A 461,373-nucleotide genomic window follows, 5' to 3' on the forward strand; every position below is an offset into this window, starting at 1 on the left:
GGGATACTCGTCAACGTCGCGGTCGGCTACGGCGGCCGCCAGGAGATCGCGGACGCGGTGCGCTCCCTGCTGAACGAGCACGCCGCGAAGGGGACGAGCTTCGAGGAGCTCGCGGAGATCGTCGACACCGACATGATCGCGTCCCACCTCTACACACGCGGCCAGCCCGATCCCGACCTGGTGATCCGCACGAGCGGCGAGCAGCGTCTGTCGGGCTTCATGCTCTGGCAGAGCGCGCACTCCGAGTACTACTTCTGCGAGGTCTTCTGGCCCGCCTTCCGCAAGGTCGACTTCCTCCGCGCACTCCGCGACTACGCGGCACGCCACCGGCGCTACGGGGCCTGAGGGCGGGCGCCGACCCCGTTCGACGCGGTCCCCGGGGCGACGGCGCTCCCGGCGCGAGTGCGGACGGTGCCCGCCCGGCGGCGGGCACCGAAAGGCGGGTGGCGGGATCTTGACGACCGGTCCCCCGTTCGGCGTAGGCACGGAGGGCCGGCCGGGTGGCAGCCGGGCGCGCACGGGCGCGGGCCCGGGCGTGGTCACCGCATGTTCATCGACGTGTCGTCATATGCCATTGCATGGCCTCGCTTGTTCGAGGGAATATCCCTGACAGGTCGACATCCGGACACCCGTTCCGGATGCCGTTCTACAGCGAGGGGCACCGAGCCGCTCGCCCGGGAGGCCCTTTGCGCCAGGACGACCGTGCGGCCAGCACGGAAGGAACGGAGGGCCGGTGCCCGGCCCGTGCATCGTGGCCGGAGACCGGTCCGGTCCCCCGCCGTTCGGCGGGGAGACCCCAAGCCCGCGACGCCGTCGCACCCCGATCTCAGCCGAGGGGGTACGTCCTTCCGTGGTGAACAGCACAAAGCGCCGCATGTCCGACAGGCGCACCTACGTTCTCGACACCAGCGTCCTGCTGGCCGATCCCAACGCCGTCTCACGCTTCGACGAGCACGAGGTCGTGCTCCCGATCGTCGTCGTGACGGAGCTGGAGGCCAAGAGGCACCACCCGGAGCTCGGTTACTTCGCCCGGCAGGCGCTGCGCCTGCTCGACGAGTTCCGGGTCCGGTACGGCCGCCTGGACGCACCCATTCCGATGGGCGACCTCGGCGGCACGCTGCGCGTCGAGCTCAACCACTCGGACCCCGGGGTGCTTCCCGCCGGCTACCGGCTGGGTGACAACGACTCACGGATCCTCGCTGTGGCACGGAACCTCCAGGCAGAGGGATACGACGTCACCGTCGTGTCCAAGGACCTGCCGCTGCGCATCAAGGCGTCCTCCGTCGGCCTCCAGGCCGAGGAGTACCGTGCGGAACTCGCGGTCACGGATTCCGGTTGGACCGGAATGTCCGAACTGGCCCTGTCCGCGGAGCAGGTGGACATCCTCTTCGAGGAGGAGCACCTGTACGTACCGGAGGCGTCCGACCTGCCCGTCCACACCGGGCTCGTCCTCCAGTCGGAGCGGGGCAAGGCCCTGGGTCGGGTCACGTCCGACGGGAACGTCCGGCTCGTCCGCGGCGACCGCGAGGCCTTCGGCATCCGCGGCCGCAGTGCCGAACAGCGCATCGCCCTCGATCTGCTGCTCGACCCGGACGTCGGCATCGTCTCCATGGGCGGCCGGGCGGGTACCGGCAAGTCCGCGCTCGCGCTCTGCGCCGGCCTGGAGGCCGTCCTGGAGCGCCGGCAGCACCAGAAGGTGATGGTCTTCCGGCCGCTGTACGCGGTCGGCGGGCAGGAACTGGGCTATCTGCCGGGCACCGAGGCCGAGAAGATGAGCCCCTGGGCGCAGGCGGTCTTCGACACGCTCTCCGCGGTGGCCGGCCGTGAGGTCATCGAGGAGGTCCTGGGCCGGGGCATGCTCGAGGTGCTGCCGCTGACCCACATCCGCGGGCGCTCGCTGCACGACGCGTTCGTCATCGTCGACGAGGCCCAGTCCCTGGAGCGGAACGTCCTCCTGACCGTTCTGTCCCGGATCGGTGCCAACTCACGGGTCGTTCTGACCCATGACGTGGCGCAAAGGGACAATTTGCGTGTCGGTCGGTACGACGGGGTCGTGGCCGTCGTCGAGAAGCTGAAAGGCCATCCGCTCTTCGCGCACGTCACGCTCACCCGGTCCGAGCGTTCGCAGATCGCCGCGCTGGTGACCGAAATGCTGGAGGACGGGCCGATCTGACGGGACCTGCCCGGCTTGGGAGTTGGCGCCGCCCGGCGAAGCGAAGGAGCTTAGCCGGGCGGCGTCGTGCTGCGCCGCCCTTTCCATAAAACTCCTGGGACAAACGAGGTGTGAGCTTTCACACGCAGCCATGAATTGCCTTGCGGCATCGGCTTCCGGCAGAGTCTGGGTTCCGTCAGGCCCCGCATACGGCACACCTGCACCCTCAGGGGTGCGGCACCACACAACTCCACAGACGCCGCCGTATGCCGCCCGAGCACCACGCGGCACTCCCGCAAGGGAGCGCCCACCGGGCCCGTGCCTCCCGTGACCTAGCAAGAGGGAGCGCCAGTGCCAGGGGCACGATTGCGCCCGCGAGGTCACCTGTGCGGGCGTTGCTGGAAGGAAACCGTGTGAGCCGGATCTCGGTCCGGGGATTCGCAGTGGCGTCCGCCACCGCAGTCACCACTGTCGGCGCTGTCGTGGGTGTTGCCTCGGGCAACGCCGTACCCGCGAACGGCGACAACCTGGAGACGACCGCGGCGGACGCGACGCTCCTTGCGGACATCCCCGTCGGTGAGCAGGCCCAGGTTCAGGTCGCATCCCTGACCCAGCAGGCCGACGCGCAGGCGGCTGCCGCCGACGCGGCCGCGAGGAAGTCCGCCGAGGAGGCGGCTCGACTCCAGGCCGCCAAGGACGCCGAGGCGAAGAAGGAAGCCGCCGAGGAGAAGGCCCAGCGCGAGGCCGAGGCCAAGGAGGCCGAGGAGCGCGCCAGCCGGTCCGCCGTCCGCGACGCCTCGAGCTTCGCGGCGCAGTCCTCGTACAGCATCTCCGAGGTCCAGGCGATCGCCCGCCAGATGGTCCCCGGCGACCAGTTCCAGTGCTTCAGCAACATCGTGGACCACGAGTCCAGCTGGAACTACCGGGCCCAGAACCCGTCCTCCGGCGCCTACGGTCTCGTCCAGGCGCTGCCGGGCTCCAAGATGGCGTCCGCCGGCGCGGACTGGCAGACGAACCCCGCCACCCAGATCAAGTGGGGCCTCAACTACATGAACGACCGCTACGGCAGCCCCTGCGGCGCCTGGTCGTTCTGGCAGGCCAACAACTGGTACTAGGCCGACGGCCGGTACCGAACGGACCCCGGGAATCCCGGGAGCTCCAACTGCTCGATTCCGCTGAGCCCCTCACCGTCCGACGGTGGGGGGCTCGGTGCGTGTACGGTCGGGACGGGCCTTGGGGGGAGAGGGAAGCACGAGATGTCGAAGACGCCAGCTTGGTTGGACCGGCTGGGGGCCGGACTGTCCCGTATCGGGGCACGGCTGGAGGAGCGCCGGGCCGCCGCCGCGGCCGGGGACAACGGCAACGGCGCGGGTGACGGGGATCCGGGCACCGTGCCGCCCGACCATGTTCCGCCTCCTCCCGCGTACGCCCCCGACGTTCCCGCGCGGCCGCACCCGGCCGAGGCCATCCCCTGGGGGATGAGGGTCGCGGCCGAGGCCGGCTGGCGGCTGCTGGTCCTGGCCGGGACGCTCTGGGTGCTGATGCGGGTCATCAGCGCCGTCCAGCTCGTCGTGCTCGCCTTCGTCGCCGCCCTGTTGGTCACCGCGCTGCTCCAGCCGACGGTGACCCGGCTGAGGAGGGTCGGCCTGCCGCGCGGGCTCGCCACGGCCCTCACGGCGATCCTGGGCTTCGTCGTGATCGGACTCGTCGGCTGGTTCGTCGTCTGGCAGGTGATGGACAACCTCGACAACGTCGCCGACCGGGTCAAGGACGGTATCGAGGAGCTCAAGCGCTGGCTGCTCAACAGCCCGTTCCATGTGACCGAGCGTCAGATCAACGACATCGCGAAGAACCTCCAGGACACCATCGGCACCAACACGCAGGAGATCACCTCCGCCGGGCTCGAGGGCGTGAGCGTGATGGTGGAGATCCTCACCGGGATGCTGCTGGCGCTGTTCTCGACCCTTTTCCTGCTCTACGACGGCAAGCGGATCTGGCAGTGGACCCTGAAGCTGGTGCCCGCGGCGGCCCGCCCCGGTGTCGCCGGCGCGGGCCCGCGTGCCTGGCGGACGCTGACGGCGTACGTCCGGGGCACGGTGGTGGTCGCCCTCATCGACGCGATCTTCATCGGTCTGGGCATCTACTTCCTCGACGTGCCGCTGGCCGTGCCGCTCGCCGTCTTCATCTTCCTGTTCTCCTTCATCCCCCTGGTGGGTGCGGTCGTCTCGGGCGCCCTCGCGGTCGTCGTCGCGCTGGTCACCCAGGGTGTGTTCACCGCCCTGATGGTGCTGCTGGTGGTGCTCGCCGTGCAGCAGATCGAGGGGCACGTGCTGCAGCCGTTCATCCTGGGCCGCGCGGTCCGCGTCCATCCGCTGGCCGTCGTCCTCGCGGTCGCCACGGGCGGTCTGACGGCGGGGATCGGTGGCGCGGTGGTCGCGGTGCCGCTCGTGGCGGTGACCAACACGGTGGTCACCTACCTCCGTGCGTACGGCCAGGGGCACGTGGGCCGGATCGGACCCACCCCGCACGGGGCGACGGTGATGGACCTGGCGCCGACGCCGCCCCCGCCCGCACCGAAGTCCGAGCCCTCGCCCCCGGAGGGTGACGAACGCCCGTGATATCCGAGCCCGAACTGGTGGGCGGGGCTGCCGTTCCGGCCCCGTGCCCCGGCGGCCCCGTGGCCGGCGGGGCCGTCGTGTCCGGCGGCGGGCAGCCTCCCGCGCGGTCCCGGCGCCCGTGGCTGTGGGCGCTCGGCGGCGCGCTGACGGCCTCCGCGGTGTGGGCCGGCGGTCTGCAGGCGTACGCCGGCCGGGCGCCCGACCTGGAGGGCTACCGCGTCAGCCGGAACCTGTGCCTGGACGCCCGGCTCACGGTCCTCGGCGGTGCGCTCGGCGCACGGAGGAGCGCCGTGGCCTCGGTGGACGAGCAGCCGGCGCTCGACCGGGCGCACTGCGCTCTCGAGCTCGACGGACGGGGCGAGAACGACGCGTACCACGTCACGGTGTCGTACCTGCTGCACAAGCGGACCGATCCGGGGGTCGAGTTCGACGCGGTGAACCGCCCCTACGCGCCCGACGGCGACGGCCGCGCCATCGAGCGGGCCGACGGTATCGGCGAGCGCGCGTACCTCGTGGTGCCCACCGAGGACTTTCCGCGGATGGAACTCTCCGTGCTCGACGGGCCCGCCGAGCTGGAGGTCGCCGTCTCCGCACCCTTCGTGCCCGTCGACGAGGACGGTACCGAGGTGCTGACGGCGGATCCCGAGGCGCTGCGGGCGCTCGAGGACCATGTGATCGAGGACACGAAGCGGCTGATGGCCAGGCTCAAACAGCCGGCGTGACAGGGGCCGTGGCAGGGCGGCGGCGGGGCGTCGTCCGCCGGGGCGCCGTTCCCGTGCACGACGAGGGCGCCCCGCCCGGCACGGCCGGGTGGGGCGCCCTGGTCACGGTCGGGCCGGACGGGGCCGGGACCTCACTGCCCGGCCAGAACGGCTTCCGCGTCCAGCGTCGTGCCGACGGCCTGGATCACCGAGGCGATCTTGAAGGCCTCCTGGACGACATCGCGCTCGACGCCCGCCTTGCGGAGCACCTGCTCGTGCGAGTCCAGGCACTGGCCGCAGCCGTTGATCGCGGAGACGGCCAGCGACCACAGCTCGAAGTCGGTCTTCTCGACCCCGGGGTTGCCGATGACGTTCATCCGCAGACCGGCACGGAGCGTCCCGTACTCGGGGTCCGACAGCAGGTGCCGGGTCCGGTAGAAGACGTTGTTCATCGCCATGATCGCGGCGGCCGACTTGGCGGCGGTGTACGCCTCGTCGGACAGGTTGGCCTTGGCCTCGGGCTCCAGCTCCCGCAGCACGATCGGCGAGCGGGAGGCGATCGCGCAGGCCAGGACCGTGCCCCACAGCTGCTGCTGCGGGAGGTCGCTGTTGCCGATCACCGAACCGAGGTTCAGCTTCAGGTCCTTGGCGTAGTCCGGCAGGGCGGACTTCAGCTCATCGAGCGCCATGCTCACTCACCGGCCAGCAGCTTGACCGGGTCGAGGGTGGTCTCGCCCTTGGTCCAGTTGCAGGGGCAGAGCTCGTCGGTCTGCAGGGCGTCGAGGACCCGCAGGACCTCCTTGGGGTTACGGCCGACGGAGCCGGCGGTCACCATCGTGAACTGGATCTCGTTGTTCGGGTCGACGATGAAGACGGCGCGCTGCGCGAAGCCGTCCTCGCCCTCGATGCCGAGGTCGCGCATCAGCTCGTGCCGGGAGTCGGCCATCATCGGGAAGGGCAGGTCACGCAGGTCGGCGTGGTCCTTGCGCCAGGCGTGGTGGACGAACTCGGAGTCGCCGGAGAAGCCGAGGACCTGGGCGTCACGGTCGGCGAACTCGTCGTTCAGCTTGCCGAACGCCGCGATCTCGGTGGGGCAGACGAAGGTGAAGTCCTTGGGCCACGCGAAGACGACCTTCCACTTGCCCTCGTAGGACTTGTGGGTGATCTGCTCGAACTCCTTGCCGCTCTCCAGCGAGACGCAGGCGGTCAGCTCGAAGGTGGGGAACTGGTCACCGACAGTGAGCACACGCTCTCCTTGCAACAGGAAGCCCCTCGTGAGGGCCTCCGGGGGGTTGGACGGACCTCCACCCTGGCACAGAGTGCATTGATCAAAGAAATAGCTAGACTGGGTCGCCGTGATCGGAGGTGCTTATCAGTGGTGGCAGTAAATGCGCCAAATCGGGGCAAACAACCCAGCCTTGCTCAGCTTCGAGCCTTCGCCGCCGTCTCCGAACATCTGCACTTCCGGGACGCGGCCGCCGCAATCGGGATGAGTCAGCCCGCGCTGTCCGGGGCCGTGTCGGCGCTGGAGGAGGCACTGGGTGTCCAGTTGCTGGAGCGTACGACGCGGAAGGTGCTCCTGTCGCCCGCCGGTGAGCGGCTCGCGGTCCGGGCCAAGGCCGTCCTCGACGCGGTCGGAGAACTGCTGGAGGAGGCCGAGGCGGTACGGGCGCCGTTCACCGGGGTGCTGCGACTCGGGGTGATCCCGACCGTGGCGCCCTACCTGCTGCCGAGCGTGCTGCGACTGGTCCACGAGCGTTACCCGGAGCTCGACCTCCAGGTCCACGAGGAGCAGACGTCGTCGCTGCTGGAGGGGCTCTCGGCGGGCCGGCTCGACCTCCTGCTCCTCGCCGTCCCTTCCACGAGGACGTCGTCCAGGTGGTACCCCCAGGCGCCCGGGGTGACGGAACTGCCTCTGTTCGACGAGGACTTCGTGCTGGTGACGCACGGCGGCCACTGGCTCGGCGGTCGCGAGGACATTCCGCGCGACGCGCTGAAGGAACTCCCGCTGCTGCTGCTCGACGAGGGACACTGCCTGCGCGACCAGGCCCTGGACATCTGCCGGGAGGCGGGCCGCACCGAGGGGGCGCCCGTCACCACCACCGCCGCGGGGCTGTCCACCCTGGTCCAGCTGGTCGCGGGCGGGCTGGGCGTCACCCTCCTCCCGCGTACCGCCGTCCAGGTCGAGACCGGACGCAGTCCGGCCCTCGCCACCGGCTACTTCGCGGACCCGGCCCCCGCACGCCGGATCGCCCTGGCGATGCGCACGGGAGCGGCCCGCCAGGGCGAGTTCGAGCAGTTCGCGGGCGCGCTCCGGGAGGTCCTGGGGGACCTCCCGGTACGCGTGCTCCACGACGGCGGCCCCGCTCCGTCCGCAGCCCCTCCGGCCGCATCGGCCGGAGCGGCGGCGGCAGGCTGAGGAGCGTCACCGGGAGGACGGCGCCGGCGCCGACACCCGTCATGGACGCGACCGCGGCCCGGTCGACGGCCGCCGGGCCCGTCATCTCGATTCGGAACGGGCGCTCCGGCCGGAACGCGCTCCGGCCGGAAGGGGGCGCCGCGCGGACCGGTGCAGGCGCCCCGTCGGCCGGACGGGGGCGCGCGGCCCGGCTACTCCTCGGGCGGTGCCTTCGGCGGCCGCCCGCGCCGGGGGATGGGCCTGACGCCCCCGGGCAGCCGGCCCGACTCCGCGAGCGCCCTGCGCAGCAGGAACTCGATCTGCGCATTGGCACTGCGCAGCTCGTCCGACGCCCAGCGGGCCAGTGCCTCGTACACCGCCGGGTCGAGCCGCAGCAGCACCTGTTTCCGTTCGGGAGGGGTCACTGGTAGAGCGTGCCCGTGTTCAGGACGGGCTGTGCGGCGCGGTCACCGCAGAGCACCACCATCAGGTTCGAGACCATCGCCGCCTTGCGCTCGTCGTCCAGGTCCACCAGACCCTCCTCGGCGATCCGCGACAGGGCGGCCTCCACCATGCCCACGGCGCCGTCCACGATCTGCCGGCGGGCGGCGACCACGGCCCCGGCCTGCTGGCGCTGGAGCATCGCCGAGGCGATCTCGGGTGCGTAGGCGAGGTGCGTGAAGCGCGACTCGACGATGTGGACGCCCGCCGCCTCGACCCGTGCGCGCAGCTCCAGCGCGAGCTTCTCGGTGATCTCCTCGGCGTTGCCGCGCAGGGACAGCCCGTCCTCGTCGTGGGCGTCGTACGGGTACTCGATCGCGATGTGCCGCACCGCCGCCTCGGTCTGGGTGGAGACGAACTCCCGGAAGTCGTCCACCTCGAACATCGCCTGCGCGGTGTCCTCGACCTTCCACACGACCACTGCGGCGAGCTCGATCGGGTTGCCGTAGGCGTCGTTGACCTTGAGCACCGCCGTCTCGTGGTTGCGGATCCGGGTCGAGATCTTCGCCCGGGTGGTCAGCGGGTTGACCCAGCGCAACCCGTCCGTGCGGACGGTGCCCCGGTAGCGGCCGAAGAGCTGCACCACCCGCGCCTCGCCCGGCGCGATCATGTTGAGTCCGCACATCGAGAGGGCCGCGAGGACCACCACCACGGCGCCGCACAGGAACAGGGCGACCTTCGCGGCCGTCGCCGTGGCTGTGGCGCCCATCACCATCAGCGCGACTCCGCCCGTCAGCCCGGCCAGGCCGAGCAGCAGCGCCAGGCCGCCGCCGATGCTGTGCGCGGCGAACTCCCTGACCCCCGGCTCGGGCATCTCGGGTGCGTCGTCGTGACGCAGGGATGTGCTGGTCGCAGGCATGTCGGTCCCCCGTTCCGCGGGCCGGGCAGGCGGCCCGGTCAGCTAGCAATGTGATTACACATTATCGGAACTGGCAACCTTGCGCACCTCCCGTGAGTCGGTTCCCTGAGAGACGGGTGCTGATTGTCACGCCCGGAAAAGACCGGATCGGTTGTCCTGTGCCTGTACGACCGGTGTTAGCTTTCTGAGCTGATCTGGCGGCGACCGCCGGCGTACGGCACGACCGACGACCAACGAAGAGCGCGGAACAGAGAGCGGAGCAACGGAGCGATGGGCCGAGCGGAAGCGCGACGAGCCCGGCAGCGCGACGCGCGCCGGGCGGACAAGGCCGGGGGCATACGGCGCTTCTTCACCTGGAGGAAGCTGCTGGGCACCTTCTTCACCCTCTGCCTGCTGGGCATGGGTGCGCTCTTCATCGTCTACCTGCTGGTGCCGGTACCCACGGCCAACGCACAGGCGGAGAAGGAGAGCAACGTCTACAAGTACAGCGACGGCTCGATCCTGACCCGCACCGGCACCGTCAACCGTGAGATCGTCGGTCTGGACAAGATCCCGGACGACGTCGAGAAGGCCTTCGTCGCGGCCGAGAACAAGACCTTCTACAAGGACTCCGGCGTCGACCTGAAGGGCACCGCCCGCGGTGTCTTCAACACCCTCACCGGCGGGGGCAAGCAGGGTGGCTCGACCATCACCCAGCAGTACGTCAAGAACTACTACCTGAACCAGGACCAGACGGTCACCCGCAAGCTCAAGGAGCTGGTGATCTCGCTGAAGGTGGACCAGGAGAAGGACAAGCAAGAGATCCTCGCCGGCTACCTGAACACCAGCTACTACGGGCGCGGTGCCTACGGCATCCAGGCAGCCGCCCAGGCGTACTACCGCAAGGACACCCAGAAGCTGACCGTCGCCGAGGGCGCCTATCTGGCCGCCCTGCTCCAGGCCCCCAGCCAGTACGACTGGGCGGCCGCCTCGCCGACCGGGAAGAAGCTGGTGGGCGAGCGCTGGAACTACGTCCTGAACAACATGGTCGAGGAGAAGTGGCTGGACGCGTCGACGCGTTCGGGCCTCAAGTTCCCCGTGCCGAAGAAGCCCAAGGCGGCCCCGGGCATGGAGGGCCAGACCGGCTACCTCGTCACGGCGGCCAACGCCGAACTCGCCCGGCGCGGGGTCAGTGAGGACCAGATCGAGGCCGGTGGCTGGACCATCACCCTCAGCATCGAGAAGAAGCGCCAGAAGTCCCTGGTCAAGGCCGTCGACGAGCAGTTGGAGAAGAAGCTCGACCGCAAGGGCGACAAGCGGGACGCGACCGTCCAGGCGGGCGCGACCTCCGTCGACCCGAAGACCGGCAAGGTCGTCGCCCTGTACGGCGGTGTGGGGGCGACCGAGCACTGGCTGTCGAACGCCACCCGCCGGGACTACCAGCCCGCGTCCACCTTCAAGCCCATCGTCCTCGCCACCGCCCTGGAGAACAGGTCGGAGACCCAGGACGGCCGGCGGATCGGCCTCAACACCGTCTACGACGGCGACAGCAAGCGCCCGGTCGAGGGCAGCGACACGCCCTTCGCGCCGGAGAACGAGGACGACCGCAGCTACGGCCCGGTCAGCGTCCAGCGGGCCACGAACAGCTCCATCAACTCGGTGTACGCCCAGATGATCGTGGACGTCGGACCCGGCAAGGTGAAGGAGACCGCGCTGGGCCTCGGGATGCACGACGGCGAGGGCTGGCCGGTGCGGCCCGCGATGTCGCTCGGCACGATGGGCGCCTCGACCTGGGACATGGCCGCCGTCTACGCGACCCTCGACAACCACGGCGAGAAGGTCGTGCCGTCGATCGTGAAGGACGCCAAGCACCGGATCCGGAAGGCCGGGCCGGCGCCCGAGGGCGGTGACCGCGTCATCAGCCGGGAGGCCGCCGACACGGTCACCCAGGCGATGACCGGCGTGGTGAGCAGCGGCTCCGGCCGCAACGCCCAGGGCGACTACCACGCGGCGGGCAAGACCGGTACCTCGGAGAACAACCGATCGGCGTGGTTCGTGGGCTACACCCCCGAACTCGTCACCGCCGTCGGCCTGTTCGGCGAGGACGTGAAGGGCAGTCAGGTCACCCTGACCGACACCGTCAACGAGGGCCGCGCCAACGGTGGTGGCGTGCCCGCCATGATCTGGCAGCAGTACACCACCGGCGCGCTGGGCGGCGGCTCGGACGAGCGGTTCGACCTGGAGCTCATGGAACCGGTGCAGGAGGAGCCCCCGGCGAGCCCCAGCGGGTCGCCCTCCGAGAGCGAGGAGCCGGACGAGCCCTCGGACAAGCCGTCGAAGCCGGAGAAGCCGGACGACCGCCCGAGCGACTCGCCCGACCCGTCGCCGTCGGACGACCGGCCGACCGGGCCGGGTGACACGACGGGCACCACGGAGGGCGCCGACGGCGGGACCTCCGAGGGCGGGACGGACTCCGGCACCACGGAGGGCGGCGAGAGCGACGGCGGTACCGGCGACGCCGGCACCACGGACGGCACGACGACGGGGACGACGGCGGGGGTACGGCCCCAGAAGACCTAGGGGCGGGTGGCGAGTAGTCTCCGTCCGCCCGCAGGCGGGGGGAGGGACTCTTGCACAACCCCGCCCGGTGCCGGTCACGGCACCAGCCGCCCCGACGGCACGAAGAAGGCCCGGCGCCTCGGCGCCGGGCCTTCTTCGTGCTCGCACGGGCTGCCCGGAGGCGGTCGCGGTCAGCCTCCGTTGACCTCCTTGGCGATCCGGTCGCCGATCTCCTTGTCGACGTTGCGCCAGTACTGCACCGCGCGGTCCAGCACCGGCCGCGAGACGCCCTGCTTCAGATGGCCGCTGACGTTCGACACCAGCCGCGAACGGGCGGCGTCGTCCAGGACGTTGCGGACCATCGTCCCCGCCTGGCCCCAGTCGTCGTCCTCGCGGTGCAGCTTGTACGCCTCGCGCACCATCTCGCCCGCCGTGGCCCACCCCGCCGGGTCGCCGAAGCGGGCGAAGTCGGCGTCCGGGCCGCCGTAGGAGTTCGGCGCGTACGACCGTGCCGCGTAGGACGGCGCGTACCGCATCGGACCGTCCTTGGCGTACGAGTTCACCGGCGAGCGCGGCCGGTTGGGCGGCAGCTGCGCGTAGTTGGGGCCGATCCGGTACCGGTGGGTGTCCGGGTACGAGAACAGCCGGCCCAGAAGCATCTTGTCCGGTGAGGGACCGATACCCGGAACCATGTTCGACGGTTCGAAGGCGGCCTGCTCGATGTGGACGAAGTAGTCCTCCGGATTCCGGTTCAGCGTCATCCGGCCCACGTCGATCAGCGGGTAGTCCCCGTGCGGCCACACCTTCGTCAGGTCGAAGGGGTTGAACCGGTAGTCCGCGGCGTCCTCGAACGGCATGACCTGGACCTTCAGGGTCCACGTGGGCGCGTTCCCGGCCTCGATCGACTCGTACAGGTCGCGCCGGTGCTTGTCCGCGTCGAAACCTGCGAGTTCATCGGCCTCCTCCTGGGTGAGGAAGTCGATGCCCTGGTCGGTCTTGAAGTGGTACTTCACCCAGAACCGCTCACCGGCGCCGTTGACCCACATGTAGGTGTGCGATCCGTAGCCGTTCATGTGGCGGTAGGTCTTGGGGATGCCCCGGTCGCCCATCAGCCAGGTGACCTGGTGCGCCGACTCGGGGGAGAGGGTCCAGAAGTCCCACTGCATGTCGTTGTTGCGCAGCCCGGTGACGGGGTGGCGCTTCTGCGACCTGATGAAGTCCTGGAACTTGATCGTGTCGCGTACGAAGAAGATCGGCGTGTTGTTGCCGACCAGGTCGTAATTGCCGTGCTCGGTGTAGAACTTCAGCGCGAAACCGCGCGGGTCGCGCCAGGTGTCCGGGGAGCCCTGCTCACCGGCGACCGTCGAGAACCGGGCCAGCATCTCGGTGCGCCTGCCCGGCTGGAACAGGTCCGCCTTGGTGAACTGGCTGACGTCGTTGGTGACTTCGAAGAAGCCGTACGCGCCGGAGCCCTTGGCGTGCACCACCCGTTCGGGGACCCGTTCGCGGTTGAACTGGGCCATCTTCTCGATCAGGTAGTGGTCCTGGAGAAGGATCGGGCCGTCGGGCCCCACGGTCAGCGAGTGCTCGTCGCTCTCCACGGGGATGCCGTGGTTGTTCGTCGTGTACGGAGCCTTGGGGGGTGACTCGGTCACGAGCGTCCTCCCGTCCATCGAGGGGAAAGTGGTCGCATCGGCCGTGTGCCCCAGTCAACCCCTCACATGCGAAGTCGGCAACATTTGGACCAAGTCCAAGTTTGGTCCCGATACGGTTCATGCCTGGGCGGACAGCTCGAACCAGACCACCTTGCCCGTGGACAGCCGGGTCGCGCCCCACCGTCTGGCCAGCCGGTTCACCAGGAACAGCCCGCGGCCGCCCTCGTCCGTGTCCCGGGCCCGCCGCTGGCGCGGCAGCTGCGGTGAGTCGTCGCCGACCTCGCAGCGCAGGACGTCGGTGCGCAGCAGCCGGAGGGTGACCGGCCGCTCCGCGTACCGCACCGCATTGGTGACCACCTCGCTGACCAGGAGTTCCACCGAGTCCGACAGCTCCTCCAGGCCCCATCGGGCCAGCGCCCGGCGGGCCAGCCGGCGGGCCCGCCCGGGGGCGGAGTCCTCCGGCTCCAGGAACCAGTACGCGACGTCACTCGGCGCGATCCCGTCGAAACGGGCCGCGAGCAGCGCGATGTCGTCGTCCCGGTCGCCCGGGCCGAGCATGTCCAGCACGTCGTCGCAGAGCGCCTCCAGCGGCGGCGAGTGATCGGGCCCCGTGAGCTGCGCCGTCGCGGCCAGCCGCTCCCTCAGCTGCTCGATGCCCGTCCACACGTCCCGCAGCCGCGACTCCACCAGCCCGTCGGTGTACAGCAGCAGCGTGGCCCCGGCGGGCGCGTCCAGCTCCACGGCCTCGAAGTCCACCCCGCCCACGCCGATGGGGGCGCCCGGCGGCACCCGCAGGACCTCCGCCCGGCCGCCGAGGTGCAGCAGTATCGGCGGCGGATGGCCCGCGTTGGCGATCGTGATCCGGTGCGAGACCGGGTCGTAGACCGCGTACAGGCAGGTCGCCATCCGGTCGGTGCCGAGCCGCTGCGCCTGCTCGTCGAGATGGTGCAGCACCTCCTGCGGCGGCAGGTCCAGGCCGGCCAGCGTCTGGGCCGTCGTCCGCAGCTGGCCCATGATCGCGGCCGAGGTCATGGAGTGGCCCATGACGTCGCCGACGACCAGCGCGACCCTGCTGCCGGGCAGCGGGATGGCGTCGTACCAGTCGCCGCCGACCCGGGCCGTCTCGGCGGCCGGGAGATAGCGGGAGGCCAGCCGTACTCCGGTCGGCTGAGGCAGCCCCTCGGGGAGCATCGTGCGCTGCAGCTCGTCCGCGATGTACGCCTCACGGCCGTACAGGACCGCCTTGTCGATGCCGAGCGCGGTGTGCGTCGCCAGCTGGGCGGCCACGAGCAGGTCGTCCGGCTCGAAGGCCGGCCGGTCCGGGCGGCGCAGGAAGATCGCGGCGCCGGTGACCCGGCGCCGGCCACGCAGCGGGGCCAGGATCGCCCGCTGCCCCGCGGGCAGGGTCTTGCCGTCGCCCAGCAGCTCGGGCAGGGCGGCCCGGGCGGCGGCCGAGTCGCCGAAGACGGGACGGACGCCCCGCAGCACCTCGGCGAGCGCACCGCCCGCGATCACCTCGCACAGCTCGGCGGCCGGCGCCGCCTCGGCCGGGGTGCCGAGCACCGGCACCTGGACGCCGGCCATCAAGGCCCCGTCGGTGTCGTCGTCGGTTAAACGCAGCCTGTCGGTGCGGCGGAGCCGCAGCACGAACGGCGCGACGGGCCGCTCGTCGCCCACGGGCAGCGGATCCCGCAGGTACACGAGGATCGCGTCGGAGAACGTGGGCACGGTGGCCCGGCACAGCCCGAGCACGATCTCGTCCAGGTCTATGCCGCGGGCGATCCGCCGGGTCGCCGCCCCGACGAACCGCAGCCGGTCGCCCTCGCGGCGCGCCAGGCCCGAGGGGTCCTGGGGTGCGGGCGGCTGCGGCGGGACCGCGGCGGGCGCCGCGGGCAGCGGGGCATGGGCGGCGGCCTCCTGCCGCGGCCGGGTGCGCTCCTGGGGCCGGGCAGCGACAGGCTGCCGGCCTTCGTGGGAGGTGGGATGCTCCGTCACGCCTGGGATTCCGTCCGTCCGGGCCGGTGGTGCGAGGCTGGGAACCGTCCTGCCGGGCAGGGCACGACCGGCACGTCGGGTCCCGGCGCCTCGGGTGCCGCTGTGCGCCTCCGGGGGCGGTGACGATCGTGGCTGTGCCGCGGTTCCCGGGGCCACCGGGCGAACACACCCGCGACCCGGGACGGCAACGCCCCTGGAAGGTCGATAGAGCCCATACCCATTCCGGGCCGGGTCTCGACAGGTCGGGGGAGATCCGGGCACACATTCGGCACGGTTCAGTCCCCCTTGTGATGACTTACGGTCAGTTCTTGTGCTGCGCTCATTCGTTGATGCGTCGTGGCCTTGCGGAGGACGATCCTACGTTTGAACCCCGGGGGCGCATCAAGGGTCTCACGGCGTCGTCATGCGGACGTGGGTGCGGGGGTCCGATTCCAGTCGCCCGGCAGCTCCGGTACAGGCCAGCGGGGGTCGGGCCGCCAGTCCTCCCAGCCGTCGGAGTACGGCGGGCCCCAGTCCCTGATCACCCCGACCGCGTCCAGCCCGGCCGAGCGCACCCGCCGCGCCTGGTCCTCGTCCATCAGCCCGGCCGTCCGCGCCTGGTCGAACTCGTCCTCGTCCAGCCAGCGCCAGGTGCGGTCCGGCTGCACGGTGATGTCCAGAAAGTGGTCCTCGGAGTCGATGCCGCCGGACCAACGCAGATGCGGCTCCTCCAGGTTCACGTACCAGTTCCTGAACTGCCAGCCCTGCTCCCAGAAGAGCCACACCGACCACGCGTCGCCGGGCCGGGCGAGCTTCAGCACCCCCGTGCCGGACCAGTGGGCGCGCACGGTCCTCCGGGGCGCCGTGTACCGCGTGGCGAGCGGCTCGTGGTGCACCGGCGTCCCGTCGGCGAGCACCGGCTTCACGCACTCGGTGCCCGGGGCCATCCACACCGCCAGCAATTCGTCGGTGTCCCGGACCACGGTCACGGGTCTGCAGATGTGCACGTCGGAGGAGCCGTTGCCGCGATACCGCCAGAGGATCTGCTCCCCCGGCGCCCAGTGCTCAAAGCCCGCCGATCCCGTCATGCAGAGATCCTAGGCGTGCGCGTGCGGTCACGCTGCGGTACAGCTCACTGCGGTGCGCCGGGCCCGGGGAGGGGGAGACCTCAGGGACGGGTCATCCGCAGCACGTCCAGCGCCTCGTCCAGCTGCTCGAGCGTGAGCGCGCCGCGCTCCACGTACCCGCCCTCCAGCACCACTTCGCGGATCGTCCTCCGCTCCGCCAGCGACTTCTTGGCGACCTTCGCGGCCTCCTCGTACCCGATGTACTTGTTGAGCGGGGTGACGACGGACGGCGACGACTCGGCGTACTCGCGGGCCCGCCGCACGTCCGCGGTGATCCCGTCCACCGTGCGGTCGGCGAGCAGCCGGGACGCGTTCGCCAGCAGACGGACCGACTCCAGCAGGTTCTTGGCCATCACGGGGAGCATCACGTTCAGCTCGAAGTTCCCCGCCGCGCCCGCCACCGCGACCGTCGTGTCGTTCCCCATGACCTGCGCGGCCACCATGAGGACGGCCTCGGGGACGACCGGGTTGACCTTGCCCGGCATGATCGAGGAACCGGGCTGGAGGTCGGGCAGCCGGATCTCGGCGAGTCCGGTGCGGGGCCCGCTCGCCATCCAGCGCAGATCGTTCGAGATCTTGGTCAGCGAGACCGCGATCGTCCGGAGCTGTCCGCTGGTCTCCACGAGCCCGTCTCGGGCGCCCTGCGCCTCGAAGTGGTCGCGCGCCTCGGTCAACGGCAGCCCGGTCGTGCGTGCCACCTCGGCGATGACCGCCGCCGAGAACCCGGGCGGTGTGTTGATGCCGGTGCCCACCGCCGTGCCGCCGAGCGGGAGTTCGGCGAGCCGGGGGAGCGAGGCGTTCAGCCGTTCCATCCCGTACCGGATCTGCGCCGCGTAGCCGCCGAACTCCTGGCCGAGAGTGACCGGTGTCGCGTCCATCAGATGGGTACGGCCGGACTTCACCACGCCCGCGAACTCCCCGGCCTTGCGCTCCAGAGCCTCCGCGAGGTGCTCGAGCGCGGGGACGAGGTCCCGCGTCACGGCCGCGGTCGCGGCGATGTGGATCGACGACGGGAAGACGTCGTTGGACGACTGCGAGGCGTTGACGTGGTCGTTGGGATGGACGTCGCGGCCCAGGCGCTCGCTCGCCAGGGTGGCCAGGACCTCGTTCATGTTCATGTTGGACGACGTCCCCGAGCCGGTCTGGAAGACGTCGACGGGGAAGTGCTCGTCCCAGCGCCCCTCGGCGACCTCCACGGCCGCGTCCTGGATGGCACGGGCGATGTCCTTGTCGAGCACCCCGAGCTCGGCGTTGACCTTGGCCGCGCCCCCCTTGATCCGGGCCAGGGCCTCCACATGGGCGCGTTCCAGCCGTTGTCCGGAGACGGGGAAGTTCTCCACCGCCCGCTGGGTCTGAGCGCGCCACTTGGCGTGATGCGGCACCCGCACCTCTCCCATGGAGTCGTGCTCGATCCGGTGACGGCCTGCGTTTTCGCTCGGGTCGGACATCCTCACACCTCCTGAACAAGGTCAGCGCGCCCCTGGTTCCGCGTATTCCCAGATGCGACACCCGTCAGTAGATGCCCTCGACGGCCCCGGACGCGGGAGGCGGCACCGCCCGGACCGGCACCACGGCGGGGCCCGTCGGCCCGGGGGACGGCTGCGCCGGCATGCGGGAGGGCCCCGCCGCCGGGGATGCGGCGAGGCCCTCACGGGTGGTGCGGACGCCTCAGAGGTCCCGCGGGCCGTGCGGCGGCTCCGGGAAGCCCCGAGGCCCGGGGTCAGGCCAGGCCGGGCCCGCGGACCGGGATGCTGGTGAACGTCGGCGCGGGCGCGGGGTCCTGGAAGAAGTCGCTGCCCTTGTCGTCGACGACGATGAACGCCGGGAAGTCCTCGACCTCGATCTTCCAGACGGCCTCCATGCCGAGCTCCTCGTACTCGACGACCTCGACCTTCTTGATGCAGTCCTGGGCGAGGCGCGCTGCGGGGCCGCCGATCGAGCCGAGGTAGAAGCCGCCGTGCTCCTTGCAGGCGTCGGTGACCTGCTTGCTGCGGTTGCCCTTGGCCAGCATGACCTTGGAGCCGCCCGCCGCCTGGAACTGCTCGACGTAGGAGTCCATGCGCCCGGCCGTCGTCGGGCCGAAGGAGCCGGAGGCGTAGCCCTCCGGGGTCTTCGCGGGGCCGGCGTAGTAGACCGGGTGGTCCTTGAGGTACTGGGGCATCTCCTCGCCCGCGTCCAGCCGCTCCTTGATCTTGGCGTGCGCGATGTCGCGGGCCACGACGAGCGGTCCGGTGAGCGAAAGCCGGGTCTTGACCGGGTACTTGGTCAGCTCCGCCAGGATCTCGTCCATCGGCTGGTTGAGGTCGATCTTGACGACGTCGCCGCTCTCGTCGAGGTGCTCGTCGGTCGTCTCCGGCAGGAAGCGCGCCGGGTCCGTCTCCAGCTGCTCCAGGAAGACGCCCTCGGCGGTGATCTTCGCGACGGCCTGGCGGTCGGCGGAGCAGGACACGGCGATCGCCACGGGGCAGGACGCGCCGTGCCGCGGGAGCCGCACCACACGCACGTCGTGGCAGAAGTACTTGCCGCCGAACTGCGCGCCGATGCCGATCTTCTGCGTCAGCTCGAAGACCTTCTCCTCCAGGTCCTTGTCCCGGAAGCCGTGGCCGAGGGCCGAGCCCTCCTCCGGCAGCTCGTCCAGGTAGTGCGCGGAGGCGTACTTCGCGGTCTTCAGCGCGTACTCGGCCGACGTGCCGCCGACGACGATGGCCAGGTGGTACGGCGGGCACGCGGCCGTGCCCAGCGAGCGGATCTTCTCCTCCAGGAACTTCATCATGGAGGCCTCGTTCAGGACCGCCTTGGTCTCCTGGTAGAGGAACGACTTGTTGGCGGAGCCGCCGCCCTTGGCCATGAAGAGGAACTTGTACGCGCCGCCGTCCGTCGCGTAGAGCTCGATCTGCGCGGGCAGGTTCGAGCCGGTGTTCTTCTCCTCCCACATGGTGAGCGGGGCCATCTGCGAGTAGCGCAGGTTGAGCTCGGTGTAGGCGTCGAAGATCCCGCGGCTCAGCGCCTCCTCGTCGCCGCCCTCGGTGAGGACGTTCTGCCCGCGCTTGCCCATGACGATCGCCGTGCCGGTGTCCTGGCACATGGGGAGCACGCCCGCCGCCGCGATGTTCGCGTTCTTCAGCAGGTCCAGCGCGACGAACTTGTCGTTCGACGACGCCTCGGGGTCGTCGATGATCTTGCGGAGCTGGGCGAGGTGCGCCGGGCGGAGGTAGTGCTGGATGTCGTGGACGGCCTCTTTCGCGAGCTTGCGCAGCGCCTCCGGCTCGACCTTGAGGAACGTGCGCCCGTCGGCCTCGAAGGTGGAGACACCTTCGGCGGTCACCAGGCGGTAGGGCGTGGTGTCCTCGCCCAGCGGGAGCAGATCGGTGTACTCGAACGCAGGGCGGGTCGGACGGGAGACAGGGGGCATTACGGCCATTCCTCACTCGGCAGACGGCGGCTGGCATCCATTGGCAGCGCGCCCACAAGCGTAAGACGCCCCCCGCCGTCCGGGCTTGTGAGGTAAGGCTCAGTCGGCGCCCGACGGCCCGGCCCTGTTCCCGCGGGGCGGCGGGGGGTGCGGCGGCCTGCGGGGCGCGGGTGCGCCGTCACGTTTCGCGGCTGACGAGGGTGTCGCGCGCGGCCACTAGTCGCGATCTATCGCGTTTCGCTAGGGTGTCGGTGTGGACCTCGACAAGCACGATTCAGCGGCCCCCGGCCGCGGACAGCCCCAGAAGCCGGTCGCGCCCGCCGTGCCCGCGGATCCCGCCGGGGCCATCCGCGCCTCCGACGCCGACCGCGACAGGACCGCGGACATCCTCAGGGAGGCCCTGGCCGAGGGCCGGCTCGACGCCGAGGAGCATGCCGAGCGGATCGACGCGGTCTACCGTGCCAAGACGGTCGGCGAGCTGGAGCCGATCGTCCGTGACCTCCCCGCGAGCCGGCCGTCCCGCCAGGAGCCCGCGTCGTACGCGTACGGCCCGGAGGCCCCCACCGGCCCCGGCGAGAACCTCGTCGCCGTCTTCTCCAGCTCCACCCGCAAGGGCCGCTGGCGCGTCGGCGCCCGGACCCAGGCGTTCGCGCTCTTCGGCAACATCGAGATCGACCTGACCGAGGCCATGTTCGGCCAGCGCCTCACCGTCATCAACGCGACCTCGGTCTTCGGCAATGTGGAGGTCCGGGTCCCCGAGAACATCTCGCTGCGCGGCAGCGGCACGGGCATCTTCGGCAACTTCGAGGTCGTCACCCTGGAGGCGGCCGACCCGGAGGCCCCGGTCGTGGTCGTCAACGGCTATTCCGTTTTCGGCAACGTGGAGGCCAAGCCGAAGCGCGGCAAGCGCATCGCGGACCTCCACGACCGGCTGCGCAAGCATCTGGGGCACTGACCGGAGGGCGCGGGGGAGCGGCCGCCCGCAGTTCCGGCCTTCGGAACTCAGTGCCACTCAGTGCATAGGCGCGCGTACAGCGGGTAGGCCTTGCTGCATCGTCTCTCGCTCGCGAAGCCGTCGTCAGGAGTAGACCGTGCTGCAACTGCCGCATCAGTCCCTGCAGGTAGCCGTTCCGCCCCAGCGTTCTGCCGCTCGGGAAGACCAGGACGCGCCCTGGCACACGGAGGCGGTGTGCCGCCGGGACGAAGCCGGGCTGTTCTTCGCGCCCTCCAAGGAACCGACGGCGGCGCGGCTCTCCCGCGAGGACGCCGCCAAGCGCGTCTGTGCCCGCTGCCCCGTGATGGTCGAGTGCCGGGAGCACGCGCTGCTCCAGCCCGAGCCGTACGGCGTGTGGGGCGGACTGACCGCGGCCGAGCGCCGGGTCGTCCTGGCCCGCCGGCGGCGGCGCGAGACGGAGATCAAGAAGGCGGCGTCGGCGGCCTGACGGAACCCCGGCATCCGGGCACACACGGAAGAGGGGCGCCCCCACCGCACATGGGGAGCGCCCCTCTTCCGTGTGTCGTGTCCGGCGCCCTACTTGGCGCGGTCGAAGTCGATGGCGCTGTAGGCGCGCAGCTTCGACAGACGGTGGGTCGAGTCGATCTGCCGGATCGTGCCCGACTTGGAGCGCATGACCAGCGACTGCGTGGTCGCCGTCGCGGAGCGGTAGCGCACGCCGCGCAGCAGCTCGCCGTCGGTGATGCCGGTCGCGACGAAGAACACGTTGTCCCCGCGGACCAGGTCGTCCATGAGGAGCACACGGTCCAGGTCGTGGCCCGCGTCGAGGGCGCGCTGCCGCTCCTCGTCGTCCTTCGGCCACAGCTTGCCCTGGATCGTGCCGCCGAGGCACTTGATCGCGCAGGCGGTGATGATGCCCTCGGGCGTGCCGCCGATGCCCATCAGCATGTCGACGCCGGTGCCCTCGCGCACGGCCATGATCGCGCCGGCGACGTCGCCGTCCGAGATGAACTTGATGCGCGCGCCCGTCTCGCGGATCTCCTTGACGATGCCCTCGTGGCGCGGGCGGTCCAGGATGACGACGGTGACGTCCTCGGGGGAGGAGCTCTTCGCCTTCGCGACGCGGCGGATGTTCACCGAGACCGGGGCGTTGATGTCGACGAAGTCGGCGGCCTCGGGGCCGGTGACCAGCTTGTCCATGTAGAAGACCGCGGACGGGTCGAACATGGTGCCGCGGTCGGCGGCGGCGAGCACCGCGATCGCGTTCGGCATGCCCTTGGCGGTGAGCGTGGTGCCGTCGATCGGGTCCACGGCGATGTCGCACTCCGCGCCGGTGCCGTCGCCGATGCGCTCCCCGTTGAACAGCATCGGGGCTTCGTCCTTCTCGCCCTCGCCGATGACGACGACACCGTTCATCGACACGGTGCTGACGAGGGTGCGCATGGCTTTGACGGCCGCGCCGTCAGCGCCGTTCTTGTCGCCGCGGCCGACCCAGCGGCCGGCGGCCATGGCGGCGGCCTCGGTGACCCGGACGAGCTCCAGGGCGAGGTTGCGGTCCGGGGCCTCGGGCGAGACCTCGAGCTGGGACGGAAGATGATGCTCGGTCATCGGAGCGCACCTTTCTGTACGACGACGGCCGGATGAAGAGGGTGCTGTGACTCTATCGGTACGTCGACAAAATGAGCAGAGGGGCCCACGTTTGAGCAAACAGCCTTGATGCGACGATAGTGCGGTGGCAGGCAAGCGAGGCAACCAGACAGTGCGCGGAATGATCCAGTCGATGACGGTCATCTGCGCATTCGCAGGCGTTATCTACTTCTTCATTCCGCACGACGACTCCCTGGACCCGATCCAGCCCGTCGACTACAGCGTGGAGCTCACGACGGCGCGCCGGGCGGCACCCTACCCGGTGGCGGCCCCGGCGGGGCTGCCCGCGGGCTGGAAGCCCACCTCGGTGACCTTCCGGCGCGACGAGGGCCATGCCTGGCACATCGGCTTCCTGGACCCCGACGGGCAGTACGTGGCCGTCGAGCAGTCCACGGAGCCGCCGCGGAAGTACATCCCGAAGGTCACCCGGCAGGCGGCCCTGACCGACGGCACCCAGCAGGTCGGCGGGGAGAGCTGGCAGCGCTGGGAGGGCCCGAAGTACGACGCGCTCGTCCGCACCGAGAAGGGGTCGACGACGGTGGTGACGGGCACGGCCTCGTACGAGCGGCTCGCGCAGATGGCCGCGGCGCTCGAATCGCGCTCCGGCGCGTCGCCGTCGCCGGTTCCGTCCGCCTCCTGACCCGGCCGGCGGCCCGGTCCGCCGCGCTCCCGCGGGACCCGCGTGCCTTCACATGGCGTGCCCATGGGGTCTTCGCTCGGCGTGTCGCGTGTCGCGTGTCGTGTGTCGCCTGCCGTCGGCTCCGTCGGCCTCCTGACCCGGCCGGCGGCCTGATCCGCCCGTGGGCCCCGCGCCTACCCTGCGACGTGCCCACGGGGTCTTCGCTCGGCGTGTCCGCCCGGCCGTGATCCAGGTGCCCGCGCGCCCCGAGGGCCTGGGCGCGGCCGTAGGTGACCACGGGCCGCGCGGCGCGGTGGCGCCTCCGCCGGGTGGGGCCCCTGTGTCCGCGCGCCCCGGCCGTCCTTGGACCCGGCACGGGTCCCGAGCCGGTCCACGCGATCGCCCGGCCGCGCCGCGCCGCCGCTCCTGCCCTGAACGCGGCGAGGCCGCGCCGAACGCGGCGAGGCCGCCGCACCGTTCGGTGCGGCGGCCTCGTGCCGCATGGCGGCCCGGCAGCGGCGGGCGGACGCGCCTGGCGCGCTGCGGAGGTCAGACGGTGGTGACGACCTCGTCGAACGCCAGCCGCGGCGAACGCGGGAACCAGGCGTCCTCGCCCGGCTTGCCGATGTTGACGACCATCAGCGGGGTGTGGTCGGCGTCCAGGAACTCCTTCTGCACCCCGTCGAAGTCCAGACCCGTCATGGGGCCGGCGGCCAGACCGGCGGCGCGGATGCCGACGATGAAGTACGCGGCCTGCAGCGCGGCGTTCAGGACCGCGGACCGCTCACGGACCGGGCGCTCGGAGAAGAGCGCGTCCTTCGCCTGCGGGAAGTGCGGGAACAGCTCCGGCAGCTCCTCGTGGAACTCGTTGTCGGCGGCGAGGATCGCGACCAGCGGAGCGGTGGCGGTCTTGGGCTGGTTGCCCTCGGCCATGTGCTTCACCAGGCGCTCCCGGGCCTCCGCGGAGCGGACCAGGACGACGCGCAGCGGCGACTGGTTGAAGGCGGTGGGGCCGTACTTGACCAGGTCGTAGATCGCCTGGACCTGCTCCTCGGTCACCGGCTCGTCGGTGAAGGTGTTGGCGGTGCGGGCCTCGCGGAAGAGGAGGTCCTGGGCGGCGGGGTCAAGGACGAGGGACATGCGGCGGAACCTTCCGATGAGCGGAGTGGATCTGGCTGAGCCCTCACCGTACGGTCGAGATAGGTGAACTTTCAACTAAATCGGATGCCGGGTGAGGCAAGTCACTCAACTTTCAACAACTCAGCGTTCAACTAAATGGGTACCGCGGTTATGCCCGCCCCTGTCCATGGATTCCGGGCGCGTGTCCATGGATTCCGGGCGCGCTCCCGCCCCTGGCCCCGGAACCCCGCCCCGGAAGAGCCTCCGAACGGCGGCGGCGCCCCTCAGCGGTCCGCGTCGTCCTCGTCCAGGCCGTCCGCGCCCGCCCCGGGCCCGCCCGGGGCCTCGCCGCCCTCGTCCCGTTCCGCCAGCGCCGCGTCCAGCCGGGCACGGGCGCCGTCGAGCCAGCGGCGGCACACCTTCGCCAGCTCCTCGCCGCGCTCCCACAGCGCCAGCGACTCCTCCAGCGTCGTGCCGCCCGCCTCCAGCCGGCGCACGACCTCGATCAACTCGTCCCGTGCCTGCTCGTAGCCGAGCGCGCCCTCGTCGGTCCTGGCCGTCATCTGCTCCACCCTGAAATCCGTCTGTCGTCGTCCGGCCGTGCCCGTGCAGGCCGCTTCCCCCCGGGGCCGTGCCCCGTCCGCCGTGTCGCTCAGTCGCCCGAGACCCGGACCCGGAACCCGCCCTCGGCGACCCGCGCCCTCAGCTCCTCGCCCGCCGCCACCTCGCCGGCCGCGCGCACCACCGACCCGTCCGCGCGCTGCAGCACCGCGTACCCCCGCTCGAGCGTCGCCGCCGGTGACAGCGCGACGACGCGTGCGCGCGTGTGCGACAGCTCGGAGTCCGCACGGTCCAGCAGATGCCCGAGGACCCGGCGGCTGCGGGCGACCAGTGCGTCCGTCTCGTGCGCGCGCTCCTCGACCATCCGGTGCGGATGCTCCATGACCCGCCGGTGCAGACAGTGCTGCAGACCGCGCTCCTCCCGCTCCAGCATGCCGCGGACCGTACGCAGCGCACGGTCCCGCAGCGCCTGCACACGGTCCAGCTCCTCGCCCACGTCGGGGACGACCTTCTTCGCGGCGTCCGTCGGCGTCGAGGCCCGCAGGTCGGCGACCAGATCGAGCAGCGGCGAGTCCGGTTCGTGCCCGATCGCCGACACCACGGGCGTACGGCAGTCGGCCACCGCGCGCACCAGCTGCTCGTCCGAGAACGGCAGCAGGTCCTCGACGCTGCCGCCGCCGCGCGCCACGACGATCACGTCCACCCCGGGGTGCTCGTCCAGCTCCTTCACCGCCTGGATCACCTGCGGCACCGCGCGCACACCCTGCACGGCGACGTTGCGCACCTCGAAACGGACGGCGGGCCAGCGGCGCCGGGCGTTCTCCAGGACGTCCCGCTCGGCCGCCGAGGCCCGGCCGCAGACGAGGCCGATCAACTGCGGCAGGAACGGCAGCGGCCTCTTGCGCTCCGGCGCGAAGAGCCCTTCGGCGCCCAGCGTCCGCTTCAGCCGCTCCAGCCGGGCCAGCAGCTCGCCGATGCCGACTGGCCGTATCTCCGCGGCCCGGAGCGACAGCTGCCCGCGCGGGGCGTACCACTCCGGCTTGGCGTGGACGACCACCCGCGCGCCCTCGGCCACGGAGTCCGCGACCGCGTCGAACACCTGTCGGTAGCACGTGACGCTCACCGAGATGTCGTACGCGGGGTCGCGCAGCGTCAGGAAGACCACCCCGGCGCCCGGCCGGCGTGACAGCTGGGTGATCTGCCCCTCGACCCAGACCGCGCCGAGCCGGTCGATCCACCCCCCGATGAGCCGTGACACCTCGCCGACGGGCAGGGGGGCTTCGGCTGACGTAGTGAGACCCATGTCCGCGAGCGTAACGGCAGCCTCCGACACGCCCGGTCCGGCGACACCGCCGCGCCCGGACGGGCGACCTCGCGCCGCTCCGCACCCGGACCTGTCCGGAACCGCCCTCGCGGTGCGCGGCGCCGCTGGAGGTGTCCCCCCGGAGCCCGGCGACCCCACGCCGCGTCCCGGGGCGTCCGGGCCGCCCACGCCGCTCCGTAGCCGGACCTGAGCCGTGCCCCTCGCCGCGCGTGGCGAGGGTGGCGTGTCCGCCCAGAGGCGGCCTACGCGGTGGGCGACGGCTCGCGCCGTCCGCGCTGTGCCATGAGCACCAGCAGCCCCACGGCCAGCCAGACCGCGCCGACCGCCTGGGCCGTGGGGGAGGCCTCCACGATCACCGCGACGGTGACCGCCGCACCGACCACCGGGATCAGCCCGTGCCGCCACCAGCTCGGCGGCCCCTCCGCGCGGCGCACCACGAACCAGCCCACCACGCTGGCGTGCAGCAGCGTGAACGCCGTCAGCGCCCCGATGTCGACGACCGAGACCAGGAGCTCCAGACCGTCGGCACGCCGCGCCGCCCAGAGCGCGGCGGCGGTCGTCACGGCCGCCGAGACGAGCAGCGCCACGCGGGGCACGCCCCCGTCCGTGCGGGACAGGACCCGCGGCAGCCGCCGCTCCCGGCCCATCGCGAACAGCAGCCGCCCCGCCGCCGCCTGTCCCGCCAGGGCGGCGAACGCCGCGCCGACGGCCTTGCTCGCGGCCACCAGATCGTGCAGCCACGGGCCCACGGAGGCGTCGACGGCGTCGTAGAACGCGGTGCCCTGACTCCTCGGGTCCGCCGCGAGCTGCGCCGAGGACACGGGCTCGAGCAGTGCCACCAGGTACGTCTGCACCACGAACAGCGTCCCCGCGAGCCCCAGACAGAACAGCACCGCCCGGGCGACCTGCCGCGAGCCGCCCGTCACCTCCTCGGCGAACGACGCGATCGCGTCGAACCCCAGGTACGACAGCACCGCGACCGAAACCGCCCCGAGCACCGCCGCCGGCACGAAGTCCCCGTCCCCGGTCAGCGGCGACGCCCAGCCGCGCCGCGCCCCCTCCGCCGCCAGCACCCGCAGCGCCGCGACCACGAACACCAGCAGCACCACCAGTTCCATCGCCAGCACGGCCAGCCCGACCCGCGCTGCCGCCCGGACGCCCCAGAGGTTCAGCAGCGTGGTGACGGCGACCGCCAGCGCCGTCCACACCCACCGGTCCACGGCCGGGAGCAGCGCCTCCATCGCGATCCCCGAGAACAGGTACGCGACCGCCGGGATCAGCAGATAGTCGAGCATCGCCATCCAGCCGGCGACGAAGCCGGGCCCCTCGCCGAGCCCCTTCCGCGCATACGCGAAGACCGACCCGGCCAGCGGCGCCACCCGCACCATCTGGGCGTAGCTGTACGCCGTGAACGCCATCGCGACGGTCGCCACCAGGTAGACGAGCGCCACCGCACCGTGCGACCTCGCGTCGAGGGTCCCGAAGACCCCGACGGGCGCCATCGGGGCGATGAAGAGCAGCCCGTACACGACCAGGTCCCGGAAGCCGAGGCTCCGGCGCAGCCGGGTGTGCGGGCCGGTGCCGTTCCCGGGGCCCGGCCCGGCGCCGCTGGGGGTCCCGGTGCCCGTCATGAGGGCCTCCGTCCTCGTACGTCCCGACCCGCGGCGCGGATCACGGCACAAGATCGCGGACCCGCACCAGTCTCAGCCCTGTGGGCGATCGTTGGGCCCTCCGGCGCGCCCTTACGATGGGGGACATGACTGCAACGAACGCCCGCCGCGTCCTCCTCGCCGCACCCCGTGGCTACTGCGCGGGCGTGGACCGTGCCGTGATCGCCGTGGAGAAGGCCCTCGAGCAGTACGGCGCGCCGATCTACGTCCGCCACGAGATCGTCCACAACAAGTACGTCGTGCAGACCCTGGAGAAGAAGGGTGCGATCTTCGTCGAGACGACGGAGGAGGTCCCCGAGGGCTCCATCGTCATGTTCTCGGCGCACGGCGTGGCCCCGGTCGTCCACGAGGAGGCCGCCGAGCGGAAGCTGGCCACCATCGACGCGACCTGCCCCCTGGTGACGAAGGTCCACAAGGAGGCCGTGCGGTACGCGAAGGACGACTTCGACATCCTCCTCATCGGCCACGAGGGCCACGAGGAGGTCATCGGCACCACCGGCGAGGCCCCGGACCACATCACCCTGGTCGACGGCCCGCAGGACGTGGACAAGGTCGAGGTCCGCGACCCGTCCAGGGTCGTCTGGCTCTCCCAGACCACGCTCTCCGTCGACGAGACGATGGAGACGGTCGACCGCCTGAAGACCAAGTTCCCGCTGCTGGTCTCCCCGCCGAGCGACGACATCTGCTACGCCACGCAGAACCGCCAGATCGCGGTCAAGCAGATGGGGGCCGAGGCGGACCTGGTCATCGTCGTCGGCTCGCAGAACTCCTCCAACTCCAAGCGGCTCGTCGAGGTCGCCCTGGGCGCGGGTGCACGCGACGCCCACCTCGTGGACTACGCGCACGAGATCGACGAGGCCTGGCTGGAGGGCGTCTCGACCGTGGGCGTCACGTCGGGCGCGTCGGTGCCCGAGGTGCTGGTGGAGGAGGTCCTGGAGTGGCTGTCGCAGCGCGGCTTCGAGGACGTCGAGATCGTCAAGGCCGCCGAGGAGTCGATCACGTTCTCGCTGCCCAAGGAGCTCCGCCGCGACCTGCGCGCCGAGGCCTCGTCGTACGTCGAGGACTGACGGGCCGGGAGCGGGCACCGGACCGCCCGGAGCTGCCCGCGGCATGGGGAAGTCCGGCGAAGGTCCCATTGTCGGGGAGTGACGGACAGCCCATCCTCGTAACGTTGTGTCCATGAACGTCTTCGGAGTCGACATCGGCGGATCGGGGATCAAGGGCGCCCCCGTGGACCTGGACCGCGGCGACCTCGCCGAGCCCCGCCACAAAGTACTCACCCCACACCCGGCCTCGCCCGAACCCGTGGCCGACTGCGTCGCGGAGGTGGTGCGGCACTTCGGGTGGTCGGGTCCCCTCGGGGTCACCTTCCCCGGAGTGGTCACCGGCTCGGTCATCCGTACGGCCGCCAACGTCGACAAGAACTGGATCGACGTCGACGCCGCGCAACTGCTGCACGAGCGGCTCGGCCTGCCGGTGACCGTGCTCAACGACGCGGACGCGGCCGGGGTGGCCGAGATGACCTTCGGCGCCGGCAAGGGCCGCAAGGGCACGGTGATGCTGCTGACCTTCGGCACGGGCATCGGCAGCGCACTCTTCCTGGACGGCAGGCTCGTGCCGAACACGGAGCTCGGCCACCTGGAGCTGAACAACCACGAGGCCGAGAAGCGCGCGTCCACCAAGGTCAAGGAGGACGAGGGGCTGAGCTGGGAGCACTGGGCCCGCCGGGTCCAGAAGTACCTGACCCACCTGGAGATGCTGTTCTCGCCCGAGCTGTTCATCATCGGCGGTGGCGTGAGCCGCAAGGCGGACAAGTTCATTCCGCTGCTCCACCACATCCGGGCGGAGATCGTCCCGGCCCAGTTGCAGAACAACGCGGGGATCGTCGGAGCGGCTATGACGGCCGCGGCCGAGCACGGCTGATCCGCACCGCGCCCTCGGGCTTCGGCTTCGGACCGGACGCGACGACGGAGCACGGGAAGGCGCCCGTCACCGGGGTGACGGGCGCCTCGTCGTCGGATGAGGTGTCGGCGGGTCCTCAGGCCCGGCGGGGCGGCCCGGACGGCCGGCGGGAACGGCGCCGGGTCGTCATCAGCCGGATCTTCCGCACGGTCGCGATCAGCCCGGCGACGAGCGTGCCCCCGTAGAGCCAGCCCGCCTGCACCGCCAGGGCGGTGACGACGGCCATGATCTGGACGCCGATGCCGCCGGACCCGCCGGTCCCCTCCGAACCACCCGTGATCGGGATCAGCCCCACGGCGAAGGCGATCGGCACGCTGATCGGCGCGGTGACCAGGTCCGCGCTGCGTACCCAGCACGCGGTCAGGGCGCTGACCGGCAGGAAGAGCACTCCGTACACCAGGGCGGAACCGTCGAACAGGAGCTGGTCGAGCGAGCCGATCACCAGCATCAGGGCGCAGACGAACAGTCCGGCGCCCAGTCCGGTCAGCCGCGGGTTCGGCAGTCTGCGCAGGGCGGCCACCACCGGGGGCCCCTGGCGCGGGGGCCGCGGGGCGGGTCGCTTCCCCGGCCGCTGAGGCGTGTCCGGCTGCCCCGTCCTGCCGGGCCGGGCCGTGACCCGGTACACCGAGGCGCCCTCGATGAGGGCGCCCTTGGCGAGGGGGGCCTGCTGCGAAAGAGGGGCCTGCGGCCGCGGCCGCCTCGACGGGGTACCAGTCCTTTGCTGCTCCACATGACCAACGTAGGTCGCGATGTGCGATCAGTACGTCACGGGACACGCCCTTTGGGTGAGCTTGGTCAAGAGTTCGAGACATCGCACGCGTGACGTACTCCGGCGGGCCGCCCGTAAACTGGGGGATCGGCCCACTCCCGGGCCCGGCCACCAGCCAGTCCTCACTCCAGGAAGTCGCCAACGTGTCGCTCACGATCGGAATCGTCGGTCTGCCGAATGTCGGCAAGTCGACCCTGTTCAACGCCCTGACCAAGAACGACGTGCTGGCGGCCAACTACCCGTTCGCCACCATCGAGCCCAATGTGGGCGTGGTCGGCGTCCCCGACGCCCGTCTCGGCAAGCTGGCCGAGATCTTCAGCTCGCAGCGGGTCCTCCCCGCGACGGTCGACTTCGTCGACATCGCCGGCATCGTGCGCGGCGCCAGCGAGGGCGAGGGCCTCGGCAACAAGTTCCTGGCGAACATCCGCGAGTCCGACGCCATCTGCCAGGTCATCCGGGCCTTCAAGGACGAGAACGTCGTCCATGTCGACGGCAAGGTCTCGCCGAAGGACGACATCGAGACGATCAACACCGAGCTGATCCTGGCGGACCTCCAGACCATCGAGAAGGTCCTGCCGCGACTCCAGAAGGAGTCCCGGATCAAGAAGGACGTGGCGCCGAAGGTCGCGGCGGTCGAGGCGGCCAAGGAGATCCTCGAGAAGGGCGACACCCTCTTCTCCCAGGGCATCGTCCAGGGCTCGGAGAACGCCGAGCTCCTGCACGACCTGCACCTGCTCACCACCAAGCCGTTCCTCTACGTCTTCAACGTCGACGAGGACGAGCTGACGGACGACGCGTTCAAGGACGAGCAGCGCGCGCTGGTCGCCCCGGCCGAGGCGATCTTCCTCAACGCCAAGCTGGAGGCGGACCTCGCCGAGCTCGACGAGGAGGACGCCATGGAGCTCCTCCAGTCCGTCGGCGCGGAGGAGCCCGGCCTCGCCACGCTGGCCCGGGTCGGCTTCAACACGCTGGGCCTGCAGACGTACCTCACGGCGGGCCCCAAGGAGTCCCGCGCGTGGACGATCAAGAAGGGCGCGACGGCGCCCGAGGCGGCCGGTGTGATCCACACCGACTTCCAGAAGGGCTTCATCAAGGCCGAGGTCATCTCCTTCGCCGACCTCGTCGACACCGGCTCGGTCGCCGACGCCCGCGCGGCGGGCAAGGCGCGCATGGAGGGCAAGGAGTACGTGATGCAGGACGGCGACGTGGTGGAGTTCCGCTTCAACGTCTGACATCTCGTCAAGAACTGTGCCCGACCCGCTTGTTGGCGGGTCGGGCACAAGCTTCTGTCCGCGGGAAGCCCTCGCCCCGTGATTTGGGGCAGTGGCAGGTCTGGCCGGCGTGAGGCTGCCTCAAACCTTGACGACCTCCACGGAAGGGCCGCACAGGAGTGTCAGATCCTCGGGGTCGGACGTGAGGACGGTGACCGGCCGGGGTGCGTTGCGGGCGATGACGGCGAAGGCGGCATCGATGGCGTACTTGTGGCCGTGGAGGTGATGGGTGCGCAGAAGCGCGGCAGCCTGGTCGGTGATCTCCTTGGTGACGTCGTGAACGTCGACGCGGGAGAGGATCCACTTGATGCGGGCCTGGTGGATACGCTCATAGTCGGCCTCAAGAGTGGTCATGGCGCTGGTGGCGACGCGGATGCCCTCTTCCGACGCCGCTTGGACCAGAGTCACGACGGTACGGTCCTTGCGGTAGAGCTTCGATAGGCCTTCGCCGTCGAGCAGTAGGGTGCCGGGCATCAGGCGGCGGCCCCGCCGGCCTGTCGGTGGTCGTGGCGCAGCAGCGCCCGGGCGGCCTCGACCTCCTCGCGGGTGAGAGCTTCGTTGTCGGTCTCGAAGTCGGCGACGATCTCTCGGAGCTTGTCCATGGCGACCCGCTGTTCGAGGGCCTCAGCGACGTAGGCGGAGAAGCCGCCCGGGCCGACGTGGGCGCGTACGGCCTCGGCGAGGTCCTCGGGGAGACTGATGGAGTACTTCCTGCTACCGCTCATGCCGCAGATCCTACCGGTGGTCGTAAGCCTTCGGTGGTGAAAAGCTCCTGCAGGTCCGACTGATCCGCGCCGATTTCTCCCGCATCCCCGAGGTCGCGAGAAGGTGGCCTCTGACCTGCGGCAGCGCAGGTCAGGTGCCCCCGTCCGATGGGACATCGGCATCGTGCCCGGACTGGACGGGCACCCCGTGCAGGGCCGGAACGGGCGGTGGGAGGATGCGGCGACCGCGAAAGAGGGGCGGGACGCGTGGGGCGTGGTGAGCGGGACACGGTCGCAAGGGGAGCACGACTGTACGAGGCGGCGCAGGCAGTGGCCAGTGACCACACCAGGGCGGTCGAGGCGGTGCGGGCGGCGCTGAAGCCGATTCATGACGCGGCGGTCACGCGGGAGCTCGACGCCATCCCTGTCGCCCGGCTGCAGGACGCCACTGAAGGACGCCTGCGGCTGGGGAACGTCGAGAAGAGCGGCCTTGGCACGGTGGGCCGTGTCCTCGAAGCGGGCCCCTATCGGTTGCGGCAGATTCCCGGTGTCGGGCAGCGCACGGTTGATCGGATCCTTGCCGCTGCTCGCCGGCTTTCCGAAGCCGTGCACGAGACGGTGGCCGTCCACATTGACGTGGACCGGCCGGAGCCGAGCACCACCGCGCTCGTCATGGCCCTGCACGTACTGGTGGAAGCCGGCCCGGACGCCCGGCGCGCGGTGGACCGCGCCGCAGCCCTGTCGGAACGACTCGGCCCGTTGCTGGTCGACGCGAGGCCCGCCGTCGGGCGTTTCAGAATGCTCCTGACCGGCCAGGAGAAGAAGGCACGTGCCCTGGCGGCGGTCGCCGAGATCCGCTCACTGGTGGACGAAGCAGACCAGGCCGACCTGTCTGAGCTGCTCGCACAAGCCTCGGTGGACCTGCTACGTGGATCTTCGTCCGACATCGCGGCATGGGTGGACTTCGAACTCCGCTCCGCGGAGTACTACAGCCTGCTCGCCGAGATCTCCGGGCGGCTGCCGGACGCGGCAGCCGCCGAGGGGTTCCTGCCGGAGGAGATCGCCGAGCGGGTACGGACGCAACAACTCGACGACTCGCACCGGCGGGTCTCCCTGCGCGGTTACCAGGCCTTCGGCGCGCGATTCGTCCTTGCGCAGCGCAAGGTGATACTCGGCGACGAGATGGGTCTCGGGAAGACCATCCAGGCGATTGCCGTGCTGGCACACCTGGCCGCCGAGGGGCAGAGCCATTTCATGGTCGTCTGCCCGGCGAGTGTTCTCGTGAACTGGACTCGGGAGATCGAGGCCCGCAGCGCCCTTCGCGTCGTGGTGCTCCACGGACCCGACCGGGACTACGCGTTCGCCGACTGGAAGGGGCGGGGCGGGGTGGGGGTGACCACGTTCGACGCGCTGCGCGGTTTTCCGGCACCGGGCGGCGGGGAGGTCGGACTGCTCGTCGTCGACGAAGCGCACTCCGTGAAAAACCCGAAGACCAAGCGGTCTCAGTCGGTCGCCCTGTGGACGGAGCGTTGTGAGCGCAGCCTCTTCATGACCGGAACCCCGATGGAGAACCGGGTCGTGGAGTTCCGCAACTTGGTCCGGATTCTCGATGGAGCGGTGGCGGACTCCCTTGGCGAGCGGGACGCCTTGGCAGGATCGGTCGCCTTCCGCAAGGCCGTCGCCCCGGTCTACCTGAGGCGCAACCAGGAAGACGTGCTGACGGAACTCCCCAGTCTTCAGCAGACCGACGAGTGGGAGGAGCTGAGCGCGTCGGACGAGGTGGCGTACCGCGAAGCCGTGCGCGCAGGCAACTTCATGGCGATGCGCAGGGCCGCGTACATGCGCCCCGAGAGGTCGGCCAAGCTGGACCGGCTCCGCGAGATCGTTCAGGAGGCCGGCGAGAACGGGCAGAAGACAGTGATCTTCTCCAACTTCAAGGACGTGCTGGGCGTGGTGAAGGCGGCGCTCGCTGCGGGTCCCACTGCCGGTACTCGGATGTTCGGTCCGCTCACCGGCAGCGTCCCGGCCGGGCGACGGCAGCAGATCGTCGACGACTTCGCCGGGGTCTCGGGACCAGCGCTGCTCCTGGCACAGATCCAGGCGGCCGGTGTCGGCCTCAATATGCAGGCTGCCTCCGTTGTCATCATCTGCGAACCGCAGATCAAGCCGACCATCGAACACCAGGCGGTGGCTCGGGCTCACCGCATGGGACAGGTCAGGTCGGTTCACGTGCATCGCCTTCTCGCCACCGGGGGAGTCGATGAACGCATGGTGAGGATGCTGGAGGAGAAGACCCGTCTGTTCGATGCATACGCCCGCCGTAGCGCCGTAGCCGAAGCCACCCCGGACGCGGTCGACGTATCAGACATCGAGCTGGCCCGCCGGATTGTCGAGGAGGAGCAGGCGCGTCTGGGTATGGCGGACGGACCCCCCACGGCATCCGGGTGAGGAGGTCCTCCAGTCCGCAGCCAGTCCGCAGGACATCCGTAAACGGCCGTTGGGAGCCAACGCACGCCAACCAGAAAATCCCAGGTCAGGGACCTACGCGGGGCTCCGCCGCAGGTCGGGATCTGGCTCCAGACATTCCGCTTCAATGTGTGACGTCTCGTCATGAACTGTGCCCGACCCGCTTGTGGCGGGTCGGGCACGAGCTTCCGTCCGCAGAGGTCCTCGCCCCGCGATGAGGGGCGGCAGGTCTGGTCGGCGTGGCAGTGGCACCGCCTCAGACCTTGACGAGCCGGGCATCAGGCGGCGGCCCCGCCGGCCTGTCGGTGGTCGTGGCGCAGCAGCGCCCGGGCGGCCTCGACCTCCTCGCGGGTGAGAGCTTCGTTGTCGGTCTCGAAGTCGGCGACGATCTCTCGGAGCTTGTCCATGGCGACCCGCTGTTCGAGGGCCTCGGCGACGTGGGCGGAGAAGCCGCCCGGGCCGACGTGGGCGCGTACGGCCTCGGCGAGGTCCTCGGGGAGACTGATGGAGTACTTCCTGCTACCGCTCATGCCGCCGATCCTCCCGGTGGTCGTAAGCCTTCGGTGGTGAGAGGCTCCTGCAGGCCCGACTGACCCGCACCGGCTTCTCTCGCCAGTCGCCAGTCGCCAGTCCGGGGCTCGATGCCGCCAGCGGCCCCCGGCGACTTGCTGACCGCGTGGCCGCGGTGAGGGGCGGAGTGCCGGCCAGGACCGGGTCGAGGAGCGCGGTCAGGCCGCAGGCGGGCGAGATCCTCGCGGCCCCGGCCCGTCACCCTCCGGCCGCGACCCCCGTCTTCGCCCCCGCCCCGCACAGCGGCACCACCGTGGTGCGGCCGCCCAGGCCGTGTGCCCCGATCGCCGCCCAGCAGGCCGCTCCCGTGGGTTCGACGAACAGGCCGCGCGCGGCGAGGTCGAGCTGGGCGGCCCGGATCTGGTCCTCCGTCACCGTGTGGAAGGTGCCGCCGGTGGCACGTACGGCGGCGAGGATCTGGCGGGCCCTGGGTGGGGCGGGGATCGCGATGCCCTCGGCGAGGGTGGGCGCCGCCTCCGCCGGGGTGATGTCGTCCGCGCCGGCGTGGAACGCCGAGGCCAGGGGCGCGACCGCGGCCGTCTGCACCGCGACGAGGGCGGGACGTTCCCCGATGAGCCCGTGGGCGTGCAGTTCCTCGACGGCCAGACGGGCGCCGAGCAGCAGGGTGCCGTTGCCGGCGGGCAGGACCAGCACCTCGGGCAGTCGGCCGCCGAGGTCCTCCCAGATCTCGTACACATAGGTCTTCGTGCCGTGCAGGAAGTACGGGTTGTGGACGTGCGAGGCGTAGAAGACGCCGTCCTCGTCGGCGGCCGTGCGTGCGGCGCGTGCGGTCGCCTCCCGGTCGCCGGGCACGAGCTCCAGCCGGGCCCCGTGCGCGGCGATCTGCTCGATCTTCTTGGGGGACGTCGCGGCCGGGACGTACACGGTGCAGTCCAGGCCCGCGCGGGCGCAGTAGGCGGCGATCGAGGTGCCCGCGTTGCCGCTGCTGTCGGCGATCACCCGGCGCGGCTTCAGGCGCCGGGCGAACTCGGCGAGCATCACCGCGCCGCGGTCCTTGAAGGACAGGGTCGGCATCAGGAAGTCGAGCTTCGCGGTGACGCTGCCGGTGAGCGGGACCAGCGGGGTCCGACCCTCGCCGAGCGAGACGGCCCCGGGCCCGCCGCCGGTGGCCTCCGCCGCGGCGAGCGGCAGCGCCTCCTCGTACCGCCACAGTGAACCGACCCTGCCGGCAAGGGAGTCGAGGGACACCGGAGCCGCGGTGAAGTCGAGGTCCCACGGGCCGTGGCACCGTGGACAGCGCCAGGCGAACGACTCGACCGGGGAACGTACGCCGCACATCGGGCACTGATAGTCCGTCATGTGATCCAGGATGGCAGTTGTGTGGCACACGTGTTACGGGCCGTCCCGAACTCTTGTGGGATTCCTATGGATCAGTCAATCTTTCGGACGGCAGCGGCACGACGATTGCGCGGCCACCCACCGCGATGTCGTTGTCATGCTCCTGCCGAAACCCCCACATCAACGCACCACCAATGAGGAGGACCCCTCACATGTCCGTGATGCGTAACTCGCGGCGAAGACTGTCCGCGGTCGGCACGACAGCCGTCGCCGCCCTGGCACTTGGTGCCGTCTCCGCCCTCCCGGCCACCGCGGCAGAGCCCGCCCCGGTGGGCGTGATCGAGAACGCGGGCGCCCCCGGTGCCATCGCCGGCAGCTACATCGTCACCCTCGACGAGTCGGCCGCCGACGCCGGCTCCAAGGCGGGCAAGGAACTCGCCGCGGAGTACGGCGCGAAGATCAAGAAGACGTACAGCTCCGCCCTCAACGGATACGCCGTCGAGCTCTCCGAGGCGCAGGCCAGGAAGTTCGCCGCCGACCCCGCCGTCGAATCCGTCGTGCAGAACCGGGTGTTCACCATCTCCGGCACCCAGCCGAACCCGCCCTCCTGGGGTCTGGACCGCATCGACCAGCGCGCGCTGCCGCTCAACCAGAGCTACACGTACCCCGACTCCGCCGGGGAGGGCGTCACCGCGTACATCATCGACACCGGTGTACGGATCACCCACGGCGACTTCGGCGGCCGCGCCTCGTACGGCTACGACGCCATCGACAACGACAACACGGCGCAGGACGGCAACGGCCACGGCACCCACGTCGCCGCCACGGTGGCAGGCGGCTCCTACGGCGTCGCGAAGAAGGCGAAGGTCGTCGGCGTCCGGGTGCTCAACAACTCCGGTTCCGGTACGACCGCGCAGGTCGTCGCGGGCATCGACTGGGTGACGCAGAACGCGGTCAAGCCGGCCGTCGCCAACATGAGCCTCGGCGGCGGCGTCGACACGGCGCTGGACACCGCGGTCCGCAACTCCATCGCGTCCGGCATCACCTACGCCATCGCGGCGGGCAACGACGGGTCGAACGCCTCCAACACCTCCCCCGCCCGGGTGACCGAGGCCATCACCGTCGGCTCCACGACCAGCACCGACGCGCGCTCCAGCTTCTCCAACTACGGCAGCGTGCTGGACATCTTCGCGCCGGGCTCGTCCATCACGTCGGCGTGGAACACCAGCGACAGCGCGACCAACACCATCTCCGGCACCTCGATGGCCACCCCGCACGTCGCCGGTGCCGCCGCGCTCCACCTGGCGGACAACCGGACCGCCACCCCGGCGCAGGTGTCCTCGGCGCTGACCAACGCGGCGACCCCGAACGTGGTCGGCAACCCGGGCTCCGGCTCGCCGAACCGGCTGCTCCACGTCGGCGGCGGCACGACCACACCGCCCGGACCGAAGTTCGAGAACACCGCCGACTACGCGATCAACGACAACGCCACCGTGGAGTCGCCCGTCACCGTCAGCGGCGTCGCGGGCAACGCACCCGCCGCGCTCCAGGTGCCGGTCGGCATCGTGCACACCTACATCGGTGACCTCCAGGTCCAGCTCGTCGCCCCGGACGGCACGGCGTACACGCTCAAGGCGTACGGCACCGGCGGCAGCAGTGACAACATCAACACCACGTACACCGTGAACGCCTCCTCGGAGGTCGCGAACGGCACCTGGAAGCTGCGGGTGAGCGACAACGCCCGCTACGACACCGGCAGGATCGACTCCTGGGGCCTCCAGTTCTGACCCCCGGAGTGCCGGACCGAGCGGGTCCGGTGCCTGACCAGCAGTGAGGGGCGGCCGCGCCGAGCGGCCGCCCCTTCCGCGTATACCGGCTGCCCGTCGCACGGCTCCCACCGTATGATCCGCTGACCCGCGCAGATGTTCGCATGATCTTCACAAGGAGCGCCGCACCCGTGGAACCGTCGTCGCAGGGATGGACGCCCCCGGGCGGGTCCGGCCCGGCGCAGCCGCCCACCCCGCCCCCGCCGCAGCCCGCGCCGCAGGCGTACCCGTACCCGATGCCGGCGGGCGTACAGCCCGGAACGCCGTACCCGCCCTACGGGCAGGTGCCGCGGCGGCCCGGCACCAACGGCTTCGCCATCGGCTCGCTCGTGACCGGCATCGTGTGCTGTCTGCCCCCGCTCGGCCTCGTCCTCGGACTGATCGCGCTGGCGCAGATCAGGAAGCGGGGGGACGCGGGCCGGGGCCTGGCGATCGCCGGCACCGTGCTCTCCGTCGTCAGCACGCTTCTGATGACCGTCGCGTTCGCGACCGGCACCGCGGGCGAGGTGTGGGACGGCTTCCGCAAGGCGGCGCGCGAGAGCGCCGCGGCGGATTCCACGTTCGACCTGCGGACCGGGCAGTGCTTCGACACCCCGGGCCGCGGTCTGCAGGACGAGGAGGAGGCGTCCTCCGTCCGGGTCGTGGACTGCGGCACACCCCACGAGGGCGAAGTCACCGGCACCTTCCCGCTCGACGAGTTCGACGCGTGGCCCGGGGAGAAGACCGTCGAGACCGAGGCCGAGCGGCGGTGCGAGGACGTCAACAGCGCCTACACACTGGACTGGTGGGCCGTTCCCGAGACGGCGGAGCCCTACTACTACATGCCGACCAGGGACAGCTGGCGCTTCGGCGACCGGACCGTCACCTGCGCCCTGGCGAGCGGCGGACCGAAGCTCCGGTCCTCCGTCCGCAGCGACCGTACGACCCTGGACCCGGCCCAACTCGCCTATCTGGAGGGTGAGCTGGCCGTCGACACGGTCTGGTGGGAGGAGCCGGAGGACCTTTTCGAGGACGACCCGGAGGCCAACCGCGCCTGGGCCGAGCGGATGGTGCGAACGCTCGGCACCGAGGCGCGTGAACTGCGCGCCGCGCCCTGGCCCGCGGCCGCCCGCAGACACGCCCTGGCCCGCGCGAAGGAGTACGACACAGCGCGCCGCCACTTCGGCCGGGCGGCGGTGGCGCAGGACGAGGGGAGCTTCTGGGACGCCACGTCGGAGGCGGGCGACGCCTTCCGGCAGGAGACCGAGATCGCCGTCCGGTCCGCCCTCGGCCTCGCCACGGACCCGCCGGAGGAGCCCGGCGACCCGGAGGAGGAGGCTCCGTTGCCGAGCGACGGCACGACGGTCTGAGCGCGGGCCCCGGTACGCCGCCGCTCGCCGTGTGCACCGCGCCCCGGGCCCGTGCCGCAGCGGGACTTCGGGCCCGGGGCACCCCCAAGCCCCGGGGGCAGGCGCCGTGCGGATGCCGGGCTCCCGCCGTCCGTGACCCCGGGACGGCGACGCCTCAGCGCCCCTTCAGTCCCCGGTCGACGGCCGTCATCAGCTCTCCGTCCGGGGTGTCCCCGTCCAGGGACCAGAACATCGCGCCTCCGAGCCCGAGACGACGGATGTACGCCGACTTGGTGCGGAGCACCTGCGGGTCGTCGTACGTCCACAGCGTGGTGCCGTCGAAGAGCCAGGCATGGCCGTTGCGCCGGTCGCGGTGGAGCGTGTACGTCCCCGAATCCGCCAGCTTCTTCAGGGCTTTGTAGTCCTCGTACCCCGCGGCCCAGGTGGCCGGGGCGGGTGCGCCCGCCGGCTGTCCGAGGCCGTCGCCGCCGCCGGTGACCCCCGTCCAGCCCTGGCCGTAGAACGGTATGCCCACGACCAGCTTCCGGGCGGGTGCCCCCCGGCGCAGCCAGTCCCGCACGGTCCGGTCGACGCTGAAGTCGTCCCGGGCGTACAGGGCGGACTGCTGGGCGGTGGTCTTCTCGCCGGAGACGTGGAAGTCGTATCCCTGGAGCGTCACGAAGTCCAGGTCGCGCATGATCCGGGGGACCTCGAAACCGGCGTCGATCTTGGCGGCCGCCGCCGGGACGAAGGCCGTCAGTTCGTAGTGCCTGCGCTTCTTCAGCGACCTGCCGTACGCGTCGAGCTGGGTGCGGAACTCCCGTACCAGTGCGATGAAGTTCCGTTTGTCCTCCGGCCGGTACACGGTGTCCGTGTCGCCTTCCGACCCCGGCCACTCCCAGTCGAGGTCGATGCCGTCGAAGAGGCCGGCGGCCGCTCCGGCGCCGCCGCGCGTGCCGTCCAGGGGCAGATTGCCCTTGATGTAGAGGTCGAGGCAGGATGCCACGAGCGCCTTGCGCGAGGCGGGGGTCCGGGCCGCGTCGGAGAAGTGCGTCGACCAGCTCCAGCCGCCGAGCGAGATCAGCACCCGGAGTCCGGGGTGCTTGGCCTTGAGCTCGCGCAGCTGGTTGAAGTTGCCCGCGAGCGGCTGTTCGGCGGTGTCGGCGACGCCGTCGACCGAGCCGGCCGCGTCCAGCGGACGGACGTAGTCCGCCCAGGCGTCGGCCTCGCCCGGCACATTGCCGGTGAAGCACGTGCCGTCCGCACTGACGTTCCCGAACGCGTAGTTGATGTGGGTGAGCTTCGCTGCGGCGCCGCTGGTGTCCAGATCCTTCACCTGGAAGTTCCGTCCGTAGACGCCCCATTGGGTGAAATAGCCGACACGCTTCTGGGTGTGGGGCGCGGGCGGGCGGCCGTGGCCGGGGCCGGCGGCGGCCGCGGGGGAGAGCGGGGCCAGCGGGGCGAGGAGCGCGAGCGAGGCGGCGGCGATGGTCAGCCGAGCAAGGGTTCTTCGGCGCATGAGGCTCATTCCTGTGCGTGCCGGAGGTCTTCCATGGGCGGTCGTGCTGCCGTGCGCGGTACGCACAGAAGGTATTGGTCTGGACCATTGCGGTCAAGGATTCGGTGCACGCTCGTGCGAGGCGTGCCCCACTACCTGCGGTAAGCGCCCGTCCTGGAGGTATTGGTCGCGGCGCGTAATGCGTTGGCCCATACTTGCGGGGATCAACCGTCGGTTGCCACGCTGTTGCTGTCTGTCAACCTGTTGGGAGTGGCCAGTGACATTCGGTGAGCAGCCCGCCTATCTGCGCGTTGCGAGCGATCTCCGTCAAAAAATCGTCAGTGGCTCGCTGCCGCCGCACACCCGCCTTCCCTCGCAGGCCCGGATCCGCGAGGAGTACGGGGTCTCCGACACCGTCGCGCTGGAGGCGCGGAAGGTGCTGATGGCCGAGGGTCTGGTCGAGGGGCGCTCCGGCTCGGGGACGTACGTGAGGGAACGGCCGGTGCCGCGGCGCATCGCCCGCTCGGGCTACCGGCCGCCGTCCGGCGCCAACCCCTTCCGCCAGGAGCAGGCCGCCGAGGGGGTGCGCGGCACCTGGGAGTCGAGCAGTGAGCAGGAGCCGGCGAGCGCCGCCGTCGCGGGCAGGCTGGGGGTCGCCCCCGGCGACCGCGTGATGCGCACGCGATACGTCTTCCGGGACGCCGGCGAGCCCACGATGCTGTCCACCTCCTGGGAGCCGCTCTCCATCACGGGGCGCACGCCGGTGATGCTGCCCGAGGAGGGGCCGCTCGGCGGCTGCGGCGTCGTCGAGCGGATGGGAGCCATCGACGTCGTCGTGGACAACGTGGTCGAGGAGGTGGGCGCCCGGCCGGGGCTGGCGGAGGAACTGCTCACGCTCGGCGGGGTGCCCGGCCATGTGGTGATGGTCATCCAGCGGACCTACTACGCGTCGGGGCGAGCCGTCGAGACGGCGGACGTCGTGGTCCCGGCCGACCGTTTCCGTATCGCGTACCACCTGCCGGTGCGCTGACGCGGGTGTCACGGCGGCGGCGCGGGCCGTTGCGCTGTGCGGGGGCTGGTGCACCGTGCGGGGGCCCGCGCTGTCCGTGGCGGTGCGGGGTCCGGTGCGCGGCGCGGAGTGGTGACGTCCCCGGGCGGGCGGGGCCCCCGCTGTCCGTCGCGGTGCGCGTCCCTCCGCCGTGCTCCGCCGGTCCCGCGGGTGCTCGACGGCGAACCGCACGGCGAGCAGGGCGCGTTCACGCACTCCGGGGCCGCGGAACGCGGCCGGTTCGGGCGCCCCTCGGGCCCGGCCCGACCCGTCGCGGGTCTGACTCCGCCCTCCTCGGCCTCGTCCCAGGGGTCCCGCCCGGCCCCTCCTCGCGGAGCCTGCTCCGCCTGCCGGGCCGATCCGGTGTGCGGCGGCCGTACGAGGTGGTCCTGCCCGTCGCGGCCGGACTCGGGCCGCTGCGCTGCCCGTTGACGCGCGCCGACCTCGACGACCCCGAGGGCCGCCCGCCCGTTGACGCGGCCGGCCGCACTCCCGAGGGACGCCCGTGGACCCGTACGTCCGCCCACGGCCGCAGGCGTAGCCCGGCAGGTCGCCGCCGGTGCGGGGCATTCGGGCGCTGCTCCGCTCGCTCGGCCCGGGCGCGGGGCGTCCGCCGGAGGAGCCGCCCCCGGCTCTGCCGGCGCTCAGTGCAGGGGGCGCACTCGGCCAGGTGCGCCCCGTGGATGTGAGGCAAAGCTGGCCGGATCCGTCTCTCTTCGTAAAAACACGTATCCGCTGAGTGAAGGTCAGGCGTAGGCTCGGGCATATGCAGACTGCGGTTTCCTGGGGATCGTCAGAGAAGTGCAGGCCGGTGGCGGGAGAGGCGCGATGACCGACGATGGCACGATGCTGCCCTGGCTGGTGATCCGCCAGGACGACAACGGCAATCGCTATCGCGTGGGCCGCTACGCCACGCAGGTCGAGGCGCAGAGGATCGCGGACAGTCTCGGCGACCGCGGCCACAAGCAGCTCTACTGGGTGGAGCACATGGGGCAGACCGCACCCTCCTGAGCGGGGCGCGCCCTCTCGCCGCGCGGTCCGGTCGCCCGCGCGGCCGTCCGCACGGCGAGGGCGCCCCGCCGCGCGGGTTACGCTCCGGCGCATGACAGATCGTGTGAACGCCCGGGTGGTGGTGGCCGGGGCCCTCTACGACCAGGGGCGGCTGCTCGCCGCGCGGCGCAGCGCGCCGCCCGAGTTCGCCGGACGCTGGGAGCTGCCCGGCGGCAAGCTCGAACCCGGCGAGTCCCCCGAGGAGGCCCTCGTCCGCGAGCTGCGGGAGGAGCTGGGCGTGGAGACCGAGCCGGTCGAGCGCGTCCCCGGCGAGTGGCCGCTCGGCCCGGGCTATGTGCTCCAGGTCTGGACGGCACGACTGATCTCGGGTCAGCCGCGTCCGCTGGAGGACCACGACGAGCTGCGCTGGCTCGCCGTCGACGAACTCGACGCCGTGGACTGGCTGCCCCAGGACCGTCCCGCGGTGGAGGAAGCCGTGCGCCGGCTGCCGCGGGACCACCCAGGGGGCGCACGCGGCTGATTTTGTACGCCGTTCGTGCCACCGCACGCCCCTCTCGGGGATACGCCGCACCAATTATCGGGTATGTCCTGATTGCCGCCCCAAAGTGGACGGGAATCCGTGGCAGGTCCGGGAAGTGGTCGGCGTGATCGACACCCAAGGCGCATGCGCCGAGTGGACCTTCCCTGCCGAGCCGGACGCCGCGCGGTCCGCCCGCCACGCCGTGCGCGACGCGCTGCGGAAGTGGGGTCTCGGGCCCGCCGTGGTCGATGTGACGGTACTCCTGGTCAGCGAGCTCGTGACCAATTCCCTTCGGTACACCTCCGGGCCCATCGGGGTCCGCCTGGTCCGGCCGACCGTCGACGGGGCGGTCCCACCGCGACCCCCCGCGCTGCTCGTGGAGGTCTCCGATCCGCTTCCGGATCCGCCCCTTGAGCGCCCCGCGGGGCCTGATGACGAGGGTGGACGGGGGCTGCAACTGGTGGCCTGCGCGGCTCGCCGCTGGGGGACTCGACGAGGCAGAACGGGTAAGACCGTGTGGTTCGAGCTGCCCCTGCCTGGTTAGGAGTGTGGGGGGACGACGATCATTGCGTGCTCGGCTCAAAACGAACGAGACCGTGCTGTGATCGTGAACGCCGTGCCGCCAGGTGCCGTAGTGCTGAATACTGCGGGCATGGCCGGTCCGGTGCGGTGAGCTGGAGGGGACGGTCGCGTGAGCGAGATACCTGAGACGGCGAGCGGCGTGGTGTGGCAGAGCAGTCCGCCCGGCTCCATCTACGACTACATCAAGGTCGCGTCGTTCTCGATCGGCCCGGACGGGCTGGTCGACCAGTGGAGCAGGCGTGCCGCCGAGCAGTTCGGCATCTCCGCCGAGGACGTCAGGGGCAAGGACCCGGTCGACGTCTTCATCCCCTCCGAGCTCCGCCCGCGGGGCCACCGCAAGGTCGCCGAGATCCTGGACGGCAAGGAGTGGACGGGCCTCGTCCCCTTCCGCCTGCCGGGTGGGCGCGGCGCGCACGGACTGGCCGAGGTCTACGTGATGCCGAGCGAGACGGAGAACGGCGAGCGTGCCGCGCTCTGTATCGTCGTCGACGTACGCGCCCTACGGCGGATCGAGACGGACCTCGCCGCCTCGCAGGCGATATTCGGCCAATCTCCTTTTGGCTTCCTTCTGTTCGGTACCGACCTCACCGTGCTGCGCGCCAACGAGCGCTTCGCGACGGTCTTCGGCGGGGTCGCCGATGACCACCGCGGCCGAACCGTGCACGACTACCTCTCCCGCCCCGAGGCGGAGCGGATGACCGCCGCGCTCCAACGCGTCCTGGAGACCGGGGAGTCGGTCACCGACCTCCAGATCATCGGCAGCGCACCCGGCAGCTCGGACCGGCGCCACTGGGCCGTCAACCTCTACCGCGTGCACAGCGGTTCCGGCCGGCCCGTCGGGGTCGCCGGACTCGGCATCGACGTGACGCGCCGCCACATCGCGGCCCGCGAGGCCGCCAGCGCCCGCCGCAACCTCGCCCTGCTCAACGAGGCCAGCGCTCGCATCGGCAACTCCCTCGACCTGGAGACCACCGCACGCGAACTCCTCGACGTCGCCGTACCCGGCTTCTGCGACCTCGCATCCGTGGACCTCTACCAGGGACTGCTCACGGGCGACGAGGCCCCGCCCGGGCGCTGGGGCCCCGCCCGGCCCGAGACCTACGGCGGCAGCGCCGAGCTGCGACGCGTCGCCTTCGCCAGCACCGTCTCCGAGACCCTGCTCGGCGGCGCCTCCGGAGCCGGCACACCGGCCAGCCCCGAGGTCGGCGCCGTCCACCACTACCCCTTCAGCTCCGCCTGCGCCGACGCCCTGCGCACGGCCAGGGTCCGCGCCATCCCCGGCGAGGACGGCAGCCTCGTCCAGTCCACGCTCGCCGTGCCGATGGTCGCCCACGACACGGTCGTCGGCCTCGTCCAGTTCTCCCGGGCCAAGGGCAGCGAACCCTTCGGCGAACGGGACCGGGCACTCGCCGTCGAGCTCGCCGCCCGTGCCGCGGTCTGCATCGACAACGCCCGTCTGTACCGCCGTGAGCACGAGCGCGCCCTGATCCTCCAGCGCAGCCTCCTGCCCCCCGGCGACCCGGAGGCCGCAGGCCTCGACATCGCCTGCCGCTACCTCCCCGGCAACACCGCCACCGAGGTGGGCGGCGACTGGTTCGACGTCATCGAGCTCCCCGGCCACCGCACCGCCCTCGTGGTCGGCGACGTCATGGGACGGGGACTGCGCGCCGCCGTCGCCATGGGTGAACTCCGCACCGCCGTCAGGACGTTGGCCCTGCTGGACCTGGAGCCCGCGGAGGTGCTCTCCGCACTCGACGAGATCGCCCGCGGACTCGGCACGCCGAGCGGGGCCCAGCAGGCCTCCCGGGTCGCCCACAAGACCCGCGGGCCCGAACTCTCCGAGGTCTACCTGGCGACCTGCGTCTACGCCGTGTACGACCCGGTGACCCGGCGCTGCACCTTCGCCAACGCGGGCCATCTGCCTCCCGTCCTCGTCGAGCCGGGCGAGGAGGCGCTGATGCTCGACGTACCGCCGGGCATGCCGCTCGGGGTCGGCGGCGAACCCTTCGAGGAGGTCCAGGTCGAGCTTCCGGAGGGTGCGCTGCTCGCCCTGTACACCGACGGGCTCGTCGAGTCGCGCGACCATCCGCTGGACGAAGGGCTCAGCGCCTTCCGACGCGCCCTGACCGAGCCGGCCCGCGCCGTACCGGAACCCCGTTCCCCCGGCGGTCCCGCGGGCGGACCGCACGGCGGGACTCCTTCCGCGACCGACGGCGGATCCCGCTCCCGTTCGCTCGAGGACGTCTGCGACCACGTGCTCGCCAGCCTCGACACCCGGCACGGCGAGGACGACATCGCGCTGCTGATGGCCCGGATCCAGGGCCTGGCCACCGAGGCCGTGGGGGACTGGCGGCTGCCGCGCGAACCCCGGTCGGTGGGCCGCGCCCGCGAGCTGGCCAGGGCCCAGCTCAGCGCCTGGGACCTCGACCCGCTCGTGGACACGGTCGAGCTGCTCGTCAGCGAGCTCGTCACCAACGCCCTGCGCTACGGCGAGGGCGAGATCCGGCTGCGGCTGCTGCGCGACCGGACCCTGGTCTGCGAGGTGTGGGACGCCGGTCTCGTACAGCCGCGGCGCCGGCGGGCCCGGGACACCGACGAGGGAGGACGGGGGCTGCAGCTCGTCGGTCTGCTGAGCGCCGCCTGGGGCTCCCGCCGGACGCCCCGGGGCAAGACGGTGTGGTTCGAACTCGCCCTGCCCGACGGGGACTCCGCAGCCGAGCCCAGCGTCGAGCAGCTGCTGAGCATGTTCTGAGACGCCGCGGGGCGGACGGCCCCCGTGCGGACCGTCCGCCCCGCGGCGGAGACGCCCGTGCCCGGGCGCGGACGCCCGGGCACGGAACGGCAGAGGGCGCTACGTGGTCTGTTCGCCCCGGCGCCTGATCTTGCTGCCCAGCCACACCAGCGGGTCGTACTTCCGGTCGACCGCGCGCTCCTTGAGCGGGATCAGCGCGTTGTCCGTGATGTGGATGCCCTCGGGGCACACCTCCGTGCAGCACTTGGTGATGTTGCAGTAGCCGAGCCCGTGGTCCTCCTGGGCCGTGCGCTTGCGGTCGAGACCCGACTCGGCCGCGGCGTCCAGCGGGTGCATGTCGAGCTCGGCCACGCGCATGAGGAAGCGCGGCCCGGCGAAGGCCGCCTTGTTCTCCTCGTGGTCACGCACCACATGGCAGGTGTCCTGGCACAGGAAGCACTCGATGCACTTGCGGAACTCCTGTGAGCGGTCCACGTCGATCTGCTGCATCCGGTACTCTCCGGCCGCGACTCCCGGCGGCGGCACGAAGGACGGCACCTCACGGGCCTTGGCGTAGTTGTACGACACGTCCGTGACCAGGTCGCGCACCACAGGGAAGGCCCGCAGCGGGGTGACCGTGACGGTCTCGGAGCGGTCGAAGACCGACATACGGGTCATGCACATCAGTCGCGGCCGGCCGTTGATCTCAGCGCTGCACGAGCCGCACTTGCCGGCCTTGCAGTTCCACCGCACCGCGAGATCCCCGGCCTGGGTGGCCTGCAGCCGGTGGATGATGTCGAGGACGACCTCGCCGTCGTTGACCTCGACCGTGAAGTCCTCGAGGCTCCCGCCGTCCTGGTCGCCCCGCCAGACCCTGAACCGAGCGTCGTACGTGCTCATTCGTACAGCTCCTCTTCGGCGAGGTACTTGACCAGCTCTTCCTTCTCGAAGAGGGCGAGCAGGTCGTGGCGGATGGGCTCGGTGGTCTCCCGTGCGAGGTCGATCTGGCCCCGTACGGGGTCGGCTGCCGGAGCGCCGGGCTCCACCGGGCCGAAGGACAGCGTGCGGTCGGCGAGCCGGCACAGCAGGTTGATCCGGCGCCACTCGCGCTCCATCGCCGGGTGGTCCTCGCGGGTGTGGCCGCCGCGGCTCTCGGTGCGCTCCAGGGCCGACCGGGCGATGCACTCGCTGACCAGCAGCATGTTGCGCAGGTCGAGGGCGAGGTGCCAGCCCGGGTTGAACTGGCGGTGTCCCTCCACGCCCGCCCGGCGGGCGCGGACCCGCAGGTCCGCGAGCTTCCTGAGCGCCTGCGCCATCTCGGACTCCCGCCGGATGATGCCGACCAGGTCGTTCATCGCCTGCTGGAGCTCCTGGTGGAGCGTGTACGGGTTCTCCGGCGGTGCGTCGGGCTCGGGACCCTCGGCGCTGAAGGGCCGCAGTGCCTCCGCCGCGGCCGCGTCGATCTGCTCCTCGTCGACCGCGGGGCGTGCGTCCGCGAGGCCGGCAGCGTACTCGGCGGCGTGCAGTCCGGCGCGCCGCCCGAAGACCAGCAGATCGGACAGCGAGTTGCCGCCCAGACGGTTGGAGCCGTGCATGCCGCCGGCGACCTCGCCCGCCGCGTACAGGCCGGGCACGCCGACCGCGGACGCCGTGTCCGACTCGACGGCGATGCCGCCCATCACGTAGTGGCAGGTCGGCCCGACCTCCATGGCCTCCGCCGTGATGTCCACGTCCGCCAGCTCCTTGAACTGGTGGTACATGGACGGCAGCCGGCGCCTGATCACCTCTGCCGGCATCCGGGTCGAGACGTCCAGGAACACCCCGCCGTGCGGAGAGCCGCGGCCCGCCTTCACCTCGGCGTTGATGGCCCGGGCGACCTCGTCGCGGGGGAGCAGCTCGGGAGGGCGCCGGTTGTTGTCGGGGTCCTCGTACCAGCGGTCGCCCTCCTCCTCCGTCTCCGCGTACTTCTCCTTGAAGACGTCCGGGACGTAGTCGAACATGAACCGCCTGCCCTCGGAGTTGCGCAGCACCCCTCCGTCGCCGCGCACCGACTCGGTGACGAGGATGCCCTTCACCGAGGGCGGCCAGACCATTCCGGTGGGATGGAACTGCACGAACTCCATGTTCAGCAGCGGCGCCCCGGCGAGCAGCGCCAGCGCGTGCCCGTCGCCGGTGTACTCCCAGGAGTTGGAGGTCACCTTGAAGGACTTGCCGATGCCGCCGGTGGCGAGCACGACCGCCGGAGCCTCCAGCACGAAGAAGCGGCCGGACTCGCGTTCGTAGCAGAACGCGCCCGAGACCCTGTCACCGTCCTTGAGTACCCGGGTCACCGTGCACTCCTGGAAGACCTTCAGCCGGGCCTCGGGGTCGCCGAACTCCCGCTCGTCCTCCTGCTGGAGCGAGACGACCTTCTGCTGGAGGGTCCGGATGAGCTCCAGCCCGGTCCGGTCGCCGACGTGCGCCAGACGCGGGTACTCGTGGCCGCCGAAGTTGCGCTGGGAGATCTTCCCGTCCTTGGTGCGGTCGAAGAGCGCGCCCCAGGTCTCCAGCTCCCAGACCCGGTCGGGCGCCTCCTGGGCGTGCAGCTCCGCCATCCGCCACTGGTTGAGGAACTTGCCGCCGCGCATGGTGTCGCGGAAGTGGACCTGCCAGTTGTCGTGGGAGTTCACATTGCCCATGGAGGCGGCGATCCCGCCCTCCGCCATCACGGTGTGGGCCTTGCCGAACAGGGACTTGCAGATGACGGCCGTACGGGCGCCCGCCTCACGCGCCTCGATGGCGGCCCGCAGCCCCGCACCACCCGCGCCCACGACGACAACGTCCCACTGCTGCCGTTCGAGCTCAGTCATGGGTCAGCACCTTTCCCCTAGAAGAAGCGCGGATCGGCGAAGGCGCCGGAGGCGAGCAGGTAGACGTAGAAGTCGGCGAGCGCGACGCTGATCAACGACGCCCAGGCGAGCAGCATGTGACGGTCATTCAGCTTGCCGATGAACCCCCACAGCCGGTAGCGCACCGGGTGCTTGGAGAAGTGCCGCAGCCGACCGCCGATGATGTGCCGGCAGGAGTGGCAGGACAGGGTGTACGCCCAGATCAGCACGATGTTGACGAGGAAGACCAGGGTGCCGAGGCCCATGTGTCCCCAGGCGTAGGTCTCGTCGCGGAAGGCGAGCACCGTGTCGTAGGTGAGGATGCCCGCCACCGGCAGCGCCGCGTAGAAGAAGTAGCGGTGCACGTTCTGCAGGATCAGCGGGAAGCGCGTCTCACCCGTGTACTTCGCGTGCGGCTCGGCTACCGCGCAGGCCGGGGGCGAGGCCCAGAAGCCCCGGTAGTAGGCCTTGCGGTAGTAGTAGCAGGTCAGCCGGAAACCCAGCGGGAAGACCAGGATGAGCAGGGCGGGGGACAGGCCCCACCAGCTGCCGAAGATCTCCCAGTTGGGGCCGCCCTTCATCGGGACGCAGTTCTCGGCGAGACAGGGTGAGTAGAACGGCGAGACGTACGGCGCTGCGTAGTAGTCGCTGTTCGCGAAGGCCCGCCAGGTCGAGTAGACGATGAAGGCGAGCAGGCCGCCGGCGGTCGCGGCGGGCGCGAGCCACCAGCGGTCGGTCCTGAGGTGGCGGGTGGCGATCGCGGCGCGCGTGGCGCCGCGTACGCCTGTGTCGGTATGAGGTTCGGTGCCTGTGGCCAACGAAGCTCCTAGGGCGCGTGCCGGTCGCGCGCACCCAGGCCTTCGTCGTCCGAGTCCGTCCACAGCGAACTGTCGTACGGGGTGTCGGGAATGGTGACCAGGTCTTCGGGGCGGCCGGCCGGCTGGGTCCGGGGTGCGTCCTCCCGCGTGTGCGCGAGGCTCCGCTCCAGCCGTTCGACCGTTCGGGTCAGGTCGTCGAGACGGCGCTTGACGTCCGTCAACTCGTCCTGCAGGGACATGAACTGCCCTCACTTCCGCGGTCGCGGGTGGCATGCGGGTGTCTGGGGATGTCCCCCAGAGGGCTGTGTGTGCGCCTGCGAGTGTCGCGCGTCACATCCCTGCTTGTGAAGGCGCGTGCACCGATTCGCGGTGCGCGCCACCCGTTAGGGGCTCCCCGTTGGGCCGCATGGGTGGGGTTTTCCGACCGCTCCGTCGTGTCGGCGCCCCGCCCCGCCCTCCGTCCTTTTCAGTGTAGGCGCAATAGGTGTGATCATCTCCAAAATCCACCAAAGGCCCAACTGATCGGACGAAGGGGTACACGTCATGTCCGAGGTCGACGCCCCACGCGGGAGGACATGCTCCCGTACGCCCTGCCTCCGCACCTCCCGGTCCCGGTCCGGACGCTCCCGCACGCTGCGCTCGGTGGCACTGCTCACGAGCGGCGTGCTCGTCCTGCCGGTGCTGGCCGGCTGCACGTCGGAGGAGGGCGGCCCCGAGGCCGTGACCGTCCCCGCGGACATCGGCCACGCCGGGCGCAACCAGGTCGAACAGGGCGGCACACTGCGGTGGGCCGTCGACTCCGTACCCACGACGCTCAACACCTTCCAGGCCGATGCGGACGCCGCCACCGCCCGTGTCGCCGGTGCCGCGCTCCCCTCCCTCTTCACTCCGGACCAGCGGGGCCGCCCGCAGCTCAACCCCGACTACCTGGAGTCCGCCGAGCTCGTCGACCGCGAGCCCAAGCAGGTCGTCCTGTACAAGCTCAACCAGGAGGCGGTCTGGACCGACGGGCGGGAGATCGGTGCGCCGGACTTCGTCGCCCAGTGGCGGGCGCTCAGCGGCAAGGACTCGGCCTACTGGACCGCGCGAAACGCCGGCTACGAGCGCATCGAGAACATCGAGCGCGGCAAGAACGACCTGGAGGTCCGGGTGACCTTCGCCAGGCCGTACGCCGACTGGCGATCGCTGTTCTCCCCGCTCTACCCCAAGGAGACGATGGGCAGCCCGGCGTCCTTCAACGACGGGGCCCGCACGGAGCTGCCGGTGACGGCCGGGCCCTTCGCCCTGCAGAAGATCGACAGCGAGGACGGCACCGTCACGCTCGTCCGCAACCCGCGCTGGTGGGGCGAGCCGGCCAAGCTCGACTCGCTCGTGCTGCGGGCCGTGCCGCGCGACCGGCGGGCCGCGGCGCTCGCCACGGGCGCCGTCGATCTGGCCGAGATCGACCGGGGCGTGGCCGAACGCATCGCCGTGGCGCACAAGGACCCGGAGGGCGGCAGCGGCGGCAGCGGTCCGGGCGCCGCGTCCGCCGAGGCCGGGGAGTCCGCCGACGGCTCCGGGGAGACCGGGCAGGAACGTTCCTCCGGGGGCGCCGGGGAGGACGCCGACGGGAGTGGGCTGCTCGCGCGGGAACGCGCGGACGCCGGGCTGACGAGGTTCACCAGCGAGCAGACGGCGCTGCGCGGATTCGTGGTCCGCAAGTCCCTGGAGCCCGCGTACACCCAGCTGGCGCTCAACGGCGAGTCGGGACCGCTCGCGGACGAACGGGTGCGACGGGCCGTGGCCCGGGCGCTGGACCGCCGGGAGCTCGCCGAAACCGTGCTCAAGCCCCTCGGCCTGCCCGCGAAGCCCGTCGGCAGCCACCTCGCGCTCGCGGGCCAGCCCGGGTACGCGGACAGCAGCGGTGCGCTCGGCGGTCAGGACACCGCGGAGGCCCAGGCGCTGCTCGCCGACGCGGGCTGGACCCGGGAGGGCGCCCGGGCGGCCGAGTCCGGCACGAAGGCGGGCCCCGAGAAGAGCCCGGCCGTGGAGAGCCCGGCGGCGGGGAGCAGCCCGTCCGCCCAGAGCCCGGCGGCCCAGAGCCCGGCGGCGGGGAGCAGCCCGTCCGCCCTGAGCCCGTCGGCGCAGAGCCCTTCGGCGGGCGGCTCGCCGTCCGCCGGCGGTCCGGGGGCGCCCGGTGCCCCGCAGAGCCCGGCGGCCGGGGGCGGTGCCCGTGCGGGGTCCGCCGCCGGGAGTGCGGCAGGCGGGGACGACAAGCCCGGAGCGGGCCGCCCCGCGGCGGTCCCGGCCGGGAGCGACGGGGACAAGGCGATGCCCGAGGCGTACAAGCGGGAGGGCGGTGTCGCGGGCGCCTACGCCCCGGTCGGTACCAGGGCCCCGGGCCGGAACCCGGTCGCGGGACCGCTCGGCAAGGACGGCAAGCCGCTCAGCCTCCGCTTCGTCCTCCCGTCGGGCCCGGGCTCCGAACCGCTGCGCGCGGTCGGTGACCGGATCCGCCGGATGCTGGACGAGGTCGGGATCCGCACGGAGGTGAAGAAGGTCGCCGAGGACAGCTTCTTCAAGGACCACATCGCCTCCGGGCACTACGACCTCGCCCTCTGGTCCTGGCCGGCCACGGCCTTCCCGGCGACGGACGCACGTCCGATCTACGCCAAGCCCGAACCCGCGACGGACGGGTCGCTGCTGGTGGAGCAGAACTACACCCGGGTCGGCACGGACCGCATCGACCAGCTCTTCGACGAGGCCGTCGGCGAGCTGGACGAGAGGAAGGCCAGTGATCTGATGAAGCAGGTCGACGCCCGGATCTGGGCGGCGGCGGCCTCCATCCCCCTGTACCAGCGTCCGGAGCTGGTGGCCGCCAAACGCGACCTCGCCAACGCGGGCGCATTCGGCTTCTCGGCCCCCCGCTACCAGGACATCGGCTTCGTGAAGGCGAAGCCGGCGCACGGGGCCGGGCCGGCCACGACGGGATAGCGTCTCCGGGCTCCGCCTCCGGCCGCCGGCGAGCGGCGCCCGGAGCCGGACCTCTCACGGGTCCCGCCCCCACAGACCGGCCGGCGGGCTCCGGGTACGTCGGCGAACGCACGCACCCGGCGTCCCGGGCCCTCCGCGCCGTCTCTCGCCCACGGCCCCGCCCGCCGCGTACCCGGCGGGCGGGGCCGGAGGGCTTCCGGGGCGCCGCCGACCGGCACCGAGAGCCCGCACCGGCACGCCCGGAGCCGGTCCGCGGGCCCCTCACCGGGCCGGTCCCCGACGGGCCCGTACCGGAGCCCGGCGGGCCCCTCACCGGGCCGGTCCCGACGGGCCCGTACCGGAGCCCGGCGGGCCCCTCACCGGGCCGGTCCCGACGGGCCCGTACCGGAGCCCGGAAGCCGCCCCGTCGCGTGCTCGGCGGCGGAAGCCTCCGCTCCGCTGATCCGGACCTCAGAAGCAGCTCAATTCCCTTGCCCGCCGGGAGCTCCGGCGGGCAAGGTCGTCGCGGGTCGCATCGGGCCGGGAAGCCCCTTGCGCGGCGGCCCCGTACCATGGACACAGCCGTGGCGCGTCCGCCCGGCGGGCGTAAGAGGAAACAGACGCCGCATCCCACGATCCGAGAGAAGCGCAAGCCACCCATGCCCACGCGCCACGACATCCGCAACGTCGCCATCGTCGCCCACGTCGACCACGGCAAGACGACCATCGTCGACGCCATGCTGAAGCAGGCCGGAGCGTTCGCCGCGCACCAGCTCGACTCCGTAGACGACCGGGTCATGGACTCGAACGACCTGGAGCGTGAGAAGGGCATCACGATCCTCGCCAAGAACACGGCGGTGAAGTACCACCCCAAGGACGGCGGGGCCCCGATCACCATCAACATCATCGACACCCCCGGCCACGCCGACTTCGGCGGCGAGGTCGAGCGCGGTCTGTCGATGGTCGACGGCGTGGTGCTGCTGGTGGACGCCTCCGAGGGCCCGCTCCCGCAGACCCGCTTCGTGCTCCGCAAGGCGCTCCAGCGCCGGATGCCCGTCATCCTGTGCATCAACAAGACCGACCGCCCGGACTCCCGGATCGACGAGGTCGTCAACGAGACCTACGACCTCTTCCTGGACCTGGACGCCGACGAGGACCAGATCGAGTTCCCGATCGTCTACGCCTGCGGCCGTGACGGCATCGCGTCGCTGACCAAGCCGGAGGACGGCACGGTCCCGGCCGACAGCGAGAACCTGGAGCCGTTCTTCTCCACCATCCTGGAGCACATCCCCGCCCCGACGTACGACGAGGACGCCCCCCTCCAGGCCCACGTCACCAACCTCGACGCCGACAACTTCCTCGGCCGTATCGCGCTGCTGCGCGTCGAGCAGGGCGAGCTCCGCAAGGGCCAGACCGTGGCGTGGATCAAGCGCGACGGCTCGGTCTCCAACGTCCGCATCTCCGAGCTGATGATGACCGAGGCGCTCACCCGCAAGCCCGCCGAGGTCGCGGGCCCCGGTGACATCTGCGCCGTCGCCGGCATCCCCGACATCATGATCGGCGAGACCCTGGCGGACCCGGAGAACCCGGTCGCGCTCCCGCTGATCACGGTCGACGAGCCGGCGATCTCCATGACCATCGGCACGAACACCTCCCCGCTCGTGGGCCGCGGCGCCACCGGCAAGGGCGCGGACAACAAGGGCGGCGTCAAGGACCGCAAGGTCACCGCCCGCCAGGTCAAGGACCGCCTCGACCGCGAGCTGATCGGCAACGTCTCGCTCCGCGTCCTCGACACCGAGCGCCCCGACGCCTGGGAGGTCCAGGGCCGTGGCGAGCTGGCCCTGGCGATCCTCGTCGAGACGATGCGCCGGGAGGGCTTCGAGCTGACGATCGGCAAGCCCCAGGTGGTCACCAAGGACGTCGACGGCAAGCTGCACGAGCCGGTCGAGCGCATGACCATCGACGTGCCCGAGGAGCACATGGGTGCCGTGACCCAGCTCATGGGCGTCCGCAAGGGCCGCATGGACAACATGTCGAACCACGGCTCCGGCTGGGTCCGCATGGAGTTCGTGGTGCCCTCCCGCGGTCTGATCGGCTTCCGTACCGAGTTCCTGACGAACACCCGCGGCACGGGAATCGCCCACTCGATCCACGAGGGCCACGAGCCGTGGTTCGGCAACCTGCAGACCCGCAACAACGGCTCGCTGGTCGCCGACCGGTCCGGTGCCGTCACCGCGTTCGCGATGACGAACCTCCAGGAGCGCGGCGTGCTCTTCGTCGAGCCGGGCACCGAGGTCTACGAGGGCATGATCGTCGGCGAGAACTCCCGCTCGGACGACATGGACGTGAACATCACCAAGGAGAAGAAGCTCACGAACATGCGCTCCTCCACGGCCGATGTGGCGGAGTCCATCGTTCCGCCGCGCAAGCTCTCGCTGGAGCAGTCGCTGGAGTTCTGCCGCGACGACGAGTGCGTCGAGGTGACTCCGGAGGCCGTGCGCATCCGCAAGGTGAACCTGGACGCCCGTGAGCGCGCCCGCGCCGCCTCGCGGGCCAAGCACGGCTGAACCGTCCGGTTCCGGACATCGGGACCAGTCTGACCGCAACGGCCCGGGAGACCCCGCTCGAGGGGGTTTCCCGGGCCGTTTCCGTGCGCGCGCCCGTCCGGGGGGCCGAGGTGCGTCCGGTCCGTCCGCCGTGTCCGCTGTGTCCGTCAACAGATTTTCCTGCGCCACTCGTCCGACTATCGGACGTAGCTCACCGGAAACCTGTATTAACAGTCCGTTTCGCGCGTGTCTGTCTGCGATCCCTTTGTCCGAATTTTGGGCCTCTGGGTCGGAGTGATGTTGCCAAAACGAGATGCTTTAAGTGTGGTTTACAGCCCGAACTTACCTAATAGTTGGCTTCACTGAGCTCGGGTCAACGGGTCACGCGCTGTGGGGAGCGCCGACTCACGAGCACACGGGGCACGGATCTCGCCGTCAGGGGTGTCGGCGTTGTCATGTGCCCACCCTTGCAGTGAATACGTGGACTCATGAGGAGGAACCCATGCGCGGTGCCACGAGCACCAGTGGGCTCGGGTCGTCGAAGATGGCTCGGACGACCGGTTTGCAGCGCACGTCATCCGGTCCGGTCGCCGGCAGCGGCCGGCGAATCTGAGACCCGGTCAACCGCTCGGCTCGCGTTCCTTGGGGGGATCCACCCCAACTGACGCTCTTTCCAGTCGCCCCGCCCACGGGAGTACCCGTGCGGTGGCGCGGTGTCACTGCCGTGCCCGTCTTCAGGTGACGGGCAAGGCATCGGCGAGACCGTCACGCAGCACGCCGGAACGGGCCACACGCCCGGTCATCTACGCGCGCAGGACCGCGGGTCACCCGACACCCGTGAATGGACACCATCATGACCAGTCCAATTGAGATCGAGGGCGAGACCGCCTCTGTCGCCTTGGACAAGGAGACCGTTGCTGGGAACGACAGCGCGGACAAGGACAAGGACAAGAAGGAACTCACCGGCCGGTCGCCCGGCCAGCTGATGTGGGCGCGCTTCAAGCGCGACCGCACGGGTGTGATCTCCGCCTGTGTGGTGATCTTCTTCTTCGCCGTCGCCGCGCTGGCACCGGTGATCTCGGCCGTGTACGGCAAGAACCCTTACACGCTGTACGCACAGGAGCCGGACTACCCGTTCCTGCTCGACGACTTCGCGATGCCCAACGGTCCGTTCGGCGGCGTCTCGGGCGACTTCTGGTTCGGTGTCGAGCCCAACCTGGGCCGCGACGTGTTCACCATGCTGATCTACGGCATGCGCACGTCGCTGTTCATGGCGCTGATCCTCACGTTCCTCTGTGTGGTGACGGGCGTCATCGTCGGAATGATCGGCGGCTACTTCGGCGGCAAGGTCGACTACTGGCTGGGCCGGATCACGGACTTCTTCCTGTCCTTCCCGAACCAGCTGTTCTTCATCGCCTTCATGCCGATCGTGACCGCGCTGTTCGTCTCCCCGACGGACGAGACGCCGACCTACCTCCGGGCGGTCGCGATCATCCTGGTGTCGTGGTTCCTCGGCTGGATGGGCATGGCCCGTCTGGTGCGCAGCTCGGTACTCTCCCTGCGCGAGCGGGAGTTCGTCGAGGCGGCGAAGGTCTCCGGAGCCCCTCGGTCGCGGATCGTCTTCAAGGAGATCCTGCCGAACATCGTCACTCCCATCCTGGTGCAGGGCACGTACATGCTGCCCAGCGCCATCCTCAACATCGCATTCCTCTCGTACGTGGGTGTCGGCTTCGTCGAGCCCACCCCCGACTGGGGCCGCATGTTCGCCATCGGCGCCAAGCTCTACGAGCAGGACCCGGCCTTCATGTTCTTCCCCGGTGTCGCGATGGTGATTTTCGTCCTGGCCTTCAACCTCCTCGGTGACTCGGTCCGGGACGCGTTCGACCCCAAGACCGGACGGTGACGTCCACGTGCGAGGGCAGCTGCCGCCCTCGCGCCGGGCAACCGGACGGCCAGGCAGCTCTTCTGGATAACAACCGACAGGTAGGTGCAACGAGCATCATGAATGCCATTCGATCGCGCTCCGCACGCGCTGTAGTCGTCGCGATGGCGGCCGGCTCGCTGGCGCTGACCGCGTGCTCCGGCAACAGCGGCAAGAACGCCAAGGACGAGTCGAAGTCCCAGGCGGACGCCTCGGCCCAGTCGAAGCCGGTTGCCTACGGTGACGCTGCCGCCTCCAACGGCCCCGCTGCCGATGTCCCGGGCGCCAAGCCCGGCGGCACCATCAACGTCTACGCCCAGTCGGACATGACCCACATGGACCCGGGTCAGATCTACGTCAGCGACGCGGGTCAGTTCGCCAACCTGATCCACCGCGGCCTGACCAACTACCAGGAGGACGAGCAGGGCAACCTGACCGTCGTCGGTGACATCGCCACCGACTCCGGCAAGTCCTCCAACGGCGGCAAGACCTGGACCTTCACCCTGAAGGACGGCATCAAGGACGAGGACGGCAACGCCATCACGTCCGCCGACGTCCGCCACTCGATCGAGCGCCTGTACGCGAAGCACATCTTCGACGGCCCGACGTTCGTCCAGTCGTGGCTCTCGGGCAACGACTACCGCAAGGCGCTGCCGGACGGCCCGTACAAGGGCAAGCACCTGCCCGACACGGTCCTCGCGACCCCGGACGCCAAGACGGTCGTCTTCAACTTCAACCAGCCGCGCCCGGACCTGCCGCAGGCCCTCGCCATGGCCGGTTACGCCATCGTTCCGCAGAAGGCGGACACGAAGGAGAAGTACGACAAGGGCCCCAAGGCCCTCGGTCCGTACAAGATCGCCGAGTACAAGGCCGGCAAGTCCCTCAAGCTGGTGAAGAACACCAACTGGGACCCGAAGACGGACGCCGTGCGCCACCAGTACGTGGACGGCTACAACTTCACCACCACCATCGACCCGGTCAACCAGACCAAGCGTCTGATCGCCGACCAGGGCGAGGCCAAGAACGCGATCCAGTTCTCGGACCAGGTCGACACGGACCAGATGCAGGCCGTCATCACCAACTCGAAGGTGAACGCCCGCACGATCAAGGGCTACCAGCCCTACGTGTGGCAGCTGACCTTCAACCTCGACCGCATCAAGGACAAGAAGGTCCGCGACGCGATCACGTACGCGATCCCGAGCGCGGCCATGGTCCAGGCCGACGGTGGCAAGTACGGCGGTGAGGTCGCCGGTGGTCTGTTCGCCCCGACCCTGCCGGGCTTCGACAAGAGCTACGACCCGTTCGGCAAGCTGAAGAAGCCCAACGGTGACATCGAGAAGGCCAAGGAGCTGCTGAAGGAGGCGGGTGTCAAGGAGGGCACGAAGCTCACCTACGCCTACTCCAACACCCCGCGTGGCCAGAAGCAGCAGGTCATCATCAAGGACGCCCTGGCCAAGATCGGCTTCGACGTCCAGGCCAAGGAGATCGACCGGGCCGCGTACTACGAGACCATCGGCAAGATCAAGAACCCGTACGACCTGTACATGACCGGCTGGGGCCAGGACTGGTCCTCCCCGTCCACGGTCGTCACCCCGGTCTACGACGGCAAGCTGATCTCCGACGGTGCCTCGAACTACTCCCACATCAACGACGCCAAGGTCAACTCCCTCATCGAGGAGGCGCTGAAGCTCGAGCCGCAGGCTGCGGCCAAGAAGTGGGAAGAGGCTCACCACCGCATCGTGGAGGAGATCAACCCGGCCGCCCCGGTCTACTACTCCAAGGTGATCCAGCTGTTCGGTTCGAACATCGGCGGCGCCAAGTACAGCACCGAGTCGAGCTACATCGACATCAACGACCTGTACCTGAAGCAGCCGTAACACCGGCTCACGGCTGACCCGTGGGGGTGCGCGCCAGGCGGAGCGCACCCCCACGGGACATCAACCCCTCACCGCCCCGCCGCTTCCGAAGAGAGCAGCTTCCCGCCATGCTTCAGTTCCTCATCCGCAGGCTGACCGGCGCCGTCGTGATCATGTTCCTGATCGGCGCGTTCACGTTCTTCCTGTTCTACACAATCCCCCAGGACTTCGCCGCGCTCTCCTGCGGCAAGAACTGCAGCCCGGAGAACCTCGCGGTCATCCGCGAGAACCTCGGCCTCGACAAGCCGATCTGGACGCAGTTCTGGGACTTCATGGTCGGAATCGTTGCCGGCCGGGACTTCCCCGTCGGTCACTGCGACGCTCCCTGCCTCGGGGTGTCCTTCACCACCGGCGAGTTCGTGTGGGACTCCATCCTGGACCGCTTCCCGCTCACCCTTTCGCTGACCGTCGGCGGTCTGGTGATCTTCCTCGTCCTGGGCCTCGGCTCGGGTCTGCTGGCCGCCTGGAAGCGCGGCACCTCGCTCGACAAGGCCGTCAGCGGCGCCTCCATGGTGCTCAGCTCGTTCCAGATCTACTTCCTGGGGCCGATCGTTCTTGGCATCTTCGTGTACAGCACCGGCTGGCTGGAGAGCCCCAAGTACGTTCCGTTCACGGACGATCCGGCGGGCTGGGTCGTGGGCCTGCTGATCCCCTGGGCCGTCATGGCCACGATCTTCACCGCGCAGTACACGCGTATGGCGCGCTCCACCATGATCGAGCAGCTTCAGGAGGAGCACGTCCGTACCGCCCGGGCCAAGGGCATGCGTCAGCGGTACGTCTTCTTCCGGTACGCCTGGCGCGGTTCCCTCACCCCCATCGTCACCATCCTCGGCATGGACCTCAGCGGTCTCCTCGCCGGCGCCGTGGTCACCGAGTTCACCTTCGACCTGGCGGGCATCGGCCGTCTCGCGGTGGAGTCCTCGCTGACCAAGGACCTCCCGCTGACCATGGGCGTGATGCTGTTCGGAGCCTTCTTCATCCTGCTCCTGAACATCCTCGTGGACCTCGCCTACGCCTACATCGACCCGCGCGTGCGCCTCGCCTAGGAGAACGACCGTGACCACAATGACCAAGACCGAAGACACACCGGCCCCGACCGGGCCGGAGGCCTTCCTCTCGGTCCGCGACCTGCGGGTGCGGTTCTCCACCGAGGACGGCATCGTCAAGGCGGTGGACGGGCTCTCGTTCGACGTCGAGCGGGGCAAGACCCTCGGCATCGTGGGCGAGTCGGGCTCCGGCAAGTCCGTGACGAACCTGACCGTCCTCGGACTGCACAACCGCAAGACCACCGACATCGACGGCGAGATCGTCCTGGACGGCCAGGAGCTGACCGGCGCGTCCGAGAAGGAGCTGGAGAAGCTTCGCGGCAACAAGGTCGCGATGATCTTCCAGGACCCGCTCACCGCGCTGTCGCCGTACTACACCGTGGGCCGGCAGCTCTCCGAGCCGTTCATGAAGCACCGCGGGGCCTCCAAGAAGGAGGCGAAGGCCCGGGCCATCGAGATGCTCGACAAGGTCGGCATCCCCCAGCCCGCCCTCCGCTTCAACGACTACCCGCACCAGTTCTCCGGCGGTATGCGCCAGCGCGCCATGATCGCCATGGCGCTGATGTGCGACCCGGACCTGCTGATCGCGGACGAGCCCACCACGGCGCTCGACGTGACCGTGCAGGCCCAGATCCTCGACCTGCTCAAGGACCTCCAGCAGGAGTTCGGGTCGGCGATCATCTTCATCACCCACGACCTGGGCGTCATCGCCAACATGGCCGACGATCTGCTCGTGATGTACGCGGGACGGGCGGTGGAGCGCGGCAGCGTCCGCGAGGTGCTCCAGGCGCCCCAGCACCCGTACACCTGGGGTCTGCTGAGCTCCATGCCGCGTCTGGGCGGGGACACCGGCGAGTCGCTCGTGCCGATCCCGGGTTCGCCGCCCTCGCTGCTGAACCCGCCGACCGGCTGCCCCTTCCACCCGCGGTGCGCCTTCACCGACAAGGTCAGCGGCGCGTCGTGTTCGGGCGAGCGGCCGTTGCTGGGCGCGGGGCGCTCGGCCGCGTGCCACCTCACGGGGGAGCAGAAGCAGACCATTTTCATCGATCAGATCAAGCCCCGGCTGGGCTAGGGAGACGCAGAGACATGAGCGAGAACGTCACTCTGCCGAAGCAGCAGGGATCCACGGACAAGCCCGCCGGTGAGCCGTTGCTCACCGTCGAGGGCCTGACGAAGCACTTCCCCATCTACGGCGGCTTCCCCTTCAAGCGCCAGGTGGGTGCGGTCAAGGCGGTGGACGGGGTCGACCTGACCGTGCACGCCGGTGAGTCCCTCGGCCTCGTCGGCGAGTCGGGCTGCGGCAAGTCCACCACGGGTCGTCTGATCACCCGGCTGATGGAGCCGACCAGCGGAAAGATCACCTACGCCGGACGGGACATCACCCGTGCGAACCGCAGGCAGCTCGCGCCGGTCCGGTCCGAGATCCAGATGATCTTCCAGGACCCGTACTCGTCGCTGAACCCGCGGCAGACCGTCGGCACGATCATCAAGAGCCCGATGGAGGTCAACGGCATCAACCCGCCCGGCGGCCGTGAGAAGCGGGTGCGGGAGCTGCTGGAGACCGTGGGTCTCAACCCCGAGCACTACAACCGCTTCCCGCACGAGTTCTCCGGCGGTCAGCGGCAGCGCATCGGTGTGGCCCGGGCCCTCGCGCTGGAGCCGAAGCTGATCGTCGCCGACGAGCCGGTCTCCGCGCTCGACGTGTCGATCCAGGCGCAGGTCGTGAACCTGCTGCAGAAGGTCCAGGACGAGTTGGGCATCGCCTTCCTCTTCATCGCCCACGACCTCGCGGTCGTCCGGCACTTCTCGCAGCGCGTGGCCGTGATGTACCTGGGCAAGGTGATGGAGGTCGCGGACCGCGACTCGCTGTACAACCGGCCCCGTCACCCGTACACGCACGCCCTGCTCTCGGCGGTGCCCGAGGCCGACGTGGACACCGGCAAGAAGGAGCGGATCCGCCTCGCCGGCGACGTCCCCTCTCCGGTGAACCCGCCGTCCGGCTGCCGCTTCCGCACCCGCTGCTGGAAGGCGCAGGACAAGTGCGCGACCGAGGAGCCGCCGCTGGTGCAGATCTCCGGGAACCGCGAGGGTCACCTGACGGCCTGTCACTTCCCGGAGGACCCCTCGACCGAGGCCCGTACCGAGGACGTCGTGATGGACCCGGCGCTCGCGGCGCTGGAGGAGGAGCACGGCTCCGACGACTGACGGTCCGGCACGCGCAGGACCGGAACGGGAAATGCCCCGGTCGCCCTCAGGGCGGCCGGGGCATTTCCTTTCAGCGGTTGCCGACGTCCGTTTCCGGGATTGCGGACGCCCTGGCGGCGGCGGGTTCCGCAGTCGGCCAGCACCGCTCGTCAGGAGTACTGGATACCCCACACATTGTTGTTCCGCTTCACCGGGGCGACGCCGGGCTTCTTGTAGATCGTGGAGGTCTTGCAGACGCCGCCCGCACCCGTGTAGACGCGGTACTTGTGCGCCGTGAAGCTCTTCGCCTCGTGGAACATCATCAGCCGGCCCTTGGTCTTGCCGGCCTTCCGCTGGACCGTCGCGGAATAGGTCCAGGTGTCGGACTTGGTCCAGGTCTTGCCGACGGCGACGCTGAACGAGGTGCTCGCCTTGGCGAAGATCACTCCGGCCTCGGCGCCGACGGTCGCGGTGCCGGTGGCGGTCCACGAGCCGGTCTTGTTCTTCGCGTAGCTGATGGTGACGCCAGGCCGGGCCCAGTCGCTGTGGACGTTGGTCGCCTTCCACACCGTCTTCTTGTTGATGATGGCGATGTAGGTGCCGTTCTGGTCGCAGCCCTGCGCCCCCGCCTGCGCGGGGCTCGCCGCGACGATCGTGCCACCGCTGATGACGACAGCGGCGAGTGCCGTGCTGAGTGCACGCCTCATGGCAGATTTTTCCCCTCGTTCTTGGTCTCACCGAGTTGGTTTGACCGGTCGCCGACAAATCTGGACCAGTGACGGGGGAGGGGGAAGTGATTTGAGGAAGGCTTGAGCCAACTCCACGGAAATCAAAGGGAGTTGAATGCCTCGACAGTTGAAGGCGGGATTCCGGATTGGGCCGGCGGACTCGTCGCTCGCCCATTCGGGCCAACCAATGTCCTCCCGGGTGTCGTACAAGTGCACCGGTCCCCGCCTCGGGCGATAGTGGCCCCACAAAGGTCCCGGTCGCCGAGGAGGCACTCCATGCGCGGAGCCGCTCACGTCACCCGGGCCGCCTGTGCGGTCGCCGTCGTTCTCGCGGTCGGCGCGTGCGGCGGCGGCGGAGCCCCGGCCGGCGGGCCCGACGGGATCGTGTCGTCGTCCTGGGGGGACCCCCAGAACCCCCTGGAGCCGGCGAACACCAACGAGGTCCAGGGCGGCAAGGTCCTCGACATGATCTTCCGGGGTCTGAAGCGCTACGACCCGAAGACCGGCGAGGCCGAGGACATGCTCGCCGAGCGGATCGACACGACCGACTCCGTCAACTTCACCGTCACGGTCAAGAGCGGCTGGACCTTCTCCAACGGCGAGCCGGTGACCGCGAAGTCCTTCGTCGACGCCTGGAACTACGGCGCACATCTGAGGAACAACCAGCGCAACGCCTACTTCTTCGGCTACATCGAGGGGTACGACCAGGTCCATCCCGCCTCCGGGCAGCCCACCGCGCAGACCATGTCGGGTCTGAAGGTGACGGGCGACCGGACCTTCACCGTCAAGCTCACCCAGAAGTTCTCCACCTGGCCCGAGACCCTCGGGTACGCCGCGTTCGCGCCGCTGCCCGGCAGCTTCTTCAGCGACCACGAGGCATGGCTGGCCCGCCCGATCGGCAACGGCCCGTACGCCGTCGACTCCTACACCAGGGGCTCCCAGATGTCCCTGCGCCGCTGGGACGGCTATCCGGGTGACGACAAGGCGCGCAACGGCGGCGTCGACCTGAAGGTCTACACCGACAGCAACACCGCCTACACCGACCTGACCGCGGGCAACCTCGACCTGGTCGACGACGTGCCGGCGTCCCAGCTCAGGAACGTCGAGGCCGACCTCGGCGACCGGTACATCAACACCCCGGCCGGCATCATCCAGACCCTCGCCTTCCCCTACTACGACCCGGACTGGAACAAGCCCGGCCAGGAGAAGGTCCGCCGGGGCCTGTCCATGGCGATCAACCGGCAGCAGATCACCGACACGATCTTCCAGCGGACCCGTACCCCCGCCAAGGACTGGACCTCCCCGGTCCTCGGCCCCGACGGCGGCTACGACGAGGCGCTGTGCGGCGGCTCGTGCACCTACGACCCGGCCGAGGCGAGGAAGCTGGTCGCCGAGGGCGGCGGCATCCCGGGCGGCCAGGTGAAGATCACGTACAACGCCGACACCGGCTCCCACAAGGAGTGGGTCGACGCCGTGTGCAACTCCATCAACAACGCGCTCGGCAACAACCGGGCCTGTGTCGGCAATCCCGTCGGTACCTTCGCCGACTACCGCAACCAGATCACGGGGTCGAAGATGAGCGGCCCCTTCCGGGCGGGCTGGCAGATGGACTACCCGCTCATCCAGAACTTCCTCCAGCCGCTCTACTACACCAACGCCTCCTCCAACGACGGCAAATGGAGCAACGAGGAGTTCGACAGGCTCGTCGACCAGGCCAACGCGGAGACCGACCCCGCCAGGGCGATCGACATCTTCAAGCAGGCGGAGGGCGTCGTACGGGACCAGATGGCCGCCATCCCGCTCTGGTACCAGAACGGCAGCGCCGGCTACTCCGAGCGGCTCTCCCACGTCTCCCTGAACCAGTTCAGCGTCCCCGTCTACGAAGAGATCACCGTCGACTGACGCATCCGCCCCGGCCCCGAGGAGCGCCTCATGGGACGTTATGTGATCCGGCGTCTGCTCCAGATGATCCCGGTGTTCGTCGGAGCCACACTGCTGATCTTCCTGATGGTCAACGTGATGGGCGACCCCGTCGCCGGGCTCTGCGGCGAGCGGGAGTGCGACCCGGCCACGGCGGCCCAGCTGCGCAAGGAGTTCGGCCTCGACAAGCCCGTGTGGCAGCAGTACCTGACCTACATGGGCAACGTCTTCACCGGGGACTTCGGCACCGCCTTCAACGGACAGCCGGTCACCGAGCTGATGGCCGACGCCTTCCCGGTCACCATCCGGCTCACCCTGGTGGCGATCCTCTTCGAGGTCGTCGTCGGCATCGGCCTCGGCGTGGTCACCGGGCTGCGCCGCGGCCGCCCCGTCGACACCGGCGTCCTGCTGGTCACCCTGGTCGTGATCGCCGTCCCGACCTTCGTCACCGGACTGCTGCTGCAACTGCTGCTCGGCGTGGAGTGGGGCTGGATCCGTCCGTCGGTGTCCTCCGAGGCCCCGCTCGGCGAGCTGATCGTGCCCGGACTCGTCCTCGCCGCCGTCTCGCTCGCCTACGTCACCCGGCTCACCAGGACCTCCATCGCCGAGAACCGGCGCGCCGACTACGTGCGCACGGCCATCGCCAAGGGCCTGCCCCGCCGCCGCGTCATGACCCACCACCTGCTGCGCAACTCACTGATCCCCGTGGTCACCTTCATCGGAGCCGACATCGGCGCCCTGATGGGAGGGGCCATCGTCACCGAGCGGATCTTCAACATCCACGGCGTCGGCTACCAGCTCTACCAGGGCATCCTCCGCCAGAACACCCAGACCGTCGTCGGCTTCGTGACCGTGCTGGTGCTGGTGTTCCTGCTGGTCAACCTGCTCGTCGACCTGCTCTACGCCGTACTCGACCCGAGGATCCGCTATGCCTGAGGCCCAGTACGACGACGGACGGGCCATCGCACCGACCGGTGGCGGCGGCGCGATGGACCTCGCCACCGCCGAGGGCGAGACCCTGGAGAAGGCGCCCACCGGTCCGCCGGCACCCGGCCCCGCCGGCAGACCGCGCAGCCTGTGGTCGGACGCCTGGCACGACCTGCGCCGCAACCCGGTCTTCGTCGTCGCGGCACTCGTCATCGTGTTCCTGGTGGTCATCTCGATCTGGCCGCAGCTGATCGCGTCCGGCAACCCCCTCGACTGCGACCTCGCCAAGGCCCAGCAGGGGTCCCAGCCCGGCCATCCCTTCGGCTTCGACGGCCAGGGCTGCGACGTCTACACCCGGACCGTCTACGGCGCCCGCACCTCGGTGACCGTCGGCGTCTGCGCCACGCTCGGCGTGGCCCTCCTCGGTTCCGTCCTCGGCGGGCTCGCCGGGTTCTTCGGCCGGGCGCCGGACGCGCTGCTGTCCCGGCTCACCGACGTCTTCTTCGCCATCCCGGTCGTCCTCGGCGGACTGGTGCTGCTGTCCGTCGTCACCAGCAACACCGTCTGGCCGGTGATCGGCTTCATGGTGCTCCTCGGCTGGCCGCAGATCTCCCGCATCGCCCGCGGCTCGGTGATCACCGTCAAGCAGAACGACTACGTGCAGGCCGCCCGGGCCCTCGGTGCCTCGTCGGCGCGGCTGCTGCTGAAGCACGTCATGCCGAACGCCGTCGCGCCCGTGATCGTCGTCGCCACCATCGCGCTCGGGACGTACATCTCGCTGGAGGCCACCCTGTCGTACCTCGGTGTCGGGCTGCGGCCGCCCACGGTGTCCTGGGGGATCGACATCTCCGCCGCGTCGCCGTACATCCGCAACGCCCCGCACATGCTGCTCTGGCCGGCCGGCGCGCTCGCCGTGACCGTGCTCGCGTTCATCATGCTCGGCGACGCGGTGCGCGACGCCCTCGACCCCAAGCTGCGCTGAGGAGCACCGGAATGAGCCCCGACACCCCGTCCGACAGCCCCGGCACACCGGCGCACGCGCCAGGTGTGCCGCCCGCGGTGCCCGGCGCGCTGCTCGAAGTGCGGGACCTCCACGTGGAGTTCCGCACTCGCGACGGGGTCGCGAGGGCCGTCGACGGCGTCTCCTGGTCCGTCGCCGCGGGCGAGACCCTCGCCGTGCTCGGCGAGTCCGGGTCCGGGAAGTCCGTCACCGCCCAGGCCGTGATGGGCATCATCGACACCCCGCCCGGCCGGATCACCGGCGGGGAGATCCTCTTCCGGGGACGGGACCTGCTGAAGCTCAAGGAGGACGAACGCCGCAGGATCCGCGGTGCCGGAATGGCCATGATCTTCCAGGACGCACTGTCCTCGCTGAACCCGGTGCTGACCGTCGGCGACCAGCTCGGCGAGATGTTCACCGTGCACCGGGGCATGTCGCGGAGGGACGCCCGGGCGAAGGCCGTCGAACTGATGGACCGGGTCCGCATCCCGGCCGCCGCGGAGCGCGTGGGCCAGTACCCGCACCAGTTCAGCGGGGGGATGCGCCAGCGCATCATGATCGCGATGGCGCTCGCCCTGGAGCCGGACCTGATCATCGCCGACGAACCCACGACCGCCCTGGACGTGACGGTCCAGGCACAGGTGATGGACCTCCTCGCCGAGCTCCGCCGCGAACTCGGCATGGGCCTCGTGCTCATCACCCACGACCTCGGCGTCGTCGCGGACGTGGCCGACCGGATCGCCGTGATGTACGCGGGCCGGATCGTCGAGACCGCCCCGGTCCACGACCTCTACAAGGCCCCGGCGCATCCGTACACCCGCGGTCTGCTCGACTCGATCCCCCGCCTGGACCGCAAGGGCCGGGAGCTGTACGCCATCAGGGGACTGCCGCCGAACCTGATGGACGTCCCGCCCGGTTGCGCCTTCCACCCGCGCTGCCCGATGGCCCGTGACGTGTGCCGGACCGACGAGCCGGAGCTGTCCGAGGTGAACCGTGACCGCGGGAGCGCCTGCTTCTTCTGGAGGGAGTGCCTTCGTGGCTGAGCCGAACCGGCCGGACGAGCCGATCCTCGAGGTGCGCGGCCTGTACAAGCACTATCCGCTCACCCGGGGCGTGGTCATCAGGAAGCAGGTGGGGGCGGTCAGGGCGGTCGACGGAGTCGACCTCGACCTGTTCGCCGGCGAGACCCTCGGCGTGGTGGGCGAGTCCGGCTGCGGGAAGTCCACCCTCGCGAAGCTGCTGGTCAACCTGGAGCGGCCGACACGCGGCGTGATCCGCTACAGGGGGGAGGACATCACCCGGCTCTCGGCCCGGGCCCTGAAGGCCGTGCGCCGCAACATCCAGATGGTGTTCCAGGACCCCTACACCTCGCTGAACCCCCGGATGACCGTCGGCGACATCGTCGGGGAGCCGTACGAGATCCATCCGGAGGTGGCGCCGAAGGGCGACCGGCGCCGCCGGGTCCGGGAACTGCTGGACGTCGTCGGGCTCGATCCCGGGTACGTCAACCGCTATCCGCACCAGTTCTCCGGGGGCCAGCGCCAGCGCATCGGCATCGCGCGGGGCCTGGCGCTCCGGCCGGAGATCATCGTGGCCGACGAACCCGTGTCGGCCCTCGACGTGTCCGTCCAGGCGCAGGTCGTCAATCTGCTGGAGCGGCTGCAGGGCGAGTTCAGCCTGAGCTACGTCTTCATCGCCCACGACCTGTCGATCGTCCGGCACATCTCGGACCGGGTCGCGGTGATGTACCTGGGTCGCGTCGTGGAGACCGGGAGGGACGCCGAGATCTACGACCACCCCACCCATCCGTACACCCAGGCCCTGTTGTCCGCGGTGCCCGTGCCCGACCCCGCGGTCCGGGAGCGGCGCGCGGCCGAGGGCGGGAACGGCGGGCGGATCATCCTCTCCGGGGACGTGCCCTCGCCGACGAACGTCCCGTCCGGCTGCCGTTTCCGTACGCGCTGCTGGAAGGCGCAGGAGCGGTGCGCGCGGGAGGAGCCGGAGCTGGCGGTGCCGGAGCGGTTCAGGGACGTGCGCGGGCCCGCCCGGCACGACTCCGCGTGCCACTTCGCCGAGGAGAAGCGCGTGGTTCCGGCCGGCGGCCGGCCCGCGGAGGACTGACGGGCCCCGCCCCCGGAAGGGTCCGGGGCGGGGCCACGACGGGACCTACCTCAGGGTCTCGGCCGTCTCACGGCTCAGGATGGCCAGCCGCGCCCTCTTCTCCGGGAGGAACACCTCGGGCAGGTCGATCTCCGGCAGCACGATCTCCGGGCCCAGCTCGAATCCGGTGCGCCGCAGCCGGTCGATCGCCTTGGCGTTGCGGACGTCCGGCTCGGCGACGATCCGCCGCACTCCGTCGTCGGCCAGGACATGGCCGACGAGCACCCTCAGCATGGCGGCGGTGAAGCCGGCGCGCGGGCTCCCCTTGGCGGGACCCATCATCAGGTGGACGCCGATGTCGCCGGGTTCGACCTCGTAGCACTCGCTGACCCGGTCGGCTTCCGGCTCGTAGGTCTGGAAGAGCATCACGGGCTCGTCGCCGAGGACGATCAGGAAGGCGTGGTGCGTGGTGAGCGAGTCCAGGTGCTCGTAGATCCCCCGCACCTCCTCGCGGCTCGTCTCGCCCATGCCCCAGAAGCGGGCCCGGTCCTCGCTGACCCAGGAGTGGACGACGTCCGCGTCCCGTGCGGGGTCGAGGCGCCGCACGTGCACGGTGCCCAGTCCCTCGACGGTCTCCCGGTACAGCGCCTCGGCTCCGGCCGGTCCGGCGGAGGCCTCAGTGGTCATGTCTCTCCTCGGTGCGGTGCTCGGGGGTGAGCTGGTCGAAGTCGGTGACGACGGGGACGAATCCACCGCGCAGCCACAGCGGCAGCTGGTCGCGGTGGTGGGCGTCGCCGGGGATGCCCCGGGCGCCCAGCGGGACCACCCAGAGGCTGTCCTCGCGCCGGGCGAGGTCCCACACGTAGCGGGCGGAGGGACCGCGCGCGCTCAGGTCGGTGACGCCGGGGACGCTGGAGGTGGCCAGCACGCAGTCGTGGTCCCCTGGCAGTCCGGGCCACTCCTCGTCGGGAGCGGGCAGAGCCTGCCAGGGCGCGAGCCGGTGCCGCTCGCCCCACGTGGTCTCCGTCCCGCCGGCCGCGGCGACCTCGTCGACGGCGTCGCGGACGAGTGCCGCGCGGTCGATCCCGGGCAGCCGGTCGGTCGTGAGCAGGGTCTCCAGCGCGTACCCGATCTTCGCCGGCAGGTACAGCCAGGGCAGGAACACCGCGGGGTGACCGAACGGGCCGCTCAGCGGCTCCAGTTCGGGGTGGTCTGCGAGCCGCCGCACCACGGCCGAGCGGACGGCGGCGAACAGCGCGGCGTCGGTGCTGCCGGCCTCCATCCTGCGGTCCCAGTCGAGCAGCCGGGCCCGCAGCGCCGAAGCGCCGGGCGACAGCCGGTCCTCGTCCAGCGCGGCCACCAGCTCCAGCAGGGGTGCGGCCGACGCGAGCCAGGTGTCGGTGTGGACGGCCGCCATCCCGGGGGCCGTCCAGTTCCTCGACTCCCGCAGCAGCGCGGCGATCCGGTCGGCCCGGTGCGGGGGCGCGAACTCGACTCCCAGGGGTGTGGCGATTCCGCGGGCGTTCGCCATCACGGCGACGTCCTCGACCTCGGCGCGGGGCGTCTCGTGCCAGCCCTGCCAGTCGTGGCCGTCCTCCCACGCGGGCACGACCCGCAGCCGGTTGTCCTCGTGCCGTACCGGTACGCGCCCGGCGACCCGGTGCAGCAGTCCGCCCTCGGTGTCCGCGGCGTGCACGACGTTGACCGGCTCGGCCCAGTCGTCCAGGGCCCGGTCGACGTCGCCGACGGTCCGGGCCCGCAGGAGTGCCGGGATCGCCTCGAATCCGAGGGCCGCCGTGACCCGGGGCGGGTAGCGCAGGCTGATGCCCTCCGACACCGCGCCGTCCCCGTCCGCCGCCGGGGCGTCCCCGGCGACGAGCGGTCCGCGCCCGGTCTCGATCACGTCGACGACCACGGGCTCGCCGCCCGCCACCTCGATCGTCTCCCGGTGGTGGGCGGCCGGGCCCCAGCCGTCGGGACCCTCCGCCTCGATCCCGTCACCGGTGCGCCGGAGGCGCTCGCGGTACAGGTCCTGGTAGTCGGACATGGCGTTGGTGATGGCCCAGGCCACGGAACCGGTGTGGCCGAAGTGGGCGATGCCGGGGACGCCGGGCACGGCGAGGCCGACGACGTCGACGTCCGGGCACACCAGGTGGATCTGCTGGTAGACGCCCGGGTCCTCGATGAAACGGTGCGGGTCGCCGGCGATCAGCGGCGCTCCGGTCTCCGTGCGGCCGCCGGTGACGAGCCAGCCGTTGCTGCCCGAGGTGCCGGGACCGTCCGTGGCGAACAGCGTGATCAGGTCGTCGCCGAGCCGGCGTGCCACCTCCTCCCGCCACAGCTTGGTCGGGAAGCCGGCGAACAGGATGTGGGTGGCGATCCAGATGCCGAGGGGTACCCAGGGCTCCCAGCGGCCGGGTTCCAGGTTGGTGGCGGCGAACTCGGGTGCGTTCCCGGCCCCTTCGGCGAGGCCGTCGTTGACCCCCTCCACATAGGCGCCCACCCAGGCCGCCGTGTCCGCGTCCAGGGCCGCGTGGCAGCGCCGGGCCGTGTCCTCGAGCCGGGACTGCCGGGCGAACCGGTCCCAGACGACGGCGTCCGGGCCCAGGAAGGCGGCCGTCGTGCCCCGCACCCGGTGCCGTTCGACCTCGATCTGCCAGGCCCGGTCGGTGGCGGCGTTCCGCCCCTGGGCGCGGGCCAGTTCCAGGGCGCTCGATGCGCGCAGATGCGGGATGCCCCAGGCATCCCGGTAGACCTCGGTCGTCACACTGTCCCCACTCTCCTACTGCACAACCTTTAGGTTAGGCTGACCTAACCTTAATGGGCGCATGGGGAGGAGGCAGCGGTGGGGCATGGCTGGGAGGGCGTGGTCCTCAAGCTGTTCCGGGGCAAGGACTTCGAGTTCACGGTGACGGGGGCGGAGCAGGTCACCGACCACTACCGCCGGGTGCACCTGACCGACGGCGGCATGCTCGCCGCCACGGGAGTGCACCCCACCATGTGGGTGCGCCTCTGGTTCGACGACGCGGGCAAGCCGCACCAGCGCGCCTACACCCTCGTCGACCCCGATCCGGCCAAGGGCACGTTCAGCATGGAGTTCGCGCTGCACGACGGCCGCGCCAGCGAGTGGGCGCGCAGCGCCAAGCCGGGCGACCGGATCGACGCCACGCTTCAGGGCACCGGGTTCACCGTGCCCGACCCGCTGCCCCCGCGGCTGTTCGTGGTCGGCGACGCGGCCTCACTGCCCGCCGTCAACTCCCTCCTCGACGCCATGCCCGAGGTGCCCGCCACCATATGGTTCGAGACCCAGCACGCGTCGGACGCCGATCTGCCCCTCCGGGCCGGCGCCTCCCACCACGACGTGCTGCGGGTGCAGCGGCAGGACGGCGGGGCGGGGCTCGTGGCGGAGGTGCGGGCCGCGCTGCCCGGACTGCTCGGCGAGGACCGGTCGGACGCCTTCGTCTGGATCGCCTGCGACACGGCGACGACCCGGACCCTCACCGCATACGCACGCAAGGAACTCGGTCTGCCCAAGGACCGCGTGAGCGCGCTCGGGTACTGGCGGCCGGAGAGCGCCAAAACGCGATAAGTGGCCGTCAATTTCGTTAACGCCCAGGCAACTTGGCCGAAGTCGCACCGATATACGGACGCGCCATCCTGAACTGCGTACGGCCGTGCGGGTGCCGTGGACCGGCCGGGGCGCACATGCCGCCCCGGCCGGTCGTGCGTGCCGCCCCGGGTCGTCGTGGGTCCGGGACTGCGGATGATCCGTCGCCGCCCGGATCGGCCGGGCGTCCCGGGTCACGGGCCGGTCGTGGTCCGGGCGAGGGGAACCCGGTGCGTCCGAAACGGGACGGCCGGTGCGTGCTGCCGCGGATCCGCCGGTGGGTCCGGGACCCCGGCCCCGGACGGCCGGGTGCGCCGTTCCGGTCCGTGGGCGGGCCCTTGTCCCCCCGACGGGAGCCGTGGAACATCGCACCCGTGACGCTGACGCGGGGAGCCGGGGCGACGGGCGCGGTGCTGTGCGCCGTACTGGCGGCACTCGCCGCCTCCTGGATCGTCCGGGACCTCCGTACGGCCGACGGCCTCTCCGCCCTCTGGTGGTTCTGGGCCGGGGACGGCCGGACGCTGCTCTCCGCCCGGCAGCTCACCACCACCCTCCACGACCCGCTGCTGCTCCTCGGCTGTGCGGTGGCGGGCCTTGCCGCCCTGCGCTCCCGGGCCGCCGCCGGGGCGCTGGTCGCCGCCGCCGTCGTCACGTTCGCCGTGCGGCTGCCGGGACTGTGGCTGCTCAGCGCGCACTGGATGGACCTCAGGGCCACCGGCGAACTCCGCGGCCGGGCGCTCGTGTCCGTCTTCGCGTCCCTCGCCGTCGCGGTGGGGCTGATCATCACGGTGGTGGCCGGGCGGCGGCCCGCGGACGCCCCGTTGCGCGCGACCGCGTACGGCGCGTCGTCGCAGGGGCAGGCCGCGTACGGTGCGTCGTCGCAGGAGCCCCCGCACGGCGCCGGTCCCTGGGCGCCCGGGGCGCCGCACCCGTCACGGGGAGCCCCGCTCACCGTCTTCGTCCTGCTCGCCGCCGCCGCTGCGGTCCGGGCGGCCTGGGAGCTGTACTGGACGGCGCAACTCCCCGCGAGCTCCTACGCGGGTCGCTTCACCGGCCGGGCCAACCTGCTGCTGCCGCTGCTCGGCACCCCACCGGGCTGGCTCAACACGGCCGTCGTGGCGATCTCGCTCACCGCCGCGGGCGGTGCGCTTCTCCGGGCGTCCTTCGCCCGGCCGCTCGGCCTGGCAGCGGCAGGGCTGCTGACGGCGAGCGGTGTCTCGGGCATCGCCCTGGCGGCGCGCCTGGACCTGCTCGGTCACTTCGGCACGCTGCCCACCGTGGACCGGCTCACCGTCGGGAGCTGGGTGGGCGAACTCGCCGCGGGCGTGGTCACGTTCGCCGTACTGGCGCGCGGGTCCGCCCTCGCGGTGCCGACGGCCGCGGAGAGCGTCCGCCCCGGGCATCAGGACCGGGGGCGCGACCCCGGGCGGCCCGCCGGCGCCGACCCCGGGCCACCGCCGCCCTCGTCCCCGCCGCCGGGCTGGTGAACCGGGCGTCGCCCGTCCGACGTTCCGGAGCGACGCGGGCGCGTCGACGCGTTGACGCGGCGGCCGGGCGGGGCCCGTGGGCGGGTCGACGTACGCGCGGAGGGCCGGCGCGGCCCGGGACGGGACCGTACGCCGTCCACCCCGGCCGGACCGGAACGGCGAAGAAGCTGCGCTCGTTGTGGGACGGCCGCGTACCGCGGGAGCCGTCACCACGACTCGGCCACGCCGTAGCGTGACGGGCCGCGCCGTGGCGGGGAGTGGAGCGACCCCGCTTCCGGGGCAGAGGGCCCGCCCCGTCAGACGACCCCCAGGCTGCGCTTCAGGAACTCCACCTGGAGCAGCAGCAGGTTCTCCGCGACCTGCTCCTGGGGCGTCATGTGTGTGACACCGGTCAACGGAAGGAGTTCATGGGGGCGCCCCGCCGCGAGCAGTGCCGAGGACAGCCGCAGGCTGTGTGCCACCACCACATTGTCGTCCACCATGCCATGGATGATCATCAACGGCCGTGCCGGATCTGCCGGATCGGTCAGACCGTCCTCGGACACCAGGGAGTTCGCCGTGTACCGCTCGGGCTGCTCCTCCGGGAGGCCGAGATAGCGCTCCGTGTAGTGGGTGTCGTACAGCCGCCAGTCGGTGACCGGCGCACCCGCGACCGCCGCGTGGAAGACGTCCGGCCGGCGCAGCACCGCGAGCGCCGCGAGATAGCCGCCGTAGGACCAGCCCCGGACGGCCACGCGGCCGAGGTCCAGCGGGAACCGGCCGGCGAGTGCGTGCAGCGCCTCGATCTGGTCCTCCAGGGTGACCAGCAGGTCGCCCTTGATGGCCTTCTCCCAGCCGGGGGAGCGGCCGGGGGAGCCGCGGCCGTCCGCGACGACCACGGCGAAGCCCTGGTCCGCGAACCACTGGGAGGTGAGGTGCGGATGGTGCGCGGCGACCACCCGCTGTCCGTGCGGCCCGGCGTAGGGATCCAGTAGAACCGGGAGCGGACCGTCCGACTCTCGGTGGTCATGCGGAAGCAGCACGGCGCACGGAATTCTCCGTGCGCCCCCCTCAAGGAACTGTGCGCGGGAGGAAATGACCGGTTTCTCCGCGTATGAGGTGATCGTGGTGAGCGGTTTGCCCTCCCTCAGCACCTGGACCACCGTGCCGGTCGCCACTCCCGGCCGCGCCGAGGCGAGCACCGTGACCGCCCCCGAGCGCACCGCCCCGTGCACCCCCGCGCCCTCCGAGACCCGCTCGACCCCCCGCTCGTCGACCCGGAGGACATGGATCTCGCCGGTCTCCGGCTCCGCCGCACGCTCCCCGGCGGACGCGGAGACCAGCACGTCGGACGCGCCCACGTCCAGCACCGCCCGTACGTGCAACTGCGGCCCCGTCAGCGGCCGGTCGCCCACCACCAGCACCCGGGCCCCGCCCTCGTCCGCGATCCGCACCAGCCGCCCGTCCGGCGCCCACGCGGGCACCCCGCCCGCCAACTCGACCCACGCCGGGTCCTCGTCGGCGTGCACCGTGCGCGTGGCACCGCTCTCCGGGTCCACGGCGAGACACAGCGCCGAGCGCTGGTCGCGGGTCTGCACGAGCATCAGCGGCGGGCCGGACGGCGACCAGTGCACCCTCGCCAGGTACGGGTACCGCTCCCGGTCCCACACCACCTCGGTGCGCGAGCCGTCGAGGTCCATGAGCAGCAGCCCCACCACGGCGTTCGGCGTCCCCGCCGAGGGGTACGCCGTCCCCGCCGGCTCGCGGTCCGGATGTGCCGGGTCCGCGATCCACCAGCGCCGCACGGGGGAGTCGTCCACCCGCGCCACCAGCAATCGGTCCGAGTCCGGCGACCACCAGAAGCCGCGGGAACGGCCCATCTCTTCGGCCGCGATGAACTCCGCCACCCCGTAGGACGTGTGCTCGTCGTCCGGTTCGGCGAGCGCCCGGTCCCCGTCCCCCTCCGCCCCCACGACGCGCAGCGCGCCGCCCGCCGCGTAGGCAACCAAGCGCCCGTCCGGCGACGGCCGGGGGTCGATCACCGGCCCGGCGACGGGCAGTTCACGTGCCGTGCCGGCCCGCAGCTCCGCCGTGAACAGGCGGCCGGACAGGGTGAAAGCCGCCAACTCCGCCTCGCGGTCCACCGCGTAGGCGACGATGCCTCCGGAGCCCTCGCGGCTGCGCTCCCGCCGGGAGCGCTCCTCCGCCGACAACTCCTCGTCCGCGCCGCCCAGCAGCACCCCGGGATCGGCCGCCACCCGCTCGCGCACCTCCCCCTCGAGGTCCAGCACCCAGAGCAGGTGGGAGCGGTCCGTCCCCGAAGGGGACCTCAGGAACACCACCCGGGAACCGTCCGGTGCCACCGTGAACGCCCGGGGTGCACCGAGGGTGAAGCGCTGCGTCCTGGCGTACTGACGAGGGAAGGAGAGCTGCCGCTTCGAGGTCATGCGACCGAACCTAGCCGAGCCGGTCCGCCGTTTCCCGTCGCGTGCTCACGGCGGCGGTGGCCGTGCGCCCCCGTGTGCTGCCGTGCACCGATCGATGCGGCCGAACGGATAGTTATGATCCGTAGCGCTAGGTGGGTAGGAACCTTCCGGCACATGCATGCTGCCCGTTCCCGACCGAATATCTGTGGAGGTGAACCGCCGTGGCACTCTCGATTTCGGCGGTGGTGCTGCTGGCGATCGTCGTCTTCCTGCTGGTCCGGAAATCCGGACTGAAGGCCGGACACGCGGCGGTTTGCATGCTCCTCGGGTTCTACCTCGCCAGCTCCTCGATCGCGCCCACCATCAACGAACTGACCACCAACGTGGCGGGCATGATCGGCGGGCTCAAGTTCTAGGCGGCGGCCTCGTAGGCTGGGAGCCATGACGGATCTCCCAGCCCGTCGTCTGCTCCTGGTGCACGCGCACCCCGACGACGAGTCGATCAACAATGGCGCCACCATGGCCCGGTACGCCGCGGAAGGTGCCCTGGTCACCCTGGTCACCTGCACCCTCGGTGAGGAGGGCGAGGTGATCCCGCCCGGGCTCGCGCATCTCGCCGCGGACGCGGACGGCACCCTCGGCGCGCACCGGTCCGGCGAACTGGCCGCCGCGATGAAGGAGCTGGGCGTCCACGACCACCGCTTCCTCGGCGGTGCCGGACGCTTCCGCGACTCCGGGATGATGGGGGTCCCGCAGAACCGCCGCCCCGGCGCGTTCTGGGGCACACCGGTGGACGAGGCCGCGCCGTATCTCGTCGAGGTGATCCGCGGCGTACGGCCGCAGGTGCTGGTCACGTACGACCCGCAGGGCGGCTACGGGCACCCCGACCACATCCAGGCGCACCGCGTCGCGATGCGTGCGGCGGAGCTGGCCGCCGACCCGGCCTTCCGCGGCGACCTCGGAGCGCCGCACCGCATCGCCAAGATCTACTGGAACCGGGTGCCGCGCTCGGCGGCCGAGGAGGGCTTCGCCCGGCTGCGCGCCGCGGACGTGGAGTTCCCGGGCGTCGCCGACATCGACGACATCCCGGGCGTGGTCGACGACGCGGGCGTGACCACCGAGATCGACGGCACCGGCTACGCCGCGCAGAAGGCCGCCGCGATGCGTGCCCATGCCACGCAGATCGCCGTCGACGGGCCCTTCTTCGCGCTCTCCAACGACCTCGGCCAGCCCCTGTTCACCACGGAGTACTACCAGTTGGTGCAGGGAACCCCGGGCGCACCCGACGGGGAGCGCGAACGCGACCTCTTCGCCGGCACCGGGGCGGACACGGACACCGGCGCCGCAACGGGCGGCCCGGCCCTCACGACGACACGGGAGACAGAGCGATGAGCGGGACCGGAGCCTGGCCGGCCAGGCCCCCCAAGGCGGCGCGCGTCGCCGCGTACATCGGCCTCGCCGTCCTCGGCGTCGCCGTCGGCGCCGCCGGTTCGCTGGTCCAAGCCGCGTGGTTCCCGCTCGGGTTGCTCCTCGCGCTCCTCGGCGCGGCGGCGCTCTTCTACGGCGGACTGCGCGCCACCGGCACCCAGCTCGGTGTCGTCGCGCCCGCCGCGGGCTGGGTCGCCGCCGTGCTGTTGCTCAGCGCGGGACGGCCGGAAGGCGACGGTGTCTTCGCGGGCGGCCTCGGCGAGATCGTCTTCCTGCTCGGGGGGACCGTGCTGGCTGTGATGTGTGCCACCATGACGCGGTTGCCGCAACCGGGCGGGCCTTCCGGCCGACTTGGCACGTGACGTGTCCCATCTGAGGCCGAATTGCCCACGCTCGCTGGGACGGCCGGGGAACGCCGCTTCCCGCAGTCGCCGGATACGGATCGGCGGCGGCCAGTATGGTGGTGCGCGCCGCCGAGCCGCCCGCAGCAACGAGAACCAGTAAGAACGGGCGGCGGAGCCAACCGGGAGAACCTGCTTTGAGCCGTGAAACTGACAGTTCGTCCTCCGGGCCCCAGGGGCGCGGCGGAGCCGCGTACCCCTCGGGGACACCGCCGTACGGATCCCGCCAGTATCCGTCGCTGCACCCGACGCAGGACGCTCCGGAGGAGAGAGCCGAACCCGCGTCCGCGCGCCGGCCGGACGAGCCCAGGACCGAGACGACGCTGACCACCCGCATCCGGATCAACATCCCGGGGTCGCGTCCGATCCCGCCCGTGGTCATGCGCACGCCCATGAGCGACCTGGACAAGCTGGACAAGAAGGGCGCCCCGGCACCCCGCGAGGGGGCTGCCGAGCGCACGGGCAGCACACCTCGTCCGTCCGCGCCCGCCCAGTCCGCCCCGGCGGCCGCCGAGGCCGGACGGGACGCGGGCAGGCCCGAGGCGCCCGAGAGGCCGGCCGAGGAGAAGACCAGCGACTGGTTCGCCCCGCGCAAGGCACCGAGTCCCACGCCCCCGCCGGGCTCCGTCCCGGCCCAGGCGACGGGCCCGGGCCCGGGCCCGGGCCCGGTGCCGGGACCGCGTCCCGAGGACACCGGCGCCCACCGGATCCCCGGCGCCCCCGCGCCCAGGAACGGACAGGCGCCCGCCGCCCCCCGGTTCCCCGAGACCCAGGGCGGCGCCGGGAACCGGCCCCGCAGCGGTCTGGACGCCCTGTCCTCGGGCGTGGACGGCCCCGCCGGTACCGCACCGGGGCAGCGGCCCCCGGGTGCCGGTCCGGCCGGCCCCACGACCGGTCCCGCCACCGGCACCTCGCCGTTCGCTCCCGGAGCCCCGACGGGCGGAGCCCCCGGTGGCGTCCCGGGCACGGGTGTACCCGGGGCCGGCCCCGCAGGGCCCCCGCGGATGAGCGACGACACCGCCGTGCTCACCCCGCAGAAGCCCGCGCCGGGACACGGCGCCGGCGGACCGGGCGCGGGCGGTGCCCCGGGCGCCAACGTCTCGGGCGACACGCTCACCAGCGGCATCCCCGTGGTCCCACCGGAGCACCGCTCCCCGTTCCAGCCCGGTGGCCCCGACGGCGCCGCGTCCCCGTGGCCCTCCGGGCCGGGCGGCGGGCCTCCCGACTTCCCGGGCCCCGCGACCGCACCGGGGGCGAAGCCGGGCGCCTCGCCCGCGCGGTCGTCCTCGACGCCCGCCCCGGCGTCGTCCGGCCCGGCGAAGAAGGGCCGGTCCAAGGCGGTGCTCGCCGGCGCGGGCGTGTTCGGCCTGCTCGTCGTCGCCTACGGTGCCGGGCTGCTGCTCAACCACTCCGAGGTGCCCAAGGGCACCACGGTCCTCGGCGTCGACATCGGTGGCGGGACGAAGGAGGACGCCCAGGCCAGGCTGGAGGCGGCGCTCGGCAAGCGCGCCACCTCCCCGCTGCAGCTCAGCGTCGGCGGCCAGAAGGTCCAGCTCGCCCCGGACAAGGCCGGCCTCACCCTGGACAGCCAGGCCACGGTCCGCGAGGCCGCGGGCAGCGACTACAACCCCGTCTCGGTCATCGGTTCGCTCTTCGGTGGCGAGCGGGTGGCGCAGCCGGTCATCCCGGTCGACGAGGAGAAGCTCGGCGTCGCCCTGACCGACCTGGCGGGCACGTCCGGCTCGGCGTCGGAGGGCACGATCAGGTTCGAGCCGAACAAGGCCGTGCCGGTGCCGGGCAAGGCGGGCAAGACGCTGGACGTCCAGCAGTCGATGATCTCGGTGCGGGACGCGTACCGCGCCCAGGTCGAGACGGGACGCGTGAACAACGTCGAACTGCCCGTCGCCACGCGTGAGCCGACGATCACCCAGACCGAGCTGAACCGGGCGATGAAGGAGTTCGCCGAGCCGGCCATGTCCGACCTGGTCACGATCAAGGCGGGCGACAAGGAGATCCAGTTCGGTCCGGCGAGGTCCCTGCCGAAGATCCTGTCGATGAAGGCGGTCGACGGACGGCTCGTCGAGGTCTACAACAAGCAGGCCATCACGGAACTGCTCGACGGGGTCTTCGACGGCATCATGGTCACCAAGGGCGACGGGAAGAAGTACCCGCTGTCCGCGGACGACGTCGCCTCCGCGATGCAGAAGGCGCTCCTCGGCAAGACGCCCGAGGAGCGCACGCAGACGATCGAGCTCGACGGCCAGGGCTGAGCCCCGCCGTCGCGCCGTCCCGAGCCCCCGTCCCGCTCTCCGGGATCCGGGGGCTCGGGCGTGCACGCGTGCCGGCCGGCGGCGGCCCTCGTGGGGGCGTCGGACGCGCGGGCACCCGCCCCGCGCAGGCTCGCCGGCATGGCAGTCCTCCTGCTCCTGCTGGTCGTCGCGGGCGCCCTCGGCGCGGTCATGGACTCCTTCGCCCGGCTCGCGGCCCCGGATCCGCCGCCGCGGCCTCGCGGGCGGCGCCGTGCGCCGCCCTGGCCTCGTGCGAGGAGGCGTTCCGGGTGACGTCCCACGAGTCCCTTCACGAGGTCAGGGCCCAGGCGGAGCGCAAGGCCCCCTTCCCGGCCGACGACCCGTGGCTCCCCGCACGCCGCCGTGCGCCTGCCGCCGGGCCGGGTGCACCGAGGCCGGAACGTCGCCGCCGCCGGCGGACGCGCTGCGGCGCCCGGTGCGGTGGCGGTGGCGCAGGTGCTGACGGCCCGGGGCCGCCGTACGGCACGGGCACACGGCGTCCGCGGGGGCGATCGCCCCGGCCGTGCCGCGCGCGGGGCGAGGCGGTGGCCGGGAGAACCGCCCCCGCGCTCCCCGCGGCCCCACGACGCCCCGCAGCCGTGCGCCTCGGGTCACGATCGACCGGCGTGGCTGGTGCGCCTTGGCCGGTACCCGGCGTGGCCGAGTGCGCCCCGGTTGGGCACCGACGCGGCCTTGTGCCGCGCTTCAGTTGAGCATCGACCTGGCCGCGTGCGCCTTCCGACGGATCGCCGCCGCCGTCGTCGGCTCGACCGCCGAGACCACGTCCGCGTACGCGTCCATCTCCGCCGCCCCCGCGAGGAAGTCGCCGCGCTGGACGAGGAGTTGAGCGCGGTCGTAGCGGAGGCGGGCCGGGTGGGACGGAAGGAGCAGGGACAGCTCGACGGCCCAGAGCGCGACGTCCGTGTGCTCGGGCCGGGCCGCGGCCCACGCGCGGATGTTGTTGAGGATGCGGAGGACGATCTCCAGCGGGCCCGCCGGCGCCATCATCGAGGGGTCGAGCGGGGCGCCCGTCGAGCCGGCGACGAGGAGTTCCGCGTCCGGCCCCGTCAGCAGGCGGCCGCCCGCGAAGGGGTCCGCCATCACCGGCTGGGCGGGGTCGCCGAAGCCGACCACGAAGTGGCCCGGGAGGGCCAGCCCGTACACGGGCGCGCCGGCCCGGCGGGCCACCTCCATCCAGACGACGGACAGCAGGATCGGCAGACCGCGGCGACGGCGCAGCACCTGGTGCAGGAGGGACGACTCCAGCCGCTGGTAGCAGTCCGGCGTGCCGTGGAAGCCGCAGCGCCCGCCCAGCAGCGACGACAGCGCGGCCACCCAGTTGTGCGGGCCGGTGATCCCGTACGGCAGCAGTCCGGCGAGCCGGTCCAGCTCGATCTCGGCGGCGTCGAGTCCGGCCTCGTCCAGCTGAGGATCCGCCTCCGCACCCACGAGCAGGCACAGCGTCGCGAGGTCCGGCTGCTCGGAACGGGCCTCCTCGGCGAACCGGCGGCGCCAGCCCGTGGCCTCGGGGAGTGGCGGTTGCATACGCGTCTCGTACCCGTTCAGGAAGATCGGGAGTATCGGAAGTGGTGGTAGAGGTGGTGGACGGAGAGTCCCATCCCCTCGTACAGGGCCAGCGCCCCGCCGTTGTCCGCCTCGACCTGCAGCCAGGCCGCCGAGGCTCCCTCGTCCAGCGCCCGCCGGGCCAGTGCCGCCATCACGGCCGTCGCGAGTCCCTGTCGGCGGTGCACGGGGTCGACCTCCACCGCCATGAAGCCGGCCCAGCGTCCGTCGACCACACACCGGCCGATGGCCGCCGGGACTTCGGATGGGCCGGGGACGGTCGCGAACCACACCGACGGCCCGCCCCCCAGTACCTTCAGCACATGTGGCCCCGGCACACCGGACCGCTGGTAACGCCGGAGCCAGGGCTCGTCCACGGACCGGCCCAGGCGCACCCGCTCCACGTCCGCGTCCAGGTCACCGATCGGTGCGAGTCCGCCGACGCGCAGTTCGGCGGTCACCTCCCGCTCCCAGCCCCGCTCCGCCAGCGCGGCGCAGAGCCGCTCCTGGGTCCCCTCCGCGCCCGTCGCGGTCTGGACGTACGCCGGCAGCCCGCGCTCGGCGTACCAGGCCCGCACCCGCCCCAGGGCGTCGTCCAGGGGTATGCCCGGGTCGCCGAGCGGCAGCACCGAGTTCGCCCGGCGGGTGAAGCCGGACGCCGCGCGCAGCACCCACTCGCCCAGCGGTTCGCTCTCCACCGGCTGCCAGGCGCGGGCCGAGACACGCACGAGCTCGTCGAAGGACGCTGCCGGTGCGCCCCGTCGGCGGGCCGGCGCCGGGGGGACGACCTTGCCCGCGACCAGCGAGGATTCCGGGATGTGGACGCTCTCCCCGGTCCTTCGTGTGATCAGCAGCACACCCCCGGTCCATGATGTGAGAACCCCGACCGTGTCGGTGAACTCCCGCGACCCGTCCGCCGCCTCGGCGCGCCGCCGAACCGAGACGCGTTTCCCCACGTCAGAGGGGGTGATGCGGACCTCCAGTCGTCCGCCTGCGGTGAATTCCACAGCTCAGTCCTCCCCTCCTGTTCGGATCATCCCCAGGAACGGAGATACTAGGTGCGGGCATCGACGACGCCGCGCTCCCGCGCAGCCCCGCGGCGAGCCGCAGACCGGACGCCGCGCCCTACCGAGGAGGAACGACAGCGTGACCTACGTCATCGCGCAGCCTTGTGTCGACGTCAAGGACAAGGCGTGCATCGAGGAGTGCCCCGTCGACTGCATCTACGAGGGCCAGCGGTCCTTGTACATCCACCCGGACGAATGCGTCGACTGTGGTGCCTGTGAGCCGGTCTGCCCGGTCGAGGCGATCTTCTACGAGGACGACACTCCCGAGGAGTGGAAGGACTACTACAAGGCGAACGTCGAGTTCTTCGACGAGCTCGGTTCGCCCGGTGGCGCCTCCAAGCTGGGTCTGATCGAGCGCGACCACCCCTTTATCGCCGCGCTGCCGCCGCAGAACGGCTGATCGCGCGTCCCCGGTCCCGTACGGTGCGTCCGCCGTGCGGGGCCGCGGCGTTTGCGCCGCCCCGACGGCGGCGCGGGACTGCGCACAGCCCCGATCCGGTGGCACCGAACCCGCCGCCTGCCGGTCGGCGCTTCGCCGTACGAACGAGAAAGTGAGCACCGTGTCCGCCGTATCGTCCCGACTCCCCGTCTTCCCCTGGGACAAGCTGGAGCCGTACAAAGCGACCGCCGCGGCCCACCCGGACGGCATCGTCGACCTCTCCGTCGGCACGCCCGTCGACCCGGTCCCCGGCCTGGTCCAGCGGGCCCTCGTCGCGGCCGCGGACTCGCCCGGCTATCCGACGGTCTGGGGCACGCCCGCACTGCGGGACGCGCTGGTGTCGTGGTGCGAGCGGCGGCTCGGTGCGGTGTCGTTCGACCACACCCACGTGCTTCCGGTCGTGGGGTCCAAGGAACTGGTGGCCTGGCTGCCGACCCAGCTCGGCCTGGGCCCCGGTGACACGGTGGCGTACCCCCGCCTGGCCTACCCGACCTACGAGGTCGGGGCGCGGCTCTGCGGGGCCACCCCGGTGGTCTACGACGACCCGGTCGCCGATCTCGACCCCGCCGGGCTGAAGCTCCTGTGGCTGAACTCGCCGTCCAACCCGACCGGCCGTGTCCTCGCCGAGGACGAGCTGACCCGGATCGTCGCCTGGGCGCGCGAGCACGGTGTGCTCGTCTTCAGCGACGAGTGCTACCTGGAGCTCGGCTGGGAGGCGGAGCCCGTCTCCGTGCTGCATCCGGACGTCTGCGGCGGCACGTACGAGGGGATCGTCTCGGTCCACTCGCTGTCGAAGCGCTCCAACCTCGCGGGCTACCGCGCGGCCTTCGTCGCGGGCGACCCGGCCGTGCTCGGCGAGCTGCTGCAGATCCGCAAGCACGGCGGGATGATGACGCCCGCGCCGGTGCAGGCGGCCACGGTCGCGGCCCTCGGTGACGACACGCACGTCGCCGAGCAGCGGGCCCGGTACGCGGCCCGGCGCCTCGCCCTGCGCGAGGCCCTGCTCAACCACGGCTTCCGGATCGAGCACAGCGAGGCGAGCCTCTATCTGTGGGCGACACGCGACGAGCCGTGCTGGGACACGGTGGCGCACCTGGCCGAGCGGGGCATCCTGGTCGCCCCCGGCGACTTCTACGGCACGGCGGGCGAGCGCTTCGTGCGGGTCGCCTTCACGGCGACCGACGAGCGGGTCGAGGCGGCGGTCAAGCGCCTCGGCTGAGGCGGGCCGCACACGGTCGGGCGGCGTCCTCCGTGGACGCCGACGCGGACCCCACGTGGACGCGGACCCCGGACACGGACCGGGACGTGGACGCGGACCCCGGACACGGTCGGGCGGCGTCCTCCGTGGACGCCGACGCGGACCCCGGACACGGTCGGGCGGCGTCCTCCGTGGACGCCGACGCGGAGCCCACGTGGACACGGGCCCCGGACACGGACCGGGACGTGGACGCGGACCCCGGACATCGACCCGGTTCACGGCTCGTGGCGAACAGCCGGCCCCGGTGAGGGACGGGCCCTGCTCGGACGAGGTGCCTCGGAGACCTCGGGCGGAGTGCCGTGGACGAGGTGCCGGCGCGGCTGACGGCGGACGTACGGAACGGCCCTCGGGAGCGAACTCCCGAGGGCCCTTCCGTGTCTCACGCGCGCGTCGGCCGGGTCAGAGGGGCAGCCCCTGCACCGGCAGCTCGCCTGCCGGCAGCGCGGTGCCCGCGTCGGGGAGGCCGCCGCCGGCCAGGCCCTGGGCGGCGGGCAGACCCTGGGTGGCGGGCAGACCCTGCGTGGTCGCGGAGGTGGCGGTCTCGCCGAGGACGCCGGCGGTGCTGCCCGCGGCCTGGCCGGCGGTCTCCTGCGCGGCCGGGAGACCGGTCTCGGCCGCGCCGCCCAGGGTGCCGGCAGCGGCCGGCAGCGTCGTGCCGACCACCCTGCCGCCGGCCTCGTTCGCCGTGCCGGCGGCCTCGCGCGCGGCGCCGTCGACGGCGGAGCCGGCCGCGTCGCCGTCGAGCTGGGTCAGGCCGCCGTTGCCCAGGTCACGGGTGGGGAGGTCCACGGCGTTCGCGGAGCCGGCCGCACCGACCACGGGAGCTGCCCCGGCTGCGACGAGCAGCGCGGCACGGGCGATCCGACGGGTCAGGGGGAGGGACATGATGCTCCTTCGACGAGAGAACGTTGGGTGGTGACGGTGGTCCATGTCCGGCGATCGGACGCACTGACAACCCCTCGGAGGGCGGGGAAGGTTGCGGTGGTACAAGGTAAAGAGTTGGCAATGCATCGCATAATCGGCTGTGGACAAAAACGGGCGAACAATATGCGTGCGGACAGTCTGCTGAACCGTCACTTCCCTTATTGCGCAAGGGAATTGAGCGCCCGACTCGTATGGCCTCGAACAAGGCGGGGAGACTTCACGACGACGCGCGCCGCATAACTCGGGAGAGTGTCTGGTCGGACGGATGCGCGACAGGGAAATGGGTGCGCGTCAGGGCGTGGTGTACGGGAATTGCGGGGCCGCCGCAGGGCCGAGGGCGGCTGTTTCCTTTCCGCGGCGGGAACGGCCGACTCGGGAGAGCCGGTTCCACGGGGGCGGGCCGCCGCACGGGCCGGGCTCCCGGAGCCGCTCACCGGCGGTGCACCGCCGGCGCGTGGGCCGTCCCCTGGCGCCCGCGGACGGGGTGTCCGCCAGGCTCGGTGCCGTACCGCCGCCGCCTCTACCGGCGGCGCGCCGCCGTGCGTGACGGTCCCTCCGTGCCGCGGACCGCGCGGCCCGGCCGGTGCCGTACCGCCGCCTCACCGGCAGCACGGACGGGCGTGGACGGTCTCTTCACGGGCGGCCGTTCCGCGTGGGCCGGCCCGGCCCGAGCGGGTCAGCGGGCGATCCGGATCCGTACCGCCGTGCCACCCGACTCGGCGGTGCGCCAGCCCTCGTCGGCCTCCTCCGCGCTCCAGACCTTTCCGGCGAACGAGACCTCGGAGATCCGCAGCTCAGCCGCCTTCGCGACGGCCCAGTGGGCCAGCTCCCAGCCGCGGCGGTCGGCTTCGCCGGCGTTCCGGGCGGTAGCGACGACCGGGACCGTCAGTTCGGAGGACTGCGGGGAGCCCGCCCGTCCCTTGCCGCCTGCCGCGGGGAGAACCCCCGCACCGAAGGAACGCGCCAGCTCGGAACGGACCTTCGCGGGGTCGCCGGGCTTGGTCGAGGACGCGGCCGTGCAGGTCAGGGAGGCCGAGGCGCGGCCGGTGAGCGCCGCGGAGAGAAGCGAGGCGTCCGGCTCGTGCTTGGCGTAGGCCTGCGGGAAGCCGCTGCGCTGGACGCGCTGGGCCGCGACCGTCAACGGCAGCCGTGAGTAGCCCGGCACCTCGGCGAGGTGGTCGTAGAACGCCCCGGCGGAGTACACCGGGTCGAGGATCTGCCGCGGCGTGCCCCAGCCCTGCGACGGGCGCTGCTGGAAGAGTCCGAGGGAGTCCCGGTCGCCGTGCCGGATGTTCCGCAACGCGGACTCCTGGAGGGCCGTCGCCAGCGCGATGGTCACCGCCCGCTCCGGCATGCCCCTGGTCGTGCCGACCGCCGAGATCGTCGCGGCGTTGGCCGCCATCTCCGGGCTGAGTTCGTAGGAGGCGCCACCGCCCTCCCCGTCGTCGGGCCCGGGGCGGTCCGGGTCGTCCCCGTCACCGGAGCGGACCACGCAGCGCGGCGCGCCGTCGCCGCTCACGTACTGCACGACCACGTACGCGACCAGGCCCAGCAACACGGCGAACGCGGCCGCGAGGCGAAGGGAGCGGCCGCGCCGGGCGGGGGAGGCGGTCTTGGTCACGGCGCCCACCGTACTGGAGCCCCGTGAACACCCGGACGGGTGCCCGGCGCGGGACACGGGGCCCGCGCCGCGGCATCCCGGCCCCCCGCGCGGCATCCCGGCCCCTCGCCCGCGGGATGTACGGGTCCCCGGGTGCGGGACGGGCCCGGCGGCCGTACCCGCGGGTCGGTCCGGGTGCGACACGGGGCGAACGTCGCCTGAGGCGGCGCTAGGGTCGTGACCATGCCCGAAAGCGCGCTTGATCTCACCCTGGACGGCCCGGCTCTCACCGCACGGCTCGTCGACTTCCCGTCGGTCAGCGGCGACGAGAAACCCCTCGCCGACGCGATCGAGCGGGCGCTCCGTGCCCTGCCCCACCTCACCGTCGACCGGCAGGGCAACAACGTGGTCGCCCGGACGCACCTGGGCCGGGGCGAACGCGTCATCCTGGCCGGGCACATCGACACCGTGCCGATCGCGGACAACGTCCCCTCCCGGCTCGACGAGAACGGCGTCCTGTGGGGCTGCGGCACCTCGGACATGAAGTCGGGTGTCGCCGTCCAGCTCCGGATCGCCGCGACCGTGCCCGAGCCCAATCGCGACCTGACGTTCGTCTTCTACGACAATGAGGAGGTCGCGGCACATCTCAACGGCCTCGGCCATGTTGCGGCCGCACACCCCGACTGGCTGGAGGGCGATTTCGCCGTTCTGCTCGAGCCCTCCGACGCCCAGGTGGAGGGCGGCTGCCAGGGGACTCTGCGGGTGCACCTCCGTACCACGGGAGAGCGCGCACACTCCGCCCGTAGCTGGATGGGGTCCAACGCCATCCACGCCGCCGGCCCGATCCTGGCCCGGCTCGCCGCCTACGAGCCGCGCCGCCCGGTGATCGACGGGCTGAGGTACCACGAGGGGCTCAACGCGGTCGGGATCGAGGGCGGTGTGGCCACCAACGTCATCCCCGACGAGTGCACCGTGGTGATCAACTACCGCTACGCCCCGGACCGGACCATGGCGGAGGCCGAGGCCCACGTCCGCGAGGTGTTCGCGGACTGCGACGTCGCCGAGTTCGTCGTCGACGACCACACCGGCGGAGCGCTGCCCGGCCTCTCGCACCCGGCCGCCGCCGCGTTCATGGCGGCGGTGGGCGGCACGGCACAGCCCAAGTTCGGCTGGACCGACGTGTCGCGCTTCAGCGCGCTCGGCGTCCCCGCTGTCAACTACGGCCCGGGCGACGCGCTCTTCGCCCACAAGCGGGACGAGCACGTGGCCGTCGACAGGATCACGCACTGCGAGGAGCGTCTGCGGCGGTGGCTGACCGCGTGAGGGCCCGCGCGTGACGGCTCGGGTACGACGGCTCACCGCGTGAGGACCGCGCGGGGCGGTCACCGGGTGCCGTCACCGTGCGGATCGCGGCGCGGCCACCCCGTGACGATCACCGCGTGGACCGCCACCGCCTGACTTCCTCGGATCCGACCTCCGGAATTTCGCTCTTGTACATCTCCGGCGACCTACCCTGACCTGGAACGTGCACCACAGCGGAGGGAGCAGGTCATGGGCAGTCCCGAGGAAGCACGGCCGGAGGAGCAGCGGCTGGGTCCGGTGGTGCGGCGCAGGGATCAGATCCAGCCCGGCACCACGGACCAGCGCCTGCTGGACACCGAGGGCGACTCGCAGTGGGTGCACACCGACCCGTGGCGGGTCATGCGCATCCAGTCGGAGTTCGTGGAGGGCTTCGGCGCCCTCGCCGAACTGCCCAGCGCCATCAGCGTCTTCGGTTCCGCCCGGACCGCTCCCGGTACACCCGGGTACGACGCCGCCGTACGGATCGGCCGGGCGCTGGTCGACGCGGGCTTCGCGGTGATCACCGGAGGCGGGCCGGGGGCGATGGAGGCCGCCAACCGCGGTGCGCGGGAGGCGGGCGGCATCTCGGTCGGGCTGGGCATCGAGCTGCCCTTCGAGCAGGGCCTCAACCCGCACGTCGACATCGGCGTGAACTTCCGGTACTTCTTCGTCCGCAAGACGATGTTCGTCAAGTACGCGCAGGGCTTCGTGGTCATGCCGGGCGGCTTCGGCACGCTCGACGAACTGTTCGAGGCGCTCACCCTCGTCCAGACCGGCAAGGTGACCCGCTTCCCCGTCGTGCTCTTCGGGTCGGCTTACTGGTCCGGCCTGGTCGACTGGCTGCGCGGGACGGTCGTCGCCGAGGGCAAGGCGTCCGCTCGCGACCTGCTGCTCTTCCATGTCACGGACGACGTGGACGAGGCGGTCGCCCTGGTCACCAAGGAGACCGGCCCGCCGCCACCGATTCCGTACGAGGGCTACGAGGCCTGAGCGGCCGGCGCTCGTACCCGCCGCGGCGCCCGGGTACGAGCGCCGCGGCGAACCGTCCGGGCCCTGCCCGGCGGTCCCCGTCAGGGCCGGGGCCCGCCCCGAGCCGCAGGCGGGAGCCTCAGGCCAGTCCCCGGCGGGCGACCGCCGGGGGCCGGTGTCCGGCGATCGACGCCACCATGTCCAGGACCTGCCGGGTCTCCGCCACCTCGTGCACCCGGTACACCCGCGCGCCGAGCCACGCCGACACCGCGGTCGTCGCCAGGGTGCCGATCACCCGTTCCTTGACCGGGCGGTCGAGGGTCTCGCCGACGAAGTCCTTGTTCGACAGGGAGACCAGCACCGGCCAGCCCGTCTCCGCCATCTCGCCGAGCCTGCGGGTCGCCTCCAGCGAGTGACGGGTGTTCTTCCCGAAGTCGTGGCCGGGGTCGATGAGGATCCCGTCCCGGCGCACACCGAGCCCCAGCGCCCGCTCCGCCAGCCCGGTCGTCACCCGCAGGATGTCCGCCATCACGTCGTCGTACGCGACCCGGTGCGGCCGTGTCCGCGGCTCGGCCCCGCCCGCGTGCGTGCAGACCAGGCCCGCCCCGTAACGGGCGGCCACCTCGGCCAGAGCGGGATCGACCCCGCCCCAGGCGTCGTTCAGCAGGTCGGCGCCCGCCTCGCAGACCGCGGCGCCGACGTCGTGCCGCCAGGTGTCGACGCTGATCACCACGTCCGGGAAGCGCCTGCGCACCTCGGCGACGAAACCGACCGTGCGGCGCGCCTCCTCCTCGGCGGTCACCTCCTCACCGGGCCCGGCCTTCACCCCGCCGATGTCGATGATGGCGGCGCCCTCGGACACCGCCTGCTCGACACGGGCCAGAGCCGGCTCGTCGCGGAACGTGGCGCCCTGGTCGTAGAAGGAGTCCGGCGTCCGGTTCACGATCGCCATGATCACTGGCTCGTGCGCGCCGAACTCGCGCCGTCCCAGCCGCAGAGTCCCGTCGTGCATCCCCTGCATCCGCTGTTTCCTCCTCGCGATCCGTCGCCTGCGACCTTAACTGTCGGTGGCGCATGGCACGATCGGCAGCGGACGGTTTCCTGCTCCGGGGAGAGGCGCGCTGTGTTCTGGTTCTTGCTGATCGCGATGGTCGTGGTCATCGCCGCGGTCACCCTGGCGGTGGTCGGCGGCGGCGACAAGGCGGTGCTCCCGGAGGTGGCGCCCGAGCGCCTGGTGGACCCGCTGCCGGTGACGCGTCCGGTGAGCCGTGCCGACATCGAGGCGCTGCGCCTGCCGGTGACGGCGCGGGGCTATCGGATGCTCGACGTCGACGAGGTCCTCGGACGGCTCGGCGCCGAGCTCGCCGAGCGGGACGCGCGGATCGCCGAGCTGGAGTCCGCGCTGGCGGGCCGGCAGGCGGCGGCGGTCGGTCCGGCCGAACTCTTCGACAAGCGTCCCGAGGACGTGCCGGGGGAGCGGCCGGGGTTCTTCGAGAAGGCCGCCGAGGACCGCCCGGCCGCGCAGAACGGCGCGGGAGCGCCGGGCACTCCGGACGCCTCGCCCGGGCGCCCGGGCCGCCCCGGTGAGGAGACCGGCCGGGGCGACGAGGAGCAGCGGCGATGAGCGGCGGAGCCGTGGCCGGCCCGGACGGGCGGCTGCGCTGCCCGTGGGGCCTGTCCACCGAGGACTACGTCAGGTACCACGACGAGGAGTGGGGCCGTCCCGTCCGCGGGGACGACGCGCTGTTCGAGCGGCTCGCGCTGGAGGCGTTCCAGTCGGGGCTTTCCTGGATCACCGTCCTGCGCCGCCGCGAGGGCTTCCGGGAGGCCTTCGCCGGTTTCCGGATCGCCTCGGTCGCGGCGTTCACCGACGCCGACAAGGAGCGACTGCTCGCCGACGCCGGCATCATCCGCAACCGCTCCAAGATCGACGCGACGATCGCCAACGCCCGGGTGCTGGCCGACTGGGCGGAGGGTGAGCTCGACGCCCTGATCTGGTCGTACGCACCGGACCCGGCCGTCCGCCGGGCGCCGCGCACCCTCGCGGACGTCCCGGCGGCCACGGACGAGTCGACCGCCCTCTCCAAGGACCTCAAGAAGCGCGGTCTGCGCTTCATCGGCCCCACGACGGCGTACGCGCTCATGCAGGCCTGCGGTCTGGTCGACGACCATCTGGCCGACTGCGTGGCCCGTGGGGGCCGCGGCGCCGGCTGACTCCTCCCGGAGCCGGCCGCGGGCGAGGCCCGGCCGGTGCCGGGGCGGCACCGGCCCGGGGCCGAGCCCTCAGTGGCCCACGTACTTCGGCTTCTCCTTGGCGATGAAGGCCTGGACCGCGATGGCGTGGTCCTCCGAGGCACCGGCCCGGGTCTGGAGTTCGTCCTCCTTCTCCAGCGTCTCGCTCAGCGTGTGGCCGGCCCCGTACGCGAGGGACTCCTTGATCGCGGCGTACGCGAGCGTCGGGCCGTCGGCCAGGGCGCGGGCGACCGCGGCGGCCTCCGCCGCCAGGTCGTCGGCCGGTACGAGCTTGTTCACGATGCCGAGGTCGAACGCCTCCTGCGCCGTGATCGAGCGCGGGAAGAGCAGCAGGTCGGCGGCCCTGCTGGGACCGATCAGCCGCGGGAGCGTCCAGGAGACCCCGGAGTCCGCCGTCAGCGCGACCCCGGCGAAGGACGTCGTGAACTTGGCGGTGTCGGCGACGACCCGGTAGTCGGCGGCCAGCGCGAAACCCATGCCGGCACCCGCGGCGACGCCGTTCACGCCCGCCACCACCGGCTTCGGCATCTCGGTGATCGCGCGCACGATGGGGTTGTAGTGGTCGCGGACGGTGCTCATCGTGTGACCGGTGCCCGACTCGCGGTCGGAGACCAGCAAGGAGATGTGCTCCTTGAGGTCCTGCCCCACACAGAACGCGCGGCCCGTCGCCGTCAGCAGGACCGCCCGTACGCCGGCGTCCGCCGCGGCCGCCTGCAGGGCGTCCCGGAGGGCGACCTTGGCCTCGACGTTCATCGCGTTCATGGCCTCCGGCCGGTTGATCGTGATCGTCGCGAGTCCGTCGCTCACCTCGTACAGCACGGTGTCGGCCATGTCAGGGGTCCCCTTCGCACCTCGGGCAGTGATGTCGAGCCCAGCATGGCGGAGATCGCCGGGGCCGACCTACGCGCCGGTATGTGACCTGCGTCAAAGAAATCCCGGCCCCGGTCCGGGGCGCTGGTGCCCGGGCGGGGGCGAAGTATCGCAGGCGGATCCCCGAATTGGGTGGTTTTGCGAAAGCGCGTTGCGCAAGCGATGCCGACTGATGTTGGTCATCGGGTCCTGGGATGCGGGATAATGGCTGGGAAGCAATGTGTTCGATGCCGGTGACGTGTGCCCACCCAGGGGGCCGTCGGCTGACGATGAGCTGGTTTCAGGAAGGGGAACGAGCATGGCGGCCATGAAGCCGCGGACGGGCGACGGCCCGCTCGAGGTGACCAAGGAGGGGCGGGGCATCGTCATGCGCGTTCCGCTCGAAGGCGGCGGTCGGCTTGTCGTCGAGCTGACTCCGGACGAGGCCGACGCCCTCGGCGATGCCCTCAAGAAGGTCGTCGGCTGACGCGGAAGCGCCCACACCTTTCTGTACTGCCCCGGCTCGGCACCTCGCTGCGCCGGGGCAGTGCCGTTCCCGGAGACCGCCTACCCGCCTCCGTGCGCGTCATGGGGGATCGCCCGTCGGCGGGCCCGGCCCGGGTGCGACGCGGGGCGCCGGTTCTCCGTATCGGTCCCCGGCTCCCCTGGCTCCCCGGCCCGTGGCGTCCCGGTGCGCGAGCGTCAGCCGCGGCGCACCGCGCAGAGCAGCCCGTCGCCCACCGGGAGCAGTGACGGCAGCAGTTCCTGGCTCTCCCGTACCGTGCGCAGAAGTTCCCGCACCCGCAGCACCTCGCCCGGCTGTGCCGCCGAATCGACCGTGCGGCCGTCCGCGAAGACGCCCTCGAAGCACACGAGGCCCCCAGGTCGCAGCAGGCGCAACGATTCAGCTAGATAGTCCAGCGACTCCAGCCGGTCGCCGTCGCAGAAGACGAGGTCGTACCCGCCGTCCGCCAGCCGGGGCAGTACGTCGAGAGCGCGGCCCGGGATGAAGCGCGCCCGGTTGCCCGCGAAGCCCGCGGCACGGAACGCCTCGCGCGCGAACTGCTGGCGCTCCGGCTCGGGGTCGACCGTGGTGAGCACGCCGTCCGGGCGCATGCCCTGGAGCAGGTAGATACCGGAGACACCGGTGCCGGTGCCGATCTCCGCCACCGCCTTCGCGTCCGCCGTCGCGGCCAGCAGACGCAGGGCGGAGCCCGTGCCGGGCGACACCGAGGGCAGCCCCGCCTCCCGGGCCCGGTCACGGGCCCAGTGCAGTGCTTCGTCCTCGGCGACAAAGGCGTCGGCGAACGCCCAGCTCGTCTGCCGGTTGGCGGTGATGACCCTCTCCTGTCCCCGTAGTTGGCGCAACCGTGACTGTATCCGCTGCGCACGGGAACCCGCAGATGGGACCGGGCGTTATGGAAGAGCGGGGGAAAGGCGCGGGACGAGAGGCACCCGTTCCCAAATTCGCGTAAAGATTCTTATCCGGAGCTAACGGGCGAGGTGGCTATGGTAGGGGCTCCACTGGACACCACCAGAGCCGACAGGGGAGGTGCGGCTGCGCCTGTGGATCGGAGAGGGGTGCTGAGGCGCCTTCTCGGGTCGGCGGGTGAGCCGAAATCCGTGACCGACACCGCTGACGCCCGTTCCGGCCAGACCGACTCCGTACCCACCGCGACGTTCGCACCGGATGCGGAATCGCAGGCGTGGACCCCTCCCTCGTGGGAGGACATCGTCAGCACGCACAGCGGCCGGGTCTACCGCCTCGCTTACCGTCTGACCGGAAACCAGCACGACGCCGAGGACCTCACCCAGGAGGTCTTCGTCCGCGTCTTCCGCTCCCTGTCGACCTACACGCCGGGCACCTTCGAGGGCTGGCTGCACCGCATCACGACGAACCTGTTCCTGGACATGGTCCGCCGCAAGCAGCGCATCCGTTTCGACGCACTGGGCGACGACGCGGCCGAGCGGCTTCCCAGCCGGGAGCCCTCACCGCAGCAGGTCTTCAACGACACCCACTTCGACGCCGACGTCCAGCAGGCGCTGGACACCCTCGCACCCGAGTTCCGCGCCGCCGTCGTGCTTTGCGACATCGAGGGGCTGTCGTACGAGGAGATCGCCGCCACGCTCGGCGTCAAGCTCGGCACCGTCCGCAGCCGGATCCACCGCGGCCGCTCCCACCTGCGCAAGGCCCTGCAGCACCGCTCTCCCGAGGCGCGTGCCGAGCAGCGCTCCCTCGCGGGCGTGGCCGGGGAGGGCGGGACGGCGTGAGCGGCACCGGTCCGACCCCCGCGGAGCAGCATCTGGGGGACCGGCTCGCCGCCCTGGTCGACGGCGAGCTGACACACGACGTGCGCGAGCGGGTCCTGGCCCACCTCGCGACCTGTCCCAAGTGCAAGGCCGAGGCCGATGCACAGCGCAGGCTGAAGAGCGTCTTCGCGACGGCCGCCCCGCCGCCGCCCTCCGAGGGCCTGCTCGCGCGGCTCCAGGGGCTTCCCGCGGGTCCGCCCGGAGGTGATGACGACGGGCGGGGAGGTCCTTTCGGCCGGGGACGTCCCGGCGATGGCGTCTTCGGGGTGACCCCGAACGGCTTCGGGTACGTCCCGGGCGGTCACGGCCTGCCGGACGGCGGCCCGGGGGCCGGGTTCCGCATCCACGACGTGGCACGGCAGGAGGCCGAGCGCTCCCCCTGGCGCGGCCGGAGGTTCGCCTTCGCCGCGGCCAGCGCGGTGTCGTTCGCCGCGATCGCCCTGGGAGGGACGCTGCCGCTCGCCGCCACCGGCGATGTCTCCGCCCGCGGTGACAACCGCGGCAACAACGTGACCCCCCTGCGTACGGCCACCACCGGCGCGGGCTTGGAGGCCAACCGCAGACGGGGCGGCGGCACCAGCAGCACCCCCGTGGTGGCGGTGGCCCCGCAGACCTTCGTCCATGCGCGGCCGCTGTCCCATCCGTTCGCGGCGTCGCCCCTGCTCACCGGCGGTACCACGCCGTCGCCGGCGCGGCCGGCCGACTCGGACTTCCAGCTGGCCACGGCCCCCGGCCCCAGCCCCTCCGCGTCCCCGCTGCCCAGCCGGCTCGCGGCACCGCCCCGGCGCTGACGGGGGAGCGCTCGTTCGGGGAGGCGGGCGCACTGTAGGACGCCATCCGCAAACCTGGTTGAATCCAGGGGACGGTGCCGGCGGGGCACGCGGAGCGGCAGTTGCGGGGAGAGCATGGAGAACGGGAAGCCGACGGGTCCCAAGCCGAAGTGGTGGAGCCGTCCGGCCCACCCCGAGCCGTCGTCGCCCGCCGACGCGGCCCGCACGGCGGCGGCGCCCGAGGCAGGTGCGGCCACGGCCGGAGCCGCCCCCGTGGGCGACGACCGGACGGCCGTCGTCCCGGGAGCTCCCGTGGACGACCGGCCCGAGTACCCGCTTCCCGCCCCCGCACCTGCGACGCGGGCGGCGCAGCAGGCACCGCCTGCGGGCCGGACGGACAGCGCCCCGGCCCACTCCGTCGCCGAGGCGGCCCCGGCCGCCGCCCCGCAGTCCGGCGGGACGTACGCGGACGGTGCGCCACCCCAGGACCCCGCGCCTCAGGACGCCACCGCGGGCGCGCCGTCCGGTGCCTCGCCCGACGCGGGCGCGCACATCCACGCGGGCGTGCCGGCCGCCGTCGCGCCCGACGCGGGCGCGGACACTCACGCGGGCGTGCCGTCCGCCGTCGCGCTCGCCGCGGCGGACGCTCACGCGGGCGTGCCGGTGTCGTCCGGTGCCTTGCCCGACGCGGGCGCGGACATCCACGCGGGCGCGCCGTCCGGTGCCTCGCCCGACGCGGGCGCGCCGACCGCCGTCGCGCCCGACGCAGGCGCGGACACTCACGCGGGCGTGCCGTCCGGTGCCTTGCCCGACGCGGGCGCGGACGCTCACGCGGACGTGCCGGTGTCGTCCGGTGCCTTGCCCGACGCGGGCGCGGACATCCACACGGACGTGCCGGCCGGCGTCGCTCCCGACGCGGGCGCGGACGCTCACGCGAACGTGCCGGTGTCGTCCGGTGCCTCGCTTGCCGCGGCGGACGCTCACGCGGGCGTGCCGTCCGGTGCCTTGCCCGACGCGGGCGCGGACATCCACACGGACGTGCCGGCCGGCGTCGCTCCCGACGCGGGCGCGCACGCCCACGCGGCCGCCGCGCAGCTCACGGGCGGTGTCGGCCAGGACGGCATTGCCCGCGATCCGCAGTCCCCGGCGGCCCGGAACGGCATCGCACGCGGGGCCCACGCCCCGGCGGTCCAGGACCACGCACCGGCCCCGGCGGCCCAGGACCACGCACCGGCCCCGGCCGGCGACCCCGCGGCCGGGCATTCCGGCGAAGGCGCGCGGCCCCTCCACGAGCCGGACGAGTACCGCACACCGCCGTACGGCGGACCCGGGCCCTGGGCGCCCGCACCGCCGGTGCAGCACCCCCACGGGGCCGCCGGCCCCTCGCCGCAGTACCCGGCCGCCGGCGGCTACCCGGGCTCCCCGGCACCGGCCCCGCTGCCCGCCCCGGCCGCCGCGCCGCACGCGGCCCCCGTACCGGAGCAGTGGCGCCAGTACGACCCCTGGGGTGCGCCGGGCGGGATCCTGATCCGGACCGGCGAGCCGCCGAAGAGGAAGTCCCGCCGTGGCATGGCCTTCGCCGGCGCCCTGGCCTTCGCGCTGCTCGCCGGCGTCCTCGGCGGCGGTGTCGGCGCCTATCTCGAACGCAACGGGGGGATCGCCACCGTCGAACTGCCGCAGGCGGGACCGGAGGGCACCGACCGCGCGCCCGACAGCATCGCCGGGATCGCCGCCAGCGCCCTCCCCGGTGTGGTGACGCTGCACGTCAGCGGAGGCGGTGAGCAGGGCACCGGCACCGGATTCGTCCTGGACGCCCAGGGACACATCCTCACGAACAACCACGTGGTCTCCCCGGCCGGCCGCTCCGGCGACATCTCCGTCACCTTCAGCGGCGGCGAGACGGCCCGCGCCACCCTCGTCGGCAAGGACAGCGGTTACGACCTCGCCGTGGTCAAGGTCAAGGGGGTCTCCGGCCTCAAGCCGCTGCCGCTGGGCAACTCCGACAACGTCCGCGTCGGCGACCCGGTCGTGGCCATCGGCGCGCCCTTCGATCTGCAGAACACCGTGACCGCCGGAATCATCAGCGCCAAGGAGCGCCCGATCACCGCCGGCGGGGAGAAGGGCGACGGCAGCGACGTCAGCTACGTCGACGCCCTGCAGACCGACGCTCCGATAAATCCGGGGAACTCCGGCGGGCCGCTCGTCGACTCCAGGGCCCGGGTCATCGGCATCAACAGCGCCATTCGTGCCGCGGACGGCGGGTCCGGCCCGGACGCGGGCTCTGGGCAGGCCGGATCCATCGGCCTCGGCTTCGCCATCCCCATCAACCAGGGCAAGCGGGTCGCCGAGGAGCTGATCAACACCGGGAAGGCCACCCACCCGGTGATCGGCGTCAGCCTCGACATGCAGTACTCGGGGGACGGTGCGCGCGTCGGCGAGAAGGGCAAGGACGGGGCCTCGTCCGTCACCGCGGGCGGGCCCGCCGCCAAGGCCGGCATCCGGCCGGGCGACGTCATCACCAAGGTCGACGGCCAGCGGGTGCACAACGGCGAGGAGCTCATCGTCAAGATCCGTGCGCACCGCCCCGGCGACCGGCTGGAGCTCACGGTCCTCCGCGACGGCAAGGAGCAGACCAGGGCGGTGACGCTCGGTTCGTCGACCGGCACGTGACGGACATCCCGAAGGTACCGTCGGGACAGATTTGCCGGGTACCGTGGAGCCGGCCCCGCTCGTCCCAGCGCTGCGGGCACGGAGAACGAGAACACGAGGAGCAGCAAGGTGTTCAACGACATAGGCGCACTCGAGCTCGTCACGCTCGTGGTCCTCGCCGTGCTGGTCTTCGGCCCGGACAAGCTGCCCAAGGTCGTCCAGGACGTCTCGCGCTTCATCCGCAAGATCCGGGAGTTCTCCGACAGCGCGAAGCACGACATCCGCAGTGAACTGGGCCCGGAGTTCAAGGACTTCGAGTTCGAGGACCTCAACCCCAAGGCCTTCATCCGGAAGCAGCTCTCCGAGAACGAGGACCTCAAGGAGATCCGCGGCAGCTTCGACCTCAAGAAGGAGATGAACGAGGTCGCCGACGCCGTGAACGGCAAGGAGCCCGACGGCTCGGTGCGCGCCGGTGTCGGCGGCGCGCCGGGCGGCGGTACGACCCCGGATCTCCTCAAGAAGCGCGAAAGGCCCGATCAGGGCGAGCGCCCGCCCTTCGACGCAGACGCCACCTGAGGCCCCCTACCGCCGTCAATCCCAACGAGTCGGTGACGGGTGGCTATCCTCCATCTGTCCGGGATCGAGGACGCCCGCGGGGGGCGGGCCGTTCCGGACCTCGCTGACCAAGGAGGCGGCCGGGTAGATGGAGACGACGAGTCGGGTAGGGGCGCAGGATTCGCCCAGCAGTTCCACCGCTGAGGGGGTGCCCGCAGCCCGGCGTACCGTCGACGGCTATCTGCGCGCCCCCTTCCCCTGGTACGGCCTGGACGAGGCGTTCACCGGGCCGCGCTGGCTGATGCAGGTCGGCACCGCCGCGGACGGTTCGGTGCAGCACGGCTCCATGGGGCACGGCGACGAGCCGTCGATAAAGTCCGACGCCGCCGGTGCGGAGAAGGAACGCTTCGCCGTCGTCGTCACGGTCGCCTCGAGCCCGATGCGGCACACCGGTGACGGTACGGGCGTCCTGGACGCCACCACCGTCTCCTCGGCCGCCTGGCTGGCCGGCTCCGGCCTGCTGGCCTGCACCTGGCCGGCACAGCTCGACCACTCCCTGCGGGACGACTGGCTGGACCAGCAGACCGAGACCGCCTTCGAGCTCGCGGACGACCTCTCCGGTGCCGCCTGGTCGGAGCTGTCCCTGCCGGTGGACGGGGTGCCGATGCCGTTCCACTACCGCGAGTCCGAGTTCGGCTGGGTGCTCGCCGGCTCGACCGGGAACGGGGTGCACATCGGGGCGTACGGGCGCGGGTTGAGCGCGTACGGGCTCGGCTTCTCCGTGGTGCAGGACCTCGACGCGTACGCGTAGACCGCGCGGAGGACGCCGGGCTGCTCCGGCCCGCCTCGACGAGGACGACGACTGCCCACGACCCCGGCCGGGGTCGTGGGCAGTCGTGTGTCGCCGGGAGGAGGGCCGCGTCAGAACTTGTTGCGCGGGGTGATGCCGAGCGACATGCCGGAGAGACCGCGCTGCCGGCCGCCGAGCTTGCCGGCGATGGCCCGCAGGGCCGAGCCGGCCGGCGAGTCGGGGTCGGTGAGGACGACGGGCTTCCCCTCGTCGCCGCCCTCACGGAGCCGCACGTCGATGGGGATCTGGCCGAGCACCGGCACCTGGGCGCCCGTGGTCTTCGTCAGTCCGTCCGCGACCACCTGCCCGCCGCCCGTGCCGAAGACGTCGACCATCTCGTCGCAGTGCGGGCACGGCAGGCCCGACATGTTCTCGACGACACCGACGATCTTCTGGTGGGTCTGGACGGCGATGGAGCCGGCCCGCTCCGCGACCTCCGCCGCGGCCTGCTGCGGAGTGGTGACGACGAGGATCTCGGCGTTCGGCACCAGCTGGGCCACGGAGATCGCGATGTCACCCGTGCCCGGCGGCAGGTCGAGCAGGAGCACGTCCAGATCGCCCCAGTAGACGTCCGCGAGGAACTGCTGCAGCGCACGGTGCAGCATCGGCCCGCGCCAGACGACCGGCGCGTTGCCCGGGGTGAACATGCCGATCGAGATGACCTTCACGCCGTTCGCGGACGGCGGCATGATCATGTTCTCGACCTGGGTGGGACGGCCGTCCGCGCCGAGCATGCGCGGCACGCTGTGGCCGTAGATGTCGGCGTCGACGACACCGACCTTCAGTCCGTCGGCGGCCATGGCCGCGGCCAGGTTCACGGTCACGGAGGACTTGCCCACGCCGCCCTTGCCGGAGGCGACCGCGTAGACGCGCGTCAGCGAGCCCGGTTTGGCGAACGGGACCTCGCGCTCCGCGGTCGTGCCCCGCAGGGCGGCCGCGAGCTCGCGCCGCTGCTCGTCGCTCATCACGTCCAGGGCGACCTCGACGCCGGTGACGCCCTCGACGCCCGAGACGGCGTCCGTGACGCGCTGGGTGATCGTCTCGCGCATCGGGCAGCCGGAGACGGTGAGATAGACCGTGACGGCGACCGCGCCGTCGGAGCCGATCTCCACCGACTTGACCATGCCGAGTTCCGTGATCGGCTTGTTGATCTCGGGGTCGTTCACCGTCGCCAGTGCGTCGCGCACCGCGTCTTCCGTAACCATACGCACGATGGTACGGCGCCGGACACCGCCCCGGGGGCTCCCGTCAGCGGTCGCCTTCGTCACGTCCGCCCGCGGGCCCGGACGGGAATAGCGCGGCCGTGGCGGGCCGTTGCGGCGCTTCCCCACCCACGTCGGTCCCGCCCTCCGCCTGTTCCGTCCCGTCGGGGTCCGTCATCCCGTACTCGGACTCCCGCCAGTGGTCGGGCAGCAGACGGTCCAGCACGGCGTCGACGGTCACCGCGCCCAGCAACGCCCCGTCGTCGTCGACCACGGGGGCCGCGACCAGGTCGTAGGCGGCCAGGCAGCAGCTGACCGCCGGCAGCGGGGTGTCCGGGTCCAGCGGAGGCAGCTCGGTGTCGACCAGGGGCGCGACCGGGGCGTCCGGGGCACTGCGCAGCAGCCGCCGGACGGGCACCGTGCCCAGGTACGGGCCCGTGGGCGGCTCGACCGGCGACCTGCAGACGTACACCTGGGCCGCCATCGCCTGGATCAGCTCCCGCTCCCCGATCCGGGCCAGCGCGTTCGCGGCGGTGGCGTCCGGCGGCACCACGACCGGCTCGGTCCTCATCATGGCGCGCGCCGTGCGCTCCTGCTCGACCTCCGCTTCCGCGCGCTGCTCCCGGGCACCCCCGCGCCACCCCTGGCCCGCCGCGGGCTCATCGGGCGGCAGGCCGGTCACCGCCGACCAGTCGACGGCCAGCGCCTCACCGCGGTGCCGGCCGGTTCCACCCCGGTCGCGGCGGGCGCAGATCCGGTCGGCCTCCCAGTGCCCGCGGGCCGGGTGGCGGTGCACCTCGACGTCCAGGACGGTGACCTCCTCGCCCGAGTCCGCCAGCCGGACCCGGCGGTCCAGCAGCTGACCGAGGACGAGCCGTTCGTCAGGCCCCGGGTCGAAACGGCGCATGCTCACGGGGCCGGACACGGTGACCTGGCCGGACTCGACGCCGGTCGCCCGGGAAACGGGCACGAAGACGGGGCCGTGCCCGGGCACCTCGACGACCAGTCCCACGAGCCGGGGCGGGCGGTCGGCCGGGAACGTGGCCACGAGGTCCCGCACGCGTCCGACCGGGCCGCCGTCGGGGCCGAAGACCGGGACCCCGGCGAGATGCGAGACGAAGATCCGGGGGCCGTCTGCCGTCATGCTCAGCGCCTCCTCCACCGCCGCGGCGGCACCGGAGTGAACCGCCGGGATCGTCCGAGGAGCGAAACGGATTGCTCCGAAATGGCATCGTTCAACGGCTTCAGGCTAGCCCGTACCGATCCATGGCGCTGTCGCCGACGGTCCGGACGACTGCCCTCCGGTCAGCCCTGCGACCCCGGGTACGCTGCGGTCTGCCACCCCCCACGCGTATGAGAGGCAGTGCGCTCGTGACCGCTCTCCCCCCGGGTCCGGCAGCCCCTGTGCGCCGGGCCGCGCTCACCGTCGCGCTGTGCGCGGCGCTGGTCACCGCCCTCACCGGGTGCGGCGAGGACCCGGACGCGGGAACGAACGGCGTCGGCAAGCTGGAGGCGGTCGCCATCGAGAAGAAGGCCAAGGCGGCGGCCGACGCGGCGGACGCGGTGCGCGTGGCGGGCACGCTGGTGTCCAAGGGCGGCACGTACAAGCTGAACATGCGGCTGAAGAAGTCCGGCGGGGTCGGCTCGGTGACCTCGAAGAACTCCACGTTCGAGCTGCTGCGGATCGAGGACGCCCTCTATCTGAAGGCCGACGCGGGCTTCTGGGTGCACGCCGACTCCGACGGCAAGGGCGACGACGCGGAGGGTCCCAGCAAGGAGGACGAGGCAGCCGCGGAGAAGCTGGACGACAAGTACGTGAAGGTGCCCCAGGACGATCCGGCGTACAAGCAGCTGCGCGGCTTCACCGACATGGACGTGCTGCTCGACGGCCTGCTGGGGCTGCACGGCAAGCTGAGCAAGGGCGACCGCGGCAGCATCGGCGGTGTCCGCACCATCGAGATCATGGGCGGCGAGGGCAACGGGGGGACGCTCGCGGTCTCACTGGAGGGCAAGCCGTACCCCCTGCAGCTGGACCGGGCGGGCGACGCGGGCGTCCTCACCCTGGGGGACTGGGGCCAGGACTTCCCGCTGGAGGCCCCCGCCAAGGGCGAGACGGTCGACTACGGGCGCCAGCTCCCGCGTGCCAGCGACTAGCTGAGCCGGCGCGCTCCAGCCGTTGGGCCCGCCGGGCCGAGCCGGTCCCGCGCGGTTCCGGGCCGTCGGGCCGGACGGTCGGCGGCCGGGTGGTCCGACGGCCCCCCGGAGGGGGTCCTTCAGCGGCCCTTGCGGCCGCGGCGGAGGAGCCGCGGCAGGGCCGCCGGGGCGGGCCGCCGGGTCGTGGCCGCCGTGGGCAGCGGCGCGGCGGCCAGGGAGCCCTCGGGGTGCTCGGTGGTCGACTCGCGCGGCTCCAGCCGCAGCACCCGGCACTCGCGGCCCCAGCGCTCGGTCATCCGCTCGCCGTCCGGGGCGTTGAGCCGCTTGCCCTTCAGCTCGCCGACGGCGGCCTCCCAGGCCTCGGAACCCGGCGTCAGCTCGGTCACCGCGGCGGTCCACGAGACCAGCCGACCGCCCTTGTCCTTGCTGCGCACGGTCACCTCGGCGGTCGAGCCGTCGGCCAGTCCGGGCAGGGGCTGCTCGCCCGGACCGTCGCCGACCACATGCGCCGCGCCGTCGTGCCACGCATGCCACAGTGCCCGGTCCGGGCCGTCGCCGCGGACCCAGACGAGGCCGGACTTCTTCGTGGCCTCCTCCACGAGGGCCTGCGCGAGCAGGGGGTCCTCTGCGGGGCGGGCGGAAGCGTCGTTCATGCCCCGCAGCCTATTAGGGCGTCTTGCGAAAGTCCCTGCTGGCCCGCGAAGCCTGGCATGCACGCTCGCCGCGTTGTCGGAGTCGTCCGCGTACGTCCGGTACGAGGATGATCCTCGGCCCTGCGATCGCCCACAGCAGCCAGCCGCGTCACCCACCTGCCCGGACAGATGGGTGACCCACCTGTCCGGCCAGCACGCCTAGAGCCAGCCGTTGCGCTTCAGCGTGCGGTGGATGGCGAGACAGATCCCGACGATGCCCACGAGCACCATGGGGTAGCCGTACCGCCAGTGGAGCTCGGGCATGTGGTCGAAGTTCATGCCGTAGATCCCGCAGACCGCCGTCGGCACGGCGATGATCGCGGCCCAGGACGTGATCTTGCGCATGTCCTCGTTCTGGGCGACGGTGGCCTGCGCCAGATTGGCCTGCAGGATCGAGTTCAGCAGCTCGTCGAAGCCGATGACCTGCTCCTGCACCCGGGCCAGGTGGTCGGCGACGTCACGGAAGTACTTCTGGATGTCCGGGTCGACCAGCCGCATCGGACGCTCGCTCAGCAGCTGCATGGGCCGCAGCAGCGGGGTCACGGCCCGCTTGAACTCCAGCACCTCGCGCTTGAGCTGGTAGATCCGCCCGGTGTCGGTGCCCCGGGTGCTGCCCTTCGACGGCGCGGAGAACACGTCGATCTCGATCTCGTCGATGTCGACCTGTACGGCGTCCGCGACCGCGATGTAGCCGTCCACGACATGGTCGGCGATGGCGTGGAGCACCGCGGAGGGGCCCTTGGCGAGCAGCTCCGGGTCGTCCTGCAGCCGGTGGCGGAGGTTGCGCAGGGAGCCCTGGCCGCCGTGCCGGACGGTGATCACGAAGTCCGGCCCGGTGAAGCACATCACCTCGCCGGTCTCGACGACCTCGCTGGTCGGCGTCAGCTCGGTGTGGTCCACGTAGTGGACGGTCTTGAAGACCGTGAACAGGGTGTCGTCGTACCGCTCCAGCTTGGGACGCTGGTGGGCGTGCACCGCGTCCTCCACGGCCAGCGGGTGGAGGCCGAACTCGGCGGCGATGCCGGAGAACTCCTCCTCCGTCGGCTCGTGCAGGCCGATCCAGGCGAAGCCGCCGCCCTCCCGTACGCGCAGCATCGCCTCGCGCGGGGTGAGGCAGCCGGTGTTCTCGAGGCGCTTGCCGTCGCGGTAGACCGCGCAGTCCACGACGGCGGTGGAGGCGGAGGGGTCGCGGGTGGCGTCGTACGCGCTGTACGGGCCGCTGCTCTTGCGCAGGGCGGGGCGGACCGCTTGACGCAGGTCACGGATCATCGACATGGCAGGCTCCTTCACGGAGAGGCCGCCGGTGCGAGGCGTGGCACAGCCCGGAATGAGGACGTGTCTCGATACGTCCGCAAAGCGGGCGGCACCGCGGGACGCGGTGACGGCGTTCGCTACAGACAGTCAGGCAGGGGAGTCGTGCTCTTCCGTCATGCGCGGTGCCATGGAACTGACGGTGCGGAGAGCCCTCAGCGGAACGAGGGGAGGAGTCGCGCGGAAGAGCGGCCGGTACTGCACGGTCGACTTCGATCCATCGCAGCCCCACCTCCTCCGGCCGGTCCCCCGTGGGGGAAGACGTGTCGTCGGGATCCGAGAACCATGCTTCTGCATGTTGTCCCGAACAGGCGGCCAAGCCTATCAGCCGACTGAGGGTCAATCCCTTCCTTTGCCCGTTCCTGATGCGATCTATGCTCGCGGGATGGGAGAAGTTCTTGCTCTGGTCGAGGCACGGCTGCGCAGCGCGCTGGGCGAACCGGACGCGCGCGCCGCGGTGACGTTTCTCGGTACGGACCGGATCGAGGTGCTCCGGTTCATCGACGGGGACGTCGTCCGGTACGCGACGCTGGGCATGTCCGGCCGGCCGATGACCGACCCCGACGACGTCGTCGCCGACCCCGTGAAGGGCCCGCGTGCCGAGCTCGTCCTGTCGGTGCGCGCCGGGCTCGCGGACACGGACAAGGTGCTGCGTCCGCTCGCCGTCCTTGCCTCGTCGCCGCAGGTGGAAGGGGTGATCGTGGCCCCCGGGAACTCCATGGACGTGGGTGGGCCGCTGTGGCCGGGTGCCCCGTTCACCTCGGTGCTGGTCGGGGAGTCCGGCGGCCTGGTCGAGGACCTCGAACTCGACGAGCCGATGGACCCGGTCCGCTTTCTGCCCCTGCTCCCGATGACGCCGAACGAGGCCGCGTGGAAGCGGGTCCACGGTGCGGGGAAGCTCCAGGAGCGGTGGCTGACGCACGGCACGGACCTGCGCGATCCGCTGCGGAAACCCGTGCCCCTGACGTGATGTCAGTCCTCGTGTGCGAGGCGTGAAGTGACGCATCTCATGGTCGAGTTGGCGGACCCGGAGCGTGACGGCCGGCGGTTGCCCGTCGGCGTTCGAGGCCGGGTTCAGTCGGCGAACACCGCCACGCCGTCGCGGGACGTGTGCACCGGTACCGCGCCGGCCGCCTCGGTGGTGGCGCGGAGCGCCGGGCCCGGGCGATCGCCGCGCACACCGCCGCGGCGCCCGCGACGACGAAGGGCACCTGGACGTCGGTCCACTCCGCGATCTTCGGCGCCGGGAACCGGGCGGCCGCCGCTGCGAACCGGCGCACGAAGTGGTAGCCGTCGCTCGCCACCGGGCGCGGGGCGTCGGAGGAACGAGCGGCCCTTCAGGCCATGCCGAGGCCGAGCGCGGACTCGTACGGCAGGATCGCCGCGGTGCTCCCGCCCGTTGCGGCGCCCAGGATGACGGCGAGCCAGGTCGAGACGAAGAGGGCGTTCCCGGGGCCCCGGCCGGCCCGACCCGACGAGCCCGCCCGTCCGTCCCCGCCGGTCCCTCCGGTGAACGGATCCCCCGCGCGCGTGGGTGCTCCTCCGCTTCTCCCGTCCAGGTCGTTGCTGTATGCAGACAATTAATTAGCAAGGCTAACTAGTGCAGGACGTAAATGGCTCTGCCTGCTGAGGGCGGGTGAATCCGCCGTGCGGGACAGGTGATCGTCCTTGACGCGGCGCCGGACGGGTAGGACCGTGGGGCGCTATGAGGGGCGAACCCAGTTGCCCGAAGTGTGGTGGCCGGGTCAGGGCGCCCGGTCTCTTCGCCGACACGTGGCAGTGCGACGTGCACGGTTCCGTGTATCCGCTGCAGCCCGTCATCCCGCCGAGCGTCGAGGCCCTCAGCGTGGTGGTGGCCCGTGCCAAGGTTCCCGTGTGGATGCCGTGGCCGCTCCCCGTCGGCTGGCTGTTCACCGGTGTCGCGTACGCGGGTGACGACCGCAGCGGCGGCCGCGCCACGGCCGTGGCCTGCTCCGGTCCCGGACCCCTGGGCGGCGTGGGGGAGTTGCTCCTCGTCGCCGAGGAACTCGGCGTCGGTCTCGGCGCCCGCTTCGCCGGCATCGACGGACCCGACCCCGGGCCGCACATGACCGTCGACACCTCCCCCCAGGCCAAGGTCCTCGCCGCGGGCCGGCCGACACCGCTCTGGCACGTCGACGACGCCCCGGAGGATCGCGCGGTGTTCGCGGGCGAGGCACGGGGGCTGTGGCTGTGGGCGATCGTGTGGCCCGAGTCGACCGGGCTGCTGATGTACGACGAACTGATACTGACCGATCTGCGCGACGCCGGCCAGGAACTCGAACTGCTGCCCTGCGGGGCGCTGTCGCCGCGCCTGCTGATGTGACGCCGGGCGGTCCGCGCCGGAGGTGCCCCGGGCGCGCCCGGGGCCGTCGGGCGGATCCGTGCCGGGGCCCGACGGGCGTCGCGGGAGCGCCGGGGGCGCGTCCCCGGCCCCGGCGCACGCACGGTCCGTGACGGCCTCCACGTGACGAGCCGGTCGGGGCGGTGTCCGGAGCGCCGTTACGATGGAGCGTCAGCCCGTCCGCCCCGAGCCCTGGAGTCCCGCGTCGTGCGCATCGACCTGCACACCCACTCCACGGCCTCCGACGGTACGGACACCCCGGCCGAGCTGGTCCGGAGCGCGGCGGCCGCCGGACTCGACGTCGTGGCGCTCACCGACCACGACACCGTGGGCGGCCACGCCGAGGCGATCGCCGCACTGCCCGAGGGCCTGACCCTCGTCACCGGCGCCGAGCTGTCCTGCCGGACCGACGGTGTGGGCCTGCACATGCTGGCGTACCTCTTCGATCCCGAGGAGCCCGAGCTGGCGCGCGAGCGCGAGCTGGTGCGGGACGACCGGGTGCCGCGGGCGCGGGCCATGGTCGGCAAGCTCCGGGAACTGGGTGTGCCGGTCACCTGGGAGCAGGTCTCCCGGATAGCCGGCGACGGCTCGGTGGGCCGACCGCACGTCGCCACCGCGCTCGTCGAGCTCGGCGTCGTCCCGGACGTGTCCGCCGCCTTCACCCCCGACTGGCTCGCCAACGGCGGCCGTGCCTACGTCGAGAAGCACGAGCTCGACCCGTTCGAGGCCGTCCGTCTGGTGAAGGCCGCCGGCGGGGTCACGGTCTTCGCCCACCCGCTCGCCGTGAAGCGCGGCGACGTCGTGTCCGAGGACGTCATCGCCCGGCTGGCCGAGGCCGGCCTCGACGGCATCGAGGTCGACCACATGGACCACGACGAGCCGACTCGGGCCCGGCTGCGCGGACTTGCCGCGGAACTCGGTCTGCTGCCCACCGGTTCCAGTGACTACCACGGCAGCCGCAAGACCTGTCTGCTCGGCGACTACACCACCGACCCCGAGGTCTACGGCGAGATCACCCGCCGTGCCACCGGCGCGTTCCCGGTCCCGGGCACGGGCGGAACGTCCCGCCGCCAGGTCTGACCCCATCTCTCCGTCCGGAGTCCGGCCCGCACGCCCTCCGTGCGTGTGCCGGCCTGTGCCGGCGTCCGCCGTCCGAGCCGCCCGCGGGACACCCGCGTGCGCTCAGGGCGCACGGACCTCGCGGCACTCCCTCCTCGTCCACCACCCCGTTGTCCGACACTTCTGCAAGGCCTCACCGTGTTCGACGTCGCCGTCTTCGGCTCCCTGTTCCTCACCCTGTTCGTGATCATGGATCCCCCCGGGATCACCCCGATCTTCCTGGGCCTGACCTCCGGCCGCCCCGTCAAGGTCCAGCGCCGGATGGCCTGGCAGGCGGTCGCCGTCGCCTTCGGTGTGATCACCGTCTTCGGCATCCTCGGCCAGCAGATCCTCGACTACCTGCACGTCTCCGTCCCCGCACTGATGATCGCGGGCGGTCTGCTCCTGCTGCTCATCGCGCTCGACCTGCTCACCGGGAAGACCGACGAACCCAAGCAGACCAAGGACGTCAATGTGGCGCTCGTACCGCTGGGCATGCCGCTGCTGGCGGGTCCCGGTGCGATCGTCTCGGTCATCCTCGCGGTCCAGAACGCCGGTGGCGTCGCCGAGCAGGTCTCGGTGTGGGCCGCGATCGTCGCGATGCACGTCGTCCTGTGGCTGACCATGCGCTACTCGCTGCTGATCATCCGCGTGATCAAGGACGGCGGTGTGGTGCTGGTGACCAGGCTGGCGGGCATGATGCTCTCGGCGATCGCCGTGCAGCAGATCATCAACGGAATCACCCAGGTGATCCAGGGCTCCTGACCGGCCGGGGGCCCCGCCCCGCTCAGCACTGCGCCCCCGAACGGAACCTTTCCGTTCGGGGGCGCCGGCGCCTGAAGGCGTTACGAAGCCGAGGCCTCGGCCGGCCGGATGTAGATGCGCTGGCCGATCGCGGCGGCCTGCTGCACCATCCGGCTCACGGAGGCGGCGTCCACGACGGTGCTGTCCACGGCGGTGCCGTCGACATCGTCGAGTCGCATGATCTCGAAGCGCATGTAGAGCTCCCCTCTGGCCGTCTGTGTATGTACCTCTCAACGGAATGCTGTCTACAAACATTCCCTACGCTAAAGAAAATTTTCGGATGGCTAACTACTGGCAGGTAGGGCCCGGCCCGCTCACAATGGGGTCGTCATGAACGACTCTGAGCTTTCCGAGATGAGCGCCCGCCTGGAGCGCACCAACGAGCTGCTCCAGCGCATGCTCGCCGAGGTCGCCAAGACCCCGTCCACGCATGCCATCTTCGTCGACGCCGGTTACGTCTATGCTGCGGCCGGGTTGCTTGTGGCGGGCACGGAGGACCGGCGCTCCTTCGACCTCGACGCCGAAGGGCTCATCGAGGCGTTCATCGACAAGGCCCGCACGATCTTCGCGGACAGCCGGCTGCTGCGCGTCTACTGGTACGACGGCGCCCGGCGCCGCATCCACACCGCCGAGCAGCAGGCCATAGCGGAACTGCCCGACGTCAAGGTCCGGCTCGGCAATCTCAACGCCAACAACCAGCAGAAGGGCGTCGACTCCCTCATACGCACCGACCTGGAGTCACTCGCCCGGCACCGGGCGATCAGCGACGCGGCGCTCGTCGGCGGCGACGAGGACCTCGTCTCGGCGGTGGAGGCCGCCCAGGGATACGGCGCACGGGTCCATCTGTGGGGCATAGAGGCGGCCGAGGGCCGCAACCAGGCGGAACCGCTGCTCTGGGAGGTCGACAGCCAGCGCACCTTCGACCTCGACTTCTGCCGGCCGTACGTCACCCGCAGGCCCGTGACGACGTACGAGGACGACAGCCCGCCGCCCTCCCGTGACGACGTGCGCTTCGTCGGCGCGCAGATCGCCGCCACCTGGCTGGCCGAACGCGGCCGGGACCCGATGGCGGAGCTGCTTCCGGGGCATCCCTACCTGCCGGGACCCGTCGACCAGGACCTGCTCATCGAGGCGGAGAAGCTCCTGAAGCACTCCCTGCGCGGCTACGCCCATCTGCGGCGGGCGCTGCGGGACGGCTTCTGGGAGCACCTGCACGCCCAGTTCTGAAGCCGTACGGTCGGTCCGGGACCAGGACGGCCGTCCCGAGGGCCGGCAGCCGGCCCGAAGACCGCACGGCCCGCGCCGGGAGCGGACGTCTCAGTTCCGGGACCAGAAGGCCACCAGGGCCGCCGCGGTCGGCTCCGGCCGGTCCGTGTTCGGCGAATGCTCGGCGCCCTCGATCACCGTACGGAACGCCCCGAGCCGCACCGCCATCTCGTCCAGCAGCGGCACCGGCCAGGTGTCGTCCCGCTCGCCCGACAGCACGTGTTTGGGCAGCGGCCCCACGGCGGCGAGCTCGTCGACCCGGTCCGGTTCCACGGTGAGCTGTCTGCCGGTGGCCAGCAGCTGCGCGGGGCGGTGCCGCAGCCAACGGCGCCGCAGCTCCTCGCCGTCGGTGGCGGCCTCCTCCGGCGGGTCCAGCGCCCGCATGGCCTCCCAGACCTCGCTCATGTCCATCACCGCGAGCGCGTCGCCCAGCAGCTTGACCTTGTGCTGCTGTGCGGGGGAGATACGGGCCGGGCCGGACGACATCAGCGTCAGGGACCGGAACGGGTGCACGTCGAGGAGGACGGCGGCCCGGGCGATCTGACCGCCCAGCGAGTGCCCGACCAGGTGCACGGGCTCGTCACCGATCGCCGCTGCCTGGGCGAGCACGTCCCGGGCCAACTCGGACTGCGCGTAGGCCGACTCGTCGTCGGGCCCGTCGCTCTCGTACTGGCCGCGGCCGTCGACGGCGACGGCCCGGAAGCCGGCCGCGGCGAGCGGCTCCAGCAGCGCGATGAAGTCCTCCTTGCTGCCGGTGTAACCGGGCAGCAGCAGCGCCGTCCCCCTGCGGGCGGGGCCGTCCCCGTCCGGCTCGGCGTCCAGCACGGCGAAGTCCCCGCGGCCGGTGCGGAGCGCGTAGGCGCGGGCGCAGGCGGGCGGGCGGAAGGTGGGCGGCCGGCTCATGCGGACGAGGTTACCGGGGCGTTCGGCGCACGTGGCCGCCCGCCGGCGCCGTGACACGGCCGAGGGCCCGTCATCCCGGGCGGGATGACGGGCCCTCAGCGAACGGCTCAGGCCTCCGGCTGGGTGGCCTTGGCGCGGGTGCGGCGGCGGGGCTTGGTCGGCTCCTCGGCGGGGGCCTCGGTGGCGGGTGCCTCGGTCGCGGTCTCGGCGGTGGTGGCCTTGGCGCGGGTGCGGCGGCGGGGCTTGGTCGGCTCCTCGGCGGGGGCCTCGGTGGCGGGTGCCTCGGTCGCGGTCTCGGCGGTGGTGGCCTTGGCGCGGGTGCGGCGGCGCGGTTTGGTCGGCTCCTCGGCGGGGGCCTCGGTGGCGGGTGCCTCGGTCGCGGTCTCGGCGGTGGTGGCCTTGGCGCGGGTGCGGCGGCGGGGCTTGGTCGGCTCCTCGGCGGGGGCCTCGGTGGCCGGTGCCTCGGCCGTCGCCACGGCGGACGCCTCCACGGTCGCGGCCACCCGGGTCCGGCGGCGACGGCGCGGAGTGCGCGGCGCCTCCTCCGTCGTCTCCTCGACGGCGGCCGGGGCCTCGGCGGTCACGGCCGCCTCCGCCTCCAGCGGGGCACCGCCACGGGTGCGGCGCCGCTGACGCGGCGTACGGGTGTGGGCGGGACGCTCGGAACGCTCGGAACGCTCGGCCGTCCTGGTGCGGGGCCCGGAGCGCGCACCGCGGCCGCCGGGCTCACCGAGGTCCTCGAGCTCCTCCGCGTCCAGACCGGCGCGGGTGCGCTCGGCACGCGGCAGCACGCCCTTCGTGCCCGCGGGGATGCCCAGCTCCTCGAAGAGGTGCGGAGACGTGGAGTACGTCTCGGCCGGGTCGTTGAACTTCAGGTCCAGCGCCTTGTTGATCAGCTGCCAGCGCGGGATGTCGTCCCAGTCGACCAGCGTCACGGCGGTGCCGGTGGCGCCCGCGCGGCCCGTGCGGCCGATGCGGTGGAGGTACGTCTTCTCGTCCTCCGGCGTCTGGTAGTTGATCACGTGCGTGACGCCCTCGACGTCGATGCCGCGCGCGGCGACGTCGGTGCACACCAGCACGTCGACCTTGCCGTTGCGGAAGGCGCGCAGAGCCTGCTCGCGCGCGCCCTGGCCCAGGTCGCCGTGGACGGCGCCGGAGGCGAAACCGCGACGGGCGAGCTGTTCCGCGATGTCCGCGGCCGTCCGCTTGGTACGGCAGAAGATCATCGCCAGGCCGCGGCCCTCGGCCTGCAGCATGCGGGCCACCAGCTCGGGCTTGTCCAGGGAGTGCGCCCGGTACACGCGCTGTGTGATGTTGGCGACGGTCGCGCCCTCGTCGTCCGGCGCGGTGGCGCGGATGTGCGTGGGCTGCGACATGTAGCGGCGCGCGAGACCGATCACCGCGCCCGGCATGGTGGCCGAGAACAGCATGGTCTGGCGACGCGGCGGCAGCAGCTGGATGATCTTCTCGACGTCGGGCAGGAAGCCCAGGTCGAGCATCTCGTCGGCCTCGTCGAGGACGAGCGACTTGACGTGCGAGAGGTTCAGCTTCTTCTGGCCCGCGAGGTCCAGCAGCCGGCCGGGGGTGCCGACCACGACGTCGACGCCCTTCTTCAGGGCCTCGACCTGCGGCTCGTAGGCGCGGCCGCCGTAGATCGCGATCACGCGGACGTTGCGCACCTTGCCGGCGGTGAGCAGGTCGTTGGTGACCTGCGTGCACAGCTCACGGGTGGGGACGACCACGAGCGCCTGCGGCGTGTCGGTCAGCTCCTCGGGCTTCGCCCGGCCCGCCTCGACGTCGGCGGGCACGGTGACGCGCTCCAGCAGCGGAAGGCCGAAGCCCAGCGTCTTGCCGGTGCCGGTCTTGGCCTGGCCGATGACGTCGGTGCCGGAGAGGGCGACCGGGAGGGTCATCTCCTGGATGGGGAAGGGGGTCGTGATGCCGACGGCCTCGAGGGCCTCGGCGGTCTCGGGAAGGATCCCGAGATCCCGGAAAGTCTTGGCCTGCGTAGTCAGGGTGTTGCCTCTTCTGTGAGACGCGGCGCGAGGCGAACGCTGGGGGTTCTACCGCACCTGGGTACGGGTGCCGGCCGTGGATTGGCCGGAAGGCGCGGGACCACTGCCGTCGCTCGAGCGCTCGTGCCGCTGAGGTCCCCTCGTGTGGCGGAATGCGCACCGAGGGCTGTCGGGTCGGAGCCGATCGGGCCACCGACCGGGCATCCTCATTCAGAGGGCCCGCCGAATATCCGGCAGGCTTAATACCACTGTACCCCGGATTCGCGCATCTGTGTTGGCCGAATTCCCGGCCACCGTGTCGCGACGGGTGCTGACCAGGCCCTTCCACGGTACGGGCGGCGGGCTATTGTGCGCTTCATGGAGACGCCTGACAACGCCACCGCGCCCGCCGCGGACGCCGCCGAAGAACTGACCGGGATCGCCGCCCAGGACTGGGCCGCGGCCTCCGCCGACCCCCAGTACCGCGCCGCGGTCGTGGATCTGCTGGGCGCGCTCGCCTACGGCGAGCTGGCGGCCTTCGAGCGGCTCGCCGAGGACGCGAAGCTCGCGCCCACGCTGGCGGACAAGGCGGAGCTGGCGAAGATGGCCTCCGCGGAGTTCCACCACTTCGAGCGGCTGCGGGACCGGCTGACCGCGATCGAGACCGAGCCCACGAAGGCCATGGAGCCCTTCGCGGCCGCGCTGGACGAGTTCCACCGCCAGACCGCGCCGTCCGACTGGCTGGAGGGCCTGGTCAAGGCCTACGTCGGCGACTCGATCGCCAGCGACTTCTACCGCGAGGTGGCCGTACGCCTGGACTCCGACACCCGGGCCCTCGTGCTCGCGGTGCTCGACGACACGGGTCACGGCAACTTCGCCGTGGAGAAGGTCCGTGCCGCGATCGAGGCGGACCCGAGGGTCGGGGGCCGGCTCGCGCTGTGGGCGCGCCGGCTGATGGGCGAGGCGCTGTCCCAGGCCCAGCGGGTCGTCGCGGAGCGCGACGCGCTGTCCACGATGCTCGTGGGCGGGGTGGCGGACGGGTTCGACCTGGCGGCGGTCGGCGAGATGTTCACCCGGATCACCAAGGCCCACACGAAGCGTATGGCCGCGCTGGGGCTCGCCGCGTAACGACCGGGGGAGGGCCGGACCGCCCGGGCGCCGGGCGGGCCGCAGGGCCGGGCGGCGCGCGTCAGACGGTGGCTGATCGGCGCAGCCGCCGCGTCGCCGGCCGGATCAGCAGCGACAGCGTGACGGCGGCGACGAACACGGCGCCGAGGAGGGTGCCCAGCAGATGGCCGGAACCGAGTGCCGTGTGCGTCAGGTACGCGCCGAACAGGGCACCGAGCGTGCCCGCCGGGTACACCACGCGCCGTGCGGGGAGCCGGTCCGGAAGCCGTCGCAGGGCCGCCCAGGACAGCGCGAGTCCGAGCAGGACGGAGCCGAGAGCCTCCAGGATCACCACGGATCACCTCACGGACGGCGGGGGCGGATCGGGTCGTAGCCCGTCCTACCCGGACCGACCGGAAAACAACCCTCGACTCCACCCGATCACCGCTGGACACACCGGCCGTGCCGGGGTAGCGGGCGGACATACGGAAGGGCCCGGCGGGCGATGCCCGCCGGGCCCTTCCGGCAGTCGGTGCCTAGAGCGCGCCGAAACCCACGCGGCGCGTGGTCGGCTCGCCGATCTCGACGTAGGCGACGCGGTCGGCCGGTACCAGCACCTTGCGTCCCTTGTCGTCGGTCAGGCTGAGCAGCTGCGCCTTGCCGGCCAGAGCGTCGGCGACCGCCTGCTCGACCTCCTCGGCGGTCTGACCGCTCTCCAGAACGATCTCCCGGGGCGCGTGCTGCACGCCGATCTTGACCTCCACGGCTATGTCCCTCCGAACGGTCAGCGATGCGCGGTCAGCCGCGCCGTACGCAGCACACATTAGCCCGGTGAGGCGACGTCACACGGCTCAGCCGTGCACGCCCGCAGCGAACAGCGGCGCGGCCGGGCCGTCACTGGCCGTCGCCGAGGCCCTCGGCCGAGTGCAGCGGGAAGCCCGCGATACCGCGCCAGGCCAGCGAGGTCAGCAGCTGCACCGCCGTGTCGCGCGGGATGCCCGAGCTGCTGGAGAGCCAGTACCGGGCGACCACCTGCGAGACGCCGCCGAGCCCCACGGCCAGCAGCATGGACTCGTCCTGCGACAGTCCGGTGTCCTCGGCGATCACCTCGGAGATGGCCTCCGCGCACTGCAGCGACACGCGCTCCACGCGCTCGCGCACGGCGGGCTCGTTCGTGAGGTCGGACTCGAAGACCAGCCGGAACGCGCCGCCCTCGTCCTCGACGTACGCGAAGTACGCGTCCATCGTGGCCGCGACGCGCTGCTTGTTGTCCGTCGTCGAGGCCAGGGCGCCGCGCACGGCCTGCAGCAGCGACTCGCAGTGCTGGTCCAGCAGCGCCAGGTAGAGCTCCAGCTTCCCGGGGAAGTGCTGGTAGAGCACCGGCTTGCTGACGCCGGCGCGCTCCGCGATGTCGTCCATCGCCGCGGAGTGGTACCCCTGGGCGACGAAGACCTCCTGGGCCGCGCCCAGGAGCTGGTTGCGTCGGGCACGGCGCGGCAGGCGCGTGCCTCGCGGGCGCGCCGCCTCTGTCTGCTCGATGGCTGTCACGCCGCCTCCCACGTTCGATGTCACAAGCACAGTGTTCCGTGCGTGCGCTCTGCGCTCGCGCCCGCCATCGTACTTTTCGGTAACCGTGGTGTGCGCGGTGCGGGCGCAGAATTTCACGTACCGGACGCCCGCGGTAGGTGGTGGCCCCAAGAATCCGAACAGATCAGCGGTAGTCGTCCTCGTCGAGGGCCACCACCCTGGCCTGCTCCTGGGCGTCCGCCTCGTTCGCCTTCGCCGGGTCGATGCCCGTCAGCGGCTCGTCGCCGACCGGTCGCACCTCCGTGTGCTGCTCGGCGGCGTCCGCCTCGGGCGTCTCCTCGTCGAGCTCCTCCAGCTCCTCGAATTCGTTCGGCGTCCCCTGGTCGTCCTCCGTGAAGGTTCCCGGGTCCGTCGGGTCGGCAGCCATCTGGATCCCTTTCCTCTGGGGCGGTCAGCCAGGAGCGAGTACCCCGTAATCGAGCCTATGAGCATGCTCGGCCGGACGCTATGCGGTGTGTGACGCCGAACACAGGTTCCGTCGCGTGATCGTCTCGTAACATTGCCCCCATGTCTTCGACCGAGCTGCCGGGAACCCGCGCCGCCGAGCAGGCTCAGCGGATCCGTTCCGTGCGGGTGGCCGAGGGGGAGGAGCTGCGCTCCGTGGCGCTCCCGGGCCTGACGCTCACGGTGCGCGCCCGTCCGCCCGCCCGGACCGGGCTGCCCCCGGCGCTCTTCGTCCACGGTCTGGGCGGCTCGTCGCAGAACTGGACGACGCTGATGGCGGCGCTGGAGGACACGGTGGACGGCGAGGCCGTCGACCTGCCGGGCTTCGGGAACTCCCCGCCGCCCGACGACGGCAACTACTCGATCACGGCCCACGCCCGTGCGGTGATCCGGCTGCTCGACGCGGGCGGACGCGGCCCCGTCCATCTGGTGGGGAACTCGCTGGGCGGCGCGGTCGTCACCCGGGTCGCGGCCGTCCGCCCCGATCTCGTGACCACCCTCACCCTCGTCTCGCCCGCCCTGCCGGAGCTCCGGGCCCAGCGCAGCGCCTGGCCCACCGCGGCACTCGGCCTGCCCGGCGTCGCCCCGCTGTTCCAGCGGCTGACGCGCGGCTGGACGGCCGAGATGCGGGTCCGCGGCGTGCTGTCCCTCTGTTACGGGGACCCGGGCCGGGTGACCGACGAGGCCCTCCTCCACGCCGTGGAGGAGATGGAGCGCCGGCTGGAACTGCCGTACTTCTGGGACGCCATGGCCCGCTCGGCGCGCGGTCTGGTCGACGCGTACACGCTGGGAGGCCAGCACGGTCTGTGGCGCCAGGCGCAGCGGGTGCTCGCACCGACGCTGCTGGTCTACGGCTGCCGGGACCAACTGGTCTCGTACCGCATGGCGCGTCGGGCGAACGCCGCGTTCCGCGACTCGCGGCTGCTGACCCTCCCGGACGCGGGCCACGTCGCCATGATGGAGTATCCGGAGACGGTCGCAGAGGCCGTACGGCAACTGCTCGACGACAGCACGAGGAGCTGATCCGGGGCGTGGGACGACACAGCCGCAAGGGCCCCGCACCCAAGGCCGCCGACACCAGGGGCACTTCCGGCGCCGCGGGCTCACCCGCCGTTCCCGGCAGCGGCCGGCGCAGGCGGCAGGGCGGCCCGCCGGAGCACTCGGGCCCCGCGGCCGACGGCACACCGGCGCACGGCGTACCGCAGGTGCGCGGCGGTCACCCCCAGCAGTACGAGGCGGGCGGCGGCTGGGGCGGCCAGCCCCCGGCCGGCGGACGGTACGGCGACTGGCAGGGCGTCCCGCGCGGCCACACCGCCGCCACCACCGGCCGGCACCCGGGCGCGTCGTCCACCGCCACGACCGGACAGTTCCCGGCCGTCCCGCCGGGTGCCCGGCAGCGGCCGCCGATCGGTGCGGGGGCCCGTATCCCGGGCCCGCGCCGGGAGTTCGTCGAGGCCTTCGACCAGCCGCCGCCCTCCGACGAGCGCGAGCAGGGCGCGGGGACCGCACCCGACGACGGCGGCGGCGACGACGGGACCCCCGCCAAACACGCCCGCGGCCGTACCGTCACGGGTGTCGCGGCCGCCGCGGTGACGACCGTTCTCGCGGTCGTGGTCGCCGGGCAGGTCACCGACACCGGGCCCGCGTCCACCGCCACCCAGGCGGCCGAGGGCGCCGAGCGGATCACGGAGGACGGCGCGTCGCGCTCCGACCAGCGCGTGGTGCCGCCGCAGCGGGCGGCACCGGCGGCCCCCGCCGCACCGCCCACGTACGCGCAGTTGATGACCCGGCAGTTCCCGCTCGATCCCGGGCTCAAGGGGTCGGGGAAGTTCGAGGCGGTCCCGGGCCTGGACCGGGCGCCCGGCAAGGGCCGGAAGGTCCGCTACCGGGTCGACATCGAGCAGGGACTCGGCCTCGACGGGAAGCTGTTCGCGGAAGCCGTCCAGAAGACCCTCAACGACGACCGCAGCTGGGCGCACGGCGGTGCCATGACCTTCGAGCGGATCTCCTCGGGGGAACCCGAGTTCGTCATCACGCTGGCGAGTCCGGGCACCACCGGGACCTGGTGCGCCAAGTCGGGCCTCGACACCGTCTCCGGCAACGTCTCCTGCGACTCCGCCTCCACGGATCGCGTGATGATCAACGCGTACCGCTGGGCCCAGGGTTCGGAGACGTACGGGGCCAAGGCGATGCTGGCCTACCGCCAGATGCTGATCAACCACGAGGTCGGCCACCGTCTCGGCCACGACCATGTGAACTGCCGCACGCCGGGCGCCCTCGCTCCCGTGATGCAGCAGCAGACGAAGTCGCTGGACATCGACGGGATCAAGTGCCGCCCCAACCCCTGGGCGCATCCGGGGGATTGACCCGCGGGCCGTGCAGTGGCCGGCTCGCCGCGGCGTATCCCTCCGCGGCACGTCCGCGGATCGAGACGGTCGTCTCGGCGCGCGCCGCGGCGCACGGAGGGAACTGGCCTCGGTCTGACGGAACGTGATGGAAACCGCTTGTAGCGCGACCGAACGCTACGAGACGGGGAAAGTTACGTGCATTCACCCCTTCCGGTGGCGCGATGGACAACCGTCCGTCGCGCCACCGGCGTATCCGCATAGCTTTTTCCCGCTGCGGGCCGCCGGACCGAAGGTGGCCGCCCACACAGGAGATCGGGGGTGCACTCGTGCGGATCGGGCTGCTCACGGATGGTGGTTATCCGTATGCGACGGGTCAGTCCAGGCTCTGGTGCGACCGGCTCGTGCGCGGGCTGACCCAGCACGACTTCGACGTGTACGCGCTCAGCCGCTCGGCCCACCAGGAGGAGCAGGGCTGGGTGGAACTGCCGCGCCACGTGCAGCGGGTGCGGACGGCGCCCCTCTGGGCGCCGGAGGACGACGGGCGCACCTACGGCCGCCGTGAACGGCGCGCGTTCGCCGCCCACTTCGCCTCCCTCGCCGCCGCCGTGTGCTCCGGCGGCGACCCGGAGGCCTTCGCCGACGGGCTGTACGGGCTCGCCGGGCTCGCCCGGGAGCGCGGCGGACTGTACGCCGCGCTGCGCTCCGAACTCGCCGTGCGCACACTGGAGTCCGCCTGCCGCGCCCCCGGCGCGCGCCAGGCCGTGCACACCGCTGCGGTCCCCGACTACCTCGCCTTCACCGACGAGCTCGAGCGTGCGCTGCGCCCGCTCTCGCTCGACTGGTACGGGGACGACTCCCTCGGCGCGGTCGACCTCTGCCACGCCGCGTCCGGCGGCACGGCGGCCCTGCCCGGACTTCTGGCCAAACGCTTCTTCGGGGTACCGCTGCTGGTCACCGAGTACGGGGTGCAGCTGCGCGCGCACTACCTCGCGGCCCACGACGCGCCCCTCGCGGCGCCCGTGCGCTCCCTGCTCGCGGCCTTCCACGGGTGCCTCGCCTCGGAGGTCTACCGGCAGGCGTCCGTCATCACCCCGGGGAACACCCACGCCAGACGCTGGCAGGAGAAGTGCGGCGCCGACCCGGCCCGGCTGCGCACGGTCTACCCCGGCATGGACGCCGAGCGCTTCACCGCGGTGGGGGAGGGGGACGACTCCGGCGACCCGCACACCCTCGTCTGGGTCGGCAGGATCGAGCCCGCCAAGGACCTCATCGCGCTGCTCCACGCCTTCGCGGAGGTGCGCAAGGAGGAGCCCGGGGCGCGGCTGCGGATTCTCGGTGCCCCCGTGACCGGCCCCGAGTCCGGTGCCTATCTCGCACACTGCAGGGCCCTGGCCGCACAGCTCTTCCCCGACGAGGCCGCGGACGCGCACGCCGTCGGCGACAACCCCGTCTCCTTCGAGGAGATAGGCGGTCCGGAGGCCCCGGATCTCGCCGACGCCTACGCCGCCGGAGCGGTGATCGTCCTGTCCAGCGTCGTCGAGGGCTTCCCGATCAGCCTGGTGGAGGCGATGTTCTGCGGCCGGGCGACCGTGTCCACCGACGTCGGCGCCGTCGTCGAGGTCATCGGCGGCACGGGGCTCGTGGTCCCTCCGCGCAACCCCCGGGCGCTCGCGGACGCCTGTCTGGCCCTGCTGCGCGACCCCGAGCGCCGCGAACGGCTCGGCGCGGCGGCCCGCGCCCGGGCGCTCGAACTCTTCACCGTCGAGCAGAACCTCGCCGCGTTCCGCGGCATCTACCTGGAGCTCATCTCCCACAGCCCGGTCCACCGCGACGCGGACGCCGTCGACGGCGACGGCGAACCCGTTCCCTTCGCCACCCCGGCGGAGGCCCATGTCCCCGGTCACTGGACCGGCCGCCGCACCCGCCCCCGCTGGGCGGACCCCGCATCCATCACCACCGCGGCCGCACCAGGAGGGCCCGATGTCTGACCCCACCGCCCCCGTCCCGGCCGGCAGAACCATCACCGCGCGGCAACCCGAGCCGGAGCGAGGCCCGGTCGTCGCCGTGGCCGCCGCACCTCGGCGGGCCGCCGGTGCCGTCGCCCGCACGACCCGTTCGGCGGAACCGGCGGGGAAGGAGCAGGCCGCAGGAGGGGCCGACGGAGCCGTCCGTGCCAGGACCGGCCGCCGCGGGCCCGCCGACCCCGTGAAGGCCCTCATGCACCGCCACCGCGAACTGTGCGAACGGGCCGTCGATCCGCTGGAGATCGCCGCCGGCCTGGAGGCCCACGGCGTCACCGACCGGACCGCCGCCCGCTTCCGGCACCGCGACGTCTTCTCCCTCGCCGAGGAGCTCTACGCCCGTGTGCCGCGCGGCGAGGAGACCCCGCCACTCGCGGAGGACGAGGACGCCGTCGCGCGCCCCGCACATCCGCTGTCCGCGATGACGCCGGGCGCGGTGGCCGTCCTCACGGCGGCCGGCCTCCGGCTCACCGACGGCGGAGTCCGGATCGGGGTGGGCGCGGCCGGGGCCGTCGGGCTGGCCGTGACGCTGGCCTGGAGCCTGCGGCGCGGCCCTCTGCGCGCCCCCGGGCGCACGGTGCCCGTCGCACGCTTCCTGGTGTGCTGGCTCGTGGCGTACGCGCTCCTCGGCGACGGGCTGCTGACCACCCTCGTCGCCGGTGGGCCCGACGGGCCCTGGCCGCTCGCGCCCGGCCCGCTCGTGGGCCTGGCCCTCGCCGTGGCGCCCGCCGCCTGGACCGCACGGCTGTTCTCCGCCCAGGCGCGGCGCCGGCTGGGCGGCAGCCGAGGGCTCGAGGAGTTCGCCGCGGGCACACGCCCCCTGCTGCTCGGCGGCGTCGCCCTCCACACCGGCTGCCTCATCGCCCTGCTCGTCCTCACGTCCCTGGTGCTGCCCGTGGCGCTCGCCCCGGCCGTCGCCCTCGGACTGCTGCTCTTCCTCGCCCGGCTGCTGACCGTGCACGGCTTCCCGCACGCGGCCGCGACCGGCCTCGGCCTCGCCTGTGCCGGTGAGGGGCTGGCACTGGCCACGGTCCTCGGCGGCCGCCTCCCCGGCTGCGGCTTCCTCGCCCGGCCCGTCGAGGCCGTAGTGGGCACCTGGGGTGTCGCCGCGGTGCCCGCCCTCGTGTGCGGCGCCGCCGCCCTCGGGCTGCTGGTCCATGCGACCGCCGCCCTCTCCCGGGCCTCGGCCCACACCACATGACCCCGCACGCACCCCCCACGCACTCCCGCGGAGCCGACGCCGCGGGCGAATCCCACCCCTGCACCATCCCCCGAGGAGACAGACGACAATGACCCCGCACCACCCAGCACCGGCCCGTCGGCCCCGAGGAGCCGCGCGATGAGGGTGCTGCTGCTTGGAGCAAACGGATTCCTCGGCCGGTTCGTCGCCGATCGGCTGCTGGCCGACCCGGCGGTGCATCTGACCGCGCTGGGGCGCGGCGACGACGCCGACGTACGGTTCGACCTCGCGGGCGGCAGCCCGGGGGCGCTGACCCGGTTCCTGGACGCCGTCCACCCGGGAGTCGTGATCAACTGCGCGGGTGCCACCCGCGGGGGCGCCCGCGACCTCACCCGGCACAACACCGTGGCCGTCGCCACCGTCTGCGAGGCCATGCGCCGCAGCGGCTGCGACGCCCGGCTCGTCCAGCTCGGCTGCGCCTCCGAGTACGGGCCCTCGCAGCCCGGTTCCTCGACCGCCGAGGACGCCGTGCCGCGGCCCGGCGGCCCGTACGGGGTGTCGAAGCTCGCCGCGACCGAGCTGGTCCTCGGGTCCGGACTGGACGCCGTCGTCCTGCGGGTCTTCTCGCCCGTCGGCCCCGGCACCCCGGCCGGCTCACCGCTCGGCCGGCTGGCCGAGGCCATGCGCCGGGCCATGCAGGCCGGTGACGGGGAGCTCAAGCTCAGCGGGCTCGGCGTCCAGCGCGACTTCGTCGATGTGCGGGACGTGGCGCGCGCCGTGCACGCCGCCTCGCTCTCCGCCGCGCAGGGTGTCGTCAACATCGGCACCGGCCGTGCGGTGCGGCTGCGCGACGCCGCAGCCGTGCTCGCCCGGGTCGCCGGGTACGCGGGCGCGCTGCACGAGCTGGACGGCCCGCCGCACCGCCCCGGTCACCCCGTCATCGGCGCCCCCCGGGGCCCCGAGTCCGTCCCGGAACAGCTGGGTGCCACGCCCTACCCCTACCCCGACGGCTGCGGCAGCTGGCAGCAGGCGGACGTACGAACCGCCCGCGACCGGCTGGGCTGGCGGCCGCGGATCAACCTGGAGGAGTCCCTCGCGGACATCTGGATGGAGGCGGCATGCCGCATCTGATCAGCACGGACCGCGCACTCTCCGCCACGGGCGCCGACCGGCTCGGTTTCGGTGTCCCGGGCTATGCCCACCCCTTGGTCGCCCCGGTCGAATGGGCCGAGCTGACCAGACCGGGCACCCCGCTGCACTGGGCCGTCCTGAACGTCTCGGACGGCCCGGGCAGCAGACCCGACCCGCACTGCCTGGAGGCTGCGGGCAAACTCACCAACGCCGGAGTCCGGGTGCTGGGCCGCATCGACCTCGGCCACGGCACCCGGACGTTCGGAGAGATCGTCTCCGACGCCCATCGCTACCTCGACTGGTACAAGGTCGGCGGGTTCCTGCTGGACCGCTGCCCGGTCGAGGAGTCGGACCTGCCCCCGGTGCGCCGGGCGACGGCCACGCTGCAGACCGTTCTCGACGGCGGGCACATCGTCCTGGGCCACGGCGAGCACCCCCATCCCGGCTATGCGGAGGTGGCCGACCAGCTCGTCACCTTCTCGGGGGCCTGGACCGACTACCGCTGGTCGCAGGTGGCGGAGTGGACGGCCGACCATCCGCCCGAGCGCTTCGTGCACTTCGTGCACGGGGTGCCCCGGACGCATCTGGACGAGGCGATGAGGATCGCCCGCTGGCAGGGCGCGGGAACGATCTTCTTCACCGACCGTTCGGACTCGGGGCGGGGGCAGAACGGGGCATTCCACTCGTTGCCCGGCTACTGGGACGAAATTGTCTCGCGGATTGGACCGGGTGTCTCGGAATGAGAAGGCGCGTGGCACTGTTACAGCCAGAACAACCGTACTGACGCAACCACCAACGACGGAGTCCCCGTGTCGCTGCCACCCCTGGTCGAGCCGGCTGCCGAGCTCACCGTAGACGAGGTCCGCAGGTACTCCCGCCACCTGATCATCCCGGATGTCGGGATGGACGGGCAGAAGCGGCTGAAGAACGCCAAGGTGCTCTGTGTGGGCGCCGGTGGCCTCGGCTCGCCGGCGCTGATGTACCTGGCGGCGGCCGGTGTCGGCACCCTCGGCATCGTGGAGTTCGACGAGGTCGACGAGTCGAACCTGCAGCGTCAGATCATCCACAGCCAGTCGGACATCGGCCGCTCCAAGGCCGAGTCCGCGCGGGACAGCGTCAAGGGCATCAACCCGTATGTGAACGTGGTCCTTCACGAAGAGCGGCTCGAGGCCGAGAACGTGATGGACATCTTCAGCCAGTACGACCTCATCGTCGACGGCACGGACAACTTCGCCACCCGGTACCTGGTGAACGACGCGTGCGTGCTGCTCGACAAGCCGTACGTCTGGGGGTCGATCTACCGCTTCGACGGCCAGGCCTCGGTGTTCTGGTCCGAGCACGGTCCCTGCTACCGCTGCCTCTACCCAGAGCCCCCGCCGCCCGGCATGGTGCCCTCCTGCGCGGAGGGCGGCGTGCTGGGCGTGCTCTGCGCGTCCATCGGCTCCATCCAGGTCAACGAGGCCATCAAGCTGCTTGCGGGCATCGGCGAGCCGCTGGTCGGCCGGCTGATGATCTACGACGCCCTGGAGATGCAGTACCGCCAGGTGAAGGTCCGCAAGGACCCGAACTGCGCTGTCTGCGGCGAGAACCCGACCGTCACCGAGCTCATCGACTACGAGGCCTTCTGCGGCGTCGTGTCCGAGGAGGCCCAGGAGGCGGCGCTCGGCTCCACGATCACTCCGAAGCAGCTCAAGGAGTGGATCGACGAAGGCGAGAACATCGACATCATCGACGTCCGCGAGCCGAACGAGTACGAGATCGTCTCGATCCCCGGCGCGCGTCTCATCCCGAAGAACGAGTTCCTGATGGGCAACGCCCTCCAGGACCTGCCGCAGGACAGGAAGATCGTCCTGCACTGCAAGACGGGCGTCCGCAGTGCGGAAGTCCTCGCGGTGCTCAAGTCCGCCGGCTTCGCCGACGCCGTGCACGTGGGCGGAGGCGTGATCGGCTGGGTCAACCAGATCGAGCCGGAGAAGCCGGTCTACTAGCCGGGTTGCGAAAGTCCTCCTGGCGCGCGACGCCTGGCACGCTCGCTGCGTTGTCGGAGTCATCCAGGTTCGTTCAGTACGAGGATGATCCTCCGTCTTGCGATCGCACGCACCAGACGCCGCAGACCCCGCCCTGCGGGCGGAACTTTCGCAACACGGCCTGGACCCGAGCTCCGGAGCAGGGGCCGGCCCGGAAGGGCCGGCCCTTCCGCATGCGTCGACCGGGTGCACGGGCTACCGGCGACGGTGCGTGTGCGGGCGAGCGCGCAGGGCCGACCCCGTCTCGCGTGCGGGCGGTGCCGGACCCCTGTGCGTGGTCCTGGCGGCACTGGCTCGCTCGCGCGTGCCCCGGCGGTACCGGGCCCCTGTGCCTGCCCCGGCCGGCGCGCGGGGTGCGAAGGGCGCGCCCGGAGCGGGCCCGGGGCGGGAGGACGTGCCCGGCGCGGGGCCGGGGGCCTAGCCGCAGGTCCTGCCGTCCTCCGGGACCTCGCCGTCCAGCAGATAGCCGTCCACGATCCCCGTCACGCACCCGTTCGACGGGGTGTAGCCGCCATGGCCCTCGCCCTTGTTGGTGAGCAGGATGCCGACGCCCTCGCCCAGTTCGTCCGCCATCCGCCGAGCACCCTCGTAGGGCGTCGCCGGGTCGCCGGTCGTGCCCACGACCAGGATCGGGCCCGCGCCCTTCGCGCTCGTCTCCGGTGTCTCGTGCTCACCGGGGACCGGCCAGTCCGCACACCACCCCGCCGTGTCCCAGGCCAGGAACGGGCCGAACACGGGGGATATCCGCTCGAACTCCGGCAGCAGGGCCTTCGCCTCGGCCGGTGCCGGACGCTGCTTGGCGTCCACGCACGAGATCGCGCGCTGCGAGTGGCTCTGCGTGCCGTAACTGCCGTCCGGTTCACGGTCGTTGTAGGAGTCGGCCAGGGCCAGCAGCTTCGTCCCGCGGCCGCGCTCCTCCGCCTCCTCCAGGGCCGCCGTGAGATCGGGCCACATGCTCTGCGCGTACAGGGGCAGCACGATCCCGGTGAGCGCGAGGCTCTGGTTCAGCTCGCGGCCGTCGCTCGCCGGCAGCGGCTTCCTGTCGATCCGCTCCAGCAGCGCCGCTATCCGTGCGGTGCCCCGCTTCGGGTCCTCGCCCCTGCTCGCGAGGTAGTTGTCCAGGGCGCGCTGGAAGCCGGTCGTCTGGTTGCGGGCGTGTCCCACCGCGTCCGCCGTCGGGTCGACCACGGCGTCGAGCACCGTCCGTCCCACGTTCTTCGGGAAGAGATGGGCGTATGTCCCGCCGAGCTGGGTGCCGTACGAGATGCCGAAGTAGTTGAGCTTGCGGTCGCCCAGGACATGACGGACGAGATCCATGTCCCGTGCGGCGTTCGCCGTGCCCACATGGGCGAGGAGCTCCCCCGCGCGGCGCTGGCAGCCCTGGCCGAAGTCCCTGGCGTCCGCGAAATAGGCCGCTTCCTCGGCGGCGGTGTCGGGAGTGAGGTCGACGCGGTCGGCGGCCTCCTCCGTGCGCGCGTCGTCACGGCAGACGACGCCCGAGCTCTCCGACACCCCGCGGGGATCGAAACCGACCAGGTCGTACCGGGAGTTGAGCTTCTCGTACTCCACGGACGCACGGGGCAGCAGATCGATGCCGGACACCCCGGGGCCGCCGAAGTTGAACAGCAGTGAGCCCAGGCGTCGGTCCTCGTCCCGCGCCGGGCGGCGGATCAGCGCGACCGAGATCGTCCTGCCCTCCGGGGCGCCGTAGTCGAGCGGGACCTTCACCGACGCGCAGGTCCAGCCCTCCGCGTCCGCGCAGGACCGCCACCGCGGACGCTGCTCCGTGAGCGCGGCGGGAAGCCCCTGGGCGGCGTCGCCCTGCTTCACCGGGAGGGAGGCCGCGGGCCGGCCCTTGCCGTCCGCCTCTCCGCCACCACCCGCGTCACAGGCCGCGAGCGCCCCGCCGGCAAGCGCCAGCGCCACGGCCGCCGCGGCCGACCTCGTACGCAAAGACATCACTGCCCCCCGTGCATCGCCCTGTCCCGTCCACTGCTGCGCCATCCTAGGCGCCGTCACTGACAGTGACGGTGGGAACCCGTGCCGGGCCGGCGGGGGCGCATCCGGCCGCCCGTCAGCGGCAGACGGTGCCGGAGGCCGGGACCTTCCCGTCCAGCAGGTACTGGTCCACCGCACTCGCCACGCACTTGCTGCCGCTGTTGTAGGCGCCGTGGCCCTCGCCCTCGTACGTCAGCTCGACCCCCACGCCCTTGCCGAGCGCCTGGACCATGGCCCGGGCGCCCTCGTACGGGGTCGCCGGGTCGCCGGTGTTGCCGATGACGAGGATGGGGGCCGCGCCGGTGGCGCTGACGTCGGGTGTCTCCCACTGTCCGGGCACCGGCCAGTGGTTGCAGCCCATCAGGCCCCAGCCGAGGTAGTCGCCGAAGATCGGCGAGGCCTCGCGGAACTCGGGGAGCCGCGCCTTCGTCTGCTCCATCGAGTACCGCTCCTTGAAGTCCACGCAGTTGATGGCCGCGTTGGCCGCCTGGAGGTTGCTGTACTGCCCCTCCCTGTTGCGGCCGTTCATCGCGTCGGACAGCGCGAGCAGCAGCGAGCCGTCGCCCCCGTCCGCCTCGTCGAGCCCCTGCTCCAGCAGCGGCCAGTACTCCTTGGAGTAGAGGGCCTGGGCGATGCCGTTGGTCGCCTGGGTCTGGGTGAGCTCGCGGTCGCCGATGCCGGGGATCGGCTTCTTCTCCAGCCGGTTCTGGAGGTCGATCACGAACTGCTGGATCTCCTCCGGCGTGCTGCCCGGGAGCTGGCAGGCGTCCCCCCGCGCGACGCAGTCCTTCGCGAAGTTGGTGAACGCCAGCTGGAAGCCCCTGGCCTGGCCGAGGGAGCCCTCCACCGCGGTGCTGGTCGGGTCGACGACGGCGTCGAAGACCGCCCGTCCGACGTTCTCCGGGAAGAGGTGGGCGTAGACGCCGCCGAGCTCCGTCCCGTAGGAGATGCCGAAGTAGTGGAGCTTGTCGTCGCCGAGGACCTGGCGCATCAGGTCCATGTCCCGTGCGGCGTTGGCGGTGCCGACGTGGGGGAGGTCCGGACCGGAGTTCTCCTCGCACGCGGAGTCGTACCGGTTCAGGTTGTCGCTGTACGTCTTCTCCTCGGCACTGTCGTCCGGGGTGGCGTCCTGGGCGTAGTACTGGTCCAGCTCCGGGTCGTCGAGGCATTCGACGGGCTGGCTGCGGCCGACGCCCCGTGGGTCGAAGCTCACCAGGTCGTAGCGGGCGCGCAGCCGCTCGAAGTCCTGTGCCGCAGCGGGCAGCGTGCTGACGCCGGAGCCGCCGGGGCCGCCGAAGTTGAAGATCAGCGAACCGATCCGGCCGGCCTGGTCACGGGCCTTCGCCCGGATGAGGGCCAGTTCGATGGTCTCGCCGTCCGGCTTCGCCCAGTCGCGCGGGACCTCCATGAAGGAGCACTCCCACGTGGTGCCGCCGGGCAGCGGCGACGGAGCGGCGCCGCCGCCCTCGGCCTCCGAGGGGGCCGGACAGGGCTTCCAGTCGAGGCTCTGGCTGCCGAGGTCCCGGTCGCGCTGCTCCCCGCTGCCGTTCCCGCCGCCGCCGTCGCCGTCGGAGCAGCCGGCGGTGACGAGGAGCAGGGTGGCGGTCGCGGCGGCGAGCAGGGTGCCGGCACGCCGTGCGGCGCCGCTGTGGCGGCCGGGGACCTCGGTGCGGAAGGTCCCGGACGCGGGGGGCCCGGCACCGTCCCGTACGGCGTCGTCCGTACCGGGCGCCGGGCCGTGCCCCTCCGGCGGGCCGGGGGCGTCGCTGTCCCGGCCGTCGCCGCCGGGGTCGGGGCCGGCGCCGGGGCGGCCGGTGGGGGAGGTCGGCATGACCCCATCCTGCGGCCCCGCGCGGAGCTCCGCCTGTCGGCGGCGGCCGCCCGACGGGGCCGCGGTCCGGTCCCGCCCGGTCCGTACGACCTACAGGGCGCCCTTACGGGTGAGGTGGTTGAAGGACAGCCACCCCGGCAGCACCGGCAGCCAGAGCGTCATCAGCCGGTAGAGCAGCACGGCCGGGGTCGCGACCTCCGGCGGCAGCCCCACGGCGATCAGGCCCAGGGTCAGCGCGCCCTCGACGGCGCCCACGCCACCCGGTGTCGGGGCCGCGGATCCCAGGGCGTTTCCGGCGAGGAAGACGACGGCGATGCTGGCGTAGCTGAGCTGCTGGTCGCCGTTGTCGAAGGCCCGGATGGAGGCGTCCAGGCACATCACGAAGAAGCCGGTGAGCAGCAGCATGCCGCCGATGCCGGTGATCAGTTTCCCGGGTCGCTGGAGCACGTCCAGCATCCGCGGGACGACGCCGGCGAACAGGGACCGCAGCCGCGTCGCCACGAACTTCCGCAGGAAGGGGATCGCCGTCACCACCAGCACCAGCACCGCCACGGTCAGCAGCCCGGCGATGACCGTCCTCGACGGCGTGAGCGACGACGTCTTCTCCGTGCCGGTCAGGTAGCCGAAGGCCAGCAGCAGGAGGATGTGCGCGCCGAGACCGAAGAGCTGCGAGGCGCCGACGCTCGCCACCGCGAGCCCCGGGCGGACCCCGGAGCGCTGGAGGAAGCGGGTGTTCAGGGCGACACCGCCGACGGCGGCCGGTGCGACGATCTTCACGAACGAGCCGGCGACCTGCGCGACGACCGTCCGCAGGAACGGCACCCGCTCCGGCACGAACCCCAGCAGGCTCATCGCGGCGGCCACATAGCTCAGCGCCGAGAACAGGACCGCGGCGGCGACCCAGCCCCAGTGCGCCCGGCTGACCACGGTGAGGTTGGTCTGCGTGAGCTGCGACAGCAGGAAGTACGCGGCGATGGCGCCGGCGATCAGACTCACCAGCGTGCGCGGCCGGATCCGCTCCAGCCGGGCCGGCTCCACCGGCGCCTGGGGGCGGATCAGCAGCACCTGGTGGCGGATCTGGGCGAGCAGGTCCTCCTCGCGGGCCTCGTCGAGCGCCTCGTCCATGGCCCGCTTCTCGGCCTGCTTCTCGGCGCGCAGCGATTTGCGGACCGTCTTCCTGTCGTCCTCGGCCGCACTGGTGCCCTGCTCGGTCCTGGCCTGCCGGGCCGACTCGGCCGTGGCCAGCACCGCCTCCCGCTCGGCCTGTGCCCGCTCCCGGGCGAGGCGCCGCAGGGTGGCCCTGGTGGAGCGGCTGAGCGCGATGGGCTGCAGCAGCGGCAGGCAGTCCGCGACCGCGTCGGGCCCCAGCACCTCGACGGCCGCGGCGACCGCACGCTCGGCACCGACGCGCAGGCCCAGCGTCGTGAGCAACTGCGCGATGTCCATGCGCAGCACCACGTCGCCGGCGGCGATCTCGCCGCCGCGCAGGTCGGTCAGCACCACCCTGCCGGAACGATCCACCAGAATGGCGTCGCCCGTGAGCCTGCGGTGGGCGATACGGCGCGACTGCAGCGCCCGTACCTGCCGGAACGCGCCGTGGACCACCTCGTCGGTGATCTCCTCGTCCGGGATGGAGTCGAGGGAACGGCCGCCGAGGTGCTCGTAGACGAGCATGACCGCGTCCGGGCCGAGTTCGGACGTGGCGATCAGCCTGGGTGCGTTGGCCCCGGCGGCGATGGCGGCGTAGGCGAGGAGTGCCTCCTGCTCCAGGGCCTGCCGCAGCGACTGGTTGGAGCGGCGGGTGGTGATGCCCCGCAGCGTCAGCCGGCGCCAGACCCGGTAGAAGTAGCCGTGCGCCTGCTGCTCGCGGTCGACGACGGTGACGTCGAGCGGAGGCCCGTCCTCCAGGGTGACGAGGTAGCGCCGCCCGCGGTCGCCCTGGTCTGCGGAGTCGGGTACGTCCTCGGCGCGCATGGCCGTGACCGGGCGGAAGCCCACGTGCCGCAGTCCCGCCAGCAGGGTCTGGCCGGTCGGCCGCACGTTCGGGGATCCGACCGCGTAGAGCGTGCCGTACGCGACGGTCCAGCCGATCAGCACGGTCAGGATGATCGAGAACGGTGTGGTGTAGCCGGCCACGAGCATCGCGAAGGCGTCGAGCAGCAGCACGCCCCACAACGCGACGCGCCAGCGCGGCCTCCGTGCCATGCCGACCGCCGTCATGTACGCGATCACGGGCGCGAGATAGCCGTGGACCGGGTCGGTGAGCCCGCCGCCCGAGGCGGGCTGGGTCAGCGCGTCCTGGATCTGGCCGGGCGCGGCCTTGGCGACCCAGAGGTCGGTGGCGAGCGTCACCCCGTGGGCGAGGACGGCTGCGAGCACACCGTCCGCGATGCGCAGCCCGTCCCGTTTGATCAGCCGCTCGATCGCGAAGGCGACGGGGACGAGGAGCACGGCGATGCTCGACATCAGCCCTGCGAGCTTCACCAGGAGGTCGGGAGCCTGGCCGGTGCCCTTGGAGATGTCCGATTCGAGTCCGGTGGTCGTGCCGTGGGCGAAGGCGGCCAGGCCCAGGACGACGACGACCGCGAGGATGCCCGCGAGCAGCCGCGTCAGGTCGGAGGGGCGGTGGACACGTGCGGGCAGGAGGGGCTCGTCGCCGGAGAGGCGGTCGATGTGGGCCACGTCGTCGCCGTCAGCGCAGCCGCCGTCCGTGCGTCGCCGCTCGTGCTCGGCCGCCCGGCGCCCGGAGTCCGCCGCGGAGCGGGCGGAGGCGGTGGGCCGTGCGTGCCCTCCGCGCCCTCGGGCCTGGTCGGCCGGGGCGGGGCTCACGGAGGCGGCAGGGGAGGGCGCGGCGGCCGGTGCGCCCTCGCGGCCCTGGTCCCGGGCGGGCTGCGTGGGGGGTTCCGGGCTGGGTTCGCGGGGGTGGTCCTGGTGCGGTCCGGCGGTTTCGGAGCGCGACTCGGAGCCGGAGGTGCTCGCCGCCGCGGGAGGCTGCACGCCCAGCTCCTTCGTCGTGTCGGTCTCTTCTTGATCTCGTATCACCAGTCACCGCCCGGACGATGGTGGCATGGCGAACCGACGGAGGGTGGCATCAGGGTGCGACGCGAAGGTGCGTGCTGGGGTACTTGCCCCTCTTTGCATTGATATATGCGAGGGACGGCGCTCCCGGCCCGCTGTCGGTGGCATGGGGCAAGATGGGCCGGATGAGCGATGAGGTGCCGGAACTGCCGGAGTACGCGGAGCGGGTGCTCGAGGTGGCCGAGCACATCCCGCCCGGCCGGGTCATGACGTACGGGGACGTCGCCGAATGGCTCGGCGAGGGCGGGCCGCGCCAGGTCGGCCGGGTGATGGCGCTCTACGGAGGGGTGGGTCCCTGGTGGCGTGTGGTGCGCTCCGACGGCGCCCTGCTGGCCGGCCACGAGCTGCGGGCACTGCAGCACTACCGCACGGAGGGCACCCCGCTGCGGCAGGCGCCGCCGGGCGCGGAGGGCCATGTGCCGCGCCTGGACATGCGGCGCGCCCGCTGGGACGGCGGTGCCGCGGCAGACGGGGCGGGCGAAGGGGCTCACATCTGACAGCTTCCGCCATTCGGCGGCGCGATGAGACGTCCGGAGCTCGCGGTCGGTGTCCGTGCGGGTCGCGAGCGTTCCGTCGGCGGCGGTCCCGAGCGTTCCGTCGGCGGGGGTCCCGAGCGGTCCGTCTGCGGCAGGGGCGCCCGCGGGCGTAGCGTCGTCCCCACAGCCGGTGGCGCACGCGCCGCCGGCCACCTCTTCCACCGGCCCCCAGGTCCGTCCGCCCCGCCCGTGCTCCCGCACCGGGCCCGTCGTCACCACCGTCAGCACACCCACCAGGACCGGCGATCCACGTGAGTTCCTCCTCCTCCACCGGGCGTACACCGCACCGTCGGGTACGGCAGGGGTTCCCCCCGGGCCCGCAAGGGCGCAAGGGGAGGCCCCCGGGCGCGTACCGACTGGTGCGTACCTCGCCGGGCCCGGTGGATCCCCCTCTCCTGGACGCCTCGCAGCGCGCGGTGGTTGACCACGAGCGCGGGCCACTGCTCGTGCTCGCGGGACCGGGCACGGGAAAGACGACGACCCTCGTCGAGGCCGTCGCCTCCCGGATCGAGCGCGGCGCGGACCCCGAGCGGCTGCTGGTGCTCACCTTCAGTCGGAAGGCCGCGGTCGAACTGCGCGACCGGATGGCCGTGCGGCTCGGCGGCGCACGAGCGCCGCAGGCCACGACCTTCCACTCCTTCTGCTACGCGCTCGTGCGGGCCCACCAGGACGCGGACCTGTTCGCCGAACCGTTGCGCCTGCTGTCCGGGCCCGAGCAGGACGTGGCCGTCCGCGACCTGCTGGCCGGACAGCTCGACCTGGAACGGGAAGGCCGGGCCGGTGCGCGCTGGCCGGCCGAGCTGCGGGCGTGCCTGACCACCCGCGGCTTCGCCGACGAGGTGCGTGCCGTCCTCGCCCGCAGCCGGGAACTCGGCCTCGGCCCGGACGCGCTGGCGGCCTTCGCCCGGCGCACCGGACGACCCGACTGGGGCGCCGCCGCGGCCTTCCTCGCCGAGTACCTGGACGTCCTGGATCTGCAGGGCGTCCTCGACTACGCCGAACTCGTCCACCGGGCGTCGCTGCTCGCCGAGCGGCCGGGGACCGGCGAGCAGATCGCCCAGCGGTACGACGCCGTCTTCGTCGACGAGTACCAGGACACGGACCCGGCCCAGGTCCGGCTGCTGCGAGCGCTGGAGGGGGCAGGCCGCACCCTGGTGGCGTTCGGCGACCCCGACCAGTCCATCTACGCCTTCCGGGGCGCGGACGTGAACGGCATCCTCGACTTCCCCGCGGTCTTCCGCCGCAGCGACGGCCGGCCGGCCGGCGTCGCGGTCCTGACGGCGTCCCGCCGTTCCGGGGCCGCCCTGCTGTCGGCGACCCGTCTGCTCACCCAGCGGATGCCGCTGCCCCGGCTGCCCTCGGACAAGGTCCGCGCCCACCGCGAGCTGACCGCGGCCCGTGCGGGCGGCCGCGTCGAGGTGTACACCTACCCGACCGCCTCCACGGAACTCGACAACGTCGCCGACATCCTGCGGCGCGCGCACCTGGAGGAGGGCGTGCCGTGGAACGACATGGCGGTCCTCGTCCGCGCGGGCAACCGCAGTCTCCCGGCGACGAGGCGTGCGCTCACCATGGCCGGTGTGCCGGTCGAGACGGACGGCGACGACATCCCCCTGCGTCACGAGGCCGCGGTGACGCCCCTCCTGACCGCCCTGCGGACCGCCGCGAGGCCGCTTGCGACGGGGGACCCCGACGCGGGTGGGACCGGCGGCGACGGTGACGGTTCCGGCGGCGCTGCCGTGGGCGGAGGCCGGGACGGGGAAGACCCGGCCGATGAAGGCCGGGGCGTCGGCGGTGCCGCGGACGAGGGGCGGGAGGAGGAAGACCGGCGGGTCGGCGGCCGCCACGACGACGGTGACGGTGCGTACGAGGGCGGCCGTGACGACGCCGACCGGGGAGCGGACGGCGGCCGGTACGCCGGCGGGGCCCCCGCCTCCCCCTCCGGCCCGGGCTCGGACGAGGCCACCGGCCCGGACGGGCGCACCGGCGCGGACGAGGCCACCGCCCCGGACGCCGGTTCCGCTCCCGCTCCCGGCTCCGGATCCGCGCGTCAGGACGAGCCCTCCATCGACCCCGACACCGCCGCCACCCTCCTCACCTCCCCCCTCGGCGGCATGGACACCGCCGATCTCCGCCGCCTCGGCCGCGCCCTCCGTGACGAGGAGCGGGCGGCGGGCAACCGTGTGCCGCCCCCCTCCGACGTGCTCATCGCCCGCGCCCTCGCCGAGCCGGAGCGGCTGACCGCGCACGACCCCGCCTACGCCCGGGCCGCCCAGCGGCTCGGCGTCCTGCTGCGCAAGGCCCGTGAGCTGCTCGACGGCGGCGGCACCGCCGAGGAGGCCCTCTGGGAGCTGTGGACCGGCACGCCCTGGCCGCAGCGCCTGGAGCGGGCCGCCCTGCGCGGCGGCCCGGCCGGCCGCAACGCCGACCGCGACCTCGACGCCGTCTGCGCGCTGTTCGAGACCGCTGCCCGCGCCGAGGAGCGCACCGGCGGACGTGGTGCCCTGAACTTCCTGGACGAGGTCGAGGCCCAGGACATCGCCGCCGACACGCTCGCCCGCCGGCCCGAACGCCCCGCGGCGGTCCGACTCATGACCGCCCACCGGGCCAAGGGTCTCGAATGGGGGCTCGTCGTGGTCGCCGGCGTGCAGGAGGGCCTCTGGCCGGACCTGCGCCGCCGCGGCTCCCTCCTGGAGGCCGACCGGATCGGCCGCGACGGACTCGCCGAGCCGCTCACCCCCGGCGCCCTGCTCGCCGAGGAACGCCGGCTGTTCTACGTGGCCGCCACCCGCGCCAGGGACCGTCTCGTGGTCACCGCCGTCAAGGCCCCTTCCGACGACGGCGACCAGCCCTCGCGCTTCCTCACCGAGCTGGGCGTCGAACCGCGCGACATCACCGGCCGGCCGCGCCGGCCGCTCGCCGTCGCCCCGCTGGTGGCCGAGCTCAGGGCCACGACCGTCGACCCCGAGGCCTCCGACGCGCTCCGCGACGCCGCCGCACGACGGCTGGCCCGGCTCGCCGCGCTCACGGACGACGAGGGCCAGCCGCTGGTGCCCGCAGCACACCCGTACCGCTGGTGGGGACTTCAGGACCCGACGCACAGCGGGGTGCCCCTCCGCGACCGCGACCACCCCGTCACCCTGTCCGGCAGCGCCCTGGACCAGCTCGCGAACACCTGTGCCCTCCAGTGGTTCCTGGGGCGCGAGGTCAGGGCGGACGCCCCGGCCACCGCCGCGCAGGGCTTCGGCAACGTCGTCCACGTCCTCGCCGACGAGGTCGCCTCCGGCCGTACCCCCGCCGACCTCGCCGTCCTCATGGAACGCCTCGACTCCGTGTGGGACGCCCTCGCCTTCGACGCACCCTGGAAGTCCGCCCAGGAGAAGGAGCACGCGCGCGCGGCGCTCGAACGCTTTCTGCGCTGGCACGTCATGGACCGGGGCGGCCGTACCCCCGTCGCCACCGAGCACGACTTCGACGTCACCCTCGGAGCCGGTCCGTACGAGGTGCGCATCCGGGGCTCCATGGACCGCGTCGAGCAGGACGAGCAGGGACGGGCGTACGTCGTCGACTTCAAGACCGGCAAGCAGACCCCGACGAAGGACGAGGTCGCCCACCACCCCCAGCTCGCCGTCTACCAGCTCGCCGTCCGCGAGGGCGCCGTCGACGACGTCTTCGACGGCCGGCGCCCCGCGCCCGGTGGCGCCGAACTCGTGCAGCTGCGCCAGGCCGCCCCCAAGAAGGAGGGCGGGGACTCCCTCCCGCGCGTCCAGTCACAGGAACCGCTCTCCGGCGAATGGGTCGGGGACCTGCTCGCCACCGCCGCCGGCCGGGTCCTCGACGAACGCTTCACCCCCAGCACCGGCTCCCAGTGCGAGCACTGCGCCTTCCGCTCCTCGTGCAGCGCCCGGCCCGAAGGACGCCACATCGTCGAATGACGGCGGGAGACCCCGTGGCCACGAGGCGGCGTCCGCCGGGGTACGCACGCCCGCCGGAGCCCACCGCGCGGTCGCGGGGGGATCGCGGACGACCCCGGGAGCCCACCCGCGCGGGACCACCGGCGGCCGGCACTGTCGGTGGTCGCCGTTAGCCTCTCTGGGGTGTCCGCACGCATCACCGATCCCGAGCAGCTCAAGGAGCTGCTCGGCATCCCGTTCACCCCGGAGCAGACGGCCTGCATCACCGCGCCGCCCGCGCCGCAGGTCATCGTGGCCGGGGCGGGGTCCGGGAAGACGACGGTGATGGCCGCCAGGGTGGTGTGGCTGGTGGGCACGGGCCAGGTCGCCCCCGAGCAGGTCCTCGGGCTGACCTTCACCAACAAGGCCGCGGGCGAGCTCGCCGAGCGCGTCCGCACGGCCCTCGTCCGGGCCGGGGTGACCGACCCGGACGTGATCGACCCGGACGATCCGCCGGGCGAACCCAGCATCTCGACGTACCACGCCTTCGCCGGACGGCTCCTCACGGACCACGGCCTCCGCATCGGTCTGGAGCCGACCTCCCGGCTGCTCGCCGACGCCACGCGCCACCAGCTCGCCGCACGCGTGCTGCGCGAGGCCCCGGGCCCCTACCCCGCGCTGACCAGGTCCTTCCCCACCCTCGTCAGCGACCTGCTCGCGCTCGACGCGGAACTGGCCGAGCACCTCGTTGCCCCGGAGGCACTCCGCGCGCACGACTCCGCGCTCCTGAGCGAACTGGAGAGCGTCAAGCTCGGCAACGCGGACCTGCGCAAGGTCCCCGAGGCGGCGGCCGCCCGCCGGGAGCTGCTCGACCTCGTCGTGCGCTACCGCGAGGCCAAGCGCTCCCGGGACCTCCTCGACTTCGGCGACCAGATCGCCCTGTCCGCACGGCTCGCGCTCACCCGCCCCGAGGTCGGCCGCATCCTGCGGGACGAGTTCCGGGTGGTCCTGCTGGACGAGTACCAGGACACGTCCGTGGCCCAGCGCCTGCTGCTCGCGGGCCTGTTCGGCAGGGGTGCCGCCCCAGACGGCCCGCCCGGCGAGGGCGCGGGCCATCCCGTGACCGCGGTGGGCGACCCCTGCCAGGCGATCTACGGCTGGCGCGGTGCGTCCGTCGCCAACCTCGACGACTTCCCCGAGCACTTCCCGTACGCCGACGGCCGCCCCGCCACCCGCTTCTCCCTGAGCGAGAACCGACGCAGCGGCGGCCGGCTCCTCGACCTCGCGAACGGCCTCGCCGAGCCGCTGCGCGCCCGCCACGAGGGCGTCGAGGCGCTGCGGCCCGCGCCCGGGGCGGAGCGGGACGGCTCCGTGCGGGTCGCCCTTCTGTCCACCCACGCCGAGGAGATCGACTGGCTCGCCGACTCGATCGCCCATCTCGTCCGCACGGGCAAGGAGCCGGGCGAGATCGCGGTGCTGTGCCGCACGGCGGGGGACTTCGCGGCGATCCAGGGCGCGCTCGTCGCCCGGGACGTCCCCGTGGAGGTCGTCGGCCTCTCCGGTCTGCTGCACCTGCCGGAGGTCGCCGACCTGGTCGCGGTGTGCGAGGTGCTCCAGGATCCGGGCGCGAACGCCTCGCTCGTCCGGCTCCTCACCGGGCCGCGCTGGCGCATCGGCGCCCGCGACCTGGCCCTGCTCGGGCGCCGGGCCCGCCTGCTGGTCCACCGTTCCGGCGACGACGGCGGCGCGGACGCCGACCAGCGGCTCGCCGCCGCCGTCGAGGGCACCGACCCGGCCGAGGTGGTCTCGCTCGCCGACGCCCTCGACACCTTCCTGGAACAGGCCGGACCGGACGACGGCCTGCCGTTCTCCGCCGAGGCCCGGGTGCGGTTCGCCCGCCTCGCCACCGAACTGCGCGACCTGCGGCGCTCCCTGGCCGACCCGCTGATGGACGTCCTCCACCGCGTTCTGGCCACCACCGGCCTGGACGTGGAACTCTCCGCCTCGCCCCACGCCCTGGCCGCCCGCCGCCGTGAGACCCTCGCGGGCTTCCTCGACGTCGCGGCGTCCTTCGCCTCGCTCGACGGCGAGGCGACGCTGCTGGCCTTCCTCGGCTTCCTGCGGACGGCCGAGCAGTACGAGAAGGGCCTCGACAACGCGCTGCCCGGCGGCGAGAACACCGTGAAGGTGCTCACCGCCCACAAGTCCAAGGGGCTGGAGTGGGACGTCGTCGCGGTCCCCGGGCTGGTCGCCGACCAGTTCCCCAGCACCCGCTCCCGTGAGTCCTGGACCTCCCAGGCCAAGGTCCTGCCCCATGCGCTGCGCGGCGACGCCGCGACCCTGCCGGGCGTCACCGCCTGGGACGCGAAGGGCCTCAAGGCCTACAAGGAGGAGATGAAGGAGCACCAGCACACGGAGGAACTCCGGCTGGGCTATGTGACGTTCACCCGCCCTCGGTCTTTGCTCCTCGGCTCGGCCCACTGGTGGGGCCCGACCCAGAAGCGCCGTCGCGGCCCGTCAGCGTTCCTGGAGGCGCTGTACGACCACTGCGCCGCGGGCTTCGGCGAGATCGAGGCGTGGGCCGAGGAACCGGAGGAGGACGCAGAGAACCCGGCGCTCCGCGCCGCGACGGCGGAGCAGGCGTGGCCGCTTCCGCTGGATCCCACGGCGACCGCGCGCCGCCGGGCGGCCGCGGACACGGTGCTGGCCCATCTGGCGCTGATGACCGGCACCGGCACCGGCGCCATGGCGGGTCCGGGCCGGCCCCCGGCCGTGCTCGACGACGGGCCTCCGGGATCGCCCGGACGCCACGGGTTCGACCTCTTCGACTTCGAGGGCACTGCGCCGGCCGGAGCCACCGGCGCCCTCCCTGACGACCCGTCCGACGAGGACCTCTGGCCCGAGGACCTCACGGAACCCGACGACGAACCGTGGCCGGACGAGCCGTGGCCCGGTGAGGACGGCGAGGACGGCGAGGACGCCGGCGTCGTGCCCGACGAGGACGACAGGGCCGCCGGCCTGCTCGGCGCGGACCTCGCACTCCCCGGAGCCCCGGGGCGCATCGCGCCCGCCGGGGCGCCCGGAGAGCCCCACGAGCCTTCGGCCCCCGAATCCGGAAGGCCCGCGTCCGGCGCGCCCGGAGCCCCCGGCGACCCCGCGTCCGGCGACCACGAGTCGGAAAGGCCCGCGTCCGGCGCGCCCGGAGCCCCCGGCGACCCCGCGTCCGGCGACCACGAGTCGGAAAGGCCCGCATCCGACGAGTCGGCGGCCCCCGGCGCCCCCGCAGCCCCCGGCTCCGCCGCCCCCGTTCCCGGGGCGCCCGGAGAGCCCCATGAGCCTTCGGCTCCCGCGCCCGGCGGGCTCACGCCCGGCGGGCTCACGCCCGGCGGGCTCACGCCCGGCGGGCTCACGCCCGGCGGGCTCACGCCCGGCGGGCTCACGCCCGGCGGGCTCACGCCCGGCGGGCTCACGCCCGGCGGGCTCGCCCCCGGCGCCCCGTACGACGGCGACGACCCCACCGCCCGCCCCCGTTCCCTGCCCCACCCCCGGCTGCCCGCTCAGCGTGCCGAGCCCCTCACGCCCGAGGACGCCCGCGTCATCGCCTCCTGGGACCGCGATCTCGAAGCGCTCACCGGCGAGCTCCGCCGGGCCCGCGCATCCGTGCGCGAGGTCCCCCTGCCGGCGTCGCTGTCGGCGTCGCAGTTGCTGCGGCTGGCCGCCGACCCTGACGGCTTCGCCCGGGAACTGGCGCGTCCCATGCCCCGTCCGCCCCAGCGCGCCGCCCGTCGGGGCACCCGCTTCCACGCCTGGGTGGAGGCGCGCTTCGAGGAACTGCCGCTGCCGATGCTCGGGCCGGACGAACTGCCCGGCGGCGACCCGGACGACGCCGTCATCGAGGACGAGCGCGAGCTCGCCGCGCTCAAGGAGGCGTTCGAGCGCACGCCGTACGCCGACCGTGTCCCGTACCGGCTGGAGGCCCCCGTACAGGTCAGCCTGGCGGGCAGGGTCATCCGGGGCCGGATCGACGCCGTGTACCGCGACGGGACGACGGGTGCCTTCGAGATCGTGGACTGGAAGACCGGCCGCGGCCGCGACGCCGATCCGCTCCAGCTCGCCGTCTACCGCCTCGCCTGGGCCGAGCAGCACGGCCTCCCGCCCGAGTCCGTCGGCGCGGCGTTCGTCCATGTCCGCACCGGAGAGGTCGTCCGTCCCACCGCGCTGCCCGACAGGGCCGGCCTCGAGCGGATCCTCCTGGACGACCGCCCGGCGTCCGGCGGGGCCCCGTCCGGCGACGGTCCCGCCCGCGGGGGCCCGTCCGATGCTCCGCGCGGAGACCCCCCGCCCGACGGCACCGGGCCCCGGTCCGTCCCCGACCGGGCGGTCGGCGGGACCGCCCCCGGCGCCGGATAGGCTCGAGGCCATGAGCGACACCCCGGACAACGCCGTCCGTACGTACATAGCGCAGCACCGCGAGGCCTTCCTCGGCGACCTCGCCGAGTGGCTGCGCATCCCGTCCGTCTCCGCGCAGCCGGAGCACGACAAGGACGTACGGCGCAGCGCGGAGTGGCTGGCGGCGAAGCTCACCGGGACCGGGTTCCCGACCGCCGAGGTCTGGGAGGTCCCCCTGGCCGCGCCGGGCGCGCCCCAAGGCGCTCCGGCTGTCTTCGCCGAATGGCCGTCCGACGATCCGGACGCCCCCACGGTGCTCGTCTACGGCCACCACGACGTGCAGCCCGCCGCCCGTGAGGACGGCTGGGACACCGATCCGTTCGATCCGGTCGTCAGGGACGGCCGGATGTACGGCCGAGGCGCCGCCGACGACAAGGGGCAGGTCCTCTTCCACACCCTCGGCGTACGCGCCCACCTCGCCGCCACCGGCCGCACGAGCCCGGCCGTCCACCTCAAGCTCCTCGTCGAGGGCGAGGAGGAGTCCGGCTCCCCGCACTTCCGCGCCCTGGTCGAGCAGCACCGGGACCGGCTCGCGGCCGACGTCGTGATCGTCTCCGACACGGGCATGTGGTCGGAGACGACGCCCACCGTGTGCACCGGCATGCGCGGCCTCGCCGACTGCGAGATCGCCCTGCACGGACCGGACCAGGACATCCACTCGGGTTCCTTCGGCGGCGCCGTGCCCAACCCGGCCACCGTCGCCGCCCGGATCGTCGCGGCGCTGCACGACGAGGACGAGCGGGTGGCGATTCCGGGTTTCTACGACGGTGTCCGCGAGCTGACCGCGACCGAGCGCGAACTCCTCGCCGAGCTGCCGTTCGACGAAGCAGAGTGGCTGCGCACGGCCAAGTCGTACGGGACGCTCGGCGAGGCCGGCCACACCACCCTGGAACGCATCTGGACCCGTCCGACCGCCGAGGTCAACGGCATCGGCGGCGGCTACCAGGGCCCCGGCGGGAAGACGATCATTCCGGCCTCGGCCCGGCTGAAGCTCTCCTTCCGGCTGGTCGCCGGCCAGGACCCGGACCGGGTGGAGGACGCGGTCCGCGCCTGGATCGCGTCCCGGGTGCCCGCCGGAATCCGCCACGAGATCGCGTTCGGTGCGGCGACCCGGCCGTGCCTCACGCCCCTCGACCACCCCGCCCTGCAGGCGCTCGCCCGCTCGATGAGCCGCGCCTTCGACGGGCAGAAGATCCGCTTCACGCGGGAGGGCGGCTCGGGACCCGCCGCCGACCTCCAGGACGTGCTCGGCGCGCCGGTGCTGTTCCTGGGTATCTCCGTACCGTCCGACGGCTGGCACGCGCCCAACGAGAAGGTCGAGCTGGCACTGCTGCTGAAGGGCGTCGAAACCGCCGCGTACCTGTGGGGCGACCTGGCCGGCGCCCTCCACTGACAGACAACCGGTCATCCGCAGAAAACCGGTCACATCCGGGGGAGTGGGAAGCACCTGTGAGCACCTTCGATCACATCGCCGACGGCCGTCCCATCGGCCTCACCGCGCCCAGCGGCATCGACCGCGCCGCGCACCACCGACTCGACGAGGCATGGCTGGCGGCGGCGTGGAGCCACCCGGCGACACGCGTGTTCGTCGTCTCCGGCGGGCAGGTGCTGATCGACGACACCCCCGACGGCCGTACCGAACTGGTGACGACCCCGGCCTTCGAGGCACCCCCCACCGAGACCCACCGGTACTTCCTCGGCACCGACGAGGACGGCGTCAGCTACTTCGCCCTGCAGAAGGACTCCCTCCCGGGCCGTATGGACCAGTCCGCCCGCCCCGCGGGGCTGCGCGAGGCCGGTCTGCTGCTGTCGCCCAGGGACGCGGGGCTGATGGTCCACGCGGTGGCCCTGGAGAACTGGCAGCGGCTCCACCGCTTCTGCTCCCGCTGCGGCGAACGGACCGTCATCGCGGCCGCCGGGCACATCCGCCGCTGCCCGGCCTGCGGCGCCGAGCACTACCCGCGCACCGACCCCGCAGTGATCATGCTCGTCACCGACGAGGAGGACCGCGCGCTGCTCGGCCGCCAGGTCCACTGGCCGGAGGGCCGCTTCTCCACCCTCGCCGGCTTCGTCGAGCCCGGTGAGTCCATCGAGCAGTCGGTGATCCGCGAGGTCCACGAGGAGGCCGGCGTCACCGTCGGCGACGTCGAGTACGTCGCCAGCCAGCCGTGGCCCTTCCCGTACAGCCTGATGCTCGGCTTCATGGCCCGCGCCACCTCGTCCGAGATCTGCGTGGACGGCGAGGAGATCCACGAGGCCCGCTGGTTCTCCCGGGAGGACCTGTGCGCCGCGTTCGAGTCCGGGGAGGTCCTTCCCCCGTACGGCATCTCGATCGCCTCCCGGCTGATCGAGCTCTGGTACGGCAAGCCCCTGCCGAAGCCGGGCTCCCCCGCCTGAGGCGCTTCGCCTTCCGCGCCCTCCGCAGCGGACGCGGAAGGCGAACCGGAGCGCACGAGGCGGCCGCGCTCCGGTACGACGACGCCCCCTCCGGGTTCTCACCCGAGGGGGCGCGGTCGGTGCGGGCCCGGTGCGTCAGCTCGCGAGAGCCTGCTTCACCTGGGCCAGGCTGGGGTTCGTCATGACGATGTTCTCGCCGCCGTTCGGCGGCACCACGAGGACGGTCGGGACGGTCTGGTTGCCGTTGTTCGCCTTCTCGACGAACGCGGCCGACTGCGGGTCCTCCTCGATGTTGATCTCGACGTACGAGATCCCCTCACGGTCCAGCTGGCTCTTCAGCCGCCGGCAGTAGCCGCACCAGGTGGTGCTGTACATCGTCAGAGTTCCCTGCATGTCCTTCTCCCGCTCCTCTGGGCCGGTGGGGATGGCTGCCCCACGGGGGGGTTTCCGGGAGGTGAACGCACGCGACCCCGCCACCATTCCCGTACCGGTACGACCGATCCCCTCCCCCTGTGGACAACCGTCCCGGTGATCTCGCGGGACCTGGCAGCATGGCGGGGTGACAGCAGCAACGCACTCCTCCCTCTTCCCTCAGGTCCCCGAGTCCGCGGACGCGGTGCTCGACGGGCTCGACCCCGAGCAGCGGGCGGTCGCGACCGCCCTGAGCGGCCCGGTGTGCGTCCTGGCCGGCGCCGGCACGGGCAAGACGCGTGCGATCACCCATCGCATCGCCTACGGAGTGCGCGCCGGGATACTCCAGCCGGCGAGCGTGCTGGCCGTCACGTTCACCAACCGTGCCGCGGGGGAGATGCGCGGACGGCTGCGGCAGCTCGGCGCGGGCGGCGTCCAGGCCCGCACGTTCCACTCGGCGGCCCTGCGGCAGCTCCAGTACTTCTGGCCGAAAGCAGTCGGCGGGGAGGTTCCGAGGCTGCTGGAGCGCAAGATCCAGCTCGTCGCCGAGGCTGCCGCCCGCTGCCGGATCCGGCTCGACCGCAATGAGCTCAGGGACGTGACCAGCGAGATCGAATGGGCCAAGGTCACCCAGACCGTCCCCGCCGACTATCCCGCCGCCGTCGCCAAGTCCCTCAGGGACGCGCCGCGCGACCCCGCGGAGATCGGCCAGATCTATGCGCTGTACGAGCAGCTGAAGCGCGACCGCTCGGTGATCGACTTCGAGGACGTGCTGCTGCTCACCGTCGGCATCCTCCAGGACCGCCACGACATCGCCGACCAGATCCGCCGCCAGTACCAGCACTTCGTGGTGGACGAGTACCAGGACGTGTCGCCGCTCCAGCAGCGGCTGCTGGAGCTGTGGCTCGGCGACCGGGACAGCCTGTGCGTCGTCGGTGACGCCAGCCAGACGATCTACTCCTTCACCGGAGCCACCCCGGACCATCTGCTGAACTTCCGCACGCGTCACCCCCAGGCGACGGTGGTCAAGCTGGTGCGCGACTACCGGTCGACCCCCCAGGTCGTCCACCTGGCCAACGGTCTGCTCGGACAGGCGCGCGGCCGCGCCGCCGAGCACCGGCTGGAACTGGTCTCGCAGCGCGATCCCGGCCCGGAGCCGTCCTACACGGAGTACGGGGACGAGCCCGCCGAGGCCGAGGGCACCGCCCGCCGGATCCGCGACCTGATCGCCGCGGGCGTCCCGGCCGGCGAGATCGCCGTGCTGTTCCGGGTCAACGCCCAGTCCGAGGTCTACGAGCAGGCCCTCGCCGACGCGGGCGTGCCCTACCAGCTGCGCGGCGCGGAGCGGTTCTTCGAGCGTGCCGAGGTCCGGGAGGCCGGTGTCGCGCTGCGGGGAGCGGCCCGCGCCGGGGGGAACGACGCCCTGCTGGACGACGCGGAGGACCTGCCCTCGCAGGTCCGGGCCGTGCTGTCCACCAAGGGCTGGACCACCGAGCCCCCCGCCGGGTCGGGTGCGGTGCGCGACCGCTGGGAGTCGCTGGCCGCCCTCGTCCGGCTGGCCGAGGACTTCGCCCGGGTCCGGCCCGGGGCCGGACTGGCCGATCTCGTCGCCGAGCTCGACGAGCGCGCCGCCGCCCAGCACGCCCCGACCGTCCAGGGCGTCACCCTGGCCTCCCTGCACTCGGCCAAGGGCCTGGAGTGGGACGCCGTCTTCCTGGTCGGGCTCACCGAGGGGATGATGCCGATCACGTACGCCAAGACGGACGAGCAGGTCGAGGAGGAGCGCCGGCTCCTCTATGTCGGCGTCACCCGCGCCCGGCTCCATCTGTCGCTCTCCTGGGCGCTCTCCCGCTCGCCCGGCGGCCGCGCGTCCCGCCGCCCCACCCGCTTCCTGAACGGGCTCAGGCCCGGCTCCGCGGCCCCAGGCACCCGAACGGCCGGTGGCGCCGGAGGAATCGAGCGAGGCGCCGGAGGCCGCCGGAAGCGACGCGGTCCGGTGCTGTGCCGGGTGTGCGGCAAGACGCTCACCGACGCCGGTGAGATGAAGCTGATGCGCTGTGAGGACTGCCCGTCCGACATGGACGAGGCGCTGTACGAGCGTCTGCGCGAGTGGCGCTCGGAGCAGGCCAGGGAGCTGGGCCAGCCGGCGTACTGCGTCTTCACCGACAAGACCCTCATGGCGATCGCCGAGACCGTGCCCGGCACCGAGGGGGAGCTCGCCGGGATCTCGGGGGTCGGCGGACGCAAGCTCGACCGCTTCGGCGCCGATGTCCTGGCCATTTGCGCAGGCCAGGAGGTCGGCGGAAGCGCTGAGGACGACTGATGCAAACTCGTCGAGAAAATGGTTTGCGCGCGCGCCGGTCGTCCCCATAGGTTCTTAACCACGGGAACGGCGGCTTCTCCGAAGCCCTGTTGCCGTGCTGTACTTATCCGAATACGCGTGATCGGCCCCGGCCGGTCCCCGAGACGCCGAGAGGAGGCGATTCCAGTGATCAGCATCAACACCAGCTTCATCCGCACGACCGTCGAAATGACCGATCGCTCGGTCGTCTCCGCCTGCTCGCTCGGCCTCTCCGGTTCGGCGTTCATTGGCACCGGTCTGTCCGGCTTCGCGGCCGCCCGTCCGGTCGCCCCCGGCGCGGGTCTGCCCGTCCGGGAGCGCAATGAGCGACCGACCAAGGCACTGGAAGCAGGAGTAGTGGCGGCAGAGGCCCAGGCCTATGCCCTCGCGGCGGCCAGTGCCGGAACCCAGAAGCAGACGACGCAGCACCACACGATGTGGGCCTTCCGTGGGCTCGAACCCTGGAGTGATCCAGCCTGATCCAGCATCAGGCCGGCGCCTTCAGGGCCGCGGAACCCCACCCGGGATCCGCGGCCCTTCTGTTTTCCCCGATGAGGAAACAGAGCGAAGGGGCCTCGGGACCAGCAAGACCCGGTACCAGCCGAAGCCCGGTCCACCGACCGGAACGAACAGACGAGGAAAACACCACCGTGCAACTCGAAGCGCACGCCCCGTCCGTACCGCCTTCCCAAACGATCCCCCCGCCCGGTCTCACGGAGGACTCCACCTTGACCCCCCTCACCGCGCTCACCGCGCTCGACGACGCCATCGAGAACCTCGGCGTACCCGTCCCCTGCCGTTCCTACGACCCGGAGGTCTTCTTCGCCGAGTCGCCCGCGGACGTCGAGTACGCCAAGTCCCTCTGCCGTACCTGCCCGCTGGTCGAGGCCTGCCTCGCCGGTGCCAAGGAGCGGCGTGAGCCGTGGGGTGTCTGGGGCGGAGAGCTCTTCGTCCAGGGTGTGGTCGTCGCCCGCAAGCGGCCGCGTGGCCGCCCGCGCAAGAACCCGGTCGCGGCATGAACGCGCACCCAGGCACCGTCGACCGTCCCCTCACGCACGACCCCCAGAAGCAGGCCCCGATGACCTCTTCCACCAGCGAGCCGTCCGGCTCCGCGACCTCAGACGTCACCACCATCGGCGCGAACGCCTCGCGTCAGAACAGGACCCGTGAAATGCAACTCATCCCAGAAGCCCTGGCCCGTGCGCATATGCACGAGCGCCTGCGGGAAGCCGACGCGGAGCGCCGGGCCCAGCGCCTGGCGACCGCTCGGCGGATGCAGCGGCGTGCCGAGCGCGCGTCCCTGCGCGCCCGCCGCGCGCTGGCCATGGCCGTCATGCAGTAACCAGGCCGTCAGGCCGCCGTCCGACGACGCCGGCCCGGCCGTCCGCACTCATCAGCGCCTCTCGCGGGGGCCGGTCCGAGGGACCGGCCCCCGCGGTGCGTTGCCCTCTCCCGCACGCCCTACGGGGTTATCGTCACGTGGTGGACGAACAGACTCATCACCCTGCGCAGCCGGGTGCCGAGAACGTCGTGTGTTCCCGGTGCGGCGCGGTCGCCGACGGCACTCCTCCCACCTGGACCTGCTCCGTCGAGAACGGGCGGCGGCACTACTTCTGCGAGGAGTGCGCACGCGCCAATATCAGGGCCATCGAGGGGCGGCTCGACTCGTCCTGGTGGTGAACGCCCCTCCGGCCGGGCGCCGTGCTCCCGGCCGGACGCCCACGCCCCCGGCCGACCGGAGGCCGGGGGGCGTGCCGCGTCCGACCGGACGGGAAAGGGTCAGGCCTCCGCCACCATGCCGCCGGCCACGGCCTCCGCGTCGGCCTCGGTGTCGATGCCGCTCTCGGCGCCCGCCAGGAAACCGGGCAGCCAGGACTCCAGTTCGTCCCGCAGCCGCACGGTCGCGTTCAGCTGGCACAGCACGCCTATCGTGCTCAACGTCACACGATGGATCAGCAGATAGGCCGGCGGCAGATTGAGCTGTTTGCCCAACTGGTGCGCGGGAGAACGGGGATCGGCTATCCGTGCCGCCTGGGTCCGCATCCAGCCGCGGGAGAAGGTGAACCGGTCCGCATCCGCGGGTTCGATGATCGGCAGCAGATACTCCAGCACCGCGTCCGGGTCGAGGTCGATCGACTCCTTGACGAAGCCCTCCTCGCACAGGACCCCGTAGACCGCCTCGGCCTCTCCCTCCAGCGTCATCCGGAGCGAGTCGCCGATGGTCCTGGGCAGTCCGCCGGGCAGCCGGTCCACCGTGCCGAAGTCCAGCACACCGAGCCGCCATTCGGCCGGATCCCCTTCGCCCTCCGCCGCATCGGCGGCGGGCAGCAGCCGGAAGTTCCCGGGGTGCGGGTCGGCGTGCAGCAGGCCCGTCCGGGCGGGGCCGGAGAACAGGAAGCGGGCCAGCAGCTGGCCGGCACGGTCGCGCTGCTCCTGCGTACCGCCGCTGATCACCTCTGCCAGCGGTGTCCCGTCGATCCACTCGGTGACCAGCACCTGGTCGGCCTGGTGCACCACATCGGGCACCACCACGTCGGGGTCGCCCGCGAACTCCGCCGCGTGCTCCCGCTGGGCCTGGGCCTCCAACTCGTAGTCCAGCTCCTCCGAGACCCGGTCGTGGAGCTCGGCGATCAGCGGCTTGATGTCCATGCCCGGGATGAGCGGCCCCAGCAGCCTGGCGAAGCGGCTCAACTGGGACAGGTCCGAGAGCAGCGCCTCGCCCGCTCCCGGGTACTGGACCTTCACCGCGACCTCGCGCCCGTCGTGCCAGACCGCGCGGTGGACCTGGCCGATGGACGCGGCGGCCGCCGGTTTGTCCTCGAACTCCAGGAAGAGCTCGCGCCAGTCCTCGCCCAGCCGCTCCGCAAGCGCCTCGTGGACCGTGCGCGTCGGCATCGGGGGCGCGGCGTCCTGAAGCTTCGTCAGTGCGGCCCGGTAGGGCCCGGCCACCTCCTCGGGCAGGGCCGACTCGAAGACGGACAGCGCCTGCCCGAACTTCATCGCACCGCCCTTCAGCTCGCCGAGCACCTTGAACAACTGCTCCGCCGTGCGCTGTTGCAGCTCTCGCGCCACGATCTCCGCTGACTTGCCGCCGATCCGCTTGCCCAGCCCCCATGTGGCACGGCCGGCGAAGCTCAGTGGCAGAGCGGCCAACTTGGCCGTACGGGTGACCGCCTTCCGGGGAAGATCAGACATGCGCCCCTCCAATTCCCAGCTGCCGTGCCGAGTCCGCCATCTGGCACTGCTCCGTCGACGCTGATACCCGGGTCATTGTGTCGTGCGGCGTTCCCGCCCCCGAGGCGCGCTCCCCCTCAGTCTGCCCAGCGGCCCCGCAGGGGCAGTCCGGATGGGCCCGGATCTGCCGCGATCGCCACTCGAGCAGCGGCATCGACAGTTCCCAGCGCGCCCCAGTGCCGGCGGGCAGTTCACCGTCCAGGAACGACAGGGCGTGCGAGGCGGCCAAGCCGGCGACCGTCGTGGCGAGCCCGAGGTCGCACGGCCCCGGGCCCGAAACCCGGTGGCGGGGGGTCCGCCACTGGGCCGTCATTCTCGGCCACACCGGATCCCGGTCGGCCCGCCGCAGCGCCAGACAGTTCGCGCACGCCGAGCCCCCGGGCAGCACCAGAGGACCCACCACGCCGGACGCCTCGACAACACCCGCGTACAGATGGGGAGTCCCGGTGGTCATCCAGTCCTCGGCGGTCCCCGGATCCGGCACGTACGCCGCGAGGCCGTCGCGCGGCGCGACGATCACCAAGGAGAGCGGAGGGGGCTCCGGTGGTCCGCCCTCGGGCCGACGCGGCGTTCGCCGCGCCCTGCTCGGGGCGGACCGGCGCACGAGCTGCTGCGCGACCACGGACCTGCGCTCACCCACGGCCTCCGCGGGCACCCCGCCCGGCGCCACGTCCCACGGCTCCACGCGCCCTCCGTCGAGCACCTCCACCTGACCCACCCCGGAGGCGGACAGCACGGCCGCCAGCGTCGCACCGACCCGGCCCGCGCCCCGCACCTGTACCCGCATCGCGCCGCGGGCGGCCAACCGGGCCGCCCCGCCGCCCGGTTCGGGATGGACCACCGACAGCGACGCCAGGTCGGGGCGCAGCCGTTCGTACGCTGCCGTCCGTTTCCGCAGCGCGGCCGCCGTCGGCCCGCCGCCCGTCACGTCGTCCACCAGGCCCGCCTCCGCCAGCCGCTCCAGCAACGCGTCGACATGGCCGTCGGGCAGTCCTATGGCCCGGGCCTCCTGGCGCAGCCGGGGCAGCCCCCGCGTACCGTCGAACAGCGACAGCAGGCTGCCGGTCGCCGTGTCGACCGGCCCCATCACCACGGCATGCGCCGCCGTCACCCCGAACTGCACATAACGCAGGTCCCGCCATGCCTGCCGAAGCGCAGGCTTCACCACCGGATGCATCATCCGCCCCCGTTCGTACACCGTTCCGTCCGCGCTCGGTTCACGCTCCGTACGCGTTCCGCCCGTTCACCGGTCCCACCGGCACCGAATCCGGCGAGCCCTTTCCGTACGGCATCAGAATGCCCGTCATCGCCGGCCGGCGGAAAAAGTTGTCCACAGGTGTGGGGCATTAGTCGTTCAAATGGTGCTCCCTGTTCCGTGGATCAAGCCCGCGCCCGTCCCGGGGCCGCCCGGGGCGGGACTTCCCCTGCTCCAGCGGGTAACGTCGGGGCGTGTCCGCCGACCGACCGCTCCGCACCCGGAGTCAGCAGCGCAGCACGACCGCCCAGCCGTCCCACCACTCCGCGACGAGCGCGGTCGAGGTCCGCCGCAGTGCCAGGCGCCGCAGAACGGTCTCCGCGTACCGGGACGGCGACCGCACCGTGGTGCTCATCCCGGCCCGGATGTCCGAGGCGGAGGAGCAGCGCTGGGTGACGGTGATGCTGGACAAGCTCGCGGCCCAGGAGAGCAGGCGGACACTCGGCGACGGGGAACTGGCGGAACGCGCGCGGCGGCTGTCCGAGCAGTACCTGGACGGGCGCGCCAGGCCGGCGTCGGTGCGCTGGGTGACCAACCAGAACACCCGCTGGGGTTCCTGCACCCCCGCCGAGGGCAGCATCCGTCTGTCGCACCGGCTGAAGGGCATGCCGGAGTACGTCGTGGACTACGTGCTCCTCCACGAGCTCGCCCACCTCCTGGTCCCGGGCCACGGGCCCCGCTTCTGGCGGCTCCTGGAGCCCTACCCGCGCACCGAGCGCGCCCGCGGCTACCTCGAGGGCGTGGTCGCCGCGGACCGACTGCCCCATCTGCCGGCCGCCCGCGCCGAGTGAGTTTCACCGATCCTGTACCGAATGCGTCCCGGCTTGGCTCAATGTCGCCGCAAGCCGTTAGCCTGGCGCGACGCAATCGCATTTCGTCGGGATGGGGGACGGTCGTTACGCATGGCCAGGGAATTCCAACGCGGCCACAAGGCCAAGATCAGTGATCTGACACCGGGGACCGATCTGTACGTGGGTGTGCAGATCTCCGCTCCCGGGCTGACCTTCGACATCAGCTGCTTCGGTCTCGACGCCAACGAGCAGCTCTCGGACGACCGCTATTTCATCTTCTTCAATCAGCCGAAATCGCCCGAGGAGTCCGTCCAGCTGCTCGGTGCGCAGGCCGGCGACACGGAGTCGTTCCGCGTCACGCTGGACCGGGTTCCGGCACACATCCACAAGCTGTCGTTCACCGCGACCATCGACGGCGCCGGTCAGATGTCGCAGATCGGCCCCGGCTACATCCGGATCGTCGCGGGCGGCGAGGAAGTCGTCCGCTACGCCTTCACCGGCTCGGAGTTCTCCACCGAACGTGCCGTGATGCTGGGCGACTTCTACCTCAAGGACGTCTGGCGGTTCGCCGCCGTCGGCCAGGGGTTCGACGGCGGCCTCGACGCGCTGCTGAAGAACTTCGGCGGTGAGGTGGCCGAGGAGGAGCCCGCTCCGCAGCAGCCGCAGCAGGGTGTGCCCGGGTTCGCCCCGCCGGCCGCCCCGGCCGTCCCTGCGCCCGCCCCCTCGTTCGGCGTTCCCGCGGCGCCCCCGGCCCCGCAGGCTCCTCAGGCGCCCCAGCCGGCTCCCGCGTTCGGCGCGCCTGCGGCGGCCCCCGCCCCCGCCCCGCAGATGCACGCGGCGCCCACGATCGCGGCCCCGATGACGCCTCCCGCCGGCACGGTGCCGCCCCAGGCGCCGCCGTCGCCGTACGGACAGCCGCAGCAGCCGCAGTTCGGGCAGGTCCCGGGTCAGCCGCCGGGGCAGGTGCCCGCGGCGCCGGCCCCCTACGGCCAGCAGCCCGCCCCGTACGGCGGTCCCGGGGCGGCGCCGCAGGGTGTTCCCCAGGGCGCCCCGCAGGCCGGCGCCGGCCTCCAGGCGGCCCTCCAGCCGTACAAGGAGCTGCCCACCGGCCAGCGGTGGACCCCGCAGAACCAGCAGCTCATGCGGGTCGACCTGGCCATGGGCGGCACGCCCGTGCTCGCCCGCCAGGGCAGCATGGTGATGTACCAGGGCAAGGTCGACTTCGGCTACAAGGGCGCCGGCTTCTCCGGCCGGATCGTCGGCAACGCCACGGGCCAGGAGATGCAGCTGATGCGCTGCAGCGGCCGCGGTCAGGTCTTCCTCGCCGAGGGCGGCGCGCATCTGCACCCCGTCGAGCTCCAGGGGGACGCGATCTGCGTCTCCGCGGAGAACGTGCTCGCCTTCGACGAGTCGCTGCAGCACGAGGTCCGCCGTATCGAGGGGCACGGCATTCCCGGCGGTGCGCTGTTCACGATGCAGTTCCAGGGCACCGGCACGGTCGTCGTCAAGACCCACGGCATCCCGGTGGTGCTCCCGGTGACGCCCACCACGTTCGCCGACTCCAACGCCGTGGTGGCCTGGTCGGCGGCCTCCCAGGTGATCCTCTCCAGCCAGGTGCGACTGCGCCGCAACGCCTACCCGGGCCACAGCGGAGAGACCGTGAACCTCCAGTTCCGGGGCGCCCCCGGCAACTTCATCGTCGTCCAGCCCTACGAGGTCTGAGGGAGCCCGGAGAATGAACCAGCAACTCGCGGGCTTTGCCCCGACGCCCGTGGTGGCCCGGATGGAGAACCACGGCCGCACGATGCTCAAGGTCGCCATGGCCTCGGGCCAGGACCTGTACGCACGTGCCGGTTCGATGGTCGCCTACGAGGGCTTCGTCCAGTACGAGCCGAACCCGCCCGCCGTCCGGCAGATCGCCGGCCAGTGGGTCACCGGCGAGGGCGCGCCCATCATGAAGTGCTCTGGTGACGGGCTCCTCTACCTGGCCGACTACGGCGCCGACGTCGTGGTCATCAACCTCAACAACGACTCGATCTCGGTCAACGGCACCAATCTGCTCGCCTTCGACGCCCATCTGCAGTGGGGCGTCGAGCGGGTCAAGGGCCTCGCCAAGTTCGCCGGCCAGGGGCTGTGGAACGTCACGGTCGCGGGCACCGGATGGGTCGCGCTCACCTCGCGCGGCACACCGATCGTCGTCGACTGCGGCCGCGGCGAGGACGAGACCTACGTCGACCCGGACGCCCTGGTCGCCTGGTCGCCGAACCTGAAGGTGAAGGGCAAGCGCAGCTTCAAGGCCTCCTCCCTCATCGGGCGGGGCAGTGGAGAGGCCTACCAGATGGCCTTCTCGGGCCAGGGCATCGTCGTCGTACAGCCGAGTGAGGACAGCACCGACCGCCTGCGCGTCCGGGGCTGAGGGGGAGCGAGAACACACCATGCAGAGCCCGCTTTTCAGCCACGCGGAACAGCAGTCCCAGGAGCGCTACGTCGTGCAGAACCCGCAGCTCCTGCGGGTCGCGCTCACCGGCCACGACGACGTCCTCGCCCGCAAGGGCGCGATGGTCGCCTACCAGGGACTGATCGACTTCGACGGCGAGTACCAGTCGAGGAGCCAGCGCAACGCCCGTGCGCGCACCGGCGAGGGCCTCGACCTGATGCGCTGCTCGGGGCAGGGGACGGTCTACTTCGCCAACCTCGCGCAGTACGTCCACGTGGTGGACGTGGACCAGGACGGCATGACGGTCGACAGCGCCTACGTGCTGGCGCTGGACTCCGCGCTGCACACGGAGGTCATCGCCGTGGACAGCCAGTACGGCATCTCCGGCTCCGGGAAGTACCAGCTCAACATCTCGGGCCGGGGCAAGGTCGCGCTGATGACCTCGGGGCAGCCGCTGATGATGCAGGTCACCCCGGACAAGTACGTCAACGTGGACGCGGACGCGATCGTCGCCTGGTCCTCCTCGCTGCGGGTGCAGATGCAGGCGCAGACCCACTCCACCGGGGTCTGGCGGCGCCGGGGCAACACGGGAGAGGGCTGGGAGCTCAGCTTCCTCGGGCAGGGGTTCGCCCTCGTCCAGCCCAGTGAGGTCCTGCCGCCGCAGAACGCCCAGATCGGGCAGGGCGCACGGGCCCAGTTCGGCATGGGCCAGCACGGATCCCACAGCCAGAACCAGAACAACGTCTGGAACTGAGCACCCGACGAAAGGTCAGGGGCCGTCCGCGACTGCGGACCGCCCCTGGCCGTGCGGGCATGTCGTCGAGGCCCGGTCCGGGGTCCTCGTCAGAGCCGGGCGCGGGTCCGCTCCAGCAGACGCACGACTGACGCGTCGGCGACCTCCGCCACCTCCGCATAGCCGAACCACCGCAGATCGAGCGACTCGTCGCTGATCGCCGGGGCCGCGTCCGGCGCCGCCAGCGCGGCGTACTGCACATCCAGGTGCCAGTGGCACGGCGCCGGGATCGCATGCCGGTCCAGCGTCACGGGACCGCCCGGCAGCAGCGTCAGCCCGGCGATGCCCGACTCCTCGGTCGCCTCGCGCAGCGCCGCGTCCGCGAGTGCGGCGTCACCGGGCTCGCAGTGGCCGCCCATCTGCAGCCACATGCCCAGCTTCCTGTGCAGGGTCAGCAGCACCCGCTCGCGCGCCGGGTCCACCACCAGCGCGCTGGCCGTGAGATGCCCGGCCTCGCACGCCTTCCACATGCCGTCGGGATGGTCCGCCAGATGGTCCAGATACGTCCGGCGAAGCTCTTCCTGCCCGCCGTCGTAGTCCTTGAGGACGCGGACCGCGTCGTCGTACAGGCTCACTTGTCGGTGTCGTCCCCGTCCCGGCCCTCGGCCGCCTCGCCGAGCATCTTGTCCAGCTCCGAGAAGTCGAGCTGCTCCCGGTGGACGAACCCGTCCGGGTCGTCGAGGTCCGTGGCCGTCGGCAGCATGTCCGGGTGGGCCCAGAGGCCGTCGCGGCCGTCCATGCCGCGCGCGTCGGTGAGCGACGCCCACAGCCGGGAGGCGTCGCGCAGCCGGCGCGGACGCAGCTGGAGACCGATGAGCGTGGCGAACGTCTGCTCGGCGGGACCTCCCGAGGCACGGCGCCGGCGAAGGGTCTCGCGCAGGGCGCCCGCCGACGTCAGCCTGTTCTTGGCCGCGTCGTGCACCACGGCGTCCACCCAGCCCTCGACCAGGGCGAGCGCGGTCTCCAGACGGGCCAGCGCGGCCTTCTGCTCGGGGGTCTCCTCCGGCTGGAACATGCCCTGCTGGAGCGCCTCCTGGATCTGCTCGGGGTGCGCGGGGTCGAACTGCCCCACCACGTCCTCGAGCTTGGACGTGTCGACCTTGATGCCGCGGGCGTACCCCTCGACCGCGCCGAACAGATGCGAGCGCAGCCACGGGACATGCGCGAAGAGCCGCTGGTGGGCGGCCTCGCGCAGCGCCAGGTACAGCCGGATCTCGTCCTTGGGGACGCCGAGGTCCTTGCCGAACGCCTCGATGTTCAGCGGAAGGAGCGCGGCCTTCCCGGCCGGTCCCAGCGGCAGCCCGACGTCCGTCGAACCGACGACCTCGCCCGCCAGCACGCCGATGGCCTGGCCGATCTGCTGGCCGAACATCGCGCCGCCCATGGAGCGCATCATGCCGATCAGCGGGCCCGCCATCGCCTGCATCTCCTCGGGCAGCACATCGCCCATGGCGACGCCCACGCGCTCGGCCACGGGATCGACGAGCTGCTGCCACGCCGGCAGGGTCGCCTCGACCCACTCCGCACGGCTCCACGCCACGGCGGTGCCGGCACCCGAGGGCAGGGACGTCGCGCCGTCGAGCCACAGGTCGGCGAGGCGCACGGCCTCCTGGACCGCGGCGCGCTCGGCGGGGCCGACGCTGGAGTCCTTCGTGCCGTCCTGAGTGCCCTGGGAGACCGTCTGGCGGGCGATCTGCTTCGCCATGTCCCAGTTCACCGGACCGCCCTCGTAGCTCAGCATCTGGCCGAGCTGCTGGAAGGCCGCACCGAGGTCGGTCGGGTTCAGCGAGCCGAACATCGCGGCGAACGGATTGTCCCCGCCGCCCGGTGCGCCCGGGAAACCGAACCCGCCGAAGGGGCTGGCCGGGCCGCCCTGGCCGCCGCCGGAGCCCTGCCCACCTCCGGCGGGGTCCTTCTTCTTGCCCTCGTCGCCGTTCTCCGGCTCCTCCGGCGGAAGGCCGAATCCGAATGGGGTGTCACTCACGGGTTTCCTCGGCTCGTAGGGCCGCCGGCTTCCTGCCGGCGGCGAATGCCCGACTACACCACCAGCCTAAGCGGCGCCCGGCAGGCGGCGGAGGCGTCGACATGTGAAGCCGGACATGGGCTGGATGCTCCACTGGCTCATGGCCTGCGGCAGGATGGACGCCACCTCCTACGTACACGTCTGTCCGCGCACGTACTGAAGACAACCGCTGGAGACACCCGGTGAGTTCCCCAGATCCGCAGGTTCGCGCAACGCGAAACCCCTCGACCCCGGTCTCGGGGCGCGGCCCCGTGGTCGCGGTGACCGGCGCCGCCTCCGGCATCGGTGACCTGCTGACCAGGCGCCTTGTCGCGTCGGACGACATCGGCCGGGTCATCGCGGTCGACGAGCGCCGGGGCGACGTGCCCGAGGCGCACTGGCACGTCCTGGACGTGCGCGACCCGGCCATCGCCGAGCGGTTCCGCGGCGCCGACGTCGTCGTGCACCTGGCGCTCGACCTGGACCTCGAGACGGACTCCGCGGCCCGTACCGCGTACAACGTACGCGGGACCCAGACCGTGCTCACCGCCGCCGCGGCCGCGGGTGTCCACAGGGTCGTGCTCTGCACCTCCGCGATGGTCTACGGGGCGCAGCCCGAGAACGACGTCCCGCTCTCGGAGGACGCGGAGCTGCGCGCGACGGCGGAGGCCACCGGCGTCGGCGACCTGCTGGAGATCGAGCGCCTGGGCCGCCGGGCCCCTCGTGCCCACCCCGGCCTCAATGTGACGGTCGCCAGGCCCGCCGTGCTGGTCGGCGGTACCGACACGGCCCTCACGCGCTACTTCGAGTCGCCGAGGCTGCTCGTCGTCGCGGGCTCCCGCCCGACCTGGCAGTTCTGCCATGTCGAGGACCTGGTGAGCGCGCTGGAGTACGCCGCTCTGGAGAAGGTCGACGGGGAGTTCGCCGTCGGCTGCGACGGCTGGCTGGAGCAGGAGGAGGTCGAGGAGCTCAGCGGCATCCGGCGCATGGAACTGCCCTCGGCGGTGGCGCTCGGCGCGGCCGCGCGGCTGCACCGCATCGGCCTCACCCCCTCGCCGGCGGGCGATCTCGCCTACACCATGCATCCGTGGGTCGTCAGCGTCGGCAGGCTGCACGACGCGGGCTGGCGGCCCCGGTGGACCAACGAGGAGGTGCTCGCCGCGTTGCTCGAGGAGGTCCAGGGCCGGCACACCGTCGCGGGCCGCCGCCTCGGCCGCAAGGACGCCACCGCGGCGGCGGGCGCGGCGGGTGCGACCGTGGCCCTGCTCGGCACGGCGGCCCTCGTGCGCCGTGCCCGCAAGCGCCGCGGGCTCTAGAGGCCCCGGCTCGCGTCGCGGAGAGGGAGCACGGTCCGGGGCAGGTCTCGTCCCGTCGTCCCGTCCGGGGCGTCTCCTTCTGTAGGAGGCTCCAATCCCTTGTGCCGCCGCCCGGGCGAATGCGCTATTCCGCGATGTCAGCGCCGTGCGGCACGATGGCTCCATGGGACGCACGAACGATCACCCGGGCGAGCAGGCGGCGCAGGACCCGATCCGGCTGCTCGCGATCAGGGACACCCCGCTCTCCGTCGACGAGGTGTTCCGCGCCGTGGGCGATGCGGCCGCCGGCGGCACGGCGCTCTTCGTGGGCACCGTGCGCAACCACGACGGCGGCGCGGACGTCGACGCGCTCGGCTATTCGTGCCACCCCACCGCCGAGGTCGAGATGCGCCGCATCGCCGAGAAGGTCGTCGCCGCGTACCCTGTCCGCGCCCTGGCGGCCGTCCATCGCGTCGGCGACCTGGAGGTCGGGGACCTGGCCGTGGTCGCCGCCGTCTCGTGCCCGCACCGGGGGGAGGCGTTCGAGGCGTGCCGGAAGCTGATCGACGACCTCAAGCACGACGTGCCGATCTGGAAGCACCAGCAGTTCTCGGACGGCACGGAGGAGTGGGTCGGCGCGTAACCGCGCCGTTCAGCGGCCCCGGGCCCGATTTGCGTAACCGCCCCCCCGGCACCAGCGTTGAAGCGGCAAATGGTTAATCTGCTGATCGGTCAGCTGCACGAGCAGCTGTTCCAGCTCATGGGGTAGGGAGGTCGTGATGGCGGCACTCGCTTGGTTGCTGATTCCGCTTTTCGCTGCCATCGGCGCGGCGATATGGGGAAGCTGGGCATCGAGGAACCGGACCACCGGCGATGTCGCGGAACTCGCGGGCTACGCCCGGTTCCGCGACGCCATGGAGAGGTCCCACTCCGGGACGGACGCCGCCTGACGCGGCCGACCGGTCCGGAGGACGCCCGCCGGACCGCCACCGGCACCCCCTTCGCGAGCCCGCGGCGAGCCGCACGGAGCACCCGGCCGGGATCCCCGTACGGCCCGGCCCGACGGGTGCACTGACGGACCAGTCCCGTACTGTCGTTCCATGCCACGCCGCACAGCGACGATGCTCGCCTCCACCCTCGTCCTCATCGTGCTGCTCTGCGTGGGCGTGTTCATCACTCCGCCGTACTCGGAGATGACGCCCGGGCCCACGGTGAACACCCTCGGCGACGCCGGCGGCGAGCCCGTTCTCCAGATCTCCGGCCGCAAGACCTATCCGACCTCCGGCCACCTCAACATGACGACGGTCCGGGTCACGGGCGCGGACTACCGGATGAACCTGGCGGAGGTCGTGTACGGCTGGCTGGCGCACGACAACGTCGTGGTGCCGCACGAGACGCTCTACCCGGACGGCAAGACCGAGGAGCAGTCGAACCAGGAGAACGCGGAGGAGTTCAGCCAGTCCCAGGAGAGCGCCAAGGTCGCGGCCCTGCGCGAACTGGGGATCCCGGTGAAGTCCCGGGTCGTCGTCTCCTCGATCCGCAAGGACAGCCCGGCGCAGGGCGCCCTGCACGCGGGCGATGTGATCAAGGCCGTCGACGGCACGCCGGTGAAGAAGCCGGACGACGTCTCCAAGGCCGTGGTCAAGCACCAGCCCGGTGACAAGGTGACCTTCACGATCGTCCCGGCCAAGGAGGCGGCCGCGGCGGAGAAGGCCGGCAAGGAGCCGACGGGGTCCCAGGACGTGCAGGTCGGAACGGTGCGGTCCGAGCAGGCCAAGCGGACCATCGTCGGCATCACGGCCGGTACGGACCACACCTTCCCGTTCGCCATCGACATCAAGCTGGCCGACGTGGGCGGCCCCAGCGCGGGGCTGATGTTCGCGCTCGGCATCGTCGACAAGCTCACCCCCGCGGATCTCACGGGGGGCAGGTTCGTCGCCGGTACGGGCACGATCGACGACCAGGGCACGGTCGGTCCCATCGGCGGCATCGAGATGAAACTGGTCGGCGCGCGGAACGCGGGGGCGCAGTACTTCCTGACGCCCAGCGACAACTGCGCCGCCGCGGCCTCCGACATCCCCGAGGGCCTCACGCTGGTCAGGGTGAAGAACATCGCCGACGCGACGAAGTCCCTGGAGAAGATCCGCAGCGGGAAGACCGCCGATCTGCCCAGCTGCTCCAAGGGCTGAGAGGAGCCCCGGGAGGGGACGGCGTCCGTAGGGAGCGAGCCCGTGGGGCCCGGGGCTCCCGCGAGGCGCGGAGAGGCCTCCCCCGAGGGACCTGGCCGAGGGGCGTGCCGCGACCGCCGCACGCCCCCTGCGCGCTGCTACGCCTCGAACGTGGCCGAGAGGGCGTCCGCCAGCCCCGGCACCAGGTCGGCGCCGGTGAGCACCTCGGTCGCGGAGTCCTTCTCCCGCAGCCGCAGGGCCGACTCACGGGCGCCGTCCCGCAGCACCGCCACCGTCATGCGGACCTCCTGGCGGTCCGGATGCGAGGCCACCCAGTCGGCCAGACCCGCCTCGTCGAGGCCCTCCGGGACGGAGGTCTCCGCGGACGGCGGCAGCATCAGCCGCTCCACGGTGAGGGCACACCCCGCCACGGCGTCGGGCCAGGCGATCGTTCCGAGGAACTCGTCCAGCGGGGTGCCGGAGGGGATCTCGTCCTGCTCGACGGGGGTCAGCGGCGCGGCCGCCTCCCCGTCGTCGAGACCGAGCTGGGTGGCGAGACCCGGCTCCTGGGCGCGCAGCTGCGCGGTGTCGACGAGGGCGAAGAGCCTGGCCGGCTGGTCCCAGCCGAGGCCGGACGCGTACTCGTCGATTTCGAGCACCGCGCGGGTGAGCGGACTCGCGGCCATCGGAGGGCCGCCGGGGGAAACGTTGGACATGGTCAATATCCTGCCTCCTTCGGCCCCGGAGTCGGGAACTAGGTAAAGCCTCAGTAAGTTGCATGAGTGGGCTCTACGATCGCGTGGGCCTACCGCAAAGGTGCCGGACGCATGGGACGGCACCTGGACAACGCTTTACACGACCGCGAACTTCGAGGGGCGCACGTTGGCTTTCCAGATGCCGGACCGCGGCGGAGGCCCGACCGGGCCACGGATGAGAGTGGGCCGGCCGTCCCGGCGCGTACGGACGCTGCTGATGACGCTCGGCGTGCTGGCCGTGCTCGCCATGGCCTTTGTCATGTTCGCCGGGTTCTGGACCGACTGGCTCTGGTACCGCTCGGTCAAGTACTCGTCGGTGTTCACCACGACCCTCTGGACCAAGATCGGTCTGTTCGCGGTCTTCGGCCTGCTGATGGCCGCCGCGGTCGGGCTGAACATCTGGCTGGCGCACCGGCTGCGACCGCCGCTGAGCGCGATGTCGCTCGAGCAGCAGAGCCTCGACCGGTACCGGATGGGCATCGCCCCGTACAAGAAGTGGGTGCTGCTCGGGATCACCGCGCTCGTCGGGCTGATCGCCGGAGCGTCCGCCTCCTCCCAGTGGCGCACCTGGCTGATGTGGGTCAACGGCGTGCCGTTCGGCCAGAAGGACCCGCAGTTCAAGATGGACGTGGCGTTCTACGCCTTCGACCTCCCCTGGTACCGCTTCCTGCTCGGCTTCGGCTTCGCCGCGGCGGTGCTCTCCCTGATCGCCGCGGTCCTCACCCACTACCTCTACGGCGGGCTGCGCGTCACCAGTCCCGGAGCGCGGGCGACCGCCGCGGCCACCGGGCATCTGTCGGTGCTCCTCGGTTTCTTCGTCGCGCTCAAGGCCGTGGCGTACTGGCTGGACCGGTACGGCCTGGCAGTGAAGTCCAGCGACTTCAAGGCCGCCGGCAACTGGACGGGCCTGCGGTACGTGGACGCGAACGCGTATCTGCCGGCGAAGACGATCCTGTTCTGCATCGCCGTCATCTGCGCCGTGCTGTTCTTCGCGACGCTGTGGCGGCGCACCTGGCAGCTGCCCGTGATCGGCTTCGGGCTGATGGTGCTCTCGGCCATCCTCATCGGCGGCCTGTACCCGGCGATCGTGCAGAAGTTCCAGGTCCAGCCGAACGAGCAGGCCAAGGAATCCCCGTACATCCAGAAGAACATCGAGGCCACGCGCAAGGCGTACGGCATCGACGCGGCGAAGTCGGAGAACTACGGGGGCAAGGGCGACCCGAAGCGCAAGGCCGAGCAGCGCGAGCAGGCCGCCACGGCTGCCAGCTACCGGCTGGTCGACTCGAACATCGTCTCGCCCGCCTTCCAGCAGCTCCAGCAGGAGCGGAAGTACTACCAGTTCCCCGCGACGCTCGACGTGGACCGGTACACCGGCCCCGACGGCAAGCCGCAGGACACGGTGATCGGTCTGCGCGAGCTCAACATCAAGGGCATCCCCAAGCGCAACTGGATCAACGACCACTTCACCTACACCCACGGCTACGGCGCGATCGCGGCCAAGGGCACGAACACCATCACCAACGAGGACCAGGGCACGATCGGCGCCCCGGACTTCACCGAGTCCGGTCTGCCCACCACGGGCCGGCTCGGCACGTACGAGCAGCGGATCTACTACGGCGAGAAGACCGAGCAGTACTCGATCGTCGGCGGTCCGCAGAAGGAGCTGGACTACGAGAAGAACGGTGAGGTGACCACCAGCTACAAGGGCAAGAGCGGGGTCGACCTCTCCGGAGCCTTCAACCGGGCCGCGTACGCGGTGGCGTTCAGCGAGCCGCAGATCCTCTACTCCGGAGCGATCGGCGACGGTTCGCGGATCCTGTACAACCGCACGCCCAAGGAACGCGTCGAGGCGGTGGCCCCCTGGCTCACCATCGACGGCGACGCCTACCCGGCGGTGGTCGACGGCCGCATCAAGTGGATCGTCGACGCCTACACCACGACGAACGGGTACCCCTACGCATCGCGTACGACGCTCGGGGACACCACGGCCGACTCGCTGACCGACAGCCAGCGGGCCGTCGTCGCCCAGCAGAACCAGGTCAACTACATCCGCAACTCGGTGAAGGCCACCGTCGACGCCTACGACGGCACGGTCGACCTGTACCAGTGGGACACCAAGGACCCGGTCCTGAAGACCTGGATGAAGGCCTTCCCGGACACGGTCAAGCCGAAGGCCGAGATCAAGCCGGACCTGCTGGCCCATCTCCGGTACCCGCAGGACATGTTCAAGGTCCAGCGCGAGCTGCTCACGCGGTACCACGTGACCGACCCCGAGCAGTTCTACAGCGGCAGTGACGCCTGGCAGGTGCCGGCCGACCCGACGCAGAAGGACGGCAGCGCGGTTCCGCCGTACTACCTGAGCCTGAAGATGCCGGGCGAGCAGGACCAGAAGTTCTCGCTGACGACGACGTTCACGCCCAGCGGGCGGCCCAACCTGGGCGCGTTCATGGCCGTCGACGCCGATGCGAACAGCAAGGGCTACGGCTCGATCAGACTGTTGCGGGTGACCTCGACCGTGCAGGGCCCCTCGCAGGTGCAGAGCGAGCTCAACAGCGTGCCGGAGGTCGCGACGTTCGTCCGCGACCTGCGGGGCACCGACTCGGAGATCGACTACGGCAACCTGCTGACGGTCCCGCTGGACGGCGGCTTCCTGTACGTCGAGCCGGTGTACGCCCGCGGCGGCGCCGCCAACTACCCGCTGCTGAAGAAGGTGGCGGTGTCCTACGGCGGCAAGCCCGTCTTCAAGGACAGCCTGGCGGAGGCGCTGAACGCGGTCTTCGGAGTGGAGGGCGCCGAACCTCCCACGACGCAGCCGCCGACGGAGCCGGGCGACACCACGCCCCAGCCGCCGGCGACCGGCACCGCGGCGCTGAAGCAGGCCATCGCGGACGCCCAGAAGGCGTACGACGCGGGCCAGGAGGCGCTGAAGAAGAACGACTGGACCGCTTACGGCAAGGCCCAGGCGGATCTGCAGGCGGCGCTCGAGCGGGCGGCGGCGGCACAGTCCCAGGCGCCCGGGGCACCGGCGAGTAAACCCGGAGGCTGACCGAACGGGTGGTTCACCGGACAGGCTCCACTCCGCACCGTGGTACTGTAGGTACACAACGACGCGGGGTGGAGCAGCTCGGTAGCTCGCTGGGCTCATAACCCAGAGGTCGCAGGTTCAAATCCTGTCCCCGCTACTGAGATCGAGGGCCCGGATCCATCAGGATCCGGGCCCTCGGCGTGTGTCCGGGCCGGTTGTTCCCGAAGTGTGTCCCGACAGGGGCGAGTTGAGTCCGGCGTCACGGGGCGACGCGTGTTTGACTTGTCTCTCTGTGGGCATGTCGACAAAACGCTGAAGTGACCTCACTGGCTGCGGTATACCAGGTGTACGCGGGTTGCAGGTGGTGCGACGATGGAATTTATGGGGGACGGGACAACTCTGTTGGAGACGGGGCGGTTTGTGCACGAGCACGCCGTCACCGCGGTGGCCGCGGTGGGCGTGACCGATGCGACGGCCGTCGACGCCGTGGATCCGCTCGAGTCCCTGACCCCCGTGGAGCCCCTGCCCGTCACCGACGCCGAGGCGGAGACCGAGGCCAGGCACCGTCGCGCCGCCGAGGCGGGGGACGTGACGTCCATGAGCGTCCTCGGGTCGATGCTCCTGCGCCGCGGCGACCTGGACGGGGCGGAGCCGCATCTGCGCGCGGCCACCGCCGAGGGCGACCGCGCAGCCGCGAACAATCTGGGAGTGCTGCTGCACCAGCGCGGCTACGCCGACGAGGCGGCCGGCTGGTGGCGGATCGCGGCGGTCGCCGGTTCCGCGGCCGCGGCGCACGCGCTCGGCCGGCACTTCCGGGAGCGGGGCGACGAGCCGGCCGCCGAGTACTGGCTGCGCCAGTCCGCCGAGCAGGGCCACGCCCTCGGCGCCTACGCGCTGGCCGATCTGCTCGAGCACCGCAGTGAGCCGGGCGCCGAGCGCTGGCTGCGCGCGGCCGCCGAGCAGGGCCACCGCGAGGCCGCCTACCGGCTGGCACGGGTGCTCGAGCGACAGTCGCCGGGCGGGGGCGCTCCGGCGGGCCGCCGCCCTGCCGCCGTCGCGGCTCCCGGTGACAGGAGCGCCGGTGCGGCGGACCCCGGTGCGGTCGGGGGAGCCGCCGCGGTGAAGAGCACCGGAGCGGCCGGGAACCCCGGTGCGGCCAAGGATTCGGACCAGCCCCAGGGCACGGGGACGGGCGGCCGCGGCGCCGGAGCCGCCCGCATCCCCGCCGCCCGACGCGCCCCGGATTCCCCGGCAGCCGTTTCCGCGGTGAGGGAGGGCCCCGCCGTGGGCACGGCACCCGGAGCGTCCGAGCACCTCGGCGACGCCGAGCAGTGGTACCGCCAGGCGGCCGCCCGCGGGCACCGCCGGGCCGCGCTGCACCTCGGCGGCATCCTGGAGCGCCGTGGCGAGCTGAAGGAGGCCGCGCGCTGGTACCTAACCTCCGCCAAGGACGGTGAGGCCCGAGCCGCCTGCGCGCTGGGGTTCCTGCTGAAGGACGCCGGTGACGAGGAGAGCGCCGCCGTGTGGTGGCTGCGGGCCGCGCAGGAAGGCGATGGCAACGCTGCCAATGCGCTCGGTGCCCTCCACGCCGCACGCGGTGAGCAGCAGTCCGCCGAGCGCTGGTACCGCGCCGCCATGGACGCGGGTGACGTGAACGGCGCGTACAACCTCGGTCTGCTGTGCGCGGCCCAGGGCCGCACCGGGCAGGCCGAGCAGTGGTACCGCCGTGCCGCGTACGCCGGGCACCGCGAGGCCGCCAACGCCCTCGCCGTCCTGCTGCTGCAGGCCGGGGACCCGGTGGGCGCCGAGCCCTGGTTCTCCAAGGCCGCCGAGGCGGGCAGCGTGGACGCCGCGTTCAACCTCGGCATTCTGTACGCCGGCCGGGACGAGGACCGTACGGCGCTGCGCTGGTACGAGCGTGCGGCGGCGGCCGGGCACACGGAGGCGGCCCTGCAGGTCGGGATGGCCTGTCTGCGGGACGGGGACGAACAGGCCGCCGAGCGCCACCTGCGCTGCGCCGCGGGCGGCGGGAGCGCCGAGGCGGCGTTCCGGCTCGCGACGCTGCTCGACGCGCGCCAGCCGCCGCCCGGCGCCCCCGCGCTCGGTGAGCCCATCGGCGAGAAGACCGAGTGCGAGGAGTGGTACGAGCGGGCCGCCGAGCAGGGGCACCGCCGGGCGCAGGTGCGTATCGGCATGCTCGCCGCGGCCCGTGGCGACGTCACCGAGGCCGCCCGCTGGTACCGGGAGGCGGCGGAGGCGGGCAGCCGGAACGGCGCGTTCAACCTGGGACTGCTGCTGGCCCGCGAAGGAAACGAGCGCGAGGCCGCCCTGTGGTGGGCCCGGGCCGCCCGTGCCGGACACGGGCGCGCGGCGCTGCGGCTCGCCCTGCTGGCCGCGCGCCGCGGTGAGCTGGCGGAAGGCCAGCGCTGGTGCGCCCGTGCGGTGGAGCTGGGGCCCGCCGAGGTCGCCGACCGGGCGGCCGCGCTGCGTGAGGCACTGCACCAGGAGCTCACGGCCTGAGGAGCCAGCCTCACCCCGCTCACCTGGGCGAACGGGTGAACGGACGGGGATTTGCTCTGGTCCTCGGGGTGACGTACTGTTGGGTTCACCGACGCGGGGTGGAGCAGCTCGGTAGCTCGCTGGGCTCATAACCCAGAGGTCGCAGGTTCAAATCCTGTCCCCGCTACTCAAGGCCGAAGGCCCGGATCCCATGGGATCCGGGCCTTCGGTGTTCCGCCGTGGTGTAAGCGGCGACAGGTGGGACGCGGAATCGAAGAGCGGGGCGCGGGAAAGAAGAACGGGCGGGCCGTGGCGGCCCGCCCGTCGACCCGTGCGCGGGCCTCGCTCCGCCGTACTAGGCGCTCGCGCAGTTCGGGCAGATGCCCCGGTACGTGACCTCGACGTCCGACACCGTGAAGCCGAAGCGCTCCGAGTCGGGCAGGTCCGACAGCGGGTTGCCGTTCGGGTGCACGTCACGGATCGCGCCGCAGCGCGCGCAGACCAGGTGCTGGTGCGGGCGGTGGGCGTTCGGGTCGTACCGCTTGGCGCGGTGGTCCGTGGCCACTTCCAGGACCTCGCCCAGGGAGACGAGCTCACCCAGCGTGTTGTACACGGTGGCCCGGGAGATCTCCGGCAGTCGCTCGACGGCGCGGGCGTGCACCTCGTCGGCGGTCAGATGGACGTGCTCACCGTCGAGGACCTCGGCCACGACGCGCCGCTGCGCGGTCATACGCCAGCCGCGTCCGCGCAGTCGTTCCAACAGGTCGCTCATACGTATCAGCCTAACAGTCGGGGGAACGGTTCCCGAACGGATGTGATTTTGGAAGCAAGCTTGACTTAGACAATGTCCATTGTAGGATCGTGCACACCATTGGCCAAGGGGCAGGACTGGCCGGCAATGACGCAGTTTTCGCAGGAGGCGCACGTGACGCAGGGACCGCTCACCACGGAGGCCGGCGCGCCGGTCGCCGACAACCAGAACAGCGAGACCGCGGGCGCCGGCGGGCCTGTCCTGGTCCAGGACCAGCTGCTGCTCGAGAAGCTCGCGCACTTCAACCGCGAGCGCATCCCGGAGCGCGTGGTCCACGCCCGGGGCGCCGGCGCCTACGGCACGTTCACCGTGACCGCGGACGTCACCTCCTACACCCGCGCGAAGTTCCTCTCCCAGGTCGGCAAGCAGACCGAGACGTTCCTGCGCTTCTCCACGGTCGCGGGCAACCTCGGCGCGGCGGACGCGGTCCGCGACCCGCGCGGTTTCGCGCTGAAGTTCTACACCGAGGAGGGCAACTACGACCTCGTCGGCAACAACACCCCGGTGTTCTTCATCAAGGACGCCATCAAGTTCCCGGACTTCATCCACACGCAGAAGCGCGACCCGTACACGGGCAGCCAGGAGGCGGACAACGTCTGGGACTTCTGGGGTCTGTCGCCCGAGTCGACCCACCAGGTGACCTGGCTGTTCGGCGACCGCGGGATTCCCGCCTCGTACCGGCACATGAACGGCTACGGCTCGCACACCTACCAGTGGAACAACGAGGCCGGCGAGGTCTTCTGGGTCAAGTACCACTTCAAGACCGACCAGGGCATCAGGAACCTCACCCAGGCCGAGGCCAACCGCCTCGCCGGTGACGACCCGGACAGCCACCAGCGCGACCTGCGCGAGGCCGTCGAGCGCGGCGACTTCCCGTCGTGGACGGTCCAGGTGCAGATCATGCCCGCGGCCGACGCGGCGGCCTACCGCTTCAACCCGTTCGACCTCACCAAGGTGTGGCCGCACGAGGACTACCCGCCGATCGAGATCGGCCGGCTGGAGCTCAACCGCAACCCGGACAACATCTTCGCGGAGGTCGAGCAGTCGATCTTCAGCCCCGCGCACTTCGTGCCGGGCATCGGCCCGTCCCCGGACAAGATGCTCCAGGGCCGCCTCTTCGCCTACGGCGACGCCCACCGCTACCGCGTCGGCATCAACGCCGACCACCTGCCGGTGAACCGCCCGCACGCCACCGAGGCGCGCACCAACTCCCGTGACGGCCTCCTGTACGACGGCCGCCACAGGGGCGCCAAGAACTACGAGCCGAACAGCTTCGGCGGACCCTTCCAGACGGACCGGCCGCTGTGGCAGCCGGTTCCGGTCTCGGGCGTCACCGGCGACCACGAGGCCCCGTCGCACTCCGAGGACGACGACTTCGTCCAGGCGGGCAACCTCTACCGGCTGATGTCCGAGGACGAGAAGGGCCGTCTGGTCGAGAACCTGGCGGGCTCCATCGCCAAGGTCTCCCGGGACGACATCGCCGAGCGGGCGATCGGCAACTTCCGTCGGGCCGACGGAGACTTCGGCAAGCGGCTGGAGGCCGCGGTCCAGGCCCTGCGCGGCTGACGAAACCAGCACTGGACCGCTTGTCGTAGGAGAGCGGGCCGGACCTCCCTCGGGGGAGTTCCGGCCCGCTCGCGTGTCCGCGGTCAGCCCGCCAGCGTCGTCGCCTCCGCCCGGTGCCGGGCCGGGGCCCAGCAGCGGATGATGTCGCGTACGGAGACGATGCCGACGGGTCCTTCGGCGTCGAGCACGATGAGATGACGGAAGCCGCCGTGGGTCATGGCGTCCGCGGCCTCCTCCAGGGTCCACGAGGGGGCGGCGAAGACGACGTCGGTGGTGGTGTGGGCGGCGGCGGATTCGTGGTCGGGGTCCTGGCCCGCGCCGAGCGAGTTGAGTATGTCCCGCTCGGTGAGGATGCCGAGGCCGCTGGTGTCGGTGTCGAGGACGACGGCCGCCCCGACACGTCGTGCGGCCATCAGCCGTGCGGCCTGCCTGAGGGTGTGGGCCGGGCCGATGGTGAGGACCACCGTGCTCATGGCGTCACGGACGAGCATGGATGGAGCCACCTCCTTGATGAATCCTTCAACGAGAAGTGATTCACAAGTTCACAAATGGGGGGACTCTCAGAGTCGCAGTGATTCGGCGGCGCAACAAGAGGGGGCGCGATGCCCGCGGGGGGAGTGCGAGGGGCGTACTGGCCGGTAAGTACCGTCGGTGGCCGCGGCTCAGCCGCGGTTGAGGTACTCCAGCAGTTCCTCGTGCAACAGACCGTTGGAGGCGGCCGCGTTTCCGCTGTGCGGCCCGTGGAGCCCGTCCAGGCCGGTGAACGTGCCGCCCGCCTCCTGGACGACGATCGCGGGCGCCGCCATGTCCCAGAGGGACAGTTCCGGCTCGGCGCAGATGTCGACCGAGCCCTCGGCGACCATCATGTACGGCCAGAAATCGCCGTAGCCGCGGGTCCGCCAGACCGCCCGGGTCAGGTCCAGGAAGCCGTCGAGCCGGCCCCGCTCCTCCCAGCCGCCGAGCGAGGAGTACGCGAACGAGGCGTCGGACAGGTTCGCCACCTTCGAGACGTGGAGCCGTGTCGCGGAGGTCAGGCTCCGTCCGGTGTACGCGCCCGCGCCCTTCGCCGCCCACCAGCGGCGGCCCAGCGCGGGGGCCGAGACCACGCCCACGACCGGCTGGTAGCCGCCCTCACCGGCCTCCATCAGGGAGATCAGCGTCGCCCACACGGGAACCCCGCGGACGTAGTTCTTCGTGCCGTCGATCGGGTCGACGACCCAGCGCCGGGGGCCGGTGCCCTCGATGCCGTACTCCTCGCCGAGGATCGCGTCGCGCGGCCGGGCGCGCTGGAGCTGGTAGCGGATCAGCTCCTCGGCCGCCTTGTCGGCCTCGCTCACCGGGGTCATGTCCGGCTTGGTCTCGACCTTGAGGTCGAGTGCCTTGAACCGGTCCATGGTCGCCGCGTCGGCGGCGTCCGCGAGGACATGGGCGAGACGCAGATCATCGTGGTAGTCGGCCATGTCCGCACTCTATCCCCGGGCCGCCGCAGCCCGTTCGGCCTGTCCGGGTCCCCGGTCCGTGCGCGCGGGGGCGCCCCTCGCGCCCCGGGTGCCCTTGACAGTGGGTGCCCGGGCGTCAACTCTGAGCGAAGAGCAGCGGGGCCGCGGAGGCACCGCGCCCGGGAGGCCACGATGCCCACAGCGCGCGAGGCACTGCTGCACGCCGCTCTCACCGCTCTCGCCGGCCGGCCCTGGGCCGCCGTCCGGATGGTCGACGTCGCTTCGGCGGCGAGCGTCTCCCGGCAGACGCTCTACAACGAGTTCGGCAGCAAGGACGGCCTCGCCCGCGCGCTGGTGCGGCGCGAGGCCGACGCCTTTCTCAACGGCGTGGACCGGGTGCTCGCGGAGCGGGCCGGGACCGCCGAGCAGCTGGTCCGCCTGGCGGAGTGGACCGTGGGGGAGGCGCGCTCCCGGCCGCTGCTGCGCGCCCTGCTCACGGGTTCCTGGAGTGATCGGCTCCCCGCGCCGAGGCCCGTCGTCCGGTCCGCCGCGGGGCCGGGTGTCCCCGCCCAGCGGCGGGCGGACGCGGGTCACCCCGCCCCCGGTGAGCTGGTGGCGGCGGTGCGGGACCGCGCGTTCGCCGCGCTGGAGCAGGGCTGCGGCCGTCGGCCGGAGGAGGAGGCCGCGGAGGCCGCCCAGCGCTGTGAGCTGGCCGTGCGGCTCGCGCTGTCCTGTGTGGTCGCGGGGCCGCCCGAGGCTGTCGGCCGGCTGGTCCGTGCGGCGATCAGTGGGCCGGGCTGGAGAGCTGCAGGCCGATGACCCCGGCGATCACCAGCCCGATCGAGACGATCTTCAGCGTCGAGGCGACCTCACCGAGGAAGATCATTCCGTAGATCGCCGTGCCCGACGCCCCGATGCCCGTCCACACGGCATAGGCCGGGCCGACGTCGAGCTTCCGGAGGGAGAGCGTCAGCAGCCCGAAGCTGCTCATCGCGAAGATCGCGAACGCGATGGTCGGCCAGAGCCGGGTGAAGCCGTGCGACAGCTTCAGGCAGATGGCGAACCCCGTCTCGAGGAAACCGGCGACGATCACGAGCAGCCACGCCATGGTCAGTGCCTCCCGCGTCCCCGGTCCCGCGTCCAGTGACTGCTTCGCATCACTCGGTGCGATTATGCACTTACCGGGAGCAGTCGCCCGCAAACGTGCGCGGGTCAGTCGCCCTCGCGTCGCTCCCGCGTCGCGAGCAGTCGCCTCAGGGAGTACAGACGCGCCGGATCGGCGTGCCCCTGGGCCACCCACTCGTCCAGGGCGCAGTCCGGTTCGTCGTGCGAACACGCGCGAGGGCACTGCTCCGTGCCGGGCTCCAGATCGGGGAAGGCGTGGATGACGCGGGACGGGTCGACGTGGTGCAGCCCGAAGGACCGCACGCCCGGGGTGTCGATCACCCAGCCGCCCGCGCCCGCGAGCGGCAGGGCGAGGGCGGACGTCGTGGTGTGCCGGCCGCGGCCCGTGACGGCGTTCACGTGACCGGTCGAGCGCCGCCTCTCCTCCGGCACCAGCGCGTTGACCAGCGTGGTCTTCCCGACTCCCGAGTGGCCGACGAACGCGGTGATCCGGCCGTCGAGGTGCTCGCGCACCACGTTCGCCGCCTCGCCGGCGTACAGCTCCTCGCGCGAGGTCACGACGTACGGGATGTCCAGCGCGCCGTACAGGTCCAGCAGAGTCGACGCCGGTGCCAGGTCCGACTTGGTCAGCACCAGCAGCGGCTCCAGGCCGCCGTCGAAGGCGGCGACCAGACAGCGGTCGATCAGCCGGGGGCGGGGCTCGGGGTCGGCGAGGGCCGTCACGATCGCCAGCTGGTCGGCGTTGGCGACGACCACCCGCTCGTACGGATCGTCGTCGTCGGCGGTCCGCCGCAGCACGGAGGCGCGCTCCTCGATGCGCACGATGCGCGCGAGCGTGTCCTTCCGGCCGGACAGATCGCCCACCAGACTCACCCGGTCGCCGACGACGGCCGCCTTGCGGCCCAGCTCCCGGGCCTTCATCGCCATGACCGTGCGGTCGTCGACGAGGCAGGTGAGACGGCCCCGGTCCACGGTCAGGACCATGCCCTCCGCGGCGTCCTCGTGCTTCGGCCGGATGCTCGTCCGGGGCCGGTTGCCCTTGCGGTTCGGGCGGACCCGGACGTCGTCCTCGTCGGTGTGCTTGCCGTAGCGGCGCATCGCGTGCCGTCCCGCTCAGTTGCCGGCGAGCATGTCGGTCCACATCCTCGGGAAGTCGGGGAGGGTCTTGGCGGTCGTCGCCACGTTCTCGATCTCCACACCCTCGACGGCGAGACCGATGACCGAGCCGGCGGTGGCCATCCGGTGGTCGTCGTACGTGTGGAACACCCCGCCGTGCAGCGGGCGCGGCCGGATGTGCAGGCCGTCCTCCGTCTCGGTGACGTCGCCGCCGAGCTCGTTGATCTCCTTGGTCAGGGCCGCGAGGCGGTCCGTCTCGTGGAGTCGCAGGTGCGCGACACCGCGCAGCGTCGAGGGGGAGTCGGCCAGCGCGGCCACCGCGGCGATGCCGGGGGTCAGCTCGCCGACCTCGCCCAGGTCCACGTCGATGCCGTGGATCCGGCCGGAGCCGGTGAACGTCAGCCCGGCGTCGGTCAGCTCACAGGAGCCGCCCATCTCGGTGAAGATCTGCCGCAGGGCGTCACCGGGCTGGGTGGTGCGCTCGGGCCAGTCCGGGATCGTGACCCGGCCGCCCGTGACCAGCGCCGCCGCCAGGAACGGCTGGGCGTTGGACAGGTCCGGCTCCACGGTCAGGTCCCGGCCCAGCAGCGCACCGCTGCGGACCCGCCAGACGTCCGGCTCACCACCGGTCTCCGGCTCGTCGACCTGTGCCCCGACCGTGCGGAGCATGTCGACCGTCATCCGGATGTGCGGCATGGACGGCAGCCGCGAGCCCACGTGCCGTACCTCGACCCCCTGGTTGAAGCGGGGCGCCGAGAGCAGCAGGGCGGAGACGAACTGGGAGGACGAGGAGGCGTCGATCTCCACGGCGCCGCCGTCCAGCGCCCCGCCGCCGTGCACGGTCATGGGGAGCGCGCCGCGGCCGTCGTCGTCGATCCGGGCGCCCAGGACGCGCAGGGCGCCGATCACCCCGCCGAGCGGCCGCTCGTAGGAGCGGGGGTCGCCGTCGAAGCGGATGGGGCCGTCGGCGAGCGCGGCGACCGGCGGCAGGAAGCGCATCACCGTCCCGGCGTTGCCGACGTCGACCGTCGCGGGCCCGTGCAGTCCGGCCGGGATGATCCGCCAGGCCTCGCCGCTGTCGGGGCCGCCGGTCGCGGTGGAGCTGGAGGAGACCTGCTCCTCGATGCCGACGCCCATGGCGCGCAGCGCCTCCGCCATCAGCAGCGTGTCCCGGGACCTCAGGGGACGTCGCAGCCAGCCCGGCTCCGCGGCCAGGGCGGCGAGGACCAGCGCTCGGTTCGTGACCGATTTCGATCCGGGAACGGTGACCGTCGCATCGACGGGCCCACTCGCGTGGGGGGCGGGCCAGAGGACGGTCTGCACGGGGCTCTCGGTCATGGCCCTCACTTTAGTGGGCCCGCGGGGCACCGGTTGTTCGCCGACCGGTCACAGGGCATCCCGAGCGGTCACAGACCGAGCAGCCAGCGACCGCCTCCGATCAGGGAGCACAGCGATACGGCATGGAAGAGGAACAACCACATCGCGGGCGGAACGTGCGTCAGCCTCGCCAACTGGTCCGCGTCCGAGTCCGGCGCACCCCCGTGCCGGCGCTTCGCCTGCAGCTCGAAGGCCGGCCGGACGCCGCCGAGCAGCAGGAACCACACGGCCGCGTAGGCGAACGCCGCCTGCACCTCCGGTTCGGTGAGCCAGGACACCAGGAGGAACGCCGTGCCGGTGAGGATCACGGTGAGCGCCCCGTACGCGTTGCGGATCATCACCAGCATCGCGATCAGCAGCGCCGTGGCGATCCACAGCAGCAGCGTGATGCGGTGCGCGGCCAGCAGCCAGGCGCCGCCGAGGCCCAGCAGCGGCGGCGCGGTGTAGCCCGCGGCCGCCGTGAGGATCATGCCGAGGCCGGTCGGTCTGCCGCGGCTGACCGTCAGCCCGCTGGTGTCCGAGTGCAGCCGGATGCCCTCCAGCCGCCGGCCGGTGACCAGGGCGATCAGGCCGTGCCCGCCCTCGTGGGCGATGGTGACCGCGTTGCGGGACAGCCGCCACGTCGCGTGCGGGACCACGGCCGCAAGGGCGAGCACGGCCGTGCCTATGACCAGCCAGCGGTCGGGAGCGGGCTGGGTACCGAAGATTTCGGGTGTGACCATTTCCGGGGTGGCTCCTCGGGAGGCTCGGGGTCGTGGCAGTGTGGCACTCATGTGCGGACGGTATGCAGCGAGTCGCAGGCCCGAGGACCTCACCGGACTCTTCCAGATCGAGAAGTGGGAGCCGACGGAGACCCTGGCCCCCGACTGGAACGTGGCCCCCACGAAAGAGGTCTACGCGGTACTCGAACGCTCTCTGAAGGACGCGGACGACCGCCGTCCGGTTCGTCAGCTGCGGAAACTCAGGTGGGGACTCGTCCCGTCCTTCGCCAAGAACCCCGAGGGCGCGGCACGGATGATCAACGCCCGCGCCGAGACCGTGCACGAGAAGCCCTCCTTCCGCCGGCCCTTCCTGGCCCGGCGCTGCATCCTGCCCGCGGACGGCTACTACGAGTGGGTCACCGGCACCGAGGAGCGGGAGCTGGAGGTGAAGGGCAGGAAGAAGCGGCCCCGCAAGCAGCCGTACTTCGTCACTCCCGCCGACGGCTCCGTCTTCGCCATGGCCGGGCTGTACGAGTTCTGGCGTGACCGGACCCTGCCGGACGACCACCCGCAGTCCTGGTGGGTGACCTGCTCCGTGATCACCACGGAGGCGGAGACCGGTCCGCTGGGGGTGGCCCCGGCCGAAGGCCCGCGCTCGCTGTCCGACATCCACCCGCGGATGCCCCTGATGCTCACCGAGGACCGCTGGGACGCCTGGCTGGACCCGGCCCGCACCGACCCGGACGAGGTTCGTGAGCTGCTCACGCCGCCGCCCACCGGGCTGATGCGTGCCTACCCCGTGGGCACCGCCGTCTCCAACGTCCGCAACAACGGGCCGGAACTGCTGGAGGAGCTCGACGCCCCCGAGGTCGGCACGCTCTTCTGAGCTTTCCGTGGTTTCCCGGGCCCGCGATGTGACACTGCTCCCGTGACAGAGAGCGAGATCGTCGGGACACCCGCCGGGGACGCCCGCATCACCTGGCACCCGGCCGCCGGCCGGGCCCGGCTGGTGCTGGCGGTGAGCCACGGCGCGGGCGGTGGCATCGGCGCACAGGACCTGCAGGCCCTGGCGGCCGCCCTGCCCGCGGCCGGGGTCACGGTGGCCCTGGTCGAACAGCCGTGGCGGGTGGCGGGCAAGAAGGTCGCGCCCGCGCCGAAGACCCTGGACGCGGGCTGGCGCGGCCTGTGGCCGTCCTTGGGGGAGAAGGGGCTGCCGGTCGTCGCCGGCGGGCGGAGCGCCGGTGCGCGGGTGGCCTGCCGGACCGCGCGTGAGCTGGGCGCCGCCGCCGTCCTCGCCCTGAGCTTCCCGCTGCATCCGCCGGGGAAGCCGGAGAAGTCCCGAGCGGACGAGCTCCTCGGCGCCGGGGTGCCGGTCCTGGTCGTCCAGGGCGGCAACGATCCGTTCGGCAGGCCGGAGGAGTTCCCGGACGGTGCGTACGAGCTGATCGAGGTGGCGGACGCCGACCACGGGCTCTCGGTGCCCAAGCGGGCCGCGCTGACCCAGGAGGAGGCGCTGGCGACCGTCGTGGACGGCGTCCGGGAGTGGATCGCCACCCAGAGGTGACGCCCACGGCCGGCCGGTGCGGCGGGCGGGAATAGCGGAGGGCGCGCTCTCTGTTGTGCAGCACGTCAGCACAGGAGAGTGGAGAGGGAGTCCGTCGCATGGGTTCGACCATCTGCCCGAACCGGTCGCAGGCCGCCGACCTGGACTGGAGTGTGCTGCCCGCGCCGAAGGCGGCAACGATTCGGGCGGCGGGCGGAGCGGTTGGTCGTCTATCCTCCGATTCGAGCGGGTCCGGTCTCGGCCTCGCCACAGCGTTGGAGGAGGTGGGTCCGGTCACTGGGACCGACGACGGCCACACGGAAGAGACGGCCGCCGAGCGCAACGCGCGGTTCGAGCGGGACGCTCTCGGCTACCTCGACCAGATGTACTCGGCCGCGCTGCGCATGACGCGCAATCCGGCGGACGCCGAGGACCTCGTACAGGAGACGTACGCGAAGGCCTACGGTTCGTTCCACCAGTTCCGTGAGGGCACGAACCTCAAGGCGTGGATGTACCGCATCCTCACGAACACCTTCATCAACTCGTACCGCAAGAAGCAGCGCGAACCGCAGCGCAGTGCCGCCGAGGAGATCGAGGACTGGCAGCTCGCCCGCGCCGAGTCGCACATGTCGACCGGTCTGCGCTCGGCCGAGTCCCAGGCACTCGACCACCTGCCGGACTCCGACGTCAAGGAGGCCCTGCAGGCGATCCCGGAGGAGTTCCGCATCGCCGTCTATCTGGCCGACGTCGAGGGCTTTGCGTACAAGGAGATCGCGGACATCATGGGGACACCCATCGGTACGGTGATGTCCCGACTGCACCGTGGCCGCCGCCAGCTGCGCGGCATGCTCGAGGACTACGCCCGTGAGCGCGGGCTCGTTCCCGCGGGCGCCGGGGAGTCGACGAACGATCGGAAAGGCGCGGGCTCATGAGCTGCGGAGAGCCGCACGAGACTGACTGCGCGGAGGTGCTCGACCATCTCTACGAGTTCCTCGACCGTGAGATGCCCGATGCCGACTGCACCAAGTTCGAGGTGCACTTCGAGGAGTGCTCGCCGTGCCTGGAGAAGTACGGCCTGGAGCAGGCGGTGAAGAAGCTCGTCAAGCGCTGCTGCGGTCATGACGACGTGCCCGTGGACCTGCGGGCCAAGGTCATGGGGCGGATCGAGCTCATCAGGGCCGGCGAGGCCGTGCCCGACCACGACGTGACGGCGGGTCCGGCGGACGTGCCGAGTCCCGCCGAGTAGCCGGCCCGGCCGGCGAGCGGACACAGGGGCGGTCCCGTGGGGTCGCGCCCCTTCGCCGTACCCGGCCCCGGTGGTTCCCCGCCCGCCCGCACGGGCACCCGCGCGCACCCTGTCACCCGATGGTGCCAATCGGCCGCAACCGAACGCCCTGACGCGGACAACTCGCTAGCCTGACGCTCTGTTTGGGGCTGCCGAGGAGGCTGACGGCGGGTGAGACGCATTCCCGGTACGGCACGCGCGTACATCCTGTGCGTTGTGGTGGGCGCCGGAGTGTGCGCCCTGCCCGCCGTGCGTCCCGGGGCGGACACGCCCTGGACCACCGTGGTGCTGCTGGCCGGGCTCTACGCCCTGTGCGAGGCGCCGGGCCGCTGGCCCTTCCCGGGGCGGATGCCCGGCGCGCCCGTACCGGTCGGCGCCGGATCGTTCTTCCCCGTCCTGCTCGCCGCCGCGCTGCTGCTGCCGCCCGCCGGCGCCGTGCTCGCCGCGCTGCCGGGCGCCCTGCTCGCCCGTGTGGAGCAGCGCCCCGGAGGAGTCCGGCGGGTCTGGCGGGCCGCCCGGCTCGCCGTGGCGGCCGGGGCCGCGTCCGGTGCGGCGGCCCTGTGCGGCGGTCCCGCCGCCCTGGAGGGCCCCGCCCTTCCGTACGCCCTGGTCCCCGCCGGTGCCGCGGCGCTGACGTTCTGCCTGGTCGTGGCCGCGCTCGACGGGGGCATCCTCGCCACCGCCGAGCGGGTGCCGCTCCGGGCCGCCTGGCGCGGGCTGCTGCCGGATTCGCTCGGTCCGCACCTCGTGCACGGACTGGCGGGGCTGATGACGGCGGTCCTGTGGCGGAGCCCGTACGGTCCCCCCGCCGCGCTGTTCGTGCTGCTGCCCACGTACATCTCCTGCTGGGTCTTCGCGCAGTACCACCGCGAGCAGGGCGCCCACCGGTCCACCATCCGCGCGCTCGTCCAGGCTGTCGACATCAAGGACCGCTACACCCGCGGCCACAGCGAGCGGGTGGGACGGGCGAGCGTGCTGATCGCCCGCGAGCTGGGCATGGACGAGGAACGGCTCGAAGTGCTCCGCTTCGCGGGCATCCTCCACGACGTGGGCAAGCTCGGCGTCCCCACCCGGGTGCTCCGCAAGGACGGCCCGCTGACCCCCGAGGAACGCCGGGTGATCGAGCTGCACCCCGAGTACGGGCACGAGATCGTCCGCGGCATCGGTTTCCTCGGCGAGGCCCGTGCCGCGATCCTCCACCACCACGAGCGGCTCGACGGCAGCGGCTACCCGTACGGTCTCGCCGGACGCCAGATCCCGGAGGTCGCCCGCGTCGTGGCCGTGGCCGACGCCTTCGACGCCATGACCTCGACCCGTTCGTACAGCAGGGCGCGGCCCGTGCCGACCGCGGTCGAGGAGCTCAAGCGGTGCGCGGGGACCCAGTTCGACCCCCGGATGGTCCGGGCCCTCGTCCGCGCCCTGGACCGCCACGGCTGGGAGACCGCCGTCACGGCGGACGAACCCGCCGTGCCCGCCCAGCCACCGCGCGGGCGGGCGGACGCCGGGGCCCCGCGGAAGGCGGCGCCGGCCGCCCGGCACCGGCGGGGCGGATGAAGGCGCGGGCGCCCGGCGTCGTCACCGGCGTCCACGCGGCGGCGGCCGTGCTCGCCGCCGCCGGGCTGGGGTGGACCGGGTGGCACGGGGTCGCGGAACCCGTGGTCGCCCTGGCCTTCGGACTGCTGATCGCGGCGGGGGAACTCGCCCGCTGGGGAGCCCTGCCGGGGGAGCGGGAACCGGCCCCGCTCGGTGCCGCGGGCGGGCTCGCCTACGCCCTGCTCGCCGAGAACGCCGGACAGGCCACCACGCACGGCGTCCCGCAGGTCGTGGCCGTCGTCACGGCCGGCGCCCTCGCCGGCGCCGTCCCGCACGTCGCCCGCGGCCGGGGCCCGGTGCTGGACCACGTGGCCCGCAGGGTGATCACGGTCACGTTCGCCGCGGTCTGCGTCCAGCCCCTCCACGGTCCGGGCGCCCCCGTGGAAGCCCTCGCGACCGGACCCGGTCACGCCCTGGTGATGCTGCTCGTGCCGGTGCTCACCGCCCTGTGCGACGCCGTGCTCGCCGCCCTGATGGTGCGGGCCCGCACCCGCTACCCCTTCGGGCCGCTGCTGCGCGAGGAACTGCGCTCGCTCCCCGGCATCGGCTCCGCGGTCTGCGCGACCGGGGCCGTCATGGCGCTCGGCACGGCCGTCGCCGGGCTGTGGGCGCTGCCGGTGTTCTGTCTGCCGCTGCTGCTCACGCAGTTGTCGTTCCGCCGGTTCGCGGCGGTCCGTACGACGTACCGGCAGACCATCGCCTCACTCGCACGGGCGACCGAGATCGCCGGCTACACGCCCCACGGGCACGCGCACAGGGTCGCGGCCCTGAGCGCCGCGGTCGGCCGGGAGCTGGGGCTCTCCGGGCCGGACCTGACCGTCCTGGAGTACGCGGCGCTGATGCACGACATCGGCCAGCTCTCCCTGGTGGATCCCGTGCCGGACGGGGCGACCGCCCTGCTGCCGGCGCAGGAGCAGCGCAGGATCGCCCTGCTGGGCGGTGCCGTCGTCCGCCAGACCGGGGTGCCGCGGGCCGTCGCCGTGGTCGTGGAGCGGCAGGCGGACCCGTACCGCGAGCAGTCGCTGCCCGCCCGTATCGTCCGCACCGTCAACGCGTACGACGATCTCACCGGTGAGAGCGCGGGAAGCACCCTCGCCGCACTGGAGCAGCTCCGGCTGGGAACCGCGCACGACCACCACCCGGAGGTCGTGGAGTCCCTGGCCCGTGTGCTGTCGCGCGGGGGTCTCGGTCCCGCTCAGCCTGGGTAACCCATGGGTAATGAGCGGGCGTCCGACCGGGCATGGTTGGATGCGAAAGAAGGACCACTGAGAGATATCGGCACACAGACACTGAGGCAGTGTCCGGGGGCAATGACCCGAGCGACCGGCAGGCGGGAATCGTGAGGATCTTCGGGAAGGTACGGCATCGGCCCTCCGCCTCTTGGCGGCAGGCCACCGACCGCGCGTTCACGCTGATCGGCGACGGCCGGTACGAGGACGCGGGCGCGCTGCTCACGCGCGCGGCGGACCTGGAGCCCTGGCTCTCCGAGTCCTGGTTCAACCTCGCACTCCTCCACAAGTTCCGTCACGACTGGGAGCAGGCCCGCGCCGCGGGCCTGCGGGCCGTCGCCCTGCTGGACAAGGAGACGGGCGCCCCCGACTGGTGGAACGTGGGGATCGCCGCCACGGCCCTGCAGGACTGGCCGCTGGCCCGGCGTGCCTGGCAGGCGTACGGGCTGAAGGTGCCCGGCGGTCCCCGGTCCGCGGGCGGCGGGGCGGCCGCGGCGGGCGCGGAGCCCGTCGGGATGGAGCTGGGCAGTGCCGCCGTACGGCTGTCGCCCGAGGGCGAGGCCGAGGTCGTGTGGGGCCGCAGGCTCGACCCCGCACGGATAGAGGTGCTGTCGATCCCGCTGCCGTCGTCCGGCCGGCGCTGGGGCGAGGTCGTCCTCCATGACGGCGTCCCGCACGGCGAACGCACCACCGCCGCGGGACACAGCTTCCCCGTCTTCGACGAGATCGAGCTCTGGGCGCCCTCGCCCGTGCCGACCTGGGTGGTGCTGCTGGAGGCCGCGACCGAGGAGGACCGGGACGCGCTGGAGCAACTGGCCGCCGACGCCGGGTTCGCGGCCGAGGACTGGTCCTCGTCGGTGCGGCTGCTGTGCCGGGCCTGTTCCGAGGGCGTGATGCCCAGCGCCGAGGGGGACGGGGAGCACCTGGACCCGCACGACCACAGCGAGCCGGGCCACCCGGGCCCGCTGGGACACCGCACGGCCGGTGAGCTCTGGGTGCCGGAGCGGGAGTGCGGAATCGCCGCCCCCGCCGCGCTCGTCCGCGGTCTGCTCGACGGCTGGGTGGCCGACAGTCCCGACAGCCGCGAGTGGCGCGATCTCGAGGAAGTCTGCTGACCACTGCCGCAGGGCCGTAGGCTGTACGGGTCATCGAGACGGTTTTGAGGAAGGCTTACGGCGGAAATGGCGCAGCAGGAGACGGACGAGCAGATCAACGACGGCTTCGTCGTCGACACGGAGGACTGCGAGGAGCGCGAGCGGGCTCACCGCGAGCGCGGCAGTGCCCGTCCCATCACCGTCGTCGGCAACCCGGTGCTCCACAGGGAGTGCCAGGAGGTCACCGAGTTCGACGACAAGCTCGCGGCGCTGATCGACGACATGTTCGCCAGCCAGCGGGCGGCGGAGGGTGTGGGCCTGGCCGCCAACCAGATCGGCGTGGACCTCAAGGTCTTCGTCTACGACTGCCCGGACGACGAGGGCGTGCGCCACGTGGGCGCCGTGTGCAACCCGGTGCTGCAGGAGCTGCCGCCGGAGCGCCGGGTCCTCGACGACTCCAACGAGGGCTGCCTGTCGGTCCCGACGGCGTACGCCTCGCTCGCCCGCCCGGACTACGCCGAGGTGCACGGCCAGGACGCCGAGGGCAAGCCCATCAAGGTGCGCGGCACGGGCTACTTCGCGCGCTGCCTGCAGCACGAGACGGACCATCTGTACGGCCGGCTCTACATCGATCGGCTGTCGAAGCGGGACCGCAAGGACGCGCTGCGGCAGATGGCGGAGGGTACGCCGCGCTACGAGACCGTGCCCAACGACTGACCCGCCCTTCGGCCGTCGCGCGCTCCGCAAGCGCTTGTCCGCGCCCCGCACCGAACACCGGTGCGGGGCGCGGCCGTTACCGCCAATGGGCCGACAAATGTCATCTCCCCGGGCCCTGTTGACGCGCGTCGACCGTCACGTCAGTCTCGGGCGTGCACTCCCTCATCCGGTGGACCCGTCATGGAGGGCCGATGTCCAGACGTACCGCTCGACTCCTGCTGTCGTTTGTCATGCTCATGGTTGCATCGCTGGGCGGGGTCGTGGCCACCGCCGGCACCGCGCACGCCGACGGCTGCTACACCTGGTCCCGCACCCTCTCCCAGGGCGCCACGGGCGCCGACGTCACCCAGCTCCAGATCCGTGTCGCCGGCTATCCCGGTCACGGGGCGGTCCTGGCCGTCGACGGGGACTACGGCCCGGCCACCACGGCCGCCGTCAAGCGCTTCCAGTCCGCCTACGGCCTCGCCGCCGACGGTGTCGCCGGCCCCGCCACCTTCAGCAAGATCTACGCCCTCCAGGACGACGACTGCACCCCCGTCCACTTCAGCTACGCCGAACTGAACAACTGCAACTCCACCTGGGCAGGGGGCGCGGTGAGCGCCGCCACCGCCAGGTCCAACGCCCTGCGCACGATGTGGAAGCTCGAGGCCATGCGGCACGCGCTCGGCGACCAGCCCCTCCGGGTGACCAGCGGCTTCCGCTCCCACGCCTGCAACGACGCGGTCGGCGGTGCGTCGTCCAGCCGGCATCTCTACGGCGACGCGGCGGACCTGGGCGCCGGCCCGCACTCGCTGTGCACCCTCGCCCAGCAGGCCCGCAACCACGGCTTCAACGGCATCCTGGGCCCCGGCTACCCGGGCCACAGCGACCACGCCCACGTCGACCACCGTGCGAGCCGCTTCTGGTCGGCGTCCGGCTGCGGGATCTGAACCGCGGGGCTCAGGCGGCACGGACGGGGCCGCGGAAGGTCCTCCGGTACGCGTTCGGCGTCGTCCCCAGCGTCCGCAGGAAGTGGTGGCGCAGGGCCGCGGCATTGCCGAAACCCGCCCGGCCCGCTATCGCCTCCACCGTCTCGTCCGTCGCCTCCAGCAACTCCTGCGCCAGCAGCACGCGCCGGCGCAGGAGCCAGCGGTACGGCGTCGTGCCCGTCTCCTGCAGGAAGCGGCGGGCGAAGGTCCGCGGCGCCATGTGCGCCCGCCCCGCGAGCTGCTCCACGGTCATCTCCCGGTCCGGATGCCGTTCCATCCACGCGAGCACCTCGCCGACGGTGTCGCAGCGGCTCCGCGGCAGGGGCCGCTCGACGTACTGCGCCTGGCCGCCGTCCCGGTGCGGGGGGACGACCATCCGCCGCGCGATGGTGTTGGCGACCTCCGGGCCGTGCTCCTGGCGCACCAGATGGAGGCAGGCGTCGACGGCGGCGGCGGTGCCGGCCGAGGTGACCACCGGCCCCTCGTCCACGTACAGCACGTCGGCGTCCACCCGCGCCCTCGGGTGGCGCAGGGCCAGCGCGTCCGCGTGCCGCCAGTGGGTGGTGCAGCGGCGCCCGTCGAGCAGTCCCGCGGCACCCAGCACGAAGGCGCCGGTGCAGACGGAGAGGACCCGGGCGCCGCGGTCGACGGCGTCGCGGAGAGCCGCGAGCAGTGGCTCGGGATAGTCGCGCGACGTGTAGTCGCTGCCGGTCGGCACGGCGACGAGATCGGCCTCCGCCAGCCGCTCCAGGCCGTGCTCCACCTCCACGGTGAAGCCCGCGTGGGTCCTCAGCCGGCGGCCCTCGGCCGAGACGACGGCGAAGTCGTGGACGGGCAGCCCGTCGTCGCTGCGGTCGAGGCCGAACACCTCGCAGAGCACCCCGAGTTCGAAGCAGTGCACGCCGTCGAGCACGACGGCCGCCACATTCTCCAGCATGGGCCGAGTGTGGCAGTAATTCGACGGTTGTCGACAGTCCTGCCACTGACTTTTCCGTGCCGGGCCCGCGACAGTGAATTACATGAAAAGCGTCCTCGACCATCTGACCGCCGGCGGACTCCTCCTCCTCGTCGCCCTTCCCGCGCTCCTCGGCCATGCCCGCGACCGGAGGACCGACCGCGAGCTGCGCCGGGCGGAGCGCCGTGACGACGACACGGGCGGGCGCCCGGACCGATCCGTGGTCCGGGCGCCCGCCCGCGCTCACCCGGCTCCGCCGGGAGGCGCCCTCAGAAGTCCTCGTCCAGGTCGACCGTGCCCTCCACGGCGACCTGGTACGCCGACGGCCGGCGCTCGAAGAAGTTCGTCAGCTCCTGCACACCCTGCAGCTCCATGAAGGAGAAGGGGTTCCGGGAGCCGAACACCGGGGCGAAGCCGAGCCGGGTCAGCCGCTGGTCGGCGACGCACTCCAGGTACTCGCGCATCGACTCGGTGTTCATGCCGGGCAGACCGTCGCCGCACAGGTCGCGGGCGAACTGCAGCTCCGCCTCGACGGCCTCCTTCAGCATGTCCGTGACCTGCTGCCCGAGCGCGTCGTCGAAGAGCTCCGGCTCCTCCTTGCGGACCGTGTCCACGACCTCGAACGCGAAGTTCATGTGCATGGTCTCGTCCCGGAAGACCCAGTTCGTCCCGGTCGCCAGCCCGTGCAGCAGCCCCCGCGAACGGAACCAGTACACGTAGGCGAAGGCCCCGTAGAAGAACAGCCCCTCGATGCAGGCCGCGAAGCAGATCAGGTTCAGCAGGAAGCGGCGGCGGTCGGCCTGCGTCTCCAGCCGGTCGATCTTCTCGACCGAGTCCATCCACCGGAAGCAGAACCGGGCCTTCTCCCGGATCGACGGGATGTTCTCCACCGCTGCGAAGGCGGCGGCGCGGTCCTCCGGGTCGGGCAGGTAGGTGTCGAGCAGCGTCAGATAGAACTGGACGTGCACGGCCTCCTCGAAGAGCTGCCGCGAGAGGTACAGGCGCGCCTCGGGGGAGTTGATGTGCTTGTACAGCGTCAGCACCAGGTTGTTCGCGACGATCGAGTCGCCGGTCGCGAAGAAGGCGACCAGACGGCCGATCAGGTGCTGCTCGCCCGGGGTGAGCTTGGCGAGGTCGGCCACGTCCGAGTGGAGGTCGACCTCCTCCACCGTCCACGTGTTCTTGATGGCGTCCCGGTAGCGGTCGTAGAAGTCCGGGTAGCGCATCGGGCGCAGCGTCAGCTCGAAGCCCGGGTCGAGCAGGTTCTTGTCGTTCATAGCAGTCGGCGCGGGGCGCCGTCCTCCAGAGGTGGTGTGCGGGGAGCGGGGGGCGGAGTTACTGGCAGGCCTCGCAGGACTCCGGGTTCTCCAGCGAGCAGGCCACGGCGTCGGGGTCGGCGGCCTGCTGGACGGGGATGGTGGCGGCCGGCGCCGCGCCCGAGGCGGCCCGGGCGATCCTGGTGGCGGGGCGCGAGCGCAGGTAGTACGTGGTCTTCAGGCCCTGCTTCCAGGCGTACGCGTACATCGAGGAGAGCTTGCCGATGGTCGGCGTCTCCATGAACAGGTTCAGCGACTGCGACTGGTCGAGGAACGGGGTGCGGGCCGCCGCCATGTCGATCAGGCCGCGCTGGGGGATCTCCCACGCGGTGCGGTACAGCTGCCGGACCTCCGCCGGGATCCAGTTCAGGCCCTGCACCGACCCTCCGGAGTCGCGCAGCGCCTCACGGGTCTGCGCGTCCCACACCCCCAGCTTCTTCAGTTCGTCCACCAGGTAGGAGTTCACCTGGAGGAACTCGCCCGACAGCGTCTCGCGCTTGAAGAGGTTGGAGACCTGCGGCTCGATGCACTCGTACACACCGGCGATCGAGGCGATCGTGGCGGTCGGCGCGATGGCGAGCAGCAGCGAGTTGCGCATGCCGGTGGTGGCGACGCGTTCGCGCAGTGCGGCCCAGCGCTCGGGCCAGGCGAGCTCCGTGTCGTAGTGGTCAGGGTGCAGCACGCCGCGGGCCGTACGCGTCCGCTCCCAGGCAGGGAGGGGCCCGTTGCGCTCGGCGAGGTCGCAGGACGCCTCGTAGGCGGCCAGCATGATCCGCTCGGCGATCCGCGTCGACAGGGACTGCGCCTCGGCGGAGTCGAAGGGCAGGCGCAGGCTGAAGAACACGTCCTGGAGGCCCATGGCGCCGAGGCCCACCGGGCGCCACTTGGCGTTGGAGCGGCCGGCCTGCTCGGTCGGGTAGAAGTTGATGTCGACGACCCGGTCGAGGAAGGTCACGGCGGTACGGACGGTGTCGTCCAGCCGCTCCCAGTCGATCACGTCCTCGCCGTCGGCGGCGTCCCGCACGACGAACGCGCCGAGGTTGACCGAGCCGAGGTTGCAGACGGCGGTCTCGCCGTCGTCGGTGACCTCGATGATCTCGGTGCAGAGGTTGGAGGAGTGGACCACGGCGCCGGGCTCCGCCGTCTGGTTGGCCGTGCGGTTGGACGCGTCCTTGAAGGTCATCCAGCCGTTTCCGGTCTGGGCGAGGGTGCGCATCATGCGCCCGTAGAGCTCACGGGCGGGGATGGTGCGGCGGGCGAGCCCGGCCTCCTCCGCCCGGCGGTAGGCGATGTCGAAGTCCTCGCCCCACAGGTCCACGAGGTCGGGCACGTCGGCGGGGGAGAACAGCGACCAGTCGGCGTCGGCGTTCACCCGGCGCATGAACTCGTCGGGGATCCAGTGCGCCAGGTTGAGGTTGTGCGTGCGACGCGCCTCCTCGCCCGTGTTGTCGCGCAGTTCCAGGAACTCCTCGATGTCCGCGTGCCAGGTCTCCAGGTAGACGCAGGCCGCGCCCTTGCGCCGGCCGCCCTGGTTGACGGCCGCCACCGACGAGTCCAGCGTGCGCAGGAACGGCACGATGCCGTTGGAGTGGCCGTTGGTGCCCCGGATGAGCGAACCTCGGGAGCGGATGCGGGAGTACGACAGGCCGATGCCGCCCGCGTGCTTCGAGAGACGTGCCACCTGGTGGTAGCGCTCGTAGATGGAGTCCAGCTCGTCCAGGGGCGAGTCCAGCAGGTAGCAGGACGACATCTGGGGGTGCCGCGTGCCGGAGTTGAAGAGCGTCGGGGACGACGGCAGATAGTCGAGGCGGCTCATCAGCCCGTACAGGGAGGCCACTTCGTCCAGCGCCCGCAGGGACTCGTCCTCGGCGAGACCGCAGGCGACGCGCAGCATGAAGTACTGCGGCGTCTCGACGACCTTGCGGGTGATCGGGTGCCGGAGCAGGTAGCGGCTGTAGAGGGTGCGCAGTCCGAAGTAGCCGAAGCGGTCGTCGGCGGCCGGGTCGACCAGCGAGTCGAGGCGCTGGGTGTGGGCGTGGACGAAGGCGGCCGTGCGGTCCGCGATCAGTCCCTCGCGGCTGCCGACGGCGATGGAGGCGGAGAACGCGGTCGCTCCCTGCCCGGCCGCCTCCTCCGCGATGGTGAGGGTGAGCAGCCGGGCCGCGAGCCGGGAGTACGCCGGGTCCTCGGAGATCAGACCGGCGGCCGCCTCGGTCGCCAGTTCGCGCAGTTCGGCCTCGTCCGAGCCCGCGTGCCGGCCGCGGAGGGCGGCGGCGGCGACCCGGCCGGGGTCGGCGTCGGGCAGGTCGGCGGTGAGCTCGGTCAGGGTCCGCAGGAGCGCGGTGCCTGGTCCGTCGGCGAGCTGTGCTGCAGCAGGATCGGGCGGCGCGATGGTCACGGGGTGCTCTCCCTCGCTCGGCTGGGGCCGGCGGGGCAGGGGGCACGGACGCACACCCGGGCAGGGCGGACCGCGTCCACCGGCCTTTTCCGCGAGGCCCGGACGTCTGGGCACCCGGGCCGGACGGTCCGGGCGCACCGTCGGCAGGTCCTCGGACTCACGGACGTACGAGGCCCTGGAGCGGACCCGCGCACACCCTTACACCGTTGCGGGACAGTTCCGGATTCGCACCGGATTCCCCTGCGGCGACAGCGAGCATGAGCATACATGTGGGGGCGGTGAGTTGCGGAACCCCCCACATGTTGTGTCGTGACCCGCTCGGAGCTTCCGGGCGTCGGCCGGCCGGGGCGGCGGGCGGGGCAAGGGTTTCCGGCCACCTCCGGGTGTTTCCGCCACCCGCCGGGGGCGGCACCCCGCCGACGAACCGCCCCTCGTGTTCCCGCATTCTCCCCGGGTTCCGTCATGGCCCTCGTGGTCCGCCGCGACCGCCGTGCCGGCAACGGCCGGGTGCCGCACGGACACGGCGACGGGCCCCCGCGTCCTCCCCGGAGGGAAGCGCGGAGGCCCGTGGGCGTCCGTCGCTGTGCGCGGTCAGCAGCAGCGGAATCCCTTGCGGGGGTCCGCCTCCCGCTCGTCCATGCGGCAGCGCTCGAACTCGCGGCGGGTCATCACCTTCGCGTCGGGGTCGTGCGAACGGGCGTGGGCCACATAACGGTCGTACACCGTCTCGCCCGAGACCTCGCGCACGTACCAGCGGACCCAGTCCACCGCGCGCCGCACTCCGCTCACCGCCGTCATGACCGTCACCGTACTCAGCCCTTGCCGCTTCCGGCGGCCTCGTGGTCCGAGGTGCCGGCCGACGCGTGGTCCGGTGCGCCGGCGCCGACGGCGGCGAGCTCCGCCTTCTCCGCCTTGGTGGCGAACAGCCCGGCCGGTGCGACCAGCTTCGACTCGACGTACGGAACCTCGGCGAGCCGGACGGTGTCCGGCTTGCTGATCGCCGTGAAGCACACCCTGGCGGCGTCGGCCAGGACCACGACGATGAGGAGGGCGAACAGCGCGCAGAGCACGCCGTCGACGGTCGAGTTGGTGACGATGGTGTGCATGTCGTCCATCGACTTCGCCGGAGCAAGCACCTCGCCGGACTCGATGCCCGCCTGGTACTTGTCGCGCTGGGCGAAGAAGCCCACCTTCGGGTCGCTGGAGAAGATCTTCTGCCAGCTGGCGGTGAGGGTGACGGTGGCGTCCCAGGCGAGCGGGACGGCCGTCACCCAGGCCCACTTGAGGCGTCCGGACTTCACCAGCAGCGTGGTGCAGACGGCGAGGGCGACGGCCGCGAGCAGCTGGTTGGCGATGCCGAAGAGCGGGAAGAGCTGGTTGATGCCGCCGAGCGGGTCGTGCACGCCGACCCAGAGGAAGTAGCCCCAGCCGCCGACGACGACCGCGCTCGCGAACCAGACGCCGGGCTTCCAACTGACCTGCCGCATCGGCTTGTAGACGTTGCCCAGCATGTCCTGGAGCATGAAGCGCCCGACCCGGGTGCCCGCGTCGACCGTGGTGAGGATGAAGAGCGCCTCGAACATGATCGCGAAGTGGTACCAGAACGCCTTCAGCCCGGCGCCGCCGATGACCGCGGAGAAGATCTCCGACATGCCGAGGGCGAAGGTCGGCGCACCACCCGTACGGGAGAGCAGGCTCGCCTCCTCGACGTCCTTCGCCGCCTGGGCCAGTTGCTCCGGGGTGACGGTGAACCCGAGGTTCGCCACGGCCTGGGACGCGGAGTCCACCGTGGTGCCGATGACCCCGGCGGGGGAGTTGATGGCGAAGTACAGGCCCGGGTCGAGGATGCAGGCGCAGATCATCGCCATGACCGCGACGAACGACTCGGTCAGCATGGCGCCGTAGCCGATCATCCGGACCTGGGTCTCCTTCTGGATCATCTTCGGGGTGGTGCCCGAGGAGACCAGGGAGTGGAAGCCGGAGAGGGCACCGCACGCGATGGTGATGAAGACGAACGGGAACAGCGAGCCCGCGAAGACCGGGCCCTGGCCGCTGCCCGCGAACTCGGTCACCGCCGGCATCTTCAGCGTCGGCAGCGCGATGACCACGCCCAGCGCGAGCAGCACGATCGTGCCGACCTTCATGAAGGTGGACAGGTAGTCGCGCGGCGCCAGCAGCAGCCAGACGGGGAGCACGGAGGCCAGGAACCCGTAGATCACCATCCAGATGACCAGCGTGCCCGGCTCCAGGGTGAAGAAGCCCGCGAGGGAGGAGTCGGCGACCCAGCCGCCCGCGACGATGGCGAGCAGCAGCAGCGCGACGCCGATGACCGACACCTCGGTGACCTTGCCCGGCCGCAGGGTGCGCAGGTAGACGCCCATGAACAGGGCGATCGGGATCGTCATGCCGATGGAGAAGACACCCCACGGGGAGTGCGCCAGGGCGTTGACGATCACCAGCGCCAGCACCGCCAGCAGGATGATCATGATGGCGAAGACGGCGATCAGGGCCGCGACGCCGCCGAAGGGGCCGATCTCGTCCCGCGCCATCTGGCCGAGCGAGCGGCCGTCCCGGCGGGTGGAGAAGAACAGGGTGACCATGTCCTGCACGGCACCGGCGAAGATCACTCCGACGATGATCCAGATCGTGCCCGGCAGGTAACCCATCTGGGCGGCGAGGATCGGGCCGACGAGCGGTCCGGCTCCGGCGATCGCCGCGAAGTGGTGGCCGAAGAGCACCCGCCGGTCGGTCGGGTGGAAGTCGACACCGTTGTCCAGCCGTTCCGCGGGGGTGGCGCGGGTCCTGTCGGCCTTGAGGACGCGGTACTGGATGAAGCGTGCGTAGAACCGGTAGGCGATGGCGTACGAGCCGAGCGCGGCGGCCAGCATCCAGACGGCGGAGACCTCCTCGCCCCGTGAGAGGGCGAGCACGCTCCAGCCGGCCGCGCCCACCAGCGCGACGAGTACCCAGACTCCGATGGACTGCGGAGTGGTTCTCCGCGTGGTTGTGTTCGATGGTGCCGGCTCGGCCATGGTGTGGCTCCCGTCCCGTCGTGATCACCTGTAACGCGCAGGCAATCTAGGCGACGGTTCCGCCAGCGTCACCCCCGGCTCACATATCGGTACGGCAACGACTGCCGCGGCGGTCCTGCGGGAGGCCACTGCGCGGAGCGGGACGGCGGAGGCCGTGGCCACCCCTGGGGTGACCACGGCCTCCGCCGGCGCCCGTGCGGAGGCTCAGCCGGCCTCCGGCCGCTTCAGCCTGGCGACGAACTTGTAGCGGTCGCCCCGGTAGACCGAGCGCACCCACTCCACGGGCTCGCCGTTCGCGTCCAGCGAGTGCCGGGAGAGCATCAGCATCGGCAGGCCGACGTCCGTACCGAGCAGCCCGGCCTCTCGGGGGGTGGCCAGTGAGGTCTCGATCGTCTCCTCGGCCTCGGCGAGGTGGACGTCGTACACCTCGGCCAGCGCGGTGTAGAGCGACGTGTACTTCACCAGCGACCGGCGCAGCGCGGGGAAGCGCTTGGCCGACAGGTGCGTGGTCTCGATCGCCATCGGTTCGCCGCTCGCCAGCCGGAGGCGTTCGATGCGGAGCACCCGCCCGCCCGGCGCGATGTCCAGCAGTCCGGCGAGGGTGTCGTCGGCCGTCACGTAGCCGATGTCCAGCAGCTGCGACGTGGGCTCCAGGCCCTGTGCCTTCATGTCCTCGGTGTACGAGGTCAGCTGCAGCGCCTGGGAGACCTTGGGCTTGGCGACGAACGTGCCCTTGCCCTGGATGCGCTCCAGGCGTCCCTCGACGACGAGTTCCTGCAGTGCCTGACGCACCGTCGTGCGCGAGGTGTCGAACTCGGCCGCGAGCGTGCGCTCAGGCGGGACGGGCGTGCCGGGCGGCAGCGTCTCCGTCATGTCGAGCAAGTGCCTTTTGAGCCGGTAGTACTTGGGCACGCGCGCGGTCCGGGTCGCCGTCCCGTTCTCCGGCTCGGTGCCGGCCCCGTCCGTGGCCATGGCCTGCCTTCCCGACTCGTGTGGTGCTGCCGTCACCGGCTCCTCCGTTGCTTGCGGCTCACATGGTGGCACGGTCCGGTCACGGGTCGTCGCCCTCCCTCAGGTGTCGGTCCGATAACGGACACGACAGCCCTTCTTATACACCCTTGACACCCCTAAAGGTCTAGGCCAAGCTCCCGGGTACTGGTCTAAACCATTAAAGACCAAGTCCCAGCCCCACGAGCAGTACTCGGCGTATGGCTCCGTATGTCCTCGCGGTGGGCGGGGGGTTGCAGCATCCCTGAGGAGGGTGGCGTGAAGCGCAAGCTCATCGCGGCGATCGGCGTCGCGGGCATGATGGTCGGTCTTGCCGCGTGTGGTGACGGCGACAAGGGCGGGGACAAGGCGGGGGCGGACGTCAAGGAGCTCACCGTCTGGCTGACGGTCGACGCCCAGAACAACTGGCCCGAGCTGGTGAAGGCCGCCGACGAGGCGGTCGTGAAGAAGCACCCCGGCATCAAGATCAAGCACGAGTACTACGGCTGGCCGGACAAGAACGCCAAGCTCGACGCCGTCCTCGCCACCGACAAGGCGCCCGACGTGGTCGAGATGGGCAACACCGAGATGCTCGGCTACATGGTCAAGGGCGCCTTCGCCGAGGTCGACCCGAAGCAGTTCGACCAGTCCGACGCCTGGCTCGACGGCCTCAAGGAGTCCGTCACCTACGAAGGCAAGACGTACGGCGTCCCGTACTACGCCGGTGGCCGTGTCGGCACCTGGCGCAAGGACATCGCCGCCGAGGTCGGCGTGAAGGCCACGCCGAAGACGTACGCCGAGCTGACCGCCGCCCTGGACAAGATCCAGAAGAAGAAGGGCGCCAAGTTCAGCGCCTGGTACCAGCCTTCGCCCGACTGGTACGCCGCGATGTCGTTCGTCTACGGCGCCGGCGGCTCCATCGCCGAGAACGAGGGCGGCCAGTGGAAGGCGAACCTCTCCTCGCCCGAGTCCGTCAAGGGCCTCAACGAGTACAAGTCGATCCTCGACAAGTACATGCACGGCGACAAGACGAAGGACGAGTCCGACCGTCACATCGTCTTCGGCCAGGGCAACTCGGCCGCCATCTTCGGCGCGGCGTGGGAGGGCGGTGCCGCCGCGGCCCCGGAGACGGACAAGGTCGGCAAACTCGCCGACAAGCTCGAGACCTTCGTGATGCCCGGCCCGTCCGGTCAGCCGCTCCCCGTCTTCCTCGGCGGCTCCGACCTCGCCATCCCGGTCAAGTCCAAGGCGCAGGGCGTCGCGGCCGAGTGGATCAACGCCTTCACCGGAGCCCAGGGCCAGAAGGGCCTGCTCGCCAAGGGCAACCTGCCCAACAACAAGACGGACCTGGCGACGCTGAAGAACGACCCGAAGACGGTCGTCCCGGCCACGGCCGCCGAGTCCAACTGGTTCGTCCCGATGGCACCGGGCTGGGGCCAGGTGGAGAAGGCCCAGACCCTGAAGACGATGCTCCAGGAGATCGGCACCGGCAAGAAGTCGGTCGAGGAGGCCGCGAAGGCCGCCGACGAGGCGATCGACAAGGTCATCAACACCAAGTGACCTTCCGGCAGGGCCCCGTCGTCGGACGACGGGGCCCTGCTCCCGTACGAGGAGAGGGACCGCTAGGAGCGCCCCATGAGTGCCGCAGACACAACCACTGCCAAGGTGCCGCCGACGCGGCCGTCAACCGTCCCGGGCGCCGGCGGGGGGACCGGGGGAGCCGGGAGGCCGGCCGTGCCGCGGCGCCCGGGCGGCGGGGCCGCGCTCCCGTGGACCCTGCTCGCCCCCTGCCTGCTCGTCCTGCTGCTCGTCCTCGGCTATCCGCTGGCCCGGCTGGTCGCCCTCTCCTTCCAGAAGTTCGGGCAGCCGCAGCTGTGGGGCTTCCAGGAGCCCGAGTCGGTCGGATTCGCCAACTTCACCAAGATCCTCGGCGACGGGGAGTTCTGGGCGGTCGTCGTCCGGACGGTCGTCTTCGCCGGCGGCGCGGTCATCCTCACCATGGTCCTGGGCATGCTGGTGGCCCTGCTGCTGCAGCGCGTGTCCGGCTGGGTGAAGACCCTCGTCAACATCGCGCTCGTGGCCAGCTGGGGCATGCCGATCATCGTCGCCACAGCCATCTTCAAATGGCTGTTCGACACCGACTACGGCGTCCTCAACTGGCTGCTCAGCAGGCTGCCGGGGGTCGACATGATCGGGCACAACTGGTTCGCCAGCGGCCCGCAGGGCCTCGCCGTCATCATGCTGCTCGTCGTGTGGGGCGCCGTCCCCTTCGTGGTCATCACGCTCAGCGCGGGACTCACCCAGGTGCCCAAGGAGCTCGAGGAGGCCGCCCGGCTCGACGGCGCCGGGTCGTGGGGCGTCTTCCGCTACGTCACCCTGCCGGTGCTCAAGCCCATCATCGTCATGCTCACGACGCTCTCCGTCATCTGGGACATGGGCGTCTTCCCGCAGGTCTTCGTGATGCGCAACGGCCACCCGGAGGCCGAGTTCCAGCTGCTGACGACGTACTCGTACGACAAGGCCTTCGTGGTCAACGACTACGGCGGCGGCTCGGCGATCGCCCTGGTGACGGTCGTCCTGCTGCTCGGCGTGGTCGCCGTCTACATGCGCCAGATGCTCAAGATCGGAGAAGTCGAGTGAGCGCCGTGACCAAGAGCGCCGCCCTGAGCCGGCCCGGCAGGCCCGGCCGCGGCAGACTCGGCTGGAACCTGCTCGGTCTGCTCGTCTTCGTCACCGCGGGCTTCCCCGTCTACTGGATGCTCAACACGGCCTTCAAGCCCGCGAAGGACGCGATCGACCCGGACCCGCACTTCTTCCCGAAGACGTTCACCCTGGAGAACTTCTCGCGGGCCTTCGACGTCGCCGACTTCTGGGGCCCGGTCGGCCGCAGCCTCGTCGTCTCGCTGGTCGTGGTGCTCATCGGCATCGTGGTCGGCATGCTGGCGGCGCTGGCGATCTCGCGCTTCGCCTTCCGCGGCCGCAAGATCGTGATCGTGGGCATCCTGGCCGTCCAGATGGTCCCGCTCGTAGCGATGATCATCCCGGTCTTCCTGCTCCTGAACGACCTCGGTCAGTACGACAAGCTCACCGGCCTGATCATCACGTACCTGACCTTCATCCTGCCCTTCACGGTGTGGACGCTGCGCGGGTTCATCGTCAACATCCCCAAGGAGCTGGAGGAGGCGGCCATGGTCGACGGGTGCACCCGCACCGGCGCCTTCGTGCGGGTGGTCTTCCCGCTGCTCGCCCCGGGCATGGTGGCCACGTCCGTGTACGGCTTCATCCAGGCGTGGAACGAGTACCTGTACGCCCTGATGCTGATGAGCCAGCAGAACCAGACCGCCACCGTCTGGCTCGGCAACTTCACCACCAAGCACGGCACCGAGTACGCGCCGATGATGGCCGGCGCCACGATGATGGCCGTCCCCATCGTGATCCTCTTCCTCCTCGTCCAGCGCAAGATGGCCGCGGGTCTGACGGCCGGCGCAGTGAAGGGATGACGCCTTTCATGACAACGCTCGTGGACCGCACCGACACGCTCACCCGTGACGCCCTGGCCGTGCTGCAGCCCGGCTTCGTCGGCACCACCGCCCCCGACTGGCTGCTGCGCAGGATCGGCGAAGGGCTCTCCTCGGTCGGGTTGTTCGGCCGCAACATCACCTCGCCCGGCCAGCTCGCCGCTCTCACGGCCCAGTTGCGGGCCGAGCGCGAGGACGTCCTCGTCGCGATCGACGAGGAGGGTGGCGACGTCACGCGGCTGGAGGTCCGCACCGGCTCCTCCTTCCCCGGCAACTACGCGCTCGGGTCGGTGGACGACGTCGAGCTGACCCGGGCGGTGGCCGCGGAGCTCGGCCGCCGGCTCGCCGAGTGCGGGGTGGACCTCAACTGGGCGCCATCGGCCGATGTCAACTCGAACTCGGACAATCCGGTCATCGGGGTGCGTTCCTTCGGGGCCGACCCCGACCTGGTCGCCCGTCACACCGCCGCGTACGTCCGGGGTCTCCAGTCCGCGGGAGTCGCTGCATGTACCAAGCACTTTCCGGGGCATGGCGACACCGCAGTCGATTCGCACCACGCCCTGCCCCGGATCGATGTGGAGTTGGCCACGTTGCACTCCCGTGAGCTGCAGCCTTTCCGGGCGGCCATCTCGGCGGGTTCCAAGTCCGTCATGAGCGCGCATATCCTGCTACCCGCGCTCGACCCCGATCGCCCGGCCACCCTGAGCCCGCACGTCCTCACCGGACTGCTGCGCCAGGAACTGGGCTACGACGGACTGATCGTCACCGACGGCATGGAGATGCAGGCCATCTCCGCGGTCTACGGAATCGAGCGCGGCAGTGTCCTCGCGATCGCCGCCGGTGCCGACGCGATCTGTGTCGGCGGCGGCCTGGCCGACGAGGACACCGTGCTGCGACTGCGCGACGCGCTGGTCACCGCGGTACGCAAGGGCGAGCTGCCCGAGGAACGACTGGTCGACGCGGCCGCGCGGGTGCGCGCGCTCGCGGACTGGACCAGGGGGGCCAGGGGGGCGGCATCGGAGCCGGGCGCGGCTTCACAGGAGGGGACCGCGCCCGGCACCGAGATCGGCCTGACGGCCGCGCGGCGGGCCGTGCGCGTGACGGTGGGGGACCGGCCCCACGAACCACTGACCACGGCCCCGTACGTCGCCGCGTTCACGCCCGTGGCCAACATCGCCGTCGGTGACGAGACCCCGTGGGGCGTCGCAGCGGAACTCTCCCGCCTCCTCCCCGGTACGGAGACCGGAACCTACGCGGACGCCGCCGTCGACGACGTCCTCCTCGCCGCCGGCGGCCGCCGCATCGTGGCCGTCGTCCGTGACGCCCACCGCCACCCGTGGATGTCGCGGTCGCTGGACGCCCTCGTCGCCGCCCGCCCGGACACGATCGTGGTGGAGATGGGCCTCGACGCCGCACCGCCGAGGGGAGCCCTCCACGTGGCCACGTACGGCGCGGCCCGGGTCTGCGGGATCGCGGCCGCGGAGGCTGTCACCGGAACCTGAGACCACGCGCCCGAAGGCCCCGCAAGGGCGTGTCCGGCGGGCCGGGCCGGGCGGTGCCCCGCCCCGGCCGGGCACCGGACCGGGGGCCCGGACGCCACGGCGACCGGACACCGGAGGAGAACGGCCGCACCCGGCCGTCGAACCGGTCGCGAAGACGGCGATGCCGGTTCGCCCGATCATCGGGCGGACCGGCATCACCGTTCCCGCGGGCCGTTGCCGCACGGCGTCCCGCGACACCACGAGGCCACGGGGGGATGCCCCGGTGGCCTCGTGCCTGTGCGGCCCCCGCCCCGATCCGATCCGATCCGTGCCCGGACCGGAGCCGGGGCCGGGCTCCGGGGGCGCCGGTTTCCGGCACGTCGCCGCCGCACGCCGTGGGCTGCACGTCGCCGGGCGCGTCCACGCGGCGCAGCGCTCGGCCCGGGCCCGGCGCGCCACGCGCCGCCCGGGCCGAGCCGCGTCGCCGCCGAGCTGCGCCCGACCCCGACCTCCGGCCGATGCCCGACCCCGACCGACGTGCGCCCGCCGTTCGGCGTTCGGCGTTCCGGAGCGTCCGGCTCCTGCGGGGCGGGTGGCGCACCGGCGGGCATCCCACGGAGCCCGGGGCCGGAACCGGGGCCCCGTAGGCGCTCCGGCGCGGCGCTGACCCCGTGCGTGCCGGTGCCTGTGCGCCGGCTCGTTCGTCGGTGGAGCGGGTGGGGTGTCCGGGGCGGTGTGCGGGGTCGCGGCCGTTTCGCCGAGGGGCCGGGCCCCGGGGCGTCGAGGGGTTGCGCCGGCTCGTTCGTCGGTGGAGCGGGTGGGGTGTCCGGGGCGGTGTGCGGGGTCGCGGCCGTTTCCCCGAGGGGCCGGGCCCCGGGGCGTCGAGGGGTTGCGCCGGCTCGTTCGTCGGTGGAGCGGGTGGGGTGTCCGGGGCGGTGTGCGGGGTCGCGGCCGTTTCCCCGAGGGGCCGGGCCCCGGGGCGTCGAGGGGTTGCGCCGGCTCGTTCGTCGGTGGAGCGGGTGGGGTGTCCCGGGCGGTGTGCGGGGCCGCCCCCGTCACCCCGAGGGGCCCGGCCCCGGGGCGTCGAGGGTCCTACAGGCCCTGCCAGTCCGGCTTGCTCGCGTACGTGTGGCGGAAGTAGTCCGCCAGCTTCAGCTTCGACGCCGCGGCCTCGTCGACCACCACCGTCGCGTGCGGGTGCAGTTGCAGCGCCGAAGCGGGGCACACGGCCGCGACGGGGCCCTCCACGCTCGCCGCGACCGCCTCCGCCTTGCCCTCCCCGGTGGCCAGCAGCACCAGGTGCCGGGCCTCCAGGATCGTGCCGATGCCCTGCGTGATGACGTGGTGCGGGACCTGCTCGATGTCGCCGTCGAAGAAGCGCGCGTTGTCCACGCGCGTCTGCTCGGTCAGCGTCTTGATCCTCGTCCGCGAGGCGAGCGAGGAGCACGGCTCGTTGAACCCGATGTGCCCGTCGGTGCCGATCCCCAGCAGCTGCAGGTCGACGCCCCCCGCCGCCGCAAGCGCCGCGTCGTACGCCTCGCAGGCGTCCTGGACGTCCTCGGCGGAGCCGTCGGGGCCCATGAACGAGTCCGGGCTCAGCCCGAGCGGCTCCACGACCTCGCGCAGCACCACGGACCGGTACGACTCGGGGTGCCCGGCGGCCAGGCCCACGTACTCGTCGAGCTGCGCTATCCGGGCCCGGGAGACGTCCACGGCTCCGGCCCGCACCTCGGCGGCCAGGGCCTCGTAGACGGGCAGCGGCGTCGATCCGGTGGCCACCCCGAGCAGTGCGTCCGGCTTGCGGCGGAGCAGTTCCGCGATGCCCCGCGCGACGAGCTCCCCGCCCGCCTTGGCGTCCTGGACGATGACAACTTCCACGCTGGGCCCCGATCGATTGAAAGGTCATGTGGTATAGACCAATCTAGCAGAATGGGGTGGCGCCCCGGTGAATCCCGGCTGGCGGGGGTGTGGTCCCCCGTGGTCGACTGACCCCGGACGGCGCCCGGACCGCAGGGGAGGCACACGCCATGTCCACCACGACGTCCGAGGGGCACAGCGACCAGCCGGGCCGGATCATGTCCGGGGAGATCGACGAACAGCCCGCGGTCCTGCGCCGGATCCTCGCCGAGGGCGCGCCGCGCGTCCGCGAGGTCGCCGCCGCGATCGCCGGGCGGAAGCCCAGGTTCGTGCTCCTGACCGCCCGCGGCACGTCCGACAACGCCGCTCTCTACGCCAAGTACCTGCTGGAGATCCGGCTCGGGCTGCCCTGCGGGCTGACCTCGATGTCCACGACGACCGCCTACGGGGCGAAGCCGGACCTCACCGACGTGCTCGTGATCACGATCAGCCAGTCCGGCGGTTCACCGGACCTGGTCGCCTCCACCAGGGCGGCGCGCGAGGCCGGTGCGGTCACCCTCGCGGTCACGAACAACCCGGACTCGCCGCTGGCCGCGGTCTCCGAGTACCACGTCGACATCCTGGCGGGCCCGGAGAAGGCCCTGCCGGCGACCAAGACCTACACGGCCTCGCTCCTGTCGCTCTACCTGCTCGTCGAGGGGCTGCGCGGCGGGGACGGCGGGCCTGCGCACGTACTGCCCGGCCTGGTCGAGGAGGTCCTGGCCCGCAGGGACGAGGTGAGGCAGCTGGCCGCCCGTTACCGCTTCGCCGAGCGCATGGTCATCACCTCCCGCGGCTACGGCTACCCGACCGCCAAGGAGGCCGCGCTGAAGCTGATGGAGACGAGCTACATCCCCGCTCTCTCCTACTCGGGCGCCGATCTTCTGCACGGCCCGCTCGCCATGGTCGACAACATCTCCCCGGTGATCGCGGTGGTGACGGACGGCCGCGGCGGCGAGGCGCTGCAGCCGGTGCTCGACCGGCTGCGCGGCCGCGGCGCCGATCTCTTCGTCGTCGGGCCGAAGCCGCAGGTCGAGGCAGCCTCGGCGGGTTTCGTGCTGCCCACCGAGGGGGTGGCGGAGGAGGTCCAGCCGATCCTGGAGATCCTGCCGCTCCAGCTGCTGGCCTACGAGGTGACCATCGCCCGCGGCCAGGACCCCGACGCCCCGCGAGCCCTCGCCAAGGTGACCGAGACGCGCTGACCCGCACGTCACGGGCCGGAGCCCGCCGGGTCCGCACCCGGACCCGGCGGGCTCCGGCCCGTGAAAGACCCGCGGGCCGCGGCGCCGGGACGGGACCCTCAACCCGTCCGGCACCGCAGCCCGGAGTTGCCGGCCGGCGGGTGTGCGGTCCCGATCGGCCGTGTGGAGGTCCTCGGCGCAGTCAGGGCAGAGAGCGCCGGGTCCTCGGTCCACCCTCCTGTGCGGGGAGGGCGGAGGTCTTCTGTTCGTCCGTCGTCCGGATCGTGATCCGGTACAACGGTGTCATTCTGGACTAGACCATTCTGCCGTGTCCATCCATCTGCACACGCAGTTTCCGGGCCCATCCTCCACCACGGAGGCCCGTCCCGTCAGGTCCTCACCAAAGGTACGCTCACAACGTGCCCTCCATGAACGACCTCGTACGCCAGCACACCGCTCTGAGTGAGTCCGACCTCGAGTGGCTGCACCTGCTGGTCTCGGAGTGGCAGTTGCTCTCCGACCTCTCCTTCGCGGACCTCGTCCTCTGGGTCCCCACCCTGGACGGCACACGATACGTCTCCGTCGCCCAGATGCGGCCCAACACGGGCCCCACCTCCTACCAGGACGACATGGTCGGGCATCTGGTTCCCCGCGGCCGCCGTCCGCTGCTCGACGCCGCGCTCGACGAGGGCCGCATCGTGCGCGAGGGCGACCCCGAGTGGCGCGAGGAGGTCCCGGTACGGGTCGAGTCCATCCCCGTACGGCGTGACGGCCGGGTCCTCGGTGTGATCGCGCGCAACACCAACCTGCTCACGGTGCGGACCCCGAGCCGGCTCGAGCTCACCTATCTGCAGTCCGCGTCCGACCTCGCCCAGATGATCGCCGCCGGCGCGTTCCCGTTCCCCGAGCAGCAGGTCGACATGGACGCCTCGCCGCGCGCAGGTGACGGACTCATCCGCCTCGACGCCGACGGGGTCGTCCAGTACGCGTCGCCGAACGCGCTGTCCGCGTACCACCGGCTCGGCCTCGCCGCCGACCTGGTCGGACAGCACCTGGGCCAGATCACGGCCGAACTCGCCCCGTCGCGGGGCCCCGTCGACGAGGCCCTGGTCAAGCTCGCCAGCGGCTACGCGCCCCGGGAGGCCGAGGTCGAGGGCAACGGGGGAGTCATCCAGCTCCGCGCCATCCCGCTGAAGCCCAAGGGCACCCGCATCGGCTCCCTCGTCCTGCTCCGCGACGTCACCGAACTCCGCCGCCGCGAACGCGAGTTGATCACCAAGGACGCCACCATCCGGGAGATCCACCACCGGGTGAAGAATAACCTCCAGACGGTCGCGGCCCTGCTGCGCCTCCAGGCCCGGCGGATGGACTCCGTGCGCGGCCGGGAGGCCCTCAACGAGGCGGTCCGCCGGGTCGGTTCCATCGCCATCGTCCATGAGACGCTGTCCCAGAACCTGGACGAGCGGGTCGAGTTCGACGAGATCGCCGACCGGGTGCTCGCCATGGTGGCGGAGATCTCCCCCGGCAAGGTCGAGTGCCGGCGCAGCGGTCGCTGCGGGATCCTCGACGCCGAGGTCGCCACACCGCTCTCCATGGTCCTGACCGAAGTCCTGCAGAACGCGCTGGAGCACGCCTTCGCGCCGGGGGAGCACGGCACGGTCGAGGTGTCGGCGGTGCGCGGCGGCCCCCGCTCGGCCGAGCGTCTGCTGATCACCGTGCAGGACGACGGCCGCGGGCTGCCCGAGGACTTCGACCCGCAGACGGCGGGAAACCTGGGACTCCAGATCGTCAGGACCCTGGTGGAGGGGGAGTTGGGCGGCACCTTCGACATGAAGCCGGCCGCCGGGCGGGGGACGCGGGTCGTCCTCGACATTCCCGTACAGAGCCAGAAGTAGCCCCGGACCTCCCGGGCACCGCGGGCTTCCGGGCCGTTCGTTCGCCGAGCCGCTCGTTCGCCCGTGCACAGCAGCGAGCCCCGGACCGTTCGTGATGGTCCGGGGCTCGAGAGCTTCGGGATACTGCTGCGCGCTGCGGCTCGGGGGCGGTGAATGCGTACTCGCCGTACGCGCCGCCGGGCTCAGGCTGTTAGCAGGGGGCCGTTCAGGCGCTGGCGTTGCGCGCCCGGTTGCGGGCGGCGCGGCGCTTCATAGCGCGGCGCTCGTCCTCGCTGAGGCCACCCCAGACGCCGGAGTCCTGGCCGGACTCGAGCGCCCACTGCAGGCACTGCTCCATGACGGGGCAGCGACGGCAGACGGCCTTGGCTTCCTCGATCTGCAGCAGCGCAGGACCGGTGTTGCCGATGGGGAAGAACAGCTCGGGGTCTTCCTCGCGGCAAACGGCGTTGTGACGCCAGTCCATGGCTGCTACCTCTCTTGGTATTACGTGCAGGTTGCTTGTGAATGTGAACGCTTTCACGAATCCCCCCGCAAGTGAAGGGCCGACACCCAGGTGAACTGGTTGTGGTCCAGGTTGAGGAGGGGTTCTGGCTCTCCGTGGAGGCCGGTCCTGCGGGCCGTCCCGATCGCCATGTAGAGATTCGCAAACCTCGGCGGCGGATACAACCCCTTCCGGAAAGTTTTTTTTGATTCCTCGGTGTCGACTAGGTCACAGCCGTACTTCCATGGGGTGGACCCGCGCCTAAACGTTCGAGTGGAAGGACTTTTGCCCCTTCCGCTCACACAATCACACGCAGTGCACGGCGTACGCCTGTGAACGTCACGCTGCTGCGCAGTCCCAGGTGGTCGCCGTCCATCTGGAAAGGCAGTGCCACCTTCGAATGCAAGGTGAAGTCGGTGAGGTCGTGAAAAGAGCCCACGTGCTTTCCGCGCGGCCCCCGATCCGGGGTCGAGGTGAGCAGCTGGGTCGCGTAGCGGGCCAGGGCGGCGGTCGACAGCCGGCTCAGGCCGAGGACGTCCAGGGCGGTGTCGAAGGAGGCCGCCGGCGCCGCGTACACCGGACGATTCCCCAGGTAGGTCCAGGGGGAGGTGTTGCAGACGATGGCCAGCACCAGCTCGCGCACGGGGTCCGCCCCGGGGCGTTCCAGGGTGATCGCGCCGCTGCGGCGGTGCGGGTCGGCGAGGAACTGCCGTGCCGCCTGGCGTATGTAGAGGGAGTGCGTCGAGATCCTGCCGCGCTCGCGCTGCTGTTCGACCCGGCCGACGACGCCGGCGTCGAAGCCGAAACCGGCGCAGAACGTGAACCAGCGGGGCGGAACGCCCTCGTCCGGGGTGCCCGGCGTGCCGGCCGCTATGCCGAGACCGACCGTCCGGCCGCTGCCCGTCTCCAGGGCGTCCAGGATCGCGCCGGTGGCCTCCACGGCGTCGTTCGGCAGACCCAGGGCACGGGCGAAGACGTTCGTGGATCCGCCGGGCACGACGGCGAGGCGCGGCAGGCCGTCGGGATCCGGGCCGGCGTGCAGCAGCCCGTTCACGACCTCGTTGACCGTGCCGTCGCCGCCCAGCGCCACGACCAGGCCGATGTCGTCGGAGTCGGCGGCGCGGCGGCCCAGGTCGCGGGCATGGCCCCGGTACTCGGTCGTGACGGCCTCCAGCTTCATCTCGCTCGCGAGGGCGTGGATGAGGACGTCACGGGTGCGGGCACTGGTGGTGGTTGCTGCCGGATTGACCACGAGGAGTGCGCGCATGGCCGCCAGAGTACCTACCACGGGGTACACGTCCCAGTCCGGGGCGAGCGGCCCTCCCCGGACCGTCCCGCGGGGCGGCCCGGGTACGGGGCTACCCTGCAGGGGTGAGCAGTGCTGAGCAGACCCCTGAGACCCTCCCCGGCGCCCCCGCGAAGCGGCCGGGCCGGCTGACCGCGGCGGCGGGCCTGTGCGGGCTCGAGGCCCTGGCCCTGTTCGCCGGTGGCCTCTACATGCTGGTCTCGGGCCTGACCGGCGACCCCGAGAGCACGTCGCAGGCCGAGACCGGTGGCGTGACCCTGATCGCGCTCGGCGTCATCCCCCTGCTCGCGGCACGCGGGCTGCTGCTCCGGCGCAGCTGGAGCCGCGGCCCCGCACTCATCACACAGATCATGGCACTGCCGGTGGCCTGGACCCTGCTGCGCTCGTCGGGCGCGCTGATCCCCGCGGGCATCGTCCTCGCGGTCGTGGCCGTCACCTCGCTGGCCCTGCTCCTGAACCCGCGCACGACGGAGGCGCTGGGCATCCGCGGCCGCGCGTAGCCCCCGGCGGCCGGGGCGGGTGCGTGGTCGCCCGTCCGCAACCGCCGGAGGTCGTCACTCCTCGACGAGGAGCTTTTCGCGGAGCTGTGCGAGCGTGCGCGCCAGGAGGCGGGAGACGTGCATCTGGGAGATGCCGACCTCCTGGGCGATCTGCGACTGCGTCATGTTGCCGAAGAAGCGAAGGAGCAGAATCCGCTTCTCCCGGGGCGGCAGGTCCTCCAGCAGCGGCTTCAGCGACTCGCGGTACTCGACGCCCTCCAACGCCTCGTCCTCGGCGCCCAGGGTGTCCGCGACCGCCGGGGACTCGTCGTCGGTGTCGGGGACGTCCAGGGACAGTGTCGAGTACGCGTTGGCGGACTCCAGGCCCTCCAGGACCTCCTCCTCCGAGATGCCGAGGCGCTCGGCGAGCTCGTGGACCGTGGGGGAGCGGCCGTGCTGCTGGGACAGTTCCGCCGTCGCCGTGGTCAGCGCGAGCCGCAGTTCCTGCAGACGCCGCGGCACCCGCACCGCCCAGCCCTTGTCGCGGAAGTGCCGCTTGATCTCGCCCACGACCGTCGGCGTCGCGTACGTCGAGAACTCGACGCCCCGGTCGGGGTCGAACCGGTCCACGGACTTGATCAGCCCGATCGTCGCGACCTGGGTCAGGTCGTCGAGGGGCTCGCCGCGGTTGCGGAAGCGGCGGGCCAGGTGCTCCACCAGGGGCAGGTGCATCCGCACCAGCTGGTTGCGGAGCTCGGCGCGCTCGGGGGAGCCCTCCGGGAGTTTGCGCAGCGCGATGAACATCGACCGCGCCTCGCTCCGGTCGTTCGGAGCGTGGTGACCGTGTTCCTTGAGGTCGTGCTCGTGCTCGCTCATGGCCGCCCTCTGCCAGTGCTTCGCCTGGGAGGTACCCCCAGCCTGCTTCTGCTCCGCCGCGGCCGGGAGGCCGTCACGCTCGTCCACCGGGTGCGGCCTGGCCTGCTGCTCCGGGATGCCCGCCGGCGCGCCGCCCGGCTCCGCAGGAGCCGTGCGCCCGCTGTTCGGCGTTCCGGGAATCCGCTCCTCGTCGCGCACCGGACCGTCCCCGTCCCTCACGCCGGCCCGGGTCCCGCGCCGCGCTGTTTGTACAGGCTGATGGAGACCGTACGGTCGTCCGCCACGGAGGAGTCGACCTTGCCGGCCAGTGCCGAGAGCACCGTCCAGGCGAAGGTGTCGCGCTCCGGGGCCCGGCCGTCGGTCGTCGGGGCCGAGACCGTGACCTCCAGGGAATCGTCGACGAGCCGGAAGACGCAGCTGAGAACGGATCCGGGGACGGCCTGCTGCAGCAAGATCGCACAGGCCTCGTCGACCGCGATGCGCAGGTCCTCGATCTCGTCGAGGGTGAAGTCCAAGCGCGCCGCGAGGCCGGCCGTGGCCGTACGCAGCACGGACAGGTAGGCACCCGCAGCGGGCAGCCGGACTTCCACGAAGTCCTGAGTCCCGGGCTCGCCTGCGATCTGGGACACCCTCACCTCCAAGGTGGCACAAGGTCGATCGAGGCTCCGGGAGGGCGATCCCGGAGCCGAGTGCTACGCGTCGGTGCGCAGCCAGTACCTGGACTGGCGACGCTATCGCGATCCATGGTGCCGTGTCGCCGGGACCCCTACCCGGCTCTGTCACTCATGGTAAGCCCATGAGTACGCACAGTGGCTAGTGCTCTGCGGTCCTCAATTGCGAGAAATCGGCGGAGCTTTGACGTACCCGGACGTCAGACGATCGAACCGTCCGGAAAACACCATCGCCAGCTCTCTCCCTGCTCAAGGGTACGCATCACCGGATGTTCCTCCTGCTCGGCGTGCTGGGTCGCGTGCCGGCCGGGCGACGAGTCGCAGCACCCCACGTGTCCGCACGAGAGACAGATCCGCAGCTGCACCGGGTGCGTCCCCGCCGCCTGGCACTCGACGCAGGTGTCGCTCAGAGGCGCGGGTTCGGGGCGCGGCAGGTCGAGAACGTGCGGGCACTCGCTCATGATGGCCAGGTTACGACGTGGGTGAGCGTGTGAGGGGCGGATCATGGAGGCGTTGTCGGTGGTGGCGCTGGTCGCGGCGAGCGCCGCGATCGCGGGAATCGCCCGCAGGACGGTGGTGCCCGCCCCGCTGCTGCTCGTCGCGGTCGGGCTCGTGGCCTCGTACCTGCCCGGTGTCCCGGAGTACGCGCTGGACCCGCACATCGTGCTGCCGCTGATCCTGCCGCCACTGCTGCACATCGCGGCCCTCGACAGCTCGTACCTCGATCTGCGGGCCAACATCCGGCCGATCGCCCTGCTCTCCGTCGGCTACACCCTGTTCGCGACCGTCCTCGTCGGGTGGGTGGCGCACCTGGTGATCCCGGGCCTCCCGCTGACCGCGGCGCTCGTGCTCGGCGCGGTGGTCGCCCCGCCGGACGCGGTGGCGGCGACCGCGGTCGCCCGCAAGCTCCGTCTGCCGGGCCGGATCACGACGATCCTCCAGGGCGAGTCCCTGGTGAACGACGCCACCGCGATCACCGCCTACCGGGTGGCGCTGGCGGCCGCGGTCGGCGAGGGCATCACCTGGGGCGAGGGCGTCGGGATGTTCCTCGTCGCCGCGGCCGGCGGCATCGGCGTGGGCCTGGTGCTGATGGTGCCGATCCACTGGCTGCGGACCCATCTCAGGGAACCCCTGCTGCAGAACACCCTGTCCCTGCTGATCCCCTTCGTCGCCTACTCCGCGGCCGAGCACGTCCACGCCTCCGGAGTGCTGGCCGTGGTCGTCGTCGCCCTCTTCCTCGGGCACCGCTCCTGGCAGGTCGACTTCGCCACCCGGCTCCAGGAGGAGGCGGTCTGGCGGATGGTCGCCTTCATCCTGGAGTCGGCCGTCTTCGCGCTGATCGGACTGCAACTGGCGCACGTGGTGCGCAAGCTCGGCTCCTTCTCGGTCGGGGAGGCCGCCTGGTACGCCGTCGTCATCTTCGTCGTCGTGGTCGTGTCCCGCTTCGTGTGGGTCTTCCCCGGGACCTTCCTGCCGCGCATGATGTCGAAGCGCATCAGGGAGCGCGAGCCCGGCGTGGACTGGCGCACCCCGGTGATCGTCGGCTGGGCCGGGATGCGGGGCGTCGTCTCGCTGGCGATCGCCTTCTCCATCCCGATCCTCATGGCGGACGGGGAACCCTTCCCGGCGCGCAACCTGATCCTGTTCCTCACCTTCACCACGGTGATCGGCACCCTGGTCGTGCAGGGGCTCACCCTGCCGGCCCTCATCCGCGTGCTGAAGCTCCCGGAGCGCGACCCGCGGAGCGTCACCCTGGCCGAGGCGCAGGCCCAGAGCGAGGCGTCCGCCGCCGCGGAGCAGCGCCTCGAGGAACTCCTCGCCGACCCGCGCAACGCCCTTCCCGGCCCGCTGCTCGACCGGCTGCGCACCGTCCTCGAACGCCGCAGGAACTCGCCCTGGGAGCGGCTCGGGGCGGTCAACCCCGTCACGGGCGAGTCCGCGGACGACACCTACCGCCGCCTCACCCGCGAAGTGATCCAGGCCGAACGCGAGGTGTTCGTGCGCCTGCGCGACGAACGCCGGATCGACGACGAGATGATGCGGGCGCTGCTGCGGCGGCTGGACCTCGAGGAGGCGGCCGCCTACCGCGAGGCCGCGGACTGAGGCCGGCCGGTGATCACCGCCGCGACGGTGGTCCCGGGCGGGAAGGCGCCCTCGCCGGCGAGGACGACAAGTCCGTAGAGCATTTTGGCGACATAGAGACGTTCCACGGGCAGTCCGTGACGTGCTTCGAAATCCTGCGCGAACGCGTCGAGGTCGGGCGGGACCCGGGCGTACCCGCCGAAGTGGAACCTCTCGTCCAGCGACCAGTCGCCCGCCGGTCCGCCGAACGCCTCCTGCTGGAGGGCGGCCGTCCGCTCGCCGAGGCAGGCCCCCTTGAGCACGGGGATGCCCAGCGCCCGCGCTCCGTCCCCGAGTCCGGCGGCGAGTCCCGCGAGCGTCCCGCCGGTCCCGCACGCCACGGCCGCCACGTCGGTCTCGCCGCGCAGCTCGCGGCCGAGCTCCGTACAGCCCCGCGCTGCAAGGGCGTTGCTGCCGCCCTCCGGCACGACCCAGCACCCCTCGGGCTCCCCGATGCGCTCCAGGAGCTCGGCCAGCACCTCCGGTTCGGACGTGCGGCGGTACGTGGCGCGGTCCACGAAGTGCAGCCGCATCCCGTCGGCGGCGCAGGCGGCCAGTGACGCGTTGAGGGGCTTCCCGGCGAGCTCGTCGCCCCGGACGACGCCCACGGTGGGGAAGCCGAGCAGCCGCCCGGCGGCGGCCGTGGCGCGCAGATGGTTGGAGTACGCGCCGCCGAAGGTGAGCACGGTGCGGCCCGCCGCCGCGCGGAGGTTCGGCGCCAGCTTGCGCCACTTGTTGCCGGGCAGGTCGGGGTGGATGAGGTCGTCCCGCTTGAGCAGCAGCCGCACCCCGTGCCGTGCGAAGCGCTCGTCGGCCACCGGCACCAGGGGCGACGGGAGCCGGGGTCGCAGGACGGCGGGGTCGAACGCGTTCACCCCGCCATTGTCGCCGCCCCGGTCGGGCGCCCTCACGGGGGCGTCCCGCGGGCCGGACGGGCACGTCCACCCCGCCGTTCCCGCCGCCCCGGCAGAGCGCGCTCACCGGGGCGGTCGCGCACGGCCGGGCCCGCTCACGCGAGCCGTTCGGTGATCCGGGCACGCATGGCGTGCATGGTGAAGCCCCGAGGGTCGATCTTCCCCGGCTGCCACTCCAGGTGCCCGATGACCGACCGGGCGTTCCAGCCGTGGCGTCGGCAGACGGCGGCGGCCGCCTTCTCGATGGCCTCCAGCTGGACCTCCGGCCACGGATCCCTGCCGTCGCCGAGGTTCTCGCACTCGAATCCGTAGAAGTGCCGGTTCCCGTCGGTGTTCGCCTCGTCGTCGGGAGGCAGTGCCCGCTCGGCGATGACGGCGCGCAGGACGTCGTCGTCGCCGAGCCCGGCGTGGTTGGCTCTGCCGTAGCCGACCAGATGGACCTTGCCGTCCTTCGCGATGACGCCGTGGCACAGCGGGCCGGGCAGGCCCTCGTAGCCGTCGCGGCAGATGCGTACGGTGTCCGCGGTGCCCCTGGTGGCGGTGTGATGGATCATCACCCCGTGCACGGGGCCCCAGGGGCCTTTGTGGTTGCGGTTGTGGGTGCGCCAGTCGCCGACCTGGACGACCGTCAGCCCCTCGTCGCGCAGGGCGTCGAGGAAACTGTCCGCGGACATGGGTGGGGCCATGGCCGACTCCTTCACGGCTGGAAGTGTTCGTACGGGGCTTCTACCCCAACCCCCTTGACCAGGCGATCCGTTCGCACGGTGTGCGAGCCGATCCGGCCAGGGCGCCGAGCGGACGGACAGCGCACGCGATGCCCCGCACATCCCGCTCTAGTCCCACTCATTTGTGTAATGGCGCGCCTACTCACCGTGCTGGAAGGCTCTTCGTCGCAGGTCAACCCATGATTGCGAAGGAGTCCCATGTCGGTTGGTTCGGTTGGTGACGGGGTGCGTGAGGGCGGCCAGGACGCGGCACTGCCACAGCAGAGTCTCGGTACGGCGGCCGCGCGGAACCTGGCGACCACCACCAAGTCGGCGCCCCAGATGCAGGAGATCACCTCCCGGTGGCTGCTGCGGATGCTGCCCTGGGTGCAGGTGCAGGGCGGCGCGTACCGGGTGAACCGTCGGCTGAGCTACTCGGTGGGCGACGGGCGCGTCACCTTCGTCCAGACGGGCAGTCAGGTCGAGGTGATCCCGGCCGAACTCGGCGAGCTTCCGCCCCTGCGCGGTTACGGCGACGAGGCCGTGCTGCGCGAACTGGCCCAGCGCTGCCGCCAGGTGCGGTTCGCGCCGGGCGACGTGCTGGCGGCGAAGGGCGACGCGGCGGACCGGGTGTTCCTCCTCGCGCACGGCCGGGTGGAGCAGATCGGTTCCGGCCCCTACGGCGACGAGGCCGTGCTCGGCGTCCTCGCCGACGGCTCCTACTTCGGCGAGAGGTCGCTGGTCGACGGCGACGCCGTATGGGAGTTCACGGCCCGGGCCGACACCGCGTGCGTCGCGCTGGAGCTCACCCGGCAGGACGTGCTGACCCTCGCGGACCGCGCCGAGTCCCTCGGCAGCCACCTCCTGTCCGTGGTGTCGATCCCCCACCAGCGGACCAACAAGTACGGGGAGGCCGCCATCGACCTCTCCGCCGGCCATGTCGGCGAGGCCGTGGTCCCGCACACCTACGTCGACTACGAGGCCGCCCCGCGCGAGTACGAACTGAGCGTCGCCCAGACCGTGCTGAAGGTCCACAGCCGGGTCGCGGACCTCTACAACCAGCCGATGAACCAGACCGAGCAGCAGTTGCGGCTGACGGTCGAGGCGCTGCGCGAGCGCCAGGAGGACGAGCTCGTCAACAACAAGGAGTTCGGGCTCCTGGCCAACTGCGACTACGGCCAGCGGCTGCAGCCGCACGACGGCGTGCCCGGCCCGGACGACATGGACGAGCTGCTGTCCCGGCGGCGCGGCTCCAAGCTCTTCCTCGCCCATCCGCGGGCCATCGCGGCCTTCGGCAGGGAGTGCAGCCGGCGGGGCATCTACCCGGACACCGTCGACATCGGGGGGAGCCGCATCCCCGCCTGGCGCGGAGTGCCGATCTTCCCGTGCAACAAGATCCCGATCTCGGACGCCCGTACCACCTCGATCATCTGCATGCGTACGGGTGAGGAGGACCAGGGCGTGGTCGGCCTGCACCAGACCGGCATCCCCGACGAGATCGAGCCCAGCCTCTCCGTCCGCTTCATGGGCATCGACGAGCAGGCGATCATCTCGTACCTCGTCACGGCCTACTACTCGGCCGCCGTCCTGGTGCCGGACGCCCTCGGCGTACTGGAGAACGTCGAGGTGAGCCGCTGGCGCTGACCCCGGCGCCGCTCGTCCGGCACCGAACCGGCGGGGGCGGCCCGGCGCCGCCCCCGCCCTAACCCCTTCAGCAGAGGACGTGACCGTGACCATGACCAGTCCGGACGCCGCCGCCACCGATGCCCCCGAGGCGGCGCGGCTCCTGGAACGCACCCGCAGCGCCGTCGACCCCCGGCTGCGGGACACCGTCGAGTCCCTCCCCGGCTCCATGCGCCGCGTCGCGATGTACCACTTCGGCTGGGAGCACGCCGACGGTACGCCCGCCGCCGGCTCGGCCGGCAAGGCGATCCGGCCGGCCCTGGTGCTCGCGGCCGCCAGGGCGCTCGACGGGGACCCGCAGCAGGCGGTGCGCGCGGCCGCCGCCGTGGAGCTCGCCCACAACTTCACCCTGCTCCACGACGACGTCATCGACGAGGACCCCACCCGCCGGCACCGGCCCACCGCGTGGACCGTGTTCGGCACCCCGGACGCGATCGTCGCGGGCGACGCCATGCTGGCCCTGGCGCTCCGGCTGCTCGCCGAGGACCGGCACCCGGCCGCGCCGGCGGCCTCGGCACGGCTCGCGGCCTGTGTGATCGAGCTCTGCGCCGGCCAGCAGGCGGACTGCGCGTTCGAACAGCGGGGGCCGCGGGAGGTCTCGCTGGACGAGTGCCTGGCCATGGCCACGGCCAAGACCGGGGCGCTGCTGGGCTGTGCCTGCGCCCTCGGCGCGCTGTACGCGGGGGCGGGGGAGGAGGAGATCGCCGCGATGGACGCCTTCGGCCGGGAGGCGGGGCTGGCCTTCCAGCTGATCGACGACCTCATCGGCATCTGGGGCGACCCGGACCGCACGGGCAAACCGGCGGGTGCCGACCTGGCCGCGCACAAGAAGTCGCTTCCGGTGGTGGCGGCCCTGAGCTCGGGCACCGCGGCGGGGTCGGAGCTCGCCGAGCTGTACGCGGGGCCGATGGACGCCGGGGCGGTCGCCCGGGCCGCGGACGCGGTGGAGCGGGCCGGCGGCCGGGACTGGGCCCAGCTGCAGGCCGCGGACCGCATGGCCAGGGCCGTGCAGCAGCTGTCCCGGGCCGTTCCGGACCTCACGGCGGCGGGGGACCTGCTGTCGCTGGCGGAGTTCGTCACCCGCCGCAGCCGCTGAGCCCGGGCGGGGCCGGTGCGCGGACCGGGCCGCAACTCTAGGATCACAGCCGCCAGTTGACGATCTCGGAGAGGCGGCCCGGACATGGGCGTACGGATACGGCAGGCGGGGGAGCGGGACCGTGAGGCGGTCGTGCGACTGCTCGACGAGGCATTCATGCACGACCCGGTCAGCAGCTGGGTCTTCCCCGACGAGGCCCACCGCCGCCGGGTGCACGGGGTCTTCCTCGGGGTCTTCCTCGACGCCGCGCTGTCCGAGGGGCGGGTCGACATGACCGAGGACGGGACCGCCGCGGCGCTCTGGCTCCAGGTGCCCGCGGAGGCGCCCGGGGAGGAGGACGACACCCCGGCCCGGATGCGGGAGATCGCCGATCCCGACAACGAGCGCGCCGAACTCGTCGGTCGGCTGACCGGTGCGGTGCATCCGCAGGGCAGGGCGCACGAGTACCTGCTGCTGATCGCCGTCTCGCCGGAACGGCAGGGCGAGGGGCTCGGCACCGCGCTGCTCGCGCCGGCTCTGGAGCGGTGCGACCGGGAGGGGGTCCCCGCCTATCTGGAGGCCAGCAGCGCCCGTAGCTGCCGCCTCTACGAGCGGCTGGGCTTCTCGTTCACGGACCGTACCGTCCAGCTGCCCGACGGCCCGCTGATGTGGCCCATGTGGCGGGAGCCCGTCGCACCGGGGACCGTGAGCGAGGGGCTGACGCCCACTCCCTGAGCCGCCGTGCGGGGCGCCGGCCCCGGACATGCTCGGACGCGCACGGCCCGGCGGGAGCGGCGGCCGGGGTCCGGCGCATGGCGGGGTGCGGGCGGGGTCTCGGCCTCCGCGGGCCGGTATCCGGGCCGGGCCGGCTTCCGGGTGGGGTCTCGGCCTCGGGCGGGGCCGGTATCCGGTGTCTGCTTCCGGGTGGGGCCTGCTTCGGGCAGGCGGGAGCGGCGGGCCGGGTCCGGCGCATGGCGGGAGCGCGGCGGCGCCGGCCCCGCCCGTGGGCCCCCGTAACCGCTCCCCGCCATGCGGGAGCAGATCGCGGCGGTGCCTGCTTCCGGGCCGTGCCGCCCGCCGGGCCGTGGCCGACCCGCGCTCGGCGGGGCACGTCATTCCACGGGGACGATCCGGGTGACGACGGTCTCCACCAGCTCGTCCACGTCCCTGTCGGAGAGCACGTCGGGCAGGGTGAAGTGCTCGAGCAGCAGCCCTGTCATGGCCAGGTAGAGAGCGAGGAAGGTGTCGGCGTCGCCCGGCAGGCCGGAGTCGAGGTGGTGGCGCAGATTGGCCTCCAGTTCGGCTCCGACCGCACGGTTCAGCTCCGCCTGGAGCGCCGGGCGGCGGGTCGCTTCCAGTCGCAGTTCCAGCATCGCGAGGTAGCCCGTCCGCTCCTCGGTCATGCGCCGCACCAGCCACTGCATCAGCCGCACGTACAGCTCACGCGTCGGCGCGGGCCGCATCGCCTCGTCGACGTCGGTCTGCGCGGGTGTCATCCGCACATGGATCCGCGCGCCCGCCTGGGTGAACAGGTCGTCCCGGCTGGTGAAGTAGTTCGACGCCGTCCCGGGCGGCACCCCGGCCTCGCTGTCGACCGCGCGGAAGGTGAGGCCCCGTGCCCCCTCGCGCGCGAGGACCTCGATCGCGGCGTCCACGAGTGCGGTCCTGCGTCCCGGGTTACTGGCCATGCCTTCCTCTTCTCCTCAATGCGCCCTCCGGAAAAGGCACTTGCGCAACCACTACGCCTGGAGCACTATAGCCGGAGTGGTTCGGTTGCAACGGGCCGGGCCCGCGTCCCCGACTGAAAAAGAGGACCGGTTTGCGCAAGCTCACGTACTTCATCGCCTGCTCCATCGACGGCTTCATCGGAGACCCGGACGGCGACGCCTCGTCCATGTTCGGTTTCGTGGAGAACGACTACCTGGAGTTCCTCAAGTCCGAGTATCCCGAGACCATCGCGGTCCTGGGGCGCGAGGCGCTGGGCCTCCAGGACTCGCCGAGCAGGCACTTCGACACCCTGATCCAGGGCCGCGCCAGCTACCAGCTGGCGCTGGACGCCGGCATCACCAGCCCGTACGGGCACCTGCGCGAGTACGTCGCGTCCCGCACGCTGGAGAAGTCCCCGGACGCCGGCGTGGAGATCATCGCCGACGACCTGGTCGGGAGGGTGCGCGCCCTCAAGGCCGAGGACCGCGAACTCGACATCTACCTGTGCGGCGGCTCACGGATCGCCGGTGAACTGCTCGACGAGATCGACGAACTGGTGATCAAGACCTATCCGCAGGTCTACGGGAGCGGTATGCCCATGTTCGGTGCCGGGTTCGCCGTCACCGACTTCACCCTGGACTGGGTTCGTACCTTCGCCAACGGGGTGGTCGTACGGAAGTACAGCAGGAAGCGGTGACCCGCAGGCAGGCAGGCCCGACGGGCGCCGCGCGAGCGCTGTTCGTCCTGGGCATGCCGACCTATCCTGGACCCATGGGCAGCGAAGGACGTCGGACCGTCCGCCGCCCGCAGGACGACTACACGTGTCCGGCCTGCGGACAGCCTGTCGGTTCCGCCATCAGACGACGCAAGGTGCTCGGAGTGTTCGTCCCCGAGTGGGGTCCCGGCCCCTGTCACAACGCCGCGTGCGCGCGCAGTACCGGGGAAGCCCCCGGGGCGGGCCGCCGAGGGAGGGCGGACGACGCGAAGGGGACGAACGAGGAGCCGGCCGCGGGCCCGACCGCCTGAGCCCGGGCGCTGAACCGTTCGAGAGCCGACCGGCTGTACAGCGCGGCCGGTCGTACCGCTACAGTCCGCGCCATGTCATCGGAGTCGACGGACGTGTGGACCGGCTGGTACCGGGACCGCCGGGGTGCGGAGGCGATCGCCCTGACGATCGCCGCGAGCGGGCGCCAAGTGAGCACCCGCATCAGGGGAGTTGGGTACGAAGGGGCGAGCTTCGCCGCCCTCCGCGCGGAGGGGTCGGGCGACCGCCTCTCCGGCTGCGTACTGGAATGGGACATGCCGCTGCCCGTCACCCTGGACGGAACGGCGGAGCAGGCCACACTCAGCTGCCTGCTGACCCTGGGTGAAGCCGGGCCCGAGGGCTTGCCCGGCCGCGCGGATCTGAACCTCACCCTGCATCTCGGCGGGGCGGCGTACGAGTCCGGAGTGGCCGGCGGCGACTTCGACGAGGCGCTCGGGCGGATCAGGCAACAGTTGCCGGGAGGCGCGGAGCTGGGGCGGAAGCTGCTGGAAAGCGCCTGAGTCACCCGGCGGGCGGGACGGGGCGGGGTGCCGGAACCGCCTCACCGCCCCGTCGCTCACCCGCTCCGGACCACCCGCCGCCGGACCGGGAACGACGGAACCGTGCGTCCGCGAGGCGCCGGCGACGGGAACGCCCCGTGCCGGCCGGGAAGCCGGGCACGGGGCGCCGTGGGCGCGTGGGTCAGGAGACCCTGGCGAGGGCGGCCGCGAGGCCGTTCGCCCAGAGCTGGTTCACCCTCGCCCGCTCGGCCGCGTTGGGGTACGCGTTCTGGCAGGAGGTGCCGGGACCGCCGCCCGACATCAGCTCGCTGCACGGGCCGGAGTAGTGGTCGGGGAGCCCGAGGACGTGACCGGTCTCGTGGGAGGTGACCCGGGTGGAGTTGTACTGCTGGTTCTGCCGGTAGTCGAGGAAGATGTAGCCGCGGCCGTGCCCGTCGGTGCTGGCGTACGATCCGCGCGGGTCGTTGCCCTCGTAGTACCGGAAATCCGGGTTGGAGCCCTCCTGCAGCCGCACGTTGGACACGGAGCTGTTCCATATCTGCGTGCTGCCGGCTATCTGGGAGCGGAAGCTCGGCGCGCTGCTCGCGCTGTAGACGACGGTGACGGCCTGGGCGCCCGGGTTCTGTGCCCGCTTCTCGGCGACCGACTTCATCACCGCGTCGAAGAACGCCCTGGTGGCTCGGGCGTCCTCCGCGGAACCGTCGTACGCGGCGGCAGACGCTGCCCGGCCGGTGGGGACGGCGGGGCTCGCGGCGTCGGGCGCCGGGGCGGCGGTGGCGGGTACGGCGGAGGCCAGGGCGGCGGCGAGGCCCAGACCGAGTGCGGCGGAGAGTAACGCCCTGGGGCGTCGCTCGGTGTGTCTCATGGGGGGTTCTCCTCATCCGAGTGGGGATCGGTGAGGAGAGTGTCGGGGAGCCGGCCCGTCGGCGGATGATGCCAACTGGCGATAACGCCAAGGCATCACGCGCGTGACCAGGTCCAACTACCTTGTTAATCAAGGAAATTGGTGCGACACGGGTGTCTGGTGTGACGAGGGGTGCCGTCCTACTCTCGCAGTATGGAGCTGGAGGTGAGGCATCTGCGTGTGCTGTGCGCGATCGCCGACGCGGGCAGTCTGCACAAGGCCGCCCGTCGGCTGGGCATGAGCCAGCCCTCCCTGACGACGCAGCTGCGCCGGATCGAGAACGCCCTCGGCGGCGAGCTCTTCCTCCGGGAACGCACGGGCTGCCGGCCCACCCCGCTGGGCCGGGCCGTCCTCAGCCGGGCCCGTCCGCTGATCGCCGGGATGTCGGCGCTCGTGACGGAGACCCGGGCCGCCGTGGCGCGGGCGGGCGACCGCCGGCTCCGCATCGGCTCCACGGCCAGCCGCGCCCTCGCGGGCTGGCTGCGACGGCTCAGACAACGGCTGCCCGACGGCACGGACCTCTCCCTGCACATGAACGTGTCCGCCAACACGCTGCTGCGCATGGTCGACGCGGGACACCTGGACGTGGCGTTCGTCCACGAGGTCGAGGGCTGCCCGCTGCTGGTGCCGGAAGGGCTGGAACGGCGGGTCCTCGTCGAGCGCGAGCCGCAGTTCGTCTCCATGGCCCGCGACCACCCGGCCGCCGCCGCCCCGGTGGTCGACCTCACCGACCTCGCCGAGGACCGCTGGATGGTGGACCCCACGGTCGACGGGGAGTGGGACGGACTGCGCCGGGTCCTCACCGCGGCGGGGATCGACCCGCCGGTGCTGCACGCCGACTACCACACCGCCACGTCACTCATCGTGGTCGGCGAGGCGGTCGCCCCCTGCCAGCCCACCTCCGGCCCGCGCGAGGACATGGCGATACGCCCGCTGCGCGACGACCCGCTCGCGGTACGGCTGTTGCTCTACCGGCGACCCGGCCCCGGCGCGGAGACCTTCGCCCTCGCCTACGCCGAACTCCTCGCCGCCTACCGGGAGGCGGCCCTCCGCGCCGCCCCGTACCGACAGTGGCTGCTGCGCAACAAGAGCCCGCTGCTGCACACACCGGCGGCCTGAGCGCCGTCCGACGGCGGCCGCACCTCGCAGACGACGCGCCCGTGGCTCACCCCGGAAGCCGGGCGTGCTCCCGCGCGGGAGCGCCTGCCGGGTCCTCGGTGGGGTCTTGTGAGGACGACAGAGGGCGGCACTCCGCGGATTCGACCGGGGCCGGCCCCGTACGCGGACGGCCGACGGCACTGCCGCGCGGCCGGACCCCACGGAGGCGGACCGTCCGCCGGGCTCGGAGCACGACGCGGCCGTGCCGCCGTCGCCACGGCACACTCCGGGCGGACCGCCGCCCCTCACGAAGACCGCACCCGGCCCTGCACCACCGGCGCTGTGCGCGGGAGGTGCGGACCGGGTGCGGGTGCGTCTGCGGGGAGAAAGCCCGGCTTCAGGCCTTCTTCGTCTCCCAGAAGATGCGGTCGATCTCGGCGATGAGCTCCAGGGCCTTCTCGCCCGTCTTCGGGTCGGTCGAGGCCTTGGCCGCGGAGAGCGCCTTCAGGGTCTCGTTGACCAGCTGGTGCAGCTCCGGGTACTTCTCGAAGTGCGGGGGCTTGAAGTAGTCGCTCCAGAGCACCGACACGTGGTGCTTGGCGAGCTCCGCGCGCTGCTCCTTGATCACCGTGGCACGGGCCTGGAAGTGGGGGTCGTCGTTCGCGGCCATCTTCTCCTGCACGGCCTTGACCGACTCGGCCTCGATACGGGCCTGGGCCGGGTCGTAGACGCCGCAGGGCAGGTCGCAGTGCGCGCTGACCTTCACCTTGGGGGCAAACAGGCGGGAGAGCATTGAGCTGTCCTTCCTCGTGATCGTCTTCTCAGGTGGGACATTACTCCGTGAGTGGCGCGTTTTCGCGAGTGCCCCCTGCGGCTTAGGCCAAAAGTCCAGGGTGACCATGGGACGTGTGGCGGAACATACCGAGGGACCCGGAGGTGGCCGATGACGGAGCAGGGGCGGGAGCCGAGTGCGCCCTTCGGGGTCGCGGAGGTGACCGGGCCCTCCATGCACCCCACGCTGGCGCACGGGGACCGGCTGCTGGTGCAGTACGGAGTCGCCGTGCGGGCCGGGGACGTGGCCGTGCTGCGGCATCCGCTGCAGCAGGACCTGCTGATCGTGAAGCGGGTGGCCGAACGGCGCGAGGACGGCTGGTGGGTGCTGGGCGACAACCCTTACGCGGAGGGCGACAGCCGGGTGTTCGGCACGGTGCCCGAGGACCTGCTGCTGGGCCGGGTCCGGGCGCGGTACCGCCCGCGCCCGCAGGGTCAGAGGTCGGCGCTCGGGCTGCTGGCCTGGGCGTTCTCCGCCGTGCGGCCGGTGCTCTCCGACCGCTCGGTCTCCAGGCGCTTGCGGGCCCGGTAGGCGGCGACGTTGGCGCGGGTGGCGCAGCGGTCCGAGCAGTAGCGGCGCGAGCGGTTGGTGGACGTGTCCAGGTAGGCGTTGCGGCAGGGCGCGGCCTGGCAGAGGCCGAGCCGGTCGACGCCGTACTCGGTGAGGTGGAAGGCGAGTCCCATCGCGGCGATCGCGGCGTAGCCGGAGGTCGCGTTGGACGGGTGGTCGGCGAGGTGCATGTGCCAGCGCGGCCGGCCCTCCTCGTCGAGGAAGTCGTGGCCGGAGATCTGCGGGCTGACCGGGAACTCCAGGAGCAGCGAGTTGAGCAGGTCGACGGCCTGGGTCTGGTCTCCCGCGTCCGCGGCGGTGAAGACCGCGCGGAGCCTGGCCCGCACCGACCGGAACCGGGTGACGTCCGCGTCGGTGGCCCGGCGCGCCATCTGGGAGGAAGCGCCGAAGAGCTCGCGGACGGTCTCAACCGACGTGAGCGTGTCCTTGCTGCGGGCCGGCTCCTCGGTGTTGACCAGACGCACGGCGTAGTCCGAGTAAGAGGCCAGTTCCACTTGTAGTCCTTACGGATGAGGTCTAGTGTCGGCGATGGATGAGGTAAGTGATGCTCTATGTTCGAGGGTATTACGGACTGGAGGAGTGCGGATGACCGAGAGCGCGGCCGTCACCGGAACCGACTGGCGGGCCTGGCAGGAGAGCTGGGACCGCCAGCAGGAGTGGTACATGCCCGACCGCGAGGAGCGGTTCCGGGTGATGCTGGACATGGTCGAGGCCTTCGCCGGCCCCGAGCCGAAGGTCCTGGACCTCGCCTGCGGTACGGGAAGTATCACGGACAGACTGCTCAAGCGGTTCCCGAAAGCGGAGAGTGTCGGCGTCGACCTCGACCCCGCGCTGCTGACCATCGCGGAGGGGCACTTCGCGGGCGACCGGCGCGTCACCTTCGTCACCGCCGACCTCAAGGACCCGGACTGGACCGCGGCCCTCCCGCACACCTCGTACGACGCCGTACTGACCGCCACAGCGCTGCACTGGCTGCACGCCGAACCCCTCGCCGCCCTCTACGGGCAGCTCGCCGGGCTGGTCGTGGACGGCGGCGTCTTCATGAACGCCGACCACATGAAGGACGACACCACCCCGCGCATCAACGCGGCCGAGCGCGCCCACCGGCACGCCGCCATGGAGCGGGCCAGGGCCGCCGGGGCGCTCGACTGGGCCGACTGGTGGGCCCTGGCCGCCGGGGACCCCGTCCTGGCCGCCCCCACCGCACGTCGCTTCGAGATCTACGGCGAGCACGCGGACGGCGACACCCCGTCCGCCCAGTGGCACGCCGACACCCTGCGGGCCGCAGGCTTCGCCGAGGCCCGGCCGGTGTGGGCGTCCCCCTCGGACGCGCTGGTGCTCGCACTGAAGTGACCCGTCCCGGACGGGCGAACGCCGGAGGCGGCAGGGCATGCCCTGCCGCCTCCGGCGTTCGGTACGACGGTCCACCGAGCGTTACAGCACCTTGGAGAGGAAGGCCTTGGTCCGGTCGTGCTGGGGGTTGGTGAGGACGTCGCGGGGGTTGCCGGATTCGACGACGACGCCGCCGTCCATGAAGACGAGGTTGTCGCCGACTTCGCGGGCGAAGCCCATTTCGTGGGTGACGACGACCATGGTCATGCCGTCCTCGGCGAGGCCGCGCATGACGTCGAGGACGTCGCCGACGAGTTCGGGGTCGAGGGCGCTGGTGGGCTCGTCGAAGAGCATCAGCTTGGGTTCCATCGCCAGGGCGCGGGCGATGGCGACGCGCTGCTGCTGGCCGCCGGAGAGCTGGGAGGGGTAGTTCCCGGCCTTGTCGCCGAGGCCGACGCGGTCGAGGAGCTTCAGGGCCCGTTCCCGGGCGACGGCCTTGGCCTCGCCCTTGACCTGGACGGGGGCTTCCATGACGTTCTCGACGGCGGTCATGTGGGGGAACAGGTTGAAGCGCTGGAACACCATGCCGATGTCACGGCGCTGGAGGGCCACCTCGCTGTCCTTGAGCTCGTAGAGCTTGTCGCCCTTCTGGCGGTAGCCGACGAGTTCGCCGTCGACCCAGAGCCGGCCCGCGTTGATCTTCTCCAGGTGGTTGATGCACCGCAGGAAGGTGGACTTGCCGGAGCCGGAGGGGCCGATGAGGCAGAACACCTCGCGGGGGGCGACTTCGAGGTCGATGCCCTTGAGGACTTCGATGTGGCCGTAGGACTTGTGGACGCCTTCGGCCTTGACCATGGCGGTCATGCCGCGACTCCCTTCGGGCGGCGCACCGTGAGGAGGGTGGCCTTGATCTTCTGGAGGGGGGTGGGCGGGAGGCTGCGGCTGGAGCCCCGGGCGTAGTAGCGCTCGAGGTAGTACTGGCCGACGCTGAGGACGGAGGTCATGATCAGGTACCAGGCGGCGGCGAGGAAGAGCATTTCGACGGGGGCGCCGGAGGTCTGGCCGATGTCCTGGGCCTGGCGGAGGAGTTCGTAGTACTGGACCGCGGCCACCAGGGACGTGGTCTTGAGCATGTTGATGACCTCGTTGCCCGTGGGGGGCACGATGACGCGCATGGCCTGGGGGATGACGATGCGGCGCAGGGTCTTGCCGTGGCTCATGCCGAGGGCGTGGGAGGCCTCGGTCTGTCCTTCGTCGACGGCGAGGAGGCCGGCGCGGCAGATCTCGGCCATGTAGGCGGCTTCGTTGAGGCCCAGTCCCAGGAGTGCGGTGAGGAACGGGGTCATGAAGTCGGACCATTCGTCCTTGTAGAACGGTCCGAGGTTGATGAACTCGAAGACGAGGCCGAGGTTGAACCAGACGAAGAGCTGGACCAGGACCGGGGTGCCGCGGAAGAACCAGATGTAGAACCAGGCGATGGAGGAGGTCACCGGGTTCTTCGACAGGCGCATGACCGCGAGGAGGATGCCGCCGATGATGCCGATGGCCATCGACAGGACGGTCAGGGTCAGGGTCTGGCCGACGCCGTCGAGGATGCGCTGGTCGAAGAAGTAGTCGGGGACCGCTCCCCAGTTGATCTTGCCCTGGGAGAAGGCGTAGACGATCGCGACGAACAGCGCGATCGCCACGACGGCGGAGACGTACCGGCCGTAGTGCCGCACCGGAATGGCCTTGATGGCCTCCGGTCCGGCCTTGGGCGTGGGCGGCGTGTCCTCCGGACCCGTCTTATCGATGTCGACAGTCACGTGGAGCCTTTCAGTGCTTCAGTGCCGAGGTCAGATCCCGACCGGGATCAGGAACCGCCGTTGATCTTGGCCTCGGTCACCGCGCCGGCCTGGACGCCCCACTTGGCGATGATCTTCTGGTACTCGCCGTTCTTGATGATGGCGTCCAGCGCGGCCTGGAGCGCGTCACGCAGCTCCGTGTTGCTCTTGGCCACCGCGATGCCGTACGGGGCCGCCTCGACCTGCTCGCCCACGATCTGGAAGTCCTTGCCGCCGCCGGAGGTCTTCACGGCGTAGGCGGCGACCGGGAAGTCCGAGGAGCCGGCGTCCGCGCCACCGGCCCGCAGGCGGGTCTGGGCCTGCTGGTCGTTGTCGAAGGCCTCGATCGTGATCTTGCCCTTCTTGGCCTTGACGCACTTGTTGTTCTCGGCCTTGGCGAGGTCCTCGGAGACCGTGCCGCGCTGCACGACGATCTTCTTGCCGCACAGGTCCGACCAGGACTTGATGCCCTTGTCGTCGCCCTTCTTGGTGTAGATCGAGACACCGGCGGTGAAGTAGTCGACGAAGTCGACGCCCTCGCCGACCTTCTTGCCGGTCTCGGAGTCCACGCCCTCCTGGCGGTCCTTGGTGTCCGTCATCGCCGACATGGCCATGTCGTAGCGCTTGGAGCGCAGACCCGTGATCAGCGTGTCGAACGTGCCGTTCTCGAACTCGAACTTCACGCCCAGCTGCTTGCCCAGGGCGTCCGCGATGTCGGGGTCGATGCCGACGACCTTGCCGGAACCGTCCTTGAACTCCACCGGCGGGTAGGCGATGTCCGAGCCGACCTTGACGACGCCCTTGTCCCGGATCGACTGCGGCAGCTTGTCCGCCAGCGGCGCCGCGGAGGTCGCCGCGCCGTCCTTCTCCTTGGTGCCCGAGCCGGAGTTCGTCTGGTCACCGCAGGAGGTGAGCAGCAGGGCACCGGCGACCGCGATCGCGCTGACCGCGGCGATTCGGGACGTGGCGGCGGTCGAGCGGCGGGTGGTGCTTGCGGTCATGATCGTGGTCCTCCGGCAGGTGTGGGTTTGCCAGGCGTCGCGCACTCATCTTCGAGTGTCGACCTTGTGTGTTTCCGGCATCTTGCCATTCGGACTAGCCCATTCAGTGGGCTACGCATGTCAAAATCGGATAACGGGTGACCCCCGAAGCGCTACGGGCCGGTACATCAGGGCCGTACCAGCCGCATCATCTGCGGCCTTTTCTTCTTCCGACCGGAAGATCTTCGGACCGTCTCGGGATGCGGACGGCATTCATCGTGCTTTTCGCCAAGTGTTCCTGTCTTGTCAGCATATGTCGCTATGAGTCAGGTCACTGGGAGATCATGGACGGGCCAATGGGCTCGTCTCCGGTGCCGTCCGTCCGGTAAGAAGGATCCTTACACCCCTCATCCGGGGCTCAGGGCGCGTTGTGCGGCGCGCCCGCGCGTGCGTACCTCACCCCTGCCAGGGCGGGCCAACCACCCAGGACAGGGAACGGACGCGGTGCCCGCCCACCCCTCCTCAACCAGGAGTGGCCACCCTCAACTGATGAAGACTTAAGGGGTCAAACGAACATGGCAGCGGAGATCGTCAATCCTGGCAGCGCCAGCCGGACGGACAGTGCACCCGGGGACTCCGGGGAACCCTTCGATCCGGCCTTCGCTCTGCACCGCGGCGGCAAGATGGCCGTCCAGGCCACGGTGCCCGTCCGCAACAAGGACGACCTGTCCCTCGCATACACGCCCGGTGTCGCCAAGGTGTGCACCGCCATCGCCGAGAAGCCCGAGCTCGTCCACGACTACACCTGGAAATCGCAGGTGGTCGCGGTCGTGACCGACGGTACGGCGGTCCTCGGGCTCGGTGACATCGGACCGGAGGCCTCGCTCCCCGTGATGGAGGGCAAGGCGATCCTTTTCAAGCAGTTCGGCGGCGTGGACGCCGTTCCCATCGCCCTCGCGACCACGGACACCGACGAGATCGTGGACACGGTCGTGCGGCTCGCCCCGTCCTTCGGCGGAGTGAACCTGGAGGACATCTCGGCGCCGCGGTGCTTCGAGATCGAGCGCAAGCTCCAGGAGCGCCTCGACATCCCGGTCTTCCACGACGACCAGCACGGCACCGCCGTGGTCACCCTTGCGGCCCTGCGCAACGCGGCCAAGCTGACCGGCCGGGGCCTGGGCGACCTCCGCGCCGTCATCTCGGGCGCGGGCGCGGCCGGAGTCGCCATCGCCAAGTTCCTCCTCGAGGCGGGGCTCGGCGACGTGGCGGTGGCCGACCGCAAGGGCATCGTCAGCAGGGACCGCGACGACCTGACCCCGGTCAAGCGGGAACTCGCCGAGATCACCAACCGGGCCGGCCTCAGCGGCTCGCTGGAGACGGCGCTGGCCGGCGCGGACGTCTTCATCGGCGTCTCGGGCGGCACGGTGCCGGAGCCCGCCGTCGCCTCGATGGCGCCGGGAGCCTTCGTCTTCGCGATGGCCAACCCGAACCCCGAGGTGCACCCGGACGTGGCGCACAAGTACGCGGCTGTCGTGGCCACCGGCCGCAGCGACTACCCCAACCAGATCAACAACGTCCTCGCCTTCCCGGGCATCTTCGCCGGCGCGCTGCAGGTGCGGGCCTCCCGCATCACCGAGGGCATGAAGATCGCCGCTGCGAACGCGCTGGCCGACGTGGTGGGCGACGCGCTCGCCCCGGACTACGTCATCCCGTCGCCGTTCGACGAGCGGGTCGCCCCGGCGGTCACCGCCGCGGTGGCCGCGGCGGCGCGAGCCGAGGGAGTGGCCCGGCGCTGACGACGCCTGTCGTCGGGGGCCGCGCCCCCGACCGCTCCTTTCACGGCCCCGACGCGCTGGACGCGTTCGGGGCCGTGGCACGTCCGGGCCGGGTCGTTCCGTCGGCGGACGGTCTCGGCCGTTCGGGGGATGAGGTCCTCCGGGGGCTCCTCCCGGGGCGGCCGGGGTCCGTGTGCGGCCGCCCCGCGCTTCCCGGGACCGGCCGGGATCCGGGCCTGGCCCGCGCCGGTTGCCAGGGGACGGACGGTACGGCCGGACGGGGGAGCCACGTCCGGCCCGCGGCCGGGTGGTTCCGTGGCGCGGCGGCTTCGGTCGGGTGAGGGTGCGGCCTCGCGCGTGCTCCCGGACCGGCCGGGATCCACGTCTGGCCCGGTGGTGCCGTGGCGCGGCGGCTTCGGTCGGGTGGGGGATGCGCGGCCCTTCCCCCGCACCCTCCCCGGACCGGCTGGGATCTCGGCCCGGCGCCGTGGGGTTCCGCGGCGCGTACGGCTTCGGCCGTACGGGGGACGAGGCCGCGGGGTCCCGAGCCGGCCGGGTTCCGCGTTCCGGCCCGTGCCGGGCGCCGCCGCCGGCCCCGGCCCGGGACGGACGCCGTCCGCTCCGGCCCGGCGGTTCCGGCGCCGCGCCCCCACCGCCGCGTGTCCCGCGGACGACCCGTCGCATCTCAGGGACCCCCGCCTGTTACCCGCGCCGTCTTCCCTGGTTCACCGCCAACTGCTGGGATGCGCACGCCGAATGGAACAGGGGAGGCGTGTGTGAATCTCGTGGTGAACGGCGACGCGGAGAGCGGGCCGGGCGGGTCCGCGGATCCGGTGGTGGACGTGAACGGCTGGGACGTGTGGGAGGGGGCGCCCGCGCTCGTCGCCTACAGCCTCGGGGGCGGCTACCCGACGGCGTCGGACCCCGGCCCCGCGTCCCGGGGCAGCCGGTTCTTCTCCGGCGGCAACAGCCCCCGCACCGCGCTCGTGCAGGACATCGTGCTGCCCGCTCACGGCCGCACGGGGCGTCGGGCCGTCGACGCCGGCCGCGTCCGCTACACGCTCGCCGGGTGGCTCGGCGGCTACGCGGCGCAGGAGGACGGCGCCCGGCTGTCCGTGGAGTTCCGGGACGGCAGGGGCACGCCCGTCGCCCTGTCGGTGCTCGGCCCGGTGACGGCGGCCGAGCGGCAGTCCCGTACCGCGCTGCTGGAGCGCACCGCGTCCGCCGCGGTGCCGCCCGGTGCCCGTACCGCACGCGTGCTGCTCGTCTTCACCCGAAGCGGCGGCGGCACCTCGAACGACGGCTACGCCGATGCCGTCTCGCTCACCCTGACCGCCACCGCGAAGCCTTCCGGGGGACACCAGTGACCAGGCTGAACCGTCGTGATCTGCTCAAGGCCGCCGGGGCCGCCGGTGCGCTGAACCTCGCCTGGCCGCTCAGTGCCGGCCTCACGCCCGCACAGGCCCGCGAGGCGGCGGAGGCGCTCGGCGCGGACTACGACCCCGCGCCGTTCACCCTCGGTGTCGCCTCCGGCGACCCGCAGACCGGCAGCGTCCTGCTGTGGACGAGGCTCGCGCCGGAACCGCTGGCGGCCGAGCAGGCGCTGCCCGAGATCGTCGAGGTCGACTGGGTCGTGGCCACCGACCCGGCGCTGCGCCGCGTCGTCGCCCGCGGCACCGCGCCCGCCTCGGCGACCCTGGGCCACAGCGTCCACGTCCCCGTGTCCGGGCTCCGCCCCGGTACGCGCTACTGGTACGCCTTCACGGCGCTCGGCCGGACGAGCCGCGTCGGCCGTACGAGGACCGCGCCGGCCGGGCACGTCGCCTCCGTCCGCTTCGCCGCCGCCAACTGCCAGGCGTTCCACGACGGCTTCTACGCGGCCCACCGCGGGATAGCCCGGGAGGACGTCGACTTCGTCGTCCACCTCGGCGACTACATGTACGAGCACGGCGAGGTCGGCGGAGTCCCCGCCGACCACGTCCGCGACCACGAGGGCGGCGAGATCTTCACCGTCGCCGACTACCGTCGCCGGCACGCCCTCTACAAGGGCGACCGCTCCCTGCGCGAGGCCCACGCCGCCCACCCCTGGTTCCTCACCTGGGACGACCACGAGGTCGTCAACGACTACTCGGGCACCGGCGGCGGCGCCCCGTTCATGAAGCGCCGCGCCGCCGCGTACCAGGCCTGGTACGAGAACATGCCGCACCGCGACGCCGGGGCCTCCGCGCTGCCCGACCCCGAGATCCACCGGACCCGACGCTGGGGCGACCTGCTGGAGCTGACCGTCCTCGACCTGCGGTCGTACCGGTCCGCACAGAACCTGTCCGACGGGACCATCCTCGGCGCCCGCCAGAAGTCCTGGCTCAAGAGGAACGTCGACCGGGCTCCCGACAGTTGGCACGTGTGGGCCAACTCGATCATGCTGAGCCAGCTCCGTGGCCGCCCCGGCGGCCCGTACATGTTCACCGACCAGTGGGACGGCTTCCTCGCCGAGCGCAAGGAGGTCCTGAGCCATGTGCACGGCAGCGGCCTGGAGGACCTCGTCGTCATCACCGGAGACTGGCACTCCGCATTCGTCGACGACATCCGGCCCGACTACGACGACACCTCCTCGCCGGTGGTCGGCACGGAGTTCACGGCCCACTCCGTCACCTCGGGGGCGTACTCGGCCGACTGGAACAAGGCCAACGGCCCCCTGATGGGCGCGGCGAACCCGCATCTGAAGTACTTCGAGGGCAACCGCTACGGCTACGACGTCTACGAGGTCACGCCGCGCCGGTTCAGCGCCCACATGAGGGTCATCGCCGACCGGCGGGACCCGGTCTCGCCCGTGACGACCCTGACCACGTTCCACGTGGACCGCGGCAGGACGGGCTCGTACGAGGACCCGGCGACGAAGAACTCGCCCGCCCAGTGGCGGAGGGACCGGTAGGCGAAACCCGGTGGCTTCCTCCGCACGGGGAAGCCCAGGGACGCGTGTCACACCGGTGCGCGGTTCCGCCGCGCACCGGCCCGCCCTACGCTCAAGGTCATGTTCGCCGCATACGCCGCCCGCATCGACCGCGACCAGCCGCTCAACGGCCTGGAGCTGGGTGACCGCCCGGCCCCCGAGGCCCGACCCGGCTGGGCCACCATCAACGTCAAGGCCGCCTCCCTCAACCACCACGACCTGTGGTCGCTGCGCGGAGTGGGCCTCGCCGAGGACAAGCTCCCGATGATCCTCGGCTGCGACGCCGCCGGCGTCGACGCGGACGGGAACGAGGTGGTGCTCCACTCGGTCATCGGCCAGAGCGGGCACGGCGTCGGCCCGGACGAGCCGCGTTCCATCCTCACCGAGAGGTACCAGGGCACCTTCGCCGAGCAGGTCGCCGTCCCGGCCTGGAACCTCCTGCGCAAGCCGAAGGAGCTCTCGTTCGAGGAGGCCGCGTGCCTGCCGACCGCGTGGCTGACCGCCTACCGCATGCTCTTCACCAACGCCGGCGTCCGGCCCGGTGACTCGGTGCTCGTCCAGGGTGCCGGCGGCGGTGTCGCCACCGCCGCGATCGTGCTCGGCAAGGCGGCCGGACTGCGCGTCTACGCCACGAGCCGCGACGAGGCCAAGCGCAAGCGCGCCGTGGAGCTGGGCGCGGTCGACGCGTTCGAGCCGGGTGCCCGGCTGCCGCAGCGTGTCGACGCGGTGATCGAGACCGTCGGCGCGGCCACCTGGTCGCACTCGGTCAAGTCGCTCCGACCCGGTGGCACTCTGGTCATCTCCGGCGCGACGAGCGGCGACCGGCCGTCGCACGCAGAGCTGACCAGGATCTTCTTCCTGGAGCTGAAGGTCGTCGGATCCACCATGGGCACCAAGGACGAGCTGGAGGACCTGCTCTCCTTCTGCGCCGCGACGGGTGTGCGACCGGTGATCGACGAGGTGCTTCCGCTGGACCGGGCGCGTGAGGGCTTCGAGAGGATGGCCTCCGGAGAGCTCTTCGGCAAGATTGTCCTGACCAACTCTTGATGGCTCGTCAGTTCCGCTGATGGGATCTCCGGCACTGCCGATCCGCGCCGTGCCGGAGGTCCCGTATGCGCCGCACACTCGCCGCACTCGTCTGTTCGTTACTGCTCCTGTTCCCGCTCCCGTCCATGGGCGGGAGCGCCCCCGCCGCCGCTTCCACCGGCCGCACCCCGCCCGCCGTGCCGCGACTGACCGACGACCTCGGCCGTGTCCTCACCCTGCGCGGCTGGAACGTCGAGGACAAGACGCACCGCGGTGAGCAGGCCCTGTCGGCCATCACCGAGCGGCACTTCCGCGACCTGCGCGCGCAGGGCTTCGGCTTCGCCCGGCTGCTGGTCTTCTGGGACGACCTGGAGCCGGTCCGCGGCCGCTACAGCGAGCGGTACCTCGACAGGATCGAACGGATACTGGACTGGGCGCGGAAGCACCGCGTCCAGGTGGTGATCGACGCCCACCAGGACGTCTTCGGCCCCGCCTTCGGGCACCGGGGCATCCCCGCGTGGGCGACCCGAACCGACGGCCTGCCGTTCACCCCGCACCCCGACGACTGGTTCGCCGAGTACTTCGAGCCGGCCGTGCAGCGCGCCTTCACCCATCTGTACGAGGACGCCGATCTGCGCCGTGCGCAGGCCCGGATGTGGCGGGTGCTCGCCGAGCGCTTGGGGGGCCATCCGGCCGTGCTCGGCTACGACCTCGTCAATGAGCCCATGGGTGAGCTGCGCGAGGGCGAGGACCTGGCGACGGCCGCCCGGCGCATCGAGCGCGACCAGCTCACCCCGATGTACAACCGCCTGGCCCACGCGGTCCGTTCGGTCGACGACGACAGCCTGCTCTTCGTCGAGCCGACCCCGATCGTCGGCGAGGGCGTCCCCACCGGACTCGGCAGGATCCACGACCCGAAGGTCGTCTACGCCCCGCACTTCTACAACGCCGCGATGGAGGCGGGGGCGGACTACGACCCCGAGGCCGGCTGGATCGAGTCCTACGAGGCCGCGGTCACCGAGTACCCGCGCCGGTACGGGGTGCCCGTCGTCGTGGGGGAGTGGGGCCCGCTGAACACCTCGCTGCCGAACACGGGCCGCTTCTACCGCGACGCCCTGGCCTCGATGGGCCGGTACGGCTCGGGCTGGGCGGGCTATGTGTGGTGCTACGGGGGCGGGTACTGCGCGCTGGACGAGTCGGGCCGCTTCCGTGTGAACAAGGAGCGCACGGTGGCGCCGTACGCTCCGGCGGTCGCGGGCGCGGTGCGGGAGGAGCGCTGGGACGCGGAGCGCGGGGCGTACCGGCTGGAGTACGAGGCCCGGGGGGCGCACCCGACGGAACTGTCGCTGCCGCCGGCGGAGCGGGGCTGGCGGGTCACGGTGACGGGCGGGGTGCGGATCGGCGATCGCGTGTTCGCCCGGCCGGGGGCGCGGGTCGAGGTGCGCGTCAACCGGCGTTGACAGCCGACGACTGTCAACGTAAGTTGACAGTCATGACCGAAGCAACCGATCTCGCCGAACGGGCGGGCGACCGCGACCCGCGCGTCGGACTGCGTGCCGTCGCCGCGCTGCGGCGGCTGCTGGAGCAACTGGAGGCCGTTCAGGTCCGAAGCGCCCGCAATCAGGGCTGGTCGTGGCAGGAGATCGCGGCCGAGCTGGGCGTCAGCAGGCAGGCCGTGCACAAGAAGTACGGGAGGCAGTGATGTTCGAACGGTTCAGCCGAGGCGCACGCGCCGTCGTGACCGGCGCGGTCGGGCACGCCGAGCGGGCGGGCGTCGGTGCGATCACCGAGGAGCACATGCTGCTCGCCCTCCTCGACCAGGAGGGCACGAAGGCGTCCTTCGCCTTCAGCGCGCTCGGGGTCTCCGACCGGCGCGCGTCCGTCGAAGCGGCCCTGGAGGACGCGCGACGCCGCGGCGGGCTCTCGCAGGCGGACGAGGAGGCGCTGGCGGGGCTCGGGATAGACCTCGGGGCGATCGTGTCCCGGGTCGAGGAGACGCACGGCGCGGGTGCGCTCGCCGGTGACCGTGGGCCGTCGCCCGCTCCGGGGAAGGGGTGGCGGTCCGGCCATCGCCCCTTCACCCGCGAGGCGAAGGGCGTCCTGGAGAAGTCCCTGCGCATCGCGGCCGGCCGCCGCGACCGCACGATCGGCGACGAGCACATCCTGCTGGCACTGGCCGTGGGGCGGGGTGTCGTCTCGGAGGTGCTGGCGTCGCACGGTGCGACGTACGAGTCGCTGGAACGGGCGATGTTCCCACCGTCGTGAGGCTCCCTCCGGTGTGAGGCTCCCTCCGGTGTGAGGCTCGCCTCCGGCGACCGGGTTCAGGCACCGGGCGCGCTCACGGGGCGCCGTGCGGCTCCGGACGTGCGGAGGGGTGCGGCCGGCGCGCCCGAGCACGAACTGCGGCGCCCGGCCCCGCGGCTGCGGCCGGGCGTGCGCTTGCTTCTTGCATGTCGGGGGGCGCGGCGGTGCCGCGTTCGGTGGACGGCGCGGTTCGCCCCGGGGCTCCGGCGCGGGGACCCGGGGCGGGGCTTGCTCCGTGCGTGTCGGACGCGTCGGCCCCGCGTTCGGTGGGAACCACGCCCCGTGGCGCGGGACTTCTCGATTGCGGCGTCCCGCACGGGGCCCCGTGTACGGGGGTGCTGGGCGGGGCTTGCTCCGTGAGCGTGGTGGATGGTGGCGCACGTCCGGTGGACGGCAGGGCTCGCACGGTTCACCCCCCGCGCGCGGGAACCCGGGCGGGGCGCTTGCTCCTTGCGCGTCGGGGTGCGTCGGACGCGCCGGTTCTGCGTTCGGTGGATCCACGCCCCGTTTCGCGGCCCAGACTGCGGCGTCCCGCGCGGGAACCCGTGCGGGACGCTTGAGCCGTGCGTGTCGGACGCGTCGGCCCCGCGTTCTGTGGATGCGCGGCCGGCGCGCCGCGTGGGGTCTCCGCTCGGGCCGGGTGCGTGTTCCCTGTACGAAGGGGGCGCGTCGGCCAGCGGCCGGTGGACGGCACCGCCCGAACCGGTGCTCGCGCGGGCCGTGCCGGGGCCACGCGCGAGCAGGCGCGGCGCGTGCACGGCGCTCAGCCGCCCCCGCGCAGCAGCGCCGAGATGTGCGCCGCCGCCGTCGACAAGTGGCGCCGTGCCTCGCCGAGCTGGGACGGCGTCACGCCGTGGTCGCGAGCCGCGTCGCGGACGTCGTCGCGGAAGCGGTCCAGGAGGCGTTCGAGGTCGCGCGCCGGGTCGCCCGACTCCGCCGCGTCCTTCGCCCAGTCGGGAGCCGTCTCGGCCGGATCGGGCTTGCCGTGCGGCGGCCATGCCGTGCCCCGCGCGGCCAGGCCGCCCAGCTGCGCGGTGAGTTCGGAGAGCCCCTCCCTCACGCCCGTCGGCCAGTCGCCGCGGGCGAAGTGCCCCTGGACCTGGTCCTGGACCTGACGGGCGATCCGCTGGACCTCGTCCCGTGCCCGGTCCTGCGCCTCCCTGGCCTGGCGGCGGGCGGTCTGCGCCTCCTCACGGGCCCGGCGCGACTCGTCCTTCGCCCGGCGCGCCTGCTCCTTCCACTCCTGCTTGGCGCGGCGCAGCTCTTCCTTCGTGGCCTGCCAGGCGTCGTCGCCGGCTCCGGAGTCGCCGGCGCTGCGGCTCTCCGTCGCGGCCGCGCGCATCTCGCTGCGCAGCCGGCCCGCCGCGCCGCGGACGTCGTCGCGGATCTCCGCGGCCAGTTCGGAGACGGACTCACGGATCTCGAGTTCGAGGTCGGCCAGTTCCCCGCTGCGGCCCGCGAGTTCCTCGCGCCCGGCGTCGGTGATCGAGTACACCTTGCGCCCGCCCTCGGTGGCGTGGGTGACCAGGCCCTCGGCCTCGAGCTTGGCCAGGCGCGGGTAGACCGTGCCCGCGGACGGCGCGTAGAGCCCCTGGAAGCGCTCCTCCAGCAGGCGGATGACCTCGTACCCGTGGCGCGGGGCCTCGTCGAGGAGCTTCAGCAGATACAGGCGGAGTCGGCCGTGGGCGAATACGGGGGGCATGTCAGAGGGCCTTTCCTGTCTCGTCCTCGTGCGGTTCGTCCGCCCGTGGCGGGCGGCGCAGGAGGGCGATGGACCCGGACACGGTGGTGGCCCGCAGGGATCCGCTGCCCGCGCCGAGTGTGCCGGTGATCTTCTTGGCGCCCCATTGTCCGCTGACCCGCAGGTCCTCGAAGGCGTTGGAGACCGCGCCGCTCGCGGTGTTGGCCTCGACGCGGGCGTCCGCGGGGTGCGGCAGCCGGATGGCGACCTCGCCGGAGACGTTGGTGAGGCGGATGTCCGTGGGCGTTCCGTCGAGGTCGATCGCCATGTCGCCGCTGACGGAGTCGGCCCGTACGGAGGAGCCCGCGCCCTCGATCACGGTCAGGTCCCCGGAGACGGACTGGAAGCGCAGATCGCCGGTGACGCCCTGGGCCTCCAGACTGCCGGAGACGGTCTCGGCCCGGACGGTGCCGGAGAGCCCCACGAGCGTCGTGTCCCCGTTGACGCCCCGTACGTCGGTGCGCCCGCGGATGCCGGAGACGAACGCTCCGGCACCGACGACGCCGACCTCGACGGACGCGTCGGCCGGCACGGCGAGCGACACCACCGCGTGGCGGTGCCACCCCTTGCGGTCGAGCAGCTTGAGGAAGCCCTTCCACGGCAGGTCCTCGTAGGCGACGGAGACGGTGGAGCCGGTCCGCGTCACGACCAGAGGCGGGCCCTCGATCCCGGAGACCTCCAGCCGGGCGGAACTCTCGTCGGTGCCGACGACGTTCACCGTCCCGTTGACGATGCGCACGTTGAGGGACGTCACGGGCTCGTCGAAGGCGAGCTTCGTCGGCTCGGCGACTTCCCATGTCGAGTCGGGCATGGTGCTGACCTCCCGGGACTGCCTGGGACGCAACATATCGCGTCTTCTCCGTAACACGATATATCGCGGTGGTCGGAAGTCAAGGGGCGTCCGTGACCGGTGGCGGCAAATGCGGGCAAAGTGCCCTAGCGTGTGGCGCATGAACGCGACTTCCGCAGGCGCACTGCTGCTCTGCCGGGCCGAGTACGACGCCATCAGGCCCTCGGTCCCCCTGCTGCGTGAGCCGTTCCTCCTCGCGCCGGCGGGCGCCGGCTGGAGCGCGCTCGTCCCGGAGGGAGAGCCTTGGCTGAGCGGTGCGGAACCCGTCGACCGGGTGCTCTCCGGCTGGGCGGCGGCCCTGGCCGTCGCCACCAACCACCCCGTACTCGCCCTCTGGTGGGACGCGGACCGTGCGGGTCTCGCACTCGCCACCGGCTTCCGCCGTCCCGTCGGCTACGTCTGGCTCGCGGACGGCACGCCGGCGGGGGAGGACGAGGCGATGCACACGTTCGTGGCCAGGCTCGGGCTCGATCCCGTCCTGGACCTCCAGGACCTGGAGGCGCTGACCCGCCCCGCCCCGGACGCCGACGCCCGCGCCCGGCTGGTCGGGCTCACCGCGGTCCTGGCCCGTACCGGTCTCGTCCTGCCCGAAGGCGTCGCCCCGGGCGCGGAGCCGGACGGCATCCGCGCCGCGGCCAGGGACGCGGGCGTACGGGAAGAGGCCGCGGCGGAGAAGGAGCGCGGCCACACCGCGCACGCCGTCGGGCACCGGCCGACCCCGAGCGTTCCGGCCATCGTGCAGATCGCCGCGGGCTTCCCCCTGACCGTCTGGGGTCTCGCCCGCCGCAGTGCGGGGTGGACGGTCGCCGGTGCCGTGCTGCTCGCCCACGGCGCCCTGGCGCTGGCCCGCGACCGCGGGCCGGTGCGGTGACGGCCGGGGCCCCCGCTACTCCTCGTCGTCCTCGTCGTCGAGCCGCGCCAGCCAGGTGGCCAGCCGCTCGACCGGCACCTCGAAGTCCGGGTTGAGATCGACGAACGTACGCAGCTGCTCGGCGAGCCACTCGAAGGTGACCTCCTCCTCGCCGCGCCGCTTCTCCAGCTCCTCGATGCCACGGTCGGTGAAGTACATGGCCACCAGCCTAATGCGCCGCGGCCACCGGTCCGACCGGTGCCGATGCCGCCCGCCGGCCGTCCCCTGCCCGGTGCCGGCACGGCCCGCCTGCCGCTCTCTGCCCGGGGTCGGCGCCGCCCCCCGCCGTCCCCCGTCCGCCGCCGACGGCCGACCGGCCCGGCAGCCGGGCCGTTCGCCCGCTCCGGTGCCGCTACCGGGGTTAATCTGCGGGCAGTTGAGGGAACGGGGGAGGCCATGGGGGAGTCAGAGGCACGTGTCACGCGCATCGTCCTGCCGGACGGCACACCGGTCTGGGCGCGGATCTCCGGTGCCGGGGAACTGGAGCGGCCCGGTCCGTCCGGCCCCGGCACGGAGCCGGGGGGACTGCCCTACAGCGACACCGGCTTCGCCGAGCAGGTGCAGGCCAGGGTGGAGAGCCTGCACGGCGTCGTGACCGGTGTCGCGCGGTCGCTCGCCGGGCCGCTGCGGGCCGTGCGCCCCGACGAGGTCAGCGTCGAGTTCGGTATCGAACTCACCGCCAAGGCGGGAAAGGTCGTCGGGCTCCTCGCCGACGGGGAGACCAAGGGGGCGATCAAGGTCACCCTCACCTGGAACGGCGGCGGACCGCCGGCCGGTGACCCGGCCCCGCCCGCGCAGTCCGCCGTTCCCCCCGCGCAGTCCGCCGTTCCCCCCGCGCAGTCCGCGGCCCCGCCCGCGCAGTCCGCCGTTCCCCTCGCGCAGTCCGCGGCCCCGCCCGCGCCTCCGGTGCCGCCCCGGCCCCCGGCCCCGTCGACCTGGACGGCGCCGGGCGCACCGGCGCACCCGGACGGCACCGTGCCGCCCGGCGGCGGCCGGTCATGACCGACGGGTGGCCGGGGGGCGCAGGGGGCGCCCGGGAACGGGTGCCCCGTGCACTGCTGAACCTCGTGATGGCCGCGACCGTACGTATCCACGGAATGCCGCCGGGGCATGCTCCTGACGGATCCGGCGGCGGCTTCCTGGGGAGCGGCTTCTTCATCGCCCCGAGCTGGGTCCTCACGTGCGCGCACGTGGCCGTGCAGGGGGAGGGGGGCGAGGTGGAGGTCGTCTTCGAGACCGGCCCCGGCAGCGGCGAGACGACCGTCGCCGGCACGGTCGTCGCCGCACTGCCGGACACCCGGACCCCGGCCGACGCCCCGTACCCCGCCGCTGATCCCTACGCGACCGCCGACCCGTTCGCGCCCGCCCCCCACGGGGTCCGGCCGGCGGACGCCGCCGGCTGGCCTGCGCCCGACCTCGCGCTGATCAGGCTGCTGCGGCCCGTCGAGCACCCGTGCGTGTACGTCACCGAGCGGCCCGGCGCGCTGTTCGGCGGCGAGAGCGTCCTCTTCTCCGGCTGGACGCTCGTGGACGGCCGGCCGACCCGGCTCAGCGGGCGGTGCGAGGTGATGGGCACCTACGGCGGCTGGTCCGACGCCGACGCGCAGATCCGGCTCGACGGCGACTGGCTCGTCCCGGGCGTCTCCGGCTCACCGGTCGTCGACCCGGTGCGGGGCGAGGTCGTCGGCGTGCTCAAGTCGCGCCTCGGCGGCAGCAAGGGCGGCACCTCCATCGGAGTCGACCGGCTCCGCTCGCTGCCCGTGCCCGCCGGAGCGGTCACCGCCGAGACCGACGACGTCTACCAGGCGGTGTTCCACGCCCACGACCGCTACCACGCCGACCGGCACAACAGCCCGGTCAGCACCGAGAGCACCTGGGCGGACGTGCAGAGCGAACTGCGTGCCGGGGCCGGCCGGGCCCTCAGCCCCCAGCAGCGCATCGACCTCCTCGGCCGGCTCGCCGAGTTCCCGCCGCCGGCCAGTACCCACAGCCTCCTGGAGCAGCTCGAACGGCTTCCGGGCGGCCACCCCCGCGACCACCGGCCGGCGCCGCGCGGCTGGCGCGACGCCGTCGGGGCCCTGTACGAGACCCGGGACCGCGACGGTGCCCTGGAACTCGTCCTCCGCTACTGCATGGGTGTCATCGCCGCCGAACGGCCCTACGCCGCACCGTCGGCCGTGACCGCGGAGAAGTCCCTGTGGGAATGGGTGAAGCGGATCGCGGAGGACCGGCTGCCCCGCGAGTTCCGCCACGAGCTGACGCTGCTGTGGCACGCCGGCCGGCTCCGCGCCGACCACGCGCACCAGCGGCCGCCCGGCCCCGCGACGGACCCGGAGGGGCGTCCGGACGAACGGCCCTTCGTCCTGCTGGAGCTGGAACCCCGGGGCTGGGAGCGGGACCGCCTCGACTGGCGGGTCGGCGTCTCCCTCCCCGGCGGCGAGATCCTGCCCGTCGCCGAGGACAGCCGCGGCACCGCGATCACGGACATCCCGGCGCGCATCGCCGCGCCGCTCGCCGAGGCGTTCCGCCGCTGCGACGAACCCGGCAGCCCGGCCGTCCTCCAGGTCGCGGTGGTCCGGGCGATGCTCGGGCTGGACGTCGAGAGCTGGCGCGTGCCGCCCGACGGGCCGCCGCTCGGCGTCGCCCGCCCCGTGGTGATCCGCTGCTCCGACCTGCCGCCCCCGGAGACGGACGCGGAGGCGACCGAGCGCCTGGCGCGCTGGAACCGTACGAGGGACGCCCTCATGCGCGCCGAAGTCCTCGACTGCGAGGACGGATTGGGGGTACCCGTAGCCGAGGTGGCCGCGCTGCGCTCGCTGGCCCACGAGACGGTGCCCGTGCTCTGCCGGTCCGGGAGCGGACCGGAACCGGACGGCGCCGCGGGTCTGCTCCGGGTGCTCGACGGAGGCTTCGGCCTCGCCCTGTGGCGGCGCCCCGAGGGGCGGCGGGCGGACGCGGTCTGCACCGAGTTCCACCGGCGGGCGGCCGACACCGTCACCGAGGCGGGCACGGCCGGCCGGCTGCCGCACCGGATCCACGAACTGCGGCGGGGGGTGCGCGCGGCCCGCACGGAGACGTACTGGTCTGACGGGGTCGCGCTGTTCTGGGACGACCCGCACCATCCGCTGCCCGGCTCCGGCCAGTTGCTGGAGGCTCCGTGAAGCGCCCGGCCGGACATCCCCTTACGGGGCGTACAACCGGTCGCTACCGTAAGGCACGTTCGACGGCTGCCGCCCCCTGCGGACGAGTGACGACGAGGAACACGCAATGAGCGAACCCAGCGAGTGGCTCATCTACCGAGGGGCCGGCGAACCTCACGAGGGCATCGGACAGCTGCCGCCCCCGCCGCCCTGGAGGGACTTCGCGAGCCGGCACGCGGCCGCGAACGGTACCGAGAGCGGTGACGGCTCCGCGGACCGCAGGCTCGGCGGCCACCGGCACGTCGCCGAACTGCACCGGCCCGGCGCCGAGGAGCTCGAGATGATCAACGCGGCCCTCTACCTGCGGCGCCCGCTGCTCGTCACCGGAAGCCCGGGCGCCGGAAAGAGCACGCTCGCCCACTCCGTCGCCCACGAGCTGGGCCTCGGCCGGGTGCTGCGCTGGCCCATCGTCAGCCGCTCCACCCTCCAGGACGGTCTCTACCACTACGACGCCATCGCGCGGCTCCAGGACGTCCAGATCGCCGCGCACAGCGCGGCGGCCGGGCGCGACGACGGCGGTCCCGCCGACGACATCGGCAGCTACCTCAGACTGGGCCCGCTGGGCACCGCGCTGCTGCCCTCCGAACGGCCGCGCGTCCTGCTCATCGACGAACTCGACAAGAGCGACATCGACCTGCCGAACGACCTCCTGAACGTCCTGGAGGAGGGCGAGTTCGGCATCCCCGAGCTGGAGCGGGTCGCCGACCGGCTGCCGGACGGCCGTGCCCAGGTGCTCACCGACGACGGCACCAAGGCGACCGTGACGGGCGGCCGGGTGCAGTGCAGCGCCTTCCCCTTCGTCGTCCTCACGAGCAACGGCGAACGGGACTTCCCGGCGCCGCTGATGCGCCGCTGCATCCACCTGGAGCTCGGACGGCCCGACCACCAGCGGCTCGCCACGTTCGTCCGCGCCCACCTCGGCGACGAGGCCGCCCGCTCCGGCGAGGACCTCATCGCCCACTTCCTGGAGCGCTCCCGCAGCGAACTCCTCGCCACCGACCAGCTGCTGAACGCCATCTACCTCACCGACGCCGCCGCCCCGGCCGGCCGTGACCGGCTCGCCGACCTGCTCATCCAGCGACTCGACCGCCCGAGGTGAGGCACTGATGCCCGACGCGAGCGCACGGCACGGCCCGGACGGCCCGCCCCGCGAGGAGCAGTCGGCGCACGACGGCGGACTGCTGCCCGCCTTCGTCGCGCGGCTCCGCGCGGCCGGTCTCGACCCCGACGCCGAGCAGCTCTGCGACGCCCTCTGGCTCGCCGGCCACACACGGCGGCCCGAACCGCCGTCGGAACCGGGACAGCGGCCCGCCGTCCCGGGCCCCGCACCGGACGAGGGCACCCGGCCCCGGCCGCCCGTCCCCCAGGGTTCCACCGCTTCCGGCGACGCTCCCGACGGAGGCGATCCCGCGTCCCGCCCCGCCCCCGACGGCGGGGACCGACGCGTCGCCCTGTACCCCGTCCCGCGCCGGGACGGCCCCCCGCGCCCCGGCCCGGGGGAGGACCGCGCCGCGCTCACCGTCGGCGTACCGGCCGCCCCGGCCCTGCCCGCCCCCCTCGAACTGCAGCGCGCCCTGCGGCCGTTGCAGCGCTACCGCCCCGCCGCCCCGCCGGCGCGCACCGTCCTGGACGAGGAGGCCACCGCCGAGCGCAGCGCCCGCGCGGGCGGACTGATCCTCCCCGTCTTCACCGGGGTGTCCCGGGCCGACGCCCTGCTCCAGCTCGTCATGGACGCCTCCTCCTCGATGCGCGTCTGGGACCGGCTGTTCACCGAACTCCAGCAGATCTTCGCCCGGCTGGGCGCCTTCCGGGACGTCCAGGTGCGCTACCTCCACCAGGGGCCCGACGGCGCTCCGGCCGTCAGCCGCAGCCCCGACGCCGCGGCCGCGCCGCTGCACTCGGCGGACCGGCTCAGCGACCCCACCGGCCGCCGGGTGACCGTCCTGCTCAGCGACTGCGCGGGACCCCTGTGGCACAGCGGACGGGCCCACCGGCTGCTGCACCGGCTCGCCAGGCAGGCGCCCGCCGCCGTCGTCCAGCCCCTTCCGCAGCGCATGTGGAACCGCACGCGTCTGCCCGTCACCCACGGCGTACTGACCCGCGGCGAGGGCCTCGCCGGAGCGGCGGCGCTCAGGTTCACCGAGGCGCCGGCACCGGCGCCCCGGACCGCCCGCGGCGAACTCCCGGTACCCGTCCTGCCGCCGGTCGTCGGGGCCCTCGGGGCCTGGGCGAGGCTGCTCTCCGGCACCGGCGCCGGCCGGGTGTCCGGAGCAGTCGGCCGGGTGCGCGCCGACCAGCCCCCCGCGCCGGCCGGCCGCCGCGGACGCCGGCCGTCCTCGCTCCAACTCGTCAGCACCTTCCGGTCGGCGGCGTCCCCGGCGGCGGGCCGGCTCGCGGTCTACCTGGCCGCTGCGCCGCTCCACCTGCCCGTGATGCAGCTGGTGCAGCGGACGATGCTGCCGGACTCCGGCCCCTCCGAGCTCGCCGAGGTACTGCTGAGCGGACTGCTGACCCGGGCAGAGGACGACGGCCGCGACGACGGGCAGTGGTACGAGTTCGCGCCCGGCGTCCGGGAGGCGCTCCTCGGACCGCTCGGACGGGACGAGGCGGTGCTCGTGCTGAAGCACTGCTCCGAGTACATAGAGCAGCGCTTCGGCAAGGGCGGCCCCAACTTCCCCGCCCTCGCACTGGCCCAGCTCGACGACGGCCGGCACGCCCCGTACCCGTACGGGGGCCCGGACGACGACGGCGACGGCCCCGGCGACAACGGCGAGGAGCGCGTGCCGCACCCGTTCGCCGAGGTCGCGGCCCGTGTGCTGGAGCGGTTCATGCCGCTGCCGGAGCAGTTCGCGCCGTACGTTCCCACCGAGCCGCCCGGAGAGGGCCGGCCGGCGGACGCGACGGTCGACCGGGCCCGCGCCCTCGTACGGCAGTTCGAGGCCGACAGCATGGTGCAGTACCTGATGGACGCCGTGCAGTTGCTGCGCGGCGCCACCGGGCGGGAACAGCGGCCGGGATCCGACCCCGGCCTGTGGGCCGAGTTCGCCCGCTGCCTGCTGAGGCTGTGGGAGGTGCAGGGCGACGGCGAACTGCTGCGCGAGGCCGAGCGGGCCGCGGAACGGGCCGCCGCGCACCCCGGCTCCGTACGCGAGCGCGCCGTCCTGGCCAAGGTGCTGCACGCCGCCGCCGAGGACCGCCGTCGGCGCGGCGACCGGCGGGGGGCGCTGGACCTGCTCCGCCGCGCCGACCGCGAGTACGCGGCGGCCTGCGCGGCACCCGGACTCGACGCCGCCGAGGCCCTCCGACTCACCCTGGACCGGGTGCGCGCCCTGGAGGCGCAGTGGCGCCTCGGCGGCGACAGCGCCCTGCTCCAGGGCGCCGTCGGCATGCTGGAGGCCTTCGCCGACGTGTGGCCCGACCAGGAGAACCGGCCGGTCAGCCTGCCGCTCGCGCACGGCAGGACCCTGCTGCGGCTCTCCGGCGCGACGACCGACACCGAGCAGGCACGGCTGTACGCGGGCCAGGCGGCGCGTTCCCTGCGCAAGGCGTTCGCCGCGGGCGGCGACGCCCGGACCCTGGGCACCCGGCAGCGGGTCCTGCTGGACCTCGTCGACGCGCTGCTGCGGTCCGGCGACGGCACGGACGAGGCCGGCACGCTCGTGGAGCAGGCGCTGGAGACCGTCGGCGACCCGCGCCTGCGCGCCTCGCTGCAGATCAGGGCGGGACGGGTCAGCGTGGACCGCCACGAGCGGACCGGCGACCCTGCGCGACTGGAGCAGGCGGCCAGGTCCTTCGAGGCCGCCTCGCGCGGCGTTCCGCGCGACTCCCGGGCCCACGCGGATCTGCTCGCCGAGTGGGGCGCCGCCCTGCTCCGGCGGGCCGAACTCCCCGGCGGGCGGGCCCACATCGGCTCCGCCGTCCGCGTCCTCAGGGACTGCCGCACGGAGACGGCCGCAGGCAGTCCCCACCAGGCGGAGCGGCTGCTGATGCTGGGCCGGGCCCTGATGCTGCGGCACCGGGCCACCGAGGACCGGGTGGACCTGCGCGAGGCGGAGTACCTCTTCGGGCTCGCCGCGCAGGAGGCCGACGACCCGCTGACCGCCGCCCGCTGCTCGCTGGAGCTGGGCCGGGCCGGGCTGGCCGCGTACGAGAGCCTGGGCAGGGCGGCCCGGCTCGACGAGGCGGCGGAGGCGTTCCGTGACGCGGCCGAGTACGCGCGGTCGGCCCTGACCGAGCCGGACCGTGCCCAACAGCGGGAAGAGGCCGTGCTGTTGAGTGCTAGGGCCAACCACTGGCGGGGTAGGACGTATGAGGAGGCGGGCCGACCGAGGGCCGCACGCGACGCGTACCGGGCCGCCGTCCGGGAGTGGCGCAGGCTGCCGGACGGAGGCGGCGCGGAGGGCGAGGCCACCGCGCGGCGGCTCGCCGAACTGGAGCGATGAGCTCCCGGGCCCGGCACGGAGCACGGGACGGGAAACGGCAACGGGGAGGCACGATGGGCGAGTCGGCGGACAGGAGCACGTCAGCGGCGGACACGAGCGGTGAACTGCCCGACCTGCTCGGGCTCGATCTGGAGCAGCTGCGGACGCTGGACCACCCGGTGCTCTCCGAGGTGCTGGCGGAGCTGCGGGACAGAGCGGGACAGCCGCGGGAGATGCTGTGGGGTTTCACCAACGCGTTCTGAGCGACGGGCCGCGGGGGCGGCACCCCCGCCGTTCCGGCCCGGCGCACGACTCCGGAAGCGCGGCCGGTCCTGTGGGCCTTGCGGGTGGGCGGGCGCGGCACGGGACCGGAGGACGGTCCGGGGCGGGCCGGGGGGCAGGTCCCGGTCGCCGGCCGGGGGATGGTCCGGGTGGGGCGGCGGGGTGCGATGCCGGTCCCGGCTTCGACCCGGAGCCGGGTCCCGGTCGCCGGCCGGCATCCGGTTCGGGGCCGGGTCCCGGTCGCCGGCCGGGGCATGGTTCGGGTGGGGCAAGTGTGCCGGGTAGCGGACGAGGGTCCGGTTCGGGTTCTGCAGTCGGGTGCGGGCGTCGGTCGGGGCATGGCTCGGGCCGGGCGGCATGGTCCGGGTCCGGTTCGGGGCCGGGTCCCGGTCGCCGGCCGGGGCATGGTTCGGGTGGGGCAAGTGTGCCGGGTAGCGGACGAGGGTCCGGTTCGGGTTCTGCAGTCGGGTGCGGGCGTCGGTCGGGGCATGGCTCGGGCCGGGCGGCATGGTCCGGGTCCGGTTCGGGGCCGGGTCCCGGTCGCCGGCCGGGGCATGGTTCGGGTGGGGCAAGTGGGCCGGGCAGCGGACCAGGATCCGGTTCGGGTCGGGTGATCGGGCCCGGTCGCCGAGCGGCGCGCGGTGCGGGTCCGGCAGCGGGTCCCGGGTTCGGCCCGGGGCACGGCGCGGAATCGGCAGGCGGATCCGGCGGCCGACCGGGGTTCGGCCCCGCCCCGGTGACCGGCACCGGCCCGGCCCCGTGGTCCGCCCCGCCCCGGGGTCCTGTTTCGGTCCGGCACTCCGGTGAACAGGACAACCTCGCCCGTCAGGGGTTTGCCCGCCGGGACCCGCAGGGATACTCGCCTCGGACCGGCAGCGGGGGCCGTACCGCGTGCCGCACAGCATGGGGGTGCCGGAGTGTCTCGTCGGACGGTCCCCCCGGTGCCCTTCGGCCAGTTCATCGTCAAGGTGCACGGACGCTGCAACCTGGCCTGCCGCTACTGCTATCTGTACACCGGCCCGGACCGCACCTGGCGCGACCGGCCCGCGGCCGCCCCGCCCCGCGTCCTGGACCGCACCGCCGGCCGGATCGCCGAGCACGCGGCCGGCCACGGACTCGGCGCGTTCGCGCTCGTGCTGCACGGCGGCGAGCCGCTGCTCGCGGGAGCGGACCGGCTGGGCGCCTTCGTCTCCCTCGTGCGCGAGCGCGTGCCGGAGGGATGCACCGTCCGCGCGACCGTGCAGACCAACGCGACGCTGCTGACCGACGCCCGCGTCACCGCCCTCGCCCGCCACGGCGTCCGCATCGGCATCAGCCTGGACGGCGGCCTCCCCGCCCACAACGCCCGGCGCACCGACCACGCGGGACGGCCGTCCTGGCCCGCCGCGTCGCGCGGGGCACGGCTTCTCGCCGAGCGCCATCCCGACGCGTACGCGGGCGTCCTCACCGTCGTCGACCCCCGGACCGATCCGGTGGAGATGTACGAGTCGCTGCTGGACCTCGCGCCCCCGGCCCTCGACCTCCTGCTGCCGCACGGCAACTGGACCGCCCCGCCGCCGGGACACCCCGCGGCCGCGCCGGGTACGCCGTACCGCTTCCCGGACGCCGCCACCCCCTACGGCGACTGGCTCGTCGCGGTCTTCGACCGCTGGTGGGGCGCCGGACGGCGGGAGACCAGGGTCCGGCTCTTCGAGGAATGCCTCGCCCTGCTGCTCGGTCTGCCCGGCGCCACCGAGTCCCTCGGCCTCGACCCGGTCAACGCCGTCGTCGTCGAGACGGACGGGGCGATCGAGCAGGTCGACTCCCTGAAGTCCGCCTACGACACCGCCGCCGCCACCGGCCTCGACGTCTTCCGGCACACCTTCGACGACGCCCTCGCCCACCCCGGGATCGCCGCCCGGCAGGCCGGCGCGGCGGCCCTCTCCGCCGAGTGCCGCGGCTGCCCGCTGCTCACCGTCTGCGGCGGCGGCCACTACGCCCACCGCTACCGCGCGGGCGCCGGCTTCACCCACCCGTCCGTCTACTGCGCCGACCTCGAACGGCTCATCCGGCACGCGGCCGGCCGGTTGGCCGGGGCCACCGCGGGAGCGGTCCGGTGAGCGCCGCCGTCCCCGAGCGGATCCTGCGGGAACTCGGCCGCACCGAAGGCGGCCCCGAGGCGCTCGCCCTGCTCGTACGGGACCAGCACACCCGGCGGCTGGTGCTGCTGCGGGCCCTCCTGGACGCGGCGGACTCGGCACCCGCCACCGCCGGGAGGGAGCCCGCCGCGCGGATACGGGACCACTGGGCGCTGCTGGAGGCCGCCGAGCGCGAGGACCGGGACGCCGTGCGCGGCCTGCTGCTCTACCCGCTCACCGGCCCCTGGGCCGAGCGCTGCCTGCACGGCCTCACCGCGCCCGGACCGGTGCAGCGCCCGGACGTCGACCTGGCCCACTTCGGGGCCCTCGCCGCCGCGGCCGCCGTCCGCGCCGGGCTGCCTTTCACCGCCGAACTCCCGCCCCGCGAGGGCACACTGGCGCTTCCCCTCCTGGGCGCCCTGAGTGTGCCGGGTCCGGAGCCGGTGGAGACCGCGTTCGACGGCGAGACGCTGACCTTCGGCGGGCGGGCGGGGCGCCGGGTGACGGTACGACGGGCCGCCGACGGGAGCGCGCGCTCCGCCGACCCGCGCTGGCGGTCCGTCGTCCCGCTCCCCGCCGTCCTCCCCGGCGCCGTCCCCGTGCCGCTCGACGACCTCCACCCGTACCGCACCGACGGAGGCGGCCCGGAACGCCACGGATTCAGCTTCGGCGCCGCGCTCGGTGACGGTGACCGCAAGGCCTGGGAGGAGTCCTGGTCGGGCATCGGACCCCTGCTGCGGATCGGCGGCGAGCACCGCACCGCCGAGGCGGCGGCGCTGTTGCGCTGCCTCGTACCGCTCGCCCCGCCGCCCGGCTCGGGCCCCGACGGCGAGGGTGCCTCGCACTGCAGCGGCACCCGGCGCGAGGCGTTCGGGGCCGTCCTCAGCAGCAAGCCGTCCACGCCCGCGTACTTCGCCGCGACGCTCGTCCACGAACTCCAGCACACCAAGCTGTCGGCGCTGTGCGCGCTCGTCCCGCTGCACCACGAGGACGCGGCACCACGGCACTTCGCGCCCTGGCGACCGGACCCGAGGCCCTTCGACGGTCTGCTGCAGGGCGCCTACTCGCACATCGCGCTGGCCGACTACTGGCAGCGGTTCGCGCTCGGCGCCGACCACGGTGCGCACCGCGACCTCGCCTGGGCGGAACACGCGCGGTGCCGCGAACAGGTCGGCGCCGTGCTCCCCGTCCTCGCCGCCTCCGGGGCACTCACCCGCGAAGGGCGCACCGTGGTCAACGAGATGATCGCGCTCTACGACCATCTGGCTGATCGCCCGCCCCCTTCGGGGCACGCGGCGAGGGCGGCTGCATATGTCGACACCGCGCGCGTGATCTGGTGCCAGCGAAACGGAACGCAGCGGTGACACCACGGTCCGTTGTATGTTCGTATGGAATGTCACGGAGCAGGGAGACGGTTGAATGCCCGCAGCGCGCAAGCCCGTTGGAGCGACCGGGGCACAGACCGTCACGATCAGTTTCGCCGGCTTCAACCGCGCCTGGGCCGCCTGGATCGGCGACCGGCTCGAACGCCGCGGCATGCGCGTGGTGTTCCAGCGCTGGGACCCGCCCGTGCAGACCCCGCTGGAGGAGACCCTGCGGGACCTGATGCTCGCGCCCGGCCGCATCCTCGTCCTGCTCAGCGACTGGTACTTCCAGCTCGGCCCGCGCAGCCACGCGGAGTGGAACCGGGCCCTGCGTGACGTCGTCGCCGCCGAGCCCGACCGGTTCGCCGCCGTCTCCGTCACCACCTCCCCGCTGCCCGCCGCCACGGCCGTGTTCGCCGCCGCCGACCTCACCAACGTCGGTGCCGACGAGGCCGAGCGCCGGCTGCTGGCCCGGCTGGACCTGCCCGCCGAGCCGGTCGCCCCGGCCGGCGGGCGGCCCGGCCCCCGCTACCCCGCCGACACCCCCGAGGTGTGGGGCGGCGTCCCGCGCCGCAACACCCGCTTCACCGGCCGCGAGAGGCTGCTCAACTCCGCCTACCACGCCCTCCAGGAGGCCGGCCCCGGCGCCGGCGTGGTGACGCTGCACGGCATGTCCGGCGTCGGCAAGACCCAGCTCGCCGCCGAGTACGTGTACCGCTTCGGCTCCGAGTACGACGTGGTGTGGTGGGTCTCCGCGGAGAAGCGCGTCACCTACCGCCAGAAACTCGCCGAACTCGCCCCGGCCCTGGGCCTGTCCACCGGCGCCGAGTACGGCGAGCGGCTGCGCGCCGTGCGCGACGCGCTGCGCCGCGGCGAGCCGTACCAGCGCTGGCTGCTCGTGCTGGACGGGGCGGACGAGCCGGAGCACATCTGGGACCTCGTGCCGACCGGCCCCGGCCACGTCCTGATCACCTCCCGCAACCCGGAGTGGAGCGAGCACAACAGCAACCTGCTGGAGGTACGGGTCTACGACCGCGAGGAGTCCGTCGCCTTCATCCGCCGCCGCGCCCCCCGGCTGACCCACACCGAGGCCGACCAGCTCGCCGCGGCCCTCGAGGACCTGCCGCTGCTCCTCGACCAGACGGCCGGCTGGCTCAACGACTCCGACATGTCGGTGGACGAGTACATCGAACTCCTCGAAGGCGGCATCGACCAGGACGTCGTGAAGGTCTCCGCCGACTTCCCGCTCGCGTTCCAGACCGCCTGGTCGATACTGCTGAACAAGCTCCGCGAGACCGTTCCCGAGTCCGTCGACCTGCTGCGCCTGTGCACCTTCTTCGCGCCCGGCTCCGTACCTGTGCGGCTGCTCAGGGAGATGCCGCCCGGCACCATGCCGGAGTCCCTGTCCGGGCTGATGAACGACCCCCTGCTGTGGAACCGGGCGATCGCCCAGCTGCGCCAGTACTCGGTCGTACGGCTGGAGTCGCACGAGTCCCTGGCGGACGAGGCGTCCACCTCCGGGGAGTCGCTGTACCTGCACCGGATGGTCCACCAGATCGTCCGCAAGGACATGCCCGATCGGAACGCGGCCGAGTTCGTCGAGGTCGTCCGCCGCGCCCTCGCCGGCGCCGACCCGGGACGCCCAACCGACACCCGGCTCTGGCCCCGGTACGCGGAGATCACCCCGCATCTGAAGTACGCCGACGCCCTGGCCAGTGAGGACCCGGCGGTCCACACGCTCGTCCTCAACTGCCTCCGCTACATGTACCTCTCCGGCGAGTACCGCGCCGGCATCAAACTCGGCGAACGCGCCATGTCCGCCTGGCGCGCCCTCCTCGGCGGGACGCACCCGCGGATCTGGGACCTCAGTTACCACTACGCGAACCTGCTGCGCGCCGTCGGCGACTACGCGGGCACGGAAGCCATCGAGCGGGCCGCCGTGGAGCACCTGCGGGACGAGCGCGGCCCGGACGACCTGGAGCACCTCCGGGCGGCCGGCGGGCTGGCGGCCGACCTGCGGGGGCTCGGACGGTACGAGGAGGCACTGGAGCTGTCGCAGTGGATCCTGGAGGCGTACCGCGGACTCCTCGGCGAGCAGGACTCCCGGACCCTCAACGCACAGAACAACATGGCGATCTCCCTGCGCCTGCTGGGCCGTTACGGCGAGTCCCTGGAGCTGAACCGCCGCACCCTGGAGGCCCGCAGGCAACTGCTGCGCCCCCGGCACAACTGGACGCTCTACTCGGAGATCAACTACGCCACGGACCTGCGCCTCCTCGGCCGCTACCACGAGGCCGAGTCCCTCCAGGCGCAGAGCGTCCGGGTGCACCGGCTCGTGCTGGGCCGGGACAACCCCCAGACCCTGCGGGCCGAGCACAACCTGGCCCTGTGCCACTACCGCATGGGCGAGCGCGCCAAGGCCGAGGACATGTTCACCCGGATCCTGGAGCGTGCGGAGCGGGTGCTCGGCGAAGCGGATCCGCTGACCGTGATGTTCTCCGCCAGCCAGTGCTGCTTCGCCCGGGAGCACGGGGACATCGACCAGGCCAGGGACATAAGCACACGGGTCGTCCGCATCTACTCCGAGATGCTCGGCGAGGGGCACCCGTACGTCGCCGGGACCCGGGGCAACCACGCCCTCGTCCTGCGCAACGTCGGCGACCGCGAGCAGGCCCATGTGCTCGTCGAGGAGGCTCTCGGCGACATGACGCGTGCCGTCGGGGAGAACCACCCGTGGACGCTCGGCTGCGCCGTCAACGCCTCGGCGCTGCGCAACCTGGTGGGCGACCCCGAAGGCGCCGCCGAACTGACCCGCATCACCATCGACCGGGCGGCGGAGGCGCTGGGCCGAACGCATCCGCTGACGCTGTCCTCCCGGATCGCCCACGCGGCCGACCTGCGCGCCCTGCGGGACCGGCAGCGTGCCGACAAGATCGAGTCGGAGGCGCTGGGGGACCTCGCGTCGACGCTGGGCCCCCAGCACGTCCACACGGTCTCGGCCCGCTCCCGCAACCGGCCGTACTGGGACTTCGAACCGCAGATCATCTGATCCGGGGTTTCCGGGCCGGGAACCGCTCCGACAACGGGAGGCCCGGCCCCGCGTGCACCGCGGGGCCGGGCCCGTTTCTCCGGGACTTCAGGACTCCGGCCGCCGGCGCGGATGTGCCCCGGTGGAGCCGTTGCCGACCGGCCGTCGGACCGGTCGGCAACGCCGCCCGTCCTGTGTCAGGAGATCGCCTTGATCGCCTGCCAGCCGCCGGCGCCGACGACAGAAGGAGTGCCGACCAGCCCGGTCCCCCCTGCTCTCGCCGTGGTACGAGCGGGCGGCGGCACAGCGCAGGGCAGCTGCGCAGGCGCGCGCCAAGGCAAGCGTGCTGCGGCCAAGCGTGCAACTGCTCGAAAGGCAGCGGCCCGACCGAAGCCCCGGCCGAAACGGAGGAGCCAGCCCAGGGCCAAGCCGAGGCCTTCGCAGGCCAAGCGGCCGGCGCAGAGGGCGACTCGGCGGGCGGCGGAGGAAGCCAAGTCTGAGCCCGAGGAAGCCGCAAAGGAGGAGGTCCGGACACAGATCCAGTGCGGGACATGCGAGTTCAACCGCTTCCGGCCCGGAACGCTGGTGCTGATGGCCGATGGCTCCACCAAGCCGAGGACCACCACGATCACAGCCACGGCCGGACACCCCTTCTGAGTGCCTTCCCTGGGGGTGTGGGTCGACGCGGGTGAGTTGAATCCGGGCCGGGGGTCCAGGCGTCCTCGGGAGCCTGGTCCCAGATCAGCACGGTGGAGGCGTGGACGGCGCGGAAGTCGACGGTCCACAACCTCACGGTTTCCGATGTCCCATCGTGATGAAGGCTGCCAACCACGCTCCGACGAGGACCTAAAAGAGCCGGGGCCGCAGGACGAAACGGCTTGAGGCCGGCCTTTCGTTCCGCACCGTTCTTGCGCGTGACATTTGGGATATGCGCCGAATCGGGCAGTTGCAGTACGGCGATCCCGGCTACTGCAACATGGGAATCCGAAGGCTGCTGGCGTATTACCGCAGGATAGGCAAGGTCTGGTTCGGACGGACGCCTGAGGCGTAGGAGTCGGTCCTCGCCGCGGGCGTTCTTCGATGGAGCATTCGGATGGTTTTGCTTCTGCTATCGTTGCCGCGTGTCTCGGTCTGCTGATCTACTCCGGCGTCTACGTGACGACCAGGCGCTCGCGGAGCTTCTTTCGTATCCGTTTGAATTCGATATCCGACGCGCTGATTACGTCGACGCGCCGCGGCTCATGTCAGGAATTTCCCTTGAGGTGGTCGCGGGAGATTTCACGGGTGGACAGTTCTACCTGTGCGGCGAGGGGCCTGACCGCCCGATGCTGTACGCAAGCAGCGAGGGTGAGGCCGGACTCATTGCTTCGGATTTCTCCGGGGCCCTTGGTCTTGTGGTTGGCCTGCCGTACTGGAGGGACTGTCTCACATACTCCGACGACGGCGACGTGGCTTCGATGCAGGCGGCCGCGTCATTTCTGCAGCGCGATATGCTCGCAAGTGATCCGGAAGTCGTTCCGGCGCAGTCCCGAGTGGCTGGCGCGCTGGGTCTGACGATTGAACCCGTGCCGACCCTGGTGGACCGCCTTCACGCGGCCGTGCGGAGCGCCGATCCGGGCGATGTGTTCTTGGATGAGACCGGAGAGTACGAGAGCCTGTTCGGGTCCTTTCCGCCGAGTCGCAATCCAGACTGGCAGTGACGTCCTTGTGTGTCCGGCACAGCAGGAACTGACGCCACGAACGCCACCTCCGTCAGCGGCACCGCGCTGCGGCCCCCTCCCGACGGCCCGAGGTGGCAGGAGAACTGGACGTCATCGAAGACACACCGTCTCCAGGAAAGAGATCACGGAGAAGTGGGGATGTCGCTTGAGGTCCTCCCAGCCGGTTTCCGGTGACAGGGACTGTTGAATCGACTGATCGGACATCAAGGTAAGGGTGGTTCCCAAGTGATGGCACTCAACAGAGTCCTGGCCAGGGCATTCGCGAGTATCGTTGTCTCGATCGACCTCTCTGATGACGATGCCATCGACCCTGACGTCGCGACGGACATTCTGGAGCCTGCCAGCGCGTTGCTCGACGACCTGAGCGAGCAGGACCGCCGGGCCTTTGCGGACATGCTGGTCGAGCTGGCCGAGCTGGAGGAGAACCCCGAGCGTCGTCAGGCGATGGCGGATCTTCCCGACGTTCTCGGTCTCCTCGACGAGGAAGAGGACTGACGGCCGCGTACGCGTGAGCGCGGTCTGCTTCCTGACGATTCTTAGGACGAGTAGTCGCGTCATGCGGCGAAGGGGCCGGCCCCCATATGGTGGTGGAGACCCGCTCGCCTGGAGTGAACATGTCGCTAGCCATACTCGTGCGTCGCTTCCCGGAAACGGGAGCGGCCGAGTCCGGTGAGGGCGAGCACTACGTGCCCGCGCCGCTTGCCGCGTTGTTCGAGAAGATGGCCGGGAGGACCCTGGCCGACGGTTTCCTGCGGTTTCACACGCCAGCGTCGGCGCATGAGTCGTACGCGGCGTGTGCCCGTCTGATCGGAGGACTTGAGGGACGATACTTCCCCTTCGCCTTCGACTGGATGGGCCGCGAGCTGCTCTTCGACATCCGTGATCCCGATGCACGGCCCCGGTACGTCATCATGGTGGACGCGGCGGAGGGCGAGCACTTCACGACGGATCTCGGCCTCGACGAGTTCTTCCTCGCGGTGGCCGACGAGGACGAGGACGCTCTCGCCTTCCCCTACTTCGAGGACTGGCGGGACGCCAACCTCGGCGCACCTCGTCCGCTCGGCTTCGAGCAGGTCGTCGGCTACAAGGTGCCCACGCTGCTGGGCGGCGAGGACGAGGTCGCGAACCTGGAGCTCACCGATCGCAGGGTGTACTTCGAACTGTGCACCCAGATCGCCCTCCAGGTCCGGGACCTGCCGGAGGGCACCCCGATCAGCGGTATCGCCCTGACCCCGCCGGAGTCCGGGGCCTGAACAGCCGGTCGGTGCTGGTGAGACACCACGGGCCCGTCCCCGCAATGCGAGGACGGGCCCGTGTGCGTGCACGGGCAGCCCTCGCGTGCGGCTGCACCGTGGGTCACCGTACGCTCTCGTCCCCTCCACACCCGCGCAGGCGTTCGTACCATGAGGTGCAGAGCCCCGGCAGACAGGAGCACATGATGTTCGGCGGTGCGTTGAGCGAGCTGTTCGCTCCTGGGCGGCGGCACACCGAGGAGGAGCGGCGGCGTCAGGAGCTCACGCTCGAGGAGGCCGGTGACGCCGATCCCGGGCGTGGGCCGATAGACCTCGGGAGCGGGGTCGTACTCATCCGGGTCCCAGCAGCACGGGACGAGGCGCGTTCCGCCGAGGGGGAGCCGGAGGACGGCGACAAGAACGCCGAGGGCGCTGAGGACACCAAGGCTGCCGAGGATGGCAAGAACGCCCAGGACGGCAAGAACGCCGAAGCGGCCCGGGCCGCCGAAGGCGCTGAGTAGACAGAACTGCTCGCGGCGGGCGCACTCGCCCCAGCGGCCCGTCGCCCACACGCCCGGAGGGCCCGGTCCCTCGCGATCGCTCGCGTGGGGCCGGGCCCTCCGTCACGTACCGCCTCGGCGGCGTCAGGCCTCGAAGACCTCGTTCACCAGCTGCTGCTGCTCCGCCTGGTGCCGCTTCGCCGAGCCCACGGCCGGGGACGACGAGTGGGGGCGGGAGATGCGGCGCAGGCGCTCGCCGTGCGGGATGTCCGCGCCGACCGCCAGGTCCAGGTGGTCGATCAGGTTGAGCGCGATGAACGGCCAGGCACCCTGGTTCGCCGGCTCCTCCTGGACCCACAGGTACTTCTCGGTGTTCGGGAACTTGGCGATCTCGGCCTGCAGTTCCGCACCCGGCAGCGGGTACAGGCGCTCCAGGCGGATGATCGCCGTGTCCGTGGCACCGCGCTTCTGCCGCTCGGCCTCCAGGTCGTAGTAGACCTTGCCGGAGCAGAAGACGACCTTGCGGACGTCGGCGGCGTTCACCGAGTCGTCGCCGATGACCGGGCGGAAGCCGCCGGTCGTGAACTCCTCCACCTTGGACGCCGCTGCCTTCAGACGCAGCATCGACTTCGGGGTGAAGACGATGAGCGGCTTGTGATGCGGGTTGTGGACCTGCCAGCGCAGCAGGTGGAAGTAGTTCGACGGCAGCGTCGGCATGGCGACCGTCATGTTGTTCTGCGCGCACAGCTGGAGGAAGCGCTCCGGCCGGGCGGACGAGTGGTCCGGGCCCTGGCCCTCGTAGCCGTGCGGCAGGAGCAGCGTGACGCCGGAGGTCTGGCCCCACTTCTGCTCGGCCGAGGAGATGAACTCGTCGACGACGGTCTGGGCGCCGTTGACGAAGTCGCCGAACTGGGCCTCCCACATGACCAGCGACTCCGGGCGGGCCAGCGAGTAGCCGTACTCGAAGCCCATCGCCGCGTACTCGCTGAGCAGCGAGTCGTAGACGTTGTAGCGGGCCTGGTCCTCGGCCAGGTAGAGCAGCGGGGTGTAGTCCTCGTTGGTCTCCTGGTCCACCAGCACCGCGTGGCGCTGGCCGAAGGTGCCCCGGCGGGTGTCCTGGCCGGCGAGCCGGACCGGGGTGCCCTCCATGAGCAGCGAGCCGATGGCGAGGGTCTCGCCCATGCCCCAGTCGATCGTGCCGTCCTCGACCGAGGCCGCGCGGCGCTGCAGCTGCGGCAGCAGTCGCGGGTGGACGGTGATGTTGTCGGGGATGTTGACCTGGGACTCGGCGATCCGCTTGACGACCTCCTGGGAGATCCCCGTGGTGACGGACACCGGGAACTCGGCCTGGGCGTCCGGGACATGGGCCGGGGCCGGGTGGCTGGTGGCCTCGCGGACCTCCGCGAAGACCTTCTCCAGCTGGCCCTGGAAGTCCTGCAGGGCCTGCTCGGCCTCTTCCAGCGTGATGTCGCCGCGACCGATGAGCGACTCGGTGTAGAGCTTGCGGACCGAGCGCTTCTTGTCGATCAGGTTCACCATCTGCGGGTTGGTGAACTGCGGGTTGTCGCCCTCGTTGTGACCGCGGCGGCGGTAGCAGATGAGGTCGATCACGACGTCCTTGTTGAACGTCTGGCGGAACTCGAAGGCGAGCCGCGCCACTCGGACGCACGCCTCCGGGTCGTCGCCGTTGACGTGGAAGATCGGCGCCTCGATCATGCGCGCCACGTCGGTCGCGTACATCGACGAACGCGACGACTCCGGGGCGGCGGTGAAGCCGACCTGGTTGTTGATGACGATGTGGACCGTGCCGCCGGTGCGGTAGCCGCGCAGCTGCGACATGTTCAGGGTCTCGGCGACGACACCCTGGCCGGCGAACGCCGCGTCACCGTGCAGGGCGACCGGCAGGACGGTGAAGTCCGTGCCGCCCTTGTTGATGATGTCCTGCTTGGCGCGGACGACGCCCTCGAGGACCGGGTCGACCGCCTCCAGGTGCGACGGGTTGGCGACCAGCGACACCTTGATCTGCTCGCCGTCGAGTCCGGTGAAGGTGCCCTCGGCGCCCAGGTGGTACTTCACGTCGCCGGAGCCGTGCATCGACTTCGGGTCGAGGTTGCCCTCGAACTCGCGGAAGATCTGCGCGTACGACTTGCCCACGATGTTCGCCAGGACGTTCAGCCGGCCGCGGTGGGCCATGCCGATGACGACCTCGTCGAGGCGGGACTCGGCGGCCGAGTCGATGACCGCGTCGAGCAGCGGGATGACGGACTCGCCGCCCTCCAGCGAGAAGCGCTTCTGGCCGACGTACTTGGTCTGCAGGAAGGTCTCGAAGGCCTCCGCCGCGTTCAGCCGGCGCAGGATGCGCAGCTGCTCCTCGCGCTCCGGCTTGGCGTGCGGGCGCTCCACGCGGTCCTGGATCCACTTGCGCTGCTTCGGGTCCTGGATGTGCATGAACTCGATGCCGGTGGTGCGGCAGTACGAGTCGCGCAGGACGCCGAGGATGTCGCGCAGCTTCATCATCGACTTGCCGCCGAAGCCGCCGACCGCGAACTCGCGCTCCAGGTCCCACAGGGTGAGCCCGTGCTCGGTGATGTCCAGGTCCGGGTGCTTGCGCTGGCGGTACTCCAGCGGGTCGGTGTCGGCCATGACGTGGCCGCGGACCCGGTAGGAGTGGATCAGCTCGAAGACCCGGGCGGCCTTGGTGACGTCGTCGTCGTGCGAGGCGTCGATGTCCTTGAGCCAGCGGACCGGCTCGTAGGGGATGCGCAGCGCCTCGAAGATGTCGTCGTAGAAGCCGTCCTCGCCGAGGAGGAGGTTGGCGACGATCCGCAGGAACTCGCCGGAGGCGGCACCCTGGATGACCCGGTGGTCGTACGTCGAGGTCAGGGTCATGACCTTGGAGATGCCCAGCTTGTTCAGGGTGTCCTGGGACGTGCCCTGGAACTCCGCCGGGTAGTCCATCGAGCCGACACCCATGATCACCGACTGTCCGGGCATCAGCCGCGGCACGGAGTGGACGGTGCCGAGACCGCCGGGGTTGGTCAGCGAGACGGTGACGCCGGTGAAGTCGTCCATCGTCAGCTTGTTGCTGCGGGCGCGGCGGACGATGTCCTCGTAGGCCTGCCAGAACTCGAAGAAGTTCATGGTCTCGGCCTTCTTGATGGCCGCGACCACGAGCTGCCGGTCGCCGTTCGGCTTCACCAGGTCGATGGCGAGGCCGAGGTTCACGTGCGGGGGCTTGACCAGGACCGGCTTGCCGTCCTTCTCGCCGTACGACCAGTTCATCGACGGCATGGCCTTGATCGCCTGCACCATCGCGTACCCGATGATGTGCGTGAAGGAGATCTTCCCGCCCCGGGCGCGCTTCAGGTGGTTGTTGATGACGATCCGGTTGTCGAAGAGCAGCTTCACCGGGACGGCGCGGACGGACGTGGCCGTCGGCAGCTCCAGCGAGGCGTTCATGTTCTTCGCGACCGCGGCGGAGGGGCCGCGCAGCGGCAGCATCTCGGGGCCGTCGGGAGTCCCGGCAGCCGGTGCGGCCTTGGCGGCGGGCTTCGCCGGAGCAGCGGCGGCGGGCTTCGCGGGGGCGGCGGGCTTCGCGGGGGCCGGGGCCGAGGCGGCGGGCTGCGCGGGGGCGGCCGGCGCCTGGGCCGGGGCTGCGGGAGCCTGCGCCGCGGGGGCCGCGGGAGCCGGAGCCTGTGCGGTGCCCGGCGTCTCCGTGGCCGTCGCGGCCGACGGCGTCGGCGCGGCCTCGCCGGCGGCCCCGCCGCCCGGCTTGTAGTCGGCGAAGAAGTCCCACCAGGCGCGGTCGACCGAATTCGGGTCCTGGAGGTACTGCTGGTAGATCTCGTCGACGAGCCACTCATTGGCCCCGAACGCGGCAGCGGGGTTCTTCCCCTGCCCGTCGGGGTCGGTCGAAGTACTCGAGTTACTGGGGGACTGAGACGACACGGCGGCAACCGCCCTCTTCCGCTTCACAAGGTGATGGACAGCGGAAATAAAGGCTACGCCTACGCGGCGGGGAGGTGCAGGCCGGGCGTGGTCTTCGTCGCCTAAGTCACACCGGACAGCCGGTTTCGGCGTAGGAAATGGCGGGAAACAAACCTGGTTTCCCTACGGACTGGGTACAGCGGAGCACGGCTGCGACCCCAAGGGCCGCACCCCTGTCCCACTCCCCGGACACATGGACGCAGGACGCGCCTGTCCGGTTCGCCGCGGGCTTCGCTCCTCTTCGAACCCTACGTCAACCGCGCGACGAGGGGTTTCCCGGAAGGGTGACCCGGATACGGCAGCCGCGCGTCGATTCGGCCACGCCGATGTGGCCGCCGTGCAGCTCCACCGCCCAGCGGGCGATGGCCAGGCCCAGACCGGTGCCGCCGTCGCTGCCCGAGCTGTGCTTCGACGGCGCACTGCCCCGGTTGAACCGCTCGAAGACCTTGTGCCATTCGGACTCGGGGATCCCGGGACCTTCGTCCTGAACCTCGAGGTCCAAGGACTCGTCCTGGGTCCCCCGGCGGGCACGAACCGTGACCCTGCCGTGCGGCGGGGAGTGCTTCACCGCGTTGTCGATGAGATTCGCCACGACCTGGTGCAGCCGCTCGGCGTCCGCGTGCGCGGTCAGCTCGGGCGGCGACACGTCCAGGTGCAGATGGACGTCCTTGCGGGTGTGGCTGCCGGAACCGGAGGACAGCCCGCGCCGGCCGGCGGCCAGGTTGGCCTCCTTCAGCACGCCGGACAGATACGGCCAGACCTCGAAGCGCCGGGCCTTGAGCGAGACGACGCCGTTGTCGAGCCGGGAGAGGTCGAGCAGGGTCTCCACCAGCCGGGACAGCCGCTCCGTCTGCTTCAGGGCGGTGCGCATCGTCTCGGGGTCGGCCGCCGAGACGCCGTCCACGACGTTCTCCAGCACCGCGCGCAGCGCCGCGATGGGGGTGCGCAGCTCGTGCGAGACATTGGCGACCAGCTCCTTGCGGTGCTGGTCCACGGCTTCCAGGTCGTCCGCCATGCGGTTGATCGTGGAGGCGAGGTCGCCGAGTTCGTCGCGGCGGCCGTCGCCGCGCACCCGGCGGGTGAAGTCGCCGTGGGAGATCGACTTCGCGACGGTGTTCATCTCGTCCAGCGGAGCGGTCAGCCCGTGTGCCACGAACTGGGTGATCAGCAGCGTGGTGATCATGGCGAACACCGTGATGTAGCGAAGCTCCGCCCCGGTGCGGAAGGCGACCAGCGCCAGCCCGGTCGTGATCAGCACCGCCACGACGACCAGGGCACCGAGCTTGGTCTTGATAGAGATCTCCACCGCCCCCAGCCGGGACCGGAGCCGGCTCCGCCGGATCATGGCGCCGGGGTCTCCAGGGCGTATCCGACGCCGTGGACCGTACGGATCCGCTCGGCACCGATCTTGCGGCGCAGCGCCTTGATGTGGCTGTCGACCGTGCGGGTGCCGGAGGCGTCCGCCCAGTCCCAGACCTCCGCGAGCAGCTGCTCGCGGGAGAGGACGGCTCGCGGGGTGTTGGCCAGGCAGACCAGCAGGTCGAACTCGGTCGGCGTGAGGTGCACGTCCTCGTTCCGGACGCGGACGCGGCGCTGGGCGTGGTCGATCTCCAGCTCGCCGAGGCGCAGGATCCCGCTGCGCGGCGTCACCGCGGCCAGTGCGGCGCGCTCCACACGGCGCAGCAGGACGTGCACCCGGGCGGCCAGTTCGCGCATCGAGAACGGCTTGGTCATGTAGTCGTCGGCGCCCACGCCGAGCCCGACCAGCATGTCGGTCTCGTCGTCGCGGGCGGTGAGCATCAGCACCGGGACGGGCCGCTGCGCCTGCACCCGGCGGCACACCTCGAGACCGTCGAAGCCCGGCAGCATCACGTCGAGCACCATGAGGTCCGGCTGCCAGGCCTCCGCGGCGTCGACGGCCGCGGGACCGTCGGTCGCGGTCTGGACCAGGAAGCCCTCGGCGCGCAGACGGGCCGAGATGGCGTCGACGATGGTGGTGTCGTCCTCGACGACCAGCACCCGGCGCTGCGCACTCCCGGCCGTGTGTGCCGCCGCGCCGTTGTTGCTGGTGTGTGTCTGCTCCATCGCCCCGCCCCTGTCGCGCACTGCGAGCTGCGTGTAGATCGGTGTGTCAGGTAGGCAGCGTAAAGGCACCGACCAGGTCCCGGCTACGCAGGGCGAACTGCCAGATGGACCACGTCAGGTACGCCTCGGGCAACCCGGATCTCTTCGGTTCTTACCCCGCTGAATCCGGCATTCCGCAATGAGTCTTCGAAATTCGGGGAAGGTTGTGCGGACCAGACCGCGAGGACCCCTCCGGGGCTCAAACACCGTGCACAGGCCGCCAGTCCGTCCGGCGAGTAGAGGCTGCCGTTGTCCTCGGTGACGGTCCAGTCGGGGCCGTTGTCGATGTCGAGGCAGAGCGCGTCATACGTGTCCGAAGTGTTATGGAGATGTCCCACGAGGTCCGTGTGGAGGACGGTGGTTCGCGGATCGGCCAGTGCCGCGGCGGAGATGCGCTTCAGCGGGCCCGAGGTGTGCCAGCCGATGATCGCCTCTTCCCGTTCGGCGACCGTGATCCGGGACCAGCCGGGCTCTGCGGCGGCGTGGGCCAGGGAGAAGCCGACGCCGAGTCCGCCGATCAGCACGGTCGGGTCCGGCCGGCCGTGGAGTGCCTCGTACGCGGCGTCCATGAGCAGGCGCTCCGAGCGTCCGTCCGATGTGTCCATCAGGAAGCAGCCGTTGGCGATGATCTCGTGGATCTCCCCGCCGGGGCCGCCGCGCTCGCGCAGGACGACCTCGCCGTACGGTCCGTCGCGCCGGTCGAGGGTCCGGGGGCCGGTGGCAGGGCTGAGAGGCTCCATGGGCCCTCAGGCTAGCCGTGGCGGGGCCTCCGAGTGGCGCGGGTCACGGACGGGAGCGTGATCATCGCGTTGCCTGGGCAGGGCTGGGACCGGCGGGAGGCCGGGGCGGAGCGGCCGGGAAAGGCCCGGACAGGGGAGGCTTCGCACGGTGCGACGGATGGGGGCGCCGGGGCGCGTGAGGGCGGCGCGGGACGGACACGGGAGGGCGCCCGGGCGCGAGGGAGCGGCCGGGGTGGATGAACGCGCGCCCCGGCGGCTCGCCGCCCGGCCGGTCCGGCTCGTCCCGGACCCCCGCGGCACGCCGTTCACGTTCTGGTACGCGCTCGTCCTGCTCGGGACCTCGGTGTACGCCCGCTACGGCGATCCGGCCACCGTCTCCGCCCTGCTGCGCGGTTCGAGCACCGACGCCGCGCATCTGGCGACGGTGCCGCTGCTCGTGCTCGTGGCGAGTGCCCTGTGGATCGCCGGCGGGCTCGCCTCGCCCTACGCCATCGGGTTCGTCCTCGTGCTGACGGCACTGGAACGCCGTGTCGGCGGCCTGCGGGTGGCAGCGGTGTTCCTGGGCGGGCACGTGGCCGCCACCCTCGCCACCGAGATCCCGGTCGGTCTGTGGGTCATGGCCGGGCGGCTGCCGGAGACCTCGCTGCACCGGCTCGACTACGGCATCAGCTTCGGTCTGCTGGCGTGTGTCGGTGCGCTGACCGCTCTGTTCCGGCCATTGCCGGCGGCCGTGGTGCTCGCGGGCGTGTCGGCGCTGCTCGTGCTCGACCTGCTCGCCTACGAGGACCCGCTGAGCAACTGGGGCCACCCCCTGGCCCTGCTCTCCGGTCTGGCGAGCGGCCCGCTGGTGCGCCGCCGGCGGCGGTACCGGGAACTCCGCCGCAGTCAGGAGCGGGAGGGGATGCGGGAGACGTCGGAGGAGCGGGACGTACGGGAGGGGCGGCGGATGCCGACGGGGCAGCGGATGCCGGAGGGACCGGAGTCACGGGGCGTACCGGAGAGGTCGAGGATCCCGGAAGCCCCGGAAGCCCCGGAAGCCCCGGAAACCCCGGAAGCCCCGGAGGAACGGGTGGGGTGCGAGGCCCGGCGCTCAGCCGTCCGCGACCCTCAGGCGTCCGGTGCCGGGGCCGGCGGGCGGGCCTCCGCCGAGGACGGCCCCACCGGCGTGTAGTACACGCTGACCAGCGGGGCGATCACCCGCCACCCCAGCGACTCGTACAGCGCCCGGCCGTCGGGGGTGCCCCCGAGGACACCGGAGGTGGCGCCCCGCTCGGCCGCCGAGTGCTGCAGCGTGCGCATCACCAGCGAGCCCAGTCCCTTGCGCCGGTGCTCGGCGGCCGTCTCGATCTGGTCGACGACGGCCGTGGTGCCGGCCGTGGCGATCTGCCCCCGGGCGGCGAAGGCGCCGTCCGCCGTGGTGATCAGGACCCGTGTGACGCCGTCCCTCGTCCAGGCGCGCAGCCGGTGGCCCTCCGGCAGGACGGGCTCGGGCGCGGTCCGCCGCTCGAGCGGCGTCGTCATGAGGAAGCCGGGTTCGTCGGGCGTCCAGTCCGGCCCCAGCCATTCCAGGACCCGTTCCTCTTCCTCGAATACTTTCAGCCACCGCCCGGGCACCCCGGCCGACGCGGCGACCGTGCGGACCGCGGCCTCGCTGTTGTCGGTGAGCACGTGGCGGGTCGTGTGCCGGGGGAGCCCCACGTCCACCGTGAGCCCCCAGGTCTCGGCCACCGGCTCCGCCGCCCCGCGCGAGACGACCCAGCCGTCCACCCAGGCACGAATGACCTCTGTAATAGATACATGCGTCATTGACTCATTACATCGAGTGGGTCGCCGGTTGCGACAGGTGGTATCGCTCACGGCGAACATGCGCAGGGGAACATCGGTGGCGCCCTTTGCATTGAGTGCGTGTAACTCAACTTGACTGCCGAAGGGGAGATCATGGCTTCGACGTCCACACCGCTCACCCTGCCAGTGCTGCCGCTCGACGACGAGGTCGTGCTGCCCGGGATGGTGGTACCGCTCGACCTGTCCGACAACGACGTACGGGCCGCGGTGGAAGCCGCCCAGGCAGCAGCCCGAGCGGAGCCCGGCAAGCCGAGGGTGCTGCTCGTCCCCCGGATCGACGGCACCTACGCCGCGACCGGTGTGCTCGGCACGGTCGAGCAGGTGGGACGGCTTTCCGACGGAGACCCCGGCGCCCTGATCCGGGGCCACAGCCGGGTACGCGTCGGCGCCGGTACGACCGGCCCCGGTGCCGCCCTCTGGATCCACGGCACGCTCATCCACGAGACGCTGCCCGACCCGCTGCCGGGTTCGGTCACGGAACTCGTGAAGGAGTACAAGGCCCTCGCCACCAGCTGGCTGCGCAAGCGCGGAGCCTGGCAGGTCGTGGACCGGGTCCAGCAGATCGACGACGTTCCCGCGCTCGCCGACAACGCCGGCTACTCGCCCTTCCTGAGCCTCGCCCAGAAGGTCGAGCTGCTGGAGACCAGCGACCCGGTCGCGCGGCTCAAGCTCGCCACCGACCAGCTCCGCGAGCACCTCGCCGAGCAGGACGTGGCCGAGTCCATCGCCAAGGACGTCCAGGAGGGCGTCGACAAGCAGCAGCGCGAGTTCCTGCTGCGCCGCCAGCTGGACGCGGTGCGCAAGGAACTGCGCGAGCTCAACGGCGAGTCCGACGGCGAGGAGTCCGACGACTACCGTGCCCGGGTCGAGGGCGCCGACCTCCCGGAGAAGGTCCGCGAGGCCGCCCTCAAGGAGGTCGAGAAGCTCGAGCGGGCCAGCGACCAGAGCCCCGAGGGCTCCTGGATCCGCACGTGGCTCGACACCGTCCTCGAACTGCCGTGGAACGACCGCACCGAGGACGCGTACGACGTCCAGGGCGCCAAGGCCGTACTGGACGCCGAGCACGCCGGCCTGGACGACGTGAAGGAGCGGATCACCGAGTACCTGGCGGTGCGCAAGCGGCGCTCCGACCGCGGTCTCGGCGTGGTCGGCGGCCGGCGCGGCGGCGCGGTCCTCGCGCTCGTCGGCCCGCCCGGCGTCGGCAAGACCTCGCTCGGCGAGTCCGTCGCGCACGCGATGGGACGCAAGTTCGTCCGTGTCGCGCTCGGCGGCGTACGGGACGAGGCGGAGATCCGCGGCCACCGGCGCACCTACGTCGGCGCGCTGCCGGGCCGGATCGTGCGCGCGATCAAGGAGGCCGGGTCCATGAACCCGGTGGTCCTCCTCGACGAGATCGACAAGGTCGGCTCCGACTTCCGCGGGGACCCGGCGGCGGCGCTGCTGGAGGTCCTGGACCCGGCGCAGAACCACACGTTCCGCGACCACTACCTGGAGGTCGAACTCGACCTGTCGGACGTGGTCTTCCTGGCCACGGCCAACGTCCTGGAGGCCGTCCCCGAGGCACTGCTCGACCGGATGGAGCTGGTCAGGCTCGACGGCTACACCGAGGACGAGAAGATCGTCATCGCCCGCGACCACCTGCTCCCGCGCCAGCTGGAGCGGGCCGGCCTGGAGCCGGGGGAGGTCGCGCTCGACGAGTCCGCGCTGCGCAAGCTGGCGGGGGAGTACACCCGCGAGGCGGGCGTCCGGACCCTGGAGCGCGCGGTCGCACGGCTGCTCCGGAAGATCGCGGCCCAGCACGAACTGGGCGAGCGCGAGCTTCCGTTCACCGTCACCGACGGCGATCTGCGCGCGCTGATCGGCCGGCCGCACCACGTGCCCGAGTCCGCCCAGGACCCGGCCGAGCGCCGCACCGCGGTGCCGGGCGTGGCCACGGGACTCGCGGTCACCGGTGCCGGGGGCGATGTCCTGTACGTCGAGGCGTCGCTGGCCGACCCGGAGACCGGCGCCTCCGGGCTGACCCTGACCGGTCAGCTCGGCGACGTCATGAAGGAGTCCGCACAGATCGCGCTGAGCTTCCTCCGCTCGCACGGCGCGGAACTGGAGCTGCCCGTCGGCGATCTGAAGGACCGCGGCGTGCACATCCACTTCCCGGCCGGCGCGGTCCCGAAGGACGGGCCGAGCGCGGGCATCACGATGACGACCGCGCTGGCGTCGCTGCTCTCCGGCCGGCTGGTCCGTACGGACGTGGCGATGACCGGTGAGGTGTCGCTGACGGGGCGGGTGCTGCCCATCGGCGGCGTGAAGCAGAAGCTGCTCGCCGCGCACCGCGCCGGGATCACCACCGTGGTGATCCCCAAGCGCAACGAGGCCGATCTGGACGACGTCCCCGCCGAGGTCCTGGAGAAGCTGGAGGTCCACCCCGTCACGGACGTCCGCCAGGTCCTGGAGATCGCCCTGTCCCCGGCGGAGGTGCCGGTGCCGGCCGTGGCGTAGTCCGCGCCGCACGGCTCTGGCGTGGTCCGCGCCGCACGGCTCCTCGCCAGGTCGCCGTACACCGGCTCGCTTCCGCGGGCGGTGTACGGCGACCGCCGTTTCCGGGGCCGCCGGCGCGCGGGGCGGGGCATGAGGCGGGGGTTGTCGTCCGGGCCGCCGTCGTCCGGAAGGGCCTCGCGCGGCGCCGTCGTGCGGGGGATGTGCGGGCGGGCCCGCGCAACCGTCGTTCCGGGCCGTCGTCCCGGAGCTGATCCGCGGAATTGTGCGTCCGGCCCTCCCCCGGACCTTCGTCGGACCCCGGCCCGGAGGCAGGGCTCGGAAGCGGTGCCGGCGTGCCGCCGTCCGGCGGGGCACGCGGCCGGGGCCCGTTCAGCCGCCAGGGGTCGTGCCCACCCGGGCGCCCGCCGCCTTGGCGAAGAGGGGCCGGGCCCGTGCGCCGAACAGCACCGCCGTCGACTCCGTGTCCGTGTCGCCCCCGCTCAGCACACCGATCACCCGCCCGGGCCGGGAGGGACCCACGTAGTCCGCGAGCCAGGGGCTTCCGCTCGTGCCGTCCCAGAAGCCGGCGCACTCGATCCGGAGCATCTCCGGGGGCTGGTCGGCGTCGTGTCGGGCGTCGGTGGTGCAGGCGATGGGACGGCCCGCCGGGTTGTGGTCGGCGTTCGGGTAGCCGACGACGGTGACCCGGCGCCCCGGCCCCGACGCCCACTCGGGCCGGGCCGCGCCCACCACGTCCTGCACCTGCCGGCCGCGCGCGTCCGGCTCCAGCGTCAGAAAGGCGTAGTCGTAGGCCTCGTCGCCGTCCTTGCGCCAGCGGTCGTCGACCTGGATCGCGGCGACCTTCCACGTGCCCTGCGGCGACGTTCCCCTGCCGCCGCCCCGGAAGCCGGGGGCGAACGAGAAGTCGCCGGCATACGTCCCGTACTCGAACACGCAGTGCGCGGCGGTCGCGACGACATTGCCGCGCGGGCTGTCCACGACGCTCGCCGTGCACCAGTGGTCCTCGTCGTCGAGCAGTACGCCCACCCAGCTCAGCCCCGCGGACGGGACGGCCGACGTCTGGGGCGACGGCCCCGCGGCCCGCGGCCGCGGCTCGGCGGGCGTACGCGGTGTCGCGGAGTGCGACGGCGCGGCGCACGCGGCCGTGGCCGCGGCGATCAGCACCACGACCCCTGACCACGGCATGGGCCTGTTCCGGAACATGCCCCCATCCTTGCCCAACGGCATTTCGGTACGCCAGGAGAGCGGTGGGGAGCGGGCAGCCGCTCCCCACCCCGTCCACGCGCATCCGACGGTCGACCGGGTGCGACGACCGACCGGGTGCGACGACGACGGGGACCGCCGGAGGGCTTCCGGCGGTCCCCGTCGTACCAGGGCGGAGCGGGAGGCATGTCGAGGCGTCAGGACAGGCCCCACTTCTGGCGTCCGCGAGCCTTGCCGGACTCGCCGCTCTTCTCCAGGTACGGGTGCGAGCCGGCCTTGGTGGAGTTCGAGGCGATCACCTTGCCCGCGGACCGGCTGTAGATCTTCGAACCGCCCAGCGCCCACCGGTGGTTCTTCGCCGAGGCGCGGCAGGTGGTCTGCACGATGCGGCTCCTGGCGCCCACCGCCAGGCACTTGCCGGACTTGTCGTTCTTGATGGTGAACACGGACGAGTTCTTGCTCAGGCGCTTCAGCGTCCACCGCTGGGTCTTGTCGCTCTTCGCGCACTTCGCCACGATCAGCCGGGCGTTTTTCTTCTTGTTGCCGCCCATCGAAAGGCACGTCTTGGGAGCCCACACCCGCTCCAGGCGGGTGTGGGCATACGAGTCCTTCGCCTGCGGCGCGGCCTGGGCCGTGGCGGTGAACGCCGGCAGAGTCCCCACGGCCACCGCGGTCAGCACGAACGTCGAGGCTGCCTTACGCATCGGAAATCCCCCGTGCGAATGGTCAATACGCCGGAGCAACCGAAACCAGGCATCAACTCGCGCTTGTAATAGGTCTGTTGGGGAGGCGACCGATGGTGCACTGCCCCATGGCGCAATGCACGGATGTGTTTCTCCGAGACGCATTTCCTCGCCGCTTCGTCGTGTGCGGGGCGTTTTCCTGTGGCGTGTCGTCCCGTGACGCATTGCCCGAAGGGGCATTGCCTGAAGGGGCATTGCCTGAAGGGGCATTGCCCGAAAGGGTGTTGCCCGATCGGGGGTGAGCCCGCCTCATGAATTCCGCGCGGGTCCGATGGCATAGCGTTATGCCCTGACCACCATTCCGTCCCACGCCCGGAAGACGATCCCTGAGGATGCCCCGCACCCGCACGATCCTGCTGGGAGGAGCCGCGGCCCTGTGCACCGCCGGCGCACTCGCCCTCGCCCTCGTCAACGACCCCGCACATGACATCCGGCCCGGTGCCGACGGCCGGAACCCGAGTTGCGGGCGGATCACCGAGGAGTCCCCGCGTGAACTGGGGGGCAGGACCCGCGAGGAGGTGGACCTGCCCGGAGTCGCCGTCTGGGGGGACGGCGACGTCGTCCTGCGGTGCGGGCTTCCCGCGCCGCCGCCGACCACCGATCCGTGTTTCGAGGCCGGCGGCGTCGACTGGGTGATCGACCTGAAGAAGTCCACCCGGGACCGGAAGGTGATCGTCACCTACGGGCGCAGCCCCGCGACCGAGGTCACCTTCGCCGCCGACATGACGACCACGGACGCCGCGATCCTCGGCCTCTCCTCGACGGTCGCCCCCCTCGTCGAGCAGACCGACCAGTGCATCGGGCCCGACGGGCCGTGAACGGCGCCGTGCCCGCCCATGGGCTGGGCGGGCACGGCGCGTTCTTCCCTCACGCGGCAGAGGGGCCCCTTCGCTGAACCGGTGCCTTCGCCAGGGTCCGTGTGCACTCCGGATCCGTGCACAGCGACTCGTGGGCGAGCGCGGAGACGATCGCGGCCTGCGTCCGCGTCTCCTGCCCGGTCTTGCCCACGATGTTCGCGATGTGCGCCTTCACCGTCCGCTCCGCGATCCCCAGCTCCCGGGCCAGCTCCCGGTTGCCCACACCTGTCCCCAGCAGAAGGAGGACTTCCTTCTCCCGGTCGGTCAGGCTGTCCAGCCGCCACACGCCGTACTGCGGATCGTGTTCCGTACGACGGTAGGAGCAGGAGGCATCTGCCATATCGGACCGTTTGGTCATTCCGGCCCCTCCTGATCCCGGCATTCCCAGCAGACCCCCGTGGTCTGGGTGCGCCGGAGATCAACTCCCAACCTACCCGGGCCCTCTGACGTGAGCACGTCCGTAAGTGCACAACCAGCCTGCTCCGAAAGGGCGTTGCCCCGACGGGAGGGGATCAAGGGGCAACGCACGAAGAGACGATTACCCCGATCCGTCCCTCTCCACAGCCTCGTTGACGAACACCCGCCAGACACGCAACGAGGGGAAACACCGTGCACAACCGCACCATGGGCCGGCTGACGGCCACCGCTGCCGCAGCCGTGGCCGGCCTTGCCGTCCTGTCCCCGACCGTCTGCCAGGCCGCCGTCCCCGGCGCACCGGACGCCGTACAGGCGGACGCGGCCGCCGAGCTTCCCGCCGAGCTCACCGTCGCCGGCTACAAGACGTACCTGAAGAAGAACTGGGACAAGGGCGGCCGCGAGACCACCGCCCGCTTCGCCAGGCTCACCCCGGCCCAGCAGAAGAAGTTCGTGAAGTACCTGGAGGACCGGAGGGTCCACAGCGCACTCAAGGACCAGGTGAAGGGCAACTTCGGCCGCCCGCTCCACGTCGTCGACCCCTGCAACGCGGACGTCACCTTCGTCACCGACGTCACCGCCACCGTCGCCAAGGACAAGAACGCCACGGCCCCCCTGCGCTTCTCGGTGTCCGAGCGCATCTACGGCATCCCGGTGACCACCGAGACCCGCACGGTCAGCGTGCCACCAAGGGTGCGGTCCGGAAGACGGTCGCCACCGCATCGGTGAAGAACGTCAACGCCGCGATCGCCGTCAAGGCCGGCCCGGTCGCGGCCGCCACCAAGGGGGCGTCACGAAGGCGGAGGTCGCCTGGACGGCGAAGCCGCTGGTGAAGGCGTTCGGCCAGAAGGCGTTCGTCAAGGACCAGTCCGTGTCCGCCGCGATCACCAGGACCGGCAAGTACTTCACCGGCAAGCTGACCAACCGGTAGGGGGCCGGCGGGGCACTCCGGCCGGCGGCACCGCCGTCGACCGTACCCGCCGCCGGTCCGCCCGACGAGTCGTCACCACCGGGGCCGCGCCTCGTCACGAGTTGTCCAGCCAGCCCCGCAGAGTGGCGCGGGCACCCGCCTGGAAGCGGGTCTCCGCGCCCAGGGACTCCAGCAGCCTGCTGATCCGCCGCCGCGCGGTGTGCACATGGACACCCAGCCGGCGTGCGATCGCCTCGTCCTTGAGACCGGCCGCCAGCAGGGTCAGCAGTTCCTTCTGCTCGGCGGGCAGCGCCCCGGGCGGCGCCGGGCGCGTCCCGCCCGCCGGAGGCGGCGCCGTGCGCGGTCCGCCCACCGGGGCCGCCCGGTCCCACACCGTCTCGAAGAGCGGCACGAGCGCGTGCCGCAGCAGCGCGTCCCCGACCACCAGCGCGGATGCCGTGGGGTCCGCCGCATCACCCGGGGGCAGCAGGGCGGTCCGCCGGTCGACGGCGATCAGCCGCGTCGGAACGGCCGGGGCGACCCGGGCCCGCAGCCCGCGTTCCACCAGTGCGTGGAGTGTGCGGATCCGCTCCGGGGCGGCGAGACCGTCCCGGTCCAGGACGGTCCGTACGGTCACCCCGCGGTCCAGCAGTCCCTCGATGCAGGCCCCCGGCGCGCGGAAGGTCCCGTATCCCGGCCGGCCCTTGACGTACGGCGGCCGGTCCAGGATGACCACCTCGCGCTCCGCGGACGCGAGCAGGTCGTCGGCGCGTTCCCCGATCGCGCGCTGCCCCGTGATCACTTCGATGCCGCTGCCGGGGACGGCCGGTGCTCCCGCCGTCAGCCGGCCCGCCAGCTGATCGGCGGTCATACGTAATCGCTCGAGTTCGGCCGATTTCATATGCAGTTCCGCCTGGCGGCGGTGGATGAGCGAGCGGATCGCGGCGGCCGGTGCGGCCGGGCGGGGCAGCGTCCCGCCTCCACGCGGTGGCAGAGCGAGTCCGTGCTCCACGAGCCGGTCGAGCGCCGCGTCCACCTCGTCCCTGGGCAGCCGGAGGTGCCTGGCCAACTCCTCGGCCTCGTCCACCCGTTCCGCCAGCAGGGCTTCGTACGCGCGCTCCTCGGTCGCCCCCAAGCCGAGGTAGTGCAGCTCCGCCTCGATCATGCGGAGGATTCTCACTCCGCCTTCACAGAACACACAAGTGGGCATGTCCACTTCTCAACGCACCTGCCGCATTGATCGGTTGACGCCCCACGGGTTGCATGGCCATGACCACCTGAACCGGCTTACCAGCACGTGGGAGGGGTACGTACTGTGCGCAAGCCCAGGCACAACCAGGGAAGACCGGCAATCGGCGTCACCAGGGGGACAGGGGCCGCGGCGCTCCTGGCCGCTGCCGGTCTCCTGATCACCGCGGTCCCGGCCCAGGCGGCGACCCCGCCGCCGGCACCGCCCGTCGAGGTCGTCCCCGGGGAGGACACCGCGACACCCGCTCTCGTCGAAGGGCTGCACGAGCCCGTGGACGCCAAGGCCGCTCCGGCGGACGCGGCCCGCGGACACCTCGAGGCCAGGGAGAGCCGCTACCGCATCGCCGAGCCGCGACGGGACCTCGCTCCCGTCCGGACGCTGAAGCGGGGCGCGGACGAGACCGTTCGGCTCCAGCAGAAGCACCGGGGCATACCGGTGCTCGGCGGGCAGTACGTGGTGCGGATGGAGAACTCCGGCGGCAAGCGCGTCGTCACCGGCACCTCCGGAAAGTACTTCACCGGGCTGACCGCCGGCACCGAGGCGACGGTCGCCGAGGACGTCGCGGTGCGTCGCGCGGTGAGCGCCACGGCGGCCCGGCTCGGCAACTCCCGGCTCAGCAAGGCCGACGCCATCCGCAAGGAGGGCGAGAAGTCGCAGAAGGCGCAGGCGCTCACCGGCACCGCGGGCGGCCTCGTCGTCATCCCGCGGGGCGAGGGCGTCCTGGCCCGCCATGTCACGGTGCGCGGCACCAACCCGGTGACCGGCGAGCCGGTCCTGGAGGAGGTGTACGTCGACGCGCGGTCCGGGTTCCCGGTGCTGCAGTACAGCGGCATCAAGTCCGTCACCGGCCCGAAGGCCGCCTCCGGCCGGCCGGCCCAGGCGCGCACCGCACCGGCGACCGCCGCGGCCGACGAGCCCGCCGCCCCCGCCGCCAAGGGCAGCGGCCTGCGCCTCGACGGCGGCAGGGTCGATCTGGAACTCAGCCTCGACGCGGCGACCGGCCGGTACGGCATGACCGACCACGTCCGCATGGCCGACACCAGCAAGAACACCCTCAGCACCTGGGACGCCTCCAGCCAGGACGTCGGGGACGTCTCGGGCCGGTGGCCCAGCGGAATCAAGGTGTTCGAGTCCGCGACCGCCGAGTTCGGCAAGGCGGCCACCGACGCGGGCGCCGTCGACGCCCACTGGGCGGCCGGCCAGGTCTACGACTACTACAAGAAGCAGCACGGCCGGAACGGGCTCGACGGCCGGGGCTCGACCGTGAACTCGCTGGTGGGCGTGACCCTCTTCGGCGGCTCGTACGTCAACGCGTTCTGGGACGGCCAGAAGATGGTGTACGGCTCGGGCGACGAGGAGTTCAAGCCGCTCTCCGCCGATCTCGACGTCGTGGGCCACGAGATGACCCACGGAGTCGTGGAGAACACCGCCAACCTCGTCTACGCCGGCCAGTCCGGCGCGCTGAACGAGGCCGTCGCCGACTACTTCGGCAACGCCATCGACGTCACCGCCTCCGGCCGGTCCATGGACGACCCGGACGCGGGCCTCATCGGCGAGGACCTGTGCCGCACCAAGAGCGCGCGGGAATGCGCCCTGCGCGACCTCGACGACGGCGCCACCACCTCGAAGAACTTCCTCGGCGTGACGTTCGGCACCGACAACGGCGGCGTCCACCTCAACTCCACGATCTTCTCCGGCGCGCTGTGGGACATGCGCCAGGACCTCGGCGGAGAACTCGCCGACCGGATCGTGTACAAGGCGCTGTCCGAGTACATGACGCCGCTCGACGGCTTCACGGAGGGCCGCAACGCCGTGCTGGCCGCGGCGAAGGACCTCGGTGTCACCGCGAAGCAGCAGAACGTGGTGAAACGGTCCTTCAGTGCCCACGGCATCGTGCCCGGCTGGGAGGACGCGCTCGGCGTCGACACCGACCAGCTCCTCGGCAAGCTGAACATCAGCGGCACCGGGGCCCAGGCCGGCGGCGGCTGGTGGACCGCGTCGCAGTCGAACGACGACGGCTCCGAGCCGTACTCCGTCTACGCGGGCCGGGCGGACGGCTCCGGCAACCCCAAGCTGATCAGCCCCAATGACGGACGCTTCCACGTGTACCCGGCGACGGACGGCAAGACCGTCGTCTGGGCGGCCTACGGCACGACGAGCCTGGACATCCTCTCCCGTCCGCTCGCCGGCGGCCCCATCAAGAAGCTGCACACCTCGACCAGCGACATCGCGGGACTGCGGGTCGAGAACGGCGTCGTCGTCTTCGAGAGCTTCGGCTTCTTCGGCGACCGCCACGTCGCCTATCTCCGGCCCGGCGACACCCGGCCCACCTACGCCGACGGCGGCAGCTTCTTCCTGGCCACGGCGCTCCCGTCGATCTCGCAGGGCAGGATCGCGTACGCCAAGCTGTACCCGGGCGAGACCGACTACCTGCTCGGCGTCGAGGTCCTGGACCTCAGGACCGGCACCAAGACGCTGACGGGGCAGCTCGGCGAGCCGCAGAGCCTCGGCCAGACCGGCATCAACGGCAAGCACGTCTTCTGGCTGACCGACGACAACCTCAACGACACCGGCCAGATGGGTGTGCGCCGGGCGGACCTCGACGGCCGCAACGTCTACGACATCGCCCCCGAGGCGAAGCCGCGGGCGCTGCACGCCGCCGACCTGACGGTGTCCGAGGAAGCGGTCACCGTCAGCAGCCAGACGCCCGACACCCAGTGGCGCAACGAGTCGCTGTCGAAGCTGTGGCAGCTGACCACGGACGGCAGCCGGCTCGAGCGCGTCTCCTGCAACCGCGGTGAGCAGCTGTCGCCCGCCGCGGTGTCCGGAAAGCAGGTCGTGTGGCTGGACGGCACGACCGGCTTCACGGACCTGGTCACCCGCACCCGCCCCGCGGGCCTCTGCGGCTGACCCCTCCCGTCGAACGGAGCCCCCGGTGCGGCGCTGCTGCCGCACCGGGGGCTCCGCGCGCGGGCCCGGCGCCCCGGCCGGACGGGGCCCGGCGGGCCCGGGCTCAGCCGTTGGCGAGGGCGACCAGGCGGGCGGGCGCTCCGTCGAACTTGTTGTGGTCGCCGACGACCGGGCCCGTCGACGTGTACCGCCACATCGTCTGGTACGGCCGGCCGGCCGGGAGCGTGCCCGGCGTGGTGTCGTAGCGGGCGACCCACAGCGGGCTCATGGCACCGAAGCCGCTGTGGATGCCGGTGCACCGGGTCCCCCAGCTCGTGGCCGTGCAGATCACGGTGTCGCGTCCGGTGCGGGCCTTGCAGCGGTTGAGGAAGTCGCGGATCCAGGTGACCGTCGCGGACGGCGACTTGCCGTAGCAGCTGTCGCCGTACGGGTTCCACTCCATGTCCCGCGCTCCCGGCAGGGTCAGGCCGTCGCGGGACCAGCCGCCTGCCAGGGCCGTGAGGAAGGTGCGGGCCGCGGTCCGGCGGGTGGGGGTGCCGCCGTTCCGTCCGGTGCTGGTCGTTCCGGATCCGTGCACGGGCATCGCGTGCCTCCGGAAGGCCGCGGCGTGCGGGGGAAAAGCACGGTGTGGACATGCCAGAAAGGAAGCCGGGCGCGGGGGAGCCGGGGCGGAAGAGGAGCCGGTGCCTGCCGTTGGTCTACGCCTGCGAAATACTGGGCGAGCTGCGGCAACGGCGGCCGCCGAAGGAAACTTTCATCGCCGGGAAAGCGCGCGAAGGGTGCTGACGTGCACGGAAGCGGTACGGGGAACGGGACCGAGCCGAGGGGAGGGAGTGGTGTGGACCAGGAGGTCCAGGAGGTCCAGGAGTTCCTCGCGCTGGAGCGGGAGTTGGCCGTCTTCCTGCGCCGGGCCCGGGCGAGCTCCGGCGAGATGGCCCGCGAGGTCCACCCCGAACTGGAGCCCGCCGCGTACGGGCTGCTCGTACGGCTCGAGGAGTCGGGCGCGCAGCGTGCCACCGATCTCGCCGGCTACTTCGGCGTCGGCAAGGCGACGATGAGCCGGCAGCTCCGCGCGCTGGAGGAGCTGGGACTGGTCGTCCGCGAGCCCGATCCTGCCGACGGGCGCGCCTCGCTCGTCCGGCTGACCGACGAGGGGCTCACCAGGTTCCGCGCCGTGCGGAAGGCACGCCGCGACCGGTACGTGCGGAAGCTGGCCGGCTGGGACCGCGGAGAGGTCGCCGAACTGGCCCGCCTGCTGCACCAGCTCAACGCCCGCTCCGAGGGCTAGGGCCCGATTCGGGCAGGCCCCCCTCCTGACCTTGTTCTCCGGGTTCTCCGGCCCGACCTCCGGGGCCCCTCCGGGGCCCGGTCCCGGTGCGTGTGCCTCGGTTCGACTGCCGACCGCCCGACCGCCCGGTCCCGTCCGGGGTATCCGCCCCGACCGTCCCCTTCGGTCCGTTTCCGTCCGGGGTGTCCGCCCCGACCGTCCCCTTCGGTCCGTTCCCGGCCGGGGCGACGGCCGGTCACACCCCCGTGCGCGCGGCAGGGTCCCGGAGCTCCGCGTACACCGCCGTCGCGTCGTCGTGCGTCTTCCAGCGCGTCGCCCCGCCCCGCCGGGCGTCCGCCGCCTCCAGCGCCCGCACGCGGCCGACCAGCCCGTGGGGCCCCTCCTTGCGCAGCAGCGCCATGAGGTCCGCCCAACTCCCCTCCTCGAAGAGGTCGGTCCAGCGGGACGCCCCGTCGGTGAGCGCCGCGACCGCCCGCACCTCCGCACGCGGGGTCGTGCCCGTGACCGCGTGCACCGCCACCTCCGGGTCCGCCGCAGCCGTGAAGAAGCCGCCGTCCTGGTTTCTCAGGGCGTCCGTCGCACTGAGCGAGCGGAGGATCTCCCGCGGGATCCGGTCGAGCCGGTCGTCCAGTACCGCGTGCACGACTCCGTCCGGTGACTCCAGCAGCAGCGTCGAGTCCGAGAGAACGAGGTGCTCGACCGTTCCTGCGTCCCACCGCGCGACGACGACAGTTGCCTGAGGCGTGCGGACGTGAGAAAGGTCACAGCTTTCGCGGTGGGCGTCGGCGGTGCGCCTGATGGACAGGGCCAGGACGTCGGCCAGAGGTATATCCCGTCGCGAACCGGACAGTTCGAGCAGTGCTCCGCCCAGGCGCGAGGTGAACCAGGGGACGCCGTGCACACACCCGTCGCCGCCGCGAGGTGGTGTCACCCCGTCCAGGACGACCAGCGATCCGCCCTGGCCCGAGGCCGGGAGGGCGAGTGACGCCCAGTCCTCGTTCGGGCGTTCGGCTGCGCCGGGCACGGTGACGAGTTCGAAACGCATGAGCCCCAGTCTGCACGAGCCGACACGATTCCTTCACGAAGCCTCTCAGGGCGTCCAATTGGTCTCCACCACCGGCTCGACCTGGGGTTCTTGTCGGAATCGGCTGCGTCGTCGAGCTGCGGGCGGGCATCCTGCCAAAGCCTGGGCCGAAGGTCCAACCGACCCTCCACGGGGATGGAAAGTGCAATCGCGAACGAGTTGTTTGCCAACTCCGGAGTGATGTTCACTCGTTCGTGTGGCGGAGCGGCCGATGCGCGTCCCCCTCTTGAACCCGCTGGAATGGTCGTGGACCGTGCCAGGGGTGGGGGACTCTCGTGATGACCGGCCGTCACCTCTGCTTCATGGGCGGACGAGTCAGGAATGCGAGCACCGGTGCAGAAGAAGCGGCCTCGGGGCAAGGGCAGCATGGGCAGTACGGCCTCTTCGGGGCCCGTGGCACCTCAGGTGCCTCCGTCGCCCGCGATCCCCTCGGCGACGTCGGACGGTCGGACGTCGGGCGGTCATCCGGCTCCCGTGCCTCCGGTGTTCACGGAGCCCTCGGCCGAGGCCCGGGCGGCCTCCGACCCCACGCTCCTCCCCGGCGGGCGCCCCGTGCGCGTACGCCGCCGGCTGGTCGCGGGCGTCGCCGCCGTCACCCTCACGGTCGCGGCCGCGGGTGCCCCGGCGGTCCTCCTCGCCTCCAACGACCTGACGGAGTCCCAGCGGCTCGTCACCCTCGCCGAGCTCAACCGGCAGGCCGTCACCCTGGCCCACTCCCTGGCCGACGAACGTGACGAGGTCACCGCGTACATCGCGGCCGGTCGCGAGGACCAGCAGGGCGACAAGAAGGACCGCCGGGAGATCTCCGGCAACCGCAGCGCCCGCGTCGACCGGCAGATAGACGAGATCCGCGGCAACGTCCCCGCGGACCACGCCGACCTGCGCCGCGACCTCGGCGGCGTGAACTCCGTCCGGCGGACCGCGCTCACCGGCAAGGGCACCGCCCTCGAGGCGTACAAGGCCTACACGGACATCATCGAAGGGCTGCACGCGCTCGCCGACGAGCTCGCCGAGAAGACTCCGGCCCGCGCAGCCGAGGCCACCCGCGCGCCGGCGGCTCTCGGCCTCGCCGTCGAGCAGGCGTCCGCCACCCGCGGCCTGCTGCTCGCCGCGCTGTCGGTGCCCGGCCCCGCGAACGACGGCCCCTCCTTCGACCCGATCACGGGACTGCCCGTCGAGGACGAGGACGACGCCAAGACCGAGGCCGCCCGCAACGTCCTCAGTGCCGCCGCGCAGCAGGCCCGCGTCCGCGAGCTCGCCGCGCTCGCCGACTTCGACCAGGCCGCGAGCACCGCGGCCCGCGGACGTCTCACGGGCACCGTCACCGGTCCCGACGTCAAGACCGCCGAGGCCTACCTCGCCCGCCTCACCGACCAGCCCGAACTCTCCGAGAAGGACCGCAAGTCCAGCCGCGCGAAGCTCGAGTCCTCGCTGTCCGCCAGGATCGAGCAGATGCGAGGCGTCGAGTCGGCGCTCGCCTCCGCCCAGGTCGAGCGCCTGGAACAGCTCCGCGACGACGACGTCACCGCCCTGGAGCTGCACATCGCCCTGCTCGGCGGCTGCCTCGTCGTGGTCGTCGGCATCTCCGCGGCCGTCGCCCGCTCCCTCACGCGCCCCCTCGCCGTGCTCCGTATCGGCGCCGCCCGTCTCGCCGGCGCGCCCGAGGGTGAGGAGCCGATGCGCTTCACCGGCCGCAACGACGAGTTCGCCCAGGTCGTACGGTCCCTCAACACCCTGCACGGGAAGCTGGTGGACCTCGCCGCCCGCAGCCGGCACCTGGACGCCGAACGTGGTGAACTGACGGCGGCCCGGGAGGAGTTCGCCGCGCAGCGGGCCGAGCTCCAGGAGCGCACCGCCGAGGTCACGGAGCAGCTGGACAAGCTGCGCCGGACCGTGGGCCACACCTTCGTCAACCTCTCCCTGCGCACGCTCGGCCTCGTCGAGCGCCAGCTGGGCGTCATCGAGGGCCTGGAGGAGCGCGAGCAGGACCCGGAACGGCTCGCCACCCTCTTCAAGCTCGACCACATGGCCACGGTGATGCGCCGGCACAGCGAGAACCTGCTGGTCCTCGCCGGGGCCGAGCACGGTCACAGCCACCCCGGACCCGTGCCGCTGGTCGACGTCATGCGTGCCGCGGTCAGCGAGATCGAGCGCTACGAGCGCGTCACCATCCAGTCGCTCCCGCCGCACGCCCATGTCGCCGGGTTCGCCGCCGACGACCTGAGCCACCTCGTGGCGGAACTGCTGGAGAACGCCACGTCCTTCTCGCCTCCGGACGCCCAGGTCCAGCTCTCCGGCTGGTTGCTGGAGAGCGGCGAGATCATGCTCTCCGTCCAGGACGAGGGCATAGGGATGGCCCCCGACCGTCTCGAGGAGCTCAACGAGCGGCTGGCGTCCACCGAGCGGGCCGACGACCTCGACCCCGGCGAGGGCGGCGAGGGACTGGGGCTGAAGGTGGCCGGTCTGCTGGCCCGCCGCCACGGCGTGCGCGTCCAGCTGCGCGAGCAGAAGGGCGGCGGCATCGCCGCGGTCGTGGTCCTGCCGCAGGGCCTGCTGCCCGAGGGCGCGGCGACCGCCACGCGGCAGACCGCTCCCGTACCGGGTGCCGGTCCTGCGGTGAACCTTCCCGGCTCGGTCGCGGAGGCCAACTCCAACGCGCTGCCCGGCCGTCGCGCCGCCGTCGGCGATCCGCTGGTGGCCGCCGCGGAGAAGGCCGTCCATGACGCCGGGGTCGACGAGCCCCAGGGCGCCCCCGTCGTGCCGGGACCCCGGCAGTCGCCGGAGGCACAGCCGGACTCGCAGTCGCTGGAGTTCCGGCCGGACTCGGCATCGGAGGCGGGGACCGGGGGCGCGGCCGAAGCCGCAGCCGGGACCGGGGCCGCAATCGGAACCGAGTCCGGGACCGGGACCGGGACCGGGACGGACGTCGCGACGGAGGCCGGAACGGGCACGGGAACCGGGCCGACGATGTCCGGAACCGGCGTCCACGAGCCGGCGTCCGGCACGGAGCCGGGCGGAGTCGACGCCGGCCCCGCTCCCGAGCGCTCGTCCTTCGCGCCCGAGGGCGGCGCGGGTGGGTTCGCGCCCGGCACCCCCGAGGCCGATCCCCTGCCCGGTGCCCACGAGCCCGCTCCCGAGCGCTCGCCCTTCGCGCCGCCCTCGGACGCTCCGACCGGCTTCCGGCCCGAGGCCGGCGGCGCCTCCGCCGAGGAGCACGCGTACACCGGGGAGCCCGCGCACACCGACGCGGACGCCGGTGGGCCCGCACCCTCCGCCTCGGAGACCACCCTCCAGGTCCGTCTGCCCCACGCAGCGCCGGAGCCCGACGCCCACGAGCGCAGCGGGGTGGCGGCGGCCCCCGTCCCGACGCACGGCGGGAACGCCGCCGACGGCGAGGACGTGCCCGGCCACGGGACCCCGGAAGCCGAGGCAGCCGCGAGCGCCGCCGACGCCACCGAGCCCGCGGAGCCCGTCACCGACAAGGGCCTGCCCAAGCGGACGCCCAAGGTCGTCGCCCCGCTCGGCGCACCCAAGGAGCGCCGCAGGTCCGTCGACGCCGAGGAACTCCGCCGTCGGCTCGGCGGCTTCCACCAGGGCGCCAAGGACGGCCGCCGCGACGTGGAGGCGGAGCTCGCCGACACCACCCGGACACACGGCACGGAACAGAAGTCGCAGAGCGAGGAATCGGGGGACACCGTCGAGGAGGCACACAGTTGACCGCGACAGGAACCTTCGGGCTGAGCAGCGAAGCCCGCAACCTTCACTGGCTGTTGGGCAACCTCGTCGAGGAGGTACCGGGAGTACGCTCCGTCGCCGTCGTCTCGTCCGACGGGCTGCTCCTGCTCTCCTCCGACCCGGCGCACAACGCCGCCCCGGCCCCGACGCCCCGCCAGGACGGACCCCGCGGTTCCAGCGCCGACCTCGCCACCATCGTCTCGGGCATCGGCAGCCTCACCATCGGCGCGGCCAAGCTGATGGACGGCGGGGGCGTCAAGCAGACCATGGTCGCGATGGAGGAGGGCAGCCTCTTCGTGATGTCGATCAGCGACGGCTCGCTGCTCGGTGTGCACGCCACCGCCGACTGCGACATGAGCGTCGTCGCGTACCACATGGCGCTCTTCGTGGGCCGAGCCGGACACGTACTCACCCCCGAAGTCCGCAGTGAGCTGCGCAAATCGTTGGAGAGCGCCAAGTGACGTCCGCCGCCCGGCCCGCCCCCCGGCTTCCTGTGCGGGGCGAGGGCAAACGCCCCGCCCGCGTCCGCCCGTACTCGCTCACGGGAGGCCGTACCCGCTTCGGCCACGTGCTCCTCGTCGAGACGTTCGTCGCGGCCCTCGAGGCCGGCGACGAATGGGGTCTCCCCGCCGGAGGCAGGGGAAGAAAGGAACTGACGAACGGCAACCTCACGTCCCGGGTGATGCCGGAGATGCGGGCCATCGTCGAACTCTGCCGCCGGATGCGGACGGTCGCCGAGATCTCCGCGCTGCTGAGGATGCCCCTGGGCGTGGTCCGGGTGCTGCTCAGCGACCTCGCGGACCAAGGAAGGATACGCGTGTACGGCACCGGGCACGGCGACGGCCGCCCCGACCGCGCGCTGCTCGAAAGGGTGCTGAGTGGACTCCGTCGTCTCTGACCTCCCCGCCGTCGCGGAGGACGAGAACGTACAGGCCTGGCAGAACGACCACACCCGCGCGCCGATCGCCACCAAGATCGTTGTTGCGGGAGGCTTCGGCGTGGGCAAGACGACCTTCGTCGGGTCGGTCTCCGAGATCACGCCCCTGCAGACCGAGGCGTTGATGACGCAGGCGAGCGAAGAGACCGACGATCTCACCGCCACGCCCGAGAAGCTCACCACGACCGTCGCGATGGACTTCGGACGGATCACCCTCGACGACGACCTCGTGCTGTACCTCTTCGGCACCCCGGGCCAGCAGCGGTTCTGGTTCATGTGGGACGACCTGGTGCGGGGTGCGATCGGCGCGATCGTGATGGCCGACACCCGGCGGCTGAAGGACTGCTTCCCGGCACTCGACTACTTCGAGAGCTGCGGGATTCCGTACGTCGTCGCCGTCAACCACTTCGAGGGGACCCCGGCCTACGAAGCCGAGGACGTACGGGAGGCCCTGACCGTGCCCCCGCACGTCCCGGTTGTGATCATGGACGCGCGCAAGCGGATCACGGTGATCGAGTCACTGCTCGCACTCGTGGGCCACGCGCTCGACGTCACCCCCGAGTAGCCTCCCGTCGTCCCCCGATTCCCGTACGTCTCCATCCCCGTACGTCCAGAAAGAGACGCGCCATGCGGAAGATCCTCATTGTCGGCGCCGGTCAGTCCGGACTCCAGCTCGCCCTCGGCCTCCAGACACAGGGTTACGAAGTCACCCTGATGTCCAACCGCACGGCGGACGAGATCCGGTCCGGCCGGGTCATGTCCACGCAGTGCATGTTCCACACGGCGCTCCAGCACGAGCGCGATCTGCAGATCAACTTCTGGGAGTCGCAGGCCCCGAAGATCGAGGGGCTCGGCGTCTCCGTGGCCGGTCCCGAGTCCCAGCGCGTGATCGACTGGGTCGGCAAGCTCGACGGTTACGCGCAGTCCGTCGACCAGCGGCTGAAGATGGCCGGCTGGATGGAGACCTTCGCCCAGCGCGGCGGCCAGCTCGTCATCCACGGCGCGGCCGTGTCCGACCTCGACTACTTCGCCCGCACCTATGACCTGGTGCTCGTCTCGGCGGGCAAGGGCGAGCTCGTCTCCATGTTCGGCCGCGACGCCTCCCGCTCCCCGTACAGCGAGCCCCAGCGCGCTCTCGCCGTCTCCTACGTCCACGGCCTCGGCCCGCGCCCCGAGCACCCCGAGTTCGACGCCGTCCGCTGCAACCTGGTCCCGGGCGTCGGTGAGCTGTTCATCATGCCCACGCTGACCCTCTCGGGCCGTGCGGACATCCTGTTCTGGGAGGGCGTCCCGGGCGGCCCGCTCGACGTGTTCCAGGGCGTGAAGGACCCCGCCGAGCACCTCTCCCTCACGCTGGAGCTGATGGAGAAGTACACGCCGTGGGAGTACGCCCGCGCGACGAAGGTCGAACTGACGGACGCCAACGGCACGCTGGCCGGCCGCTACGCCCCGACCGTGCGCAACCCGATCGGCCGGCTGCCCGGTGGCGGCCGGGTGCTCGGCGTCGCCGACGTGGTCGTCGCGAACGACCCGATCACCGGCCAGGGCTCCAACTCCGCCTCGAAGTGCGCGGCCTCCTACCTCGACTCGATCGTGGAGCACGGCGACAAGCCGTTCGACGAGGAGTGGATGCAGTCGACGTTCGACCGCTACTGGGAGACTGCACAGCACGTCACCAAGTGGACCAACGCGATGCTGGGGGTCCCCCCGGAGCACGTCCTCAACCTGATCGGCGCGGCGGGCCAGCTCCAGCCGGTCGCCGACCGCTTCGCGAACGGCTTCAACGACCCGTCGGACTTCGAGAACTTCTTCTTCGACCCGGAGAAGACGTCGGCGTACCTGGCCTCGGTCAGCGGCGCGACGGCCTGATGCCGTGAGGGCTCCGCCCCGGCCCCCGCAGCGTCGGGGGCCGGGGCGGAGTCGTTTCCCGAGCCCGTCCGGGCCCCCTGCGACGGCAGTCGAGCGAGGGCGGTGGCGTGAGGGACGCCGCGGCCGGCCGGGCGAGGCCCGCGTCCGCTCACGGCCGGGCTCAAGACGTGGCACGCCGGCCCGCGAGTCCGTCGCCGGCGGGGGAGCGGCCCGGGGCGGGCGAGGACGGTGCGATCGGCCGAGGGCTCCGCGCGGGCGGAGCCTGCCCGGACGACGGCGCGGACGCGCGCGGCGACGCGTACGGCGAGGTGTTCGTCGACGGCGGCGGTGGTGTGGCCGGGGCGGGCGCCGGGTCCGTGCGGTTCACGGTGCCCGGCGTGCTCACGGTGCCCAGGGTGCCGAGGGTGGAGAGCTCCTCCGGTGAGAGCGAGGCCAGTACCTCCTCCACGTCGTTCAGGCGGTCGCGGAGCGTGTCCCGGTGCTCGCGCTGCCGCTCGGCGAGAGCGCGCTGTTCGTCGAACGCCCTGCGGGAGGCCGCCGCCAGCGCGTCGGCCCGGCGCGCCCGCTTCTCCAGACGTGCGATCGTCGCACGGCTGCTGTCCGCCGCGCGCTCCAGGAGCCGGCCCTGCTCCAGCGCGCTCCGGGGGTCGCGGGCGAGCAGGAGCCGGAGGTACGGGGAGAGTTCGCTCCTGCCCTGGTACTGCCGCCGGGCCAGCCGTCCCGCCTCGTCACGGCTGCGGGAGAGGGCGCCGCGGGCGTCGGCGAGCGCGGTGTTGAGCCGTTTGGTCTCGGCGGCCTGGTCCACGAGCATCTCCCGTGAGGCGCTGTACGCCTCGCTCGCCTCCGCCGCCTGCCGGAACAGACCCTGCAGCCGGGTGAGAGCCCGGGAGACCCTCGCGGGCACCGCCCCGACCACCGGCCCGATCGCCGGCCTCCCCGGTGCGGCGGCGGGGTTCCGTGGCGCTCGTGCCGGTCCCCCCGGTGCGGCGGCGGGCTTCCCGGGTGACCCCGGCAGGGGCACGGGCCCGGACTCCGTCCCGCCGTCGCCCTGCTCGCGGCCCGGCCCCGCGGACGGCCCCGGCGCGACGGCCGGGGCGAGGGCCGCGCTTCCGGCGGGCGGCTTCCCGGACGCGGCCGGCCCGGCAGCCGTGGCTCCGAGCGCCGCCGCCACCAGCGCCGTCGCTCGGAGAGTTCGCTGCATCCTGCCCGACACCTCATCACCTCCGGTCGCCCACGGCCTCCGTCGGCGATGATGCGGTGCGGCGGGTACGACGGCCGCCCGAGTGGCCGGACCGGACCAACGCCGTCACCCGCTGCGGGCGGACCCGCATGCGGTGCGGCGTGGCGGCTGGCCGTTCCGACCGGCCCGTCAGCGGCCCACGGGCAGCCCGTAGAAGGCCCGGTCGCGCCACACCACGGCGGTGCGGCCGGCCACCACGCCCCGGTACCCGCTCACCGGACTCCGGCCTCCCGCGTCCTGGAACTTCCACAGCCGGGTGCCGTCGGCGGTGGAGAACGCCGTGACCTGCGTGGCCTCCAGCACGAGCGCGGTGTGCCCGCCGGCCGCCAGCAGCACCCGCGGCTGTCCGCCCCCGCCGCCGGCCTCGGTGGACTGCGTCCAGCGGGTCGCGCCGGACGCGGCGTCGAGCGCGTACAGCCGGTGCCCGGCCGTCGGGACGAAGAGCGTGCCGCCGTGGACGCTGCCCTCGCCCGCCGCCCCCGCGGCCCGCCACAGCTGTCGTCCGCTGCGGGTGTCGTAGGCGTGCAGATCCGGGCCCGCCACCGCGTACAGCCGTCCGGCGGGGTCGCCGAAGACGGGAGCGCTCTGGTGGACGGCGCCGAAGTACCTGCCCCAGAGGCGCTTGCCGCCCGGCTTGTCGTACAGGGCGAACAGCCCGCGCCCCTTGTTCGCCTTCTGCTGCTGCGGGGTCAGCGAGCCGCCGTCCTGCCGCACGAGGACTCCGTCGGGGCGGACCGCGACGCCCTGGTACCGGGGCACTGCGTTCCGGCCGCGGCCGGCGGGGACCTGGGCGCGCCACAGCTCCTTGCGGGCGACGGCGTCGTAGGCGACGAGGAAGGTTCCGTTGCCGGAGGTCCCGGTGAACCAGACGACCGGCCCCTCCGTGGCGGTCACCGCGCTCACGTGCGCGGGCGCCGCGGTCCGGTGCCGGACCGTGCCGTCCTGCGGTGACAGCCACAGGAAGTGCGTGGCGCCGATGACGAGGAGCACGTCACCCGCGACCACGGGACGGTGTCGCGCACCCGCCGCGGCGGGCTGCGTCCACAGCCGGCGGCCCGTGCGCAGATCCACGCCGGTGCAGCCCTTCTCGTCCGACACGACCAGTACCCGGTCGCGCCAGGCGGTGACCTGCGGCGAGCCGTCGCCCGGGTGGCGGTACGCCCACAGAGGCGCCGGGGGCACGCCGGGCAGGGGCTTCGCGGCCGGCGCGGGCTCGGGCGCCGCGGCGGGGGCGCTCTCGTCCCCGCCCGCGACGGCCACGCCGATGCCACCGCCGAGCAGCAGCCCGACCGCGCCCGCGACCCCACCGAGCACCAGCGCCCGCCGTTCCGCGCCCGCCCTGGCCGCGAGGACCGACGCGGTGAGGGCGGACTTGGGCGGATCGCCGCCGTCCGGCGCGGTTGCCGGACCGCCGGTCCCGGGGGTGGGCTGCCCCGCCCACCCGGCGGGGGCACCCGGCGCGGTGGCCGACTGGGCCGCAGCGGCGCCCGGCACGGCGGCGGGACGGCCGCTCTCCGGGGTGGGAACGGCACCGTGAGCCGCCGCGGCCCCCTCCGAGGCGCTGTGGACGCGGGGGATGCCCAGCGCCGCCGTCGTCCTGTCGACGCGGCGCACATCGGCGGGGGACAGGGCCAGGGTGTCCCGGCCACGGTCCTCCGCCGAGTGCGAGCCGGCGCCGGTCCTCCCGCCGGACTGCGCCGCCGGCAGCGCGAGGCGGTTCGCGGCCGAGTCCTGCGGCGCGACGCCGGAACCGGCGGCCGCGCGGTCCCCTCCGGCGCCGGTCGTACGGTCGCTCACGTCGGCGGCCGTCGTGTCCGGTGTCCGCTCGCCGCCGTCCGTGTCCTGGGCGGGAAGGGCGTCCTGCACGGGAAGTCCGGCGCGGGCCGCGCGGTCGTTCTCCTCGGCGGCCGTCGTGTCCGGTGTCCGCTCGCCGCCGTCCGTGTCCTGGGCGGGAGTTCCCGCGTCCGCCGCGCCTCCCGGCGGCAGCGCCGGGCCGACCGGTGCGGCGTCCGGTCGCGAGGACGCGGGATCGTCGCCGCCCCGGGCGAGCCGGGTCACCGCCTCGGCCTGGCCGGACAGGGCCGCGAGGACCGATTCCGGCAGCCAGCCGTCCTTCGCCAGCGCCGCGGCGCCTTCGAGGGCCAGCGTCGCAGCGGCGCTGCCCGCCGTCGGGCGGTCCGCGGGGGACTTGGCGAGGCAGGACGCCACCAGGTCGCGCAACCCGTCCGGCACGCCGTCCAGTCGGGGCGCCGCGTCGGCGATGGCCCGGCCGTCCGCGAACGGGGTGGTGCCGGTGGCGGCGTAGGCGAGGAGCAGACCGAGCACGAAGAGGTCGGAGGCCGTGCCGGGCCGCTCGCCGGCGAGTTGCTCGGGGGTGAGGTAGCCCAGCCGTACGGACAGCCCGCCGCCGGGGGCCGGTTCGGCGTGTGCGGCGGCGCCCAGCGCGCCGAACGCCGAGAGCCGGGGCCCGTCGGCGGCCAGCAGCACGGTCTCCGGGGCGAGACCGTGCAGCACCGTGCCCGTCGCGTGGACACGGGACAGGGTCTCGGCGAGCCCCGCGCCCAGTGTCCGTACGGCACGCTCCGGGAGCGGTCCGGTGAGCGCGATCGCCTCGCCGAGGGTCACGGCGGGCACGTACGCGTACGCGGTCCACAGTTCGGACCCGTCGGGGGACAGGTCGACGGGGGCGAGGACCCAGCCGCCCGCCAGCCGCTCCGCCGTGCGCGCCTCCGCCGCGAAACGCTTGCGGAACGCCGGCAGCGCCGCGAGGTCCGCCCGGGCGAGGGAGAGGACCACCGGTTCACCGCCGGCCGCCTCGTCGCGCCCCACGTACTGCACGGCGCCGGCGGTCGCGCGGAGGCGCGCCAGCGTCGTGTACGGGCCGATTCGGCGCGGATCCCCGTCCTGCAGCGCCTCCTGCAGTGCCTCCATCGGCGAAGCTCCCCCCGTGGTCGTCGAACGCCGTTGATCCTATTCGGCCTGCTTCGGCTTCGACCAGGGCCAGTTGAGCCTGCGGCGCTCCCGTCCCTCCGGCACGTACTCGTACTTCCAGCCGCGTGGCAGTCCGAGCCGCCTGGAGTGCCCGGCGGTGACCCGCCGGTAGGCGTGGACGGTGTGCGGGCCGCCGTCCTCGTCCGGCACGGGCACCTCGTACCAGAGGGGAGGGTTGCCGGTGGGGCCGACGAGGACGGGCAGGACCCGCCCGTCCAGCGGACCGCCGACGAAGGGGGTGTTCTCGCTTCTCACCCGTCCAGTCTCGCGCAGGGGCGCCGTTCCGTCCCTTCCGGGGAGGAGGCACCGGATTGCCGGACCCGGCCTACAGCAGGTGGCCCGCGTCGCCGGCGAAGGGGAGGACCCGCCGGGCAAGGGTCCCCACCGGGCCGGACGGGGTCTCCAGGGCGAGCAGTTCCCGGACGACGCCCGCGGTCTCCTCGTCGGTGGCCGCGGTCGCCGCGAGCAGGGCGACGAGATGGTCGACGAGCCAGTCGCGGAGCTCACCGGCGGACGGGCGTTTGTCCTCGTCCAGCCAGATCAGCGAGGCCGCCTCCACGGCGGCGATCCAGGTGCGCACCATCATGCGCACGCGCGCGCCGGGTTCCGGGACACCGAGGTGGACCAGGATCTGCTCGGCGGCCGCCCGCCGCACCTCGTCCACGATCGCGCTGGTACGGGACGTCTCCGCGACGCTGCCGCCGCGCATCAGCGCGCTGAACCCGGTGTCGTGCCCGTCGACGAAGTCGAGGTAGCGGTCCAGGACCCGGCCCAGCCGTTCGGTCGGCGGCCCGGTGGGCGGTTCCGCGAAGCACAGCACGAGGGCGTCGGCGGAGCTGCGCAGGGCGGCCTCGTACAACTGCTGTTTGCCGCCGGGGAAGTACCGGTACACGAGCGGCCGGGACACCCCGGCGGTCTCGGCCACGTCGTCGAGGGACACGTCCTCCGGCGCCCGGTGGGCGAACAGCGTGAGGGCGGCGCGCAGGAGCTGGTCACGACGCTCCTCCACGCTCAGGCGCCGGTACGCGCGTGTCGCGGGAGCACTGGAGGTCATACCGGCAGCCTAACCGCCGCTTCCCGTCCTGCGGGGCCCGTCTCCGCCTGCGGCCGAAGTCCGACCGGCTCCGCCCGTTCCGCGCCCGGGACCGTCCCCGGCCCCTGTGCGGGCAGGGCGTGCCGGGCCACCGGGCATCGGGGTGTGCCACCACGCCCCGGCGCCGGAGAGTCCCGCCCTCGCGGACCCTGCCCCGGTCGACCACGCCCCCGCGGTGCCCGGCGCCCCGCGCGTCCCCCGGCACCGGTCCTCGCGGACGCCGGCCGTGCGAGGGAGCGGGCCCGCCGCAGGGTCACCGTGTCACATCCCCACGGTCAGGCGAGGAGTCCGGAGCTCTTCCACAACCGGCGCCCCGGGCCCCGGAGGACACCGATGTCGTCGAGGAAGTCCGTCAGGCGCCTGGCGCCGGACTGCATCACCTCGCGGCGGTGCCCGCTCGCCTTCACCTGGGCGACGGCCTCGCGCCGGTCCAGGCCGACGTTCTCGTAGACCTTGGGGTTGACGAAGCACACGGAGAAGACCCGGGCGGCCTCGCCGCAGCTGAGCCGGGTGAACTCCTGCTCCCAGCGCGGCGCGGTCACCATCTGGCGGCGCAGCTCCTCACGTGCGTACCGCACGTGCCGGGCCTCCTCCACCACGTGGATCCGTGTCACGCCCCGGACCAGCGTCTGGACGCGCTCGTCCGGGAAGGTCAGGCGCTGCATCCAGTCGAGGATCTCCTCGCCGAGCAGCGTGGCCGCGAAGGAGCCGGGCGTGGTGGACACGGTCTTCAGCACGCGGGCGAGGTTGTGGTAGACCCGCGGCACCGGGTACGCGGGGGCACCGCCCTTCTGGATCATCCTCGCGAACATCATCGAGTGCCGGCACTCGTCCGCTATCTCGGTCAGGGCGTACCGCACATGATTGCTGGTCACGGACTTGTCGTAGATGTGCCGCACCAGCAGCTGCATCAGGATGATCTCGAACCAGATGCCGAGCGAGGCGAGGGAGGCCGCCTCGTGCCGGGCCAGGTCCATCCGCTGTTCCTCGGACATCCGGTTCCAGAGCGGGGTGTCGTAGAGGGACACCAGCTCCGGCGGCCAGAACCACTTGTCCTCCTCGATCGGGGCGTCCCAGTCGAGCTCCTTGTCGGGGTCGAAGGAGTGCTTGGCCGAGGACTCGAGCAGGCGCGCGGCGACCTGTTCGCGGTCCCGCAGGGGCCCGAGGGCGTCGCGGAGGAGCGTGAGATCGCGTTCGGTCACAGTCATGCCACTTATGAGACTGCGCGTCAGTAAGCTCGTCAATCCCCTGTGCGGCACTTGTTGACTGCGCGTCTACCAACGTGTGAGCCTGCCAACAGACCGTCAGTTCGTCAGTGCGAGGCGAGGGAGCCTTTCGTGTCGACGTATGACCACTACACCAACCCGCCCCGGGAACCCGTCTGGTCCGTCCCGGCCACCGGCGCCGCCCGCTTCGGCTGGGAGTACGGCAACGGCCGCGACCGGCTGCTCGCCCTCTACCAGAAGGGCAAGGACAAGCAGTGGGACGGCACCAAGCGCATCGACTGGGACCTCGAGGTCGACCCGTACGACCCCCTCGGCACCCCCGACGAGGCCCTCAGCCTCTACGGAACCCGCCACTGGGCGAGGATGACGGAGAAGGACAAGGGCGACCTGCGCCGGCACTACTCCTCCTGGCAGTTCAGCCAGTTCCTGCACGGGGAGCAGGGCGCGATGGTGTGCGCGGCGCGGATCGTCGAGTCCGTACCCGACCTCGACGCGAAGTTCTACTCCGCCACCCAGACCATGGACGAGGCCCGCCACGCCGAGATCTACGGCCGCTTCCTCCACGAGAAGATCGGGATGCTGTACCCGATCAACGACAACCTCCAGGGCCTGCTCGGAGACACCCTCCGCGACTCCCGCTGGGACATGCCCTACCTCGGCATGCAGGTGCTCATCGAGGGCCTGGCGCTCGCCGCGTTCGGCATGATCCGCGACACCACCGACAAGCCGCTGCCCAAGCAGATCCTCGCCTACGTCATGCAGGACGAGGCCCGGCACGTCGCCTTCGGGCGCATGGCGCTCCGCGACTACTACAAGCAGCTCACGGACGCCGAACTGCGCGAGCGCGAGGAGTTCGTCATCGAGGGCTGCCACCTCATGCGCGACCGCCTCCGCGGACTGGAGGTCCTGGAGAACTTCGGCATCCCTCGCCGGGAGGCCGAGGAGTACACCGAGCAGTCCGAGTTCCTGCACCTCTTCCGCAAACTGCTCTTCAGCCGGATCGTGCCCTGCGTCAAGGACATCGGACTCTGGGGGGAGCGGCTCCAGAAGGCGTACGTCGACATGGGCGTCTTCGAACTCGGCGACTCCAGCCTCGACCTGCTGATGACCCAGGACGAGGAACTCGCGGAACGCCTGGACCGGGAGCGCTTCGCGGCGGAGGAGGCGGAGCGGGTGGCCGAGGTGGAGGAGGCGATCGCGGACGGGGCGAACTGACCTGGCCGCCCGGGCCGCGGCCGTCGATCACCCGATCGGACGATGCTCCGGGAAGCTGCCTGGGCACGCTGGTCGTACCAGGCAGACTCCGTCGCATGGGAGCGATCATGAGCGCCGCACGCGAGTACGGGCTGGATGACCAGTACGAGTGGCCCCGCCCGCCGGCGGACGGCTGGACGGCGGACGACCTGGACAGCCTCCCGAATCTCCCTCCGCACACGGAGCTGGTCGACGGGAGCCTCGTCCTCATGAGTCCGCAGACCCGATTCCGTACGCGTGTCATGCGTCTGCTGGAGAACGCGCTCATGGACCAGGCGCCGGATCATCTGGAGGCCATCCGGGAGATGACGATCAGACTGGACCGGCGGAACCGGCCGGAGCCCGATGTCCTGGTGGTTCAGGTCGAGGCGGACACCGGTCCCGGGCAGACGTGGTTCGAGCCCGAGGACGTCGTCCTCGCCGTCGAGGTCGTCTCGGCCGATTCGCTCGAGCGGGACCGGGAGGTCAAGCCCCGCAAGTAGGCCCGGGCCGGCGTTCCGCACTTCTGGCGCGTCGAGCAGAACGACGGACTGCCCGTGGTCTACGTGTACGAGCTCGACCCCGCCACCATGGCGTATGTGCCGGTCGACATCTTCCACCAGCGGCTCAAGGTCGATCGTCCGTTCCCTCTCGAGATCGACCTGACCGCGATCGGCCAGCGGGGGCCCCGCGCCTGAGCGGACGTGCGCCGGTCGGGCGCGCCGGGGCCGTCTCTCAGGGCCGCCCCGCCTTCAGCGCCTCGATCATCACCGCCCGGGCGATCGGTGCCGCGTCGCCGCCGCCGCTGATCTCGCCGCCCGCCGCCTCCGGGTCCTCGACGACCACCGCGACCGCCACCGCCGGGCGGGGTGCGTCACGCTGCTGCGCCCAGGCGATGAACCAGGCGTACGGGGTACCGGCGTTGCCGACGCCGTGCTGCGCCGTGCCGGTCTTGCCGCCCACCGTCACCCCGTCGATGAGCGCCCGCGTCCCCGTGCCCTTCTCCGCCGCCTCGATCATCATCCGCCGCAGTTCCAGGGCGGTCGCCGGGAACATCGCGCGACCGTAGGACCGGCGCGGTGTCTCCCGGACCGTGTCCCCGTCCCACGTGGTCGTGCGGTCCACGAGGTACGGGTGGGCCAGCTCGCCGCCGTTGGCGACGGCCGCGGCCACCATCGCCATCTGGAGCGGCGTGGCCGTGGTGTCGAACTGGCCGATGGACGACAGCGCCAACTGGTCCACGCTCATGTGCCGGTCGAAGTTCGACACCGCCACACCGGACGGGATCCGCAGCGCGTCGTCGTTGAACCCGAAGCGGCCCGCCGTCTCCAGCATCGCCCTCAGACCCACCTTCGTGCCCAGGTTCGCCATCACCGTGTTGCAGGACCACTTGATCGCGTACACGAGCGAGGCCTTGCGGCAGCCCGGCACGGGGTTGGGCAGCGTCGTCCTGGTGCCGGGGATGACGAACGGGTCCGGTGTGTCCGTGGGGGCGTCCGCGTCCCTGACCACCCGCGCCTCCAGCGCGGCCGCGGCCGTCACGATCTTGAACGCGGAGCCGGGCGGGTACGTCTGCCGGATCGCCCGGTTCAGCATCGGATGGGTGTCCGCGCCGTTGAGCCGCCGCCATGCCGCGGTGACCTCCGCGCTGTTGCCCGAGAGCAGCCCGGGATCGTACGAGGGGCTGCTGACCAGCGCCAGGATCCGGCCCGTGGAGGGCTCGATCGCCGCGACCGCCCCGCGCCTGCCGTCCAGGCCGCGGTAGGCGGCCTGCTGCATGGACGGCCTGATCGTGGTCAGGACCTTGCCGCCGGGCCGCTCGGAGCGGGTGAACTCGTTCCAGAAGGGCAGCGGGGCGAGCATGGGGTCCGTGCCCGACAGCACCCCGTCCTCCGCGTGCTCGAGCAGGGTCGTGCCGTAGGTCTGCGAGGAGTAGCCGGTGACCGGCGCGTACAGGGGGCCGTCCAGATAGGTGCGCTCGTAGCGGAGTTGCTCGCCGGTGTCCTTCGAACCCGTGACCGGCCGGCCGCCGACGACGATGTCGCCGCGCGGCTCGTCGTAGCGCGCGATGGCCGGACGCCGGTTCGCCGGGCTGCCGTTGAGACCGTCGGCCTGGAGCACCTGGACGCGTACGGCGTTCAGGAACAGCGCGGCGAGCAGGAACAGACTCAGCGCCGCCGCGCGCCGGATGTACCGCGTCATCGCGCTCCCTCCGGCGTGGGAGGTCCCGCCGGGGCGGTGGCGGGCGCGACCACCCCCGTCTCGACCGGTTCCGGGTGCGGCTCACGGGCGGAGTCGCTGAGCCGGATCAGCAGCGCCACGATGATCCAGTTGGTGACGACGGACGAACCGCCCTGCGCCAGGAATGGCATGGCCATGCCGGTGAGCGGGATGAGGCCCGTCACCCCGCCCGCGATGACGAAGACCTGCACGGCGACGATCGCGGCGAGGCCCACGGCGAGCAGCCGGCCGAACGGGTCGCGCAGATCGAGTCCCGCGCGGTAGCCCCGCGCCACGAGCAGGCTGTACAGCAGGAAGAGCGCCGTGAGCCCGGCCAGCCCCAGCTCCTCGCCGACGGTCGCCAGGATGAAGTCGGACTTGGCGGCGAATCCGATCAGGACCGAGTGGCCCGCGCCCAGCCCCGTGCCGAGCACGCCTCCCGAGGCGAAGGAGAACAGCGACTGCGCGAGCTGGCTGGGCCCGTCGCCCGCCGCGATGGACGCGTACGGGTCGATCCAGGACTCGACCCGGCTGTGCACGTGCGGTTCCAGGGTGCCGACGGCGAACGCCCCCGCGCCCGCGAGCAGCAGGCCCACCACGATCCAGCCGGTCCTGCCCGTGGCGACGTAGAGCATGACCACGAAGAGCCCGAAGAACAGCAGCGAGGTACCGAGGTCCCGCTCCAGCACCAGCACGACCACACTGATCAGCCAGATGGCCACCACCGGTCCGAGCACCCGGCCCGCGGGCAGCCGCAGCGGTCCGATCCGGCGGCCCGTGTGGGCGAGGGCGTGCCGGTTCGCGGCCAGGTACGCGGCGAAGAACACCGCCAGCAGGATCTTGGCGAACTCGCCCGGCTGGAACGAGAGACCGCCGACCCGGATCCAGATACGGGCGCCGTTCACCGCGGGGAACAGGATCGGCACGATCATCAGCACGAGCGCGGTGACCACCGAGAGGTACGCGTAGCGCTGCAGTACGCGGTGGTCCCGCAGCAGCACCACCACCGCGATGAACAGCGCGACACCCAGGGTGGACCAGATCAGCTGCGCCGGGGCGGCACGGTCGGCCGGTGTCTCCAGGTCGAGGCGGTAGATGAGGACGAGTCCCACGCCGTTGAGGAGGACGGCGATCGGCAGCAGCAGCGGGTCCGCGTAGGGCGCCCGCAGTCGCACGGCGAGATGGGCGAGCAGCGCGAGCAGACCGAGCCCCGCACCGTAGGCGAGAGCGTCGGGCGGAACGGCTCCGCTCCTGGCCAGACCCACGTCGGCGTAGCCGTAGACGGAGATGAGGACGGCGCACAGGAGGAGCGAGAGCTCCACGCCCCTCCGTCGCGCCGGGCGGGGCCGTTCGGGCGGGGGAGCCTCCGCTGCCGTTGCCGTCATGCGACGCAACGTAGCAAGCGGGGATCTTATATCCGCTTATCTGTGGACTCTGTGCGCCGCATGTCGGTGTCCGGGGCGCCCGGACCGGGCTCCGGCACCGGCCGGGCGTCCGTGTCCGGCACCGGCGCGGGGCCGGCGTCCGGGCAGTCGGCGAGGTGCACGTACTCGGGCAGCGTCAGCCGGGCGAGCGCCCCGCCCCCGGCGACGTTCGCGAACTCCAGCTCGGCCCCTATCACCGCGGCCTGGCCCACCGCGATCGTCAGCCCGAGACCGTGGCCCTTGCCGCCGGACTCGGTACGGAACCGCTGGGGGCCGTGCTCCAGCAGGTACTCCGGATATCCCGTCCCGTGGTCCCGGACCGACACCACCGGTCCGTCCACGGAGACCACCACCGGCTGCGCACCGTGCTTGTGCGCGTTGGTGATCAGATTGCCGAGCACCCGCTCCAGCCTCCGCTTGTCCGTCTCCACGCTCGTGCCCCGGACGACCAGCAGATCCGTCTTGGCACCGGTGGAGCGCGCCATCCGCACCACCCGCTCGGCCAGCGGCGCGAGTTCATGGATGTCGAGGTCGACCGTCTCCCGGCCGGCGTCCAGCCGCGATATCTCCAGCAGGTCCTCCGTCAGGGCCCGCATCCTGCGCACCCGGTCCTGCACCAGCTCGGACGGCCGCCCCGGCGGCAGCAGCTCGGCCGCCGCGGACAGGCCCGTCAGCGGGGTGCGCAGCTCGTGCGCCACGTCGGCGGTGAAGCGCTGCTCGCTCAGCAGCTTCCGCTGCAGGGTGGAGGCCATGGTGTCCAGTGCGCCGGAGACCGTGGCCACCTCGTCCTCGCCGCGCGAAGGGTCCTTCGTCCGGGGGTCGTTGACGCGCGCGTCCAGATCGCCCGCGCTGATCCGCCGCGCCACCTGCGCGGTCAGATGCAGCCGCCGGGTCACCCGGGTCACCGAGAAGGCCCCCGCCAGCAGCGTCGCGCCGATCGCCAGCGCGGAGGAGCCGACGATGGCCCGGTCGAGGCCCATGATCGTCTGCGCGCTCAGGGTGTAGTCGACCCGGACCGCCAGCGCGCGGCCGTCCGCCGGGCCCGCGGCCCACATCGTCGGCCGGCCGTCGACGTCCGAGACCATCGTGCCGCGCTGCCCGCGGAGCGCCAGCGCCCGCAGCCCGGACGGCAGACCGTCCGGGTCCACGGCGCCGTACCGCCCCGTCGGCTCGCCCGCCTCGTAGGCCTCGGTCACGTCCTCCAGCTTCGACAGCGCCTTCTCGCGCGCCTGGTCCACGGTCTGGCGGGTCACCGACACATGCACCAGCGCACCGAGCAGCGCCGCCAGGGCGCAGCACATCACGGTGATGAAGACCGCGGCCTTCCAGGTGAGCGTGGCGGTCCAGGCGGGCCTGCGCAGCCGCGGCCGGCGCCGTGACCGCCGCGCCCGGCGGACCGTCGTCGTACGCGTCATCGTGCGTCCGCCGACGACTCGGGAGCGGGCCGGGACGGCTTGACCCGGACGATCTCGTCGCGCGCGGGGAGCATCGCCCGCTGCTGCTCGTCCCAGGACCAGGCCGTGCGGTACTCGTAGCCGGGGATGCCGGCGGACACCGCGCGCAGGATCAGGTCCCGCCCGGCGAGCTCGACGCTGACGATCGCCTCCGCGTCGGACATGATGCGGGTCAGCCCGCCCTTCTCCGGCATGTACACCCGTATCGCCGTCTGCTGTTCGGGCATCGTGATGCCGACGATCAGCTCGTCCTTCCCGTCACCGGTGAGATCCCGGTAGTACGGCTTCAGTACGGGGCACTTCCCCGGCTTCGTCCCGCACTCGCGTATCTGCCGGGCCGTCTCCTCGTAGAGCCCGTCCGGTCCGGTGACCTCGCCGGGGTGGGCGGCCACCTCCGCCTGGACGACGGCGATCGGGTCCACGGAGTGGACGTCGCCGCCGGGGACCTTGATGCCGCGTATGTGTTCCGTGTCACTCTCGCCGTAGTCGACGGGGGGCGCGGATATGTCCGGCAGCTCCGGCCACAGCTCCACCGGCCCGACGGCGGTCGGCGTGGGCCCGGCGCTCTCCAGTCCGCCCGCGTCGTCGCAGCCGGCGAGCAGCAGCGCGGCGGCGGTGACGGCGACGGCGGCGAGCGCGGGGCGGGGGGTGCGGTGGCGGGCCAAGAGGGGTCCTGGGGAGGTCGATGCGAATGCGGGCCGTCCCCCAGGGTACGGAAGTCCTTTTTGCCCTTTGCGAGTGGCCTGCGGATGGTTTGTGGTGACGCTCCCGTCGAGGCCGGGCGACCGGCGGCGCCCAGCCCCATGGGCCCCGTTCGGCCCGGACCGGACGGTGCGCGCGGGCGCTCGGGACACGGGGCTGGCTGAGCGGGGCCGGGTGCCGGTGCTGATACCGGTGCCAGTGCCTGTGACCGGGGCCGCCGGCCGTGTCCGGTGGCCGTAGCTGTAGCCGAGGTCGAAGTCGTCGGGGCCGAGGCGCGACCTTGCAGCATCACGCGCGCCGCCGTGCCGGATCGCGCCGATCGTGGGCCCAGGCCCAGGCCCAGGCCCAGGCCCGGGTCCGTGCTCAGGCGGTGCCGGTCCGCCGGGTGCGCGGGGGCCTCCGGATCGGGTGAGTTCCGGCCGTCCCCGCCGGGCCGGACCTGCGGCCCGGTGGACTCCTCGGCGCGGCGGACCGGGGCGCGCGGCCCTGGTGCGCGGGCCCGCCCGCCCCGGCCCCTCACGCGTGAGCGCGGAGGGCCGCGCGGCAGAGGGTGAGCAGGCGTTCGTCCTGCTCGATGTCATGGCTGCCCGACCCCCCGTCCAGCACGTTGTGCCGCCGGGGCCGCGCCAGCTCCGCGCGCAGCAGCGGCGCCGCCGGCCCCGCCGAGGGGCCCATCTCGGCGAGGCACTCGGCGATCTCGACCCGCCCGTAGCGGTTCTCCTCCCACGCGGTCCGCAGCACCGGCAGGGATTCCCGGGCCTCGCCGGTGACCCGCCACAGCGCGACCGCGGCGTCCATCCGGAGCCACCGTTCCGGCGAGGCGAGCAGGTCGCGGAGCGCGGGCGCCGCGGCGGCCGCCGCGCCGCCGACGGCGCCCAGCGCCGCCGCGGCGGCGCGGCGCTCGTCTGGACCGTCCGCGGCGAGCAGCTCGCGGAGCACCGGCAGTACCGCGGCGACGTCCCCCGTCGCCGCCCACAGCGCACGCGCCGCGCCCGCGACGACCGACGAGGACGGGCGCGAGGACGCCCCGCCGAGCAGCGCACGGAGCTCCGGTGCGGCCGGCAGGGCAGCAGGCCCGAACGACGTGAGGGCGCGCAGCGCCGCCTCGGTCACCCACTCGCCGCCCCTGGCCGGAGCGCCGCGCAGGACCCGCAGCACCTCGGGCAGCGCCTCGGCCGCCCGTACGCCGGCGATCCCGGCCAGCAGCGGCACCGCCCGCTCGTAGAGCTGTTCGTCCAGGGCCAGCTCGCCGAGCCGCCGCCGCAGCAGCGGCACGAGCGGCGCGGCCAGGTCGCCGAGGTACGGCACGGTGAACGCCGCATCGCGCGGCAGATCCGGCTGCTCCAGTGCCCGTGCGAGCGCCGGGACGGCACGCGGGTCGCCGAGCCGGGCGAGCGCGACGAGCGCGCGACGGTCGGCCGGCCGGTCCCCGTCGGCGGTCCGCACCCGCTCCGCGAGCGCGTCGGCCGCGGGCAGCGCCAGCCCGAAGAGGCTCTCCAGAAGGCTGACCGCCGCGCCGTGCAGCAGCGGATCGGGGTCGCCGAGCTGTGCGCCGACGAGCCGCACCACCTCGTCGTACGGGCCGCGCCAGGCCCGGATCAGCCCGTGGCACATCCATACGGCGTCCGTGCGCTGCCCCGGATCGGCGCTGGTCAGCTGGCCGGTGAGCAGCGCGATCCGGTCCTCGACACGGTCGCCGAGGGCGGAGTGGAGTGTCCGCAGCAGGTCGTCGGCCCAGGGTGCGCCGGGGCCGCCGCCTTCCCCCGTCGCGACCCCGGCCCCCGGCCCGCCGGTGCCCGCCACCGACGGTCCCGTCCCGGCTGCGGCGCCGTCCGTGGCCCGCAGCAGCGCGGTGGCCGTCGACGCCACGTCGTCGGGCAGCAGGCCGGGCGCGCAGCGGGCCAGTTGGGTGAGGGCGGCCAGCCGCAGCCCGGGCGGCCGGTCCGCGGCGAGCAGTGTGGTCAGCCAGGTCACCGACTCGGCCCGCAGCGCCTCGTGGCGCAGCGCGATCCGCCCCACCGCCTCGACGAGCGCGAGCCGTACCTCCGTGTCCCGTTCGCCCTCCAGCCGGGCGCTGAGGAGGGCGAGCACCCGCGCCGGGTCGCCGTGGAGCATCGCCAGCGCGCAGGGCGCCGCGAGCCGGACCCCCGCGTCCGGGTCGTCCAGCAGCCCGACGAAGACGTCGGCCCCCGCCGCCACCGCAGCGGCTGCCATCGCGTAGTTGGCGGCGTCCTCGAACTCCTCGTCCTCCGGGTCGAGTTCGTCGTCGTCGAGGTCGATGCCGCCGATGCTGGTGAGCAACTCCACGATGGCGCCCCGGTCCTGCACCTCGGGGCTGGCGACGAGCTCCAGCAGGAAGGGGATGCAGGCCAGCGTGGAGTCGTACACGTCACCCTGGTGGTGCACCGCGGTGTACAGCCCGTCGAGCGCGGTCTCCCGGTCGGCCGGATCGGCGGATGCGAGCCCCCTCAGCAGCCCCGGTACGTCGTCAGCCGGACCGTACGCATGTCCCATCGAGGCCCAGTCGACCTCGTCCATCCCCGTGAACACGCCGTTCCCTTCCGTGAGCCGGATGCCTGGGGAGAGTGTGCACCAGGACGGCGGCAACCCACCCCGCGCAAGTGAGCCGGATGAACGCGTTCGTCGGACGGGCAGCGGCATGTGCCGGCCCCGCGGGGCACCGCCGGTCCCCGGGGACCGGCGAGGTGAGCGGCGGGGCGAGCGGGAGGTGAGGGGCGGAGTGGCCGGTGGGGCGAGGGTGGGGCTGCCCGGACCGAACGTCACATCGGGCTGTGCGTACGGGTGTTGACGACGTCCCGACCCTCGGTCGGCGGTCCGGCGGCTGCCGGCGCCCTCGGACCTCGGGCGCGTACGTCCCGCGGCCGCGCAAGGGGGCACGAGCGCGCCCCGGTCGCGTACGGTCCCGCCCGAGGCCGTCGACGCGGCCGCGGGCGGGACGTACGCTGCGGGCGCGACGGCTCAGCGCAGGTTGTCGCCCCAGCCGCTCTGCAGCATGGTCTGGAACGCCCACTGCCCGTCCCGCTTGATCAGGACGTCGGCGTACCGCAGTTGCTGGGTGGTGCCGCCCGCGGTCATGGTGGAGTCGGTGAAGACGACCGCCATCGCGGGGCCGAGGAAGACGGGCGTCCGCACCGACGCGAACGTGATGTCCTCGGACCCGCCTCCCATGACCTGGGTCATGGTCCGGACGAACTGCTCGCGGTCCCACTGGGCGGAGGCGCCACTGCCCGCGGAGTCGTCGCTGACCAGATTGAGCGGGAAGACGGCCAGATCCGCCATCCGCTCGATGTCGCGGCGCGCGGCGGCCGCGTCGTACTCGGTGAACCACGCCTCGATCGAGGCGAGTTCATCGGAGGTCGGGAGGTATCCGGTGTCGGGAAGCTGGGGCACACACACTCCTTAGTGCAGACTCATCAAACTTGACTAGCAGGTACCGTATCCCCGGTTTCTCGACTAGTCAAACTTGATTAATGAGGTCGTCCCGCAGCCGGTGGACCGTGACGACGCTGTGGCGGGTGGTGCCCCGCCCGACCTCGGCCACCAGCCCGGGTTCCACGGCGCGGAAGGGCACCTCGCCGATCCCGATCGCCATCGCCGTCCGGGGTGCTCCCTCCGGGTGCTCCGTCGCGCGGTCCGCGAGCAGTCGGCCCGCCTGGGTGCGCAGGGCGGGCGGCAGCGGGCTGGACACCACCGGAGCGTCGTCGTCGGGGAGCACGAGGACCAGGGCGGCCGGGCGGCCCGGGGGGCCGGTGAAGCCGGTCACCACCGCGTCGTGCACGTCCGTGTGGCGGAGCTTGCGCCAGTCCCGGGCGCCGGGCCGGTACGGCCGGCTCAGGTGCTTCACCACCAGCCCTTCGATCCCCGCCGCCGGCAGCGTCTCGAACCAGGTCGCGGCGAGTTCGGGGTCCGTGGTCATCGGCACCGGCTGGAGCGGCGGCCCGAGCGGTTCGAGCAGCGCGGTCAGACGCTGTCTGCGCCGCTCGTACGGGGCGGGGCGCAGATCTTCCCCGCGCTCCCCGAGCAGGTCGAACGCGGCGTAGGAGGCGGGCATCCGGCGGGCGAGGAGCCCGGCCCGAGCCGCGGTGGCGGCCGCCCGGCGCTGCACGGCGGCGAAGTCGACCCGGCCGCCGCTCCACACGACCACCTCGCCGTCCACCACCGTGCCGTCCGGCAGGGCGAGCGCGGCCTCCGCGAGATCGGGGAAGGCGGTGGTCACGATGCGCCCCGAGCGGGCCTGGAGCACCGCCTTGCCGTCGATCTTGAAGATCAGCATCCGGTGGCCGTCGAACTTCGGTTCGTACGCCAGTCCCTCACCGCGCGGCAGCGTGGCCACCGGCTCGGCGAGCGCCGGTCTCAACGGGGGCCTCAACGCGCCCTGCGTACGGGGGCTCACGGCAGCGCGCCCGCCGCCGCGGGGTCGGCCAGGGGCGCGAGCAGATCCCCGTACCGCTCGAGCCGCCCCGGGATGTCGCCCAGGCGGAGGACCAGGTCCTCGGGCGATGCGCAGCCCTCGACCTCGTCCCAGGTGACGGGCGCGGACGCGGTCGGCTCGGCGCGGGCGCGCAGGGTGTAGGGGGTGGCGGTCGTCTTGGCCGCCGCGTTCTGGCTGTGGTCGACGAAGACCTTCCCCGGCCGCAGGGCGCGCGCCATCCGGTGCACCACCAGCCCTCCGAGTTCCGCCTCGGCCTCCATCGCGAGGTCCTTCGCGTACGCGGAGACCTCCTCGGACGGGGTCGGTTCCAGTGGCACCAGCAGATGCAGGCCCTTGGAGCCGGAGGTCTTCGCGTACGCGTCCAGGCCGTCGGAGGCCAGTCGCCCCCGCAGCCACAGCGCCACGTCGCAGCACTCCACGACGGTGGCCGGAACCCCGGGGTCGAGGTCGAGGACCATCCGGTCGGCCCAGGCCGGCCGGTCCGCCTTCCACTGGGGGGTGTGGAACTCCACGACCAGGTTCGCCGCCCACATCAGGGACGGCAGGTCCTGGACGACGACCTGCTCACCCCTCTCGCCGGAGGAGCGCGGCACGTCGACGACCTCCACCCAGTCGGGGGTGCCGGGCGGCGGGTTCTTGGTGAAGAACAGTTGGCCGTCGGGGCCGTCGGGATAGCGGAGGAAGGACAGCGGCCGGTCCCGCAGGTGCGTCAGGATCGCGTCCGCGACGGTGGCGTAGTAGTGCAGCACCTCGCCCTTGGTGGTCCCGGTGGCCGGATGAAGGACCTTTTCCAGATTGCTGAGGGCCAGACGCCGCCCCTCCACCTCGGTGATGGGCGTCATACGATGAGAATCCCATGAATCCCTACGTATCGGATGAAAGGGATGAAACGTGCGATCCATCTGGAACGGCGCGATCTCCTTCGGGCTGGTCAGCATTCCGATCAAGCTGGTGAACGCCACGGAGAGTCGCTCGGTCTCCTTCCGCCAGATCCACACCGAGGACGGCGGGCGCATCCGGTACCGCAAGGTCTGTGAGCTGGACGACCAGGAGGTGTCGCAGGCGGAGATCGGGAAGGCGTACGAGGACGCGGACGGGACGATGATCCCGATCACCGACGAGGACCTCGCCTCGCTGCCGTTGCCGACCACGAAGACGATCGACATCGTCGCCTTCGTCCCGGCCTCGGAGATCGATCCGCTCCAGATCGAGGGCGCGTACTACCTCGCGGCGAACGGCGTGCCCGCGGCCAAGCCGTACACGCTGCTGCGGGAGGCCCTCAAACGGAGCAAGAAGGTCGGAGTGGCCAAGTTCGCCCTGCGGGGGCGGGAGCGGCTCGGCATGCTCCGCGTCGTCGACGACGTCATCGCCATGCACGGGCTGCTCTGGCCGGACGAGGTGCGCCGGCCGGAGGGGGTCGCGCCGGACTCGGACGTCACGATCCGCGACGCGGAACTCGATCTGGCGGACGCGCTGATGGACACGCTCGGGGAGGTCGACCTCGACTCGCTGCACGACGACTACCGGCAGGCCGTGGAGGAGCTGATCGCGGCGAAGGCGGAGGGCGTGGAACTGGAGCCCCAGCCCGCGCCGGCGGGCGGCGGCAAGGTCATCGACCTGATGGCCGCGCTGGAGAGCAGCGTGCGGGCGGCGAAGGAGGCCCGGGGTGACGAGGCGGCGGAGGTCTCCGCGCCGGTCACGGAACTGAAGCCCCGCAAGAAGGCGACGGCGAAGAAGACCGCGGCGAAGGGGGCGTCGAAGACGGCGGCCAAGCCGGCGGCGAGGAAGACGGCGGCCAAGCCGGCGGCGAGGAAGACGGCGGCCAAGAAGGCGGCGGCGGCCACGTCGTCGAAGACGGCCTCCTCGAAGTCCGCGGCCAAGAAGACGACGGCGAAGAAGACCACCGCCCGCAAGCGCGCCTCCTGAACGCCCCGGGCCGCGGGCACTCGGGGGCGTATGCCCGGATCGACTGCGGGCTCCTGGGCCGCGGGCACTCGCGGGCCGACGCCCTGATCGGCCGTCGGAGAGGCCGGGCCGCCGGCGCCCGGCGCCTCGGCCCCGTCGGCCCGGGCGGGCGCGGAGGCCCGGCCGGCCTTCTGGAGATCTCCGCCTGTCCGGCCCGACAGCCCGGACGCGCGAGCGCCCGGGGTCGGCGCGTCCGGCCCTGACTCCCCGTGCATGAATTCCGGCCTGAGCGGCACGTACGGCCTGCACCGCCCGGGCAACCGCGTTCCGTCCACCGGACGACCCCACCGGTCGCCACCGGTCGACCTGCCCGGCGCAGCAGACGCACCGGGCGCACGGGGCCCACGAAGAGCGCCGGAACGGGCCTGCGCGCGGGTGCACCACCGCACGCCGCGCACCGCCGCACTACGCCTTTCGGCCGATGCCGTAACACCCCCACGCGGAGCAGGTGTTGAGGGAGCATTGACAGCCCAAAACTGCCCGGCTACTTTCGGCCCAGGCCGAAAGTGCCGGGCTCTTCGCTCGTTTCCCCAGGTCCCCAGGGCTTCCGGAGGCCCCCATGAAGACAGGGTTCAAGCGCGCCACCGTTCCTCTCGCACTGCTCACGCTCACCACGCTCACGGCCGCCGGCTGCGGCGGCGACAGCGGCGCCGAGTCCAAGAAGGTCACCGTCTGGATGTACCCGGTGATCATGGATCCGAAGGCCAACACCGCGTACTGGGACGGGATCGAGAAAGGGTTCGAAGCCCGGGAGAAGGGCGTCGACCTCAGCATCGAACAGCTGCCCTGGGAGAACCGGGACCAGAAGCTCGCCACCGCCTTCGGCAGCGGCAAGGGCCCGGACGTCGTGCTGCTGGGGCCCGACCAGATTCCCCAGTACCAGGCCAACGGGGCGATCCAGCCGGTCGACCGGGCCATCGAGGAGGCCCGGAGCGCCTTCCGCCCGAACGCCCTGCAGGCCATGAGCCAGGACGGCAAGGTCTACGCAGCACCGATCTACCACACCGTCACCAGCACGCTCTACAACAAGAAGCTGCTGGAGAAGGCGGGTATCACCGAGCCGCCCGCGACCTGGGACGCCATCAGGGCCGCGGCCCCGAAGCTGAAGCAGGCCGGCGCGTCCACCCTCGACTACTCCGCCAGCAACGAGGCCTCGCTCAACATGAGCTTCTACCCGCTGCTCTGGCAGGCGGGCGGAAAGGTCTTCGACGACGGCGGCGGCAAGGCCGCCTTCAACGGCCCGGAGGGCGTCGAGGCGCTCACCTTCCTCGTCGACCTCTACAAGAGCGGGGCCGTGCCGAAGTCCGCCATGAACAACGCCAACCTCTTCACCGACCAGGCGCTCGGCAAGCAGCAGGTCGCCATGGGCTACACCAACACCCCCGCCGACGCCGTACTGGCCGAGAAGGCGTGGGGCAAGGGCAACGTCATCGTCGGCCCGGCCCTCACCGGCCCCGGCAAGCAGGTCTGCTTCGGCATGCCCGGCGGGCTCGGCATCAACGCCAGGTCCAAGAACGTGACGGGGGCCGAGAAGTTCATCGCCTACATGGTCGAGCCCGCGCAGATCGAGTCCATGGGCAGGGCGGGCGGCTTCTTCTCGCCGCGGACCGATGTGACGGTCCCGAACGACAGCACCTACGCCAAGGAGTACCAGGAGGCGCTCGAACACACCTATCCGGGTGAGCCGAACCCGGCGGCCCGTCAGCTGATGGCGCTGATCAGCCCGGAGATCCAGGCCGCGCTGACCGGGAAGAAGAGCCCCAAGGCGGCCCTGGACGCGGCCGCCGCCGAGGCCGACGAGCTGCTGGCGCGTCAGCGTTGAGGAAGACCGCCACCGACGAGGTCGCCCCGGACGAGGGCGGCGGGCCGCCCGGAGCGAGCGGCCCGCCGCCCGGGGCCGAGGCAACGGGCCCCGGAAAGCGGAGCGGCGGGGGCCGCCCCGCCCCCGGGGCCGCCGGGGCGCGGAGCCGGATCCTGCGGCGGCGCGAGGCACTGGCCGGTCTCGCGTTCGTCGCGCCGATGCTCGCGCTGTTCATCGTGTTCCGCTTCGGGCCGACGCTCGGAGCGGCGTTCCTCTCCGTCACCGACTACCGGCTCAGCGGGGAATGGACCTTCATCGGCGCCGGGAACTACACCCGGCTCCTCGGCGACGACCTGTTCTGGGAGAGCCTCGGCGTCACCGCCGTCTACACGGTCCTGTACGTGCCGATGACCGTCGCCCTCGCCCTCGGCACCGCGGTCCTGCTCCATCGCACCCTCTGGCTGCGCGGCTTCTTCCGCGGGCTGTTCTTCCTCCCGTACGTCACGAGCATCGTGCTGGCCGCCGTCATCTGGAAGTGGATCTACGAGGTCCAGGACGGCCTGCTCAACGCCTCCCTCGGCGTCCTCGGTATCGGCCCCGTCGACTTCCTCGGCAGCGAGTCACTGGTACTGCCGTCCATCGCCGCCGCCTCGGCGTGGAAGGGCTTCGGCTACTCCATGCTCATCCTGCTCGCCGGACTCCAGTCCATCCCCCGCGAGGTCACCGAGGCCGCCACCATCGACGGCGCGAGCGGCTGGCAGCGCTTCCGATGGGTGACCCTGCCCCTGCTGCGCCCGGTGCTGTTCTTCGTCCTCGTGATCGAGGCGATCCTCGGCTTCCAGGTCTTCGACGCGATGTACGTCATGACGGCCGGCGGCCCGGTCCGCGCCAGCTACTCGCTCGTGTACTTCCTCTACGACGCCGGCTTCAAGTTCTTCGACTTCGGCTACGCCAGCGCGGTCGGCCTCGTCCTGTTCCTCGTCGTCCTCGTCTTCTCGCTCGTCCAGCGGCGACTCATCGGAAGGGACACGGACTGATGGCGACCCCCTCCACGTCCGCCGAGCGGTCCGTGTCCCCCGTGCCCGCGCCGTCCTCCGCACCTCCGGCCGGGACCGCGCGGCCCCCTCGGCGGGCGGCGGCCCGGCTCGGACTGCCCGTGCTGCTCGTCCTGGTCGCCGTCGTGACCGTGACACCGTTCGTCGTCATGGTGCTGGTGGCGTTCGCCCCCGCCGGCGGCCAGACCCTCCCGGGCGCCCTGGACGTCACCCGGGCCACGTTCGCCAACTTCACGGACGTCCTGGAGAACGCCGACGTCACCCGCTGGGCCGTCAACTCGCTCATCTACTCGCTGGTGTCGGTGCTGCTCATCCTGCTGTTCTCGTCCATGGCCGGCTACGCGTTCGCCAAGAAGCGCTTCCCCGGCCGCGAGATCCTTTTCTGGTCCTTCCTGGCGACGCTGATGGTGCCGTTCCAGGCCACCCTGATCCCGTACTACATCCTCGTCTCGGAGCTGGGCGGCGTGGACACGTACTGGGGCCTGATCGTGCCGACGCTCGCGAACTCGCAGGCCGTGTTCCTGATGCGCCAGTTCATCGTGCAGCTGCCCGACGAGCTGTTCGAGGCCGCCAGGATCGACGGGGCGTCGGAATGGCGCATCTACACGACCGTCGTGGTGCCCCTGATCCGGCCCGTGCTCGCCACGCTCGGCGTGTTCGTCTTCCTGTGGCACTGGAACGACTTCCTCTGGCCACTGGTCATCGGCCAGTCTGAGGAGATGCGCACGCTCACCGTGGGACTCGCCACTCTGGAGGGGGAGAACGTGGCGATCAACCAGATCATGGCCGGCGCGACCATCACCGTCATCCCCTGCCTCCTCGTCTTCGGACTGCTCCAGCGCTACCTCACCGACTCGATCGCCACCTCCGGGCTCAAGTCGTGACCCTCGCCGCGCCGGCCGTGGTCGACGTCAACAGGGTCCTCGGCCCGCTGCCCCACGACGACGTGCCCAGCCGCGACGAGATCGGACTGGTCAAGGAACTGGAGCGGCTGCGGATCGACTCGGCCTGCGTCGTGCACTCCCACGCCGTGTACGGGGACCCGCGCGACGGCAACGCCCGGCTGGCCCGCACCGCCGACGAGCGGCTGCTGCCCGTGCCCGTCCTCGTGCCCGGCCCGCTGGGGACCGGTGACTGGACGGGCGGCGGCGCCCGGCTCGTCCGGCTCTGCCCCGACGTCCACGGCTGGGCCGCCACCGGGCCGGGCGCGCTGTGCCTGACCGCGGCACTGTCCCGGGCCGGCGTCACGGTGCTGCTCGCCTGGGACGCCGTCACCGCCACCGACGTCGACCTGCTCGCCGGCAGCCGGCCGCGTCTGAGGATCGTCCTCACCGGAACGGGCCACCGCAGCCTGCGCGAACTCGCCGAACTCCTCGACACCCACGACCAACTGCACGTCGACACCTCCACGCTCGCCGGACACCGCCAGGTGGAGTGGTTCGCCGAGCGGTACGGAGCCCACCGCGTGCTGTTCGGGACCGGCGCGCCCGTCACGGACGACGCCGGCCCGCGCCATCTCCTCGACACCCTCGACCTGCCGGACGAGGACACGGCCCTCATCGCCGGCGGCAACGCCCTGCGGTTCCTCGGGAGCCCGGCATGACGGCGGGCGACACGGGACCGGCCGGCGCCCCGCGCACCCGGGGCGGGCAACAGGGACCGCTGCCGGGACCGGTCGGCGCCTTCGGGCCCCGGACCGGCGGACCGGCGGGAGGCCACCGGCCGCGTGTGGTCGACGCCCACGGCCACCTCGGGCGCTGGCACGCCTTCGCCATGACCGACGGCTCCGCCGCCGGACTGATCGCCATGATGGACCGCTGCGGAGTCGCCAGCGCCTGCGTCTCCCACCTGCTGGCCGTCGGCCCCGACGCCCGCGCCGGCAACGCCCTCCTGCTGGACGAACTCGCCGCGCACCCCGGGCGCCTGCTCGGCTACGCGGTCTACAACCCGCACGACCCCGAGGCCGCGCCCCGGTTGCGGGACCTGCTCGAGGTGCCCGGCGTCGTCGGCGTCGAACTCCATCCCGAGGTCCACGAACTCGCCCTCGACCACCCCGCCTACACGCCCGCCTTCGAGGCCGCCGCGGACCACGGCCGGATCGTCCTGGCGCACAGCCGGCACGGCAGCCGCCACTCCGGAGTCAGCCGCTTCACGGCCGTCGCACCGCGCCACCCGGAGGTGCCGCTGCTCATGGGCCACGCGGGACTGCTCCCCGAGGGCCGCGCACCCGCCGTGGAGGCCGCCGCCCGCTGTCCGAACCTGGTGCTGGAGACCTGCGGCTCCCTGATGACGGCACGTCATCTCGTGCGGCTCGTCGCCGAGACCGGGGCGCACCGCATCGCCTTCGGCTCGGACGCCGCCTTCCTCGACCTGCGTATCGGTCTGGGCCGGGTGCTGCTGGCCGACCTCGACGAGCCGGACCGCGAGCAGATCCTGCACGGCACCATGGACGCCCTGCTGAACGGCTCCCGCCGCTGAGCACGCCGGTCCGGCCGGCCCGTTCCGGCCGCGGTCGCACGCGGTTCGCCGCCGTGAGGCGCGGCCCCTCGCGTCAGACGCCGAGCTCGCCGAACGCCTCGATGGCACGCAGCGCGTCCGCCTGCGGCATCCCTGGCGGCTGAACCCGCAGGACCAGTCCGTCCGCGCCCATCTCGGCGTACCGGCCGATCCGTTCCCGGCACTCGTCGGGCGAGCCGATCACCGAACGGGCCGCGATGTCGTCCCACTGCTGGGCGTACCGTGCCGCGTCCGCCGAGGTGCGCTTCCAGTCGCCGTACGCGTCGTACAGCCCCCGCAGCGGCCGCTCCAGCGCCGCCCGCGCCCGCTGGGTGGTGGCGGCCGCGTATCCCTCACGGCAGACGATGACCTCGGCGCCCAGGGAGGCCGGACCCTGCGGGTACGACCGGTAGGCCCGGATCTTCTCCGGGAGTTCCGCGTCCGTCTCGTTGAAGGACGTCGTCCAGCCGTCGCACATCCGGGCCGTGCGCTCCAGCGCGGCGGGCACACGGCCGCCGTTCCAGATCCGGGGCCGCGGGTCCTGCACGGGCCGCGGCGACAGGTACGCCCCCTCGACCCGGGTCCAGCGGCCCTCGAACGTCACCTCGTCGCCGGTCCACAGCCGGGTGAGCAGTTCCAGGCACTCCTCGAAGCGCGGTACGCGTTCCGCGGGCCGGGTGCCGAACAGGGTGAACTCCTCGGGCCGGTAGCCGAGGACGAACCCGGCGGTGAGCCGGCCGCCCGACAGGACGTCGATGTGCGCCAGCGTCTCGGCGAGCCACACCGGCTGGTAGACGGGGGCGATCAGCCCGGCGGTCGCCAGCCCGATCCGCTCGGTGTGCGCGGCGAGATAGGCCAGGGAGGTGAGCGCCTCGTGGTAGCCGGGCCGGTGCAGATGGCGCTCGCCCAGCACCACCCAGGAGAACCCGGCCTGTTCGGCGAGCCGGACCTGCTCCACCGCGTCGGCGAGCCGGGGCCGGTCCGCCTTGTCCGCGTAGAGGTTGACGTAGAGGCCGAGGCGCATCAGGGCGGAATCCCTTCCTTTACGGTCCGGACCGTAAAGGCTAGCGTAGCGGCGACGACCGCAACAGACGGGAGAGAACACCCATGTCTGCGACGGACCTGCTGGTGCGCCGGCTCCGCGGCACCGTGCTGCCCGCGGTCGCAACCCCCATGGACGCGCGGGGAGTCGTCGACCTCGCGGCCCTGCGCGGCTACGCCGGACGCATCGCGGCCCAGCCGGTCGGCGGAGTCGCCGTGTGGGCGCACACCGGCCGGGGGCTGTACCTCTCCGAGGAGGACCGCCGCCGGGTCCTCGGGGTGTGGCGGTCGGCGGTGGAAGGGCCGGTCGTGGCGGGCGTCGGCGTGCCGCGGTCCGTGCGCGCCGAACGGCCGCGCGACGCGGTGGCCGCCACGGTCGCCATGGCGGTACAGGCCGCCGAGGGCGGCGCGGACGCCGTCATGGTCTACCCGTCGGCCCTGCTGGCCGGTGACGAGGACGCCGCAGTCGCCCTCCACGAGGAGGCGGCCGCGGCGAGCGGGCTACCCGTGCTCGGCTTCTTCCTGCACGGCGAGGCGGGCGGATACCCCTATCCGCCGCGGCTGGTCGGCAGGCTCCTCGGACTGCCGGCCGCGGCCGGCCTCAAACTCGCCACCCTGGACCGGGCGATGGCCTGCCAGGACGCGATCAGGGCGGCGCGGCCCACCGGCAAGCTGGTCATCACCGGCGAGGACCGGATGTTCGGGCCCTCGCTGATGTGGGGCGCCGACTCGGCCCTCGTCGGCATCGCGGCCGCCCGCGTACCGCTGACGACCGCGGTGCTGGACGCCTGGCGCGCGGGTGACCACGCGGCGTTCGTCCGGGCGTCGGCGCGGCTGGACGCCTTCGCCGAGGCCACCTTCCTCGACCCGATCGAGGGCTACGTGCAGCGCATGCTGTGGGCGGCGGTCTGGGAGGGCGCCGTCCCCGAGGAGGCGGCGCACGATCCGTACGGTCCGGACCTGCCCGACGCCGAGCGCCGGGCCGTGGTCGACTGCCTGGAGCGGCTCGCGAAGGAGCCGGACGAGGCCCGCTGACGGGGCGGCGCGGGCCGCCTCCGGCGAAACGAGCCGTCCCGGTGGGTGCGGGCCCGGGAGCTCCGCGTGGCGGCCGCCGGAGCGTGGCGGTCGACGACGGGCACCGGGGTCTGCCGCGAGGCCGGGGTTCCGGCCCCGGGGAGCGGGGCCCTGTCGTGGGGCCGGTTCCGGCGGCCGGGGGAGCGGGCCTTGTCGTGGGGCCGGTTCCGGCGGCCGCGCCGGAGGGAGCGGGCCCTGCCCGGCTCCAGACGTCCGGGAGAGGGCTCTCCCGGACCTCGGGGAGAGCCGTCAGACGGGGACCTCGAGCCCGAACAGCTCCGCCGCGTTGCGCCACAGCACCCGGTCCAGTTCCGCCGGGGTGAACCCGGCGTCCCGCAGCACGCCCAGCGACCAGCAGGGGTCGATCAGCGTCGCGTCCGTGCCGAACAGCATCCGCTCCACGGGCACCCCGGCCTCGCGCGCGTACGCGACCCGCCCCGCGTCGGCGGCGGTACGGCAGTGCTCCAGGTACAGCCCCTCGCACGAAGCGGCCGCGTGCGCCGCCTCGCGCCACGCGTCCCCGCCCGCGTGGCCCATGATCACCCGAAGTCCCGGGCGCGACGCCACCATGTCGGGCAGCTGGGTGACCTCCCGCCCCCAGGTGTGCAGCAGCAGCGGTACGCCCGCCTCGGCGACCACGTCGAACGCCTCGGCCATCTCCCGCGAACCGGGCAGCCGCCCCGGATAGTGCGTGTGGATCTTCGCGCCGACGAACCGCCCGGAGTCCAGGCAGCGGCGCAGGTCCGCGGCGCTCTCCTCGATCCGGTTCGGGTTCACCACGGCGTAGCCGTACAGGCGCGGCCGGGACGCCAGTTCCTTCATCAGCGCCGCGTTCCCGGCGACCGCGTCGTACACCACCGCCTCGGACGCCGACACCAGCTGGAGGTCGATGCCGTAGCGGTCCATCAGGCGCAGGTTGTCGTCCGCGTCGCCGCAGCTGAGGTGGAACTGCCAGCGGCCCACATGGGCGTGCACGTCGATGATCGGCATCAGCTCAGCAGCTCCTCGATGTTCCTCGTGGCGATGGCCTCGCGCTCGTCGTCGGAGATGTCCGCGTACCGCAGCCGCAGCGTGAGCGGCGAGATGTCCATGAACGGGGTGCGCGAGCCGAAGACGAGATGACGCGCCCCCACCGAGTGAACGACCCGTTCGACGGAGTCGGGACCCGACAGCATCCGCGTCGTCACCCGGAACCCCGGCTCCTCGCGCGCCATCAGGAGGAAGTCCGCCAGCAGGTACGCGTGCAGGTCCAGGAAGACCACATCGGCGCCCCGGCCCATCAGGGGAGGGCCGTAGCGGCGCGGGTCACCGTCGTGGAGCAGCACCAGCCCGCGCGCCAGGGCCAGATCGACGACCCGCCGGTAGCCGGGGAAGCCGGGGTCGGTGGCCTGCTCGACGGTGAACAGACGCAGGAAGCGCACCCCCGCCGCCGCCAGCTCGTCCAGCCGGTCCTCGGCGGTCAGCGCGTCCCGGACGTCGACGGTGCCCACCGGCAGCAGCTCCGGGCAGTCCGCCAGGTCGCGCAGCGTCTCCTCGTTGCCCGCCCGGTCGTCGAAGAGCGGACCGCGCGTGGACAGGGCGAGCGCCCCGCACACGGGGGAGCGGTCCAGGCGCCGGCGCACCTCCGCGAGCGGGATGTCCCGGTGGTGCCGGGGCCACGGCCCGTACAGCACGTCCACGTCCCAGCCGATCTGCTCCCGCGGGGACGGCGTCAGCCACTCGTACGCGGCGGGCCGGTCGTGCGCCGTCGTCGTGCTCGTGCTCATCGCGCTCCCACCTCGCCCAGTGCCCGGGCGATACGGTCGACGTCGTCCTCGGTGTACGCCTCGTTCCACTGAAGCACCAGCAGCGTACGGTCGATCAGCGTCTCCGCCCGGGGACACGGGCCCGGCGGATGGCCGGACAGTGCCGGATTGGCGTACAGCGGCCGCTCCAGATAGCCCGGCAGCGCCGGCACGCCCGCGGTCCGAAGCCCCTTCGCCCAGCGGGAGTTGTCGTCCACCAGCAGCGGCATCACCCACCAGGCGTGCCCGGCCCGCCGCGTGGGGAGACGGACCTCGGCGGCCGGCCCGAGCCCCGCCACGGCCGCCGCGAACCGGGCGGCCCGCTCCCGCCGTACCCGTACGACCTCGGCGACCCGGGTGAGCTGGGCCCGGGCGACCGCCGCGGCGAGCTCCGTCATCCGGTAGTTCAGACCCATCGTGCGGTGGATGCGGCCCTCCGTGCGGTCCCAGCCCTTGTCCATGAACAGCCGCATCCTGCGGGCCAGTTCCGGGTCGTCCGTGATGCTCAGGCCGCCGTCGCCGGCCGTGATGTGCTTGTACTGCTGGAGGCTGAAGCAGGCGATGTCGCCGACGGTGCCGAGCAGCCTGCCGTCCTCGTCCTCGCCCAGCCACGCCTGCGCGCAGTCCTCGATCAGCAGCACCCCGTGCCGGTCGCAGATCTCCCGCAGCCGGACCACGTCGGCGGCACCGCCGAAGAGGTGGACCGCGACGACGGCGCGGGTGCGGGGCGTGATCGCCGCCTCGACCGCGGCCGGATCGAGATTGCCGTCGTCCGCCCGTACGTCCGCGAACACGACCGTGGCGCCCTGGGCGAGCACCGGCGCGACCGTGCCGAAGTCCGAGATCGGGGTGGTGACGACCTCGTCCCCGGGACCCACCCCGGCAGCGGCGACCGCGAGGTGGAGCGCGGCCGTGCCGGAACTGGACGAGACGGCCTCGGCACGCCCGTACAGCGCCGCCATCTCGGCCTCCAGCGCCCGGGTCTCCCCGCCGAACGCCCCGCACAGGACCGCCGAGTCGAGGACCCGCAGCACCGCTGCGCGCTCCTCCTCGCCGAAGGTCCTGCCGCGCGGTTCGAGAACTGTGGGCAGTGGCATTTCCCGTTGCGGCATCGGGGGATTATCCTCTCGGCAGCACACGATTATGGCCTGGGCCGAAACTAGGACTCCCGTGGTCGGTCGTCAATCACGCGCGAACCGCCCGCGACACGCGTCCCCGGCCCGCCGGTAGCGTGCGTCCTCCCCCCCAGGTCGTCGTCGCGACCCCAGCAGAACGGAGACCGGGCCATGCCGCTCACGGTCGGCGTGATAGGCCCCGAGGACCTGGTCCGCAAGGTGGTCGCGGTCGGCGGCCAGGCGGGCCCGGGCCGGCTGCTGCCGCTCCCGTACCGCCACGAGGCCGAGACGACGGACGTCGTCACCGGAGCCGGCTCCACCGCGGACGCCCTGCTGTTCACCGGAGTCGTCCCGCACAGTCTCGCCGCGGCGGCGGGCGTCCTCGACCGCCCGGCGATGTACGTGCCCTACAGCGGCGCCACCCTGCTGCGGGCCCTCGTCGAACTGCTCCGCCTCGGCCACGACGTGTCCCGTGTCTCCATCGACACCCTCCGCCGCGACGAGGTGCTGGAGACGCTCACCGAGGCGAAGCTCCCCACCGAGCACATACAGGTCCTGCCCTACCGGCCCGGCCTCACCTCCCAGGACCTCGTCGACTTCCACCTCGACGCGCGCGACACGCGGAAGTCGAGGGTCGCGATCACCTGCCTCGGCTCGGCGTTCCACGTCCTGGAGCACCGGACCCACGCCGTACGGCTCGCCCCCTCGCGTCACTCCATCCTCGCGACCCTCCAGGCCCTCGCCCTCGCCACGGCGGGGCAGCACAGCGGTGACGCCCAGGTCGCCCTCGGCGTCATCGACCTGCCCGGCGCGGACGACCGGCTGGCCGACGACGTAAGGATCCTCGGCGGCAGCCTCGCCGCACTGCCCGACGGCCGGCGGCTCGTCGTCACCACCCGGGGCGTGCTCGAGAAGGCCACCGACCGGTTCACCCGCATCCCCTTCCTCGACGTCCTCGCCGCCCGGCACGGCACCGCCCACGTCGGCTTCGGCCTCGGGCGCACCGCCGCCGAGGCCGAGGCCCTCGCGCGCCGCGCGGTGAACCGGGCCCGGTCCGTCGGCGCCGCCGCGGGCGTCGTGTCGATGACCGACGACGTCGACATCGTCATCGACGGCGCCGTCGGGGACACCGAGGGCGAGACCGCCCCTGCCGGCGGAGCCGCGCTGCTGGCGCGGCGCACCGGCATCAGCCCGCAGACCCTCGACCGGCTGCGTGAACTCGCCTCCGGCGACCGGGGGGAGGGGCTGACGGCGCACGCCGTCGCCGAGCACCTGTCCGTGCAGCAGCGCACGGCGCGCCGGATACTCAAGCGGCTGGAGCGCGCGGGTGTCGCCGTCCCGACCGGCATCCGCCAGGAGGGTCAGACCGGCCGGCCGCCCATCGTGTACCGCGTGCGGCTGTAGCCCGGCGCGCTGCGGGCGGGGGTGGCGCTTCCGCAGGGGCGGCGCCGTCCGGGGCGGCGGACCGGGCGCGGCCGCGCCCTCCGCCGCCGCCCGTTTGCGTACGACCGTCGCGAGGGAAGTTACGGTCCGGACCGAAACGACGCCTGCGAAGGAGCTGAGCCGGCTTGAAGATCGCCTCGTTCCACACCCGAGTGGTCCGCGCCCCCTACCGCCGCCCGTTCGCCATCAGCAGCGGAACCAGCCCCGAACTCGTCAGTCTGCTCGTCGAGGTACGCACGACCGACGGGGCGTCCGGCTTCGGCGAGGCCTCACCGATGACCGCGTACACGGGAGAGACCCTGGCCGGCCTGCGCGCCGCCCTCACCGAGCACGCCGCGCCCGCCCTCATCGGCCGCGACCCGCGCGATCTGGCCGGGGCGCACGCGGCCATGGACGCCGCCATCCGCGGCCAGCACCTGGCCAAGGCCGCGCTCGACCTCGCCCTCCACGACCTGGCCGCCCGCGCCGCCGACTGGCCCGCGCACTTCCTCCTCGGCGGGGCCGTCACCCATCGCGTGCCCACCACCTGGGTCGTCGGACTCGGCAGCATCGCGGAGAGCGTCGAGGAGGCCGCGCGGTACGCCGAGTACGGCTTCCCCCACATCAAGCTCAAGGGCGGTGAGGACCCCGAGCGGGACGTCGAACTCGTCGCCGCCGTAAGGAAGTCCGTCCCCGACTCCGTGTCGCTCTCCCTCGACGCCAACGAGGGCTACGCACCCGGCAGCGCGCTCCGCACGGTCGCGCGCCTCGCCGACGCCGGGCTCGACCTGGTCGAACAGCCCCTGCCCCGCTGGGACCTGGCGGGGCTCGCCGCGCTGCGCGCCCAGGGCGGCGCACGGGTGATGGCCGACGAGTCGCTCCAGTCGCTCCACGACGCGCTGGAGATCGTGCGCCGTGGCGCCGCCGATGTGCTCAACATCAAGATCCTGAAGGTCGGCGGCCTCCACCGGGCCCGTCAGATCGCCGCCGTCGCCGAGGCGGCCGGTCTGGCCGTGAAGATCGGCTCCATGCCGGAGCTCGGCGTCGCGACCCTGGCGGCCGCCCATCTCTCCGCGGCCCTCCCGCACGCCACGGTCCCGCCCGACCTGGTCGGCCCCCTGCTCGTCGAGCAGGAGCCGCTCGCCCCGGAGACCTTCGCGGCGACGAGCGGCACGGGCCACGTCCAGCTCCCGGACCTGCCCGGGCTGGGGCACCGCCTGGCGCCCCTGTGAGCGAGGCCGGGCCGGTACGCCGCCGGCGGACCGGCCCCGCACATCGGCCCGGCCCGCCCGGCCGTCACCCCGTCCCCAGGTCTCGGACGCTCCCACGTCCTGCGCGTCCTCACCCGCCGCTGCGGCGCCGGTGGCGTCTGCGGGCCGCGCGGTCGCCCGTCCGCAGGTGCGGACGCCGGCCGCCCGGCGACGGTGCCGGCGGGGGAGCGGTGGGCAGGATCCAGGACTCGGCGTTCGCCGGCTCGGGTTCGAGGATGTCGTCACCGTAGAGTCCGTGCAGCCAGTTGGTCTGGTACACGGTGTCGAGGTAGCGCTCGCCCAGGTCGGGCGCGATGGCCACCGCCGTGCGCCCGTCGCCGCCGTGCTCCGCGAGCCAGCCCATCGCACCGCTGACGACCGTGCCGGTGGAGCCACCGAACAGGAAGCCGCGGCGGGCCAGCCGGTGGCAGGCCCGGATGGTGTCCCGTTCCTCGACGCGGATCACCTCGTCCACGAAGGACTCGTCGAGCAGCGGAGGACGGATGCTCATCCCCAGCCCGGGGATCATCCTGCGCCCCGCCTCACCGCCGAAGGAGACGGAGCCGACGCTGTCCACCGCGACGATCCGCACCGGCCGGTGCCACTCGCGGAAGAAGCGGGCACAGCCCATCAGCGTGCCGGTGGTCCCGGCGCCGATGAACAGTGTGTCCAGTTCGGGGAACTGGCGTGCGATCTCCGGCGCCGTCCTGCGGTAGTGCGCCTTCCAGTTGCCGGGATTCGTGTACTGGCTGAGCCACACGTACCGGCTGTCGGAGGCGCACAGCGCACGGAGGTAGTCGATCCGAGCGCCCAGGAAACTGCCGTGGGCCTCCTGGCCGGCGATGACGTGCACCTGGCTGCCCAGGGCCTCCATCATCAGCCGGGTCGTCAGATTGCAGCGGGAGTCGGTGACGCACAGGAACTTGTAGCCCTTACTCGCCGCGATCATGCTCAGCGCCACACCCAGGTTGCCCGAGGAGGACTCTACGAGGATCGAATCCGGCGTCAGGACTCCGTCCCGCTCGGCGCCCTCCACCATCTCGATCGCGGCCTTGAGCTTGATCGAGCCGGCGAAGTTGAAGCCCTCGCACTTCAGGAAGAGCGAGCGCCCGAATATCGACTCGAGGTCGATGTAGAGATCGTCTTCGTTGAAGTCTTGGGGAACGGATATGACAGGCACGATGGCCTCCTCGTCTGCAGTGGACCCGTGGGGCCCCTGCGTCAGCGGCCGTGGTGTGGTCCGTGGTGCTACGGAGACTTGACCCTTGTTCTCTCCTGGGGACCAGTCCTGCAATGAGCCTCCTCACTGGCTTCCGGGCAGCTCAGCCGTACCGGTGCAGTTCGTGGAAGAAGCCGTCGACGACGTGCAGCCCGCCGGAGCGCGCCACCTCGTCGTAGACCCATGCGCCGACCGCGAGGTCCAGCACCCCGAGACCGAACGGCGAGAAGACCACCGGCCGGTCCGCCGGGACCGTCAACCGGCCGGCGATCACGTCGTCGAGCGTGCCGTCCAGGAAGGCACGGCCGCCCGTCCGCTGCTCCGCCAGGTGCGCAGAGGTGTCCGCCGTGAGGCAGTGCTCGACGTCGTCCACCACATTGGCCGAGGCGAGCAGGATCTCCGGGGCGAGATCGCGCAGGGAGACGTGCAGCACCAGCGGGTTGTGCGCGAACCACGCCGGGTCCGTGACGTGCGGCTTCGCGGCGACGGTCGCGAAGACCAGCAGGTCGCTGAAGCGGATCAGCTCCTCGGGGTCCTCGTGCACGCTGATCCGGCCCGCCGTGCCCGACTGCTCCAGGTAGCAGCGGAACCCGGCCGCGCTCTCCGGCGCCACGTCGTGCACCCCGATCTCGTCGAACGACCAGCCGGTGCCCGCGAGAAAGGTGTGGATGTAGCGGGCGATCAGACCGGTGCCGAAGAACCCGACCCGCGTCGGGCGCCCGGCCGACCGGCCCCGGCTGAGCCGGTCCGCCGCCAGCGCCGCCGAGGCCGCCGTCCGGGTCGCGCTGATGATGGAGCTCTCCAGGCAGGCGAAGGGGTAGCCGGTGTCGTGGTCGTTGAGGATCAGCACCGCGGAGGCGCGGGGGAATCCGGACTCCACGTTCGCCGGGAAGCTGGAGATCCACTTGATGCCGTCCACCCCGGACTGCCCGCCGAGCGACGCCGGCAGCGCGATGATCCGCGACGCCGGACGGTCGGGGAAGCGCAGGAAGTACGAGGCCGGACTGACCGTACGTCCCTCGCCGTGCAGCCGGTACGTGGCCTCGACGAGCTCGACGATCCGCTTCTCGTGGCCCTGCAGCGCACGCTGCACCTGCACACCCGGGATCACCGCGAACGACGGCGCGGTCCCGGGGCTGCTGTCCCGGTCGCCCGGGCTGTGCGGGCGGGGCTTCACGGATTCCACGGCGGACTCCGTCCCGCTGTTTCGGACGGTGGTCATGGCTCCCTCACCTCGACGGTCGGCGAGCAGTCGGCCAGGGACACCGGATCGGCCAGTCCGACGAGGATCTCGCGGGGGCCGTCGTAGGGCTCGCGGCTGTGTGCGGTGCGGATGTTGTCGACGAGCATCAGGTCGCCGGGCTGCCAGGGTTCGCGGGCCGTGTGGGCCTCGTAGACCTCGTTGAGGGTCCGTACGACGTCCTCGCCGACCGGGTCGCCGTTGCCGTAGCGGGTGTTGAACGGCAGGCCGTCCTCGCCGTAGACGTCGATCAGGTATTCGCGGACCTCGGGGGCGAGGGTCCATTCGTTGAGGAACGCGATCTGGTTGAACCAGCAGCGCGCTCCGGTCACGGGGTGGCGCACGACCGCGCTGCGGCGCTGGCGGGTGCGCAGTCCGCCGTCGCTCTGCCAGGCGACGTCGATGGCGTTGGCGCGGCAGTACTCCTCGACGGCGGCCCGGTCGCCGGTGCCGAAGGCGTCGGCCCAGGAGGCGCCGATCTCGTCGTTGTAGCTGCGGGTGAGCAGCCAGCCCTCGCGTTCGAACCGCTCCGTCATCGCCGAGGGCAGCGCCTCCAGCACGGCCGTCGCGTCCGCGACTCCCGTGACCCCGCCGGAGGCCGGCGCGGTCAGGCACGCGAACATCATCGTGCCGGGGGACGTCAGGGTGTAGCTGAGTTCATGGTGCATGCACATCGGCTGGTTCGGCGGCCATGCGGTGGAGGAGTACACACCGTCCCGGTACGACTCCCGCGCGGCGAACGCCTCCCGCTCGGTCATCAGCGCGCCGCCCGCCAGCTGCTGGAACACCGCGCCGACCTGGTCCGCCTCACGCAGCCCCAGACCGCGCACCAGCACCGAGCCGCGCTCGGCGACGAGCGAGCGCAGCGCCTCCCGCTGCCCGGCCGCCCAGCTCGCCGCGTCCCCGGGGGACTCGACGCGCAGGACCGGGGGCCTGCCCGGCTGCGACTCCACGTCGAGCAGTGACGCGTGGGATGAGGACGACATCTCTTTTCCTTTCGGTCGCGGCTCAGGAAGGAGCCGGCAGGACAGCGGCGCGCAGCACGGCTCGTGCCGCCTCGGCCGGACGGGTGCGGAGGAAGTAGTGGCCGCCGTCGGCGAGCTCGTACAGATCGACGTGTTCGGCCAGCAGCCGCCAGTCGCGCTGCCGCCCGGGGGAAGCCGTGACGGGGTCGTCGGCGGCCACGACGACGGTGACCGGGGCGGACAGCCTCACCGCGGGCGGGGCCTCCAGGAGGCCGGCGAGGTACTGGTGGGCGGCCACGCAGTCGTGACGGTAGGCGGCGCCGATGTGCTCGGCGCGCTGGGCGTCCAGCTCACCGAGTTCGGTGTAGCCGAGCGCGGCGGCGATCTCGGCGTTGCTCCTGCGTGTGAGCTCCTCGACGCCGTTCCGCCGTTCCGTGGCCCCGCCGAGCAGCTGCGCGGCGAGGAACACCCGCTCGACCTCGACACCGCGCTCCTCGAGCCGCCGTGCCGTCTCCACGGCGGGAGCGGTGCCGGAGGAGTGGCCCCAGAGCAGCACCCGGGACGGGCCCAGACCGATGATCTCGTCCACGACCCGGTCGACGACCTGCTCCAGCGGGGCGAAGGGTTCGCGGGCGGCCGCCACGTCGTGGCCGGGCAGCTCGACGGCGTACACGGCCGGTCCGCCGGCGGTGTCCAGGGCCCGGGCCAGCGGCTGGAAGTTCACCGCGTTGCCTCCCGCGTACGGGAAGCAGATCAGGGCGCCGGCACGTGCGTCCCTCGGTTCCGACAGACGCTCGAGCAGGCCGTCGTCCGCGGTGCGGCGAGCGCCCTGTCCGGTGCCCGGGCCGTTCGGCGCGGGTTGGTTGTCGGTGGTGTTCCTGGTGTCGAGGAGTGCGGCGAGGTCGGTCAGGACGGGGTGGCGGGTGACGTCCTTGAGGGTGACGGCCCGGTCGAGGGCGATGGCGAGTTTCACCGCGGACAGCGACGTGCCGCCGCGGTCGAAGAAGTGGTCGCCCCGCCCGATCCGGTCCTCGGGGACACCGAGCACCGTCGACCAGGCCGCCGCCAGCCGCCGTTCCGCCGCGGTCACCGGCGCCCCACCACCACCGCTGCCGGTGTCCCCGGTGGAGGTGTCCAGGGTGGCGGCGAGCGCGGTCAGGGCCTTCTTGTCGACCTTCCCGTTCGCGGTCAGCGGCAGCTCCGGCCGCCAGTGGAACACCGACGGCACCATGTACGACGGCAGCGTCGCCCCCAGCCCCGCGGCCAACTGCCCCGCCTCCAACGGCCCCGCGGCCGTGTAGAACGCCACCAACTGCGTCCCCGCCCCACCCGCCACCGCGACCACCGCACCGTCCCGCACCCCCACCTGACGCAGCAGCGTGTTCTCGATCTCCCCGATCTCGATCCGGAACCCGCGGATCTTCACCTGCGTGTCCCGCCGCCCCAGGAACTCCAGCTTCCCCGACACATCCCAGCGCCCACGGTCCCCGCTGCGATACAACCGCTCACCCGGCCGCAACGGATCCGCCACGAACGCGGCAGCCGTCCGCTCCGGATCATTGACATACCCACGCCCCACACACACCCCGGAGAACACGATCTCCCCCGGCGCGCCCAACGGCACCGGCCGCAACCCCTCGTCCACCACGTACACATGCACATTCGCCACCGGCCGGCCCAGCAGCACCCGCTCCGGCACCGACGTCATCACCTCGTGATTGGTGTCGTCACACGTCTCGGTCAGCCCGTAGGCGTTCACCAGCCGGATCCCCGGCTGCACGGCGAACCACCGCTCCACCAGCTCCCGCTTCAACGCCTCACCCGTCACCGACACACACCGCAACCCGCCCAGCGACCGCGGCGCGTGCTCCAACGCCGCCACCACCGCCTCCAGGTACGACGGCACCACCTGCAGCACATTCACCCCGGCACCCGTGACCGTGTCCAGGAACCGCGGAACATCCAGCACCGCGTCCTGCTCCACCACCACCGTCCGCCCACCCACCAGCAGGCCCGCCACCAACTGCCACAACGAGATGTCGAAACACTGCGGCGCGACCTGCGCCACCACACCACCCTCACCGATCCCCAGATCCTCGATCTTCGCGAACAGGTGATTGACCAGCCCCGCGTGCTCGCACATCGCCCCCTTCGGCTCACCCGTGGAACCCGAGGTGAAGTAGATGTACGCCAACTGCCCCGCACCCACCGGCACGTCCAGATCGTCCGCGGCATGCCCCTCGCCGTACGCCACCTCCACCAGCAGCCGCTCCACCCCGCCCACCGACACCAGCGCCTCATCGAGCGTGCCCGTACTGCCGGACTCCGTCAGCACCAGCCGGCACCCCGCCCGCGCCAGCGTCGCCGCGATCCGCCCCGCCGGGAAACCCGGCTCGACCGGCAGATACACCCCACCCGCCTTGAACACCGCCAGCACCGACGCCAGCCAGTCGGCACTGCGCTCCAGCACCACCCCCACCACACCCTCCCCCGCCACACCACGCGCCCGCAGCGCCCGCGCCAGCCGGTTCGCCCGCCCGTTCAACTCCCCGTACGTCCACTCCCGCCCCGCGTCCACCACCGCCACCGCATCCGGATGCGCCCGCACCCGCTCCTCGAACAACTCGTGCACCCGCAACCCCGGCAACTCCCGCCGCCGCCCCGCCAGACCCTCGACCTGAAACGCCACCTCCTCTGCGGACAGCAGGCTCGCGTCACCGCACACGGCGTCCGGATCCCCGGCGATCTGTTCGAGCGCGGCCAGGTGGTAGCCCGCGATCCGGCCCGCCGCCTCCCCGTCCAGCACATCGGTGCGATACCGCAGCCGCAGCACCACAGCCCCGTCCGCACCCTCCGCGCCGTTGACGACCGAAAGCCGCAGCACCGTCCCACCGACGACGTCCCCGTCGCCCCCGTGGGGATCGAACTCCACCTCGTACAGCTGCTCGGCGGCGCCCAGTTCGCGTGCCAGCCGCTCGACCGGGAAGTCACCGTGCTCCAGCAGCGCCCCGACGGCACGGTGGGCGTCGAGCACCAACGACCGCCACGTACGCACGCCGTCGGCGGCCAGCCGGCAGGGCAGCGGCCGGGCGCCCGGGGCGGGAACGCAGCCGGTGACGGCCTCGTCCTCACCCGACAGCACCGCGAGGACGCGGGCGTGGGCCGCGAGCACCACCGCGCCCGGCGGCACGCCCGACTCCTCGGACAGACGCCGCAGTGCCTTCGCCGACGCGTCGGCGACGGTGACCTCGTACGTCCCGGTCCCGGTGCCGGGCGCCGGTTCGGCCGCCACCCAGCGGGGCACCGGGGTGAAGCCGCCCGCCGCCAGCACCTGGTGCCAGAACTCCCGGGCGGAGTCCGTGCGCGCCATCTGCGTCTCCATCGGCACGTCCCTCCTCACCCTCGCCCGGGCTCCGCGAGCTGCCCCTGGGGGCTGCCGTTCAGCGCCACGGGCCGATAGGCGGCCCCACGCGCCTCGGCGGCCGGGTTGCCGACCCACCGGGCGTGCGCGGGCATCTCCTCGCCCTTCATCAGGAAGGCGTCGGCGGCGAGCTGCGCGTGGTCGCCCATCGTCACGCCGTAGTGGACGTGGGAGTTGACGCCGAGGGTGCAGCCGGTGCCGAGGACGCTGTGGTCGGACTTGAACGTGCCGTCCTCCTGCGAGTGGCACTGGACCTTGCTCGCCTGGTTGAGCGTGCAGAAGTCGCCGATCGTGGTCAGCGTCCGCTCCGTGAAGCCGGCGCCGTCGTCGAACACCCGCTTGCCCATGCGCACGCCCAGCATCCGCCAGAGCAGCGTCTTGTACGGCGTGCCGCTGAACAGGTTGAGGTAGTGCTCGGGGACCTTCCAGAGGCGCTCGTGCCACCAGAAGTACGGGTCGTAGATGGAGCACAACTTCGGTTCCAGCGGGCGGAAGCGGGTGATGAGGCGCTCCGACAGGGTGAAGTAGCACGCGGTGAACGCCAGGGTGATCGCGAGGTACAGGGCGATCATCAGCTGGCCGAACACGCCGAACATGTCCAGCGTCGCCAGGCCGAACGCCGTCAGCACGAACGCGTGCACCCAGCGCACGAACAGCCAGAAGGCCATGGTGCGGAGGTTGTACCGGTTCTTCGCCGCGAGGCTGCGATGGAACTCCTCGCCGGTCCGCAGATGGTCGAACCTGGTGTCGCGCTCGACGGTGCGCGGGATCTCGAAGCACGGTGCCCCCAGCAGGCCCACGTCCTCGCGCGCCTCACCGTCGAGCGGGATCATCACCTTCGTCGCGAGCAGGGTGTTCGCCCCGGTCCTGCCCCCGGACGGGTAGGCGATGTTGTTGCCGAGGAAGCTGTTCGGACCGATCACGGCCCGGGAGACGCGAAACGAGGTCCCCGAGAAGTCCGCGTTCATCACGGACAGCCCGTCGGCGACCATCGTCCCGCTTCCCACCGTGGTGAGGTACGGGGACTCGTGCTGCACGTGCGTACCGAAGTTGGACCCGGTCTGCTCCACCTTGGACAGGTCGTACCCGAGGCAGCGCAGGTAGTGGACGATGTACGAGCTGTCCCCGAAGAGCCAGCCGTAGAACTTGACGTTCGTCATCCGCGCGATGAGCCGGTGCAGCGAGTACTGCAGGCCGTACAGCGGATAGACCTTGTCCGGCTTGATCGTCAGGCTGAGCAGTCGCGGCACGGTGAACAGCCAGACCAGGCCCAGGACGAGAAAGCCGAAGAAGAGGACGACCGACAGGATCAGGGCGTCGATGTACAGGGACGCCGAGGTGATGTGCGTCGCGCCGGGGCCGAGTACCCGGTTCAGCGCCGGGATCTCCGTGACCAGCATGTACGCGCCACCGACGAGCAGCGGGACGTACAGCACGAACAGCTGGAGCACGCTGCCCAGTCCGAAGAGCATCCGGCGCATCGTGCTGCAACGCGCCGCCGGCACCCGTACGTAGTCGACGTCGGTGCGCTCGGCCGGGGAACCGTGCCAGTGCTCGCCGTCCGGGATCGACTCACCGCTCTGCAGCGCCGAGGTGTGGCCCAGTTGGGACCGGTCGCCCATCGAGGTGTCGATGTCGAGGACGGTCTTCTCACCGACGAACGCGTCCCGGCCGATGGTGACGCGGCCCGTCTGGATGCGTCCGGCGTGCGCGCGGTACCCGATGAAGTAGGACTCCTTGCGGATGACCGTGCCGGCGCCGATCGTGATCAGGTCGGTGCACACCGGTACGGTCCGGGAAAGGATGGTGACGCCCTTTCCGATACGGGCACCGAGGGCCCGCAGATAGAGCACGTACAGCGGATTCCCGACGTAGAACCTCATCGGGTTCGCGTTGACCAGCACCTTCACGGTCCAGAACCGCAGATAGGCCAGTCCCCAGACGGGGAACTCCTGTGGCTTCCAGCGGCCGACCAGAATCCATTTGGCGGCGATGGGGAAGAGGCAGAGCGCAATCATCGCGGCGCTTCCGAAGACCAGGGACCGCAGATATATGTGCAGCACGCCCGAGCCCTTGGAAACCCACTCGTAGCCACGGGTGGTGACGGTGCCGAGAGCAAAGCAGTAGGCAAGGAAAATCAGGGTCTGCGCTGCTCCGCACAGGACGTAGGTCCCTCTGCTGACGGGCGTCGCGCTCTCGGCCGGTTCGGATGCCTGCGACGTCTCGGCCGCGGGCGCCTCGTCCACCAGCGCCGTCACCAGGCTGCGGATCGTCGGGTACTGGTAGATGTCCTTCATCGACACCGACGGAAGGTCGTCGCGCTTCCTGACCCGGGCGCAGAACTGTGCCATGACCAGCGAGTTGGCACAGAGGTCTTCGAAGAAATGGCTGTCCACCGATATCTGCTCGGCCTTCACCAGGCCGGCCAGCACCTCGGCGAAGTCCCTCTCGGCACCTGCCGTCCCCGTTCCCGTTGCCGGATCTCGGTACCGGCGCTCGGTGAGCGCCGATTCATCCGGCTCGGGCGTCAGGACCTCGACAGACTTTTCCACCATGGGAGCTCCTTGAGGAAATGCCGGTCGCCATCGTCCCGTGCGGCCGGCACTCGTTGTCCTCACGCTCCAGCGATGGCCGGAGCGAGCAATCCGGAAGTCACGCGGTCGTGAGCTCTTCTCCGGTCACAATCACGATCACCAGTCTCCGCCGTACATCGACGGGTTGCCACTTGGACTACATCCCACCGGACCGCTCCCCGACGTGACGGCAACGCTGATGAATCCCGGCCACCGAACCGCCCGATGACCAGCAGTCCGGCCACCGCATCAAAGCTGTTGTCATCGTCAGAACGAGGCGACGGCCCCCGGCGCCGACCGCCGGTCGCGGCCGCTTCCGGAGGCGCCTTGAATCGCACCCGTCAGGTATTCGGCACGGGCGGCCGGGCGGATGGGAAATTCATCAATCAAATGTCTCAAAGTGCCGGGCGGAGATCGGCCGGACGGGTGAGAGAGGCGCACGGGGGGCGTGCGCGGGGCGTACGGAGGGCGGGGGAGGGGCTGCGGGGACGGAGCGGGAACACCGGGAACGGGGCGCTGGTCCGAACGGGCGAACCACGCGCGTGGACCCCGGTTGGACCGGGACCTGTGGTGCGTGGACCGGGGCGTGGCGCGGGTTGGCCCCGGGACGGGGCGCGCATGGACCGGGACGTGGTCCGGGTCGGCCCCGACGTCGACTCGTGGCAATCGGCTGCGACGGCCGAGGAGAGAAGACCCGGACGGCCGTCGCACGGATGGCGCACCTCGGCCGTACCTCGGCCCCGACGGGCCGCCGGTCGAGGGCGGCCCGCTCTCCGGGGGCGTGACCACGGGGGAGGTGGAGGGAAAAGAGAAGAGAGGAGGAGGGCGGAAGCCGGGCAGGGGAGTCGGACGGGCAGACGGCGACGGGCGACAGGGCCGCGGTACGGCCCCGGAGCGCCTACGGGATCCGAATACTGTCGACGATCTCCTGGTGCGTCTTCTCCAGCGCCTTCTCGTTCGCCTTCGGACCGAGGGCCACGGTCTGGACGAGGAACGTGCCGCCGTCGATGAGACGGGTGGATCCGGTGATCTGCTTCCCCCCGTCCGACGCGATCCGGGCGTCGAGCGTGGGCCGGCCGTCGACGGTGGTCTCCTTGACGCCCGTACTGACGAAGGAGGCGCCGGTCTCCTTCTTCGCCGCCTCCACGAAGGACTGGAGCTCGGCCGGGAGCCGCATGTCGTAGGCGTCCGGCACTTCCGTGACGGCGAAGACGGCGAGGCCCTCCTCGGTCTCCACCAGGTACCCGCGGGTGATCACTTCCTGGCCGAGTACGCGTTCGGTGCGCTTCTCGACGGTGGCCTTGCCGGGCAGGTCCACGGTGACCCCCGTCGGGGCGTCGGTGGTCTTCACCCACCCCGCACGCAGCTCGGCCTGGATGGCCTGGACCGCGCCGGTACGTGGTGTGACGGGGGCGGCACTCGCGGTGGTGGTGGCCACCGCGCCTCCGGTCACGGCGGCGGCGGCGACGGTGAGGACGAGGAGGCGTTTGGTCCGGGTCAGGGTCCGGGTCACATGGGACATGGGAATCACTTCCGTCAAAGAGGAGCGGCACGAGGGATCTGTCGAGAACGACCCGGGGCATTCGGCGAACCACGTACCGACGAGCCGCGCGGTCCATCCGTCCGGTGTGGCCCGCATCTCCATTACGCCGGGACGGCCGACGGACGTCATGCCCCTGGATCGCGTGACAGGGAAATTCGGGGCTTGACAACGGCTCCGGGGTCAGGGAGGAGCCGCGCGTGCAGCGCCGGCGCCGCTCACCTGCGGGGACGCACCCCGACCACCCGGCAGAGACGCGGCCCGCCCGACCGCCCGTCCCTGCCCGCCTGCCGGGCTGCGACGGGGACGTCACAACGGCCGCAGGGCCGCCTTGGTGTCGCCGCTGCGGGCGTACAGACCGGGGCTGATGCCCAGCATCCGCTTGAAGTGCCGGTTGAAGTGGGACTGGTCGTAGAAGCCGGACGCGGCGGCCACGAGGCGCGGGGTCATCCCGCCGAGCAGCAGACGCCTGGCGAGGTCCACACGGCGACCGGTGAGGTACTGGTGCGGCCCCATGCCGAACTCACGGCTGAACACCCGTACGAGATGGGCCGGATGGACGTGCAGGGTCTCGGAGGCGTCCTGAAGGCTGACGCCCTCCACGAACCTCTCGTCGAGCAACTCGCGCAACCGGTGGGCGATCCCGGCGTCACGCACCTCGGCCCGGTCCTCGACCCGCTTGAGCAGATGGTCCCGGAGCCGCTCCGACACCAGCGTCAGCCGGCTCTCCGCCTCCAGCTCGTCGCCCGCGTGCTCGAGACTCAGGTGCAGTTGGTGGATGCGCCGGCGCAGCAGCGGGTCGTCCAGGACCGGGCTGTCCACGGCCAGTCCGGCGAGGCCGTCCTCGATCTGGGAGGAGTCGAGATACACGACCCTCTTCTGGAATCCGTCCGGTGTGACCGAGCGTCCATTATGTGGGACGTGCGGGGGCAGCAGGGTGACCGTCCGGTCGAGGGCGCCGTGCTCGTGCCGCTCCAGGTCGTACCGGACCATGCCGTCGTCCACGATCAGCAGCGTCCACGTCTCATGGGTGTGCATGGGGTAGACGTGGTCGGTTATGCGGGCATGGTAGACCTCGTCGATTCCCGCCAGCGGCGGACGCCAGGCCCGGATCTGCGGACGCTCAACCATGCAAAGATCGTACAAGACTTCGCGCCGGTCACCGGGGTTGAATCGACCTCATGGAAACCGTCAACGAACCCGTTCGTTTCGAGACAAAGATCGCTGTGGTCTTGCGCGATGATCTTCAGGTGTGGCAGCGCCTCAACATGACCGCGTTTCTGGTCAGCGGCATCGGCCAAAAGGTGCCGGAGGTAATCGGCGAGCCCTATGCGGACGCCGACGACACCGAGTACCTTCCCATGTTCCGGCAGCCGGTGCTCGTATTCGAGGCCGGCAAGGAGCAGCTCACGACGTGCCATCAGCGTGCCGTCAGCCGGGGCGTCCCCCTGTCCGTCTTCACCACGGACCTCTTCACCACCAACAACGACCGGGACAACCGCGCCGCCGTGCGCGCCGTGCACCGTGACCTGCTTGACCTGGTGGGTCTCGCGGTCTACGGGCCGCGCAACGCGGTGGACAAGATCCTCAAGGGCGCTCGCATGCACCCGTGAACGACCCTGGGGACGTGTCGTGCAGAACGAAATGAAATCGCGGAACGAAGCGGCGAACGCCTACCTCTACCTGCTGGCGACCATGGCGTTCTTCGGGAGTGCCTTCGCCAGTTCCAAGGCGGTCGTCGGTCATATGCCGCACCAGGTGGCGGCAGTTCTCAGATTCGGCGGCGGAGCGCTGATCCTGGTGCTTCTGCTCGTGCTTGTCGGTCGGAAGTCGAAGGGCGCCCGGCTCACCGCGGGTCAGGTGGTGCGGGCGGCTGCTGTAGGGCTGCTCGGGGTTTTCGCCTACAATCTCTTCTTCTTCTGGGGACTCTCTCTCGCCCCTTCTATCGACGGGAGCATTATTGTTCCGGTGCTGAGCCCGGTGATCACCACGGGAATTCTCGTCGTCCTCGGCAGGGAAAAGGCTTCGGCTGCCCGGATCGGCGGACTCGCCCTCGGGGTCGCGGGAGCCGCGCTGTTCTTCGTCGGCGCGGGGGGTGTCGGTGCCGGCGCGGACGGATCGCGTCTCACCGGGGATCTCATCTATCTTCTCGGGGCGCTCTCCTGGGCCCTGTACAGCATCGCGTCGAAAAAGGTGCTGGTCGGTACGGACCCACTCCGGGCGACCACGTTCGGCACCGTTGCCGGGGCGCTCGCCCTGCTCGTTCCGGCCATCCCGGCGATGCCCGAGGTGGACTGGACGGCGCTGTCCGGCAGCACCTGGGCGAACATCGCCTACCTCGCCGTCGGTCCGACCGCCGTGGCGTACCTCTTCTACTACCGGGGGCTGCGCGTCGTCAGCCCTTCGACCGCCACCGTGATCATGTTCACGGTCCCCGTCTTCGGCGTGACCTGCGCCGTAGTCTTCCTGGGTGAGTCCTTCACCGGGCTCCAGGCCGCGGGCGCGGTCGTCATGCTGGCCGGGGCGCTGCTGGCGGTGACCCAGGGCCGACTCCGCCAGAAGCCGCCCGCCACCACGTCCGGACACACCGCCGCCGACCCGGCGGAGCCCGTACGCACAGGACCAACCGGCCGCTGAGCTCCGACCAGGAGCATTTTCCGGCCACTTGGGCAACCCATGCCCGAAGTTCCGCATCGCCACAGGGGGATGGTGATGCACGTCTTCGCGGCTTCCGCTCGTGGTCCTACCCCGGCCCGGGCGGGAGCCGTACTTCTCACCCCCCGCCGTCACGCAGCGCCGCGTGCGACGGCAATCACGCACATCCGTTCAGAATGCGAGATCGGGGTCTCAACTTCAATGCATGGAGTCGAGTTCAGAGTGCTGGGGCCGCTGGAGCTCAAGGTGAGCGGACGCCCGGTACCTCTTCGGGGAATGAAACATCGGACCGTGCTCGGTTCTCTCCTGGCGTCGGAGAACCGGTACACCTCCGTCGGCCGGCTGGTCGACGCGGTATGGGGAACTGCTCCGCCCAGCACCGCGGGCAAACAGATACGCAACGCGGTGTCCGACTTGCGCAATATCCTTGCTTCCAGCGGTGCGGCCATCACTCCCGTCGCCGACGGATACCGCCTGGACATCGGCACCGCCCGGCTGGACCTTCTCCAGTTTCACGAACACCTTGCCGCCGCCCGCGCCCATCTGGACGGGCAGCGGCCGGCGGAGGCCATTGCCGAGTTCCGTGCCGCACTGGCGTTGTGGACCGGGCCCATGCTTTCCGGGATCGAAAGCGGTGTGCTCCGGGCCCGGGCGGCCGGCGTGAACGAGACACGGCTCTCCGCGGTCGAGGAATGCGCGGACCTCGAACTCGCACAAGGCCGTCACAAGAGCCTGACCAGCGAACTCGCCCACTGGGTCGCCGAGTACCCGCTGCGCGAGCGGCTGGTCGCCCAGTACATGCTCGCCCTGCACCGCTCCGGCTCACGGGCCCGCGCGTTCGCCCTCTACGAACAGACCCGACGACGGCTGGCCGACCAGCTCGGCCTGAGCCCCGGTCCCGAACTCGTCGAGGTCCACCGGTTGATGCTCCGGGAGGACGCCGGAACCGCCGCGCCTGCCCGGATCACCGTCCCCGCCGACCCCGGACGGCCCGCTGCCGCTCCCTCACCGCAGCGCCCGGCCGCTCCGCCGGCTCCCGCACCCGCAGGTACGCGTGAGCCGGACAGCCTTCCCCCGGACATCGCCCACTTCGTCGGCCGCGCAGACGAGTTGGGGACCCTGCTCGGCGAGGCGGACGGTGCCGGCACACAACGGGTCCTCGCCATCGACGGTATGCCCGGCGTGGGCAAGACCGCCCTCGCCGTTCATCTGGCCCACCGCATGGCCGCCCGCTTTCCGGACGGACGCCACTTCGTCGATCTGCGCGGGCACGGCCCCGGGCCGCTCGACCACCACACCGCGCTGCGCCGGCTGCTGCTGCTCGCCGGCGTCGCCGAGGCCGACCTGCCCCGCCGGCCGGAGGAACTCGCCGCGCTGTGGCGCACGCGCTCGGCCGGCCTCCGCCTCCTGCTCGTGCTGGACAACGCCGCATGCGCGGAGCAGATCCGCCCTCTGTTACCCGCCGGCGACGGCTGCCTCACCCTGGTCACCAGCCGTCGCCGGCTCACCATGACCACCTGGTCCGCGACGCGCGTGCTGTCCCTGGACACCATGCCCCGCGCGGACGGATACCTGCTCTTCTGCCGGGTGCTGGGCCAACGGCACCCCAAGCCGGACCCCAGCTCCGTCGACGGCATCCTGGCGCTGTGCGGTGATCTGCCGCTCGCCATCTCCGCGGCCGCTGCCCGGCTGCGGCGCCGACCGTCCTGGCCCCTGACGCACCTGGTGGGACGTCTCGCGGACCCGAGGCTGAGACTGGCCGAACTCCAGACCGAACATGGCGGCGTCGGCGCCTCCTTCGACGCCTCGTACCGGCATCTGAACGCCGGCCAGCAGAGGTTGCTGCGGATACTCGCCACGACCGACGCCGAAGGGTGCGACGTCGTGGACGCATCGGTCCTGGCCGGTCTGCCGCCGTACGCCGCCGAGCGCCTGATGGAAGAACTGGTGGACGAGCACCTGCTGTTCCAGCCGGAGCCGGGTCGCTATCGCATGCACACACTGGTGAGGACCTACTGCGCCGGGCTGAGTGCAACCGCCCGTGCGTCCGGCGCGGCACCCCGAATGGCGTCCGCCCCTGCCCGCCGGACCGCGACCGCGACGGCCCCGGCACCCGACACCTCCGCGACGCGCGGGCCCGGCACGCCCACTCCCGCCGGGCCGGCTGCAGCGTGCCCCGCCGGAGTACCGGCCGCCGGATGCCCCGCCGGGCCGCTGGCCGCCTGACCACCTCTCCGCTCCCCCGCACAGCGCTTCGCACCGGAGCGGCACGCCCCGCGTCCCGGACGCCCGCTTCCGCCTGACCACGTTCCTCTTGGAGTTTCCGCATGACCGGTAACACCGTGGCCGACTTCTTTCTGGCCGTGTCCCTCGCCCTCGGCGCAGCCCGCCTCTTCGGCGCGCTCGCCCGCCGCCTCGGCCAGCCCGCCGTCGTCGGGGAGATCTGCGCGGGTCTGCTCGCCAGCCCCATGGTCATCACGGCGGCAGGTGCCGAAGCGGTGCTGCCGACCGAGGTGAAGCCGCTTCTCGGTGCCCTCGCCAACATCGGGCTGGCCACCTTCATGTTCATCATCGGCTACGAGATCGACGGCGGTTTCCTCCGCGACCGCCGGGGCGCCACCCTGGGAGTGGCAGCCGGATCCGTCCTCGTGCCGCTGGTCGCCGGCTTCGCCCTGGCCCTCCCCCTCGCCGCCACCTACGCCCCCGGCAACCACACCGCGTTCGTCCTCTTCGTCGGCGTGGCCATGTCGGTGACCGCCTTCCCGGTGCTCGCCCGCATCCTCGCCGACCGAGGTCTCAGCAGGCACCCGGTCGGCAGTCTCACCCTGGCCGCGGCGGCGGTCGGCGACCTGCTCGCCTGGATATGCCTCGCCGGCGTCGTCGCCTACGCGGGAGCGGCGGGCCAGTGGCGGATGGCCCTGGTGCCGGTCTACCTGGTGCTCATGGTGACCGTCGTACGACCCCTTCTCAGCACTGCCGTACGCCGCGCCAGGGACCGCGATCTGCCCGCAGAGCGGCTGGTACCCCTGCTCGTCGTCGGCGTGACGCTCTCCTGCGCCGCCACCGAGTGGCTCGGGATCCACTTCATCTTCGGGGCCTTCGCCTTCGGGGCGGTCATGCCGCGCAACGCCCTCGGTGCCCTGCGGTCGACGGTCATCGGACAGATGGAGCAGATCGGCCACGTTCTGCTGCCGCTGTACTTCGTGGTGGCCGGCACCAAGGTGGACCTGTCGGCCTTCACCGTCGCCGGAGTGCTCACCCTGCTCGCCGTCATCGGCGTGGCCGTTCTCTCCAAGGCCGGCGGGGCCTACGCCGGAGCCCGGCTGGCCGGGCTGCCCCACTCCGCGGCCCTGCCCACCGCCGTCCTGATGAACACCCGCGGCCTGACCGAGGTCGTCATCGTGGCCGTGGCGCTGGAGATGGGCCTGATCGACCAGAGTTTCTATTCGATGATGGTGGTGATGGCGGTCGTCACCACCGCCATGACCGGACCATTGCTGAGGCTTTTCGGTGCAATGCCGAGCGGGGCGACGGTTCGGGAGACCGGTGGTGAACTCCCCGTGAACCCTTCGGTGATTCTGGCGGAATCCTCCCCCAAAGCCGGCTGAGGCCCCCGCGAGGACCGGCCGGGGATGCATCGAGGACGCACCTTCATAGATTCCTCACATCACCGGCCGAGCCCTGCGGAACTCACCGCCGGCTGCACCGTACCGCAGTATTCAAGGGAGGCAAGGAATGACCGAGGCGCCGCCGTCGCCCCTCACGGTTTCGGGACTCAGGACTCCTCTCGGACCACGTCGCCCCGACCAGCCGTGGTGGAACACCCAGCGTGGCTCCGCGATGCCGTTCCGGCGGTACGCGCGCTCCGAACCGCGTCTTCCGGCGGGGCTTCCCGACCGCACCTGGCCGTCGAAGTCGCTGGTCAAGGCCCCGATCTGGGCGTCCGTCGACCTCCGGGACGGAAACCAGGCGCTCAGCAGCCCGATGGACATCGAGCGCAAGGGCCGGATGTTCGACCTGCTGGTCCGCATGGGATTCAAGGACATCGAGGTGGGCTATCCGTCCGCCAGTGACGCGGACTTCTCGTTCCTGCGCGCACTGATCGAAGAGGACAGAATTCCCGACGACGTGACGATTTCCGTCTTCACGCCGGCCCGCCCGGAATTGATCGACCGGACCTTCCAGGCCATCGAGGGCGCGGACCGCGCCATGGTGCACCTGTGCAATGCGACGGCCTGTCTGTGGCGCGAGGTCGTATTCGGGATGACGGCCGACGAGGTGCAGGGAATGGCGCTGCGGTCGGCCGAGCAGATAGCCCGACGGGCGGAGGCCGCCAAGGGGACCCGGCTGCGTTTCGAGTACTCGCCGGAGACCTTCAACGTGACCGAACCGGAATACGTACTGCAGGTGTCCAACGCGATCACCTCCCTGTGGGAGGCGAGCCCGGACCGACCGGTCACCCTCAATCTGCCGACCACGGTCGAGACCGACTCGCCGAACGTCTTCGCCGACCAGGTCGAGTGGATGCACCGGCATCTCGACCACCGGGAGTCCGTGATCCTCTCCGTGCACCCGCACAACGACCGCGGCACCGCCGTCGCCTCCGCCGAACTGGCGGTCATGGCCGGTGCCGACCGCATCGAGGGCACCCTCTTCGGCAACGGGGAGCGCACCGGAAACGTGTGCCTGGCCACTCTCGCACTCAACCTCTTCAGCCAGGGCGTGGACCCCCAGCTGGACTTCTCCGACATCGACGAGATCCGCTCCACGGTGGAGTACGCCAACCAACTGCCCGTCGGCCCGCGCCACCCGTACGGAGGCGACCTCGTCTACACCGCCTTCTCCGGCACCCACCAGGACGCCATCGCCAAGGGCCTCGACGCCGTCGAGCGGCAGGCCCGCGAGGCGGGCACCAGTACCACCGAAGTGCCGTGGGACGTCCCGTACCTGCCCATCGACCCCAAGGACGTCGGCCGGACCTACGAATCGGTGGTCCGGGTCAACAGCCAGTCCGGCAAGAGCGGTGTCGCGCACGTCCTCAAGAGCGCGTACGGGCTCGACCTTCCCCGCGGTATGCGGGTCGAGCTGGCGAAGCGGGTCCAGCAGGTCGCCGACGGCGACGGCACCGAACTCACCTCCCGCGAACTGCGCGCCATATTCGACCGGATGTACCTGGAGAGCGAGCGGCCCGCGCTGCTCCTCAAGGAGTTCCGGACGACGGCGGGGGAGGGCGGCACCGTCGTGGACGCGCTGGTCGTCGACCGCGACGGCCGCGAGAGCCGGCTGACCGGTACGGGCCCGGACGCGGCGGCCGCGTACGCCGACGCCCTGGCCGGCCACGGCACACGTGCCGAACTCACGGCGCTGACCGGCCACTCCGTCAGCGACAGCCTCGGCACCCGGTACGCCGCGTACGCGCAACTGACCGTGAGCGGAGCGACGTGGTACGGCGCGGCCCTGGACACCGACGAGGAGCGCGCGCGGCTGGGCGCCGTCACCTCCGCCGTCAATCGCGCCGCCGCCTGACCCGCCGGCAGCCGCAGGCAGGGGCGCGACGGACGTCCGCGCCCCGGCCCCGCACCCTGGAGCCGAGAGATGGACTTCACCTTCACCGAGGCCAGAAGAGACCCCGACCGTGACTGCTTCGTCTACACGGCGCACAGCGACCTCGACCGCATGGGCATCGAGAGCCTGCGCCGCCGGGCGGACCCGGACGCCCTCGGGCGTCCCCTCGCGGGCCCTGACGAGCCCGACCCGTTCGCACCGCACACCACCCACATGCTGGTGATGGTGGAGGGCGAACTGGTGGCCGGTGCGGAGCTGGTCGCGTACTCCCCGCTGGGGCTTCCCCTCGTCGAGTGGCCCCGGCTCGGCGGCCTGCTGCGTCGATGCAGCCGACTGGTACAGGTCCGCCGGGCAGTGGTCCTGCCCGAGTTCGCGGACCGGCCGCTGCCGGAGCTGCCGTACGGCGCGCTGGGCGGGCTCCTCAAGGGCTGCCTCCAGTGGGCCGTCTCGAACGACGTGAGCGACGTCGTCCTGGAGGTGTCCGACGCCAGGGCGGAGAAGCGGCTCGGTGAACTCGGCTGCGTCCTCGTGGAGGGCTCCCGGCCGGACGCGGCGGTGGCCACGCACCGACTCGCCGTCAGCGAGGTCGTCGCCCGCGGCTTCCGTTCCGGCAGCCCCTTCTACGGCTATCTGCTCGCCTACGACGAGAGCGTCCTGGTCGGCGGGCTCACCTCGGCCCCCGCGTGACGGCCCGGCGCGCGCCGCTGCCCGGTCCCGCTCCCCACACCTCGAGAGGAACCCTCCCGCATGTCCCTCAAAGGCAGGCGACTGCCCCTGCCCGACGACCTGCTCGTGCACCGGGTCTTCGAGTCACACGCCCGGCGGCACCCCGACCGCACCGCCCTGACCTGTGACGGTGTGCGGCTGACGTACGCCGAGCTGAACGAGCGGGCCAACCGCTTCGCCCACCACCTCATCGGCCTCGGGGCGGGCCGCGGCTCGGTCGTCGGCGTCTGTCTCGACCGGACCCCCGACCTGCTGACCGCGGTCCTGGGCACGCTCAAGGCCGGCGCCGCCTACGTCCCCCTGGACCCGACCTATCCGGCCGAGCGGCTGCGCCTGATGGTCTCCCAGCTCGACGCCCTCGAGCTCGTCGTGGCCTCCGCCGAAACCACCGACCTGATCGGGGACGTCCCCGGCGAAGCCGTCCGGATCGACACACTCGCCGCCGACCTGGCAGGACAGCCCGCGACCGACCCGGCCGTCGACCTCGCCAACGACGATCTCTGCTACGTGGTCTTCACCTCCGGGTCCACCGGCACCCCCAAGGCCATCGCGGTCCGCCACGACGGCTGGTACAACCTGCTCGAGTGGCTGCGCGTCGCCTACGGCCTCGACGCCGGCTCCAGCGGACTGACGGTCAGCTCCTTCGGCTTCGACATCAGCCAACGCGGACTGATGTCCCCGCTCTTCTGCGGCGCGGCGATCCACCTGCTGCCGAGCAGGGCCTTCGACACGGGGATGGCGTACCGGCTGATCGCCGCACACGGTGTCCGGCAACTGCACTGCGCCCCCAGCACCCTCTACGTGCTCATCGACTACGAGCGGGCCGTGGGCGGCGACGCCCTCACCAAGGTCGGCCACGTGTTCATCGGCGGCGAGCCGCTCACCGTCGCCCGGGTGGAGGAGTGGGCCACCCGTCCCGGGAACGAGTGCGTCCTGCTGCACCAGTACGGGGTGGCCGAGTGCACGGACGTGGCGACCTCGCACGAGCTGGCCGACTACGCGCGCTACCGCGGCGCCGCGACCCCCGTCGGCGCGCCGGTCCACAACACGGAGATCCGGATCCTGGACGACGGGCTCAGCGAGGTCCCGGACGGAGAGACGGGGGAGATCTGCATCTCGGGACGGAGCGTCAGCGCCGGCTACCTCAACGCGTCCGCGGCGGACCACCGGAACTTCACCGAACTGGACACCCCCGACGGCCCCGTGCGCGTCTACCGCACCGGCGACCGCGGCTACGCGACCCCGGACGGCGAACTCGTCGTCGTCGGCCGTGAGGACGCCCAGGTCAAGATCCGCGGCATGAGGATGGACCTCGGCGACGTCGAGCACGCGATCCGCGGCCATGCACTCGTCGAGGACGCCGTGGTACTGGCCGTCCCGGACGCGGCCGGAGAACTGGGCCTGGTGGGCTTCGTCCTCCCGGCGGGCCCCCGACTCGACACCCGGGACCTGTACCGGGACCTGCTGGAGACCCTGCCCCGGAACATGGTGCCGCAGGAGTTCACGGTCCTGGACGCCTTTCCCCTGAGCCCGAACGGCAAGACCGACCGGCGCGCCATGACGGCCCTCGCCCGCGCCTGACCCGCCGGCCCCGCCGGCCCCACCGACCACCTCGATTCGCCCTTTCCCCACGGACAAAGGAACGGAACCGCATGACCATCGACCAGCAGCGCCCGACCCCCGCGGCACAGATCGCGAACAACGCGGTCGTCCCGGAGGACATCAGGGCCGACATCGAGCAGTTCGGCATCGACGGCTTCACGGGCCCGATCAAGCTGTACGAGCCCGAGGAGGCCGAGGCGCTGATCCGCGAGATCCGCATCAACAACCAGGACTCCTCGCGGGCCCTGTACAAGAACAGCGTCAACTACGACCGGCACTTCGACATCCCGGAGCTCAGCCGCCACGTCACCCACCCGACGATCGTCAAGTACCTGACCGCGATCCTCGGCCCCGACGTCCTGAACTGGCGTACGGAGTGGTTCCCGAAGTTCCCCGGAGCGAAGGCCACCGAGTGGCACCAGGTCCGCGACTACAGCTACGCCAACGGCAAGCCGCAGCTCCTCCCCACCGAGTCGGAGTGGAACGCCTACATCGACATCACCGTCTGGACGACCTTCACCCCCGCCACCAGGGACCGCGCCTGCATGAAGTTCGTCCGCGGCTCGCAGCGCGACTGGATCTTCGACGAGCACAAGGCCACCGACGCCGGCCGGGGCACCGACTACGACGTCGCCCACGCCAGCACGGGATTCTTCGGCTACGACTTCGCCGACTTCAAGATCGACCCGAACTGGGAGCCGCGCCCCGAGGACGTCGTCGAACTGGAGATGAAGCCGGGCGAGGCCGTCATCTTCACCGCCTCCTGCGTCCACGGATCCACCCCGAACCTCACCGCACGCGAGACCCGCTTCGCCATCGCGTCGCGCTACGTGCCCACGCACGTCCGCGTCTACCCGGACCAGGACTCCTTCAGCGCCCACGGCGCGACCTTCGACCTGTCGGAGTACGGCAGCGTCCTGGTGGCCGGCGAGAACCGCTACGAGCACAACCGCATCCGGACCCACAACAACCACGGCGTGCCGTTCGGCTGGACCGAGAGCTGACCACCGAGCACCGCCCCACCGCCCGTCATCCCGGACCTCCCACCCCGACGCGTCACCCCCGGAAGGAAAGAGACCTTGATCGCTGAGAAGATCCACGCCATCTGGAGCCGCGAGCTCGACCTCGAGGAGTTCTCCGACACCGACGACTTCTTCAGCATCGGCGGCCACTCGCTGATCATGACGAAGATCCAGCTCGCCATCGTCACCGAACTCGGCATCGAGGTTCCGATGGACCAGCTGTTCCGCAAGTCCACGGTCAAGGAGATATCCGAGCACATCGAGACGGCGCTCTCGGCCGCCTGACCGCCGTCGGTCGGCACCGTAACGACGCTCTGCACCCACAGGCACCACGGCATGCCGGGGCCGGGCCCACCGCCCGGACCCGGCATGCCGCCGTGCCCCCACCATCCACCCCAAGGGAGAGCCCTCAGTGCAGCTATCGAGCCGGGGCCGGCAGATGACCCGTCTGTCGGGCATCCGCAGCATCATGGAGGACATCGCCGCCGCAGGCCCGGACGTCGGTGACGGCCGCTGGCTGAACCTCAGCCCCGGGAACCCCTCGCACATCCCCGAGGTCGTGTCGGCCTGGCAACGGCTCACCCAGGAGGTCCTGCACGAGCGGTTCGTGGAGTCCAGCACCCAGTACGGTCCCTCGCGCGGCACCAGCGGTCTCGTCGAGGCCGTGGCCGAGTACTTCAACCTCACCTACGGCTGGTCGATCGGCCCGGAGAACATCGTCGTCGGCCCCGGCAGCCAGATGCTGTCGTTCGTCGCGGCGGCCCTCTTCACCGGCCCGGGCGACGACGGCCGGATCCGGCCCCTGGTCCTGCCGCGGATGCCGGACTACACCGGGTACCAGGGACTGGCCATGGACCCCGGCGGCATCGTCGGCATCGAACCGCTCGTCATCGAGGAAGGGCCCCACTCCTTCCGCTACGCGGTGGACACGGAGGCCCTCGACCGGCAGAGCAGCATGGGCATGATGCTGCTGTCCAGCCCCGCGAACCCGACCGGCAGCAGTCTCGACAGCGCCGAGCTCAAGACACTGGTCGAGACGGCCGAACGGCACGACGTACCCCTCGTCGTCGACCACGCCTACGGCGAGCCCTTCCCCGGCGTGGCGCAGACCCGGATCGCCCCGGTCCTGCACCCCCACGTGATCAACCTCTTCACGTTCTCCAAGGCCGGACTGCCGGGCGAACGGATCGCCTTCGCCATCGGCCCCGCCGAACTGATCGACCCCATGGTCTCCTTCATCGCCAACTCGTCCCTGCACGGCCCGCAGCTGCTCCAGGCCACCGCCGAACGGGCCCTGGCGACACGTCAGATGGACGTCCTGACGACCCGGCACATCAAGCCCTACTACAAGGCCAAGCGGGCGATGGCCGAGGCACTGCTCACCGAGGCGCTGCCCGAGCGGCTGAACTGGCGGTTGCACTCGAGCGACGGCGGCATGTTCTGCTGGCTGAACATCGACCACGAATGGTTCGACGACCTCGAACTGTACGAACTGCTCAAGCGGAAGAAGATGTTCGTCGTGCCCGGCCGTCACTTCTTCGTGGCGCCCCTGGACACGCCCTTCCTGCGTACTCACGGGCGGCGCTGCGTCCGGCTGAGTCTCAGTCCCAACGAGTGGGCCGTCGCGGAGGGCATCGACCGGCTGGCCGAGGCCCTCACCGAAATGCGCGCAGAGCGGGGCGGGGCATGAGCCCCGCGGACCGATGGCTGCGCCGTCACCCGGTCCGGGGGGCCGTGCGGACCCGGCTGGTCTGCCTCCCGCACGCCGGCGGCACCGCGGGGTCCTTCGCCGGCTGGGCCGGCCTGCTGCCCGCCGGAACGGAACTGATCGCCGTGCAGTACCCCGGACGGCAGGACCGGATCGCCGAGGAACCGGTCCGAGAGATGGCCGGGATGGCGGACCTGCTGGCCGAGGCGCTGCGCCCGCTGCTGGACCGCCCGATGCTCCTCTTCGGGCACAGCATGGGAACCGGGCTGGCCTACGAGGTGGCCGGACGGCTGGAACGCACTGACGGCTTCGTGATGGACCACGTCTTCGTCTCCGCCCGGCCCGCGCCGCACCGGATCGACGGCGAACACCGGCACCGGCTGACCGACGACGAACTCGTCGCCGCCATGCGCCGGCTGGGCGGTCCCGACGCCGCGGTGTACGACCACACGGCCCTGCTCCCGCTCATCCTGCCTCCGCTGCGGGCGGACCTGGCGCTGCTGGACCGGTACCGCCCGGAGCGGCTCGTACCGCTACGGGCGCCGCTGACGGTGCTGGGCGGCGAGGACGACGACACCTGCCCGGTCGGGGAACTTCCCGTCTGGGCCGAGGCCACCACCGCGTCCACGCGGGTGCGGCTCTTCCCCGGCGGGCACCACTATCTGCGGGAATGCGAGGAGGAAGTGGTGTCCGAGGTGTCGGCGGCACTGTCACGTGCCGCCACCGTGCGACCGCGGTGAAAGGGCCGGCGATAGGGCCGGCGAAAGGGCCGGCGAAAGGGCCGGCGAAAGGGCCGGACAGGGTGCTCGCGAAGCCCTGCCGAACGGTTCGCTGAAAAGACCGGTGCCGGTCCGCACTTCACGTGTGCGGACCGGCACTTCGATGTCTCGTGGGAACGTACTCAGCCGAGGCGGTGACCCGTGGTGGCATCCACATGGTCGGGGATCTCCTCGTGGGTGTCCCCGACCGTCAGAGTGCCGGTGGGTTCCACCATCAGGATGTGGGACTCCGCCTCGGCCACCGGCTTGTGCTCCGTACCGCGCGGCACCACGTAGGTGTCGCCCTGTTCGAGGGTGACCGAGCGCTCCGCGCCGGCCTCGCGCAGGTGGATCACCAGGCGCCCGGACACCACCAGGAACAGCTCGTCCGTGTCCCGGTGGGAATGCCATATGTATTCGCCATGGAATTTCGCGACCCTGACGTCGTAGTCATTGAACTGGGCGACAATTCTGGGACTCCACAACTCGCTGAAGGAATCGAGAGTCTTCTGGAGATTCACCGGCTCGTTCATCATGTATTCCATCGTGCATGAGGAAAGGCGGTCCTTCAAGGGAAAGGCCGCGGTGGGGCGAGGAGTTGATCCTGCAGTTCGCGATCGGTACTTCGGCGGGCGCGCGGATTTCACCGGAGCCGCCGCGTGCGGCGTGACGGTCACCGGGCGTCCCGGAGAACACGTCCGGTACTCGGTGGAGGGCTGTGCAGCCCCGGACCTCTCCACGGCCCGACACGGCCCGCGATGATGCGGCCCGAACCGGCGCGGCCTGCTCCCCGGACCGTCCCCCTGCGGGACCGCCTCCGGCGGGCCGGGACGAGGAGCCGCCGGGACGAGAGATGCCGGGACGAGGTGATGCCGGTACGAGGAGCTGCCGGTACGAGGTGAAGCCGGGACGAGGAACTGCCCCACCCGGCGGCCGCTCCCACCGAAATACGCGTGCCGCCCTGGCGGCTGGGGGGAAGCCAGGACGGCACGCGGGTCCGGGTGTCGACGGGCGGAGCCCGTCACCGCGCGGCGCGTACCGCGGGGGGCCGGGCCGCGCGCGGCGGCACCGTCACCGCGCGGCGCGTACCGCCAGCGCGTCGCCGATCTCCTCCGTCGTACGGAAGACCTCGTCGCGTTCGGCGAGGTCACCGCGGACCGCGTCCTCGATCCGCGCCGCTTCGGGTTCCATGCCCAGGTGCCGCAGCATCAGGGCCACGGACAGGACCGCCGCCGTCGGGTCGGCCTTGCCGGTGCCGGCGATGTCCGGAGCGGAGCCGTGAACGGGCTCGAACATCGACGGATACGTGCCGGAGGGATCGATGTTGCCCGAGGCGGCCAGGCCGATCCCGCCGCTCACGGCGGCCGCCAGGTCCGTGAGGATGTCACCGAAGAGGTTGTCCGTGACGATCACGTCGAACCGCTCGGGCTGCGTCACGAGGAAGATCGTCGCGGCGTCGACATGCAGATAGTCGGTCGTCACCTGCGGATACTCGGCAGCCACCCGGTCGAAGACGTCCGTCCACAGCCGCCCTGCGTGCACGAGGACGTTGTTCTTGTGCACCAGGGTCAGCTTCTTGCGCGGCCGTGCCGCAGCCCGCGCGAAGGCGTCCCGCACCACGCGCTCCACTCCGAACGCGGTGTTCACACTGATTTCGGTGGCCACCTCGGCGGGGGTGCCGGCGCGCAGGGAGCCACCGTTGCCCGTGTACGGGCCCTCCGTCCCCTCCCGTACCACCACGAAATCGATCCGGGGACGTCCCGCCAGCGGCGTCGGGGTGTTCGGGAACAGCCTCGACGGCCGCAGGTTGACGAAGTGGTCGAACGCGAACCGCAGCTTCAGCAACAGCCCTCGCTCCAGCACCCCGGACGGCACCGACGGGTCGCCGATCGCGCCCAGAAGAATCGCGTCGTGCTGCCGCAGCGCGTCCAGTTCCGCGTCGGGAAGCGTCTCCCCGGTGCGGTGCCAGCGGGCTGCGCCGAGGTCGTACTCCGTGGTCTCCAGCTTCACGTTGTGCGGGAGGACCGCCCGCAGAACCTTCAGGCCCTGCGCGACGACCGCCCGGCCGATGCCGTCCCCCGGCACCACCGCGAGGTCGATCACCCGGGGCTCGGCACGGACCGTGCGGGGTTTGTGGGTGGGTCTGGTTGCTTCGTAGGTGGCGATGTCGGCTTCGTTCTGAAGGGTGAGGCTGATGTCGTCGAGGCCGTTGAGGAGTCGCCATCGGGCGTTCTCGTCGAGTTCGAAGTCGGCGGTGATGCCGGGGGCGCGGACCTGGCGTTGTTCGAGGTCGACGGTGACTTCGGTGGTCGGGTCGGTTTCGGTGAGTTCCCAGAGGCGGTCGACGGTGTCCTGGGGGAGGACGACGGTGAGGAGGCCGTTCTTGAGGGAGTTGCCGCGGAAGATGTCGGCGAAGCGGGAGGAGATGACGGTTTTGAAGCCGTAGTTCTGCAGGGCCCAGACGGCGTGTTCGCGGGAGGAGCCGGTGCCGAAGTCGGGGCCGGCGACCAGGACGGTGGCGCCGTGGCGTTCGGGCTGGTTGAGGATGAAGTCGGTGTTCTTGCGCCAGGCCTCGAACAGGCCGTCCTCGAAGCCGTCGCGGGTGACCTTCTTGAGCCAGTGGGCGGGGATGATCTGGTCGGTGTCGACGTTGCTGCGGCGCAGTGGGACGGCCCGGCCGGTGTGGGTGGTGAAGGCTTCCATGGTCAGACTCCGGCGGGCGTGGGGGTGGCGGGCTGGTCGGTGAGGTCGGCGGGTGAGGCGAGGTGGCCGAGGACGGCGGTGGCGGCGGCGACCTGGGGGGAGACGAGGTGGGTGCGTCCGCCCTTGCCCTGGCGGCCTTCGAAGTTGCGGTTGGAGGTGGAGGCGGAGCGTTCGCCGGGGGCGAGCTGGTCGGGGTTCATGCCCAGGCACATCGAGCAGCCCGCGTGTCGCCATTCGGCGCCGGCTTCCTTGAAGACCTTGTCGAGGCCTTCCTCGACGGCCTGGAGGGCGACGCGGACGGAGCCGGGGACGACGAGCATCCGTACGCCGTCGGTGACTTTGCGGCCCTGGAGGATCGAGGCGGCGGCGCGGAGGTCCTCGATACGGCCGTTGGTGCAGGAGCCTACGAAGACGGTGTCGACCTTGATGTCGCGCAGGGCCTGTCCGGCGGTCAACCCCATGTATTCCAGGGCCTTTTCGGCCGCGGTGCGTTCCGATGCGTCCTCGTACGATGCGGGGTCGGGGACGTGTGCGGACAGGGGTGCGCCCTGGCCGGGGTTGGTGCCCCAGGTGACGAACGGGGCCAGTTCGGCGGCGTCGATGAACACCTCGGCGTCGAAGACGGCGTCGTCGTCGGTGCGCAGGGTCTTCCAGTAGGCGACCGCGGCGTCCCAGTCCTCGCCGGTGGGGGCGTGGTCGCGTCCCTTGAGGTAGTCGAAGGTGGTCTGGTCGGGGGCGATCATGCCCGCGCGGGCGCCGGCTTCGATGGACATGTTGCAGATGGTCATGCGGGCTTCCATCGAGAGCTGCTCGATGGCGCTGCCGCGGTACTCCAGGATGTAGCCCTGGCCGCCGCCGGTGCCGATCCTGGCGATGATGGCCAGGATGAGGTCCTTGGCGGTGACGCCGTCGGGCAGGTTCCCCTCGACGGTGATCGCCATGGTCCTCGGGCGGGCCATCGGCAGGGTCTGGGTGGCCAGGACGTGCTCGACCTGGGAGGTGCCGATCCCGAACGCCAGCGCGCCGAACGCGCCGTGGGTGGAGGTGTGGGAGTCACCGCACACCACCGTGGTGCCCGGCTGGGTCAGCCCCAGCTGCGGCCCCACCACATGGACCACGCCCTGCTCCACGTCCCCCAGCGGATGCAGCCGCACCCCGAACTCCGCACAGTTCTTCCGCAACGTCTCCAGCTGCGCACGCGAGACCGGGTCCGCGATCGGCTTGTCGATGTCCAGGGTCGGGGTGTTGTGGTCCTCGGTCGCGATGGTGAGATCCAGCCGCCGCACCCGCCGCCCGTTCTGACGAAGACCGTCGAACGCCTGCGGGCTCGTCACCTCGTGCAGCAGGTGGAGATCGATGAAGAGGAGATCGGGCTCGCCCTCGGCGCGCCGGACGACATGATCGTCCCAGACCTTCTCCGCGAGTGTCCTACCCATCGCTTTCCCTCCGGCCGACGATCAGTCCTGTCATGCCGGCGACGCTAGGGGGACCACTCCCCGGGGCGTCCTTGATCGGTCCTCACCCGGGGCGGGCCGACGGGCGAGGACACGAGGAGAGCGCCGCCGGCCGCTTCCCTCACGAGGACGTTCGCCTCTGGCCGGTTCCGGGCACGAGGTGCGGTCGCTTTGAGCCGCATACGCCTGCATGCACGCGAAGACCCCGTCCTCAGCGTTCTCGCTGGTGGCGGGGTCTTTGGGCACCTTCTTCGAGGTGCCCCCGGCAGGATTCGAACCTGCGCACACGGCTCCGGAGGCCGGTCCGGTCGTTCAAGGATGCGCTGGTCAGCACGCTCAGTGCTGCTCCTGCCCTTCCCTCTGTCCACGAATAGTCCGTAGGACAGGTCACGTTGTCACACCCCGTGCCTAGACTTCGAGCAAGGTCGGTACGGGAGGGGCTGGGCAGTGCAGGAGTCAAGTGCGGTCTCGACGGGGGCGGTTCGCCCCCAGGTGCGAGTATCCGAGATCGGTGAGTTCGTTCGTCACCAGTCGTGTCAGCGGCGATTCAAGTTGGACTCCAACCGTCGACGGCTCACACGCCGCCTTCCCTTCGCTGAGCGTCTCTTCAACCCGCTGGACTACGTCCTGTCCGCACGCGGCAAGGAGCAGGAGAGCCACTGGGAACAGGAGCTGCAGGAAGCCGGGTTCAGCGACGTTGCACCGCATATGCCCAGTGTTGAGGAGACTGGCGCCTTCCCCTCGTGGGCCGATTTTGCGGCTGCTCTGGAGGGCTTGGAGGGCCAGCACGCCGCGTATGGCCGCGAGATCCGCTTGGTCGGCAGTTTGGGTGCCTTTGATGTTGAAGGCAGAGCCGACTTCCTTGTGCTCCTGTGGCAGGGTGGCCGGCCAGTGCTGCGGGTGGTCGAGTGCAAGGCCAGCCGTCGGGACAGGACCTATCAGCGGCTGCAAGTCGCCTTCTATGCCCTGTTGATCAAGGAGAGGCTCGCTTCTCATCCGTTGACGATTGCTGGCGAGCGCCTCGACCCCGAGCGCGTCGAATGTGTTGTAGCGCGGATCGATGCGGAAACCAACGAGCGACAGCAGATTATGACTCTGGTGCCGTTGGACCTGTCCCTCGAAGAGGCAGATGCCCTGAGGCTTGTAGCCGGCGATGGGACTCTTGCCGGGATCATGGGAACCGAACTCGACGACCTTGGCTACCAGCTCGATGCCAAGTGTGACGGCTGTGTCTTCAGTGTTGACTGTTTGACAGAGAGTGCCCGACAGAGGAGGCACGAGCTGTTGGGAATCAGCGCACCGACAGCTGCTGCGCTACGACAAGCCGGAATCCGAACAATCGATGAACTCGCAGAGATTGATTCCGATGACCCTCGTGCCCGTGTTGTTCGCGCAGACCCTGGATTCACCGAACCGGTCGAACGGTTGCGCACCCTTGCAGCTGCTCGACGGTCAACGTTGCCAGGTGGAAACGAAAACCCTGACAACTTCCGTGTCCAAGCTTATAGTCCCTCCCCGACGAGTCAGCTTCCAGAATATGAGCAGGATGGCCAGAGGGTAGTTCGAATCTACCTCTCAGTCGACTACGATTACACAGAGAATCGAATCGGAGCGGTCGCGGCGCACATCACGAAGAGTGACGGCGCTATCCATACCCCATGGATTGATGTACAGGGTGAGACCCGGAAGCCGAGCCCGGATGTCGTCGAGCGGGTGCGCACAGTCGACTCCAACGGCCAGAAGCAATGGAGCGATCCGCGGCCGGTGCAGGGACAGTCGATCGTTCACTTTCAGTCTTCCGAATGGAGCGGGGAATATCTCTCCGACACGGGTTCCGAACGTCAGATTCTACAATCGTTCTTCAGCGACCTAACAACTGCCATCGCCGAAATTTCGGACGGTGGAGACGTCAAGTTGCACTTCTATGTGTGGTCTCGTAGCGAGATGAGCAGGCTCGTTGAAGCCTGCTCGCGCACCAGTGGGAAATTGTTGAGCGCACTTCGAGAGCTGCTGGGTTGCAGGGAGAGCCTGGAGCAGCTCATCTACTCCTGCGTGCAAGACGAGGTGAACAGTCGATACGCCCTGGGCTGGACGGGGCGAGGTCTCTCTGTTGTCACCTCCCTGCCCTGGTTTGGACGTTCTTATCATTGGCGTCGACGCGTTGCGGGTCAGGAAGTAGATCTGGACCAGGTATTTACGCAGGACATCTTCGACTTCAAAACCAGCCTCGGGATTGACGGTCAGGGAAATTGGGCCAAGGATGCGAAAGATTCAGTTTTGTCGCATCGCTTTGAAATCCGGAGTCGGTTTCATGACAGTCTCCCCGCCCCATATTGGCATGCGGCTTGGGACACGCTGCCGGATCCTGACAACGCCGCCATTGATATTCCGGCGAACACGCGGAATGCGATCAGGCGCTACCAGCAAGCCGGTGAGATCGGCATGCTGAAGGAATACCTGAAAGCTCGCATTCTTGCGCTTCGATGGGTTGAGGAAGCTATTGCTTTTAAGAATCCCGATATCCTGAAGCCGACGCTACAGGTTGCGGATCTCCGGCGGTTCACTCTGGGAGTCAATGATGTCGCTGCTGCTGGTATCGACTTTCTGCGCCTTGATCACTTTGTGAAATTGAATGACTGGACGGCAACCAACATTCAGCCACCGGCATCTCGTGTCCCGACGGGGCGGACGCTGCCGCTTGCCGGAGTGCAAAGCTTGGGGAGGGGGCGCCTGACGGCCACAATCGTTCCGGCAGAATACGGGTTGGAACTCGAAGAGCTCCGGAACAGGTCGCCATTCCAAGTAGGGTCGATGTGCCGGATCAATCCGTGTAGTGAAGATGTGTACCGCGGCCAAAGCATCCGGCAGCTACGTAAAGGGGGACGCACGGGCACGATCAAGGTCATCGATTGGACTAGTGGGGAAATTGAGATCGAGGAGTTCTTTAATCCGGAGTCTCGTTACGTCCTGCAAGGGGGATACAGTCGAGACCCTGAGCTTGTCTTTGACTTCGCGACACTGGACGAGTCACCTTCGGACTATGTGGCTGGCAGGGTCGAAGATCGGCTTACGAGTGCAGTCGGCTCGCATGTCTATCCATGGCTCGACCCTGAGCGACCGCGAGTCACTCCTCGTTCACCGCTGACGCCAGCCGAAACAGTGCAATGGCAGGCGGTCGTCGAAGGTATCGAATTCCAGACTGGTTTCGGACTGTCCTCGGACCAAGCGCAGGCGGTGATCGAAGGACTTGACACGCGCATGCAGGTACTGCAAGGTCCGCCTGGAACGGGAAAGACCCAGACGACCAGCGTCGCAATTGCAATTCGGGCTGCTCATCGTTTGCAGGCCGGCGATGTTGTCTTGGTGGCGGCACATACGCATGCCGCGGTCGACACGTTGTTGGAGCGTCTGCAGCGAGTGCTTCCGGAAGTGCGTGCGGCTGGCGAAGAGGCTGGCGCAGTAATTCCGGATATCAAGATCGGTCGAATCCACTCGACGGAGATTCCGGCGACAGGAAATTCGTTCGGTGCGACGGACATTATCTCCACTTCGAGCACCAACGCCATTAAGAAGCTTAGTAAGAGCGGAGTTGTGGTTCTGGGAGGTACAACAGCCGCGCTACTTAAAATGGCAAAGAATTTGAACACTAAGGCGACATGGCAAAGCAGGGGAGGTTTCTCAGTTCCCTTGCTCGTCGTCGATGAGGGCTCGATGATGGTGCTCCCCCACTTCTTGGCTCTGGCCACGTTGGTGTCTCCGGATGGCGATGTACTCGTGGCCGGCGACCATCGTCAGTTGGAGCCGATTGTTGCGCATGACTGGGATCACGAAGATCGTCCCCCATCTGTTGTGTATCAGCCGTTTTCGAGTGCCTTCAACGCTTTGCGTGGAATTGGGGCCCGTGAAGATGTTGGACCTCATGCCGTGCGCCGCTCGGCGCTTGAGCTGACATTCCGCCTACCGCCGTTGATTACTGAAGTAATCGCTCGTCTCTACCGTCTTGACGAGATTGAACTCAAGAGCCTCAAGGAAGCGTCGGTTATCGACAGCGAGGTGGACGAAGACGCCGATCGTCAAGGGCTGGAGAGGGTTTGGCGTGGGGATACAGGACTGTACCTTGTTTTGCATGACGACAAGTCGTCGAGGCAGAGCAATACGGTCGAGCTTGAAATCATTCAACAGGTACTGGCCTCGAACACTTCGCTACCCACGGATAGCGTCGCCATCATCACGCCACACAGGGCGCAGCGTTCTATGCTCTCGGCCCACATCTCCAACCCGGCTGTGGGAGTGATCGACACTGTGGAGCGGCTGCAGGGTGGTGAGAGGCCGACCATCGTTGTGAGCGGAACGGCGAGCGATCCTGCAGCTATCGCATCAAATGCGCGTTTCCTGCTCGATCTCAACCGGTCGAACGTCGCCTTCAGCAGGGCCCAGGAGCGGCTCATCGTTGTCTGCGCGCGATCTCTGCTGGACGCGTTGCCGGCGGAGCTGGAGGACTACCACGCCGCTTTGCTGTGGAAGTCGCTGCGTTCGCTCTGTACTCGCCAGGTCGGGGAGGGGCATGTCAGCGGTGCAGCGTATGAGGTGTACACGGTCCCCCGGCAGCTTGATCACTAAGGGAACACGAAGTTGTGGAGCTGCGCGCTCGACAAACGACCAGGTCACTTGACAACCAGGTCTCAGATACTGTGAGCTCGACACGGAGGCTTACCGAGGCCACAGGAGGCTGACCAGGTGCGGGCGCGCAGACCCTTTGGGCGTGTTCTATCCCTATTTACGGGTGCTGGCGGCCTAGACATCGGCCTTGAGCGTGCAGGGCTTGCGACCGTTGCATGTCTGGAGACCGACAGTGATGCACAAGCTGTTCTGCGCGCAAATCGACCATCATGGTGGCTCCCCGCCGACGGTGATGTGGCTGTTGCGGCAAGTTGGCTGCGTCCAGCGGAGCTTGGGCTGAAGCGGGGCGAACTGGATCTTATTGCTGGGGGGCCTCCCTGCCAGCCATTTTCTAAGGCCGCGCAGTGGAACAGGGGGGCTCGCGCTGGAATGCGTGATCCGCGAGCGCAGAGCATCCACGGCATGTTCGATCTGATAGACGACTTTCTTCCGAAGGCGCTACTCATTGAGAATGTTTCTGGATTCCTCCAGGGCAGAGAGAGTGCCATTGATGTTGTCATGGAACGGCTCGACAGCATCAATAGGAAGCACGGTACGAATTATGACTTGTCATGGAGAATTGTCGATTCTGCTGAGTATGGTGTCCCACAGCACAGGCAGAGGGCCATCGCGATTGCTTACCGCGAAGGTCAAGACGTAGTGCTTCCAAAGCCGACGCATGTTGGCAGGCCCGTGAGGGCTTGGGACGCTCTTTGGGATCTGGAGGAGACGGAAAAACCTGAACCTTCCGGATATTGGTCCGGACTGTTGCCGTCGATTCCCGAAGGAAAGAATTACCTGCACCATACAGCGCGGGGTGACGGAGAAGAGATTTTTGGTTGGCGGACTCGCTATTGGTCGTTCCTGCTCAAGCTGGCGAAGGATCGCCCGTCCTGGACTCTGCCGGCCTCGCCTGGGCCCAGCACCGGGCCATTCCACTGGGAAAATCGACCGCTTTCTGTCCGCGAGCAAGCTCGTCTCCAGAGTTTCCCTGATGCCTGGCGGTTTTCAGGCGTTGAGCGAGTGCAGCGGCGAGTTGTAGGAAATGCAACCCCTCCTCTGCTGGCTGAGGTGCTAGGGCGATCAATCATCACGCAGTTGGGGCTAGGGGGCGAGGCGGAACGAGAGCTACTTGTGTCTCGACGGCCTAGTTTGTTGCGCCCCCGGCGACGGGTTATTCCCGGCGAGGAGCCCGTAATTGCCGTTCCGGATGCTTACCGAGAACATATCGGGGAAAAGGAAGCGCATCCGGGTCATGGTCGTGGCCCGTCTCCGCGGATGGCTATCGAGGAAGTCGCTTAGTCCACGTGAGTGTGTTGTCCCCGAGCGAACATGCGCTGTGCTGGATGGGGTAAATGACCTGGGCGAGCGGACGGCGCGGCAGCCGTCGGTTCAGGGCAATGCCCGCCCGGCACAAGGATTTTCACCTTACGGCCTGATCCTTATCAGGTCGATCACGGAACCCCTGGTAGTTGGAGGAACCTCAGCCCGGCGACAGGACGACGGTCGCCGGGGACCGCTCCAGTCCGGCTCCGTTCGTCGCTGTTGGTGTCAGCCATTGGTGTCAGCCATCAACGGGGGGCTTGACAGATCCCTGCCGCTCGACTTCCTGCACAATGCTGCTGGCCAGATCCATGAAGTTGGTGATCGACGGCGCTTCAACGATCAGTAGTCGGTCCGCTCGCTGGCTGCCATCTGCGAAGCCACAGCCGCTTTGGCGTACCAGGGGCGTGAGCCATTGGACGGTGGGGCGCTCGGCAGCGAAGAAGATCACTGGCCGATCAGACCATGAGTGATCGGAGTAGTGGCTTCGGCAGCTCGCAGCGGTGAAGCACCCGACAGACGACAAGGCGTACGAAAGTCCTGCCACTCCAAGTTCAAGAGCGTCAAGGGGCGACCCGTCTTCGGCATGGTCGCCCACGAATCGAACAAGCTCACTGTCCGGGTGCTGTGCCGCGTAGCCAGCTGGCAGGTGGTCGAGTCCGCCGCCCTCGACCGCCTTGGCCATGGCCTCGAAACCAGCGTGAGTGCGGCTTGCCTGATCCACGAGGCTGACAAGTCGCCTTTCTTCCTCGATCATGCTGACCGCTTCTTCGTGCGTCGCCTCCCCCATGACCCAGACATCGCGGAAGCAGCCGTAGCCCTCTTCGCCCACGTCGTCCTCATCGGGCAAGCCCATGGCCAAGTCCGTGGGGAACGCAGGGTCGACGTCAATGTCGGCGGAGGGGATCACGGGCAGCTCCTGTCTTGGGGCAGCGACGGACGGCCTACTCCAGCACCTTTCCCTCGGTCGTGAAGACTGTGCCGCACTCGTTGCACTGCCAGCTATGCGGGTTCTCCATGCGCGCCTGAGGGTGTGCTGCTTCGTCTCCGCACACTACGCACCTGGTGATGTTGACGCGCGACCCGAACTCGTTCGTTCTGATGGGCATTGGGGCCTCCTGGTGGATCAATGCCGCGAGTCTGACCGATCTCAGGTAAGGCCGTCATTGCTTTGCAGGGATCGGTGAGAAACATCAGAGGCCTGTTGCGAGGGAAGCACTACCACGCCCCCGTTGAATGTCTCCTGGATGAGGTTCCGGAGTTCGCCGGGTGTGGGCCACGGCGCACGGCGGTGGATCATCCGGTGGCAGTTTGCGCAGATCAGAGCGAGATCGCTGAGTTTGGTGCGCCCCTCGCCGGCCTCGTGCAGGGGCACGACGTGATGGCACTCGATGTATCCGGCGCCCCGCGGGCCGTACGTCGCCTCGAAGTCGAAGCCGCATGCCTCACAGGTGAGCTGGCGGCCCTGACGCAAGGCGGCATCGATCTTCTTCCTGCGCAGTCCCTTGTCCCGCTCGCGGCTCTTGTGTCGGCGGATCAGCAATCTGCCCTCGGGTGCGCTGTGGTCGTCTTCTTCCTCTTCGGCCTCCGGATGCAAGTCCTGGAATTCGCCTGCGTTGAGGCCATCCCGGATGCGCCGGGCTACCTCCGCCATCTCGGCTGGCCGGGCGAGGAAGTCGTTCATGACTTCGACATCGAGCGCGTTCCCATTCGTAGGCTTCCCCTGGTAGTCCGGGTGCCGGGACGTGATGTCGGCTGTCTTGCGAGCCACGCCGTTGGGGTTCCGGAAAAGCTCGGTACGCACTTCCTCGGGATGGATCGGCATGATCTGCAACAGTGCGGACAGCTCGATTACACGTGGGTCGTTGAACTCCAGCCGCTTCCAGCCGTTGGTCATCGCCAGATCGCACGCGAGGATGATCTCGTCACGCGTCCAGTCGGGATTCCGGGACGAACGGATCACGAAGCCAAGTCTGGCGAGCCACTTGGCGGCGTGTGACCTTCCCCCGCTCAACTCCTCCGGCTTCAGCGCTCGGCCTTGATCAAACTTGTGAGCCACTCCGGCTATGGCTTTGGAGTCGTACGTCCCGTCCTCGTGAACGAGGAGGTACCCGGTCGCCGGCTTATACCCGTACTCCGACAGGAACCTGTCCCGACCCAACTCGTCGTACTCCGCTATGGCCTTGAGGACACCGTCTCGGCTGATCGCACCTTTACGCATGACGGAAGGGTAGGCGTCATCACTGACAGCCTGTCAGGCGTCCGCTCACCTCAACCACCACCCTCCCCAGCTCCCATCCCGTCCGCCGTCGACCCACACACCGTGGAGCGGGCGTGGTTCATGGCGTCCAGGTGGAGCGCGCCACTGTACGAACGACCTGGACGCCATGGGCCGCGTCTGCTCGGCTCTGCCTGGGTCGACGGTGGACGGGATGGGAGCTCCCTGCGCACACCACTACGGACCCGCCGTCGCGAACGGCGCCCCCTCCATCCCGGTGCCGGCCGATCCCCCGCCGGAGGCTCGTTCTGACCACAGCTTCGTTCAGGTAGAAGCAAAGCAACACCCATGGCAGCGTCCGATGTCCGGCCGGTGGCCTGGTGCGGGATCTGCGGGCCGTACGAACGCCCGTGCATCTGGCAGCGTCGGCCCGCGTGCCACCGCCACCACGATCCGGCCTCTTTCGGTAACACAAAGTGTCTTTGATCTGCACCGTTGGGGATCACAGTTCGTCCCCCGTGCCCGTGTTGGAATGTGGCCGCTGTGTGCGGCGACGGACGGGCGGCGACGTGCGGCCGGTGGCGAAGACATGGAGGCGGCGCGGCGGCGACCGGCCGGCGCCGCCGCGCTTGGTGCGGCCCTCGGTTGATCCGACCTACTGGTGTAGGCAACCGGGTGGAAAGGGGTGCGGCGTGGCCCCGGAAGCGGGGCGTTGAGGTCTGACCGCGGTTGCGTCTTTCCCCTCCCGAGGCCGGATCGTGGTGGCGGTGGCGTGTGGGCCGGAAGCGGCCGTTGATGCGCTTGGGCGGACTGTGCGGCGGTCGGGCTGGCGATGATCGCTGAGCGCCGTTGACCGCCGGCCGAGCGAGCGCAGCGAGCCTTGAACCCGTGAAGAAGATTGTTACTCAGCGACTGTTGGGATGCGCCACAGTGGCGCGTCGTACTGCTCCGGCCGGCTGTTGATGAGGAGCTGCCGCAGCCCATCGCGCTGGGAGCCGCTGAGGTTCAGAGCCTCGGTGATGCGGCGGAACGTCGTGTGGGTGACTCCACGGGCGCGTGCATCGGCCTCGAACTGGTCGAGCTGGGGCCAGATTGCGGACGGGTCCAGAGTCGCGGGCTGCTGGTCCTTGAGCCAGAGGGCCTTGTTGCGCTCGTAATCGATCTCCGAGTAGCCGCAGATCTCGCGGCTGTAGGCCTCGGCCTCGTCCAGGTGCTCTGTCGCCATGATGGCTCGGGCCAACTGGTTGCGGCTGACGGCGTCGTCCAGGTCGACCTCGTGCACCGTGGGGCTGTCGTCCGTGAGCGGTACGGGGAGCCCCGCATCCCGGATCTCGCAGATGCCTCGCGCACCCCTGGCCGTCGCCGCGAGGACCCCGGTCGCTTCGGACGGGTGCCACTCCAGAACCGAGTTGATCGCCTCCGCGTCGCTGGCGGTGAAGGTGTACACAACGTCGCCCAGCAAGTCGTCCACGTCTGCCGGCAGAAGTTCGCCGTCCAAGCCCGGCCCTGCGACCAGCAGCCGCACAGGCGCGTTCACCTGGCAGCATGCTGCCAGGGCCAGGGCGTCGGCGAGTGGGCTCCTCAGCGTCGGCTCGTCGCCGCGAGCGAGGATGTCGCCGCCCACGTCCAGGAGATCGATCGACTCGGGCTCCAAGTGACTTACCAGATCTTCGAGTTGATGGGTGAGTCCTTCGGCTCCCTGGTAGGGGTCGAGCAGTGCGAAGGTGTGCGGGAGCTCCGCCGCCAGCCGGGGGAGTGTGGAACCTGCTGGTGGGATCGGCCGGGCCTGCGCCGGCACTGTCCAGACGGCCGGGGTGAGTCGCTGCAGGCCGGTGAAGTTCGCGGGTTGCCGCGGACCCGGTAGCGGGTCGATCAGGAGGCGGTCCCATGCGTACGTGAGGATCACCGCTTGGTCCTGGTCGCCGTAGAGGGCGGCGTGGAGCATGGCGGCGGCGACTGCGTCGCCCCCTCCTCCTGCTGCGACGATCAACCGCGTCATGCGATCAGACTACGGGTTCACGTGTTGGCCACTCACCCTATAGTGGCCAAAGGCCATAGCCACTTGGACAAGGAGGGGAGATGCCTCAGATCGAAGAGGCTCAACCGAAGTATCTCCAGATCGCTCACCACATCCGTGATCAGATCCTTCGGGGCGACCTGCGGCCGGGGGACGAGGTCCCTTCGGAACGGCAACTCGCCGCGGACTGGAAGGTGTCCCGGCCCACGGCCGCACGGTCGCTGGAAGCGCTGAGCCATCAGGGCCTGGTCGAGAAGCGTCAGGGCTCGGGGACGTACGTGCGCAGCCTCGAAGTGAACCGGCGGGCGCGGGAGTTGTACGGGCGTGCTCGGCAGACCGGGAAGATCTACACGCCCGGCGAGTACGCGGTGATCACTTCCGCCGGCTGGCTGGAGGCTCCGGACCACGTCGCCGAGGCGCTGGGCCTGGTGAAGGATCGTCGAGCCGTGCACCGCCGGCGCGTGACCAACAACCAGGACGGCCCGATCACGCTGTCCACCTCGTGGTTCGCGCCGGATGTCGGCGAGCGGGCGCCCAAGCTCACGGATCCCGAGCGGATCCAGGAAGGGACGCTGATGTACGTCGAGCGGATGACGGGGCGTCAAGGGAGCTACGCGGAGGATCGCATGTGCGCTCGGGACGCCACCGACGAGGAGGCCACCGACCTGCGGCTGGAGCGGGGATCCGCGGTCCTCATCGTCCATCACGTGGTCTTCGACCTCCAGGACCGGCCTCTGGAGTTCGCCGAAGCCACCTACCCGCCGCACCGTTGGGCCTTCGAGCAGGGTTACCCGCTGACCTGACGACTCGCCAATTACGCCGAACCGCTTGCGCCTTCGAAGTGGCTAATGCCACTATCCAGAAAGTGGCTAAGGCCACTTGGAGGACAAGGAGGCACGACGTGGTGAGTCGGCGGCCGGAGCCGGATGCACGGTTAGCTTGCCGGGGGTGTCGGGGGCGTGGCTGGAAGCGCGTCGGCTCCCGGACGGTGCTGGCGCTCTCCACGGCCAATGACCGCGACCGTGCCATGTCGAAGCGGCGCTGCCTCGACTGCGACGGCAGCGGCAAGGAGTGAGCACGCATGGCCTACACGATCGACCGCTACCCCTGCCAGGACTCGCCGCGGCTCGGCGCGATGACCCTGCATCCGGAACCTGAGTCGGTGCCCCGCGCCCGGCGCTGGTTCCGGAAGTTCATCGCTCCGTACAACCCGGCCTGCTCTGTCGACGACTGCGCTCTGATGATCTCGGAGTTGGTGACCAACGCCATCCTCTACGGGCAGGCGGACGACCCCTGGCTGGTGCGGGTCGAGTGGTACCGCGAGGGAACCGCGCTCCGCGTTGATGTGCACAACCCGGGCTTTCCCGTGAACGTGCGGGTGCGGCACCCCGAAGCGAACGACGCTCACGGACGGGGTCTGCTCCTGGTCGACTCCATTGCCGACTCCTGGTGCTCTGGTCCCAGCCGACACGGCGGCACGGTTGTCTCCTTCGTGGTCGCCGATGCCTGGCCGGCCTGACGGGACAGTCCACCCCTTCTACTGCCCGTGTGAAAGTGTCGCTAGGCTGGTTGACCAGTTGACTTGGCCAATCTCGACAGGCGGCGCTCGTGACCTATGATGTGGAGCCACCGAAGTACGTGCGCCTCGCGCAGACGCTTCAGCGTCGCATCGAAGACGGCACGTATGCGCCCGGCACCCGAGTGCCGAGCGAGAACCAGCTGGTGCAGACCTTCGGCATGTCCCGCCCGACCGTCGTCCGAGCCCTGGAGCTCCTGAAGCGGGACGGCTGGCTCGAGTCCCGGCAAGGGTACGGGACGACCGTCCGGGGTCGCCCGGAAGTCGTCGAGCAGAAGGACCGGCGGGGGCGTGGGGCGCTTGAGCGCGACGAGTCTCACGCCGCAGGCCGCCTGATCGAAGTCGGGCGTGTGCCTGTTCCGTCGCGAGTCGCCTCGGCGCTCGGCCTGCCCAAGAGAACCGAAGTCCTCCTGCGCCGCTTCCTGGTCGAAGAGGACGGCGAGGCGGTGGAGCTGGTCTCGTCGTACTTCCCCGCCGGCCTGGCGGAAGGCACTGGGCTGGGGTCCGGCGAACCTCTGAGTGGGAGTGCGCGCGAACACCTCGAAGCTCGGAAGAAGATCCGCTTCGATCATGTCGTCGAGCGCGTGTCCGCTCGGATGCCTGATGCGGGCGAGGCCGCCGTACTGGACCTGCCGGACGGTGTTCCCGTGCTGAGCGTGCTAGTCGTGGCGTGTGACGCGTCGGGCCGGTCGTTGCAGGTCTCCGAGCTGCTGCTGCCGGCTGACCGGCAGGAACTCGAAGACACTTACCGCCTGAACTGACCCCGGTCGAGAGCGAGTTGCCAGCGATAGCGACTTGACAAGTCAACCTGGCATCCTTAGCTTCGAACTTGCTAAGTCAACCTGTCAGGTAGGCGGGTTGATCGACTCTCAGAAGGAGTAACCCCTGTGCGTGTGATCCGTGTTGACGCCTCGGCCGCCACCATCCTGCTCACCGAAGCCCCGGCGCCGAAGGTGCGCGACCGGCAGACCGGTGAGATCGCCAAGGACGCGGTGTCCGGCGAGGTGCTGATGACGGTCGGCGTCGTCTACATCGACGAGGGGGAGTCGTCGCTGATCCAGGTGGCGGTCCCGGAGAGCGGCGTGACCGAGGGGCTGACCGTCGGCGCCCCGGTGTCCCTTCCGGGCCTGGTGGCTCGGCCCTGGCAGAGCGTGTTCAACGGCCAGGAGCGCCACGGCATCGCCTACCGGGCGACTGCCATCGCCCCGGGCGCCTTCCCCATGGCTGAAGCGGGCTGATCGCCGTGACGGACCTGGTGACGTGGGCCGAGCTGGGCGGTTCGCTCGCTGCGATAGGCGGCGCCGCCTACGCTCGGCACGCCTACCCGGCGGCGTACTGGTCCACGGTCGGGCTGCCGCTCGCGGTGGCCCGGCTGCTGGCCTCGTACTCCTCGACCATGGACGCCTGCGGCCTGACCGTCGAGCCTTCCCGGTGGCGGGCGCTGGCCGTCCGGGCGGCCACTCGGCGTGAGGTCCGGCCGGTGCCTCCTCGTCGGGGCGTCATCCGGCCCACGACGACTGGACTGCGTATGCGGCTGCGGTTGGCTCCCGGCCAGGAGCCGGCGGACGTGGCGGCCTCCGCGGAACGCCTCCGGCACGCCTGGGGCGTCCACGCCGTCCATGTGCGGGACGTCAAGCCCGGGGTCGTCGAACTGCGGCTCGTCGGCTTCGACGTACTGCGGAAGGTGCGGATGCCCCGTCGGCTCGACGGCGGCCCGCTGCAGGTCCCGGTGGCGTTACGGGAGGACGCGACCGCGTTCGTGCGCGACTACCGGGCCGTGCCGCATGAGCTGGTGCTGGGCGCCACGCTCTCGGGCAAGTCCATGTACCTGCGGAACCTGCTGACCGGTCTCGCTGCCCAGCTGGTGGTCCTGGTCGGAATCGACTGCAAGCGCGGAGTCGAGCTGGCACCCTTCGCGCCCCGGCTCTCCGCTCTGGCGACCGACCCGGACCAAGCGGCCGAACTGCTTCCCGTGCTGGTGAAGGAGATGGAAGACCGGTACGACCTGATCAAGGCTCGGCAGGGCATCGCACCCGGCACGCCCGAGGAGCTGATCACCTCGGACATCTGGGGCCTTCCGGAAGGCGAACGTCCGGCTCCTATCGTGCTGTTCATCGACGAAGTGGCGGAACTCTTCCTCGTCGCCACCAGAAAGGAGGAGGAACGGCGGGACGAGATGGTCACCCAGCTCATCCGGCTCGCCCAACTCGGCCGAGCCGCCGGGATCTACCTCGAAGTCTGCGGGCAGCGCTTCGGCGCCGAGCTGGGCAAGGGTGCGACCATGCTCCGCGCCCAGCTCACCGGCCGCGTCTGCCACCGCGTGAACGACGAAGCCTCGGCGAAGATGGCGCTCGGCGACATCGCCCCGGAAGCCGTCCTCGCGGCCTGCGCCATCGCACCCGAACTGCCCGGCCTCGCCGTCGTCGGCGACACCTCCGGCGGCTGGTCCCGCATCCGCACCCCCTATCTCTCGCTTGCCGATGCCGCGGCCATCTGCCGCGCCACGGCTGACCTCGCCCCCGACGCACGGGCGCTCGATCCCCTCCGCCCGTACGTACCGCCGACGCCGGTCGAGGCGTCCGGGCCCGTGGCCACCGCTCGCCCGGTCACCGAATAGGCGAACCCGCCCCCCGGCTGCACGGCCGTTCCGTGCCACATCCCTACCCCTCCATGCCCGAAACCGGAAGGAGCCGTCCCGTGCGTGCCCTGCCCGTCCGTATCGACGCCGTACTCGTCCAGGCACTGATCGCCGCCGCACTGTCCTTCGCCCACCTGCACGATTTGGCGCTGGCTGCGGGGCAGGACGGCTGGAAGGCCTGGGCCTACCCGGTTTCCGTCGACCTGCTGTTGGTCGCGGCCTGGCGGCGGCTCCGCACCGGCGGGGCGAAAGCGGCCGGATGGTGCTGGTTCCTCGTCGCACTGACCGCCTCGCTCGGCGCCAACGTCGCCACGGCCGGGCTGCTCGACCTCGACGACGTACCGGACTGGCTGCGGATCCTCGTCGCCGGCTGGCCCGCGGTCGCCTTCCTGGGCGGGACGCTCCTCGCTCACGGAGCAACCACAGATGCCCGAACGGAGGAGCACGAGTCGGCCCCGGCGCCGGACGCGGCCGAAGAACCGACCCCGGTAGCCGAGTTTCCCGCCGCAGGGTCGAAATCGGCCCCGCCCTCCACGCCCCCGGTGCCACCGGCGCTCGTCACGCTCGCGCGCAAGATCGCCGACGAGCACCGCGCCCGGACCGGAACACCCATCGACACCTCGACCCTTCGCGCCCGGCTCGGCGTCCCGCTGCCCCTGGCCGAAGCCATCTCCACCCACCTGACCTGACCCGGAGGACATCCCCTCGTGCGCCCGTCCACGCTCCGCGCGCTCAAGCGCGCCGCCGAGCTGACCCGACAGAACCGCCTCACCGAAGCCGTGCTCGTCGCCGAGCCCGTGATCCTCGCCGCCGACAGCTACGAGGGCGACGAGATCTTGCGCTGGCTCGCCGACCACGTCACCGACTTCACCGGCGAAGACCCGAAGGAGACCCGCAGTTGACCACCAACCGCCGCTTCCGCCGCGTCGTCCGCATCGGCCCCGTACAGGTCGCCACCTACTACGACGGCCGGGGCCGGGAGAAGCACACCGCCGCCTGCACGGCCCCGCGCTGCGGCTTCGCCACGGACTACGACAGCCGCGCCGCCGCCGAACTGGCCGCCCGTACACACCGCTGCGCCGTCCGCTGAAGGAGCTCCCGTGACCGTCTCGCTGCCGCTCGTCGTCGTCCTGGGCGTCGTCGCCTGGGCCGCGATCAAGTTCCTCGGCGTCCGGCTCTGGATCGCCGTGGTGATCGCCCTGTTCGGCTTCTGGCTCTCCCACACCTTCCTCGCCCCCGTCATCGAGTCCGGCACACGTTCCGGTGTCGACGTCGTCAACGGCAACCACGAGTGACAAGGAGGTCCGCCGTGTTCCGCCCCAAACTGCCCGACATCCCGACTCCGCCGCCGACCGTCGTGCCTCAGCAGACGCAGGCTCCGGCCCCCGCGGGAGGCCGATCGGTCGCCCCGTACCTGGGCGTCGGTGCCGGCGCGGTCGCCGCCGTGGTCGTCGTCGGAGTCGTGCTCACCGCGCTCCTGGCGGCGGTCGCCGTCTCGGCCGTGTCCGTGGCCATCGCCGCCGTGGTCCTGCGCTCCCTCGTCACCGGCGCGCACAAGCGCTGACCGGCCGACGGGGCGGCAAACGCCGCCAAGCATCCCGCCGCCCCGCTGGCCGCCTCCCAACCGTCGCAACAGCCGAAAGGAATTCCCATCATCACCCGGCAGACTCCGCCCCCGCTGGCGGAACTCTCCACGCTGGCCTCCCTCGGCGCCCTGCCCGAGTTGGCCCGCCAGCTGTCCGGCCTGGGCGGCTGCACCCGCCCCGTACGTCTCGACGGCCACCGCACCGAACTTGCGGTGGACCGGACGACGGGCGAGATCGGCCGCGTCCTGCACCACCTGGACTCGTCGGCCCTGCCCGCCGGTCAGCTCCTCGTCCGCTGCAACAACCGCCGTGCCACCCGGTGCGCGGCCTGCGCCGAGACCTACCGCCGCGACACCTACCACCTGATCACCGCCGGACTCCGCGGTGGCAAGGGCACCCCCGAAGAGGTCTCCACACACCCGCGCGTCTTCGCCACCTTCACGGCCCCCGGCTTCGGCCCTGTCCACAACCGCCCCTCCAGCGGCCGGCCCTGCCGCTGCGGCGTCCGGCACGACGACGCAGACCCCGCCCTGGGCACGCCCCTCGCCCCCGACACCTACGACTATGAAGCGGCCGTGTTGTGGAACGCGCACGCCGGTGCCCTGTGGCGGCGCTTCACGATCTACCTCCGCCGGGAGGTCGCCAAGCGCGTCGGCCTCACTCAGCGGGCGTTCCGGGACCACGCCCGGATCTCCTTCGCGAAGGTGGCCGAGTACCAGAAGCGAGGCGCGGTCCACTTCCACGCCGTGATCCGCCTCGACGGCCCGGAGGGCGGTGACTCACCGGCGCCCGCCTGGGCCACGGCCGAGCTGCTGACCGATGCCATCCGGGCCGCGGCAGCCGCCGCTCGCGTCAACGGGCCGACGGTCGACGGCCGGTCGCACACCCTCGTCTTCGGCCGACAGCTCGACGTACGCACGATCCGCACCGCCGACTTCGACGGCGGCCAAGATCTGACCGAGCGGGCCGTGGCGGCGTACATCGCCAAGTACGCCACCAAAGGCGCCGAGACGGCGACCGGCACCCTGGACCGGCCGTTGAAGTTCCTCGCCGAGCTGGCCCAAGCCCAGATCACCGACCACGCCCGGCGCATGATCCGCACCGCCTGGGCCCTGGGTGCTCGTCCCGCACTGGCAGACCTTCGACTGCGGGCGTGGGCCCACATGCTCGGCTTCCGCGGCCACTTCTCCACCAAGTCCCGCCGCTACTCGACCACGCTCGGCGCGCTCCGCGACGCCCGCGCCGAATGGCGCCGTGCCCAAGCTGCTCCGCCTGTCCCGCAGGACGGCGAATCCACGCTCGTCCTCGCCCACTGGGTGTTCGCCGGCACCGGCCTGTCCCGCGGCGAAGCCTGGCTCGCCGCATCACTCGAACCCGCCCCCGGAACGGAAGGAGAACCGACATGGACCGCCGGCGCGACGAACTGATGACAGTGCCCCAGGTGCTGAACGAGTTGGGAGGCGTGTCTCGCCGGACCTTCTACCGATGGCGGGAGCTGGGGCTCGGGCCGACCGCGTTCAAGCTGCCCAACGGTGAGCTGCGGGTGTGGCGAAGCGACTTCAGCGCATGGTTGCGACAGCTGGAGGAAGCGGCATGAAGTCCCTAGACGTGAAGGTCTGGGGTGTCCGGAAGCGGAACACCAAGAAGTCGTCCTATGACGTTCGGTGGACAGTGGCGGGGAACGTCTTCTCCGAGCAGTTCCGTACCAAAGCGTTAGCGGACCACTACCGGTCCAAATTGCTCCGCGCCACTCATGCCGGCGAAGAGTTCGGCACGGTGACAGGGCTGCCAGATTCGATGGTCGAAAGGGCGGCCTCGATGACCTGGTATGCCTTTGCTCTGAAGTACCTGGCCATGAAGTGGCCGCACGCGGCGCCGAACACGCGCAACGGGATCAATGAGGCCCTGACCGCCGTGACGATGGCTCTTCTTGACGAGCGCCCGGGGCAGCCGTCCGAGGAACTGATCAGGAGGGCGCTTCGCAACGGGGCCTTCGTCCTTCCCGGACCGGACGAGCGCGAATTGCCGACCGAGATCGCGAACACCTTGCACTGGGTGGCCAAGGCGTCGCGTCCGCTCTCGGACCTCGGTGACGCTGCGATCGGCAGGGCCGTCCTGGATTCGCTCAAGCTGAGGCTCGACGGGACGGCGGCAGCCGCGGAGACCGTCCGGCGCAAGCGTCGAACGCTCGTCAACGCACTGCACTATGCGGTGGATCTCGGGGAGTTCAAAGAGAACCCGATCACGGGCATCCGCTGGAAGAAGCCGAACGTAGCCGGGGAAGTCGATCCCCGCGTGGTCGCAAATCCCGAGCAGGCTCGTTCCCTGCTCACTGCGGTCTCGTATGTCGGCGGTTACGGTCGCGCGCGTGGTCGCCGTCTGGTCGGCCTCTTCGCCTGCATGTACTACGGCGCTCTTCGCCCGGCTGAGACCGTCGGCTTGACCATTGCGGACCTAAAACTGCCCGACGCCGGTTGGGGGACGGTCTTGCTGAACCGGACGCGTCCCAGTGTCGGCAAGCAGTGGACGGACTCCGGCGAGACCCACGACGACCGAGGTCTCAAGAACCGGCCGGTGGAGGAGGTCCGGCTCGTACCGATCCCGCCCCACCTTGTCGCCATCCTCCGGCAGCACCTCGACATGTTCGGCACTGCGGAGGACGGGCGCTTGTTCACGAACGAACGCGGGGGAGTGGTTGGATCCTCGACGTATTACCGCGTCTGGCAAGACGCTCGGGGGCTGGCGCTCCCCCCGGCCGTGGTCGCCTCGCCGCTCGCTGCGCGCCCCTACGATCTCCGTCATTCCGCGCTCTCGACGTGGCTCAACGCTGGAGTGGACGCAACCGAGGTGGCTGAGAGGGCGGGCAACAGTGTCGAGGTTCTGCTCAGCCGGTACGCCAAGTGCCTCGACGGCAGGCAGGAAGTCGCCAACCGCCGGATCGAAGATCTCCTGCGAGAATACGAATGATCGCGGCTGCCGTGATCATTCATAATCCGGGCGTGGACATATCCAACGACGGCCAGAAGCTTGATCCGAAGTGGATCGAGGTCGGCAACAACGTGTGCGGCGCCCTACGCGGTTGCCGTGATGCCTCGGCTGTCGCTGAGTACTTCGAGAGGGCTGGCTGGAGGTCGAACTCGTCCTCCTGGTACGGCTACGAGCTCGAAACCAGCTGGTGCCAGGTGGAGATCGACCCCATCGAGGGATCCGCCATCTTGCTGAACGGGGTCGTCGACCCATTGCGACTCGACGAACTCGCTGGCCTGCTCGGCCGCTTCGGTTTGCCGTACAGCCTGGAGCTCTATGACGGGGACGACACCCTGATTCGTGCGATCCAAGGGTGATCGACTGGACCCCCGCAAGGCCCCTGGACTTGTCCGGGGGCTTTCGGCATTCCTTGGCGCGACCTGCACCGATGCCTCAAGATCTTGTCCACGAATAGTCCACGGACCCTGACATACGGCCGCTCCGAGCGGCATACGCCTGCACATACGCGAAGACCCCGTCCTCAGCGTTCTCGCTGGTGGCGGGGTCTTTAGGCACCTTCTTCGAGGTGCCCCCGGCAGGATTCGAACCTGCGCACACGGCTCCGGAGGCCGTTGCTCTATCCCCTGAGCTACGGGGGCGTCCGCCGCTCTCGGCGGCGACGGGTAGAACCCTACCAGCTCCGATGGGGTGCCCGTGAACAGGTATTTCCAGCCCGTGACCGAGGGGGCGGCACACTCTCTGCGGGAACGCCGACCGGTCGCCTCCCAGGGCAGGCCGAACGCGCGCCGGCCACCCGTCCTGGCCCAAGCCGCAGCCGGGACATCCAGCATCCCGGCTGCGCTCGCCGGGCGCACGCGCGAACCCCCGCTGCCCCGTCAGGCGCCCCACCCGTACCGCCCCTCCACCCGCCCCACACCCCCCGTCCGGGTCAGAAGTGGGGAAAAGCCGGACGCGGGCGCGTTCGCGGACCTACTCTCGAGTTGTGTCAGGCGTGTCCGGCCGGGTGCTCGTCGTCGACGACAACAGGGTCATTCGGCAGCTGATCAGGGTCAACCTCGAGCTGGAGGGTTTCGAGGTCGTGACCGCGGCCGATGGTGCCGAGTGCCTGGAGGTCGTCCATGAGGTGCGGCCCGATGTGATCACGCTCGATGTCGTGATGCCGCGGCTCGACGGTCTGCGGACCGCCGCGCGGCTCCGCTCGGATCCCAGGACTCGGCGTGTGCCGGTCGCGATCATCAGCGCCTGTACACAGCACGAGGTCGACACCGGGGTGGCCGCGGGCGTCGACGCCTTTCTCGCCAAGCCCTTCGAGCCGGCCGAGCTGGTGCGGCTCGTCCGTCGGTTGGTGTACGGGGAGGTCCCGCCGTCCGTGGACGGCAGGCATGGTGCCGGGAGGGCGGGGAGCACGCGGGGCTGACCGCATGGCGAAACCGGTTCGCGATCACACCCCCTCTCTCCCATACGCTTGACCCGTGACCCCCGCAGAGCTCTCCCGTACCGTGCTGGGCGCCGTGCGCCGTGCGGTCGAGGAGGGTGTACTGCGCGGCCCCGTCCCCGAGCGTGTGAAGGTCGAGCGCTCCCGGCCGGGCGGCAGCGGGGACTATGCGACCAACGCCGCGCTGCGGCTCGCCCGCGACGCCCGGATGCCCGCGCGCGAAGTGGCCGAAGTGCTCTCCGGGGCCCTCGCCCGGCACCCCGGCATCGCCGGCGTCGAGATCAGCGGTCCCGGCTTCCTCAACATCACCCTGGCTGCCGGCACCCACCACGCCCTCGTCCGCGAGGTGCTCTCGCACGGCATCCGCTACGGACACGGCAACGGCATGGCCGGCCAGATCCACCAGTACCACCACCGCCCCGATGTCAGGGCCGCCGTCACCGCCGACGCCGTGCGCCGACTGCTCCGGGCGCAGGGCGCACTCGTGCGGATCAGCTGCGACCGGGCCGAACCCGCCTGGGCGCCGCTCGGTGCCACCCCCGATGCCCTGGGCACACCGCCGGTGGCCCTCCCCGAGCTGCGGCCGGTCCCCGTCGACGTCTCCGCGGACGAGCTGCTGCGCCGCTTCGGCCCCGACGCCGCCCGCTGGGCGCTGCTCCGGCCCGCCGGGCACGACCGCCCGAGGCCCGACGACGGTCTTCTCGTGCAGAACGAGGGAAATCCGCTGTTCCGGGTGCGGTACGCCCACGCCCGCAGCCGAGCCCTGCTCCTCAACGCCGCGGACCTGGGGTTCACCGCCGGGCTCGCCGAAGACGGGGGGAGTTCCGCGCACGAGAAGGGTGCGGACGCCCACCCCTCGGACGCCCACCCCGCTGACACGGCCGCCTCCGCCCTCCTCGCCGCCCTCGGCGACCACCCCGCCGCCCTGGAGTCCGCCGCCCGGCTGCGTGCCCCCGACCGGGTCGCGCGCCACCTCGAAGCCATCGCCGACGCCCTGCTCGGCTTCCAGCACACCGTGCTGCCCGTCGGTGACGAGAAACCCTCGGCCACCCACCGGTCCCGGCTCGCCCTCGCCGAAGCCGCCGGGACGGTGCTGGCCGGTGGCCTGGCCCTGCTCGGCATCAGCGCACCCGAACACCTGTAGATGTGAGAGAAGAATGAGCCGTTCCGCACACCCCGCCGGGCCCCGCTACGCCGACGTCCTCCCCGAAGGCCACTACGCCGCCCCGCCGGCCGACCTCAACGCGCTGGACGAGAAGGTCTGGTCGCGCACCGTGAACCGGGCCGACGACGGCGTCGTCACCGTCGCTGGCATCGAAGTCACCCGGCTCGCCGAGGAGTTCGGCACCCCCGCCTACTTCCTGGACGAGGCGGATTTCCGCGCCCGCTGCCGTGCCTGGGCCGACGCCTTCGGCAAGGACGCCGACGTCTTCTACGCGGGCAAGGCGTTCCTGTCCCGAGCCATCGTCCGCTGGCTCCACGAGGAGGGCCTCAACCTCGACGTCTGCTCCGGTGTCGAACTGGCCACGGCCCTCGACGCGGGGATGCCCGCCGAGCGCATCGCGTTCCACGGCAACAACAAGTCCGTCGAGGAGATCCGGCGGGCCGTCGGCGCCGGGGTCGGGCGGATCGTCCTCGACTCCTTCCAGGAGATCGTCCGCGTCGCGCACGTCGCGCAGTCCCTCGGCAGGCGCCAGCGCGTCCAGATCCGCGTCACCGTCGGCGTGGAGGCGCACACCCACGAGTTCATCGCCACCGCCCACGAGGACCAGAAGTTCGGACTCGCGCTCGCCGGCGGTCAGGCGGCCGAGGCGGTGCGGCGCGCGCTGCAGCTCGACGGGCTGGAGCTCATCGGCATCCACTCGCACATCGGTTCGCAGATCTTCGACACCTCCGGGTTCGAGGTGGCCGCCCACCGGGTCGTCGGGCTGCTGAAGGAGGTCCGCGACGAGCACGGCGTCGAGCTGCCGGAGATCGACCTCGGCGGTGGCCTCGGCATCGCGTACACCTCCGACGACGACCCGCGCGAGCCGCACGAGATCGCCAAGGCGCTGAGCGAGATCGTCACCCGTGAGTGCGAGGCGGCCGGTCTGCGCACGCCCCGCATCTCCGTCGAGCCCGGCCGCGCGATCGTCGGGCCGACCGCGTTCACGCTGTACGAGGTCGGCACGATCAAGCCGCTCGAGGGGCTGCGGACGTACGTCAGCGTCGACGGCGGCATGTCCGACAACATCCGGACGGCCCTGTACGACGCCGAGTACAGCGTGGCCCTCGTCTCGCGCGCGTCCGCCGCGGAGCCGATGCTGGTCCGTGTCGTCGGCAAGCACTGCGAGAGCGGCGACATCGTCGTACGGGACGCGTTCCTGCCCGCGGACCTGGCGCCGGGCGACCTGATCGCGGTGCCGGCGACCGGTGCGTACTGCCGCTCGATGGCCAGCAACTACAACCACGCGCTCCGTCCGCCCGTCGTCGCCGTGCGCGACGGCGAGGCCAAGGTGATCGTCCGGCGCGAGACGGAGGAAGATCTCCTGCGTCTGGATGTCGGCTGATGAAATATATGTCTCAGAATCCGGACGGGGCGCGGAAAGCCCCGTGCGGTGGGTGAGACTGGTTCGCACTCTGCTTTATGAAGGAATCGAGGTCGGATGATGCGTACGCGTCCGCTGAAGGTGGCGCTGCTGGGCTGTGGAGTGGTCGGCTCAGAGGTGGCGCGCATCATGACGACGCACGCCGGCGACCTCGCCGCGCGGATCGGGGCCCCGGTGGAGCTCGCCGGGGTCGCCGTCCGCCGCCCCTCCAAGGTCCGTGAGGGGATCCCGCAGGAGCTCATCACCACCGACGCCAAGGCGCTCGTCTCGCGCGACGACATCGACGTGGTCGTCGAGGTCATCGGCGGCATCGAGCCCGCCCGCACGCTGATCACCACCGCCTTCGAGCACGGGGCCTCGGTCGTCTCGGCCAACAAGGCGCTGCTCGCCGAGGACGGCGCCACGCTCTACGCGGCCGCCGAGAAACACGGCCGCGACCTCTACTTCGAGGCCGCCGTGGCCGGTGCGATCCCGCTGATCAGGCCGCTGCGCGAGTCCCTGGCCGGCGACAAGGTCAACCGGGTCCTCGGCATCGTCAACGGCACGACGAACTTCATCCTCGACAAGATGGACACCTCCGGCGCCGGCTACTCCGAGGCGCTGGACGAGGCCACCGCGCTCGGGTACGCCGAGGCCGACCCGACCGCCGACGTCGAGGCCTTCGACGCGGCCGCCAAGGCGGCGATCCTCGCCGGTATCGCCTTCCACACCCGGGTGCGCCTCGACGACGTGTACCGCGAGGGCATGACCGAGGTCACCGCCGCCGACTTCGCCTCCGCGAAGCAGATGGGCTGCACCATCAAGCTGCTGGCGATCTGCGAGCGGGCGGCGGACGGCAAGTCGGTCACGGCGCGCGTGCACCCGGCGATGATCCCGCTCAGCCACCCGCTGGCCTCCGTCCGCGAGGCGTACAACGCGGTGTTCGTCGAGGCCGAGGCGGCCGGCCGGCTGATGTTCTACGGCCCCGGCGCCGGCGGTTCGCCGACCGCCTCCGCCGTCCTGGGCGACCTGGTCGCCGTCTGCCGCAACAAGCTCGCCGAGGCGACGGGGCCCGGCGAGTCCGTGTACACGCAGCTGCCCGTGAGCCCCATGGGCGAGGTCGTGACGCGGTACCACATCAGCCTCGACGTGGCCGACAAGCCGGGCGTGCTCGCCCAGGTGGCGACGGTCTTCGCCGAGCACGGCGTATCGATCGACACGGTGCGCCAGACGGGCAAGGACGGCGAGGCATCGCTCGTCGTCGTCACCCACCGCGCGCCCGACGCCGCCCTTTCGGGGACCGTCGCGGCGCTGCGCAAGCTCGACACCGTGCGCGGTGTCGCCAGCATCATGCGGGTTGAAGGAGAGTAAGGACCCATGAGCACTCGCACGCACCAGTGGCGCGGCATCATCGAGGAGTACCGTGACCGGCTGCCGGTGACGGACACGACTCCGGTCGTCACGCTCGGCGAGGGCGGTACGCCGCTCGTCTTCGCGCAGTCCCTCTCCGAGGCCACCGGGTGTGACGTATATCTCAAGGTCGAGGGCGCCAACCCGACCGGATCCTTCAAGGACCGCGGGATGACCATGGCGATCACCAGGGCCAAGGAGGAGGGCGCGAAGGCGGTCATCTGCGCCTCCACCGGCAACACCTCGGCGTCCGCCGCGGCCTACGCGGGCCGCGCCGGGATGGTGTCCGCCGTGCTGATCCCCCAGGGGAAGATCGCGATGGGCAAGCTGGGCCAGGCGCTGGTCCACGGGGCGAAGATCCTGCAGGTCGACGGCAACTTCGACGACTGCCTGGTGCTGGCCCGGGGACTGTCCGAGAACTACCCCGTGGCGCTGGTCAACTCGGTGAACCCGGTGCGGATCGAGGGCCAGAAGACCGCGGCGTTCGAGATCGTCGACGCGCTCGGCGACGCGCCGGACGTCCATGTGCTGCCCGTCGGCAACGCCGGCAACATCACGGCGTACTGGAAGGGCTACAAGGAGTACGCGGCGGACGGGATGTCGACCCGCAGCCCCCGTATGTGGGGCTTCCAGGCGTCCGGTTCCGCACCCATCGTGCGCGGCGAGATCGTCAAGGACCCGTCGACGATCGCGACGGCGATCCGGATCGGCAACCCGGCGTCCTGGGAGTTCGCGCTGGCGGCCAAGGAGGAGTCGGGCGGCTTCATCGACGAGGTGACCGACCGTCAGATCCTGCGTGCCTACAAGCTGTTGGCCTCGCGCGAGGGTGTCTTCGTGGAGCCCGCGTCGGCCGCTTCGGTGGCCGGTCTGCTCAAGGCCGCCGAGGAGGGCAAGGTCGACGCCGGCCAGCGCATCGTCTGCACGGTCACGGGCAACGGCCTGAAGGACCCGGACTGGGCGGTCGCCGGAGCGCCCCAGCCGCTCACGGTCCCGGTGGACGCGGCCGCGGCGGCGAAGGAGCTCGGGCTCGGCTGAGCGTCCCCCGTCCGGGCGTCCGGTGCCGTACGGCACCGGCCCCGGGTGGCGGGCCGACGTCCGAGCCGGGAAGGCCGCCGGGCCGTAGGGCAGGACACGGTGGCGTCCGCACGCCGGACTGCGGCCGTGCCCGCCGTCCGCCCTCGTGCGCGTCCCCGGCGGAGGCTCGCGGGGCGCGGCACCACGCCCGTACGCCCGGGTCCGTCGCGCGAGCGTGGCACGCGTAAACGGCACGTCGCCCACGACGCCCCGAAGGGGCACACAGGGGAGTGCGACACGCATCGTGCGCCTCCTGTGCGCCCTATGTCGCCGCAGAACCTTCCTTGGATAGGCTGTACGCAACCCCACCGCCGCATATGCCGCGGTCGCTGCCGTCACCGGCCCGTGGGTCTTCGCATCTTCACGTCATCATCACGCCGATCAGACCCGATCACACAGATCATCGAGATCAGCACCGATCAGAACCAAGGAGTGTCGTCGATCGATGGCCGGTCCCGCGTTCCGCGCCGCCGCCGTCCGAGTGCGCGTGCCCGCCACCAGCGCCAACCTCGGGCCGGGCTTCGATGCCTTCGGCCTGTCGCTGGGCCTGTACGACGACGTCGTCGTCCGTGTCGCCGACTCCGGGCTGCACCTCGACATCGCCGGTGAGGGTGCCGGGACGCTGCCGCGTGACGAGAGCCATCTGCTCGTGCGCTCGCTGCGCACGGCCTTCGACCTGCTGGGCGGGCAGCCGCGCGGCCTCGAGGTCGTCTGCGCGAACCGCATCCCCCACGGCCGCGGGCTCGGTTCCTCGTCGGCCGCCATCTGCGCCGGCATCGTGGCCGCCCGCGCGGTGACGATAGGCGGCGACGCCAGGCTCGACGACGCGGCGCTGCTGGAGCTCGCCACCGAGATCGAGGGTCACCCCGACAACGTCGCCGCCTGTCTGCTCGGCGGATTCACCCTCGCCTGGACCGATGCCGGCGCCGCCCGTGCGATCAGGATGGACCCGTCCGCGTCCATCGTTCCGGTGGTTTTCGTGCCGAGCAGGCCGGTTCTCACCGAGACCGCCCGAGGGCTCCTGCCCCGCACGGTCCCGCACGTCGACGCCGCCGTCAACGCGGGCCGGGCCGCGCTGCTCGTCGAGGCCCTCACCAGGCGCCCCGAGCTGCTGCTTCCCGCCACCGAGGACCGTCTGCACCAGGAGTACCGCTCCCCGGCGATGCCGCAGAGCGTCGACCTGGTGAACCGGCTGCGCGCCGACGGCGTCCCCGCGGTCATCTCCGGTGCGGGCCCCACCGTCCTCGCGCTGGCCGACGACGGCACGGCCGACAAGGTCGCACGGCTGGCGGGCGACGGCTGGGCGGCCAACAGGCTCGCACTCGACGCCGCGGGAGCGAGCGTGCTCCCGCTCGCTTCGTAGCGACACGTGATTGCCGGTGACGGAGAGGGGGAATGTTTGTTGGAGCCGGTAGTGTTAACCTCAAGTACGCAGCCCACAATCTTGTGGCGCGGTGCTTCGTGTCCCTTTCCGGGACCACCATTCTTCCGGGAGCCTCCCCAACTGCCTGAGCAGCCTGCCTGAGCAGTTTCGAGCACGCTCCGGAACCGGCACGACACCCCTCGCTTTTCCCGAAGAGAGGGCCGAGCAGGGGGAACTCGGGCCGGACCTTGCACGTACATCTCTTCCGCCGTACCCCGGCGGACCACCGCCCCGGCTCCGGTCCGCGATCAGAAAGATCGAAGACCGCGTCGGACAGCACAACCGGTCGCCGAGCCAGAAGGCCGACGTCCGCTCCAGGGAAGGACCCTTCGTGAGCGACACCACCGATCTGATGGGCGTGACTGCCGACAACAGTGTCGACACCGCCGCGCCCGCCGCAGGTGCTGCCACTGGCACCACCTCCCGGCGCCGCCGTTCCGGCACCGGCCTCGAGGGCATGGTCCTGGCCGAGCTCCAGCAGGTCGCTTCGGGCCTCGGTATCAGGGGCACCGCGCGGATGCGCAAGAGCCAGCTGATCGAGGTCATCAAGGAGGCGCAGGCCGCCGGAGGAGCCCAGGCCAAGGGTGCCGAGGCGGGCGGCGCGGCCGAGACGAAGCCGAAGCGCCGCGCCACCTCCAAGGCCCGTACGGGTGAGGACGGCGCCGCCGAGCCGAAGGCCGAGTCCCCTGCCGCCCAGCAGCAGATCGACATCCCGGGCCAGCCGGCCAGCGACGATGCCCCGGCGGGCGAGCGCCGTCGCCGCCGGGCCACCGCTGCCGCGGGCAGCCCGGAGGGCGACGCGGCCAAGGGCGAGCCGAAGGGCGACCTCAAGACCGAGGTCCGGGCCGAGACCAAGACCGAGGCGCAGCCGGAGGCCAAGGCCGAGGCCGCCACCGAGACCGCCGAGGGCCGCCGGGGCGACGGCCGGCGCGACCGCGGCGAGCGTGGCGACCGCGGTGAGCGCGGTGGCCGTGACCGTCAGCGCGACCGCCGCGGCGGCAAGGGCGACGACCAGCAGGGCGGCGGCCAGCGCCAGCAGCAGGGCGGCCAGCAGCAGCGGCAGGGCGGCGGCCCGCAGGACGACTTCGACGACGAGCAGGGCGGACGCCGCGGACGCCGCGGCCGGTACCGCGACCGCCGTGGCCGCCGTGGCCGCGAGGAGTTCGGCGGCGAGCCGCAGGTCGCCGAGGACGACGTGCTGATCCCCGTCGCGGGCATCCTCGACATCCTCGACAACTACGCGTTCATCCGGACCTCCGGCTACCTGCCCGGCCCGAACGACGTGTACGTGTCCCTCGCGCAGGTCCGCAAGAACGGTCTGCGCAAGGGTGACCACGTCACCGGCGCGGTCCGGCAGCCCAAGGAGGGCGAGCGCCGCGAGAAGTTCAACGCGCTGGTCCGTCTGGACTCCGTCAACGGCATGGCGCCCGAATCGGGCCGCGGCCGCCCGGAGTTCAACAAGCTGACCCCGCTCTACCCGCAGGACCGGCTCCGTCTGGAGACCGACCCGGGCGTGCTGACCACCCGGATCATCGACCTCGTGTCGCCGATCGGCAAGGGCCAGCGCGGTCTGATCGTGGCCCCGCCGAAGACCGGCAAGACCATGATCATGCAGGCGGTCGCCAACGCGATCACCCACAACAACCCCGAGTGCCACCTGATGGTCGTCCTCGTCGACGAGCGTCCGGAAGAGGTCACCGACATGCAGCGGTCGGTGAAGGGCGAGGTCATCTCCTCGACCTTCGACCGCCCGGCCGAGGACCACACCACGGTCGCCGAACTGGCCATCGAGCGCGCCAAGCGTCTCGTCGAGCTGGGTCACGACGTGGTCGTCCTGCTGGACTCCATCACCCGACTGGGCCGTGCGTACAACCTGGCGGCCCCGGCCTCCGGCCGCATCCTGTCCGGTGGTGTCGACTCGACCGCGCTCTACCCGCCGAAGCGCTTCTTCGGCGCGGCGCGCAACATCGAGGACGGCGGCTCGCTGACCATCCTGGCCACCGCGCTGGTCGACACCGGCTCGCGCATGGACGAGGTGATCTTCGAGGAGTTCAAGGGCACCGGCAACATGGAGCTCAAGCTCGACCGGAAGCTCGCCGACAAGCGCATCTTCCCGGCGGTGGACGTCGACGCGTCCGGTACCCGCAAGGAGGAGATCCTGCTCGGCGGCGAGGAGCTCGCCATCGTCTGGAAGCTGCGCCGGGTGCTGCACGCGCTCGACTCGCAGCAGGCGATCGAGCTGCTGCTCGACAAGATGAAGCAGACCAAGTCGAACGCCGAGTTCCTGCTGCAGATCCAGAAGACGACTCCGGCGCCGGGCAACGGCGACTGACGCCGCATCATCGGTTCCCGGACCGCCCCGTCACCGCGAAGGTGACGGGGCGGTCTCGTTTCTCCGGGGACCACACCGTCCACTGGTCAACCGTCAGTTGACACACGTATCATCGGCGCATCCGGGTGGGGGGGATTCCACTGCGCGGCACCAGCCGAGGCCGGGGGGCCTCTTGAGGCGTGCTGCCCACAAAGCCAGCTGTGCCCCACCGTTACCAGAGATTCCTCCGGTGGGGCGGTCGCGCTCTGCCGGTTCTACCCAAGGGGTTACCGAGTGCAGATACGCACCCGCGGTGGCCGGCACAAGCGCCGCATGAGACTCGCGGTACCCGCTGTCGCCGCCATCGTCGCGCTGACCGGCGCCGGCATCGCGATATCGGGCTCCGGGTCCGCCGAGGCCGGCGAGGCACCGCAGATCACCGCCGAGTCGCAGAAGCCCGTCCAGCCGTCGCAGGGCGAGCTCCGGGGACGCGTGGTCGCGGCCATGAAGGCCGATGCGAAGAACGAGCGGTCCCTCATCGAGCAGCCCGACTCCGCCGCCACGAGCGACACCCGCAGCGCGCCGAGCACCCGCATCATCGGTGGTTCCACGACCACCATCTCCACCGCGCCCTGGATGGCGCAGCTCCACTTCTCCGACGCGGACGGCAGCTACTTCTGCGGCGGTGTGGTGATCGCCCCGACGAAGGTCGCCACCGCGGCGCACTGCGTCAAGGGCATCAAGTGGTACCAGGACGGCGCGGTCGTCGTCGGCACCGACCAGATGCCGACCCAGAACACCGACGGCTCGTGGGACTTCCACGGCGGCACGGTGCTCGGCGCCTACCGCCAGTGGAACCACCCGCAGTACAGCCCGTACACGATCGACAACGACGTGGCCGTGCTGACGCTGACCTCGTCGGTCCCGTCCACCGTCAAGACGCTGCCGCTCGCGCAGCCGACCGACTCCGCGCTGTACCAGGCCGGCCGTGACGGCAAGGTGTACGGCTGGGGCCGCACCAGCTCCACCAACCCCAACAGCGCCTCGCAGACGCTGAAGGTGGCCGACGCCGACATCGTCGCCGACACCTCCTGTGCCGCCGCGTACCCCGACGGCTTCATCAAGGGCCACATGGTGTGCGCGGGCGCCCCGCCCACCGGCGACGACGCCACCAGCGAGACCACCTGCAACGGTGACTCCGGCGGCCCGCTGGTCGTCGGCGGCAAGCTCGCCGGCATCGTCTCCTGGGGCGACGAGAACTGCTCGGCCGAGGGCAAGTACGGCGTGTACGCCAAGGCGACCACGTACTCCGCGCCGATCCAGTCTCGCGTCGACGACGCCAACTGGAGCAGCGACCACACCGCGGACCTGCTCGCCCGCCGTGCCTCGGACAGCTCGCTGTTCAGCTGGCACTCCAAGGTGACGAGCCTCGCCCGCACCCACAACCTGGGCAACTTCGGCGGCGTCAACCTGCTCGTCCAGACCGACCTGGACCAGGACGACTACGAGGACCTGCTCTACCGCGTCGGCAACGGCGACGTCTACTGGGACCACTACGTGCCCGGTCCCGGCGGCACCGAGGGCGACTGGGCGTTCAAGCTCGTGGCCAAGGGCTGGGGCAAGCACAAGCAGATCGTCGCCCCCGGTGACGTGACCGGCGACGAGCTGCCCGACATGCTCGCGGTCGACTCCACCGGCACCATGCGCGTGTACCCCGGCAAGGGCAACGGCGGCTTCGCCGCGCCGATCGCCGTCGGCACGGGCTGGGGATCGTTCACGATGGTCCGCGGTCACGGTGACTTCACCGCCGACGGCAAGGCCGACATCTTCGCCCGCAAGAGCGACGGCAAGACCTACCTCTACAAGGGCACGGGTGTCGCGACCAAGCCGTGGGCGGCCCCCGTCCTGGTCGGCGCCTTCGGCAGCATGAACGCGATCGTCACCACCGGCGACGTCAACAGCGACGGCCACGCCGACGTGATGACCCGCGACACCACCGGCAAGCTCTGGCTCTACCCGGGCAAGGGCAACGGCGGCTTCAACGCCCGCGTCGCGTTCGGCACCGGCTGGCAGGCGTACAACCTGTTCGGCTGATCCGACCAGGGCACAAACCAGAACAGATCAGGCGCACGTCGCCGGGTGTGATGGGACCTTCACCACACGCCCCGGCGACGGGCCACGGCGGCAGGGGCCCACGGCCCGCACCGCCCGCCGGATCGAAGACGCAGGTCACCAAGGGTCTGTGCGCACCGATACCCACTCGGTGCGCACAGACCCTTCTTCATGCGCCTCTCATGGACCTCTTAGGAGCCCGTGCAACCCTTCTTGCCCCTCGCCGGTCTCACAGGTGGAGTAACAAAGCTTGACAGGGTGGACGAAACCGTGCCTGAAGACCCTGGCCGGGGGTAACGGGACCTACGAGGACTTGAGGAGCTATGGCGGACCAGAGCAAGGGCCGAATACGTGGCACGGGCAATCGCCGTAAGCCGCCCACCGCGCGGCGCCGCGCCGCGACGCTCGCCGCGTGGTCCGCGGCCGGGCTCGTGCTCGTCGGGGGATCGGGACTCGGCTGGGTCTACCTCAAGCTCAACGACAACATCCAGGGCGTCGACATCACCAGCCAGCTCGGCACCGACCGCCCCGACGACGTCGACAACGGCTCCATGGACATCCTCGTCCTCGGCTCCGACTCCCGCGCCGGCGCGAACGGCGAGTACGGAAGGGACGAGGGCGGCGCCCGCTCCGACACGGCGATGATCGTGCACATCTACGAGGGCCACCGGAAGGCCGCCGTCGTCTCCGTGCCCCGCGACACCCTGATCGACCGGCCCCGCTGCACCGACGGCCGGGGCGGCAGCGTCCCCGGCGAGCGCCGCGCCATGTTCAACACGGCGTACGAGGTCGGCGGCCCGGCCTGTGCGGTGAAGACCGTCGAGAAGATCTCCGGCATCCGCATGGACCACTACATGGAGGTCGACTTCACCGGCTTCAAGAAGCTCGTGGACGAGCTCGGCGGCGTGGACGTCACCACGACCGAGGCGATCCGCGACTCCAAGAGCCACCTCGACCTCGAGCCGGGCACGCACACCCTCAGCGGAGAGCAGGCCCTCGGGCTGGTGCGCACCCGCAAGGCCGTCGGCAACGGCAGCGACCTCGGCCGGATCCAGCTGCAGCAGGCCTTCATCAAGGCACTGATCCAGCAGGTCAAGGACGTCGGCGTGTTCGGGAACCCGAAGAAGCTGTACGACCTCGCCGACACCGCCACGAAGGCGATCACCCCGGACTCCGAGCTCGACTCCGTCCAGGAGCTCATCGGCTTCGCGAACGGACTGAAGGGCCTCGGCGCCGAGGACATCCAGATGATCACCATGCCGGTGGACTACGACAAGCGGGACCCGAACCGCGTCGCGCCCCTGGAGAAGCAGGGCGCGCAGGTCTGGGCGGCGCTGCGCAACGACCTGCCCATCCCCGCCTCCGCCACCAAGGGCACCGCCGACGGACAGGCCGAGGGCATCGTGAAGTAGCGGGTGCCGCCCCGGGCGCGGCGCCCCCGCGGTGCGGGCCGGGGCGGGCGTGGGGCAGGGCCCGGCCGCCGGGAATACCCGGCCCTGACCCCCGGTTTTGGGAGATACGGCCGGTCCTGGCAGACTGGTACGTCGGTCCCGGTTCACGTGCGCGCATCCCGCGCGTGCGACCCGGCACCCTCCCGAAACTAGGAGAAACCTTGAAGCGCGACATCCACCCCGAGTACGTCGAGACCCAGGTGAGCTGCACCTGCGGCGCGTCGTTCACCACCCGCAGCACGATCCAGGGCGGCAACATCCGCGCCGAGGTCTGCTCCGAGTGCCACCCGTTCTACACGGGCAAGCAGAAGATCCTCGACACCGGTGGCCGTGTGGCCCGCTTCGAGGCCCGCTTCGGCAAGGCTGCCGGCTCCGCCAAGAAGTAGCGAGCCACTGCGCCGGTCTTCGGCTGCCCCTGTGCGGGCGGCCGGGACCGGCGCTTTGCCGTCTCTCCCGCAGCCACCCAGCCGTACGAAAACCAGGAGCCTCCGATGTTCGAAGCGGTCGAGGAACTGGTCGGCGAGCACGCCGACCTCGAGAAGCAGCTCGCCGACCCTTCGGTCCACGCCGATCAGGCGAACGCGCGCAAGCTCAACAAGCGGTACGCCGAGCTGACCCCGATCGTCGGCACCTACCGCTCCTGGAAGCAGACCGGGGACGACATCGGGACGGCCCGCGAACTCGCCGCGGACGACCCCGACTTCGCCGCCGAGGTCAAGGTGCTGGAGAAGCAGCGCGAGGAGCTCACCGAGAAGCTGCGACTGCTGCTGGTGCCCCGCGACCCCAGCGACGACAAGGACGTCATCCTGGAGATCAAGGCGGGCGCGGGCGGTGACGAGTCGGCGCTGTTCGCCGGCGACCTGCTGCGGATGTACCTCCGCTACGCCGAGCGCGTCGGCTGGAAGACCGAGATCATCGACGCCACCGAGTCCGAGCTCGGCGGCTACAAGGACGTCCAGGTCGCCGTGAAGCTCAAGGGCAACGCGACCCCCGAGCCCGGTCAGGGCGTCTGGGCACGGCTGAAGTACGAGGGCGGGGTGCACCGGGTGCAGCGCGTCCCCGCGACCGAGTCCCAGGGCCGGATCCACACCTCCGCCGCCGGCGTCCTCGTGACCCCGGAGGCCGAGGAGATCGACGTGGAGATCAACCCCAACGATCTGCGCATCGACGTCTACCGCTCCTCGGGCCCCGGCGGCCAGTCCGTCAACACCACGGACTCCGCCGTGCGCATCACGCACATCCCGACCGGAGTCGTCGCCTCCTGCCAGAACGAGAAGAGCCAGCTCCAGAACAAGGAGCAGGCGATGCGTATCCTGCGCTCCAGGCTTCTCGCGGCGGCCCAGGAGGCGGCGGAGCAGGAAGCGGCGGACGCCCGCCGCAGCCAGGTCCGCACGGTCGACCGCTCCGAGAAGATCCGTACGTACAACTTCCCGGAAAACCGGATCTCGGACCACCGCGTCGGCTTCAAGGCGTACAACTTGGACCAGGTGCTCGACGGGGAACTGGACGCCGTGATCCAGGCCTGCGTCGACGCCGACTCCGCCGCGAAGCTCGCTGCGGCGTAGCCGCGAAACCACGAACAGCCCCGCCCAGCCCGGAGGATCAGCGTGCAGTCGCTCCCCGGGGGACGACCCCGGTACCCCCGCTCCTTGCTGCTTGCCGAGGTGGCCCAGGCCACCCAGCGGCTGGCCGACGCCGGCGTGCCCTCACCGCGCTTCGACGCCGAGGAACTCGCCGCCTTCGTCCACGGCGTCAAGCGCGGCGAACTGCACCTGGTCAAGGACGCGGACTTCGACGCCCGCTACTGGGAGGCCGTCGCCCGCCGTGAGGCCCGCGAGCCGCTGCAGCACATCACCGGACGCGCCTTCTTCCGCTACCTGGAGCTCCAGGTCGGCCCCGGCGTCTTCGTGCCGCGGCCCGAGACCGAGTCCGTCGTCGGCTGGGCCATAGACGCGGTGCGCGCGATGGACGTCGTGGAGCCGCTCGTCGTCGACCTGTGCTCCGGCTCGGGCGCCATCGCCCTGGCGATCGCCCAGGAGGTGCCGCGCTCCCGCGTGCACGCCGTGGAACTGTCCGACGACGCGATCGGCTGGACGCGGAAGAACGCCCAGGGGTCCAGGGTCACCGTCCACCACGGAGACGCCCTCGCCGCCCTCCCTGAGCTCGACGGCCAGGTCGACCTGGTCATCTCCAACCCGCCGTACATCCCGCTGACCGAGTGGGAGTACGTGGCGCCCGAGGCACGTGACCACGACCCCCAGATGGCCCTCTTCTCCGGTGAGGACGGCCTCGACACCATCCGCGGCATCGAGCGCACCGCACACCGGCTGCTGCGCCCGGGCGGTCTCGTCGTCGTCGAGCACGCCGACACCCAGGGCGGTCAGGTGCCCTGGATCTTCAACGAGGAGGCGGGCTGGGCGGACGCGGCCGACCACCCCGACCTGAACAACCGCCCGCGCTTCGCGACGGCCCGCAAGGCCCTGCCATGAGGGGGACCGCGCGGGGGTCCCGGACCGCCCGGGACCGCGCACGACCGGCCGTCGACGCGCGCCCGAGCGCCTCGGTGGGGGTCCTCCCGGCCGGCGGCCGGGCGAAGTACCGAGTGACCGAGAACGAGGAGGCCCGCTGATGGCACGGCGATACGACTGCAACGACGCGACGGACCGCACCACCGGCCTGCGGGAAGCCGCCTCGGCCGTCCGCCGCGGCGAGCTCGTCGTGCTGCCCACCGACACCGTCTACGGCATCGGCGCGGACGCGTTCAGCTCCGAGGCCGTCGCCGAGCTGCTGTCGGCCAAGGGACGCGGCCGCAACATGCCCACGCCGGTCCTCATCGGCTCCCCGAACACGCTCCACGGCCTGGTGACCGACTTCTCCGAGCAGGCGTGGGAGCTCGTCGACGCGTTCTGGCCGGGCGCGCTGACGCTCGTCGCCCGCCACCAGCCGTCCCTGCAGTGGGACCTCGGGGACACCCGCGGCACCGTCGCCATCCGCATGCCGCTGCACCCGGTCGCGATCGAGCTCCTCACCGAGGTCGGCCCCATGGCCGTGTCGTCCGCGAACCTGACGGGACACCCGGCGCCCGAGACCTGCGACGCCGCGCAGGACATGCTCGGCGACTCGGTCTCCGTGTACCTCGACGGCGGCGCGACCCCCGGCAACGTGCCGTCCTCGATCGTCGACGTCACCGGCAAGGTGCCGGTCCTGCTGCGCGCGGGTGCCCTGGAGGCGGACGAGCTCCGCAAGGTTGTACCCGACCTCGAGGTGGCGCCGTGACCGGAGCGAACAGCCGGGGGCCGGCACAGTGACCCTCCCTGAGGGGCGTGGCATAGAAGGTACGGCCGTCACCGGCGGCACATTCCGGATCCTCCACGTCAGCACCGGCAACGTCTGCCGCTCGCCGATCACCGAGCGGCTGACGCGGCATGCCCTGAGCCACCGGCTCGGCGACCCCCTCGCCGGCGGGCTGCTCGTGGAGAGCGCGGGCACCTGGGGCCACGAGGGCGCGCCCATGGAGGCGAACGCCGCGACGGTCCTCGGCGACTTCGGCGCCGACCCCAGCGGTTTCACGGGGCGCGAGCTGCTCGACGAGCACGTCATCCGGGCGGACCTGGTGCTCACCGCCACGCGCGACCACCGCGCCCAGGTCATCTCCATGGGCCACTCCGCCGGTCTGCGCACCTTCACCCTGAAGGAGTTCACCCGGCTCGTCCGGGCGATAGACCCGGCGACCCTGCCGGATCCCGACCACGACGGAGTCGTCGAGCGTGCCCGGGCCCTGGTGCGGGCGGCCGCGGCGCTGCGCGGCTGGCTGCTCGCGCCGAGCGCGGAGGCGGACGAGGTCTACGACCCGTACGGGGGGCCCATCACCTTCTTCCGCTCCATCGGCGACGAGATCCACCAGGCGCTCGACCCCGTGCTGACGGCGCTGACGGGCGTCCCGGCCCGCCACTGACGGGACCGCGGCGACGGGCCCCTGGCGCAGCCCCAGCGGGGCGCGGGCGGGGGCGTACAGCCGCCCGGGCGGGCGGGTCGGCCTCATCGGGCGGGTGGGTCGTTCAGCCTCACCGGAGCCGGTCCGCCATCGCCCGTGGCGGGGTGCGGCCCCTCAGGGCTGCCGCCGCGTGGGTCGCCCGTCATGCCTCGGGCGCGGGTCCGGCGTCCGCTCCCGGCCGTCACCCGTCCCGGTCGCCACCCGTCCTGCCCTTCGCCCGCCACCGGTCCTGCCCGCCACCGGTCCTGCCCGCCACCGGTCCTGCCCGCCACCGGTCCTGCCCGTCCCGGGCGCCGGACCTCCGCGACGTCCTTCCGTCCGGCCGGACGGAAGGGCCGTGTGCCCTGGGCGGCCCGTCCGACCCTTGCGGCGGACGTCGGCCGTCACCGGCGGGGCAGTCGGTACCGCCGGGGCCGTGTGCCCAGCCCGCCCCGTTCCCCTGGTACGACTCCTGCCGCGGACGTCGGCCCGCACCGGCGGGGCAGCCGAGTGGTCGGAACCCGTCGGACGGTGGCCGGTGACGCCGGCCGGCAACGGCGCGGGGCCGCGCGGCGGACCGCGCCCGGCGGTCGACGTTGCCGGACGGCCGAACGGGCGCATCCGGCCCGTCGGACACCGGGCGGCCCTGCGTGCCCGGGCCTACATTGGAGGGGCCGTACACCCCACGTGAGGCCGGGAGACCACGATGCCGGTCAGTACCCCCGCACCCGCCCGCACCCCTGCCACGCCCGCCGACCTCGACGTCCTGCGCCGGCAGGACCCCGAGATCGCCGAGGTCGTGCTCGGCGAGATGGCCCGGCAGGCCGACAGCCTCCAGCTGATCGCCGCGGAGAACTTCACCTCGCCCGCGGTCCTCGCCGCCCTCGGCTCCCCGCTCGCCAACAAGTACGCCGAGGGCTATCCCGGCGCGCGCCACCACGGCGGCTGCGAACTCGTCGACGCCGCCGAGCGGATCGCGGTCGACCGGGCCACCGCCCTCTTCGGCGCGGACCACGCCAACGTGCAGCCCCACTCCGGCTCCTCGGCCGTCCTCGCGGCGTACGCGGCGCTGCTGCGGCCGGGCGACACCGTCCTCGCGATGGGCCTGTCCTTCGGCGGGCACCTCACCCACGGCTCACCGGCCAACTTCTCCGGCCGCTGGTTCACCTTCGTCCCGTACGGCGTCGACGCCGAGTCGGGCCTGCTGGACTACGAGCACATCCTCAGGCTCGCCCGCGAGCACCGGCCGAAGGCCATCGTCTGCGGCTCGATCTCCTACCCCCGGCACCCCGACTACGCCGCGTTCCGGGAGATCGCCGACGAGGTCGGGGCCTATCTGCTCGCCGACGCGGCGCATCCGATGGGCCTGATCGCCGGGGGAGCCGCACCGAGCCCGGTTCCGTATGCGGACGTCGTGTGCGCCACGACCCACAAGGTGCTGCGCGGCCCACGGGGCGGCATGATCCTCTGCGGCAGCCATCTGGCGGAGCGGATCGACCGCGCGGTCTTCCCCTTCACCCAGGGCGGGGCCCAGATGCACACGATCGCCGCCAAGGCCGTGGCCTTCGGCGAGGCGGCGACCGCCGGGTTCGCCGGTTACGCCCACCACGTCGTCGCCAACGCCCGGGTCCTCGCCGAAGGGCTGGAGGCGGAGGGCTTCGCGGTCACCACCGGCGGCACCGACACCCATCTGATCACCGCGGACCCCGCACCGCTGGGCTTCGACGGCCGCACGGCGCGGGGCCGGCTCGCCGCCGCCGGAATGGTGCTCGACACCTGCGCGCTGCCGTACGGCGACGGCCGGGGCATCCGCCTCGGCACCGCGGCCGTGACCACCCAGGGGATGGGCGAGGCCGAGATGGCGAGGATCGCCGTGCTCTTCACCACGGCGCTGCGCGCGGAGGGCGAGGAGATCCACCGCGTTCGCGAAGAAGTGCGGGAACTGGTCGGGAGATTTCCGCCGTATTGAGGGCAGTCGCGAGGGACCTGCAACCGTTCGGGCCGCTCGTATGTCCTCAAGCATGTGGCCAACAAAGCTAGGGTGTGGGGCTGAGATGGCCAGCGATTCCTCTGGGGCAGCCCGTGCGTGATTACCTGCTGACGCTCTGTGTCACGGCTGCGGTGACCTACCTTCTGACCGGACCGGTGCGGAAGTTCGCCATCGCGACCGGAGCGATGCCGGAGATCCGGGCCCGCGACGTCCACCGTGAACCGACGCCGCGGCTCGGCGGCATCGCCATGTTCTTCGGCCTGTGCGCCGGCCTGCTCGTCGCCGACCATCTGCGCAATCTCAACAGCGTGTTCGAGCTCTCCAACGAACCGCGGGCCCTGCTGTCCGGAGCTGCGCTGATCTGGCTGATCGGTGTGCTGGACGACAAGTTCGAGATCGACGCACTGATCAAGCTCGGCGGCCAGATGATCGCCGCGGGTGTGATGGTGATGCAGGGTCTGACGATCCTGTGGCTGCCGATCCCGGGCGTCGGGACGGTCTCCCTCACCCAGTGGCAGGGCACGCTGCTCACGGTCGCGCTGGTCGTCATCACGATCAACGCGGTGAACTTCGTGGACGGCCTGGACGGACTGGCCGCCGGCATGGTGTGCATCGCGTCCGCGGCGTTCTTCCTGTACGCGTACCGGATGTGGTTCGGCTACGGGATCGAGGCCGCCGCTCCGGCGACCCTCTTCGCGTCCGTCCTCATGGGCATGTGCCTGGGCTTCCTCCCGCACAACATGCACCCGGCGCGGATCTTCATGGGCGACTCGGGATCGATGCTGATCGGGCTGGTGCTGGCCGCGTCCGCGATCTCGGTGACGGGCCAGGTGGACCCGGACGCGCTGAAGCTCTTCGAGGGAAGCACCCGCCAGGCCACCCACGCGGCGCTGCCGGTCTTCATCCCGCTGCTGCTGCCGCTGACGATCATCGCGATCCCCGTGGCGGATCTGCTGCTGGCGATCGTCCGCCGGACCTGGAAGGGCAAGTCGCCGTTCGCCGCCGACCGCGGCCATCTCCACCACCGACTGCTGGAGATCGGGCACTCGCACAGCCGCGCGGTGCTGATCATGTACTTCTGGTCGGCCCTGATCGCGTTCGGTGTCGTCCTGTACTCGGTCCACAGCGCCTCGATGTGGATCGTCTTCGCGATCGTGGTGCTGAGCTTCGTCGGCCTGGTGCTCCTGCTGCTGCCGCGCTTCACTCCGCGGGCGCCGCGCTGGGCGGAGTCCTTCGTCCCGCCGCGCTACCGCCGCCGCCCGCGCCCCGTGGCGGCCGCGCGGTCCACGGCACCGGGCGTCCCGGCCGGCACGGCGCCGGACCTCGCCGACCCGGCCGACGCGGCCGCCGTGGGCCTCGACGAGGAGCGCATCCCGGTGCCGGCGGGCATCAACGGGGCGACGGCGATCGGGGCGCGCTCGCGGTTCACCGACGGCCGTCGGGCCGAATTTCTCAAGCGTTGAACCACTGGCGAGAAACGCCGTGTGGTGACCGTCACACATGCCGAGGCGCGATGGTTCTCCGGGATCAACTGCCCGGTCACCGCAGGCTTCCGCTGCGCTTCGGGTGACTCCTTGATGGTCGCGTCAGCGAATGGAAGGGCCGTTTCCGCCTTCCGGTGACCGGATGGTCGGCGCCCGTGAATTCTCGGTGGAGTGCGCTGGTGCAATTGGTCTAGCGTTTCCGCCGAACCGGGGGGAACCGGCCCTGACCAGGCTGCTGTACCCCCCATGCCAAGGAACAGGGGGAAGATATGCGCAAGGCTGTTGCAATGGCCACCGCGGCGACGGCGTTCGCCGGCTCGTTGGTCGGGTTCGGAACTCAGGCGATCGCCGCGTCCGCGCCCGCAGCTCCGGTCGCCTCGCAGGCGTCGGCCAAGGCGGCGGGATGCGTGACGGTGGTGCGCTGGTACAACAAGCGCTTCAACCGGTACGTCGAGGTCAAGAACAGCTGTGCCCGGAAGGCGTGCTTCAGCGTCACGGTCGCCGCACGACGGGACCCGCAGTTCTCGATCGGCCCGAACAAGAAGGAGTCCTTCCGCTACGGGGGGATCGCCTGGACCAAGGGCACGAGCATCAAGAACAAGCCCTGCTAGGAGATCGTCGGGCCGAACCGGCCCCATGACGGATGCGCGTGGGCCCCATCGCGGTTGGTGCGGTGGGGCCCACGCCTCGTTCCGGGGCCCTCTTTGAGGTGAACGATTCGGAGATATCGCCCCTATAGCGGCCAAACCATAGATCTGGATTGCACACACGCGCGGTGTCACTCTCATGTGTGAGAGTTGGCACACCAGCGGGTAAAGACCTATTCAAATAGTTTGTGATACGGTTCACGAGAACCGGAGACAGAGCCGGGAGACCGCGATGCGACGGTCTCCTCGGTGCCCGAGACCCACCTCGGACCGGATCTACGCTCGTCCTTGACGACACCAGTGCCCCACCACCCCCGCGGAGCCGCCGCCATGCCGTCCAACGACGCCCGGACTCTCCTTCAGACCGTCGTGCCCACCGCTGCCGTCGGCGTCATCGCCGCGATCGTCAGCGGTGTGCTCGCCGGCGGCAAGGGGGCCCTCGGCGCGATCGTCGGCACCCTGGTGGTCATCGTCTTCATGGGGATCGGGGTCGTCGTCCTGCAGCGGACCGCGAAGCAATTCCCGCAGCTGTTCCAGGCGATGGGTCTGATGCTCTACACGACGCAGTTGCTCGTGTTGTTCGTCTTCGTCGCCGCCTTCAAGGACACCACGCTGTTCAACCCCAGGACGTTCGCGGCCTCCATCGTCGCGTCGACGCTCGTCTGGGTGGCCGCACAGGCCCGCGCCCACATGAAGGCCAAGATCCTCTACGTCGAACCGGAACCGTCTGATCCCCGCAAGGGCGAAAAGACGGGGCCGTCGACGTGACGGGTAGGGCCGGGATAAGTGGGCGTTCGAGAAACTGCTATCGTCCGGTGCCAACTGCGGCACTGCGGGCGCGGGCATCTGAGCTGACGCCTGCTCGATCGCGAGGCCTCGATGCCTGACCGCCGCCCCCACATCCGAAACACCAGTCCGGTGCCGACTCGCGGCTGCGCGCCGCGCCGACACAACGAGGTTGCCGAACCCATGCGTCACGCCGAAGGAGCCCGCGGTGAGTGCTGAACAGACCACGCTCGCCTTTGACTGGAGCTGCCGCATCCTGGCCGACAACGGCTGTGGCTTTCCGGCGCCGGGCCTGCACTCCTTCCTCTTCAAGCCGATCTTCACCGTCGGCGGCTACGAGTTCAACAAGGTGATGCTGCTCGCGCTGCTCACCACACTCGTCGTCGTCAGCTTCTTCTGGGTGGCCTTCGGCAAGGCGAAGGTGGTCCCGGGCAAGCTGCAGATGATCGGTGAGGCCGGCTACGACTTCGTGCGCCGCGGGATCGTCTACGAGACGCTCGGTAAGCGGGAGGGCGAGAAGTACGTCCCGCTGATGGTCTCGATCTTCTTCTTCGTCTGGATCATGAACATCTGGTCCGTGATCCCGCTGGCCCAGTTCCCGGTGTCCTCGATCATCGCGTACCCGGTCGTGCTCGCGGTGCTCGTCTACGTGATCTGGGTGTCCCTGACCTTCAAGCGCCACGGGTTCGTGGGCGGCTGGAAGAACATCACCGGATACGACCCGTCCCTCGGCCCGATCAAGTGGCTGGTCTCGTTCATCGAGCTGTTCTCGAACCTGCTCGTCCGCCCGTTCACGCACGCGGTGCGACTGTTCGCGAACATGTTCGCCGGTCACCTGATGCTGGTGATGTTCACCGTTGCCTCCTGGTACCTGCTGAACAGCTACATGATCCCCGCCGCAGGCGTCTCGTTCGCGATGACGATGGCCATGATCGTCTTCGAGCTCTTCGTCCAGGCCGTCCAGGCGTACGTCTTCGTCCTGCTGGCCTGCTCCTACATTCAGGGCGCTCTCGCCGAGCACCACTGAGTCGCACCTCGCCCGCACCACCCCCAGAACGTCCGGTGGCCAACCCCCACCGGTCCGTGAATGAAAAGGAAGAATCAGCATGGCTGCCACTGAGACCCTCGCCGCTGTCACCGGTTCGCTCGGCTCCATCGGCTACGGCCTCGCCGCCATCGGCCCCGGCATCGGCGTCGGCATCGTCTTCGGTAACGGCACCCAGGCTCTGGCCCGTCAGCCCGAGGCTGCCGGCCTGATCCGTGCCAACCAGATCCTCGGCTTCGCGTTCTGTGAGGCGCTCGCCCTCATCGGCATCGTTATGCCGTTCGTGTTCGGTCGCTAATTCACAGCAACCTGACACTTCTCGACGAAAGGCATTGATGTGATCGCCAACCTCGTTCAGCTGGCGGCCGGGGAGGAGCAGAACCCGCTCCTCCCCCCGGGCCCCGAGCTGCTCGTCGGCACGATCGCCTTCGCCATCGTCTTCTTCTTCCTCGCCAAGAAGCTCCTCCCGAACATCAACAAGGTTCTGGAAGAGCGCCGCGAGGCCATCGAAGGCGGCATGGAGAAGGCCGAGGCGGCCCAGGTCGAGGCCCAGAGCGTGCTCGAGCAGTACCGCGCTCAGCTCGCCGAGGCCCGTCACGAGGCCGCGCGTCTGCGCCAGGAGGCCACGGAGCAGGGCGCCGCGATCATCGCCGAGATGCGCGCGGAAGGCCAGCGGCAGCGCGAGGAGATCGTCGCCGCCGGTCACGCCCAGATCGAGGCCGACCGCAAGTCCGCGGCGTCCGCGCTGCGCCAGGACGTGGGCAAGCTCGCCACCGACCTGGCCGGCAAGCTGGTCGGTGAGTCCCTCGAGGACCACGCCCGCCAGAGCCGCGTCATCGACCGCTTCCTCGACGAGCTCGAGGAGAAGGCCGAGGCTGCCCGATGAACGGAGCGAGCCGCGAGGCACTGGCCGCCGCACGCGAGCGTCTCGACGCGCTGACCGACAGCACGTCGGTCGACGTGGCGAAGCTCGCCGAGGAGCTGGTCGCCGTTACCGCGCTGCTCCACCGCGAGGTGTCGCTGCGTCGGGTCCTGACCGACCCGGCGCAGCCCGGTGAGGGCAAGGTCGAGCTGGCCGCGCGACTGCTGAGCGGACAGGTGGGCGGCGAGTCCGTCGACCTGGTCTCCGGCATGGTTCGTTCCCGCTGGTCGCAGTCCCGCGACCTGGTGGACGCGATCGAGGAGCTGGCGGCCACCGCCGAGCTCACCGCCGCGCAGAAGGCCGGCGCCCTGGACGACGTGGAGGACGAGCTGTTCCGGTTCGGCCGGATCGTCTCCTCCAACCCGGAGCTGCGCGCCGCGCTGACCGACCGGACCGCCACGGCGGCCGCCAAGTCCCAGCTGCTCCGCAGCCTCCTCGGCGGCAAGGTCCACCCCGGCACCGAGCGGCTCGTGGTCCGTCTTGTCACGGCACCGCGTGGACGTAGCCTGGAAGCGGGACTCGAGTCCCTCACCAAGCTCGCCGCGGACCGCCGGAACCGGATGGTCGCGGTGGTCACCTCCGCGGTACCGCTGTCCGACGGGCAGAAGCAGCGCCTCGGAGCCGTACTCGCGAACGTGTACGGCCGTGAGATGCACCTGAACCTGGACGTGGACCCCGAGGTCCTCGGCGGGATCTCGGTGCGGGTCGGCGACGAGCTGATCGACGGGACGGTCCTGGACCGCATCGCCGAGGCGAAGCGCCGCCTCGCGGGCTGACCGGCCACCAACAGTCACACAAGAATTGCTAGGCGGCCCGGTTGGGCCGCAGAGGATTCCTGGGGGTCCCGCGGCGCAAGCCGTCACGGATACAGCCCCAGACCCCCAAAGAAACTTCGGGCCCAACAAGGAGAGCAGGGAACCCAGATGGCGGAGCTCACGATCCGGCCGGAGGAGATCCGGGACGCGCTGGAGAACTTTGTCCAGTCGTACAAGCCGGACGCGGCCTCGCGCGAGGAGGTCGGTACGGTCAGCCTTGCCGGCGACGGCATCGCGAAGGTCGAGGGTCTTCCCTCGACGATGGCCAACGAACTGCTGAAGTTCGAGGACGGCACCCTCGGCCTCGCCCTCAACCTCGAGGACCGCGAGATCGGTGCCATCGTCCTCGGTGAGTTCAGCGGCATCGAGGAGGGCCAGCCGGTGCAGCGCACCGGCGAGGTCCTGTCCGTCGCCGTCGGCGAGGGCTACCTCGGCCGCGTTGTCGACCCGCTCGGCAACCCGATCGACGGCCTCGGCGAGATCGAGACCTCGGGCCGCCGCGCCCTCGAGCTGCAGGCCCCCACGGTCATGCAGCGCAAGTCGGTGCACGAGCCCATGGAGACGGGCTACAAGGCCGTCGACGCGATGACCCCGGTCGGCCGCGGCCAGCGTCAGCTGATCATCGGCGACCGCCAGACCGGCAAGACCGCCCTGGCCGTCGACACGATCATCAACCAGCGCGACAACTGGCGCTCCGGCGACCCGAAGAAGCAGGTCCGCTGCATCTACGTCGCCATCGGCCAGAAGGGCTCCACCATCGCGTCCGTGCGCGGCGCGCTGGAGGAGGCCGGTGCCCTCGAGTACACGACGATCGTCGCCGCCCCGGCGTCCGACCCGGCCGGCTTCAAGTACCTGGCGCCGTACACCGGTTCGGCCATCGGCCAGCACTGGATGTACGAGGGCAAGCACGTCCTCATCGTCTTCGACGACCTGTCGAAGCAGGCCGACGCCTACCGCGCCGTGTCGCTGCTGCTGCGCCGCCCGCCGGGCCGTGAGGCCTACCCGGGTGACGTCTTCTACCTGCACTCCCGCCTGCTGGAGCGTTGCGCCAAGCTGTCCGACGAGATGGGCGCCGGCTCGATGACCGGTCTGCCGATCGTCGAGACCAAGGCCAACGACGTCTCGGCGTTCATCCCGACCAACGTCATCTCCATCACCGACGGCCAGTGCTTCCTGGAGTCCGACCTGTTCAACGCCGGTCAGCGTCCGGCCCTGAACGTCGGTATCTCGGTCTCCCGTGTCGGTGGCTCCGCCCAGCACAAGGCCATGAAGCAGGTCTCCGGCCGACTCCGTGTCGACCTGGCCCAGTACCGCGAGCTGGAGGCGTTCGCCGCGTTCGGTTCCGACCTGGACGCCGCCTCGAAGTCCGCCCTGGAGCGCGGTAAGCGCATGGTCGAGCTGCTGAAGCAGCCGCAGTACGCCCCGTACCCGACGGAGAACCAGGTCGTCTCCATCTGGGCCGGCACCACCGGCAAGATGGACGACGTCCCGGTCGAGGACATCCGCCGCTTCGAGTCCGAGCTGCTCGAGTTCCTGCACCGCGAGCACAAGACGCTGATGACCTCCATCCGCGAGGGCGGCAAGATGTCCGACGACCTGCTCGAGAAGCTCGCCGAGTCGATCGTCGACTTCAAGAAGCAGTTCGAGACCTCCGACGGCAAGCTGCTCGGCGAGGACGCTCCGGCGACCGTCAACGTCTCGAAGTGACGACGGAAGGGACCTGACTCATGGGAGCCCAGCTCCGGGTCTACAAGCGTCGTATCAAGTCGGTCACCGCGACGAAGAAGATCACCAAGGCGATGGAGATGATCTCCGCCTCGCGCATCGTCAAGGCGCAGCGCAAGGTGGCGGCCTCCACGCCGTACGCGACCGAGCTGACCCGCGCGGTCACGTCGGTGGCGACCGGTTCGAACACGAAGCACCCGCTGACCACGGAGGCGGAGTCCCCGGCCCGTGCCGCGGTCCTGCTCCTCACGAGCGACCGTGGTCTGGCCGGCGGCTACTCCTCCAACGCGATCAAGACGGCCGCCCGGCTCACCGAGCGGCTCCGTGGCGAGGGCAAGGAGGTCGACACGTACATCGTCGGCCGCAAGGGTGTCGCCTACTACGGCTTCCGCGAGATGAAGATCTCGGACTCGTGGACGGGCTTCACCGACAACCCCTCGTACGCCAACGCCAAGGACGTCGCGGCGCCTCTCATCGAGGCGATCGAGAAGGAGACGGCCGAGGGCGGCGTGGACGAGCTCCACATCGTCTTCACCGAGTTCGTCTCGATGCTGACGCAGACGCCGGTCGACGGCCGGCTGCTGCCGCTCAGCCTCGACGAGGCGAAGGCGGAGGCCGAGGGCGGCACGAAGGACGAGCTGCTTCCGCTGTTCGACTTCGAGCCGTCGGCGGAGGACGTCCTCGACGCACTGCTTCCGCGGTACGTCGAGAGCCGGATCTACAACGCACTGCTGCAGGCCGCGGCTTCCGAGCACGCGTCCCGCCGCAAGGCGATGAAGTCGGCGACCGACAACGCGGGTGATCTGATCCACACGTACACCCGACTTGCCAACGCGGCCCGCCAGGCCGACATCACCCAGGAAATCAGCGAGATCGTCGGTGGCGCGAGCGCCCTGGCCGACGCGACCGCGGGGAGTGACTACTAATGACCACCACTGTTGAGCCGACCGCTCCTGCTGGCGTGGCCACTGGCCGCGTCGCGCGGGTCATCGGCCCGGTCGTCGACGTGGAGTTCCCCGTCGACGCGATGCCGGAGATCTACAACGCGCTGAAGGTCGAGGTGCCGGACCCGGCGACCCCGGGCACCACCAAGACCCTGACGCTCGAGGTCGCGCAGCACCTCGGTGAGGGTGTCGTCCGCACCATCTCGATGCAGCCCACCGACGGTCTGGTCCGCCAGGCCCCGGTGACCAACACGGGCAAGGGCATCACCGTCCCGGTCGGCGACTTCACCAAGGGCAAGGTGTTCAACACCCTCGGTGAGGTGCTGAACGAGCCGGAGGCGAACGGCCAGGAGTCCGAGCGCTGGGAGATCCACCGCAGGGCCCCGAAGTTCGAGGACCTCGAGTCGAAGACCGAGATGTTCGAGACCGGCCTGAAGGTCGTCGACCTTCTCACCCCGTACGTCAAGGGTGGAAAGATCGGTCTGTTCGGTGGCGCCGGTGTCGGCAAGACCGTCCTCATCCAGGAAATGATCATGCGTGTGGCGAAGCTGCACGAGGGCGTTTCCGTGTTCGCCGGCGTCGGTGAGCGCACCCGTGAGGGCAACGACCTCATCGCGGAGATGGAGGAGTCCGGCGTTCTCGACAAGACCGCGCTGGTCTTCGGTCAGATGGACGAGCCCCCGGGCACCCGTCTGCGCGTCGCCCTGGCCGGTCTGACCATGGCGGAGTACTTCCGCGATGTGCAGAAGCAGGACGTGCTGTTCTTCATCGACAACATCTTCCGCTTCACCCAGGCCGGTTCCGAGGTGTCCACCCTGCTCGGCCGCATGCCGTCCGCGGTGGGTTACCAGCCGAACCTGGCGGACGAGATGGGCCTCCTGCAGGAGCGCATCACCTCGACCCGTGGTCACTCGATCACCTCGATGCAGGCGATCTACGTCCCCGCGGACGACCTGACCGACCCGGCGCCGGCGACCACCTTCGCCCACCTCGACGCGACGACGGTTCTCTCCCGTCCGATCTCCGAGAAGGGCATCTACCCCGCGGTGGACCCGCTGGACTCCACGTCCCGCATCCTGGACCCGCGTTACATCTCGCAGGACCACTACACGACCGCCATGCGCGTCAAGGGGATCCTGCAGAAGTACAAGGACCTCCAGGACATCATCGCGATCCTCGGTATCGACGAGCTGGGCGAGGAGGACAAGCTGGTCGTCCACCGTGCCCGTCGTGTCGAGCGCTTCCTGTCCCAGAACACCCACGCGGCGAAGCAGTTCACCGGTGTGGACGGTTCGGACGTTCCGCTGGACGAGTCGATCGCCGCGTTCAACGCGATCTGCGACGGCGACTTCGACCACTTCCCGGAGCAGGCCTTCTTCATGTGCGGTGGTCTCGAGGACCTCAAGAAGAACGCCAAGGAGCTCGGCGTCTCCTGAGTCCCGTGACTCGTGACGGGGGGCGGGGTCCGTCCCGCCCCCCTTCTCACGCCCTCCCGGGGTCCTGAATCAGCCGCCCCCGCGGCGGGCCCCGGACGGCCCCGGGCGTTTCGACGCCCGGGCCCCTATTAGACTTATGACCCAACACCCGGCATGACCGCCGGGTGGTGACCCGAGGAGCCACCCTTGGCTGCTGAGCTGCACGTCGAGCTGGTCGCCGCCGACCGCCAGGTCTGGTCCGGTGAGGCCAACCTGGTCGTCGCGCGCACCACGTCCGGCGACATCGGCGTCATGCCCGGTCACCAGCCGCTGCTCGGTGTGCTGGAGTCGGGCCCGGTGACCATCCGTACGAACGAGGGAACGGTCGTCGCCGCTGTGCACGGCGGGTTCATCTCGTTCGCCGACAACAAGCTGTCGCTGCTGGCGGAGATCGCCGAGCTGGCGGACGAGATCGACGCCCAGCGCGCCGAGCGTGCGCTGGAGCGCGCCAAGGCCGACGACGACGCCGCCGCCGAGCGGCGCGCCGAGGTTCGGCTGCGCGCGGTGGCGGTGCGCTGAGCGCACCCCGCCGATGAACCACTCTCAGCCGCGGCCCGGACTGGACTTCTCCAGACCAGGTCGCGGCTGAGGCAATGCAGGTGCAGATGCAGATGCAGGTCGTATTCCGCTACGGGACGAAGCGAGGAGGTCGGTGAAGATGTTCCTCGCTCTGCTCGTGAGCGGACTGGTCGTCGCACTGGTGGTGATCGGGCTCTTCGTCTTCGGTCTGCGCCGCAGGCTGATCCAGCGCTCGGGCGGCACCTTCGACTGCAGCCTGCGCTGGAACGTGCCGGAGGAGGGCGACCACTCGGGCAAGGGCTGGGTGTACGGCGTTGCCCGCTACAACGGTGACCGGGTGGAGTGGTTCCGAGTCTTCTCCTACGCTCCCCGCCCGCGCCGCGCCCTGGAGCGTTCGGCGATCGAGGTGGTCTCGCGCCGCCTGCCCGAGGGCGAGGAGGAGCTGGCGCTGCTGTCCGACGCGGTCGTCCTCGGTTGTCTGCACCACGGCACCCGCCTCGAACTGGCGATGAGCGAGGACGCCCTGACGGGCTTCCTCGCCTGGCTGGAGGCGGCACCTCCCGGCCAACGAGTCAATGTCGCCTGAGGAGAGGTGCCTCTTCCCCGGGACGGAGTCCGGGGAGGGTCGACGTGGCCTGGGACGCGGGGTGCCCTCGATCCGGTTGAGGGCCGGCGCGGCCGGTGGACGACGGTTCCCGACGTCGAGCGGGGGCGGTGCGCTGCGCACCGCCCCCGCCGCCGTCTCCGGCCGGACCGCGGGTGTTACCCGAGGCCGCTGTTGATGGCGCTCACCAGTTCACCGTTCGTGGTGTCGCCGCTGAACTCCCAGAAGAACGCGCCTCCCAGGCTCTGGTTCTTCGCCCAGCTCATCTTGCTGCCGATGGTCGCCGGGGTGTCGTAGCTCCACCAGTTGTTGCCGCAGTGGGCGTACGCCGTGCCGGCGACGGTCCCGTTGGCCGGGCAGGTGTTCTTGAGGACCTTGTAGTCCTCGATGCCCTGCTCGTACGTGCCCGGGGCCGGTCCGGTGGCCGAGCCGCCCGGTGCGGACTGGGTGACGCCCGTCCAGCCGCGCCCGTAGAAGCCGATGCCCAGCAGCAGCTTGCCCGCCGGGACGCCCTGGGCCTTGAGCTTGGCGATCGCCTCCGCGGAGGTGAAGCCCTGCTGGGGGATGCCGGCGTACGACGTGAGCGGCGAGTGCGGTGCGGTGGGGCCGTCCGCGTCGAAGGCGCCGAAGAAGTCGTACGTCATCACGTTGTACCAGTCGGAGTGCTGTGCGGCGCCCGCGTAGTCGGTCTTGTCGATCTTGCCACCGGCGCTCGCGTCGGCCGTGATGGCGGCCGTGACCAGGTTGTTCGCGCCGAACTTGGCACGCATCGCCTGCATCATGTTCTTGAAGGCCGCGGGGCCGCTGGTGTCGCAGGACAGGCCGCAGGCGTTCGGGTACTCCCAGTCGAGGTCGATGCCGTCGAAGACATCGGCCCAGCGCGGGTCCTCGACCAGGTTGTAGCAGGAGTTGGCGAACGCGGCCGGGTTCTGGACCGCCTGCGGGAAGCCGCCGGACCAGGTCCAGCCGCCGAACGACCAGAGGATCTTGATGTGGGGGTACCGCTGCTTGAGCTTGCGGAGCTGGTTGAAGTTGCCGCGCAGGGGCTGGTCCCAGGTGTCGGCGACGCCGTCGACCGACTGGTCGGCGGTGTAGGCCTTGTCGTAGTCGGCGTAGGAGTCGCCGATGGTGCACTGGCCGTTCTGGACGTTGCCGAAGGCGTAGTTGATGTGGGTGATCTTGGCCGCGGTGCCGGAGGTCACCAGGTTCTTCACGTGGTAGTTGCGGCCGTAGACGCCCCAGTTGGTGAAGTAGCCCAGCTTGATCTTCGAGCCGGGGCCGGGGCCGGGGTCGCCACCGGTGGTCCGCACGGCACGGGCGCCGCTGACAGGTCCGGTCTGGTCGGCGGTGTCGCGGGCCTGCACGGTGTACGAGTAGTCGGTGCCCGCGGTGAGCCCGGTGTTGGTGTAGGTGAGACCGGTGACGGTCGCGACGCGCGAACCGTCGCGGAGGACGTCGTAGTTCTTGATGCCCTTGTCGTCGGTGGCCGCGGTCCAGCTCAGGGTCACCGACGTGTTGGTGACACCGCTCGCGGACGGGGTCCCGGGAGCGGACGGCGGGTTGTCGCCGGGCACCGTGCCGCCGTCGCAGGAGCCGCCGTTGATCCTGCAGTCGGCGGGCGATCCGGCGCCGGCGCCGTTGAAGCCGAAGGACACCGTGGCGCCGGGGGCGAGGGTGCCGTTCCAGCTCTTGTTCTTCGCGGTCCAGTGGGTGCCGGAGCTCGTGACGTCGGCGTCCCAGGCGGAGGTGACGGACGTGCCGGAGGGGAAGTCCCACTCGACGGTCCAGGAGCTGATCGAGGTGGTGCCGGTGTTCTTCACCGTCCACTTGCCCTCGAAGCCGGAGCCCCAGTCCTGGACCTTGGCGTACGTGGCGGTGACGGAGGTCGCGGCCTGGGCGGGTGTGGCGAGTCCGACCATGGCGGCGAGGGGGAGCAGCAGGGCGGTGAGTCCCGCCGTCGCTCTGGATCTGAATCTGCCTCTGGTGCGGGGGGTACTCGTGCTCAAGGGTGCTCCTCGAGTTCGGCGGACGGACAGGAAGGGGGTCGGTCCGTGCAGAGCATCCGCGGGGCTCACCGCGGTGTGTGCTGCGGTGAGAGTAGGAAGGTCTGGACCAATCGTCAATAGGTCCAGACCAGAGGCGAGGTGGGGGCGCCGCGCGGCCTCAGATCCCCAACTCCTGTGCCAGTACGGCCGCTTGCACCCGGCTGCGCAGCTCCAGCTTGCCCAGCAGCCTGCTGACGTGCGTCTTCACCGTGGCCTCGGCCATCCGGAGCCGTACCGCGATCTCGGCGTTCGACAGCCCCTCGCCCAGGCAGGAGAGCACCTCGCGCTCGCGCCGCGTCAGTACGTCGAGCACGGCCGTGTCCGGTGCGTCCGGTGACGGTACGGGGGTGGGCGACGCGAACTCCGCGAGCAGCCGCCGGGTCACGGCCGGCGCGATCAGGCCCTCGCCGCGCGCGACCGTGCGTACCGCCTCGATCAGGTCCTTCGCCTCGGTGTTCTTCAGCAGGAAACCCGCGGCCCCCGCGCGCAGCGCGCCGAAGACGTACTCGTCGAGGTCGAACGTCGTCAGCACCAGGACGTCCGCAAGGCCCTCCTCGACGACCTGACGGGTCGCCGACACCCCGTCCAGCAGCGGCATCTGCACATCCATCAGCACCAGGTCGGGCCGCAGGCCCCGGGCCAGCCGCACCGCCTCCTCACCGTCCCCGGCCTCGCCCACCACCTCGATGTCGGGGGCGCTGCCCAGAATCAGGACCAGACCGGCCCTGACGGAGTTCTGGTCCTCCGCGACCACTACCCGGATCATGCCGAGGGCTCCTTGTCGTTCACCATGGGCAGCATCGCCCGTACCCGCCAGATCTTCGTCCCGTAGCCGGCCGGGCCGGGCTCGGGGCCCGCCTCGAACTCACCGCCCAGCAGCGCGATCCGCTCGCGCATCCCGACCAGTCCGGCGCCCGAACCCGGCGCGCGCGGGTCCGGCCTGCTGCCGTACGGGCTGGTCACCGTCACGGTCAGCGCGCTGCCGGTGCCGCCGGTGAGCCGGACGGCGACCTCGCCCGCGTCCGCGTGCTTCAGCGCGTTCGTGAGCGACTCCTGCACGATCCGGTACGCGGCGAGGGCCACCGGGGCGGGCGGCGCCGCGTCCGCGTCGATCGCGTTGTCCAGCGTGAAGTCCAGTCCGCTCGCGGCACCGTTGGCCCGGGCCTGCGCCACGAGCGCGTCGAGGCCCGCCAGGGTGGGCGCGACGGCGGGCTCGGCGTCGTCACCGCTGTCCCTCAGCAGCCCGATCAGCCGGCGCATCTCCGTCAGGCCCTCCACGCTGTTCTCGCGGATGACGGTGAGGGCCTGCCGGGTCGTCGCGGGCTCGTCCAGGGACAGCGCGGCGGTGGAGTGGATGGCGATCGCGGAGAGGTGGTTGGCGACCATGTCGTGCAGCTCCCGGGCCATCCGGGCGCGCTCGGCGATGATCGCCTCCCTGCGGTCCATCTCGGCGAGCAGGGCCGTCTGTTCCGCGCGCAGCCGTGCCGCCTCCGCGGCATCGCGGTGGTCGCGCACGAGCGCGCCGGTCGCGGCGGGACCGAACGACACCAGCCCCACGACCACGCCGAGGAGCAGCCCGGAGGGCTTCTGGAACCAGGCGAGGAAGCCGATCGTCGCCCCCACCGTGATCAGCCCGGTGGCGTACGGGATGCGCCGGGCCGAGGCCGGCGGGCCGTACACGACGGCCGCGTACACGATGTCCGTGAACATCAGGACCGTGGCGATGTTTCCCGGTGTGAACTGGTCCGCCACGATCGCGGCGGTGCCGGCGAGGAGCGCCGTCCTCGGCATGGTCCGCCGCAGCAGCTCCAGCCCCGACATGGCGAGGAGCGGTACGAGGGTGAGCCACGGCCCGGACAGCGGACGGCCGCCCTCGGTGGTGTGCAGCCCGAGCGACCACAGCAGCAGACCGCCGGCGAGGCCGGTGACGGCGATGAGCACGTCGTCGCGATGGGGGCGGGGGATGGTCACCACCCCATGAAACACGTCGGGGGAGGCTCCCGGCCTCCCCGTCCGGGGTGAGGCGGGGGTACATCGAAGGATGCAGTCACGGTTCGTCACTGACGACGACGCTTCGGCGCCCGCCGTCCGGGAGCCTGGTTCCGGTACGAAGGGGGAACCACCGTGATCGTCACGCTGATCATCGTCTGCGAGGTCGGCTTCTGGGTGCTGCTGGCCGCCGGTCTCGCCACGCGCTATCTGCTCAGGATGCCGAGGACCGGACTGGCCATCCTGCTCATGGAGCCGCTGCTGGAGATCGTCCTGCTGGTGGTGACGGCCCTCGACCTCAGGAACGGGGCCGACCCGAGCTGGAAGCACGGTCTCGCCGCGCTCTACATCGGCTACACCGTGGGCCACGGCCACCGGACCGTCAAATGGCTCGACGGCCACGCCGCGCACCGTTTCGGCGACGGCCCGCCGCCCGTGAAGCCCCCGCGCCACGGCGCCGCCCGCGCCCGGCACGAGGGCCGGGTCTGGCTGGGCACGGTGGTCGGCGCGGCCGTCGCCACCGCTCTGCTCCAGCTGGCCGTCCTGTACGTCGGGGACGCCGCCCGGACCGGTTCGCTGGAGAGCTGGATGCACACCTCGTGGCGGATCACGGCCTTCCACGGACTGTTCGCGCTGAGCTACGCGCTCTTCCCGAAGAAGGGCCCGAAGAAGGGTTCGCAGGAGGCTCCGGAGGGTGCCCGGGAGGACGGCGGGGGGCGCCGGTCCGTGCCGAGCGTGAGGAGGTGACCGCTCGCTAGCGCTCTCCGCCGGGCACCCAGAGGACGTCCCCGACCTCCTTGTTCGCCGTCCTGGCGAGGATGAAGAGGAGGTCCGAGAGCCGGTTGAGATAGGTGGCCGTCAGCGGGTTCATCGTCTCGCCGTGCACCTCCATGGCCGCCCATGTGGAGCGCTCGGCGCGCCGCACGACCGTGCACGCCTGGTGCAGCAGTGCCGCGCCCGGCGTGCCGCCCGGCAGGATGAACGAGCGGAGCTTGTCCAGATCCGCCAGGAAGCGGTCGCAGTCCGCCTCCAGCTTGTCGATGTAGCCCTGTTCCACGCGCAGCGGCGGGTACTCCGGGTTCTCCACGACGGGCGTGGACAGGTCCGCACCCACGTCGAAGAGGTCGTTCTGGACCCGGACGAGGACCTCGACGACCTCCTCCGGGAGCCCGCCGAGCGCGACGGCGGTCCCGATGGCCGCGTTGGCCTCGTTGGCGTCCGCGTACGCGGAGATCCGCGCATCGGTCTTGCTCGTGCGGCTCATGTCGCCGAGCGCCGTGGTGCCCTTGTCGCCGGTGCGCGTGTAGATGCGCGTCAGATTGACCATGCGGCCAGCCTAGGCCGTGTCCGTGATGGTGCGCCGCCCGGCCGGAGACGGTACGCGCGGGCTCCGGTGCGTGCCGTCGCGGGACGGGGCCCCGTTCCCGTGCCGGTCGTGCCGGGGACGATCCCGGCCGCCCGGTGAGTGCGCGTTCCAGGCGTCGCGTGCCCGGGGGTCCAGGGCGGGGTCCCGGGCCACGCGGGACCGTGCGGACGGCCCGGGACGGCACCTGAACCGGCCCCCGTCCGGCTTCCGGTGTGATGTCCGTCATCTGAGACGTGACGCGCATCTCTTCGCCGCCACACGGTGCCCCGCGGCCGCTAACCTCCGCAGAGATCCGATATGTAAACGTCTGTTAAGGGGTGCAGCAGTGGCCAGGAAGCTCGCCGTCATCGGGGCCGGACTGATGGGGTCCGGAATCGCGCAGGTCTCCGCCCAAGCGGGCTGGGACGTCGTGCTGCGCGACGTCACCGACGCGGCCCTGACCCGCGGCACCGACGGCATCAAGGCCTCGTACGACAGGTTCGTCGCCAAGGGGAAGTTCGAAGCGGCCGACGCCGAGGCCGCGTTGGGGCGCATCACCACGACCACGGACCTCGACGCCGTCGCCGACGCGGACATCGTCGTGGAGGCGGTCTTCGAGAAGCTCGAGGTGAAGCACGAGATCTTCCGTGCGCTCGACAAGCTCGTACGCGACGAGGCGGTGCTCGCCTCCAACACGTCCGCCATCCCGATCACCAAGATCGCGGCGGTGACCGGGCGGCCGGAGCGCGTCGTCGGCACCCACTTCTTCTCGCCCGTCCCGATGATGCAGCTGTGCGAACTCGTCCGCGGCTACAAGACCAGCGACGAAACGCTCGCCACCGCACGCGAGTTCGCCGAGTCCGTGGGCAAGACCTGCATCGTCGTCAACCGCGACGTCGCCGGCTTCGTGACCACGCGTCTGATCTCGGCGCTCGTCGTCGAGGCCGCCAAGCTGTACGAGTCGGGCGTCGCGACCGCCGAGGACATCGACATCGCCTGCAAGCTGGGCTTCGGGCACGCGATGGGGCCGCTGGCCACCGCCGACCTGACCGGCGTCGACATCCTGCTCCACGCGACGAGCAACATCTACACCGAGTCCCAGGACGAGAAGTTCGCGCCGCCGGAGCTGATGCGCCGGATGGTGGACGCCGGTGACATCGGACGCAAGAGCGGGCAGGGCTTCTACAAGCACTGAACGCCGACCCCGGGTGCGCAGGGGCCGTACGCCCCTGCGTACCGTCACCCCTCAGGGTGAATTCGGTATCGGTTCGCTTACAGACGGCAACTTCTCTGCCTGTGCGGCAGTCAGTTGGTGCAAAGAAATAGGCAATCGGACCTCGCGATCGAACGCGACAATCGAACGCAGGGTCAGAAAACCTACGTACAAGTCAGACCTGACGGACAAAAGCACTCTCGGGGAGCGCATATGCACATCAGGGGCGACCATGCCGAGCTGGTCGTCGGGGGCCGCCTCGACGTCCGGAGCGCGGCGGACGCCCGAACGGTCCTGCACTCGGCCGTCGACGACGGAGTGGGCGATCTCGTGCTCGACCTGAGCAACCTGGACTCCTGGGACGCCACCGGTCTCGGGGTCATCATGGGCGCGCACCGACGGGCCGGCCGCTGCGGCCGACGCCTCGTCCTGCGCGGTGTGCCGCCGCAGATGCAGCGGCTCCTGGTGGCCACCCGGCTGCACCGCATCCTGGCCATCGAGGGCGGAATCGCCGCAGAGTCCCTGCCTCGGGTCTGAGCGGACGACACCCTCCAGGGCGCACAATCATCACGAGACCGTGACGTCCTGGGGCGCCCGGCCCCCCGCCTGTTCCCCGACACCCGGCGAACGTCTAGGCTCCGGTCGCCTGCCTCTTCACGAACCCACACGGCGGGCACCGGACCAGAAGCGGCAGCGGAGCGTGCAGACCGGCCGGGAGGGGCTTCCGCACGAGACGCCATCTGGGGGGCTTTGACCATGGACCCGACGAATCCGGGACCGGACGAGTACGACCGCGACGCCGACCGCGGCAGCGCGGACGGCGGCGCTCCGCAGCGACCGCCGCGCGACGCGGTGCCGCCGGAGTTCGCCCATCAGAAGGCCGCACCCGCCCGCACGGTGCGCGTGGTCGCCGGCGACTTCGCGCTCACCGTCAACCCGGTCGACGGCAGCGAGATCGAGCCCTGCGGCCCCGGCGGGGAACCCGTCGCGCCCGTACGGCGCACGGCCGAGGAGCGCGAGGAACTGCGGCGTGCCGGCCGGCCCCCGGTACCGCCCGGACCGGCCGCCCCCGCGCTGCCGCTGCTGGAGCGTCAGGAGGAGCGCGAGCGACTCGTACGGCTCCTGGGACGCGGCCGGACGGTCCGGCTCACGGGCCCGGCCGGATCGGGCCGTACCGCCCTGCTCGACGCGGTCGCCGGCGACTGCGCGGACCTCGCCCCCGACGGCGTCGTCCGGCTCTCCGGACACCACCGCACGCCGGCCGAGCTGCTGTACGACCTCTTCACCGCCGTCCACGACGCACCGCTGCACCGGCCCGACCGGGCGGAGCTGCTCGGACACGTCCGCGAGATCGGGGCCGTCGTCCTCGTGGACGACCTGGAGTTCGGCGGCGGTGCCCTGGACGAACTCCTCGACGCCACCCCGGAATGCGCCTTCCTGCTCGCCGCGACACCCGACGTCGCGGCACCCTCGGCCGACTCCCAGGTCGAAGAGGTGTTCCTCCCCGGCCTCGAACGCGCCACGGCGCTGGAACTCCTGGAGCGGGCCGTGGACCGGCCGCTCACCGACGAGGAGGCGAACTGGGCCGGCGACCTCTGGTTCGAGTCCGAGGGGCTGCCCCTGCGCTTCGTCCAGGCGGGTGCGCTGCTGAGGCAGCGCGACGCCCTGCGCGACGTCGCCGATGAGACGGACGAGGACGACGACGGGGACAACGTCTTCGGCGACGGACTCGACCTCCCGCTCCCCACGCTCGGCGAGGGAGCCGCCCCCGCCGCACTGCTCGCCTCCCGGCTCAGCGAGTCCGCCCGCGACACCCTCCGGTTCGCGGTCGCCCTCGGCGGCGAGGTCCCGCACCAGGCACACCTCCCCGCACTCGTCGGCGACACCCACGCGGACGCCGCACTCGGCGAGCTGACCAGCTGCGCCCTGCTCAGCCCCGTCGGCTCCCGCTACCGGCTGGCGGCCGGGGTCGCCGCACAGCTCGAGGCCGCCGGCTACGGCGAGGGGGCCCTCGAGCGCGTCCACACCGCCGCCCAGCACTACGCCTGGTGGACGGGACACCCCTCGGTGACGCCCGCGCGGGCGTCCTCCGAGGCCGACGCGATCCTCGCGGCGCTGGGAGCGCTGGTCCCCGCGCAGGAGACCGGCCACGCCGGCACCGCCGTGCTGCTGGCCCGCAGCGCCGCGCCCGCGTTCGCGGCGGGACTGCACTGGCAGGCGTGGGAGCGCACCCTGCGCACCGGCCAGGAGGCGGCCCGGACCACGGGCGAGGTCGCGGAAGAGGCCTACTTCCTCCACGAGTTGGGCGTGCTGGCCCTCTGCTCGGGCAGCCTCGACCGGGCGCGCGCCGAACTCGAGGCGTCCATCGCCATGCGCGGAGCGCTGGCCGACAAGCGCGGCACGGTCGCCGGGCGGAGGGCGCTGGCGCTCGTCACCGACCGCGAGGGAACCCGGCTGCCCGGCGCCGGCGCGTCCGAGGGGGAGGGGGCCCCGGCGGTCCACCACCCCGAGGAGGCGGTGTCCCCGGGCATGGGCGTCACGGCCGTCTCCGCGCCGGTCGAGCCGCTGGTCACCCGCCGCGACACCCCGGCCTCGCCCGCCGGCCTGCTCGGCGCGGCCCGGCGCCTCGTCGTCGAGGGCCCCCGCCGCCATCTGGTCGCGGCCGGGGCGGGCGTCCTGCTGGCCGTGGTCCTCGGCACGGTGGTGACGCTCGGGGCGACCTCCGACGAGGAGCCCCCGGCGAACCGGGTGACCAACGAGCAGTCGGCGAACGAGGGCGAGGGGAGCGACGGCCTCACCGCCGACGAGCCCGCCGGAGAGCCCACCAGCCGCCCCGCGGACGGCACCACGGACGGTACGACGGGCGGCGTCCCGTCGGACCCGGGCACCGCCCGGCCCGGTGAGAGCGGTTCGGCGGGCGACCCGTCCACGCCGGGCAGCGGTTCCTCGACGGGCGGTTCGGGCACGACCGGCTCGTCGACCGGCGGTTCGTCGACGACGGGCGGCACGACCGGGGGCTCCTCGTCGACGGGCGGTTCCCCGTCGACGGGTGGCACATCGACCGGGACGACGGGTTCGCCGACGAACGGCGGCACGTCCACCGGCCCGACCGGCGGCACGACCGACGGCGGTACGACCGACGGGGGCACCACGGACGGAGGAACCACCGACGGCGGTACGACCGACGGGGGCACGACCGACGGAGGGACCACCGACGGCGGGACCACGGACGGCGGTACGACCGACGGCGGCACCTCGGACGGTGGGACCGCCGACGGCGGTACGTCCTCCGGCACCACGGGCGCCACGACGAGCAGCCCCAGCGGCAGCCTGGCGGCGCCCAGCAGTTCGTCGTCCTGACCGCGACGGCGGGCCCCGGCCGCGCACCGGGGGCCCGCCGGGCACGCACCGCCCGGCGCGGCCGGGCCGGTCCGGGCGGTCGCGCGGACGAGCATCGGAGCCGGGAGCGGCGGTGCGCGGCCGGCACCGCAGCAAGTCCGCCGGAACGTCGCGTCATGGCGTCCACGCGTACGCCGTCACAGGGACGGCTGCGCACGCGCAGGCACGCGGAGGCCGTTTGCGGCGCGGAGGGCCCGCACGCCCACGCGTGCATCCTCATCGACGGGCACGCCGTACGCCGACGGGGGGAGCGCAGGGACGCGTGGGGCGGGCACACCGCCCGGCGCGCCCGCCCGGGATCGCCCACGGTCCGCACACCGCGCGGAGAGCCCGCACGCCGAGGGCCGCGGCGCCGGGGAGCGGGGGGACGTGGGCAACTGGGAGGGCCCGCACGCCGTCTGACGCGCCCGCGCGCGGGAACGCGGTCGGTGCCCACACCGCGCGGCGTGGCCGCACGGGTACACGGACGTGCGCACACCGCGCGGAGAGCTTGCGCGCGGCCGCGTGCACCGTCGCATCGGCGGGAGCGAGCGCACGGGACGCGGACGGTTCGCACGCCGACGGCCGCGGCGCCCGGGAGCGGGGCGGACGCAGGCAAAGGGGAGGGCCCGCACGCCGTCTGACGCGCCCGCGCGCGGGAACGCGGTCGGCACGCACTCCATGCTTGGGCCCGCGCGCCGCCGCGTGCACCGTCACATAAACGCGCACGGCGGACGCCGACGGAGGCGAGGCGACCGTGGGGGAACGCGGACGGCACGCAATCCGCCCGGCGCGACCGTGCGCAGGAACCGCGGCTGCCGGCGGGCACGAAACCGCGGGCGGCCCGCACCCCACGCGGAGAGCCCGCGCGCCGCCGCGTGCACCGTCACATCGACGCGCATGCCGCATGCCGAGGGGCGACCGCACGGAAACCGCGGGGGCGGCCCGCGTGGTCGACGGCCGCCCGCACGCCCGTGCTTCCCGTCAGAACAGACGCAGCTTGTCGTCCTCGATGCCGCGCAGGGCGTTGTAGTCCAGCACCACGCAGCCGATGCCGCGGTCCGTCGCCAGCACGCGCGCCTGGGGCTTGATCTCCTGTGCCGCGAACACGCCGCGGACCGGGGCGAGATGGGGGTCGCGGTTCAGCAGCTCCAGATAGCGGGTGAGCTGCTCGACGCCGTCGATCTCGCCGCGGCGCTTGATCTCCACCGCCACCGTCGCGCCGTCGGAGTCCCGGCAGAGGATGTCCACGGGGCCGATCGCCGTCGGGTACTCGCGGCGGATCAGGCTGTAGCCCTCGCCAAGTGTCTCGATACGGTCTGCCAGCAGCTCCTGGAGGTGCGCTTCCACGCCGTCCTTGATGAGTCCCGGGTCCACACCCAGCTCGTGGGACGAGTCGTGGAGGACCTCCTCCATCGTGATGATCAGTTTCTCGCCCGTTTTGTTGGTGACCGTCCAGACGTTGTCGTCCCCCTCCTTGAGGCTGCAGGGAGGGGACATCCAGTTCAGCGGTTTGTACGCCCTGTCGTCGGCGTGGATGGAGACGCTGCCGTCCGCCTTGACCAGGATCAGACGGGGAGCGGAGGGCAGGTGGGCGGTGAGCCGGCCGGCGTAGTCCACGGAACAGCGGGCGATGACGAGACGCATGGTGCGCAACGCTACTCGACCGACCTCGTCGCGCGCGATTCCTCCACCTGTCGCCCGGCCTGCCCCTGTCCGAGTCCCTACGGGTCGCCCGTCTTGTGCCCTTACGTTATTGGCCGGTTGTGTTCCCATTCTCCTGGTGCGGACCAGACAGCGCGCATAACGTGGAAGCAGGAGGTCGCCGGTCGTGCACTCTGCGTCGTCTTCGGCCCGCAGTCGGGCATGCGCCGTCGCCTCCTTCCCTGCCCGTAAGACCCCGTTCGGCGGGGTCGCGAGAGGAGAACCCATGTCGCTCGACGTCTCACCGGCGCTGTTGGAACAGGCCGAGCGAGGCGAGGTCGACGAAGCTGCATTCGTCGACTGCGTCCGGACCTCCCTGCCCTTCGCATGGGAGATGATCAGTTCTCTGGTGGCCCAGCTGAAGGTGGACGGCGGAGAGTTCGCCGACAACCAGACGCCGCCGCCGGACGAGCAGGCACGTGGTCAGCTGTTGCGCGCGCTCGCGAGTGACGCCATCCGGGGTGCGCTGCAGCGGCACTTCGGAGTACGACTCGCCTTCCAGAACTGCCACCGCGTCGCGGTGTTCCCGCTGGACTCCTCGGTGGACGAGCGGCTCGCCCGCTTCACTTCCGTACGGGCCCAGCTGCTCAACCAGTCGCCCGAACTGCGCGACTGCTGATGTCTTCCGCTGCCGCTCCGCATCGCGGGAGGCGTCATGGATGCCGGGGCGGCAGCCTCCGCCGGACGACGGGCCGGTGGAGGCGTGCGGGCCGTACGAGCGTGCGGCCCGCATGCGCGTCGGCCCGCTCAGCGGAGCAGCGGAAGCACCTCGGCGCCCAGCCGCCGGACGTTCTCCTCCGTCGCCGCGAGATCGCCCGAGCCCTCGGACAGGAGCGCGAACCGGGTGATGCCGGTGCGCTCCGCGGTCGCCGCGAGCCGGTCCGCCGCCAGCCTCGGCGGGCCCACCGGGTGCAGCCGGCACAGCAGCTCGGTGTAGGCGACGGGGTCGCGCATCGCGCGTCGGCGCCCGTCGACCGTCACATGGGCGTCCAGACCCTGCTTCAGCCAGCCGGGCATCGCCTTGACGAGGGTCTCCTCCGCCGCCGGGCCGCTGTCCGCGATCTGTGCCACGCCGGCTGACACATGGCCCGCCGCCGCCACCGTCTCCGGGGCGTGGCCGGAGGCGAGTGCGTGGCTCCGCCAGAGTGCGACCATGTCCGCCTTCTCCTCGTCGCCGCAGTGCATCCCCAGGAGCATGGGCAGCCCGCGCTCGGCCGCCAGCCGCACCGTCGCGGGGGAGGTGCACGCCACGATCACCTCGGGACCCGCCGGGCCGTCGCCGTCGGCGCCGATCAGGTCGTCGGGGCGCGGTACGACGGGGACCTCGCGGAAAGCGAATCGTTCCCCCTCGGACCCCACGCGGGCCTCCCGCAGCCAGCGCAGCAGCAGGTCCAGGGACTCGGGGAAGTCCTTCTCGTACGCCGCGAGACCGGCGCCGAAGACCTCCAGGTCGACCCAGGGGCCGCCGCGGCCCACGCCCAGGGAGAACCGTCCCCCCGACGTGAGGTGCAGCAGCGCCGCCTGCTCGCCCAGTGCCACGGGATGGGCGGTCGGCAGCACGCTCACCGCCGTGCCCACCCGGATCCGTTCCGTGCGGCCGAGCAGCAGCGCGGCCAGGGTCACCGCCGACGGGCAGACCCCGTACGGTACGAAGTGGTGCTCGGCCAGCCAGACCGAGTCCAGTCCGGCGGCCTCCGCCGCCTCGGCGGACCGCACGGCCCGGTGCAGCGCCTCTCCGTGCCCCTGGCCCGGGAACTGGGCGGCCAGTACAAAAGCTCCAACGCGCATCGCCTGATGCCTCCTTGCGGCCGACGCGGCATTCCCCCCACACAGGCAACAACGTCTGACACGTGCCAAAGGCACGGCCGCGAGTGAAGTTGTTGCGATTTTCCGGTAACTGGCCCCTCTGGGTGGCGTGCACGGCGCCGTACCGGACGCCTACCCGGTGCCCGGGACCGTAGGCTTGGGAGTGAACTGTCCGCTCTGCCCCCGAGGTGTCACGTGTCCCCGCGCCGAAACCGCCCCCGCGGCGGGGAGAAGCCGACCGACCGCGCGGGCGACATCGGCGACCGCTACGGCGGTGTGGAGCGCTCCGAGAGCTGGCAGGGCGAGGACTGGCGGGTCCGGCACGTCGCGGGCGCGAGCACCGCGGGCAAGCGCTACCGCTGCCCGGGCTGCGACCAGGAGATCCCGTCCGGCACCCCGCACGTGGTCGCCTGGCCCGAGTACGGGGGAGTGGACGACCGGCGCCACTGGCACAAGGCGTGCTGGAACGCGAAGGACCGCCGCACCTCCCGGGTGCAGCGGTCCCGCAACGCGCCTCGGCACTGAAGGGCCCGGGCCGGATGCCGAAGCGCCGGCCCGCCGGCGGTCAGACGTCGCGCCGGTCGAGCGAGAGGTAGGCGGCCGCCATGGCCACGCCCGACACCCCCAGCATGATCCACAGCGGCTCCCAGCCGTGCGGGCCCTTGGTCGTCACCGGCGCGTCGTAGAGCACACCCAGCTGGCTCGGGATCGAGTACTCGAGCAGGAAGTCCTGCACGGTCCGCAGCGAGTCCGCGTACATGAACAGGGCCAGCACCAGCGGCAGCAGGACCACACCGATCATGATCGTGATCGCGCCCGCCGAGTGCCGGATCAGCGCGCCGACGGCGAGCGAGAGCAGTCCCAGCAGGGCGATGAAGAGCCCGACGCCGACGGTCGCCCGGAACCAGTCCTCGCCGGTGCTCACGCCCGCGTCCACGATCGCCGACTGCAGGGCGCCGACGACCGCGGCGGTCACGGTCGTGATCACGAAGACCAGCAGGAAGAAGACGATCGCCTTCGCCGTCAGCACCCGGGCGCGGCTGGGGCACGCGGTCAGGGTGGTGCGGATCATGCCGGTTCCGTACTCGGACGCGATCGTCAGCACACCCAGCGTGATCACGCAGATCGAGCCGAGCAGAACGCCGAAGAAGCCCAGACTGAGCACGGACTCCTCGCCCAGCTCGGGCTCCGCCGAGGACACGGCGATCGCCGAGAGCGCGCCGATGCCGACCATCAGCACGATCATCACGCCGAGCGTCCACATCGTGGAGCGCACCGAGCGGATCTTGGTCCACTCGGAGGCGAGCGCGTCGCCGAGGTGCGCCGCGCGTACGGGGATCGGGGAGCGGTAGGCGCCCTGCGGGTACGCGCCCTGCTGCTGGTACGGGGTCGTCATCGGGCGTCCTCGGTGTTGCTCTTGGTCAGGTCTGCGGGAGCGGGAACCGGGGGAGCGGCGTCCGCCGGGGGCGCGGCCAGCGCCGGCGGCGCGGCGGGAGGAGCCGCCGGGGGCGCGGCCGGAGCGGTCGCGTACGGGTTCTGCCCGGGCGGCGGCGGGGCGTACCAGCCCTGCTGCGGCACCTCCGGGACCGGCACCGCCGACGGGTCGTACCCCGCCGGCGGCGGCTGCATCAGACCGGCCTTCCGGTCGTCCGTGGAGCGGTAGTCCACGGCCGCCTGCGTCATCCGCATGTACGCCTCCTCCAGGGAGGCCTGGTGCGGCGAGAGCTCCCACAGCCGGACGTCGGCGTCGTGGGCCAGGTCGCTGATCGCGGGCAGTGCGAGGCCGGTCACCCGCAGCGCCCCGTCCGGCTCGGGCATGACCTGGCCGCCGGCCTCGGTGAGGACTCCGGTGAGCTTCTCCCGCTGCTGCGGCTCGGTCTGGGGCGTCCGCACCCGTGCGAAGCCGGCGGAGTTGTGCGCGATGAAGTCCTTCACGCTCATGTCCGCGAGCAGCTGACCCCGCCCGATGACGATCAAGTGATCGGCGGTGAGCGCCATTTCGCTCATCAGGTGCGAGGAGACGAACACGGTGCGGCCCTCGGCGGCCAGCTGCTTCATCAGATTGCGCACCCAGAGGATGCCTTCCGGGTCGAGACCGTTCACCGGCTCGTCGAAGAGCAGCACCTGCGGGTCGCCGAGCAGGGCCGCCGCGATGCCGAGCCGCTGCCCCATGCCGAGGGAGAAGCCCTTGGAGCGCCGCTTGGCGACGTCCTGGAGGCCCACGACCCCGAGCACCTCGTCGACCCGGCGGGCCGGGATGCCGGACAGCTGGGCGAGCGACAGCAGATGACTGCGCGCGCTCCGCCCGCCGTGCACCGCCTTGGCGTCCAGCAGGGCCCCGACCTGACGCGGTGCGTTGGGCAGCTTCCGGAAGGGATGGCCGCCGATCGTGACATGGCCGGAAGTCGGCTGGTCCAGGCCGAGGATCATGCGCATCGTCGTCGACTTGCCCGAGCCGTTCGGCCCGAGGAAGCCGGTGACGGCGCCGGGCCGCACCTGGAAGGAAAGGTTGTACACGGCCGTCTTGGCGCCGTAGCGCTTGGTCAGGCCGACTGCCTCGATCATTACTCCAGCCCCATCGACAGGTCAGGTCGCCGGGGCACGGTCGTACACGGCCGCAGCCCCCCGTAAGAGTTAGGAGGATATCCAGGGCCTGACGGTTCCGGCCAAGGCGGACGACCTGCCCGGTGCTCCACGGGACCGGTCAGGCGTCCCGCTCCTTGAGGACCACGAAGCCGCCGATCAGCGCGGCCGCGACCCAGAGCAGCATGATTCCGAGTCCGCCCCAGGGTCCGTACGGCGCCTCCTCGCTGTTCATCGCCAGCGGCACGACCTGCATGATCTTCGAACCCGCCTGATCGGGGAAATATTGGGCCACGTCCTTCGCGTACGGGACGGCGGCCAGGATCTGGGACACCAGGAAGAAGAACGGCATCAGGATGCCCAGCGAGAGCATCGAACTGCGCAGCATCGCCGCGACGCCCATCGAGAAGATCGCGATGAGCCCCATGTAGAGCCCTCCGCCGATCACCGCGCGCAGCACGTTCTCCTCGCCGATGGAGGTGGCGTGGTCGCCGAGCAGCGCCTGGCCGAGGAAGAAGCTGAGGAAGCTCGTCGCCATCCCGACCGTCAGCGCCAGCAGCCCGGCCACCACGATCTTGCTGAACAGGAACGTGGCGCGCTGCGGGACGGCGGCGAGTGACGTGCGGATCATGCCGGAGCTGTACTCCGTGCCGACCACGAGCACGCCGAAGACGACCATCGCGAGCTGTCCCAGCACCATGCCGGAGAAACTGACGAGCGTCGGGTCGAAGGTGGCCTGCTCCGCCGGCGGCAGCTCGTCGAAGGTCGAGGCCAGCAGCGCGCAGAGCAGGGCGCCGACGACGACCGTCACGACGAAGGCGCTGACGAGGGTCCAGGTGGTGGAGGCGACCGTGCGGATCTTGGTCCACTCGGACTGCAGAACGGCGGGTACCGAGGCCATGGGTCAGGCTCCCTTGTCGCGCGGGGCCCACTGTGGGCCGTGGCCGGGGGCGGAGTGCGCGTGGTACTCCACGGCGCCCGCCGTCATCTGCATGAACGCCTCCTCGAGCGAGGCGCGCTGGGAGCTCAGTTCATGGAGCACGATCCGGTGCTCGGCCGCCAGCTCGCCGACCTGTTCCGTGGTGGCGCCGTCGATCTCCAGCGTGCCGTTCCCGGCCTCGACGGGAACGAGGCCCGACTGGTGGAGCACGTCCCGCAGCCGCTCCTGCTGCGGCGAGCGCAGCCGCACATAACTGCGCGAGTTCTGGTGGATGAAATCGGCCATCGATGTGTCGGCGAGCAATCGCCCCTGCCCGATGACGATCAAGTGATCGGCGGTGAGGGCCATTTCGCTCATCAGATGGGAGGAGACGAAGATCGTTCTTCCTTCGGCGGCGAGCTGTTTCATCAGATTGCGGATCCAGTGAATTCCCTCGGGATCCAGCCCGTTGACCGGCTCGTCGAACATCAGGATCTCCGGGTCGCCGAGCAGCGCGGAGGCGATGCCCAGCCGCTGGCCCATGCCCAGGGAGAAGCCCTTGCTCTTCTTCCTCGCCACCGGGGTCAGGCCGACCGTGTCGAGGACCTCGCCCACCCGGCTCGCCGGGATCCGGTTCGCCTGGGCCAGACAGAGCAGGTTGTTGTAGGCGCTGCGGCCGCCGTGCATCGCCTTGGCGTCGAGCAGGGCGCCGATGTACTTCAGCGGCTCCTGCAGGTCCCGGTAGTGCTTGCCGTCGATCCGGACCGTCCCGCTGGTGGGGTTGTCCAGATCCAGCATCATGCGCATCGTCGTCGACTTGCCCGCGCCGTTGGGCCCGAGGAAGCCGGTCACGACGCCCGGCCGCACCGTGAAGGACAGATGGTCGACCGCGACCTTGGAGCCGAAACGTTTCGTGAGACCCTCGAGCTCGATCATGCGTTCACGCTACGGGGGCCTGGTGGGGCGACGCCAGCGGATATGGCCAACGGACGGCGACATTTCACCGTCCTGACGGTGAGACCGGGCTGCCGGACCCGCACGGGCGTCCGGGGACCCAAGGGGCGGTGGGCCGGGCACCGAAGACGTATGCCAGACCTCGGTCCGGAAGACCGTGCGCCCGGCCCGTGGGACGCGCGCCCCGCACCGAGGTCGTGCGCCGGGCACGTCGTGACCGGAAGACGCGTGCGCCCGGTGCCGTCGAAGGCACCGGGCGCACGCGGAGCGTACCGCCGTACGACTACGGCGTCAGCGGGTCTGCTGGGCCGGGACGCCGCGGGAGACCGGCTCGTCGTCCGCCGGCGCACCCGTCGCGGCGACCGCAGCACCGGTCAGCGTGGCCAGCATCTCGCGGACGTTGGTCAGCTGGGCGTTGATGGAGTCGCGACGGTTCGTCAGCGCCGCCAGCTCGCGCTCCGATTCGCTGCGGATACGGTCCGCCTTGGCGTTCGCGTCGGCCACGATGTCCTCGGCCTGGCGCTGTGCGGTCTCGACGGTCTGCCGGGCGCGGCGCTCCGCGTCCGTGCGCAGCTTCTCGGCCTCCAGGCGCAGCTGCTCGGCGCGGTGCTCGATCTCCGCCAGGCGCTTCTCCGCCTTCGCCTGACGCGAGGCCAGGTCGCGCTCGGACTGGTCGCGGCGCTTGGCCAGGTTCGTCTCGAAGTCCGCGGCGGCCTGGGCGGCCTTGGCGCGGGTCTCCTCGAAGAGGGCGTCCGCCTCCTCGCGCTTGGACTGCGCGTCCTTCTGCGCGTCGGCGCGCAGCGAGTTGGCCTCGCTCTGCGCCTTCTCGACGATCCGGACGCCCTCGTCCTCGGCCTTCTGCTTGCGATCCGCCGCGAACGCCTCGGCGTCGTTGCGCACCTGCTGGGCGGCGCCCTCGGCGAGCTCGCGGTGCTGCTCCGCCGCGCGCCGGGCCTCCTCGCGCAGGTCCTTCGCCTCCTCCTCGGCGAGGCGGAGGATCTTCTCGACCCGTGCACCGAGCCCCGCGTAGGACGGCTCCGCGTCGTTGACCTGGGCCTGGGCATTCTGCGTCTCGAGATGGAGCTCCTCGATGCGCTTTTCCAGAGAGGTGATACGTGCGAGAGCACTGTCACGATCGGCGACGAGTTTGGTAATGCGGTCATCCACCTGACCGCGGTCGTACCCACGCCGCACGAGCTCGAAGCCGAAGGGGGAGGAAGTGTCGCTCATGGGGTTCCTGTCGAATGAGACCGGCTGAGGTGTTAGGGGGAATCCTAGGCGCCCGAGCGGCGTGTCATCGAGCTGATGCCCGTTTGATATGGAGAATGTCCAGCCTTTTGAGTGGCTAGCTCTCGGAGGACTTGCCACTCGAACGTGTAACCCCTGCTGACGCCCCCGCCTTGACCGCGCCGTCCTTGCCGGCCGGTGCCTCGAAGGACTCCAGCGCCTCCAGCACGTCCTGCACCCGGGAGATCTCCGCCTGGATGTCCTCGCGCCGGCGCACGAGCACGTCCAGCTCCCGCTTGCCCTCGGAGATCATCTGCTCGGCCTCGCGCTCCGCGTCCGCCTTGGCCTTCTCCGCCTCGCGGGCCAGCTCGGCCTTCTTCTGCTCGGCCTCCTTGAGCAGTGCCTCCGCCTTCTTCACCGCGGCGATGCGCACCTTGCCGGCCTCCGAGTTGGCCTCCGACACGAGCTGCTTGGCCTTCGCCGCGGCCTCGGCCTGCTGCTCCTCCGCGGCCTTCACCAGCTGGTCGCAGCGCTCGCCGGCGGCCTTCATCTGCTCGGCGGACTCCCGGCGGGCCCGCTCGTGCAGCTCCTCCACCTCGTTCTCGACGCGCCTGCGCAGTTCCTCCGCGCGCTCCCGGATGGCGGTCGCGTCGCCGCGTGCCCCCACCAGCAGCTCGTCGGCGTCCGTACGGGCCTTCTCCACCAGGGAGTTGCCCTCGACGGTGGCCTCGGCGACCAGCCGGTCGGCCTCCTTCCGGGCCGCGCCGACCATCGTGTCCGCCTGGGACTCGGCCTCGGTCGTGGCGCGCAGCGCCTCCTCCTGCGCCTTGGCCACCAACTGGTCGACCTGCTCCGCCGCGTCGGCACGGCGCTTCGCCACGTCCTTCCTGGCGGCGTCGAGCATACGGTCGGCCTCCTCGCGGGCCTCCGAGCGCATCTGCTCGGCGGCGCGCTCGGCGTCCTCGCGGAGCCGCTCCGCCTCGGCCCTGATGCGGTCCGCCCGCTGCTGGGCGGTGCCCACGGTGTCGGCCGCCTCCGCGCGCAGGCGTTCGGCTTCCGCCCCCGCCTCGGCGATGAGCTGGTCGGCCTGCTCGGCCGCGTCGGCACGGCGCTTGTCCGCGGCCTTCCTGGCCTCGTCCAGAACCCGTTCGCCGTCCGTGCGGGCGGCCGCTCGGATTTCCTCGGCCTGGCGCTCGCCGTCCTCCTTGACCTGCTCGGCCTCGGTGCGCAGCCGGGCCGCGTCCTGCTCGGCGAGCGACAGCAGTTCGGACGCCTCGGTGGTGACGCGGTCGGACTCGCTCGTGGCCTCGGCCACCAGACGGTCCGCCTGGGCGGCCGCGTCGGAACGCATCCGGTTGGCGTCCTCCCGGGCCTCGGCCCGGGCCCGTGCCGCGTCCTGCTCGGCGGAGGCCAGCGCGTCGGCCGCCTCCGTGCGCATCCGCTGGGCGTACTCCGACGTGTCGGCACGCAGCCGGTCCGACTCGGCGATCGCCTCGTTCATGGTCCGCTCGGCGAGCGACTTCGCGGCCTCCGCCTCCTCGTTGGCGCGCGCCCGGACGCGGTTGGCGTCCTCGGTGGCCCGCTCCCGCTCCGCGTAGGCGTCGGCGCGGACGCGGTCCGCCTCCTCCTGGGCCTCCGTCCTCGTGCGCTCCGCCGCGTGCTCGGCGGCGTTGCGCAGCCCGGAGATCTCCTGCTCTGCCTGCTCCTGCAGACCGGACACGGAGTCCCGTACCTGCTGGGCGGTCTGCTCGGCGGCCGACACCATCTCGGTGGCGCGCCGGTCCGCCTCCTCCACCAGGCGCTGGGCCTCGGTCTGGGCGTCCTCGACCCGCTTGCGGGCGGCGGCGAGCAGCTCCTCGCTCTGCTCGCGGGCCAGTTCACGCTCCTGGTCGGCCTCCGAACGGGCCGCGCCGAGGATCTCCTCGGCCTCCCGGCGGCGCCGGTTGGCCTCCTCCTGGGCGGCGGCGAGCGCCTCCGACGCCTCCTGGCCGACCCGCTCGGCGGCCGCGGCGGCCTCGCCGCGGACCCGGTCGGCGGTCTCCTGCGCCTCGGACTTCAGCCGCTCGGCCTCCGTGGCGGCGTCGGTGCGCAGCCGGACGGCGACGGCCTCGCCCTCGGCGCGGGAGGCGGAGGCGTCGGACGCGGCCTCCGTGCGCAGCCGCTCGGCCTCCTGCTCGGCCTGCTCCAGGAGCGCACGGGCGCGCTCGGAAGTCTCGGTGCGCAGCCGCTCGGCCTCCTCCGCGGCCTCGCGGCGGATACGCTCCGCCTCCGTGCGCGCCTCGGTCAGCGCCTCCTCGGCCGATGCGAGACGGGCCTCCGCCTCCGAGTGCAGCCGGGTCAGCTCGTCAGCGGCCTCGGCCTGGCGGGCGGCGACACCGCGCTCGGTCTCCTCGCGCAGTTCGGCGGCGGCGCGCTCGGCGGCCGCCCTCACCTCGTCGGCCTGCTCCTCGGCCTCGGTGCGCAGCCGGTCCGCTTCCGTACGGGTGCGCTCCAGCGTCTCCTCGGCCTGCCGGCGCAGGGTCGTGGCCCGCTCGATGGCCTCGGTGCGGACGCGCTCGCTGTCGGTGGTGGCCTTGGACCGCACGTCGTCGGCGTCGGCCTTCGCCTTCGTCAGCAGGTCCTCGGCGGTCTTCGCCGCCTCCTCGATCTGCTGGACTGCCTCGCGGCGCGCCTCGCTGCGGATCCGCTCGCCCTCGGCGACGGCCTCGGAACGCAGCTGCTCGGCCTCGCCGCGCAGCCGCCGGGCCTCCTCCTGCAGTTCGACCGTCTTGGCGCGGTACTCCTTGGTGTCGTCCTTGGCCGCGCCCTTGAGCTCCTCGGCCGTGTCATGGGCCTCGGCGCGCAGCCGGTCCGCCTCCGCCTCGGCCTCGCGGCGGATCCGCTCGGCCTCCTCGACGGCCTTGCGGGTGGTGTCCTTGGCGTCGTCGGCCGCCTTGTTCAGGACCTCCTCGGCGGTCCGCGCCGCCTTCGCGAGCTGGGCGGCGGAGTCCTCGGCGGCGACCGCCCGGGCGGTGTCCGACGCCTCGGCGACCAGCTTCTCCGCCTCGGCCCTGGCATCGGCCAGCGCCTGCTCGGCCTCGCTCCTGAGGTTCTCCGACTCCTTGGTGGCCTCGGCGACGAGCCGGGCGATCTCCGACTTGGCGGTCCGCGTCCGCTGCTCGTTCGCCGACTCGGCGCTCGCGAGCAGCTTGCCCGCGGCCTCCTTGGCCTCGGCGACGGCCTTCTCGGCCTCCGCACGCGCCTCGCGGAGCCGGTCCTCGGCCTCCTGCATCCGCTGCTCGGCGGCGCGGCTGAGCTCGGCGGCGTGCTGGCGGGCCTGGTCGGACTCGGCGGTCGTCGCGGTGCGGAGCTGCTCCGCGTGGCTGGTGGCCTCCTGGGCCTGGCTGGAGGCGGCGTTGAGCAGGCGCTCGGCGTCCTTGCGGGCGCGCAGCAGGATCGCCTCCGCTTCGGCGCGGGCGGTCTCCGCCTCCGAGCTGAGCCGCTGCCGGGCCTCCTCGGTGACCCGCGCGGCCTCGGCGCGGGCGGCGGCCAGTCCCTGCTCGGCCTCGGCGCGCGACTCGTCCAGCAGCCGGCGGGCCTGGGACTCGCTGCGGGCGCGGAGCTGTTCGGCCCACGCCACGTTCTCGTTGACGTGCGCCTCGACGGTCTGCCTGCGCTCGGAAAGCTCCTGGTCGAGGCGCTGGCGGCGCTGGTTCGCCTCCGCGTGCAACTCAGCCTGCAGCCGGGCCTGGTGCTCGGCGTGTTCCTGGAGGATGCGCTGTGTCTGGGCCCGGACCTCGCGGAGCTCCCGCTCGGCGTCCGAGCGCAGCTGGTCGGCCTGGATCTGGGCGTTCCGGAGGAGCTGCTCGGCCTGGTAGCCGATGTCGGCGCTGTCGTAGGCGGGACGGGACGCGATGGTGCGGCGCGCCTCGTGGAGCTTGGCGCGCAACACCTCGACCTGGTATCCGAGGTCCTCGGCGTGCTGGACGGCCTTCTCCCGCTCGGTCTTCAGCCGGTCCATCTCGGCTTCGAACCGCGAGAGGTGGTCGTCGTCAGCTCGGTGGCTCTCCTGGCGTTCGTAGCCCCGCACTGCGCGGTCCCATCCGTCCCCTGGTCGCAACTCTCTACAGACGAGCACCGTTCGCCTGAACGGCCCCCCGGGGAAATGGTGTCAGATCAGTCACGAGGACGCGGCGCGGCCCCGGCCCGGCCCCGGCCCGGAGCGGCCCACTCTACCGGGCCGGGAATCCCGGCGGTCAGTGCTCCGCTGAGGAGGGGTCGGCGGAAGTGACCAGTTCCGTGAGGACGCCGTGGCAGTCCTTGGGGTGCAGGAACGTGATCCGGGAGCCCATCGAACCGATGCGCGGCTCGTCGTAGAGCACCCGTACGCCCTTGCCGCGGATGTCGTCGGCGGCACCGTCCACGTCCGCCGTGCCGAAGGCGATGTGGTGGACGCCCTCGCCGTTCTTGGCCAGCCACTTCCCCACGGCGGAGTCCTCGCGGGTGGGCTCCAGGAGCTGGAGGTAGGAGGCGCCGCCGTCCGAGGTCTCGTTGATCTTGAGCATGGCCTCCCGCACGCCCTGCTCCTCGTTGACCTCCGTGTGGAAGACCTCGAAGCCGTACGTGGCCCGGTAGAACTCGACGGTCCTGTCGAGGTCGAAACAGGCGATCCCGATGTGGTCGATTCGCGTCAGCATGGCTCCAGTGCAGCGCTCCCGGCGGTGGTTACGCAACGTGCGCGCGATCACACCGGCTGCCCGGTGACCCGAGCGCATACCGCTCAGTACAGTTCGAGTAAACCCTCGTTCACTCCTCAGCCGCCGTGCTGGAAGGGGATCCCCTCTCATGACTGGAACGAACAGCACCACATCCGTCATCGTCGCCGGGGCCCGTACGCCCATGGGCCGGCTGCTCGGCTCGCTGAAGTCCTTCTCGGGCGCCGACCTGGGCGGTTTCGCCATCAAGGCCGCACTGGACCGGGCCGGTATCGGCGGCGACCAGGTGCAGTACGTGATCATGGGCCAGGTGCTGCAGGCCGGGGCCGGGCAGATCCCGGCCCGCCAGGCGGCCGTCAAGGCCGGCATCCCCATGAACGTCCCGGCGCTCACGATCAACAAGGTGTGTCTGTCCGGACTCGACGCGATCGCCCTCGCCGACCAGCTGATCCGTGCGGGTGAATTCGACATCGTCGTCGCCGGCGGCCAGGAGTCCATGACCAACGCGCCGCACCTGCTGCCGAAGTCCCGCGAGGGCTTCAAGTACGGCGCGATCGAGATGCTCGACGCGATGGCGCACGACGGTCTCACCGACGCGTTCGAGGGCATCGCCATGGGCGAGTCCACCGAGAAGCACAACACCCGCCTCGGCATCGCCCGCCCCGAGCAGGACGAGATCGCCGCGCTCTCCCACCAGCGCGCCGCCGCCGCGCAGAAGAACGGCCTGTTCGAGGCCGAGATCACGCCCGTCGAGATCCCGCAGCGCAAGGGCGAGCCGGTCGTCTTCAGCAAGGACGAGGGCATTCGCGCCGAGACCACCGTCGAGTCGCTCGGCAGGCTGCGCCCCGCGTTCGCCAAGGACGGCACGATCACGGCCGGCACGTCCTCGCAGATCTCCGACGGCGCGGCCGCCGTCGTCGTGATGAGCAAGGCCAAGGCCGAGGAGCTCGGTCTGGACTGGATCGCCGAGATCGGCGCCCACGGGAACGTCGCGGGCCCGGACAACTCGCTGCAGTCCCAGCCGTCCAACGCGATCGCGCACGCCCTGAAGAAGGACGGCCTGGAGGTCTCGGACCTCGACCTCATCGAGATCAACGAGGCGTTCGCCGCGGTCGCCGTGCAGTCGATGAAGGACCTCGGGGTATCCCCGGAAAAGGTGAACGTCAACGGCGGTGCGATCGCCCTCGGTCACCCGATCGGCATGTCCGGTGCGCGGATCGTCCTGCACCTGGCGCTGGAGCTGAAGCGGCGCGGCGGCGGGACCGGCGCGGCGGCGCTGTGCGGCGGCGGTGGTCAGGGCGACGCGCTGATCGTCCGCGTACCCGCGAAGTAAGCCCTTCAGAGATCGGAGCACGCACGATGGTGGACGTCCCCCAGCTGGTCGCCCAGGCGAGGGAGGGCAGGCCGCGGGCCGTGGCCCGGCTGATCTCGCTCGTCGAGGGGGCGTCCCCGCAGCTCCGCGAGGTCATGGCGGAGCTCGCGCCGCTGACCGGCGGCGCGTACGTGGTGGGCCTGACCGGATCGCCGGGCGTCGGCAAGTCCACGTCGACCTCGGCGCTGGTGACGGCGTACCGGAAGGCCGGCAAGCGCGTCGGCGTGCTCGCCGTCGACCCGTCCTCCCCGTTCAGCGGCGGTGCGCTGCTGGGGGACCGGGTGCGGATGTCCGACCACGCCTCCGATCCGGGCGTGTACATCCGCTCGATGGCCACCCGCGGTCATCTCGGCGGACTGGCCTGGGCCGCGCCGCAGGCGATCCGCGTCCTCGACGCGGCCGGCTGCGACGTGGTCCTCGTCGAGACGGTCGGGGTCGGCCAGTCGGAGGTGGAGATCGCCTCCCAGGCCGACACGTCCGTGGTGCTGCTGGCGCCCGGCATGGGCGACGGCATCCAGGCCGCGAAGGCGGGGATCCTGGAGATCGGCGACGTGTACGTGGTCAACAAGGCCGACCGCGACGGCGCCGACGCCACCGCACGCGAGCTCAACCACATGCTGGGGCTGGGCGAGTCCCGGGCGCCCGGTGACTGGCGTCCGCCGATCGTCAAGACGGTCGCCGCGCGGGCGCAGGGCGTCGACGAGGTCGTGGAGGCCCTGGAGAAGCACCGTGCCTGGATGGAGGAGCACGGCGTCCTCGCCGAACGCCGTGCCCGCCGTGCCGCGCACGAGGTGGAGACGATCGCGGTCACCGCCCTCCGCGAGCGCATCGGCGACCTCCGCGGCGACCGCCGCCTGGACGCGCTCGCGGAGCGCATCGTCGCGGGCGAACTGGACCCGTACGCGGCGGCGGACGAGCTGGTGGCGGGGCTGACGGGGGACTGAGCGGGACCGTGCCTCCCACCGGCCACGCGGCGCGGTACCCCGGACCGGACCGCCGCGCGGCGGCCCGGCGGGGCACCGGCTCGTGGGTAGAGCTCCGTTCCCCGCTTCGGGTAGGCGTGTCCCTACGGCTTTTCCGGTGCACGGCTCGCGAGCCGTGCACCGCGGGGCAGGTCGCGGCGCGCCGCGCGTTCCCGCGGCCCCGGGCACGTCCGGCCACGCGGCGCGGCACCCGGCCGCCGCGCGGCGGCCCGGTGGGTCCCGTCAGTCGTGGTCGCCGTCGTGGTCGCCGGAGTCACCGTGCTCGTCCGCGTCCCCGTCCGACTCCGCTCCGGCGGCCTTCCGCGCCTCCGTCGAGACCTTCGCGGACTTCGCGTCCACGGTGAGTTCGTGCTCCCGGCCGTCCAGGCCCTGGACCTCGGCCTCCCAGACGAGGGCGTCGCCCGGGCCGTCCGCGCGGTCGAGTTCGACGGAGGTGACGGTGCCGGGGACGGCCGACTCGGCGGCCTCGGCCGCGCGGGCGGCCGTCACCGGCGCGTCCTTCGCCGACGGTGCGTGACCGTCGCCGTCCGAGCGCTCGGTCGAGGTGATCTTCCCGGTGGCCGCGTCCAGCGTCACGTCGTGCCGGGCGCCGTCCCTGCCGTGGATGTCGACCTCCCACTCGGCGTCGTCCAGGCCGGCGCCGGTGACCGTCCCCGGCGCCGCGCCCAGGGCCGTGTCGATCGCCTGGGAGACGGTGACCTTCGCCGCCCGTGCCTGCGCGGCGTCACCGCGGTCCCCGTCCCCGTCACCGTCCTGGACGGCGAACGCGGCGGCGGTGCCCCCGCCGGCGAGAACGGCCGCGGTGAGGGTCGCGATGGCCAGCTTGCGTCGCTTCATGGGTCATGCCTTCCGGTGACGGGTCGTGATGACGGGATCCACCCTGCCCGGGCAACGCTGAAGCCCGCCTGAAGGCACCTGAAGGCGCCTTCAGGTTCCGTTTGCGACGCTGTGCGCATGAGGCTGTTGATCGTGGAGGACGAGAGGCGACTCGCGCGGTCCCTCGCCGCCGGGCTCACCGCGGAGGGCTACGCCGTCGACGTGGTGCACGACGGCCTGGAGGCACTGCACCGCGCCGGCGAGTGCCCGTACGACCTCGTCGTCCTCGACATCATGCTGCCGGGCATGAACGGCTACCGCGTCTGCGGCGCCCTCCGCGCCGCCGGGAACGACGTGCCGATCCTGATGCTGACCGCGAAGGACGGGGAGTACGACGAGGCCGAGGGCCTCGACACCGGTGCCGACGACTATCTGACCAAGCCGTTCTCGTACGTCGTCCTCGTCGCCCGGATCAAGGCGCTGCTGCGCCGCCGCGGGCGTGCCGACAGTGCCTCGCCGGTGCTGCGGGCCGGGGACCTCGCCGTCGACACCGCCGCCCGCCGGGTCCACCGGGGCGACGACGAGATCGCCCTCACCGCCAAGGAGTTCGCCGTGCTCGAGCAGCTCGCGCGGCGGCCCGGGGAAGTCGTCGGCAAGCCGGAGATCCTCGAGCACGTCTGGGACTTCGCCTACGACGGCGACCCGAACATCGTCGAGGTCTACGTCAGCTCGCTGCGCCGCAAGCTGGGCGCCTCGGTGATCCAGACGGTGCGCGGCGCCGGTTACCGGCTGGCGGACCGGTGAGCTCGGTACGGGCGAGAGCGGCGCTCGGCGCCACGCTCGTCGTCGCGGTCGCACTGATCGGTGCCGGGCTGGCCGTGCTGTTCGTGCTGCGCGCCAACCTGACCGACCAGGCCGGGCTCCAGGCCGAGGTCACCGCCCGGAACGTCGCGACGCAGCTCGACCTGGACGTGCCCTACGACCGGCTGGACCTGCCCGACGGCGAGGACCGCCCGGTGCGCGTGACCGGCGAGGACGGCCGCGTGCGCGCGGCGAGCGAGGACCTGGAGTCCATGACCGGGACGCCCTCCGTCCCGGGCGACGACGAGGACCGGCCGAGCTTCGGCAACGGCACGGCGACGGTGGACGGCGAGACGGCGGACTACCGCTTCGCGGTCGTCCGGGCCGACGGCCGCGACGGCGGAACCGTCACCGTGGCCGCCGGCGCCCCTCTGGCCGCCGAGCACCGGGCGGTCGACACGGTGCGGGACGCCATGCTCATCGGGCTGCCCGTGCTGCTGGTCGTCGTGGCGGGGGTGACGTGGCTGGTGACGCGTCGCGCGCTGCGCCCCGTGGAGGGCATCCGCAGCGAGATGGCGGCGATCACCGCGTCCGAGGACCTCTCCCGGCGGGTACCCGAGCCGGACTCGCGCGACGAGATCGCCCGGCTGGCGCGCACCACCAACGAGACCCTCGCCGCGCTGGAGGCGTCGGTCGAGCGGCAGCGGCGCTTCGTCGCGGACGCGTCGCACGAGTTGCGCAGTCCCATCGCGTCCCTGCGCACCCAGCTGGAGGTGGGCGCCGCTCACCCGGGGCTGCTGGACGTGCCCGGCGCGGTGGCCGACACCGTCCGTCTGCAGCAACTGGCCGCCGATCTGCTGCTGCTGGCCCGGCTGGACGCGGGGGAGCGGCCCGGGCGGGCCCGTCTGGACCTGGCGGCGACGGTCCGCGAGGAGGTGGCGCAGCGGGGTGCGGGTGACCGGCTGCCGGTGGCCGTGGACGCCGAGGAGTCCGCGGAGGTGGCGGGGTCGCGCGGGCAGTTGGCCCGGGTCCTCGGCAATCTGCTGGACAACGCGCAGCGGCATGCGCGCGGCGCGGTGTCCGTGACGGTACGGCGCGAGGGCGGCGACGCCGTGCTCACCGTGGCGGACGACGGTCCGGGGGTGCCGGGGCCGGAGCGCGAACGGATCTTCGAACGGTTCGTCCGCCTCGACGACGCCCGCACCCGTGACGCGGGCGGAGCGGGCCTCGGTCTGGCGATCGCCCGCGACGTCGCCCAGCGCCACGGCGGGACGCTGACGGTCTCCGAGACGGCCGGTGGCGGCGCGCTCTTCGTGCTCCGACTGCCCCTGGCGGCCTGAGCCGACTGTGTCCTGATCGAACGGCGGGCCGAGAGTAGGGCGGGCCGAGAGTAAGGAGGGCTGGGCCGGACGGTGCCTGCAGCCGGCCGTGTGCGCCGGGCGCGCCCGCCCGCACCGCGCCGGCTCCGCCCCGTGCCCATTCCCCGAGGGCACGTGGTGCGGCGGCGCAGCGCGGGGCGTGCGCGGACGTCCGGTGCGGACCGGGCCCGCGCTTCAGAGGTCGGAGCCCGCGCCGGCAGCGCGTACAGGCCCTCTCAGACTCTGCCGCGGCGGCCGCGCAGGTGCTCCGCCACCGGCTTCAGGGATTCGTGGAGGTCGGCGAGCGCCTCCGGGGACAGCAGGTCGATGAAGTGCTGGCGCACGGACTCGACGTGGTGCGGTGCGACCTTCTGCATGGTCTCCATGCCCTGGTCGGTAAGCACGGCGTACAGCCCGCGGCGGTCGGACTCGCAGTTCTCCCGGCGCACCAGGCCCGCGTTCTCCATGCGGGTGATCTGGTGGGAGAGCCGGCTCTTCGACTGCAGCGTGGCCGCCGCCAGATCGCTCATCCTCATCCGCCGCTCGGGGGACTCCGAGAGGTTGACGAGGATCTCGTAGTCGTTGTTGGTCAGGCCGAACGGTTGCAGATCCTTTTCCATCTGGTACGTCAGCAGCCTGTTGACGTCCAGATAAGTGCGCCAGGCGCACTGCTCCGTATCGCTCAGCCAGCGCGTGGCCGTCTCGGTCTCCATATATGGATGCTACCCTAAGAAGTTGAAATCCGGACGAAGGCGGGGACGGTCACATCCGGCACCCCGAGTCCCCCGAGAAGGGTGCAGACGTTCGACGTCACACTCCGCAGCCTACCGCTCACAAGCCGAAGCGACGCTGGAGGTCCCCCAGCTGACCGGGCAGACGCGGGGCGGAGCCGTGTTGACCAGGCCCGTGGCCACCGCCCGGCACGCCGTCCGCATGCGGGACCGCGCCGGTCGCCTGTTCGGGCATGAGCGTCTCGGTCGACTGCAGCAGCACCGTGCCCGCGCCCACGAACTCGAACTGGTGCTCCTCGCCGGACGCTCCGCCGATCCCGGACAGCTGCCGCAGACCGCCCATCACCCCGCTCATGTACCCGTGGTCGTAGTGGTGGCACGGGGAGGGGCAGTCCGCCCAGCCCACCAGCGCCTGCGGGTCCACCCGGACCGGTGGCTCCATGAAGACCACGGGCCCGTTCGACGCCGCGACGAACTTCCCCGTGCCGATGAGCGTGAGGAAGCCCGGCACGATCGACTGCTTCAGGGCGAGCGAGGGCTGGTACGCCAGCAGGTTCCCGGCCCGGATCGTCAGGTTGCCCTCGTCGAGGTCGAAGGAGTTGACGTCGAAGGCCCGGTCCGCGAGCAGCATCTTGCCGCTGCCCTCGGCCACCACCCAGTCGCTCGCGTGGAGCGGCGAGTGGAAGCTGGTGCGCATCAGCCGGTCCAGCCGGCCGTGGCCGATCCCGTTGAAGTCGATCCGCCCGTAGTAGGCGATCATCTTCCCCTTCTGCAGGAACCACTGGGAGCCCTTGAGCTCCACGCAGAAGGTGTAGGGGTTGACGTTGTCGTCGCTCGGCAGCGTCATCGGGTCATGAATCACCGGCGTGCTCACAGCTTCTCCTCCGACGCCTGGACGTACACCGCACCACTGCCGCTCAGTTCGAGCTGGAACGCCTCGCCCGAGCCGCGTCCCACCATGTCGCGCCAGCCCAGCGCGGTGGAGAGCTTGTTCCGTACGTCGCCGTGGTGCGCGACGTACGCCTGCGGGTCGACATGGACCGGCCGGCCGGGAGTGATGGGCAGTTCGATCACGCCGCCGTGCGCCATGACCGCGACCGCGCCGTGCCCCTTGAGGGTGGTGGTGAACAGGCCCTGGCCGGTGATCTGGCCGCGCACCATCCCCATGACCCCGCCCTGCGAGCCCATGAACATCGTGCCCTGCTCCAGCGTGCCGTCGAAGGCGAGCAGCCGGTCGGCCTCGACGTACAGGGTGTCGCCCGTGAGGTTGACGACCTGGATGTGGTGGCCCCCGTGGCCGAACATCACCGTGCCGGAGCCCTCGACCGTCATCAGCGGAGTCGCCTCGTCGGCGACCCGCCGGCCGATCATCGACATCAGGCCGCCCTGGCCGCCGGTGATGTTCGGGGTGAAGGAGACATCGCCCTGGTAGGCGAGCATCGCGCCGCGCTGGCTGTACATCCTCTGGCCGGGGACCACCGTCGCCTCGACCATCTTCGAATTGATCTCGCGGAACGGCATCAGACGTCACCTCCGACGGTGTTCCGCTCGCTGGGCTGCACGTACACGAGCCCGTCGCCCTCGAACCGGATCTGGAAGGCCTCGCCGCCGCCCTCGCCCATGAGCGTCCGGAAGGTCACCCCGGACTGGAACTGCTGCTGGAGATTGCCCTGGTGCGCCACGTAGGCGCCCGGGTCGACGGAGAGCGGGTACTGGGGCGTCACACGCAGCACCACCGCCGGCCCGTCCGACATGATCGCGGCCTGGCCCGTGCCCTCCACCGTCGTGGTGAACAGCCCGTTGCCCGTCGCGCCGCCACGCATTCCGGTGAAACTCGTGCCGGTGCGCAGCCCGCCGTCGGTGCAGAGGAGATTGCTCGACTCGACGTAGAGCTTGTCGCCGTGCAGCGAGACGAGATTGATCTCGGAGGCGCGGTCGGCGAAATAGCAGGTGCCCTGGCCCTTCACCTCCATCAGGGTCATCTGCTCGCCGGTGAGGCGGCGGGTCACCATGCCGCGCAGACCCTCACCGCCGCCGGAGAGTTTCTTGAAGTCCATGTGACCGTCGTACGCGACCATGGACCCGTTCTTCGCCTTGACGGAGTCCCCGGTCATGTCGACGGCGAGCACTTTGCTGCCTTGAAGTCGGAACATTGCCACGGGGTGAAGGTACTGGGCGGGGTGCGTATTCGGACAGGCCCCCAGGAATGAACACGACCCTGACCCGACCCCGAGGCCACCCGGGCAAAGGGCGGGAAAAGAGCGATGCCAGAATGGCTACGCTTGTGCGTCCATTCACAAGACCATCGCCCCCTCCCCCTGAAGGTGCCTCCCGTGGACATCAAGACCGCCTCCGCCCTCCACCGCCTCCGGCTCGTCTCCGGTCCCGAGGCCGTGTCCTTCCTGCTGCTGCTCGTCTGCTCGGTGCTCAAGCGCACGACGGAGTTCAACGCGGTCCCGGTCATGGGTGCGATCCACGGCGTCCTCTTCGTCCTGTACGTGATCTTCTGGCTGGACGCCTGGAACCGCACCAAGTGGGACGTCAAGACGGCCGCGCTCTACTTCGTCCTGTCGGTGCTGCCGTTCGGCGGCTTCTACGCCGACCGCAAGCTCAAGCGCGCCGCCGAGGACGCGGTCATCGCCTCCCGCGCCCGCCGCGAGGGCACGGTGAACGCGTGATCGTCGCCTTCTCCGTCACTCCGCTCGGCGTGGGCGAGGACGTCGGCGAGTACGTCGCCGACGCGGTCCGCGTCGTCCGGGAGTCGGGACTGCCGAACCGCACGGACGCGATGTTCACCTCCGTCGAGGGCGAGTGGGACGAGGTCATGGACGTCGTCAGGCGCGCGGTCGCGGCGGTCGAGGCACGCGCCCCGCGCGTCTCGCTCGTCCTCAAGGCCGACATCAGGCCGGGCGTCACGGACGGCCTGACGAGCAAGGTCGAGACCGTGGAACGCCACCTCTCCGCCTGACCGGACCCCACACCGACGACCTCGGGCAGCCCCGGCCGAACGGCCGGGGCTGCTTCGGACCCGTCGGCCGCCGGTCGCCCGGCTCGCGGTACGGCACCGACTTCGGCGGGGCGCGCGGCGGGAGGCGGCCGGGTCGCGGGCGGGGGAGGACCGAAGTTCGAGACGGGGCTGACCAGCATGTGACCAGTGGGTAAGGTCGGTGCCGTGCCGAAGCCGCTCAGCCTTCCCTTCGACCCCATCGCCAGAGCCGACGAGCTCTGGCAGCAGCGCTGGGGCCCCGTGCCCTCGATGGCCGCGATCACCTCGATCATGCGGGCCCACCAGATCCTGCTCGCCGAGGTCGACGCCGTCGTCAAGCCGTACGGGCTGACCTTCGCACGCTACGAGGCGCTGGTGCTGCTCACCTTCTCCAGGGCCGGAGAGCTGCCGATGTCCAAGATCGGCGAGCGGCTCATGGTCCACCCGACCTCCGTCACGAACACCGTGGACCGGCTGGTGCGGTCCGGTCTCGTCGCCAAGCGGCCCAACCCCAACGACGGCCGCGGCACCCTCGCCTCCATCACGGACAAGGGGCGCGAGGTCGTCGAGGCGGCCACCCGGGACCTCATGGAGATGGACTTCGGGCTCGGCGCCTACGACGCCGAGGAGTGTGCGGAGATCTTCGCGCTGCTGCGGCCGCTGAGGGTCGCCGCGCACGACTTCGACGAGGGCTGACCGGGCCGGACCGGGCGCCCCGGGCCGCCGCGGCAGGCCTTCTCCGGGCGGGCGCCGGGCCCGCCGGCCGCAGGGCCGACCCGCCCGAAGATCGCCCAAAGCGGACCGTTACCCTCATCGCCATGAAGAAGAGCGTCCTGACCCGCTACCGGGTGATGGCCTACGTCACCGCCGTCATGCTGCTCGTGCTGTGCACCTGCATGGTGTTCAAGTACGGCTTCGGCACGGGTGAGGACATCACCTTCGCCGTCTCCCAGGCGCACGGTGTCCTGTACATCATCTACCTGATCTTCGCCTTCGACCTCGGCTCCAAGGCCAAGTGGCCGTTCGGCAAGCTGCTGTGGGTGCTGCTCTCCGGGACGATCCCCTTCGTCGCCTTCTTCGTCGAGCGCAATGTCACACGTTCGGTCGCGCCGCTGGTCAGTGAGCCGGCCGGGGCGCCCGTCAAGGTGTGACCGCACCGCCGTACGCGCGCGTACGGCGGTCTGCCATCGACATTTACTAGGACGTCCTAGTAAATTCGTGGGTATGGACGCTGACGCCATCGAGGAGGGCCGCCGACGCTGGCAGGCCCGCTACGACTCCGCGAAGAAGCGGAACGCCGACTTCACCACGCTCTCCGGTGATCCGGTCGAGCCGGTCTACGGGCCCCGGCCCGGCGACACCTACGACGGCTTCGAGCGGATCGGGTGGCCGGGCGAGTACCCGTTCACACGCGGTCTGTACCCGACGGGCTACCGCGGCCGGACCTGGACCATCCGCCAGTTCGCCGGCTTCGGCAACGCCGAGCAGACCAACGAGCGGTACAAGATGATCCTGGCCGCCGGCGGCGGCGGGCTCAGCGTCGCCTTCGACATGCCGACCCTGATGGGCCGCGACTCCGACGACCCCCGCTCGCTCGGCGAGGTCGGCCACTGCGGGGTCGCCATCGACTCGGCCGCCGACATGGAGATCCTCTTCAAGGACATCCCGCTCGGCGACGTCACCACCTCGATGACGATCAGCGGCCCCGCCGTCCCGGCCTTCTGCATGTACCTCGTCGCGGCCGAGCGGCAGGGTGTCGACCCGGGCGTCCTGAACGGCACGCTCCAGACCGACATCTTCAAGGAGTACATCGCCCAGAAGGAGTGGCTCTTCGAGCCCGAGCCCCATCTGCGCCTGATCGGCGACCTGATGGAGTACTGCGCCCGCGGCATCCCGGCCTACAAGCCGCTCTCCGTCTCCGGCTACCACATCCGCGAGGCGGGCGCGACGGCCGCGCAGGAGCTGGCGTACACCCTCGCCGACGGTTTCGGGTACGTCGAGCTCGGCCTCAGCCGCGGTCTGGACGTGGACGTCTTCGCCCCCGGACTGTCCTTCTTCTTCGACGCGCACCTGGACTTCTTCGAGGAGATCGCCAAGTTCCGCGCCGCCCGCCGCATCTGGGCCCGCTGGATGAAGGAGGTCTACGGTGCCAAGACCGACAAGGCGCAGTGGCTGCGGTTCCACACCCAGACCGCCGGTGTCTCGCTGACCGCGCAGCAGCCGTACAACAACGTCGTGCGCACGGCCGTCGAAGCCCTCGCGGCCGTGCTCGGCGGCACGAACTCGCTGCACACCAACGCCCTGGACGAGACCCTGGCGCTGCCGTCGGAGCAGGCCGCCGAGATCGCCCTGCGCACCCAGCAGGTGCTGATGGAGGAGACCGGCGTCGCCAACGTGGCCGACCCGCTCGGCGGTGCCTGGTACGTGGAGCAGCTCACGGACCGCATCGAGGCGGACGCCGAGAAGGTCTTCGACCAGATCAGGGAGCGCGGACTGCGCGCCCACCCGGACGGCAAGCACCCCATCGGACCCATCACCTCCGGCATCCTGCGCGGCATCGAGGACGGATGGTTCACCGGCGAGATCGCCGAGTCGGCCTTCCGCTACCAGCAGTCGCTGGAGAAGGGCGACAAGCGGGTCGTCGGCGTCAACGTCCACCACGGCTCCGTCACCGGCGACCTGGAGATCCTCCGCGTCAGCCACGAGGTCGAGCGGGAGCAGGTCCGCATCCTCGGCGACCGCAAGGCCCGCCGCGACGACGCCCGCGTCAAGACGTCGCTGGAGAAGATGCTGGCCGCCGCCCGCGACGGCTCGAACATGATCGAGCCGATGCTCGACGCGGTCCGTGCCGAGGCCACGCTCGGCGAGATCTGCAACGCGCTGCGGGACGAGTGGGGCACGTACACCGAGCCCCCGGGCTTCTGAGCCGTACCCGACCGGTCGAGGACCGGCCGCCACGCCGCCGCAGCGGCCGGGCGGCCGGTCCTCCGCGTTTCCGCCGGTGCCTCACGCCGCCGTCCCGCCGAACGTGAGGCGGAACAGCGCGCCGCCGTCCGGCGCGTGCTCGGCCGTCAGTTCCGCACCGTGCGCCCGCGCGATCTGGCGCGCCATCGCCAGGCCCAGCCCGGAACCGGGCAGTGCCCGGGCCGACTCCGACCGGTAGAAACGGTCGAAGACGTAGGGCAGGTCCTCCGGCGGGACGCCCGGGCCGTGGTCCCGCACGGTGAGGTCCGCGGTGGTCAGGGCCACCTCCACCGCCGCGCCGCCCGGGCTGAACTTGGCCGCGTTGTCGAGCAGGTTCGTCAGCAGCCGGGACAGCCGCGCCGGCACGCCCGGCAGGGTGAGGTCCAGCGCCGCGTCCTCCACCCAGAGCGTGAACGGCGTCCGCGGCCAGTGGGCGCGTGCGGCGTCCACCGCGTGCTCGGTCAGCGGCCGCAGCGCCACCGCCTCCAGCAGCGGATCCGGCTCCTCGTCCCTTGCCAGCTCGATCAGGTCGTTCACCAGACCCGTCACCTCGCGCAGCTGCCGGGCGAGCGCCCCCGACGCCCGGTCGCGCTGGGGCACGGTGAGCCGGTCGGCCCGGGCGAGCAGCTCCGCGTTGGTCCGCAGCGCCGTCAGCGGAGTGCGCAGCTCGTGGGAGGCGTCCGCCACCAGCCGGCGCTGCGCCGTGACCGACTGCTCCAGCTCCCCCAGCATGGTGTTGAACGTCGCCGCGAGCCGCGTCACCTCGTCCTCGCGCCCCGGCGGGCCGGGCGGCAGCTCGATACGGTGGCGGGGGTCGCGGGTCGCGGCGATGCGCTCGGCGGTCGCGGTGAGCCGGGCCACGGGCGCCAGCCCGGTGCGCGACACCGCGTACCCGAGGGCACCGGCCAGCAGCACCCCGGCGCCGCCCACCATCGACAGCAGCCAGGCCGCCTGCCGGACCCCCTTCTGCACGGTGTCGGAGCGCAGCGCGACCTGGAGCGCCTTGCCCTCGCCGAAGTTCGTCGTGAACATGCGTGCCGGCGCGCCCGCGACGGTGGTGTTGCTGAAGTACGGTGCCCGCTCGCCCGCCGCGACCTCGCGCACGGGAGGGGACACCGGCAGCGGATGGGGCTTGCGGGAGCCAGCCGCGGGGTCGGCGGGGACGATCTGAGCACAGGCCGGGGCGGACAGGTAACGGCACTCGCCGGCCAGCACGTCCGGCGCCGCCCCCCGGTGCTGCTGCACGACCTGGGTCGCCGACTGTGTCAGGTTCAGGTCGAGCTGGCGGTACATCGCGTAGCGCAGGACCACGAAGGCGGCCGCGCACACGCCGACCGCCACCACGGCGACGGCCGCCGACGCGGCGAGCGCGAGCCGTGTGCGCACGGGCCTGCGGCGGCGCCAGCGGGCGCCCAGCCTGCGGGCGCCGCTCACCCGAGGTCCAGCCGGTAGCCCACGCCGTGGACCGTGTGCACCAGCCGCGGTTCGCCGCCCGCCTCCAGCTTGCGCCGCAGATAGCCCACGTACACCGCGAGCGAGTTGGAGTCCGGCCCGAAGTCACGGCCCCAGACCCGCTCGTGGATCAGCTCCCGGGTCAGCACCTGCCGGGGGTGGTGCAGCAGCAGCTCCAGCAGCGCGCACTCGGTACGGCTGAACTCCAGCGGACGCCCACCGCGGGTGCCGGTGCGCGCCGCCGGGTCGACGGCGAGGTCGGCGAAGCGGAGTTCCGCGGGGTCGTCCGGACCGTCCGGAGCCGCCCGGCGCAGCAGGGCCCGCACCCGAGCGGTCAGCTCGTCCAGCGCGAACGGCTTCACGAGGTAGTCGTCGGCGCCCGCGTCCAGTCCGTCCACACGGTCGCTCACCGCGTCCAGCGCGGTCAGCACGATCACCGGCGTACGGTCCTCCAGCGCACGCAGCCGCCGGCACACGGCGAGCCCGTCGAGGACCGGCATCCGCACGTCGAGCACCAGCGCGTCGGGCTGCCAGGCGGCCGTCTCCGACAGCGCGGCCAGCCCGTCGGCCGCCTCCCGCACCTCGTAGCCCTCGACGCTCAGGCCGTCGGCCACCGCCGCCCGTACCTCCGGGTCGTCGTCGACGACCAGGATCCTCGCTGCTCCCATGCCCTCAAGACTGCCAAACCGGACTCTTAGAACCCTCTTAGGGCGTTCCGCGAGCGTGCGTCCATGCACACACCACCACCCGTGCCCCGTCCGGAGGGCGCCCCGCCGGACCGCCCGTGGACCGCCGCCGAACCGCTGTCCGTCGTGATCGGCGCCGGCGGCACCGGCGGGCACATCTATCCGGGTCTCGCGCTCGCCGAGGCACTGCGCAGGGCCGTGCCCGAGGCGGTGATCTCGTTCGTGGGCACGACCCGCGGGCTGGAGACCGAGCTGATACCGGCCGCGGGCCACCGGCTGCACACCGTCGACATGATCCCCTTCGACCCCTCGCTGGGAGCCAGGCGGTATCTGCTCCCCGCCGCCCTGCTGAAGTCCGGCGCCCAGTGCCGCGCGATCCTGAAGGAGCAGCGCGCGCACATCGCCGTGGGCATGGGCGGCTACCCCAGCGCCCCCGTCATCGTCGGCGCCAGGATGGCGGGGCTGCCCAGCCTCATCCACGAGTCCAACGCCGTGCCGGGCCGGGCCAACCGGTTCGCGGCCCGGCTGACCGGCAATCTCGCGGTCGCCTTCGACCGCAGCCGCGCCCATCTGTCGGGCGGCGAGGACGCGCTCACGACGGGGATGCCGATCGCCGCCGCGCTCGCCTCGCTGGACCGCACCGCCCTGCGCACCCGCGCCCGCGCGGAGTTCGGCGTCCCGGACGGAGCACGGCTGCTGCTCGTCAACGGCGGCAGTCTCGGAGCCGCCCGGCTCACCGAGGCCGCCGTCGGGCTCGCGCACCGGCTGCGCGACCGCCCCGGAGTCCATCTGCTGATCAAGACGGGACCGGCAGCGCTGGAGGAGACCCGCCGCCGCCTCGGCGACTCGCCCGTCGCGCGGGCCGTTCCGTACCTCGACCGGATGGACCTCGCCTACGCGGCCGCCGATCTCGTCGTGTCCCGGGCCGGTGCGGCGACCGTCGCCGAGCTGGCGACCACCGGCGTCCCGGCCGTCCTCGTGCCCTATCCGCACGCGCCCGGCGACCACCAGACGCACAACGCCCGGGTCCTCACCGACGCCGGGGCGGCACTGCTGCTCCCCGACGCCGAGACCACCGCCGAACGTCTCGACGCGCTCACCGCGCCGCTGCTCGCCGATCCGGTGCGGCTGGCGGCGATGGGCGCGGCGGCCGACCCCGGGCCGCACGCCCGCGCCGCGGACCTGCTGGCCGCCCGCGTCCTCGAACTCGCCTCGCCCGCCAAGGAGTACGCAGCATGACCACGACCACCACGACCTCGCACAACGGTCTCACCACGGACTGGTCCGACCGCACCGTCCTCGTCACCGGAGCCGAGGGATTCATCGGCTCCACGCTCGTCGACCTGCTCGTGGAACGCGGGGCGCGGGTGAGGGCGTTCGCCCACTACAAGCCGTACGCGGAGAAGGGCCATCTCGCGCACCGGGCGGAGGATGTGGAGCTGATCGCGGGCGACGTGCGCGACGCGGGCCGGGTCATGGACGCGGTCGCCGGCTGCGACACCGTCTTCCACCTCGCCGCGCTCATCGGCATCCCGTACAGCTACGACTCGCCCGGCGCGTACGTCCAGGTCAACGTCAACGGCACCGAGAACATCGCCGAGGCGTGCCGCAGGCACGCGGTCCGCCGGCTCGTCCACACCTCGACCAGCGAGGTGTACGGCACGGCCCTGACAGCCCCGATCGCGGAGAGCCACCCGCTGCAGCCGCAGTCCCCGTACTCGGCGTCGAAGATCGGCGCGGACATGATGGCGCTCTCGCACTGGCACGCCTTCGAGCTGCCGGTGACGGTGGTACGGCCCTTCAACACCTACGGCCCCCGGCAGTCGGCGCGCGCCGTCATCCCCACGATCCTCGCCCAACTGCACGCCGGGGCAAGCGAGATCAGGCTCGGCTCGCTCAGCCCGACGCGTGACTTCACCTATGTCACGGACACGGCCCGGGGATTCCTCGCACTGGCGGACTGCGACCGCGCCCTCGGACAGGTCGTCAATCTCGGTACGGGCCAGGAGATCGCCATCGGCGAGCTGGCGCGGATGCTCGTCGACGCCTCGGGCAGCCGCGCGGAGATCGTGGTGGACCCGGCACGGCTGCGGCCCACGGGGAGCGAGGTGGAGCGGCTTCTGTCCGACAACCGCCGGGCGCGGGAGTGGGCGGGCTGGGAGCCGGAAGTCACCCTGGAGGAGGGGCTGAAGCGCACGTCGGAGTGGGTGGCGGAGAATCTCCGCCTCTTCGCGACGGGCCGGTACGAGGTCTGAGACGGGGCGGCGTCTCCGGCGGGCGCGGCTCCGGCTGTCCAGGGGCTCCGGCGGAGTGGACCCTGGATGTCCGGGACCCCGCCGGGACCCGGCGTCAGGCCTCCGCCGCCGACCCCAGCCCGCCCAGCAGGACCGCGGTGAAGCGGCGGACCCAGTCCTCGTCGACGGGTCCGCAGCTCACCAGCGCACGGTGCACGACCGCGCCGGCGATCACATCGAAGATCAGGTCGGCGGTGCGGGCGGCCGCCGCCGGGTCGGTCTCCTCCGGGAGCTCGCCCCGCGCCTGGGCCCGGGCGCGACCCTCCAGAACCAGCCGTTTCTGCCGGTCCACGATCGAGACCCTGATCCGCTCGCGCAACGGCTCGTCGGTCGTCGACTCCGCGACCACGGCCATCAGCGCGGTCCTGGCCTCGGGCCGCTCCAGGAGCGCGGCGAACTGGAGCACCACGCCCTCGATGTCCGCCGCCAGGCTGCCCCGGTCGGGGAGCTCCAGTTCGTCGAAGAGCTCCGCGACCGCGTCCACGACCAGCTCGCTCTTGCCCGCCCAGCGCCGGTAGACGGTCGTCTTCGCCACCCCGGCCCGGGTCGCCACGTCGCCGAGCGTCAGCTTCGACCACCCCAGCTCCACCAGGGCCGCCCTGGTGGCGTCGAGGATGGCGGCGTCCGCCTCGGCGCTGCGGGGACGGCCGGTACGGGCCGTGTTCCGGCGACGGTGACTGCACATGGAGGCGACCATACCGGCCAGTAGGGGGATCGCTGTGAGCCACTTCACCGGGGGAAGCGCCCCGGCCCCGCATCGGACCAGTTACGCTACGACTCGTAGCGAAAGCGACAGCCGCTGGCGCCGGGTGGGGACCCGGCGCGGGCGCGCGGGGCCGGTGTTCACGGGCCCGGCGCACCGACTTTTTTCACTCGCGCGCGCGGAGGGGGGAGGATGTACTCATGCAGCCTAGGAACATGTCCATGAGTGGCGTCGTCGACCTCGCCGCGGTGAAGGCGGCCGGTGAGGCCAAGGCCAAGGCCGAGCAGACGCGCGCGGAGAACGCCCGGCAGGGCGGCGGCGGTGCGGTGCCCCCGTCCGCCCTGGTGATCGACGTCGACGAGGCGGGCTTCGAGCGGGACGTACTCCAGCGTTCCGCGGAGGTCCCGGTCGTCCTCGACTTCTGGGCCGAGTGGTGCGAGCCCTGCAAGCAGCTGAGCCCGGTACTGGAGCGGCTGGCCCGCGAGTACAACGGCCGCTTCGTGCTCGCCAAGATCGACGTCGAAGCCAACCAGATGCTGATGCAGCAGTTCGGGATCCAGGGCATCCCGGCTGTGTTCGCGGTCGTCGCCGGCCAGGCGCTGCCGCTCTTCCAGGGCCTGGCGCCGGAGCCCCAGATCCGCGAGACCCTCGACCAGCTGATCCAGGTCGGTGAGCAGCGCTTCGGCCTCACCGGTCTGACCGTCGACGCGGACGCCGACGAGTCCGCGGTCGCCGCCCCCGCCCCCGCCCCCGCCCCCGGCCCGCACGACGCGGCCCTCGAGGCGGCGGTCGACGCGCTCGACGCGGGAGACCTCGGCGGTGCCATCCGGGCGTACCGGAACGTCCTCTCCGACGACCCCGCGAACTCCGAGGCGAAGCTCGGCCTCGCGCAGGCGGAACTGCTGTCCCGGGTGCAGGAGATGGATCCGCAGAAGGTGCGCCAGGAGGCCGCCGACCGTCCGGACGACGTGCAGGCGCAGATCGCCGCCGCGGACCTGGACCTCGCCGGAGGTCATGTGCAGGACGCGTTCGGCCGGCTCGTCGAGACCGTGCGCCGTACGGCGGGCGAGGACCGCGACGCCGCCCGGCTGCGGCTGCTGGAGCTCTTCGAGGTGATCGGTCCGGACGACCCGCGGGTGACGGCGGCACGCACCGCGCTCGCGAGGGTCCTCTTCTGACGGTGCCGGGGCCGGGCTCCGGTACCCCGGCTCGGGGCGGAGCCCTCCGGCGCGTATCGCCGGACGCGCGGGCCGATTTGGCGACACAGTGACAAACAGCGGTCGCGCTTTGCCAAAACTTGGTAAACGCGGCCGCTGTTACTCGTAGTAAATCAACCGCGTTGTTCTGTCCGCTTTTTCCCTCCATTCTCCGGATCTGGCGAGCCCTTCCGGGGCACCCTGTGTTGCCGGGCGACATCACCCCGTCGTGGCGTGGTTATCGGTCCGTTACTAGTGAGTAACGAACCCCCTTGTGCCCCGGCGCGTAATGCACCACGATCGGCCACGCTCGGTCCATCACCGCACCAGCTCGGCAGCCAGCCTCGTACCGCGGTCCTGGGTCCCCACCGAGCCGGCCGGCGGCAGAGGCGCCGGCCGCGGACAGGGGGGTTCCTGCCCCGACCGGCAGGGCCTGTCCAAAGAGGTTGCGCGAAGGCGTGGCCAGTGGTTGTCGCTCGGGGGTGATCGCCGGTGATTCGGACGCGGCTCGCGCCTGAGGCACGGCGCTCTCCTTCCCGAGGACGTAGCACTTCTCCCATCCCAGGGCGGACTTGACGGTCCGCGCCGGAGATGTACGTCCGAGAAGGAGGAAAATTATGTCCCAGGTTCGTGGTGGGACCAGATGGAAGCGGTTCGCCGTCGTCATGGTGCCGTCGGTGGCCGCGACGGCCGCGATCGGTGTGGGCCTGGCCCAGGGCGCGCTGGCGGCTTCGTTCAGCGTCTCCGGCCAGAGCTTCAAGGTGACGGCGGACAAGCTCGACGGTACGGACTTCTTCCAGTACGGAAGTCTCGCCCAGGGCACCGACCTCAAGGGCAACAAGACGCTGCACCCCGTCGCGGTGTCGTCCTTCGGGACCGCAACGATCACCAACATGTGCCAGTCGGTCGTCACCCCTGACGTCCCGATCTTCGGCAGCGTCAGCCTCGAGCTGCGCGCCGGTGGCAAGGGCACGCCGGTCGAGGCGGAGAACCTGTACCTCGACGTCGCCGAGCTCGAGGCGAACGCCACCTTCAACAACATCGACATCGGCGTCGCCGCCGGCGACAAGGCCAACAAGCCGGGCATCCAGCCGGGCACGCAGGCGAACCCCTACGGCTTCGCCCAGCGCGCCAAGGAAGCCCACCTGACCAAGGTCAAGCAGACGGCGTGGGCGACCACTGCCGGCACCTTCAAGCTGAGCGGTCTCAGCATGAAGCTGCACAAGGGCGTCAAGGAGTGCTACTAAGCACTCGCCAGGGCGGACGGGAACGCCGGAAGGCGGGCTCGTCCGCCCGATCCTCACACTTTCTTCGAGCAACACCGGTTCCAGGGAGCTGTTTTCCATGAGCGCCGAGTCCCCGGGGCAGCAGAACGAGCACTTCCTCCGAGTCATCAAGCGGCGTTTCCGCGACTGGCGCGGACAGCGGCCTTTCTGGGCCGGCCTGTTGACCATTCTCGGCGGTATTCCGATCGCCTACTTCCCGTACGCAAGCCTCAAGATCGGCCATATGACGCTGGCCATGGCCACGACGGCGGGTGCGGGCTCGCTGATCATCGGCGTGCTTCTGGTGACGCTGGGGCTGACCATGTGGTTCCACCACATCGTCCGGGTGTTCGCCGGTGTCGCCGCGATCCTGCTGGCACTGATCTCCCTGCCGGTCTCCAACATCGGCGGCTTCCTCATCGGTTTCCTGTTCGCCCTGATCGGCGGCGCGCTGTCGATCGCCTGGGCACCGGGCAAGGCCGCGGAGGCGGAGGCTCCGGCATCGTCCGCACCGGCGGACGGGCCGGACGTGCCGCTGGTGCCGGGGCCGCAGGTGGGCGACAGCACGATCACGCAGAAGACCAGTGCCCACGCCGAAGGCGGGAGGAACAGTGCGGGGTGATCAGATGCGGCCGGAGGCGGACTCCGGTCCCGACGGGCAGACGCCCAGAGGACCGCGCCACGCCGCTCCCCGGAAGAGATTGTTCACGAAGCTGCAGATACCCGCCGGCAAGGCGATGGCCATCGCCGCCATGCCCACCGCGGTCTTCGTGGGCATGAGCCTGACCCCGAAGCTGGCACTGGCCGACGACAAGCAGGAGTTCCCGTTCGCCCCCGGTCCCTGTGTGACGCGGTCGGACGAACCCAGCGAGTCGGCGTCGCCCTCCGCCTCGGAGTCGGCGAAGCCGTCCGAGGAGGAGACGGACAAGCCCGAGCCGTCCCCGAGCGGTTCCGAGGTCGAGCAGACCGACGAGCCGAAGCCCGGCGAGAGCCCCTCCGCCTCCGAGCCCGGCCGTACGGACGAGGAACCGCCCGAGCAGGCGGACCCGTCCCCGACGCCCACCCCGAGCGAGTCCGAGACCCGGAACCCGCTCGACCCGCTGGGTGTCGGCGACGCCATCAAGGACCTCTTCGACGGACCCGACGAGGAGCCGGAGGCCGCCCCGGCCCCGAGCGAGTCGGCCGAGCCCGCCGAGGAGCCGTCGAAGCCGGCCGAGGACACCGCCTCGAAGCCCACCGAGCCGGTGGAGGACGCGGTCTCGGACGTGACCGACGAGGCCGACAAGGCCACGGACAAGACCAAGGAAGCCATCAAGGACGCCGCCGAGAAGGCCGGCGCCGAGGTGGAGGAGCTGGACGACAAGGTCAAGGGCCTCGACCCCGTCAAGGACGAGGACATCCCCGAGGGCGCCGACGGCAAGCCGCGCTTCCCGTGCCCGACCGCCGATCCGGAGGCACTCGCCAACGCCAAGGCGGAGCCGGGCATCCCGGCGCTGCCGGACGAGCCGTGGGTGCTGGAGAGCTCCCGGCTGACCCTGACGGGCCTCGACTACAAGGGCATCGTCGAGGTGCAGACCGGCAGCGGCAAGGTCAAGAAGGTGCTGAAGTTCACCGCCTCGGGCGTGGACATCAAGGACCTCCACCAGCTGGTGCAGGGCCCCAACGGCACCACGGCCCACGTCAAGGCGCAGCAGGGCTCCACCTCCACCATCCGCAACGGCACGGTGACCATGTACACGGAGGAGCTGAAGGGCAACCTCTTCGGCATCATCCCGGTCACCTTCAGCCCGAAGACCCCGCCGCCGCTGAACGTCCCGTTCGCGATGTTCACCGACGTCAAGGTGACCCAGGCCGGCCAGTTCGGCGGCACGCTGTCCGTGCCCGGCCTGCACAACTACTTCACCGGCGGGAACGCCGGCTGATCTTCCGGGAGCCGCGGAAAGAGACTGCGGGCCGCACCCTTGCGGGGGTGCGGCCCGCAGTCGTTCAGCAGCCCGTCGATGGTGCGGGACCACCGGCGTGACGCCTACGACGTCGATCACCTCGGCCCGACAACGGTGTGCTGATCGTGGACGAGACCGGCTTCGTGAAGAAGGGCCGGGCTTCGGCGGGCGTCCAGCGGCAGGACCCCGGCACCGCCGGGCACCCCCGGGTCGGTGCCTTCCTCGCCTACCACCAAGCAACAGTTCGGCGCAGCCACTATCGACGACGGTCGGCCGACGAGACGGCGGAGGCGCCCGACGGTATCGGCGTGACCGGCCCCGGGCCGGACCGCGCTCGTACTCGCCGAGCGTTGGAAGCGTTCGGGCCCCGGATCGAGGGGCCGGCAGGCTGAGCCCGATTCGCGGCCCTGTGACACGGCACGTGCCCGGCTGTGCCGAGGCCCCGGCGGAAGGTGGTGCCTTCCGCCGGGGCCCGGTGGGCGGGTGCCCGGGGTCAGTGGTCCTCGTCCTCCTCGTCGTCGAACTGCGGTAGGACGTTCGTGTCCATGCCGTACTTGGCGAAGAGGTCGACCAAGGCTCTGGTCATGGCGTCCAGACCGCCTTCACGGACGATCACGAGGTCAGGGATCCGCAGGTACAGCCCGTCGGCGTACCCGACGGTGGTGGACCGGTTGTCCATCACCTCGGCGATCTTCCGAGGGGTCATGCACGTCGCGGTCCACCCATTGCCGTCACGAGCGCGGATGACCACGTCGACGTCCTCGACGGTGTCGGCGTCGTCATCCAGGGCGAGTACATAGGTGACGGAGAAATCGGCCGTCTCCACCGTAACCAGCGGCTCATGAGCCATAGATCTTCAGCAGCTCCTTGATGACGTTCGGCTCGTTCGGCTTGTCCGACTTACCGATGATCTCGAAGCCGCCGTCGACCTCGCGGAAGAAGAGCCGTGCCCCAGCGTCGCCTCGAAGGTACCGGATGCCGTGTGACAGCGCCCTGGAACCCCTGCCCGGCTGGTCGTTGCCGTCCATGAGCTTATTGATGAGCTGGTTCATCTCGCGCTGTACGGCCTGGTTCTTCGTGGATTTCTCGGCGAGCTTGGCGAGCCTGCTGTTCTTGCCGAGCGCCGAGGGTCACGCAGATCTTCGGCTTCCCGGCGGAGGCGGCAGCGGGGGCCTTGCCGGACGACGCGACGGTGAACTCCCCGGCCTTCGCAGAGGCACCGTGGAACGCGGCCCGCCGGGCGGCGGCACCTTCAGCGATCGGAACGAGGCACGCTACGGCGCTCTGGCCCTTCTTGACGCGGTCCAGGACCGTGCGCAGCCGGTCCAGGGTGTCCTTAGCCTTGTCCAGGCCCTCCCAGAAGGAGTGGATGCCGCTGCTGACCCGGTAGATCGCCTTGGCGACGGCCGGGATCTTGGTGACGGCCGCGCCGACGAGGATGACGTTGACCAGCGTCCACAGGCAGCTCTCGACGTCGCGCTGGGCGAAGCACTTCTTCGCGTCGGTGTAGCCCAGCTCGTCGAGGAGGATCTGGCCGCCGTTGGCGATGACCCAGTCGATGACGTCCATGGCCAGGAGCTGCTTGGCCTTGCGGAACTCCTCCACACAGGACTGGCCGCAGTGGGCGAGGAGCAGGGCTTGCTCGTCCTGGGTGAGGTCCGGCCCCGTTTCGGGCTTGGGGCCCGCCATCGCGGCCTTGCGGGCTTCCTCCTGCTCCTTGAGGAACTCCGCCTCGGCACGGTCGGCACTGACCCCGGGGGGCTTCCGCCGCTGAGGCCTCCCGTTTCCCTCTCGTCGACCGCCGTTTCCCCGTGACGTTGGACCCTCGATCTCTATGCCGCGAGGGCGTGTTGGTGCGCTGCCTGGTCTCGACGAGAACACACCGACCGGATCGCGCTATCCGGGCTCCGCGACACATCGGGAGGGTCCCGGGACGCGGAACTACCGCACGGGGGTGGCTCTGACGTTGTTCAGTGGCCCCGGCGTGTTGGCTTCCAGCGGCCCCGGTTGGAGGGTCGCACGGGTGTATTGAGGGGTGGTGACGGGGCGAAGTGCCCCACCCCGGTTCTTGCAGTGAGACGGTTCCCGTGGTCTCTGGCAGGGGCGGTGCTGTCTATGTCTTTGTCAAAACAGGAGCTGTTTGACCGGACCCGGCGGGACAGCTGGCAGCAACTGTCGATACGCGCTCTGTCGAAGAGGTACGGCGTTCACCGCCGCCTCGTACGGGAGGCACTCTCTCGCCGGTCCCCACCCTGCGCCGCCGGCCGGTGCGGACGTCACCTCGGATGGAGCCGTACATGAAGACCGTCGACGCCTGGCTGAGGGCTGATCTAAGGCTCCGCGCAAGCCGCAGCACACCGTGCGGCGGGTGGGCCCTCCGGGTGCAATCGGCACTCCCGCTGATATCTCCGCTGTCGCCCCCAGGCTTTGCCGTGTGCACCGCTCTGACACGGCAGCGGCAGGAGGCCAGGGACCGGGGCGACCACTCCGCCGACGGTTCAGTAGTGGTAGCGGGCCTTGATGATGACGACCTGCTTGTCGTCGGCTCGGTAGACGAGGCGGTGCTCGTCGTCGATGCGACGGGACCAGTACCCCGACAGATCGCCCTTCAGCGGTTCAGGCTTGCCGATTCCGGTGAAGGGGTCCCGCTGGATCTCGCTGATCAGCCTGTTGATCTTCTTCGCCAACTGCTTGTTGGTGGTCTGCCAGTAGAGGTAGTCCTCCCAGCCCGTGGGCCGGAACCGTACGTCCCTCACTCTTCGTCCTCCAGCATGGCGTCGAGCTCCTCCATGGTCTTCTCGATCACGGGGGTCTCGGTCGCCTTGTCCGCGGCGACGGCGGCCATGAGGCGCGCGGCATTGGCGGGGGAGCGCAGGAGGTAGACGGTCTCCTGCCAGGAACGGTAGTCGTCGGCGGACATCAGGACGGCATTGCCGCCCTTGGAGGCGATCTCCACGGGTTCGTGGTCGTCGTTGACCTGCTGGATCAGTGGGAACAGCTTGGCGCGGGCCTCGCTGGCGGAGATGGCCACGTCGCTCCTCCTTCGGCAGTGGTACAGGAACACCGTACCGCAATGGCGGTACGGTGTTCCTGTACCACTCATGCTTTCCGGATGCCCATCCAGCCACCGGGGCGTGTGCGGTCTGCAGAAGCGCCTGCGGGCCGCACCCCTCGAGGGGTGCGGCCCACAGGCGCGAGCGGGCAGGTCCGGTCAGGACGGGTGCTTGTCGCCGCCCAGGTGGTGCACGCGGACCATGTTCGTCGTGCCGGGGATGCCCGGAGGAGAACCCGCGGTGATGATCATGACGTCGCCCTCGCTGTAGCGCTGGAGCTTCAGCAGCGCCGCGTCCACGAGGTCGACCATCGCGTCGGTGGTCTCCACGAACGGGGCGATGAAGGGCTCGACGCCCCAGCTCAGGGTGAGCTGGTTGCGGGTGGAGTCGTCCGTGGTGAAGGCGAGGATCGGCTGCTCGGCGCGGTAGCGGGAGAGTCGGCGGGCGGTGTCGCCGGACTTGGTGAAGGCGACCAGTGCCTTGCCGCCGAGGAAGTCGGCGATCTCGGCGGCGGCGCGGGCGACCGAACCGCCCTGGGTGCGCGGCTTCTTGCCCGGGACCAGGGGCTGCAGGCCCTTGGAGAGGAGCTCCTCCTCCGCCGCGCTGACGATCTTGGACATCGTCTTGACGGTCTCGATCGGGTACGCGCCCACCGAGGACTCGGCCGAGAGCATGACCGCGTCCGCGCCGTCCAGGATCGCGTTGGCGACGTCGGACGCCTCGGCGCGGGTCGGGCGGGAGTTGGTGATCATCGACTCCATCATCTGGGTCGCGACGATCACCGGCTTGGCGTTGCGCCGGCACAGCTCGATCAGCCGCTTCTGCACCATCGGGACCCGCTCCAGCGGGTACTCGACGGCCAGGTCGCCGCGCGCCACCATCACACCGTCGAAGGCCATGACGACGTCCGCCATGTTCTCGACGGCCTGGGGCTTCTCCACCTTGGCGATGACGGGGACCCGGCGGCCCTCCTCGTCCATCACCTTGTGGACGTCCTTGACGTCGCCGGCGTCCCGCACGAAGGAGAGCGCGACCAGGTCGCAGCCCATGCGCAGCGCGAAGCGGAGGTCCTCGACGTCCTTCTCCGACAGGGCGGGGACGTTCACGGCCGCACCGGGCAGGTTGATGCCCTTGTGGTCGGAGATGACGCCGCCCTCGATGACGACGGTCTTCACCCTCGGTCCCTCGATCTCGACCGCGCGCAGCTCGACGTTGCCGTCGTTGATCAGGATCTGGTCGCCCTTGGAGACGTCGCCGGGCAGGCCCTTGTACGTCGTGCCGCAGATCGACTTGTCACCCGGCACGTCCTCGGTGGTGATCGTGAACTCGTCACCGCGGACCAGCTCGACCGGTCCCTCGGCGAAGGTCTCCAGACGGATCTTCGGGCCCTGGAGGTCGGCGAGCACGCCCACGGCGCGGCCGGTCTCCGCCGTCGCGCGGCGGAGACGGTCGTACCGCTCCTGGTGCTCCGCGTGGGTCCCGTGGCTCATGTTGAAACGGGCCACGTTCATGCCGGCCTCGATGAGCGCTTTCAGCTGCTCGTAGGAGTCGACGGCTGGGCCCAGTGTGCAGACGATTTTGGAACGGCGCATGAGGCGGATCCTATCGGTTTGTTTCTACGCGGAATATTCCGTCTGGTGGAATGTACAAATGGGCACCCGGCCGCTCAGGCGTTGCTCTTTCTCACTCCGCTCGGCCGCGACCCTCACGGCCCGCGCCGACCAGCGCGAAGGTCTGCCGGGCGATCTCCAGTTCCTCGTCGGTCGGCACCACGGCGACCGCCACCCGTGCGTGGTCGGGCGAGACGAGCCGCGGCACGTCCGACCGTACGGCGTTGAGGTCCGCGTCCACCACGAGCCCCAGCTCCTCCAGGCCGGCGACGGCAGCCTCGCGCACGGGGGCGGAGTTCTCGCCCACCCCCGCCGTGAAAACCACCGCGTCCACCCGTCCGAGCACCGCGTAGTAGGCACCGATGTACTTCTTCAGCCGGTGGACGTAGATCTCGAAGGCGAGCCGGGCGCTCTCGTCCCCCTCCTCGATCCGCCGCCGGATCTCCCGCATGTCGTTGTCACCGCACAGGCCGACCAGGCCGCTCCTCTTGTTGAGCAGCACGTCGACGTCGTCCTCGGACATCCCGGCCACCCGCTTGAGGTGGAACGTGACCGCCGGGTCGATGTCACCGGAGCGGGTACCCATCACCAGCCCCTCCAAGGGGGTCAGCCCCATCGACGTGTCCACGCAGCGCCCGCCCCGGACCGCGGACGCCGACGCGCCGTTGCCCAGGTGCAGCACGATCACGTTCACCTCCTCCGGATCCTTGCCCAGGAGCGCGGCGGCCCGGCGCGACACGTACGCGTGCGAGGTGCCGTGGAAGCCGTAGCGGCGGATCCGGTGCGCGTCCGCCGTCTCCACGTCGATCGCGTAGCGCGCCGCGTACTCCGGCATGGTCGTGTGGAACGCGGTGTCGAAGACGGCGACCTGGGGCAGGTCGGGGCGGAGCGCCCGGGCCGTGCGGATGCCGGTGATGTTGGCCGGGTTGTGCAGCGGCGCCACCGGGACCAGGCGCTCGATCTCCGCCAGGACCTCGTCGGTGATCAGGGTGGGGGCGGAGAACTTCAGCCCTCCGTGCACCACCCGGTGGCCGATCGCCGCCAGCTCGGGGGAGTCCAGGCCCAGTCCGTCGTGCGCCAGTTCGTCGGCGACCGCCTTCAGCGCGGCGGCGTGGTCCGGGATCGGGCCGGTGCGCTCGCGCTTCCCGGCGCCGGCCGGCCCGGTGTGCACCACCCGGGAGGTCTCCTCCCCGATCCGCTCGACGAGACCGACGGCCGGCCGGGTGCCGTCCTCCATGTCGAGCAGCTGGTACTTCACCGACGAGGAGCCGGAGTTGAGGACCAGAACACGAGTGGCGGTGGCGGAACCGGTCATGCGGTGGACTCCTGGATCTGGGACTGGATCGCGGTGATCGCGACCGTGTTGACGATGTCGCTGACGAGCGCGCCGCGCGAGAGGTCGTTGACCGGCTTGCGCAGGCCCTGGAGCACCGGGCCCACCGCGACCGCGCCGGCCGAACGCTGCACGGCCTTGTAGGTGTTGTTGCCGGTGTTGAGGTCGGGGAAGATCAGGACGGTCGCCTGGCCCGCGACCTCGGAGTCCGGCAGCTTGGTCGCGGCGACCGACGGCTCGACGGCGGCGTCGTACTGGATCGGACCCTCGATCCTGAGTCCGGGATGGCGCTCGCGCACGAGTTTGGTCGCTTCCCGTACCTTGTCCACGTCGGCGCCGGAGCCGGAGGTACCGGTGGAGTACGACAGCATCGCGATCCGCGGCTCGACGCCGAAGCGGGCGGCCGTGGCCGCCGACTGCACCGCGATGTCCGCGAGCTGCTCGGCGTCCGGGTCCGGATTGACCGCGCAGTCGCCGTACACGAGCACCTTGTCGGCCAGGCACATGAAGAACACGGACGAGACGATCGACGCCCCGGGCTTCGTCTTGATGATCTCGAAGGCGGGGCGGATCGTGGCGGCGGTGGAGTGGACCGAGCCGGACACCATGCCGTCGGCCAGGCCCTCCTGGACCATCAGCGTGCCGAAGTAGTTGACGTCGGAGACGACGTCGTGGGCGAGTTCCACCGTGACGCCCTTGTGGGCCCGCATCTGCGCGTACAGCTCGGCGAAGCGCGGCCGCAGCTCGGAGGTCGCGGGGTCGATCAGCCGGACGTCGCCCAGGTCGATGCCGAGGTCGGCGGCCTTCTTGCGGATGACGTCGGTGTCACCGAGCAGCGTCAGGTCGCAGACGTCGCGGCGCACCAGCACGTCCGCGGCGCGCAGCACGCGCTCCTCGGTGCCCTCGGGCAGCACCACACGGCGGCGGTCGGCACGGGCCTGCTCCAGCAGGTCGTGCTCGAACATCATGGGGGTGACCCGTCCCGTACGGGCGACCTCCAGCCGCGCGAGCAGGCCCGCGGTGTCGACATGGCGCTCGAAGAGCCCCAGTGCCGTCTCCGCCTTGCGCGGGGTGGCGGCGTTCAACTTGCCTTCCAGCGAGAACAGTTCGGCGGCGGTGGGCCAGGAGCCGCCGGGCACCGAGATGACCGGGGTGCCGGGGGCCAGCCGGGACGCCAGGGTGAGGATCGAGTCCCCGGGGCGCTCGTCGAGGGTCAGCAGCAGACCAGCGATGGGCGGGGTGCCCGCGGAGTGGGCCGCCAGGGCGCCCACCACCAGGTCGGCGCGGTCCCCGGGGGTGACCAGCATGCAGCCGGGCTTCAGGGCGTTCAGCACGTTCGGGAGCATCGCGCCGCCGAAGACGAAGTCGAGCGCGTCACGGGCGAGCCCGGAGTCGTCGCCGAGCAGCACGGTGGCCCCCAGGGCCTGGCTGACCTGGGCGACCGTGGGCGCGGCCAGGGCCGGCTCGTCCGGCAGGACGTAGCAGGGGACGGGGAGCCGGGCCGTGAGCCGCTCGGCGATCGCGTCGCGGTCCTCGGCCGCCACCCGGTTCACGATCATCGCGAGGACGTCGCAGCCCAGCACCTCGTAGGCGCGGTGGGCGTTGCGGGCCTCCGCGCGTACCGACTCGGCGGTCTGGCCCTTGCCGCCGACCACGGGTATCACCGAGGCGCCGAACTCGTTGGCCAGCCGGGCGTTGAGCGCCAGCTCGTCGGGGAGCTGGGTGGCGCGGAAGTCGGTGCCCAGGACGAGGACGACCTCGTAGTCGCGGGCCACCTCGTGGAAGCGGTCGACCAGCCGGGACACCAGCTCGTCGGTGCCCTTCTCGGCCTGCAGCGCGGCCGCCTCGTGGTAGTCCATGCCGTACGCGGTCGCGGGGTCCTGGGAGAGCCGGTAGCGCACACGCAGCAGATCGAACAGGCGATCGGGTCCGTCGTGCACAAGGGGCCGGAACACCCCCACACGGTCCACCTGGCGGGTCAGGAGCTCCATGACTCCCAGGTCCACCACCTGGCGGCCGTCCCCGCGGTCGATCCCGGTCACGTACACGCTGCGCGTCACGCGGTGCTCTCCTGTCCTGCTGGGCTGTGGCCGAGCGCGGGGTCCTGGGTGCGCTCGGGGGCTCAAGAAAACTCGATAGGGTGGCAATATCCCCTTGACAATACCTCTACGGCTGGGTTAAGCGCCCGCCGGGTCGGGGCTGACGGGAGGGCTGCCGGACCGGCGTGCACCCGGCCCTGCGTGTGAGAATCGGAATGAGGCTCACCGGTACCACGAGCGAGCAGGAGACACGCACGATGCGCATCGGAATTCTGACCGCAGGCGGCGACTGCCCCGGCCTCAACGCAGTGATCCGGTCGGTCGTGCACCGTGCGCTGACCGGTTACGGGGACGAAGTCATCGGATTCGAGGACGGGTTCAAGGGGCTGCTCGAGGGCCACTACCGCACCCTGGACCTCAACGCCGTGAGCGGCATCCTCGCCCGCGGCGGCACGATCCTCGGCTCGGCCCGGCTGGAACGCTCCCGGCTCCGCGAAGCCGCCGAGAACGGTGCCGAGTTGGCCCGGAAGCACGGCCTGGACGCCCTCATCCCGGTGGGCGGCGAGGGTACGCTCACCGCCGCGCGGATGCTGTCGGACGCCGGGATGCCCGTCGTCGGCGTCCCGAAGACCATCGACAACGACATCTCCTCCACGGACCGCACCTTCGGCTTCGACACCGCCGTCATGGTGGCCACGGAGGCCATCGACCGGCTCAAGACCACGGCGGAGTCCCACCAGCGGGTCATGGTCGTGGAGGTCATGGGCCGGCACGCGGGCTGGATCGCGCTGGAGTCCGGCATGGCCAGCGGCGCGCACGGCATCTGCCTGCCCGAGCGTCCCTTCCTGGTCGAGGACCTGGTGAAGATGGTCGAGGAACGCTTCGCCCGGGGCAAGAAGTTCGCCGTCATCTGCGTCGCCGAGGGAGCGCACCCGGCCGAGGGCTCCATGGAGTACAAGAAGGGCGAGATCGACCAGTACGGGCACGAGCGGTTCACCGGCATCGGCACCCGGCTGGCCGCCGAGCTGGAGCGGCGGATGGGCAAGGAGGCCCGGCCGGTCATCCTCGGCCACGTGCAGCGCGGCGGCACGCCCACCGCCTACGACCGGGTGCTCGCCAACCGCTTCGGCTGGCACGCGGTGGAGGCCGTGCACCGCGGCGAGTTCGGGAGGATGACCGCCCTGCGCGGCACCGAGGTGATCACCGTGCCGCTCGCGGAGGCGGTGACCCGGCTGAAGACGGTGCCGGAGGACCGGGTCCGCGAGGCCGAGTCGGTCTTCTGACCCGCCTCGCACGCGGAGCGGGTCCGTCCGCCGGTCCGGGTGCGGTGCGACCCGGGCCGGCGGACGGAGGGAACCCGCGCGGGCGGCGCGGACCGCGTCAGGACAGCTTGCCGTCGTAGTCGGGCAGCTTGAACGTGCGCTCGGCGTGGCCGCCGACGAGGTCGCTGGGCCGGTTGCCGACATTGGCGACGATCGTGTAGCCCTTGGCCTCGATCTCCGCGCGCTTGCCGGTCTTGTAGGCGCTGACCTCGTCGAACAGGTCCGGCAGGCTGCGCACGTACAGACCGTCGACCGGGTACCCGGCCTTCTTGAGGTTGTACGACGTCAGCGACTCGATGATGTCGGGCCGGGCGGTGACGAAGAAGATGTCGACCCCGCGGGAGTCGGCGTAGCGCACGAGGTCCAGCACCTGCCTGACGGCGGGCGTCGGGTACTCCCAGAAGTAGTGGAAGTCCGTCTCCAGCGAGGTGTTGTCGATGTCCAGCACCATGGCCAGACGCTGCCCGGACGCGCCGGCCGTGCGCTGCTCGATGTAGGGGCGGGCGGTGGCGAGGGCCGCCGTGACATCCCGCTGCCAGGTCGCGTAGTCGATTCCGGCCAGCCCGGCGGCGGTGATGTCCGTCGGCTGCGGTGCGTGCGCGGGGGCGGCCGCGGAGGCGGCCTTCGGCGCAGCGCTCACGGTCGCGGCCGAGGCCGTGGCCGTCATGGTCGCGGCGAGGGCCAGTGCGGCGGCCGGGACCGCGGCGCGGGTGGTCCATCTGCGTACATGCATGGGGGGTTCGCTCCTGAGGAGGTCCGGTGGACGCCCTTCGGCCGGGGAGAACCGGAGGGCCTTGGCATGTTCGCGTTCAACGATGGACGGAATGAAGCGTTCTATCTACCCTCTGGTAACTACGTAATGTCGGGAGGGGATTTCGGGCCCGGGATCACGCCTGGCCGGGAGTGAGTGCCCAGAAGTGCTCGACGATCCCGTCGAGGAATTCCCTGCCCGACTCCCCGGAGCCGGCCGAGGCACCCCAGCTGGAGGTGGCCGCCATCCGCGCGTGGTAGTCCGTGTGCAACCGCTGCAGCGCACCCTCCAGCTGCCGTACGGGGAGCGGCAGCATCCTCGCCACCGGGCGCACGTACGCCTGCCAGCGGGTGGTCGCCGCGCTGCGCAGCAGCTCCGCCAGTTCCTCGGCGCGGCCGGTCGCGATCAGCAGCTCGCGCGGGGTCAGGGACAGCGCCTCGGCGAGCGCGGCCGTCTGGCGCGCGTTGCCGCGCCAGCGGTCGCCCTCCTCCACGCGCCGGTACACGGACGGGTCCATCCCCACCCGCCGGGCCAGTTCGTCGGCCCCCAGGGCGCGGGCGATGCGGTGCTCGCGCAGGCTCTGCGGACGGCCGAGCAGCTCGCCGGGCGAACACCACAGCACTCCCGCGAGCGCGGTCAGTTCCCGGGAGTCCGGCGCCAGGAGGCCCCGCTCCCAGGCGACCACGGTGTCCGGGGTGACCCGGAGTCCGTACTGGGCCTGGAGTCCGTAGGCGACATGGCCCGGCGCCATCCCCAGGCCCTCGCGCAGTCGGCGGGCGGCGGGAGCGTTGAAAGGCGGGGTGGAGTGCACGGGCACACCGTAGAAGCGGAGAGTCATTTCCGGCCACGGTGCGTTTGCCCAAGGTGGGATTCCGTAGGAAGGTCCAGCGGGCGGTCCGGCGGTGGTCCTCCGTTCCCACGAGGGCAACGGCGCTACGCGCGTCACGCGGGCCACCGCAGCCTACCCGCGGGCAGGACACCGGGTCGATCACCGCCCGCCCCCCATCGGCCGCCGCGGATCACCCCTTCACCGCCCCGCCCAGCGTGAAACCGCCCCCGAGCCGGCGGGCGATCAGCACGTACAGCACCAGCACCGGCAGCGAGTAGAGGATCGAGAACGCCGCCAACTGCCCGTAGACCACGGAGCCGTGGTTGCCGAAGAGCGTGAAGACCGAGACGGACGCGGGGAGCTGCTCGGGGGAGAGCAGCAGCATGAACGGGACGAAGAAGTTCCCCCAGAGCATGATGAAGGTGTAGATCATCACGACCGCGACCCCCGGGCCCATCAGCGGCAGCACCACCCGGGTGAGGGTCTGCGCCGTCGACGCCCCGTCCGTCCAGGCCGCCTCCTCCAGCACCCGCGGCACACCGTCCATGAAGTTCTTCATCAGCCAGACGGCGAAAGGGAGTTGGGAGGTGGCCAGGAACAGCGCCGTCCCGTGCATCGTGTCGATCAGCTCGACCTGCACGAACAGCCCGTACACCGGCACCATCACGGCCGTGATCGGCAGACACGTGGTGAAGAGGATCGTCAGCAGGAACGGGCGGTTGAACCGCGACCGGTGGCGCGACAGCGGATACGCGGCGAGCGCCGCGCACACGACCGTGACCAGGGTCGCGCCGCCGCACAGCAGCACACTGTTGAGCATCGGTGTGAAGGTGATCTCGTCCGTCAGCACGGCGTCGAAGTGCCCGGCCGTGACCGGACCGGGCAGCCGCACCCGCAGATCCGCGTCGGCGTCCACCGACGCCAGCACCAGCCAGAGCAGCGGGAGTGCGAACCCCGCCGCGGTGAGCAGCAGCGCGGCGTCCGCGGCGAGCCTGCGCCGTGTCGCGCGACGTACGTGCGGCGCCATCACACCTCCACCTTCAGCAGCCGCAGGTACACGGCCGAGAAGAGCGAGCCCACCAGGAGCAGCAGCAGCGCCACCGCCGTGCCGTACCCGATCAGGCTCTTCAGGAACGCCTGGTCGTACATGAACACCGGCAGCGTCTGGCTGCGGTTGCCCGGCCCCCCGCGCGTCATGGCCCAGATGAGGCCGAAGACGGAGAGCGTGGAGAGGGTGTTGAGCATCAGCGTGGTCCCGATGGAGCGGCGGAGCAACGGCAGGGTGATGTACCGCAGCCGGTGGAGCCCGTCCGCACCGTCGACGGCGGCCGCCTCGGTGACGTCCCGCGGGATCTCCGCGAGCGCCGCCGAGTACACGAGCATCGAGAACGCCGTTCCGCGCCAGACGTTGGCGAACGACACGGCGAGGACCGGCAGGGTGAACAGCCAGTTCTGGGACGGCAGATGCAGCCAGTCCAGCACCGCGTTGAGCGTGCCCTCGCGGCGGAAGAACGCGTACAGCAGGAACGCGGCGACGATCTCCGGGAGCACCCAGGCCGTGACGACGAGCGCTCCCGTGAGCGTGCGCACCGGCCGGGACGAGGCCCGCATCAGCCCGGCGAGCACCAGCCCCAGGGTGTTCTGCCCGAGGACCGCCGAGACCACCGTGAAGACCAGCGTGAGCCACACCGCGTTGCGGAAGTCCTCGTCGGCGAAGGCGCGGCGGAAGTTGTCCAGGCCGACGAAGTCCGTCCCGGACGCCCCGGTCAGCTGGGCGTCGGTGAAGGCGATCCACACGCAGTAGCCGATCGGGCCGGCGAGGAACAGCAGCAGGAGGACCGTGGCCGGGGCGAGCGGCAGCCACCGCCACGCCCCGGCACCGCGAGCACCGCGGCTCACCTGCGCACGACCGCGCCGTCGGTGATGGCTCCCAGCTGCTCGTCGTACGCCTTCGCCGCCGCCTCGGGCGAGGCGTCACCCGTCGTCACCTTCTCCATGGCCTCGCCGATGGCCGAGGACACCTGGGGGTACACCGGCAGCGCCGGCCGGTAGTGGGTGTAGGGGACGAGCTGGGTGAAGAACCTGATGCCCGGCATGGACGAGAGGTACCGCCGGTCCGCCGCCACGTCCTTGCGCACCGCGATCTGGGCGCCGACGACGTCCCAGCGCACGGCGTTCTCCCGCGACTGCAGCGTCTTGACGAACTCCCAGGCCAGATCGGGGTTTCCGGCCTTCTGCGGAATGGCCCACGTCCAGCCGCCGGACATGGAGACCCTGCCCGGGGCCTGACCGTGCTGGGTCGGCATCGGGGCCTGCGCCAGATCCGTCTTCCAGGCCGGCCACTCCTTCGGTCCCTCGTTGATCCAGTTCTGGCCCATCCACGAGCCGTCGAGGGAGATGGCGAGCCTGCCCTCCGGGAAGAACTCGGTGGCGACGCGGGTACCGATGTTGGGGTCGAGTGCGTCGGACACGTCGGGGCCGAGCTTCTCCGCGTACACGGTCCGCACGAACCCGAGGGCGTCCCGGAAGCCCTTGCCGCCCGCGACCCACTTCCTGGCGGCCGGGTCGTACAGGGGGTCCTCGCCCGTGCCGTACAGCAGCATCTCGAATCCCTGCATCACAGCGGCCTCGCCGGGGCCCTTGCCGGTGTAGACGTTGAGCGGGATGACGCCGGGAACCTCGCGCTTGACCGTGCGCGCGGCGTCGAGGACCTCGTCCCAGTTCCTCGGCCGCCAGTCGGTGGGCAGACCCGCCTCGGCGAAGATCTTCTTGTTGAACCAGAGGCCGCGGGTGTCGGTCCCGTCCGGGATGCCGTAGGTCCTGCCGTCCTCGGCCCTGGCGGCCTCCCGCGCCGTGGGGACGAACTGGTCCCAGGCGTCCCACTCGGCGACGTAGTCGTCGAGGGGCCTCAGGTACCCGGCCTCGATGTCGGAGTTGATGCGGAAGGTGTCCTCGTAGACCAGGTCGGGCGCGGTCCTGGGGGAGCGCATCATCTGCTGCGCCTTGGTGGCGTAGTCGTTGTCCGGGGCCTGGACCGGGACGAGCTTGACCGTCTTGCCGGGGTGCGCCTTCTCGAACTGTTTCTTCACGGACTCGAGGAAGGCGTCCTTGAAACGGATGTTGTTGTCGGTCGAGCGGTTGTAGACCACCTCGACGGTGTCGGGGTCGCCCGCGCCGGAGCCGCCGCCGCAGGCGGTGAGGACGAGGGCGAGGGCGAGCAGCGGGGAAGCGAGGACCGGTGGGGCGGTGGGGCGCACGGGCACGACCTCCTCTGTCAGCCGTGGGGGCTGCCCGGTGACCGTAGGTCCGGCCGCGGAACAAGGTCAATGCCCGTGCGCGGAAAGGGCTTTCGGTCTTGCGGCGCCCGGGTGGAGGAGCTGGTCAGCGGCCGGAGCGGAGCCAGCGGTACTGCAGCTCGGGCCGGCCGATCTGGCCGTACTGAGGGCTGCGCACCGCCCGTCCGGCGGTGACGAGGTGCTCCAGGTAGCGGCGCGCGGTGATCCGCGAGATCCCCACCGCGGCACCCGCTTCGGCCGCCGTCAGCCCGCCGTCGGTGTCGCGGAGCGTACGGGTGACCGCCTCCAGGGTCGGTGCGCTGAGGCCCTTGGGGAGCGCGGCGGGCTGCGGGGTCCGCAGGGTCGCCAGGGCCCGGTCCACCTCGTCCTGCCCGGACGCCTCGCCGGCGGTGGCGCGGAACTCGGCGTACCGGTCGAGGCGGTCGCGCAGCGTGGCGAACGTGAACGGCTTCAGGACGTACTGGACGACACCGAGCGACACGCCCTCACGGACGACCGCCAGATCGCGCGCGGAGGTCACGGCGATCACGTCGGCGGAGTGCCCGGCGGCGCGCAGGGCGCGCAGCAGCTGGAGTCCGTGCCCGTCCGGCAGGTAGAGGTCGAGGAGGATCAGGTCCACGGGCGTGCGTTCCAGCACCCGGTACGCCTCGGCCCGCGAGTGGGCGACGCCCGCCACGGTGAACCCCGGTACGCGGCCCACGTACAGGGCGTGTGCGTCGGCGGCGACGGGGTCGTCCTCGACGACGAGCACCCGGATCCCGGCGGGAGCGGTCACCTCGCCACCTCCGTGCCAGGTCTCCGGCCGGGGCGTCCGTTCATGTGTCGACCTCCGTGATGCGCAGGGGCAGCCGTACGGTGAACTCCGCGCCACCGTACGGTCCTTGGGCCGCCTCGACCGTGCCCCGTCCCCGGTGCGCGGCCTGTCGCACCAGCGCGAGCCCGAGCCCCCGGCCGGGGCCCCTGGTCGACCAGCCCCGCTCGAACACGGCCTCCGCGTCCCCGGGACCGAGCCCCGGTCCCGTGTCGCTGACGCGCAGCACCAACTCGTCCTCGTCCGCACGGGCGGTGACGACGACGCGCGGGCGCGCGCCGGCGGCACGGGCGTGCGTCGCGGTCGTGTGCCCACCTTGCCCTTCGGGCACCTCGCGCGCGGCGGGGACGGGGGCGGGGTGCCCGTGGGGGTGGTCCCGCGGCCCGGTGGCGGCCGCTCCGCCGGGGACGGCGGCCGCGCCCTCCGCTTCCGTCGCGGTCGTGGCACCGATGCCCGCCTCCGCGCCGGGCGCGTCCTGCGCGCCGGAGGTGTCCTCCGGTCCCGTCGCGGGCACGCGGCCCGTGCCGGGGCCGCCGGCGCGGTCCGCGTGCTCGGCCCGTCCGTCGTCCCCGGTGGGCACCTCGCGCGTGGGAGGGACGGAGGGCCGGGGACCCTCTGCGTCCTGCCGGGTCGCCGAACGGGCGCCCGGGACGTTCGCCGGTCGGCCCGCGCCGGTCCGTACATCCCGCACGTCCCGCACGTCCCGCACGTCCCGCACGTCCCGCACGTCCCGCACGTCCCGTACGGGCGGGACGGCGGCTCCGGGCTCGTCGAGGCGCGGCCCGGAGAGGGGCCGTGGTGCGGTGTCTCCGGCCCGTACGGCGTGCGGCGCTGCCGACCGGTGCGGGCCGAGGGCGGTGCTCGTGACCGCCGCTCCGGTGGCGACGGGCGCGGACCCGCCCACGAGGCCGCCCCCGGCCCGGTGCGGTTCCGCCTCGCGCGCCGCCGGTCGCGTCGCCGACGACGCCTCGACCGCGTTGTCGATCAGGTTGCCGAGGATGGTGACCAGGTCCCGGGGCGGCAGCCAGGGCGGCAGGACGCCGTCGTCCATGCGGCTGTCGTCGGTCAGGACGAGTTCGACGCCGCTCTCGTTGGCCTGCGCCGCCTTGCCGAGGAGCAGGGCCGCGAGGACCGGCTCGCCGACCGCCGTCACCACACGGTCCGTGAGCACCTGCGCCAGTTCGAGCTCCGCCGTGGCGAACTCGACCGCCTCGTCCGCGCGGCCCAGCTCGATGAGGGAGACGACGGTGTGCAGCCGGTTGGCCGCCTCGTGGGCCTGGGCGCGCAGCGCCTGGGTGAAGCCGCGCTCGGAGTCCAGCTCACCGGTCAGCGACTGCAGTTCGGTGTGGTCCCGCAGCGTCACGACCGTGCCGCGACGCTCGCCGCCGACCACCGGCTGGGTGGAGACGACGAGCACCCGGTCGGCCGTGAGGTGCAGTTCGTCGACGCGCGGCTCGCTCGCCAGCAGAGCCCCGGTCAGCCCGGGCGGCAGGCCCAGCTCGTCGGGGCCCCGGCCGACCACGTCCGCGCAGAGTCCCAGCAGCTCCCGCGCCCCGTCGTTGATCAGCGCGATGCGCCGGTGCCCGTCGAGCATCAGCAGGCCCTCGCGTACCGCGTGCAGCGTGGCCTCGTGGTAGTCGTGCATGCGGCTCAGCTCCGCCGCGTTCATCCCGTGCGTGTGCCGCCGCAGCCGGGCGTTGATCACGTACGTGCCGAGTCCGCCCAGCGCCAGAGCCGCGCCGGCCATCCCCAGCAGCGCGGTGACCTGCTTGCCGAGCTGCTCGCTGATCTTGTCGATGGTGATGCCCGCGCTGACGAGCGCGACGATCCGGCCGGAGTCGTCCCGTACCGGCGCCACCGTCCGCACCGACGGCCCCAGCGTCCCCGTGTAGGTCTCCGACACCGTGCGTCCCTGCCGCGCCTCGTCGATGTGACCCAGATAGATGTGTCCTATTTCACCCGGTTCGGGGTGGGTCCAGCGCCTGCCGTCCGGCGTCATGATCACCACGAAGTCGACGCCCGCGTCCTTCCGCAGCCGCTCCGCGTACGGCTGCAGCCGCGCCGTGGGGTCGGGGGAGCGGACCGCCGTCACCACCGACGGGAAGTCCGCCACCGCCGCAGCGGTCGCCGTCGTCTGCCGGCGCGCGGTCTCCTCGGCCTGCGCGCGGTCCGTGACGTACGAGAACAGCGCGAAGCCGGCCACGATCGCGGCGACCAGCACGACCTGCATCGCGAAGAGCTGGCCGGCGAGGCTCCGTGGACGGGGGATGTGCATGGCTCAAGTCTGCCTGGCCGATTTCGTGTGAACGAAACGAACGCAACGGTGACCGGGGTCACAGGGTGCTGAATAGTCACGGGCATCCACCGGGACGTGGATGCACATCAGGCCGAGGAGGAATCCCCGTGGCAACCGCTCCAGCAGCCGCAAGGCGGGACCGCACCCATTATCTGTATCTCGCCGTCATCGGCGCCGTCGTCCTCGGCGTCATCGTGGGCTTCGCCGCCCCCGGCGTCGCCGTCGAACTCAAGCCGATCGGCACCGGGTTCGTGAACCTGATCAAGATGATGATCTCCCCGATCATCTTCTGCACGATCGTGCTCGGTGTCGGCTCGGTCCGCAAGGCGGCCAAGGTCGGTGCCGTCGGCGGTCTGGCACTCGGCTACTTCCTGGCCATGTCGACGGTCGCGCTGGCCATCGGCCTGATCGTGGGCAACGTCCTCGACCCGGGGCACGGACTGCAGCTCACGGACGCGGCGAGGGCCGCGGGCGAGAAGCAGGCCGAGGGGGCCAGCGAGGGCACCGTGGACTTCCTCCTCGGGGTCATCCCGACCACCCTGGTCTCCGCCTTCACCGAGGGTGAGGTGCTGCAGACGCTGCTGGTCGCGCTGCTCGCGGGCTTCGCGCTGCAGGCCATGGGCTCCGCCGGGGAGCCCGTCCTGCGCGGCATCGGCCACCTCCAGAAGCTGGTCTTCCGCATCCTCGCGATGATCATGTGGGCGGCCCCCGTGGGCGCCTTCGGAGCGATCGCGGCCGTCGTCGGCGAGACCGGTGTCGACGCCCTGAAGTCGCTCGCGGTCATCATGATCGGCTTCTACGTCACCTGTGCGCTGTTCGTGGTCCTCGTCCTCGGCACCCTGCTGCGGGTCGTCGCCGGGGTGAACCTGTTCGCGCTGCTGAAGTACCTGGGCCGCGAGTTCCTGCTGATCCTGTCCACCTCGTCGTCCGAGTCCGCGCTGCCGCGGCTCATCGCGAAGATGGAGCACCTGGGGGTCTCGAAGCCCGTCGTCGGCATCACCGTTCCCACCGGCTACTCCTTCAACCTGGACGGCACCGCGATCTATCTGACGATGGGCTCGCTGTTCGTCGCCGAGGCGATGGGCACCCCGCTCTCGGTCAGTGAGCAGATCTCGCTGCTGGTCTTCATGATCATCGCCTCGAAGGGCGCGGCGGGTGTCACCGGCGCCGGCCTCGCGACCCTCGCCGGCGGCCTCCAGTCGCACAAGCCCGCCCTGGTCGACGGCGTCGGACTGATCGTCGGCATCGACCGCTTCATGAGCGAGGCCCGCGCCCTCACCAACTTCGCGGGCAACGCCGTCGCCACCGTCCTGGTCGGCACCTGGACGAAGGAGATCGACAAGGAGCGCGCCGCCGAGGTCCTCGCCGGCCGCATCCCGTTCGACGAGTCGACCTTCGTCGACGACCACGCCCCGGCAGCGGCCGCCGCCGAGGTGCCGGAGCAGCGGGACGAGACCCGCCGGGAGCCGGCCGTCAAGGTCTGACACCACCGCCGTGACCGTTCGGGCCCGGGGCGCACACCGCCCCGGGCCCGCACGTGCGTCCCGCCCCGGCTCAGCCGGCCGGGAAGGAGAAGACCGCGGTCGACGTCCCGGACGCGTGGGGTTTCCCGGACTCGACGCCCGCCACCCGCGCCCCGGCCGTCGCCGTCGTGCGCCCGACGTGCAGCGCCGTGCCGGTGACCCGCAGCGGCGGGGTGTCCGCGCACACCGGGCGGAGGAGGTGCAGACCGAGCTGCGTCGTGGCGCACGTGGAGCCGGCGGGCAGCCTGCTCGTCACCGCCGAGCCGAGCACCGCGTCCATGACCGACGCCCGATGGCCGCCGTGCACGCTGCCCATCGGGTGGTGGAGGTGCTCGCCGTGAGCCGGTCTCGAACACCGCGAGACCGTCCCCGAGGCGTGTGGCCCTCGCGCCCGGCCGTCCGGGCGCGGCCCGGAACCCCGCCCGGCCCCCTCCGGCTGGCCGGAGCACGGCCGGTGCCGAAAGGTGGACCCCAAGGCGATCGACGGGAGAGACGGATGCCCAAATACCTGATCCAGGCGAGCTACAGCGCCGAGGGCACCAAGGGCCTGCTCACCGAGGGCGGTACGGGCCGCCGGCAGGCAGTGGAGCAGGTCCTCCGTTCCTGCGGCGGCACCCTCGAATGGATGTACTTCGCGTTCGGCGACGACGACCTGTACATCGTGGTGGACATGCCCGACGCCGTCTCGATGGTGGCCACCTCCATGAAGGTCCGTGCCACGGGCGCGATCACGTCCAGGGCCGTGCCCCTGCTCAGCCCCGAGGACATCGACGCGGCGGCTCGGAAGCAGGTCGACTTCCGCGCACCCGGCGCCTGACCCGCCGGGCACACGGAAGTGCCGCCGGGGTGGGGGACCCGGCGGCACCGGTCGTGGGCCCGAGGCGCGGCCCGTGTCGGACCGGGCCGCCGCCCACCGGCTCACTGCTCGATGGGGCGTCCGTCCGTTCCGCAGATGTAGCCCGCCACGATGCAGTCCCGCACCCGGCGCTCCAGCTCCGCCTGGTCCCAGGCGTTGAAGAAGTCGCCGTGGAAGGTGTGGCCGGGGGCGTCGGTCACATTGACCCCGCCCCGGGTCCCGGCCAGCGTGAGCCCGCCGCCGTGCACCGGCCAGGTGATCAGCAGCTCCAGCCGCGGCACGACCACCGGATGACTCGACGGACACGTCTGCCCCGTCGCGTACGCCATGTGGTCCCGGTGGTTGGCGCTGTCCAGGTTCTTCCCGTCCCAGCAGGTGGGGAAGTCCAGGTAGTTCTCCAGCTTCGTGCCCGGCGGGCAGTTCATGAAGTCCCGGCTGGACTCGGGGCGTCCGACGCAGGACCAGCGCGCGGCCGGGTTCTGGTCGGGGGAGGTGGCGAGGGCGTTCCCGACGACGTACCGCAGTCCGCGCGGATGGGCGACGGCGCGGGCGCGGTCGGTGATGCCCTGGTAGTAGACGGTGACCCGCTCCGGGGCCACGGGCACTCCGTTCTGGTAGAGGGTCGGTGTCCAGTAGGACGAAAGGTCCGTGTCCGGTGTGCAGTTGGTGGTGCCGGCGCTCAAGGACTGAAGTGTCGACGAGGCGTTCGCCGTCCTGTTGCCGTAGAACTCGTGGATGTGCGAGCGGCCGGCCTGACCGGGGAAGACGATCGGGTCGTCGCCCCGCCGGTGGCTGGAGAAGCAGTCCGCCCGGAACTCGCTCCCGCGCAGCGGGGCCGCCGCCTGGGCCTTGCTGTACGTGTACGCGTGGGCCCTGTGGCCCACGGGGGCGTGGCCGTCGCCGTGGACGTCGGCACCGGCGCAGCCCGCGGTGGCCAGGAAGAGCAGGGCCGCCGCGCCCGCGAGCGCTCTGCGGATCAGCATGGCCTTCCCTCCCGCTCAGCCGAAGGGGATGCGGACGAAGGACTGGTTGCCGATGCCGACGGTGCTGGCGCCGTTGCCGATGGCGTTCCACACCTCGATGCGCACCCTGCCGTTCGTCAGATCACCGTGTGTGCCGGTGGCGGACCGCAGGCCACGTGCCTGGGTGTAGTGCTCGTAGCCCGGGACCGGATCGGTGGCGAAGTAGTGGTACGTCTCGGTGCGGTCCCAGGTGCCGTCGCCCGTGCGGTCGTAACTCACCCGAACCTGCTGGCCGTTGGCGACGGTGGCGCCGGCGTCCACGAAGAGGTCGAACTGCGTCGAACCGCCGTTGTACGCCCGGGTGACCGGGCCGGAGGTGAACACCTGCGGACTGTGCGGGGTGCCGTCGTGGTTCGCGCCGCCCGCCGACGCGAGCGTCACGGTGGAGCCGGAGCCGGTCGCGTCCCCGGCGACGCCGCTGCCGCGCAGGTACAGCTGCGAGGAGCCGGTCGGCGGGTCGGTCGGCGGCGGGGCCGTGCCACCGCCGCGGGTCCACACGGCGACGTAGTCGACGAGCATCGGCCGGCCCGGGACGGTCGCGGCGGTCGGGGTCCTGCCGGCCAGCGCGTCCGGGAAGGCGCCGCCGATCGCGACGTTGAGGAGGATGAAGTAGCCCGCGTGCTCCGTCATGTTGGCCCAGGTGGCGGCGTCCATCTGGTTCTGGTTCACGCTGTGGTAGAGCTGGTCGTCCACGTACCAGCGCAGGGCGTTGGGCGAGGCGGAGCGGTCCCACTCGAAGCGGTAGGTGTGGAACGCCGACTGGCAGCTCGCGCCGGGGCAGGTGCGGCTGGCGCCGAGGCCGCTGGTCTCGTTGCACGGCCCGCCGGGGTTCACCCCGCAGTGGAGGACGCCCCAGACGGAGTTGAGGCCGTTGACGTTCTCCATGATGTCGAACTCGCCGATGCCGGGCCAGTTCCAGTAGTTGCCCCGGTACGGCGCCCCGAGCGCCCAGAACGCGGGCCAGTAGCCGAGCGCCGCGTCCCCGGTCACGTTGGGCATCCGGATGCGGC

General features: G+C 71.7%; 398 protein-coding genes, 3 tRNA genes, 5 pseudogenes and 1 riboswitch (2 of these 407 running past the window's edge). Of the genes and pseudogenes, 236 read left to right on the forward strand and 170 right to left on the reverse strand.

Annotated elements, in window-relative coordinates:
* The 5 genes from QRN89_RS22230 to QRN89_RS22250 form a co-directional block, all read left to right on the forward strand.
* A protein-coding gene (locus QRN89_RS22230; RefSeq protein WP_290351137.1) for an isoprenyl transferase crosses the window boundary here: on the forward strand, positions 1-345 show its 3' end. Its footprint begins 417 nt before the window's first position; only the last 345 of its 762 coding nucleotides appear in the window; its start codon lies beyond the left edge, outside the window; it ends in the stop codon at positions 343-345.
* Between the two features lie 505 nt (positions 346-850).
* Positions 851-2,173, forward strand: a complete 1,323-nt coding sequence (gene phoH2 / locus QRN89_RS22235) for an RNA 5'-3' helicase PhoH2 (protein WP_290351138.1) — start codon at positions 851-853, stop codon at positions 2,171-2,173.
* A gap of 392 nt (positions 2,174-2,565) precedes the next feature.
* Complete coding sequence (locus tag QRN89_RS22240; RefSeq protein ID WP_290351139.1) at positions 2,566-3,267, forward strand: aggregation-promoting factor C-terminal-like domain-containing protein; 702 nt, start codon at positions 2,566-2,568, stop codon at positions 3,265-3,267.
* 141 nt (positions 3,268-3,408) lie between these two features.
* Positions 3,409-4,770 (forward strand): AI-2E family transporter, encoded by a 1,362-nt coding sequence (locus QRN89_RS22245; protein WP_290351140.1) that lies wholly within the window; start codon positions 3,409-3,411, stop codon positions 4,768-4,770.
* Positions 4,767-5,492 (forward strand): hypothetical protein, encoded by a 726-nt coding sequence (locus QRN89_RS22250; protein ID WP_290351141.1) that lies wholly within the window; start codon positions 4,767-4,769, stop codon positions 5,490-5,492. Before QRN89_RS22245 ends, QRN89_RS22250 begins: the two co-directional genes overlap by 4 nt.
* 131 nt (positions 5,493-5,623) lie before the next feature.
* On the opposite strand, the gene QRN89_RS22255 is transcribed toward QRN89_RS22250, so the two are convergent.
* Together QRN89_RS22255 and QRN89_RS22260 are read right to left on the reverse strand one after the other, a co-directional pair.
* Positions 5,624-6,160, reverse strand: coding sequence for an alkyl hydroperoxide reductase (locus QRN89_RS22255; protein ID WP_290351142.1), 537 nt, complete (start codon positions 6,158-6,160; stop codon positions 5,624-5,626).
* A 2-nt stretch (positions 6,161-6,162) separates the two neighbouring features.
* Positions 6,163-6,717, reverse strand: a complete 555-nt coding sequence (locus tag QRN89_RS22260) for a peroxiredoxin (RefSeq protein ID WP_290351143.1) — start codon at positions 6,715-6,717, stop codon at positions 6,163-6,165.
* A 129-nt stretch (positions 6,718-6,846) separates the two neighbouring features.
* On the opposite strand from QRN89_RS22260, the gene QRN89_RS22265 reads away from it, so the two are divergent.
* On the forward strand, positions 6,847-7,890 hold the full coding sequence (locus QRN89_RS22265; protein ID WP_290351144.1) for a hydrogen peroxide-inducible genes activator: 1,044 nt from the start codon (positions 6,847-6,849) through the stop codon (positions 7,888-7,890).
* A gap of 191 nt (positions 7,891-8,081) precedes the next feature.
* Here the strand turns inward: QRN89_RS22265 and QRN89_RS22270 are convergent, their stop codons facing one another.
* The gene (locus QRN89_RS22270) at positions 8,082-8,294 is read right to left on the reverse strand and encodes a type II toxin-antitoxin system antitoxin (RefSeq protein ID WP_290351145.1); all 213 of its coding nucleotides are present in this window, start codon (positions 8,292-8,294) and stop codon (positions 8,082-8,084) included.
* Complete coding sequence (locus tag QRN89_RS22275) at positions 8,291-9,229, reverse strand: SPFH domain-containing protein (RefSeq protein WP_290351146.1); 939 nt, start codon at positions 9,227-9,229, stop codon at positions 8,291-8,293. Before QRN89_RS22275 ends, QRN89_RS22270 begins: the two co-directional genes overlap by 4 nt.
* 270 nt (positions 9,230-9,499) lie before the next feature.
* Between QRN89_RS22275 and QRN89_RS22280 the strand changes: the two genes are divergently transcribed.
* Positions 9,500-11,788 (forward strand): transglycosylase domain-containing protein, encoded by a 2,289-nt coding sequence (locus QRN89_RS22280; protein ID WP_290351147.1) that lies wholly within the window; start codon positions 9,500-9,502, stop codon positions 11,786-11,788.
* 170 nt (positions 11,789-11,958) lie between these two features.
* Here QRN89_RS22280 and QRN89_RS22285 read toward each other — a convergent pair whose 3' ends face one another.
* From QRN89_RS22285 to QRN89_RS22305, 5 genes are all read right to left on the reverse strand, one after another.
* Positions 11,959-13,440: a catalase gene (locus QRN89_RS22285; RefSeq protein ID WP_435833262.1), complete on the reverse strand. Its 1,482-nt coding sequence runs from the start codon at positions 13,438-13,440 to the stop codon at positions 11,959-11,961.
* A 99-nt stretch (positions 13,441-13,539) separates the two neighbouring features.
* On the reverse strand, positions 13,540-15,417 hold the full coding sequence (locus tag QRN89_RS22290) for an ATP-binding SpoIIE family protein phosphatase (RefSeq protein WP_290351149.1): 1,878 nt from the start codon (positions 15,415-15,417) through the stop codon (positions 13,540-13,542).
* Positions 15,418-15,818: 401 nt separating this feature from the next.
* Complete coding sequence (gene fomD, locus QRN89_RS22295; RefSeq protein ID WP_290351150.1) at positions 15,819-16,484, reverse strand: cytidylyl-2-hydroxypropylphosphonate hydrolase; 666 nt, start codon at positions 16,482-16,484, stop codon at positions 15,819-15,821.
* Between the two features lie 80 nt (positions 16,485-16,564).
* The gene (locus QRN89_RS22300) at positions 16,565-17,971 is read right to left on the reverse strand and encodes a class II fumarate hydratase (protein ID WP_290351151.1); all 1,407 of its coding nucleotides are present in this window, start codon (positions 17,969-17,971) and stop codon (positions 16,565-16,567) included.
* Positions 17,972-18,243: 272 nt separating this feature from the next.
* Positions 18,244-19,935 (reverse strand): fumarate hydratase, encoded by a 1,692-nt coding sequence (locus tag QRN89_RS22305; protein WP_290351152.1) that lies wholly within the window; start codon positions 19,933-19,935, stop codon positions 18,244-18,246.
* A 253-nt stretch (positions 19,936-20,188) separates the two neighbouring features.
* Here QRN89_RS22305 and QRN89_RS22310 point away from each other — a divergent pair, with 253 nt between their 5' ends.
* Positions 20,189-20,890 carry a DUF1707 SHOCT-like domain-containing protein gene (locus QRN89_RS22310; protein WP_290351153.1) on the forward strand — a complete coding sequence of 234 codons (702 nt, stop codon included), beginning with the start codon at positions 20,189-20,191 and terminating at the stop codon, positions 20,888-20,890.
* A 136-nt stretch (positions 20,891-21,026) separates the two neighbouring features.
* On the forward strand, positions 21,027-21,377 hold the full coding sequence (locus tag QRN89_RS22315; RefSeq protein ID WP_078503542.1) for a WhiB family transcriptional regulator: 351 nt from the start codon (positions 21,027-21,029) through the stop codon (positions 21,375-21,377).
* A gap of 89 nt (positions 21,378-21,466) precedes the next feature.
* Here QRN89_RS22315 and glpX read toward each other — a convergent pair whose 3' ends face one another.
* A complete protein-coding gene (gene glpX / locus QRN89_RS22320) occupies positions 21,467-22,498 on the reverse strand; it encodes a class II fructose-bisphosphatase (RefSeq protein WP_290351154.1) in 1,032 nt (343 codons plus the stop codon).
* Positions 22,499-22,622: 124 nt separating this feature from the next.
* On the opposite strand from glpX, the gene QRN89_RS22325 reads away from it, so the two are divergent.
* The gene (locus QRN89_RS22325; protein ID WP_290351155.1) at positions 22,623-23,177 is read left to right on the forward strand and encodes a DUF4245 domain-containing protein; all 555 of its coding nucleotides are present in this window, start codon (positions 22,623-22,625) and stop codon (positions 23,175-23,177) included.
* A gap of 528 nt (positions 23,178-23,705) precedes the next feature.
* On the opposite strand, the gene QRN89_RS22330 is transcribed toward QRN89_RS22325, so the two are convergent.
* The 4 genes from QRN89_RS22330 to QRN89_RS22345 form a co-directional block, all read right to left on the reverse strand.
* Positions 23,706-24,296 (reverse strand): malonic semialdehyde reductase, encoded by a 591-nt coding sequence (locus tag QRN89_RS22330; protein WP_290351156.1) that lies wholly within the window; start codon positions 24,294-24,296, stop codon positions 23,706-23,708.
* Positions 24,297-24,559: 263 nt separating this feature from the next.
* On the reverse strand, positions 24,560-24,838 hold the full coding sequence (locus tag QRN89_RS22335; protein WP_290351157.1) for an exodeoxyribonuclease VII small subunit: 279 nt from the start codon (positions 24,836-24,838) through the stop codon (positions 24,560-24,562).
* Positions 24,839-24,927: 89 nt separating this feature from the next.
* On the reverse strand, positions 24,928-26,139 hold the full coding sequence (gene xseA, locus QRN89_RS22340) for an exodeoxyribonuclease VII large subunit (RefSeq protein WP_290351158.1): 1,212 nt from the start codon (positions 26,137-26,139) through the stop codon (positions 24,928-24,930).
* A gap of 263 nt (positions 26,140-26,402) precedes the next feature.
* A complete protein-coding gene (locus QRN89_RS22345; protein WP_290351159.1) occupies positions 26,403-27,791 on the reverse strand; it encodes an APC family permease in 1,389 nt (462 codons plus the stop codon).
* A 125-nt stretch (positions 27,792-27,916) separates the two neighbouring features.
* On the opposite strand from QRN89_RS22345, the gene QRN89_RS22350 reads away from it, so the two are divergent.
* Together QRN89_RS22350 and ppgK are read left to right on the forward strand one after the other, a co-directional pair.
* On the forward strand, positions 27,917-28,897 hold the full coding sequence (locus QRN89_RS22350) for a 4-hydroxy-3-methylbut-2-enyl diphosphate reductase (RefSeq protein ID WP_290351160.1): 981 nt from the start codon (positions 27,917-27,919) through the stop codon (positions 28,895-28,897).
* Positions 28,898-29,009: 112 nt separating this feature from the next.
* Positions 29,010-29,753, forward strand: coding sequence for a polyphosphate--glucose phosphotransferase (gene ppgK / locus QRN89_RS22355; protein ID WP_290351161.1), 744 nt, complete (start codon positions 29,010-29,012; stop codon positions 29,751-29,753).
* Positions 29,754-29,868: 115 nt separating this feature from the next.
* Here ppgK and QRN89_RS22360 read toward each other — a convergent pair whose 3' ends face one another.
* Positions 29,869-30,522, reverse strand: coding sequence for a DUF6542 domain-containing protein (locus QRN89_RS22360; protein WP_290351162.1), 654 nt, complete (start codon positions 30,520-30,522; stop codon positions 29,869-29,871).
* Between the two features lie 182 nt (positions 30,523-30,704).
* Here QRN89_RS22360 and ychF point away from each other — a divergent pair, with 182 nt between their 5' ends.
* Complete coding sequence (gene ychF / locus QRN89_RS22365; RefSeq protein ID WP_290351163.1) at positions 30,705-31,793, forward strand: redox-regulated ATPase YchF; 1,089 nt, start codon at positions 30,705-30,707, stop codon at positions 31,791-31,793.
* Between the two features lie 120 nt (positions 31,794-31,913).
* Here ychF and QRN89_RS22370 read toward each other — a convergent pair whose 3' ends face one another.
* Both QRN89_RS22370 and QRN89_RS22375 read right to left on the reverse strand, forming a co-directional pair.
* The gene (locus tag QRN89_RS22370) at positions 31,914-32,306 is read right to left on the reverse strand and encodes a DNA-binding protein (protein ID WP_290351164.1); all 393 of its coding nucleotides are present in this window, start codon (positions 32,304-32,306) and stop codon (positions 31,914-31,916) included.
* Entirely contained in the window at positions 32,306-32,557 is a 252-nt protein-coding gene (locus QRN89_RS22375) for a hypothetical protein (RefSeq protein WP_018845686.1), read from the reverse strand. The genes QRN89_RS22370 and QRN89_RS22375 overlap by 1 nt, the downstream gene beginning before the upstream one ends.
* A 246-nt stretch (positions 32,558-32,803) precedes the next feature.
* Between QRN89_RS22375 and QRN89_RS22380 the strand changes: the two genes are divergently transcribed.
* Complete coding sequence (locus tag QRN89_RS22380) at positions 32,804-34,984, forward strand: DEAD/DEAH box helicase (protein ID WP_290351165.1); 2,181 nt, start codon at positions 32,804-32,806, stop codon at positions 34,982-34,984.
* 296 nt (positions 34,985-35,280) lie between these two features.
* Here QRN89_RS22380 and QRN89_RS22385 read toward each other — a convergent pair whose 3' ends face one another.
* Entirely contained in the window at positions 35,281-35,532 is a 252-nt protein-coding gene (locus QRN89_RS22385; protein ID WP_290351166.1) for a hypothetical protein, read from the reverse strand.
* Between the two features lie 238 nt (positions 35,533-35,770).
* A complete protein-coding gene (locus QRN89_RS22390; protein WP_290351167.1) occupies positions 35,771-36,892 on the reverse strand; it encodes a threonine synthase in 1,122 nt (373 codons plus the stop codon).
* Positions 36,893-37,083: 191 nt separating this feature from the next.
* Here QRN89_RS22390 and QRN89_RS22395 point away from each other — a divergent pair, with 191 nt between their 5' ends.
* Complete coding sequence (locus QRN89_RS22395; protein WP_290351168.1) at positions 37,084-38,658, forward strand: S8 family peptidase; 1,575 nt, start codon at positions 37,084-37,086, stop codon at positions 38,656-38,658.
* Between the two features lie 170 nt (positions 38,659-38,828).
* On the forward strand, positions 38,829-40,046 hold the full coding sequence (locus QRN89_RS22400; protein ID WP_290351169.1) for a DUF4190 domain-containing protein: 1,218 nt from the start codon (positions 38,829-38,831) through the stop codon (positions 40,044-40,046).
* 154 nt (positions 40,047-40,200) lie between these two features.
* Here the strand turns inward: QRN89_RS22400 and QRN89_RS22405 are convergent, their stop codons facing one another.
* Positions 40,201-41,544, reverse strand: a complete 1,344-nt coding sequence (locus tag QRN89_RS22405; RefSeq protein ID WP_290351170.1) for a glycoside hydrolase family 18 protein — start codon at positions 41,542-41,544, stop codon at positions 40,201-40,203.
* A 256-nt stretch (positions 41,545-41,800) separates the two neighbouring features.
* Between QRN89_RS22405 and QRN89_RS22410 the strand changes: the two genes are divergently transcribed.
* From QRN89_RS22410 to QRN89_RS22430, 5 genes are all read left to right on the forward strand, one after another.
* Positions 41,801-42,553, forward strand: coding sequence for a GntR family transcriptional regulator (locus tag QRN89_RS22410; RefSeq protein ID WP_290351171.1), 753 nt, complete (start codon positions 41,801-41,803; stop codon positions 42,551-42,553).
* Between the two features lie 846 nt (positions 42,554-43,399).
* Entirely contained in the window at positions 43,400-43,582 is a 183-nt protein-coding gene (locus tag QRN89_RS22415) for an SPOR domain-containing protein (RefSeq protein WP_290351172.1), read from the forward strand.
* Between the two features lie 91 nt (positions 43,583-43,673).
* Entirely contained in the window at positions 43,674-44,102 is a 429-nt protein-coding gene (locus QRN89_RS22420; RefSeq protein ID WP_290351173.1) for a (deoxy)nucleoside triphosphate pyrophosphohydrolase, read from the forward strand.
* Between the two features lie 115 nt (positions 44,103-44,217).
* Positions 44,218-44,646: an ATP-binding protein gene (locus QRN89_RS22425; protein WP_290353818.1), complete on the forward strand. Its 429-nt coding sequence runs from the start codon at positions 44,218-44,220 to the stop codon at positions 44,644-44,646.
* Between the two features lie 147 nt (positions 44,647-44,793).
* Complete coding sequence (locus tag QRN89_RS22430; protein ID WP_290351174.1) at positions 44,794-47,436, forward strand: SpoIIE family protein phosphatase; 2,643 nt, start codon at positions 44,794-44,796, stop codon at positions 47,434-47,436.
* Between the two features lie 99 nt (positions 47,437-47,535).
* Here the strand turns inward: QRN89_RS22430 and QRN89_RS22435 are convergent, their stop codons facing one another.
* From QRN89_RS22435 to QRN89_RS22450, 4 genes are read right to left on the reverse strand one after another with little or no spacing between them, the layout of a single operon-like run.
* Positions 47,536-48,315, reverse strand: coding sequence for a succinate dehydrogenase/fumarate reductase iron-sulfur subunit (locus tag QRN89_RS22435; RefSeq protein ID WP_290351175.1), 780 nt, complete (start codon positions 48,313-48,315; stop codon positions 47,536-47,538).
* Positions 48,312-50,264 (reverse strand): fumarate reductase/succinate dehydrogenase flavoprotein subunit, encoded by a 1,953-nt coding sequence (locus QRN89_RS22440; RefSeq protein ID WP_290351176.1) that lies wholly within the window; start codon positions 50,262-50,264, stop codon positions 48,312-48,314. Before QRN89_RS22440 ends, QRN89_RS22435 begins: the two co-directional genes overlap by 4 nt.
* 17 nt (positions 50,265-50,281) lie before the next feature.
* Entirely contained in the window at positions 50,282-51,100 is an 819-nt protein-coding gene (gene sdhC, locus QRN89_RS22445; protein WP_290351177.1) for a succinate dehydrogenase subunit SdhC, read from the reverse strand.
* 8 nt (positions 51,101-51,108) lie between these two features.
* Positions 51,109-51,339 carry an Rv0250c family protein gene (locus tag QRN89_RS22450; RefSeq protein WP_290351178.1) on the reverse strand — a complete coding sequence of 77 codons (231 nt, stop codon included), beginning with the start codon at positions 51,337-51,339 and terminating at the stop codon, positions 51,109-51,111.
* Between the two features lie 304 nt (positions 51,340-51,643).
* On the opposite strand from QRN89_RS22450, the gene QRN89_RS22455 reads away from it, so the two are divergent.
* From QRN89_RS22455 to QRN89_RS22485, 7 genes are all read left to right on the forward strand, one after another.
* Positions 51,644-54,073, forward strand: a complete 2,430-nt coding sequence (locus tag QRN89_RS22455; protein ID WP_290351179.1) for an ABC transporter family substrate-binding protein — start codon at positions 51,644-51,646, stop codon at positions 54,071-54,073.
* A 638-nt stretch (positions 54,074-54,711) separates the two neighbouring features.
* Complete coding sequence (typA, locus tag QRN89_RS22460) at positions 54,712-56,619, forward strand: translational GTPase TypA (protein WP_290351180.1); 1,908 nt, start codon at positions 54,712-54,714, stop codon at positions 56,617-56,619.
* 832 nt (positions 56,620-57,451) lie between these two features.
* The gene (locus QRN89_RS22465; RefSeq protein WP_290351181.1) at positions 57,452-58,501 is read left to right on the forward strand and encodes an ABC transporter permease; all 1,050 of its coding nucleotides are present in this window, start codon (positions 57,452-57,454) and stop codon (positions 58,499-58,501) included.
* A gap of 98 nt (positions 58,502-58,599) precedes the next feature.
* Entirely contained in the window at positions 58,600-60,396 is a 1,797-nt protein-coding gene (locus QRN89_RS22470) for an ABC transporter substrate-binding protein (protein WP_290351182.1), read from the forward strand.
* A 107-nt stretch (positions 60,397-60,503) separates the two neighbouring features.
* A complete protein-coding gene (locus tag QRN89_RS22475; protein WP_290351183.1) occupies positions 60,504-61,481 on the forward strand; it encodes an ABC transporter permease in 978 nt (325 codons plus the stop codon).
* A 10-nt stretch (positions 61,482-61,491) separates the two neighbouring features.
* Positions 61,492-62,553, forward strand: coding sequence for an ABC transporter ATP-binding protein (locus QRN89_RS22480; RefSeq protein WP_290351184.1), 1,062 nt, complete (start codon positions 61,492-61,494; stop codon positions 62,551-62,553).
* Positions 62,554-62,567: 14 nt separating this feature from the next.
* Positions 62,568-63,686 (forward strand): ABC transporter ATP-binding protein, encoded by a 1,119-nt coding sequence (locus tag QRN89_RS22485; RefSeq protein ID WP_290351185.1) that lies wholly within the window; start codon positions 62,568-62,570, stop codon positions 63,684-63,686.
* A gap of 149 nt (positions 63,687-63,835) precedes the next feature.
* On the opposite strand, the gene QRN89_RS22490 is transcribed toward QRN89_RS22485, so the two are convergent.
* Positions 63,836-64,372: a hypothetical protein gene (locus tag QRN89_RS22490; protein WP_290351186.1), complete on the reverse strand. Its 537-nt coding sequence runs from the start codon at positions 64,370-64,372 to the stop codon at positions 63,836-63,838.
* 297 nt (positions 64,373-64,669) lie between these two features.
* Here QRN89_RS22490 and QRN89_RS22495 point away from each other — a divergent pair, with 297 nt between their 5' ends.
* From QRN89_RS22495 to QRN89_RS22515, 5 genes are read left to right on the forward strand one after another with little or no spacing between them, the layout of a single operon-like run.
* Positions 64,670-66,295 (forward strand): peptide ABC transporter substrate-binding protein, encoded by a 1,626-nt coding sequence (locus QRN89_RS22495; RefSeq protein ID WP_290351187.1) that lies wholly within the window; start codon positions 64,670-64,672, stop codon positions 66,293-66,295.
* Between the two features lie 30 nt (positions 66,296-66,325).
* On the forward strand, positions 66,326-67,249 hold the full coding sequence (locus QRN89_RS22500) for an ABC transporter permease (protein ID WP_290351188.1): 924 nt from the start codon (positions 66,326-66,328) through the stop codon (positions 67,247-67,249).
* Positions 67,242-68,222 (forward strand): ABC transporter permease, encoded by a 981-nt coding sequence (locus QRN89_RS22505; RefSeq protein WP_290351189.1) that lies wholly within the window; start codon positions 67,242-67,244, stop codon positions 68,220-68,222. Before QRN89_RS22500 ends, QRN89_RS22505 begins: the two co-directional genes overlap by 8 nt.
* 11 nt (positions 68,223-68,233) lie before the next feature.
* On the forward strand, positions 68,234-69,283 hold the full coding sequence (locus QRN89_RS22510) for an ABC transporter ATP-binding protein (protein WP_290351190.1): 1,050 nt from the start codon (positions 68,234-68,236) through the stop codon (positions 69,281-69,283).
* Entirely contained in the window at positions 69,276-70,361 is a 1,086-nt protein-coding gene (locus QRN89_RS22515) for an ABC transporter ATP-binding protein (RefSeq protein ID WP_290351191.1), read from the forward strand. The genes QRN89_RS22510 and QRN89_RS22515 overlap by 8 nt, the downstream gene beginning before the upstream one ends.
* 45 nt (positions 70,362-70,406) lie before the next feature.
* On the opposite strand, the gene QRN89_RS22520 is transcribed toward QRN89_RS22515, so the two are convergent.
* Both QRN89_RS22520 and QRN89_RS22525 read right to left on the reverse strand, forming a co-directional pair.
* The gene (locus tag QRN89_RS22520; RefSeq protein WP_290351192.1) at positions 70,407-71,027 is read right to left on the reverse strand and encodes a GNAT family N-acetyltransferase; all 621 of its coding nucleotides are present in this window, start codon (positions 71,025-71,027) and stop codon (positions 70,407-70,409) included.
* Positions 71,017-73,107 carry a penicillin acylase family protein gene (locus QRN89_RS22525; RefSeq protein WP_290351193.1) on the reverse strand — a complete coding sequence of 697 codons (2,091 nt, stop codon included), beginning with the start codon at positions 73,105-73,107 and terminating at the stop codon, positions 71,017-71,019. Before QRN89_RS22525 ends, QRN89_RS22520 begins: the two co-directional genes overlap by 11 nt.
* Positions 73,108-73,185: 78 nt before the next feature.
* On the opposite strand from QRN89_RS22525, the gene QRN89_RS22530 reads away from it, so the two are divergent.
* The gene (locus QRN89_RS22530) at positions 73,186-73,929 is read left to right on the forward strand and encodes a siderophore-interacting protein (protein ID WP_290351194.1); all 744 of its coding nucleotides are present in this window, start codon (positions 73,186-73,188) and stop codon (positions 73,927-73,929) included.
* Positions 73,930-74,321: 392 nt separating this feature from the next.
* Positions 74,322-75,434 (forward strand): hypothetical protein, encoded by a 1,113-nt coding sequence (locus QRN89_RS22535; RefSeq protein WP_290351195.1) that lies wholly within the window; start codon positions 74,322-74,324, stop codon positions 75,432-75,434.
* A 296-nt stretch (positions 75,435-75,730) separates the two neighbouring features.
* Here the strand turns inward: QRN89_RS22535 and QRN89_RS22540 are convergent, their stop codons facing one another.
* The gene (locus QRN89_RS22540) at positions 75,731-77,860 is read right to left on the reverse strand and encodes a S9 family peptidase (protein WP_290351196.1); all 2,130 of its coding nucleotides are present in this window, start codon (positions 77,858-77,860) and stop codon (positions 75,731-75,733) included.
* Between the two features lie 200 nt (positions 77,861-78,060).
* Here QRN89_RS22540 and QRN89_RS22545 point away from each other — a divergent pair, with 200 nt between their 5' ends.
* From QRN89_RS22545 to QRN89_RS22565, 5 genes are all read left to right on the forward strand, one after another.
* Positions 78,061-78,255 carry a hypothetical protein gene (locus tag QRN89_RS22545; protein ID WP_017947212.1) on the forward strand — a complete coding sequence of 65 codons (195 nt, stop codon included), beginning with the start codon at positions 78,061-78,063 and terminating at the stop codon, positions 78,253-78,255.
* A 25-nt stretch (positions 78,256-78,280) separates the two neighbouring features.
* Positions 78,281-79,231 carry an N-acetyl-1-D-myo-inositol-2-amino-2-deoxy-alpha-D-glucopyranoside deacetylase gene (gene mshB / locus QRN89_RS22550; RefSeq protein WP_290351197.1) on the forward strand — a complete coding sequence of 317 codons (951 nt, stop codon included), beginning with the start codon at positions 78,281-78,283 and terminating at the stop codon, positions 79,229-79,231.
* Positions 79,228-79,629 (forward strand): DUF6113 family protein, encoded by a 402-nt coding sequence (locus QRN89_RS22555; protein ID WP_290351198.1) that lies wholly within the window; start codon positions 79,228-79,230, stop codon positions 79,627-79,629. The genes mshB and QRN89_RS22555 overlap by 4 nt, the downstream gene beginning before the upstream one ends.
* A 176-nt stretch (positions 79,630-79,805) precedes the next feature.
* Entirely contained in the window at positions 79,806-81,938 is a 2,133-nt protein-coding gene (locus QRN89_RS22560) for a hypothetical protein (RefSeq protein ID WP_290351199.1), read from the forward strand.
* Between the two features lie 138 nt (positions 81,939-82,076).
* A complete protein-coding gene (locus QRN89_RS22565; protein ID WP_290351200.1) occupies positions 82,077-82,229 on the forward strand; it encodes a hypothetical protein in 153 nt (50 codons plus the stop codon).
* A gap of 432 nt (positions 82,230-82,661) precedes the next feature.
* Here the strand turns inward: QRN89_RS22565 and QRN89_RS22570 are convergent, their stop codons facing one another.
* Both QRN89_RS22570 and QRN89_RS22575 read right to left on the reverse strand, forming a co-directional pair.
* Positions 82,662-83,501, reverse strand: coding sequence for a transglutaminase family protein (locus QRN89_RS22570; RefSeq protein ID WP_290351201.1), 840 nt, complete (start codon positions 83,499-83,501; stop codon positions 82,662-82,664).
* 17 nt (positions 83,502-83,518) lie between these two features.
* Entirely contained in the window at positions 83,519-84,526 is a 1,008-nt protein-coding gene (locus tag QRN89_RS22575; protein ID WP_290351202.1) for a GNAT family N-acetyltransferase, read from the reverse strand.
* A gap of 139 nt (positions 84,527-84,665) precedes the next feature.
* Between QRN89_RS22575 and fdxA the strand changes: the two genes are divergently transcribed.
* Both fdxA and QRN89_RS22585 read left to right on the forward strand, forming a co-directional pair.
* Positions 84,666-84,986, forward strand: coding sequence for a ferredoxin (gene fdxA, locus QRN89_RS22580; RefSeq protein WP_010474859.1), 321 nt, complete (start codon positions 84,666-84,668; stop codon positions 84,984-84,986).
* Between the two features lie 160 nt (positions 84,987-85,146).
* Positions 85,147-86,244, forward strand: coding sequence for a bifunctional succinyldiaminopimelate transaminase/glutamate-prephenate aminotransferase (locus QRN89_RS22585; RefSeq protein WP_290351203.1), 1,098 nt, complete (start codon positions 85,147-85,149; stop codon positions 86,242-86,244).
* 438 nt (positions 86,245-86,682) lie between these two features.
* Here QRN89_RS22585 and QRN89_RS22590 read toward each other — a convergent pair whose 3' ends face one another.
* Both QRN89_RS22590 and QRN89_RS22595 read right to left on the reverse strand, forming a co-directional pair.
* Positions 86,683-87,168, reverse strand: coding sequence for an ATP-binding protein (locus tag QRN89_RS22590; RefSeq protein WP_290351204.1), 486 nt, complete (start codon positions 87,166-87,168; stop codon positions 86,683-86,685).
* Positions 87,169-87,883: 715 nt separating this feature from the next.
* On the reverse strand, positions 87,884-88,828 hold the full coding sequence (locus QRN89_RS22595) for a VldE C-terminal domain-containing protein (RefSeq protein WP_290351205.1): 945 nt from the start codon (positions 88,826-88,828) through the stop codon (positions 87,884-87,886).
* Positions 88,829-89,050: 222 nt separating this feature from the next.
* Here QRN89_RS22595 and dapE point away from each other — a divergent pair, with 222 nt between their 5' ends.
* Together dapE and QRN89_RS22605 are read left to right on the forward strand one after the other, a co-directional pair.
* The gene (dapE, locus tag QRN89_RS22600; RefSeq protein ID WP_290351206.1) at positions 89,051-90,130 is read left to right on the forward strand and encodes a succinyl-diaminopimelate desuccinylase; all 1,080 of its coding nucleotides are present in this window, start codon (positions 89,051-89,053) and stop codon (positions 90,128-90,130) included.
* 228 nt (positions 90,131-90,358) lie between these two features.
* Complete coding sequence (locus QRN89_RS22605; RefSeq protein WP_290351207.1) at positions 90,359-91,138, forward strand: LOG family protein; 780 nt, start codon at positions 90,359-90,361, stop codon at positions 91,136-91,138.
* 118 nt (positions 91,139-91,256) lie between these two features.
* Here the strand turns inward: QRN89_RS22605 and folP are convergent, their stop codons facing one another.
* Positions 91,257-92,129 carry a dihydropteroate synthase gene (gene folP / locus QRN89_RS22610; protein ID WP_290351208.1) on the reverse strand — a complete coding sequence of 291 codons (873 nt, stop codon included), beginning with the start codon at positions 92,127-92,129 and terminating at the stop codon, positions 91,257-91,259.
* 111 nt (positions 92,130-92,240) lie between these two features.
* Here folP and QRN89_RS22615 point away from each other — a divergent pair, with 111 nt between their 5' ends.
* Positions 92,241-92,741, forward strand: coding sequence for a hypothetical protein (locus QRN89_RS22615; protein ID WP_290351209.1), 501 nt, complete (start codon positions 92,241-92,243; stop codon positions 92,739-92,741).
* Positions 92,738-93,331 (forward strand): DNA-3-methyladenine glycosylase I, encoded by a 594-nt coding sequence (locus tag QRN89_RS22620; protein ID WP_290351210.1) that lies wholly within the window; start codon positions 92,738-92,740, stop codon positions 93,329-93,331. The genes QRN89_RS22615 and QRN89_RS22620 overlap by 4 nt, the downstream gene beginning before the upstream one ends.
* A gap of 69 nt (positions 93,332-93,400) precedes the next feature.
* Here the strand turns inward: QRN89_RS22620 and chcB are convergent, their stop codons facing one another.
* Positions 93,401-94,201, reverse strand: coding sequence for a 2-cyclohexenylcarbonyl CoA isomerase (gene chcB, locus QRN89_RS22625; protein WP_290351211.1), 801 nt, complete (start codon positions 94,199-94,201; stop codon positions 93,401-93,403).
* A 337-nt stretch (positions 94,202-94,538) separates the two neighbouring features.
* Here chcB and QRN89_RS22630 point away from each other — a divergent pair, with 337 nt between their 5' ends.
* Complete coding sequence (locus tag QRN89_RS22630; RefSeq protein WP_003966491.1) at positions 94,539-94,706, forward strand: DUF3117 domain-containing protein; 168 nt, start codon at positions 94,539-94,541, stop codon at positions 94,704-94,706.
* A 215-nt stretch (positions 94,707-94,921) separates the two neighbouring features.
* Here the strand turns inward: QRN89_RS22630 and QRN89_RS22635 are convergent, their stop codons facing one another.
* Complete coding sequence (locus tag QRN89_RS22635; protein WP_290351212.1) at positions 94,922-95,587, reverse strand: O-methyltransferase; 666 nt, start codon at positions 95,585-95,587, stop codon at positions 94,922-94,924.
* Between the two features lie 213 nt (positions 95,588-95,800).
* Here QRN89_RS22635 and sigE point away from each other — a divergent pair, with 213 nt between their 5' ends.
* The 5 genes from sigE to QRN89_RS22660 all read left to right on the forward strand — a co-directional run bounded on the left by sigE (position 95,801) and on the right by QRN89_RS22660 (position 101,314).
* A complete protein-coding gene (gene sigE / locus QRN89_RS22640) occupies positions 95,801-96,490 on the forward strand; it encodes an RNA polymerase sigma factor SigE (RefSeq protein WP_336546741.1) in 690 nt (229 codons plus the stop codon).
* Positions 96,487-97,320: an anti-sigma factor family protein gene (locus QRN89_RS22645; protein WP_290351214.1), complete on the forward strand. Its 834-nt coding sequence runs from the start codon at positions 96,487-96,489 to the stop codon at positions 97,318-97,320. The genes sigE and QRN89_RS22645 overlap by 4 nt, the downstream gene beginning before the upstream one ends.
* Positions 97,321-98,304: 984 nt before the next feature.
* The gene (locus QRN89_RS22650; RefSeq protein WP_435833306.1) at positions 98,305-99,969 is read left to right on the forward strand and encodes a S1C family serine protease; all 1,665 of its coding nucleotides are present in this window, start codon (positions 98,305-98,307) and stop codon (positions 99,967-99,969) included.
* 108 nt (positions 99,970-100,077) lie between these two features.
* Positions 100,078-100,524: a sec-independent translocase gene (locus QRN89_RS22655; RefSeq protein WP_290351215.1), complete on the forward strand. Its 447-nt coding sequence runs from the start codon at positions 100,078-100,080 to the stop codon at positions 100,522-100,524.
* 127 nt (positions 100,525-100,651) lie between these two features.
* Positions 100,652-101,314: a hypothetical protein gene (locus tag QRN89_RS22660; protein WP_290351216.1), complete on the forward strand. Its 663-nt coding sequence runs from the start codon at positions 100,652-100,654 to the stop codon at positions 101,312-101,314.
* A 110-nt stretch (positions 101,315-101,424) separates the two neighbouring features.
* Here the strand turns inward: QRN89_RS22660 and QRN89_RS22665 are convergent, their stop codons facing one another.
* Complete coding sequence (locus tag QRN89_RS22665; protein WP_290351217.1) at positions 101,425-102,558, reverse strand: Mrp/NBP35 family ATP-binding protein; 1,134 nt, start codon at positions 102,556-102,558, stop codon at positions 101,425-101,427.
* A gap of 43 nt (positions 102,559-102,601) precedes the next feature.
* Positions 102,602-103,699 (reverse strand): CBS domain-containing protein, encoded by a 1,098-nt coding sequence (locus QRN89_RS22670; protein ID WP_290351218.1) that lies wholly within the window; start codon positions 103,697-103,699, stop codon positions 102,602-102,604.
* A gap of 227 nt (positions 103,700-103,926) precedes the next feature.
* Here QRN89_RS22670 and QRN89_RS22675 point away from each other — a divergent pair, with 227 nt between their 5' ends.
* Positions 103,927-104,709, forward strand: a complete 783-nt coding sequence (locus tag QRN89_RS22675) for a hypothetical protein (protein ID WP_290351219.1) — start codon at positions 103,927-103,929, stop codon at positions 104,707-104,709.
* Between the two features lie 119 nt (positions 104,710-104,828).
* On the opposite strand, the gene QRN89_RS22680 is transcribed toward QRN89_RS22675, so the two are convergent.
* Both QRN89_RS22680 and QRN89_RS22685 read right to left on the reverse strand, forming a co-directional pair.
* Complete coding sequence (locus tag QRN89_RS22680) at positions 104,829-105,362, reverse strand: hypothetical protein (protein ID WP_290351220.1); 534 nt, start codon at positions 105,360-105,362, stop codon at positions 104,829-104,831.
* A 198-nt stretch (positions 105,363-105,560) separates the two neighbouring features.
* Positions 105,561-106,676 (reverse strand): magnesium and cobalt transport protein CorA, encoded by a 1,116-nt coding sequence (locus QRN89_RS22685; RefSeq protein ID WP_290351221.1) that lies wholly within the window; start codon positions 106,674-106,676, stop codon positions 105,561-105,563.
* Positions 106,677-107,097: 421 nt separating this feature from the next.
* On the opposite strand from QRN89_RS22685, the gene QRN89_RS22690 reads away from it, so the two are divergent.
* A complete protein-coding gene (locus tag QRN89_RS22690) occupies positions 107,098-107,682 on the forward strand; it encodes a suppressor of fused domain protein (RefSeq protein WP_290351222.1) in 585 nt (194 codons plus the stop codon).
* Between the two features lie 104 nt (positions 107,683-107,786).
* Here QRN89_RS22690 and QRN89_RS22695 read toward each other — a convergent pair.
* Together QRN89_RS22695 and QRN89_RS35840 are read right to left on the reverse strand one after the other, a co-directional pair.
* A pseudogene (locus QRN89_RS22695) lies at positions 107,787-108,034 on the reverse strand (MFS transporter); the annotation flags it as partial.
* 18 nt (positions 108,035-108,052) lie between these two features.
* A pseudogene (locus QRN89_RS35840) lies at positions 108,053-108,184 on the reverse strand (MFS transporter); the annotation flags it as partial.
* Positions 108,185-108,417: 233 nt separating this feature from the next.
* Between QRN89_RS35840 and QRN89_RS22705 the strand changes: the two are divergent.
* The 3 genes from QRN89_RS22705 (at position 108,418) to QRN89_RS22715 (ending at position 110,937) form a co-directional block, all read left to right on the forward strand.
* Entirely contained in the window at positions 108,418-109,056 is a 639-nt protein-coding gene (locus QRN89_RS22705; RefSeq protein WP_290351224.1) for a DUF6758 family protein, read from the forward strand.
* 225 nt (positions 109,057-109,281) lie between these two features.
* A complete protein-coding gene (locus QRN89_RS22710) occupies positions 109,282-110,154 on the forward strand; it encodes a PHP domain-containing protein (RefSeq protein ID WP_290351225.1) in 873 nt (290 codons plus the stop codon).
* A 177-nt stretch (positions 110,155-110,331) separates the two neighbouring features.
* Complete coding sequence (locus QRN89_RS22715; protein ID WP_290351226.1) at positions 110,332-110,937, forward strand: MarC family protein; 606 nt, start codon at positions 110,332-110,334, stop codon at positions 110,935-110,937.
* Between the two features lie 80 nt (positions 110,938-111,017).
* On the opposite strand, the gene QRN89_RS22720 is transcribed toward QRN89_RS22715, so the two are convergent.
* Positions 111,018-111,170, reverse strand: coding sequence for a DUF8834 family protein (locus tag QRN89_RS22720; protein ID WP_290351227.1), 153 nt, complete (start codon positions 111,168-111,170; stop codon positions 111,018-111,020).
* A gap of 160 nt (positions 111,171-111,330) precedes the next feature.
* Here QRN89_RS22720 and QRN89_RS22725 point away from each other — a divergent pair, with 160 nt between their 5' ends.
* Positions 111,331-112,203: an NYN domain-containing protein gene (locus QRN89_RS22725; protein WP_384072786.1), complete on the forward strand. Its 873-nt coding sequence runs from the start codon at positions 111,331-111,333 to the stop codon at positions 112,201-112,203.
* A 90-nt stretch (positions 112,204-112,293) separates the two neighbouring features.
* On the opposite strand, the gene QRN89_RS22730 is transcribed toward QRN89_RS22725, so the two are convergent.
* Together QRN89_RS22730 and QRN89_RS22735 are read right to left on the reverse strand one after the other, a co-directional pair.
* Positions 112,294-113,145, reverse strand: a complete 852-nt coding sequence (locus QRN89_RS22730; RefSeq protein WP_290351229.1) for an alpha/beta fold hydrolase — start codon at positions 113,143-113,145, stop codon at positions 112,294-112,296.
* Between the two features lie 107 nt (positions 113,146-113,252).
* On the reverse strand, positions 113,253-115,058 hold the full coding sequence (locus tag QRN89_RS22735; protein WP_290351230.1) for a DEAD/DEAH box helicase: 1,806 nt from the start codon (positions 115,056-115,058) through the stop codon (positions 113,253-113,255).
* 459 nt (positions 115,059-115,517) lie between these two features.
* On the opposite strand from QRN89_RS22735, the gene QRN89_RS22740 reads away from it, so the two are divergent.
* On the forward strand, positions 115,518-116,267 hold the full coding sequence (locus QRN89_RS22740) for a ferritin-like fold-containing protein (protein ID WP_290351231.1): 750 nt from the start codon (positions 115,518-115,520) through the stop codon (positions 116,265-116,267).
* 61 nt (positions 116,268-116,328) lie between these two features.
* Here the strand turns inward: QRN89_RS22740 and QRN89_RS22745 are convergent, their stop codons facing one another.
* From QRN89_RS22745 to QRN89_RS22760, 4 genes are all read right to left on the reverse strand, one after another.
* Positions 116,329-116,598, reverse strand: coding sequence for a hypothetical protein (locus QRN89_RS22745; protein WP_290353820.1), 270 nt, complete (start codon positions 116,596-116,598; stop codon positions 116,329-116,331).
* A gap of 184 nt (positions 116,599-116,782) precedes the next feature.
* A complete protein-coding gene (locus QRN89_RS22750) occupies positions 116,783-117,010 on the reverse strand; it encodes a DUF3107 domain-containing protein (RefSeq protein WP_290351232.1) in 228 nt (75 codons plus the stop codon).
* Positions 117,011-117,140: 130 nt separating this feature from the next.
* Positions 117,141-117,794: a TetR/AcrR family transcriptional regulator gene (locus tag QRN89_RS22755; protein WP_290351234.1), complete on the reverse strand. Its 654-nt coding sequence runs from the start codon at positions 117,792-117,794 to the stop codon at positions 117,141-117,143.
* A 163-nt stretch (positions 117,795-117,957) separates the two neighbouring features.
* Positions 117,958-118,200, reverse strand: a complete 243-nt coding sequence (locus QRN89_RS22760; RefSeq protein ID WP_290351236.1) for an Rv3202a family protein — start codon at positions 118,198-118,200, stop codon at positions 117,958-117,960.
* Between the two features lie 140 nt (positions 118,201-118,340).
* Between QRN89_RS22760 and QRN89_RS22765 the strand changes: the two genes are divergently transcribed.
* From QRN89_RS22765 to moeZ, 7 genes are all read left to right on the forward strand, one after another.
* Positions 118,341-119,300, forward strand: coding sequence for an alpha/beta fold hydrolase (locus QRN89_RS22765; protein ID WP_290351237.1), 960 nt, complete (start codon positions 118,341-118,343; stop codon positions 119,298-119,300).
* 8 nt (positions 119,301-119,308) lie between these two features.
* Positions 119,309-120,643, forward strand: coding sequence for a DUF3152 domain-containing protein (locus QRN89_RS22770; RefSeq protein WP_290351238.1), 1,335 nt, complete (start codon positions 119,309-119,311; stop codon positions 120,641-120,643).
* Between the two features lie 308 nt (positions 120,644-120,951).
* Positions 120,952-122,613 (forward strand): DUF3492 domain-containing protein, encoded by a 1,662-nt coding sequence (locus QRN89_RS22775; protein WP_290351239.1) that lies wholly within the window; start codon positions 120,952-120,954, stop codon positions 122,611-122,613.
* The gene (locus QRN89_RS22780) at positions 122,606-123,847 is read left to right on the forward strand and encodes a hypothetical protein (protein ID WP_290351240.1); all 1,242 of its coding nucleotides are present in this window, start codon (positions 122,606-122,608) and stop codon (positions 123,845-123,847) included. Before QRN89_RS22775 ends, QRN89_RS22780 begins: the two co-directional genes overlap by 8 nt.
* A 138-nt stretch (positions 123,848-123,985) precedes the next feature.
* Positions 123,986-124,957 carry an NAD-dependent epimerase/dehydratase gene (locus tag QRN89_RS22785; protein ID WP_269728490.1) on the forward strand — a complete coding sequence of 324 codons (972 nt, stop codon included), beginning with the start codon at positions 123,986-123,988 and terminating at the stop codon, positions 124,955-124,957.
* Complete coding sequence (locus QRN89_RS22790; RefSeq protein ID WP_290351241.1) at positions 124,945-125,700, forward strand: spherulation-specific family 4 protein; 756 nt, start codon at positions 124,945-124,947, stop codon at positions 125,698-125,700. Before QRN89_RS22785 ends, QRN89_RS22790 begins: the two co-directional genes overlap by 13 nt.
* Before the next feature lie 66 nt (positions 125,701-125,766).
* Positions 125,767-126,945 carry an adenylyltransferase/sulfurtransferase MoeZ gene (gene moeZ, locus QRN89_RS22795; RefSeq protein WP_290351242.1) on the forward strand — a complete coding sequence of 393 codons (1,179 nt, stop codon included), beginning with the start codon at positions 125,767-125,769 and terminating at the stop codon, positions 126,943-126,945.
* A 456-nt stretch (positions 126,946-127,401) separates the two neighbouring features.
* Here the strand turns inward: moeZ and QRN89_RS22800 are convergent, their stop codons facing one another.
* From QRN89_RS22800 to QRN89_RS22810, 3 genes are all read right to left on the reverse strand, one after another.
* Positions 127,402-128,943: an alpha/beta hydrolase gene (locus QRN89_RS22800; RefSeq protein ID WP_435833263.1), complete on the reverse strand. Its 1,542-nt coding sequence runs from the start codon at positions 128,941-128,943 to the stop codon at positions 127,402-127,404.
* Between the two features lie 115 nt (positions 128,944-129,058).
* A complete protein-coding gene (locus tag QRN89_RS22805) occupies positions 129,059-130,813 on the reverse strand; it encodes an alpha/beta hydrolase (protein WP_290351243.1) in 1,755 nt (584 codons plus the stop codon).
* A gap of 90 nt (positions 130,814-130,903) precedes the next feature.
* On the reverse strand, positions 130,904-133,810 hold the full coding sequence (locus tag QRN89_RS22810; protein WP_290351244.1) for a lysylphosphatidylglycerol synthase domain-containing protein: 2,907 nt from the start codon (positions 133,808-133,810) through the stop codon (positions 130,904-130,906).
* Positions 133,811-134,016: 206 nt separating this feature from the next.
* Here QRN89_RS22810 and QRN89_RS22815 point away from each other — a divergent pair, with 206 nt between their 5' ends.
* From QRN89_RS22815 to nudC, 5 genes are all read left to right on the forward strand, one after another.
* On the forward strand, positions 134,017-134,388 hold the full coding sequence (locus QRN89_RS22815; RefSeq protein WP_290351245.1) for an MGMT family protein: 372 nt from the start codon (positions 134,017-134,019) through the stop codon (positions 134,386-134,388).
* A 290-nt stretch (positions 134,389-134,678) separates the two neighbouring features.
* Positions 134,679-138,362, forward strand: coding sequence for a UvrD-helicase domain-containing protein (locus QRN89_RS22820; RefSeq protein ID WP_290351246.1), 3,684 nt, complete (start codon positions 134,679-134,681; stop codon positions 138,360-138,362).
* Positions 138,363-138,524: 162 nt separating this feature from the next.
* Positions 138,525-142,730, forward strand: coding sequence for an ATP-dependent helicase (locus QRN89_RS22825; protein WP_290351247.1), 4,206 nt, complete (start codon positions 138,525-138,527; stop codon positions 142,728-142,730).
* A 10-nt stretch (positions 142,731-142,740) separates the two neighbouring features.
* Positions 142,741-144,162 (forward strand): dipeptidase, encoded by a 1,422-nt coding sequence (locus tag QRN89_RS22830; RefSeq protein WP_290351248.1) that lies wholly within the window; start codon positions 142,741-142,743, stop codon positions 144,160-144,162.
* Between the two features lie 56 nt (positions 144,163-144,218).
* The gene (gene nudC / locus QRN89_RS22835) at positions 144,219-145,166 is read left to right on the forward strand and encodes an NAD(+) diphosphatase (RefSeq protein WP_290351249.1); all 948 of its coding nucleotides are present in this window, start codon (positions 144,219-144,221) and stop codon (positions 145,164-145,166) included.
* Between the two features lie 135 nt (positions 145,167-145,301).
* Here the strand turns inward: nudC and QRN89_RS22840 are convergent, their stop codons facing one another.
* On the reverse strand, positions 145,302-145,559 hold the full coding sequence (locus QRN89_RS22840) for a mycoredoxin (RefSeq protein WP_290351250.1): 258 nt from the start codon (positions 145,557-145,559) through the stop codon (positions 145,302-145,304).
* A gap of 166 nt (positions 145,560-145,725) precedes the next feature.
* Here QRN89_RS22840 and QRN89_RS22845 point away from each other — a divergent pair, with 166 nt between their 5' ends.
* The 5 genes from QRN89_RS22845 to QRN89_RS22865 all read left to right on the forward strand — a co-directional run bounded on the left by QRN89_RS22845 (position 145,726) and on the right by QRN89_RS22865 (position 149,598).
* Positions 145,726-147,900: an ATP-dependent DNA helicase UvrD2 gene (locus tag QRN89_RS22845; RefSeq protein ID WP_290351251.1), complete on the forward strand. Its 2,175-nt coding sequence runs from the start codon at positions 145,726-145,728 to the stop codon at positions 147,898-147,900.
* A gap of 165 nt (positions 147,901-148,065) precedes the next feature.
* A complete protein-coding gene (locus QRN89_RS22850; protein WP_290351252.1) occupies positions 148,066-148,398 on the forward strand; it encodes a hypothetical protein in 333 nt (110 codons plus the stop codon).
* Positions 148,399-148,568: 170 nt separating this feature from the next.
* Positions 148,569-148,937, forward strand: coding sequence for a WhiB family transcriptional regulator (locus QRN89_RS22855; RefSeq protein ID WP_290351254.1), 369 nt, complete (start codon positions 148,569-148,571; stop codon positions 148,935-148,937).
* Positions 148,934-149,260, forward strand: coding sequence for a putative WhiB-interacting protein (locus QRN89_RS22860; RefSeq protein ID WP_290351255.1), 327 nt, complete (start codon positions 148,934-148,936; stop codon positions 149,258-149,260). Before QRN89_RS22855 ends, QRN89_RS22860 begins: the two co-directional genes overlap by 4 nt.
* Before the next feature lie 140 nt (positions 149,261-149,400).
* Positions 149,401-149,598 (forward strand): hypothetical protein, encoded by a 198-nt coding sequence (locus QRN89_RS22865; protein WP_290351256.1) that lies wholly within the window; start codon positions 149,401-149,403, stop codon positions 149,596-149,598.
* A 99-nt stretch (positions 149,599-149,697) separates the two neighbouring features.
* Here the strand turns inward: QRN89_RS22865 and QRN89_RS22870 are convergent, their stop codons facing one another.
* Positions 149,698-151,113 carry an ABC1 kinase family protein gene (locus QRN89_RS22870; protein ID WP_290351258.1) on the reverse strand — a complete coding sequence of 472 codons (1,416 nt, stop codon included), beginning with the start codon at positions 151,111-151,113 and terminating at the stop codon, positions 149,698-149,700.
* Complete coding sequence (locus QRN89_RS22875; RefSeq protein ID WP_290353822.1) at positions 151,106-152,329, reverse strand: TOMM precursor leader peptide-binding protein; 1,224 nt, start codon at positions 152,327-152,329, stop codon at positions 151,106-151,108. The genes QRN89_RS22870 and QRN89_RS22875 overlap by 8 nt, the downstream gene beginning before the upstream one ends.
* Before the next feature lie 272 nt (positions 152,330-152,601).
* Between QRN89_RS22875 and QRN89_RS22880 the strand changes: the two genes are divergently transcribed.
* From QRN89_RS22880 to QRN89_RS22895, 4 genes are all read left to right on the forward strand, one after another.
* Positions 152,602-153,198, forward strand: a complete 597-nt coding sequence (locus tag QRN89_RS22880; protein WP_290351259.1) for a M48 metallopeptidase family protein — start codon at positions 152,602-152,604, stop codon at positions 153,196-153,198.
* A 111-nt stretch (positions 153,199-153,309) separates the two neighbouring features.
* A complete protein-coding gene (locus QRN89_RS22885; protein ID WP_290351260.1) occupies positions 153,310-154,920 on the forward strand; it encodes a TerD family protein in 1,611 nt (536 codons plus the stop codon).
* A gap of 13 nt (positions 154,921-154,933) precedes the next feature.
* Positions 154,934-155,614, forward strand: a complete 681-nt coding sequence (locus QRN89_RS22890) for an AIM24 family protein (RefSeq protein ID WP_290351261.1) — start codon at positions 154,934-154,936, stop codon at positions 155,612-155,614.
* 19 nt (positions 155,615-155,633) lie between these two features.
* Complete coding sequence (locus QRN89_RS22895; protein WP_290351262.1) at positions 155,634-156,389, forward strand: AIM24 family protein; 756 nt, start codon at positions 155,634-155,636, stop codon at positions 156,387-156,389.
* 89 nt (positions 156,390-156,478) lie between these two features.
* On the opposite strand, the gene QRN89_RS22900 is transcribed toward QRN89_RS22895, so the two are convergent.
* Both QRN89_RS22900 and QRN89_RS22905 read right to left on the reverse strand, forming a co-directional pair.
* On the reverse strand, positions 156,479-157,003 hold the full coding sequence (locus tag QRN89_RS22900; protein ID WP_290351263.1) for an NUDIX hydrolase: 525 nt from the start codon (positions 157,001-157,003) through the stop codon (positions 156,479-156,481).
* A complete protein-coding gene (locus tag QRN89_RS22905) occupies positions 157,000-158,412 on the reverse strand; it encodes a zinc-dependent metalloprotease (RefSeq protein WP_290351264.1) in 1,413 nt (470 codons plus the stop codon). The genes QRN89_RS22900 and QRN89_RS22905 overlap by 4 nt, the downstream gene beginning before the upstream one ends.
* A 221-nt stretch (positions 158,413-158,633) precedes the next feature.
* On the opposite strand from QRN89_RS22905, the gene QRN89_RS22910 reads away from it, so the two are divergent.
* From QRN89_RS22910 to QRN89_RS22925, 4 genes are all read left to right on the forward strand, one after another.
* A complete protein-coding gene (locus QRN89_RS22910) occupies positions 158,634-159,746 on the forward strand; it encodes an SDR family oxidoreductase (protein ID WP_290351265.1) in 1,113 nt (370 codons plus the stop codon).
* Between the two features lie 163 nt (positions 159,747-159,909).
* Positions 159,910-160,368, forward strand: a complete 459-nt coding sequence (locus QRN89_RS22915; protein ID WP_290351266.1) for a molybdenum cofactor biosynthesis protein MoaE — start codon at positions 159,910-159,912, stop codon at positions 160,366-160,368.
* Between the two features lie 136 nt (positions 160,369-160,504).
* Positions 160,505-160,675 carry a hypothetical protein gene (locus QRN89_RS22920; RefSeq protein ID WP_290351267.1) on the forward strand — a complete coding sequence of 57 codons (171 nt, stop codon included), beginning with the start codon at positions 160,505-160,507 and terminating at the stop codon, positions 160,673-160,675.
* Between the two features lie 150 nt (positions 160,676-160,825).
* Positions 160,826-161,914, forward strand: coding sequence for a YlbL family protein (locus QRN89_RS22925; RefSeq protein WP_290351268.1), 1,089 nt, complete (start codon positions 160,826-160,828; stop codon positions 161,912-161,914).
* A gap of 137 nt (positions 161,915-162,051) precedes the next feature.
* Here the strand turns inward: QRN89_RS22925 and QRN89_RS22930 are convergent, their stop codons facing one another.
* Positions 162,052-162,609, reverse strand: coding sequence for a PPA1309 family protein (locus QRN89_RS22930; RefSeq protein WP_290351269.1), 558 nt, complete (start codon positions 162,607-162,609; stop codon positions 162,052-162,054).
* Positions 162,610-162,787: 178 nt separating this feature from the next.
* Here QRN89_RS22930 and QRN89_RS22935 point away from each other — a divergent pair, with 178 nt between their 5' ends.
* The 4 genes from QRN89_RS22935 (at position 162,788) to QRN89_RS22950 (ending at position 168,359) form a co-directional block, all read left to right on the forward strand.
* Positions 162,788-165,694 carry a UPF0182 family membrane protein gene (locus QRN89_RS22935; protein WP_290353823.1) on the forward strand — a complete coding sequence of 969 codons (2,907 nt, stop codon included), beginning with the start codon at positions 162,788-162,790 and terminating at the stop codon, positions 165,692-165,694.
* 62 nt (positions 165,695-165,756) lie between these two features.
* Positions 165,757-165,830, forward strand: a tRNA-Met gene (locus QRN89_RS22940).
* Positions 165,831-166,045: 215 nt separating this feature from the next.
* Positions 166,046-168,193 carry a tetratricopeptide repeat protein gene (locus QRN89_RS22945; protein ID WP_290351270.1) on the forward strand — a complete coding sequence of 716 codons (2,148 nt, stop codon included), beginning with the start codon at positions 166,046-166,048 and terminating at the stop codon, positions 168,191-168,193.
* 92 nt (positions 168,194-168,285) lie between these two features.
* Positions 168,286-168,359: transfer RNA gene (locus tag QRN89_RS22950), tRNA-Met, on the forward strand.
* 168 nt (positions 168,360-168,527) lie between these two features.
* On the opposite strand, the gene QRN89_RS22955 is transcribed toward QRN89_RS22950, so the two are convergent.
* Positions 168,528-168,944, reverse strand: a complete 417-nt coding sequence (locus QRN89_RS22955; RefSeq protein WP_290351271.1) for a Fur family transcriptional regulator — start codon at positions 168,942-168,944, stop codon at positions 168,528-168,530.
* 153 nt (positions 168,945-169,097) lie between these two features.
* On the opposite strand from QRN89_RS22955, the gene QRN89_RS22960 reads away from it, so the two are divergent.
* The gene (locus QRN89_RS22960) at positions 169,098-170,549 is read left to right on the forward strand and encodes a catalase (protein WP_290351272.1); all 1,452 of its coding nucleotides are present in this window, start codon (positions 169,098-169,100) and stop codon (positions 170,547-170,549) included.
* An 83-nt stretch (positions 170,550-170,632) separates the two neighbouring features.
* Here QRN89_RS22960 and QRN89_RS22965 read toward each other — a convergent pair whose 3' ends face one another.
* On the reverse strand, positions 170,633-171,040 hold the full coding sequence (locus QRN89_RS22965) for a CBS domain-containing protein (protein WP_290351273.1): 408 nt from the start codon (positions 171,038-171,040) through the stop codon (positions 170,633-170,635).
* A gap of 171 nt (positions 171,041-171,211) precedes the next feature.
* Complete coding sequence (hisN, locus tag QRN89_RS22970; protein ID WP_290351274.1) at positions 171,212-172,009, reverse strand: histidinol-phosphatase; 798 nt, start codon at positions 172,007-172,009, stop codon at positions 171,212-171,214.
* A 171-nt stretch (positions 172,010-172,180) separates the two neighbouring features.
* Here hisN and QRN89_RS22975 point away from each other — a divergent pair, with 171 nt between their 5' ends.
* Entirely contained in the window at positions 172,181-172,807 is a 627-nt protein-coding gene (locus tag QRN89_RS22975; protein WP_290351275.1) for a TetR/AcrR family transcriptional regulator, read from the forward strand.
* Here QRN89_RS22975 and QRN89_RS22980 read toward each other — a convergent pair.
* The 4 genes from QRN89_RS22980 to QRN89_RS22995 all read right to left on the reverse strand — a co-directional run bounded on the left by QRN89_RS22980 (position 172,773) and on the right by QRN89_RS22995 (position 176,328).
* Positions 172,773-173,096 (reverse strand): DMT family transporter, encoded by a 324-nt coding sequence (locus QRN89_RS22980; protein WP_290351276.1) that lies wholly within the window; start codon positions 173,094-173,096, stop codon positions 172,773-172,775. The genes QRN89_RS22975 and QRN89_RS22980 overlap by 35 nt on opposite strands.
* A gap of 104 nt (positions 173,097-173,200) precedes the next feature.
* Positions 173,201-174,211, reverse strand: coding sequence for a ribosome small subunit-dependent GTPase A (rsgA, locus tag QRN89_RS22985; RefSeq protein WP_290351277.1), 1,011 nt, complete (start codon positions 174,209-174,211; stop codon positions 173,201-173,203).
* A gap of 15 nt (positions 174,212-174,226) precedes the next feature.
* Entirely contained in the window at positions 174,227-175,567 is a 1,341-nt protein-coding gene (gene aroA, locus QRN89_RS22990) for a 3-phosphoshikimate 1-carboxyvinyltransferase (RefSeq protein WP_290351278.1), read from the reverse strand.
* A 68-nt stretch (positions 175,568-175,635) separates the two neighbouring features.
* Positions 175,636-176,328, reverse strand: coding sequence for a M50 family metallopeptidase (locus QRN89_RS22995; protein WP_290351279.1), 693 nt, complete (start codon positions 176,326-176,328; stop codon positions 175,636-175,638).
* A 49-nt stretch (positions 176,329-176,377) separates the two neighbouring features.
* Here QRN89_RS22995 and QRN89_RS23000 point away from each other — a divergent pair, with 49 nt between their 5' ends.
* From QRN89_RS23000 to QRN89_RS23040, 9 genes are all read left to right on the forward strand, one after another.
* Positions 176,378-177,193 (forward strand): SOS response-associated peptidase, encoded by an 816-nt coding sequence (locus tag QRN89_RS23000; RefSeq protein ID WP_290351281.1) that lies wholly within the window; start codon positions 176,378-176,380, stop codon positions 177,191-177,193.
* A gap of 42 nt (positions 177,194-177,235) precedes the next feature.
* Entirely contained in the window at positions 177,236-177,871 is a 636-nt protein-coding gene (locus QRN89_RS23005) for an alpha/beta hydrolase family protein (protein WP_290351282.1), read from the forward strand.
* Between the two features lie 263 nt (positions 177,872-178,134).
* Positions 178,135-178,782: a sigma-70 family RNA polymerase sigma factor gene (locus QRN89_RS23010; RefSeq protein WP_384076183.1), complete on the forward strand. Its 648-nt coding sequence runs from the start codon at positions 178,135-178,137 to the stop codon at positions 178,780-178,782.
* On the forward strand, positions 178,779-179,096 hold the full coding sequence (gene rsrA / locus QRN89_RS23015) for a mycothiol system anti-sigma-R factor (RefSeq protein WP_017947122.1): 318 nt from the start codon (positions 178,779-178,781) through the stop codon (positions 179,094-179,096). The genes QRN89_RS23010 and rsrA overlap by 4 nt, the downstream gene beginning before the upstream one ends.
* A 210-nt stretch (positions 179,097-179,306) precedes the next feature.
* Complete coding sequence (locus tag QRN89_RS23020; RefSeq protein WP_290351284.1) at positions 179,307-180,689, forward strand: HD-GYP domain-containing protein; 1,383 nt, start codon at positions 179,307-179,309, stop codon at positions 180,687-180,689.
* A complete protein-coding gene (locus QRN89_RS23025; protein ID WP_290351285.1) occupies positions 180,686-181,936 on the forward strand; it encodes an HD-GYP domain-containing protein in 1,251 nt (416 codons plus the stop codon). The genes QRN89_RS23020 and QRN89_RS23025 overlap by 4 nt, the downstream gene beginning before the upstream one ends.
* 131 nt (positions 181,937-182,067) lie before the next feature.
* Complete coding sequence (locus QRN89_RS23030; protein WP_290353824.1) at positions 182,068-183,072, forward strand: tetratricopeptide repeat protein; 1,005 nt, start codon at positions 182,068-182,070, stop codon at positions 183,070-183,072.
* A gap of 66 nt (positions 183,073-183,138) precedes the next feature.
* Positions 183,139-183,768, forward strand: a complete 630-nt coding sequence (gene def, locus QRN89_RS23035; protein WP_290351286.1) for a peptide deformylase — start codon at positions 183,139-183,141, stop codon at positions 183,766-183,768.
* A gap of 191 nt (positions 183,769-183,959) precedes the next feature.
* Positions 183,960-184,697, forward strand: a complete 738-nt coding sequence (locus QRN89_RS23040; protein WP_290351287.1) for a D-Ala-D-Ala carboxypeptidase family metallohydrolase — start codon at positions 183,960-183,962, stop codon at positions 184,695-184,697.
* A 10-nt stretch (positions 184,698-184,707) separates the two neighbouring features.
* Here QRN89_RS23040 and QRN89_RS23045 read toward each other — a convergent pair whose 3' ends face one another.
* The 6 genes from QRN89_RS23045 to QRN89_RS23070 all read right to left on the reverse strand — a co-directional run bounded on the left by QRN89_RS23045 (position 184,708) and on the right by QRN89_RS23070 (position 193,409).
* The gene (locus tag QRN89_RS23045; protein ID WP_290351288.1) at positions 184,708-185,673 is read right to left on the reverse strand and encodes a helix-turn-helix domain-containing protein; all 966 of its coding nucleotides are present in this window, start codon (positions 185,671-185,673) and stop codon (positions 184,708-184,710) included.
* Between the two features lie 287 nt (positions 185,674-185,960).
* Positions 185,961-186,968: a ribonucleotide-diphosphate reductase subunit beta gene (locus tag QRN89_RS23050; protein ID WP_290351289.1), complete on the reverse strand. Its 1,008-nt coding sequence runs from the start codon at positions 186,966-186,968 to the stop codon at positions 185,961-185,963.
* Between the two features lie 58 nt (positions 186,969-187,026).
* Positions 187,027-189,405: a ribonucleoside-diphosphate reductase subunit alpha gene (locus tag QRN89_RS23055; RefSeq protein ID WP_290351290.1), complete on the reverse strand. Its 2,379-nt coding sequence runs from the start codon at positions 189,403-189,405 to the stop codon at positions 187,027-187,029.
* Positions 189,406-189,530: 125 nt separating this feature from the next.
* Positions 189,531-189,670, reverse strand: a riboswitch (cobalamin riboswitch).
* A gap of 326 nt (positions 189,671-189,996) precedes the next feature.
* Positions 189,997-190,203, reverse strand: coding sequence for a YbdD/YjiX family protein (locus QRN89_RS23060; RefSeq protein ID WP_290351291.1), 207 nt, complete (start codon positions 190,201-190,203; stop codon positions 189,997-189,999).
* 14 nt (positions 190,204-190,217) lie between these two features.
* Positions 190,218-192,437, reverse strand: coding sequence for a carbon starvation CstA family protein (locus QRN89_RS23065; RefSeq protein ID WP_290351292.1), 2,220 nt, complete (start codon positions 192,435-192,437; stop codon positions 190,218-190,220).
* A 204-nt stretch (positions 192,438-192,641) separates the two neighbouring features.
* Positions 192,642-193,409 (reverse strand): GntR family transcriptional regulator, encoded by a 768-nt coding sequence (locus QRN89_RS23070; protein WP_290353825.1) that lies wholly within the window; start codon positions 193,407-193,409, stop codon positions 192,642-192,644.
* 294 nt (positions 193,410-193,703) lie between these two features.
* Here QRN89_RS23070 and QRN89_RS23075 point away from each other — a divergent pair, with 294 nt between their 5' ends.
* The 4 genes from QRN89_RS23075 to QRN89_RS23090 all read left to right on the forward strand — a co-directional run bounded on the left by QRN89_RS23075 (position 193,704) and on the right by QRN89_RS23090 (position 198,444).
* On the forward strand, positions 193,704-194,984 hold the full coding sequence (locus QRN89_RS23075) for an extracellular solute-binding protein (protein ID WP_290351293.1): 1,281 nt from the start codon (positions 193,704-193,706) through the stop codon (positions 194,982-194,984).
* 75 nt (positions 194,985-195,059) lie between these two features.
* Positions 195,060-196,064, forward strand: coding sequence for a carbohydrate ABC transporter permease (locus QRN89_RS23080; protein ID WP_290351294.1), 1,005 nt, complete (start codon positions 195,060-195,062; stop codon positions 196,062-196,064).
* On the forward strand, positions 196,061-196,924 hold the full coding sequence (locus tag QRN89_RS23085; RefSeq protein ID WP_290351295.1) for a carbohydrate ABC transporter permease: 864 nt from the start codon (positions 196,061-196,063) through the stop codon (positions 196,922-196,924). The genes QRN89_RS23080 and QRN89_RS23085 overlap by 4 nt, the downstream gene beginning before the upstream one ends.
* Positions 196,925-196,932: 8 nt before the next feature.
* Positions 196,933-198,444 carry a glycoside hydrolase family 3 protein gene (locus QRN89_RS23090; protein ID WP_290351296.1) on the forward strand — a complete coding sequence of 504 codons (1,512 nt, stop codon included), beginning with the start codon at positions 196,933-196,935 and terminating at the stop codon, positions 198,442-198,444.
* A 1,071-nt stretch (positions 198,445-199,515) separates the two neighbouring features.
* Here the strand turns inward: QRN89_RS23090 and nagB are convergent.
* On the reverse strand, positions 199,516-200,301 hold the full coding sequence (gene nagB, locus QRN89_RS23095; RefSeq protein ID WP_290351297.1) for a glucosamine-6-phosphate deaminase: 786 nt from the start codon (positions 200,299-200,301) through the stop codon (positions 199,516-199,518).
* 149 nt (positions 200,302-200,450) lie between these two features.
* On the opposite strand from nagB, the gene QRN89_RS23100 reads away from it, so the two are divergent.
* Both QRN89_RS23100 and QRN89_RS23105 read left to right on the forward strand, forming a co-directional pair.
* Positions 200,451-201,521: an SIS domain-containing protein gene (locus QRN89_RS23100; protein ID WP_290351299.1), complete on the forward strand. Its 1,071-nt coding sequence runs from the start codon at positions 200,451-200,453 to the stop codon at positions 201,519-201,521.
* Between the two features lie 407 nt (positions 201,522-201,928).
* A complete protein-coding gene (locus QRN89_RS23105; protein WP_290353826.1) occupies positions 201,929-203,395 on the forward strand; it encodes a sensor histidine kinase in 1,467 nt (488 codons plus the stop codon).
* A 205-nt stretch (positions 203,396-203,600) separates the two neighbouring features.
* On the opposite strand, the gene QRN89_RS23110 is transcribed toward QRN89_RS23105, so the two are convergent.
* Together QRN89_RS23110 and QRN89_RS23115 are read right to left on the reverse strand one after the other, a co-directional pair.
* Entirely contained in the window at positions 203,601-203,858 is a 258-nt protein-coding gene (locus tag QRN89_RS23110; RefSeq protein ID WP_003953983.1) for a WhiB family transcriptional regulator, read from the reverse strand.
* A 316-nt stretch (positions 203,859-204,174) separates the two neighbouring features.
* Positions 204,175-205,143, reverse strand: coding sequence for a diacylglycerol/lipid kinase family protein (locus QRN89_RS23115; RefSeq protein WP_290351300.1), 969 nt, complete (start codon positions 205,141-205,143; stop codon positions 204,175-204,177).
* A 104-nt stretch (positions 205,144-205,247) separates the two neighbouring features.
* Here QRN89_RS23115 and QRN89_RS23120 point away from each other — a divergent pair, with 104 nt between their 5' ends.
* Complete coding sequence (locus QRN89_RS23120; protein WP_290351301.1) at positions 205,248-205,682, forward strand: hypothetical protein; 435 nt, start codon at positions 205,248-205,250, stop codon at positions 205,680-205,682.
* Positions 205,683-205,736: 54 nt separating this feature from the next.
* Here QRN89_RS23120 and QRN89_RS23125 read toward each other — a convergent pair whose 3' ends face one another.
* From QRN89_RS23125 to QRN89_RS23135, 3 genes are all read right to left on the reverse strand, one after another.
* Positions 205,737-206,756, reverse strand: coding sequence for an RNA polymerase sigma factor SigF (locus QRN89_RS23125; protein WP_390701378.1), 1,020 nt, complete (start codon positions 206,754-206,756; stop codon positions 205,737-205,739).
* Positions 206,753-207,166, reverse strand: coding sequence for an ATP-binding protein (locus QRN89_RS23130; RefSeq protein WP_018845530.1), 414 nt, complete (start codon positions 207,164-207,166; stop codon positions 206,753-206,755). Before QRN89_RS23130 ends, QRN89_RS23125 begins: the two co-directional genes overlap by 4 nt.
* A gap of 242 nt (positions 207,167-207,408) precedes the next feature.
* Complete coding sequence (locus tag QRN89_RS23135) at positions 207,409-207,669, reverse strand: UBP-type zinc finger domain-containing protein (RefSeq protein WP_290351302.1); 261 nt, start codon at positions 207,667-207,669, stop codon at positions 207,409-207,411.
* Positions 207,670-207,712: 43 nt separating this feature from the next.
* Between QRN89_RS23135 and QRN89_RS23140 the strand changes: the two genes are divergently transcribed.
* Complete coding sequence (locus QRN89_RS23140; protein ID WP_290351303.1) at positions 207,713-209,311, forward strand: Na+/H+ antiporter; 1,599 nt, start codon at positions 207,713-207,715, stop codon at positions 209,309-209,311.
* Here QRN89_RS23140 and QRN89_RS23145 read toward each other — a convergent pair.
* Entirely contained in the window at positions 209,290-210,204 is a 915-nt protein-coding gene (locus tag QRN89_RS23145; RefSeq protein ID WP_290351304.1) for a 1-aminocyclopropane-1-carboxylate deaminase/D-cysteine desulfhydrase, read from the reverse strand. The genes QRN89_RS23140 and QRN89_RS23145 overlap by 22 nt on opposite strands.
* A gap of 134 nt (positions 210,205-210,338) precedes the next feature.
* Positions 210,339-210,929 carry an N-acetylmuramoyl-L-alanine amidase gene (locus QRN89_RS23150; RefSeq protein WP_290351305.1) on the reverse strand — a complete coding sequence of 197 codons (591 nt, stop codon included), beginning with the start codon at positions 210,927-210,929 and terminating at the stop codon, positions 210,339-210,341.
* A 237-nt stretch (positions 210,930-211,166) separates the two neighbouring features.
* Between QRN89_RS23150 and QRN89_RS23155 the strand changes: the two genes are divergently transcribed.
* The 3 genes from QRN89_RS23155 to QRN89_RS23165 all read left to right on the forward strand — a co-directional run bounded on the left by QRN89_RS23155 (position 211,167) and on the right by QRN89_RS23165 (position 214,440).
* A complete protein-coding gene (locus tag QRN89_RS23155; protein WP_290351306.1) occupies positions 211,167-212,591 on the forward strand; it encodes a family 2B encapsulin nanocompartment shell protein in 1,425 nt (474 codons plus the stop codon).
* 91 nt (positions 212,592-212,682) lie between these two features.
* Positions 212,683-213,726, forward strand: a complete 1,044-nt coding sequence (locus QRN89_RS23160) for a family 2 encapsulin nanocompartment cargo protein polyprenyl transferase (RefSeq protein WP_290353828.1) — start codon at positions 212,683-212,685, stop codon at positions 213,724-213,726.
* A gap of 84 nt (positions 213,727-213,810) precedes the next feature.
* Positions 213,811-214,440 carry a GNAT family N-acetyltransferase gene (locus QRN89_RS23165; protein ID WP_290351307.1) on the forward strand — a complete coding sequence of 210 codons (630 nt, stop codon included), beginning with the start codon at positions 213,811-213,813 and terminating at the stop codon, positions 214,438-214,440.
* Positions 214,441-214,817: 377 nt separating this feature from the next.
* Here the strand turns inward: QRN89_RS23165 and QRN89_RS23170 are convergent, their stop codons facing one another.
* Positions 214,818-215,393 carry a TetR/AcrR family transcriptional regulator gene (locus QRN89_RS23170; protein ID WP_290351308.1) on the reverse strand — a complete coding sequence of 192 codons (576 nt, stop codon included), beginning with the start codon at positions 215,391-215,393 and terminating at the stop codon, positions 214,818-214,820.
* A 131-nt stretch (positions 215,394-215,524) separates the two neighbouring features.
* Here QRN89_RS23170 and QRN89_RS23175 point away from each other — a divergent pair, with 131 nt between their 5' ends.
* On the forward strand, positions 215,525-216,109 hold the full coding sequence (locus QRN89_RS23175) for a dihydrofolate reductase family protein (protein WP_290351309.1): 585 nt from the start codon (positions 215,525-215,527) through the stop codon (positions 216,107-216,109).
* A gap of 401 nt (positions 216,110-216,510) precedes the next feature.
* Positions 216,511-216,957 carry a DUF6304 family protein gene (locus QRN89_RS23180; RefSeq protein ID WP_290351310.1) on the forward strand — a complete coding sequence of 149 codons (447 nt, stop codon included), beginning with the start codon at positions 216,511-216,513 and terminating at the stop codon, positions 216,955-216,957.
* A gap of 181 nt (positions 216,958-217,138) precedes the next feature.
* On the opposite strand, the gene snpA is transcribed toward QRN89_RS23180, so the two are convergent.
* The gene (gene snpA, locus QRN89_RS23185) at positions 217,139-217,822 is read right to left on the reverse strand and encodes a snapalysin (protein WP_290351311.1); all 684 of its coding nucleotides are present in this window, start codon (positions 217,820-217,822) and stop codon (positions 217,139-217,141) included.
* Between the two features lie 192 nt (positions 217,823-218,014).
* Between snpA and QRN89_RS23190 the strand changes: the two genes are divergently transcribed.
* The gene (locus tag QRN89_RS23190) at positions 218,015-218,980 is read left to right on the forward strand and encodes a LysR family transcriptional regulator (protein ID WP_290351312.1); all 966 of its coding nucleotides are present in this window, start codon (positions 218,015-218,017) and stop codon (positions 218,978-218,980) included.
* Between the two features lie 376 nt (positions 218,981-219,356).
* Here QRN89_RS23190 and sodN read toward each other — a convergent pair whose 3' ends face one another.
* Positions 219,357-219,752 carry a superoxide dismutase, Ni gene (gene sodN / locus QRN89_RS23195; protein WP_093652587.1) on the reverse strand — a complete coding sequence of 132 codons (396 nt, stop codon included), beginning with the start codon at positions 219,750-219,752 and terminating at the stop codon, positions 219,357-219,359.
* 150 nt (positions 219,753-219,902) lie between these two features.
* Here sodN and sodX point away from each other — a divergent pair, with 150 nt between their 5' ends.
* Positions 219,903-220,322, forward strand: a complete 420-nt coding sequence (sodX, locus tag QRN89_RS23200; RefSeq protein WP_290351313.1) for a nickel-type superoxide dismutase maturation protease — start codon at positions 219,903-219,905, stop codon at positions 220,320-220,322.
* Here sodX and QRN89_RS23205 read toward each other — a convergent pair.
* The gene (locus QRN89_RS23205) at positions 220,226-220,855 is read right to left on the reverse strand and encodes a CGNR zinc finger domain-containing protein (protein WP_290351314.1); all 630 of its coding nucleotides are present in this window, start codon (positions 220,853-220,855) and stop codon (positions 220,226-220,228) included. The two genes, sodX and QRN89_RS23205, sit on opposite strands and share 97 nt — an antisense overlap.
* Before the next feature lie 91 nt (positions 220,856-220,946).
* Between QRN89_RS23205 and QRN89_RS23210 the strand changes: the two genes are divergently transcribed.
* Positions 220,947-221,714 (forward strand): class I SAM-dependent methyltransferase, encoded by a 768-nt coding sequence (locus tag QRN89_RS23210; RefSeq protein ID WP_290351315.1) that lies wholly within the window; start codon positions 220,947-220,949, stop codon positions 221,712-221,714.
* An 81-nt stretch (positions 221,715-221,795) separates the two neighbouring features.
* Here QRN89_RS23210 and QRN89_RS23215 read toward each other — a convergent pair whose 3' ends face one another.
* From QRN89_RS23215 to QRN89_RS23225, 3 genes are read right to left on the reverse strand one after another with little or no spacing between them, the layout of a single operon-like run.
* Complete coding sequence (locus QRN89_RS23215) at positions 221,796-222,557, reverse strand: amino acid ABC transporter ATP-binding protein (protein WP_290351317.1); 762 nt, start codon at positions 222,555-222,557, stop codon at positions 221,796-221,798.
* A complete protein-coding gene (locus QRN89_RS23220; RefSeq protein WP_290351318.1) occupies positions 222,554-223,498 on the reverse strand; it encodes an amino acid ABC transporter permease in 945 nt (314 codons plus the stop codon). Before QRN89_RS23220 ends, QRN89_RS23215 begins: the two co-directional genes overlap by 4 nt.
* Positions 223,499-223,545: 47 nt before the next feature.
* Complete coding sequence (locus QRN89_RS23225) at positions 223,546-224,517, reverse strand: ABC transporter substrate-binding protein (RefSeq protein WP_290351320.1); 972 nt, start codon at positions 224,515-224,517, stop codon at positions 223,546-223,548.
* A gap of 554 nt (positions 224,518-225,071) precedes the next feature.
* Here QRN89_RS23225 and QRN89_RS23230 point away from each other — a divergent pair.
* The 7 genes from QRN89_RS23230 to QRN89_RS23260 all read left to right on the forward strand — a co-directional run bounded on the left by QRN89_RS23230 (position 225,072) and on the right by QRN89_RS23260 (position 232,512).
* The gene (locus QRN89_RS23230; protein ID WP_290351321.1) at positions 225,072-226,292 is read left to right on the forward strand and encodes an NAD(P)-dependent malic enzyme; all 1,221 of its coding nucleotides are present in this window, start codon (positions 225,072-225,074) and stop codon (positions 226,290-226,292) included.
* Positions 226,293-227,047: 755 nt separating this feature from the next.
* Complete coding sequence (locus QRN89_RS23235; protein ID WP_290351322.1) at positions 227,048-227,638, forward strand: phosphoesterase; 591 nt, start codon at positions 227,048-227,050, stop codon at positions 227,636-227,638.
* Complete coding sequence (locus QRN89_RS23240; protein ID WP_290351323.1) at positions 227,635-229,203, forward strand: alkaline phosphatase D family protein; 1,569 nt, start codon at positions 227,635-227,637, stop codon at positions 229,201-229,203. The genes QRN89_RS23235 and QRN89_RS23240 overlap by 4 nt, the downstream gene beginning before the upstream one ends.
* A 99-nt stretch (positions 229,204-229,302) precedes the next feature.
* Positions 229,303-230,268, forward strand: coding sequence for a zinc-binding dehydrogenase (locus QRN89_RS23245; protein ID WP_290351324.1), 966 nt, complete (start codon positions 229,303-229,305; stop codon positions 230,266-230,268).
* Between the two features lie 125 nt (positions 230,269-230,393).
* The gene (locus QRN89_RS23250) at positions 230,394-231,707 is read left to right on the forward strand and encodes a cellulase family glycosylhydrolase (RefSeq protein WP_290353829.1); all 1,314 of its coding nucleotides are present in this window, start codon (positions 230,394-230,396) and stop codon (positions 231,705-231,707) included.
* Positions 231,708-231,739: 32 nt separating this feature from the next.
* A complete protein-coding gene (locus QRN89_RS23255; protein ID WP_018571396.1) occupies positions 231,740-231,949 on the forward strand; it encodes a helix-turn-helix domain-containing protein in 210 nt (69 codons plus the stop codon).
* Positions 231,949-232,512: a Clp protease N-terminal domain-containing protein gene (locus tag QRN89_RS23260; RefSeq protein WP_290351325.1), complete on the forward strand. Its 564-nt coding sequence runs from the start codon at positions 231,949-231,951 to the stop codon at positions 232,510-232,512. Before QRN89_RS23255 ends, QRN89_RS23260 begins: the two co-directional genes overlap by 1 nt.
* Positions 232,513-233,314: 802 nt before the next feature.
* Here the strand turns inward: QRN89_RS23260 and QRN89_RS23265 are convergent.
* Positions 233,315-234,253, reverse strand: coding sequence for a PadR family transcriptional regulator (locus QRN89_RS23265; protein ID WP_290351326.1), 939 nt, complete (start codon positions 234,251-234,253; stop codon positions 233,315-233,317).
* Between the two features lies 1 nt (position 234,254).
* Positions 234,255-235,103, reverse strand: coding sequence for a DUF4097 family beta strand repeat-containing protein (locus QRN89_RS23270; RefSeq protein ID WP_290351327.1), 849 nt, complete (start codon positions 235,101-235,103; stop codon positions 234,255-234,257).
* Between the two features lie 139 nt (positions 235,104-235,242).
* Between QRN89_RS23270 and QRN89_RS23275 the strand changes: the two genes are divergently transcribed.
* Complete coding sequence (locus QRN89_RS23275) at positions 235,243-236,013, forward strand: hypothetical protein (RefSeq protein WP_290351328.1); 771 nt, start codon at positions 235,243-235,245, stop codon at positions 236,011-236,013.
* Between the two features lie 15 nt (positions 236,014-236,028).
* Here the strand turns inward: QRN89_RS23275 and QRN89_RS23280 are convergent, their stop codons facing one another.
* A complete protein-coding gene (locus QRN89_RS23280) occupies positions 236,029-236,211 on the reverse strand; it encodes a DUF6104 family protein (RefSeq protein ID WP_005312030.1) in 183 nt (60 codons plus the stop codon).
* Positions 236,212-236,448: 237 nt separating this feature from the next.
* On the opposite strand from QRN89_RS23280, the gene QRN89_RS23285 reads away from it, so the two are divergent.
* The 12 genes from QRN89_RS23285 (at position 236,449) to QRN89_RS23340 (ending at position 253,938) form a co-directional block, all read left to right on the forward strand.
* The gene (locus QRN89_RS23285) at positions 236,449-237,054 is read left to right on the forward strand and encodes a CU044_2847 family protein (protein ID WP_290351329.1); all 606 of its coding nucleotides are present in this window, start codon (positions 236,449-236,451) and stop codon (positions 237,052-237,054) included.
* Positions 237,055-237,095: 41 nt separating this feature from the next.
* The gene (locus QRN89_RS23290; protein WP_356948652.1) at positions 237,096-239,213 is read left to right on the forward strand and encodes a VMAP-C domain-containing protein; all 2,118 of its coding nucleotides are present in this window, start codon (positions 237,096-237,098) and stop codon (positions 239,211-239,213) included.
* Between the two features lie 106 nt (positions 239,214-239,319).
* Positions 239,320-240,351, forward strand: a complete 1,032-nt coding sequence (locus QRN89_RS23295) for an AAA family ATPase (RefSeq protein WP_290351331.1) — start codon at positions 239,320-239,322, stop codon at positions 240,349-240,351.
* 7 nt (positions 240,352-240,358) lie between these two features.
* The gene (locus QRN89_RS23300) at positions 240,359-243,694 is read left to right on the forward strand and encodes an SAV_2336 N-terminal domain-related protein (RefSeq protein ID WP_290351332.1); all 3,336 of its coding nucleotides are present in this window, start codon (positions 240,359-240,361) and stop codon (positions 243,692-243,694) included.
* Positions 243,695-243,747: 53 nt separating this feature from the next.
* Complete coding sequence (fxsA, locus tag QRN89_RS23305; RefSeq protein ID WP_290351333.1) at positions 243,748-243,936, forward strand: FxSxx-COOH cyclophane-containing RiPP peptide; 189 nt, start codon at positions 243,748-243,750, stop codon at positions 243,934-243,936.
* Positions 243,937-244,896: 960 nt separating this feature from the next.
* Positions 244,897-246,054 carry an FxsB family cyclophane-forming radical SAM/SPASM peptide maturase gene (locus tag QRN89_RS23310; RefSeq protein ID WP_399008339.1) on the forward strand — a complete coding sequence of 386 codons (1,158 nt, stop codon included), beginning with the start codon at positions 244,897-244,899 and terminating at the stop codon, positions 246,052-246,054.
* The gene (locus QRN89_RS23315) at positions 246,051-247,436 is read left to right on the forward strand and encodes an aKG-HExxH-type peptide beta-hydroxylase (RefSeq protein ID WP_290351335.1); all 1,386 of its coding nucleotides are present in this window, start codon (positions 246,051-246,053) and stop codon (positions 247,434-247,436) included. The genes QRN89_RS23310 and QRN89_RS23315 overlap by 4 nt, the downstream gene beginning before the upstream one ends.
* 55 nt (positions 247,437-247,491) lie before the next feature.
* Entirely contained in the window at positions 247,492-250,485 is a 2,994-nt protein-coding gene (fxsT, locus tag QRN89_RS23320) for an FxSxx-COOH system tetratricopeptide repeat protein (RefSeq protein ID WP_290351336.1), read from the forward strand.
* A gap of 1,100 nt (positions 250,486-251,585) precedes the next feature.
* A complete protein-coding gene (locus QRN89_RS23325; RefSeq protein ID WP_290351337.1) occupies positions 251,586-252,164 on the forward strand; it encodes a hypothetical protein in 579 nt (192 codons plus the stop codon).
* A 249-nt stretch (positions 252,165-252,413) separates the two neighbouring features.
* Positions 252,414-252,680: a hypothetical protein gene (locus QRN89_RS23330; RefSeq protein ID WP_290351338.1), complete on the forward strand. Its 267-nt coding sequence runs from the start codon at positions 252,414-252,416 to the stop codon at positions 252,678-252,680.
* A 119-nt stretch (positions 252,681-252,799) separates the two neighbouring features.
* Complete coding sequence (locus tag QRN89_RS23335; RefSeq protein ID WP_290351339.1) at positions 252,800-253,438, forward strand: T6SS immunity protein Tdi1 domain-containing protein; 639 nt, start codon at positions 252,800-252,802, stop codon at positions 253,436-253,438.
* Positions 253,439-253,638: 200 nt separating this feature from the next.
* Positions 253,639-253,938, forward strand: a complete 300-nt coding sequence (locus QRN89_RS23340) for a DUF6191 domain-containing protein (RefSeq protein WP_356948653.1) — start codon at positions 253,639-253,641, stop codon at positions 253,936-253,938.
* Positions 253,939-254,061: 123 nt separating this feature from the next.
* Here the strand turns inward: QRN89_RS23340 and QRN89_RS23345 are convergent, their stop codons facing one another.
* The 4 genes from QRN89_RS23345 to QRN89_RS23360 all read right to left on the reverse strand — a co-directional run bounded on the left by QRN89_RS23345 (position 254,062) and on the right by QRN89_RS23360 (position 260,768).
* Positions 254,062-257,865 carry a multifunctional oxoglutarate decarboxylase/oxoglutarate dehydrogenase thiamine pyrophosphate-binding subunit/dihydrolipoyllysine-residue succinyltransferase subunit gene (locus QRN89_RS23345; RefSeq protein WP_290351340.1) on the reverse strand — a complete coding sequence of 1,268 codons (3,804 nt, stop codon included), beginning with the start codon at positions 257,863-257,865 and terminating at the stop codon, positions 254,062-254,064.
* Positions 257,866-258,157: 292 nt separating this feature from the next.
* On the reverse strand, positions 258,158-259,249 hold the full coding sequence (locus QRN89_RS23350; protein WP_290351341.1) for a HAMP domain-containing sensor histidine kinase: 1,092 nt from the start codon (positions 259,247-259,249) through the stop codon (positions 258,158-258,160).
* Positions 259,246-259,989 carry a response regulator transcription factor gene (locus QRN89_RS23355; RefSeq protein ID WP_290351342.1) on the reverse strand — a complete coding sequence of 248 codons (744 nt, stop codon included), beginning with the start codon at positions 259,987-259,989 and terminating at the stop codon, positions 259,246-259,248. Before QRN89_RS23355 ends, QRN89_RS23350 begins: the two co-directional genes overlap by 4 nt.
* 83 nt (positions 259,990-260,072) lie before the next feature.
* Positions 260,073-260,768, reverse strand: a complete 696-nt coding sequence (locus tag QRN89_RS23360; RefSeq protein ID WP_290351343.1) for a spermidine synthase family protein — start codon at positions 260,766-260,768, stop codon at positions 260,073-260,075.
* A 232-nt stretch (positions 260,769-261,000) separates the two neighbouring features.
* Between QRN89_RS23360 and QRN89_RS35845 the strand changes: the two genes are divergently transcribed.
* Complete coding sequence (locus tag QRN89_RS35845; RefSeq protein ID WP_435833264.1) at positions 261,001-261,939, forward strand: rhomboid-like protein; 939 nt, start codon at positions 261,001-261,003, stop codon at positions 261,937-261,939.
* On the opposite strand, the gene QRN89_RS23370 is transcribed toward QRN89_RS35845, so the two are convergent.
* Positions 261,876-262,574: a GNAT family N-acetyltransferase gene (locus QRN89_RS23370; protein ID WP_290351344.1), complete on the reverse strand. Its 699-nt coding sequence runs from the start codon at positions 262,572-262,574 to the stop codon at positions 261,876-261,878. The genes QRN89_RS35845 and QRN89_RS23370 overlap by 64 nt on opposite strands.
* 132 nt (positions 262,575-262,706) lie before the next feature.
* Here QRN89_RS23370 and lon point away from each other — a divergent pair, with 132 nt between their 5' ends.
* A complete protein-coding gene (gene lon / locus QRN89_RS23375; protein WP_290351345.1) occupies positions 262,707-265,109 on the forward strand; it encodes an endopeptidase La in 2,403 nt (800 codons plus the stop codon).
* Between the two features lie 369 nt (positions 265,110-265,478).
* Here lon and QRN89_RS23380 read toward each other — a convergent pair whose 3' ends face one another.
* Both QRN89_RS23380 and QRN89_RS23385 read right to left on the reverse strand, forming a co-directional pair.
* Positions 265,479-266,312, reverse strand: a complete 834-nt coding sequence (locus QRN89_RS23380; protein WP_290351346.1) for a trypsin-like serine peptidase — start codon at positions 266,310-266,312, stop codon at positions 265,479-265,481.
* A gap of 197 nt (positions 266,313-266,509) precedes the next feature.
* The gene (locus QRN89_RS23385; protein WP_290351347.1) at positions 266,510-267,016 is read right to left on the reverse strand and encodes an RICIN domain-containing protein; all 507 of its coding nucleotides are present in this window, start codon (positions 267,014-267,016) and stop codon (positions 266,510-266,512) included.
* Between the two features lie 371 nt (positions 267,017-267,387).
* Here QRN89_RS23385 and QRN89_RS23390 point away from each other — a divergent pair, with 371 nt between their 5' ends.
* Positions 267,388-267,873 carry a DUF3515 family protein gene (locus tag QRN89_RS23390; protein ID WP_290351348.1) on the forward strand — a complete coding sequence of 162 codons (486 nt, stop codon included), beginning with the start codon at positions 267,388-267,390 and terminating at the stop codon, positions 267,871-267,873.
* Between the two features lie 49 nt (positions 267,874-267,922).
* Here the strand turns inward: QRN89_RS23390 and QRN89_RS23395 are convergent, their stop codons facing one another.
* On the reverse strand, positions 267,923-268,270 hold the full coding sequence (locus tag QRN89_RS23395; protein WP_290351349.1) for a helix-turn-helix domain-containing protein: 348 nt from the start codon (positions 268,268-268,270) through the stop codon (positions 267,923-267,925).
* Positions 268,271-268,521: 251 nt separating this feature from the next.
* On the opposite strand from QRN89_RS23395, the gene QRN89_RS23400 reads away from it, so the two are divergent.
* Positions 268,522-269,055 (forward strand): hypothetical protein, encoded by a 534-nt coding sequence (locus tag QRN89_RS23400; RefSeq protein ID WP_290351350.1) that lies wholly within the window; start codon positions 268,522-268,524, stop codon positions 269,053-269,055.
* 296 nt (positions 269,056-269,351) lie between these two features.
* On the opposite strand, the gene QRN89_RS23405 is transcribed toward QRN89_RS23400, so the two are convergent.
* On the reverse strand, positions 269,352-270,401 hold the full coding sequence (locus QRN89_RS23405; protein WP_290351351.1) for a helix-turn-helix transcriptional regulator: 1,050 nt from the start codon (positions 270,399-270,401) through the stop codon (positions 269,352-269,354).
* A 150-nt stretch (positions 270,402-270,551) separates the two neighbouring features.
* On the opposite strand from QRN89_RS23405, the gene QRN89_RS23410 reads away from it, so the two are divergent.
* Positions 270,552-273,395, forward strand: a complete 2,844-nt coding sequence (locus tag QRN89_RS23410; RefSeq protein ID WP_290351352.1) for a M4 family metallopeptidase — start codon at positions 270,552-270,554, stop codon at positions 273,393-273,395.
* Positions 273,396-273,498: 103 nt separating this feature from the next.
* Here QRN89_RS23410 and QRN89_RS23415 read toward each other — a convergent pair.
* A pseudogene (locus QRN89_RS23415) lies at positions 273,499-273,933 on the reverse strand (GH25 family lysozyme); the annotation flags it as partial.
* A 249-nt stretch (positions 273,934-274,182) separates the two neighbouring features.
* Between QRN89_RS23415 and QRN89_RS23420 the strand changes: the two are divergent.
* Positions 274,183-274,683 carry a MarR family winged helix-turn-helix transcriptional regulator gene (locus QRN89_RS23420; protein ID WP_390701395.1) on the forward strand — a complete coding sequence of 167 codons (501 nt, stop codon included), beginning with the start codon at positions 274,183-274,185 and terminating at the stop codon, positions 274,681-274,683.
* A 235-nt stretch (positions 274,684-274,918) separates the two neighbouring features.
* Here QRN89_RS23420 and QRN89_RS23425 read toward each other — a convergent pair whose 3' ends face one another.
* Positions 274,919-275,728: a protein phosphatase 2C domain-containing protein gene (locus QRN89_RS23425; protein ID WP_290351355.1), complete on the reverse strand. Its 810-nt coding sequence runs from the start codon at positions 275,726-275,728 to the stop codon at positions 274,919-274,921.
* Positions 275,729-276,100: 372 nt separating this feature from the next.
* Here QRN89_RS23425 and QRN89_RS23430 point away from each other — a divergent pair, with 372 nt between their 5' ends.
* From QRN89_RS23430 to QRN89_RS23450, 5 genes are all read left to right on the forward strand, one after another.
* On the forward strand, positions 276,101-279,484 hold the full coding sequence (locus QRN89_RS23430; RefSeq protein ID WP_290353831.1) for a sensor histidine kinase: 3,384 nt from the start codon (positions 276,101-276,103) through the stop codon (positions 279,482-279,484).
* Complete coding sequence (locus tag QRN89_RS23435; protein ID WP_290351356.1) at positions 279,481-279,963, forward strand: roadblock/LC7 domain-containing protein; 483 nt, start codon at positions 279,481-279,483, stop codon at positions 279,961-279,963. The genes QRN89_RS23430 and QRN89_RS23435 overlap by 4 nt, the downstream gene beginning before the upstream one ends.
* A complete protein-coding gene (locus QRN89_RS23440; protein ID WP_290351357.1) occupies positions 279,960-280,400 on the forward strand; it encodes a DUF742 domain-containing protein in 441 nt (146 codons plus the stop codon). Before QRN89_RS23435 ends, QRN89_RS23440 begins: the two co-directional genes overlap by 4 nt.
* Positions 280,381-281,004: a GTP-binding protein gene (locus QRN89_RS23445; protein ID WP_290351358.1), complete on the forward strand. Its 624-nt coding sequence runs from the start codon at positions 280,381-280,383 to the stop codon at positions 281,002-281,004. The genes QRN89_RS23440 and QRN89_RS23445 overlap by 20 nt, the downstream gene beginning before the upstream one ends.
* A gap of 62 nt (positions 281,005-281,066) precedes the next feature.
* Positions 281,067-282,308, forward strand: a complete 1,242-nt coding sequence (locus tag QRN89_RS23450; protein ID WP_290351359.1) for a styrene monooxygenase/indole monooxygenase family protein — start codon at positions 281,067-281,069, stop codon at positions 282,306-282,308.
* A 160-nt stretch (positions 282,309-282,468) separates the two neighbouring features.
* On the opposite strand, the gene QRN89_RS23455 is transcribed toward QRN89_RS23450, so the two are convergent.
* The 5 genes from QRN89_RS23455 to QRN89_RS23475 form a co-directional block, all read right to left on the reverse strand.
* A complete protein-coding gene (locus QRN89_RS23455; RefSeq protein ID WP_290351360.1) occupies positions 282,469-283,509 on the reverse strand; it encodes a coiled-coil domain-containing protein in 1,041 nt (346 codons plus the stop codon).
* A 168-nt stretch (positions 283,510-283,677) separates the two neighbouring features.
* Positions 283,678-286,479 (reverse strand): outer membrane protein assembly factor BamB family protein, encoded by a 2,802-nt coding sequence (locus QRN89_RS23460; protein WP_290351361.1) that lies wholly within the window; start codon positions 286,477-286,479, stop codon positions 283,678-283,680.
* Positions 286,480-286,518: 39 nt separating this feature from the next.
* Entirely contained in the window at positions 286,519-286,794 is a 276-nt protein-coding gene (locus QRN89_RS23465) for a DUF8847 domain-containing protein (protein ID WP_290351362.1), read from the reverse strand.
* A 70-nt stretch (positions 286,795-286,864) separates the two neighbouring features.
* On the reverse strand, positions 286,865-287,593 hold the full coding sequence (locus tag QRN89_RS23470; protein ID WP_290351363.1) for a TetR/AcrR family transcriptional regulator: 729 nt from the start codon (positions 287,591-287,593) through the stop codon (positions 286,865-286,867).
* A 314-nt stretch (positions 287,594-287,907) separates the two neighbouring features.
* Positions 287,908-288,840 (reverse strand): AurF N-oxygenase family protein, encoded by a 933-nt coding sequence (locus tag QRN89_RS23475; protein WP_290351364.1) that lies wholly within the window; start codon positions 288,838-288,840, stop codon positions 287,908-287,910.
* Between the two features lie 129 nt (positions 288,841-288,969).
* On the opposite strand from QRN89_RS23475, the gene QRN89_RS23480 reads away from it, so the two are divergent.
* Both QRN89_RS23480 and QRN89_RS23485 read left to right on the forward strand, forming a co-directional pair.
* Positions 288,970-290,073, forward strand: coding sequence for a ferritin-like domain-containing protein (locus QRN89_RS23480; RefSeq protein WP_290351365.1), 1,104 nt, complete (start codon positions 288,970-288,972; stop codon positions 290,071-290,073).
* 107 nt (positions 290,074-290,180) lie between these two features.
* Positions 290,181-290,789 (forward strand): annotated as a pseudogene (locus QRN89_RS23485) (Uma2 family endonuclease).
* Between the two features lie 37 nt (positions 290,790-290,826).
* On the opposite strand, the gene QRN89_RS23490 reads toward QRN89_RS23485, so the two are convergent.
* The 8 genes from QRN89_RS23490 to ligD form a co-directional block, all read right to left on the reverse strand.
* The gene (locus QRN89_RS23490; protein WP_290351366.1) at positions 290,827-292,293 is read right to left on the reverse strand and encodes a penicillin-binding transpeptidase domain-containing protein; all 1,467 of its coding nucleotides are present in this window, start codon (positions 292,291-292,293) and stop codon (positions 290,827-290,829) included.
* Positions 292,290-293,696, reverse strand: a complete 1,407-nt coding sequence (locus QRN89_RS23495; RefSeq protein ID WP_290351367.1) for an FtsW/RodA/SpoVE family cell cycle protein — start codon at positions 293,694-293,696, stop codon at positions 292,290-292,292. Before QRN89_RS23495 ends, QRN89_RS23490 begins: the two co-directional genes overlap by 4 nt.
* 26 nt (positions 293,697-293,722) lie before the next feature.
* On the reverse strand, positions 293,723-295,150 hold the full coding sequence (locus QRN89_RS23500) for a histidine kinase dimerization/phospho-acceptor domain-containing protein (RefSeq protein WP_290351368.1): 1,428 nt from the start codon (positions 295,148-295,150) through the stop codon (positions 293,723-293,725).
* The gene (locus QRN89_RS23505) at positions 295,147-295,854 is read right to left on the reverse strand and encodes a hypothetical protein (protein WP_290351369.1); all 708 of its coding nucleotides are present in this window, start codon (positions 295,852-295,854) and stop codon (positions 295,147-295,149) included. The genes QRN89_RS23500 and QRN89_RS23505 overlap by 4 nt, the downstream gene beginning before the upstream one ends.
* Before the next feature lie 553 nt (positions 295,855-296,407).
* Positions 296,408-298,441 (reverse strand): HEAT repeat domain-containing protein, encoded by a 2,034-nt coding sequence (locus QRN89_RS23510; RefSeq protein ID WP_290351370.1) that lies wholly within the window; start codon positions 298,439-298,441, stop codon positions 296,408-296,410.
* Positions 298,442-298,870: 429 nt separating this feature from the next.
* A complete protein-coding gene (locus QRN89_RS23515; protein WP_290351371.1) occupies positions 298,871-299,302 on the reverse strand; it encodes a nuclear transport factor 2 family protein in 432 nt (143 codons plus the stop codon).
* A 67-nt stretch (positions 299,303-299,369) separates the two neighbouring features.
* Positions 299,370-300,269 carry an ATP-dependent DNA ligase gene (locus QRN89_RS23520; protein WP_290353832.1) on the reverse strand — a complete coding sequence of 300 codons (900 nt, stop codon included), beginning with the start codon at positions 300,267-300,269 and terminating at the stop codon, positions 299,370-299,372.
* 32 nt (positions 300,270-300,301) lie between these two features.
* On the reverse strand, positions 300,302-301,186 hold the full coding sequence (gene ligD, locus QRN89_RS23525; RefSeq protein ID WP_290351372.1) for a non-homologous end-joining DNA ligase: 885 nt from the start codon (positions 301,184-301,186) through the stop codon (positions 300,302-300,304).
* Between the two features lie 49 nt (positions 301,187-301,235).
* On the opposite strand from ligD, the gene ku reads away from it, so the two are divergent.
* The 6 genes from ku (at position 301,236) to QRN89_RS23555 (ending at position 307,643) form a co-directional block, all read left to right on the forward strand.
* Complete coding sequence (gene ku, locus QRN89_RS23530) at positions 301,236-302,270, forward strand: non-homologous end joining protein Ku (RefSeq protein WP_290351373.1); 1,035 nt, start codon at positions 301,236-301,238, stop codon at positions 302,268-302,270.
* 598 nt (positions 302,271-302,868) lie between these two features.
* Positions 302,869-304,131 (forward strand): ABC transporter substrate-binding protein, encoded by a 1,263-nt coding sequence (locus QRN89_RS23535; RefSeq protein ID WP_290351374.1) that lies wholly within the window; start codon positions 302,869-302,871, stop codon positions 304,129-304,131.
* The gene (locus QRN89_RS23540; protein ID WP_290351375.1) at positions 304,128-305,147 is read left to right on the forward strand and encodes a carbohydrate ABC transporter permease; all 1,020 of its coding nucleotides are present in this window, start codon (positions 304,128-304,130) and stop codon (positions 305,145-305,147) included. Before QRN89_RS23535 ends, QRN89_RS23540 begins: the two co-directional genes overlap by 4 nt.
* Positions 305,147-306,049 (forward strand): carbohydrate ABC transporter permease, encoded by a 903-nt coding sequence (locus QRN89_RS23545; protein ID WP_290351376.1) that lies wholly within the window; start codon positions 305,147-305,149, stop codon positions 306,047-306,049. The genes QRN89_RS23540 and QRN89_RS23545 overlap by 1 nt, the downstream gene beginning before the upstream one ends.
* A complete protein-coding gene (locus tag QRN89_RS23550; RefSeq protein ID WP_290351377.1) occupies positions 306,046-306,768 on the forward strand; it encodes an amidohydrolase family protein in 723 nt (240 codons plus the stop codon). Before QRN89_RS23545 ends, QRN89_RS23550 begins: the two co-directional genes overlap by 4 nt.
* The gene (locus QRN89_RS23555; RefSeq protein WP_290351378.1) at positions 306,765-307,643 is read left to right on the forward strand and encodes an amidohydrolase family protein; all 879 of its coding nucleotides are present in this window, start codon (positions 306,765-306,767) and stop codon (positions 307,641-307,643) included. Before QRN89_RS23550 ends, QRN89_RS23555 begins: the two co-directional genes overlap by 4 nt.
* A 73-nt stretch (positions 307,644-307,716) precedes the next feature.
* Here QRN89_RS23555 and QRN89_RS23560 read toward each other — a convergent pair whose 3' ends face one another.
* Positions 307,717-308,685: an LLM class flavin-dependent oxidoreductase gene (locus QRN89_RS23560; protein ID WP_290351379.1), complete on the reverse strand. Its 969-nt coding sequence runs from the start codon at positions 308,683-308,685 to the stop codon at positions 307,717-307,719.
* 83 nt (positions 308,686-308,768) lie between these two features.
* Here QRN89_RS23560 and QRN89_RS23565 point away from each other — a divergent pair, with 83 nt between their 5' ends.
* Positions 308,769-309,737: a dihydrodipicolinate synthase family protein gene (locus QRN89_RS23565; protein ID WP_290351380.1), complete on the forward strand. Its 969-nt coding sequence runs from the start codon at positions 308,769-308,771 to the stop codon at positions 309,735-309,737.
* Positions 309,738-310,025: 288 nt separating this feature from the next.
* Here the strand turns inward: QRN89_RS23565 and QRN89_RS23570 are convergent, their stop codons facing one another.
* The 3 genes from QRN89_RS23570 to QRN89_RS23580 are packed head-to-tail and all read right to left on the reverse strand — an operon-like array spanning position 310,026 to position 312,672.
* Positions 310,026-310,766: an amidohydrolase family protein gene (locus QRN89_RS23570; RefSeq protein WP_290351381.1), complete on the reverse strand. Its 741-nt coding sequence runs from the start codon at positions 310,764-310,766 to the stop codon at positions 310,026-310,028.
* Entirely contained in the window at positions 310,766-311,542 is a 777-nt protein-coding gene (locus QRN89_RS23575; RefSeq protein WP_290351382.1) for a hypothetical protein, read from the reverse strand. Before QRN89_RS23575 ends, QRN89_RS23570 begins: the two co-directional genes overlap by 1 nt.
* Positions 311,539-312,672 carry a DegT/DnrJ/EryC1/StrS family aminotransferase gene (locus tag QRN89_RS23580; protein WP_290351383.1) on the reverse strand — a complete coding sequence of 378 codons (1,134 nt, stop codon included), beginning with the start codon at positions 312,670-312,672 and terminating at the stop codon, positions 311,539-311,541. Before QRN89_RS23580 ends, QRN89_RS23575 begins: the two co-directional genes overlap by 4 nt.
* A 174-nt stretch (positions 312,673-312,846) precedes the next feature.
* Between QRN89_RS23580 and QRN89_RS23585 the strand changes: the two genes are divergently transcribed.
* Together QRN89_RS23585 and QRN89_RS23590 are read left to right on the forward strand one after the other, a co-directional pair.
* Positions 312,847-314,079 carry a response regulator gene (locus QRN89_RS23585; protein ID WP_290351384.1) on the forward strand — a complete coding sequence of 411 codons (1,233 nt, stop codon included), beginning with the start codon at positions 312,847-312,849 and terminating at the stop codon, positions 314,077-314,079.
* A 164-nt stretch (positions 314,080-314,243) separates the two neighbouring features.
* Positions 314,244-315,329 carry a mandelate racemase/muconate lactonizing enzyme family protein gene (locus QRN89_RS23590; protein WP_290351385.1) on the forward strand — a complete coding sequence of 362 codons (1,086 nt, stop codon included), beginning with the start codon at positions 314,244-314,246 and terminating at the stop codon, positions 315,327-315,329.
* 109 nt (positions 315,330-315,438) lie between these two features.
* Here the strand turns inward: QRN89_RS23590 and sbnA are convergent, their stop codons facing one another.
* The 7 genes from sbnA to QRN89_RS23625 all read right to left on the reverse strand — a co-directional run bounded on the left by sbnA (position 315,439) and on the right by QRN89_RS23625 (position 327,436).
* On the reverse strand, positions 315,439-316,527 hold the full coding sequence (gene sbnA, locus QRN89_RS23595; protein ID WP_290351387.1) for a 2,3-diaminopropionate biosynthesis protein SbnA: 1,089 nt from the start codon (positions 316,525-316,527) through the stop codon (positions 315,439-315,441).
* Between the two features lie 142 nt (positions 316,528-316,669).
* A complete protein-coding gene (gene sbnB, locus QRN89_RS23600; protein ID WP_290351388.1) occupies positions 316,670-317,788 on the reverse strand; it encodes a 2,3-diaminopropionate biosynthesis protein SbnB in 1,119 nt (372 codons plus the stop codon).
* Positions 317,785-318,792 carry a TauD/TfdA family dioxygenase gene (locus QRN89_RS23605; protein WP_290351389.1) on the reverse strand — a complete coding sequence of 336 codons (1,008 nt, stop codon included), beginning with the start codon at positions 318,790-318,792 and terminating at the stop codon, positions 317,785-317,787. Before QRN89_RS23605 ends, sbnB begins: the two co-directional genes overlap by 4 nt.
* 22 nt (positions 318,793-318,814) lie before the next feature.
* Positions 318,815-322,153, reverse strand: coding sequence for a non-ribosomal peptide synthetase (locus QRN89_RS23610; protein ID WP_290351390.1), 3,339 nt, complete (start codon positions 322,151-322,153; stop codon positions 318,815-318,817).
* A 14-nt stretch (positions 322,154-322,167) separates the two neighbouring features.
* Positions 322,168-324,747, reverse strand: coding sequence for a Pls/PosA family non-ribosomal peptide synthetase (locus QRN89_RS23615; RefSeq protein ID WP_290351391.1), 2,580 nt, complete (start codon positions 324,745-324,747; stop codon positions 322,168-322,170).
* A gap of 916 nt (positions 324,748-325,663) precedes the next feature.
* Complete coding sequence (locus QRN89_RS23620) at positions 325,664-326,287, reverse strand: hypothetical protein (protein WP_290351392.1); 624 nt, start codon at positions 326,285-326,287, stop codon at positions 325,664-325,666.
* 327 nt (positions 326,288-326,614) lie between these two features.
* The gene (locus QRN89_RS23625) at positions 326,615-327,436 is read right to left on the reverse strand and encodes a helix-turn-helix transcriptional regulator (RefSeq protein WP_290351393.1); all 822 of its coding nucleotides are present in this window, start codon (positions 327,434-327,436) and stop codon (positions 326,615-326,617) included.
* A 50-nt stretch (positions 327,437-327,486) separates the two neighbouring features.
* Here QRN89_RS23625 and QRN89_RS23630 point away from each other — a divergent pair, with 50 nt between their 5' ends.
* The 11 genes from QRN89_RS23630 to QRN89_RS23680 all read left to right on the forward strand — a co-directional run bounded on the left by QRN89_RS23630 (position 327,487) and on the right by QRN89_RS23680 (position 340,323).
* Complete coding sequence (locus tag QRN89_RS23630; protein WP_290351394.1) at positions 327,487-327,918, forward strand: DUF2000 domain-containing protein; 432 nt, start codon at positions 327,487-327,489, stop codon at positions 327,916-327,918.
* 19 nt (positions 327,919-327,937) lie between these two features.
* Positions 327,938-328,942, forward strand: a complete 1,005-nt coding sequence (locus QRN89_RS23635) for a DMT family transporter (RefSeq protein WP_290351395.1) — start codon at positions 327,938-327,940, stop codon at positions 328,940-328,942.
* Between the two features lie 309 nt (positions 328,943-329,251).
* A complete protein-coding gene (locus QRN89_RS23640; protein WP_290351396.1) occupies positions 329,252-331,186 on the forward strand; it encodes an AfsR/SARP family transcriptional regulator in 1,935 nt (644 codons plus the stop codon).
* A gap of 101 nt (positions 331,187-331,287) precedes the next feature.
* Complete coding sequence (locus QRN89_RS23645; protein ID WP_290351397.1) at positions 331,288-332,568, forward strand: cation:proton antiporter; 1,281 nt, start codon at positions 331,288-331,290, stop codon at positions 332,566-332,568.
* A 127-nt stretch (positions 332,569-332,695) separates the two neighbouring features.
* Entirely contained in the window at positions 332,696-334,486 is a 1,791-nt protein-coding gene (locus tag QRN89_RS23650) for a 2-isopropylmalate synthase (protein ID WP_290351398.1), read from the forward strand.
* 69 nt (positions 334,487-334,555) lie between these two features.
* On the forward strand, positions 334,556-335,212 hold the full coding sequence (locus tag QRN89_RS23655) for a hypothetical protein (RefSeq protein WP_290351399.1): 657 nt from the start codon (positions 334,556-334,558) through the stop codon (positions 335,210-335,212).
* Positions 335,213-335,272: 60 nt separating this feature from the next.
* The gene (locus tag QRN89_RS23660) at positions 335,273-336,832 is read left to right on the forward strand and encodes an amino acid adenylation domain-containing protein (protein WP_290351400.1); all 1,560 of its coding nucleotides are present in this window, start codon (positions 335,273-335,275) and stop codon (positions 336,830-336,832) included.
* A 71-nt stretch (positions 336,833-336,903) separates the two neighbouring features.
* On the forward strand, positions 336,904-337,857 hold the full coding sequence (locus tag QRN89_RS23665; RefSeq protein WP_290351401.1) for a chlorinating enzyme: 954 nt from the start codon (positions 336,904-336,906) through the stop codon (positions 337,855-337,857).
* 75 nt (positions 337,858-337,932) lie between these two features.
* Positions 337,933-338,160, forward strand: a complete 228-nt coding sequence (locus QRN89_RS23670) for a phosphopantetheine-binding protein (RefSeq protein WP_290351402.1) — start codon at positions 337,933-337,935, stop codon at positions 338,158-338,160.
* A 154-nt stretch (positions 338,161-338,314) separates the two neighbouring features.
* The gene (locus tag QRN89_RS23675) at positions 338,315-339,565 is read left to right on the forward strand and encodes an aminotransferase class I/II-fold pyridoxal phosphate-dependent enzyme (protein WP_290351403.1); all 1,251 of its coding nucleotides are present in this window, start codon (positions 338,315-338,317) and stop codon (positions 339,563-339,565) included.
* Positions 339,562-340,323, forward strand: a complete 762-nt coding sequence (locus tag QRN89_RS23680; protein ID WP_290351404.1) for a thioesterase II family protein — start codon at positions 339,562-339,564, stop codon at positions 340,321-340,323. The genes QRN89_RS23675 and QRN89_RS23680 overlap by 4 nt, the downstream gene beginning before the upstream one ends.
* A 161-nt stretch (positions 340,324-340,484) precedes the next feature.
* Here QRN89_RS23680 and QRN89_RS23685 read toward each other — a convergent pair whose 3' ends face one another.
* From QRN89_RS23685 to leuC, 4 genes and pseudogenes are all read right to left on the reverse strand, one after another.
* Positions 340,485-340,877 (reverse strand): cupin domain-containing protein, encoded by a 393-nt coding sequence (locus tag QRN89_RS23685; protein WP_290351405.1) that lies wholly within the window; start codon positions 340,875-340,877, stop codon positions 340,485-340,487.
* A gap of 535 nt (positions 340,878-341,412) precedes the next feature.
* A complete protein-coding gene (locus QRN89_RS23690; RefSeq protein WP_290353833.1) occupies positions 341,413-342,444 on the reverse strand; it encodes a 3-isopropylmalate dehydrogenase in 1,032 nt (343 codons plus the stop codon).
* 9 nt (positions 342,445-342,453) lie between these two features.
* Positions 342,454-343,044 (reverse strand): annotated as a pseudogene (gene leuD, locus QRN89_RS23695) (3-isopropylmalate dehydratase small subunit); the annotation flags it as partial.
* Between the two features lie 2 nt (positions 343,045-343,046).
* Positions 343,047-344,480 carry a 3-isopropylmalate dehydratase large subunit gene (leuC, locus tag QRN89_RS23700; RefSeq protein ID WP_290351406.1) on the reverse strand — a complete coding sequence of 478 codons (1,434 nt, stop codon included), beginning with the start codon at positions 344,478-344,480 and terminating at the stop codon, positions 343,047-343,049.
* A 510-nt stretch (positions 344,481-344,990) separates the two neighbouring features.
* Here leuC and QRN89_RS23705 point away from each other — a divergent pair.
* Both QRN89_RS23705 and QRN89_RS23710 read left to right on the forward strand, forming a co-directional pair.
* On the forward strand, positions 344,991-349,118 hold the full coding sequence (locus QRN89_RS23705) for an AAA domain-containing protein (RefSeq protein ID WP_494478360.1): 4,128 nt from the start codon (positions 344,991-344,993) through the stop codon (positions 349,116-349,118).
* Positions 349,119-349,235: 117 nt separating this feature from the next.
* Positions 349,236-350,459, forward strand: a complete 1,224-nt coding sequence (locus QRN89_RS23710) for a DNA cytosine methyltransferase (RefSeq protein WP_290351408.1) — start codon at positions 349,236-349,238, stop codon at positions 350,457-350,459.
* Positions 350,460-350,721: 262 nt separating this feature from the next.
* Here QRN89_RS23710 and QRN89_RS23715 read toward each other — a convergent pair whose 3' ends face one another.
* From QRN89_RS23715 to QRN89_RS23725, 3 genes are all read right to left on the reverse strand, one after another.
* The gene (locus QRN89_RS23715) at positions 350,722-351,390 is read right to left on the reverse strand and encodes a hypothetical protein (RefSeq protein ID WP_290351409.1); all 669 of its coding nucleotides are present in this window, start codon (positions 351,388-351,390) and stop codon (positions 350,722-350,724) included.
* 240 nt (positions 351,391-351,630) lie between these two features.
* The gene (locus QRN89_RS23720) at positions 351,631-352,701 is read right to left on the reverse strand and encodes an HNH endonuclease (RefSeq protein ID WP_290351410.1); all 1,071 of its coding nucleotides are present in this window, start codon (positions 352,699-352,701) and stop codon (positions 351,631-351,633) included.
* Positions 352,702-353,599: 898 nt separating this feature from the next.
* The gene (locus tag QRN89_RS23725; RefSeq protein ID WP_290351411.1) at positions 353,600-354,697 is read right to left on the reverse strand and encodes a DUF1152 domain-containing protein; all 1,098 of its coding nucleotides are present in this window, start codon (positions 354,695-354,697) and stop codon (positions 353,600-353,602) included.
* Positions 354,698-354,777: 80 nt separating this feature from the next.
* Between QRN89_RS23725 and QRN89_RS23730 the strand changes: the two genes are divergently transcribed.
* From QRN89_RS23730 to QRN89_RS23795, 14 genes are all read left to right on the forward strand, one after another.
* Complete coding sequence (locus tag QRN89_RS23730; RefSeq protein ID WP_290351412.1) at positions 354,778-355,518, forward strand: GntR family transcriptional regulator; 741 nt, start codon at positions 354,778-354,780, stop codon at positions 355,516-355,518.
* A 278-nt stretch (positions 355,519-355,796) separates the two neighbouring features.
* The gene (locus QRN89_RS23735) at positions 355,797-356,234 is read left to right on the forward strand and encodes an ATP-binding protein (RefSeq protein ID WP_290351413.1); all 438 of its coding nucleotides are present in this window, start codon (positions 355,797-355,799) and stop codon (positions 356,232-356,234) included.
* Between the two features lie 89 nt (positions 356,235-356,323).
* Positions 356,324-357,052, forward strand: a complete 729-nt coding sequence (locus tag QRN89_RS23740; RefSeq protein ID WP_290351414.1) for a GntR family transcriptional regulator — start codon at positions 356,324-356,326, stop codon at positions 357,050-357,052.
* A 126-nt stretch (positions 357,053-357,178) separates the two neighbouring features.
* The gene (locus QRN89_RS23745) at positions 357,179-357,529 is read left to right on the forward strand and encodes an SCO3933 family regulatory protein (RefSeq protein ID WP_290351415.1); all 351 of its coding nucleotides are present in this window, start codon (positions 357,179-357,181) and stop codon (positions 357,527-357,529) included.
* A gap of 5 nt (positions 357,530-357,534) precedes the next feature.
* Complete coding sequence (locus QRN89_RS23750; RefSeq protein WP_290351416.1) at positions 357,535-358,908, forward strand: FtsK/SpoIIIE domain-containing protein; 1,374 nt, start codon at positions 357,535-357,537, stop codon at positions 358,906-358,908.
* Between the two features lie 80 nt (positions 358,909-358,988).
* Entirely contained in the window at positions 358,989-359,618 is a 630-nt protein-coding gene (locus tag QRN89_RS23755) for a DUF2637 domain-containing protein (protein WP_290351417.1), read from the forward strand.
* Between the two features lie 18 nt (positions 359,619-359,636).
* Positions 359,637-359,831: an RING finger protein gene (locus QRN89_RS23760; RefSeq protein WP_290351418.1), complete on the forward strand. Its 195-nt coding sequence runs from the start codon at positions 359,637-359,639 to the stop codon at positions 359,829-359,831.
* A complete protein-coding gene (locus QRN89_RS23765) occupies positions 359,828-360,019 on the forward strand; it encodes a mobile element transfer protein (RefSeq protein ID WP_027734615.1) in 192 nt (63 codons plus the stop codon). Before QRN89_RS23760 ends, QRN89_RS23765 begins: the two co-directional genes overlap by 4 nt.
* Positions 360,020-360,029: 10 nt before the next feature.
* Positions 360,030-360,224, forward strand: coding sequence for a hypothetical protein (locus tag QRN89_RS23770; RefSeq protein WP_290351419.1), 195 nt, complete (start codon positions 360,030-360,032; stop codon positions 360,222-360,224).
* A 14-nt stretch (positions 360,225-360,238) separates the two neighbouring features.
* Positions 360,239-360,493, forward strand: coding sequence for a SpdD protein (locus QRN89_RS23775; RefSeq protein WP_290351420.1), 255 nt, complete (start codon positions 360,239-360,241; stop codon positions 360,491-360,493).
* 114 nt (positions 360,494-360,607) lie between these two features.
* Positions 360,608-361,942: a replication initiator gene (locus QRN89_RS23780; RefSeq protein WP_290353834.1), complete on the forward strand. Its 1,335-nt coding sequence runs from the start codon at positions 360,608-360,610 to the stop codon at positions 361,940-361,942.
* Positions 361,918-362,112: a helix-turn-helix transcriptional regulator gene (locus tag QRN89_RS23785; protein ID WP_290351421.1), complete on the forward strand. Its 195-nt coding sequence runs from the start codon at positions 361,918-361,920 to the stop codon at positions 362,110-362,112. The genes QRN89_RS23780 and QRN89_RS23785 overlap by 25 nt, the downstream gene beginning before the upstream one ends.
* Positions 362,109-363,482 (forward strand): tyrosine-type recombinase/integrase, encoded by a 1,374-nt coding sequence (locus QRN89_RS23790; RefSeq protein WP_290351422.1) that lies wholly within the window; start codon positions 362,109-362,111, stop codon positions 363,480-363,482. Before QRN89_RS23785 ends, QRN89_RS23790 begins: the two co-directional genes overlap by 4 nt.
* A 32-nt stretch (positions 363,483-363,514) precedes the next feature.
* Positions 363,515-363,859 (forward strand): hypothetical protein, encoded by a 345-nt coding sequence (locus tag QRN89_RS23795; protein WP_290351423.1) that lies wholly within the window; start codon positions 363,515-363,517, stop codon positions 363,857-363,859.
* A 210-nt stretch (positions 363,860-364,069) separates the two neighbouring features.
* On the opposite strand, the gene QRN89_RS23800 is transcribed toward QRN89_RS23795, so the two are convergent.
* A tRNA-Arg gene (locus QRN89_RS23800) sits at positions 364,070-364,141 on the reverse strand.
* Positions 364,142-364,494: 353 nt separating this feature from the next.
* Here QRN89_RS23800 and QRN89_RS23805 point away from each other — a divergent pair.
* The 27 genes from QRN89_RS23805 to QRN89_RS23935 all read left to right on the forward strand — a co-directional run bounded on the left by QRN89_RS23805 (position 364,495) and on the right by QRN89_RS23935 (position 394,197).
* Positions 364,495-364,920, forward strand: coding sequence for a response regulator (locus tag QRN89_RS23805; RefSeq protein WP_290353835.1), 426 nt, complete (start codon positions 364,495-364,497; stop codon positions 364,918-364,920).
* A gap of 55 nt (positions 364,921-364,975) precedes the next feature.
* Positions 364,976-366,082: an ArgS-related anticodon-binding protein NrtL gene (gene nrtL / locus QRN89_RS23810; protein ID WP_290351424.1), complete on the forward strand. Its 1,107-nt coding sequence runs from the start codon at positions 364,976-364,978 to the stop codon at positions 366,080-366,082.
* 13 nt (positions 366,083-366,095) lie between these two features.
* Positions 366,096-367,487, forward strand: coding sequence for a diaminopimelate decarboxylase (gene lysA / locus QRN89_RS23815; protein ID WP_290351425.1), 1,392 nt, complete (start codon positions 366,096-366,098; stop codon positions 367,485-367,487).
* 99 nt (positions 367,488-367,586) lie between these two features.
* Positions 367,587-368,876, forward strand: a complete 1,290-nt coding sequence (locus QRN89_RS23820; RefSeq protein WP_290353836.1) for a homoserine dehydrogenase — start codon at positions 367,587-367,589, stop codon at positions 368,874-368,876.
* Between the two features lie 6 nt (positions 368,877-368,882).
* Entirely contained in the window at positions 368,883-369,950 is a 1,068-nt protein-coding gene (thrC, locus tag QRN89_RS23825; protein ID WP_290351426.1) for a threonine synthase, read from the forward strand.
* A gap of 484 nt (positions 369,951-370,434) precedes the next feature.
* Positions 370,435-371,352: a homoserine kinase gene (thrB, locus tag QRN89_RS23830; protein ID WP_290351427.1), complete on the forward strand. Its 918-nt coding sequence runs from the start codon at positions 370,435-370,437 to the stop codon at positions 371,350-371,352.
* A gap of 391 nt (positions 371,353-371,743) precedes the next feature.
* Positions 371,744-373,744, forward strand: a complete 2,001-nt coding sequence (gene rho, locus QRN89_RS23835) for a transcription termination factor Rho (RefSeq protein ID WP_290351428.1) — start codon at positions 371,744-371,746, stop codon at positions 373,742-373,744.
* A 312-nt stretch (positions 373,745-374,056) separates the two neighbouring features.
* Positions 374,057-375,817, forward strand: a complete 1,761-nt coding sequence (locus QRN89_RS23840; RefSeq protein WP_290351429.1) for a trypsin-like serine protease — start codon at positions 374,057-374,059, stop codon at positions 375,815-375,817.
* Between the two features lie 341 nt (positions 375,818-376,158).
* Positions 376,159-377,247, forward strand: a complete 1,089-nt coding sequence (locus QRN89_RS23845; protein ID WP_290351430.1) for an LCP family protein — start codon at positions 376,159-376,161, stop codon at positions 377,245-377,247.
* A 200-nt stretch (positions 377,248-377,447) separates the two neighbouring features.
* A complete protein-coding gene (rpmE, locus tag QRN89_RS23850) occupies positions 377,448-377,672 on the forward strand; it encodes a 50S ribosomal protein L31 (RefSeq protein ID WP_093662507.1) in 225 nt (74 codons plus the stop codon).
* A 105-nt stretch (positions 377,673-377,777) separates the two neighbouring features.
* A complete protein-coding gene (gene prfA, locus QRN89_RS23855; RefSeq protein WP_290351431.1) occupies positions 377,778-378,851 on the forward strand; it encodes a peptide chain release factor 1 in 1,074 nt (357 codons plus the stop codon).
* A gap of 42 nt (positions 378,852-378,893) precedes the next feature.
* Positions 378,894-379,775 (forward strand): peptide chain release factor N(5)-glutamine methyltransferase, encoded by an 882-nt coding sequence (gene prmC / locus QRN89_RS23860; protein WP_290351432.1) that lies wholly within the window; start codon positions 378,894-378,896, stop codon positions 379,773-379,775.
* Positions 379,776-379,914: 139 nt separating this feature from the next.
* Positions 379,915-380,562 (forward strand): L-threonylcarbamoyladenylate synthase, encoded by a 648-nt coding sequence (locus QRN89_RS23865; protein WP_290351433.1) that lies wholly within the window; start codon positions 379,915-379,917, stop codon positions 380,560-380,562.
* Positions 380,563-380,590: 28 nt separating this feature from the next.
* Positions 380,591-381,241: an arsenate reductase/protein-tyrosine-phosphatase family protein gene (locus tag QRN89_RS23870; RefSeq protein ID WP_290351434.1), complete on the forward strand. Its 651-nt coding sequence runs from the start codon at positions 380,591-380,593 to the stop codon at positions 381,239-381,241.
* A gap of 724 nt (positions 381,242-381,965) precedes the next feature.
* The gene (gene glyA, locus QRN89_RS23875) at positions 381,966-383,228 is read left to right on the forward strand and encodes a serine hydroxymethyltransferase (RefSeq protein WP_290351435.1); all 1,263 of its coding nucleotides are present in this window, start codon (positions 381,966-381,968) and stop codon (positions 383,226-383,228) included.
* Between the two features lie 113 nt (positions 383,229-383,341).
* Positions 383,342-384,712, forward strand: coding sequence for an MraY family glycosyltransferase (locus QRN89_RS23880; protein WP_290351436.1), 1,371 nt, complete (start codon positions 383,342-383,344; stop codon positions 384,710-384,712).
* A gap of 290 nt (positions 384,713-385,002) precedes the next feature.
* Positions 385,003-385,344 carry a hypothetical protein gene (locus QRN89_RS23885; RefSeq protein WP_290351437.1) on the forward strand — a complete coding sequence of 114 codons (342 nt, stop codon included), beginning with the start codon at positions 385,003-385,005 and terminating at the stop codon, positions 385,342-385,344.
* A 366-nt stretch (positions 385,345-385,710) separates the two neighbouring features.
* On the forward strand, positions 385,711-386,148 hold the full coding sequence (locus tag QRN89_RS23890; RefSeq protein ID WP_290351438.1) for a Cg1360 family ATP-synthase-associated protein: 438 nt from the start codon (positions 385,711-385,713) through the stop codon (positions 386,146-386,148).
* Between the two features lie 226 nt (positions 386,149-386,374).
* A complete protein-coding gene (gene atpB, locus QRN89_RS23895) occupies positions 386,375-387,193 on the forward strand; it encodes a F0F1 ATP synthase subunit A (RefSeq protein ID WP_490235843.1) in 819 nt (272 codons plus the stop codon).
* Positions 387,194-387,272: 79 nt separating this feature from the next.
* Entirely contained in the window at positions 387,273-387,509 is a 237-nt protein-coding gene (atpE, locus tag QRN89_RS23900; protein WP_017949948.1) for an ATP synthase F0 subunit C, read from the forward strand.
* Between the two features lie 39 nt (positions 387,510-387,548).
* Complete coding sequence (locus tag QRN89_RS23905; RefSeq protein WP_290351439.1) at positions 387,549-388,097, forward strand: F0F1 ATP synthase subunit B; 549 nt, start codon at positions 387,549-387,551, stop codon at positions 388,095-388,097.
* Entirely contained in the window at positions 388,094-388,909 is an 816-nt protein-coding gene (locus tag QRN89_RS23910; protein WP_290351440.1) for a F0F1 ATP synthase subunit delta, read from the forward strand. Before QRN89_RS23905 ends, QRN89_RS23910 begins: the two co-directional genes overlap by 4 nt.
* Positions 388,910-389,056: 147 nt before the next feature.
* The gene (gene atpA, locus QRN89_RS23915) at positions 389,057-390,655 is read left to right on the forward strand and encodes a F0F1 ATP synthase subunit alpha (protein ID WP_093662529.1); all 1,599 of its coding nucleotides are present in this window, start codon (positions 389,057-389,059) and stop codon (positions 390,653-390,655) included.
* Between the two features lie 20 nt (positions 390,656-390,675).
* The gene (locus QRN89_RS23920; RefSeq protein WP_093662531.1) at positions 390,676-391,599 is read left to right on the forward strand and encodes a F0F1 ATP synthase subunit gamma; all 924 of its coding nucleotides are present in this window, start codon (positions 390,676-390,678) and stop codon (positions 391,597-391,599) included.
* On the forward strand, positions 391,599-393,053 hold the full coding sequence (atpD, locus tag QRN89_RS23925) for a F0F1 ATP synthase subunit beta (protein WP_290351441.1): 1,455 nt from the start codon (positions 391,599-391,601) through the stop codon (positions 393,051-393,053). The genes QRN89_RS23920 and atpD overlap by 1 nt, the downstream gene beginning before the upstream one ends.
* A 186-nt stretch (positions 393,054-393,239) precedes the next feature.
* Positions 393,240-393,611, forward strand: coding sequence for a F0F1 ATP synthase subunit epsilon (locus QRN89_RS23930; RefSeq protein ID WP_093662535.1), 372 nt, complete (start codon positions 393,240-393,242; stop codon positions 393,609-393,611).
* 139 nt (positions 393,612-393,750) lie between these two features.
* On the forward strand, positions 393,751-394,197 hold the full coding sequence (locus QRN89_RS23935; protein WP_290353838.1) for a DUF2550 domain-containing protein: 447 nt from the start codon (positions 393,751-393,753) through the stop codon (positions 394,195-394,197).
* A gap of 176 nt (positions 394,198-394,373) precedes the next feature.
* On the opposite strand, the gene QRN89_RS23940 is transcribed toward QRN89_RS23935, so the two are convergent.
* From QRN89_RS23940 to QRN89_RS23950, 3 genes are all read right to left on the reverse strand, one after another.
* On the reverse strand, positions 394,374-396,221 hold the full coding sequence (locus tag QRN89_RS23940; RefSeq protein ID WP_290351442.1) for a glycoside hydrolase family 18 chitinase: 1,848 nt from the start codon (positions 396,219-396,221) through the stop codon (positions 394,374-394,376).
* Positions 396,222-396,378: 157 nt separating this feature from the next.
* A complete protein-coding gene (locus tag QRN89_RS23945) occupies positions 396,379-397,026 on the reverse strand; it encodes a response regulator (protein ID WP_290351443.1) in 648 nt (215 codons plus the stop codon).
* Positions 397,023-398,234, reverse strand: a complete 1,212-nt coding sequence (locus QRN89_RS23950) for a sensor histidine kinase (RefSeq protein WP_290351444.1) — start codon at positions 398,232-398,234, stop codon at positions 397,023-397,025. Before QRN89_RS23950 ends, QRN89_RS23945 begins: the two co-directional genes overlap by 4 nt.
* Before the next feature lie 150 nt (positions 398,235-398,384).
* On the opposite strand from QRN89_RS23950, the gene QRN89_RS23955 reads away from it, so the two are divergent.
* Positions 398,385-398,996: a hypothetical protein gene (locus QRN89_RS23955; RefSeq protein ID WP_290351445.1), complete on the forward strand. Its 612-nt coding sequence runs from the start codon at positions 398,385-398,387 to the stop codon at positions 398,994-398,996.
* 7 nt (positions 398,997-399,003) lie between these two features.
* Here the strand turns inward: QRN89_RS23955 and QRN89_RS23960 are convergent, their stop codons facing one another.
* The gene (locus tag QRN89_RS23960) at positions 399,004-399,576 is read right to left on the reverse strand and encodes a cob(I)yrinic acid a,c-diamide adenosyltransferase (RefSeq protein WP_290351446.1); all 573 of its coding nucleotides are present in this window, start codon (positions 399,574-399,576) and stop codon (positions 399,004-399,006) included.
* A gap of 364 nt (positions 399,577-399,940) precedes the next feature.
* On the opposite strand from QRN89_RS23960, the gene QRN89_RS23965 reads away from it, so the two are divergent.
* The 3 genes from QRN89_RS23965 to QRN89_RS23975 all read left to right on the forward strand — a co-directional run bounded on the left by QRN89_RS23965 (position 399,941) and on the right by QRN89_RS23975 (position 404,167).
* The gene (locus tag QRN89_RS23965) at positions 399,941-400,789 is read left to right on the forward strand and encodes a 3-hydroxyacyl-CoA dehydrogenase family protein (RefSeq protein ID WP_290351447.1); all 849 of its coding nucleotides are present in this window, start codon (positions 399,941-399,943) and stop codon (positions 400,787-400,789) included.
* A 231-nt stretch (positions 400,790-401,020) separates the two neighbouring features.
* Positions 401,021-401,344, forward strand: coding sequence for an STAS domain-containing protein (locus tag QRN89_RS23970; protein ID WP_093653370.1), 324 nt, complete (start codon positions 401,021-401,023; stop codon positions 401,342-401,344).
* A gap of 219 nt (positions 401,345-401,563) precedes the next feature.
* Positions 401,564-404,167: an ATP-binding protein gene (locus QRN89_RS23975; RefSeq protein WP_290351448.1), complete on the forward strand. Its 2,604-nt coding sequence runs from the start codon at positions 401,564-401,566 to the stop codon at positions 404,165-404,167.
* Between the two features lie 1,002 nt (positions 404,168-405,169).
* On the opposite strand, the gene nucS is transcribed toward QRN89_RS23975, so the two are convergent.
* A complete protein-coding gene (gene nucS, locus QRN89_RS23980; RefSeq protein WP_290351449.1) occupies positions 405,170-405,832 on the reverse strand; it encodes an endonuclease NucS in 663 nt (220 codons plus the stop codon).
* 283 nt (positions 405,833-406,115) lie between these two features.
* On the opposite strand from nucS, the gene QRN89_RS23985 reads away from it, so the two are divergent.
* Positions 406,116-406,508, forward strand: a complete 393-nt coding sequence (locus tag QRN89_RS23985) for an SCO5389 family protein (RefSeq protein ID WP_269728326.1) — start codon at positions 406,116-406,118, stop codon at positions 406,506-406,508.
* Positions 406,509-406,636: 128 nt separating this feature from the next.
* Here QRN89_RS23985 and QRN89_RS23990 read toward each other — a convergent pair whose 3' ends face one another.
* Positions 406,637-407,677, reverse strand: coding sequence for an LLM class flavin-dependent oxidoreductase (locus QRN89_RS23990; protein WP_290351450.1), 1,041 nt, complete (start codon positions 407,675-407,677; stop codon positions 406,637-406,639).
* 213 nt (positions 407,678-407,890) lie between these two features.
* Here QRN89_RS23990 and QRN89_RS23995 point away from each other — a divergent pair, with 213 nt between their 5' ends.
* Positions 407,891-408,220 (forward strand): Rv1322 family protein, encoded by a 330-nt coding sequence (locus tag QRN89_RS23995; protein WP_290351451.1) that lies wholly within the window; start codon positions 407,891-407,893, stop codon positions 408,218-408,220.
* Between the two features lie 40 nt (positions 408,221-408,260).
* On the opposite strand, the gene QRN89_RS24000 is transcribed toward QRN89_RS23995, so the two are convergent.
* From QRN89_RS24000 to mce, 7 genes are all read right to left on the reverse strand, one after another.
* Positions 408,261-409,091 carry an ABC transporter permease gene (locus QRN89_RS24000; RefSeq protein ID WP_290351452.1) on the reverse strand — a complete coding sequence of 277 codons (831 nt, stop codon included), beginning with the start codon at positions 409,089-409,091 and terminating at the stop codon, positions 408,261-408,263.
* Positions 409,088-410,260 carry an ABC transporter ATP-binding protein gene (locus QRN89_RS24005; RefSeq protein WP_290351453.1) on the reverse strand — a complete coding sequence of 391 codons (1,173 nt, stop codon included), beginning with the start codon at positions 410,258-410,260 and terminating at the stop codon, positions 409,088-409,090. Before QRN89_RS24005 ends, QRN89_RS24000 begins: the two co-directional genes overlap by 4 nt.
* Before the next feature lie 139 nt (positions 410,261-410,399).
* A complete protein-coding gene (locus QRN89_RS24010; protein WP_290351454.1) occupies positions 410,400-411,179 on the reverse strand; it encodes an ABC transporter permease in 780 nt (259 codons plus the stop codon).
* A 3-nt stretch (positions 411,180-411,182) separates the two neighbouring features.
* Positions 411,183-412,133: an ABC transporter ATP-binding protein gene (locus QRN89_RS24015; RefSeq protein WP_290351455.1), complete on the reverse strand. Its 951-nt coding sequence runs from the start codon at positions 412,131-412,133 to the stop codon at positions 411,183-411,185.
* Between the two features lie 309 nt (positions 412,134-412,442).
* Positions 412,443-413,381: a coiled-coil domain-containing protein gene (locus tag QRN89_RS24020; RefSeq protein WP_290351456.1), complete on the reverse strand. Its 939-nt coding sequence runs from the start codon at positions 413,379-413,381 to the stop codon at positions 412,443-412,445.
* Positions 413,382-413,496: 115 nt separating this feature from the next.
* Entirely contained in the window at positions 413,497-417,447 is a 3,951-nt protein-coding gene (scy, locus tag QRN89_RS24025) for a polarized growth protein Scy (RefSeq protein ID WP_290351457.1), read from the reverse strand.
* A gap of 166 nt (positions 417,448-417,613) precedes the next feature.
* A complete protein-coding gene (gene mce / locus QRN89_RS24030) occupies positions 417,614-418,054 on the reverse strand; it encodes a methylmalonyl-CoA epimerase (RefSeq protein WP_290351458.1) in 441 nt (146 codons plus the stop codon).
* A 148-nt stretch (positions 418,055-418,202) separates the two neighbouring features.
* On the opposite strand from mce, the gene QRN89_RS24035 reads away from it, so the two are divergent.
* Complete coding sequence (locus QRN89_RS24035) at positions 418,203-419,405, forward strand: acetyl-CoA C-acetyltransferase (protein WP_290351459.1); 1,203 nt, start codon at positions 418,203-418,205, stop codon at positions 419,403-419,405.
* Positions 419,406-419,431: 26 nt separating this feature from the next.
* A complete protein-coding gene (gene meaB, locus QRN89_RS24040) occupies positions 419,432-420,388 on the forward strand; it encodes a methylmalonyl Co-A mutase-associated GTPase MeaB (RefSeq protein WP_290351460.1) in 957 nt (318 codons plus the stop codon).
* Positions 420,389-420,649: 261 nt separating this feature from the next.
* On the opposite strand, the gene QRN89_RS24045 is transcribed toward meaB, so the two are convergent.
* Positions 420,650-421,264: a PepSY domain-containing protein gene (locus QRN89_RS24045; protein WP_290351461.1), complete on the reverse strand. Its 615-nt coding sequence runs from the start codon at positions 421,262-421,264 to the stop codon at positions 420,650-420,652.
* 117 nt (positions 421,265-421,381) lie between these two features.
* Between QRN89_RS24045 and QRN89_RS24050 the strand changes: the two genes are divergently transcribed.
* Both QRN89_RS24050 and QRN89_RS24055 read left to right on the forward strand, forming a co-directional pair.
* Positions 421,382-422,047, forward strand: coding sequence for a response regulator transcription factor (locus QRN89_RS24050; RefSeq protein WP_290351462.1), 666 nt, complete (start codon positions 421,382-421,384; stop codon positions 422,045-422,047).
* On the forward strand, positions 422,044-423,384 hold the full coding sequence (locus QRN89_RS24055) for a sensor histidine kinase (protein ID WP_290351463.1): 1,341 nt from the start codon (positions 422,044-422,046) through the stop codon (positions 423,382-423,384). The genes QRN89_RS24050 and QRN89_RS24055 overlap by 4 nt, the downstream gene beginning before the upstream one ends.
* Before the next feature lie 254 nt (positions 423,385-423,638).
* Here QRN89_RS24055 and QRN89_RS24060 read toward each other — a convergent pair whose 3' ends face one another.
* The 4 genes from QRN89_RS24060 to QRN89_RS24075 all read right to left on the reverse strand — a co-directional run bounded on the left by QRN89_RS24060 (position 423,639) and on the right by QRN89_RS24075 (position 426,286).
* Entirely contained in the window at positions 423,639-424,115 is a 477-nt protein-coding gene (locus tag QRN89_RS24060; protein WP_138053076.1) for a MarR family winged helix-turn-helix transcriptional regulator, read from the reverse strand.
* A gap of 118 nt (positions 424,116-424,233) precedes the next feature.
* Positions 424,234-425,007, reverse strand: a complete 774-nt coding sequence (locus tag QRN89_RS24065; RefSeq protein ID WP_290351464.1) for an AIM24 family protein — start codon at positions 425,005-425,007, stop codon at positions 424,234-424,236.
* Positions 425,004-425,654 carry an AIM24 family protein gene (locus tag QRN89_RS24070; RefSeq protein ID WP_290351465.1) on the reverse strand — a complete coding sequence of 217 codons (651 nt, stop codon included), beginning with the start codon at positions 425,652-425,654 and terminating at the stop codon, positions 425,004-425,006. The genes QRN89_RS24065 and QRN89_RS24070 overlap by 4 nt, the downstream gene beginning before the upstream one ends.
* Entirely contained in the window at positions 425,654-426,286 is a 633-nt protein-coding gene (locus tag QRN89_RS24075) for an AIM24 family protein (protein ID WP_290353839.1), read from the reverse strand. Before QRN89_RS24075 ends, QRN89_RS24070 begins: the two co-directional genes overlap by 1 nt.
* A 180-nt stretch (positions 426,287-426,466) precedes the next feature.
* On the opposite strand from QRN89_RS24075, the gene QRN89_RS24080 reads away from it, so the two are divergent.
* The 5 genes from QRN89_RS24080 (at position 426,467) to icmA (ending at position 430,044) form a co-directional block, all read left to right on the forward strand.
* The gene (locus QRN89_RS24080) at positions 426,467-426,811 is read left to right on the forward strand and encodes a DUF3817 domain-containing protein (protein ID WP_290351466.1); all 345 of its coding nucleotides are present in this window, start codon (positions 426,467-426,469) and stop codon (positions 426,809-426,811) included.
* Positions 426,808-427,101, forward strand: a complete 294-nt coding sequence (locus QRN89_RS24085; RefSeq protein WP_031073724.1) for an MTH1187 family thiamine-binding protein — start codon at positions 426,808-426,810, stop codon at positions 427,099-427,101. The genes QRN89_RS24080 and QRN89_RS24085 overlap by 4 nt, the downstream gene beginning before the upstream one ends.
* Before the next feature lie 204 nt (positions 427,102-427,305).
* Positions 427,306-427,815, forward strand: a complete 510-nt coding sequence (locus QRN89_RS24090) for a MarR family winged helix-turn-helix transcriptional regulator (protein WP_290351467.1) — start codon at positions 427,306-427,308, stop codon at positions 427,813-427,815.
* A gap of 122 nt (positions 427,816-427,937) precedes the next feature.
* Positions 427,938-428,270, forward strand: coding sequence for a DUF3817 domain-containing protein (locus tag QRN89_RS24095; RefSeq protein WP_290351468.1), 333 nt, complete (start codon positions 427,938-427,940; stop codon positions 428,268-428,270).
* A 73-nt stretch (positions 428,271-428,343) separates the two neighbouring features.
* Positions 428,344-430,044 (forward strand): coenzyme B12-dependent isobutyryl-CoA mutase large subunit, encoded by a 1,701-nt coding sequence (gene icmA / locus QRN89_RS24100; RefSeq protein ID WP_290351469.1) that lies wholly within the window; start codon positions 428,344-428,346, stop codon positions 430,042-430,044.
* An 81-nt stretch (positions 430,045-430,125) separates the two neighbouring features.
* Here the strand turns inward: icmA and QRN89_RS24105 are convergent, their stop codons facing one another.
* Together QRN89_RS24105 and QRN89_RS24110 are read right to left on the reverse strand one after the other, a co-directional pair.
* Positions 430,126-431,517: a sensor histidine kinase gene (locus QRN89_RS24105; RefSeq protein WP_290351470.1), complete on the reverse strand. Its 1,392-nt coding sequence runs from the start codon at positions 431,515-431,517 to the stop codon at positions 430,126-430,128.
* The gene (locus QRN89_RS24110; RefSeq protein WP_290351471.1) at positions 431,514-432,203 is read right to left on the reverse strand and encodes a response regulator transcription factor; all 690 of its coding nucleotides are present in this window, start codon (positions 432,201-432,203) and stop codon (positions 431,514-431,516) included. Before QRN89_RS24110 ends, QRN89_RS24105 begins: the two co-directional genes overlap by 4 nt.
* Positions 432,204-432,347: 144 nt before the next feature.
* Here QRN89_RS24110 and QRN89_RS24115 point away from each other — a divergent pair, with 144 nt between their 5' ends.
* Both QRN89_RS24115 and QRN89_RS24120 read left to right on the forward strand, forming a co-directional pair.
* The gene (locus QRN89_RS24115; protein ID WP_290353840.1) at positions 432,348-433,460 is read left to right on the forward strand and encodes a UDP-N-acetylglucosamine--N-acetylmuramyl-(pentapeptide) pyrophosphoryl-undecaprenol N-acetylglucosamine transferase; all 1,113 of its coding nucleotides are present in this window, start codon (positions 432,348-432,350) and stop codon (positions 433,458-433,460) included.
* Complete coding sequence (locus tag QRN89_RS24120; RefSeq protein ID WP_290351472.1) at positions 433,457-434,476, forward strand: SDR family NAD(P)-dependent oxidoreductase; 1,020 nt, start codon at positions 433,457-433,459, stop codon at positions 434,474-434,476. Before QRN89_RS24115 ends, QRN89_RS24120 begins: the two co-directional genes overlap by 4 nt.
* A 94-nt stretch (positions 434,477-434,570) precedes the next feature.
* On the opposite strand, the gene QRN89_RS24125 is transcribed toward QRN89_RS24120, so the two are convergent.
* Positions 434,571-435,212, reverse strand: a complete 642-nt coding sequence (locus QRN89_RS24125) for a TetR/AcrR family transcriptional regulator (RefSeq protein ID WP_290353841.1) — start codon at positions 435,210-435,212, stop codon at positions 434,571-434,573.
* A 206-nt stretch (positions 435,213-435,418) separates the two neighbouring features.
* Here QRN89_RS24125 and QRN89_RS24130 point away from each other — a divergent pair, with 206 nt between their 5' ends.
* From QRN89_RS24130 to QRN89_RS35850, 5 genes are all read left to right on the forward strand, one after another.
* Positions 435,419-436,396 (forward strand): tetratricopeptide repeat protein, encoded by a 978-nt coding sequence (locus QRN89_RS24130; RefSeq protein WP_290351473.1) that lies wholly within the window; start codon positions 435,419-435,421, stop codon positions 436,394-436,396.
* A gap of 632 nt (positions 436,397-437,028) precedes the next feature.
* Positions 437,029-437,661, forward strand: coding sequence for a DUF6230 family protein (locus tag QRN89_RS24135; RefSeq protein WP_290353842.1), 633 nt, complete (start codon positions 437,029-437,031; stop codon positions 437,659-437,661).
* A 97-nt stretch (positions 437,662-437,758) separates the two neighbouring features.
* A complete protein-coding gene (locus QRN89_RS24140; protein WP_290351474.1) occupies positions 437,759-438,301 on the forward strand; it encodes a DUF6114 domain-containing protein in 543 nt (180 codons plus the stop codon).
* Entirely contained in the window at positions 438,291-439,601 is a 1,311-nt protein-coding gene (locus QRN89_RS24145) for a hypothetical protein (protein ID WP_290351475.1), read from the forward strand. Before QRN89_RS24140 ends, QRN89_RS24145 begins: the two co-directional genes overlap by 11 nt.
* A 146-nt stretch (positions 439,602-439,747) precedes the next feature.
* A complete protein-coding gene (locus tag QRN89_RS35850; RefSeq protein ID WP_435833265.1) occupies positions 439,748-440,014 on the forward strand; it encodes a hypothetical protein in 267 nt (88 codons plus the stop codon).
* Between the two features lie 101 nt (positions 440,015-440,115).
* Here QRN89_RS35850 and QRN89_RS24155 read toward each other — a convergent pair whose 3' ends face one another.
* From QRN89_RS24155 to pta, 8 genes are all read right to left on the reverse strand, one after another.
* Entirely contained in the window at positions 440,116-440,472 is a 357-nt protein-coding gene (locus QRN89_RS24155; protein WP_290351476.1) for a hypothetical protein, read from the reverse strand.
* The gene (locus tag QRN89_RS24160) at positions 440,462-440,674 is read right to left on the reverse strand and encodes a hypothetical protein (protein WP_290351477.1); all 213 of its coding nucleotides are present in this window, start codon (positions 440,672-440,674) and stop codon (positions 440,462-440,464) included. The genes QRN89_RS24155 and QRN89_RS24160 overlap by 11 nt, the downstream gene beginning before the upstream one ends.
* Entirely contained in the window at positions 440,655-441,311 is a 657-nt protein-coding gene (locus QRN89_RS24165) for a hypothetical protein (protein WP_290351478.1), read from the reverse strand. Before QRN89_RS24165 ends, QRN89_RS24160 begins: the two co-directional genes overlap by 20 nt.
* A gap of 809 nt (positions 441,312-442,120) precedes the next feature.
* A complete protein-coding gene (locus tag QRN89_RS24170; protein WP_093653403.1) occupies positions 442,121-442,378 on the reverse strand; it encodes a Txe/YoeB family addiction module toxin in 258 nt (85 codons plus the stop codon).
* Positions 442,375-442,653, reverse strand: a complete 279-nt coding sequence (locus QRN89_RS24175) for a type II toxin-antitoxin system Phd/YefM family antitoxin (RefSeq protein WP_093653404.1) — start codon at positions 442,651-442,653, stop codon at positions 442,375-442,377. Before QRN89_RS24175 ends, QRN89_RS24170 begins: the two co-directional genes overlap by 4 nt.
* 180 nt (positions 442,654-442,833) lie before the next feature.
* Positions 442,834-444,267: a pyruvate kinase gene (pyk, locus tag QRN89_RS24180; RefSeq protein ID WP_093653405.1), complete on the reverse strand. Its 1,434-nt coding sequence runs from the start codon at positions 444,265-444,267 to the stop codon at positions 442,834-442,836.
* 91 nt (positions 444,268-444,358) lie between these two features.
* The gene (locus QRN89_RS24185) at positions 444,359-445,600 is read right to left on the reverse strand and encodes an acetate kinase (protein WP_290351479.1); all 1,242 of its coding nucleotides are present in this window, start codon (positions 445,598-445,600) and stop codon (positions 444,359-444,361) included.
* Complete coding sequence (gene pta, locus QRN89_RS24190; RefSeq protein ID WP_290351480.1) at positions 445,597-447,678, reverse strand: phosphate acetyltransferase; 2,082 nt, start codon at positions 447,676-447,678, stop codon at positions 445,597-445,599. The genes QRN89_RS24185 and pta overlap by 4 nt, the downstream gene beginning before the upstream one ends.
* Before the next feature lie 236 nt (positions 447,679-447,914).
* Here pta and QRN89_RS24195 point away from each other — a divergent pair, with 236 nt between their 5' ends.
* Positions 447,915-448,940 (forward strand): ATP-dependent 6-phosphofructokinase, encoded by a 1,026-nt coding sequence (locus tag QRN89_RS24195; protein WP_290351481.1) that lies wholly within the window; start codon positions 447,915-447,917, stop codon positions 448,938-448,940.
* A gap of 97 nt (positions 448,941-449,037) precedes the next feature.
* Here QRN89_RS24195 and QRN89_RS24200 read toward each other — a convergent pair whose 3' ends face one another.
* The 7 genes from QRN89_RS24200 to QRN89_RS24230 form a co-directional block, all read right to left on the reverse strand.
* Positions 449,038-449,712, reverse strand: coding sequence for an HAD family acid phosphatase (locus QRN89_RS24200; protein ID WP_290351482.1), 675 nt, complete (start codon positions 449,710-449,712; stop codon positions 449,038-449,040).
* A 154-nt stretch (positions 449,713-449,866) separates the two neighbouring features.
* A complete protein-coding gene (locus tag QRN89_RS24205; RefSeq protein WP_290351483.1) occupies positions 449,867-450,568 on the reverse strand; it encodes a helix-turn-helix transcriptional regulator in 702 nt (233 codons plus the stop codon).
* A 181-nt stretch (positions 450,569-450,749) separates the two neighbouring features.
* The gene (locus tag QRN89_RS24210) at positions 450,750-451,586 is read right to left on the reverse strand and encodes a carbohydrate ABC transporter permease (RefSeq protein ID WP_290351484.1); all 837 of its coding nucleotides are present in this window, start codon (positions 451,584-451,586) and stop codon (positions 450,750-450,752) included.
* Positions 451,586-452,458, reverse strand: coding sequence for a carbohydrate ABC transporter permease (locus QRN89_RS24215; protein ID WP_290351485.1), 873 nt, complete (start codon positions 452,456-452,458; stop codon positions 451,586-451,588). The genes QRN89_RS24210 and QRN89_RS24215 overlap by 1 nt, the downstream gene beginning before the upstream one ends.
* Positions 452,455-453,816 carry an ABC transporter substrate-binding protein gene (locus QRN89_RS24220; RefSeq protein WP_290351486.1) on the reverse strand — a complete coding sequence of 454 codons (1,362 nt, stop codon included), beginning with the start codon at positions 453,814-453,816 and terminating at the stop codon, positions 452,455-452,457. Before QRN89_RS24220 ends, QRN89_RS24215 begins: the two co-directional genes overlap by 4 nt.
* Before the next feature lie 124 nt (positions 453,817-453,940).
* Complete coding sequence (locus QRN89_RS24225) at positions 453,941-454,630, reverse strand: response regulator (RefSeq protein WP_290351487.1); 690 nt, start codon at positions 454,628-454,630, stop codon at positions 453,941-453,943.
* Positions 454,631-454,670: 40 nt separating this feature from the next.
* A complete protein-coding gene (locus QRN89_RS24230) occupies positions 454,671-456,941 on the reverse strand; it encodes an ATP-binding protein (protein ID WP_290351488.1) in 2,271 nt (756 codons plus the stop codon).
* A gap of 128 nt (positions 456,942-457,069) precedes the next feature.
* Between QRN89_RS24230 and QRN89_RS24235 the strand changes: the two genes are divergently transcribed.
* Positions 457,070-458,446 (forward strand): cation:dicarboxylate symporter family transporter, encoded by a 1,377-nt coding sequence (locus QRN89_RS24235; RefSeq protein ID WP_290351489.1) that lies wholly within the window; start codon positions 457,070-457,072, stop codon positions 458,444-458,446.
* Between the two features lie 70 nt (positions 458,447-458,516).
* Here QRN89_RS24235 and QRN89_RS24240 read toward each other — a convergent pair whose 3' ends face one another.
* Complete coding sequence (locus QRN89_RS24240) at positions 458,517-458,960, reverse strand: PaaI family thioesterase (protein WP_290351490.1); 444 nt, start codon at positions 458,958-458,960, stop codon at positions 458,517-458,519.
* A 21-nt stretch (positions 458,961-458,981) separates the two neighbouring features.
* On the opposite strand from QRN89_RS24240, the gene QRN89_RS24245 reads away from it, so the two are divergent.
* Positions 458,982-459,302: a GYD domain-containing protein gene (locus QRN89_RS24245; RefSeq protein ID WP_290351491.1), complete on the forward strand. Its 321-nt coding sequence runs from the start codon at positions 458,982-458,984 to the stop codon at positions 459,300-459,302.
* A 101-nt stretch (positions 459,303-459,403) separates the two neighbouring features.
* On the opposite strand, the gene QRN89_RS24250 is transcribed toward QRN89_RS24245, so the two are convergent.
* Positions 459,404-460,324, reverse strand: coding sequence for a DUF1996 domain-containing protein (locus tag QRN89_RS24250; RefSeq protein ID WP_290351492.1), 921 nt, complete (start codon positions 460,322-460,324; stop codon positions 459,404-459,406).
* Between the two features lie 15 nt (positions 460,325-460,339).
* Positions 460,340-461,373 carry the 3' portion of a glycoside hydrolase family 16 protein gene (locus QRN89_RS24255; protein WP_290351493.1) on the reverse strand. 424 nt of this gene lie beyond the right edge of the window, so only the last 1,034 of its 1,458 coding nucleotides appear in the window; its start codon lies beyond the right edge, outside the window; it ends in the stop codon at positions 460,340-460,342.

The sequence above is a fragment of the Streptomyces sp. HUAS CB01 genome, assembly GCF_030406905.1.
In the GTDB taxonomy this organism is placed as follows: domain Bacteria; phylum Actinomycetota; class Actinomycetes; order Streptomycetales; family Streptomycetaceae; genus Streptomyces; species Streptomyces chengbuensis.

Excerpts from the sequence above, each read along its gene's own strand:
- QRN89_RS22245 (WP_290351140.1), top strand. The coding sequence starts at position 3,409 with ATGTCGAAGACGCCAGCTTGGTTGGACCGGCTGGGGGCCGGACTGTCC.
- QRN89_RS22255 (WP_290351142.1), bottom strand. The coding sequence starts at position 6,160 with ATGGCGCTCGATGAGCTGAAGTCCGCCCTGCCGGACTACGCCAAGGAC.
- QRN89_RS22275 (WP_290351146.1), bottom strand. The coding sequence starts at position 9,229 with ATGCCTGCGACCAGCACATCCCTGCGTCACGACGACGCACCCGAGATG.
- QRN89_RS22280 (WP_290351147.1), top strand. The coding sequence starts at position 9,500 with ATGGGCCGAGCGGAAGCGCGACGAGCCCGGCAGCGCGACGCGCGCCGG.
- QRN89_RS22285 (WP_435833262.1), bottom strand. The coding sequence starts at position 13,440 with ATGGACGGGAGGACGCTCGTGACCGAGTCACCCCCCAAGGCTCCGTAC.
- fomD (WP_290351150.1), bottom strand. The coding sequence starts at position 16,484 with ATGACGGGATCGGCGGGCTTTGAGCACTGGGCGCCGGGGGAGCAGATC.
- QRN89_RS22300 (WP_290351151.1), bottom strand. The coding sequence starts at position 17,971 with ATGTCCGACCCGAGCGAAAACGCAGGCCGTCACCGGATCGAGCACGAC.
- QRN89_RS22305 (WP_290351152.1), bottom strand. The coding sequence starts at position 19,935 with ATGCCCCCTGTCTCCCGTCCGACCCGCCCTGCGTTCGAGTACACCGAT.
- glpX (WP_290351154.1), bottom strand. The coding sequence starts at position 22,498 with ATGACCGAGCATCATCTTCCGTCCCAGCTCGAGGTCTCGCCCGAGGCC.
- QRN89_RS22330 (WP_290351156.1), bottom strand. The coding sequence starts at position 24,296 with ATGTCCCTCGTCCTTGACCCCGCCGCCCAGGACCTCCTCTTCCGCGAG.
- QRN89_RS22335 (WP_290351157.1), bottom strand. The coding sequence starts at position 24,838 with ATGACGGCCAGGACCGACGAGGGCGCGCTCGGCTACGAGCAGGCACGG.
- xseA (WP_290351158.1), bottom strand. The coding sequence starts at position 26,139 with ATGGGTCTCACTACGTCAGCCGAAGCCCCCCTGCCCGTCGGCGAGGTG.
- QRN89_RS22345 (WP_290351159.1), bottom strand. The coding sequence starts at position 27,791 with ATGACGGGCACCGGGACCCCCAGCGGCGCCGGGCCGGGCCCCGGGAAC.
- QRN89_RS22350 (WP_290351160.1), top strand. The coding sequence starts at position 27,917 with ATGACTGCAACGAACGCCCGCCGCGTCCTCCTCGCCGCACCCCGTGGC.
- ppgK (WP_290351161.1), top strand. The coding sequence starts at position 29,010 with ATGAACGTCTTCGGAGTCGACATCGGCGGATCGGGGATCAAGGGCGCC.
- QRN89_RS22370 (WP_290351164.1), bottom strand. The coding sequence starts at position 32,306 with ATGCCCGGCACCCTACTGCTCGACGGCGAAGGCCTATCGAAGCTCTAC.
- QRN89_RS22375 (WP_018845686.1), bottom strand. The coding sequence starts at position 32,557 with ATGAGCGGTAGCAGGAAGTACTCCATCAGTCTCCCCGAGGACCTCGCC.
- QRN89_RS22385 (WP_290351166.1), bottom strand. The coding sequence starts at position 35,532 with ATGAGCGGTAGCAGGAAGTACTCCATCAGTCTCCCCGAGGACCTCGCC.
- QRN89_RS22390 (WP_290351167.1), bottom strand. The coding sequence starts at position 36,892 with ATGACGGACTATCAGTGCCCGATGTGCGGCGTACGTTCCCCGGTCGAG.
- QRN89_RS22395 (WP_290351168.1), top strand. The coding sequence starts at position 37,084 with ATGTCCGTGATGCGTAACTCGCGGCGAAGACTGTCCGCGGTCGGCACG.
- QRN89_RS22405 (WP_290351170.1), bottom strand. The coding sequence starts at position 41,544 with ATGCGCCGAAGAACCCTTGCTCGGCTGACCATCGCCGCCGCCTCGCTC.
- QRN89_RS22415 (WP_290351172.1), top strand. The coding sequence starts at position 43,400 with ATGACCGACGATGGCACGATGCTGCCCTGGCTGGTGATCCGCCAGGAC.
- QRN89_RS22420 (WP_290351173.1), top strand. The coding sequence starts at position 43,674 with ATGACAGATCGTGTGAACGCCCGGGTGGTGGTGGCCGGGGCCCTCTAC.
- QRN89_RS22435 (WP_290351175.1), bottom strand. The coding sequence starts at position 48,315 with ATGAGCACGTACGACGCTCGGTTCAGGGTCTGGCGGGGCGACCAGGAC.
- QRN89_RS22440 (WP_290351176.1), bottom strand. The coding sequence starts at position 50,264 with ATGACTGAGCTCGAACGGCAGCAGTGGGACGTTGTCGTCGTGGGCGCG.
- QRN89_RS22450 (WP_290351178.1), bottom strand. The coding sequence starts at position 51,339 with ATGTCCCTGCAGGACGAGTTGACGGACGTCAAGCGCCGTCTCGACGAC.
- QRN89_RS22455 (WP_290351179.1), top strand. The coding sequence starts at position 51,644 with ATGTCCGAGGTCGACGCCCCACGCGGGAGGACATGCTCCCGTACGCCC.
- typA (WP_290351180.1), top strand. The coding sequence starts at position 54,712 with ATGCCCACGCGCCACGACATCCGCAACGTCGCCATCGTCGCCCACGTC.
- QRN89_RS22465 (WP_290351181.1), top strand. The coding sequence starts at position 57,452 with ATGACCAGTCCAATTGAGATCGAGGGCGAGACCGCCTCTGTCGCCTTG.
- QRN89_RS22470 (WP_290351182.1), top strand. The coding sequence starts at position 58,600 with ATGAATGCCATTCGATCGCGCTCCGCACGCGCTGTAGTCGTCGCGATG.
- QRN89_RS22475 (WP_290351183.1), top strand. The coding sequence starts at position 60,504 with ATGCTTCAGTTCCTCATCCGCAGGCTGACCGGCGCCGTCGTGATCATG.
- QRN89_RS22485 (WP_290351185.1), top strand. The coding sequence starts at position 62,568 with ATGAGCGAGAACGTCACTCTGCCGAAGCAGCAGGGATCCACGGACAAG.
- QRN89_RS22490 (WP_290351186.1), bottom strand. The coding sequence starts at position 64,372 with ATGAGGCGTGCACTCAGCACGGCACTCGCCGCTGTCGTCATCAGCGGT.
- QRN89_RS22495 (WP_290351187.1), top strand. The coding sequence starts at position 64,670 with ATGCGCGGAGCCGCTCACGTCACCCGGGCCGCCTGTGCGGTCGCCGTC.
- QRN89_RS22500 (WP_290351188.1), top strand. The coding sequence starts at position 66,326 with ATGGGACGTTATGTGATCCGGCGTCTGCTCCAGATGATCCCGGTGTTC.
- QRN89_RS22505 (WP_290351189.1), top strand. The coding sequence starts at position 67,242 with ATGCCTGAGGCCCAGTACGACGACGGACGGGCCATCGCACCGACCGGT.
- QRN89_RS22510 (WP_290351190.1), top strand. The coding sequence starts at position 68,234 with ATGAGCCCCGACACCCCGTCCGACAGCCCCGGCACACCGGCGCACGCG.
- QRN89_RS22520 (WP_290351192.1), bottom strand. The coding sequence starts at position 71,027 with ATGACCACTGAGGCCTCCGCCGGACCGGCCGGAGCCGAGGCGCTGTAC.
- QRN89_RS22540 (WP_290351196.1), bottom strand. The coding sequence starts at position 77,860 with ATGACCTCGAAGCGGCAGCTCTCCTTCCCTCGTCAGTACGCCAGGACG.
- mshB (WP_290351197.1), top strand. The coding sequence starts at position 78,281 with ATGACGGATCTCCCAGCCCGTCGTCTGCTCCTGGTGCACGCGCACCCC.
- QRN89_RS22555 (WP_290351198.1), top strand. The coding sequence starts at position 79,228 with ATGAGCGGGACCGGAGCCTGGCCGGCCAGGCCCCCCAAGGCGGCGCGC.
- QRN89_RS22565 (WP_290351200.1), top strand. The coding sequence starts at position 82,077 with ATGGCAGTCCTCCTGCTCCTGCTGGTCGTCGCGGGCGCCCTCGGCGCG.
- QRN89_RS22570 (WP_290351201.1), bottom strand. The coding sequence starts at position 83,501 with ATGCAACCGCCACTCCCCGAGGCCACGGGCTGGCGCCGCCGGTTCGCC.
- QRN89_RS22590 (WP_290351204.1), bottom strand. The coding sequence starts at position 87,168 with ATGTCCCTCCCCCTGACCCGTCGGATCGCCCGTGCCGCGCTGCTCGTC.
- dapE (WP_290351206.1), top strand. The coding sequence starts at position 89,051 with ATGCCCGAAAGCGCGCTTGATCTCACCCTGGACGGCCCGGCTCTCACC.
- QRN89_RS22605 (WP_290351207.1), top strand. The coding sequence starts at position 90,359 with ATGGGCAGTCCCGAGGAAGCACGGCCGGAGGAGCAGCGGCTGGGTCCG.
- folP (WP_290351208.1), bottom strand. The coding sequence starts at position 92,129 with ATGCACGACGGGACTCTGCGGCTGGGACGGCGCGAGTTCGGCGCGCAC.
- QRN89_RS22620 (WP_290351210.1), top strand. The coding sequence starts at position 92,738 with ATGAGCGGCGGAGCCGTGGCCGGCCCGGACGGGCGGCTGCGCTGCCCG.
- chcB (WP_290351211.1), bottom strand. The coding sequence starts at position 94,201 with ATGGCCGACACCGTGCTGTACGAGGTGAGCGACGGACTCGCGACGATC.
- QRN89_RS22630 (WP_003966491.1), top strand. The coding sequence starts at position 94,539 with ATGGCGGCCATGAAGCCGCGGACGGGCGACGGCCCGCTCGAGGTGACC.
- QRN89_RS22660 (WP_290351216.1), top strand. The coding sequence starts at position 100,652 with ATGGAGACGACGAGTCGGGTAGGGGCGCAGGATTCGCCCAGCAGTTCC.
- QRN89_RS22665 (WP_290351217.1), bottom strand. The coding sequence starts at position 102,558 with ATGGTTACGGAAGACGCGGTGCGCGACGCACTGGCGACGGTGAACGAC.
- QRN89_RS22670 (WP_290351218.1), bottom strand. The coding sequence starts at position 103,699 with ATGACGGCAGACGGCCCCCGGATCTTCGTCTCGCATCTCGCCGGGGTC.
- QRN89_RS22680 (WP_290351220.1), bottom strand. The coding sequence starts at position 105,362 with ATGAACGACGCTTCCGCCCGCCCCGCAGAGGACCCCCTGCTCGCGCAG.
- QRN89_RS22685 (WP_290351221.1), bottom strand. The coding sequence starts at position 106,676 with ATGTCGATGATCCGTGACCTGCGTCAAGCGGTCCGCCCCGCCCTGCGC.
- QRN89_RS22690 (WP_290351222.1), top strand. The coding sequence starts at position 107,098 with ATGGGAGAAGTTCTTGCTCTGGTCGAGGCACGGCTGCGCAGCGCGCTG.
- QRN89_RS22705 (WP_290351224.1), top strand. The coding sequence starts at position 108,418 with ATGAGGGGCGAACCCAGTTGCCCGAAGTGTGGTGGCCGGGTCAGGGCG.
- QRN89_RS22720 (WP_290351227.1), bottom strand. The coding sequence starts at position 111,170 with ATGCGCTTCGAGATCATGCGACTCGACGATGTCGACGGCACCGCCGTG.
- QRN89_RS22725 (WP_384072786.1), top strand. The coding sequence starts at position 111,331 with ATGAGCGCCCGCCTGGAGCGCACCAACGAGCTGCTCCAGCGCATGCTC.
- QRN89_RS22730 (WP_290351229.1), bottom strand. The coding sequence starts at position 113,145 with ATGAGCCGGCCGCCCACCTTCCGCCCGCCCGCCTGCGCCCGCGCCTAC.
- QRN89_RS22735 (WP_290351230.1), bottom strand. The coding sequence starts at position 115,058 with ATGACCCTCCCGGTCGCCCTCTCCGGCACCGACGTCATCGGCCAGGCC.
- QRN89_RS22740 (WP_290351231.1), top strand. The coding sequence starts at position 115,518 with ATGGAGACGCCTGACAACGCCACCGCGCCCGCCGCGGACGCCGCCGAA.
- QRN89_RS22760 (WP_290351236.1), bottom strand. The coding sequence starts at position 118,200 with ATGGCTGCCGACCCGACGGACCCGGGAACCTTCACGGAGGACGACCAG.
- QRN89_RS22765 (WP_290351237.1), top strand. The coding sequence starts at position 118,341 with ATGTCTTCGACCGAGCTGCCGGGAACCCGCGCCGCCGAGCAGGCTCAG.
- QRN89_RS22780 (WP_290351240.1), top strand. The coding sequence starts at position 122,606 with ATGTCTGACCCCACCGCCCCCGTCCCGGCCGGCAGAACCATCACCGCG.
- QRN89_RS22785 (WP_269728490.1), top strand. The coding sequence starts at position 123,986 with ATGAGGGTGCTGCTGCTTGGAGCAAACGGATTCCTCGGCCGGTTCGTC.
- QRN89_RS22790 (WP_290351241.1), top strand. The coding sequence starts at position 124,945 with ATGCCGCATCTGATCAGCACGGACCGCGCACTCTCCGCCACGGGCGCC.
- QRN89_RS22800 (WP_435833263.1), bottom strand. The coding sequence starts at position 128,943 with ATGTCTTTGCGTACGAGGTCGGCCGCGGCGGCCGTGGCGCTGGCGCTT.
- QRN89_RS22805 (WP_290351243.1), bottom strand. The coding sequence starts at position 130,813 with ATGCCGACCTCCCCCACCGGCCGCCCCGGCGCCGGCCCCGACCCCGGC.
- QRN89_RS22815 (WP_290351245.1), top strand. The coding sequence starts at position 134,017 with ATGAGCGATGAGGTGCCGGAACTGCCGGAGTACGCGGAGCGGGTGCTC.
- QRN89_RS22830 (WP_290351248.1), top strand. The coding sequence starts at position 142,741 with ATGAGCGACACCCCGGACAACGCCGTCCGTACGTACATAGCGCAGCAC.
- QRN89_RS22840 (WP_290351250.1), bottom strand. The coding sequence starts at position 145,559 with ATGCAGGGAACTCTGACGATGTACAGCACCACCTGGTGCGGCTACTGC.
- QRN89_RS22860 (WP_290351255.1), top strand. The coding sequence starts at position 148,934 with ATGAACGCGCACCCAGGCACCGTCGACCGTCCCCTCACGCACGACCCC.
- QRN89_RS22870 (WP_290351258.1), bottom strand. The coding sequence starts at position 151,113 with ATGTCTGATCTTCCCCGGAAGGCGGTCACCCGTACGGCCAAGTTGGCC.
- QRN89_RS22875 (WP_290353822.1), bottom strand. The coding sequence starts at position 152,329 with ATGCATCCGGTGGTGAAGCCTGCGCTTCGGCAGGCATGGCGGGACCTG.
- QRN89_RS22885 (WP_290351260.1), top strand. The coding sequence starts at position 153,310 with ATGGCCAGGGAATTCCAACGCGGCCACAAGGCCAAGATCAGTGATCTG.
- QRN89_RS22890 (WP_290351261.1), top strand. The coding sequence starts at position 154,934 with ATGAACCAGCAACTCGCGGGCTTTGCCCCGACGCCCGTGGTGGCCCGG.
- QRN89_RS22895 (WP_290351262.1), top strand. The coding sequence starts at position 155,634 with ATGCAGAGCCCGCTTTTCAGCCACGCGGAACAGCAGTCCCAGGAGCGC.
- QRN89_RS22915 (WP_290351266.1), top strand. The coding sequence starts at position 159,910 with ATGGGACGCACGAACGATCACCCGGGCGAGCAGGCGGCGCAGGACCCG.
- QRN89_RS22920 (WP_290351267.1), top strand. The coding sequence starts at position 160,505 with ATGGCGGCACTCGCTTGGTTGCTGATTCCGCTTTTCGCTGCCATCGGC.
- QRN89_RS22925 (WP_290351268.1), top strand. The coding sequence starts at position 160,826 with ATGCCACGCCGCACAGCGACGATGCTCGCCTCCACCCTCGTCCTCATC.
- QRN89_RS22930 (WP_290351269.1), bottom strand. The coding sequence starts at position 162,609 with ATGTCCAACGTTTCCCCCGGCGGCCCTCCGATGGCCGCGAGTCCGCTC.
- QRN89_RS22935 (WP_290353823.1), top strand. The coding sequence starts at position 162,788 with ATGCCGGACCGCGGCGGAGGCCCGACCGGGCCACGGATGAGAGTGGGC.
- QRN89_RS22945 (WP_290351270.1), top strand. The coding sequence starts at position 166,046 with ATGGAATTTATGGGGGACGGGACAACTCTGTTGGAGACGGGGCGGTTT.
- QRN89_RS22955 (WP_290351271.1), bottom strand. The coding sequence starts at position 168,944 with ATGAGCGACCTGTTGGAACGACTGCGCGGACGCGGCTGGCGTATGACC.
- QRN89_RS22965 (WP_290351273.1), bottom strand. The coding sequence starts at position 171,040 with ATGCTCGTCCGTGACGCCATGAGCACGGTGGTCCTCACCATCGGCCCG.
- hisN (WP_290351274.1), bottom strand. The coding sequence starts at position 172,009 with ATGGCCGACTACCACGATGATCTGCGTCTCGCCCATGTCCTCGCGGAC.
- QRN89_RS22975 (WP_290351275.1), top strand. The coding sequence starts at position 172,181 with ATGCCCACAGCGCGCGAGGCACTGCTGCACGCCGCTCTCACCGCTCTC.
- QRN89_RS22980 (WP_290351276.1), bottom strand. The coding sequence starts at position 173,096 with ATGGCGTGGCTGCTCGTGATCGTCGCCGGTTTCCTCGAGACGGGGTTC.
- rsgA (WP_290351277.1), bottom strand. The coding sequence starts at position 174,211 with ATGCGCCGCTACGGCAAGCACACCGACGAGGACGACGTCCGGGTCCGC.
- aroA (WP_290351278.1), bottom strand. The coding sequence starts at position 175,567 with ATGACCGAGAGCCCCGTGCAGACCGTCCTCTGGCCCGCCCCCCACGCG.
- QRN89_RS22995 (WP_290351279.1), bottom strand. The coding sequence starts at position 176,328 with ATGGTCACACCCGAAATCTTCGGTACCCAGCCCGCTCCCGACCGCTGG.
- QRN89_RS23000 (WP_290351281.1), top strand. The coding sequence starts at position 176,378 with ATGTGCGGACGGTATGCAGCGAGTCGCAGGCCCGAGGACCTCACCGGA.
- rsrA (WP_017947122.1), top strand. The coding sequence starts at position 178,779 with ATGAGCTGCGGAGAGCCGCACGAGACTGACTGCGCGGAGGTGCTCGAC.
- QRN89_RS23025 (WP_290351285.1), top strand. The coding sequence starts at position 180,686 with ATGAAGGCGCGGGCGCCCGGCGTCGTCACCGGCGTCCACGCGGCGGCG.
- def (WP_290351286.1), top strand. The coding sequence starts at position 183,139 with ATGGCGCAGCAGGAGACGGACGAGCAGATCAACGACGGCTTCGTCGTC.
- QRN89_RS23040 (WP_290351287.1), top strand. The coding sequence starts at position 183,960 with ATGTCCAGACGTACCGCTCGACTCCTGCTGTCGTTTGTCATGCTCATG.
- QRN89_RS23045 (WP_290351288.1), bottom strand. The coding sequence starts at position 185,673 with ATGCTGGAGAATGTGGCGGCCGTCGTGCTCGACGGCGTGCACTGCTTC.
- QRN89_RS23050 (WP_290351289.1), bottom strand. The coding sequence starts at position 186,968 with ATGAACGACAAGAACCTGCTCGACCCGGGCTTCGAGCTGACGCTGCGC.
- QRN89_RS23060 (WP_290351291.1), bottom strand. The coding sequence starts at position 190,203 with ATGACGGCGGTGAGCGGAGTGCGGCGCGCGGTGGACTGGGTCCGCTGG.
- QRN89_RS23065 (WP_290351292.1), bottom strand. The coding sequence starts at position 192,437 with ATGGCCGAGCCGGCACCATCGAACACAACCACGCGGAGAACCACTCCG.
- QRN89_RS23070 (WP_290353825.1), bottom strand. The coding sequence starts at position 193,409 with ATGGCCACGGACGGGGCCGGCACCGAGCCGGAGAACGGGACGGCGACC.
- QRN89_RS23080 (WP_290351294.1), top strand. The coding sequence starts at position 195,060 with ATGAGTGCCGCAGACACAACCACTGCCAAGGTGCCGCCGACGCGGCCG.
- QRN89_RS23090 (WP_290351296.1), top strand. The coding sequence starts at position 196,933 with ATGACAACGCTCGTGGACCGCACCGACACGCTCACCCGTGACGCCCTG.
- QRN89_RS23100 (WP_290351299.1), top strand. The coding sequence starts at position 200,451 with ATGTCCACCACGACGTCCGAGGGGCACAGCGACCAGCCGGGCCGGATC.
- QRN89_RS23105 (WP_290353826.1), top strand. The coding sequence starts at position 201,929 with ATGAACGACCTCGTACGCCAGCACACCGCTCTGAGTGAGTCCGACCTC.
- QRN89_RS23110 (WP_003953983.1), bottom strand. The coding sequence starts at position 203,858 with ATGGACTGGCGTCACAACGCCGTTTGCCGCGAGGAAGACCCCGAGCTG.
- QRN89_RS23115 (WP_290351300.1), bottom strand. The coding sequence starts at position 205,143 with ATGCGCGCACTCCTCGTGGTCAATCCGGCAGCAACCACCACCAGTGCC.
- QRN89_RS23135 (WP_290351302.1), bottom strand. The coding sequence starts at position 207,669 with ATGAGCGAGTGCCCGCACGTTCTCGACCTGCCGCGCCCCGAACCCGCG.
- QRN89_RS23140 (WP_290351303.1), top strand. The coding sequence starts at position 207,713 with ATGGAGGCGTTGTCGGTGGTGGCGCTGGTCGCGGCGAGCGCCGCGATC.
- QRN89_RS23150 (WP_290351305.1), bottom strand. The coding sequence starts at position 210,929 with ATGGCCCCACCCATGTCCGCGGACAGTTTCCTCGACGCCCTGCGCGAC.
- QRN89_RS23155 (WP_290351306.1), top strand. The coding sequence starts at position 211,167 with ATGTCGGTTGGTTCGGTTGGTGACGGGGTGCGTGAGGGCGGCCAGGAC.
- QRN89_RS23160 (WP_290353828.1), top strand. The coding sequence starts at position 212,683 with ATGACCAGTCCGGACGCCGCCGCCACCGATGCCCCCGAGGCGGCGCGG.
- QRN89_RS23165 (WP_290351307.1), top strand. The coding sequence starts at position 213,811 with ATGGGCGTACGGATACGGCAGGCGGGGGAGCGGGACCGTGAGGCGGTC.
- QRN89_RS23170 (WP_290351308.1), bottom strand. The coding sequence starts at position 215,393 with ATGGCCAGTAACCCGGGACGCAGGACCGCACTCGTGGACGCCGCGATC.
- QRN89_RS23180 (WP_290351310.1), top strand. The coding sequence starts at position 216,511 with ATGTCATCGGAGTCGACGGACGTGTGGACCGGCTGGTACCGGGACCGC.
- snpA (WP_290351311.1), bottom strand. The coding sequence starts at position 217,822 with ATGAGACACACCGAGCGACGCCCCAGGGCGTTACTCTCCGCCGCACTC.
- QRN89_RS23190 (WP_290351312.1), top strand. The coding sequence starts at position 218,015 with ATGGAGCTGGAGGTGAGGCATCTGCGTGTGCTGTGCGCGATCGCCGAC.
- sodN (WP_093652587.1), bottom strand. The coding sequence starts at position 219,752 with ATGCTCTCCCGCCTGTTTGCCCCCAAGGTGAAGGTCAGCGCGCACTGC.
- sodX (WP_290351313.1), top strand. The coding sequence starts at position 219,903 with ATGACGGAGCAGGGGCGGGAGCCGAGTGCGCCCTTCGGGGTCGCGGAG.
- QRN89_RS23210 (WP_290351315.1), top strand. The coding sequence starts at position 220,947 with ATGACCGAGAGCGCGGCCGTCACCGGAACCGACTGGCGGGCCTGGCAG.
- QRN89_RS23215 (WP_290351317.1), bottom strand. The coding sequence starts at position 222,557 with ATGACCGCCATGGTCAAGGCCGAAGGCGTCCACAAGTCCTACGGCCAC.
- QRN89_RS23225 (WP_290351320.1), bottom strand. The coding sequence starts at position 224,517 with ATGACCGCAAGCACCACCCGCCGCTCGACCGCCGCCACGTCCCGAATC.
- QRN89_RS23230 (WP_290351321.1), top strand. The coding sequence starts at position 225,072 with ATGGCAGCGGAGATCGTCAATCCTGGCAGCGCCAGCCGGACGGACAGT.
- QRN89_RS23245 (WP_290351324.1), top strand. The coding sequence starts at position 229,303 with ATGTTCGCCGCATACGCCGCCCGCATCGACCGCGACCAGCCGCTCAAC.
- QRN89_RS23250 (WP_290353829.1), top strand. The coding sequence starts at position 230,394 with ATGGGCGGGAGCGCCCCCGCCGCCGCTTCCACCGGCCGCACCCCGCCC.
- QRN89_RS23255 (WP_018571396.1), top strand. The coding sequence starts at position 231,740 with ATGACCGAAGCAACCGATCTCGCCGAACGGGCGGGCGACCGCGACCCG.
- QRN89_RS23260 (WP_290351325.1), top strand. The coding sequence starts at position 231,949 with ATGTTCGAACGGTTCAGCCGAGGCGCACGCGCCGTCGTGACCGGCGCG.
- QRN89_RS23265 (WP_290351326.1), bottom strand. The coding sequence starts at position 234,253 with ATGCCCCCCGTATTCGCCCACGGCCGACTCCGCCTGTATCTGCTGAAG.
- QRN89_RS23270 (WP_290351327.1), bottom strand. The coding sequence starts at position 235,103 with ATGCCCGACTCGACATGGGAAGTCGCCGAGCCGACGAAGCTCGCCTTC.
- QRN89_RS23275 (WP_290351328.1), top strand. The coding sequence starts at position 235,243 with ATGAACGCGACTTCCGCAGGCGCACTGCTGCTCTGCCGGGCCGAGTAC.
- QRN89_RS23280 (WP_005312030.1), bottom strand. The coding sequence starts at position 236,211 with ATGTACTTCACCGACCGTGGCATCGAGGAGCTGGAGAAGCGGCGCGGC.
- QRN89_RS23285 (WP_290351329.1), top strand. The coding sequence starts at position 236,449 with ATGGGGGAGTCAGAGGCACGTGTCACGCGCATCGTCCTGCCGGACGGC.
- QRN89_RS23295 (WP_290351331.1), top strand. The coding sequence starts at position 239,320 with ATGAGCGAACCCAGCGAGTGGCTCATCTACCGAGGGGCCGGCGAACCT.
- QRN89_RS23300 (WP_290351332.1), top strand. The coding sequence starts at position 240,359 with ATGCCCGACGCGAGCGCACGGCACGGCCCGGACGGCCCGCCCCGCGAG.
- fxsA (WP_290351333.1), top strand. The coding sequence starts at position 243,748 with ATGGGCGAGTCGGCGGACAGGAGCACGTCAGCGGCGGACACGAGCGGT.
- fxsT (WP_290351336.1), top strand. The coding sequence starts at position 247,492 with ATGCCCGCAGCGCGCAAGCCCGTTGGAGCGACCGGGGCACAGACCGTC.
- QRN89_RS23330 (WP_290351338.1), top strand. The coding sequence starts at position 252,414 with ATGGCACTCAACAGAGTCCTGGCCAGGGCATTCGCGAGTATCGTTGTC.
- QRN89_RS23335 (WP_290351339.1), top strand. The coding sequence starts at position 252,800 with ATGTCGCTAGCCATACTCGTGCGTCGCTTCCCGGAAACGGGAGCGGCC.
- QRN89_RS23350 (WP_290351341.1), bottom strand. The coding sequence starts at position 259,249 with ATGATCCGGCGGAGCCGGCTCCGGTCCCGGCTGGGGGCGGTGGAGATC.
- QRN89_RS23355 (WP_290351342.1), bottom strand. The coding sequence starts at position 259,989 with ATGGAGCAGACACACACCAGCAACAACGGCGCGGCGGCACACACGGCC.
- QRN89_RS23360 (WP_290351343.1), bottom strand. The coding sequence starts at position 260,768 with ATGGAGCCTCTCAGCCCTGCCACCGGCCCCCGGACCCTCGACCGGCGC.
- QRN89_RS23370 (WP_290351344.1), bottom strand. The coding sequence starts at position 262,574 with ATGACGCATGTATCTATTACAGAGGTCATTCGTGCCTGGGTGGACGGC.
- lon (WP_290351345.1), top strand. The coding sequence starts at position 262,707 with ATGGCTTCGACGTCCACACCGCTCACCCTGCCAGTGCTGCCGCTCGAC.
- QRN89_RS23380 (WP_290351346.1), bottom strand. The coding sequence starts at position 266,312 with ATGTTCCGGAACAGGCCCATGCCGTGGTCAGGGGTCGTGGTGCTGATC.
- QRN89_RS23385 (WP_290351347.1), bottom strand. The coding sequence starts at position 267,016 with ATGCGTAAGGCAGCCTCGACGTTCGTGCTGACCGCGGTGGCCGTGGGG.
- QRN89_RS23390 (WP_290351348.1), top strand. The coding sequence starts at position 267,388 with ATGCCCCGCACCCGCACGATCCTGCTGGGAGGAGCCGCGGCCCTGTGC.
- QRN89_RS23395 (WP_290351349.1), bottom strand. The coding sequence starts at position 268,270 with ATGACCAAACGGTCCGATATGGCAGATGCCTCCTGCTCCTACCGTCGT.
- QRN89_RS23405 (WP_290351351.1), bottom strand. The coding sequence starts at position 270,401 with ATGATCGAGGCGGAGCTGCACTACCTCGGCTTGGGGGCGACCGAGGAG.
- QRN89_RS23425 (WP_290351355.1), bottom strand. The coding sequence starts at position 275,728 with ATGCGTTTCGAACTCGTCACCGTGCCCGGCGCAGCCGAACGCCCGAAC.
- QRN89_RS23450 (WP_290351359.1), top strand. The coding sequence starts at position 281,067 with ATGCGGAAGATCCTCATTGTCGGCGCCGGTCAGTCCGGACTCCAGCTC.
- QRN89_RS23455 (WP_290351360.1), bottom strand. The coding sequence starts at position 283,509 with ATGCAGCGAACTCTCCGAGCGACGGCGCTGGTGGCGGCGGCGCTCGGA.
- QRN89_RS23460 (WP_290351361.1), bottom strand. The coding sequence starts at position 286,479 with ATGGAGGCACTGCAGGAGGCGCTGCAGGACGGGGATCCGCGCCGAATC.
- QRN89_RS23470 (WP_290351363.1), bottom strand. The coding sequence starts at position 287,593 with ATGACCTCCAGTGCTCCCGCGACACGCGCGTACCGGCGCCTGAGCGTG.
- QRN89_RS23475 (WP_290351364.1), bottom strand. The coding sequence starts at position 288,840 with ATGACTGTGACCGAACGCGATCTCACGCTCCTCCGCGACGCCCTCGGG.
- QRN89_RS23490 (WP_290351366.1), bottom strand. The coding sequence starts at position 292,293 with ATGACGCGGTACATCCGGCGCGCGGCGGCGCTGAGTCTGTTCCTGCTC.
- QRN89_RS23495 (WP_290351367.1), bottom strand. The coding sequence starts at position 293,696 with ATGACGGCAACGGCAGCGGAGGCTCCCCCGCCCGAACGGCCCCGCCCG.
- QRN89_RS23500 (WP_290351368.1), bottom strand. The coding sequence starts at position 295,150 with ATGACGCGTACGACGACGGTCCGCCGGGCGCGGCGGTCACGGCGCCGG.
- ligD (WP_290351372.1), bottom strand. The coding sequence starts at position 301,186 with ATGACGCCCATCACCGAGGTGGAGGGGCGGCGTCTGGCCCTCAGCAAT.
- QRN89_RS23535 (WP_290351374.1), top strand. The coding sequence starts at position 302,869 with ATGAAGACAGGGTTCAAGCGCGCCACCGTTCCTCTCGCACTGCTCACG.
- QRN89_RS23545 (WP_290351376.1), top strand. The coding sequence starts at position 305,147 with ATGGCGACCCCCTCCACGTCCGCCGAGCGGTCCGTGTCCCCCGTGCCC.
- QRN89_RS23555 (WP_290351378.1), top strand. The coding sequence starts at position 306,765 with ATGACGGCGGGCGACACGGGACCGGCCGGCGCCCCGCGCACCCGGGGC.
- QRN89_RS23560 (WP_290351379.1), bottom strand. The coding sequence starts at position 308,685 with ATGCGCCTCGGCCTCTACGTCAACCTCTACGCGGACAAGGCGGACCGG.
- QRN89_RS23565 (WP_290351380.1), top strand. The coding sequence starts at position 308,769 with ATGTCTGCGACGGACCTGCTGGTGCGCCGGCTCCGCGGCACCGTGCTG.
- QRN89_RS23570 (WP_290351381.1), bottom strand. The coding sequence starts at position 310,766 with ATGCCGATCATCGACGTGCACGCCCATGTGGGCCGCTGGCAGTTCCAC.
- QRN89_RS23575 (WP_290351382.1), bottom strand. The coding sequence starts at position 311,542 with ATGAGCACGAGCACGACGACGGCGCACGACCGGCCCGCCGCGTACGAG.
- QRN89_RS23580 (WP_290351383.1), bottom strand. The coding sequence starts at position 312,672 with ATGCCGCAACGGGAAATGCCACTGCCCACAGTTCTCGAACCGCGCGGC.
- QRN89_RS23585 (WP_290351384.1), top strand. The coding sequence starts at position 312,847 with ATGCCGCTCACGGTCGGCGTGATAGGCCCCGAGGACCTGGTCCGCAAG.
- sbnB (WP_290351388.1), bottom strand. The coding sequence starts at position 317,788 with ATGACCACCGTCCGAAACAGCGGGACGGAGTCCGCCGTGGAATCCGTG.
- QRN89_RS23605 (WP_290351389.1), bottom strand. The coding sequence starts at position 318,792 with ATGTCGTCCTCATCCCACGCGTCACTGCTCGACGTGGAGTCGCAGCCG.
- QRN89_RS23610 (WP_290351390.1), bottom strand. The coding sequence starts at position 322,153 with ATGGAGACGCAGATGGCGCGCACGGACTCCGCCCGGGAGTTCTGGCAC.
- QRN89_RS23615 (WP_290351391.1), bottom strand. The coding sequence starts at position 324,747 with ATGGTGGAAAAGTCTGTCGAGGTCCTGACGCCCGAGCCGGATGAATCG.
- QRN89_RS23620 (WP_290351392.1), bottom strand. The coding sequence starts at position 326,287 with ATGTCCCATGTGACCCGGACCCTGACCCGGACCAAACGCCTCCTCGTC.
- QRN89_RS23625 (WP_290351393.1), bottom strand. The coding sequence starts at position 327,436 with ATGGTTGAGCGTCCGCAGATCCGGGCCTGGCGTCCGCCGCTGGCGGGA.
- QRN89_RS23630 (WP_290351394.1), top strand. The coding sequence starts at position 327,487 with ATGGAAACCGTCAACGAACCCGTTCGTTTCGAGACAAAGATCGCTGTG.
- QRN89_RS23645 (WP_290351397.1), top strand. The coding sequence starts at position 331,288 with ATGACCGGTAACACCGTGGCCGACTTCTTTCTGGCCGTGTCCCTCGCC.
- QRN89_RS23650 (WP_290351398.1), top strand. The coding sequence starts at position 332,696 with ATGACCGAGGCGCCGCCGTCGCCCCTCACGGTTTCGGGACTCAGGACT.
- QRN89_RS23655 (WP_290351399.1), top strand. The coding sequence starts at position 334,556 with ATGGACTTCACCTTCACCGAGGCCAGAAGAGACCCCGACCGTGACTGC.
- QRN89_RS23660 (WP_290351400.1), top strand. The coding sequence starts at position 335,273 with ATGTCCCTCAAAGGCAGGCGACTGCCCCTGCCCGACGACCTGCTCGTG.
- QRN89_RS23665 (WP_290351401.1), top strand. The coding sequence starts at position 336,904 with ATGACCATCGACCAGCAGCGCCCGACCCCCGCGGCACAGATCGCGAAC.
- QRN89_RS23675 (WP_290351403.1), top strand. The coding sequence starts at position 338,315 with ATGACCCGTCTGTCGGGCATCCGCAGCATCATGGAGGACATCGCCGCC.
- QRN89_RS23680 (WP_290351404.1), top strand. The coding sequence starts at position 339,562 with ATGAGCCCCGCGGACCGATGGCTGCGCCGTCACCCGGTCCGGGGGGCC.
- QRN89_RS23685 (WP_290351405.1), bottom strand. The coding sequence starts at position 340,877 with ATGATGAACGAGCCGGTGAATCTCCAGAAGACTCTCGATTCCTTCAGC.
- leuC (WP_290351406.1), bottom strand. The coding sequence starts at position 344,480 with ATGGGTAGGACACTCGCGGAGAAGGTCTGGGACGATCATGTCGTCCGG.
- QRN89_RS23720 (WP_290351410.1), bottom strand. The coding sequence starts at position 352,701 with ATGCGTAAAGGTGCGATCAGCCGAGACGGTGTCCTCAAGGCCATAGCG.
- QRN89_RS23725 (WP_290351411.1), bottom strand. The coding sequence starts at position 354,697 with ATGACGCGGTTGATCGTCGCAGCAGGAGGAGGGGGCGACGCAGTCGCC.
- QRN89_RS23730 (WP_290351412.1), top strand. The coding sequence starts at position 354,778 with ATGCCTCAGATCGAAGAGGCTCAACCGAAGTATCTCCAGATCGCTCAC.
- QRN89_RS23735 (WP_290351413.1), top strand. The coding sequence starts at position 355,797 with ATGGCCTACACGATCGACCGCTACCCCTGCCAGGACTCGCCGCGGCTC.
- QRN89_RS23785 (WP_290351421.1), top strand. The coding sequence starts at position 361,918 with ATGGACCGCCGGCGCGACGAACTGATGACAGTGCCCCAGGTGCTGAAC.
- QRN89_RS23790 (WP_290351422.1), top strand. The coding sequence starts at position 362,109 with ATGAAGTCCCTAGACGTGAAGGTCTGGGGTGTCCGGAAGCGGAACACC.
- lysA (WP_290351425.1), top strand. The coding sequence starts at position 366,096 with ATGAGCCGTTCCGCACACCCCGCCGGGCCCCGCTACGCCGACGTCCTC.
- QRN89_RS23820 (WP_290353836.1), top strand. The coding sequence starts at position 367,587 with ATGCGTACGCGTCCGCTGAAGGTGGCGCTGCTGGGCTGTGGAGTGGTC.
- thrC (WP_290351426.1), top strand. The coding sequence starts at position 368,883 with ATGAGCACTCGCACGCACCAGTGGCGCGGCATCATCGAGGAGTACCGT.
- thrB (WP_290351427.1), top strand. The coding sequence starts at position 370,435 with ATGGCCGGTCCCGCGTTCCGCGCCGCCGCCGTCCGAGTGCGCGTGCCC.
- QRN89_RS23840 (WP_290351429.1), top strand. The coding sequence starts at position 374,057 with ATGAGACTCGCGGTACCCGCTGTCGCCGCCATCGTCGCGCTGACCGGC.
- QRN89_RS23845 (WP_290351430.1), top strand. The coding sequence starts at position 376,159 with ATGGCGGACCAGAGCAAGGGCCGAATACGTGGCACGGGCAATCGCCGT.
- prfA (WP_290351431.1), top strand. The coding sequence starts at position 377,778 with ATGTTCGAAGCGGTCGAGGAACTGGTCGGCGAGCACGCCGACCTCGAG.
- QRN89_RS23865 (WP_290351433.1), top strand. The coding sequence starts at position 379,915 with ATGGCACGGCGATACGACTGCAACGACGCGACGGACCGCACCACCGGC.
- glyA (WP_290351435.1), top strand. The coding sequence starts at position 381,966 with ATGCCGGTCAGTACCCCCGCACCCGCCCGCACCCCTGCCACGCCCGCC.
- QRN89_RS23885 (WP_290351437.1), top strand. The coding sequence starts at position 385,003 with ATGCGCAAGGCTGTTGCAATGGCCACCGCGGCGACGGCGTTCGCCGGC.
- QRN89_RS23890 (WP_290351438.1), top strand. The coding sequence starts at position 385,711 with ATGCCGTCCAACGACGCCCGGACTCTCCTTCAGACCGTCGTGCCCACC.
- atpE (WP_017949948.1), top strand. The coding sequence starts at position 387,273 with ATGGCTGCCACTGAGACCCTCGCCGCTGTCACCGGTTCGCTCGGCTCC.
- QRN89_RS23910 (WP_290351440.1), top strand. The coding sequence starts at position 388,094 with ATGAACGGAGCGAGCCGCGAGGCACTGGCCGCCGCACGCGAGCGTCTC.
- atpA (WP_093662529.1), top strand. The coding sequence starts at position 389,057 with ATGGCGGAGCTCACGATCCGGCCGGAGGAGATCCGGGACGCGCTGGAG.
- QRN89_RS23920 (WP_093662531.1), top strand. The coding sequence starts at position 390,676 with ATGGGAGCCCAGCTCCGGGTCTACAAGCGTCGTATCAAGTCGGTCACC.
- atpD (WP_290351441.1), top strand. The coding sequence starts at position 391,599 with ATGACCACCACTGTTGAGCCGACCGCTCCTGCTGGCGTGGCCACTGGC.
- QRN89_RS23935 (WP_290353838.1), top strand. The coding sequence starts at position 393,751 with ATGTTCCTCGCTCTGCTCGTGAGCGGACTGGTCGTCGCACTGGTGGTG.
- QRN89_RS23945 (WP_290351443.1), bottom strand. The coding sequence starts at position 397,026 with ATGATCCGGGTAGTGGTCGCGGAGGACCAGAACTCCGTCAGGGCCGGT.
- QRN89_RS23960 (WP_290351446.1), bottom strand. The coding sequence starts at position 399,576 with ATGGTCAATCTGACGCGCATCTACACGCGCACCGGCGACAAGGGCACC.
- QRN89_RS23970 (WP_093653370.1), top strand. The coding sequence starts at position 401,021 with ATGCACATCAGGGGCGACCATGCCGAGCTGGTCGTCGGGGGCCGCCTC.
- QRN89_RS23975 (WP_290351448.1), top strand. The coding sequence starts at position 401,564 with ATGGACCCGACGAATCCGGGACCGGACGAGTACGACCGCGACGCCGAC.
- nucS (WP_290351449.1), bottom strand. The coding sequence starts at position 405,832 with ATGCGTCTCGTCATCGCCCGCTGTTCCGTGGACTACGCCGGCCGGCTC.
- QRN89_RS23985 (WP_269728326.1), top strand. The coding sequence starts at position 406,116 with ATGTCGCTCGACGTCTCACCGGCGCTGTTGGAACAGGCCGAGCGAGGC.
- QRN89_RS23990 (WP_290351450.1), bottom strand. The coding sequence starts at position 407,677 with ATGCGCGTTGGAGCTTTTGTACTGGCCGCCCAGTTCCCGGGCCAGGGG.
- QRN89_RS24000 (WP_290351452.1), bottom strand. The coding sequence starts at position 409,091 with ATGACGACCCCGTACCAGCAGCAGGGCGCGTACCCGCAGGGCGCCTAC.
- QRN89_RS24005 (WP_290351453.1), bottom strand. The coding sequence starts at position 410,260 with ATGATCGAGGCAGTCGGCCTGACCAAGCGCTACGGCGCCAAGACGGCC.
- QRN89_RS24010 (WP_290351454.1), bottom strand. The coding sequence starts at position 411,179 with ATGGCCTCGGTACCCGCCGTTCTGCAGTCCGAGTGGACCAAGATCCGC.
- QRN89_RS24015 (WP_290351455.1), bottom strand. The coding sequence starts at position 412,133 with ATGATCGAGCTCGAGGGTCTCACGAAACGTTTCGGCTCCAAGGTCGCG.
- QRN89_RS24020 (WP_290351456.1), bottom strand. The coding sequence starts at position 413,381 with ATGAGCGACACTTCCTCCCCCTTCGGCTTCGAGCTCGTGCGGCGTGGG.
- mce (WP_290351458.1), bottom strand. The coding sequence starts at position 418,054 with ATGCTGACGCGAATCGACCACATCGGGATCGCCTGTTTCGACCTCGAC.
- QRN89_RS24035 (WP_290351459.1), top strand. The coding sequence starts at position 418,203 with ATGACTGGAACGAACAGCACCACATCCGTCATCGTCGCCGGGGCCCGT.
- meaB (WP_290351460.1), top strand. The coding sequence starts at position 419,432 with ATGGTGGACGTCCCCCAGCTGGTCGCCCAGGCGAGGGAGGGCAGGCCG.
- QRN89_RS24045 (WP_290351461.1), bottom strand. The coding sequence starts at position 421,264 with ATGAAGCGACGCAAGCTGGCCATCGCGACCCTCACCGCGGCCGTTCTC.
- QRN89_RS24050 (WP_290351462.1), top strand. The coding sequence starts at position 421,382 with ATGAGGCTGTTGATCGTGGAGGACGAGAGGCGACTCGCGCGGTCCCTC.
- QRN89_RS24060 (WP_138053076.1), bottom strand. The coding sequence starts at position 424,115 with ATGGAGACCGAGACGGCCACGCGCTGGCTGAGCGATACGGAGCAGTGC.
- QRN89_RS24070 (WP_290351465.1), bottom strand. The coding sequence starts at position 425,654 with ATGCCGTTCCGCGAGATCAATTCGAAGATGGTCGAGGCGACGGTGGTC.
- QRN89_RS24075 (WP_290353839.1), bottom strand. The coding sequence starts at position 426,286 with ATGTTCCGACTTCAAGGCAGCAAAGTGCTCGCCGTCGACATGACCGGG.
- QRN89_RS24095 (WP_290351468.1), top strand. The coding sequence starts at position 427,938 with ATGAAGAAGAGCGTCCTGACCCGCTACCGGGTGATGGCCTACGTCACC.
- icmA (WP_290351469.1), top strand. The coding sequence starts at position 428,344 with ATGGACGCTGACGCCATCGAGGAGGGCCGCCGACGCTGGCAGGCCCGC.
- QRN89_RS24110 (WP_290351471.1), bottom strand. The coding sequence starts at position 432,203 with ATGGGAGCAGCGAGGATCCTGGTCGTCGACGACGACCCGGAGGTACGG.
- QRN89_RS24120 (WP_290351472.1), top strand. The coding sequence starts at position 433,457 with ATGACCACGACCACCACGACCTCGCACAACGGTCTCACCACGGACTGG.
- QRN89_RS24125 (WP_290353841.1), bottom strand. The coding sequence starts at position 435,212 with ATGGTCGCCTCCATGTGCAGTCACCGTCGCCGGAACACGGCCCGTACC.
- QRN89_RS24130 (WP_290351473.1), top strand. The coding sequence starts at position 435,419 with ATGCAGCCTAGGAACATGTCCATGAGTGGCGTCGTCGACCTCGCCGCG.
- QRN89_RS24140 (WP_290351474.1), top strand. The coding sequence starts at position 437,759 with ATGAGCGCCGAGTCCCCGGGGCAGCAGAACGAGCACTTCCTCCGAGTC.
- QRN89_RS24155 (WP_290351476.1), bottom strand. The coding sequence starts at position 440,472 with ATGGCTCATGAGCCGCTGGTTACGGTGGAGACGGCCGATTTCTCCGTC.
- QRN89_RS24160 (WP_290351477.1), bottom strand. The coding sequence starts at position 440,674 with ATGAACCAGCTCATCAATAAGCTCATGGACGGCAACGACCAGCCGGGC.
- QRN89_RS24165 (WP_290351478.1), bottom strand. The coding sequence starts at position 441,311 with ATGGCGGGCCCCAAGCCCGAAACGGGGCCGGACCTCACCCAGGACGAG.
- pyk (WP_093653405.1), bottom strand. The coding sequence starts at position 444,267 with ATGCGCCGTTCCAAAATCGTCTGCACACTGGGCCCAGCCGTCGACTCC.
- QRN89_RS24185 (WP_290351479.1), bottom strand. The coding sequence starts at position 445,600 with ATGACCGGTTCCGCCACCGCCACTCGTGTTCTGGTCCTCAACTCCGGC.
- QRN89_RS24195 (WP_290351481.1), top strand. The coding sequence starts at position 447,915 with ATGCGCATCGGAATTCTGACCGCAGGCGGCGACTGCCCCGGCCTCAAC.
- QRN89_RS24200 (WP_290351482.1), bottom strand. The coding sequence starts at position 449,712 with ATGCATGTACGCAGATGGACCACCCGCGCCGCGGTCCCGGCCGCCGCA.
- QRN89_RS24205 (WP_290351483.1), bottom strand. The coding sequence starts at position 450,568 with ATGACTCTCCGCTTCTACGGTGTGCCCGTGCACTCCACCCCGCCTTTC.
- QRN89_RS24210 (WP_290351484.1), bottom strand. The coding sequence starts at position 451,586 with ATGGCGCCGCACGTACGTCGCGCGACACGGCGCAGGCTCGCCGCGGAC.
- QRN89_RS24230 (WP_290351488.1), bottom strand. The coding sequence starts at position 456,941 with ATGCACATCCCCCGTCCACGGAGCCTCGCCGGCCAGCTCTTCGCGATG.
- QRN89_RS24245 (WP_290351491.1), top strand. The coding sequence starts at position 458,982 with ATGCCCAAATACCTGATCCAGGCGAGCTACAGCGCCGAGGGCACCAAG.
- QRN89_RS24250 (WP_290351492.1), bottom strand. The coding sequence starts at position 460,324 with ATGCTGATCCGCAGAGCGCTCGCGGGCGCGGCGGCCCTGCTCTTCCTG.